This is a genomic window from Flavobacterium sp. J49, assembly GCF_011742145.1.
GTDB lineage: Bacteria > Bacteroidota > Bacteroidia > Flavobacteriales > Flavobacteriaceae > Flavobacterium.
The window spans coordinates 135,281-596,653 of the sequence record NZ_JAAQQU010000104.1; the positions used below are offsets into that span (position 1 = coordinate 135,281).

Genomic DNA, 461,373 nt, shown 5'->3' on the forward strand with positions numbered 1-461,373 from the left:
TATTTGGGATAATTTTTTATAAAATCTGTCTGTTACAAAGATTGTCAAACCAAACGTAAAATGAAAGTCAAACTTATTCACAATCGGCTCTAGTTTTTAACAAATGCGGCCTTTTAAGTCGACTTTTGTAAAATTTACAAAATACTGTTTATCAGTGAATTAAAAAAAACAAAAAACAAAAAAAGCCCTAAAACAAAGGATGTTAGGAATTTACTGATGCCAAAATTTTAACATTTACACTCTTCTGAAAATTAAATTTCGAGTATAAAAAAAGAGCGGTTTTTCCGTTGAAAAAACCGCTCTCTGTAAAGTGTACATTTATTTCTTATTTGTCTTCCGAAATATAGGTTTTATTACCATTAGAGTTAATATAATACTTTCCTCCTCTTGGCCCGGTATACACTTTTTTACCTTTATAGGTTCCCGTAACTTTATCTTTTATGTTTTTAGGTGCCTTTTCATTGGACACTCTTTCTTTTACTTCTTTTTTGGCTTTGGCTTCCGATTTATTGGCCGCAGCTTTGGCTTTTCCGGCAGCTGAGCTTTGTTGTCCCCTTTCAGAAGCATTGTTCGATTTAAAACGCTTGTCCGGAGTGCCGTCTTTTTTTAAAGGCACATTTGTTTTTTTATATCGTTCATCGGGAGTGCCGTCTTTTTTCAATTTAACGCCTGAAGCCTTGTTTGCTTTAGTTGTTTTGACGGCTTCCGTGATTTTCGGCTTTGTTGATTTCTCCTGTGCTTTTGTTTTTTTTACCGCTTCAGTCACTTTAACTTCCTGAGCAAAAAAGGTGTTGGAAAAAACAAACACCATACACAATAAAATTAATTTTTTCATAATGCTTACTTTATTAGTTTACTAATTTAAAATTACAAAAAAAATTAAACCAAAAACCGTTCCGCTTAAAAATAAGCTCTTAATTGTACGTTCCCGGTATGGATGGTTTGACTGGTTTCGGTTTTTCTGCCTTGGTAGTTGATGTTGATGTCTAAAAATTGGGTTAAATTCTTTTGCAACAACAATCTCCAAGTTAAATTCTTGCCCGGTTGTAATCCTTCTAACATTTGAAAAGCCACAGGCAGTAAGGCATCGCCAACAAACTTATTGTCGTAGAACGAGAATTCTCCGTTCATTGTAAATTTCTTTTCACTGGCAAAAGAAAAGGAAGTGCCAAAGCGACTTTGTTTTAATTGTTCCGAATTTCCAATTTGATTTTCTTTGTTTTGGTATTCGTAGAAAACATCCCAACTTGCATTTTTGTTAAACAAATAAGAGATTTTGGGGTTGAGTTGATAAGCTTTGACTTCAAAATTCTTGGCGGCATAATTTTCGGAGAAAAGTGCTGTTTTGATGATTTTGGTTCCCAAATTAAACAACCAAGTTTTTTGAACCAAATGGGTATACTGCAATTGGTGTGATTTATTTTCACTTTCCTGCGAACCAACCGAAAGCAAAGTTTGAAGCTCATTTTGGGTGAAAGTATAAGTCGTTGAATGTTTTTGCTTGCCTCGATTGTAAAACAAACTGTTGCGAATACTAGTGTTCAGCCCTAACAAATTATTATCATCGGTTGAAAAAGGATTCAAGTCAAAATTATCTCCGTTGCGTTGGATTTTACGCTCTATTAAATAAGACGTTTGGTTGTAAAAATGAGACAGCACTCTCTTAAAGCCTTTGGCATTTTGCCATTGTACCGGATTTAAAGTCAGCGATTGCGAAAATTTATTCTGATGGGTTTTGACAAAAATTTGGTTGGGCAAAAATATCCGAACATACCGCGCTTGGTCGGGAAACGGCGCTATTTCAAACTCTTGTAGCTCCTGAATACCGTTTCCGTTATAGTCATTCCAGGTGTAAACGCCTTGTCCGGGTTCGACTTCAAGATAAGTAAATTCCTGTTGGGCAATAGTCCCGGAAGTGGTTTCATAGGCTGTGGTCACTTGGACAAATTGTTTGAAAAACTGATCGTTATACAACAACCTGGAGTTTAAAGACGGTTCGTTATCCCGAGTAGCATCTTCAAATTTAAGGTTTCTGTAGTTGACAAATAAGGACAAGTTGGATTGATCGGTTTGAACCAATCGTGATTTTAAATAATAGGACCGTGAGGTGTTTACCTTTTGCAGGAAACCGTTTTGCAAACTGTCATTAACGCGTTGCAAATAACCCAATTCTACATAAACCCTGGTGCTGTCTCCTCGGCCAACAAAGGCGCCATACTCTGTAAATCTTTGGCTTAAGGCTGATAGTTGGTTGGTTGCCACCAGTCTTTCTTTGTTGTCCTCCAAACGCAAAGAACCGCCAATCCAATTCTTTTTAAAATGATACCTGACTTGCGATTGGTTTCTGACAAAGGTTGACTTCGCATAATCGCCATCGCTGTTTAAAGCACTGGTATTTTGAAGTAAGTTCCAATCTTTGAGTTTAAAAAACCCATTAACCAAATGACGATTTCCGGTAAAACTTTTGGAGAAATCTAACTTTTCAAACTGGTAAGTAAGCTTTCCTTTTTCGAGTAACGTAAAATCTAAACCATTAATAATTAAACTTTGATTTCCCGAGAAAGTGGTCAAATTCCAATCGCGGTTGAACTCGATATTGAACAAACGTTCAATCGTTCTGAAATCTTCTTCAACATATTGGTAATTCCCAAACGCGTCCACTTGCCATTTTTTGCTAAACAATCTTTGCTTGAAATTCAGTTTTCCGGCTATTCCTTTATTATTAGCATCATCAATAGAAGAAAACAGGTTTTGATCGTTATTGCTTACGCCAATTTCAAAATCAACCAACGTTTTTTCATTCGGATTGTATTTTCCCAGGACTGTAGCGATTTGGATTTTAGTTGGCGCAATCAATCGAGTAATCGGTTCGTAATTGCCCTGCGGAACACCACCGATGGGTTCAACATATTGGTAAATCTTGCCAATGGCTGCGGTGTTGGTTAAAATATAATTTCCCAAATTGTTTCCCACCAACGTAAACCTGACATTGTACAATTCGTCATCCGGATTATTGGAATATTCAAAAACCTCAACCGTATTAACGAAGACTTTTTTGTACAAAATTTTGTTCTCAGAATACGTATCCAAATAAGCTGAAGGTGCATTCATCAGGTTGACATTGTCTCCGGCATTCGCCAAAATGGCCACTTGTTCGGGAGACAAACTTTGTTGCAACGGTTGGTTTTTAACATCGTTTTCAGAATACAAATAACCGCCCAAACTCCAATTTTTCGTAGTATAATTGGCACCGCCATAAGTCACAAATCGGGTATAACTCCTATCCGAATATTGGTATTCAATGACGATTCGCATTTCGGAAGTGATGGGGAACAAAGACGTAAATGTAATTTCTCCGGCGTTGTAATCGATGATGTAATCGTTGTTTTCGCCGCGTTTTTTCAGAATACCGTTGACATAAACGCGCTCCGAACCCGAAATTACTAAGACATACAATTCGCCATTATTGCCTCGGAGTTTATACGGTCCTTGATTGCCTTCTTGTCCGGTGAACGCGCTTTTGGCATACTGTCCGCGAACCAAAGCCGCAGAAGCAAAGATTTCGGTTTTGTTTTCTTCACCGCCAAAAGTGAAACGCGTTGACAATCCTTGCACTTTTTTGTTGAAATTCAGAAAGCGCGATTGTCGGTTTTCGAGGAATAAATCGCCGGCGCGGATGTTCCATTTGTCGGTAAACAATTCGATAAAAATTTGGTCAAACTCATCCAGTTTTTGCGAATACCCATTGTCCTGTAACGGAATATTAGAATCCTGAATCGAGGCGCGAAGCGAGACTTTATCCGAGATTTTTCCGGTGATTTGTAAATCGAGATTGGACGTAACCGAAGCATTTTGATTGTTCCCAATCGTCACGCCACGGGTGATGCTTCCGGAAGTGTTTAAGCCTTCAAACGGGACAAATTTTTTGACCGAGCGATCAATTTTATAGAGATTGCCGGCTTCGTTGGGCACGACTTTACTTTGGTCGTAAATGCTGTAGGTTTTGGTTAAATGCTCGGGGAATTTAAAATACCGAATGGTCAAACTGTCTGTTGAAGTAAAGCCATTTTTGAAAAATAATTTGCCGGTTTTGAAATCGACTTTGTAGAAAGTAGTGTCGATTTCTTGGCCTTCCCGATTCATCAATTTGAAGAAACTCGGACTAATACTGACTTTTTCAATGGCTATGGTATCTTTAGTAACGGCAACTTTCTTGGTTTGGTACAACGATTTGATTTCCTGAGCCGAAAGACCGGAAAAACCGAGTAGCACCAATAATAATAGCCCTTTTTTAAACATATCCTATATAACGTAAAAATAGACTTTTTAATATAAAAAAACCGCGAGCGCACTATATTTTCGGCATTCGCGGTTTTTATATTGATTATTTCTTTGTTTACTCTTTCGTCACCAATTGCATGGTTTCTCTTGAAATTTGTTTTAAGAGAACTGTTTTTCCTTTTTCTACCATTTCAGCGGCTTCTTTGGTAAAGTGGCGAATGGTATACAAAGACACGTTTTCATTATAGGCAACTTTGAATTTTTTCGACAAAATGGCTTTTAGTTCATTGAAGTTCCCGAATTTATCCTCCACACTCACCGAAAAACTAATCGCCGAATTCTGAATCAAACTTACTTTCATTTTATATTGGTGGAACAAGGCGAAAATTTCGCTGATGTTTTCTTCCATGATAAAAGAGAAATCGATAGACGATAACGAAATCAGCAATTGGTCTCTTTTCACAATATAACAAGGCGTTTGCGGTTCTAAATCTTTCCCTTTGGAAACACTGGTACCCGGTAAAAGCGGATTGATAAACGATTTTACATGCAACGGAATTTCTTTTTTTTGTAGCGGTTGTAAGGTTTTCGGGTGAATAACGGTAGCACCGTAAAACGCTAGCTCAATCGCTTCGCGATAAGAAATTTGGTTTAACAAAATGGCGTTTTCAAAATATCTCGGATCGGCATTCATCACACCCGGAACATCTTTCCAAATGGTTACGCTTCCTGCGTTTAAGCAATACGCAAAAATAGCTGCGGTATAATCCGAACCTTCACGGCCTAAAGTGGTGGTGAAATTGTTCTCATCCGAACCTAAAAATCCTTGCGTGATATTTAATGCTTTTTTCTTTACGCCTTTCGAAATCAACTGTTGGGTTTTTTCCCAATCCACATTCGCATCACGATAAGTATTGTCGGTTTTGATGAAATTTCTAACATCAATCCAGTTGTTTTTCAAGCCGGCTTGCGCGAAATAATGGCTAACAATTGTAGTGGAAATAATCTCTCCGTAACTCACCACTTGGTCATACACGAAGTTATAATTCGGTGATTTATTGCTTCGGATAAAATATTCTAAATCGGCAAAATGACTGTTTACGGCAAAGTAAACATCGTGCTCTTCGTCTTCAAATAAATCCATCAAAATTTGGTAGTGGTACTTCTTGACTTCCTGTAACGAAGAATGCAGTTCATTCGACTTCTCGAAATAATTCTTGATTACAAGTTCTAAGGCATTAGTGGTCTTTCCCATCGCGGAAATCACCAAAAGCGTGTCTTCATGACCTACTTTTTCTAATACACTAAATACGTTTTTAATACCTTCTGCATCTTTAACTGATGCTCCCCCAAATTTGAAAATTCTCATAATTAATTAAATTCCACTGTTAAAAATTCCAAATTCCAACCGCTTGAGTATGGAACTTGATTATGTATTATTTGAATTCAAATTTCTCAGAAAATTGGAAATTCCCTGTTCATCCATTTGAACAACGTCCCAATCTTCTAAGACTTTCGCCCCCGATTTTTTATAAAATTCTACTGCCGGCGTGTTCCAATCTAAGACATTCCATTCGATTCTTCGAACGTTGTCGGCTTTGCCTTGTTCCATAATTTTGGTGTACAAAGCGAAACCCAAACCGGTGCCGCGCATTTTTTCTTTGACAATCAAATCCTCCAAATGAATGGTTCTTCCTTTCCAAGTGGAATAACGATAATAGTATAAAGCCATTCCAACAATCTCTCCATCAACTTCCGCTACAAAAGTGTAAAACAAAGGGTTTTCTCCAAAACCATCGCGCTCTAAATCGGCCACTGTTACCACAACGGCATCCGGTTCTTTTTCAAAAACGGCCAATTCTCGGATTAAATCCAGTACCGCTTGCATGTCGGCTTTAGTTCCTTTTCGGATGTTCATTTGGTATAATTTTTAATACTTCGCAACCGTTCAATCTAAAGGTTTCGAGTGGCAAAAATACAATTTATAATTTCTTTGCGAAATACATTTTTTCTTTGGCAAATTTAGCGATATTTGCAGCCACAACTACAACGATTTCGTAATGGAAGAACGCAACAAAACCTTAGGTGAATTCATCATCGAAAAACAAGAAGAATTTAAGTATTCCTCCGGAGAATTATCCCGCATCATCAATTCCATCCGATTGGCCGCCAAAGTGGTGAATTACAAAGTCAACAAAGCCGGTTTGGTCGATATCGTTGGGGCAGCCGGAGACCAAAATATCCAAGGCGAAGACCAACAAAAATTGGATGTGTATGCCAATGATGTTTTTATCCAAACGCTAATCAACCGTGAAATTGTATGCGGTATTGCTTCTGAAGAAAACGACGATTTTATCACCGTGGCCGGTTCCGATAAAACACACAGCAATAAATATGTGGTCTTGATGGATCCTTTGGACGGTTCTTCCAATATTGATGTCAATGTTTCGGTGGGAACTATTTTTTCGGTGTACCGCAGAGTGACACCGGTTGGAACTCCGGTAACTTCTGCCGATTTCCTGCAACCGGGAACACAACAAGTAGCCGCCGGATATGTGATTTACGGAACTTCGACTATGTTAGTTTACACCACAGGTCATGGCGTTAATGGCTTTACTTTAAACCCGGCTATTGGAACGTTTTATTTATCGCATCCGAATATGCAGTTTTCGAAAGACGGTAACATTTATTCCATCAACGAAGGCAATTATGTGCATTTCCCGCAAGGCGTTAAGGATTATATCAAATATTGTCAGCTAGAAGAAGGCGACAGACCGTATACTTCGCGCTACATCGGAAGTTTGGTTTCAGACATTCACCGCAACATGATTAAAGGCGGCATTTATATTTACCCAACCAGTTCCAAATCGCCTAACGGAAAATTGCGTTTGTTATACGAATGCAATCCCATGGCGTTCATCGCCGAACAGGCCGGTGGAAAAGCTTCGGATGGTTTTGGTAGGATCATGGAAATCAGCCCGACAGAATTACACCAACGCGTGCCGTTCTTCTGCGGTAGCTTTAATATGGTAGAAAAGGCCGAGGAATTTATGGCGAAATATGTGTAAAAGTTACAAAGTGGCAGAGTCACAAAGTGGCAAAACTTTTAAGATTTAATAGAAAAGCCGGAATCAGAGATTCCGGCTTTTTACTTTGTAACTTAGCTACTCTGTAGCTTTGCCACTATTTATTCATATGTGTCATTTCATATACAAACGTATCCAAATCAACATTCAAAATCAACAATGACATGGCTTTATCAATGATAAAAGGAACGTTACCCGGCGTAAATCCTAGTGCCAAAGCAAACTTGGTTAAAATTTCTTTTTGTTTTGGCCCTAAAACATGGTCGGCATAAACCATACGGGACAAATCATACAAACGCTCTAATCTTTGCGAATGCAAGTACGGCGGATTGATAGGATATTTTAAAGGATTTTCTAAAATCTCTTCGTATTCTGCTGCGGATATTTCCAAACGAACAGCCAGTTTGTCCAAAAACTCTTTTTCTTCTTGACTCAAATCGCCATCAGCGGTGGCAACACGAACAATAGCCGAAAAATGACCTTTGTTTCTGCTTTTAAACTCGCTATCAAATAAATCTGAAATTGACATAATTATATGGGTTTTAATACTGCAAATATAAGCCAATTTCCTTTTTTGAAAAACCAATTTCCAAAATGTTTTTCATCGATTTTAGGGTTTATTTTAAAAGAGCAATTAAAATTAATCGTAAGTTTACGTTCCAAACAACCAAAACTACAATGTCAGATTTCTGGATATACTTTAATCTCGGATTAAAACATGTACTTGATATTTTTGCCTACGACCATGTTTTATTTCTCTTAGCTTTAACCGTTCCTTACGAATTTAAATCGTGGAAAAGAATTTTAATTCTTGTTTCACTTTTCACTTTGGGTCATACTTTAGCCCTGTTTCTCTCGGTATTTAATGTCATTACCATCAAATCAAATATCGTCGAGTTCCTGATTCCGATTACCATTCTAATAGCCGCTTTGTACAACATTATCGTTTCGGGTAAATCGAGCAAAAAAGACAGCATAACCTTTATTGGTATCGTTACGGTTTTCTTTGGCGTTATCCACGGTTTAGGGTTTTCGAATTATTTCAACACCATTCTTTCAGGAAAACCAACCGACAAACTTTTGCCGTTATTCGAGTTTGCGCTTGGGATTGAAGTTGCGCAAATCATAGTCGTGTTAGCCGCTTTACTTTTGGCTTATGTCGTTCAAACGCTTTTAAAATTCTCCAAACGCGACTGGGTTCTAATCATTTCTGCCTTTATCGTTGGGGTCGTCATTCCGATGATTTTACAAAGTGAAATTTGGGTTAAATAATTGTACAGAAGCGAAAGGTTTAGGTATATTTGCTATCCTTATTCCTGCTGTTCGTTACAATTTTTTGATTTGCCTTTCACTGGCGTTACAGGCCGATCAAAAAGATTTTCACTTCCATCAGGGCTAAAGGAAAAACCATTGATTTTCTGTTATGAAAGAAGCCAAACAAAAAAAATACGACGTTGCCTACTTGAGAATTGCAGCCGAATGGAGCAAATTGTCTTATTGCAAACGCAAACAAGTCGGCGCCATTATTGTCCGAGATAAAATGATCATTTCTGATGGCTATAACGGAACACCTTCCGGATTTGAAAACTGTTGCGAAGACGACGAAGGATTGACCAAGTGGTATGTGCTACACGCCGAAGCCAATGCGATTTCTAAAGTGGCGCGCTCTACTCAAAGTTGTGAAAATGCCACTTTGTACATCACGCTTTCGCCTTGCAAAGAATGCAGCAAACTCATCCACCAATCGGGGATTAAACGTGTCGTTTTTAAAAACGGCTATCGCGATGAATCCGGTTTAGATTTCCTCAGAAAAGCCGGAATTGAAGTAACTCAAATCGAAAATTTAGATTAACACCTCATCATACATCCAATGAAATCTAAGGAAAAATACTTGCCTTTATTGCTGTTCGCTTGCGTCGCCTTGGGAATCATCATTGGTGGTATGCTCAATTTCCCTAAACGAACCCTTTCCAAACAAAATGCCAGCAAAGCCAAAATCGAAAAACTAATCGACTTCATCAATAATGAATATGTTGACGATGTTGATTCAGATTCTATTGTTGACCTAACGGTGAACAGTATTTTGGCCAATCTGGATCCGCATTCGGTTTATATTCCACCAAGCGAACAATCCTCAGAAGCCGAATTGATGAAAGGCGATTTTGTAGGCATTGGCGTCAACTTCTACATGTTTAACGACACCGTAACGATAGTAAAACCTTTGGCAAATGGCCCGGCCGAAAAGGCAGGTATTTTAGCCGGCGACCGCATTTTATATGCCGATAAAGACAAACTTTTCGGAAGAAAATTACCAACAGACAGTTTGTTTAACAAATTAAAAGGTGAAGAAGGCTCAAAAGTCTTATTGACCATCTACCGAAAAAGCACCAACAAGAAATTAAAAATCCCGGTAGTTCGGGATGTAGTTCCTATTAAGAGTGTTGACATTTATTTGAAACTAAACGCCACAACCGGTTATATCAAAATCAATCGCTTTGCCGAAAGCACTTATGACGAATTCCGAGTAGGTTTGGAGCAATTGAAAAAACAAGGCATGAAAACCTTAGTCATAGACTTGCGAGACAATGGCGGCGGTTATTTGGAAAAAGCGGTTGAAATTGCGGATGAATTATTAAAAGACAAAGAACTCATTGTTTTTACCAAAAATAAAAAAGGCGAAATCAACAAAACTTTTGCCACTGAAGAAGGCATTTTTGAGTCCGGAAGCGTTTTTGTTTTAATTGATGAGAATTCTGCTTCTGCCAGTGAGATTTTAGCCGGCGCCATACAAGACAACGACCGCGGTACTATTGTCGGCAGACGCTCTTTCGGAAAAGGTTTAGTGCAACGCGAAATGGACTTTGAAGACGGTTCGGCTGTTCGTTTAACAACTTCCAGATATTACACTCCAAGCGGTCGCTCTATTCAAAAACCTTATATCAAAGGCCATGGCGAAGAATACAGTCATGATTACAAAGCCCGATTTGAAAACGGAGAATTGTACGCCAAAAACAAAATCAAAATGGCTGATTCTTTAAAATTCAAAACCAAAAAAGGCCGAACCGTTTATGGCGGTGGCGGCATCGTTCCCGATGTTTTCGTGCCTTTGGAAGTCAAAAAAGGAGAGGAAAGTGTGGCTTATATTTTAAGCTCCGGTTTGGTGAGCCATTTTGTTTTTGAACAATTAGACAAAAATCGAACTGCTTTCAAAGGAGTAAAATTTGATGCTTTTTTGGTCACAATGCTTCAAGACAATACCATAGTTTCTAAATTCGAAAAGTATTTAAAAGAGGCCGGTTTGGAAATGTCTTTAACGAATAACAAAGCATTAGTAAAAAAATACCTAACTGCAGAATATGCCCGTCAACTTTTTGGTGAAAACCAATACTATCAAATCATTTTGAAAGATGATGCCATGTTAAAAGCTGTTTTAAAGTAAGTTTTACTTTCTGATGCTGTCATGCACCTGAGCATGAATTCCACCATTCCACAAGGTTAAAATATCGGTTGCTACAGCGGCACCACTTCCGGCGGCTATGGCCAATTGACTGCGCCAACCGGCTAAAGTTCCGATAACGTAGATGCCTTCGGTTACCCTGTGGTCAATATTTTTGAGTTGGATTCTGTTTTTCTCCGGAATGACTTTTTGATGTGGCATGACAAAGTCCTCTAATCCTTCTATGGTAAACGGATTTCCGGCACCTATTCCGACAACAACTATTTTCGTTTGATAGGAATTTTTATTGGTGATTACGGTAAAATTTCCGTCTTCGCCTTCAATTTTCATTACTTTTTCACCTGCAATTTGGTCGATGTGCGGATACAATTGGTTCAAATGGTCAATGCTTTCCGTCAATAATTCCGAACCCAATTTTCCTGCGGAAATGCCGTAAGCATTATTGAAAAGAGCGTCTTGTAAGGATGAAGCTTTTTGATGGACAATGATGCCGATTTTTTTATCGGTAACAAAAGGTTTGTTTTGAGCTGAACCTAAAATCAAAGCACAAGACATGCCCGAAACGCCGCCACCAATAATCAAAACATCATACATAAGTTGGAAAATTTGAAATTATAAAATGACAAATTCCAAAAAAGCTTCAAAATCAAATATAAAGTCCCGAACATTTGAATTTTGAAATTTCCTTTTTGGAATTTGAGAAACCCTTAGTTTTTTAGTTTGTCCTCGATTTTCTTTGACATTCTAAAAATCAAAAGGATTAAGACCGCACAAAACGACGCGGCTATACCGATTAAAGCCACCATGCTGTCGCCTTCAAAAGGATTATTAAAATCAAGTAAATAAATATTTACCAATATCAGCGCGACGGCAAGAAATATAAGTATGTTGGTGAAAATTTTCATGAAATAAATTTATGGAACAAAAATACTAATTTTTGAGGTTATGCAAATAGTCCTTTAACATTAGCCGCAAATAATTTAACAGCAATCGCCAATAAAACTACTCCAAAAACTTTTCTGATAATACTCAGCCCGTTTTTACTGAGCATTCTTTCAATTTTTGAAGACGATTTCAATACGGCATAAACCAAAATAATATTCAACAAAATAGCAATGATAATATTAATTGATTGAAATTCGGCGCGCAAAGAAAGTAAAGTGGTCATCGTTCCGGCACCGGCGATTAAAGGAAATGCTATCGGAACAATCGAGGCAGAAGTAGCCGCTTCATCACGGTATAATCTGATGCCTAAAATCATTTCTAAAGCTAAAAAGAAAAGGACAAACGAACCGGCGACGGCAAACGAATTGACATCAATTCCGATTAGTTTCAAAATTTCTTCTCCCACAAAAAGAAAGGCAATCATGATTCCGGCCGATACCAAAGATGCTTTTTCCGATTGAATGTGCCCAAACTTTGTTCTCAAATCAATAATCACCGGAATGCTCCCAACGATGTCAATCACTGCAAAAAGCACCATCGTAGCTGTCGCAATTTCTCTAAAATCTAAATTCATGACGTTTATTTTTTGCAAAATTAGGTTTTTAATAATTCACTTAAGCCAATTTTCATTTGTACTTTTGCATTCTTAAAATCAGATTATGTTTCAATTAGGCAAAACCATCGTTTCAGAAGACATCCTCGAAAAAGATTTTGTGTGCAACCTTTCGGCTTGTCACGGCGCTTGTTGCGTAGATGGTGATGCAGGCGCACCTTTAAGCAAAGAAGAAACTCAAATTTTAGAAGAAATCTACCCCAAAGTAAAACCCTTTCTCCGCAAAGAAGGTATCGAAGCCATAGAAAGATTAGGCACTTGGGTTGTGGGAACCGACCAAGATTTAGAGACGCCACTAATTGACAACAAAGATTGTGCTTACGTAATTTTCGACGGAAAAACCGCACTTTGTGGTATTGAACAAGCTTACAACCAAGGCATCATCAACTGGAAAAAACCGGTTTCGTGTCATTTGTATCCCATAAGAGTAAAAGATTTTAGCGAATTTGCCGCCGTAAATTATGATCGTTGGGATATTTGCAGCGATGCTTGTACCTTAGGAAAAGAACTTCAGGTTCCCGTTTATAAATTTGTCAAAGAAGCTTTAATTCGAAAATTCGGAGAAGATTGGTATACTGAATTGGAAAAAGTAGCGGAAGATTTAAAAAACGGAAAGTAAAAAATAAAAAAAGCCGAAATCATTTGATTTCGGCTTTTTTGTGGAGAATACCGGATTCGAACCGGTCACCTCTTGCCTGCCAGGCAAGCGCTCTAGCCAAATGAGCTAATCCCCCATTTTTTTGAGACGACAAATATATAATTTTATCCAAACAAAAAGCAATTCAACAAGTATCTTTTTTGAGATTTGTTGTAAATTTACATTAAATATCCTTTTTTATGTCTGCCGAAAATACCAATGGGTTTATTGCAACCCAAATTGAAAACAAAATCGCAACCATTACCTTCAGTCATCCGGCGAGCAATTCTTTTCCCAGTGATTTACTGCAAAAACTGACAGAAGAACTTACTGATTTAAGTAAAAACAATGATATTAATGTCATCATACTGCAAAGCGAAGGGAAAACTTTTTGTGCCGGCGCTTCATTCGACGAATTACTTTCCATCACCGATTTTGAAACCGGAAAAAAATTCTTTTCAGGTTTTGCCAATGTGATCAATGCAATGCGCAAATGCTCTAAAATTATCCTCGGGAAAATTCAAGGCAAAGCGGTTGGCGGTGGTGTGGGTTTGGCTTCGGCTTGTGATTTTGCTTTTGCTTACCAAGACGCTTCGATTAAATTATCCGAAATAGCCATCGGCATCGGACCCTTTGTGATTGAACCTGCTGTTTCAAGAAAGATTGGAAAAACTGCCATGACACAGCTTACTTTACAACCCAACACTTGGCAAACCGCTGATTGGGCTGTAGAGAAAGGTCTTTATGCCGATGTTTTTGACAGTTATGGCGAATTAGATGAGGCCGTTTTGGCTTTCGCCAAAAAATTAGCGAGCTATAATCCTGAAGCCTTAACCGAAATGAAAAAAGTGTTTTGGGAAGGTACCGAAAATTGGGACAACCTTTTATATGAACGCGCCGCTGTTTCCGGGAAATTGGTCCTTTCCGAATTTACTAAAAATGCGTTGAACGAATTTAAAAAATAAAACATGACGCTTATTTCGCTTATTCAGCAAATCAATATTGATGAAAAAATAAAAAACGCCCCCGATAACGGCTATTTAATTGGTGTTTGGATTGGCTATGTATTGCCTTTTGCCGTTTTGGTCGGACTAGCTTGGCTTATGTATCGCAGAGCTAAAAAAAGACAAGACGAGCGCTAGTTATATTTTACTAAATTTGCCCTGTAAAAATATCTTTCATGAGTAACATCAGAATCACCAAACAATTTTCTTTCGAAACCGGACACGCACTCTATGGCTATGACGGCAAATGTAAAAACGTACATGGACACAGCTATAAACTTTCCGTGACGGTGATTGGTAAACCCATAACTGATTCGTCCAATGTGAAATACGGAATGGTGATTGACTTCTCTGATTTGAAAAAAATTGTAAAGGAAGATATTGTAGATGTTTTTGACCATGCCACCGTTTTTAATAAAAACACGCCACATGTTGAATTGGCTGCTGAATTAAAATCGCGCGGTCATCATGTGATTTTAGTCGATTACCAACCTACCAGCGAAAATATGGTAACCGATTTTGCCCAAAAAATAAAAAGTCGTTTGCCCAAAGACATTCTTTTGCATTCGCTAAAACTTCAAGAAACCGAAACCTCTTTCGCCGAATGGTATGCTTCGGATAACGAATAAAAATATGACGCTTTCACCCGATAAAAAAATATACTTTGCTTCTGACCAACACCTTGGTGCGCCAACGCCCGAGTTGAGTTTCCCTCGTGAACAAAAGTTTGTTGCTTGGCTGGATGAAGTTAAGAAAGATGCCGATGCAATTTTTCTTTTGGGCGATTTGTTTGATTTTTGGTTCGAATATAAAACCGTTGTACCTAAAGGCTTTGTGCGTGTTTTAGGAAAATTGGCTGAAATTCGCGACAGCGGTATTCCGATTTACTTTTTCGTAGGCAATCACGATTTGTGGATGGACGATTATTTCGAAAAGGAATTAAACATCCCTGTATACCACGACAATCGAGAATTTACTTTTAATAACAAAACGTTTTTAATAGGTCACGGAGATGGCAAAGGTCCGGGCGACAAGGGTTACAAACGCATGAAAAAAGTATTTACGAGTCCTTTTTCAAAATGGCTCTATCGTTGGTTACATCCGGATATTGGGGTAAAATTGGCACAATATCTTTCCGTAAAAAACAAACTGATTTCAGGCGAAGCCGATGTAAAATTCTTGGGTGAAGAAAACGAATGGTTGGTCCAATATGCCAAACGCAAACTCGAAACCAAACACTATAACTACCTCATCTTTGGTCACAGACACTTACCAATGATTATCAAAGTAGGCGAAAACTCGGAATACATCAATCTCGGCGATTGGATTGGTTATTTTACTTATGGTGTTTTTGATGGAGAGAATTTTGAGTTGAAGGAATATTAATCTACCTCAAATCCTTCAACCTCAACTGTATGGTTACATTACCGTTGAACTCATTTTCATCAATACAATAGACTGCCTCAAACGGGTTTTGATTTTTAACTAAATTTAGTTTTTTGCCTAAACCAAAACCAATTGCGCCAAAACCTTGGCTTCCGTTTTGTTTTACAAATAGTTTTAGATGGTCTTCATCGGCACCGATTCCCTTGGCATAGCCTGAATCTTTTAAGCCTTTAGACATAAAGACAGGAGTCATATTTTGAGGGCCGAAAGGCTCAAACTGATTCAAAATTCTAATTAGTTTATCGTTGATATCCGTCAGATTAATTTCCGCATCAACCGAAATTTCCGGTGTCAATAAATCGGGATGAATCGTTTCTTCGACTGTTCTTTCAAATGCTTCTTTAAACGCGGCATAATTTTCTTCTTTCAAGGTCATTCCTGCGGCATACATGTGTCCGCCAAATTGTTCCAAATGTTGTGCGCAAGCTTCGAGCGCATTATAAATATCGAAATCCTTGACTGAGCGTGCCGAAGCGGCCAATTTGTCTCCGCTTTTGGTAAAAACAATCGTCGGGCGATAATAAGTTTCGGTCAATCGCGAGGCCACAATGCCGATGACACCTTTGTGCCAATTTTTGTTGTAAACCACCGTTGTAAATTTGTCTGTCTCCTGATTAATCTCTATTTGATCTAGTGCTTCAATCGTGATTTGTTTGTCCAAATCCTTTCGGTCGCTATTGTGTTGCTCAATTTCGGAAGCGAAAATTTCGGCTTGGTCTAAATCGTATTCTGTGAGCAAAGCCACGGCTTCATTACCATGCTTAATCCTTCCCGCGGCGTTGATTCTTGGTGCAATGATAAAAACTACGTCGGTTATGGTGAGTACTTTTTTCTTTACATTTTGAACCAAAGCTTTGATGCCGGGTCGTGGGTTTGAATTTATCACTTCCAACCCAAACTTCGCTAAAGTTCTGTTTTCACCGGTTATCGGAACGATGTCAGCGGCAATCGCGGTAGCCACCAAATCTAAATAAGGCAACAAATCTTCTATGGTTTGGTTTCTATTTTGGGCCAAGGCTTGAATGAGTTTAAAACCAACACCACAACCGCACAATTCGTCATAAGGATAGCTGCAGTCTTCTCTTTTTGGGTCTAAAACGGCAACAGCTTCAGGTAAAAATTCACCCGGACGATGGTGATCGCAAATGATAAAATCTATATTTTTCTTTTTGGCGTAAGCCACATGGTCAATGGATTTAATCCCACAATCGAGAGCAATAATCAACGAACAACCATTGTCGTCCGCATAGTCAATGCCTTTATAAGAAATCCCATAACCTTCATCATAACGGTCGGGAATGTAAGTCGCAACATTGGGATAAAAACTCTTTAAATAACTCGACATCAGGGAAACAGCAGTCGTCCCATCAACATCATAATCGCCAAAGACCAAAATATTCTCGCCTTCCGCTATCGCAGTTTCAATTCGATTCACGGCTTTGAGCATGTCTTTCATCAAATATGGATCGTGTAAATCTTCCAAACTCGGGCGGAAAAATTGACGCGCAGCTTCATACGTTTCAATCCCTCTTTGTACCAAAAGTGTTGCGATAAGTTGGTCAACCTTTAATTCGGCGGACAAAGTTTTTACTTTTTCGGATGATGGTTTGGGTTTTAAAGTCCAGCGCATGTTGAAGTACGATTTACGAAATTAGAAGCACTAAGTTTTAGTTGCGGTTAAACAAATATATAAAAAATACTACAAAAAATAATATGGGATGAGTAGAAAAAATTCAACTATTCTGTTGTCTCTGCTACAGGTGCTGATTGATAAAAGGATCTGCCCACTTTTCATTATTCAAAATATTTGGGTCAGTCAGTGTTCTTAAAAAAGCAACTAAGGCTTCTTTCTGTGCTTCGGTCAAATTGAGTTGTTGCGGACTTCCGTCAGGTCCTTTCAGGAAAGGAGACAAATTCGGGTGATTCTTGACGCCGCTATTGTAATGTTCGACTACTTGTTGGAGTGTTTGAAAACGTCCATCGTGCATGTATGGCGCACCTAATGCAATATTTTTTAAAGTTGGAATTTTAAAAGCTCCTCTTAAATTGTTGTTGGCCGGAAAAGTTTCAAATGCGCCTAAATCATTAGTTGAAACCAAATCAAGACCATTGTTTTTAGGTCCCGAATTGACACTCACAAAAGCTTCAGTCGCATGACAATTCACACAGCCTGCTCCTCCTTCAGCCACGGGTTTCAAGAAAAGTTCTTTGCCTAAATTTTCAGCTTCGGTAAAATTAGGAAACGGAGTCAGCCTTGTGGCCACTTGAGCTCTGCCATCATCATACCGACTTTGAGAACTCACAATACTTCTGATAAATTGCGACAAAGCTTTTGAGATTCTTTCGTGGGTAATATTTCCCGAACCGAAAGCGTTCAAAAACAAACTACTGTAAAATGGTCGCTCGGAAACTCTTTGGACAATTTCATTTTGGGTTAATCCCATTTCGTTGTGATCAAGTATTGGCTGCAAGACTTGTTCTTCCAAAGTGGCGGCTTTTTCATCCCAAAAAAATCGGCCTCTCAGATAATATTTTTGGTTAACCAAGGCAATTGAATGCCTTCTGGTTGGAACAAAATTGAATCCGAGACTGCGCACAGGCGAATCGGTAAAGGCCAAATTCTGGCGGTGACAACTGGCACAAGCTACCGTTTTATTTTGGCTTAAATTGACATCATAAAAAAGCACTCTGCCCAAAGTGGCGCCGGCATCGGTAACTGGATTATCATCAGGCGTATTGTCAATTCCGTTGACAGCACTGGCCAAAACACCACCGTCATTGGTGGTAAAATGAGTTGGCAAATTTAAGTCCGTGTAATTGTATGGCGTTTCCGGTAGCGAAATAATTGCTGCCGGTTCTGATATAGGAACATATTTACTGTCTTCCGAACATGAGGTACAGAAGACAAAAACCAACGCAATAACCGAAACTCTTATCATTCTTCGCTTTTTCTCTTTTCTTTTTCAGCAACTTTTCCGCCAACTACCGCGACGATTTCTCCTTTGGGTGGTTTGTCTTCAAAGTGTTGTAAAACCTCAGCGGCTGTACCGCGAATGGTTTCTTCGTGTAATTTTGACAATTCTCTGGAAACCGAAACCGGGCGGTCTGCCCCAAAATACAGTACAAATTCGGCTAAAGTTTTAACCAATTTGTGTGGTGACACATAAAAAATCATCGTTCGTGCTTCTTCGGCTAACGCCAAAAAACGGGTTTGTCTGCCTTTTTTTTCAGGTAAAAACCCTTCAAAAACAAATCTATCGTTGGGCAAGCCGCTATTGACCAAAGCCGGTACAAAAGCTGTTGCGCCGGGTAAGCAATCGACTTCAATATTATTTTCTACACAAGCACGTGTCAATAAAAATCCGGGATCGGAAATCGCCGGTGTTCCTGCATCGCTAATTAAAGCAATACTTTCTCCGGCTTGCAATCTTTTAATTAAATTGTCGACGGTTTTGTGTTCGTTATGCATGTGGTGACTGTGCATGTGCGTCGAAATCTCAAAATGCTTGAGGAGTTTTCCGCTCGTACGCGTGTCTTCGGCCAAAATCAAATCGACTTCTTTCAAAACTTTGATCGCTCTGAAAGTCATGTCTTCTAAGTTGCCGATAGGCGTGGGAACGATGTAAAGTTTGGCCATTTACTTGAATTTATTCTCCACAACCGTCATAAAACGTTCAATATAATCCTCTTTACCAACCCAATAATTATAGTCCGGAATTACCATTTCGTTTAAAAAAGTCTTGGCTTCTTCTAGGGTGTCGAACGTATTCAATTGCGAAATCACTCGGTTAAAATCTTCGTTGCTTTCGCCAAAAAGGTTATTTACAAAGGCCACTCGGTCATTCAATCCAATCTCAATGGTTTTGGAAGATGCCGTATTCAACGAGGCCGGTTTAGACGTGTTTTCTTCTTTAGCTTCTGAGGCGAAGAGCGAAACTTCATTAGGTTTTACAAAGATAGGATCTACATAATTTTCGCCCAACAAATCTTCCAATGCCACATGTTTGGTATCGGGTTTTACTTCTGAAGCCGTTTCTGCCGGTTCAATGTGCTCCGCCAGTTCGCTATCGCTCGGGTCTTCTTCCTCTTCATCATCCGCTAATTCAAAGATAGGTTTGAAAACCGGTTCTTCTTCGACAGTTTCCGGTTCGCTTTCACCTATAACTTCTTCCGCTTCTTCTTCCAAAACAGGTTCTGCTTCTTCTACCGTTTCTTCCGAGACGATATTCTCTTCCACTTCTTCGATTGCTTCTTCGGTAACCACCACTGCTTCTTCTTCCGTAGCTACAATTGCTTCCGGTTCCGCTTGTATTTCAACGGTTGGTTCATCAACCGGTTCATCAGCAGGTTTTACTTCGAATACAACTTCTTGTGGCGTTTCTTCCTCAAGATGTTGCTCTAATTTTTGTTCTAAAACCGTGGGTTCAACATCGTTTTTCACCAATTCAAAATTGTCTTGATAAAACTTTAAAACCGCTAGTGTTTCGTATAATTTTTGGGTTTCTTTATACAATTGATCAACTTCCGACTTGTTTTTCAGTTTCAAAATTCGGTGGGCAATGCTGATTAATTCGGACTCTAATCTTTTTTTCATGTGTTTTGAAATTATATGGAATACACTTGTATTTTCTGTTAATTTTCTTCCTTGTCATTTATTTAACCTTGGGAAGAAGTAACGTTAATTAAAATTTTTCTACATTTGAATCGACGTAAAAATAGAAATTTTTTACCTCGATTTGTTACCGTTACAAAGTAATAAAAACTATTCATTTTTAGCGCAAGAAAAATACAAAATGTTTCTCGAAAATACAGTAAATCATAAAGAACAGTTTGGTTGGATTGAAGTCATCTGCGGATCGATGTTTTCGGGTAAAACAGAAGAGCTTATTCGCCGATTGAAAAGGGCCCAATTTGCCAAACAAAAAGTCGAAATTTTCAAACCTTCCATCGACACGCGTTACGATGAGGAAATGGTCGTTTCCCATAATAAAAATGAAATCCGTTCCACTCCGGTTCCTGCGGCAGCCAACATTCGAATTTTGGCACAAGGCTGCGAAGTGGTTGGCATTGACGAAGCCCAGTTTTTTGATGATGAAATTATATCTGTTTGTAACGATTTAGCCAATTCAGGCATACGTGTTATCGTTGCCGGATTAGACATGGATTTTAAAGGCAATCCTTTCGGACCAATGCCGGCTTTAATGGCCACAGCCGAATATGTTACCAAAGTACACGCCGTTTGTACCAGAACGGGCAACCTAGCGCATTACAGTTTTCGAAAAAACGACAATGACAAACTGGTGATGCTCGGCGAAACCGAAGAATACGAACCTTTAAGTCGCGCCGCCTATTTCAATGCCATGCGTGAAAACATGATTGTTAAAGACGCCGAAAACCTATCTAAAGAAGAATAACCCCTTGACACTAACCCTACGAAATATCATTCCCATCATTAAGGCCAATTGGATCGGCCAAAATGATGTAGCCGTTATTGACGCGATTTCTATTGACAGCCGCTCGTTGCAAAATGGAGAAAATACTTTGTTTTTTGCGATATCCGGACCCAATAATGACGGCCACACTTATATTGAAGAACTGATAAGAAAAGGCGTAAAGCATTTTGTGGTAACGCACATTCCTTCAACTGTAACCGAGAAAGCAAATTTTTTGGTGGTTGAAAATACTTTAGAAGCGTTGCAAAAATTCGCTTCGTATTACCGAAGTTTATTTGACTTCCCAATCATCGGAATCACCGGAAGCAATGGCAAAACCATCATCAAAGAATGGTTGAATTTTCTATTAAGCCCGGATTACAACATCATTCGCAGTCCCAAAAGTTACAACTCGCAAGTAGGTGTTCCCCTGTCGATTTTAGGCATCAATGAAAAACACAATCTCGGAATTTTTGAAGCCGGAATTTCAAAGATGCATGAAATGGAGAAGCTCCAAAAAATCATTCGCCCTACAATTGGTATTTTGTCCAATATCGGTACGGCGCACGATGAAGGTTTTCCCAGCGTAGCCGAAAAAATAAAAGAGAAATTAAAACTTTTCACTTCGGTAAATGTTTTGATTTTAAACAAAAACAAAACGATTATTGCCTTTGTCAACCCAAAAATTAAAACCTTTAGCTGGTGTTCTGACGATAAGAGCGCGGATGTTTATATCACCAAGAAAAACATAGGTGATTTAACCGAGTTGCAAGTCACTTATAAAGAAGACACGTTCCCGATTATCATTCCGTTTCAGGACCAAGCCTCTATTGAGAATGCGATTCATTGCATGATGGTAATGTTGTATTTTGGCTATAACCAAAAAGTCATTCAAACGAGAATGGCACAATTGTATCCGGTGGAAATGCGCCTGAAAGTCAAAAACGGCATAAACAACTGTACAATTATCGATGACAGTTACAGTTCTGATTTTCAGTCATTGAAGATTGCTTTGGACTTTTTGGAACACCAAAAACAACACAAAAAGAAAACCATTATTCTCTCGGATATTTTCCAAAGCGGATTGAACAATGAAGAATTGTATTCGCAAGTTTCCCAATTGATTATTTCGAATAAAATTACTCGTGTAATTGGCATTGGTGAAACGATTTCGCAATATAAAAGCAAATTTATTAATGGTACTACTTTTAAAAACGTATCCGAATTTTCCAAGGCGTTTGACCAATTGAATTTTGAAAACGAAACCATACTCGTCAAAGGCGCGCGTGATTTTCACTTTGAAGAAATTGTCTCCATGCTCGAAGAGAAAACCCATGAAACCGTTTTGGAAATCAATCTCAACGCGGTGAGTCACAACCTGAATTTCTTCAAATCGAAATTGGCTCCCAAAACCAAAATGATGGTGATGGTCAAAGCTTTCGGCTATGGCAATGGCGGATTTGAAATTGCGAAATTATTGGAGCACCACAAAGTAGATTATCTGGGTGTGGCTTTCGCCGATGAAGGAATATCACTAAAAAGTGCCGGAATCTCGGTGCCGATTATGGTGATGAATCCTGAAACAACAAGTTTTTCGGCTATCATCCAACACCAATTGGAGCCCGAAATCTATTCGATTAAAGGGTTGAAAGCCTTTTTAAAAATTGCCGAGCAAAAGAAACTGAAAAACTTCCCGATTCATATCAAAATTGACACAGGCATGCACCGCTTAGGCTTTGAAGAAGAAAACTTAGCCGAATTGATTACGATTTTAAAAGGCAATGAAACGGTTCAAATTAAGAGTGTTTTATCCCACATGGCAACAAGCGATGATTTAAAACACAATGCTTTTGCCCAATCTCAAATTGCCTTGTTTGAAAAATTATCGGCTCAATTGCTGTCGGAACTTAAAATCAAACCGATTCGTCATATTTTAAACACTTCAGGAATCTCCAATTATCCCGAAGCACAGTATGACATGGTTCGTTTAGGCATAGGTTTGTATGGCATTTCCAACGATGAAGAAGAACAAAAGTACTTGGAAAATGTAGGTACTTTAAAATCGGTTATTTCTCAAATCAGAACCATTGACCCAGGGGAAAGTGTGGGTTACGGCAGAAGATTTATAGCAGAAAAACAAACTAAAATTGCCACGATTCCCATAGGTTACGCCGATGGCATTCGCAGAAGCTGGGGCAATGGGGTTGGTTATGTTATTATCAATGGAAAGCAAGCTAAAATTGTCGGCAGTATTTGTATGGACATGCTGATGGTTGATGTCACCAATATTGATTGTAAAGAAGGCAATGCTGTGGTTATTTTTGGTGAAAACCCATCCGTGAATCATATAGCCGGACAATTGAATACAATTCCGTATGAAATTTTGACCGGCATTTCCCAACGCGTCAAACGCGTCTTTTTCAGAGAATAGTTTTAAAATAATTCTGACTTAATAATTTTTTTAACTAATTTAGTGTCACTATAACCAATTAAAACAAATTAATTATGGGATTTTTTAGCGATTTCAAAGCGTCTTTAATGAAAGGCGATGTGTTGAGTTTAGCCACCGCGGTGGTTATTGGAGCTGCTTTCGGTAAGATTGTTGGTTCTGCAGTTGATGATGTCATCATGCCAATTGTAGGATTGCTAACCGGAGGAATTGATTTTACTACCAAGTTCATTACGCTTGACGGAAACACTTATGAAAATTTGGCCAAAGCCAAAGAAGCCGGTGCCGCTGTAATTACTTATGGTAATTTGGTTCAAGCCATCATCAACTTTATCATTATTTCGTTTTTCATATTTGTGATTTTGAGAGCGGCCGAAAAAGCCAGAAAAAAAGAAGAAGCTGCGGCTCCTGCACCGGCCGGACCAACTCAAGAAGAATTGCTTACTCAAATTAGAGATTTGCTTAAAAAGTAGTACCGCTACATTATATATTCTAACAACTCTAGGCGCAGCCGAACTGTATGGAGCGCCAGCGAAATAAAACCGCTTCCTAATTGAGGCGGTTTTTCTTTTTAGGAATAACTGCTTTTATAATTCGGTAATTTTTATAGTAAAAAAGAAAGCAGAAGTGGTTTTCTGATTACTTTTGTACTTCAAAATTTATTAAATCTAAATTACATTTATTATGAAAGTTGCTGTAGTAGGCGCAACCGGTATGGTTGGCGAAGTGATGCTTCAAGTATTGGCGGAAAGAAATTTTCCCGTAACCGAATTAATTCCCGTAGCTTCTGAGAAATCGGTGGGTAAGGAAATCGAATTTAAAGGTAAGAAGTACAAAGTGGTTGGTTTACAAACAGCAGTAGACATGAAAGCCGATATCGCTTTGTTTTCAGCAGGTGGACAAACCTCTTTAGATTGGGCTCCCAAATTTGCCGAAGCCGGAACTACCGTAATCGACAACTCATCGGCTTGGAGAATGGATCCAACTAAAAAATTAGTCGTTCCTGAAATCAACGCTTCTGAATTGACAGCAGCCGATAAAATCATCGCCAATCCAAACTGTTCTACCATTCAAATGGTCATGGTTTTGGCACCGTTGCATAAAAAATACAATATCAAACGCGTGGTGGTTTCCACTTACCAATCTATAACCGGAACCGGAGTGAAAGCGGTACAACAATTGGAAAATGAATACGCCGGCGTGCAAGGCGAAATGGCTTATAAATACCAAATTCACCGCAATGCGATTCCGCAATGTGATGTATTTGAAGAAAACGATTACACCAAAGAAGAAATGAAATTGGTGCGCGAAACCCAAAAAATCATCGGTGACAAATCAATCGCAGTTACCGCTACCGCCATAAGAATTCCGGTAGTTGGCGGACACAGCGAAGCGGTAAACGTAGAATTTTCTAATGATTTTGAGGTAAACGAAGTTAGAAATATTCTTCACCATACACCCGGTGTAACGGTTCAAGACAATACCGATACGTACACGTATCCGATGCCATTGTACGCGCAAGGTAAAGACGATGTGTTTGTGGGCAGAATTCGTCGTGACGAAAGTCAACCCAACTCTCTAAATATGTGGATTGTAGCCGATAACCTTAGAAAAGGCGCGGCAACCAACACAGTACAGATTGCTGAATATTTGGCAGCAAATAATTTAGTGTAATTTACACTTCACTATAATCCGTCCGGTTTTACAAATCCTAAAGTTTGTTAAAATCGGGCGGATTTTCTTTTTCAATGTTTTACATTTGCGTCGATGAAAAGAAAACTAGTTTTAACCAATGCGTTGATGGGATTGATGATATTGTTCGCAATATTATTTCAGTCGATACACTCTTTTGAGCATTTGGTAAAACAATTTTCTGAAAAACAATGTCAACACGTATACAACCATCACAAAACAGAAATCGGTCATGGTCATGACGGTTTAGAAAAGTGTTTTGTCTGCGAATTTGCCTTTAGTAGTTATACGCCAACACCCGTAAAGCCTTTTGAGTTCAGAAAAACAGAAGTGCTCACTGCCTATACTTTTTTCTATTCCAAAGAAATTACTCAGAAATTTAGAGGCTCACTCTTTGCACTTCGGGCGCCACCAAGTTTTATTGTATAGATAGCTTTTTCAAGACCAAAATTCCTTTGGTCCCTATTCATTTACAATAAAAATCATTCTTATGAAATCATTATATCTGATCCTAACGTTAGGATTATCTCTCGTTGCTTCGGCACAAAATAAAATCAGCGGAACGGTTTCCGACAAAAACAATAAACCATTGGCCAATGTGATTGTTTCTGTTCCCGAAATCCATAAAGAAACCATTACTAACGATAGTGGAAATTACAGTTTGGGCAATCTGCCAACCGGAAATTTTAAAATCGTTTTCTCCTTAGTGGGATTTGAAAGACAAACGGTTGCAGTCACTATTTCAAACCAAGAAATTACGCAAAACATTACTTTGACAGAAAGCATCACCCATATGGATGAAGTAATAGTTTCTACGGCTTTTAACAAATTGCAATCACAAAACGTGATGAAAGTAGAGCATCAAAACGTAAAAGCGATACAACAAAAAGGCGCTGCCACTTTAGTAGAAGGTTTGGCAACCATTCCGGGAGTTTCCCAAGTTTCAACCGGTACTTCTATCGGAAAACCGGTCATTCGTGGGTTGAGCGGGAATCGCGTTTTGGTGTATACCCAAGGCGTTCGCTTAGAAAACCAACAATTCGGTGAAGAGCACGGTTTGGGATTGAATGATGCCGGCGTGGAAAGTGTGGAAGTGATTAAAGGTCCGGCGTCCTTACTTTACGGCTCAGATGCATTAGGTGGTGTTTTGTATTTTAATCCGGAAAAATTTGCCAATGCCGGCGACCTTAAAGCTGATTTTGGACAAAGAGTTTTTTCCAACACCTTGGGAAGCAATACAACATTGGGACTAAAAACTTCGGGCGAACATTGGAAATTCTCAGCCCGCGGCAGCTACAATACGCATGCAGATTATCAAATTGCCGATGGCGACCGCGTTACCAATACCCGTTTCAACGAAACCGACATCAAAGCCGGTGTAGGCTATAGTAATTCGAATTTTTCGAGTGTATTGCGTTATAATTTCAACAAATTGAATTTAGGCATTCCGGAAGAAGGAATCGCAGAACAATCAACCAGCCGAGATATTTTGTATCCAAGACAAGGTGTTGACAATCACATTTTGAGTTTACACAACACGCTTTATTTTAAAAACTCAAAATTGGATGCCGATTTGGGTTATATTTTTAACGACCGAAGCGAATTTGAAGACAGCAACGTAGCCGTTTTACATATGGAACTGTCTACTTTTAATTATGATATAAAATATTACCTGCCAAAATTAGGTAAAATTGAAACCATCGTTGGTGTTCAAGGGATGAACCAAACCAATAGCAATTTTGGCGAAGAATTGTTAATTCCGAATGCGGTCACCAATGATTTTGGTGTTTTTGGAACGGCCAATTACGAATGGGGCAAAAATGTGATTCAGGCCGGATTGCGTTTTGACAACCGAAATGTCACTACCGAAAATCACGGCATTGTTGGCGAAGAAGGTTATTTTGAAGCCATTGACAAAAGTTTTGACAGTTTCAATGCGTCTTTGGGATACAAAACCGATTTGGCCAAAGATTTTACCCTGCGTTTGAATGTTGCTTCGGGTTTCCGTGCGCCGAATTTGGCCGAATTGACCTCGAATGGCGTGCATGAAGGCAGCAACCGCTACGAAATTGGGAATGCCAATTTAAAAAATGAGCAAAACGTACAAACCGATTTGAATTTGGAATACAAAAGCTCACACTTTGAACTGTTTGCGAACGGGTTTTACAATCACATTAATGATTACATCTTCATTTCCCCTAACGGCAACGTAATTGACGGCAATAATGTTTACGATTACGTTCAGGCCAATGCGCGATTGTATGGTGGAGAAGCCGGAATTCACTTCCATCCGCATCCTTTGGATTGGTTGCACTTGTACAGCAGTTTTGAAACCGTAATTGGTGAACAAGACAATGGTGACAACTTGCCCTTGATTCCTGCAAACAAATGGAATAACACTTTCCGTGGTGAATTTGAAGTCAAAAACTGGTGGAAAGAAGGTTTTGCCACAGTGAATATAGAAAGTGTTTTCGACCAAAATAATACCGGTGAATTTGAGACTAAAACCAATGATTATACTTTGGTGAACTTGAGCTTGGGTGGAAAAATAGTGTTCAACAAAACGGTTTTCAATTTGAATTTAAATGCCAATAATGTTTTTGACAAGACTTATGTTTCACACCTTTCAAGATTAAAAGCCGACGGCATTCCGAATATGGGTCGGAATATTGTTTTAGGCATTAATTTTATGATATAAAAAAAGCGGCTCAGGCCGCTTTTTATTTTAAAATCTATTGTCTCCGTCAATCATTCGGCCCAAACCGCCGAGCAGACTTCCCTCTTCTCTTCCGCTACCACCACTTTTGGGAGCTGAAGCAATAATTCTGTCGGCCAAGCGGCTGAAAGGCAATGATTGTACGTAGACCGTTCCCGGACCGCGAAGGGTGGCGTAAAACAACCCTTCTCCGCCAAACAACGAATTTTTAATTCCGCCAATAAACTCAATATCATAATCAACCTCTTTGGTAAAACCAACGATACAACCGGTATCTACTTTTAAGATTTCTCCGGAAGCCAATTCTTTCTTGGCCAAGGTTCCGCCACTGTGAACGAAAGCCATGCCATCGCCTTCTATTTTTTGCATGATAAAACCTTCACCGCCGAAAAGCCCTCTCCCTAATTTTTTTGAAAATTCAATGCCTACGGCAACACCTTTGGCCGCACAAAGGAAAGAATCTTTTTGACAAATAAATTTACCTCCAAATTGGGTCAAATCAATTGGAACAATTTTTCCGGGATAGGGAGATGCAAAACATGCTTTGCTTTTGGTACTATTCTGGTTGATGTAGGCTGTCATAAAGAGACTTTCTCCGGTTAATACTCTTTTCCCGGCCGACAATAATTTGTCGAATATGCCGGATTGTTGTTGGGAACCATCACCAAAAATAGTTTCCATTTTGATGCCATTGTCCATCATCATAAAACTTCCGGCTTCAGCTATTACAATTTCCTGCGGGTCGAGTTCAATTTCTACATATTGCATTTCTTCACCATAAATATGGTAGTCAATTTCATGAGCTTGCATAGGTTTATTTTTTAGTTATACCCATTAGTAAAATTATTTTAAAAATGTTACATCCATCGATTAAAACTCAAAGAATATTAATAAATACAGATAATGTGTTAATAATTTGGGTTTTTTAACGCTATAATTATAAAATTTTAATGTTATTTTTACCATATCACTAATCCAAAACTGTCTACTTATGAATTCAATGTTTACTAAAATTGTTCGAATAGCTTTAGGATTGGCTCTGGTTGTTTTTGGAGCCAATAAATTGTTTCATTTTCTACCTATGGAAGCTCCAACCGGTTCTGCCGGCGACTTCATGAATTCTTTAGGCGCAACTGGCTACATTTTTCCGGTATTAGGGGTTTTGGAAGTAATCATTGGAGGAATGTTATTGGTCAAAAAATGGGTTGCTTTTGCCTTGATATTATTGGCACCGATATCCATAAATATTTTACTGTTTCATTTATTTTTAGGAATTTCAGGATTACCGGTTGCCATCGTTATTTTACTTTTCAATACCATTTTAATTTACAAGCATTGGCAACAATACAAACCGCTTTTTTACTAAAGGATTTTGAATATATAACGAAAAAGCCGTCCCGATAATCGAGACGGCTTTTTTAATATTCTATTTTACCAATGTGTCGCATGTTGCGCATGATTCGGTCTTTTCTTCGTTCGATATAACCGGAAGAGTTCGAGGCTTTGTATTTTCTTGGATTAGGCAATATCGCTGCTATCCCAGCGGCTTCTCTTTTGGTAAGATTGGCTGCCGAAGTACGGTACCAAACTCGAGCTGCTTCTTGGGCACCATAAACACCATTTCCCATTTCGATGCTGTTGAGGTATACTTCCATGATGCGCTCTTTACCCCAAATAAGTTCAATTAAAACAGTGAAATACGCTTCCAATCCTTTGCGCAAATAACTGCGCCCTTGCCAAAGGAAAACATTTTTAGCGGTTTGTTGAGAAATGGTACTGCCACCTTTTAGTCTTTTCCCTTTTTGGTTATTCTTAAAAGCTTTTTGCATCGCTGCAAAATCAAAACCATTGTGCTTCAAAAAATTACCATCCTCGCTGGCGATTACGGCTTTTTGAAGATTGGAAGAAATCTCCTCCAACGGTACCCAATCGTGGCTGAGCACAGCATCATTGCCGTCGATTTTATTTTCTATAGCGCGTGTAATCATCAATGGAGTAATGGGTATTGGCACCCATTTAAAAACAATTACGGTTAGGATGGAAAGTCCCAAGAACCAAAGCATGGCTTTTTTAAGCCACCCAAAAATCTTTTTTATCATATTACTTGACTAAATCTGCTAATTCCTGACCTATTAAACTACCAATGGCGACGCCCATTCCTCCTAATCTCACACCACAATAGACATTCTCGGACAACTGGTCTACAATTGGTCTTTTGCTCGAGCCTAATCCCATGATGCCGCTCCAACGGTGAGCGATTTTGAAATCGGTATCGGGTAAAATTACTTCTTTTAGTAATTCCTCCAAACGATTTTGGATTAAATCAGTTTGTGTTAAATCCGTAGTGGTTTCTCCTTCGAAATCTAAATTTCGGCCACCACCAAAAAGTATTCTGTCATCAATATTTCTGAAATAATAATACCCTTTATCCAAATGAAAAGTTCCTTTGATATCTAAATCAGGGATTGGTTCAGTAATTAAGACTTGGGCTCTGGCGGGTTTCACTTGGTGATTGGTTAACGCTCCGGCAAAACCATTGGTTGCAAAAAGCAATTTTTTGGCCCTAAAACTAAAATCCCCAAGCGCAATTTCCACCTGATTATTTTGTTCCTGAAATGAAGTCACTTCAACTTGATTTAGAACCATAATGTTATTCGCGATTGCTTTTTGCAATAAAGTGTGCATCATTTTTCCTGTATCAATTTGGGCTTCGTAGGGATTAAAAATCAGATATTCTTGTATGCCTTTAAAATCAAAACGGTCGACTTCTTTGGCAAAAACATCGGTTCTAAATATCGGTTTTAGAATTTCGTTGACAAAAGGCAACTTTTGCAAACACTCACTATAACTACTTTCATCGGTTTTAAGGAACAATTCATAGCCGCCAAAGGGCTTGAAATCAATAGCAGCATCACCCAGGTTTTTTCGCAGCAATTGCAAACCATTCCAACGCTTTTGGATCAACTGAATGACCTCTTCTTCGCTATGTGATTTTAAATCGTCTAAAATCTCAGACAAACTGCCAAAACAAGCAAAACCGGCATTCTTAGTACTGGCGCCTTGGGGCAAAATGCCTCTCTCCAAAACCAATATTTTATGCTCGGGAAATCTTTCACGCAAAGCCAGAGCACAGTGCAAACCAACGATTCCACTACCTACGATAGTGAAGTCGATATTGGTAAACCAATTTTTAAGTTCCCAGTAACTGAAATGCATCCTTAATTTTTTTTTAAAATTACTTTTTTTCGCCATTGCTCAACCTTCTCGAACATAGTTTTTTCGAATTTAATATCATTTTAATTAATTTGTTTGTTTTTCATCAGCAACATTGCTTGTAGTTTATCGATTTGTTAAGATTTTTAGCGTTTTAGTTGTTGTACTGTGAAAAATAATTTTACTTTTGAAATGATTATTTAACCAAATTCAATCATTTATGAAGTACAAATTACTTACCATTGCTATATTGACAATCAGCAGTGTAGCTTTTTCTCAAACGGGAAATGCACTATGGAACTCAACCACCAAGAAAAGTGACATGATACCGTTGGAAAGCGGAATGGTACTGCCGGAAAACCATCTTTTAACCTTAAATCTGGACGATCTGAAAAATGTTTTGGCCAATGCTCCTCAACGATTCGCAAGTGTAAAAAGCGCCGGAGTTACCATTTCTATTCCAAATGAAAATGGCGTTTTGGAGAGATTTATAGTGTACCAAAATTCGGTTCTAGACCCAGCTTTAGCGGCTCGTTATCCCGAAATCAAATCTTACATTGGTATAGGAATTGACAATCCTACATCGACCTCCTATTTCAGCGTTTCTCCGCTTGGATTCAAAGCGATGACTTTAAACGCAGACAAAGCTGCAGTATTCATTGAACCAATCTCTCAAGATTTAACAACATACACTGTCTATAGAAAAGCAGATAAAAAGAAGTCTTTGAGTACTTTTGAATGTTCTGTAGTTGATAATGTAGCCCCACAAATTGACGGTACAAATTTAAGACCCAATGCGGACGACTCCACTTTGAGAACGTTTCGTTTGGCCATGTCTTGTACCGGAGAATACGGCACATACTTTGGCGGCACTAAAGCTTTGGCTTTGGCAGCCATCAACAACTCTATCACCAGATGTAATGGGGTTTTTGAAAAAGATTTTGGCGTAAGAATGGTGATTATTGCCAATACTGATTTGGTAATTTATACCAATGCCTCAACCGATCCTTACTCAGCATCTTCAAGTATGTCTAATTGGAATAACCAATTGCAAACCACTTTAACCAATATAATCGGTGAAGCCAACTACGATGTAGGCCATTTATTTGGTGCTACCGGTGGTGGTGGAAATGCGGGTTGTATCGGATGTGTTTGCGTAAATGGTTCTAAAGGTCGCGGATATACCTCGCCTGCAGACGGAATTCCTTACGGAGACAATTTTGATATCGATTATGTGGCCCACGAATTGGGTCACCAATTTGGAGCCAACCACACTTTCTCAATGAGTAATGAAGGTACAGGAGCCAATATGGAACCGGGCAGTGGCTCGACCATTATGGGCTATGCCGGAATTACGGCTCAAGACGTACAACCACATTCTGATGCTTATTTTCACGCGATCAGTATCCAACAAGTTACCAATAATATCAAAGGAAAAACTTGTCAAACCAACACTGCTACAGGAAATGCTGTACCAACAGCCAATGCCGGTTTAGATTATACTATCCCTAAAAGCACGCCATTCATGCTAACCGGTTCAGGAAGCGATGCTAATGGAGATGCTTTGACCTACAACTGGGAACAATTTGACAATGCAGCGAGTACCGCTACCGGAACCAGTTCAGCAGCAAGCGCTACCAGAACCAGTGGACCAACATTCCGCTCTTACAATTCCTCAACCTCTCCGGTTAGGTATTTCCCAAGAATTCAATCGGTTTTAACCGGCGCCACAACCACGGCAGGATCTGAAATCACTGTAGAAGCTTTACCTTCAGTAGCCAGAACCATGAACTTCAGGTTGACCGTTCGTGACAACAGAGCCGGTGGTTCTGCTAATAATAGTGACGACATGATTGTTACCGTTAACGCTACGGCCGGACCATTTACCGTAAGTGCTCCTAACACCGCTGTTACGTATGCGGGTAACAGCACACAAACAGTGACTTGGAATGTGGCAGGAACTACTGCGAATAATGTGAATTGTGCCAATGTAGACATCCTATTGTCAACTGACGGAGGATTTACTTATCCCATAACTTTATTGGCTGCTACACCTAATGACGGAACACAAGCGGTTACTATTCCAAATCTAGCCGGAACAACCAATCGTATCATGGTAAAAGGAACCAATCATATTTTCTTTGATGTATCTAATACTAACTTTACCATTACCAATTCGGCTCCGGATACTACCGCACCTACCGCTGCTACTTTAAGTGCTTCAGGAACTACCACCAACTCAACCAACTTATCTTGGTCGGGTGCCACAGACAACATTGGCGTAACAGGTTATGATGTATACCAAGACGGTGTTTTCAGAGCTTCTACCGCAGCCACTGCTTTTGCAGCGACAGGATTAGCATCTTCTACGGCATATAGCTTCTATGTGATTGCCAAAGACGCTGCAGGCAATGTTTCTCCGGCTAGTAATACCGTAAATGTAACCACACTTACCCCTGATACCACTGCGCCAACGGCACCCACTTTGAACGCTTCAGGAACTACTTCTAATTCAACTAATTTATCATGGTCAGGAGCTACAGATAATATTGCTGTAACAGGGTATGATGTATACAGAAATGGTTCTTTCTTAGCGTCGACAGTATCAACTACTTATGGAGCAACAGGCTTAACGGCTTCAACGGCTTATACTTTCTATGTAATTGCTAAAGATGCCGCAGGCAATGCTTCTACGGCCAGTAACACCGTGAATGTAAACACACTTACGCCATCAGTTACTTATTGTACTTCAAGAGGAAATAACACTACCGATGAATACATCAACAGAGTACAATTGGGCACCATCAACAACCTATCAGGCAACAACGGCGGATATGGCAACTTTACTTCCCTTTCTACTAATTTAGTTCGCGGGACCGCAAATACAGTCACCATTACTCCGGCTTGGACAGGAACAGTTTACAGCGAAGCTTACCGAGTATGGATTGATTACAACCAAGATGGAGATTTTCTTGATTCCGGAGAACAAGTGTTCAACCGAGCTAAAACCAAAAGCACCCCTATTTCAGGAAGCTTTACCGTTCCGGCTACTGCTTTGTTAGGTCAAACCAGAATGCGTGTTTCTATGAAGTACAATGCCTCGCCAACCTCTTGTGAAACTTTTGCAGATGGTGAAGTAGAAGACTACACGGTAAACATCACAGCAACGGCTCGTTTGGAAGACAACACCGCCAGAGTTGTTTTCAACTTGTATCCAAACCCGGTAAAAGGAGATATTTTAAACATTGACAATCTTGACACTGATGCCTCGTTTAGAATTTTCAACATGATGGGACAAGAATTAGGGAAAGGCAAAATCGAAAACAACAGTGTATTCGTAGGCTCGTTAAAAGCCGGAACTTACTTGATCGAAATAAGCAACGGAACTTCAACCACTACCAAACGTTTTATTAAGGAATAAAGCCAAAAGTAATCAGGCATTAGCCAATAGTTTAAAAGCCACTCTTAAAGGAGTGGCTTTTTTTATGGATTATTTTAGAAGCGAAAGGTTTGGGTGTTCTTGGCATCGATATTCCCGCTTTTCATTACAATCTTATTGTATTTTCCTTCCGCTTTGCTACAGGATAATCCAAAAGGATTTCCATTACAATCGGGGCTGGTTAGGATATGTCTTTTATAAAAAAAGAATTTTAACAACCTATTTTCTCCAAAATCTGTAATCTTAATAATGTAGGCAAAAAGACATCTCTTAACTAGAGAAAATCTTTTGGTTGCTCTATATTCTGATTTCCAAAATAAATAAGCACAACTATATCATAAATAATTCCGCTTTCCTATTCAGGCTAAGATTATTTCCAATACTTTTGGAGCCAATTTATTAAAAAACAAAAATTAAATTATGAAAACATTCAAAAAAGCAGCTATGCTGATTGTATTGGCAATTGCCGGTGCTATTTCTTTTAACTGTAGTTCTGATAGCAACAGCAGTGCCTCTACAAACTTTTACTTAAAATGTAAGGTAAACGGAACCTGGGTAGAATTTGCCGATCCGATGGTTATCAATTCTTTGGCCAAATCAATCACAGGAAACAATGCCGATAACGGTAAGGTGGTAACATTATTTACGCCTTTAAATGTTGCTACAGGCACGTTCACAATTACTGATGAGCCTTCTAATGTTAATTCTTATGCAGGAAGTTTCAGTGATTTTAACGAAGAAGTTTACACCGATAACGAAACAGGAACAATGGTTATTACAGAAGTTAATGCAAACGTTATTAAAGGCACTTTTTCTTTTACAGGAGATGATGGAAACGGAGGCACCATTACAGTCACAGAAGGAAGCTTTAGAGCTGAAAATATAGAATAAGTATTTTATCCTGCAAAAGCATAAAACAAAAACCCCGAACATTGCTGTTCGGGGTTTTTATATTTTAGGAGTAAATAATTACTTCACTATCAAGAATTCTGAACGTCTGTTTTGAGCGTGTTGCTCTTCAGTACAGTCTTTACCGCAATCCACTTTAGGCTCTAACTCACCCATTCCTTTAGCAGAAATTCTGCTGGCATCAATGCCTTTAGAAATGATGTATTGCGCCGTTGATTTGGCTCTTCTTTCAGACAATCTTTGGTTGTAACGGTCAGTTCCTCGGTTATCAGTATGTGATTTAGCCAAAATAACTAACTTGTCATTGTTCTTCATCACCTGAACCAATTTGTCTAACTCAAAAGCACCTTCCTGAGTGATGTTGCTTTTGTCGTATTCAAAGAAAATTGGTTTTAAGATAATTTCTGTTGGTGTTACAATCACGTCTATTGGTTGTAATGCAGCATCCACTTTAGCTGTTGGTCCTTTGCTTGGTGTAACGGCAAAAGTATTACCTTCATAACCGTCTTTAGAAGCTTGTACTACATAAGGTTTGTCACACTCTACTCTGTATTTTACTTCACCTCTGGCATTAGACATTTCAGTAGCAATTACGTTTTTCTTATCATCCAAGATAGCCACGTTAGCATTCGCTAAAATAGCGCCCGTTTTAGCATCGGTAACCACAATAGTTACATCAACCCCACAAATCGGGCTTACTACTAAGATATCGTCATTGCCACCACGGTTACTGGACAGGAAACCAACATTTTTAGTCCCGTTGAAAGAGAAAGCAAAATCGTCTTTTTCTGTATTAACCGGTTTTCCTAAGTTAGTAGCTTCAGCACCGCTTGATAAGTCAGCCTGATAAACATCATAACCACCTAAACCTTGTTTTCCGGCTGAAGCGAAGTACAATGTTTTGTTATCATCAGCTATGAAAGGAAAACTTTCGTTGCCTTCAGTATTTATTTTACTGCCTAAGTTTTGAGGTTCACCATAAGTACCATCCTCATTTATGGCAACTTTCCAAATATCAACACCTCCTAAACTTCCTGGTCTGTTAGAAGAGAAGTATAAAGTTTTACCGTCTCTACTCAGAGAAGGGTTACTGTTTGAATAGGTTTTGTCATTAAAAGGCAAAGCGGTAAGCTCTCCCCAAGTGTCACCACTTTTAGTAGCTTTAAACAAATATACCTGACTGAAACGGGCATTGTTCTTTTTATCCTTTTCGTAGTCTTTCTCTTTGTAGCTTTCGCTGGCAAAATAAGCTGTATTTCCATCAGCACTTATAGTCACCGGACCATCGTGCCATTTAGAATTTAAAGAGGCAACAACACCTGCGTTAGTAATCGTCCCATCCGAATTGTAATCGGCTTTGTAAATGTCTAAGAAAGGCTCTTCTGTCCAACCATAAGTTTTACGGGCACCGTTACGGGCGCTGGCAAAATACAAACTGTTGTCATAAAGCACTGCACCAAAATCAGATTTATCACTACTAATGTCAGAAGGGTTAACATTATACAATTTCGTTTTGTCTAATAATCTAGGAACGTAATTAGGGTTTTCTTTGAAAGCTTTGGCACGTTGATCGTTTGGTGCAGCAGCGGCAAATTTTTGCATTTGCTTGTTGGCTTCTTCATATTTACCATTGGCTTTTAACATCTGAGCATAACGATAGTAAGTCTCCGCATCCTGATCAGTTTCAGTTGCTTTGGCGTACCATTTTACAGCTTCTGTAGAGTTAAACATGTTGTAATAAGTATCGGCCAATTGCTTATACACATAAGCATCTCCTTTATCGTTCTCAACAAGTTTCAGATAAGTTTTGGCTGCATCGACATATTCGTATCGAGCGAATAATTTATCGGCAGCTTTGGTATCTTTATTTTGTGCCGAAAGAGTAAAACTAAAGGCTACAAAACTTAAGGCTATATATAGATTTTTCATTTTTTAGGTTTCTTTATAGGTTAGAAATATCTTGGTGAACGTGATACTTTTTTCGGGAAGTTCAAATCGAACAATAACATTACCTCGTGTGAAGATGGTGTTACTGTATTCAAATCTGAAACGATGTGGTCGTAAGCATATCCCACTCTTAAGCTAGGTGTGATTACAAAGTTAACCATCGCCCCGAAAGAGTCTTCTACTCTATAGGTTGCTCCTAATTCTAACTTATCATAAAGCATAAAATTGGTCGATACATCAAAAGATGTTGGTGCATTCAACGATGATTTAATCATCGCGAAAGGTTTAAATTTCAAGTTCGGATTAATGTCGAAAACATAACCTCCGGTCAAGAAATAGTGCATTACATCGGTTCCGTATTCTCTTCCGTCAAAATCTAAATATTTAGACTTTAACATATTCGGCACAGAGAAAGCAACATAGTACTTGTCCGTATAATAGAAAACCCCTGAACCAACATTTAAGAAGGTATTGTTAGGATTTCCGGCACTAAATGGATCTTGCGGAACCGGTTGTGGTAAGGTTTCGAAAATATAGTTAAAATCGATTTTGTGCATGGTGAGACCGGCTTTTAAACCAAAAGCCAATCTCTTTTCACCTCCTAAGTTTAAGGTATAGGAGAAGTCTGCATAGAAGTTGTTTTCTTCTACAGGACCGATTTTATCTGATATAACAGAGAGACCTAATCCAACGTTTCTACCAACAGGGCTGTGTATAAAAAACGTTCCTGTAGTCGGAGCATCTTCAATTTCAACCCATTGCTTACGATAAAGTAAACCGCCTGAAACAGCTTCTTTAGACCCTGCGTAGGCCGGATTCATAACACTCATATTGTACATATATTGAGTGTAATGAGGATCTTGCTGTGCTCTTAACTCTGTTACTGCTAAAGCTAATACTGCAATGAAATATAGTTTCTTCATTTTGTTTTGTTTTATTTTGAATGCAAATTTATAATGTCCTATTGTGCTCTGTTGATGTAAATCCAGCCTGTTCTGTTTTCTCCATTATCTCTTTCAATTACGAAATAATAGGTTCCGTCAGGAAGTTCGTCTCCATCATCAGATTGACCTTTCCATTGATCAGTATAATTTCCTTTGGTATATACTTTCATTCCATATCTGTTAAAAATAGATAATTTCTTAACATTGAAACCTCTAAGGTCAAAATAGTCATTATAGCCATCATTATTAGCAGAAATACCTTTTTGAATAACACAAGTTATTGCATCAACTGGTAATGATGCGGAATCAGGACATCCGTTAGAAGTGACAGTAACAGTATAAGTGTCTAAAGCTGTAACCACAATACTTTGTGTACTACCTACTACTGTTCCTGCACTGTTCTCCCATACAAAAGTAACATTTGAATCAAACGTTCCTTCAACCGGAGATGCCGTTAACACAAACTGAACGCCTTCACAATTACCAGTGGCAACAATTTGAATTGGCGATGAGATCACTACTTGGGCAGTACTTGAACCCGGTACTCTACAAGTATTCGAATCAGCTCCAACACTATAAGTTACAGTATAAGTTCCAGCCGGAGAAGATAAATCAACTAAACCTGTTGAAGCGTTAATTAGCAATCCATTCGTTCCGGTAAATGTGCCGCCAGTAGTAAATCCAGGTGCACTTGTATCAGGTAGCGGATCATCTTCGTCAGAACAGTATAAGGCATCATACCCTATAGTCGTAACCGGTGTGATTATTGGGTTAATTACAATATCAAATGTAAATGCACCGCCGGCTAAACAAATATTGTTATCCGGTAAAACAGTATATGTAATAGTATGATTACCCGGTGTTGAACCATTAGCGCCTAAAGTAATTACCCCTGTATTTCCATTAATTACCAATCCAGCAGTACCTGTAAATTGACCATTAGTAGTAAATCCAGGGTCTAAAACAGGTGATAATGTTGCCTGAGCATTTTGACAAATTGGTGTTGTATAACTAAATCCTAAAACTGTTGGGGTAAATGGTACAGGATTGATTACAACAGTAAGCGGTAATGAGGAACATCCTGTTGCCAAATCAAGAACTGTAACTGTGTGTGTTCCTGGCGCAACATTATTGAAAGTTGTACTTACTTGATAAGCACCATTGTCTAAGCTATATTGATAAACAGATGCCGGTGTAGCATAACTACCAATATTTGTATAATCTTCCGGATCAGTTGTAGTCCAGTCTGCAGCATTCCATGTTGTACTTGGAGCAACAGCTGTAGTGTTTCTTCTGTAAGTATATCCTGGCTGACCTCCTGGTGTAAATGTCGTTCCATCTACTCTTCCCCAAATGTCTATGTCAACATTGGCAGTTGTAGTTAATCTGATGTTATCATCAACATTAACTCCTGTACACAATGCAAAAACCTGGTTTGGAACAATACCTCCTTGATTGGTAGCGCTTCCAACAGCAACTACAAAAGTACTATTGTTGTTTAAAATTCCGGATAAAGTATTGTCACAAGAAGAAGTTACCGTTGCAGAACCATTATTGAATGTTCTTAATTTATAATTGCTCAAATCAACAGCAGCACCAGTACCATTAAATATCTCAATGTAAGTTAATGCGCCTGAAGTGGCATCTGTAATCTCAGAAATAAATAAATTAGATGGTAAGCCTCCTGTTGAAACCGGTGAAGTAACTTCTATCGTTCCTGTTTGAACAGTACAAGTTGTCTGTGTAACATTTACTGTTGGGGTAGGTACTGAAATAATATTTACTGTAAATGAAACTTCATTGATACAACCTAAATTACTAACCGCATATATATAAAGCGTTTGTGTGTTAGTTACTAAATAACCTGCACTCAACTGATTTCCTGTTCCACCAGGCCCATCAAAATAGTTCCCTACTGATAAAGCCGGAAGTGCATAACTATTACAAGCTTGAACATCTGCAGGTTGAGTAATACTTGGTAACGGAGCAATCTCAACTTGAGTAGAAGGATTAGCCCCTATACAAACTCCAGATCCAGGTAAAGAGTAAGAAACGGTGTAAACACCTGGTGAACTCAAACTTGGATTGATCGCCCCTGTGTTAACATCAATAAACAAACCACCATTTGGCAACGCCGAGTATGTACCTCCTGTCGTTCCGGTTTGAGTTACGTTGTATACCGTTGTATCACTTTCGCAATAGGACGTTGCACCATAGACAATAGTTGCTGCCGCTGGTAGTACAAGGCTTATAGTGAAAGTATATTGTATTTCTAAACAAGTACCGTTTGCAGCTAATGTATTAACAACAACATAATTTCCTGGCAAACTGTTTTGTAAATCAATCTCTCCAGTTGCTGTATTAGCAAATACTAATCCGGTAGGAGTATTTGGCAACAATGAGAATACCCCGGCAACAGAACCTTGTGGAAGAGTTGGAATCGGGTTGGCAACACTTGGGTCAATACAATAAGTTGATGAAGAATAAGCAAAATCAGCTTCCGGACAACAAAGAGTTGCTCCAGAAGTAGTCCCAAAATTTGTTTGTGTCAAAGTAATATAACCCGGTTGGTTGGAGAAGTTTGTAATTAAAATTACATAGAACTGTCCTGCCACGGCATTGGCTATATTAAAGTTTTCAGTTGGCGCTGCCGAATAACTACATCCTGTAGTCAAACCGGTCAAAGGTGCCTGACCTCCGGCAATGGCCGCACAAACTTGAGCTTGTGTAGAGAAAGGTCCCCATGCCGCATAATCAACATCTAAATTAGGTGTTCCTCCAGGAGTTGTTGATTGTGTTAATAGGTAATTAATTGGACCTGATGTAACTACTTGAATAGTAAAGAAAGTTGGGTTAGGTGAAGTAAATAAACATCCTATCTGCCCCAAACTGGTAACTCCTGTAGTATTACCATAATTTAAACCATCCTCACTACATATTGATGAACTGTTAGCACATGTTGAAGGAGTTGAGATACATAAATTAAAGTTGGCTGACTGTGGTGTAGCTGAGTTAGAGAATACTCTAATGTAATAGGTCGCTCCTACTGTTAAGTTGTTCAATACACCCGCTAAATTTGTACTACAGAACACTTGAGTTAAAGTACCGCATTGTCCTGAATATACTGCAAAATTTAAGTTGGTTGTTGAACCAACAACACTTTGTAATGAAACATTTAAATAAGCATTTGTAGCTATAAATTGGAACCAAACATCATCATCAGGTGTTCCGACACATGGCGCTACAATTCCGGGAGCAACTGAAGCCGTTGCACCGGTGATAGTTCCCGGAGTGACTAGCTGACAAACTGCGTCAGAATTTACAGGCGCAAATATTGCCCCATCACAATTGTCATTTTCTATTAGAGTATTAAAATTAAATCCTGTTGACCACAAACTAGTTCCTGATGTTGGACAAATTCCTCTTACATAGAAAGTATATTGTGTTCCTGAATCTAAACCGGTAAATAAAGCCGGATTAGTTGAAACTATAGTTCCGGTTGCTGATGGCGATGGCACAGGAGATCCTAAAGGCAATATAATAACCTCCCACTGCACTATAGCTGGGTTAGGTTCTGACCATCCTAAATAAGCAGAAGTTGTTGTAATATTTGTTGCTGTCAATGTGTTTGGTCTTTGACATTCCGGAGCCGGATTACAAGTTACATTGGCAACCCATCCTGCTAAGTTAACTGCCCCATCACTTCTGAATCTGAAGGTCAAACATCCATCAGGACTTGATGAGGTAAACGGACCAGGTATGGTAGATCCCCAATATCCTCCAGTTAAACCGCCGGGAACATTTCCTGCTCCATTGGTACTGGCAATTTGAGGTGAAGTAATTGAGTTACCGTCAAAAACATACAAGGCATCCCAATTGGTTTCCGTATTAAATGAAGTAAATGTTACTGTAACAACATCTCCAGGGTTTACCGGACAAACAGTAACGGTAGAATCTGAATTTCCTGGGTAATTTGCAGGACCTCCAGCGTCAACAAATGTACCACCACAAACGGGAGGTGCTACTTGTGTTGTTATAGTAGACGGACCAGACCAGATACTGCTATCGGTAGAGCTACATACTGCTCTAATATAAATATCATAACAAGTTGAAGAACTCAGACCTGTCAATGTGTATGGTGGTCCAGAAGTCACATCAACAAAACCTGTTGCATTAGCTGCAGGAGCAGGTGAACCACATGGTAAAGCCAAAACTTGCCATGCAGATGCCACACTATTGTCAGGGTTTGTTGGTTGTGTCCAGTTTAATATCACTGAATTTGAAGTAACTGTTGAAGTTGTAACCGCAGTTGGTCTTCTACAAGTTGGTGGCGGACCACAAGTTACATTGGCAACCCATCCCGCATCTTGAACAGAAGTGTCACTTCTAAATCTGAAAGTTAAACATCCGTCTGCACTTGATGAAGTGAAAGGACCTGGTATTGCAGTTCCCCAATATCCACCTGGCAATCCTCCGGGTACATTACCTGCACCATTGGTACTGGCTATTTGAGGCGCTGTGATTGAATTACCGTCAAAAACGTATAAGGCATCCCAATTGGCTTCTGTTTCAAATAAATTAAAGGTTACTGTAACAACATCTCCAGGGTTAACCGGACAAATCGTTACTGTTGAATCTGTACTTCCCGCATAATCACCATTTGGTCCACCCGGGTCAGTAAATGTACCGCCACAAACCGGTGGCGCTACTTGTGTTGTAAACGTAGCAGGCCCTGTCCATGGACTAATGTCTGTTGGAGAACATACCGCTCTTACATAAACATCATAACAAGTTGTTGGTGTTAAACCGGTCAAAGTGTAAGGCGGACCTGCAGTAACATCAACAAATCCAGTTGAACTTGCTGTAGGAGCCGGAGAACCACAAGGCAAAGCTAAAACTTGCCAAGCTGTTTCCGAACCTCCATTAGTCCACGATATAGTTGCAGATGTTGATAACACTCCGCTTGAAGCTACTAAAGTAGGCTCAGGACATGTTGGGATATCTTCAATAATTACATTATCGATATACAATCTCCATCCATCTAAACCTCCAGCCGGAATATGCCATGCAATATTTACCGGTCCGCTGATTCCAGCTAAAGTTTGGATTCTTTGAACATAGGTAGTATTGTTATAGGATGCTAAAGGAATTAAAGTGGTTGTAAAGTCAGCCGGGCTTGTCCCGTTTTGAGACAACATTACTCTAAAATCATTTGGCTCGCCGGTTGATTGAACTCTATAATGGAATTTCAATCTTTGGTTACCGTTTAATATGATTTGAGGAGAAATCAACCAATCGTTGTTAGCACCAGCATTAAAGTCTGTAGTAATTGCGGCACATTGATTACCTTCAAATGGAGTAGTTGCATAATTCATATTCCAAGCGTCAGCATCATTATTTAAATTTAATACCGTCCAACAGTTTTCAGTTGGAGACCCTGTATTAAAACCTTCTTGGAATGGAACCGGGAAAGCATCACACAAAGTATTAAATAAGAAAGGTCCTGCCCAAGCACTGAAAGTACCATTGTTACAATCTGCTCTTACATAATACTGATAAGCAGTGTTTACGGTAAGTCCCGGTACAAGGTAGTTCGCATTAACATTCGTTTGTACTCCCGGCCCTGCAGGTATAGGTGATCCTGCCGTTTGAACAGCAACTTCCCATGAAGTAGCACCACCCGGATTGGCCCAAGATAAATTGGCTGATGTTTGTGTTAAACCACTAACTGATAATGTAGTTGGTTCGGCACAGTTTACAGTTTGAATTACCAATGTATAACCTATTGTTTGAGGCGCTGCATTGGTTGAAATAACGATGATGTATTCTTGTCCGGCTGTTACTGCTATACTCGGAATAACTCTAGGAGCTCCACCGGTATTGGCCACACCGGCCAAACAGCTAACTCCTACATTAGCACAACCTTGATATACGAATACCCCCGACCAGTTTGCCGTAGGTGTCATTGTAACACTAATAGCACCACTAGTGGTTGGAGTATAAGAGTAAAATACATCGTTTCCAGTCATGTAATTGGTTGCCGTTCCCGCACAAGCTGCAGGTTGTGCCACGTCGGTTGTATCACCATAGTTCCCGGTATTATCCGTTGTACTATATGGAACCGACCCAATAACAATTGGAGCCGCACAAGAAAACCCTGGAGAGGTTGTCGAGAAATTAAATGGTCCAATCCAAAGACTGTTAGACCCATTCGAACACAAGGCTCTCACATAATATTTATAATCTGTTGAAGGCGCCAATGGCGTTCCGGTTGCAGTTGCAGTAGCATTAAATGGCAAAGCACCATTATAAACCACACCAACACCCGTGAAGGTGCCTGCTACCGGCAAAACTTCAATCTCCCATGACGTCGCTCCACTTGGATTACCCCAGCTTAAGTTTGCTGAAGTTTGCGTTATTCCGTTAGCAGCAAGGTTTGTAGGATCTAAACATCTTTCAAGTATACTAACATTGTCTATTAACCAACGATCACCATCTAAAACAGTTAGTGGCTGTGTATACACTTTAACAAACGAAACATAAACTTGTTGATTCGCGTAAGCCGACAAATCAACCAATTTTTCTTCATAAATGTTGTAGTTGACCGTTAAATCAACTTCAGTCCATTGCTGTACCAAAGTATAAGCTGCGGGATCAGTTTGTGAAGCAGTTGAAGGCGCCACTTTTATTTGATACAAAGTTCCCTGATTACCCGTAGAAAAAGTACGAGTGTAGAAACGAAGTTGTCCATTTGTTGGTATATTAACCAATGGCGTTGACAAATAATCTTCTGAAGTGTTCCCTTGGCCAATATTCTCTCTATTGACATAAGCAGAATTTGCTCCTTGATAAACAAGCGGCGGGGTTGGAGGCGTTACAACGGTAGAATTTATCCCCCATCGTTGATTAAGCCCAACACCATTGTCAAATACTGCCCAATTCCCCGTAGACAAAGACCATGTAGTTGATGGTAACGGGGTAGGTCCTGTGGTTGACTCAAATCCTTCAACAGTTGGTGTTAATTGAGAATAACCAACCATAGAAAAAAATAAGGTCACCAGTAGTAAAGTAATTTTTTTCATGAAATGAAAATTTAGTTGTTTAATTGAGTTTTTTTTGGATTTTGAGTTCCAAATTTAGTAAAAATTATGAAAAAAATAACATTTATATTTTTTTTGGCAAAATAATTGAAGCTAATGTTACTATTTGGTAAACAAAATGTAGCCTAACTTAAATTTCTAATCACTATTTTTGTGGTTCAATAAGACCTAATGTTAGAAAAAGAAATAATCAATTTTGAGAGAACAATAATTGTCGGTATCATTACTCAAAACCAAAGTGAAGAAAAGTTAAATGAATACCTCGATGAATTAGAATTCTTGACGTATACCGCAGGCGGAGAAGTAATTAAAAGATTTTCACAAAAATTGGAGAAACCAAATCCTAAAACATTTTTAGGAACGGGTAAAATAGATGAAATCCATTTGTTTATTAAAGAAAATAATATTTCAACCGTTATTTTTGATGATGAACTCTCCCCATCACAACAAAAAAATATCTCCAAAATTTTAGACTGCAAAATTCTGGACCGAACCAATTTGATCTTGGATATTTTTGCCCAAAGAGCAGAAACTTCATATGCAAGAACCCAAGTTGAGTTGGCACAATGCCAATACTTACTACCTCGACTCTCAGGGATGTGGACACACTTAGAGCGTCAAAAAGGAGGGATAGGACTACGCGGACCGGGAGAAACTGAAATTGAAACCGACCGAAGAATTGTTCGCGACAGAATTGCATTGTTAAAAGAAAAAATCAGAACCATTGACAAGCAAATGTCTGTCCAAAGAAGTAATCGTGGCGCCATGGTCAGGGTGGCTTTGGTGGGCTATACCAACGTCGGAAAATCGACTTTGATGAATGTAATCAGCAAAAGTGAAGTTTTTGTAGAAAACAAATTATTCGCCACACTCGATACTACCGTCCGAAAAGTAGTAATCAAAAATTTGCCTTTCTTACTCTCCGATACCGTTGGTTTTATTAGAAAATTACCCACACAACTGATAGAATCTTTTAAAAGCACCTTAGATGAAGTGCGAGAGGCGGATTTATTACTACATGTGGTAGATATTTCGCATCCCGATTTTGAAGAGCACATTCAATCTGTAAATCAAATCTTATTGGACATTAAAAGCAATGACAAACCTACCATCATGGTTTTTAACAAAATTGATGCTTACAAGCATTTGCAAATTGAAGCCGATGATTTAATTACTGAAAAAACCTCCAAACATTACACTCTGGAGGAATGGAAAGCCACTTGGATGAGTAGCTTGGGAGAAAAAAATACCTTATTTATTTCGGCCACAAACAAAGAAAACTTTGAAGAATTCAGAGAAAAAGTATACGAAGCCGTGAGAGAAATTCACATCACGCGCTTTCCATACAATAAATTCTTGTATCCGGATTATAAAGATGTAATTGAGGATTAAATCTTATTGAAGATAATAGATATAACCAAAGTTTATCCAAACATTCCAATCGTTAGCTCTGTTTTCAACATATACAGCAGGGTCAGGATTTAAACCGTCAACCCAATTGGAAAAATAATACTGCCAACGTAAATCCAACATTAAGTCGGATAATTCGGTAAGCTTATAGCGAGTCCCAATACTGCCTACAATAGACCAAACAGTTCCGCCTTGATTGGTAGTGGCGCCCATGTATTTTATTGGAGTTGAAATTGGAGAATTTAACTCCCCGAGTGTAGAATAGGCTTCAGGATCATAAAAACTAAACTGACCTCCCAAACTGATAAAGGGTGCCCATGCGCCTATAGTAGAACTAAAATCTCTGATGCTTAAAGGAAAATATTCCAATTGCATCCCAACATTGGTAACAGATGTACTTCCGCGCATGCCTCTTAACTGATTGGCTATCAATGAAGTTTTATTATTATCAACCCATCTCCCAAAATGTTGTAACTCCGTTTTATTGTAAGACAATTCACTTCTTAATTTGAAGTGATCATTAAAATAAGTTTCAGGCGTATAACAATTACACTCCGCTCTGTATGAAAAATTTAGGTAGTGAATAATTCCTATTCCATAACCCGTGTTACCGGCATTAGTAGAAAAATCATGTCGCTCACCGTAATCCGATTGAAAGGCAACAGGACCAACAATAGCGCCTATTTCATGTGAAAAACCAAATTGAGCAAAAGTGCTATTTGAAAATGCAAATAACAACAGCGAGGTTATGATAAATTTTTTGGGCATTTGCATACTAATAAGTTCAATTCTCGACAAATATATAAAAACATCATTCAGTTATAAAATAAAATAAAAATTTGTTAGCTTATATACGAAAAAAAGCAACAAAAGTTTTAAAAGACAACATTTATTACAACTATCTTCAAATTTTCTTAACATAACCGTAAAAATTCTGAGAATTTAAAAAAACGTATACCCATATTTTTAATAAAATGTATATTTGTCGGAATTTACGAAAACGTTTTCTTAAAAAAATTAAACAGTATATTTTATGTCACAAAGTATTAACGAATTTATCGAATTGGTTGCTAAAAGAAATGCCAATGAGCCTGAATTTATGCAAGCTGTAAAAGAAGTTGCTGAAACTGTAATTCCTTTTATTGAACAAAATAAAAAATACCAAAACAAAATGCTTTTGGAGAGAATGGTGGAGCCGGAAAGAGTAATCATGTTCCGCGTGACTTGGATTGATGATGCCGGAAATACACAAGTGAATCGTGGTTACAGAATCCAAATGAACTCTGCTATCGGACCCTACAAAGGCGGAATTCGTTTCCACCCTTCTGTAAATTTAAGCATCCTAAAATTCTTAGCTTTTGAGCAAACTTTTAAGAACAGCTTGACAACCCTACCAATGGGTGGTGGAAAAGGTGGTTCCGATTTTGACCCGAAAGGAAAATCAGATATCGAAATCATGAAATTCTGCCAAGCTTTTATGACCGAATTGTCTAAACACATCGGTGCTGACACAGACGTGCCTGCAGGGGATATCGGTGTTGGAGGTAGAGAAGTTGGTTATATGTTCGGTCAATACAAAAGATTAAGAAACGAATTTACCGGCGTTTTAACCGGAAAAGGAATCTCTTTCGGAGGCTCATTAATCCGTCCGGAAGCTACAGGTTACGGTGATGTTTATTTCGCGCAAAATATGTTGGCTACCAAAGGTGACAGCTTCACAGGTAAAACAGTTGTGGTTTCCGGTTCAGGAAACGTAGCCCAATACGCCATTCAAAAAGCAACTCAATTAGGCGGAAAAGTAGTTACCGCTTCTGACTCATCGGGCTATATCCACGATGCTGACGGAATTGATGCCGAAAAATTGGCTTACATCATGGAAATCAAAAACGTAAACTACGGCAGAATTTCTGATTACGTAGCCAAATATCCTAACACCAAATTCGTTGCCGGAAAACGCCCATGGGAAGTAAAATGTGATATCGCTTTGCCTTGTGCAACCCAAAACGAATTAAACGGAGATGAAGCAAAAGCATTAGTAGCCAATGGCTGTATTTGTGTTGCCGAAGGCGCCAACATGCCTTCTACTCCCGAAGCTATTGAAGTATTCTTAAATGCAAAAATCCTTTTCGCACCGGGGAAAGCTTCTAATGCCGGAGGTGTGGCAACTTCAGGTCTTGAAATGTCACAAAACTCATTGCGTTTGAGCTGGACTTCAGAAGAAGTTGACCAAAGATTAAAAGACATCATGGCTAATATTCACGCCGCTTGTGTGAAATACGGCACAGATGCTAATGGTTATACAGATTACGTAAAAGGAGCAAACGTTGCCGGTTTCGTAAAAGTAGCCGATGCCATGTTAGCCCAAGGAATCGTATAATTTCAGTATACAACCAACCAACCGAGGCCACTGCCGATCCGTATGGAGCGACAACGGAATAAAAACCTTAAAAATGCTCTCGTATGGAGAGCATTTTTTTATGGTAAAATACCAAAACGATAGTTTTTGCGTTTATACTATATTTGTACACTAATTGTTCTCAAATGAAAAAGAACCTACTATATCTGCTGGTACTTGTTTTCCATATTGGTTTTTCTCAAGAAAATCAGAATTGGAAAGGCTATTTTTCATACAATCAAATCAAAGACGTCTCTGAATCAGCCAGCAAAGTTTATGCTGCGGCAGAAAATGCCTTGTTCATCAAAAATACGGTGACCAACAACCTCCAAACCATAAACTCTATCGATGGGCTTTCAGGGCAAACCATTTCAGCCGTTTATCACAGTGATACTTTCAACAAGACCATCGTAGGCTATGAAAACGGATTGATGATTGTAATCAATGACGTCAATGGCTCGATGTTGAATGTAGTAGACATCATCAATAAAAACATTCCGTCTAATATTAAAAAAGTCAACCACTTTATGGAATTTGACGGAATTGTTTATGTTTCTTGTGACTTTGGAATAGTGCAATACAAGCTCGATTCCTTAGAGTTTGGCGATACTTATTTTATTGGTCCGGCCGGCGAAGAAATAAGGGTTTATCAAACGGCGATTTACAATGGTGAAATTTATGCAGACACTCAAAATCACGGTATCAGAAAGGCTTTACTCACCAACCCTAACCTGAACGATTACGCACAATGGCAAGTCTTTGACGGTGGTTATTGGGCTGGTTTAGTTACTTTCAACAACCAATTAATAGGGCTGAGCACAAATAACAAAGTATACAAATACAACGGAAGTTTTTTTGAAGAGTTCAGCGATATCGGACAACCCGGATTGGATATTCGAGCGACACCGAATTATTTAATCGTTACCTCTCTTAACCATGTGTTTGTTTACAACACCGGCCTAACCCAAACAGCTCATATTCAGAGTACACAAATCACCTCATCAAACGTCACTTTTACCTGTGGTACCGTAATTAATGAGAACATTTACATCGGGACCAATGAAAACGGATTATTAGCGTCAACAACTAGCAATTCGACGAGCTTCGAATTCATTATGCCCGACGGACCAATCAGAAATTATATCTTTTCCATTGACAGCTCTTCTTCCAGTCTTTGGGCAACTTATGGCGGATACAATGTATTGTATAATCCCTATACTTTTATCGGGTTTGATTTAACCTCTTTTGGGATAAGTAAATACAGTGAAACCGGCTGGTTGAACATTCCCTATGCCGATGTTTTAGGGGCAAAATCTTTAACTAAAGTCACCATAAATCCCAATGACGAAAATAAAGTGTACGTGGGTTCTTATCACAATGGTTTGTTGGAAGTGGTCAATGACATTCCCACTACCCTATACAATGTTTCCAACAGCTCTTTGCAATCGCTGGATAACGCAACCACAACCGGAATTAGGGTAAACGGCTCTGTTTTTGACCGAACCGGAAACCTTTGGGTCACCAACAGCAATGTACAAAAGCAACTTAATGTTCTGAAAACAAATGGCCAATGGCAATCCTACAACATGACTGATATTCTGGATAACTTTGGCTCAAGTCATTTGAATAAAATAGCTATTGACAACAGTGGAACCAAATGGATTGCTTCTTACCTTGACGGTGTTATCGCTTTCAACGAAAATACCAATATCTTTAAAAAAATAACCGAAGGTGTTGACGTAGGAAATCTTCCCTCCAAAGACGTCAGAGCCATTGCCATCGATAACCGTAATCAAGTATGGATTGGGACAAATAAAGGCCTTCGCGTATTGCCCAGCACCGGCAGTTACAACGGAACTGACCAAATGCGCGCCAATGCCATTATTATTTTGGAAGATGGTTTGGCTCAAGAGCTTTTATACGAGCAATTCATCACCGATATTGAGGTCAATGGTTCCAACGAAAAATGGATAAGTACTGCCGACTCGGGTGTTTTTCTCTTTTCTCCCAATGGACAAGAAACCATTTATCATTTTACTAAAGACAATTCTCCACTCCCTAGTAATGTTGTCAATGATGTCGAAATCAATGCAGAAACCGGTGAAGTTTTCTTTGCTACCGACAAAGGATTAGTCTCATTTCAAGGCACGGCTACCAAGCCCGCAGATGATTTAAAAGACGTCTATGTCTATCCAAATCCGGTTCGCCCTGAATTTGTGGGTACAGTTAAAATTGCTGGTCTAATTTCCAATGCCAATATCAAAATCACCGATATCGAAGGTAATTTGGTTTACGAAGCGACTTCTGAAGGCGGAACCCTCGAATGGGACACCACTGCTTTTGGCAAATACAAAGTGGCATCGGGCGTTTACATGATTTTTATCGCCGCCGAAGATGCTTCTGAAACTGCCGTTAAAAAAGTAATGATCATTAGGTAAAATTCCAACCTTAAAATTCCAAATTCCAATGTTGGTAAAAACCAAGGCGATTGTCATTTCTTCCCTAAAATACCAAGAAAAAAGCTTGATAGTGAAGTGTTTTACGCTAAGTGATGGCTTGAAAAGTTATTTTGTACAAAGCGCTTTTTCGGCTAAAAAATCCAACCAAAAGATTGCCTATTTCCAACCGTTAACGCTACTCGAAATCGAAGCCAATCACAAAAACAAAGGCACTTTAGAACATTTCAAAGAAATCAGACTTTCAACAGCTTACCACACCATCAATACCGATGTCATTAAAAGTACGATTGTAATTTTCCTTTCCGAAATTCTACATCACAGCATACAAGAAGAAGAAAAAAATGAAAACTTATTTATCTTTTTAGAATCGGCGCTGCTTTGGTTAGACCACCATGAGGAAACATCAAATTTTCATCTAATTTTAATGCTAGAAGTGACCAAATTCCTAGGCTTCTATCCCGATACTTCTGAAATTGACGGTAAACATTTCGAAATGAAAGATGGTTTTTTCACCCCTTTTTTGGGAATCGGCTGCCTTAACGAACACGAAACCCATCTGTTTAAAAAACTAATCGAACTCAAATTTGACAGCAACCAAAAGGTTTTCGCCGGTGTCGAACGCCAAATTTTACTCAAAATCCTACTCGATTACTACACCATTCACCTCGACGGTTTCAAAAAACCTAAATCACTGGAAGTTTTAAAGGAAGTTTTTGCTTAATCTTCCAAAAACGAAGGCTGTTTTTAATTATTCTTAAAAAACACGTCTCAGCCCTCTTTTTTCTTGCTTCTTTTCTCTCTTTTATTCAAAATTCCTTACTTTCGCAACCTGATTTAAGAAAACGACAAAAATGAGTACTAAGTTTACTGAATACAAAGGACTTGACCTGCCAACTGTGGCCTCGGAAGTTCTTGATTTTTGGAAGAAAAATAACGTCTTTGAGCAAAGTGTAACTTCTCGCGAAGGCGCCACGCCTTTTGTGTTTTTTGAAGGTCCGCCGTCTGCGAATGGTTTGCCCGGAATTCACCACGTAATGGCTCGTGCCATCAAAGATATTTTTTGTCGTTATAAAACCCAAAAAGGATACCAAGTTAAGCGTAAAGCCGGATGGGACACGCATGGTTTGCCGGTTGAATTAGGTACCGAAAAAGAATTGGGCATCACCAAAGAAGACATTGGAAAAACCATTTCCATCGAAGAATACAACGAAGCGTGTAAAAGAACCGTAATGCGCTACACCGACGTATGGAATGACCTAACCGAAAAAATGGGGTATTGGGTAGATATGGAAGATCCGTATGTGACCTACAAATCCAAATACATGGAAAGCGTTTGGTGGCTTTTGAAACAAATCTACGATAAAGGCTTGTTGTACAAAGGCTACACCATCCAACCCTATTCTCCTAAAGCGGGAACCGGATTGTCTTCGCACGAAGTTAACCAACCGGGAAGTTACCGCGATGTAACCGATACAACGGTTGTAGCACAATTCAAAACAAAACCGGAAACATTGCCTTCTTTCCTTCAAGGATTTGGTGATATTCACATACTCGCTTGGACAACCACACCGTGGACGTTGCCAAGTAATACCGCGTTGACCGTCGGACCAAAAATCGATTATGTGTTGGTGAAAACGTTTAACCAATACACTTTCGAACCGGTTACTGTGGTTTTGGCCAAAAACTTAGTCGGGAAACAATTCGCCGGTAAATATTTTATGGCCGAGAGTGATGCCGATTTTGCCAATTACAAAGCCGAAGACAAAAAAATTCCATACCAAATCTTAACCGAAGCCAAAGGGGCTGACTTAGTCGGAATCCGTTATGAACAGCTAATGCCATTGGCTTTACCATATCAAAATCCGGAAAATGCCTTTAGGGTAATTTCAGGAGATTTCGTGACTACCGAAGACGGAACCGGAATTGTACACACTGCGCCTACTTTTGGTGCCGATGATGCTAAAGTGGCCAAAGAAGCAACTCCGGAAGTACCGCCAATGTTGGTTTTAGACGAAATAGGAAATCCTGTGCCGTTGGTGGATTTACAAGGAAAATTCATCCAAGGTTTGGGCGATTTGTCTGGTAAATACGTAAAGAACGAATATTACGAAGCCAATGAAGCGCCGGAACGTTCTGCCGATGTCGAAATTGCGATTCAGTTGAAAGAAGAAAACAAAGCTTTCAAAGTAGAAAAATACGTTCACAGTTATCCGCACAGTTGGAGAACCGACGAACCATTGTTATATTATCCTTTAGATTCTTGGTTCATCAAAGTAACCGATATCAAAGACAGAATGTTCAACTTAAACGACACCATCAACTGGAAACCCAAAGCCACCGGCGAAGGCCGTTTCGGAAACTGGCTGAAAAACGCCAACGACTGGAACTTGTCGCGTTCAAGATATTGGGGAATTCCATTGCCAATTTGGAGAACCGAAGACAAACAAGAAGAAGTATTGATTGGTTCGGTTGAAGAACTGTATAATGAAATAGAAAAGGCAATCCAGGCCGGAGTAGAAACCGTAAATCCTTTCCAAGGTTTCGAGGTAGGCAACATGAGCGAGGAGAATTATGATTTGGTGGATTTACATAAAAATGTAGTGGATAACATCACTTTAGTTTCTCCATCGGGCAAACCGATGAAACGCGAAAGCGATTTGATTGACGTTTGGTTTGATTCGGGTGCTATGCCTTATGCACAGTGGCATTACCCATTTGAAAACAAAGATAAAATAGACGAAAACAAAGACTTCCCTGCCGATTTCATAGCCGAAGGTGTCGATCAAACTCGTGGTTGGTTCTATACTTTACACGCCATCGGAACGTTGGTTTTTGACAAAATTGCCTATAAAAATGTAGTGTCAAACGGTTTGGTTCTAGACAAAAACGGACAAAAAATGTCCAAACGTTTAGGCAACGCCGTTGATCCGTTCACAACATTGGCAGAATATGGTCCGGATGCAACACGTTGGTACATGATTGCCAATGCGAATCCTTGGGACAACTTAAAATTTGACATTGAAGGTGTGGCCGAAGTACGTCGGAAATTCTTCGGAACACTTTATAATACTTACTCGTTCTTTAGTTTATATGCTAACATTGACGGATTCAAATACGAAGAAGCAGAAGTACCGTTAAACGAAAGACCTGAAATCGACCGTTGGATTTTATCCGAATTGCACACTTTGATTAAAGTGGTGGATGAAGCTTACGCCGATTATGAACCAACCAGAGCTGCAAGAGCTATTTCTGATTTCGTTCAGGAGAATTTGAGCAACTGGTATGTTCGTTTGTGCCGAAGAAGATTCTGGAAAGGCGAATACGGTACCGATAAAATTGCGGCTTACCAAACATTGTATACTTGTTTGTTAAACGTGGCAAAATTGTCCGCTCCCATCGCACCGTTCTTTATGGACAAACTTTACAGAGACTTAACACAGGCCACACACACAGAGGAATTTGAGTCAGTACATTTGGCAAAATTTCCGGTTTCGGTTGAAAACTTTGTTGATAAATCGTTAGAGAGTAAAATGATGAAAGCACAAACAGTTTCGTCACTGGTTTTATCACTCCGCAAAAAGGAGATGATTAAAGTGCGCCAACCTTTGCAAAAGGTAATGATACCAATACTTGACGAGCAACAACGTGCTGAAATCGAGGCGGTTTCCGACCTGATAAAAGCGGAAGTTAACGTCAAAGAAATCGAACTTTTGGATGATGCATCGGGCGTTTTAGTAAAGCAAATTAAGCCTAATTTTAAAGCGCTTGGACCGCGTTTTGGCAAGGACATGGGCTTGATTTCCAAAGAGATACAAAATTTTACGCCCGAGCAAATCAACGAATTGGATGCTAAAGGTGAATTAACGCTTGTTATTTCAGGAAAAAGTATAATTTTATCCTTAGAAGACGTCGAGATTTCTTCGCAAGATATTCCGGGTTGGTTGGTTGCCAATGCAAATGGCATAACTGTTGCACTGGATATTACGCTGACCGAGGAATTGAAAAACGAAGGTATTGCAAGAGAATTGGTGAACCGAATCCAGAATCTAAGAAAAGACAGCGGATTTGAAGTTACCGATAAAATTAAAGTTCATTTACAACATCATGATAGTTTAGCGAAAGCTATACAAGAAAACGAAAACTATATCAAATCAGAAACCTTAACCGAAACCTTAGTTTTAGACAACGAAGTTTCCAATGGTACTGAGATAGAATTTGACGAGATAAAAACACGAATATTAATTTCTAAATAATTAAGAAAGATTATGGTAGAAGAAAAATTAAGATACTCAGATGCTGATTTAGCAGAGTTCAAAGAAATTATTTTAGCAAAAATTGAAAAAGCCAAAGCCGATTTAGACTTGATAAAAAGTGCCTATATGAACGATTTAAACAACGGAACTGATGATACATCACCTACGTTTAAAGCCTTTGAAGAAGGAAGCGAAACCATGTCTAAAGAAGCAAACTCTCAACTGGCTATACGCCAAGAAAAGTTTATCCGCGATTTAAAAAACGCGCTTTTCCGTGTGGAAAACAAAACTTACGGTGTTTGCAAAGTGACCGGAAAGCTAATTTCAAAAGAAAGATTGAAAATCGTTCCTCACGCTACGATGAGTATAGAAGCTAAAAATTTACAACGATAATATATGATTGTACTTTACTAAGTATAAAAAAGCCTCGATTTCTCGAGGCTTTTTTAATTATAAATCTATTTCGCTTATGAGTGTCAAAGTGAAATTCGGCCCGTAACTGTATTGCTTAATATGATTATCACCTACCACAATCAAATGACTGTCCAGCGGAATTATATCTTTTACATTTCCGGCATAAGTATTTTCTAAAGTCAGGTTAGCACTATTGGATGCATCAAAAATCTTTAACCCATTAGCACCACAACCTACATACAATACACTATTTTTAATCCCTAAACCATAAGGTTCATTGATTAAATAAGTTGAAATCAGAGTTGGATTGGCAATATTCTCAACATCAATCACATTAATTTGGTCCTCAATCGCACCACAAGTTGATCCGCCGCGAACCGTTATATAGGCTGTGTTTCCAAAAACCACCACAGGGTCACAAGCCGTAGCATGTGAAAATCCGGAAACAAAATAAGGATTAAATTCATCCTCCGCATCAACGGTGTACATTCCGGTAGTAGAGCCTACAAACAAAATGTCTTTCTGAATAAATAAGGTTTCAAATTCGCCACCTCCAAACCATTGGGTCATGTAAACTTCTTTGTCAAAAAAGGCGTTAACCGGATCCGAAATATTAAAAACATTCAACTTATAAGCGTCTATGGTATAAAGTGCATCATTGTTGATTTGAAAACGAGCATAAGAACCACCGATTCCTACCTGAGAAGCATTAGAACTTTCAAAAGAGGCCAAAGCATCTCCGGCCATAATCAACGCTTGACCTTGCGGTCGGTCTTTCATTTCAATAGCAAAACCGGTGATGATTTCATCGCCTGTCGGGTTGACTGTGTAATCATAAAACTCTGCGTCTTCCGGATAGGTCGGGAAAAAAGCCACTACATTTTCGATGGTTCTGACCAAAGTGATATTCTGAATATCGGAAATATCAAAAACCAATAAGTCTACAAAGTTATCGGCATAAAGGTAGTTGCCCTTTACCGAAATATCGTGAACACCGGCCAAACTGATAAAAGCAATATTCAAAGGTGTCGCGGGATTTGAATTGTTAAAAACATGCACACCCGACTCTTGGGCAATGTAAAAAAGATAGTTTTCCGCCACATAAATCTTTCCGTCAGATTGGGTTTGTCTGGCTGTGGTGACAGCGACATCATCTCTGATTTCTGCCAATGATTTTATAACCGGAACGGCAAATTTTGCTTGAACTTCAGCGTCGTCATTATCACAAGAAAAGGATAAAAGCGATATTGCCAATAGGGTAAGTAAATAAATATTTTTCATATCAATAGTTTATTGGTTATTGTTTGTTGCTTAAGATGTAAAAAAACAGTTTGGGTTGCTTGTATTAGCAAAATTACTAATTCTTTTGTTAACAACGGTAAATTGTATAGGATGAGATTTATAACTATAAAAATATTATGTTTTTTGTATAATAATATTGCTATTTTTGCGCCATTAAAACCCTAAGAATGTCATTACGCAATTCCATTTTAATCATCGCTGTTATTTTATTGATTGACCAATTCAGCAAGATATATATCAAAACCAATTTCATTCTTGGTGAAGAAGTTCCGGTTTTTGATTGGTTTAAAATTTATTTCATAGAAAATGACGGAATGGCATGGGGGACAAAAATTCCGGGAACTCATGGCAAACTGTTCCTAACCATTTTCCGATTATTGGCTATTACCGGAATTGGCTATTGGTTGTATGACTCAAGCACCAAACATTCTTCGAGGTATTTAATGGTGGCGATTTCACTAATTTTTGCCGGCGCAGTAGGAAACATTATCGATTCTGTTTTTTACGGACAACTTTTTAGCGACAGTCACCATCAATTAGCCGAAATGTTTACCGACAAACCTTATCAAAAATGGTTTCACGGCGAAGTAGTAGACATGCTCTATTTCCCTATTGTCGAAGGTCATTTCCCGGATTGGTTGCCTATTTGGGGCGGACAGCCATTTAAATTCTTCAATGCCATTTTTAACGTAGCCGATGTGGCGATATCAACTGGAGTTGGGATTTTAATTGTCTTTAACAAAAAGGCTTTCGCCAAAAAAACGGCTATTGAAAGTTATAAAGAGTCATAGGCGTTACACAATAATCCAAACGAATATCGACAGCAGAAACATCGTCTATAGCCTCTTCAGGTTCAAAGAATGACAAACCAATTTTGACCACGTCTTCTCTGCATTCAGACAAAAATTTGTCGTAAAATCCTTTGCCGTAACCTACTCGATTGCCCTTGGTATCATAAGCCAAAAGCGGGACAAAAACCGCATCAATTTTTGTGGTAGGCACTTCTATTCCGTCAACGGGTTCATAAATGTTGTACTCATTTTTTTGAAACTTGGTATTATCGGTAAGCAAATAATGAGTCATTTCGAGGGTTTCAAAATTGCTTTTGGCCACCACGATTTCTTTGTCTTTTCCGGCTAAGATTTGCAGTATAAACTCGGTGTCGACTTCCTTTTGCTCTTCAATGGTGAGAAACAAATGAAAATAAGTTTTGTCCCAAATATCTAATGACAACAAACGATTGGCGATGGCCAAACTTTTATCTTCCGTTTGTTCTTCAGAAAGTTGTTGTCTTAATTCTTTGTATTTTTTGCGTAAGTCCTTTTTAAGCATAATTGGTGGCCATCAATTCTTCTATAAAAGTAGTCAAATGTTCTACTTCTACGTGATCCATGAGCACAATTTTGTACCATTTATTGTTTTTGTCATGCTGTTGCGGTACCAAATCATATTTCTCGGCTACCGCTTGTGGAATGTATTCGGCTTTAATCGTTACGATATTCATAAACGGCTCGCGGAAATATTGAATGTTCATCATGTCCAATTGGTTACACAAAAACTGTGTCCGCATTTGAAGCACGCTAACTTTTTCAAACCAACCGTTAGGTCCGTAAGTAAACAATATCATCCAAACCGCCACTGCATTGGCACCGCTTCGACTGCCGCAAAGGGTTAAATCCATGCCTTCCACATATTCGGCTTCTTTGGTTAGGACGTTTTCGATATAGCCTTTTCGACAAATAAAAACGCCGGTTCCATAAGGTGCCTGCAACATTTTATGAGCATCAATAGTGATAGAACTAATCTTCGGATTGCTGAAATTAATCTCCGATTGTTGGTTACTGAACGGATAGACAAAACCACCGTAAGCACCGTCAATGTGCAATCTGTATTGCAAATGATATTTCTCAAAAACTTGAATGTAATCTTCCGGGTTATCAACGGAACCAAACATCGTTGTGCCCATATTTGAAATGGCTATAAAATATTTCTTGCCTTGTTTTTGAGCTTCAAGAATAATTCGTTCCAATTGCATTTTATCAATAGCGCGCGTGTCAAAATCTACCGGAATTTTCAGCCAATCTAACTGCAGTAAGTTGGAAGCTTTCGGAATTGAATAATGCGTGTCTTCTGAAGCTACTATAGCAATCTCTTGCCCTTTGGCCTCAAAATGATTCATAAAATAATTGCGGAACATCCAAATGGCTTGGATATTGGCTTCGGTGCCTCCGGGCGAAATATACCCATCAAAACCATTGGGCTCTGCCTTAAAAATATCAACCGCTATCACATTCAATACTTCGCGCTCTATCTCATGTGTTCCGTTAAAAGCTTTTTCCGAAGTCCCAAAAGTGTGGCAACCAATGTTATTCGGATTGGCCACATACGTTTGCAAAATTGGTGCGTCTTTCAAAAATGGCGCGTCATCGTTAAATACCCTGCTGTCTAATTTTGACGCAGGATAACCCAAGGAAGTGTCTTTTGAAAAATTGACATTATCATGCAATGCCTTTTCAATGCGTATCTTTCTTTCGTCGTTGGTGAGTTTTTTCCAGAATTTCATACCTAAATTTTTGTCAAAACTAAGGCTTACTCTCAGGAAAAAACATGATAAATGTTAGGCTTTACCGCTCTTGTATTTAAGTAGAATTCCGTTAACTTTGTTTTTATGGAAATCCCATCTATTGAACTCCAACTCCAAACCTTGCCCGACAGTCCGGGTGTTTATCAATATTATGATAAAGAAGGGAAAATTTTATATGTGGGCAAAGCCAAAAACCTAAAAAAAAGGGTTACTTCATATTTCAATAAACTCCATGACAATGCTAAAACGAATGTATTAGTCAAGAAGATAGTCGAAATAAAGCACATTGTAGTTATCTCTGAAGCCGATGCGCTTTTGTTGGAAAACAATCTCATCAAAAAACTCCAGCCACGCTATAATGTCTTGCTCAAAGACGACAAAACCTACCCTTGGATTTGCATCAAAAAAGAACCCTTTTCAAGAATATTTCCAACGCGAAGAATGGTCAAAGACGGTTCGGAATATTTTGGCCCGTACACCAATTTCAAAACAGTCAATACAATATTAGACTTGATTAAGGAATTGTATCCATTGCGCACTTGCAACCATGATTTAAATGATGCCAATATTAAATCCAGAAAATACAAAGTCTGTTTGGAGTACCATATCGGCAACTGCAAAGGACCATGTGAAGGCTATGAAACTTTGGAACATTACCAAAAGCAAGTCGATGCCATTCGTGAAATTCTCAAAGGCAACTTCAAAGACAGTTTGCGCGATTTTAAAAAACTGATGCAAGAATTGGCTGTGGAAATGAAATTCGAAGCCGCGCAAAAAATCAAAGAAAAAATCGAGGTTTTAGAAAATTACCAATCGCGTTCCACCATTTTAAATCCGAAAATTTCGAATGTGGATGTGTTTTCGATTGTTTCTGATGAAACGATGGCTTATGTGAATTTCCTTCAGATTTCTCATGGCGCTATTATTCGCTCGCATACGATGGAGATCAAAAAGAAGCTCGACGAAACCGATGAAGAACTTCTAGAATTGGCCGTTGTTGAGTTGAGAGAACGCTTTCACCTGACGACCAAAGAAATTATTTTGCCTTTCGAACTCGATTTTGGCGACAAAATAAAAGTCACCGTACCACAACTTGGCGACAAAAAACAAATCTTAGAACTATCGCAACGCAATGCCAAATACCAGCGTTTGGAACAATTGAAACAAATCCAAATTGTTGATCCCGAAAGGCATACGAACCGAATTATGGCACAAATGCAAAAAGATTTACGGCTTCCAACCGAACCGCGACACATTGAATGCTTTGACAACTCTAATATTCAAGGAACCAATCCGGTTTCGGCTTGTGTGGTTTTTAAAGATGGAAAACCGAGCAAAAAAGACTACCGCCATTTCAACATCAAAACTGTCGAAGGCCCGAATGATTTTGCCTCAATGGAAGAAGTTGTTTACCGAAGATATAAACGTCTGCTTGATGAAAACCAACCATTACCGCAACTCATCATTATTGACGGCGGAAAAGGCCAATTATCTTCAGCATTAAAAAGTATTGACGATTTAGGATTGCGAGGTAAAATCGCTATCATTGGCATTGCCAAAAGATTAGAAGAATTGTTTTATCCCGGTGATTCGGTGCCTTTGTATTTGGATAAAAAATCGGAAACTTTAAAAATCATACAGCATTTGCGCAACGAAGCTCACCGTTTCGGAATTACCCATCATCGCGACAAACGAAGTAAATCGGCTTTGCAAACTTCGATAGAAACCATTCCCGGAATAGGAGAAAAAACCATGTTGGCACTGATAAAACATTTTAAAAGTGTTAAAAGATTACAATTGGCTACAGAAAAAGAAATTTCTGAGGTTGTTGGTGCGTCAAAAGCCAAAAAAATTTCCGAATTTTACAACATCAGCAAATCCTAGTCTCAATTTATGAAAAAAACTATACTGCTTCTTGTTGGACTCTTATTTCTTCAAGTAGTTGTGGCACAAGATTCTACTAAAACCAAAAGACCCAAGATCGGTTTGGTGCTTAGCGGCGGCGGTGCCAAAGGATTTGCCCATATTGGTGTTTTAAAAGTATTGGAAGAATCCGGAGTTAAAATCGACTACATCGGCGGAACCAGTATGGGTGCGGTGGTTGGCGGTTTGTATGCCTCAGGTTACAGCGCTGCTCAAATCGATTCTATTTTTTACAACACCAACTTTGACGAATTACTCCAAGACTACATTCCGCGTTCTTCTAAGAATTTTTATGAGAAGCGAAACGACGAAATGTATGCGATTTCATTGCCTTTTCACAAATTTAAAATTGGGATTCCCATTGCCCTTTCTAAGGGAATGTATAACTATAATTTGTTGTCAAAACTGACGCATAAGGTTAGACACGTTAGAAAATTTAACCAACTCCCGATTCCGTTTTTGTGTGTGGCCACTGATATTGAAACCGGAGAACCCATCGTCTTGAAAGACGGTTATTTGGCGCAAGCTTTGTTAGCCAGTTCGGCCTTTCCCTCTTTGTTCTCTCCCGTTGAAATTGACGGCAGGGTTTTAATTGACGGCGGAGTAGTCAATAACTATCCGGCAGAAGAAGTGCGTAAAATGGGTGCCGATATCATCATTGGTGTTGATGTTCAGGATGATTTAAAAAATCGAGACGCGTTGAAAGATGCCACTCGGATTTTGGTACAAATCACCAATTTGGACATGATTAAAAGCATGAATGACAAAAAGAAAATCACCGACATTTACATCAAACCCGATATTTCAAATTATGGGGTAATTTCTTTTGACCAAGGCAGAGAAATCATCAAAAAGGGTGAAATTGCTGCTTTACTCGAATTGGAAAAAATAAAAAGGCTGGCCAATCCCGACAGTCTCTATGTAATGAACAAGTTCTCAGGAAGTGCAGACTCTTTGTTTATTAAAAGCATTAGTCTTAACAGACTTGATAATTACACTCGAGCCTATGTATTGGGTAAACTGCGTTTTAAAAACGGCAAAAAAATCAGTTATGAGGATTTAAAGACCGGCATCAACAACATCAATGCTACTCAAAACTTCAGCAGAATAAGTTATACTATCGAGCCCTATCAAGGCGCCGATGAGTTAAAACTGAGCCTTACGGAAAACGCCACAAAAACCTTTTTGAAATTTGGTTTACACTATGATGGCCTATACAAAAGCGCGCTTTTGACCAACATCACCCAAAAAAAATCACTTTTTAAAAACGATGTCGTTTCACTCGACGTAGGTCTTGGCGATAATATCAGATATAATTTGGATTACTATATCGACAACGGTTTTTACTGGAGTTTCGGACTCAAATCTCGTTTCAACCAATTCAATCGAAATGTTGAAACCGATTTTCGAGACGGAATTGTTTTGGGACAATTGGGATTGAGTACGCTCAACATTGACTTTTCTGATTTTACCAACCAAGCTTATATGCAAACGGTTTTCATACAAAAGTTTCTCATTGGCGCCGGTCTGGAATTCAAACATCTGAAAATCAGATCCGAAAATTTGGGAGATATAAATCCAACTTTTGAAAAAAGCAATTATACCAGCGTTTTTGGTTATATGAAATATGATTCTTTTGACAACAAATTATTCCCGAAGAAAGGATGGTTTTTCTCAGGAGATATACAATCTTTTATATACTCTTCTGATTACACTCAAGAATTTAACAGATATTCAATAGCCAAAGGAGAAATTGGTGTAGTAAAAACATTTTACAAAAAAGCAACTGTCAAGATACAGTCTGATTTAGGATTTGCTTTTGGCAATGACAGCGTTCACTTTTTTGATTTTGTGCTTGGCGGTTATGGCTACAACACAATCAATAACTTCAAACATTTTTATGGCTATGACTTTTTGAGTTTGTCTGCGGATAGTTACATCAAGTCTTGTATTACTTTTGATTACGAATTTTTCAAAAAAAATCATGTCAATTTTGCCGCTAACTTTGCCAATGTAGAAGATGATTTGTTCCGAACCGGCAATTGGCTTTCGAAACCAACTTACAACGGTTATGCCATTGGCTATGCTTTGGAATCGGTTATCGGTCCGGTGGAAGTTAAATACACTTGGTCACCCGAACTCACCCGAGGCTATACTTTTATCAGTGTCGGATTTTGGTTCTAAAATTTTAATTCAATCGCAAAAAATATATTTTTGCAGTACATGAAACATAAAAAACTATATTTGAAAGCTATTAACTAAACTAACTATTTATGTCAATTTGGAAAAGAAAACCCATGGCGCTACTATTAGCAGAAGCGTCAGAATCTGAAAAAGGATTAAAAAGAACACTAACCGCTTGGTCTTTGGTTGCCTTGGGAATTGGAGCAATTATTGGGGCCGGTCTATTCGTTAGAACTGCCACTGCTGCGGCTCAAAATGCAGGACCATCTGTAACGATAGGCTTTATTGTGGCTGCTATTGGTTGTGCTTTAGCCGGATTGTGTTATGCTGAATTGTCCTCTTCTATTCCCATTGCCGGAAGTGCATACACTTATACTTACGCAACGATGGGTGAATTCCTGGCTTGGATTATCGGATGGGATTTGATTTTGGAATATGCTGTTGGAGCAGCTACTGTAGGTATTGCTTGGAGTGAATACCTCAACAACCTGCTGGTCAATGTGCTCCATGTGAGCCCAATTCCGTATGAACTTTGCCACTCTCCTTTCCAAACTTCAGTTGATGGAGTTAACGGAATTATCAATTTACCGGCATTATTTATTGTTGGTGTTATCAGTTTACTTTTAATCAAAGGAACACAAGAATCCGCATTTGTAAACGGAATTATTGTTGTAGTAAAAGTAGCTATCGTAGTAATGATCATTGTTTTTGGTTGGAGTTTTATCAATGATGCCAATCATACACCTTACATTCCGGAACCAAGTGTATTTACTGACGAACATGGGATTGGTCATAGTTATGGTGGTATACTGGGTATTCTCGGTGCGGCCGGAACAGTTTTCTTTGCTTTCATAGGATTTGATGCCGTGAGTACAGCGGCCCAAGAAACCAAAAATCCAAAACGCGATATGCCTATTGGGATTTTAGGTTCATTGGCTATTTGTACTGTTTTATACATATTGTTCGCACACGTTTTAACCGGTGTGGCTACTGTTGAAGATTTCAGAACCGGTGGAAAAGAAGCTTCAGTTTCTTTTGCAATTCAAAAATATATGTTGGGCTACGAATGGTTAGCTCAATTTGTTACTGTAGCGATTTTAGCCGGATTCTCTTCTGTTATTTTAGTAATGTTATTAGGTCAATCCAGAGTTTTCTACTCTATGGGTAAAGATGGTTTGTTGCCAAAAGCATTTAGTGAAGTACATCCAAAATACAAAACACCATACAAAGCCAACTTAGCCATCTTAGTGATTGTGGGCCTTTTTGCCGCTTTTGTTCCCGGTGATATTGTTGGTGATATGACCAGTATTGGTACCTTATTTGCCTTTATTTTGGTGTGCATTTCTGTGATTGTGCTGAGAAAAACCGAGCCGGATATGAAACGTGAATTCAAAACGCCTTTTGTACCATTGGTGCCAATATTAGGAATCATTGTTTGTTTGGCTATGATTTATGGCTTAGGTTGGACCAACTGGTTAAGACTGATAGGTTGGTTGGCTTTAGGTTTTATAGTTTACTTTGGTTACAGTAAAAAAAGAAGCAAACTAAACAACCCAAATAATCAAGAATAATTCAATAGTATAATTTTAATAAAAGGATTAAAGAGTCAACTAAAACTCTTTAATCCTTTTTTGTTTTTTAAAAATTTGACAATTATCATTTTTAGAATTTATATTATTACGATATTTGTATAGCAAAAAATCATTTTATGATAATACTATTGGCCATTATCGCCGCTTTTGGCATGGGAATCGTTGTAGGTAAGAACCTTAAAGACAAATAATTTCTGAAATATGACTTCGGCTTGGCAAGATTTATTAGCACATTTAAAATTCCTCATCAAGAGAAATCCTGAATGAGCATTCTTTCTTTTAGCTGAAAATTTCAGCCCTAATTTATTTTTTACCCTAATAAATTTTAAAATTAAAAGATTATGCCATTATATCATAAACTGGGAAATATTCCCCCTAAAAGACATACCATTTTTCGCAAACCTAACGGCGACTTGTACTACGAACAACTGTTCGGCACTGTAGGTTTTGATGGCATGTCAACCAACTCCTATCACGAGCACCGACCAACGCAGGTTAAGGAAATCAGAAGTCAATATAGTGTTGCTCCCAAAATTTCCAAAGCCAATAATATTCAATCGTATCGCCTTCGTGGATTTCAGGTAAATCCGGAAAACGATTTTTTGGAAAGCCGAAAAATTGTCTTAACCAACTCGGATTGCCACATAGTGTTGGCCGCACCCAAAAATTCGACCACCGAGTATTTCTATAAAAATACCGATTCCGATGAAATGATTTTCATCCACAAAGGTTCTGGGAAATTGAGAACCATGTTGGGCAATATCGATTTCAAATACGGAGATTATTTAATCATTCCGCGTGGAATAATTTACAAAATCGATTTTGACACCGAAGACAATCGTCTGTTTATTGTAGAATCACACCGACCAATTTATACGCCAAAACGCTACCGAAACTGGTTCGGACAATTATTAGAACATTCGCCTTTTTGCGAACGCGATATCCGTAGACCATATGAATTGGAAACCCACAACGAAAAAGGCGAGTTTGTGATTAAAGTCAAAAAGAAAGACGAAATCTTTGACATGGTCTATGCCACACATCCTTTTGATGTCATTGGTTACGACGGTTACAATTACCCGTATGCTTTTTCTATTCACGATTTCGAACCAATTACCGGAAGAATTCACCAACCACCACCGGTACATCAAACTTTTGAAACCGATGCGTTTGTGGTTTGCTCTTTTGTGCCTCGTTTGTACGACTACCATCCGGATGCTATTCCGGCGCCATATAACCACAGCAACATCGATTCTGATGAAGTATTGTACTATGTAGATGGTGATTTTATGAGCCGAAACGACATTGAAGCCGGACACATTTCATTACACCCGGCCGGAATTCCGCATGGTCCGCACCCCGGCGCTGCAGAAAGAAGTATCGGCAAAAAAGACACGCAAGAATTAGCGGTAATGGTAGACACGTTCAAACCTTTAATGGTCACCGAAGAAGCCATGAAAATTGCCGATGATAAGTACTATCAATCTTGGTTAGAGTAAAAAATTAAACACAACTTTCGGGGAATGACATTCCCTTTTAAATAGATTATATTATGTCAAAAGAAATAAAATCCGTGGAATACGGACTTGAAAAAATATTTGAGGGCGCACAAGATTTTTTGCCGCTTTTAGGAACCGATTATGTAGAATTTTATGTGGGTAACGCCAAACAAGCTGCCCATTTTTACAAAACTGCTTTTGGTTTTCAGTCCCACGCCTATGCCGGTCTAGAAACCGGAATGAGAGACCGAGCGTCTTATGTTTTGAAACAGGACAAAATCCGTTTAGTATTAACCACAGCTTTAAACAGCGATTCTCCTATTGGTGAACACGTAAAAAAACATGGCGATGGTGTGAAAATAATTGCTTTATGGGTGGAAGATGCTCGTTCTGCTTTTGAAGAAACTACCAAGCGCGGAGCAAAAGTTTACATGGAACCAACCGTAGAAAAAGACGAGCACGGAGAAGTAGTTCGCGCCGGAATTTATACTTACGGCGAAACCGTTCACATGTTTGTAGAACGTAAAAATTACCACGGTTCCTTCTTACCGGGCTATAAAGAATGGAAATCCGATTACAATCCGAAACCGGTTGGTTTAAAATATGTAGACCACATGGTAGGTAATGTAGGTTGGAACGAAATGAACACTTGGGTAAAATGGTACGAAGACGTAATGGGATTTGTAAACTTCCTTTCGTTTGACGACAAACAAATTACCACTGAATATTCTGCTTTGATGTCAAAAGTAATGAGTAACGGTAATGGTAGAATCAAATTCCCAATCAATGAACCGGCCGAAGGAAAAAAACGTTCACAAATTGAAGAATATTTGGATTTCTATGAAGGATCAGGTGTGCAGCACATTGCCGTAGCGACCGACGACATCATCACCACAGTTGCTGATATGCGCGCCAGAGGAATTGAATTCTTAACCACTCCTCCTCAAGCGTATTATGATGCGATTCCTGAAAGATTGAAAGATCATATGAGCAAATTCAAAGAAGACATTAATGAACTTCAAAAATTAGGGATCATGATTGATGCGGATGACGAGGGTTATTTATTACAAATTTTCACCCGGCCGGTTGAAGACCGACCAACTTTGTTTTTCGAGATTATTCAAAGAATGGGCGCCAGAGGTTTTGGTGCCGGAAATTTCAAAGCTCTATTTGAGTCTATTGAAAGGGAACAAATGTTACGAGGAACACTGTAAAAATTAAAATTTGTTAAACATAATTTAAAAAATAGCCTTAAAAAAGTCTATGTTTTATTAATTTATTGTTAAAGTTGGTTTTTTGCTTGTAATAATGCAACAGGTTGAATTATCTTTGCAGCATCAAAAAAGAGGGGTGGTTCCCTCAACTTTTGGATAAATTTTCATAATTTATAGTTTTTTGGTTGGTTAATAGCATAAAAACTCAGTCATTAATTTGATTGGGTTTTTTTGTTTTAATACTTTTGGAACAGATATTGCACTTACAGTTTTAAAAATCACTATTCAATGAAAAAAGTTATCGTTTTACTTTTGTTTTTTATTACTGTTAGTTTTGATACCCAAAAGCCGGAAGCCTATGATGTAGGAGAATGGTTCAAGTTCAGAATACACTACGGATTTATCAATGCAGGATATGCGACTTTAGAGGTTAAAGAAGCCGTAAAAGAACACAAAAAAGTCTATCACGTCATCGGCAAAGGATATACTGTCGGAATGTCACGCTTCTTCTTCAAAGTAGATGACACCTACGAAAGTTACTTTGATAAAATCACCAACAAGCCTTATCAATTCGTTAGAAAGATAGATGAAGGTGGTTATACCAAAAACCAAGAGGGCTTTTTCAACCAAGCCAACAATAAAGTTTTGGTGAAAAATTATAAAAACAATACCGAAAAAACATTTGCTGTAACAGAGAACGTTCAAGACATTTTATCTACCTTTTATTATCTGAGAAATCACCCCAATATTGACAAATTAAAAGTTGGTGAATCTATTGTAGTTGATATGTTTTTTGATGATGAAGTTTTTAAATTCAAGTTAAAATTCACCGGTAGAGAAGAATTAAAAACTAAATTCGGAACCGCGTCTACCATGGTTTTTAGACCATTGGTTCAATCGGGACGTGTGTTCAAAGAAGAAGAAAGTCTGACCGTTTGGATATCAGATGACGAAAATAAAATACCTTTGCGAATTAAAGCCAGTTTAGCCGTTGGTTCTATTAAGGCAGATTTAGACGGCTTCAAAGGATTGAAAAGTCCTTTTATGGTTAAATTAAAAAAATAATGAACAACAAAACAACAAACTACAACCCAATCTTAGAAGCATTAGAACAAAAGTTTGAAGCCATAAACCAAAAAACGGAAACCCATCTTGAAGGATTACTTTGGGCCAAACCAATTACGTATTGGGATTATATTCAAACCGATGCGTTATTAAACCTTCAAACCCAAAGAACCGTTTTACCCGACGAAATGGTTTTTATCATGTACCATCAAGTCAACGAGTTGTTGTTTAAAATGATTCTTTGGGAAATCGACCAATTGTGTCACACTGAACAACCTAAAACCGCTTTTTTCACAGAAAAACTCAGAAGAATCAGCCGTTATTTCGACATGCTCACCACTTCTTTCGATATCATGGGCGACGGAATGGAAGTAGAACAATACATGAAATTCAGAAATACATTGACTCCGGCAAGCGGATTTCAGAGCGCTCAATACCGAATGATTGAATTCTCTTCAACCGATTTAATCAACTTAATTGATTACCGGTTCCGAGCAACCATCGACAGAAATACGCCTTATTCGCATGCTTTCGAACACTTGTATTGGCAAGCCGCCGGAAAAGATTACCATACCGGTGAAAAGTCGTACCTGATTTTAGAATTCGAAAGAAAATACCGTGAAGAGTTTCTTCGCTACATGGAAGAATACAACACCATCAACATTTGGCAAAAATTCAAACAACTTCCTATTGAAGACCAGCAGGACACCGAATTGGTTAAAGCCATGCGCCACTACGATTACACCGTAAACATTACTTGGGTAATGGGTCATTTAAATGCCGCCAAAAAATACATAGAAAGCGGTCATGGATCAGGTGAAGCCACCGGCGGAAGCGATTGGAAAAAATACATGCATCCCAAATACCAACGCCGTATCTTTTTCCCTGAATTGTGGAGCGAAGAGGAATTAAAAAATTGGGGAGAAGGATTATAAGCAAGCATGATGTCAAAACTCTTTCGAATAATTTTCCTGGCCTTACTCGTCACTTCTTTTGTAATCTCTTGTGAGAAAACAAAAGAAGAAGAATTTATTGTAGAAAAACCCAAACCCAAATTGATTGATTTTGGATTTAACCTACACGACTTCAACGTGGTCAATGACACCGTGAAATCTGGAGATACTTTCGGAAGTTTAATCGAAAAACAAAACCTCAACGGCAACGAAGTGTATGACATTGTAGCCAAAGTAAAAGACACTTTTGACGTGCGCAGCATCCGAATCGGGAAGCCATACACCATTCTTCGCAGCAAAAACAAAACCAACAAAATTCAGTATTTTATCTATCAACCTGATAGAATGAATTATTATATCATCGATTTTAGAGATTCGATTACGGCCCATAAAAAAACCAGACCGTTAACCTTCAAAACAAGAACTATCGCAGGTGCTTTGAATGGTTCTTTGTCTGAAACTTTAGCCCAAGAAAATGTTGATCCGGCATTGGCTTCCAAAATTGCCAAAATATACGCTTGGTCTATCGACTTTTTCAAACTGCAAAAAGGCGATAAATTTGGGTTGACCTTTACTGAACGTTACATCAACGATACCGTCTATGATGGTGTCGACAGCTTGAAAGCTTCCTTTTTTGAATACAAAGGCAAAAAAATCTACGCCTTCCCTTTCTCGCCTAATGAAAATTCTAAAAAACAAGAATACTACGACGAAGAAGGAAAAACACTGAAGAATTTCTTCCTGAAAGCACCGTTAAAATTTGTCAATATCACTTCCCGATATTCACGTAGCCGATTCCATCCGGTACAAAAAAGATGGAAAGCCCACAACGGAACCGATTATGCAGCACCAACCGGAACGCCAATCATGTCAACGGCAGCCGGCGTAGTAGAACAAGCAGGTTATACCACCGGAAACGGAAATTTTGTTAAAGTAAAACACGACCGAACTTATTCTACCCAATACTTACACATGTCCAAAATTTTGGTGCGTCGCGGTCAAAGAGTTACCCAAGGACAAGTCATTGGTAAAGTAGGAAGTACCGGTTTAGCTACCGGACCGCACGTGTGTTATCGCTTTTGGAAAAATGGGGTGCAAGTAGACGCATTGCGTTTAAAATTACCTACCTCAACACCTATGGATTCTAAATACAAACAGAAATTCTTAGAAGTCATTACTCCGCTCAAAAAAGTATTAGACAGCACCGCCGAAGCCAAATTCAGAAAGTAATTTCAATTTTTTTTGTTACTACAACGTTGGCGTAAAATATTCAGCCTTTTTTTACCAATCTATATTTGTAAATTTGTCGTTCAAATGTAAAAGAATGGCATTAGCACAAATAAATCCGACCAGCACTAACGCTTGGGAAAAATTGAACCAACATTACGCTCAAATGAAAAACGTTTCCATGAAGGAAATGTTTGTCAATGACACTACAAGAGCAGAAAAATTCAGCATACAATGGAATGATTTTTTAGTCGATTATTCTAAAAACATCCTCAATCATGAGACTTTAACTTTGCTGCAGGATTTGGCCCAAGAAGCCAACTTGAAAGAAGCAATTTCCCAATATTTCAATGGAGATGCCATCAATCAAACCGAAAACAGAGCGGTGTTACATACCGCTTTGCGTTCGCCTGAAAGCGCTACTGTTTTAGTCGATGGTGACAATGTAATGCCGGAGATTTATGCCGTAAAAAACAAAATAAAAGCATTCTCTAACGAAGTCATTTCGGGACAAAGAAAAGGATTTACAGGCAAAGCTTTTACCGATGTAGTTAACATTGGAATTGGCGGTTCAGACCTTGGTCCGGCGATGGTTGTTGAAGCTTTACAGTTTTATAAAAACCATTTAACTGTTCATTTTGTATCCAATGTGGATGGCGATCACGTGAACGAAGTCATTAAAAAACTAAATCCCGAAACGACGCTTTTTGTCATTGCTTCCAAAACGTTTACCACTCAAGAAACCCTTTCCAACGCTGAAACAATTCGCGCTTGGTTTTTGAAATCTGCCAAGCAGGAAGATGTGGCCAAACATTTCGTAGCGGTTTCTACCAATATTCAAAAAGTGACCGAATTTGGCATCAATCCCAACAATATTTTCCCAATGTGGGATTGGGTTGGCGGTCGATTTTCGCTTTGGAGTGCAGTGGGTTTATCCATCAGTTTAGCGGTTGGCTTCGACAATTTTGACGATTTACTGAAAGGTGCAAACGAAATGGACACCCATTTTAAAACTGAATCTTTCGACAAAAATATCCCTGTAGTTTTAGCTTTATTAAGCATTTGGTACAATAACTTTTTCGGTGCCGAAAGCGAAGCTTTGATTCCGTACACACAGTATTTACAAAAGTTAGCGCCTTACTTGCAACAAGGCATTATGGAAAGCAACGGAAAAAGTGTAGGTCGCGACGGAAAACCGGTTAATTACCAAACCGGAACGATTATTTGGGGCGAACCGGGAACAAATTCTCAACACGCTTTTTTCCAATTGATTCACCAAGGAACCAAGTTGATTCCGACGGATTTTATTGGTTTTGTTAAACCTCTGTACGGCAATCAAGACCATCACGATAAATTGATGTCAAACTTTTTTGCCCAAACCGAAGCTTTACTCAATGGTAAAACCGAAGTTCAAGTCAAAGCTGAATTTGAAAAACAAAACATAACCGGAGCAAAAGCTGATTATCTTTTACCGTTCAAAGTGTTTACCGGTAACAAGCCAACGAATACCCTTTTGATTGAAAAATTAACCCCAAAATCATTGGGTTCATTAGTGGCTTTATACGAACACAAAATCTTTGTACAAGGGGTGATTTGGAATATTTTCAGTTATGACCAATGGGGTGTTGAACTCGGAAAACAACTGGCCAATTCTATTTTGGAAGAAATCCATTCCGGCGAGGTGAAAAGCCATGACAGTTCAACCCAATTTTTACTTAAGCATTTTTTAAAAAACAAATAGTCTAAACAGAACCTAAAACCTCGCTAAATAGTGCCGTTTTTTTATCTCTTTTCTCTATATTTGTTATTCTAAAAACAAAACTATGTACCACTTCATTCAAAAATTCCACTCAGGTTGGGCCTATTTAGCCCTTTTATTATTAGTTTTCGCCGTTGTTAATTCGTTTATGGGGATGTCCTCCAAAAGAGAGTTTACCGGCAAAGATCGAAAAATTGCCTTGTTTGGTTTGATTGCAACTCATATACAATTAGTAGTCGGATTGATTCTTTATTTTGTTTCTGATAAAGGCTTTGTGAAAATTGGCGAATTAGGAATGGGAGCAATTATGAAAAATGATGGTTTACGACAAATCGTTATTGAACATCCTTTCACAAATATAGTTGCAATTGTTCTGATTACCATTGGTTGGTCAAAACATAAAAAGAAAGAAACTAACACAGGGAAATTCAAATCTATTGGGATTTTTTATATCATCGGACTGATTCTGTTGTTAGCTATGATTCCTTGGTCAACTTGGTTAAACAAATAAAATTTAAGTCCTGAAAAGGACTTTTTTTATCAAGGTACGGTTTTTGCAAAACCCTTTTACTAACTAAAAAGTTCCTTATGAATACCAAAATAGCCATTCTCCTTTTCTCTATAATCACTTCTGTCTTTGCCTTCAATGTTTCGGTTAAAAATCCGCAACAGAAAGAAAAACCACAAGAAAAGCCCAAAGAAAAAGGAACTACCGTTAAAGACGACAAAGACAAAATCAAAGTAGTTGCCGATACTTTAAAAAGCAGATCCGCTGTCGATTTTCAAGAAACCGACACACTGCAAATCGATCCCAATTCAAAGCTTAAAATTTACAAAAAAAACGCTCACGCTTCCTATTACCACAATAAATTCAACGGTAGAAGAACGGCCAGCGGAAAACGATTTGACAATAACAAATACACCGCAGCGCACAAAAAACTTCCTTTTGGAACTATCGTGAAAGTAACCAATGAAGCCAATGGAAAATCAGTTGTGGTAGAAATTACCGATCGCGGTCCTTTTTCGAAAGTGCGAGAAATTGACTTAAGCCGAAGAGCCTTTATGGACATCGCTTCCAATAAAAACTCTGGTTCAGTAATTGTAAAAATAGAGGTGGTAGAAGAGAGAAAATAATTACCAGCTCGCAAAAGGTTTTTTACTCAAATAAGCATTGTAATAACGCTCGTCATTGGTCACTTCTTGACCCAGCCAATGTGGCTTTTCGAAAGTTTCATGTTCTGATTCCAACTCGATTTCGGCCATAATCAAACCTTTATTTGCTCCGTGAAATACGTCAACTTCATAAACGTGCTTTCCTACTTTGATTTCGTAGCGAATTTTGTCAATCGTACCGCTTTCGCAAATTGATAAAAGTGTTTCTGCGTCTATCACGCTTATTTCCCTTTCCCATTCCAAACGCGTCGTTCCGTTGGCGTTGCTTTTCCCTTTGATCGTAATAAACCCTTTGTCGCCTTTGATTCTGATGCGAACGGTTCTGTCGGGATTGGAACTCAAATAGGCTTGCACGATTCTTTTCTGACTAAAAGCTTCGCTGATAAAATCATTCGAAAGGACTAAAAACTTACGCTCTATTTCAACCATTTTTTCTTTTGATATTTAGGAGCAAGTTAATAAATATATGACTTTGAAATTGTATTTTTACGATTATCTTAATTGTTACAACCTTTTGCCGATGAAATTTTACCGCCACAAGAAAAGTATTGATTCTATTGAAAGTCTATTCGATTTGTACTTCGATACAGATGGTTATCGGTCAAATGATGTATTGCTTTTCTTGGTAGATTTGGTTAATTTTTTTCGCCCTAATAATCCAAAATCAGATGCTGTTGTTTCCATTGAAACCTTATTGCAATTCTTGCGTGATAATCCTCAGCATAAAATAGCGCTAAAAAACTATTTAACAAATATCCTTCGACATAGAAAATTCAGTCGGATGTTGTCTGACACGGGAATATTGAGAGATTCCGACTTTACTTACGAAGTAAAAAAACGTCTCTTTGCCAAAATTTTACCCTTTCAGCCCGAAAAAGACACTTTAGAATTTGTCTTGAATCAAGTCTTTTTTAAAAGCTCTGACCCTATTTGGATCGCCAGAATTCCATTTGAAGAACTCCAAAAACTGTTTGATGTTTTAGCCTTAAACACCATTTACGGTACGGCTAAAGAACAATCTGTATTGTCTGAAGTGTTGAATGCCATGGGCCTAATTTCACAAAGAATGAGTGGTCGCGCCATGGAAACCGATGTCATCAAAATGGTGCCTGAATACGACGATTTGGAAAGTCCGTTTGTGGCTTTTGAGAACGAGCTTAATTCTATTTTGGCCAAAATCAGAAACGGTGAAAATCATTTTATTACTTCTGAAGATTTGAATTACAAACAATTGATGCTTCTTCACAAACAGTGTGAAGATTATGTTGATAAAGCCTTTGGCAACAGTTCCAAATTTGGAATCTCTTTGAAAGTAAATCAAAGTTTGCTCCGCATTCGCCAACAATTACACCGGATGAAAGTCCTGATTTCGACTTTAGTCGTTAACAAAATCTCGGATAAGAAAACCAATTCCATCTTATTGTTATTGCGGTTGATTAAATACAATTGTCAAAAAAACAATGTGCGCCAATTGATCAACGAAAGTACCCAATTGATTTCCTATGAAATCACTCAGCATACCGCTAGAACCGGGGAAAACTACATCACCGAAAGCCGATCCGAATATTTTGCCATGCTCAAAGCGGCGGTTGGCGGCGGATTTATCGTGGGGATTTTGTGTATCCTCAAATTGTTACTTTCTAAGATGGAAACGAGCGGTTTTGGTCATGCTTTTTATTACAGTTTGAATTATTCTTTGGGTTTTATTGCCATTTACTTGATGGGATATACTTTGGCTACCAAACAACCGGCTATGACGGCAGCCACTTTGACAAAGGCTTTGGAAAGCGGGATGAAAAAACAATCCAAAAACGAAAACAAACACAGTTCCTTTGCCCATCTCTTCGCCAGATTATTTCGTTCGCAATTCATTGCGTTTGTAGGTAATGTTTTTATGGCTTTTCCGGTTTCGATGTTGGGTATTTGGTTGATTGATTACTTTTTTGACTACAATATTGCTTTTGAAAAGTCCTCAAAACTACTGTTTGATTTGTCGCCAATACATTCTGCAGCTTTGTTTCATGCAGCCATTGCGGGTGTATTTTTATTCTTATCCGGAATTATATCGGGTAATGTTTCCAATAGAAACAAACACAACCAAGTGTATTATCGCATCAAAGAACATCCGGTCTTAAAACAAAACTTAGGAATAGTCAGAACCAATGCTATTGCCAAATGGTTTGAAAACCATTGGCCAGGTGTCGTATCCAATGGTTGGTTTGGTGTTTTTTTAGGCAGCACGGCTTCGCTCGGTATTTTCCTCGGATTGAATATTGACATTCGCCACATTACTTTTGCCAGCGGAAATTTTGCTTTGGGCTTGTATGGCGCCAATTTCTTTGTCGATTTATCCACCATAATTTGGGGAATTATCGGAATAGGTCTGATTGGATTTGTTAATTTCATGGTCAGTTTTTCTTTGTCTCTGGGCTTGGCATTCCGTTCTCGAAACATTCCGCTCTCTGAATTGCGTTTTTTATTCAGTTCAACTTGGGCTTATTTTAAAAGCCGTCCTGCTGCATTTTTCTTTCCGGTAAAAGACAAATAAAATGGAACCTGAAGTGACTTATCGAAAAATCATTCACATCGATATGGATGCTTTCTATGCTTCAGTAGAGCAAATGGACAATCCTGAACTTAAGGGGAAACCCTTAGCGGTTGGAGGAAGTGAGGTGCGCGGTGTGGTTTCGGCGGCAAGTTATGAGGCGCGGAAATTTGGCGTTCGTTCCGCCATGAGTGGCATTCAAGCCAAACGAAATTGTCCCGATTTGATTTTTGTTCGCCCCAGATTTGACCGTTACAAAGAAATCTCCAAACAAATCCGAAAGATATTTCACGAATATACTGACTTGGTTGAACCATTGTCGTTAGATGAGGCCTATTTGGATGTCACCCAAAACAAAAAAGGGAATCCTAGTGCGTCACTCATTGCGCAAGAAATCAGAAAACGCATTTTTGAAGAAGTAGGTTTAACCGCTTCCGCCGGTATTTCGGTGAATAAATTTGTGGCCAAAATTGCGAGCGATTACAATAAACCCAACGGTCAAAAAACTGTCAATCCTGAGGAAGTGGAAAGTTTTTTGGAAAATCTAGACATCAAAAAATTCTACGGCATTGGCAAAGTCACTACGGATAAAATGTATCATTTAGGGATTTTTACCGGAAAAGATTTGAAATCAAAATCAAAAGAATTTCTCGAAGAGCATTTCAGCAAAAGCGGCTTGCATTTTTACAACATCGTTCGCGGCATTCACAACAGTGCGGTAAAACCCAATCGCATTGCCAAATCGGTAGCTGCCGAACACACTTTTAACGAAAACCTGACTTCGGAAATTTTTATGGTGGAAAAGTTGGAACGCATCGCCGGTGAACTAGAAAATCGATTAAAGAAATACAATATCTCAGGGAAAACCGTAACACTCAAAATCAAATACAGCGATTTTACGACCCAAACACGTAGTAAGACTTTGCCTTACTTTATTTCGGACAAAGGATTGCTCTTAGAGACGGCAAAAGAGCTTTTATTTCAAGAACGGATGAAAGAATCGGTGCGATTGCTTGGGATTTCTTTGAACAACTTAAATACGGAGATTAAAAAGACGGTTGTGGTGCAGTTGAAGTTTGATTTTTAAGCCGCTTTGTACTCTTTTATCAACTCATCCACATTCAAATCCAACAACCTTGCAATTTTAAAAAGAACCGAAACACTTAACTCAACTTTACCATTTTCAATTTTATTATAATTGGCTTGTTTCATTTGTAAAACACTGGCAACATAGTCTTGGGAGTAATTTAACAGCTGGCGTTTACTGCGGATTTTGGATAAGATTTTATCGGTATTCATTTTCAAAAAAAGAATTAGGCAAATTACTTTGCGATTATTAATGAGACTTTTTTTGTGGCATTTGTAGAACGAAAATAGCAAAAAAAAAAAACATTTCCTACAATTAATTTGAAAAACTTTATTCATTTAAAGAATAATTTTGTAGCTATATTATTATGCCCTTTAAAAAAAATTAGTTCAATTTTACCACAACAAAAACTTCTGCAGAAATAACTTTTGTTGCGAATTGTAAAAATTTTATTAAATTTAAAACGAATTAAAAATGAAAAAATTATTTTTTAGTGCCGTGGCACTAGTTGCTTTTAGCAGTGTTTCGATGGCGAATACCGTTGAAAAAGAAACAGAGAGTTTAAAAATAGTTGTAAGTACTGTTTGTGATTCAATTGCATATGACACATATCACACTTGGTACGGCAATGGCTTTTCAGATGAAGTTGCTAGAGAAAAAGCTAAACAAGCTAAAGCTGATTGCGAAAAAGAATTAGCTAAACCAAAATTAGGTTTTGAGTAGTATCTTATAATTAATTATAAACTAAATTTCTAGATAATTATTCGTCTAGAAATTTAGTTTTAAATATTAAATCAAAAGTTTAAAATGAAACGAATATACACAATGTTGTTATTTTTGTTAATCACAAAAATGAATGCTCAAATGTTTAATGGTTCAGTAATATACTCCATAAAAGTGGGAACAGATGATTTATTTGAAAAATTAGATAAAAATTTAAGAGAAAGCTACATTAAAGACAAGGAAAGTGAAGTATATACTCTAAACTTTGATGCTAATAAATCTATTTTTAAATATGATGGAGGAATTTCTATTGAAGGTTATAATAAATCCTCTAAATTATATTTTAAAGAAAAAGATTCAACCTATTCATTACGACCGGAAAACGATCCAGATTTTGGTAAAATAATTATCCTTGAAGACAAAAACACTAAATGGGAGCTGATTAATGAAACTAAGATAATTGATGGTTACTTATGTTATAAAGCAACTTCTCAATTAATTAGAAAAAATGGAGAGAACACATTTAAATTCCCAATAATAGCGTGGTATTGCCCAAAAATACCAATCCCTTTTGGCCCTCTGGGGTATGGTAATTTACCTGGATTAATTTTAGAATTACAAGAGAGGAATGTTCTTTATGGCGCAAAAGAGATAAAATTCAACCTTGAAAAACCTGAATCAATTGTAAAACCATCGGAAGGTGTTAGGATTAAACAAGAAGAGCTAAATAAGAAAATAGCTGAAATGTTTAAAAGAAAATAATTTAAATGCTAAGATTTCTTTTTTTTTTAATAATCCCGTTTCTTTCCTTCTCCCAAACCCACACCATCACCGGTGTAGTTTCAGACACACTTAATATTCCTTTAGAAAGTGCCAACATCATAGCCAAACCTTTACAGGAAAATGCTCAATTGAAATTTGCTATAACTGATAACAAAGGTCGATATCGTTTAGAGTTAGAAGCTAATGTGAAATACGAAATCACGGCTTCTTATATCAGCTTTATAGAAGAAGTACTTATTGTTGAATCTAATTCAACGATTACAACGCACAATTTCAAACTAAAAGCTACCGGACAACATCTCAAAGAAATAGTCATTAAGCACGAATACAAACCCATAGTCGTTAAAAAAGACACCTTAACTTATGATGTAAAAGCCTTTGCCAACGGCAACGAAAGAAAGATGAAAGAAGTCTTAGAAAAACTGCCTGGCGTTGAAGTCGATAAAAACGGCACTGTAACGGTTCAAGGTAAAAAAGTGACCAAAATGCTGGTGGAAGGCAAATCATTCTTCGGTGGCGGAAGTAAATTGGCGGTTGAAAATATTCCTGCCGATGCGTTAGATAAAATTGAAGTGATTGACCATTTTAACGAAGTCGGTTTTATGAAACAAGTCTCCGATAGCGAAGACTTGGCGATGAACGTTAAACTCAAAGAAGACAAAAAGAAATTCATTTTTGGCGATGTTGAAGCCGGAGTTGGCAACAACGAATTCAATTTGGTACACACCGGATTATTCTATTACAGTCCAAAAACCAATGTGAGTTTCATAGGCGATATGAATAACATCGGACGAAGCACTTTTACGTTTGAAGATTTAATGCGTTTTGACGGCGGCGTGAGTAGTTTTCTTTCGGGCAGAAAATCATTGTCAAATCTCTATTCGTTTACAAACGACAATACCGATGTGGTGCAAAACAAATCACAATTTGGCGCACTAAATTTTAGTGTCGATGCCACTTCGAAACTTTCGGTTTCTGGTTATGGTGTGTTTTCAAAAATCTTCATGGCTTCGCAAACAGAAAGCCAAAATGAATACCTGCAAAATAACTCCATAATCTTTGAAAACAAATCACAAGAAAACGGCAATCAATCGGTTTTAGGCATCGGAAATGTCAAATTAGACTATTCGCCCAACAAAAACGAAAAATGGTATTACAACAGCCAATATCAATCAAGCACGAATAATATTAACAACACTATAAACTCGGTTACGAATCTTAACTCGAATACTTTTGAAACTATCAGCCAAGCCGATAATGTTTTGGTAAAACAATACATCGAATGGCACAAAAGTTATAATTCGAATCATACTACTACTTTTGTAGTTAATCAAGCCTACGAAAACAACACGCCACAAAATCATTGGTTTACGAATCAGCCGTTTTTATCGGGTTTAATTCCGTTGCAAACCGATGACAGTTATACGATTGAACAAATCAGAAAAATCAAAAATAACAGTGTTGACGCTTTATTCAAACATTATTGGATTATCAATAACTTCAATCATTTGTATTCGGTTATCGGGAACAATTATGGGTATTCCAACTTTGAAACTTCCGAGAAACAAATTTTAACCGATGGTAATATCAATGACTTTTCCAATGCAGGTTTTGGGAATAATGTAAATTATAATCTAAACGATACTTATGCCGGATTGGAATACAAATTCAAAATAGGCAAATGGACCAACAAACCCGGATTGTATTTTCATTGGTACCAATTAAAAACATCTCAAATTGATAATAATTATTCGTTATCAAAAACCATTTTCCAACCGCAATGGAATAGTGAATTCGAGTTTAATAAATCCGAAAGTCTTAATTTCACTTATCGCTTAGTCAATAATTTTCCCGAAGTAAGTCAGTTGGCGGATCGTTATACTTTGCAGAGTTATAATTCGGTTTACAAAGGAAATGCGTTGTTGGAAAATGAACGTTATCATTCGACTAATTTGAGATACTCTAAAATGAATATGTATCGCGGTATTATTTGGAATGCTATGGCTAGTTTCAATAAGAAAGTAAGAACCACCAGAAATCAAATCGAATTGGATGGCATCAACCAATACAACACGCCAATTTTAACCGATAATCCTGAAACCAATTATAGATTGAATGGTTCCGTAAGCAAAAAGATTTATCACTTTAACTTGAAACTAAATACCAATTTGAGTTGGTTTAATTATGTTCAAACTATCAACAACATCACTACAACCAATGACCGAAACAATCAAGATATTGGCATTACTTTAAAAACCTCTTATAAAAAATGGCCACTTTTTAGTATTGGTTATACCAAAGGCTTTAGTCAGTTTTCAGGAATTACAAAATCCAATTTTGAATCAGATAAATTCACTTCAGATTTCGAAGTAACTTTCCTAAAAGATTGGATTTACAAAATAGATTATCAAAGTGTAAGAAACACCAATAGTAACAACCAAATTAACTTCTTCGAAACAGCTAACACATCGCTTCGCCATCAAAAAAAGAACAGTCCGTTTGGGTTTGAACTTACCGTCAACAACTTGCTTAATATTCAAGCTAAAAACGATTATTCCTTTTCCGATTTTATGATTAGCGAACGCCAAACGTTTATTTTGCCTAGAATAATTTTGTTCTCTGTTAGTTATAAACTATAAAAAAACGAGACTGGTTTTATTTTTATAAAAGTTAAGAATTAATCTCTACTCGACAATTTTGATAACAATCTTAAGAATTCGATGTACAACCAAACTAAGGTAATCATCAATCCCATAGCACCGTACCATTCCATGTATTTAGGCATTTTTTGTGCTACTCCTTTTTCGATTTGGTCGAAATCTAAGAATAAATTCAAAGCGGCAATCACAATTACAAATACACTAATTCCAATACTAATCAATGAATTCCCATGGTGAACCGGTGTAAAACTGGTAAACATCGACAACAACCATGAAATTAAATAATAAGTCGCTATGGCTAAAGTCGCTGCCAAAACAACCGATCTGAATTTATCATTCACTTTTACGATGCCGTATTTGTATAAACCGAAACAAACCATAAACGTAACAAACGTACAACTCACGGCTTGAATCACAATTCCAGGATACATCACTTCAAAGATAGCCGAAATACCGCCAATAAACAGTCCTTCAAATATCGCATAACCCGGCGCTAAATAAGTCGAAGCTTGTGGTTTGAAAGTAGCAATCAAAACCAAAACAAATCCAACAATCGCTCCTCCAATGGTTAAAACCATTGGGTTCTGACCGTTGAAAGTCATGATCCAAGTAATCGCTGCACTGGCAATCAATAAAACCAACATCAGGAAACTTTTGTTAATCGTTCCTGAAACCGTCATGGTTTGACTGTAATCAATAATTGTTGCTTCATGTACTACTTCGTTGGCACGAGAAGTATTTGAAAAAGTTTTGTTTTTAAAAAACGGATTGTTTGAATTCATAATGTTTGTTATTAAAGAGAATTAAAGTCTAAAAATACTAAAATTATTCTATTTCAGAAACTCTCAACGTATTTACCATTCCTTTATCGGCTACCGGCATGGCGGCTAAGTTGATGAGCATATCGCCTTTTTTCACATAGCCCTTTTCTTTGGCAATATCATTCACATCGCCTACGGTATCATCGGTACTTACAAATTTGTCATAGAAAAATGCATTTACACCCCAAAGTAAATTCAATTGGGTCAAAATTCTTTTATTCGAAGTATAGACCAAAATGTGTGCTTTTGGTCTCCAGGCCGAAATTTGGAATGCCGTATAACCGCTATTGGTCAACGTTGAAATTGCTTTTGCTTTGATGTCATTGGCCATTGTAGCCGCATGGTAACAAATCGACTTGGTGATAAAGCGTTTGGTTCTCACATGAGGCGGATTTTGTGGTACAATAATCAGCGGAGAATCTTCAACGGCCTCGATGATTTGGGTCATTTTTTCGATAACTTCTACAGGATAATTCCCTACCGAAGTTTCTCCTGAAAGCATTACCGCATCGGCACCATCCATAACTGAATTGGCTACGTCATTCACCTCAGCACGCGTTGGCGTTAAACTGGTAATCATTGTTTCCATCATTTGTGTGGCCACAATTACCGGAATACGAGCTGTTTTAGCTCTATGGATTAATTTCTTTTGAATCAATGGTACTTCATGCGCCGGAATTTCAACCCCAAGGTCACCACGAGCTACCATCAAACCATCACAGAACGCAACGATTTTATCAATATTTTCAACGGCTTCCGGTTTTTCAATTTTGGCCACAATCGGAATTTTATAAGACGAATGTTTGGCGATCAAATCTTGTAGCTCTTCTAAATCTTTTGGCGTTCTAACGAAAGAAAGCGCTATCCAATCTACCTCTTGTTCGATAGCAAACAAGGCATCTTTAATGTCTTTCTTGGTCAATGCCGGTAAAGACACTTTGGTTTGCGGCAAGTTTACTCCTTTTTTCGATTTCAAAGGACCTCCTTGAATTACTTTACAAATTACTTCCGTTGAACCGTTGGTTTCTAAAGCTTCGAAAATTAATTTTCCATCATCTAACAAGATTCTTTCACCTGGATTAACGTCCTGTGGGAAAGACAAATAGTTCATATAAACGCGTTCCTTAGTTCCCGGAACGTCTTCGGCTGTTTGAAAGGTGATAATATCGCCGGGATTAACTACTACATCTTCTTTCATCACACCTACGCGTAGTTTTGGTCCTTGCAAATCGGCTAAAATGGCAGTGGTATAACCAAACTCATCGTTCAAACCGCGGATGATATCAATTCTTTCTTTTACATCGGCATAATCGGCATGGGAAAAATTGATACGAAATACATTCACTCCGGCGTCAATCATCTTTTTAATCACTTCTTTCGAACTACATGCTGGCCCCAATGTGGCTACAATTTTAGTTTTTTTTCTTGTTGGCATTTTAATTAAAAAATTAAATTATTTTTTGACTTTATTTTTTCTACTTCTACAGCGTAAACGGTGCTGACCCTTTCTATTTTTTTGAGGCTGTTGACTATTTTTGAAACATCAATGGCTACCTCATCATTTTCAATTTTTAAAAAGTAATCCACTTTTTTAAACTCCGGAATCAAATAGATTTTGGGCGCAAATTCGTTGTTGCTGTTGGCAAATAATCCTTGATTGTTATTTTCAGAAGCAACAAGGGCATCATTTTGATTTTGAATCAAATTCCATGCTATGTCTTTATCATCTTCAAAAATAAACCTCGTAAATTGGGTTTCACCTTCTTTGTTGCTGATATGAATGTTGCAATTGCTTTTTTTGAGATTGATAGGTAAATTTTGATTGATATAATAAGCTAATCTATAATCTTCCAAAGGTGAATGAATGGCTATTAATTGATAATCTATTTCGTCAAACTCTCCAATATGCAATTTGTGAACATACATAACTATTGCAATTTAAGTTGTAAATATAGTATATCTGACACAGATTATAACCAACTCAATATTGAGTTAACGTTATTTTATGAACGAAAACGTTATAGTTTTTTGAGAATCTGTATTATTTTTTGTTAATTTTTTCCTGAAATGCAAAATAGGCTCTTTGTGAGGCCTTTTCTTCTGCTTTCTTCTTCGAAGTTGCTCTGGCTTTGGCCACGATTTTATTGTCGATGCTCAATTTTACGCCAAAATATTTTTGCCCGTCAATGCCGTTATCATCGAAGACATCATAATGAAAGGATTTTTTTTCTTTTTGACACCATTCAATTAATAAGCTTTTGTAACTGATTACTTTTCCTTCTAATTTGGTAATGTCAACATAGGGAATAATAACACTCCTTTGGATAAATTTTTGACAAAAATCATAACCTTTATCTAAGAAAATGGCTCCAATTAAAGCTTCAAAAATGTTTCCGTGGATGTTTTCACCGAAATGTTGGGTCGGTACTTTGCTCTCTACAAAGCGAATTAAATTTAAGTCTCTTCCCAACTCGTTTAGGTGTTCTCTGCTGACAATCTTGGAACGCATTTTAGTCAAATAACCTTCGTCTCCGGCCGGTGCTTCTTTGTATAGATGCGCTGCAATTACGGCGCTTAGCATCGCATCGCCAAGGAATTCCAAGCGCTCATAATTCATTGGATTGCCTTTCAAATCCATTCGATTAGTCGAACGATGTGTGAAGGCTTTTTCATAATAGATGATTGATTGGGGTTTAAAACCTATGACTTTTTGAATTTCATTAAAAAAAATCCCGTCCTCTGACGAACGGGAATTTTTAAATATATTTTTTAGAATTTTCATCTAAAACTAATCTTGTAATTTTTTGAATAAAACGCAAGCGTTGTGTCCGCCAAAACCAAAAGTATTGCTCATGGCTACATTTACTTCTCTTTTTTGGGCTTTGTTTAAAGTCAGGTTCAAAGAAGGATCAATGTTTTCATCGACAACCGTGTGGTTAATCGTTGGAGGAACAATGCCGTGCTTCATGGCTAAAATCGAGGCAATCGCTTCAATCGCACCGGCGGCTCCAAGCAAATGTCCGGTCATCGATTTGGTTGAATTGATGTTAATGTTTTTTGCATGAGCACCAAAAACAGCACTTATTGCTTTTAATTCGGCTACATCTCCTAATGGCGTTGATGTACCGTGTGTGTTAATATGATCTACTTGTTCCGGTTTCATCCCGGCATCACGCAAAGTATTTTCCATAACGGCAATTACCCCAATTCCTTCCGGATGCGGAGCCGTTAAGTGATAAGCATCTGATGACATTCCGCCACCACCGATTTCACAATATATTTTTGCTCCACGTGCTTTGGCGTGTTCGTATTCTTCTAAAACCAAAGCACCGGCACCTTCGCCTAAAACAAATCCGTCACGAGTAGCATCAAAAGGTCTTGAGGCTGTTTCCGGACTATCGTTTCTGGTAGATAGGGCTTGCATGGAATTGAATCCGCCCATACCGGCAATGGTAACTGCAGCTTCTGAACCTCCTGAAATGATGACATCACACATCCCTAAACGAATATAATTGAAGGCATCTATCAAAGCATTGGCAGAAGACGCACAAGCAGAAACAGTTGTATAATTGGGTCCCATAAACCCATTTCGCATTGAAATGTGAGCGGGAGCAATATCGGCAATCATTTTAGGGATAAAGAAAGGGTTGAATCTTGGCGTTCCGTCACCGGCTGCATAATTCATCACCTCTTCTTGAAAGGTTTCCAGCCCACCTATTCCGGCACCCCAAATAACTCCAACTCTATGTTTGTTTACATTGTCTTGGGTAATTCCGGCGTCTTTGATGGCTTCTTCGCTGGCAGCAATGGCATATTGTGCAAACTTGTCCATTCTGCGAGCTTCCTTGCGGTCCATAAAATCTTCGATATTGAAGTTTTTTACTTCGCAAGCAAATTTTGTTTTGTGTTTTTCAGTATCGTAATAGGTAATTGGAGCGGCACCACTTTTACCGTTTACCAGCGCATTCCAATATTCTTCGATGGAATTCCCGATTGGTGTTAATGCGCCTAAACCCGTTACTACAACTCGCTTTAATGCCATAATGTATTTTTTACAATTGTATTTAAACAAATAATACCCATGTTTTCTTCAAATTTAATCATTAAAGAGACAAGGGTATTTCAATATTTTAAGATTGAATATCAATCAAGATTTATTCTTTTCAGTAAAAATAATAAAAACCCGTGAAAAACTATAGATTCTCCACGGGTGTTTTATTTATTATTTTTTTGCTTCTTCGATGTAAGAAATAGCTTGACCTACAGTAGCAATGTTTTCTGCTTGGTCGTCCGGAATTTGAATATCAAATTCTTTTTCGAACTCCATAATTAGCTCAACAGTGTCTAATGAATCAGCTCCTAAATCATTTGTGAAGCTTGCTTCTGTTACAACTTCGTTTTCGTCAACGCCTAATTTGTCTACAATAATCGCTTTAACTCTTGATGCAATGTCTGACATAATTTCTAAATTTTTAATTTTAATTGTTGGCAAAAATAAAAAACTTTATTTTAAAACAACCTTTTTGTTACTAAATGTGAACACGAAATTAAAAAATTTATTTCAAAATCTTACATATTCATGGTTTTAATTCAAGTTATTATTCTTTTTTTTGTGCTGTCAAATTTGATTTCCCCATGAAAAGGATTTTGTTTTTTGCTTCAGGCAACGGTTCCAATGTAGAGAATGTGATTCATTATTTCAAAAAGCGAAATGATATTGAAATTGCGGGTGTTTTTTGCAACAATCCTGAAGCCAAAGTCTTAGACAAAATCAAACCCCAAAACATCCGCTCTTTTGTCTTCACCAAAGCAGAATTGAACGAAGGTTTGGTCTTAAAAAAAGTCCATGAATTGCAACCCGATTTGATTGTTTTGGCCGGTTTTTTATGGAAAATGCCCGAGGGTATCGTTCAACAATACCCCAATAAAATCATCAATATACATCCGGCTTTGTTGCCTAAATACGGCGGTAAAGGCATGTATGGAATGAATGTACACCGAGCCATTTTAGAAAACAAAGAAAAAGAAACCGGAATTACCATTCATTATGTCAACGAACATTATGACGAAGGCGAATTCATTTTCCAGCAGACTGTCAATATAGAAGATTGTAAAACGGCTGAAGAAATCGCCGGTAAAGTTCAAGCATTGGAGCACAAACATTTCCCGAAAGTAATAGAAAACATTCTTATCCCTAATCTCTAATCCCTTCTCACTTGAGTCACCAAGTTCACATCTACACCGACGGCGCTGCCAAAGGAAACCCCGGAAACGGCGGTTATGGCGTAGTGATGGAAATGGTTGGCACACCTTATAAAAAAGAATTCTACGAAGGCTTTCGCCATACGACCAACAATAGAATGGAATTGTTAGCGGTAATCGTTGGTTTGGAAAAACTTAAAAATCCGAATATGAAAGTCCTAGTCGTTTCCGATTCTAAATATGTAGTCGATGCGGTAGAGAAAAGATGGGTTTTTGGCTGGGAAAAGAAAAACTTCGCCGGGAAAAAAAATCCGGATTTATGGTTACGTTTCCTGAAAATTTACCGCAAACACCAGGTCGATTTCAAATGGATTAAAGGCCACAACAACCATCCGCAAAACGAACGTTGTGATGAATTGGCGGTTTATGCTTCGGGTTTGCCAACGCTTTCTGTAGATGCTTTTTACGAAAAGGAAGAAGGGAAATTGCTTTAAAAAACGAAACGTTAAAGCCAGTTGCATCTCTAAAACTTATAAACTATCTTTGCGCCTTTAATTTGAATCGCAAATAATGAACAAACTTTTAATAGTAGGAACGGTTGCTTTTGACGCCATCGAAACACCTTTTGGAAAAACAGATAAAATCTTAGGCGGCGCCGGAACTTTCATCGGTTTATCAGCCTCACATTTTAACTTACAATCGGCTATCGTATCGGTGGTTGGAGATGATTTTCCACAAGAATATATTGATTTATTAACCGCCAGAAACATCGATGTTACCGGTTTGGAAATCGTTAAAGGCGGCAAAACGTTCTTTTGGAGCGGTCGTTACCACAACGATATGAACTCAAGAGATACGTTGGCTACAGAGTTAAATACTTTGGCCGATTTTAATCCGGTTGTTCCACAGAATTTTAAAAATGCCGATGTAGTGATGTTAGGTAACTTACATCCATTGGTGCAAAGTTCTGTTTTGAATCAAATGACACAAAAACCCAAATTAGTGGTTTTAGACACCATGAACTTTTGGATGGATTGTGCCTTACCTGAATTATTAGACGTGATTAAACGTGTAGACGTTATTACTATTAATGATGAGGAAGCGCGTCAATTGTCCGGAGAATATTCTTTGGTAAAAGCAGCAGCAAAAATCCATACCATGGGGCCAAAATATGTAGTAATCAAAAAAGGAGAACACGGCGCGTTAATTTTCCATAATGAGCACATCTTCTTTGCTCCGGCATTGCCATTGGCAGATGTATTTGACCCAACCGGTGCCGGAGATACTTTTGCCGGAGGATTTGCAGGATTCATCACGCAACAAGGTGATATTTCATTTGACACCATGAAAACCGCCATTATTCAAGGTTCCAACTTGGCTTCATTCTGTGTGGAGAAATTCGGAACCGAGAGAATGCTGTCACTGAAAAAAGAAGAAGTGAACGAGCGATTAAAACAATTCAAAGCTTTAACACAATTTGAAATAGAATTACAATAAATTTACGCCTCGAAACTTCGGGGCGTTTTTATTTATAATAAACACGAAATAAACCACTTACAACACAACAATTACTATGAGCGACGCTATTAAACACGAATGTGGAATCGCCCTTTTAAGATTAAAAAAACCGTTAGCATTCTACAAGGAAAAATACGGTACAGCTTTTTACGGCATACAGAAAATGTATTTGCTGATGGAAAAGCAACACAACCGTGGGCAAGACGGTGCCGGATTTGCTTCGATTAAATTTGATGTCGAAGCGGGAGAAAGATATATCAGCCGCGTACGTTCAAACAAAGCACAACCTATTCAGGATATTTTTGCGCAAATCAATGAGAGGATTAATGAAGAGCTAACATTACATCCGGAATATCAAGATAATGTACAATTGCAAAAAGACCATATTCCTTATATCGGCGAATTGTTTTTAGGACATGTTCGTTACGGAACTTTTGGCAAAAACAGCATTGAAAGCGTTCACCCATTTTTACGTCAGAACAACTGGATGCACCGAAACCTTATTGTGGCCGGAAATTTCAACATGACCAATGTAACGGAACTTTTCAATAGTTTGGTAGAATTAGGTCAGCATCCAAAAGAAATGGCAGATACGGTAACCGTAATGGAAAAAATTGGTCATTTCTTGGATGATGAAGTGACTGATTTGTACCAAGAATGTAAAAACAACGGCTTGTCTAAAAGAGAAGCTTCTCCGGTAATCGCCGAAAAATTAGACATCGCTAAAATATTAAAACGCGCTTCCAAAGGTTGGGACGGCGGTTATGCCATGGCCGGATTATTAGGTCATGGCGATAGTTTTGTTTTCCGCGATCCGGCGGGAATTCGTCCGGCGTATTTTTATGAAGATGATGAAATTGTAGTTGTCGCTTCGGAAAGACCCGTGATTCAAACTTCCTTCAATGTGCCTTTCGAAAAAGTACAAGAATTACAACCCGGAAATGCCTTAATCATCAAAAAGAATGGAAATGTTTCCCAACAAGAGATTATTACGCCTACGGTTAAAAAGGCTTGTTCGTTTGAACGTATTTATTTTTCCCGTGGTAGCGATGCCGAAATTTATCAGGAAAGAAAACAATTGGGTAAATTAATTTTGCCAGCGGTTTTAGAGTCGATTGAGAATGACACAGACAATACCGTTTTTTCTTTTATACCCAATACAGCTGAAACTTCTTTCTACGGAATGGTAGAAGCAGCGAATGACTTTTTGAACCAAAGAAAAAACCAGTTTATTTTGAACAATCGTAAAACATTGACCAAGGAAAAATTGGAAGAAATCCTTTCGGTAAAAATCAGAACCGAAAAGATTGCTATAAAAGACGCCAAACTAAGAACTTTTATTACTGAAGACAGCAGCCGTGATGATTTGGTAGCACATGTTTATGATGTGACTTATGGTGTGATTAAACCAACAGACAATTTGGTAATCATAGACGATAGTATTGTTCGCGGAACAACTTTGAAGAAAAGTATTCTAAAAATGATGGATCGATTGAATCCAAAAAGAATTGTCGTGGTTTCTTCTGCACCGCAAATTCGTTATCCGGATTGTTACGGTATCGATATGGCCAAATTAGAAGGCTTGATTGCTTTCCAAGCCGCAATTGAATTGTTAAAAGAGAGAAATTTGTATCACATTGTGGACGAAGTATATAAAAAATGCAAATCCCAAGAGAATTTAAAAGACATTGATGTAGTCAATTTTGTAACTGAAATATACGCACCGTTTAGCGATACTGAAATATCCAATAAAATAGCAGAATTGTTGCATCCGGATGATATTAATGCCGAAGTAAAAATCATTTTCCAAACAGTTGACAATTTACACATCGCTTGTCCGAAAAATTTAGGAGATTGGTACTTTACCGGTGACTATCCGACTGCCGGAGGTAACCGTGTTGTAAACAAGGCATTTATGAATTTTTATGAAGGAAAAGATGCACGTGCCTATTAAAATTTTAACATTTTTTGTCTTTAAACGATTTTTGATGCAGTTCGTCTAAATTTTTTGTTTTCAAAATGTTAATACGCTTACATTTGGTCTTACCATAGCATTAGTAGGTTAAGTTTATGGTAGATTTGGGGCAAAAAGGGTGAAAAGAAATTTTCACCTTTTTTATTTTCTACCAACCTGAAAATCAATAAAAAAATTTCAACGATTATACTTGCAGTTTGTCTGATTTATTTTTTTCAAAACATTGACATGTCATACATTTGGTCTACCATAGCATTAGTAGGTTAAGTTTATGGTAGATTTGGGGCAAAAAGGGCGAAAAGAAATTTTCGCCTTTTTTATTTTTACCCAAAAAAATCAACAAAAAAACAGATTTCACTCTCATTTGCCTATCATTCCAATATAATTTCATAAAAAAAGTACGATATTCTATTTGATGTTATTAGATTTGTGTTACCATAGTATTTAGTGTAGGTTAAGTTTATGGTAGATTTGGGGCAAACAGGTGGAAGCAATTCCGCCTGTTTATTTTTTATACTTTCACCCAATAAAAAACCGATTGCTTTCACAACCGGTTTATCTTATCAAAAAGTGTTTGCTTTTTATTTTTCCGTAGCGTACAATCTGGCTACTTCTGTCCAGTTGATTACATTAAAGAATGCTTCGATATAATCCGGACGACGGTTTTGATAATGTAAATAATAGGCGTGTTCCCAAACATCCATTCCTAAAATAGGGAAACCGCCACAAGCGGTATCCGGCATTAACGGATTATCCTGATTTGGTGTAGAACACACTTCCAACTTTCCGCCTTTGTGTACACAAAGCCAAGCCCAACCTGAACCAAAACGCGTTGCACCTGCTTTGGCAAATTGTGCTTTAAATTCTTCAAACGATTTAAAATCTCTTTCAATGGCTTCGGCTAAATCTCCCGTTGGTAATCCGCCGCCATTTGGCGACATTACTCTCCAAAATAAATTGTGGTTGTAAAATCCGCCGCCGTTATTCCTAACCGCTGCGTTTTTCATGTCTAAATTTATCAAAATGTTCTCTATGGTCAATCCTTCCAAATCGGTTCCTGCAATGGCTGCATTGAGATTGGTGGTGTAAGCATTATGATGCTTTGAATGGTGGATTTCCATTGTTCTGGCATCAATATGTGGTTCTAACGCATCGTATGCATAAGGTAATTGCGGTAATTCAAAAGCCATGGTTATTGTATTTAAAGATTAATATTTGATGTTCAAATTTATAAATTATAAATCGTTTTTACTTATAAAATTCACACAATCATTTATAATATTTCAAAAAATCATACTTCAACATATTGTAGTTTTCGCTCTAATTGGTAAGACAATAAAACACACAATAAAATCAAACTGATGCTGATATAGCCTAAATAATTGTAATTGTGAATCGCAAATTTGGCATCGCTGTAGGTAATCCAACCACTCATTAAGGAAGCAAAACCGGTCCCTAGTGATTGCACGCAAGAATTCAAACTCATAAAACTGCCACGGGTTTGACTCGTAACGGCTTGGGTAATCATTGCTTGTCCGGGAACAGTTCTTCCGGTGGAAGAACTAAACCAAAATCCGAAAATACCCAAGACAATAAAGAGTTGCCAATGCGGCATATTCGTTATCAAAACAACAAAAACTGTCGAAACTAATGCTGCCCAAACAAAAACCGTTCTTTTACCATAACTATCGGCTAGCTTTCCAATGATTTGAGCCGAAATCAGCGAACAAATTCCGCCAACCAAGTAAATTAAAGGAGTATATTCTTGTGGCACACCAACATTGTAAACCAAATAAGGATTGATTAAGGGCACAATGATAAAATGTCCTGTAATCAATAAAAAACTAAATAACAATGCTGTAATTTGTGCTTGGTTGTTAAAGATATCATAGAAATTTGAAATGCGTTCTTTCAACTTTATCGGACTGGATAAATGCGCATTGACTTTTGGCACAAAACGAAATAAAAACGGCAATAGTAAGGCTCCAAAAAGAGCTACTACCAAAAAAGGATAATACCAATCATATTTATTGGCCAAAAATAAACCAAACGGCACCCCAATTACCGAAGCCAAGGCAAAACCGCCCATCAACATACCCATTGCTCTACCGCGTCGCTCATACGGAATAACATCGGCAATAATACTTAAGATTTGCGCGCTGATTAAACCACCGAATAATCCTGTCAAAGTTCTGGCTAAAATCATCGAATAAGTTCCAAAAGCAAACGCACAAGCAAAAGTTCCGATTAAAAATCCGGAATAGCCAAAAAGCAACAGTCTTTTTCGGTCGAATTTATCCGCAAAGAAAATAGCAAAAAAGCTACTCACAAAAGCAGCCAAAGAATAACTCGAAACAATAATGGAAAACTCAGATGTGGTCAAATTCCATTTAGGCATCAAAATATTACCCAAAGGCATCATGATCATAAAATCGAGTATATGCGTAAAATTGAGCAACGCCATGAGCGCTACCAAAATAACTTCATTTTTTTTCAAAGCAATAAATTTTAATGTGCTGCAAAATTACGTATTGCAAAATTCCTTTTTCTTAATAAAGAATTAATTAATTACATTAGTAGCATAAATTAATACTACAGTGCTTCATGTTTAATACGCAACCCTACAATTTAAAAAACGAGCTTATTAAACTAATCCCATTAGAGGAAAAGGATTTTGAAGAATTGTATGCCGTGGCTTCTGACCCATTGGTGTGGGAACAACATCCAAACAAATTGCGCTATCAACGCGAAGTATTCCGGAATTATTTTGAAGGCGCAATACTCTCCAAAGGGGCTTTTCTGATTCGCGATGCCCAAATGAATGAAGTAGTTGGCTCGAGTAGGTTTTATGACTATGATGAAAAGGAGAAATCCGTTCTGATAGGCTACACTTTTATCGGACGGAAATTTTGGGGCAACGGTTACAACAAAGCCTTGAAAAAAATCATGCTCGATTATGCTTTTGAACATGTAGACAAAGTGTATTTTCACATTGGCGCGTTTAATATCCGTTCGCAAAAAGCCATCGAAAAAATCGGCGCGGTCAAAGTGGATGAATTTGAAGTCGAATATTATGGCGAAGACGCGAAGTTGAATTTTGTTTATTTAATCGAAAAAAGCTAATGCAAAAAACCGCTTTCTCCCTATACGACGCTTCCGCCGGTTCGGGCAAAACTTATACTTTGGTCAAAGAATATCTGAAAATTATTCTCTTGTCTAAAAAACCCGATGCCTATCGCAATATTTTAGCGATTACGTTTACCAACAAGGCCGTACACGAAATGAAAAGCCGTGTCGTAGAAAGTTTATCGGAGTTTGCTAAAGAAAACCCATCCGACAAAGCCTTGCAATTGATGCAGGATATTCAGGCAGAAACCGGCTTGTCATTGGCTACGATTACCGAAAAAGCCAAAAGCATTATCAAAAACCTGATTCACAATTACGCCGCGTTCGACATTTCGACCATTGACAAATTTACGCACAAAGTCATTCGCGCTTTTGCCCATGATTTGAATTTACCCATTACGTTTGAGGTTTCGCTTGATACCGAAAATTTATTGACCGAAGCGGTTGATGCTATAATTGCCGAAGCCGGAAACGATGAAACCTTAACCAACTTGTTGGTCGATTTTACCATGGAAAAAACCGATGACGACAAATCTTGGGACATTTCACGCGAAATCATGGACACCGGAAAGTTGATTCTCAACGAAAACAATCGCGAAGAAATCACGCATTTCCAAAACAAAACCATTACGGAATTCGTTGAAATCAAAAACAAACTCACCGAACTTTGTGCTCAAATAGAAACCGAAACGATTGAATTGGCAACCGAAGCTTTATTGTTGATAGAAAAAAACGGAATCGACATCAAATCATTTTCCGGTGGTTATTTTCCTAAACATTTGGTTAATATTCAGGAAAAAAAATTCAATCCGGCCAATAAAACTTATCACGAATTTGACGATATCAAAATCAACAAAACGGCTTCAGACCGAGCAGTCATCGAAAGGATCATTCCCGATTTACTCGAAATCTTAGCGTCGATTTATAAAAAATTCGAAAAGAAAAATTTCTACGAAGCGTTTCTCAAAAACATCACGCCGCTTTCGTTGCTGAATACAGTAAGTAATGAATTGGGCAAAATACAAAAAGAGCAAAACATACTTTCGATAGCCGAGTTTAATAAATTAATCAACGAGCAAATCCAAAACCAACCGGCGCCTTTTATATACGAGCGTTTGGGCGAAAAATACCGGAATTTCTTTATTGATGAATTTCAGGATACCTCCGAAATGCAATGGCAGAATTTGATACCGCTGATTGATAACGCACTTTCGAGCGAAGATTTGAACGGTGAGCGAGGTTCGCTAATGATTGTAGGCGATCCGAAACAGTCTATTTACCGTTGGCGCGGCGGAAAAGCCGAACAATTTATCGAACTCAGCAAAGACAAGAATCCGTTTGTCAATCCGGATAAAAAGTTGTTTTCTTTAGGAACCAATTGGAGAAGTTATTCGGAAATCATTTACTTCAACAACAAGTTATTTGGTTTTCTTTCCCATGAATTTGCCCACGAAGATTACAAAGATTTGTACCAAAACCACAGCCATCAACAATTCAATGCCAAAACCGGTGGTTATGTCAATATTTCTTTTGTGCCAAAAATTGACAAAGAAACCTTTGACGATGAAGAAAATGTAGCCAAAAACGAATTGTATTTACAAGCGACTTTAGCCACGATTGAAAAAGTAAAACAAAAAGGTTTCCGCTACAAAGACATCGTTATTCTAACCCGAAAAAAAGCACACGGCACCGAAGTCGCCAATTATTTAACCGAAAACGGGATTCCGATTTTGTCTTCGGAAAGTTTGCTGCTCGGCGCATCGTCGGAAGTTCAAGGCGTGATTCACATTTTGCGTTATCTGAAAAACAGCAACGATTTGCTATCGAAAGCGAATTTCCTTTACTATTTGGCTTCGCAACAAAATACATTAGCCATTCATGATTTCATAGCGCAAGGCATGGAACAAAAAACCGAAACTGAGTTTCAAAAATGGTTAACGACATTCAACATTGATTTCTCCTTTCAAAATATCCGCAAAAAATCGCTTTATGAAGCCACGGAAATCATCATTGCCAAAGTCATTCCGATGGACAAACGCAATGCATACATTCAGTTTTTCCTCGATTTGATTTTGGAACACGATTTAAAAAAACAAGCCGGAATTTCAGATTTCCTTGCGTATTGGGATAATAATTCTGAGAAATTAAGTATTCCCTCGCCCGAAGGAAACGATGCCGTTCGGATTATGACCATTCACAAATCGAAAGGTTTAGAGTTTCCGGTGGTGATTTTCCCTTTTGCCGAAGAAGATTACAGCAAAGGGCCGAGAGAAAAAATGTGGCTCAATGCCGATGAAGCAATTACCGGTTTACCCAAAGCTTTGGTCGATAAAAGCAGCAAAGTGGAAGGTTATGGCGAAGAGGCCAATGTGATTTACCAACAAAAAAAGCAGGAAGAATTGCTCGACAATATTAATGTGTTGTATGTAGCGCTAACGCGTGCCGAAGAACAATTGTATATCATTTCGGGGATGCAAAGTAGAAGCAAGACTTCGGGCGAATATCCCAATAATATGGCAACGTTCTTTATCAAGTTTTTGGCCAATGACTTTGACGAAAGTAAATTCGAATACTCCTTTGGCGAAGCCCAAAAATTATCCGAAACCAAAGACGCGCTCGACAAAACCGAAACCATTCCGCAATTGGCAGCCACGTTAAACCCAAAAAACATCAAAATTGCCCAAAAAGAAAGTTTGATGTGGAACACACAACAACAGAAAGCGATTGAATTCGGGAACATTCTGCACGAAATTTTATCTTTTGTCAAAACCAAAGACGATATCGATTTGGCCTTAATCAAAGCCATCGAAAACGGATTGATTGTAAGTTCGCAACGTGATGAAGTCGAACAAACAATTCAACAAGTAGTTAATCATCCCGATTTGATACCCTTTTTCGCCATTGGAAACAAAATTCTAAACGAAAAAACCATTATACAAAAGGAGGGCAACTTGGTCAAACCCGACAGAATGGTCCTCAACGCCAACCAAGAAATTTATTTACTCGATTACAAAACCGGCGCGCATCAAACGAAATACACTGCGCAATTGGAGAATTATCAGAACGCCATAGAAAAAATGGGTTTTACGGTGACTAAAAAAGCGCTGGTTTACATTGGGGAAAGTTTGGAAATAGTAAATTTGTAACTTCAAAAAAGGCAAAAAGCAAAAAAGAAACAACAAACTACAAACAATAATCATGTACGGAAAAATTCAGCAACACCTACAAAACGAACTCAATACCATTGAACAAAACGGTATTTTCAAAAAAGAACGCATTATCACTTCGCCTCAAGGAGCGGAAATTACGGTTAACGGCAAAACGGTTTTGAACTTTTGTGCCAATAATTATCTGGGGTTGTCTTCTCATCCGGAAGTGATTCAAGCCGCCAAAGACGCTTTAGATTCTCACGGTTTCGGAATGTCATCTGTGCGTTTCATTTGCGGAACCCAGGATATTCACAAAACTTTAGAAAAAAAGATAGCCGATTTCTACGGAACGGAAGATACCATTTTATACGCAGCAGCTTTTGATGCTAATGGAGGTGTTTTTGAACCGCTTTTGGGAGAAGAAGATTGTATTATTTCCGATAGTTTGAACCACGCTTCTATTATTGACGGTGTTCGTTTGTGTAAAGCAGCTCGTTATCGCTACGAAAATTCCAATATGGAAGATTTGGAGAACCAATTGAAAAAAGCGGTGGAAGCCGGACACCGATTCAAGTTAATCGTAACCGATGGTGTTTTCTCCATGGACGGATTGGTGGCACCATTAGACAAAATCTGTGACTTAGCCGATAAGTATGATGCATTAGTTATGGTTGACGAATGTCACGCGGCCGGTTTCATCGGTGCGACAGGAAAAGGAACTATGGAAGCCAAAAGCGTAATGGGCAGAGTTGACATTATCACCGGAACTTTAGGAAAAGCTTTAGGAGGTGCTATGGGTGGATATACTACAGCCAAAAAAGAAGTGATAGAGATTTTGCGTCAGCGTTCGCGTCCGTATTTGTTCTCCAATTCTTTGGCTCCTGCGATTGTTGGTGCTTCAATCAAAGTTTTCGAACTTCTTGAAAAAGACACCACACTTCGGGATAAATTGGAATGGAACACTAACTACTTCAAAGCCGGTATGAAAAAAGCGGGCTTAGACATCATTGATGGAGATTCAGCGATTGTTCCGGTAATGTTGTATGATGCCAAATTATCTCAAGTAATGGCCGATGAGTTGTTAAAAAAAGGAATCTATGTGATTGGATTCTTTTTCCCGGTTGTCCCAAGAGACAAAGCGAGAATCAGAGTTCAACTATCGGCTGCACATACCAAAGAGCATCTGGATCAGGCCATCAAAGCCTTTGAAGAAGTAGGAAAGATGTTAAATGTTATTTAATTTAACTCTTGATTCCAAAATTTCTTCGAATCATTATATAATTTCCACATTTTAACAATAAGATTTTGATATTATGTTAATAGGTATTACTTTTGTTCTATTATAATTTTTATAATCTAATCAATTTAAGTATGAAACATCTTAACAAATTATTCGTTGCTATGCTAATGTTAGCTGGCTTAAGCACCCAAGCTCAAGACGGCAACAATCCTTGGGCAGTATCGTTTGGGGTTAACGCAGTAGATACCAGAGTAAGTGCTGCATCAAAATTAGAAGATCAATTCTCTCAGTATTTCAATGCTACAGACAACTGGAACATCCTTCCTACTGTATCATTTGTAAGTGTATCTAAACACATTGGCGGTAATTTCACTTTTGGAGTTACGGGATCGATGAACAAAATTACTAAGTTCGTATTGCCAAGAGTTAACAACGGACCATACGAAGTAGTTAATCCGGGTGATTTAAATTATTATGCTGTTGATGGTGTTATTACCTATAGCTTAATGAATTTAATTAATTCTAAAAAACTTGACCCATCTATCAATTTTGGTGGAGGTTACACTTGGTTAGGAGATGATTCAAGTGCAGGAACGTTAAATGGTGGTTTAGGATTAACTTACTGGTTCACTGAAACCATTGGTTTATCATACCGTACAACATACAAACATTCTTTCGAAGACACTCGTGCTGACATGCCTTCTCACACCCAACACTTTGCAGGTCTTACTTTCAAATTTGGAGGTTCTGACAAAGATGGAGACGGTATCTATGATAAAGACGATGCTTGTCCGGATGAAGCAGGTTTAAAACAATTTAACGGTTGTCCTGATACTGACGGTGACGGAATCGAAAACAGCAAAGATGCTTGTCCTGAAATTGCTGGACCAGTAGAATTTAACGGTTGTCCTGATACTGACGGTGACGGAATTGCTGATAATGTTGATGCTTGTCCTGAAGTAGCCGGTTTAAAAGCTTTCGGTGGATGTCCTGATACTGACGGTGACGGAGTTCAAGACAAAGAAGACAAATGTAAAGATGTTAAAGGTCCGAAAGAAAACGGAGGTTGTCCTTGGCCAGATAGAGATGGTGACAACGTACTTGACAAAGACGACAGATGTCCGGATGTAAAAGGTACTGCTGCTAACAATGGTTGTCCTGAAGTTACTGAAGAAGCTATTAAGAGATTGAATGACTATGCTAAAACTATCTTATTTGATAGCGGTAAAGCTTCATTCCAACAACAAACTTACCCAGTATTACAAGCTATTGTGGCTATCTTGAAAGAGTATCCAAACTCTAACTTCTCAATCGAAGGTCACACTGATAGCGATGGTAAAGATGCTGCTAACCAAACATTATCTGAAAACAGAGCTGCAGCCGTTAAAAATTACTTAATTGAAAACGGTATTGCTGCTTCAAGATTGTCTTCAGCTGGTTTCGGAGAGTCTAAACCAATCGACACTAACAAAACTAAAGCTGGTAAAGCTAACAACAGAAGAGTAGAAGTGAAATTAGTAAAATAATTTTCCTCTCAAAATAATTCTAAAAAACGCTCCGAAGTTCGGGGCGTTTTTTTATTTTTATACAATGTCAAAGCCAACGTTTCTTTACCAACTCGCACAGGAAATTCTAAAAAATCATTCCAATTCTTTATTGGATTTGGTGGTGATTTTACCCAATAAAAGAGCCAAAGTGTTTCTGCTGGAAGCACTAAAGAAATTGGTGCCCAATAATGTCTTCGCCCCCGAAATCATCAGCATAGAAGATTTTATACAAGATATGGCAGGGATTCGTTCTATTGATAATGTTGAATTGCTTTTCGAATTCTATGAGGTCTATCTTTCGGTTACCGAAAAAGACCAGCAAGAATCCTTTGAGACCTTTGCCAATTGGGCTAAAACGCTACTCCAGGATTTCAACGAAATCGACCGCTATCTACTTGAACCCGACAAAGTTTTAAAATACCTTGAAAACATAAAGGAAATTGAACATTGGGCTGTTGATATTGAAAAGCGAACCGAACTCATTGAAAACTATCTGATTTTCTGGAAAAAATTACCTGAATATTATCATTCATTTTATAATTTTCTACTTAACAATGGCGTCGGCTATCAAGGTTTAATTTATCGAGAAGCCGTTGGAAATCTGGATCACTTTTCTGAAAACAATACTAGCCAATACCTTTTTGCAGGTTTCAACGCATTAAACCAAGCCGAAGAAAAAATCATCCAACATTTATTGGCCTTAGACAAAGCCAAAATCTATTGGGATATCGACGAGACTTTGCTTCACGATTCGTTTCACGATGCCGGTTTATTCCAAAGAAAATTCAAATCAGAATGGATTTACTATAAAACACATCCTTACGAATGGATTGTCAATGATTTTACAGAAGCCAAAAACGTACAAGTCATTGCGACATCCAAATCAATAGGGCAAGCCAAAATTACCGGAAGTATTATTGAAAAATATAGCGCTGAAAACAATGCCAATCTACAAAATGTTGCCGTGGTTTTGGGCGAAGAAAATTTATTGTTGCCGTTGTTGCATTCGTTACCCGATAGCGTAAACGCTTTAAACGTAACTATGGGATTTTCCAGTAAAAACAATCCTGCTCAATTGTTAATTGCTAAATTGTTCAAACTGCATTCCAACGCTTTATCCAGAAATCCGAGCGGTTATGTGATGTACTACAAAGATGTACTCGATATTTTGACACATCCGTTGATTGAACCTTATGTCTATGCGGGCGAATTGGTTAATCGCATCAACAAAAACAATTATACTTTCATTACGCATAAAAAACTCGAGGAATTATTCACTCAAGACAATAGTTTGTTTCGAATGTTATTTCAAAAATGGGATACCAATTCAGTAACGGTTTTAGAGAATTTATCACAGATTCTACTCCAAATCAAAGCCAACCTGAGTTACGACAACGAAGAGGAAAAAATCACGAATGCGTTTGTTTATTCGGTGTTTAAAGTGATTAACAAAATGACCTCTTATTTTGGCGAACACCAAAACATAGACGACATCAAAACGTTACACGCCATTTACAAACAAGTGATTGACCTTGCCGAAGTTTCCTTTGAAGGCGAACCATTAGACGGTTTGCAAATCATGGGTGTTTTAGAAAGTCGTGTGCTCGATTTTGAAACCGTAATCATCACCTCAGTCAACGAAGGCAAATTTCCGGCAGGAAAAAGCACCAATTCGTTTATTCCGTATGATGTGAAGAAAGAATTGAAATTGCCCACGTACAAAGAAAAAGACGCGATTTATACGTATCACTTTTATCATTTGCTACAGCGTGCCAAAAATATTTACCTCATCTACAATGCCGACAGTGAAGGTTTTGATGCCGGAGAAAAAAGCCGTTTCATTACCCAATTGGAAGTTGAAAAACAACCGAATCACAATCTAACGTTTCAATATTACAATCCGAATGTGCCGAATATTGCACACCAACCGATAGTTGTTCCCAAAACTGAAAGTGTTTTAACCCGCTTGCGCGAAATTGCCGAAAAAGGGTTCTCTCCTTCCTCATTAACGACTTATATCCGCAATCCGATACAGTTTTATTTCCAACGCGTGTTGCGCATTTCCGAAACCGATGAAGTGGAAGAAAATATTGCCGTAAATACTTTGGGAACGATAATTCACGGCGCTTTAGAAGCGTTATACAAACCTTTTATCGGAAGGATTTTGACGAAAGTTGATATTGAAAGTTGTTTCCAAAAAATAGAAGATGAAGTCCTGAATCAATTCAAAGAAGTGTACAAAGAAGGCGAAATCAAGAAAGGTCGAAACCTATTGGCTTTTGAAGTGGCTAAACGGAATGTGTATAATTTTCTCAAACTCGAAATAGAAGCTTTGGAAAAAGGTGATGAAGTACAAATCATCGCTTTGGAACAAACCTATGAAAGAACTTTAGAAGACACTCGTTTGCCTTTCCCGGTATTAATTAAAGGAAACGTAGACCGAATCGAACTCCGCAACGGTAAAGTCAGAATCATCGATTATAAAACCGGTAAAGTTGAGCAAAAAAGTGTTACGTTAAAAGACTGGAACGGCTTAACCGAAGATATCAAAAACGATAAAATCATTCAGATTTTGGCTTATGCTTTTATGTATGAAGAACAAGCCAAAGGTCACGACATTGAGGCCGGTATCATTTCGTTTAAGAATTTAAAATCGGGGTTTTTACCGTTTAATTTCAAGCAGGATAAAGAAGTAGCGGAGGTCATTTCGCCTGAAATCATGGAAGCTTATGTAGAACAGATTGTGGTTTTATTGCAAGAAATTTTTGATATAAATTATAATTTTGAGGAAAAGATTAATTAATTTTAACCCCAAAGACACATCAAAAACAACTTTGTGGCTTTTGATAAACTTTGATTCTTTTGTGGTTGAAAAAAATTGAACCACAAAAGGCATAAAGAAAGATAAAGACACAAAGATTATGAATTTGACAAAATCCTATCTTACCGATTTAACTTATCAGATAAATGGTGCTGCTATTGAAGTTCATAAATTTTTAGGCCCGGGATTGTTAGAAAGTGTTTATCACAAATGTTTGAAAAAAGAACTAACCGAAAGAGGCATTTCATTTCAATCAGAATTATTAGTCCCCATACAATTCAAAGGAATTGAATTAGAAACCGATTTAAGATGTGATTTTTTTGTAGAAAACTGTATCGTTATTGAACTCAAAGCTATTGAAACCATTGCTCCAATTCATCATGCACAATTATTAACTTACATGAAATTATTGGAAGCTCCTAAAGGAATTTTATTCAATTTCCATACAGTAAACTTATTCAAAGAAGGACAAAAAACATTTGTAAACGAGTATTTCAAAGACTTAGAGGATTAAACTTTGTGCCTTTTGAAAAGCTTTTTGATTCTTTTGTGGTTGAAAAAAATTGAACCACAAAAGGCATAAAGAAAGATAAAGACACAAAAGAAATGTAATTAAAACAACTAAACTTTCTTCAAGAAATTCAACAACACTTTCAGCAATGCCGCCTCGTTTTCAATATGGCTCATGTGACCGTCGGGGAAAGTGGTGAGTTCGACTTTGGTGCCTTCTAATTGTTCCAAGTTATCTTCATAAATCAAAACACCGTCTTTTTGACCTAAAACCAAGTGCAACGGATAGGGCGCAAAATGCAAGATGACTTCTCGGTCTTTACGGATTTTCATGCCTTCTAAAGCCGCGACAATACCTTGTAATGGTGTTTTTAGCGCTTGTTCTTTCACCTTTTCGATTTCATCGGCTAAGCGTTCGCGGTTGTCTTCGGCAAATAAATTGGCGATGGACATGCTGACAAAAGCGCTGTAATTTTGTTTGACACAAACTACCGCACGGTCGCGATTGGTTTTACGCTCGTCGCTGTCGGCTCGAGAAGTGGAATTCAACAAGAACAAGCCTTTCATGTGATCGGGATACAATTCGGCGAAAGCCAAAGCCACATAACCGCCCATAGAATGTCCAACGAGAACTACTTTCCGAATTTTTAAATGCAAGAACAGCGCGAACAACATATCGGCTTGGTCTTCCATCACGTGAACGTACCCGAGACATTCTGTTTCGCCATGACCGAGTAAATCGACCGTAATGACGCGGTGCTTCTTGGCCAATTCCGGCACAAAAGCGTCCCACATGGTTTTATTCTCAAGAAAACCGTGCAATAATACCACCGCCGTGCCTTTGCCTTGGTCGGTATAAGAGATTTTGGTGTTTTTATAGGTGATGGTTTTAATCACGGAGTACTTGTGGTTTACGCTTCAAAAATAGTTTTTTGGGATGAATGGACGAATGTTTGTTGATAAATTATGGGGTAAAGTACCTATTGGCACGGGATTAGGTCAAGTTATACTAGACGTATATACGCTATAAACACGCTATAAACACGCTATAAACACGCTATATATACGCTATATATACGCTTTAAATATGACGTATCTATAACGAATGTATGGCATAAACCGGAAGAAACTGATGAGAAAAGATGGTTAACAAAACTCTTTGTTAGGCTTAACCACAAAAGAATCAAAAGACATTCAAAAGTCACAAAGGAATGTTTTGTGTCTTTGTTTTACTTTGTGCCTTTTGTGGTTAAAAAAAACGACCCACAATCGTGAGCCGTCTTTTCCCTTATTTCTTATTCCTATTCCCTTAATTAGGAATTCATCAAACTCTCAATCTCCTCTACCTCAATCGGAATGTTTCTCATTAAGTTAAACGGTTCTCCTTTTTCCTGAATCACCACATCATCTTCGAGACGGATTCCGAAACCTTCCGCCGGAATGTAGATTCCCGGTTCAACGGTGAAGACCATATTGGCTTGCATTGGTTCGTGCAATAAACCGTAATCGTGGGTGTCTAATCCCATGTGGTGTGAGGTTCCGTGCATGAAATATTTTTTATACGCCGGCCAATCCGGGTTTTCGTTTTGAACATCGGCCTTGTCGATTAGGCCTAAGCCTAACAATTCTGACGTCATGATTTTGCCTACCTCAACGTGGTATTGTTTCCAATAATTGCCGGGCACTAACATTTTAGTGGCTTCGTTTTTCACGCGCAACACGGCATTGTAAACTGCTTTTTGGCGATCATTAAATTTTCCCGAAACCGGAATCGTTCTGGTCATATCGCTGGAATAGTTGGCATATTCGGCACCAACGTCTAACAGCAATAAATCGCCGGCTTTGCATTGTTGGTTGTTTTCAATGTAATGCAACACATTGGCGTTATTTCCTGACGCAATGATTGGTGTGTAGGCAAACCCTTTCGAACGGTTGATTAGGAATTCGTGCGCAAACTCGGCTTCGATTTCGTATTCCATTACGTTGGGTTTGGTGAAATTCAAGACTCTGCGGAAACCTTTTTCGGTAATGTCACACGCTTTTTGGATTAAATCCAATTCTTCGCTTTCTTTTACCGAACGCAATCTTTGTAAAATTGGGTTGGATTTTTCGACTTTATGCGCCGGATAGTTTTCTTTCCACCATTTGACAAAACGCGCTTCACGGGTTTCGGTTTCGATGGAAGCTCTGTAATGCTCATTCGTGTTGATGTAAATCGTATCGGCATAAGCCATGATTTCTTTCAACGTTTTGTGAAAATCCTGCAACCAAATCACCGATTTGATGCCTGACACTTCAAACGCTCTGTCTTTGGTAAGCTTCTCGCCTTCCCAAATGGCAATGTGCTCGTTGGTTTCTTTTAAGAATAAAATTTGCTTCAAATGCTCATACGGCGCATCCGGAAAAAGCAATAAGATGCTTTCCTCCTGGTCAACACCCGATAAGTAAAAAATATCTCGGTGCTGCGCAAAAGGCAAAGTACTATCGGCCGAAACCGGATAAATGTCATTCGAATTGAAAACCGCTACACTATTCGGTTTCATTTGTGCGGTGAATTTGGCTCTGTTTTTTACAAATAAATCGCGGTCTATTGGATGGTATTTCATTTTTCTAAGTAATTAGTGATTCGTAATTAGTGATTAGCAAAAAGACAATCCTTTTACTCCTTACAAAGCTAAGGAAAGAGGAAAATCAAACATACGCCAAATGGCGTTATTTTTTATTAACCGCAGATTCGCAAATTTTATTTCCTTTTTAATTTGCGAATCTGCGGTAAAATTTAAAGACTATTTTTTCGGATGCGACTCATGTGTCGGTTAGAGATGCCGAGAAAGGAAGCCAAGTAATGAAGCGGAACTTCTTGTAGTAATTTAGGTTCGGTGGCCAATAGTTTTTTATACCGTTCTTCGGGAGTTAACGTCAGTAAATCGATGCGATAATCGTCAATCAACATGATTTGTTTTTCGATTAAGTTGTGGTAAAACTGTTGGAAAGCTTGATTGTTGGTCGATAAATCTTTAAAATTTTCCAAATCGATTACCCATAGTTGACAATCTACCAAAGCTTTGATGCTTTTTCGCGACGGAATTCTATTGAGGAAACTGTTTAAAGACGACGTAACCGAATTGCGCAAGGCTAAATAAGTGGTTTTTTCTTCGGCTTCGACTAAAATGGCGTGTTGCAAAATCCCGCTTTCGACATAACAGAAATAGGGACAAACTTGGTTTTCATCTACTAAAAGTTGGTTCTTTTTTAAAGTCAACACCTTGAAACGATTGGCGATTTTGGAAAGTTGTGTTTCCAAATGCATATCCGAATCATGTATAAAATGACGCAGATACTCTAAAAAAGCTGTGTTGTCGTTTGGTGTTTTCATGGGTAAAGTGAATTACAAAAATATTCTTTTTTGGGTCACATTTTTTTATTCGCTCATTAATGAATAATTTTAAACAAAAATCTTCCCATGAAAAAGGTTTCACTATTCCTCGCATTATTGTTTTGTTTTGGTGTTTTGGCTCAGGACAAAAAGGCTTATCAATTGTTTGACAAAAAAGGCAAAAAAGTAACCTATGGAAAACTGCTCAAGGCGGCCGAAAAAGCGCAAGTGGTTTTGTTTGGCGAATACCATAACAATTCGGTGGTGCATTGGTTACAATTGGAATTGACGAAAGATTTGGCTGAGAAAAAGCCGTTGGTCCTTGGTGCGGAAATGCTCGAAGCCGATAATCAAAAACAGTTGGATCAATACTTGAAAGGAGAAATCAACCAAAAGCAATTGGATACAACGGCGCGACTTTGGCCCAATTACAAAACCGATTACAAACCATTAGTTGATTTTGCGGCAGCAAATAAGTTTCCGTTTATTGCCACGAATATTCCCAGAAGGTATGCGTCTATGGTTTCCAAAAAAGGATTTGAGGTTTTAGAAACTTTGACCGCGGAAGAAAAAACCTGGATTGCGCCATTACCTATTGCTTACGACGAAAATTTGCCGGGTTATGTCAACATGATCAAAATGATGGGTGATCATGCGAGTCCGAATATGCCGAAAGCACAAGCCAGTAAAGATGCAACTATGGCACACTTTATTCTACAGCATTTAAAACCGGATGCTATTTTCGTACATTATAACGGCACTTATCATTCGGACAACTTTGAAGGAATTGGTTGGTATTTGAAAAAAGCCTCGCCAAATCTGGAAATAATCACCATTGCAACAATTGAGCAAAAAGATTTAGAAAAAATAATGCCCGAAGAGTATAATAAAGCAGACTATATTCTCGTTATAGATGAAGATGTAACAAAAACACATTAACATCGTCTTAACATAAATCAATCAAAAATCAATCAACCGAGACGCCACCAAATTGTTTGGAGCGTAGCGGAAAAAATCAAAATCCAATGAAAAAAGTTTATATTCTTTTAATCTTCCTTGTCGCTGCGATACCGTTCTTTTCGTGCAGTAGCGATAGCGCTCCCGAAGAACCGATGTTGATCATCAAGTTTCAGTTTGATGAAAATCAAATACGGTTGAATAATTTGGGACAACCTACTGCCGTTGCGCCCGGCAATGCTGCTCAATCACCTGTTTTCAACACGATTTCTTCCCATTATATTGAGCTAGCTCCGAATGCCAATACACAATTGGGTACCGGAACCATACTCTATCACGCTCCGGAAACCAATCTTGGTGGTGCAACAGCCATCGATTTTAATCAATCTAAAATTGTAGCCGAAGGAGAAACATTTTTGAAAATTCCTTTAAGTGAAGTAGCTGCCGGAAGCTATGAATGGATGCGTGTTTCCTTGTCTTATCAGAATTACCAAATTAATATTCGCCATCAGAATGTGGATTATACGGGAACTTTAGCCAGTTTTGTAGGGTTCAATACCTACATAACCGAATTTAATATTGGTAATAATATTTTTCAAGTCAATGGCAACAGAGCACAAGGTTATTGGGCCTTTGGACTGAACAACCAACCTTATTCTTCTTCCGGACAAGCGCCGGCCGGAACCACAACGGTTCCCAATCCGATTGAAGCTACTTCTCCGATTCCCAGAAACCTAAACACTTGTGTGGTAACCGGAAAATTTGCCTCGAATTTAGTAATTAACGGCAACGAAACCGATGATATCGTGATTACGCTTTCCCTTTCCATCAATAACAGTTTTGAATGGCAAGAAGTTACTGCTGACGGAAAATTTGAACCTTCCATTGGAGAAAATGTGGTTGATATGGGATTAAGAGGTTTAATTCCGAGCTATGTGCGGTAATTTTGTTTAAGTTTTTTGGCTCAAAAAAGCCATTTAAACCTTTGAAAATCAACAACTGTTAAACCCACTTTAAATTCATTATAAATTACTGCGAAAAGGTTGTAGTTAATACCAAATAGGTGTATTTTTGTCTGATTTTTTTAAACAAATTATACACAATTATGGCAAAATCTGCACTTTTAAAGTCGTCCTTGGCAAAAAAATATTGGATGGCTCTTACAGGTTTATTTTTATGCTTGTTTTTAGCAGGTCACTTAGCAGGAAATCTTCAATTAATTTTTAGCGATGCTTCAGCGTTCAATAAGTATGCGTTGTTCATGACCTCTAATCCGGCAGTAAAAATTCTTTCTTACCTAACTTACATTTCAATTCTATTCCACGCTGTTGATGGATTTTTGTTGACTTATCAAAACGTAAAAGCGCGACCAATTGGGTACGCCAAAAACAATCCTTCTAAAAACAGCAGTTTTTCTTCCAGAAACATGGCGGTTTTGGGAACATTGATTTTGGTTTTTATTGTAACGCACATGGTCAACTTTTGGGCGGTGATGCATTTTGACGAAAAAATGCCTTTGCAAACCATCACAGTAGATCAAATGGGGCAAAAGATGGATTACTACATCACTACCGACAATGGAAAATTTTTCCCGACAGATACCGCTCAGTTGCAGCAAATGGGATTAGAAATCAGAAACAAAACAGAATTTTACAATAAAATTGCCAATGTAAAAATGGGTGACGGTTACAAAGACTTGCACAAAATCACGGTAGCCTTTTTTAAAGACCCTAAAACCGGTTTGATTGCCACCATTGCCTATGTAATTGCTATGTTTGTCTTGGCTTTCCACTTACTTCACGGTTTCCAAAGTGCTTTCCAATCACTTGGTTTAAACAACCCTAAGTATACTCCGGCCATCAAAGGCTTCGGAAAAGCATTTGCCATTATAGTTCCGCTATTATTCGCTGCCATTCCGGTTTACATTCACTTTTTCCTAAAATAATCAACATCAGTATACATCATGAAGTTAGATTCTAAAATACCAGAAGGTTCTATTTCAGAGAAATGGACTAATCATAAAAATCATTTAAAACTAGTTGCTCCCAATAACCGTCCGAAAATCGATATCATCGTTGTCGGAACCGGTTTGGCCGGTGCTTCTGCTGCCGCTTCATTAGGAGAAATGGGATATAATGTAAAAGCATTTTGTTTCCAAGACTCTCCAAGAAGAGCACACTCTATTGCCGCTCAAGGTGGAATCAACGCCGCCAAAAATTACCAAAATGACGGCGACAGTACTTACCGATTATTTTACGACACCATCAAAGGTGGTGACTACAGAGCCCGTGAAGCCAACGTTCACCGTTTGGCTGAGGTTTCGGCTAATATCATTGACCAATGTGTGGCTCAAGGCGTTCCTTTTGCCCGCGATTACGGCGGAATGTTAGACAACCGTTCTTTTGGTGGAACCCAAGTGCAACGTACGTTTTATGCAGCCGGACAAACCGGACAACAATTATTACTAGGTGCATATTCTGCTTTGTCAAGACAAATTGGAATTGGTAACGTGCAAATGTTCAACCGTCACGAAATGTTAGACTTGGTAAAAGTTGACGGTAAAGCACGTGGAATCATCGCCCGTAACTTGGTTACCGGAGAATTAGAAAGACATTCGGCTCATGCTGTAATTATAGCTTCAGGTGGTTATGGAAATGTTTACTTCCTTTCAACCAATGCCATGGGAAGTAACGTTACCGCCAGTTGGAAAGTTCACAAAAGAGGCGCATTATTCGCCAATCCTTGTTTTGTGCAAATTCACCCAACTTGTATTCCGGTTCACGGGGTAAACCAATCGAAACTGACTTTGATGTCGGAATCATTGCGTAACTCCGGTAGAATTTGGGTGCCGAAGAAAAAAGAAGATGCCGAAGCGATTCGTGCCGGGAAATTAAAACCAACCCAACTTAAAGAAGAAGACAGAGATTATTTCTTAGAAAGAAGATATCCGGCTTTCGGAAACTTAGTCCCACGTGACGTTGCTTCGAGAGCGGCCAAAGAGCGTTGTGATGAAGGTTACGGAATTGAAGCCAACGACACTAACGAAGGCGTTTACTTAGATTTCTCGACCGAAATTCAAACCAAAGGTCGCCAAGCGGCTTACTCACAAGGAAACCACAATCCGTCAGCGGAAGAAGTGACCAAATTGGGGAAAAAATGGTTGGAAGAAAAATACGGGAACCTTTTCGCGATGTATGAAAAAATCACCGACGAGAATCCATACGAAACGCCAATGAAAATTTATCCGGCGGTTCACTACACTATGGGTGGTGTTTGGGTAGATTATAATTTACAATCCACTATTCCGGGTTGTTTCGTTGCCGGAGAAGCCAATTTCTCTGACCACGGAGCCAACAGATTAGGGGCTTCTGCTTTGATGCAAGGTTTGGCCGATGGTTATTTTGTATTGCCATACACGGTTTCTAACTATTTGGCCGACGAAATCAGAACCGGAAAAATTTCAACCGATTCTCCTGAATTCGCTGAAGCGGAAAACAGTGTGAAAGAAGCCATCAATAAATTCTTAAACAATAACGGAACCAAATCAGTAGACCATTTCCACAAACGTTTAGGTTTGATTATGTGGAACAAAGTAGGGATGGCCCGTAACGAAAAAGGATTGAAAGAAGCCATCGAAGAAATCGCTGCGCTAAAAGAAGAATTCTACAAAGACGTTTACGTTCCTGGAAGTTCAGACGAATTGAATCCTGAATTGGAAAAAGCACTTCGCGTAGCCGACTTTATTGATTTAGGACAATTAATGGCCATGGATGCGTTGCAACGTAAAGAATCTTGTGGTGGTCACTTCCGTGAAGAATACCAAGATGCTGAAGGAGAAACGCTTCGTGATGATGAAAACTTTGCTTTCGTAAGCGCTTGGGAATACATGGGCTACGACATCAGCAAAGAAAACCTTCACAAAGAGGAATTGAAATACGAGTTTATCAAAATAGCCGCTAGAAACTACAAATAATTACATTATGTCTGCAGCAAAAAACATCAATATAACCCTTAAAATTTGGCGTCAAAAAAACGCTAAAGCCAAAGGTCAAATAGAAACTTATAAATTAGATAATGTTTCTACTGCGAGTTCATTTTTGGAAATGTTAGACCAATTGAACGAGCAATTAATCAACGAGAAAAAAGAACCGGTAGCCTTTGACCACGATTGCCGCGAAGGCATTTGTGGGATGTGTTCTTTATACATCAACGGTCGTGCTCACGGTCCGGATACCGGCACAACGACTTGTCAGTTGCACATGCGTAAATTCAATGACGGCGATACCATTTATATTGAACCTTGGAGAAGTAAAGCTTTCCCGGTGGTAAAAGATTTAGTGGTAGATCGTAGTGCTTTTGACAGAATCCAACAAGCCGGTGGTTTCGTTTCGGTAAATACTTCCGGAAGAACCATTGACGCTAACGCAACTCCGGTGCCAAAACACGACGCTGACAGAGCTTTTGAAGCGGCTGCTTGTATCGGTTGTGGCGCTTGTGTAGCCACTTGTAAAAATGGTTCCGCTATGTTGTTCGTTGGTGCTAAAGTATCGCAATACGCTTTATTACCACAAGGGAAAGTGGAAGCTACGCAACGTGTATTAAACATGGTACGTCAAATGGACGAAGAAGGATTCGGAAACTGTACCAATACCGGTGCGTGTGAAGTAGAATGTCCGAAAGGCATCTCTTTAGAAAACATCGCCCGTATGAACAGAGAATATTTAAAAGCCAGTTTGAAGTAATTCCAACTTGTTAAAATATAGAACGCATTCATTAATTTGGATGCGTTTTTTTATGCCGTAAAATCAAATCAAGTATATTTACAGTAACAAACTATCAACTTCATTCCGAATGAAAAAAACACTCTTTTCATTATTGTTGCTTTTGATTTTTAATGCTACCTCTTCGGCACAGAAATTAAGATTAATGACTTATAATATTCGACTAGACATCGCTTCTGATGGTGAAAATGCTTGGCTAAACCGTAAAGACTATTGGGCATCTCAAGTAACATTCTACGAACCCGATATCTTTGGGATACAGGAAGCTTTACCTCATCAAGTGACTGATATTGGTACAATGCTTCCGAATTATACTTACGTTGGTATTGGCAGAGATGGTATAGGAAAAGGCGAATCATCCAATATATTTTATAAAAAAGACCGATTTAAACTATTGCAGGAAAATACCTTTTGGCTTTCCGAAACACCCGATAAAATCTCCAAGGGTTGGGATGCTGCACTCAATCGTGTTTGTACCTATGCTTTGTTCAAAGACAACCAAACCAAACAAACATTCTGGGTTTTCAACACCCATTTAGACCACATGGGCGAATTGGCAAGAACGAATTCCATTCTTTTAATCCTGTCCAAAATCAAAACACTTAACACTAAAAACTATCCTGTTTTTTTGATGGGTGATTTCAATTCTGAACCTAATGAAGAGCGAATCATCAATCTCAAAAAAGAAATGCTCGATAGTCAAGATATCGGCAAAGAAAAACCTTTTGGGCCAAGCGGTACATTTAATGGTTTCAAACACAACGAAGCCGTTACCAAGCGCATTGATTATATCTTTTTGTCCAAAGACAATCCGTTTAAAGTAGCGAAATATGCGATTCTTAGCGATTCCAAAGACCTAAAATACCCTTCAGATCATTTGCCGGTTTATATTGAACTTAAAATTTAACCAAAGCATTTTCTATCTTTGGGAATACTAACAACAAACACAATGAGACTTTCACTATCAAGCTTACTTTTACTTTTTTCGATTTCCATTTTTGGTCAAAATCTCTACCAACACGTTAATCCAATGATTGGAACCGGTGGTCACGGCCATACTTATCCCGGCGCAACAGTGCCTTTCGGAATGGTCCAATTATCTCCCGATACTCGAATTGACGGTAGTTGGGACGGTTGTTCAGGTTATCATTATGACGACAATACGATTTACGGTTTTTCACACACTCACTTAAACGGAACCGGTTGTACCGATTATGGCGATATTATGTTGATGCCAACCATGGGTGAACCAATGTTAAATACTAAAGATTACAGTTCTACTTTTTCACATGCCAATGAAAGAGCAACGGCAGGATTATATTCGGTTAAACTCGATAAACACAACATTGACGTGGCTTTGACTTCTTCTACTCGCGTTGGTTTTCACCAATATACTTTTAATAATTCGGGCAAAGCCAATATCATTTTGGATTTAAACCACCGCGATAAATTATTGCAAGGCGAAGTGCGAATCGTGAATGCCAAAACCATCGAAATTCTTAGAAGAAGCGAGGCCTGGGCGAAAGACCAATACGTTTTTGCCCGAATTGAGTTCAGCCAACCGATGCAAATCAACAAAATCAGAAATAACAATTCGGCACAAGCCACTTCAACTGACAAACTGTTTACCGGAACACAATTGGCTTTGAGTTTTTCTAAAAAAGTGAGCAAAGGCGATAAAATTTGGGTCAAAGTAGCGTTGTCGCCAACGGGTTACGAAGGCGCCAAATTGAACATGAGCGAAATTACGGGTTGGGATTTTAGTAAAGTTCAAAAAGCCGCCGAGCAACTTTGGAACCAACAATTAGCCAAAATAGAAATTACTGAAACCGATAAAGACAAACTAGCCATTTTCTACACCGCTTTATACCATACGATGGTGCAACCGAATATTGCTCAAGATATCGACGGCAAATACCGAGGTCGCGACAATAAAATTCACAAAGCGGAAGGTTTTGATTATTACTCTGTATTTTCCCTTTGGGATACTTTCCGTGGCGCGCATCCGTTGTATACTTTAATCGAAAAAAAGCGCACGGTAGATTTTATCAATACGTTTTTAAAACAATACGAACAAGGTGGAAGATTGCCCGTTTGGGAATTGGCGTCGAATGAAACGGATTGTATGATTGGTTACCACTCGGTTTCCGTGATGGCAGATGCGATGGCGAAAGGATTAACCGGTTTTGACTATGAACTGGCCTTTAAAGCTGCCAAACATTCTGCGATGTTGGATAATTTAGGGTTGGAAGCTTATAAAAGACAAGGTTTTATTTCGATGGATGACGAACACGAAAGCGTTTCCAAAACCGTGGAATATGCTTATGACGATTGGTGTATTGCCCAAATGGCGATGATTTTAAACAAAAAAGACGATTACGATTACTTTATGAAACGTTCCCAAAGCTGGAAGAATGTTTTTGATTGGAATACCGGTTTTATGCGACCAAAGAAAAACGGCGGTTGGGACAAGCCTTTTGACCCGAGAGAAGTCAATAACAACTTCACCGAAGGCAACTCGTGGCATTATTCTTTTTTCGTGCCGCAAGACATTCCGGGGATGATTGAAGCATACGGCGGAGCCGAAAAATTTGAAGCCAAACTCGACGAAATGTTCAACAGCGAAAGCAAAACTACCGGTAGAGAACAAGTGGATGTAACCGGTTTGATTGGTCAATATGCGCACGGTAACGAACCCAGTCATCACATGACTTATTTGTACAATTACATTGGGAAACCCGAGAAAACGGCCAAAAGAATCAATTATATTTTAAATGAGTTCTACAAAAATACTCCTGATGGTTTGATTGGCAATGAAGATTGTGGTCAAATGAGCGCTTGGTATGTGTTGAGTTCGATGGGGATTTATGCGGTTACGCCGGGGAAAGCAGAATGGCAAGAAACAAAGCCTCTTTTCAAATCCGTTAAAATCAATTTTGAAGACGGAACATCACAGTTGTTAAATGAAAACTCAAACAAATCAAGATTAGGCATAGCCATGACAAAAGACAATTGGATAAAACCAATAAATAGTCCAAATATTGTTGCAGTTCCTGTAATTGTTGCAGATGGCAAGGCTTTTAAAGATAAGCTTTTGGTGAAATTCGATTCATTTGATAAGGCTACTGAATATTTTTATAGTGTTAATGGGAAACCTTTTCAACGTTTCAATAATGAATTGACACTAACAGAAACTGCTCAAGTAAAATTCTATTCCAATAACGGCTATGGAAAGATAAGCGATACTATTTCATCCTCATTCTTCAAAAAACCCAACAATTATACTATCGAGCTCAAATCGACTTACAACCCACAATACCATGCCGGTGGCGCTGAAGGTTTGTTGGATGGCATCAACGGAACCACCAATTGGCGCAAAGGCGATTGGCAAGGCTACCAAACACAAGATTTTGAAGCGATTATCGATATGCAGAAAGAACAAACCATAACAGCGTTTCACAGTACTTTTCTGCAAGACCAACGTTCTTGGATTTTGATGCCGACCAAAGTGGAATACTATATTTCTTCGGACAATATCAATTTCACTTTAGCCGGAACAGTTGACAACGATATTGACCCAAAAACAGATGAAAACGAAATAAAAGATTTCAATTTAATAACTTCAAAAACACTTAAAGCCAGATATGTTAAAGTGAAAGCCTATAATTACGGGAAACTACCGGAATGGCATTTAGGTTATCCATACAATGGCGATGCATTTATTTTTATTGATGAAATAACCATAAAATAATCCGTTTAACCTGCCTGTCGGCAGACAGGTCTGTGGCTAAAATATAAACCATGAAATTAAAAATCGCCCTAATCCAATCGTCATTAACTTGGGAAAACCCAACCGAAAACCGCAGTCATTTGGCACAAAAAATTACCGGTTTTATGGAAGAAGTTGATTTGATTGTGCTTCCTGAAATGTTTTCTTCCGGTTTTACGATGAGTCCGAAAACCATTGCCGAAACGATGCAAGGCGAAACGATTTCTTGGCTCCAACATTTGGCGAAAGCCAAAAACTGTGCAATCACAGGAAGTTTAGTAATAGCAGAAAACGGTAATTTTTACAATCGATTGGTGTTTGTTTTTCCGAATGGCGACATCCAAACTTACGACAAAAGACATTTGTTTACTTTGGCAGGAGAAGACAAAGTGTATACCGCCGGAACCGAAAAAATACTCATCGACTACAAAGGATTCAAGATTTGTCCGCTGATTTGTTATGATTTGCGCTTTCCGGTTTTTGCCCGAAATGTGGAAAATTATGATTTGCTTATTTATGTAGCCAATTGGCCCAAACCACGCATTAACGCTTGGGATATTTTGCTCAAAGCACGTGCGGTCGAAAACATGAGTTATGTGATTGGTGTTAATAGAATTGGTACTGACAATAACGGTTTAGAATACGTAGGTCATTCGCAAGCCGTTGACTTTTTAGGGAATTATTTATTGGAACCACAAGAAACCGATAGTGTTTTTATAGTGGAGTTGGACCAAGAAAAACAATTGGAAACTAGACGAAAATTGGCTTTTTTGGAGGATAAAGATGAATTTAAAATAGTTTAAACACAAAAGACACAAAGAAAAAGACACAAAGGCCTTTATGTCTTTTGAAAATCTTTTTCCCTTTTTGTGGTTGAGAAAAACTATCCACCAAGATTAAACGGTTGTTCCACATCCCAATTGGCGCGCACATCAATTTCTTTGGGAAAATAAATGACTTCTTCGGTTTGGCGTTTTTCCAGATAGCTTCCGGTGTCCCAAACCTTGTTTTTGTTGTCGTCATAAATAATTCTCAAGGTATATTTGGCCGGTTCTATGGCGTCAAAGTTAACGGTGGCCGTTTCCGTATATTCGGAATACTTGACCTTCCCGTCTTTATCTGTGAGTTCAACAATTAGCGGAAACTTTTTGACGTTTTCCAGAATGACTCTTAAATTCCCGTAATCCGAAAGATTCTTGGTGTTTATCCTATACGTCAAGGTATCGTTTTGCTTGTCATAGAAATCGGTTAAAGCACCGGGCATGGCTTCAATGGTGTACCTTTCCAAAGGTTCTTTTTTGAAATCTATGTAGAGTTTTTGATTGAAATCATCGTATTCGGTTGTGAAATTGACCGCCACAGAATCTTTATTGGTGACGCTTATCTTTGATTTGTCAAATTTCACTAAAGGGATTGTACTGCTAAGCGAAAATCGTTCACGTAATGGTAAATTCCCTGTGAAAGTTGGGCTTATACTCAGGGTATCTGCTTTGGCTGCGTTTATTTTTACGGTAAAATCTTCTTTAAAATTGTCTTTTTCAACACTTAGCTGAAGCGAATCGACTTTTATGGGTTTGAACCAAATTTGCAGTGAATCCTTTTTGGGCATTTGGGTAACCAAAGTTGGAATGATTTCGGAACCCTTTTTGAGTGTTACTTTGGCATTTTTAGGCTGACCTTCATAACCCATTAACAATCTGCTTTTGGCCGCTAGTGAAGGTTTAAGTGCTTTAAACGGTAGGATTTCTTTAAATAATTCGACTTCAAAAATCGTGTCATTCGGAATGGTGATGTACTGTTTTTGGAATCCTATTTTGTCTGATTTTGGGTTGTATTTGTTATTTCCGTTGTCTTTCAAGGCGACCAAAAGATATTTTCCGGCTTTTAAGTTTTCCAATTTAACCACTTCCAAACTGTCCAAGGTGTTGGTAATGTATCTCGGTGTTTCTTTATAAATCGTGGAATCGTTAAATTGCTCGTTAATTTCATACAACATTACCGAAACAAAGTTGTCTGTTTTTTTCTCCAAAGCATCTTTTATCCTAACATTCAACGCCAAGGAATCGATATAACTTCCGGTAGAAAAAATGTATTTGAATTGCGAATACGGATTGCCTTCGTTGTTGTCTTCTATGCTTTGGCCAAAATTAAAACTGTAAGTGGTATTGGGCTGTAAAGTATCTTTTATTTTAATTGTGAGTGTTTTACTGGCGGTATAAGGCAAAATCTCCGGCTGGTATTTCAACGGCGGGGAAATAATCAGTTGTTTGTTGGCATTTTTCAGCTTTACATATTCATCAAAAACCAACTTGATTTCTTTTCCGGTAAAATTGGTTGAAAAATTTTTCGGCAAACTCGATTTTAAAACCGGTGCGAGTGTGTCTTTGTCACCACCGGTTATTGAACCTCGTTTGGCACAACCAATGGTTAAAAGCAATAACAGTAAAGAAAAATATTTGAAGTTATATTTTGGCATAAAGCATTTTTTCAAAGCACAAAATAACAATTATATTTAGTGTGAATGAAATGTTTTAGCCGAAACTTAACAAATTGAATAGTATTGCTAACTAATCATATTTATTTTCCTTTGAAATTAATTTGACAGCACTATAATATACATGCCGGAAAGAACGGCAATTACAGATAAAGGATAAACTATCGTCTTAATTACTGAGAAGTTTCTTTTTTTGATGTTAGTAATGTCTTTTACAGGAACTTGTTTTTCCTCAAATTTTTCATTCACCAGTATCGTGCTGTCTTTGATACCATGGAAAACCACTTTAGCGTATTTATGATTCCGTTCAATCTTGTAGGTTTTGCCTACTTCCATCTTTGACGGATCATTGTCCATTGCTTTATAACTGAAACAACTTTGTAACGAAACAAGCATAGCGAGTAATAAAAAGATTTTTTTCATAAACACTGTATTTAAAGGTTAATCTGACACGAATATAAGAAAATATATCTATTTCTTACAATTTATATAAATTAACTATGTGCCATAGCCATACAAACGATACTGATTTTGGCATTGGGGATTTTGAGCAGTTCGCGGCTGCAAGCTTCAAGGGTTGAACCGGTTGTCATTACATCATCTATGAGCAAAAAATGTTTGTCGTGGTGGTTTTCGGAAAAATTAACGTCAAATATGGTTTTGTTGATATCAGCTCTGCCCAAAAGCGACTTTTTGGTTTGGGTTTTGGTATACAATTTTCGTTGCAAAACATTTTCCTCATAAGGAATGTTTAAATTTTGTGCCAATGATTTACCGAAAGTCGTCACCTGATTGTAACCGCGTTCGCGAAACCTTCTTTTGTGCAACGGAACCGGAATGATGTAATCGATATTTTTCATCTGTTCCAAATCTTTTAATTCTGACGCATACCAATCGCCGACGATTGTCCCGATTTCTTGATTGCCTTTGTATTTGAGTTGGTGCATCATTTCCTGAACAATCCCTTTTTTGTGGAAATAAAACAAGGCGGCGCCAAACTCGAGCGGAATTCTACCATAGAGCTTTTGGAAGATTTCGTTCTCTTCTATTTTGTGGTGATTGGTGAGCGGAATTTCGTGTCGGCACTGGGTACAAATCACCTTTTCGTCGCTTAACAAAATAGCGTGACAACCCGCGCACGACTTTGGAAAAAATAAATTGACCAAGTGATTCCACATAAAAAAGTAATTTTCTTACATAAAATTATAAAAATTTTCTATTCTAATTGATTTTTAAGCCTTTTTTTATCATCGCTTTTTATATTTTTGCAGCATTATGGCAAAACAAGAAGATTTATTTAAGAATGTAGTTTCGCATGCAAAAGAGTACGGATTTATTTTTCCGTCAAGCGAAATATATGATGGTTTGAGCGCAGTGTATGATTATGCTCAAAACGGAGTCGAATTAAAAAAGAACATTAGAGAATATTGGTGGAAAGCCATGGTGCAAATGCATGAAAACATTGTCGGTTTAGACGCCGCGATTTTGATGCATCCGACCACTTGGAAAGCTTCGGGTCACGTTGATGCGTTCAACGATCCGTTGATTGACAACAAGGATTCTAAAAAAAGATACAGAGCCGATGTTTTAATTGAGGATTATGCCGAAAAATTAAACCTGAAAGCCAAAAAAGAAATTGAAAAAGCCCGCGAGCGTTTTGGAGCTTCTTTTGACGAAGAACAATACAAAACGACCAATCCGCGAGTGATGGAATACTTGGCCAAAGAGCGTGAAATTCTCGAAAGAATGGGTCGTTCGCTTGGTGCCGGAGATTTAGAAGATGTAAAAGCCTTAATCGAAGAGTTAGAAATCGCCGATCCGGAAACCGGTTCCAGAAACTGGACGGATGTGAAGCAATTCAACTTGATGTTTGGCACCAAACTAGGCGCTTCTGCAGAAAATGCTATGGATTTGTACTTGCGTCCGGAAACGGCTCAAGGTATTTTTGTGAATTTCCTAAACGTTCAAAAAACCGGAAGAATGAAAATTCCTTTTGGAATTGCCCAAACCGGAAAAGCGTTCCGTAATGAAATTGTAGCGCGTCAGTTTATTTTCCGTATGCGTGAATTTGAACAAATGGAAATGCAGTTTTTTGTAAAACCGGGTGAAGAGATGAAATGGTACGAGTATTGGAAAACGACTCGTTTGAACTGGCATTTATCCTTAGGGTTAGGCGCAGTAAATTACCGTTTCCACGACCACGAAAAATTAGCACACTACGCGAATGCGGCTGCGGATATCGAATTTAATTTCCCTTTTGGTTTCAAAGAATTAGAAGGAATTCACTCGAGAACCGATTTCGATTTGAAAGCACACGAACAATATTCGGGTAAAAAACTACAGTATTTTGACAACGAAACCAATTCAAACTACGTGCCTTATGTAGTAGAAACTTCGGTTGGTTTGGACAGAATGTTCTTGGCGGTTTTTGCAACAGCATTAAAAGAAGAAACGTTAGAAGATGGTTCAACCCGTACTGTTTTGCGTTTGCCAAGTGTTTTAGCGCCTACTAAAGCAGCGGTTTTACCTTTAGTAAAAAAAGACGGTTTGCCGGAAGTAGCCCAAAAAATCATCGAAGATTTGAAATGGGATTTCAACGTGGCTTATGACGAAAAAGATGCGGTTGGTCGTCGTTACAGAAGACAAGATGCGTTGGGAACGCCTTTCTGTATCACGGTGGATCACCAAACATTGGAAGACGAAACGGTTACAATTCGCCATAGAGATTCGATGGCGCAAGACCGCGTTAAAATATCCGAATTGAGAAACATCATCGGCAACGAAGTTTCGATGAGAAACTGGCTGATGAAAATGTAACACCATAAATTCTCATTTCCGCGAAGGCGGAAGAAAATCCCAAATTCCGATACGAGTTTGGGATTTTTTATTTTTTGTAAGTATTCTTCTTGGTTTAAATGCACATATTAACAGATTCGGTGATTCTGTCAACAATTTGAAAAACTCACAAATCGATGGTATAATTTCGTTACAACGAAAATCGGCACGTTTGGTCGTTTTTATTTTTGTGTTTAATTTTTAATACTAATATTTAGTTTAACAAAATAGTTTCCCCAAAACTACCCGTTAATTTAATCAGAAAATGCTGTCCCTAAATCAACGGATAAGCGTTAATGAGTCATACTTACATAATAATTGATGACAATCAAGACGATGTCACGAAAACTCAGGTAATTGCTGAGCGCTTTCGTAACTTGTCTTTCGTCGCATCGGCCAATAGTTATGACGAAGGGGTGAATCTAATCTTGGAACACCAACCTCATCTTGTTTTTCTCGAAATCGATCCTTCAGATAAAAAGAGCAATCTTGCTTTATCGTTGATTAATGAATTGTATCGTTATTTGAGTGTAGTTCCCAAAATTATCATTACAACTTCCAAAAAAGATTTGGCTTATGAAGCCTTGAAATATGAAGTCGTTGATTATTTGTTGAAACCTTTAGACATTAATGATTTCAGAAAAGCGATACTGAAATTTGACCGCGCTATAAAGTCTGATTTACCACACATGGAAGTCAAAAATCCGGCAGCGACTTTTGAAGTACTGGACGAAACCCTGACCGAAGAAATAGAAACGGCTGAACACGATGTTGAAGTAAAAGCCATGCCGGTAGCCGTAGAAAATCAAGTTATCCTTCAGAAACAACAATCGTTAGTAATTTGTATAAAATCTTATGGCGATTACCGCTATATTGACTCCAATGATGTGCTTTATTTTGAAGCCGACAACAACTCTACCGATATTCATTTGAACAATGGCGAAATGATTACGGCATTCAAAACTTTAAAGCATTTTGAAACAGTTTTGCCGCAAACACAATTCTTGCGCATCCACAACAGCTACATCATTAATGTCGACCAAGTATCGAGGATTCACACCGGAAATACGGTTTGTTACATTAAAAACTCAACTACTAAATTACCGTTCTCCAAATCTTATAAGGAAAATGTTGATTTAATTATCAACCGCATTGCAGGCGGAAATTATTTGGAGATATAGAAGAAAAATAATACATTTACTAAAATTTAAGTATGGAAGTAACTGTATTAATAATTGATGATCATCCTCCCATTATTGAAGGCTATAAGTCGATATTGTCTTACAATCCCTATGGATATACTCTAAATATACAAACAGCTTTCAATTGTGAGTCTGCTTATCAATTGATTTCAACCACCAGAAATTCATTTGATGTGGTGATGGTCGATTACACCATGCCACCCTATCCGGGGAAAAAAATTCATTGTGGTGCTGATTTGGTTCCTGTAATCAGAAAGTATTTACCAGAGTCCAAAATAATGATGCTTACCTCTCATTCCTCTTCGCTTTTATTGCTCAAATTAATAACGGAATGCGACCCGGAAGGCTTGTTGGTCAAAAGTGATTTTTTAGCAGATGAATTTTTGGTAGCTTTTGATACTATTGTCAGAGGCGAAAACTACTTCAGCAGTACCATTCAAAGTTTGAAGAAAGAATTGGCAGAAAAGGTCGAGGTTTTGGACAGCTACAACCGACAAATCATAACACTTTTATCCGAAGGCATAAAAACCAAAAACTTACCCGATCATTTACATCTCTCCAAAAGTGCAATTGACAAACGTAAAGTCTTTATCAAAGAATTTTTTAATGTAGAAAAAGGCACTGATGAAGACATTTTAAGAGAAGCCAGAAAGCAAGGCTTGATTTAAATCCTCAACTTCCCTATCCAATTTTAGAAAATGTACACTTTTAGTGTAACAAAAAGTCATTACTAGCTTTTAATTTTACCTCGATAAAAAATTCAGTTGTTTATTGGTAAAGAAACAAGACTTACCATCTTGAGTATGAAGCCGGATGAAAGTGGTATTTTATTTGGTGGAAAATTAATTGAAATTTTGTTCTGTTTATTTTGGGTTAGTTATTAAACAGGAGTAAGCAAAACGAACCACAAACAGCCTATGCTTTGATGTTTTGGACGACTTAAAGCTGGGCTGTTTTATTTAACCCATTAACGAAAGCATGAAAAAATTATCCCGGTTTCTGATTGTTGTATTGGTTCCCTTTTTTGCTATTTCACAAAGTAGAGACAAACAAGAATCTACCTTTTTGAAAATCAAATCGGGAGAAGACATTATCACGTATGAATTTCATTCTATTCAGGATTTTGAGGAGAATTCGGAGAAAATATTTGATGAAATTCCAACCGAGAATCTTTCCAACAAAAAAGAAAAACATCCAAACTTAACCATAGAAATTTCTATTACAATCACTTCAACAGATGAATCACGTACCATATCCGGTTCTGTCACTGGATCTTCACAAACAATCATAACTGCTATAAAAAAATTGCGAAAGCAATTGATAATTATTGCATCAGAATAGCCATTGTTGAATATTAAACCGAAAAAATACGATTTTTACTTAAATTGGCTTCATGAATAAAGGATTTGGATTTTTATTATTGTTACTTATAATTCTCTGCGGGTGTAACCCTAAGGCAGCTGACAACAACAGTTTGCCTACGAACGATTCGATTCAAAAATACTTGGCCTTAGCGGGAAATGATACCATTGAACTTGAGGATAGAGCCAAATACAATGACAAGGCTTTAAGCTTTTTGGATTTGGAGAAAAATGATAGTTTGACTAGGGAGTATTTGAACGAAATTTCTAGAAATCAATTAAACACTAATCAAACTACTAAATTCGAAACCATATCTAAAATAAATTTTAAGAAAAGTGAAATAGCTAAAGATACTCTCCGGATAGCTAAATATTATGAAAACAAAGGCCAATATTTTAAAAAATTATATGTCTATGATTCTGCAATATATTATTATTTAAAAGCGGAACAACTATATTTAAAAATTAAAGATAAAAATAATCTAGCTTTTGTTTATAATAAAAAAGCTTTGGTTCAGCTCTATTTAGATGATTATTTAGGAGCTGAATTATCAGCAAAAAAATCATATAACTATTTAAAAAAAACAAAACATCATTATAAAATTGTACTCTGTTTATTAATCTTAGGCAATTCCTATCATAGTATGAAAGAGTATGAAAAAGCAATTTTAACTTTTCAAGAAGCTCTTTATATAATTAAAAAGCATAATGTTTATAATCGTAAGAATAACTTTTCTGCAGGCACATGCTTAAACAACATTGGCAATGCTTTAAGGGAACAGAGAAAGTTTGATGAAGCTATTTACTACTTTAAAAAAGCTTTGAAGGAAAAGAACATAAAGCATGATGACTCTGAATTATATGGGTATCTACTAAACAATCTTGGTTATTGTTATTTAAAAACAAACAAAAACGTAAACTTGTCCTTTATATTTGAAGAGGCCAAAAAAATATTTGATGACTTAGGAATAAAAAATGAGAGTGCAGTAAGTGATATTTATTTATCTGAATATTTCATTAAAAAAGGAGATACGGCAAAAGCTAATGCTCATGCTGAATCAGCTTTGAGGTTGTCAAAAGAGGCTAATGCTCCCTATTATTTTCTAACCGCTCTAAGCCATGCGGGTAGTATCAACCCAAAAAAAGCTCCAATCTACATCAAAGAATACCATCGAATAAATGACAGTATTCTTTTTGCTGAGAGACAGGCCAGAAATCAATATTATAAAATCCAATTGGAAACCGATGAAATAATCCAACAAAAACAAACCGCTTTGAAACAGAAAGCTGTTGTTATTGCGGTTGCCACAGCAATTCTGATTATTGCCATCCTAATTTTCATCATCGCTCGACAAAGATTAAAACAAAAAGAACTTCGCTTAAAAGAAACCGAACAAAAAGCCAATGAAGACATTTACCAGTTGATGTTAGCGCAAAAAATTAAAGAAGAAGAAGTTAGGCAGCAAGAAAAAAAACGCATCGGTATAGAATTACACGACGGCATAATGAATAAATTGGCCAGTACCCGGCTCAATCTTTCCATATTGTCAATCAGTCGCGATGACAACACCATTCAGAACTGTTTGAATCATATCCATGATATCCAAAATATTGAGAAAGAAATCAGGAATGTTGCTCATGACTTAAACCAGAAAACCATTTACAGTTCAGATAGCTTTGAAAGGTTATTAAAAGATTTGATAGAGGACCAAAACAGAACCAATTCTACAAACTTCTTCCTGGAAATCAATCGAGACATCAATTGGAATAATATCTCCGACAGCAAAAAAATGAATTTATATCGCATAGTACAAGAAGCTTGTTATAACATTAGCAAATATGCAATGGCAAAAAATGCCACAATCAACTTTTTGATAGACCGAAAAAATATTTGCCTTTTAATTACCGACGATGGTATTGGATTTAATTCTGCCGATAGTAAAAAGGGGATCGGCATAAAAAATATGAAACATCGAGTAAAGATGATGAAAGGAAAATTTAGCCTTTCATCAAAACCCAACTACGGAACTAAAATCAATATCTCTATCCCTTCAAAAGAAATTTAAAATAATCTTATTTTTCAAAGATTGTTTGCCTCCAAAAAGAAGCTTCCTGTCTTCATCAAAACAATTGTATTATTTATTGCTTTTGTGTTAACCTCAAACTAAGAGGTTTTCAACAATCTTATATAATTATCCGAAATTTTAGCAAAACCACCAAAATCATCCACCAAGATTTGACCATCATTCACTCACAAACGAGGTCATTCTACCATAAACACCTTTATTTATAGGGATTCACAGAGACATCCTTTTTAGTTTTACATCGTGAAAGTGTGAAAGCCCTCAAATCATTAAAAGCTCACGCTCATTAAAACGAAACAAAAACATTAACAATAAAAAGTCTCAAATTATGAAAAAATTAGCAACAACTTTCGGACTATTAGCTTTGATGCTAGTAGTTACTTCTTTTACTACACCTGTGGAATCTGGTGGAAAGCAAGATCCAAGACCAACTATGTTAACCTATGAAACTGGTGGAAAGCAAGATCCAAGACCAACTATGTTAACCTATGAAACTGGTGGAAAGCAAGATCCGACTCCGACTATGTTGACTTTTGAAACTGGTGGAAAACAAGATCCAAGACCTTCAATGTAAAATAAACATACAGACAACATTTAAAACTATCGCATAAGCGATAGTTTTTTTTTGATATAATTTGTAGTTTTGGAGAAACTAACTAATACTTGAAAACAAAACTTTTCTTTTTAATCATTTTAATTTCATTATTTTCTTGTTCAAAAAAGGATGAGAAAGAGAGTACTAATTTAAAAAATGAAAGAAATGATAGTGTTGAAAAAATTTTAAATCTTTCAAAAAGCAAACCTTCTTTTTTTGAGAAAAAAAAATTAATAGACAAGGCTTATGAAATAGTTAGCAATGGAGATAATTCTTTGCAATCAAGAAATTACTTGTCAAAGATTATTTTTGAATACTATTATATAAATGACCTAGAAAGTGTTAACAACACTTCAAAATATTTATTAAAACTTTCAAAAAAGACAAACGACTCAATTAATTTAGGGGTTGCATATAGAAGTAAAGCATTTTATTTTAAAAGTAAAAATGTTTTAGATAGTTCTTTTTACTATTATTTTAAATCCGAAAAACTTTATCAAAATCTAAATGACCGTCTCAATCTTGCTAATGTATTACTAAACAAAGGAATGGTACAATACAAGGGAGGCAACAATTTAGGTGCTGAATTATCCTTAACTAGAGCTCAAAATTTATTTAATGAGTTAAATGAACAACAAAAGTTATTTGAAACATTAATAGTCTTAGGAAATGTTTCAGAAGAACTAAAGGAATTTGACAAATCATTAATTTACTACACTAAAGCTCTAGAAAAAGCAAAAGAATTAGAAAAAGAATCTAAAACACATCGTGAGGCAATCTGTTATAACAATATTGGGTTTGTTTATGAAAAACTTAACGATTATAACAAGGCCATTCAGAATTTTAATTTAGGATTGAAAGACATAGGAATTAGAAAGGATCTTCCCGATTTGTATGCTAACTTGCTTGACAATCTAGCATATTCAAAATTAAAAACAAATAAAACGGAAGGTCTTCCACAAATGTTTTATACTTCTTTAAAAATAAGAGATAGTCTAAATTCAATATCTAATATTATAGTAAGTAATATACATTTATCTCAATACTATGCTTCAATTGGAAACATAAAAACCGCTGAAAAATACGCAAAGAATGCTTTAAAGATTTCAAGAACTTCAAAAACACCTATAGACATTCTATTATCACTTCAGCAAGCATCAGATGTTGACATCTCAAACGCATCAAATTACAATAAAGAATATGTAAAACTCAGCGATAGCCTTCAAGTTATTGAAAGGAAATCTAAGGATCGTTTTGCTAGTATTGAACTCGAAACCGAAGAAATCAAACAAGAGAACCAAGGCCTCGCCGAAAAAAACCGTAACTTACTCTACATCTTTGTTGTTTCTTTTATTTTGGTCGTGTTACTCTTTGTAGTAAGAGCACAACGCGCCAGAACTCGAGAGTTACTATACAAACAAGCCCAGCAAAAAGCCAATGAAGATATTTACAATCTGATGATGTCGCAACAGGCTATTATTGACGAAAGCCGTAGTAAAGAAAAGAAACGTTTGGCACAAGATTTACATGACGGAGTTTTGGGCAGAATGTTTGGTTTGCGATTAAATCTGGACAGTTTAAATTCAAGTACCGAAGCAGAAGCCGTTCAAAAGCGTTTCGAATTGCTAAACGAACTGAAAACCATTGAGCAAGACATTCGTGAAATATCACATGACTTAAATAGAGAAAAACAAGTTTTAATTAATAACTTTGTTTCCATCGTTCATAATTTATTAGAAGAACAAAAAACATCCTTTGAAGCCAATGTAACTTACACCATAGATGAAAATGTTGTTTGGGACAAAATAGGAAACGCCATCAAAATCAACATGTACCGTATCCTTCAGGAAGGTTTGCAAAACATTAATAAATATGCCAATGCCAACAACATTTTTGTTGAAATCAAAGGCGATAAAGAAAATGTATATTTGAAAATTCAGGATGACGGAATTGGTTTTGATGTCAACAGAAAAAGCAAAGGAATCGGAATGCAAAATATGATTTCCAGAACACACGATTGCAAAGGAATCATCGATATCTATTCTAAAAAAGACAACGGAACTAAAATAGTAATAACCATACCAATAGAAACCAAACCAATAATTGTAGAACAAGAATGAAAAGCCCTATCCAAATTTTAATCGTTGATGACCATCCGTTCATTATTGAAGCCTACAAAAATGCTATTAACAAATACAGTCAAAACGGCTACGAATTTGTGGTAACACAGGCCAATAATTGCAAAACCGGCTACGAAAACATTGTAAACCAATCGAGACATTTTGACATTGCCTTTTTTGACATCAGCATGCCCGAATATGCCGAAAAAGGAATTTACTCAGGAGAAGATTTGGCCATGTTGATGAAAACCGAAATGCCTCAATGCAAAATCATACTTTTGACCATGCATACCGAGCTTTTGAAGATTAATAACATCATCAAAAATATCAACCCAAGCGGTCTGATTATCAAAAATGATTTGACCTTCGACGAATTGCTTTTTGCCTTTGACAAAATCATCAACGACGAAAGTTACTATAGCCAAACCGTTATTAAATTAGTGGGTCAAGCCCAATACAACAATATTGAATTGGATGTTTTCGACAAACAAATCCTATTTCATCTGTCAAAAGGAGTAAAAACCAAAGATTTGCCAACCTATATTCCTCTTTCCTTAAGCGCTATAGAGAAAAGAAAATTAAATATCAGAGAAATACTCGAAGTGGCCGGAGGAACAGACGTTGATTTAATCAGAGAAGCCAAGAATAAAGGTGTCATTTAACGATATTACGGGAAACCGTAACAAATATGCGGGAAACCGTAATCAAATCCATCACTACAATGCTTAACTTAGCTGAATGATTTCAGGGTTAGTATTTGTAGAATTAATCGAGTAGCTAAAGAACTTCAAACTACTGTTTAATTTTCCAAGACTTAGGGGGAAGCGATACTTTCGGGTATCGCTTTTTTTATTGCTCCATAGCGTCCCAACCACGGGCTTTCAAAGGAATTTTAGTATTTGCCCTGGTAATTAAGTGTATCCCTTCACCCTCTTGTGTTAAATGTCCAATCACCGTAAAATTAGGATTGGCTTTTATCTTATCAAAATCGTCTAAAGCAATTGTAAAAAGTAATTCATAATCTTCACCACCATTAATGGCTACCGTAGTTGAATCGATATTGAATTCTTCGCAAACATTGATAAACTGAGGATCTACGGGAATTTTTTCTTCGTATAAATTACAACCAACTTTACTTTGCTTACAAATATGAATAATCTCAGAAGACAATCCGTCCGAAATATCAATCATTGAACTGGGTTTGACTTCCAACTTTTGCAATAACTCTCTTATATCATGTCGCGCTTCGGGCTTTAACTGTCGCTCGATTAAATAAGTATAAGCATCCAAATCGGGTTGGTTGTTTGGATTCACCTGAAATACTTGTTTCTCGCGTTCCAAAACCTGTAATCCCATATAAGCTGAGCCTAAATCTCCGGTTACCACCAATAAATCTCCCTCTTTTGCCCCATCTCTATAAACAAGTTCGTTTTCATTTGCTTCACCAATGGCTGTAATCGAAATAATCAATCCTTTTTGAGAAGAGGTAGTATCTCCGCCAATGACATCCACATTATAAAATTTGGTCGCCAAAGCAATACCGTCAAACAGTTCCTCCAAAGCTTCCAGCGGAAAACGATTAGAAACCGCTACAGAAACGGTTATCTGCGTAGGTTTAGCATTCATAGCACAAATATCGGAAACGTTCACTACAACCGCTTTGTACCCCAAATGGCGTAACGGCATATAAGACAAATCAAAATGTACGCCTTCAATCAACAAATCCGTAGAAACAACTGCTTTTTTACCCTTAAAATCTAAAACTGCTGCATCATCGCCGATGCTTTTAAACGTTGAGGACTGTTTTACATCAAAGTTTTTGGTCAAATGGGCTATCAAACCAAATTCGCCCAATTGGGAAAGAGAAGTGCGTTGCGGAGTTTTATCTTCGAGCATGTTATTCAATTTTAGGTTGCAAAGGTACAAACTGTTTCTCTTTTTAAATAAAATTTAAACTTTCAAATTCCTGCTGACATACTGTTGTCATTCCGCCCTTTTAATTTTGACCTGTAAACAAAAAAAACATCTCATGAACACTACAATGAATGCTCCATCAATCCTTTCAAAAGAACAGTTATTACGCCACTGGCTGGGTCATCGCTTTGTGACCCGCCGTGTGATTGAAGCTTACCCGGAAAAAGATTTTTTTGAATTTTCTATCGGCGGAATGCGTCCGTTTTCTGAATTAACTTCTGAATTGCTTTCGATTGCGGTTCCTGCCTTGAAAGCGATTATTTCTCGTGAAATCAAACCTTATACGGAAGAAGGTTTCAAATTAAACACCAAAGCGGAATACCTGCAAAAATGGGACGAAGCTACCGAAGAAATCATCCGTCTTTGGCCATATATCAAAGAAGAAGATTTCGAGAAAACCTTCAAACTGTTCGGACAATATGAATTTCCGATTTATCAAAACATCCTTTATTTCATCGATAACGAAATTCACCACCGCGGACAAGGTTATGTGTATCTCAGAGCGCTTGGTATTGAACCGCCGTTCTTCTGGGAACGTTGGTAGGGCCGAAAAAAAATTCAGTGTATTATTTTTTGCAGGAGCCGGGCGGTGCGTTGGCCAAAGCCTCGATTTATTCGGGGCTTTTTTGTAATCGCCGGCGGTAATTATCCATCAGCTCCAAAATACGGTCATTCAGGGATAATGGTTCTATTATTTCGGCATAATCCGCAAACATCAAAAACCACCGCGCAAAACCGTTAACTATATCACGGGATAAAAATGTCATTTCTACCAAATCACCTGTATTTTTTTGGGAAACAAACCCATAATATTTCTTTTCGGAAGACAAATATTTGCTGATTTTCTTGTCGACCAGAATACGGACTTTAGTCGTTGGGATTTCATGTTCTTTGTTGAGATAAGTTTCCAACGTTTCGTGTTCTTGGGTAAACTCTTTTTGGGTTTTTTTGATCCCTTCAATCCGATCAGCTCTAAATTGCCGGTAATCATTCCTTAGATGGCAAAATCCCAGCACATACCAATTGTTATGATCGTGAAAAACACCAACAGGTTCAATGGTTCTTTCAGAAGCCACATCAGCATCTATCGCTTGGTAATCAAGGATTACCTGAGTTTTGTCGGCCGCGCTTTTAAAGAGAATCGACATCGCATTAGGCACATTTTCATTAAACAGATTTCCCATAGTAGGTTGGATCAGCACCTTTGATTCAATACTCGAAACCCAATCCTTATCCGAACTCTGCATCACCGATTTGAGTTTGAACATCGCAGACTGGTAATGCTGTCCCAATTCCTTGTCGATGAATTTCTGCATCAGTTTTTCGGCAGCAATAAAACTGCTGGCCTCTTCACGGGTAAACATGACCGGCGGCAATCGGTAGCCGTCAACTAAAGAATATCCTATTCCGGCTTCACCATAAATAGGTACACCCGACGCTTCCAAGGTTCGGATGTCACGATAAATGGTGCGCAAGCTCACTTCAAAACGTTCTGCCAATTCCTGTGCTTTTACAATCTTTTTGGATTGCAACTGAATCAGGATTGCGATAACGCGGTCAAAACGTTTAGGAGATTCGTCGAACATAAATAAGCTGTTTGCCCAAAGGTACTATTTTCGAGTAAATCAAAAAACCCAACAACTTTCGCCATTGGGTTTTTCTGTATTTATATTTGAAATTAATCATTCAGTTTCAGAACCGCCATAAACGCTTCCTGCGGAATCTCTACATTTCCTACCAAACGCATTCTTTTCTTTCCTTTTTTCTGTTTTTCTAAAAGCTTTCTTTTACGTGAAATATCCCCGCCGTAACATTTGGCGGTAACGTCTTTTCTTAATGCTTTGATAGTTTCACGGGCGATGATTTTCGCACCAATCGCCGCCTGAATCGGAATGTCAAATTGTTGTCTTGGGATTAATTCACGAAGCTTTTCACACATTTTTTTACCAATGTTGTAAGCGTTACTCTCATGAATCAAGGCCGAAAGCGCATCTACTGATTGGGCATTTAATAAAACATCCAATTTTACTAATTTAGACGCTCGCATTCCAATTGGCGTGTAGTCAAACGACGCATATCCTTTGGAAACGGTTTTCAATCGGTCATAAAAATCGAATACAATCTCTGCCAATGGCATGTCAAAATTCAATTCAACTCTTTCGGTGGTCAAATAGGTTTGATTGGTAATCACACCGCGTTTTTCAATACACAAACTCATTACATTGCCAACATAATCGGCTTTGGTAATAATCGTCGCCTTGATAAACGGCTCTTCAACTCTATCCAATTTGGATGGTTCCGGTAAATCGGACGGGTTGTTTACCACAAAACCAACCTCAGGTTCTTTTTTGGTGTAAGCCAAATAAGAAACGTTGGGAACCGTAGTAATCACTGTCATATCGTATTCGCGCTCCAAACGTTCCTGGATGATTTCCAAGTGTAACATGCCTAAGAATCCGCAACGGAAACCAAAACCTAAAGCCGCCGAACTTTCCGGTGTAAACACTAATGAGGCATCATTTAATTGCAATTTCTCCATCGAAGAACGCAAATCTTCATAATCTTCTGTATCTACAGGATAAATTCCGGCGAAAACCATAGGTTTTACATCTTCAAATCCTGTAATCATATTCGTTGTAGGCGTTTTGGCATCGGTAATGGTGTCACCCACTTTTACTTCCTTCGCCTCTTTTATTCCTGAAATTAAATATCCAACATCACCGGTAGAAATTACGTTCTTTGGTACTTGGTTTAACTTCAAAGTCCCTACTTCATCTGCAAAATATTCATTGCCGGTAGCCATGAACTTAATTTTCTGTCCTTTCTTAATTTCACCGTTTTTCACACGGAAAATAACTTCAATGCCTCGGAAAGGATTGTAATGCGAATCAAAAATCAAGGCTTGAAGTGGTTCTTCTTTGCTGCCTTTGGGTGCCGGGATTTTTTCAATAATCGCCGCCAAAATATTCTCCACCCCAAAACCGGTTTTCCCCGAAGCGTGGATAATGTCTTCTAATTTACACCCTAACAAATCAATAATGTCGTCGCTTACTTCTTCGGGATTCGCACTTGGCAAATCCACTTTATTCAACACCGGAATAATTTCCAAGTCGTTTTCTAAAGCCAAATACAAATTCGAAATCGTTTGTGCCTGTATACTTTGCGCTGCATCTACAATCAAAAGTGCGCCTTCACAAGCCGCAATCGAACGCGAAACTTCATAAGAGAAATCCACGTGTCCGGGAGTATCGATAAGATTTAAGATATAATCTTCGCCTTTGTATTTGTATTCCATCTGAATGGCGTGACTCTTAATGGTAATCCCACGCTCACGCTCCAAGTCCATGTTGTCCAGCAACTGGGCTTTTTCTTCTCGTGCGGTAACGGTTTGTGTGGCACCAAGCAATCGGTCCGCCAACGTACTTTTCCCGTGGTCAATGTGAGCAATAATGCAAAAATTTCTAATATGCTTCATGTAAACTTAATATTGTCTTGTTGGAAACCTGTAATGCCCCGGCATTTCATCTTCGTAAATCTGTCAAAATCTTGGGCGTTACCTCGTCTTTCGAACGAGGTCGGGCTGTCCGCAGTACACGGTACTTGCTCCCATCCCTAACGCATTTAATCGGCAAATATAGGCTAAATTCATCATTTTCAAAGCGCAAAAACAGTCTTTGTTCTTTACTCTTTCTTCTATTCTCTTAAAAATCGTATTTTTGCCAAAAAAATTCCCTATGCCCAAAATCGGCAACATTATATTACCTGATTTCCCTTTGCTACTCGCACCTATGGAAGACGTGAGCGATCCGCCTTTTCGCAGACTTTGTAAGTTGCACGGTGCCGATTTAATGTACTCGGAATTCATCTCATCAGAAGGACTCATTCGCGATGCGATGAAAAGCAAAATGAAGTTGGATATTTTCGATTACGAACGGCCGGTGGGCATTCAAATTTTTGGCGGTGATGAGGAAGCGATGGAAATGTCTTCACGAATTGTTGATGCGGTCCAACCGGATTTGGTAGATATTAATTTTGGTTGTCCCGTAAAAAAAGTGGTGTGCAAAGGCGCCGGTGCCGGCGTTTTAAAAGATGTCGATTTAATGGTACGCTTAACCAAAGCGGTCATTAAAGGAACCAATCTTCCGGTAACCGTAAAAACACGTTTGGGTTGGGATGAAAATTCCATTAATATCGATGAAGTTGCCGAACGTTTGCAGGATATTGGCGTGCAAGCTTTGACCGTTCATGCCCGTACTCGTGCCCAAATGTACAAAGGCCATTCGGATTGGTCACACATTGCCCGCGTAAAAAACAATCCGCGTATCACGATGCCGATTTTTGGAAACGGCGATATTGATTCGCCTGAAAAAGCTTTGGAGTACAAGAACAAATACGGTTTAGACGGTATGATGATCGGTCGTGCAGCGATAGGTTATCCGTGGATTTTTAACGAAATCAAACACTATTTCAAAACCGGAGAACATTTGGCACAACCCACCATGACTGACAGAGTCGAAGCCGCCAGAAATCATTTAACTTGGTCTATGGACTGGAAAGGCGAACGCGTTGGGATTGTAGAAATGCGCCGTCATTATACCAATTATTTTAAAGGCATTCCCAACTTCAAAGAACACCGTTTAAAATTGGTTACACTCGAATCGGCTGAGGCTTTGTTTAAGGCTTTAGATGAAATTCAGGACGTGTATTCGGGTTTTCAATTTGTTTAATCCAACAACTTTTTGCTTACTCTACTACTCGCAATCCAGCTGGAAATAAAGCCCAGTGAGATTATTGTGAGGAATACAATCACCACGTTTTGAAGGCTGAAAACGACAGGATAAGCTAAGTTTTCGGTAATCATGACCAAACCAAACTGTTGTTGAATCACAACCACAATTATCCCCAAAAGCAATCCGATAATACCTCCAAAAACACTTAACAAACTGCCTTGCAATAGAAATATTTTCTTCAAATCTTTGATTTCAGAACCTAAATTATAGAGGGTTTTCAAATTGGCCTTTTTATCCAAAACCATCATAATCAGTGCACCTATTAAGTTGAAAAGCGCTATGATAATGACCAAAGTAAAAATTAAATACACAGCTATATTTTCGGTATTCAACATTTTGTATAAAGTAGCATTTTGTTGGGCTCTGTTTTTAACCTCTACTTTATTTTGAAAAAGGGATTGAAGTTTCTCAATTATCTTATTTTCATCAACATTGGGTTTGAGTTTAATTTCCAGACCCGAAATCTGATTGGCTTTCAATTCTAATAAATATTGCGCCAAATTCAAGTCGCAAAACACGTATTTACTGTCTAAATCTTCACTAATCGCATAAATCCCAGTCGGAATCAACTTGGCTTTGTTGAACGCTTCAGCTTCACTTTCAATGACGCCTTTCCCTTTTCTCGGCACATACACTTCAAATGGATTGTTAAAATCAAAAAGGCCTAAAGACAATTTTTCGGATATGCCATAGCCAATAACAACTTGAACCGTATTGGGTTCCAACCATTTTCCGTTAATCAAATTTTGATCGACCACATTGGTTTTGGTAAAATTGGCATCGACACCTTTTAAGTAAGTCACTTGCTCTTTGCCGTCAAAGAAGAAAAGCACTCTTTCTTCCAAAACTTTACTGAAAGACGCAACGCCTTCTGTATTTTTGAGTTGGGATTCTTGATCAGGCGAAATAACAAAGGATTTTCCAGAAATGGGATTGACTTTTAAATCGGGATCAAAGTCGTTGGAAAAGGACAAACTAAAAACGCGCAAACCGCTAAAAACAGAAAGCACTACAAACAAAGCCATAGCGCCAACAATAATACCTACCGAAGCGATACCTGTAATAATATTGATAGCATTGTTTTTACTTTTGCTAAAAAGGTATCGTTTGGCTATGTAAAGCGGGAAGTTCAAGTGAAATTAAAATTTCTTGCGTTTGTCTAAAAGATCGCGGTTTTCAATCGGATTTTCTTTGCCGGCTAAGGCGTTGTCAATTTTTTCGATATAATCCAATGAATCATCAATGTAGAAGGCCAAGTTCGGGACTTTGCGCAATTGCAGCTTAACTCTTTGTGATAAATCATGCTTGATTAAAGGCGCATTGGTTTTGACGGCTTCCAATAAATCCTTGGCTTTGTCCTGTGGAAAAACACTCAAATACACTTTGGCAATCGATAAATCGGTAGTCACGCTCACTTTTGAAACCGAAATCACCAAGTTGGAAATGCCGTTTTTACGCACTTCTCCCTGAAGAATATCTACCAAATCTTTTTGCAATACACTGCCTATCTTTTTTTGTCTGTTCGTTTCCATGAGGCAAAAATACGATTTTTAAGTTTCAAAGTAGCAAAGTGGTAGAGTTTAACTCCGTTCAATTCGCCTTTCTGGCTCGGGTCAAAGTTTTTTTGGAGCACAACATTCGTTTTCTATCATAAATCTTCCCGCTGTCCGCACTACAAGGTAGTTCGCTCCCATCGGGGCTAGAGTTCACGCTTACTCTTTTAATCACTAATCCTTGAATTCCTTATCTTTGACCTTTCAAACAACTCAGCCGCCTTGCAACTTTGCAACTCTGGCACTTTATAACTCTAAAAAAATGAGAAAAATAGAACATATCGGCATCGCCGTAAAAAGTTTAGAAACATCCAACTTGCTTTTTGAGAAACTTTTCGGAAATCCGCCTTATAAAGAAGAAGAAGTCGCCAGCGAAGGCGTAAAAACGTCTTTCTTTATGAATGGGCCAAACAAAATAGAACTTTTAGAAGCCACCAATCCTGAAAGCCCTATCGCCAAATTCTTAGAAAAGAAAGGCGAAGGCATTCACCACATCGCGTTTGATGTAGAAGACATCCTTTCCGAAATGGAACGCTTAAAAAAAGAAGGCTTCACCATATTAAACGAAACCCCAAAAAAAGGTGCCGACAACAAGCTGGTTGCATTCTTACATCCCAAAGGAACCAACAGTGTTTTGATTGAGCTTTGTCAAGAAATCCGCTAAAAATAGTTGCAACGAAACAAAAATAATAGTAATATTGCAACCTCAATTAAAGCCTTGGCTTTATTCACTGAACTCCAAAAGCCAATAAAAGTCAGTGAAGTAAAACCGGTCCTATAGCTCAGTTGGTTAGAGCACCTGACTCATAATCAGGTGGTCCTTGGTTCGAGCCCAAGTGGGACCACAATATAAAAAGACCTCTTCCAGAGGTCTTTTTTATGCAACAAAAAACCAAAAAGTTGGAAACATCGTTAATGGATGTATTAATTTGATGTAATTTTTGCAATAGAAATTTTAATTTACACGATATAAATACTTTTGCACTTTAAATTTCCATTAACTTAACTGATTTAATAATTAAATTATTTTGGTGATTAGATTTTTTTTATACTTTTACGCACTATGAAAATTGTCCCGAGTAGAATTATTGCCATTCTTTCGGTGTTTTTGTTGCCATTAACAAATGTTTTTGCGGCACCAGGACCACCGCCTCCCTCTACGCCGCCGCCGCCGCCGGGCTTACCGTTGGACGGGGGTTTGTTGCTATTGGCTGGCATTTCACTACTCTTCGGCTGTTATAAAATTTACAAATCCAATATAAAAAAAGCATCCTGTTAAATGGATGCTTTTTCTTTATAAATGCAGTAATTTTTAAAGTTATTGTCTTAGAGAATACAATCTTGCCACGTATTTTCCCACAACATCAAACTCTAAATTTATTTTTTTTCCAATTTGGAATGTTTTAAAATTAGTGTGCTCATAAGTATAAGGAATAATAGCTACGCTAAATTCATTATCTTTAGAATTAACCACAGTTAAACTGACTCCATTCACTGTTATAGATCCTTTTTCAATAGTAACATTGTTTAACTTACTGTCGTATTCAAAAGTAAAATACCAACTTCCATTGGCTTCCTCTATTGATTTACAAACACCTGTTTGGTCCACATGTCCTTGAACGATATGACCATCTAAGCGATCTCCCAGTTGCATTGCTCGCTCCAAATTAATCAAATCTCCCGCCTTCCAATCGCCAAGATTGGTTTTTTCAATCGTTTCTCTGATAGCTGTTACGGTATATTCATCATGGTTTATGGCTACAACCGTAAGACAAACCCCATTATGCGCCACACTTTGGTCAATTTTAAGCTCATGTGTTAAGTTAGATGAAACCGTAACATGAATATTGTCATGGTCTTTTTTTATTTCTTTTATAATTCCAAGGGTTTCAATTATTCCTGTAAACATTATGGTTTTATTTTACTAAATTTGCACTTCAAAATTAGCAATAAATAACCAGTCCTACTTATGAAAAAAGCAGAAAATATAATCGTTGGAATTTCAATCGGAGATTTAAACGGTATTGGAAGCGAAGTAATCCTTAAGACTTTTGAAGACGCCAGAATGTTGGAACTTTGCACCCCGGTTATTTTTGCGAATGTTAAAGTGTTGTCCTTTATCAAAAAAACTTTGGCGCTAACCGCTCCATTACACGGCATTGATAAATTAGACCAATTGGTGATTGGCAAAATCAATGTGCTGAATATTTGGAGAGAAGGCGTTGATTTGAACTTTGGAAACAACGATGAAAACGTGGGTAAATATGCTATAAAATCATTCATTACCGCCACTAAAGCTTTGAAAGAAAACCAAATTGATGTTTTGGTCACTGCTCCAATCAACAAATACAATATTCAATCGGAAGACTTTAAATTTCCGGGACACACTGATTACTTAGACCAAGAACTCGAAGGAAATGCTTTGATGTTAATGGTGCAGGATAATCTAAGAGTAGGTTTGTTAACCGACCATATTCCGGTGAATGAAGTGGCCAAGCATTTGACAGAAAAATTAATCCTTCAGAAAGTTGAAACCATCAAACAATCTTTGATACAGGATTTTGGCATTAACAAGCCCAAAATTGCCGTATTGGCTTTAAATCCGCATGCCGGAGACAATGGGGTTATAGGCAAAGAAGATGACGAAATTATAAAACCTACTTTAAAGAAACTGTTCGATAAAGGCACTATGGTTTTTGGCCCTTTTGCCGCTGATGGTTTTTTTGGCAGTAACCAATATGAAAAATACGACGCTGTAGTGGCTACTTATCATGACCAAGGATTAATTCCGTTTAAAACCTTGTCTTTTGGGAATGGGGTAAATTATACCGCCGGTTTAAATAAAATAAGAACTTCTCCCGATCACGGAACGGCCTATGAAATTGCCGGAAAAGGAGTTGCCGATTATAATTCGTTCAAGGAAGCGGTTTACACTGCCATTGATATTTATAATTCAAGATTTCAGCACCAGGAAATCAGCAAAAATCCCTTGAAAACAAAAGAAAGACAGTTATAAACAAAAAAATGTTCATAAGGTTATTGGAATTCCAATAATTTTATATCTTTGCACTCCCGAAATGTTGGGTCAAATTGTTGTTTAGATGAAAAGTACAAATGAATATTTAATTCCTTTTGTAGGGTTAAAATTAGGAAAGCATCAATTTGAATTTAAAATAAACAAAAAGTTCTTTGACGAATTTAGTTTTGATGAATTCGAAAGTTGCGATATAACTGCCAATGTGGTCTTGGAAAAAAAGACTACTATGTTGGAAATCAACTTTAAACACAAAGGAACCGTTAACGTTCCTTGTGATTTAACCGGAGAACCATTTGATTTACCTATTAAGGGAAAAATCAAATTGGTGGTACAGTTTGGTGACGAATTCAACAATGATAATGACGAATTATTGATACTGCCTCACGGAGAACATCAAATTGATTTGTCGCAGTATGTTTATGAAATGATTGTTTTGTCTATCCCGCAAAAAAGGGTTCATCCCGGTGTTAAAGACGGCACATTGCAAACGGAAGCATTACAAAAACTAAACGAATTACAAGTTAAAGAAGCAAAAGAAGTAACAAAAGAAGATGATATTGACCCGCGTTGGGACAAATTAAAACAACTATTAACGGATAAATAATATAGTACAATGGCACATCCTAAGAGAAAAACCTCGAAAACAAGAAGAGATAAAAGAAGAACTCATTATAAAGCAACTGTTGCTCAAATCGCAACTTGTCCTGTAACAGGTGAATCACATTTATACCACAGAGCTTACTGGCATGAAGGTAAAATGTATTATAGAGGACAAGTAGTTATTGATAAATCAGTAGCTGTTGCTTAATTAAGGTTTTTTTACAAAACAAACTCTCACTATGTGGGAGTTTTTTGTTTTAATTAATTTTAGCAAATATCCAATCCTAATCACCTTAGGTATAAATTTTTTTTGTAATTTCCACAACTTTTCGATTTCAAAAAATCGATTGGAAAAATACCATTTTTATGACTACAATAACAGCCGCAATAACCGCAGTTGGAGCTTATGTTCCGGAATTTGTACTCTCAAATCAAGTACTGGAAACCATGGTTGATACCAATGACGAATGGATTACCACTCGTACCGGAATCAAAGAAAGAAGACTTTTGAAAGACAAAGGAAAAGGAACTTCTTATATGGCCATCAAAGCCGCTCAGGATTTAATTTCCAAAGCCAATATTGATCCCGCCGAAATTGATTTAGTAATCATGGCGACTGCTACTCCGGATATGCCGGTTGCCGCTACAGGTGTTTATGTAGCTACCCAAATTGGCGCTGTAAACGCTTTTGCTTATGATTTACAAGCCGCTTGTTCAAGTTTCTTATTCGGTATGTCCAATGCCGCAGCTTACATTCAATCAGGCAGATACAAAAAAGTATTGTTGATTGGCGCTGATAAGATGTCTTCCATTATCGATTATACTGACAGAGCCACTTGTATTATCTTTGGTGATGGTGCAGGCGCTGTTTTATTCGAACCTAATTATGAAGGTTTGGGATTACAAGACGAGTTTTTAAGAAGCGATGGCATCGGTAGAGAATACCTGAAAATTGATGCCGGTGGCTCTATACTTCCTCCAACAGCAGAGACGGTTGCCAACGGACAACACTTTGTGTTTCAAGACGGGAAAACAGTATTCAAATATGCCGTTTCAGGAATGGCCGATGTGAGTGAAAAAATCATGGAGCGCAACAACCTAACCAAAGACGATGTCAATTGGTTAATTGCCCACCAAGCCAACAAAAGAATCATCGATGCTACGGCCAACAGAATGGGCGTAGACGAAGAAAAAGTATTGGTAAACATTCAAAAATACGGAAATACAACTTCAGCAACTTTACCTTTGTTGTTGAGCGATTTCGAAGATAAATTTAAAAAAGGAGATAATTTAATTTTTGCAGCATTTGGAGGTGGATTCACTTGGGGTTCTATCTATTTAAAATGGGCATATAACAAACAACAATAAAACTAATTCTTAAACTAACTAATTATGGATTTAAAAGAAATTCAAAACTTAATCAAATTTGTATCCAATTCCGGAGTTGCCGAAGTAAAGTTAGAAACAGGTGATGTAAAAATTACTATCAGAACAACTCTTGAAGGAAACACACCTGATATTACTTATGTACAACAAGCGCCAATGCAACAAGCTATTGCTGCTCCAGTTGCCGCTGCTCCTGTCGCTGCCGCGCCGGTTGCCGCTGCTCCTGCTGCTGATGACAATTCAAAATATGTTACTATAAAATCACCAATGATTGGAACTTTCTACCGCAAACCTTCTCCGGACAAACCGGTATTTGTGGAAGTGGGAAGCACTATCCAAAAAGGTGACGTACTTTGTGTAGTGGAAGCAATGAAGTTGTTCAACGAAATCGAAGCAGAAATCACCGGTAAAATCGTTAAAATTTTAGTAGACGATATGTCTCCGGTAGAATTTGACCAACCTTTATTCTTAGTTGACCCATCTTAAAAAGTTAGAAGTTAGAAGTTGGATGTTGGAAATTATTTTCTAACAACTAATTTTTAATTGATGCATGAAATTGTCTAATTATCTAATTAAAATAAGATGTTTAAAAAAATATTAATTGCCAATAGAGGGGAAATTGCGCTTCGCGTTATCAGAACCTGTAAAGAAATGGGCATCAAGACCGTGGCGGTTTACTCTACCGCCGATGCGGAAAGTTTACACGTAAAGTTTGCAGACGAAGCCGTTTGTATTGGGCCACCGCCAAGTAATTTATCTTACTTGAAAATGTCCAACATCATCGCAGCTGCCGAAATCACTAATGCCGATGCGATCCATCCGGGTTATGGTTTCTTGTCTGAAAATGCAAAATTCTCTAAAATTTGTCAGGAACACGGTATCAAGTTTATTGGTGCTTCGCCTGAAATGATTGACCGTATGGGTGACAAAGCTTCGGCAAAAGCCACCATGAAAGCGGCCGGCGTTCCTTGTGTTCCAGGTTCTGACGGTTTGTTAGAATCTTACGAGCAAGCTTTAGAATTATCTAAAGGTATGGGCTTCCCGGTAATGTTAAAAGCTACTGCCGGTGGTGGTGGAAAAGGGATGCGTGCCGTTTGGAAAGAAGAAGATTTATTAAAAGCGTGGGAAAGTGCGCGTCAGGAATCAGCGGCAGCGTTTGGAAATGACGGCATGTATTTGGAGAAATTAATCGAAGAACCTCGTCATATTGAGATTCAAGTGGTTGGTGATTCTTATGGAAAAGCTTGTCACTTATCCGAAAGAGATTGTTCGGTGCAACGTCGTCACCAAAAATTGACCGAAGAAACGCCGTCTCCATTTATGACGGACGAATTGCGTACTAAAATGGGTGAAGCCGCCGTAAAAGCCGCCGAATTTATCAAATATGAAGGTGCCGGAACGGTAGAATTCTTGGTAGACAAACACCGAAACTTCTACTTCATGGAAATGAATACCCGTATCCAAGTAGAGCACCCTATTACAGAACAAGTTATTGATTACGATTTGATTCGTGAGCAGATATTAGTAGCGGCAGGTGTGCCAATTTCGGGTAAAAACTATTTACCGCAATTGCACTCTATTGAATGTCGTATCAACGCGGAAGATCCTTATAATGACTTCCGTCCCTCGCCGGGTAAAATTACTGTTTTACACGCGCCGGGTGGACACGGAGTGCGTTTAGATACCCACGTTTACGCAGGATATACTATTCCGCCGAATTATGACTCGATGATTGCTAAGTTGATTACAACCGCGCAAACCAGAGAAGAAGCCATCAACAAAATGAAACGCGCGTTGGATGAGTTTTACATTGAAGGTGTAAAAACGACCATTCCGTTCCATAGACAATTGATGGACGAGCCGGATTATGTTGCCGGAAATTACACTACGAAGTTTATGGAGAGTTTTAAAATGAACGATCCGGAATAAATAAAAAACCCAACTTTTCAAGTTGGGTTTTTTATTTGGCTAAGTTTCCAAAAGTTAAAAAGGTTTCTCCATTAGCCCCGATTGTAGTGGAAATCCTCGAAGAGATTGTAACGGAAAGCGGGAACACGGACTCCAAAAATGCCCAAACCAATCGCTCCTGATTAAAAAAACAAAACCCAACTTGAGAAAGTTGGGCTTTTTAATCCCGTTAGGGATTGAATCTTGGTAGAAAACGTATATGAATTAAAGAGAAATCCCGTTAGGGATGATATAATTTACATTGGCTCTCTAAAAATATAACGTTCGTCATAATCAATCTCATACAATTTTAAAAATTCTAAGTATTCTTCACGGAAAGTCTTTCCCGTATGATGTTGCTCTTGATTTTTAATATAATTAATAACCGAGTCTACTTGAGATTTGGCATACGAAAAAGCACCATATCCTTCTTGCCATTCGAATTTTACCTTTAGAAATTTCTTTTCGTTTATCCATTTCGAAGAACTTCCTTTTATGTCCTGCAATAAATCAGAAATTGATTGCGTAGGTCGCATTCCGATGAATATATGAATATGGTCAGGCATTCCATTTATGGCTAATAATTTGTGGTTGTGATTTTTAATTATTCCGGTGATGTATTGGTATAATTCTTCTTTGAAAGAAGCATGGATTAAACCGTCACGGTATTTTACCGCGAAAACAAATTGAATATGAATTTGTGTGTATGTGTTTGCCATTACCGAAATATCATCCCTAACGGGATTGTATTGATTAATATATTTTTTTCTACCGACATCTAATCCCTAACGGGATTTTATTGGATGAAATTATTTATTTTTCTACCGACATCTAATCCCTAACGGGATTTTGTTGGATGAAATTATTTATTTTTCTACCGACATCTAATCCCTAACGGGATTTTGTTGGATGAAATTATTTATTTTTCTACCGATATTTAGTCCCTGACGGGACTTTGTTATAACGTTTCTTTCAACCATTTGTAAAACTCACGTTGCCATACTAAGGCGTTTTGTGGTTTTAGCACCCAGTGGTTTTCTTCGGGGAAGAGCATGAAACGGCTTTTGATGCCTCGCAATTGTGCCGCTTGGAAAGCTTCTTGTCCTTGTCCGATAGGCACACGGTAGTCTTTTCCGCCTTGAATGATTAGGATAGGCGTGTTCCATTGGTCAACCATTTTGATGGGATTGAATTCAGTATAGGCTTTTTGGGCATCGGCATTGTCTTTTTCCCAATAAGCACCGCCGTGGTCCCAGTTGTTGAAGAAGACTTCTTCGGTGGTGCCATACATACTCTCCAAATTGAAAACCCCGCAATGCGAAATAAACGTTTTAAAACGATTACCATGGATTCCGGCTAGGTAGAATACCGAATACCCGCCGTAGCTCGCTCCAACAGCGCCTAAACGCGCTCTGTCAACATAACTTTCATTAGCCACATCATCAATCGCCGAAAGGTAGTCGTTCATTACTTGTCCGCCCCAATCTTTAGATATTTGTTCGTTCCAAGCTTGTCCGTGACCGTACATCCCGCGACGGTTTGGCGCTACGATTACATAGCCTTGCGAAGCCATCAAAGAGAAGTTCCAACGGAAAGAATAGCTTTGAGTTAAAGGTGATTGCGGTCCGCCTTGGCAGTATAAAAGCGTTGGGTATTTTTTTGTTTGGTCAAAATTGGGAGGAAGAATTACCCAAACCAACATTTTCTTACCATCGGTGGTGGTTACATAACGTCTTTCGTATTTGGGTAAAGCCAATTTGGCGTAGGCATCATCATTGGTTTTGGTGAGTTGCAACCAGGTTTTTTTCTTGAAGTTGTACGAATAGATTTCGGCCGCGTGGTTCATGTCGGTGCGCGTTACGATGATATTATCGCCTGAGAAACCTACCAAATCATTCACATCAAAATCGCCCGACGTTACTTGCTTAACCGTAACCGCAATTTTGGTCAAACCCGGGAAATTGACTTCGAATAAATGTTTGGCTCCATCAACCGCTGCGGTGAAATAGATTTTTTTACCATCGGCACTCCAAAGGAAATTATCGACACTGCCGTCCCAATTGGCGGTTAGGTTCATGTCGATGCCTTTGAAACGAACAATTAAATCGTTTTTATCGGCTTCGTAACCATCGCGTTTCATTTGCAACCACGTTAGGTTTCCGGTTGGGGAAAACACCGGATTCATATCGTAACCGGGATTGTTTTCGGTTAGGTTTTTAGTGGTTTTGGTTTCGAGATTGTATTCGTATAAGTCGGTGTTGGTTGAAACGGCATATTCCGTTCCGGCTTTCTTTTTGCAAACGTAGATGATGCTTTTGCTATCGGGTGACCAAATGTAATCTTCATCACCGCCAAAAGGTTTTTGCGGACTGTCGTAAGGTTCGTTAGGCATGATGTCAATGCCTTTGGCTTTAGCTTTATTTTCGGCGTAGAAAACATGATTGTGTGAACCATTATTCCAAGTATCCCAATGGCGGTAATCTAAACCGTTATAGACTTGGGCATCTGATTTGCTTAAATCGGAATAAATGTCTTTGCCTAATACATTTTCGGTTATTACTTCTTGGCTGGAGAGTATATACAACCCGTCGGGAGAGACGTTTTTATCGGCTACTAATTCTTTGGTGTCCGCTACTTCTGTTGGCGTTCCGCCGGTTACCGGAATGGTGTAAAACTTGGTATTCGATTTATTATCGGCTACAGATGGCGTCGCCACTTTATAGACAACCGATTTGCCGTCTTTAGAAAGACCAAGCGAAGTTACTCTGCCTAATTTCCAGAGGGTTTCGGGCGTTAATACTTCCTGTGCTGTTGCGTTTATGCTCATGGTACCGAGGATTATAAAAAAGATTTTTTTCATAGTGGTGTTTGTTTATTTAAAGGTTTAAAAATAGTAAATTATATCCATAAAAAAAGCCACCCTATAAAGGATGGCTTAGTTATAAGGGTTTAATATGATATTATACCTTTTGTAATTTTAGGTAAACAACTTGCCCTAAATCATCGGTGTAAGCAATAATGGCTTCGGTATAGGTCAAAGACACTATGGTTAGCGATTTAGACTCTTCTTGTGTTGTTTCACCAACTTGAATGGTATAATCTAATGTCACTATGGTTGACAACCTATTGTAAGTACCTTCAATACTGGTGCTCACACAAGGTTCTTCGGTAGTGTAATCGTTGCTTTCAAATGTAAAGTCGGAATTAAAAATATAATTGTCTTTACAATTTGAATTGTTCAAATAGTCTTGATACAAAATAACTCCTTGTGGAGATCTTGTTCCTTTCTGAATGATTTCCCAATTTCCGACCAAGTAATTTTGTTGTACAAAATCCTTTTCATCTTCACCACAGGAAACAAAAGTCAGTGGTAGAAGAAATAATAAAGCGAGTAACTTTTTCATCTTATTGGGCATAAACTTCAATATTGTCAATTTGATAGGTCGATGTAATGTTATTAGTACCTCCAACATAACGGAAAGAAATATAAACATTTCCGGAATATGAAGATAAATCTACATTCCCTGAACTAGTAAAGTTGGTCGGGAAACTGGCTGTTTGTGGGGCAAAAGTAGCGTTCAATTGTACCCAAGTTGCAGCATTTACGGCAGCAACGGTTCCGGCACCATTGTAGTTGGTTGAAATCCAAACGGTAACAGCTTCACCATTAGCAAAACCAATTTTAGAGCCGAATCTTAAGAACTCACCTGTTGTAGCATCTAAGTTTATGGCAGGTGTAATTAATCTTGTGTCTACGTTATTTTCTGCCGGAGTAATTCCGAAAGGAGAAAACTGAGCGTATTTGTTATTGCTGAAAATTCTGGCTTCCCATTTTTCGTTTCCTCCATTCATAGAAACGTTTGACCAACCCGGTAAGGCTACATTTTGGCCATTCCCTGTACTTGAAATGCTTTCGAAATTTTCTGTAAAAATTGGCACTAATCTTGGGCCATTAAGCTGAATATCATCTTCGGTTCTGGCCAAAAACTGATAATCTGTACCGAATTTTGTTAAGATTCCTCTAACTTTACCTCTACCTGATGCCACCGGTTTAGCGGCAAAATTGGCAAAACTACTGGTTCTAAAAATAACTGAATTTCCTTCAGAGTCAGTTAAAAGGTGGTTTGTTGCTCCTCCTAAATCGTTGGCTGAATTATAGTATGTACTTGTTATTGCTTGATTAGAAAATTGAACTCCTTCTAATTCAACCAAGGTGTTTATATTAGCATCATTCAACAACTGAGGAATGGTTAGCGTTCTTTTTAATTGATCTTCAGGAACAATAGTACAAGATTTATTAAGCGCAGTTCTGTATAAAGCAGGAGAAAGTCTTCCTACAGAAGGCGTATTAGAAGAACTAACGAAAATACCTCCGATTCTTTTTCCTCCATTACTTAAATCTGTGTATAAATCTTTCATTTTGATTAAAACTTTTCTACCCGGTTCAAAAGAAATAAAAGTAGAAGTCACATCAACCGGCACACTAAACGCTGATGGTTGTGGTTGTGCCAAAGTTGGTAAAGTTTGGAATGAAATCGTTTTGAAAAAGTTTCCACCTTTATCAGAAGAAACCACATAAGCCTCAATTACATCATCTTGTAAATATTGAGTAACTGTAGAGCTGGCACTGATTTCAGATACCTCTTTAGTTTTTTGTAATGTAGTTTCAATACAATCAACTTGAGGAGTATCATATTCATCATCATTAATACAACTTGATGAAAAACTTGCTACAAAAGCTAGCGCAAGGATTGGTTTTAAAAATGTTGTTTTCATATTGTAATTTTATTTTTTTTAGAAATTAATATAGAAGTTGAAAAAGTAGGATCTTCCGAAACCGTAAAAATAACGTGGAGCAAAGGCTGGAGTTCCGCTGGATACGTCTTGGTTTAACTCTCTGTAATTAGCGTTTCTGGCCTGTTCAAATCCTCCGGTTTTGTATTGTACATCAAAAACATTATTTAATGTTGCAAACAGTCCTAAAGTTACGGGATTTTTACCGGATATTCTCCATGACTTTCCACCAGTTAAGTTTACAAGGGTATAAGGGTCAAATTTTTCTTGTTTTAACAATTCATCCACGCGGCTTTGAGTAGCTTCAGGAAACTGGAACCCATTAGCATCTGTAGGATTTCTTAAAAAGCTATTGGTTCTTAAAACAGAGGAAACATCTAAGTAAGTATCCGCCAAATAATTCACGTTAGCGCCAACCCACCAAAACTTAGGGTCACGGTATTCAAGTCCTAAAGCATAAGCTTGTTGAGGTATACCAGGTTGTCTGTAGTTTTTAAGTTTAGATTCGCCCAAATTCACTAAAGTTGAAAGACCTCTTGCGGCTCTTGCATCATCATTCAAGGTAACATTTGGGTTATTGTTATAAGTATATTGACCATAAGAAGCGGCAGCAGTAGCCTTAATGGTAGAAGTGATTTGGTATTCTAATCCAAGTTCTGCACCAATGTTTAGCTTCTCTAATCCTGTTACTATCTCAGCCACAAAAGCATCTCCTCCGTCACCATCATTATCTTCTAAAGCGCCTTCAGCAAAGAAGAAAGAGGTTTCAGTTGCATCTTTAATGTTAGCGAAGAAACCTGTAAGTCTGGCTTTGAACGTTGGTGTTTTAATCACGTAACTCATGTCAAGGTTAGAAACGGTCTCGCTTTTCAAATTTCTGATTGGTGTATTGCTAAGTCTGGCATTGAAAAACACATTTCTCATTGAAGGTGCTTTAGACATGTATAATCCGTTAAAAGTAAGGAACTGTTTACCGGAGATTTTATAAGTCAAACCACCTTTAAACCCAAAATTGTCGAATTCTATTTTTTCGCTTTTTCCGAATGAAGAAGTAGCATAGATTCCGTTTCTGTACAATCCTTCTCTTTGGTATGATTTTCTGCTGAAAGATTGCGCTAGATAAAAATCAATTGTTTTATAAGTAAATTTAAATTGGGTAAAAGCATCAATATGATCGGCGTATAATTTATAATTATAACCGTATCTGTCACCAACTTTAACCTCTCTGTTTAGATTATTTAAATCCGGTTGTTGTGCTGAACCTTCTTGGAAGGTATCAATATCTAGGAAATGAGAACCTCCGAGTAAATCGGTCAACAATTGGAAATTGCTTGAATTTAAACGACTGTAACTGGCTCCTCCATTCATAACGATATTATCCGACAATTGCGAACTTAAAATACTGTTAGCTACAAATAATTTATCTTCGGTTCTGTCTTCATAAAGAACATAAGAACTTCTGGTAGGTTCTCTTCCTATTTCGTTACCGTTTTCATCAATAATTGCAGTTGTGTTTGCTCTGTACATAGCATTCCAATCAATCTGTCTTTGGGTAAAAAACGGCGCATCCATTGCTCCTATAAGATTAGGAGTAAACACACCGCCTAAACCTCCGGGTAAATAGGCTGAACTTGGAACCGTTTCAGGGTTATTATTGTATTGTGAAGTGAAATAACTTGGTAAATTTTGATAATAAGTAGGGTCCGGATTGGCGGCATTAACAAAGTCCAATCTTGAATTACCTATTTCACCAAATTGGTACATTACATTAGTGGTTAATTGTGTTTTATCACTCATTTTCCAGTAATGTGTTAACATATTTATAGGTTCCTCTACTTCTCTGTCACGAGAATTTCTCTTTTTCCCATCTTGCCATCCCCAATATGAATTGTATTTAATCCCGGCAATACGGGTAATTTCATCGGTATTTGAAGAATTTCTTCCTCTTCTGTTTTGAGCATAAATGCTGGTAAAGTTTAAACTGTGTTTGTCATTAAACTTCTTTTCTATACTGGCAAAAACAGAATTTGCAGAATAATCTGTGCCTTCAAAATAAGCTTCTACAGCCCAACGTCTTGAAGCAGAAATTACAAATGCCCAACCGTCTTTATTCATCCCTGAGGCATGAGTAGCCATAGCTCTCCAATTGTAATTGGTTTGGGTACCTGCATAGGAAATACGCGTTCCCTTTCTGTAAATTGAAGCTCTTGTATTTATTTCTTGTGTTCCTAAAATTCCCCCAAAAGTATAATCTGAAGGTGCTGAACCCATAGTAAACTCTTGGTTTCTTGTCGCATCATTTAAACCGCCCCAATTTCCCCATTGAGGTCTGTTGTCTAATAACTTGTTCATAGTAACCCCGTTAATCATCGTAGTTGAATATTCATTATCCAAACCTCTGATTCTAAAACGCGCCTGACCCCAATTGAAAGCCGCCGCCTGTTGGTATGTATCTCTGGAAGCCTGTAACAATCCGGCGGTATTTTCTGAACCGCTGTTGTCATCTCCCAAGTCATTATCCAAAATGGCAATTAAATTAATTCGTTGTTCAATTGTAATATCTTCTTCCAAAACTACAATTCCTAAATCTAACACTTTTCCGGCCTCTATCTCAACAGACAACAATTGGTCTTTGAATCCGGTGCTTTTAATTTGCAGTAACTGACTACCACTAGGCACTTCTTTAAATACAAAAACACCTGTAACGTCTGTCAATGCAGTGAGACTGGTGTTTTGAATAGAAGCAACAACATTTTGTAATGGCCTTTGTGTTTTAGAATCTACTACTTTCCCTGTAATTCCGGCAGTAGTTTGCGCAAAAACAAAAAACACTTGCATTACAAATAAAGTACTAATAACAAGTTTTTTCATAAATAAAATAAAATTAATTTTTCCTTTCGTTAAGTCTCGTTCAAAACTTAACAGCCGACAAATGTACATCTTTTAATAATATTATCTACTTTTGGCCCAAAGTTTGTAAAAAACTTGATATTAAATTAATACACCGTTTATGAGAATTAAAAGTTTTATAGCGCTTTTATTTGCCTTATTCGCAATTTCAGCTGGTAATGCCCAGGCAAAAAAGTATAATATTCACACCGTGGCCTTCTACAATTTTGAAAACTTGTTTGACACAATTAACGGTCCAAATAATGATGAAGAATGGCTTCCTGACGGAGCACAAAATTGGACCTCCAAAAAATACAAGCAAAAATTACACAATCTGGCCAGAGTACTTTCTGAAATCGGCACCAGTGAAAATCCTAACAACTCTCCAACATTAATTGGCGGCTGTGAAATTGAAAACAGAGGTGTTTTAGAAGATTTGGTCAAAGAACCACTACTTATTAATAAAGACTACGGCATAGTTCATTTTGATTCCCCGGATAAAAGAGGAATTGATGTAGCGCTTTTGTACCAAAAGAAACATTTTAAACCAACCAGTTTTAAAAATATTCCTTTGCTCATTTACAGAAACCAAGAAGGGAAAGCCGATAAAAAAGACAAAGAAGAAACCACCGATGACAAAAACGAAGCGACTCCCGACAATAGAGTTTACACCCGTGACCAACTTTTAGTAACCGGTTTCCTTGACGGGGAAGAAGTTAATATCATTGTCAATCACTGGCCTTCGCGTTCCGGCGGTGAAAAGAAGAGCGCCCCTTTCCGCGAAGCCGCAGGAAGATTGAACCGACAAATCATGGATTCCATCTATAAAATCAACCCCAATGCCAAAATCATTACCATGGGCGATTTAAACGATGGTACTTATAACAAAAGTGTAAAAGAAGGCATTGGCGCCAAACGCAAAAAAGAAGAAGTAAAACAATTCGACATCTACAATCCTTTTGAAGAAATGTTTTATAAAGGTCACTCAACTTTATTTTACAGAGATGCCGGAGACATTTTCGACCAAATTATGGTTTCGGAAGCTTTGATTAGGACCGATTATTCTTCATTCCGTTATTGGAAAGCCGGAATTTACAACAAACCCTACATGATTACCACAACCGGCCAATACAAAGGTTATCCGCTCAGACATGGCATGAATGAAATTGGTTTTAGCGACCACTTTCCCGTGTATATCTATCTGATTAAAGAAATGAAATAATAAACAAAGTCTCGAGCACATCGGGACTTTTTTATTTTATAACTTTACTTAAAATTTAAACCATGGCCGTAGCAAAACCCTTCAACCTCAACCAATGGATAAACAACAACCGTCATTTGTTAAAACCACCCGTTGGCAACAAAAACTTATACGTTGATTCCGGCGATTATATCGTAATGATTGTAGCAGGTCCCAACGCCCGCAAAGATTTCCATTACAACGAAACCGAAGAACTTTTTTACCAACTCGAAGGTGAAATCACCGTTTACATTCAAGAAGACGGCGAAAAAAAAGCGATGAAACTCTCCGCAGGCGATATGTTTTTGTTGCCCGCCAAAGTGCCGCACTCTCCGTCGCGAAGTGAAAATTCCATAGGATTAGTCGTTGAACGCAAAAGAGTGGGCAAAGAAATTCCCGACGGCCTGCTTTGGTTCTGCGAAAACTGCAACCACAAACTCTACGAAATCTATTTCGAATTGCGCGATATAGAAATGGATTTTCTCCAACATTTCAATCATTTTTACCAATCGGAAACCCTCAGAACCTGCGAAAAATGCGGTACCGTGATGGATACCGACCCGAGATTTATGACCAAGTAAAGGAATCGGGAGCTAATCCGGCTGTCCACTGTATCTTTTTAACTTGTTATAAAAACAAGCTAAAAAGGATGCCGTTACCATCCGGGCTAAAATTCAAAATAAACGATTACTTTTGCTGAAACTAAAACATTCAAACTAAAAATACAATGTCAACAATTGCGCAACAATTCGGCATGACCGAAGCCTTAGAAATATTAGGTGTAAAAGCCATCAATGAAGGTACCTCTACAGGAAACAATCATTTTTCAAACGGAGAAATCTTGGAAAGTTATTCTCCCGTAGACGGACAACTTATCGGAAAAGTAAAAACCACCACAGCCGAAGATTATGAAAAAGTAATGCAAACGGCGTCAGAAGCCTTCAAAACTTTTCGTTTAATGCCGGCACCCAAACGCGGCGAAATCGTTCGTCAGTTTGGTGAAAAATTAAGAAAATACAAAGAACCTCTTGGGAAATTGGTTTCCTATGAAATGGGAAAATCTTTGCAAGAAGGTTACGGAGAAGTTCAGGAAATGATAGACATCTGTGACTTTGCGGTAGGTTTATCACGCCAATTGCACGGTTTGACCATGCACTCGGAACGTCCGGGTCATCGCATGTACGAACAATACCATCCGCTTGGAATCGTCGGAATCATTTCGGCTTTCAACTTTCCTGTAGCCGTTTGGTCTTGGAACACCGCTTTAGCATGGATTTGTGGTGATGTTTGCGTTTGGAAACCTTCTGAAAAAACACCTTTATGCGGTATCGCTTGTCAAAATATCATCGCCGAAGTGTTGAAAGAAAACAATCTTCCCGAAGGAATCTCTTGTTTAATCAACGGTGATTATAAAGTTGGTGAAATGATGACGCATGACAAACGCGTGCCATTAGTTTCTGCCACCGGTTCAACCCGTATGGGTAAAATTGTAGCACAAGCTTGTGCCGCTCGTTTAGGAAATTCCCTTTTAGAATTAGGCGGAAACAACGCCATCATCGTAACGCCGGATGCTGACATCAAAATGACGGTTATCGGTGCGGTTTTCGGTGCGGTTGGAACGGCAGGACAACGTTGTACTTCAACTCGTAGATTAATCATCCACGAAAGTATTTATGATAAAGTAAGAGATGCGATTGTGGGTGCTTACGGCCAATTGAGAATCGGAAATCCTTTAGACCAAAACAACCACGTTGGACCACTAATCGATACCCATGCGGTTGAATTATACAAAAAAGCGTTAACTCAAGTTGTGGCTGAAGGCGGAAAAATTTTAGTAGAAGGCGGTGTACTAACCGGCGAAGGTTACGAAAGCGGTTGTTACGTAAAACCGGCCATTGCCGAAGCTGACAACTCATTCGAAATCGTCCAGCACGAAACTTTTGCACCGGTTTTATACTTATTAAAATATTCAGGCGATGTGCATGATGCCATTGCTATTCAAAACGGTGTGGCGCAAGGTTTATCCTCTGCGATTATGACCAACAACTTGCGTGAAGCAGAAGCTTTCTTGTCGGTTGCCGGCTCAGATTGTGGTATTGCCAATGTAAACATCGGAACTTCCGGAGCGGAAATTGGTGGTGCTTTTGGTGGTGAAAAAGAAACCGGTGGTGGTCGTGAATCGGGTTCTGATGCTTGGAAAGTATACATGAGAAGACAAACGAATACCATCAATTATACGACCAGTTTACCATTGGCACAAGGTATTAAGTTTGATTTATAATCTTTGAGAAAATAGAACAAAGAAGCAAGAAAAAAGAAAAGCGTCCTCAAACCGGACGCTTTTTTATTTATATAAAGTTGAAATCTATTTAGTCTTCTTTACATACTGTGTCAAAATCACGATATGTTGTCCTTCTACTCGGCCTTCAATTTGTTCGGCATTGTCCCAAACGACTTTGATATTGTGAACAGCAGCACCACGCTTGGCGGTGAAATTAGCGCCTTTTACATCTAAATCTTTAATTAAAACCACCGAATCTCCATCAAACAAAAGATTGCCGTTGCTGTCTTTGTGAACGATTTTGCCTTCTTCGTCTTCGCCTTCTCCTGTGGCTTTGGCCCATTCTAATGCATCTTCGTCCAGGTACATCATATCAAGTAAATCGTGATTTTTTAAACGCGCCAACATACGCCAGGAAACAATTTGCACCGGCAGGTTTTCATTCCACATGCTGTCGCTTAACCCACGCCAATCATTCGGATTGGTAGTGTCGGGATTCTCAATTTGGTCTTTTAAATTTTTCGTGATTAAAACACAATTTTCGGGAATATCTTCGGTTTTGGGTGCAACTAAATACACTACTAAATTCTCTTCGCTTCCGCTGATTTCACATTTGGAACCGCTTCTGTCTTTTAATCTTTTTTCAGTAACAATACTCATTATGTTTGGCTTAAATAATTATCTATAAGTTGAAGGAAGCACCAATGGTAAACACAAATTGGTTGTTGTAATGTTCAAATCCGTTTACATCAGTATCATATCGGGCTAAAGGAGCATTGGCTTCAGCAAACATTCCGAAACCATTGGTGAAAAAATACCTGAAACCAAGATGCCCGCCAAAATTTCGCAAGCCTAAATCCAAACCGGGATAAACATCCATCTTTGGGTCTAATTTTAAAACGTTCCCGATATTAGCATTGAAACGCACTTTTAAATCGGCTCTGTCTTCAAAACGAGGTTTAAAACCTACCTTATCATTGGCATTAAGCATATAACCCGCTACTATTCCGAAAGACATGTTTTCGCCCATCCCAAAATCGGCCGAAACCCCAATTCCGGTTCCACCATCTTGCATAGTCATGCCTACTTGTCCTTTTACATCTCCTTTTCCTTTAAACGCTTGTGCATTGGCAAAACTGACCATAGCCAAAACTGCTATTGTGATTATTTTTCTCATAACTATTAAATTAAAGTGCAAATATAGGCCATTAAAAATACTATTTTGTAGAATTAATTTGAAATCAATTCCTTCCTTTTTCATTAAAATACAACTCGTTCAATGGTTCACTTTGCCAAAACTGTTTGGTGTCAACATCCATGATGGTTAACGGACCTTTAAACGCAGCGCCGGTATCCACATTCCAAACACAAGCCTTCTGAATGGGAACCGTTTTTCCTATTCGTGTAACCGGTGTGTGACCAATATAAACTTCATCATATAAAGTAAACCGTCGAGGATACAACCAACTGTCTTTGGGAATGGTTTCATCTAGCGACAAAGCCGTTTCCCAAAGCGTTCTGTCCCAATAAAATAATTTGGAAAAATATTCATAATTGATGCCGTTCATATTGGTAAATCCGGCATGGATAAACAAACGGTTTTGATCATCGTGGTAATAATCCTTTAATGATTTCAGAAAAGCGATATGCAGCTTTTTAGCAGCTTCGGTTACATTTTCATAAGCCAAAATAGTCGCTTCACCGCCGTGTTTGAACCACATTTTTTCATCGAAATTTTTGGTATTACCTTCCAACCAATCCAACAATAACTCATCGTGATTGCCTTTGATAAAATGGCAATTTTGCTTTTGGTTCAATCCTATCAAATAATCAATGACTTGTGGTGATTCGCTCCAACCGTCTACATAATCGCCTAAGAAAATTAAAGTGTCTTCATTGGTTACTTTGGCCCTTTCCATGATTTGATGCAATGCTCTCAAACCACCGTGAATATCGCCTATTACTAATATTCTACCCATTCGTTTGGTTGTATTTCATTTTTCTTAAAATGCGCATTGCTTCTTTAAAACTCAAATAAACATTAGGTTTTTGTTGGGCTTTTAAAAAGGGTTTGCCATCTATCAGTTTTTGCTTGGCTTCTTCAAAACCATTCAAATAACAAATCATTAGTGTTGATGATAAGTTCTCTAAATCCTTTTCTTCGCGCTCAGACAAAGTAACTCCTTTTTGTAATTTATTCAGCAACGCTATATTAGAATTATAAATGTGATGCAGCATTTTTTTGTTGTATGCCGGTGGTTCAAACAGCATTTTGGTCTCCATTTTGTAATAGCCGTTGTCAAAAAAATGAATGGTCAATTGTTCCAAGGGATAAAAACTGGTTTTGTCATTCAGTCCAAGCGGTACGTGCTCAATAATCGTAAAACTGTGGTCGTCATATTGGATAGAAACCACATCGAGTGCTGAATAGAACAACTTTACTTGTTCGTTAATCAATTCAATATCCACTCGGGAAAGATAAGTTGTATCACGGATTTTTTTCGGAATTCCGGCCCAACAAATTACAAACAGTTCCTTGAAAACCTTGTATTTAGAAGGCATATCGCCGTGTCGCACATTCATAAAATCCATAACACCATCGAGCGTGTGGGCAATGCTGTTTCGTGAACTGTTTTCAATGCTGATTACCGTTTCGATATTCTGCTTAGAATACGGAATTTTATCTTCTGTCGGCATTGAATTGCTGCCAACCCTCACAAAAACCGTATTTGCCAGAATGGTGTGAATGTTTTTCTTAAAAAAGGAAGTCTTGTGCTTCGGTTTAATCGTAACCAAACCCACTACTTTGTCTTTAGGCAAATTGGGAAACGGCACATTCTCGTATTGAATTTTGGGTGGATTTTCCAGATAAGCGTTGACCAAATTCTGTATGCGGCTGTCGTCAAAAAAATCGTCACCCACTATTTCATTTTCCTGATCTTCCACACCAACCACGATATAAGAATTGTTCGAAGGATTAGAATTAGACAAAGCACAAATGTGTTTTAAAAACTTGGCTTTTCCTTCTTTGGTGTGCAAATTCAACTGTCGTTTCTTATCATAAAAACTGCTCTCATCGTTGTGAGCGAGCAGGTTTTTAATTAAAAGTCGTTTGTTGATCATAGTTTAAGTACGATTTACAAAGTACGAAGTACGAAAGAATACCACTTCGTACTTCAAACTTCGTGTTTTTAAGGTACTTTATTTCCCATACTTTCCGTCCAAATGGCAAACCAATCTTCTTGATCGAGTTGCAGTTCGGTGGCTTTCATCAACGCTTGAATTCGGGCAACATTGACAGTTCCGGCAACCGGAATGACTTTGGCCGGATGTTTTAAAATCCATGCCAACAAAATCGTATCCGAACCGAAATGGTATTTCTTTACCAATTCTGCCAATAATTTTTTCAAGCGTCTGGTTTGTTCAATGTCTTCCCGGAAAACTGTTCCCAACGGATTCCAACTCATCGGGCGAATGTTGTGCAGTTGCATATAATCAAAACTGCCGTCCAACATGGCTTCGTGATGCGTAGCCGAAAATTGGACTTGATTGTAACTGATTTCGGTTTTCTGGCGAATCAATTCAGTTTGCCAAGCGGTGAAATTGGACAATCCGAAATCGATAATCTTGCCTTCCTTTTTGAGTTTTTCTACCGCTTCTGCAATGTCATCAGCTACCATCAACGGACTTGGACGATGCAACAACAAGACATCCAAATAATCGGTTTGAAGGTTTTTAAGCGAGTTCTCTACTGACCAAATGATATAATCTTTGGAATAGTCGTAATGTTTGATTTTGTTATCTCTTCCTTTGATGTGTTGAATCCCGCATTTCGAAATCAATTGCAGATTTTTTCTGTCGATGTTACTTTGGGCGAAAGCCTTACCAAAAGAGGCTTCAGTAGTATAATCACCATAAATATCGGCATGGTCAAAAGTGGTAATTTGATTTTCGATACAAAGGTGTATCAAATGCTCCATTTCGGTGGTGTTTAGGTTTTTATCCCAAATGCCCCAGTTCATGGTTCCGGCAATTATGGGCGAGAGTTTTGTTTGCATTGTTGTCTTTTTTAAGTAGTGTGTTGTAACTGTGTTTTGGTTTTTTGTCCTTTGGAAAAATTTCTTATTTTGCCGACTGAAAATCGGAAAACGGATTAGGTCTTAAAATTATAAAAAGAAAATCATAAATCATCCTTAAAATTGGTATGTTTTCTAAAGTTTTAACGCATTATTAACATCGCGTGACCTAATAAATTTTCACTTTTGAAATGTTAAAATTATAACGATCATACATTAGAATAAACCAATCACTATGGAACAAAATGATACTGCCTTAGATATCAGAGCAATTAATGCAAAAATAGAACATGAAAGTGCTTTTATAGAATTGTTGACGATGGAAATGAACAAAGTCATCGTAGGTCAAAAGCACATGGTAGAGCGATTGTTAATTGGACTTTTAGGACAAGGGCATATTCTTTTGGAAGGTGTACCGGGTTTGGCCAAAACCTTAGCCATCAATACCTTGTCACAAGCTGTTCACGGTAGTTTCAGCCGTATCCAATTTACACCCGATTTATTACCGGCAGACGTCATTGGAACGATGATTTATAACATCAAAGCGAATGAGTTTTCGATAAAAAAAGGGCCTATTTTTGCCAACTTCGTTTTAGCCGATGAGATCAATCGTGCGCCGGCCAAAGTGCAATCGGCTTTATTAGAAGCCATGCAGGAAAAACAAGTAACCATTGGCGATACCACTTTCAAATTAGACAAGCCGTTCTTGGTATTGGCTACTCAAAATCCGATTGAGCAAGAAGGAACTTATCCTTTACCGGAAGCACAAGTCGATCGTTTTATGCTAAAAACCGTTATCGATTATCCAAAAATTGAAGAAGAACGAATGGTCATTCGCCAAAACCTAAAAGGAGCTTATGAAAAAGTAAACCAAGTGGTATCGGTAGAACAAATTCTTCGCGCACAAGAAGCGGTTCGTGAGGTTTATATGGACGAAAAAATTGAAAAATACATCTTAGACATCATCTTTGCCACACGTACTCCGGAAAAATACAAACTGGAAAGTCTAAAACCACTTATTGGTTTCGGTGCTTCACCTCGTGGAAGTATCAACTTGGCTACGGCCGCCAAATGTTACGCCTTTATCAAACGTCGCGGTTATGTAATTCCGGAAGATGTTCGCGCGGTTGTACACGATGTATTGCGCCACAGAATCGGGGTTACTTATGAAGCCGAAGCTGAAAACATCACTTCCGTTGACATCATCAACAAAATCGTAAACGAAATTGAAGTACCTTAATAGTTGATCGTTGACCGTTGATGGAAATTCCCTTAACCGACAACCAACAACCAACAACTATATGATGGAAACCAAAGACCTTCTCAAAAAAGTTCGTAAAATCGAAATCAAAACCCGAAGATTGAGTGATCATATCTTTTCGGGCGAATACCACACGTCATTCAAAGGCCGCGGTATGACGTTTTCGGAAGTGCGTCAATACCAGTTTGGCGATGACATTCGCGCCATCGACTGGAATGTGACCGCGCGCTACAACGAACCGTATGTCAAGGTTTTTGAGGAAGAACGCGAATTGACCATGATGTTAATGGTAGACATTTCGGGTTCGGAAAGTTTTGGAACCAAAAACCAACTGAAAAGTGAAATCGTTACCGAAATTGCCGCGACTATGGCTTTTTCGGCGACACAAAACAATGATAAAATTGGCCTGATTTTATTCTCAGATCAAATCGAATTGTACATTCCGCCCAAAAAAGGAAAATCGCACGTATTGCGTATCATTCGGGAACTGATTGAATTCCAACCCAAAAGCAAACGAACCGATTTGTCGCAAGCTTTGAAATTTTTATCAAGCACACAGAAGAAAAAAGCAATTGTGTTCGTCATTTCGGATTTTATGGTCGAAGACGATTACGAGAAAACCTTAAAAATTGCGGGAAAAAAACACGATATCACCGGTGTAAGAGTATACGACATTCGGGAAGAAAAAATGCCAAATATTGGTATGGTGGAAATGGAAGACGCCGAAACCGGAGAAGTTTTGGTAGTCAATACCGGCTCCAAAAAAGCGCGATTGAGTTACGAAAAGCAATACCAAGACAAAGTAAATTATTTCAAAGATATTTTCTCCAAATGTGGTTCAGGAACCGTAAACACTCGTGTGGATGAAAGTTATGTAACCAAATTATTGGGCTATTTTAAATCGAGATAAGAAAAAATGAAAAGGAAATTTGCGCTGTTTTTAAGCTTATTATCGATGGCACTTTGGTCACAACCCAAGGTGACGACTGCTGTGAATACCACTAAAAACAAAATCGGAGCCGAGTTTAAGCTAACCTTAAAAACCGATGTTGATACCTTATCCAAAGTAAAATTCCCGGAAAGTAAATTCTTTGGTGCTTTGGAAGTGATTCAATCCTATAAAATTGACACCGTTAGAAAAGGCGCACGCTATGAATTAATCAAAAAATATGGCTTAACCCAATTTGACAGCGGAAAGTACCTCATCCCAAAAGTGCCGGTTATTATTAATGGCAAAACTGTTTTTTCAGACAGCATTAAGGTGGAAGTCAACGATGTGAAAGTTGATACCCTAAAACAAAAAATGTACGACATCAAAGACATCGTTAAGGTAGAAAGTCCGATGGGTACTTGGTGGATTTACGTTTTGATTGCTTTGCTAATTGCCGTTGCCGGATTTTTGGTTTACCGATTCATCAAAAAAGTCCAAACCAAAGAAAAAGCGGAAGTAATTGTCTACAAAACTCCCATTGAAAAAGCCACAACGCTATTACAGCAATTGGAAAGCAAAGGCCTTTGGCAAAAAGGAGAAATCAAAAGCTATTATTCGGAACTGACGGACATTGCCCGAAATTATATCGAAGAAGAAATCCACATTCCGGCGATGGAAAGCACCACTTCGGAACTCATTGAAGGGTTGCGAAAAGCGGCAAAACAACAAAAATTAAAGCTTTCCAACGAAACAGTTGAAAATTTGGAAAAAGTATTGCAACAAGCTGATTTGGTCAAGTTTGCCAAAGTAAAACCGCTTGATTTTGAAATTGAAGAAGATAAAAAACGCATCTCCAATTCCATCGTAACCATTCACAAATCGATTCCGGAAGTGGTGGAAGAAGACGACGAATTGGCTTTGTGGAACGAACAACAAAAAGAATTAGCGCGTTTGCAAAAACTCAAAAAACAAAAACGCGTCAGAATCATTACCACCATAGGAATCATTATCGGAATGATGCTGATTGCACTCGGCGGCTTGATCTATTTCAAAGGATTTGATTATGTCAAAGACAATCTGATTGGCCATCCGACTAAAGATTTGGTGGAAGGCGAATGGGTTTATAGTGATTACGGCAATCCGGCGGTAAAGATCGAAACTCCAAAAGTCTTGAAACGAATTGATGTGACCAAAGGGCTTACCCAAAAAGCAAATGAAATGGTTAAGGAGATGAACACCTTTACGTATGGAAGCATGATTGACAACTTTTATATAGTGGTAAGTACAACCGAATTCAAGCAGGAAATACCAACCCCGGATTTAGACAAAGTGGCTGAGGAATCATTAAGAGCTTTGGAAAAACAAGGCGCCACCAATATTATTGTCAAAACAGATGATTTTGATACCCAAAAAGGCATTTCGGGCAGAAGAGCCTACGGAACGATGACTTTTGTTGACAAAGTCAATGACAAATCAACCAAATTGTATTACGAAGTATTGATTTTCGCGCAAAGTCAAGGGTTTCAACAAATCATGATTATGCATGAAGAAGGCGATAAATATGGCAAACAAGTTACCGAAAGAGTTTTGAATTCGGTTGAATTAGAAACACCGGCACAACAATGAAAGAAGTAAGTTTTTTAAATCCTGAGTTTTTCTGGTTGTTTTTATTACTTCCGGCAGCTGTTGCTTGGCATTTTTGGAAAAGAAAACAATCGGCCACGTTGAAAATAAGTTCGGTCAGAGGTTTTAAAGCACAAAAATCATTGTTGGCCAAACTAAAACCGTATTTGTTTGTATTGCGATTATTGGCTTTGAGTTCTTTGATTATTGCGATGGCACGACCACGAAAAGTAGACATCAGCAGCCAAACCAAATCGACCAAAGGGGTTGATATTGTAATGGCGATTGACGTTTCCGGAAGTATGTTGGCCAAAGATTTAAAGCCCAATCGTATGGAGGCTTTGAAGAAAGTAGCCGCCAATTTTGTGGATGGCAGACCCAATGACCGCATCGGAATAGTAGTTTATGCTGCTGAAGCTTACACCAAAACACCGGTCACCAGCGACAAAGCCATCGTTCAAGATGCTATTAGGGGAATTAGATACGACAATGTTTTGCAAGACGGAACCGGAATCGGGATGGGATTGACTACTGCGGTCAATCGTTTGAAAGACAGCAAAGCCAAAAGCAAAGTGATTATTCTCTTGACGGATGGTGTGAACAATTCCGGGTTTATTGAGCCGGAAACCGCTTCGCAAATCGCCAAAGAATACGGAATCAAAGTATACACGGTCGGAATCGGAACCAATGGTGATGCGATGTCGCCTTATGCTTATGCACCCAATGGTGGATTTTTGTTCCGAATGATGCCGGTGGAAATTGATGTGAATTTGTTGCAAACCATTGCCAAAAATACCGGCGGAAAATATTTCAGAGCCAACAACAACAGCAAACTGGAATCTATTTATAACGAAATTAACAAACTGGAAACCACCGAAATTCAAGAACTGAAATTTTACGATTACGACGAAAAATTCAGGCCTTTTGTCTGGATCGCCGGCATCTTGCTTTTGTTGGAATTCGGATTGCGCCATACGGTTTATAGAAGTTTTATATAATTCTTTATGTACGAGTTAGAAGAAAAAGGGTATTTGTATTTCTTGATTGCCATTCCGGTATTGGCAATGCTTTTCTTGTATGTACAATATTGGAAAAGAAAAAAGCAACGCGAATTCGGAGATTTAGAATTACTCAAAAAATTAAGCCCCGAGAAATCCCTTTTTAAACCGGTTTTGAAATTGGTTGTCGTGCTTTTGGCCCTAACTTGTTTGATAATAGGTTTAGTCAACCCCAAAATGGGTACCAAATTAGAAACCGTAAAAAGAGAAGGTATTGATATCGTTTTTGCCATTGATGTTTCCAAAAGTATGTTGGCTGAAGACGTCGCACCAAGCCGATTGGAAAAAAGCAAACAATTGGTTTCCCAAATCATCAACAATTTGGGCAATGACCGTATCGGAATCGTAGCTTATTCCGGAAGTGCTTTCCCGGTTTTACCGATTACGACCGATTACAGTGTGGCGAAAATGTTTTTACAAGGCATGAATCCCGGGATTATTTCGGCTCAAGGAACGTCGATTGACCAAGCGATTAATTTGGCAACCACTTTTATCGATAAAAAAGATAAAACCAACAAGCTTTTGATCATCATCAGCGATGGGGAAGATCATTCTCAAGACTCAACAGATGCTGCGGAAGAAGCTAAAAAATTAGGCTTAAAAATCATTACCATTGGCGTTGGTAGCGAAAAAGGCGGGCCCATTCCGTTGAAGCGAAACGGAGTCGTGCAAAGCTTCCAAAGAGACCAAAACGATGAAGTAGTCATTACCAAAAGAAATCCTGAAGTGTTGAAAGAAATCGCTAAAGTCACCGGCGGCGGATATGTGGACGGAAATTCCACCAAAGCAGTTTTGGATTATGTCAAAAATGCTTTAGACAATATTCAAAGAACCGAGTTTGAAAGTACCCAAATGTCGGATTTCAAATCGCAGTTCCAATGGTTTTTAGGATTTGGCTTTTTCTTGTTGTTTTTGGATATTTTCTTGTTGGAGAAAAAGACGAAATGGGTTGAGAAAATGAATCTGTTTAATGAAAAAGAATAAATGAAAAAGATAGCACTATACAGTTTACTCCTGATTTCCTTTTTGGCGAAAGCCCAAAACAAGGAAAAAGACAAAAACTTGCCCAAAGGAAACGAAGCTTTTCTCGAAAAAAAATACGCCGAAGCGGAAGCCGAATACCGTGTTTCAGAATCCAAAAGCCCTAAAAAAGCGATTGCGCCTTATAACTTAGGCAATTCCGTTTATCGTCAAAATCAAAACGAAGAAGCCAAACACCATTATGCCAAAGCCTTAAAAAATGCTAAAACACGTACTGAGAAACATTTGGTCTTTCACAATATCGGCAACACCTTGATGAAGAGTAAAGATTATTCCGGTGCGGTTGAAGCCTATAAAAACGCTTTGAGAAACAATCCGGCTGACGAGCAAACCCGTTACAATTATGCCTTGGCCAAAAAATTCCTAAAGGACAATCCGCCTAAAAAAGACGACGACAAAAGCAAAGACAAGAAAAACCAGAAGGAAGACGAAAAGAAGAATAAGGACAACCAAGACGATAAAAATAAAGACAAAAACCAAGACCAAAAAGGTCAGAACGATAAAGATAAAAAAGACAATAAAGACAAAAACCAAGGAAAACCACAACCGCAACCTGGCGGCGTTTCAAAACAGCGCCTTCAAAATTTGTTAGATGCAGTGAATAACGAAGAGAAAAAAGTGCAAGATAAAGTCAACAAACAAAAAGTCCACGCCAATCCTAAAAAAACAGAGAAAGACTGGTAATCAATTTGAAAATGATTTAATTTGAATATGAAAAGGATACTGATTTTATTTCTTTTAATAACCAACACACTTATGGCTCAAGTACAATTTGAAGCCAAAGTGAGTAAGAATACTTTGGGCATCAATGAAAGATTGCGCATTGAATTTACCATGAATGCTGATGGCGATAATTTTGTGCCGCCTGCTTTTGAATCTTCAGGATTCAGAGTCGTTGGCGGACCAAGTCAATCCGTTAGTCAGTCTTGGGTTAATGGTAAAAGTTCTTTTAATAAATCGTACATCTATATTCTATTGCCTACACAAAAAGGGAATCTAACCATCAAACAGGCTTCTATCGAAATCAATGGTCAGATTTATAAAACGTCACCGGTAAAAATCAATGTGACCAATGCCGTTGAATTACCCAAAGATCCGAATGAAGCGCCGGCAGTAACCGCTGATGAAAACATTTACTTGGTCGCCGATATTTCAAAAGCCAATCCCTACCTCAACGAACCGATTACTGTGGTTTATAAATTGTACTTCAGTTACAACATCGGGATTTCGAATTGGCGTGAATTGAACAAACCCAAATACAATGATTTTTGGTCTCAAAATATCGATATCAAACAACTCAAAGCCGAAGACGGCATGTTTAAAGGGGAACGTTATCGCTATGTGGTTTTGAGAAAAACGGTATTGTATCCACAAAAATCAGGTAGATTGGAAATCGAACCGCTTTCTTTAGACATTGATTGTCAAGTGCCTACCAACCGAAGAAATTATTGGGGACAACCCTTGATGGTAGAAGACAGCAAACGCGTTTCGGCCGGAAGCAAAATCATCAACGTGAAGCCATTGCCGGAAGCCGGAAAACCGGAAGATTTTTCGGGTGCTGTGGGTCAGTTTGATTTTAAAGTCAACCCCTCCAAAACCACGCTTAAAAACGGGGAATCACTGGAATTAACCGTTAGCGTCATAGGAAAAGGAAACTTAAAACTATTCTCGTTGCCAAAACCCGTTTTGCCTTCCTCGTTGGAAATGTATGATCCGGTACACGATGAAAATGTATCGACACCACTGACCGGAATGACCGGAAGAATAACCGACAAATACACCATCATTCCTCAATACAAAGGCAATTACCAAATCAAGCCAATGAAATTTACCTATTTTGATTTGGCCTCAGGTAGATACAAAACCCTTTCCTCGCAACCCATAACCATTAATGTGATGGACGGTCCGAGTGCGGGTTCATCCGAAAAAACCAATGCCAATGAAGTCGCTAAAAATAAAGTAGAAGTGGCCAAGGCATTTGCCTTCAACAAGCAAAAAACCACTTTGAAATCTATGGAAAAAGAAGATTTCTTGGGCTCGGGATTGTTTTATTCTTTGGTATTTTTACCGTTTTTAGCCATACCGTTATTGATTGTCGGCAAACGAAGAAAAGAAGCTTCAGACAAGGATGTCATTGGCAACAAAATCAGGAAATCAAATGCGTTGGCGAAGAAATATTTGGGCGATGCCAAAAAATATTTGGGTCAAAAAGAACCATTTTATATCGCTTTGGAAAAAGCCCTGCACAATTTCCTGAAAGCCAAATTGAACATAGAAACTTCGGATATGAGTAAGGAAAAAATAACCGAGATTTTACAATCAAGAAGCGCACAATCAGAAACCATTGCTGAATTTATAGCTTTAACCGAAAACTGTGAATTTGCGAGATATGCGCCGTCTTCAGAAACTGCCATTCAGTTGGATTATGACAAAGCGGTGAGTATTATTTCGGCCTTAGAAAAACAAATTAAATAAGTAGCAACATGAACAAAGTACTCTTTATTTTGCTATTCGTTTCCCAAATTATTTGGGCACAATCGCCTTTTGAACAAGGCAATGACTACTACCAAAAAGAAAATTACCAAGCGGCGATTCAAAGTTTTGAAAGCATCCTCGAATCCGGTAAAGAATCGGCGGAAGTGTATTTTAATTTGGGTAATGCTTACTACAAATTGCATAAAGTGGCACCGGCCATTTACAATTATGAAAAAGCGTTGTTGTTACATCCGAATGATGAGGAAATCAAAACCAACTTAGACTTTGCCCGAAAAATGACCATCGATGACATCAAAGTCATTCCCAAAGTTGGGTTTCAAAAACTGCTTTCCGATCTCACTTCTAAATACCATTATGACACTTGGGCTTGGTTTGCCGTAGCTTTTGCGTTCTTATTTTTAGCTTTTTTTGCAGGTTATTATTTTTCACAAAAAACCATCTTGAAACGCGTTTTCTTTTTGGGGATGTTTATTTGGTTACTTGGCATTGGCCTAGCCGCCGCTTCCGGATTTTATGAAAGAAGCCGAATGGAACATGAAAAACCGGCCATTATTTTTGCCGAATCTACTGCTTTAAAAAACGAACCCAAAGTAAACAGTCCGGATGCCACCGCGTTACACGAAGGAACCAAAGTGTACATCTTAGAAAGCATTGCCAACTGGAAAAAAGTAGAACTCACCGACGAAACCACCGGTTGGATTGAGGATAGTGCGATTAAAGAGATTAAATAGTCGTCAGTGATCAGTAATTAGTGGTCAGTATCGTTATCTTTGCCAAAATATAAATCAAGAAGCACGAAGTCTTTTCTAGCTCCGCACCGTTCGGCTTTGCCTCGGGTCTTGCTTCTTTTTTCTTTTAACTGAATTATGTCTAGAGACGAACAATTAAAACAACGCTGGGACAAAGTCGTGCATATTCTTTCCAATCAATTTGCTGAGGGCGAAATGCTCGACTTAGATGCCATTATATACTTAATCGGAGTGCAAGAACTCGGAAAAGTGCACCAAACTTTCAAAAAAGACGAAAAACTCAACCTGATGCACATCGCCATTTGTCGTTTGCTGGAGCCTTATGGTTACTACGAATTTGACTATGTCGATAAAGAAGGCTGGCCGCACTACAAAGTCAAGGAAGAATTGCCGCCGTTAAAAGCCGGAGAACAATCGGTTTTGATGAAAGAAGCCATTGTGAACTACTTTTTGGAACGTGAAGTGATTGATTAGTTGAAAAAACTCAAAACCTTAAACTCGAAACTCGCAACAAATCCCTAAATTTGCACCTTCAAAGTACGACCGATGATAGACAAGATTAAAGAACATATTGAAGAAGCTAAAGCCTTCAATACCAAAAACAAAGAAGCTTTAGAAAATTTCCGCATCAAATATTTGGGCAGCAAAGGCTTGTTGAAAGAGCTTTTCACCGAATTCAAAAATATCCCGAACGACCAGAAAAAAGACTTCGGACAAGTCATCAATACCCTGAAAGCAGTTGCGGAAGAAAAAGTAAAAGCCATACAGGAAGAATTGGAAAGCAAAGAAGAAGTCAAAGGTTTCTATGGCGATTTAACGCGTCCGTCGGAACCGGTAGCTATTGGTTCTCGTCATCCTATTTCGTTAGTAAAAAACCAAATCATCGATATTTTCTCTACCATCGGATTTAACGTTTCCGAAGGTCCGGAAATTGAAGACGATTGGCACAACTTTACAGCCTTGAACCTCCCGGAATACCATCCGGCGAGAGACATGCAAGACACCTTTTTCATCCAAACCAATCCCGATGTATTGTTGAGAACGCACACTTCATCGGTTCAGGTGCGTTATATGGAAAACAACAAACCGCCAATCCGAACCATTTCACCGGGAAGAGTTTTCAGAAACGAAGCGGTTTCTTCGCGTTCGCACTGTATTTTCCACCAAGTGGAAGGTTTGTATATTGACAAAGATGTTTCGTTTGCCGACTTAAAGCAAACGCTTTTATATTTCACCAAAGAAATGTTTGGCAAATCCAAAATCCGTTTGAGACCAAGTTATTTCCCATTTACTGAGCCAAGCGCTGAAGTTGATATTTATTGGGGATTAAAAACAGAAACCGATTACCGCATTACCAAAGGAACCGGTTGGTTAGAAATCATGGGCTGCGGAATGGTTGACCCGAACGTTTTGAAAAACTGTGGTATTAACCCAGAAGAATACAATGGTTTCGCTTTTGGTATGGGAATTGAGCGCATCGCTATGTTATTGTACCAAATCGGCGATATCCGAATGTTCTATGAAAACGACGTTCGTTTCTTGGAGCAATTCAAGTCGAGTATATAAATAAAAGTAAAAAGGGATATGGGAAAAGACATAAGAACTTTTACTTATCCCTTTTGACTTATCCCTTATCCCTAAAAAATGAAAGCAGACATCACCATTCCGAAAGTTGAAAACGTATTCCTCGCTGCTGTGCAAGAATGGAGCGATGACTTTATGGAAAAAGTTTGGTATGTGTATTTGATTAATGATTCCGACTTCGATTTAGACTCTGTAATGGTCGTTTCCAAAGCTTTTGGCACCATTGATGGGGAAATGAAAAAAACGTCGCTCCTGCGCCACGCATTTATGCAAGTGCCCTCGGTTTCTGCTGTAAAAATCGAAATGGTAGAAAAAAGCGTTTTAGAACTCAACAACGAGTTTATGGTCACCTATTTTATCGGGAATACTCTGTACGACAAAAAATTTACTTTCCGCAAAAACATGATTAATGAGCGCGCCACCGAAGAAGTGCCGATATTGTTTGTCAATGGTGTTATTGTAAAATAAGTTACCGGTTGTTTTCTCTTTTTGTTTTCGCTTTCCAGTTGAAATAGCCTAAAACAAAAATCCCTATCACTAAGTACACAAAAGCTCTGAAATAAAACGTCCCGGATTGCAATTGTTGGGCTAAAGGCTTCTCGCTGACATCGAACAGCGTCATAAAAACAACCATAAATAGGCCCCAAAGACCTCCGGTTTTAACTTGGTATTTCCACCTTTCACTCATCTTAGTCTAATTTTTCAGTTAGTTTCTTAAATACTTTTTTGGCTTCTTTACCTTCGTATAAAACCTCGTACACCGCATCAATAATTGGGGTTTTGGCTTTATAATCTTGGTTTAATTTGTAAGCGCTCTTCACGGCATAATACCCTTCAGCCACCATACTCATTTCCATTTGAGCCGCTTGAACGGTGTAACCCTTCCCAATCATATTTCCGAACATACGGTTTCTGGAAAATACCGAATAACCCGTTACCAACAAATCCCCCAAATAAGCCGAGTTATTGATGTTTCGTTTCATTTTGTGGACTTTCTTGATAAATCGTTTCATCTCGCGAATAGCATTGCTCATAATGACAGACTGAAAGTTATCGCCATAACCTAAGCCATGGGCAATTCCTGCTGCAATTGCGTAAATGTTTTTCAGCATCGCGGCATATTCGGTTCCGATGATATCGTCAGAAATTTTGGTTTTGATAAAATGACAGCTTAAATTATTGGCCACCACTCTGGCTTTTTTAGCATCAGCACAGGCTATGGTCAAATAAGAAAGTCTCTCTAAAGCCACTTCTTCTGCGTGACACGGACCGGTTATAACACCAATATTATCATAAGGAATGTCAAAATTTTTATGAAAATGCTCTCCAACAATTAAGAAGGTTTCGGGCACAATTCCTTTAATGGCAGAGAAAATAACTTTGTCTTTTAAATCAACTGTGAGCTTCTCCAGTTCTTTACTAAGAAATGCAGAAGGAATGGCAAAAATTAAATAATCCGCGTAAGCAATAGCTTCATTTATATCGTTGGTAAGTCTTAATTTTTTGATATCAAACTCAACTGAGCTCAAGTAATTAGGATTGTGTCTTTCGGCTTTTAAATGGTCTATGGCTGATTGACTTCGCATGTACCACGCAATTTCGTCTAGGTTTACACAAAGCATTTTGGCAATAGCAGTCGCCCAACTGCCGCCACCTATGACCGCAAATTTTGGAGATTCATTCATGAATAGTAACTTTAATGAAGCCCAAAAATACTCAATTTTAAGTGATAAAAGCGGAACTATTTAAATTAGAAAACCAAACGAACAACTGGCAACATTGGCAGCTCAATTTTGTTTAATTAAAGTTATTCTTACTAATTAATAATTTTTGAGTCATTCGTCGTTTTTTTTACGCACTTTAAAGACGTTTTTCTACATTAGTAATCCCAAATCTTATACACATATGAAAACAAAATTACTTTATCTTTTTGTTAGTGCGGTCGCACTGACTTTTGCAGCCTGTGAGAACGAAAATACCACAGAAGACCATCAATCAAAAAAGGCAAACAGCAATCCTACTTCGGCTAGTACGGTCAATTTATCACCGTGTACAGTGGCCAATCTTATGGCCGGTCAAAATTACGACTCCGGTGACCTAAGCGTTTATTTTGATTTAGACAATGTTTATGTCGAATACACTACAACCGGTAATTGGTTTATAAGGAAATCACATTTGTTTGTAGGCAGTTATCAATTAATCCCAAGAAACAACAGCGGGAATCCGATACCGGGACAATTTCCAATAAACAATAGTCATGCTAACGGGACACAAACTATAACCTACACTATTCCCAAAACTAGCTTACCGGAATGTTTTGCGGTAGCAGCTCATGCTGAAGTCTATCGTGTACAAAATGGTTTGGTGGTTCAAACAGAAACAGCTTGGGCTTCGGGACAAAGATTTACACCAAGAAATTGGGCTACTTTTTTTAATGTTTGTCAATCCGATTGTTTTGACATCGAAGATTATTATTTTGGCAATAGACAATAGAAAAACCGTTAAAAAAACCGTCCTAATGGACGGTTTTTTTTTGCTTTATAATGTTACCATTTATTTGCAATTTGAGAAAGGGCTTTATAAATGAAAGAAATATCGCTTATTTAAACATCAATTCTTGTTAAATTTCATTAAATCAGACGCTATAATCTTGTTAAAAAAACAATCAGAAAAAGATATTATTGTATTATATTTCTTATTTTTATTGTTAAATTGTGTATTTCATCGATTATTTTATGCATTTTGTAGATTACTTTATACTTTAGCAGTCCCAAATCTACAAATTTATGAAAACAAAAATTTTATCCCTATTTCTTGGTGTATTCACCATTACTTTGACTTCATGTGAAACTGAAAACAATTCAGAGCAAAGTACCGCTTCCAGACAAATTGCTCCGGTAGCCAACAGTGTTAATGTAAGCCAATTATCTCCTTGTGCTTACACAGAGCTCATAGCTGATCAACGTTATGATGCCGGAGATATCAAAGTTTATTTTGATGCTGACAATGTTTATGTAGAATACCAAGCCAGTATCCGTTGGCTTATTAGAGAAACCCATTTGTTTGTAGGCAAACAAAGTATGATTCCGCTTACTCGTAACGGTTCTCCTAATCCGTCTTTGTACCCGATTAGTGAAACTTTCCCGGGTGGTACTGAAGCAGCTATTTACTCTTTTCCTAGAGCCGGTTTGCCAAAATGTTTTACCATCTCAGCTTATGCAGAAGTAAATCGCCTTCAAAATGGTTCAATTGTTCAAACAGAATCTGCTTGGTCAGAAGGTGTTCGATTCAATGAAAACAGCTGGGGAATGTTCTTTGACGTTTGTCAATCAGACTGCTCCAATTAATTAAGAATTGATTAGATAATTATAAACCCTTAACTTTGTTTTAAAGCCTTCCGTGTTGCGGAAGGCTTTTTAAGTTAATAGCTCATTTCAACAATCGCTTTTACTTTCTCTAAGGTAACATTTTGTTTTTCACCCAAAGCTTTCCAACCTCTTTCTTCAAAACGATTGACTATAAAATCGGCGGTATTTTCATAATCCGTTGTGTTTTCTGAAAGCTTGGTTTTCATTCCCATTTGATGAAAAAATTCAACGGTGCTTTCGATGGCTTTTTCAGCCTTATCTTCTACCGAATTGCCTGTGATATTCCAAACTCTTTCCCCATATTGCGCTAATTTTTCCTTTTTGGTTTCAAATAAAACGCGGTATAAATTCGGCCCGATAATCGCTAATGTTCTGGCATGATCTATTTCATACAAAGCCGTTAATTCGTGACCAATCATGTGTGTAGCCCAATCCGTAGGCACCCCTTTTTGAATCAAACCATTCAAGGCCATCGTGGCACACCACATATAATTGGAAGCCAATTTATAATCTGTCGGATTTTCGACAACGTTTGGTCCGATTTCAACGAGCGTTTGCAAAATACTTTCCGCTAAACGGTCTTGCAATAAAGCATCGTGCGGATATGTTAAATATTGTTCCATCACATGGGTAAACGCATCGACTACGCCATTTTGAATTTGTCGCTTTGGCAAAGAAGCAATCACAGAAGGATCGCAAACAGAAAACTTAGGAAACAAAGCACTTCCGCCTAAGGTTAGTTTCTCCTGAGTGGCTTCAATCGTAACGACAGCGCCCGAATTCATTTCACTTCCCGTAGCCGGCAAAGTTAATACTGTTCCGAAAGGAATCACTTTGGTTACATCAGTAAACAGCACTTTTTTCTTTAAAATCTCAATGGGATTGCCTTGATAATTAACCGCGCCGGAGATGAATTTCACACCATCAATTACACTTCCACCGCCAACGGCTAGAATGAAAGTGATTTTTTCTGCTCGGATAATTTCTACCGCTTTCATCAAGGTTTCAAATCTAGGATTGGGTTCGATTCCTCCAAATTCTATGATTTCAAAACCGGTTAAGGCTGCTTTGACTTGCTCGTAAACTCCATTTTTAAAGATACTGCCACCTCCGTAAGCCAGCAAAATTTTGGCTTCTTTTGGAACTAAATTGGCTAATTTTTGTGTTTGTCCTTTCCCAAAAACGTATTGGGTAGGATTGTATAATTCGAAATTTAACATTGTAATTTGTTTTAGAAACACAAAGTTACAAAAGGGTCAAACGAACAAGTGGTAAAAGTATGTTAAGTTTACTTTCGGTAAAAATTGTTGTGATCCACATATTCCCAAACGTTGTGTGGCAATAATGGACGGATATTTTTTTTGTTTTTGATACCGTCTCGAATAAATGTAGAAGAAATTTCTACGATAGGCGCGTCGATTTTGTGAATGCGCGGATTGTCTTTAAGTTCCAAATTCTCTGGTTCATTCGAAATTCTTGGGTAAATATAGATGTCGTGATGTTGTAAAATATACTCGTAGTTTTTCCACTTGTGAAACGATTTCAGATTGTCTTCGCCCATGATTAAAGAGAACTCATGTTGCGGATATTTTTCCATCAAATGCGCTAAAGTATTTACGGTATAATTCGGTTGCGGCAATTTGAATTCGATGTCGGAAGGCTTGATTTTCGGATACTCTTCTGTAGCCAATCTGACCAAATGCAAACGCTGATAATCATCCAACAAAGTATTCTTTTGCTTTAGCGGGTTGTGTGGCGTGACAACCATCCAAATTTGCTCTAAATCCGAATGCTCAGCCAAATGATTGGCAATAATCAAATGCCCAACATGAATAGGGTTAAAGGTGCCGAAATACAATCCGATTTTCATAATAATAGGCAATAGGCAATAGGCAACAGGCAATAGTAAACTAATTACTTTTGGCTAGTGTCTATTGGCTCATTTTACAAATTCTTTTACCAACTCATAAGCTTCTGCTTTCGCGACATCTAAATCATAATTCTTAATTATCGTGTCAAATTGTGGTGCTGTTGCTAATTCTACGTGAGCTTTTGCAATACGCATGTTGATTTTTTCATCGGTTTCTGTAGAACGCTCTTTTAATCTTCGTTTTAGTTCGTCAACGCTTGGCGGTTTTACGAAAACGGCTAAGGTTTCCTGGGGAAATTTGTGTTTAATCCGCAATCCGCCGGCCACATCGATGTCAAAAATTACGTTTTTCCCTTTGGCCCAAATGCGTTCCACTTCACTTTTTAAAGTTCCATAAAAATTATCGCGGTACACTTCTTCCCATTCGATAAAATCTTCGGCTTTGATGTGTTTTTTGAACTCTTCAATGGTGATGAAATAGTAATCCTTACCATGTACTTCTTCGCCACGTGGTTCACGGGTCGCTGCCGAAATCGAAAATTCTAAATTCAACTCCGGTTGTGCCAATAAATGTCTTACTATGGTGGTTTTTCCCGAACCGGATGGCGCTGAGAATACTAATAATTTTCCTTTGTTCATTGTTGTTGAATTGCTTCTTTATTCCCTTTTTTTCGAAAATTATAAATTGAAATAAATAATATTATAATTGTTATAAATCCTATTCCGACAAGATTTGTCGTAATCCAAATTCCAATATCATGAAAACCAGGAAACAAACTACTAACGATTTTCTCTGAAAGAAAGAAGATGAAAATTGAAATAGTTAAAATCCAAATCAGAAAATATTTTATAGAATGTTTGAGCATTTACAAAACATTTAAAACCTGTTCCTTAATCTTCTCCAATTCATCTTTCATCATCACAACCAATTTCTGCATTTCGGAATGGTTGGATTTAGAACCCATGGTATTGATTTCTCTGCCCATTTCCTGAGTAATAAAACCCAATTTTCTTCCGTTGGCTTCGGTTCCGGCTAGGGTTTCTATGAAATAGTTTAAGTGGTTTTCCAAACGCACTTTCTCTTCAGTGATGTCGTATTTTTCGAGATAAAAAATCAATTCTTGTTCGAAACGATTCTCGTCTACATTTTCTTTTAATTCATCTAAAGCCGTTCTCAACCTTGTTTTAACCGTTTCCACTCTTTCGGCATCATAGGCCACGGCATTGTTCATTAAAGTCATAATATTGGCAATGCGATGCAAAAACTCTTTTTCCAAAGAAACACCTTCGTCTTTTCGGAATTGGGCAATATTTTCTAAAGCTTCGTCAATCACTGTTTGGATTTTCTTCCATTCGTTTTCGTCGATTTCGTCGCGCTCTGTTTTCAACGCATCGGGCATTCTGACGGCCATTTTCATCAATTCGGTTTCATCGGCATTTGGTATTACGGCTTTCATTTGGTTGATATACCCTTTGACAATAGGCACATTAATTTTAGAAGATGTTTCTTCGCCGGTAACCTCAACATATAATGAAAAATCAATTTTTCCGCGCTCTAATCGTTGCGAAAGTTGGTTGCGCAATCCCAATTCCATTTCTCTGAAAACAGAAGGCATGCGCGTGTTTAAATCCAAACCTTTGCTGTTAAGCGATTTGATTTCAACGGTAATTTTTTTGGTTGGTAATTGCAAACTAGCTTTTCCAAAACCGGTCATCGATTGTATCATAAATTCTGTAAAATGTTCTCAAAGATAAATAAAATCGTTGGTGGTTGAAAGTTATTGGTTGATGGTTTTCTTTTGCAAAACCAAATAAACGCCAACAAATATCAAAACCGCCGACAACACCTTAACCCAAGTCAGTTGGTCTTTGCCTAAACTCATGGCAAAAATGGTAGCGAAAAGCGGTTGCAGATAAATAAAAACGGCAACCGTGGTTGGCTTTAATTCTCGCATGGAAACCAAGTTGAATAAGTATGTGAAAAATGTTGTAAAGACAACTACAAAACCTATTTCCCACATAATTACTTCCGGAATGGTTTGCCATTGAACTTCCTGACATTCGCTCCAGCCAAAAGGAATCACCATTAACAAACCAAAACTATAAATCCATTTTACGAAAGTGAAAGCGTTGTATTTGTCCATTAATTTTTTAACTACTATGAGGTAAAAACCATAGGAAACGGCATTGATAAAAACTAGAAAATTGCCCAACATTGCATTGGTGGCATTGCCCATCGATTTTCCGTAAAGAATTAAAAAGCCTGTGCCAAAAAGTCCAAGCAGAATTCCGAAAATCTTTCGGGTTTCCATGCGTTCTTTCATGATGATGGCGGATAAAATCAGTACAATAATAGGTGTTGTCACCATAATTACCGAAGCAGAAATAGGCGACGTATAATTCAATCCTTTAAAGAACGTGAGCATGTTCAAAGCCACGCCAAAGAAAGCAGCAGCAATAATTCGAGGGAAATCGTTGCGTTGGATTTTTTCTTTTGGACCAAAAAAAGAAACCAACCAAAACAAAATCGTAGCGCCAAAAACCCGTAATAAAATAAATCCGAAAGGTTTGATGTAAGTAGGCATAACGTCTTTGGCAATCGTAAACGAAACGCCGTAAATGAGCGAAACCATCATTGCTGCCAATAAGGCCCAAGTGCGCTTACTCATTCGACAAAAAATCGATGGCTTGTTGAACCACTTTCGGGCTGTTACCCACAAATATTTTGCCATCGGCAATGATTACCGGACGTGACAGGAAAGTGTAATGTTCCAAAATATATCTTTTGAAATCGGCTTCGGTAAGTTTTTCGTCTTTTAAACCCATTTCTTTATAAAGAGTTGCTCTTTTGCTGAAAATCACTTCATAACTGCCCGCCAATTGTTGCATTTCTTCGACTTGCTTAACGGTCATCGGTTCGGTTTTGATGTCTTGCAGTTGAAAAGTTTCCAGTTTTGGTAGTGATTTTAAGATGCGTTGACACGTGCTACACGTTTTGAGATGGTATATTTTTCGCATGATGATGGCTTAAAATTTATCTAACAAAAATACGTTGTTATGGTTTTGGATTTGTGTAATTTTATCAAAAATTTAAACAATTATGGATACCGCATTTAAAATATGGGAAACCAACAGAAAGCATTATCTCCAACTTATCGAAAGCTATTCTTTGGAACAACTAAACAAAATTCCTAAAGGGTTCAGCAATAATCTGGTTTGGAATTTAGGACATATCATCGTGGCGCAACAAGGTTTGGTGTACCGTCTTTCGGGATTGCCTGTCAATGTCAGTGACGAAATGAACGAAAAATACAGAAACGGTTCCAGACCATCCGGAACCACGACACAAGCCGAAGTAGACGAACTAAAAACACTTCTTTTTTCCCTAATGGAAAAAACCAAAGCAGATTATGCCGCCGGAAAGTTTACCTCTTATAACGAATATACTACCGGAACCGGATTTCATTTGGCCTCAACTCAGGAAGCCATTGAATTCAACAATTATCACGAAGGGTTGCATTTTGGTTTTATGATGAATATCCGAAAGTTTATATAACGTTAAACCCGCTTTTGCATCTGAAAAAATAAAATACCTTTGCCAAAATTTTTATACAATGAAGTTCAACACCAAAGTCATACATGGAAATCAACACCATGAAGAAGTTACCGGAGCAGTTATGCCGCCGGTTTTTCAAACCTCAACATATGCTCAAACTTCACCCGGAAAACCCGTAGGTGATTATGAATATTCTCGAGCAGCCAATCCAACGCGTCAAGCTTTAGAAGATGCTTTAGCCAGTATCGAGAATGGCGCTCGTGGCTTGGCTTTCGCTTCAGGATTAGCCGCAACCGATTGTTTGCTTAGAATGTTCAAGTCCGGTGACGAAATCATCGCTATGGACGATTTATATGGTGGAACTTACCGATTGTTTACGCGTTTGTACAACAACAGCGGTATCAAATTCCATTTTGTGGACATGAATGATATGGCGAAGTTTCAATCATTGATTAACGAAAATACTAAATTGGTTTGGGTAGAAACGCCTACCAATCCGTTGATGAAATTGGCTGATATCGCTGAGATTGCCAAAATCACCAAAAAACACAACATCCTTTTCGCAGTAGACAATACTTTTGCAACGCCTTATTTACAAAAACCATTGGATTTAGGTGCTGATATTGTAATGCATTCAGCCACGAAATATTTGGGCGGGCACAGTGATGTGATAGCCGGTGCTTTGATTATCAAAGACGCAGCTTTAGGGGATGAATTGCACTTTAAACAGTTTGCCACCGGTGGTACTTTAGGCCCAATGGACAGTTTCTTGGTTTTAAGAGGAATCAAAACCCTTCATTTACGAGTGCAAAGACATTGCGAAAACGGAGAAAAAGTAGCCAACTTTTTAGCCAATCATCCTGATGTAGATAAAGTTTTCTACCCCGGATTGCCAGATCATCCGTTTCATGACATTGCCAAAAAACAAATGAGCGGTTTTGGCGGTATGGTATCTTTTACCTTTAAATCAGGAAAAAAAGAAGACGCTATTTCTTTCTTAGAAAAATTAAAAGTTTTCACTTTAGCCGAATCACTTGGAGGTGTGGAATCTTTGGCCAATCATCCGGCTTTAATGACACATGCTTCGATTCCGGAAGACAAACGAAAAGAAATTGGTATCACTGATGACTTGGTTAGATTGAGTACCGGTGTTGAAGACATTGATGATTTATTGGCTGACATTGAACAAGCTTTTAGATAATTTAAGCTTACTTAACCAACTGTAAAAAGCCGGAGGAAAAAACCTCTGGCTTTTTTGTAAACTTAATTTTATTGAAAAATGGAATTATAAGAAAAATTATATTTTTTATTAATTTTTGTGTATTTCGTCGATTATTATTGTCTTTTGACGGTTATTAAATTTTATTTATCTATGTTTATCTTGTATAATTTAATAATTGACCCCATGAAAACAATTAACCTAAAAAGTACTTTCAAAGTATTTCTTTTCTTATTCATGCTATGTAGTACCAACGCTTTTTCATTCACAAAACTACCGAATGAGGCGAGTTCAAGTGGTCATGAATCGAGATTTGGTTCCACAAGCAAAGTGGCAAAAGTATCAAAAAAACCAACCGCGGCTTACTCTAAACCAACCAGATGTATTGCCATGCAGTCTAAAAGCAAAAAATGCTTTAAGAAGTAAATCTGCACTTAATGGCAACTAAAAAGATTACTATTATTAAATAGCAAATGTCGCCATAAGGCTATTAAAAAAAGAGCCGATTCATTAAGCTGAATCGGCTCTTTTTTATGTCAATTTGTATCAGAACCCATAATTTACACCAATTCCAATGACTTGACGCGTTTGAAATCCTCGGTAAGCGTTGTCGTCATAAATGGTTTGAAAGGCAAAATTAGTTGTCAAGTATTTATTGACTTTCATTACGATATTTAGTGTATAATCTATATCAACATTATAAACATCTTCCAAATAATTAGTGTAAGAGTTAAAAATATTTTCGGCACTAACATTTTCCATGATATTGAACTTGTAATAAGCATTGACAGCGGCTCCAAATTCATAACGAGAAGATTCTCCCATGCGCACCCCAAAAGCCGGACCAAGTTCAGTAAAATGCTTATGTACCATGATTATTTTGGAAGTTGCCGGCGCAACGTTGATTTTTAGATTATCATTCTTTTTCCACATCATACCGGGACCGAATTGGGTGTAAGATGGGGATAAAAAGTGAGATATTTTAATAGTGTTATTGGCAGGATCAAAACCGGAATCAAATTGTGTTTTAAAATTGAAAAAGAAAGAGTAGTACCATTCACCCGAAGCTTTTTTGCCTAAAAGAGAATTGAATTCAAAGCGGTCATCCGTTTTTCTCAAGTCTTGTCCGTTGATTTTGGTCAAACCATAATTGGCGTTGAGTTTGTTGTCCCATGTCCACGTATCGCTCTTGTAGTTTAGGTCATATTTAATTCCTGTATTCCCAGAGATACTGCTTTGGCCACCGGCTAACCAGTTATTAAAGCTTGCCTGGTTTAACAAGACGGTAGCGACTCCTTTTTTTTCCCAACCGTTGGGTTTTTCTTCCTGGATTTTGGCAATGGTTTCTTCGGTTTTCTTTAATAATTCTTTTTCACTTACCTGAGAAAACCCTTTGTTTATTGATAAAAAGAATAGCGTAGCTAATAAAACTCTTTTCATTTTAAGATTTTTAAAATTTTGAGGCAAAGGTAAGAATACATTTTGCCATTTCAAATCTGACTATTTACCTTTTTTGTACAACGGAACAGCCGAACAGGCTTCGCCATACATAATACTTTTGGCAATGGGTTGGAGTTTTTGAACCGCCATAATGTAAGCGCTTTCCGGAACCGGTTTTTTAGAACAACCTTTGATGATAACCGGTTTGTCTTGGTAAAGAGAATAATCAAGTGTTGGCAGAATCTCTTGGTATAAAGCCGTTTCCAGGTCAACTAGATTACCGCTGACCACTTTTTCAGCAAAAGGCGCTACATAAGTTGTAACCAAAATTGTAGCCCAAGCCGGTACAATAGCATCGGTTGAACAATGAATGGCTACAAAATGGTTTTGGTATTGCGACCAATCGTGGTTTTTCAACGCTTCTCGAAAGTCTTTTTCTTTCAATAAAAAACCCTCCAAAAGCCATTGGGAAATGTCTATTTGAGTTCGAATGCCTTTGGGATAATAATCTTCCAAATCGAATACTTCGAGCACAGAATTGGCCACTCTGTTGATGATTTCGTCCATTGTTATAATGTTCAGTGTTCAGTATTGAGTATTCAGCGACATTACTGCCGACTGCTACTGCTTATTGAATACTAATTTTAAAGCATTCCCAGTTCTAATTTGGCTTCTTCACTCATTAAATCTTTGCTCCAAGGCGGATCGAAGGTGATTTCCACTTCACAAGCTTTAACGGTGTCTATTTTTTTGATTTTTTCTTCTACTTCACGAGGTAAAGTCTCGGCTACGGGACAATTTGGTGAAGTTAATGTCATCAAAACTTTTACTTCGTTGTCTTCGTTAATCATCACATCGTAGATTAAGCCTAATTCATAGATGTCGACAGGAATTTCGGGATCATAAATGCCTTTGAGCACTTTGACTACATTTTCGCCTAAATTGATATCGTCTTTAAATTCTTCCATAGTTTTTTAATTTTTAGCATTGAATGCCAAAGCATACATTTTTAATTTTTTAATCATAGAGACCAAACCGTTGGCGCGTGTTGGCGACAAGTGTTCTTTTAAACCAATCTCATCAATAAAATCAGTGTTGGCGTCCAAAATATCCGAAGCTTTTTGATTGGAAAAGGCACGAATTAGAATCGCAATAATACCTTTGGTTAAAATCGCATCGCTATCGGCGGTGAAGACTACTTTATCACCTTGTTGTTCGGCATGCACCCAAACTTTTGATTGGCAACCGGTGATGATGTTTTCTTCGGTTTTATATTGTTCCTCAATTAACGGTAATGCTTTTCCTAGGTCGATTATGTATTCATAACGTTGCATCCAATCGTCAAACATGGAAAATTCTTCAACGATTTCCTCTTGTATTTCTTTTATGGTCATTATTCTTTTTCTTTGGCCAAAGCTACTATTTTATTGACTAATTTTTCTATTTCCTTAGGCGGAAAACCGTGGTCAAAATCGGTGGTTACATAATCTTGGTTTTGATAGCGTATTTTTACATTCGCAATCGCTGCACCGTCATAAAATCGTTTTTGAGTTGGGTCTTTTAACTTCGGAATTTCCTCCAAATTAATTTTGGCGAAAGCAGACACTAACTCCTTCCAATCAGCATCCGAAATCTTAATTTCTTCCGGCAAAGCACCTTCATTTCGGTCTCTTGAAATGGTTGCTTTTTGATTGATGATGACAATTTTTTGGTAAAACCCACGAGTATTCGCTGTGTATTGAATCGTGGTGTTGGTCAAATCGTTTTGCGCTTCATTGGTACAACTTTTTCCGAGGAAAATCGTTAGTAAAATCATGGTAATTGTTTTCATCTGTCTTTGTTTTTAAGATAACATCGCTTTAGCTTTTTTTACCGCTTCGACCATGGTGTCTATTTCTTCTTTGGTATTGTAAAAAGCAAAACTCGCTCTTATGGTTCCCGGAATGTTGAAATAATCCATAATCGGCTGGGCGCAATGATGTCCGGTGCGCACCGCTATACCAAGCTTATCGATAATTGTGCCAATGTCATACGGATGAATGCCATCGATGTTAAACGAAATTACGGAAGTTTTTGCTGCCGCGGTACCGAAAATTTTCAATCCTTCGATTTCCAGTAATTTTTCGGTGGCATATTCCAGTAATTCGTGTTCGTATTTTGCGATGTTGTCAAAACCAATTTGATTCAAATAATCAATCGCGGTTCCGAGTACTATTCCGTCTGCAATATTGGGCGTTCCGGCTTCAAATTTGTGTGGTAAGTCGGCATAAGTCGTTTTTTCGAAAGTGACTGTGGCAATCATTTCACCGCCGCCTTGGTATGGTGGTAATTTGCGCAACCATTCTTCTTTTCCATAAAGGATTCCGATGCCGGTTGGACCACAAATTTTATGTCCGGAAAACACATAAAAATCACAATCTAAAGCTTGAACATCCGGTTTTAGATGCGGTGTAGCCTGCGCGCCATCGATTAAAATCGCTGCTCCAACTTCATGTGCTTTGTCAATCATGTATTGGATTGGGTTGATGGTACCCAAAGCATTTGAAATATGATTTACCGTTACGATTTTGGTTTTGTTTGAAAGTAATTTATCATATTCCGACATCATCAATTCGCCTTTTTCATTCATCGGAATGACTTTTAAAGTCGCGCCGGTTCTTTCGCATAACATTTGCCAAGGCACAATGTTGCTGTGGTGTTCTAAGGCGGAAACCAAAACCTCATCACTTGGTTTTAAAAAGGCCGCAAAACCGTTGGCAACGGCATTAATCCCGTGAGTGGTTCCCGAAGTAAAAATGATTTCGTGTGCGTGTTTGGCGTTGATATGATTTTGAATTTTACCACGAGAAACTTCATACGCATCTGTCGCTAATTGGCTCAAGGTATGCACACCGCGGTGAATGTTGGCATTAATTTCTTGGTAATATTGGGATATCGCATCGATAACCACTTGTGGTTTTTGCGAAGTTGCGCCGTTATCAAAATAGACGAGTGGTTTGCCATTGACTTTTTGGGAAAGTATCGGAAAATCAGCTCTGATTTTTTGGATGTCTAACATGGTATTATTTAGAAAAATTCTAAATACAAAAGTAGAAAAATTGAAGTGGAAAAAGCCACGAATTCACGAATATTTATGATTTGTTATCGGATTATTTTTGAACCACAAAAGGCACAAGAGTTTTCAAAAGACACAAAGGTTTTGTGCCTTTGTTATCTTTGTTTCTTTTGTGGTTAACTCATATTCAAACAATGTTTTATTTTTATAAATTGCTTCAAAATTAATTTCCATGAAAAAATTTCTCAAAATCTTTGCTGTTGTTCTACTGATTGTCTTCGTTTATCTGCGGATTGAAATCTATCCGCAACTCGATTTGATATCGGGTTTTTCGGCCAAGAGTGTGGCTTCCGGACATTTTATTGATGGCAGAAGTTTAGAAACCATTCAGAAAGGCGACAATGACATCGACAAAGTCGATTGGGCGACCAATGCAATAGATGAAAACGGAAAGTTTGCCATATCCAAAGTCTATGGTTTAAAAACCCGCAAAGCCATTTACCGTGAAGGTTTGGGCGTCACTTTAATCAATGATGATTTTGATGTTGACAAGCCTTATAACGTTCCTAAGCGAACTGTTTTAAAAAACGATTTGCCTTATCCTTACGGGAATAACAACCCGGTTGATACCACTTTTGCCAATATTGATTACAACAAACTGCAGAAAGCGGTGGAAAGTGTGTTTGACAAAGAAGATCAAAAAACCAAGCGAACCCGTTCTGTTGTTGTATTGTACAAAGGGTATTTAGTGGGCGAAAAATATGCGCCGGGTTTTACCGAAACTTCTAAAATTTTGGGTTGGTCAATGACCAAAAGTTTGACGGCTACGTATTTCGGAATATTGCAAAAACAAGGCAAAATCGACATCATGAAACCGGCTCCGATTGCAGAATGGCAAAATGACGAACGCAAAAATATCACGATAAATGATTTGTTGCACATGAACTCCGGTTTAGAATGGGAAGAAGATTACGGTAAGATTTCCGATGTGACTAAAATGCTCTTTATTTCAGAAGACATGACACAACCGCAAATTGACAAACCTTTGGTGGGCAAACCGAATAATTCCTGGAATTACTCCTCGGGAACGACCAATTTATTGTCCGGAATATTGAGAAAGCAATTCAAAACACACCAGGAATACTTAGATTTTTGGTACAGCAGCTTATTGGACAAAATCGGTATGAACTCGGCTTTAGTGGAAGTTGATATGGCCGGGAATTTTGTGGGTTCGTCTTATGGTTGGGCCACAACGCGTGATTGGGCGAAGTTTGGATTGCTTTATTTGAACGAAGGAAAATGGAATGGCGAACAATTATTTGATGCGAGTTGGGCCAAATACGTTGCCACGCCTACGAATGGTTCTAACGGACAATATGGTGCTCATTTTTGGTTAAACGCCGGTGGCAAATATCCTGATGTGCCGAGAGATTTATACCATTGCAGCGGTTACCAAGGGCAAATGGTGTTCATCATTCCGTCAATGGATTTAGTGGTAGTGCGTATGGGATTGAATGAAGGTTTGGATTATAATGCTTTTTTGAGGGATATTATTGAGAGTTTGGAGAAAGACAACAAGAACTAAAAAGGCTAATCCTTTAGCCCCGATTGTAATGAAAATAAAAAAGGCTTCCTGATTGGGAAGCCTTTTTTATTGTAGTGAAAGCGGTAACCTGCCTACCGGCAGGCAGGCACGGACACCAAAAATGCCCAAGCCGTTCGCTTCTAATTTTTATAAATCAAACCCTAAATTCACGCCCAATTTCATGGCGATGATTTTGGTAATGCGTTTTTTTAATTCCGGGATTTTGATGCTTTCGATGACTTCGTTGGAGAATGCGTACATCAACAAGGCTTTCGCTTCTTTTTTAGGAATCCCGCGTTGTTGCATGTAGAACATGGCCGTTTCGTCTAATTGTCCGATAGTACAACCGTGCGAACATTTTACGTCATCGGCAAAGATTTCCAATTGCGGTTTAGCGTTGATGGTTGCTTTATCGCCCAATAAAATGTTGTTGTTTTGTTGGAACGCATCGGTTTTTTGGGCTTCTTTTTCCACGTAGATTTTACCGTTGAAAACACCTGTTGAACTTCCTGCCAAGATGGTTTTGTAATTCTGGTGGCTTTCGCAGTTTGGTGTCGCATGATTTACTAAAGTGTAATGATCAACATGTTGTTTGTCGCCAATGATGGTAATGCCTTTTAAAGTTGAATCGATTCTTTCGCCAAAATGGTAGAAATTCAGGTTGTTTCTGGTGATGTTGCCACCAAAAGAAAAGGTGTGCACCGAAACCCTGCTTTCTTGTTTTTGGGAAATATAAGTGTTGTCAATCAGGTTAGCTGATTGCAAGTCGTTTTGAATTTTATAGTAATCAACGATGGCGCGTTTTTGGGCGAAAATCTCTGTAACTGAATTCGTCAGCACAGGATTTTCGTTTAAACTTTGGTGTCTTTCAATGATTTGAACGTGGGCATTTTCACCAACGATGACTAAATTTCTTGGTTGTAACATCAAAGCGTCTTCTTGCCCTGTCGAAAAATAAATGATTTCAATGGGTTTCTCCACCACTTTGCTTTTCGGAATGTTGATGTAGGCACCTTCATTGGCAAAAGCCGTATTCAAAGACGTCAAACTTTCCTCTTTGCTCGCAATTTTATTGAAATACTCATCAATAATCATTTTGTATTTCGGCTTGTTTAAGGCCGATGACATTAAGCAAACATCCAACCCATCATGCGTAGTCGCCGATAAAAATGAAGTGAATTTTCCATCCACAAAAATCACTTTGTGGGTGTCGATTTCGTGTAAAAAATATTTTTTTACCTCAGCAAATTCAATTGCATTTTCGTGCTTCGGGAATACCGAATAGTCATTTTTTAAGATGGCAGACAGCGAAGTATATTTCCAAGCTTCCTCTTTTTTGGTTGGGAAACCTTTGTTTTCAAAGTTTTTTATGGCTGAAGTACGCACGTCATGCAATTCCGAATGAACATCAATATGTTCTTCGAAAGCCATGAAGGAAGAGATTAATTTTTCTTTTAATTCCATATTTTTTGTTGTCGGTTGTCAGTTGTCAGTAGTCGGTTAATTTTTTAACGGAGAACAGATAACGGAGAACTTTTTTAAGCTTCTTGCTCTTGTTTAATCCAGTCGTATCCTTTTTCTTCTAATTCAAGCGCTAAAGAAGCGTCACCCGATTTTACAATCTTTCCGTCCATTAAAACGTGAACGAAATCTGGAATGATATAATCTAACAAACGTTGGTAGTGGGTGATGACCAACACCGCGTTGTTTTCATTTTTCAATTTGTTTACACCGTTGGCCACAATTCGAAGCGCATCAATATCCAAACCTGAATCGGTTTCGTCAAGGATGGCTAATTTCGGCTCCAACATCGCCATTTGGAAAATCTCGTTGCGTTTCTTTTCTCCACCCGAAAAACCTTCGTTTAGCGAGCGTGATAAAAACTTGCGGTCGATTTCTAATAATTCTGATTTCTCACGAATTAGTTTCAACATTTCGTTGGCCGGCATTTCCTCTTTTCCGTTGGCTTTGCGGCTTTCGTTGATGGCGGTTTTCATAAAGTTGGTCACCGAAACACCCGGAATTTCGACCGGATATTGGAACGACAAGAAAACGCCTTTGTGCGCTCTTTCTTCGGGCGCTAATTCTGAAATATCTTCGCCTTCCAACAAGATTTCGCCTTCGGTTACTTCGTAATTCTCATTACCGGCAATAATGGAAGAAAGTGTACTTTTCCCGGCACCGTTTGGTCCCATGATGGCGTGAACTTCTCCTGCTTTTATTTCAAGATTGATTCCTTTTAATATTTCTTTGTCTTCAACACTTGCGTGTAAGTTTGTTATTTGTAACATTTTTCGAATGTGTTTTTATTCTGATTTATGATTATCCAACGCTTCCTTCCAGCGAAATTTCCAATAATTTCTGAGCTTCCACCGCAAATTCCATTGGCAACTTGTTCAATACATCTTTGCTGAAACCGTTTACGATTAACGCAATGGCTTTTTCGGTTGGAATTCCTCTTTGATTACAATAGAACACTTGGTCTTCTCCAATTTTAGAAGTTGTGGCTTCGTGTTCGATTTTGGCAGAAGAATTTTTACTTTCGATATACGGAAAAGTATGTGCGCCGCAATTATTGCCCATCAACAAAGAATCACATTGCGAAAAGTTACGAGCGTTTTCAGCTCTGGCACCAATTTGCACCAAACCTCTATAACTGTTTTGTGATTTTCCGGCAGAAATTCCTTTGGAAATGATAGTTGATCGGGTGTTTTTACCCAAATGAATCATCTTGGTTCCGGTATCAGCTTGTTGGAAATTATTGGTTACGGCTATTGAGTAAAATTCGCCGATTGAATTATCGCCTTTCAAAATTACTGAAGGATATTTCCAAGTGATGGCCGAGCCGGTTTCGACTTGTGTCCACGAAATTTTTGCGTTTTTCTCGCAGAACCCTCTTTTGGTTACAAAGTTGAAAACGCCGCCTTTGCCTTCTTTATTGCCCGGATACCAGTTTTGAACGGTAGAATATTTAATTTCGGCATCATCAAGTGCAATTAGCTCGACTACTGCAGCGTGTAATTGATTTTCGTCCCGACTTGGTGCTGTACAACCTTCGAGGTACGAAACATAACTGCCTTCATCGGCAATCAACAATGTTCTTTCGAACTGACCTGTTCCGGCTTGATTGATACGGAAATACGTTGATAATTCCATCGGACAACGAACGCCTTTTGGGATATAACAAAAACTTCCGTCAGAGAAAACGGCTGAATTTAAGGCCGCATAAAAATTGTCTCTTTGTGGTACAACCGTTCCTAAATATTTTTGAACCAATTCAGGATGTTCTTTAATTGCTTCCGAAATGGAGCAGAAAATAATCCCTTTTTCGTTTAAGGTTTTTTTAAAGGTCGTCGCCACAGAAACAGAATCAACCACAATATCCATCGCGATATTGTTCATTTTTTTCTGTTCGTCAAGCGAGATGCCCAGTTTTTTGTACATCGCCAAAAGTTCAGGATCAACGTCGTCTAAGGTTTTATTGGGGTCCGCTTTTTTAGGTGCCGAATAATATGATATTGCTTGAAAATCGGGTTTTTCATAATTCACATTTGCCCAATCCGGTTCAATCATTTCCTGCCAAGCGCGAAACGCTTCAAGGCGCCAATCGGTCATCCATTGCGGCTCTTCTTTTTTCAAAGAAATGGCGCGAACGATGTCTTCATTTAGCCCAATGGGAAACGTCTCCGACTCTAAATCAGTATAGAAACCGTATTCGTATTCTTTATTTTCGAGTTCGACTTTTAAGTCGTCTTCTGTGTATTTTGCCATAATGTTATTCTAAAGTGAGAATGATTCTCCGCATCCGCAAGTTCTTGATGCATTTGGATTGTTAAACACAAATCCTTTTCCGTTCAATCCGCCTGAGAACTCTAAAATGGTTCCGGCCAAGTATAAAAATGATTTTTTTTCTACGGCAATTTTAACATGGTTGTCTTCAAAAACCTTGTCGTTTTCTCCGAGCTCTTTGTCGAATTTTAATTCATACGACAAACCCGAGCAACCACCACTTTTTACGCCTACTCGCACGTAATCTTTGGCAGCGTCAAAACCGTCATCTTTCATCATATCGATGATTTTTCTGCTGGCTGTATCTGAAACTTTGATCATGTCTATTTTGATTTTGTCTAAATAAAGGGCAAAGTTAACACATTTATCTTTTTTTTCGGCATCTCAAAGCATTTTTATAACTAATTTAAGAATAGAAAAAAATGATTTTGGGGAATTAAAAGCGGCAGATTTTTAGTAATTTGCAATCCATTTTCAAGATTAACCGAAGAAAATTCAACAAATGAAGCTATATCCCATTGAAGCCGGCAACTTTAAACTCGACGGCGGCGCCATGTTTGGCGTGGTTCCTAAAACCATTTGGAACAAAACCAATCCCGCAGACGACAATAATTTAATCGATATTGCCGCAAGATGTCTGCTGATTGAAGACGGCAACCGCCTGATTTTGATTGATACCGGAATGGGTAATAAACAATCGGAGAAGTTTTTTGGGTATTATTCGCTTTGGGAAAGTCATTCTTTAGATGGTTCTTTGGCGAAATATGGTTTCCATCGCGATGATGTGACCGATGTTTTTATGACCCATCTGCACTTTGACCATTGTGGAGGTAGCGTAAACTGGAACAAAGACAAAACCGGTTATGAAGTCGCTTTCAAAAATGCCAAGTTTTGGACTAATGACAACCATTGGGAATGGGCAACGAAACCAAATGCGAGAGAAAAAGCCTCTTTCCTTTCGGAAAATATTTTGCCTATGCAAGAGAGTGGACAATTGAATTTTATCCAAAGACCGGAAGGTGATTTTGGGGTTTCAGAGGAATTGGGATTTGGAATTTTCTATGTTGATGGTCATACCGAAAAAATGATGATTCCCCATATTCAATACCAAGATAAAACTATTGTTTTTTGTGCCGATTTAATTCCGACGGCCGGACATTTACCGTTGCCTTATGTAATGGGTTACGACACCCGACCACTTTTGACCATGCCGGAAAAGTCAAAATTTTTACACGCAGCGGTGGAAAATAATTACTATTTGTGGCTGGAACACGATGCCCATAACCAAATCATCACGGTAGAAAACACGGAAAGAGGCATTAGGTTGAAAGAAATTTTTAAATTAGAGGACATCATATAATTTTAAAAGAATCTGTATGGAATATTTAAAATCTGTAATATTTTACAACATTGAAGGAGCCATAAAAACCTACAGAATGTATGCTCAAAATCAATTGAGAATAAACCACCTAAACATTACTATTGACCAATGGTTGGTTTTAAAATGCTTGAGTGAAAATCCAAAAGCAAGCCAAATTGAACTGGCAGAAAAAGTTTTCAAAGACAATGCCTCCATCACCCGAATTATAGACTTATTGGTGAAAGCCGAGTTTTTACACCGAGGAATCAATCCCAAGGACCGCAGAAAAACAATTTTAAAAATAACAAAATCCGGGCAAAAAACATTAGACGATGTATATAAAATTGTCTTGAAAAACAGAGCAAAAGCATTGGAAAACATTTCTCGGGAAGAGATTGAAACGGTCAATACAATTCTAAAAAAAATCAGCCATAATTGTAAAAAATAACAACTGTTACACATGGTTACGCAACAAAACCCATTAGTAACCATCGCCAAAAAATCTTATAGAATATCCGGTGAAAAAATGCAGTTCCTCAACCTGATAAATTGCATTCCATCACCCGAGACAAAAAAAGATTTTTACCCTAAAATTAAAATCAGATAACTTCTAGGTTTTTTTTACACAAAACTTCTAACCTTCTTTGCAAAACCTTGAAAACAATGAGATGCTTAGATTCTAACTTTAGGCAAAAAGAGGAAAAACGTCTAAAAAACAGTTGAGAAATTCGCTAAAATCAAAAGCGTTAAATTATTTAGCCTTAGTACTTTTCATATTTTTGAGTATTATAATGTATACAGACGGTTTTGATTTCATCATTTAACCGATACTAAATTATTGTTAAGACCTATATTTTTTGTTGTAAAAGAAATTATTTTTACAATCGTATAAATATTAAATTATTAAAAATGAGAGCTTTAGCCTATTCGTTTTTATTGTTGACAGCTATGTCAATGACAGCGCAACAAACAACGCAAACGAAAAACTATAAAAAAACACCATTAACTGAACAACAACTGCAACGTTGGAGTCATCTAGACCTTGAAAAAGACTCGATTCCGGGCATGAGTGTGGACAAGGCTTATGAAGAGCTTTTAAAAAACAAAAAAGGCAAAAAGATAGTTGTCGGAGTTATCGACTCGGGTGTTGACATCAGTCATCCCGATTTAAAAAGTGTAATTTGGACCAATAATAAAGAAATCCCCAACAACGGTAAAGATGATGATAAAAACGGTTATACTGATGATGTTCACGGTTGGAACTTTTTAGGCAATTCAAATAATGAAACTCTCGAATTGGTTCGCTATTTAAGAAAAGGCGATGATGGAACCGAGATGTACAAAAGAGCCCAAAAGGAATACGAAGCCGAATACCAAAAAGTTTTTCCGTACAAAGAAACAGTCGATTTATTGGTTGATGCCGACAAGACCATCCGCGAGTATTTAAAAAAAGACACATACACCGTTGAAGACTTGAAGAATGTGGCTTCAGTGAAGTATGATTTGTATAAAAGCAAAAAAATAATGTTGGCTTACGCCGAAGATACCGGTGCTAATTTCAGAGGAGAATTAGAAGAGTTTAAAGATTATGTTTACGATAAATTGAACTACAATTTGAACAAAGAATTTGACGGAAGAAAACCCGTTGGCGACAATCCCGAAGATATTAAAGATAAAAAATACGGGAACAATATTGTATATTCAAAAGACAGAAAAGACTCTTCACATGGAACCCATGTAGCTGGAATAATTGCTCAAAAAAGGAACAACGGGATTGGCGGAGACGGTGTTGCCGAAAACGTTGAAATCATGCCGATTCGTGCAGTACCTAATGGAGATGAATACGACAAAGACATTGCATTGGCCATTCGCTATGCTGTTGACAATGGTGCCAAAGTCATCAACGGAAGTTTTGGTAAAGATTATTCTCCACACAAAGAATGGGTTTGGGATGCGATGAAATATGCCGAAAGCAAAGATGTATTAATAATTTTGGCCGCAGGAAATGACGGCAAAAATGTAGACGTCGAGCCCAATTATCCCGAAGATACCGCGGATAAAAAAACCGAATTGGTGAATAATGTTGTTAAAGTTGGTGCTATAAATTACAATTATGGAGAAAACATTGTTGCCGATTTTTCTAATTTTGGAACTGATAATGTAGACGTTTTTGCTCCGGGCGTAAAGGTGTATGCTACTGTTCCGGGGAACGATTATAAGTACCAACAAGGAACTTCAATGGCTTCTCCAAACGTTGCCGGAGTAGCGGCTCTCATTCGTTCGTATTATCCTAATTTGAAAGCCAAGCAAGTCAAGCAAATTATAATGCAATCGGGAACGCCTTTAAACTTTGATGTGGTAGTTGGAGAAAATGGCGAAAAAAGGCCTTTCTCAAAAACCGGTGTTTCCGGCAAAATCGTTAATGCTTACAATGCCTTGAAAATGGCCGAAGAACTATCAAAAGAAACACAAAAAGAACCAAAACTATAATTTTACGGGGAGGATAAAACCTTCCCTTTTTCTTAGAGAATCATGACTAACAAACTTTTTTCTATTTCTGTTTTACTGTTTACTACAGCAGCCATGGCACAATCTGATGGTTATTGGCAACAAAAAGCCGACTATAAAATGGAAATATCGATGGATGTCAAAACCTATCAATACACAGGCAAACAAGAATTACTTTACTCCAATAATTCCCAAGATACTTTAAGACGCGTTTACTATCATTTGTACAATAATGCTTTTCAACCCGGAAGCGAAATGGATGCCCGTATACAGTCTATTTCAGATCCAGATGCCAGAATGGTTGACAAAATCAAAACTGGTGGTGACAAAGAGATCAATGAAAGCAGAGTGGCCAAATTAAAACCGAATGAAATAGGTTTTCTGAGAATATCGAATTTTAAACAAGATGGTGTTTCTGCCAAAATCAAAGAAGTCGGTACTATTTTAGAAGTCGATTTGACACAACCTCTTCTGCCGGGAAAATCCACTTTACTCACTTTGGATTTCAATGGACAAGTCCCTATGCAAATTCGCCGCTCGGGCAGAAACAATAAAGAAGGCATCGAACTTTCTATGGCGCAATGGTACCCAAAAATGGCGGAATTTGATTTTGAAGGTTGGCATGCTGACCCCTATATTTCCAGAGAATTTCATGGTGTTTGGGGCAATTTTGATGTCAAAATTACTATCGATAAAAATTATGTTTTGGGTGGAACCGGTTATTTGCAAAACGCCAATGAAATTGGTCATGGCTATCAAGACGATGGAATATTGGTTAGCGTTCCCAAGAAGCAAAAAACACTGACTTGGCATTTCTTAGCGCCCAACGTACACGATTTTACTTGGGCTGCTGACAGGGAGTACATTCACGACAAACTGGTTACAGATGAAGGTGTAACGCTTCATTTTCTTTACAAAAACAATCCGAAAATCATTGACACTTGGAAAAAAGCACAATCGTATACCGCTAAAATCTTAACGTATTACAATAACATGGTTGGGGAATATCCGTACCAACAATACTCCGTAATTCAAGGTGGTGACGGCGGAATGGAATATGCTATGTGTACTTTGGTCTTAGGTGAAGGAGAATTGAATGGGTTCGTGGGTTTGATTGCCCATGAATTTGGGCACTCTTGGTTCCAACATGTTTTGGCTAACAATGAAAGCAAACACAGTTGGATGGACGAAGGGTTTACCTCTTTTATTGAAGATTCGGTTATGAATGAATTGGCCACCAAAAAATCATCCAATCCCTATTCGGGTGCTTACAAAAGCTATGTTGATTTGGCTAATTCAGGAAAAGAACAGCCTTTATCCACTCACGCTGATCGTTTTGACTTTAACAAATGTTACAGCACTGCATCCTACAGCAAAGGAGAAGTTTTTTTGGCCCAATTAATCTATTTAATAGGCAGAGAAAATTTAGCAAAAACTTTAAAGCGCTATTACGCCGATTTTAAATTCAAACACCCAACACCCAACGATATTAAAAGAACCGCTGAAAGGGTTTCCGGAGCCAATTTAGATTGGTATTTAACCGATTGGACGCAAACAACCAATACCATTGATTATGGTGTAAAAGAAATCAGTGCCAAAGAAAATTCTACCACCATCACTTTGGAGAGAATCGGCAGAATTCCGATGCCTATTGATATGATAGTAGAATATACTGATGGTTCCCGAGAAAGTTTTTACATTCCGTTGCGCATGATGAGTTTTGAGAAAGAAAATCCCTATTCAAGTCTCAAAAGAACCGTTATTGCTGATTGGGCTTGGGCTTTTCCAACCTACAGTTATTCCTTGCCAACAACAAAAACCGTCAAAAAAGTTATCCTCGATCCAAGCGGTTTAATGGCCGATGTTAACAAAGCGAATAATATTTATGAAGTGAAATAAAAAAAGGCAACCTAATTGGTTGCCTTTTTTATAATAGTTTAATACTAGTTATCTCGTTATAAATTCGGTATTTGTTTTGTTTGGGGTCAAAAAATTCTTGCTGGCGGTAATGAACCTCTAATTTATCGCCTTTGACTATTTTGTTCTTTACAAACAAACTGTCCCCGTCAAAAGAAAACAACCAAATAAACTCTTGCTTTACATTCTTATCGTCTAAAAGGTAAATAGTATTGAATTCTACAGCTGCTATGCTCTCAAAAGTACCGCTGTAAAACAAATCCAATTCGTCTTCCTCTGTCACAAAAGTTCCTTCTGTATCACTTTCTTTGGCTATTTTAACAAACACTTCAGGGCAAATAACGGCCATTTCCAATCCAACACTTTCAGCAATCTTTTCAATAGATGCCATTTTATTATCAATGTCAACGTTAACTGTTTTACGTTCTTTATCCGTCAATTTGTTAATGGCATCAAAAATGCAAATCCCTAAATTGATGTCGGTTACTTCTTTAGTGGTTATACATTCGCAAGTTGAATTGGCCAACTTTTTATAAACAATTTCTTTTTTTTGTGCCATTAGGCCTAAGGGCAACAGGAGCAACAACAGTTTTAACTTCATGTCAAATGATTTTTGAATAGAACACGAATGTAAAATAAACCAACATATAAAAAAAACATTTTCACTTTATTTGTTTAAAGCTTGAAAGGAGTTCTGTTGGGGAATTTGATTTTTGTGGAATAGAATTTGTAGATTTACCCCAAATTTTTTCCCTATGAAAAACTTAAGATTTTTATTGCTGTTCCTGGCTTTAGGGTTCGGTTTTCAAAAAAGTTATGCCCAGCCTATTCGTTTCAAATCAAGCAGTGTCAGTTTTACTGATAAAAAAAATGACGGAACGTGGAATGGATGGTCTGATTTTGTAGACGCCAATGTTTTAATCACTTTGGATCCCAAAAAAGATTTGATTCTAATCAATTCTGCCGAAGTACAATCGTTTAAAATTAAAGCTTACGGTGAAATTGAAGACAATGAAGAAGTAAACATTGTGCCTTTTGAATGTATTGACAATCGGTATTCTAATTGCAATATATTCATCATCACCAAGAAAAAGGAAAACAACCGCATGCAGATTTACATCAATTACAACGAAGTAAAATTTGTGTACAACGTTTACAATTCCAATTAATTTACCCACAAAAATGGATTTCTCGTATCCGAAAGCTGAAAAACTCAAAAGCAAAAACCTCATCGATTTGTTGTTCTCCGAGGGCAAATCTGTGAGCAAATACCCTTTGCGATTGGTTTATGTGCCTTGTGATTTTGAAGAAGATGTTCCTTTGAAAATGGGGGTTTCTGTTTCTAAAAAGCATTTTAAAAAAGCCGTTGACCGCAATTATTTCAAACGGGTTTTGCGCGAATGTTATCGGTTAAACAAAGCCCAATTAATAGACACTTTGGACAAAAAATACTGCTTTATGTTCTTCTATCAAACCCAAGAAAAATTACCCTATTCCGAAATAGAACAAAAGACCAAACAGCTTTTCGAAAAGTTTGGAAAAACCATTCATGAATAAAAAAATGTTAACAGATAACGTATCCGTTTTTGTTTACAGTAATTTAGTATATTCGTTATCCCAATAAATCAAAGCGTTATGTTTTCAAAACTCAAAAAAAGATATATAATTCCATTTGTTCTTAGCGGATTCCTGTTTGTAGGCGTAAGTTTCAAAGATGATTTTTTTGAAATTTCCAAGCAAATAGAAATCTTCACCACGCTGTTTAAAACCATCAACCAAAACTATGTTGATGAAACCAATCCGGCCGAATTGATGGACAAAGCCATTAAAAGTATGTTGGCCGATTTGGATCCGTATACCAATTATTTTAACGAAGCCGATGTCATTAAATTCAAAATCAACAATACCGGAGAATATACCGGCATTGGCGCGATGATTACCAGAAAAGAAGACAAACTGATTATCAAAGAACCTTACAAAGGATTTCCGGCAGACAAAGCCGGATTGAAAGCCGGAGATGAAATTATTCAAATTGGTGATGTCTTGCTGGCCGATTTTAAAGACGATGCTTCGCAATTGCTGAAAGGCGCCAAAAACACCAAAATCGACATCAAATATTTACGCCAAGGGAAACCTTTGACCGCTCAATTGGTTTTGGATGAAGTTGAAGTTAAAGCCGTTCCGTTTTATGGCAAAATTGACGATAAAACAGGTTATATCGTTCTGTCACAATTCAACAAGAAAGCTTCCTCAGAAACCAAAGAAGCACTGGAAAAATTGAAAGACCAAGGCGCAACCCAAATCATTTTAGACTTGCGTGGCAATCCGGGCGGCTTGTTGAATGAAGCGGTTAATATTTGCAATTTGTTTGTACCCAAAGGCGAAATCATTGTAACCACCAAATCTAAAAACGAAAAATACAACAACACTTATAAAACCACACGCGAACCTATAGACACTGAAATTCCTTTGGTAGTAATTGTAGATGGCAAAAGTGCTTCGGCTTCTGAAATTGTTTCGGGTGCGTTACAGGATTTAGACCGCGCCGTAATTGTGGGCAGCAGAAGTTTCGGAAAAGGCTTGGTACAGCGTCCGATTGACATGACTTACGGCACCCAAGTTAAAGTGACCATTTCAAGATACTACACGCCTTCGGGAAGATGTATTCAAGCTTTGAATTACAACAAAAAAGACAAAACCGGAAAAGCCACCCGTACCGATGAGAAAAATTACAATGCTTTTAAAACCAAAAAAGGCAGACCCGTGTATGATGGTGGTGGCGTTTTACCGGATGTGGAAATTGAAGAAACCAAAACGAGTACCATCGCGGAAGCTTTGCAAAAAAACGATGGGATTTTCAATTATGTAACTTCCTATTACTACAAAAATCCAAATCTTGGCGATAAAATTCCAACGATTACCGATGCGGATTTTGCGGATTTTAAAGCTTTCTTGAAACGCGAAAAAATTGATTTCAATACCGAAACCGAAGTCGCTCTCAAAAATACTTTGGAAAAAGCCAAAAAAGAAAATGTTGATTCGGCCATCAATGCAGAATACCAACAACTGTTAACTGCATTACAAAAAAGCGAAGAAACTTTGATTGACAAAAATCAGAAAGAAATCAAGAATTTAATTTTGGATGAAATCATCAAACGTTACCAATACAAAGAAGGATTATATCAGTATTATGCCAAAAGTAATTTGGAAATCAAAAAAGCCATCGGCCTGTTGAATAACACTACCGAATACCATAAGATTTTAAAAATTTAAGATGAAACTGCTAAAATATTTGCCTTTATTTTTCTTTGGTTTTTTACACGCTCAAGAAGAAGTAGTTCATTCGGTATATTTTGATTTTGACAAGTTTGTTCTGAATGAAATTCAAGTCAAAGACGTAGTCGATTTTATCAAAAAAACCGATTCTACCCGAATTGAATCCATACAGATTTTTGGGTATACTGATGACATTGGTAAGGAAGCCTACAACTTCAAATTGTCTACCAAACGCGCTAACGAAATTCAGAATAAATTTATTGAAAACGGAATCAAAAGCAAAATCATCGTTACCATCGAGGGCAAAGGAAGAATCCTTATTGATGATGATATCGTTGAAAATCTCCCTGAAAAACGCTCAAAAAACAGACGCGTTGATGTGGTGCTTAATTTAAAACCACTACCCAAAATTGAAATTCCGGGATATTACAATTCGATTCAAAAAAAACATATTATCGGCGACCACATTTATCTCAACGATGTTTTATTTGAAAGAGGCAGCAGCAAGTTAACTTTTAAATCGAAAACCGAATTAGATAAGATTGCCAAACTCTTATTGAAATACAAAAACCTGCAATTTGAAATTCAAGGCCATGTCTGTTGTACGCCGCCCTATCAAAAAGAGGCTATTGACAAAGACACCAAAAAAAGACAGCTTTCTACTAACAGAGCTCAAACCGTTTATAAATATTTAATTTGGAAAAAAATTCCAAAGGAAAGAATGACTTTTAAAGGATACGGCAACACTGTTCCGCTGGGAAAAGGAACCGAATATGACCGTAGAGTAGAATTGGTGATTTCCAAAGTATAATTATTCTTTGCGCATTTCAATGTGCGGAATATCATCTTCCAAATACATATCGCTGGTTTGAATAAAGCCATGACTTTCGTAGAACTTCTTTAAGTACAACTGGGCCGAAATAGTAATTTTTCTTTGGTCAAAATGACTTTTGATGACTTGAACAGCTTCGCGCATTAAGATGTGTCCCAGCTTTTGAGAACGCGATGTTTCTTTTACCACCACTCGACCGATAGAAGCTTGCTCAAAATAATCGTGTGGTTTAAAAAGTCGGGCATAAGCCACAATTTCTCCATTATCTTCTCCTATCAAATGCAAGGCTTTCTCATCTTTGCCGTCTATGTCCTGATAAACGCAATTTTGCTCCACGATAAAGACTTCGGCGCGCAATTGCAGCAAATCATAAAGCTCTTTGGTAGAAAGTGCTTCAAATCGCTTTATTTTCCATTCTAAGTTCATGCTGTTTATTTTTTGATTTGGATGGATTTGATAATGGATTCCAATTCGAACATCAAATCGCGTTTTTCTTTGGATGGTGCGTAACAAAATCCTTCGAGCACCAATATTCTTTTGTGTTCTTTATCGAAAATGGCGTAATTGATAAACGGTCCCGACATGAAGTCGTTTTTCATTTGCCAAGTGCCTTTGGTTTCATAGGTTTTTCTTCCGGCCAAAGTGGTTTTAGAAAAATAAGGCGAATAAGCTTCTTCCGTGACCATTCGGGTGTTGTAGGCAGAACCGTGTATGTATTTCCTGCCGATGGAATCTCGGGTTTTCACAATGTCATTCACTGCAGTATTAGACCTGATGCCATTCCAGGGAATTTGGTAAATAATTACAGAGGTATTGCCACTTGTGATTTCGCTTTTAAGCCAAATAAAATTCTTTCTTCGCATCACGTATTCGTATTTGGAAGGAATGAGTAAATCGATGTTGAATTTTTTCTGGATTTTTTTGGTATCCAGCAGCGAATCTTTGAAAATTTTTTGGTTTTGGGCTATTTCAATGTTCCGCATTTTTTGAATAATATCCAAAGCGTTTTCTTCTAATATTTGGATAATTTCTGCGGTGCTTCCTCCGGAAATATGAACCGCATTTTGCGGGGAAGCAAACTCGTTTTCCTTGATTTCAAATTTGTTTTCATTGTCCTTTTTGACGATGATAATGTTTCTGGAATCGGTTGAAAAACCTTCAAATAGTTTTACGGGATATTGGTTGATGGTAAAAAGCGGTTCTTCTTGTGGCAAACCCAAAACCGGTGAGGCAAATTTGTTTCGAATACTGTCGCCTACTTCGCCATTCCAAAGTTGATCATCAATGATTACGGCAATAGTGTTGATAGCGGCAGAAGAATCGTCGGGAAACTTGTCCTTTTTAAACGAACAAGAACTCGCAATACACGCGACAAAAAGCCATAAAAAAAGGGTTTTATTCATAATTGAAATAAAACCCAAATTTATAGAAGATTTTCGGATTAACCGTTGTTAATTTTCAACTTCATCCCCGGTTTCAAACTTTCGTTTTTGATACCGTTCCATTTTTTGATATCGGAAATGGTTACACCCGGATATTTTTTGGCAATGCTGAAAAGAGAATCCCCTTTTTTCACGTAGTATGTTTCTACTTCTTTTCTTTCATTAGCCGCAATGCTTTCTTTTTTAGAAGATTTTGTGTCATTGATGGCCACTTCTTTTTTCGAAACTATCAAGGTTTGACCCAGTTTTACATTGTTGTCCTCCAATTCGTTCCACTCTTTGATTTCGGCCAAACTAACATTGTATTTTTTGGCTATTGAACTTAAATATTCTCCTTTTCTAACTTTGTGTTCAACAATTTTAGTTTCGGTTTTTGGTTCTTCATCAACAACTGTTTCTTCTTTATTCACTAGGGCTAATTTAGATCCTGACTGAACATTCAAATCATTCAAATTGTTCCATTTTTTTAAGTCCTCTAAACTAACATTGAATTTTTTAGCAATGCTGAATAAGTTATCTCCTCTTTGCACTTCGTAGTAATCACTAGGATTTTCGTTAGCGTCAACATTATTGTCATTTGATGCTACAGCGGTTTCTGCTTTATGGTCAACGATTGCTTTATCCGCTTTCACTTCTCTTCTAACTGTCGTTACAACTCTTTCGTTTTTAATAATTTTTAAATTGGCGCCCAAAGCGATATTGTTGCTTTTCAATTTATTCCATTTTTTAACTTCCGCTACAGAAACTCCGTATTTACCGGATATTTCACCTAAGTTATCTCCTTTTCTAACTTTGTGGTATTTCACAACGTCTTTGTAGGCAACCACTTTTTCTTCTTTGTAAATTTTATTAGAATTGGAAGTTACAACAGTAGTATCTGTCACTTTTGATGGTTTGCTTTCATTGGAAGCGATAGCAGTGTTATTATCGGCTACATAAATTTTTAGGCTTCTGCCCAGCGGTGCTTTGCTGCTTTTTAAACGATTCCATTTTTTTAATTCTGAAACAGTAACACCATATCGGTCTGAAATCTTGCTCAGGCTTTCACCCCGTCTTACTTTGTGATACTTAATGTTACCAAAGTCAGTTGCTGCTATACTGGTTCTTTCAAAAGGTCTTTCTCTTTTGCTGAATTCATAATCCGCGTAAGCGTAAATTTTATCCTCATTAGAAGTGAAAACCGCGATTTTATCTACCGGTAATCTTAAAAAGTGTTTTTGTCCCGAAATATAAGGCACTTCCTCTCTTTTATATGATGGATTCAAAAATTGTAATTCGGCTACTGAAACATCCAATAAATCGGCTATCTGTTTGAAAGTCAAAGCTCTTTTTACCATAACCGTATCGGTGGCAAAATGATTGGCAATCGCTCTGTCCGGTTTGATTCCGTGTTCTTTATGGTATTCGAAAATATACATCGTTGCCAAGAAAGCAGGAACATAACCTTGCGTTTCTTTGTGCAAATAAGGTCTGATGTTCCAATAGTTTTGTTTTCCGCCCGAGCGACGAATAGCTTTAGCTACATTCCCCGGACCGGTATTGTAAGACGCTAAAACCAAATCCCAATCGCCAAAAATAGCATACATGTTTTTCATGTATTGTGTTGCTGCATTACTGGCTTTCAAAGGATCGCTTCTTTCGTCTACATAAGTATCAACTTTTAGTCCGTATTGTTTTCCGGTTTGGTACATAAACTGCCATAAACCCGTAGCACCTACTCTGGAAACCGCTCTCGGATTCAAAGCAGATTCTACAACTGATAAATACTTAATTTCAAGTGGAATATTTTGTGCCGCTAACGACTCTTCAAACATTGGGAAATAATATTGTGAAATCCCTATTAATCTTTCAAAAGAACGTTTTCTGTTCTTTAAAAACGATTTGATTACGTTTTCTAACCCTTGATTGTATTCGATGTTGAATGGCGATTTCTCATCCATTGCCTTGAGTCTTTCTTTCAAAAGTTCAGTGGGTAATTCATAGTCTACTTTATGATCCACATCAATATTTTTGATGTCAAAAGTCAACTCGTTATACAAATCCAAACTCGCCAATTCCTTCATCCACATACTGTCAATACATTTGGCAATATTGTCGTGAACAAAAGAAGCTTTGATTGAATCCAAAACTTCTCTTTTGGTTAATTCTCTTTTGGGCAGTTTGGCCTGAACCGGAATCACCTTAATGGTGTCTTGGGCAAAAATTGCCGAAGAAGCCAAAAGGAGCGCTAACGTTGTGATTTTTCTAATATTCATATGTAATATTATAAGTGGTATTTTATTTCAGCGTTGTTAATGATATCATTAACAACGTAATTTGTTGTCTTTTATTGTGTTGCAAATGTTAATTTAAAATGGCTGCAATTCCGGGTAAAACTTTTCCTTCTAACATTTCCAACATAGCGCCGCCGCCGGTGGAAACATAACTCATTTTGTCTTCTAGGCCAAACTGTTTTACCGCTGCAACTGAATCTCCTCCTCCTACGAGTGAAAAAGCGCCGTTTGCTGTTGATTCAGCGATATAATTTCCTAATGTAATGGTTCCTTTGGCAAAATTTTCCATTTCAAAAACACCTAATGGTCCGTTCCAAAGAATAGTTTTGGATTCCATAATCACTTGCTTGAAATTTTCTAACGATTTTGGACCGGCGTCTAAACCTTGCCATCCGTCAGGAATTTCGCGAACGTCAACTACTTGAGTATTGGCATCATTAGAAAACGCATCAGCTGCAATCACATCCACCGGAATATGTATCTGAACATTTTTTTCTTTGGCCAAACGCAAAATTTCTAAGGCCAAATCTTGTTTGTCATCTTCACAAATCGAATCTCCGATATTTCCACCCAAGGCTTTCACAAAAGTAAACGTCATTCCGCCGCCGATTATCATGTGGTCTACTTTGTCTAAAATATTTTCAATCACCGTAATTTTAGAAGACACTTTCGAACCTCCAAGTACTGCGGTTACCGGTTTTACTGAATTATTCAACACGCGGTTTAAACTGTCTATTTCTTTGGCCAAAAGCGTTCCAAAACATTTATGGGTTGGGAAAAACTTTGCTATAATCGTGGTTGATGCGTGCGCTCTGTGTGCTGTCCCGAAAGCATCATTCACATAAATATCGCCTAATGAAGCTAATTCTTTGGCAAAATTTTCATCTCCTGATTCTTCTTCGGCATAAAAACGAAGGTTTTCTAACAGTAAAACTTCGCCAGGCTTTAAATTTTTCGCTGCATTTTGAGCCATTTCACCTCTGCAATCTTCCGCAAAAAGAACCTTAACGCCTAAAACTTCTGATGTTTTTGCTACAATATGTCTTAATGAATATTGGTCTTGTTTTCCTTTGGGTCTTCCTAAATGTGACATCAAAATTACACTTCCTCCATCGGCTAAAATCTTATCTATAGTTGGCTTTGCGGCTTCAATTCGGTTAGCATCGGTAACCTTAAAATTCTCGTCTAACGGCACATTAAAATCAACTCTGATTATCGCTTTTTGGGCATGGAAATTAAAATCTTGAAGTGTTTTCATCTAAAATTTAAGTGGTTATGATTCCTTGCAAATATAATAAAATTTAATTTCATCGGTTAATTTTGTGCTTTTGTCGATGATTTTTAAGAAAAAATTAAGGCGTAAGCTATTTATTTTCAAATGGATAGTAAATAATTGTCTTTAACCTTACAGATTAGTAATGGTGTAAAATTTGAATTTGTTCCATGTTGATTGCTTTTCTTTTAGCCAAATATTTGCTCTATATTTGCTCTATGCAGTTTTCAGAAATACTCGGTCAGGATTACCTGAAAAAACACCTCGTTACCAGTGCTGTATCGGGAAGGATTCCACATGCTCAGTTGTTTGTTGGTCCGGAAGGCAGCGGAACTTTGGCCATGGCCATTGCTTATGCCCAATTTGTTCTGTGCAATAATACTGGCGCAGAAAACACCGGCGGAAATGAAAGTTGTAATTTGAAATTTCATTCGCTTTCCCATCCTGATTTGCATTTTATTTACCCTAATGTGGCCAACGAGGAGGTAAAATCAAAACCTAAAAGTGCTGACTTTATCAACGATTGGCGAGAGTTTGTCTTAAAAAATCCCTACGGAAGTTTATTTGACTGGTACAAACATTTAGGGGTTGAAAAAAAACAGGGAATGATTCGTGTGGAAGATGCACAAGACATCCTAAAATCATTGGCCTTAAAATCTTATGAAGGCGGTTATAAAATTATGATTGTTTGGATGGTGGAAAAAATGAATCTTGAAGCGTCTAATAAGCTTTTAAAGCTTTTGGAAGAACCACCGGAAAAAACACTGTTCATCCTGATTTCGGAGAATGAAGAAGAAATCATTCAAACCATTCGTTCGCGTTGTCAATCCTTGCATTTTGGGGCTTTACCGGAAGCTGTAATCGTCAAAGCCATGAGAGAACGGTTTTTTTTAGATGAATCTTCAGCCCTAAAAGTAGCGCATCTTTCTCAAGGAAATTACAACAAAGCCATCCATATTTTAAACAATGACAATAAGGATTTCCCTTTTGAAGAATGGTTTGTAGGTTGGGTCAGAGCTGCTTTCAGAGCCAAAGGAAATGCTGCGGCCATTCACGACTTGATCTCTTGGAGTGAGGAAGTGGCCGGCATCGGGAGAGAAGGTCAAAAACAGTTTTTGGCTTACTGTATTGATATGTTCCGTCAGGCACTATTGTTAAACTATCAGGCCGAAAAGTTAGTGTATTTAGATCCTGAAGTTGAAGGTTTTAAATTGGAAAAGTTTGCTCCTTTTGTGACCGGAAACAACATTAATGAAATTTTTAAGGAACTGTCGGATGCTTCTTATCACATTGAACGAAATGGCAATGCCAAAATCATATTGACTGATTTATCAATAAAATTAACGCGATTAATCCATAATAATTAAACCTATGAACAATACTGCTTCTATCTTAGTTTTGCTTTTTTTAGCGGTTACTTTTGTACAATCTGCTTATGATAAAGTCTTTGAATGGAAAGGAAATGTGGAGTGGCTTAAAGGTCATTTTGCCCAAACCATTTTAAAAAATTATGTCCCTTTGGCACTGTTTATTATCTTAGCGTTAGAACTAATCACCGGGATTTTCACCCTTGTTGGCTGTGTAGAATTAATGGTCAATGGCGGAAAAACGTATGGTAAATACGGTGCTATTTTTTCATCTGTAACATTGATATTATTGTTGTTAGGGCAACGATTAGCCAAAGATTATGATGGTGCCAGAACGATTGCGATTTATTTTGTGCCTTCTGTTTTAGCTGTTTGGTGGTTAAGTTAAACCACTTCTTTTGGCTGCTTGGAACATTTTTAATTCATCCCAAGTAAATTGATCACCATATTGTTCTTTCAAACCGCTCAAAGATTCTTCATTATATCCTTTGAACGCTTTGGATAATTCGGCTAATTTATCTTCCGGTAAAACATCGTGAATGGAAATGATTTCCGTTTCAATCAGTTTGGCCAAATGACTGCCAATCGTTTGAGGGGTTAACTTTCTGATGGTGGCAATTTCCTTGATGGAGTTTTTTTGCAACCACAATTCATAAGTTTCTTGAACCGTTGATTTTTTGGGTTCTTTAGTTTTTTTCTTTTTGGTATATCTTTCAATATCGTCTTCGTCTTCCACAAGCGTGACATTGAGGTTCTTGAATTCTTGTTTTATGGTTTCCAATTTGTTAACCCTGTAATTTCGAATCTCGTCTGAAGACAATTTTTCCTTTGAAATGGTTTCGCCTCTCAGTATGGTTTCTATTAATAATTTGGCTTTCATCAACCGCAAAACGGCTTTGATTTGGAGTTCTTCCAGTGCCAATAATTCTTCATAATAGGCTTTTGCTTTTTTGAGGCGTTGCACTTCTTCCAATTTCCAAAGAATTTCGGAAACCAAGTTGTCCATTGGCGGCAAAAAGTAGCTGAATGCGGCTTGAAATCTTTCGTTTATGAATTGAAAATCAAGTTCATCCGCAAATAATTTATTTAATTGAGAAATGAATTTTTTTGACGGATCAATTAGTTTTTCTATTTCTTCGGATTGTTTTTTGGCCCAAATAGCCTGTTTGGATTTTGCCGAAACGGTTGAGGCTTCATTATAACTGAATTGATGATTGCGCCATTCTTGCGCCAAGTCATTCCAATCAAAACTATTACTCAAATATTGGTGAATAAAAGCTTTGGTTTCCTGTTGCAAAGTGGTTTGAAGCATTGCTTTGGTGGCTTTATTCAACGAATAATCCATGACATCTTGATCATTTGAAATGCCATTCATTTGCAACGGTGAAAGCAAAATCAAGCCGTTTAACGAACGCAAACGCGAAAGTGCTACATAAGCTTGTCCCGGAAGAAAAACTTGTGATACATCGAGCGCAGCTTTGTCGAAAGTTAACCCTTGGCTTTTGTGAACCGTAATCGCCCAAGCCAATTTGATAGGATAATGGACAAACGTTCCCAAAACCTCTTCGTCTATTTCTTTGGTGTTTTCGTTTACGGTGTATCGGATGTTTTCCCATTCATATTTTTCAACTTCAATGGTTTTATTTTCATCTGGGAAATGAACAAGGATTTCTCTCTCGGAAAGCGATTTGATAATGCCCATTTTTCCGTTAAAGAATTTTTTCTCAAAGGACAAATCATTTTTAATGAACATGATTTGGGCGCCAATTTTCAATTCCAACTCTTGTTCCAAAGGGTAAATTTTATCCGGAAAGTCGCCTGTAATTTCAGCTTTATAACTTCTAGAATTTCCTTCTAAATCTATAAGCGATTGTGAATTAATATTGTCGGCTTTGGCATTATGCGTGGTTAAAATGATATAACCTTTATTGGTTTTCAAATCAAAATCAGGTTTTACAAATTGATTTAAAATTTGAATGTCATCCTTGGTAATCTTATTGTTTCGAAGATTATTTAAAACCGAAATAAAAGTGTCATCGGTTTGACGGAAAATGGTAGATAATTCAATATATAGCGGTGGGTTTTTTTCGATGACATGCGCGTGAAAAAAGAATTTTCCTTTGTAATAATTACGTAACGTTCGCCATTCTTCATCTCTGATTACCGGAGGTAATTGTAGCAAATCACCAATAAATAAAACTTGAATTCCTCCAAACGAACGATTGCTTTTCCTAACGGTCTGCATCATAAAATCCATCGCGTCTAATAAATCGGCGCGCAACATACTGACTTCATCAATAATCAGCAATTCCATATTTCGGATAACCGATTTCTTTAAACCACTCATTTTAAAGTGTCTGCGTAAAGTTAATCGGCTTTCAAACTTGGAATTTTCAGTAAATTGAGGCGCTGAATTATCGGGTAAAAATCCGCCAAAAGGCAATTGAAACATAGAATGAATCGTAACACCACCGGCATTTAAGGCCGCAATTCCTGTTGGTGCCACAACAACTGTGTTTTTATGTGTCGTTTTGATTATTTCTTTGAGCAATGTAGTCTTGCCCGTTCCTGCTTTTCCGGTTAAAAAAACAGATCGGTTGGTTTGGTTGATGAATTGCAAAACAAAATTTGCCTCGGCTGTTACTGATTTCATGGCTTGTAAGTTTTATAAGACACAAAGTTAAAGTATTGTATTTCAATACACAACAAAAAAACGCCTCAATTTTGAGGCGCTTTACAATCTTTTAAGTTGAAAAAGATATTATTTCTTGTCTTCTTTTTTGGCTTCCGGTTTTTCTTCTTTCTTGTCTGAAGATTTGTATTTGTCGTTAACCAATTTGATTATTTCTTTGGTAATATCATAACTGTCTTTAGCATACAAAATAGAGGGCGATGCATCACCGGATCCATAGATATAATCATAGCCTTTTTCTTTACCATAGTCTTTAATTATTTTTCTGTAGTTTTTCACTAAGGAATCCATTTCAACACCGCTTTCGTCTTGTAACTGTCTTAACATGGCTTGTTGTGCATAGCTTAATTCTTGCTCTCTTTGTTGTAATTCAGCACCTTTTTGTTGCGCCCAAACTTGTCCGTTTGCCTGGGCATTTTTTTGGAAATTGGCGGCCTCAGATTTGAAGCGATTAACCTCTACTTCCAATTGGCTTCCCATTACTTTGGATTTATCTTTGTATTTCTCACCGATATCTTTAGCCTCGGTTGATTCTTCCATTAGCATAGATGTGTCAATATAAGCGGTTTTGAAATCTTTGGTTTCTGTGGTTTTATTGCATGAAATTATGGAAATGGCCAATGCAAAAAGGATAACTGTTTTCTTACTCATGATTTTATAATTGATTTTTTGGTATTCGTGATTTTTCAATTTCATTATGATTTGATAAATTAATTTTCGATTTCAAAAGTATAAAAATAAACGGCAATAAGCTAACGATAAAAAAAGGTCAATTTAATGGAATATTGACCCAATAAGGTTTAATTATGGTTTAAATTAAAACGATAATCTGTTGCTATTGTTTTTGGTTTTAAATAAAGCGTTTTAAGCAAACTTCTCTTGTCCTTCTGCCAAATACACCTTTCTGTTGTTTTAAATTAAATAGCGTTCGTTTATTTGATTTTTATTGGTTTTTTATGATGTAAATATGTGAGGAATACTCTTTTGTTTTGTTTCCGTTCAAATTTGACTTCCAACCAACAAAAAAAGCTCTGATAAAATTCATGCGTCGTGATTTGTATTTTTCTGAAAGCAAGCTTACATAAAAGCTGTCAAATTTCATGGGTAAGACTTGAATCAATTTCATTTCTTTTTCTGCAAATAATTTTTCAATAGCCGTTTTAGAAAAATGCCAGATGTGTCTAGGAACATCAAATGCCGCCCAATACTTTCCGTAGAAATTAGCATCAAAAGATTTAAAATTGGGAACTGCTACAATTATGGTTCCTGTTGGTTTAATCAGTCTTTTTAATTCGGCCATGTATTCCTCCAAATTAGGAACGTGTTCTAAAACGTGCCACATGGTTATTACATCAAAAGAATGAGTTTCAAGTTCGGATAAGCTTTCTGCAAAATTCACTCCTTTTTGAATCGCTATTCCCTTTGCTTTTGAACTGGGTTCGACTCCTGTAATTTGCCATCCGTCATTTTTGGCCACCACCAAAAAATCTCCGGTTCCCGCACCAATGTCTAAAAGTTTTCCTTTGGGCGATTGTGCATTAATCAGTTTTAATTTGTTTTTTAGGGCTATGCCTTTAATAAAATGATAGGCTCTTTCAAACAAGGATCGCTTTCCATCGGTATGTGAAATATAATCGTCACTTTCGTAATAGCTTGGTAGTTTTTCTAAACTTGGCTTTGGAAATGTTATTAAGATGTCATATTCGGGATTGTGGTGTAGTTCGAAAATTTCTTTGGAAACCGAATAATCTCTAACTTTTTGAAAAAAAATATTGTTTTGAAAACTCATATAAACGCTTTATTGATAAGGCTTGACAAACTTAGTTTCACGTGGAACGTGATTATTATTAAATAGCTGAAATTAAAATTTATCTTCCCATATAAATTAATAAAACCGAAATGTCGGCCGGTGAAACGCCACTGATTCTGGAAGCTTGAGAAATAGTTACCGGACGAATGTTACTCAGTTTTTGTTTGGCTTCAATTGACATTGATTTGATTTTGTGATAATCGAAATTCTCGGGGATTTTAATGTCTTCTAATCGAATTAATTTTTCGGCATTATTTCTTTCTTTTTCAATATATCCCGAATACTTAACATGAATTTCAGCTTGCTCAATTATTTCTTTGTCCAAATCATTTTCTTGAATGTACTTTTGAACTTTGTCAAATTTCAAAATGTCATCCAATTCAATTTGCGGACGAGAAAACACTTTAAACATTTTATCAGATTGATTCATCGGTGCACTTTCCTTTTCTATTAAAATAGGATTCGCTTCTTCTTGGGTAACACTTGTTTCCTTAAAGAAAGTCACCATTTTTTCACTTTCATTGAATTTATGCTCCATTCTTCTCATCCTTTTTTCAGAAGCCAAGCCTATTTCGAAAGACTTTGGTGTTAATCTGAAATCCGCGTTGTCCTGACGCAATAGTGTTCTGTATTCAGCTCGAGAAGTAAACATGCGATAAGGCTCTTCTGTTCCTTTAGTGATTAAATCGTCGATTAAAACGCCAATATAGGCTTCATCACGACGTAGAATCATCGGCGCCATATCTTTTACTTTCAAAGCCGCGTTGATTCCGGCCATCATACCTTGGGAAGCCGCTTCTTCGTAACCGGTCGTTCCGTTAATCTGACCTGCAAAATACAATCCTTCCACCAGCTTTGTTTCTAAGGTGTGCTTCAATTGTGTTGGCGGAAAATAATCGTATTCAATAGCATAACCAGGACGGAAAAACTTAACTTTTTCAAAACCTTCTACAGATCGTAAAGCTTTAAACTGAATGTCTTCAGGTAAGGAAGTGGAAAATCCATTAACATAAACTTCGACTGTATTCCATCCTTCGGGTTCCACAAAAAGTTGGTGTCGCTCTTTATCCGCAAACCGGTTAATTTTATCTTCAATAGATGGGCAATATCTTGGACCTATACTTTTAATTCTTCCATTAAACATTGGTGAACGATCAAATCCTTCACGTAAAATATTGTGCACCTCGTTAGAAGTATAAGTCATATGACACAACATTTGATGCGACAAAGGTTTGGTTTCATCAGAATAAGAAAACTTATCCGGAATCAAATCTCCGGGTTCTTCACGCATTTTAGAATAATCCAAAGAGCGACCGTCAACTCGTGGCGGTGTTCCGGTTTTCATTCTTCCTGATTCGAAACCAACTTTAATTAAATCTTCCGTTATTCCATAGGCTGCACTTTCACCCGCTCTACCTCCGCCAAATTGTTTGTCTCCAATATGAATCAACCCGTTGAGAAAAGTACCGTTGGTTAGAACAACCGTTTTAGCCTTTATTTCAATTCCGAGAGAGGTTACAATCCCTTCAATTTTATTGTTCTTGATCAAAAGTCCTTTGACCATTTCCTGATAGAAATCGAGATTCTCTGTTCGCTCTAACATCAATCGCCACTCTTCTGCGAAACGCATTCTGTCGCTTTGAACTCTCGGCGACCACATAGCCGGTCCTTTTGATTTATTAAGCATTTTAAACTGCACTGCGGTTTTATCCGAAACAATTCCCGAATAACCTCCAAGCGCATCAATCTCTCGGACAATTTGCCCTTTGGCAATGCCTCCCATCGCCGGGTTACATGACATCTGTGCGATGTTCTGCAAACTCATCGTGACCAATAAGGTTTTGCAACCTAAATTGGCCGAGGCCGCTGCCGCTTCACAACCCGCATGTCCTGCGCCAACTACTATAGTATCGTACTTTTCTAAAAACATTTTAATTTTGTTTCACGTGGAACATCTTCATTTTCTCTTCTTCCTTTTCGCGCATTAATTGTTCGTCTTGTTCGGACTTGTCCTTGTAACCACAATAATGTAAAACACCATGCACCATCACTCGTCTTAATTCATCTTCAAAAGAAACATTAAAATCAGCAGCGTTCTCTTGAACTCTTTCTATGGAAATGAAAATATCTCCATGTAGCTCATTTCCTATAGAATAATCAAAACTGATGATGTCTGTAAGCGTGTCATGATGGAGGTATTGTTGGTTTATTTCCAACAAATAATCATCATCGCAGAAGATGTAGTTGATTTCGCCTTCGTTCTTTATTTCGGAGCTAATGACTTTGGAAAGCCAATCAGCATAAACCGTTTCATTGTCTAAATTGAAATCTGACTCGTAATTGAAACTAATCATTTTTTATAAAATATTCTTGAACCTTTTGGTTAAAATTGGAGCGCAAAGGTAAGCTTTGTCTATTTAAAATTTCAATACTATTTAAATATTCTTGAAGCTTGCTCGGAAGCGCATTGGCTTGATTACTAAATTCTTTCTTATTCGTTTCTGATTGTCGTTTTTTGTCTTCGCCTTGTTGTTGTAAAGCCTTTTCTAATTTCAATAATTCATACTTAACATTTAGAATTTTTTGCAAGGTTTCGTTATTGAAGCCTTTATTCAATAATTGCTTTTCAATTTGTTTCATTTGATTCAAGGTATTTTGACCATTACCTCCAAGTCCTTGTTTCTTTAATTCCTTTTCTAAAGCTTCTCGCAATTGTTGCTGCTCTTTGTAAATTTCCATTATGGCTTTGGCGTCACCTTCTCCATCTTGTCCTTCTTCACCTCCTTTTTCATTTCCTTGGCTTTGACCGGATTTACCACCTTGTTGGCCCTTGCCTCCTTTGTTGCCTTGTTGGCCTTCGCCGGATTTGTCCCCTTCTTTGCCCTCTTGACCTTCGCCAGGTTTATCTCCTTTCTTCATGCCTTTTTTCATCTTTTCGCCCAGTCCTTCTTGCTTCTTAATGATATCGGGTAATTGCATCCCGGAGCCTTGTCCTTGACCTGGTTTTGGTTTTCCTTGTCCTTGTCCTTGCATTTGCATCTGCATTTGCATGCCATTGAGAATGTCACTCAACATATCGGCTAATTTATTTGAAGAAGAAACAGCGTATTGTTGGTGTGAATTACCTTTTGCGACATTGGCTTCAGCTAAATTATCTAAAGCTTTGTCAACGTTATACTGAACATTTCCGATTTCTTTAGTTACATCCTCAGCGATTTTTGGATTGCGCAAAGACATCGCAAACAAACTGTCATCCACATGTTTGAACTGTTGTTTTAAATCTTGCTGAATTTTTAAATTCTTATTAAACGATGGCGCTCCTCGTTTCAGGTTTTTAAACTGTTTCATTACATCTTCCTGAGAGAAAGAATAAGCCAAAAGATTGTCTAAAATTTGTCTTAACATAGCAACATCTTCTTCCATTTGCTCCATATCACCCGATTGCATTTGCTCCATCATTTGTTGGCTCATTTGCTTCATCTTTTTGGAAGCGCTCTTTTGCTTTGGTTTGGCCTTGTCTTTTTGTTGCTTTTGCAATTGGTCTTTGGCATTCTTTAAATCTTCGTCTATGCTTTTCTCCTTTTCATCTGTATTTGGCAACTCCATAGGAGATTTTAATTCCTTATTGTCTTTGTCTAACTCATTCAATTCTTCTTGAAGTTTGTCAAACTCATTATTGATGTCTTCCTGCTTTTCGGCATTGTTTTCCTCATTCTTATCGGCTAATTTTTCTTGCTTTTCAGCTAGTTTATCAAGTTTATCCGCAATTTGTTCCGCTTTCTTCTCTATGTAATAACGCTTAGTTAATTCCACCAATTGTTCCAAACTCTTGGTCTGGTTTTTGCTGGCTTGCTGGAATTTTTGCATCTTTTCAAACAACTCTTCTTTACTGATTTTATCATTCAGTTTTTGAAGTTCATCTAATAGTTTTTGATTTTTTTCTAATTCCTCTTTGGTTTTCTCTAAACGCTCTTGCAAGAGCTCTTTCTTCTCATCTTTTTTCTCGGTTTTGAATTGCTCCAAATTGTCTTTCATCTTCTCTGAAAACTCTTTCATCAATTCATCCTGTTGTTTCTGACGTTGGATAAAATCGTTAACTTTTTGTTGTTCTTTGTAATCCAAATTGTTTTTCTCTTTGCCCATTTTTTGCAGTTTTTCCATTTCGGATAATTGCTTGTCTTGCGCTTTTAAAGATTTAGCCAATGAATTAATATTGTCGTTTTGCTGTTGTAGCATTTCGTCTTGCTTCTCTGTTTCAGTGGCAATTCGGTTGCTGAATACAGAAGATTTGGTGCTTTTCAAACCGTGAATCGCATCGTTGTCAAAAATCTCAAAATAATATTCATACGAAACGCCTTCCTCTACCGGAAGATTACTCGGGAACGAAAACACAAACTGGTCATAAACATCTTTCTTGACGTTTATAAATGCTTTTTTAGCGCTGTTTGGCGTGTCTTTTGGATAATAGACAATTTGTAGTTTTGATAGTCCGTAATCGTCGGAAACTTGTCCTAGTACGTAATTCTTATTGACTTTCAAACTATCCGGTGCGTTGTTAACTGTTATCGTTGGGAATTGGTCTTTGATGACAGAAATCTGATAATTCAATTTCTCGTAGTTCAGGACCTTATTGTTGGACGTTAGAATTTGATAATCTACATTTTGAAGGATGCTTTTTGATAACGTAAACACATTGTCTTGTTTAGCAAAAGCAAAACGATTGTTGGCATTCACCCAATCCACTTTTTGAGTAGCTAAGGTGTTCATTCGCCAGGTAACTTTGGTTCCTTCGGGAATAATGGCGTTTCCGGTTCCTTTAATGACTTCAGATTTTTTATTTAAATAACCCGGGAAATTCAAGACCATTTCAAAGTTGGCAATCGATGGAACGGTTACCACTTTCAATTCATAATCATGAGAAGAAACGTCATTGGCTTCGATATGAAACTCTAAATCTTCGGAAGGCTTTGGAATGACAAACTGGAATTCACCGGCCTTGTTGCTCTCCATAAAATAGCTTTCCTCACCAATAAAAATCATGGCATTCTCGGGAAAAACTTTACCAACGGTTTTTACTTTTAATAAAAAGTCTTTGTTTTGTTCAGTTTGTAAATTATCATTCACTACCACGAATTCGAATGGTGCCGGTGGCAAAAACTGCTGTTTAAAATGCACCACACGATTCAAACTTTGAGACAAAATATCGCCCTTGCCTGAAATCAGAAAAAACAAAAAGAATAAAATCGGAATAACCGCTAACGGTAAATATTTCTTATTCTTGCCTAAATTGATGGCGTTGCCAAAAGGTATAGGTTGCAAGGTGTTTGCCTTTTGTTCAATCGATGCCAAAAGTAACTCTGACTTATTTTGGTCTTGGGATAGTTGTAAAAAATTGGTCAGCCTGTCACCTACTTCACTGAAATGGTTTCCGATGATGTTTGAAGCTTGGTTGTAATCAATTCCTTTTTGGAGTTTAAAAAGTTTGAAAAGCGGAAATAATATAAATCGCAACAGCAGAAACAATTCCACAGCAATGAAAACCAAGAAAAGTATTGTTCTGGCTGTAGGTTTCAACCACAGAAAATATTCCACAAAAAGGGTGAAGATAAAATACAACAATCCTAAGCCTACGAAAAATATCGTTCCACGCAGCAATTCATTGGTATAAAACTTCCGAATAAAGTCTTCTAACTTTTGATAAATAAGGGTTGATTTTTCCACTTTTTAGCCAATCTTTTTTATAACCGATAAATGTACAATTTTTGGCGAATAACCAACGTTAAAAATTTGCCAATGAAAAAGTGCTGAAAATGACCGTTTAAAGCTGGTGAAAAACTTCCAACTTCTGACTATCTTTGCACCAAAATTTTATTAAAATGTCAAGACCTGTTAGAGTTCGTTTTGCCCCAAGTCCGACCGGACCATTGCACATTGGTGGCGTGAGAACCGCTTTATTTAATTATTTATTTGCCAAAAAACATAACGGTGTTTTCTATTTGCGAGTTGAAGATACCGACCAAAATCGCTTTGTTCCCGGAGCCGAACAATACATCTTTGAAGCTTTAGAATGGCTAGGCATTGCGCCAAGCGAAACTGTTGGTAAGAATGAAAAATTCGGTCCGTACCGTCAAAGCGAGAGAAAACCGTTGTACAAACAATACGCTGATCAGTTGGTTAATTCAGGTTGGGCTTATTATGCTTTTGACACGGCTGAAGCTTTGGATGCACACAGAAAACAACACGAAGAGCAAGGGAAAACCTTTATTTACAATTGGCACAACCGTGAAAAACTGGATACTTCATTAGTTATTTCAAAGGAAGAAACCGAGAAAAGAATCGCGGCTGGAGAAGCTTATGTCATTCGTTTTAAAACACCGGTGAATGAGACTTTGCATTTACATGACATCATTCGTGGAGATATTAATTTTGAAACTAATTTGTTAGACGACAAAGTTTTGTTCAAGTCCGACGGAATGCCAACTTATCATTTGGCGAATATAGTCGATGATCATTTGATGGAAACGTCACATGTAATTCGCGGTGAAGAATGGTTGCCATCAATGCCGTTACATAGTTTATTATACAAAGCTTTCGGTTGGGAAGCGCCTGAATTTGCACATTTACCCTTAATTCTAAAACCAATTGGTAACGGAAAATTATCCAAACGCGATGGCGACAAAATGGGCTTTCCGGTATTTCCATTAGAATGGAAAAGTGAAGAAGGCATTTCCTCCGGTTACAGAGAAAAAGGATTTTTCCCGGAAGCTGTGGTTAACTTTTTGGCACTATTAGGCTGGAATGACGGAACTGAACAGGAATTATTTTCCTTAGAAGAATTGGCTGAAAAATTTGATTTGAATCGTGTTCACAAAGCCGGAGCCAAATTTGACCCGGAGAAAAACAAATGGTTCAACCACCAATATTTGCAAAAACAAAGTGATGAAAGTTTGGCAGAAGCCTTTGCTCCTACTTTGATTGAAAAAGGAATTACAATTGAAAGCGATAAACTGATTAGAATCGTTTCTTCGATAAAAGAACGCGCTAATTTCGTTTCAGAATTTTGGGATTTAGCCGATTATTTCTTTGTAGCACCAACATCGTATGATGAAAAAGCCGCTAAGAATTGGGCAGCAGAAACGCCGAATTTAATGCAACAATTGATTTCTGTTTTGGAAAACGTGGGCGAATTTAGTTCTGCCAATATTGAAACGATTGTCAAAGATTGGATGACTAAAAACGAAATCGGAATGGGGAAAGTGATGCAGCCGTTTCGTTTGAGTTTGGTTGGCGCTTTGAAAGGTCCGCATCTTTTTGACATCGTGGAATTGATTGGAAAAGAAGAAACCATCAAGCGATTGGAGAAAGCAATTGCTACATTATAAAAAAAGTCCCGAATCATTCGGGACTTTTTTATTAGAAGTAAAAAATAATATTTCCGTTCACCACCGAAGCATTACCTTTAAAATCGCCATCAATCTTCCCAAACATATTATTGATTCCGTATTGATAAGTAACATTCAGTCTAACGTTTCTAACACCGGCTGTTAAACCAACTACGGGATAAATCGTGACATTGCTGATATCGGTCAAATCTTTGGCTAAAACCGTTGGATTACCTTTGACAATATAATCTTCATCGGTTTCCTCAATCGCTAATTTGCCGTTGATTTGAACCATTGGGCCAAACTCGACACTCAAATGGTTTTCTATAAACTTATAACTCAACTGAAAAGTTACATTGGCACAAGACAATTTATAATTGGTTTCTCTTTCGCTCATCAATTGGTTTAAAGTTACTACTTTGAAATTATACTCGCTAAACTGCAAACCATAAATAGCATCCCAATCGTTAAAGGCATTTCCTCGCATAGAAAGGCCAATGTTCCAACCATCACCGGGTTTGGTTTCGAAATCTGAAGTTTTTAAATTGAATTGATTTAATCCTAAGGTTATTCCAATCATGTTGGAATCTCTGTAGCCATACTGTGCGTTCCCAACTGTTGCGACAAACAACAAAAGAACGATAAGATTTTTGTTCATGAAATGATGACAGTTAATTTGTAACAAACATACATATATTTCGTATAAACACTGTATTAACAATTTAAATAATCAAAAATGGATATTTTTTTAATTGCCTTTCTGGTCTTCGGACTTTTTGTATTGTTCTCTTCTTTTTTTACGGTAAAGCAACAAACCGCTGTTATCATTGAACGTTTTGGGAAATTTTTGAGTATCCGACAATCCGGACTTCATTTAAAAATTCCTTTAATTGACAGAATTGCCGGTCGTGTGAATTTGAAAATTCAACAATTGGATGTGATTATTGAAACCAAAACCAAGGATAACGTATTCGTAAAACTAAAAGTTTCTGTACAGTTTATGGTCGTAAAAGATACCGTTTACGATGCTTTTTATAAATTAGAATATCCGCATGATCAAATCACTTCTTATGTATTTGACGTGGTTCGTGCCGAAGTACCAAAATTGATTTTGGATGATGTATTCGAAAGAAAAGACGATATCGCCATTGCGGTAAAAAGAGAATTGAATGAAGCCATGACGACCTATGGTTATACGATCATCAATACTTTGGTGACCGATATTGATCCGGATATTCAAGTAAAAAATGCGATGAACCGAATCAATGCGGCCGATAGAGAAAAAACGGTAGCTGAATTTGAAGCAGAAGCCTCTAGAATCAGAATTGTAGCCAAAGCCAAAGCTGAAGCAGAAAGCAAACGCTTACAAGGACAAGGTATCGCCGACCAAAGAAGAGAAATCGCAAAAGGTTTAGTAGAAAGTGTGGATGTTTTAAATAAAGTTGGGATCAATTCCCAAGAAGCTTCGGCTTTGATTGTGGTAACGCAACACTATGATACTTTACAGGCTATTGGCGCTGATACCAATTCGAATTTGATTTTGTTGCCTAATTCACCACAAGCCGGAAGCGACATGTTAAACAATATGGTGGCGAGTTTTACCGCAAGTAATCAAGTGGGGGAAGCAATGAAAAGAGCGGACAGTACCAAAAGAGTGAAAAATTTGAAACAAAAAAATAACGATGAATACTTCACTGAAGAAAATGAAGATAATCAGTAAATTTTGTTTTAAAAAATAAAAAAAGAGGCTTAATCGCCTCTTTTTCTATTTATAAACCAACTGATGGCATATGGAATCAATAGCTTTAAAATCATACCAAAAGTTCCTGAAAAAATCTTTTTGTAAACCGAATAAAAACCTTCTAGAGGTTCAGATGGAAGTATACTTTCCTTGGTTTTATCAAAGCTGAGCTTCATTTTCTGATAATAGATTTCCTTTTCCAATTTCAGGATTTCTAAATCGTGCTCGATTTCGGCGTAGGATGAATATTTTTTTGTTCCCATAATTTAGTCGTTAAAGAATATTTCTGAGAACTTCTCTAAAATTGGTCCTTCGACAATTTTGTCTTTGACTAAAAATAAAAGCATCGCCAAAACCAAATAAATTCCGGCCACAGCTAAAAATCCTAACGGATAACTATCAAACATTTTACCTAAAGCCAAGGCACCGGCAATCGAAACAAAAAGTAAAACAATAGTCAGGCAAAGGGCAATCAACATAAATTTGACCATCAAAGTCGTTGACTTCATAGCCACTTTAAAACCCCAAAGTTTATAGTAAGCGATACTGCTTTCCATATAAGCTTTGGCATTTTCCTGAATGTCTTCTACATTTTCTTTGATTTCTTCAAAAGCCATTATTTCTGCAATTTGGCGTTTTGCTTTTTAAGCTCGGCTAATTTCTCTTCTAAAAAAGAAATGGCTTCTTCGGCTTTATAACTCGATTTTGAAAGTAAATTTTCAACCGTTTCTTTTAGCTCGTCTTTTGAATGAGAAAATTTTTCTTTGGCTTCTTCTTCAAAAGAACTGAACTTCGATTTGGCTTGGTCTTTTAAATCATCAAAACTGTTTTTAATTTTTTCTCTTGTCTTTGACCCTTTATCAGGTGCAAATAAAATTCCGATACCAACACCAATGGCTGCACCGGCCAAAAGTGCCAAAATGCTATCTCCTGTTCTACTAGACATAATTTTGAATTTTTAATTTTATTAAAGTTACGAAAATTTTGCTGAAAAGCTGTTAAGAGTGCGTTAAACAGTAGAAATTCATTTTAAAGCGATTTAAAAGCAGTTTGCTTCCTTTCTTATAAATTGACATTCCGAATTTTCAAAAATCCAACAAATTCAATTTATGAAGGCTGATTTTAATTGAATAAAATTATAAGGTTTTAAGTTGCAATAATTTTTACTAATAATAGAAAAAGCCTGCTATCACACAGGCTTTTCATTTGTAAAATCTATACTAAATTTATTCTTTACTTTCCACTTTGGCCCAAGTATCTCTTAAGCCAACCGTTTTGTTGAAAACCAATTTTTCTGAAGAAGAATCTTTGTCTACACAAAAATACCCCAAACGTTGGAATTGAAATTGGTCTAAATTTTTAGCCGATTGCAAACTTGGTTCCACATAACCGGTAATTACTTCCAAAGAATTTGGGTTGATGAATTCTTTGAAGTCGATTTCTTTATTGCCATCCGGACTTTCATGTGAAAACAAACGGTCATAAATTCGCACTTCCGCCGGAATCGCATGATTGATAGAAACCCAATGAATTGTTCCTTTTACTTTTCGTTGAGACGCTTCCGTGCCGCTTCCGCTTCGGGAATCGGTATCGTAAGTACAATGGATTTCAGTGATATTGCCTTCTGCATCTTTAACAACGCTTTCGCCTTTAATGATATAAGCGTTTTTCAAACGCACTTCGGTTCCTAACGTTAGGCGGAAAAACTTCTTATTGGCTTCTTCCTGAAAATCTTCTCTTTCGATGTATAATTCCTTGGAAAAAGGCACTTTTCTATAGGTCATGACAGCTTCTTCCGGATTGTTTTCGGCTTCTAACCATTCTTCCTGACCTTCAGGATAATTGGTAATAACCAACTTCACCGGATTCAAAACCGCCATAACACGGTGTGTAGTTTTATTCAATTCTTCGCGAACGCAAAACTCTAAAAGCGAAACATCAATCAAATTAGTACGCTTGGCAATTCCGATAGTTTTGGCAAAATTCCGAATAGCCATTGGCGGATAACCGCGACGACGCATCCCGGAAATGGTACTCATTCTCGGATCATCCCAACCGGTAACGTGTTTTTCTTCAACTAATTGCAATAACTTACGTTTAGAAACTACCGTATGTGATAAATTTCTACGAGCGAATTCTCTTTGCTTTGGACGCACCTTAGTTGAATCATACACTTGGTCTAAAAACCAGTCGTATAATTCTCGGTGAGGCAAGAACTCAAGTGTACAAAACGAGTGGGATATTTGTTCCAAATAATCACTTTCACCATGTGCCCAATCGTACATGGGATAAATACACCATTTATTTCCTGTACGGTGATGATGCGAATGCAAAATGCGGTACATAATCGGATCACGCATCAACATGTTGTTATGTGACATATCGATTTTGGCTCGAAGAATGTGCGTTCCATTGGGAAACTCACCATTTTTCATTCTTTCAAATAGGTCTAAATTCTCTTCTACTGAACGGTTTCTGTAAGGTGAATCGGTTCCGGCTTGTGTAGGCGTTCCTTTTTGCTTGGCCATTTCTTCTGAAGATTGGCTGTCCACATAAGCTTTACCTTTTTTGATGAATTCAACAGCCCAATCGTATAATTGTTGGAAATAATCCGAAGCATAACATTCGGTATCCCATTGATAACCCAACCATTCGATGTCTTTTTTAATTGCGTCAACGTATTCCTGCTCTTCTTTAGCCGGATTGGTGTCATCAAAACGCAAATTTACAGGCGCCTGATAATCAATTCCTAAACCAAAATTTAAACAAATAGCACTAGCATGCCCAACGTGTAAATAGCCGTTAGGTTCAGGTGGAAAACGAAAACGCAACTTGTCTTTAGACAAACCGTTTTTCATATCTTCTTCGATAATTTGTTCGAGGAAATTAAGTGACTTCTCTTCTGTTGACATATTCAAAATTTTGAGTCGCAAAGTTATCAAATTTGTTGGTTATTTGGTTATGCGTTCATTTGGTTATTTGACATTTTGAAAAGAGAAACGTAAATATTTAGTACATTTATCGAATAAACAAATTACCAAATCCACAAATTAACTTTAAAAATGGGAACTATTAAATTGCAAAATATCAGAACCTTTTCCTTTCACGGTTGTTTGGAAGAAGAAGGCAGAATTGGTTCGGATTACCGAGTTGATTTGGAAATTAAGACCGATTTGAGAAAATCTTCGATTTCCGATGACCTCAAAGACACGGTTGATTATGTGCTTTTGAACAAAATTGTAGAAGAAGAAATGGCCATTCGCTCCAAGTTATTGGAACATGTTGCACACAGAATCGTAACCCGAATCTTCAAAGAAATCCCAGCGGTTTCAAGAATTCTATTAGCCGTTTCCAAGCTCAATCCACCAATTGGTGGTGATGTTGAAGCGGTTACCATTGAAATGGAAGAATATCGTAGTTAAGTGTGATTTGTAAAGTTGGAAGTACAAAGTAGTAAAAGAAAACTTTTTGCCTTTTGCCTTTTGCCTTTTAACTTTTTTAGTATATTTGCCGTCCAACTGGCATCGTGGCCGAGCGGCTAGGCACCGGTCTGCAAAACCGTATACTCCGGTTCGAATCCGGACGATGCCTCTGAAACCTTCAAGGAAACTTGGAGGTTTTTTTATGGGTTAATTTTTAGAAAAAATTAATTAAAGTTATGTTCGAATCCGGACTGTGCCTCTAAAACCTTTAAGCAAACTTGGAGGTTTTATTATGGGCTAATTTTTAGAAAAAATTAATTAAAGATATTGTTCGATTCCGGAACAGAGACTTTTTGAAAGTTTATTGATGCTCGTTTTCTAATTTCTCTATTGCAGAATTTACAATTTTTTGTTCTTTTGGAAACCAGGCTTGCGATAGTAAAACAACACCACAAATGATTAATGCGATACTGATTACTTTCTTAATTAAAAGGATATTTTTTGGGTTGAGCTTGCTTCGTAATTGTTTGGCCAGTATTATTTTAAACAAATCGGTGATGAAATAAACGATGATTAACGTAGCAAAAAAAGTTATCATTCTGGATGCTTTTAATTCCAATTGCGGACCAATGGTAATAAGAATAGCCAACCAAAATCCGAGGACACCAATGTTAATAAAGTTCAGGAAAAAACCTTTGATAAATAACGAAAAGTAATTGGTTTTTGCCAATTCTTTCGGATCAATCTCATCGATACTTTTTTTGGATTCTTTTTTGTTTTTTACAAAGGAAATAATGCCGTAAGTCAACATCACTAATCCGCCAAAAATAAACAATGCCGGATCATCTTTGATGCTTTGAATCAAACGATAACTACTAAAAAAAGCTATCAGAATAAATATAATATCTGCTAAAACTACTCCTAAATCAAACATTACAGCAGCTCTGAATCCTTTGACTACACTGGTTTCCAGTAGTACAAAAAAAACAGGACCAATCATAAAACTTAAGAAAAATCCAAGCGGAATGGCAGATAAAATATCGTTAAGGAAAATCATAGTTTGAGTTTTGACATTGCAAGTTAGAATTAAATTTTAACAATTTAAAACTATTTCTACTTTGCTTCTTCTATACTTCCTCCGGCTATTACTTTTTGATTGATTTGTTTGGGTTTGCCATGAATAGTGATGTCACCGCCGGCACGAACTTTGGCTTCAACCAAATTGGTAGCAAAAATATCTGCTTCTCCACCGGCATTGGCGGTAATGGTTGTTTGGCTGGTTTTCAACTTTTGGGCTTCATAAATTCCACCTGAATTCACTAAAACATCTTGATTGTCAGCCGTTCCTTCCAATGTAATTTTAGAACCATTGGCCACGCGAACATTTAATTTTTGGGTTTCTAAAATCAATTTTACTTCGGAACCTTCTTTGGCATTGATGTTAAAACTAATTGCTTCTAATTGATCACCACAAGCAATTCGAGAACCTTCATTGGCTTCAACAGCGGTAAGATTATCGAAATAAACAGTTACCGAAATGTGATCGCCACCTAATAATTTATTTAACGGCATTCTGATTTTTAATTCGCCATTTTTATTGACCAATTCTACTTCATTACTTTCTTTACCATCAATAACTACTTTGTTTTCATTGCTTTTTACCAATAAAACATCAATCTGGTCAAAGGAAGTTACTTTGGTAAAATCACCTACATTTTTTTCAACTTGTCCGAAAGCTAACGAACTGAAAATTAATAAACTATAAAATACATTTTTCATTTTAAAAAAAATTTAATGGAACACTAACTATTCATTTCTTCTGATAAAATGGAAATCCAATTGTTTTTTTACCAAATCGGCATTTTTTACTTTGACATAAACTTCATCACCTAGCTGTAATAATCCTTTGGAAACCTGACCAACCAACGCATACTGTTTCTCATCAAAAACATAATAATCTTCTTTGATTTCTCTGATTCTGACCATGCCTTCGCATTTATTTTCGATGATTTCCACATAAATTCCCCATTCGGTTACGCCTGAAATTACCCCTAGAAACTCTTGGTCTTTGTGGTCTTGCATGTATTTCACCTGCATGTATTTGACCGAATCTCTTTCGGCTTGTGCAGCCAAACCTTCCATATCACTGGAATGCGCACATTTCTCTTCGTATTCTTCTTGGCTCACACTTTTACCTCCGTCAAGATAATACTGCAACAATCGGTGTGCCATCACATCAGGATAACGTCGAATAGGTGAAGTAAAATGACTGTAGAAATCAAAAGCTAAACCATAATGGCCAATATTTTCAGTTGAATATTTGGCTTTGCTCATGCTTCGAATCGTCAACGTATCAACCAAATTTTGTTCCTTTTTACCATTGACTTCATTCAATAAATTATTCAACGATTTAGAAATATCTTGTTTGGATTTCATATTGATAGAATAGCCAAATTTAGAAATCACGGTTTGTAGGTTAATCAACTTGTCTTCGTTAGGTTCGTCGTGAATACGATAGACAAAAGTTTTCTTTTGCTTGCCTATAAATTCAGCTACTTTTCGGTTGGCCAACAACATAAATTCTTCTATCAAATGATTGGCATCTTTAGAGATTTTAAAGAACACACCAACCGGTTCGGCTGCTTCATTTAAATTGAATTTTACTTCTACTTTATCAAATGAAATCGCTCCGGCTGCCATTCTTTTTCTGCGAAGAATTTTAGCCAAATCATCCATTTTTAAAGTGGCTTCCACAATTTCCTTTGGTGCTTTATATGCTGCACCGGTAAGTGAAATTTCTGCCGGAATCACATCTGATTTGGTTTCAATAATTTGTTGCGCTTCTTCATAAGCAAAACGCTGGTCGGAATAAATGACGGTTCGCCCAAACCATTGGTTAACCACTTCTGCTTTGGGTGTTAATTCAAACACAGCAGAAAAAGTGTATTTTTCTTCATGCGGTCTGAGTGAACAAGCAAAATTAGATAATACTTCGGGTAACATTGGCACCACTCTGTCAACCAAATAAACTGAAGTAGCTCTTCGGTAAGCTTCATCATCGAGTATGGTTCCTTCTTTTAAATAATGGGAAACATCGGCAATATGAACGCCTATTTCAAAGTTTCCATTCTCTAAAACTTGGAAAGATAAAGCATCATCAAAATCTTTGGCATCTTTCGGGTCAATGGTGAAGGTTAAAACCTTTCGCATGTCGCGACGTTTGGCAATTTCTTCCTGAGTGATTGACGTATCTAATTTGTTGGCGTAAGCATCAACTTCTATCGGGAAATCATACGGTAAACCATATTCGGCTAAAATGGCATGAATTTCAGTATTGTGTTCTCCCGGTTTTCCTAAAACTTTAATCACGGAACCAAAAGGAGAATCCGCTTTCGCTGGCCAATCTTCTAGTTTCACTAAAACTACATCTCCGTGTTCGGCCTCGCCTAGTTTATTTTTTGGGATAAAAATATCAGTGTACATTTTGGCATTTGCCGTAGTGACAAAACCAAAGTTCTTTTGAATATCAACTACTCCAACGAATTCCTCTTTATGTCTTTCTAAAATTTCTAAGACTTCCGCTTCGGGTTTTCTGGAACTTCTTCGGTCATACACATAGGCTTTTACCGTATCACCGTCTAAAGCGTGATTCAAATTCACAAACGGAACAAAAACATCGTGCTCTAATTCGTCACAAACAAAATAAGCCGTTTTTCGCGAAGTCATATCAATGGTTCCTTCATAGTATTTTTGGCTGCTGGCTTTGACTAAATACTTTCCTGGTTCGGATTCTATAATTAGTTTTTGGGCAGCTAATATCTTTAAATCTTTGATAATTTCGTTTCTGCTTTTGGTATCATCCAGTTCCAGGATTGCAGCTATTTGTTTGTAGTTGAATGGTTTATTGGCATTCTTGGATAATATTTTAAAAATCTTTTCGGAAAATGTTTTAGTATTCTTTCCGAACTTTTTGGGTTTCTTACTCATTGTATCAGTTCTATTATTGTTGAAAATTACGAAATAGTAATTAGTAAATAGTAATTAGTGATTAGTTTTAATTAAAAAATAACAATTTGTATCTTTATAAAAACTATAAAAGATGACCGAATTTGTAACCATTGCCACTTTTAATTTTGTTCACGAAATCTCGGTTTTAAAAAGCATTTTAGACCGAGAAAATATTCCGTATTTATTCCAAAATGAAAACCTGGTTTCTATAGATCCTATGGCCAGTTTGGCATATGGCGGCATCCAATTAAAAATTCATCCCAACGATATTCTGGCTGTTCAAACTATTTTAGACGACCTAAATAATAATTTAAAAATCGTTTAAAATTTCAAAGTTGTCAACATATATTAAAAACAACAAAAAAGAATTTTAAAAAATTTAAATTTTATAATGGTTATTATAGGGTGTTAATAGCTGTAATAACTTTTTTCTTAAGGATGAGTTTTAAAAGTTATCTAAACTTATACAGAGAAATTAACAATAGTATGAAAAGTCAAAAGGCTTAAAATGAGTAAATTTTTAGGAGTTGTCAACAGTTGTTAACATGTAAAAAATCAGTCAAATTTTTAATAAGTTTACTTGTTGATTTGTGTTGAAAACCTGTTTTTTTATGCTGATAAGTATTCCAAAAAAAGAGCAAACTAAATTTGATTTTCTCGTTTCAATTTTTGATTAGAAAAAATTCTGTTACAACCTCAAAAAACTTCTGATTTTCTATCCAAAGTTGTTAACAATTCATGTTAATTTAAAGTTAACTGATTATCAACGATTTGCAAAACACTATCAACATTGTATAATTTTAACATTTGAAATGAAATTTATGCAATGATTTTCAAATAGTTATAGAAAGTTCTCAGTTGGCAAATAATCTTAGATTTTAAAAATCAAGTAGTTACAATAAAGTAAAAATCCAACCGATAGTTTCCTTAAATTTGTAGTCACAACACAAAAAAATCAACATGAAAATTTCTATCGGAAACGATCACGCCGGACCGGATTACAAAAAAGCCATTGTCGCATTTTTAGAACAAAAAGGATATCAAATTTTTAACCATGGAACCGACACTTTTGACAGTGTAGATTATCCTGATTTTGGTCATCCTGTTGCTGTAGACGTCGAAACTAAAAGAGCCAATTTTGGCATAGTGATTTGCGGTTCCGGAAACGGAATAGCCATGTCGGCCAATAAACACCAAGGCATCCGCGCTGCACTTTGTTGGACCAAAGAAATTTCCGCTCTGGCACGCCAACACAACGATGCCAATGTTATTAGTATTCCGGCACGATACACTTCTATTCAACAAGCTGTGGAAATGGTAGATACTTTTTTAAATACCGCTTTCGAAGGCGGAAGACATGCCACCAGAGTGAATAAAATAAGCTGTCTTTAAAAACTATGATAGCCGACTTAAAAACTTTTAAAGAGGTTAATGCTGTCAGCAGGAAAGTGGCACTTTTTTCCTTTTTAACAGGAACGATGATTTTGGCACTTTATTTTTTCTCCCATTATCATGGGGTAATTTATTTTGGCTTGTTTTTTATCACCGTTGCTTTTATCGGCAATAGTTTTTTTACGGTTCTTTTAATGAATTATTTTATCAAAGAAAAAGTACATAGAAGAGCTATACTGTTTTCTCTTTTTTTAATTTTTTTAAATGTACCGATTGGATTTTTTTACCTTGATTTAGGATTTGAGATTTACAATCATATAGAGATAATTAATGAGTGAAATACACATCCATAAACATGAAGTACAAGGGAAAAACTTAGTCCTTTCCATAATCCTGAATTTGATTATTACCATTGCTCAGGTAATAGGCGGTATCATTTCCGGGAGTTTGGCGCTAATTTCTGATGCCCTGCACAATTTTTCCGATGTACTTTCTTTGGTTTTCAGCTGGATTGCCCATAAACTTTCCCGAAGAAAAGCATCTTTGGAACACACTTTTGGCTACAAAAGAGCGGAATTAATTGCCGCTTTTGTCAACGCTTCTACCTTAGTGATTGTCGCTTTTATATTGATTTATGGTGCTGTAGAAAGATTTTTTAATCCGCATCCTATTCAATCCGGATTGGTAATTTGGCTGGCACTTTTAGGAATAGTGGTTAATGGTCTTTCGGTTATTTTTCTACGAAAAGATGCAGAGCACAATATCAATATGAAATCCGCTTATTTGCATTTACTGACGGATATGATGGCTTCTGTAGCGGTTTTGGTAGGTGGTTTGTTGATGAAATTTTACGGTTGGTTTTGGGTCGATAGTGTGATGACAATTGCTATTGCACTCTATTTAATTGTAGTTGGAGCCAAATTATTAATCACTTCCACCAAAATGCTGATGCTGTTCACACCCGATTTTATTGACATCAAAGAACTGGTTCGCGAAGTACATAAAATCCCGGGAGTTAATAAACTGCATCACATTCACGTTTGGCATCTCAATGACGAAGAATTACATCTTGAAGCCCATTTGGATTGCTCCGAAGATATTAAAATGAGCGAATTCAATGTATTATTACATGAGGTAGAACAGGTTTTATTTCTTAAATTTAACATCAATCACATCAACATTCAACCCGAATTCAGAAAAGCCGATCCTAAAGATTTTATAGTTCAGGACTAATATGACAACACTTGATTTAAACAATATTCAGAGCATTTTTAAAAAGCGGTTGTCCGGCTCTCACAAAGGCAACCATGGTCATGCTTTGATAATAGCCGGAGGAAAAGCCAAAATGGGTGCGGCAATTATCGCCGCAAAATCGGCGCTTCGCGCCGGTGCCGGTTTGGTTACGGTCAATATTCCCAAAAAAGAGCGCTTGGCCGTTTTTAGTTCGGTTCCCGAGGCTATGATTGAATTTAGAGAAGAAAACAACAATTGGGAAAAATACAATGCTTTTGCCATTGGACCGGGTTTAGGAACGGATAAACCGGCGGAGAAGAAAATAGAATTTGTAATCGAAAATGTAAAACAACCAATTGTTTTTGATGCAGACACCTTGAATTTTTTGGCTAAAAAGCAAAATTGGCTCAAAAAACTTCCTCCAAAATCAATCTTAACACCACACGAAAAAGAGTTTGACCGATTATTCGGCATTCATTTTTCAGCAGAAAAGAGGCAACAAAAAGCCATTGAAAAAGCCACCGAACTCAATTGCATTATTGTCTTAAAAAGCCATAAAACCTTCATCACCGATGGGAAACAAAGCTTTCAAAACACCACCGGGAATTCAGGCTTAGCCAAAGGTGGTTCGGGCGATGCGTTAACCGGAATGATTACGGCTTTTTTAGCCCAAGGGTATGAACCTGTAAATGCAGCAAATATCGGGGTATACCTTCACGGATTGGCAGCGGATATTACCTTGGAAACCCAAAGCGAAGAAAGCATGCTCATTACCGATGTGATTGAAAATCTCGGGAAAGCTTTCCAAAAAATTCGGCTAAAAAAAGGAAATTAACCATGAAGGGCTTTCCAAAACAGGACAAAACTTACCACAATAAAAACGAAAACCGGAATTCCGGCGAAGAGGTTAAAATTTCGTTTCATTATCAAGGACTTTTTATGGAAAAAGTAACTTTCGCACAACAAAAAAACCGACCAAAAAAATAAACCTGTGTAAATACTCAAAGCATAGGCAAGATAAAACTCTTCAAAATCGAGGAAGAAAATAATACTTACCAAACAAAGTACAATCAATAATAGAATCCGCAGAAAAAAATATTTTATCATTGCAGGAGATTTAGCCAAATATACAAAAATGACTAACATACAATTCATTCAAAACCAAGTTACGGCTGCGCCCAAAAGCATTGAAGCCACTTTAAAACTATTATCCGAAGATTGCACAATCCCTTTTATTTCTCGTTACCGAAAAGACCAAACCGGAAACTTGGATGAAGTAGTCATTGAAAACATTGCCAAACTTTCCAAACAATTTGACGAAATCCAGAAACGAAAAGACAGCGTTTTAAAAGCCATTGAGGAACAAGGACAACTGACTTCGGAACTAAAAAGCAAAATCGAAAACAGTTTCGATTTGCAGGAAATAGAAGATTTGTATTTGCCTTTTAAAAAGAAGAAAAAAACCCGTGCCGATGTCGCTAGAGAAAACGGGTTGGAGCCATTGGCTAAAATTATCATGGCACAAAATAGCGATGATATTGAGTTTATCGCCTCTAAATATTTGAATGGCAAAGTACCAAATGAAGACGAGGCTTTACAAGGTGCGCGCGACATTATAGCCGAATGGATCAACGAAAACATCTACATCCGAAAAAATTTACGTCGAATGTTTCAGCGTAAAGCAATGGTTGAAACCAAAGTGGTCAAAACTAAAAAAGACGACGAAGCGGCACAAAAATTCTCCCAATATTTTGATTGGGCCGAACCGATTTCCAAAGCGCCATCGCATCGATTATTGGCCATGTTGCGCGCCGAAGCCGAAGGTTTTGTCAAATTAAACGTTGAAATCGAGAAAGAAGAAGCTATCGAATTTATCGAAAACAATACCATAAAAAACAACAGAGAAACGGCAGACCAATTGCGGTTGGCCATCAAAGACAGTTACAAAAGATTGTTAGAACCGGCGATTTCCAACGAAACACTGCAAGAAGCCAAAGCCAAAGCCGATGCCAAAGCGATTGAAGTGTTTGCCGGGAATTTGGGCCAGCTTTTGTTAGCGCCGCCATTAGGTGAAAAGCGAATTTTAGCCATCGATCCGGGTTACCGAAGTGGTTGTAAAGCGGTTTGTTTGGATGAAAAAGGAGATTTGTTATACAACGAAACTATTTATCCGCACCAACCGCAAAACGAAACTGCGATGGCGATCAAAAAAATCAAATCGATGGTCAATGCCTACAACATTGAAGCGATTTCCATCGGTAACGGAACGGCAAGTCGCGAAACCGAATTCTTTATCAAAAAGATTGCTTTCGATAAACCGGTACAAGTTTTTGTGGTTTCCGAAGCCGGAGCATCGGTGTATTCTGCAAGCAAAATTGCTAGAGATGAATTTCCAAATTTTGACGTAACGGTTCGTGGTTCGGTTTCCATAGGAAGAAGACTTTCCGATCCGCTGGCCGAATTGGTAAAAATTGATGCCAAATCAATCGGCGTTGGACAATACCAACATGATGTTGATCAAACTAAACTTAAAGAAGAATTGGATACGGTCGTAGTTCGTTGCGTGAATTCTGTCGGTATTAACATCAATACGGCGAGTAAATCATTACTGAGCTATGTCTCCGGAATTGGCGAAAAAATGGCAGAAAACATCGTCGCTTTCCGCAGTGAAAATGGTCCTTTTGAAGACAGAAAGCAACTCAAGAAAGTCCCAAGATTGGGTGATAAAGCTTACCAACAAGCCGCCGCGTTTATCCGAATCAAAGATGGAAAAAATCCACTAGATAATTCAGCCGTACATCCGGAAGCTTACCCAATAGTAGAAAAAATGGCGAAAGATTTAGGCTTAAAAACTGCGGAATTGATTGGCAAAAAAGACAAAATCAGTTTGATAAAACCTGAAACTTATGTCACTTCCGAAATTGGAATTTTGGGCATCAAAGACATTTTAAAAGAGCTCGAAAAGCCCGGACTCGATCCAAGAAAAGCGGCGAAAGTTTTCGAATTTGATGCCAATGTCAAAACCATAAAAGACGTTCGCTCGGGAATGATATTACCGGGAATTGTCAATAATATTACAGCTTTCGGCTGTTTTGTTGATATCGGAATTAAGGAAAGCGGATTGGTCCACATTTCCCAACTCAAAGAAGGGTTTGTTTCCGATGTGAATGAAGTGGTTAAATTACACCAACACGTTCAGGTAAAAGTTGTTGAAGTTGATGAAGAGCGAAAACGCATTCAGCTGACGATGGTTTTCTAAAAATAAAAAATCCCAAACACCGATTAATTGTCGGAATTTGGGATTTTTACTATTGCTCCCGAAGCTTCGGGATAAAAGAGTTTACTCCTTAGTAGAATCCTCTTCTTTTTTAGGCTCTGTTGTATCGTCTTTAGCCGCTTTTTTGAATTCTTTCACTCCGCTACCCAAACCTTTCATCAGTTCCGGAATCTTTTTACCTCCAAAAAGTAATAAAATAACAGCCAAAACCAAAAGAATTTGAGGCATTCCAAATTCGCCTAAGAATATTGTTAAAAAGTTCATGATTTCTGAAATTAGATTTAATATTTGGCAAATGTAGAAAATAAATTAATAGCTGGTTACGTTTTAGCGCTAAAGAACGTTAAACATTATGAATTCTTAAGCAGATTTAATTTCTATATTTGTGGTATAATCAAATACCAATGTCCGAAAAACGGCTTAAGCGTAAAATCATCAAGAAAAAATTATTCACGAAAAACCGGTTGGTTATCCTGAATGAAGAAACCTTTGAAGAAGTCTTTTCTTTGCGTTTGACGTTGATGAATGTCTTTGTAGTAGCCACAATCGGTGCTTTGTTGATTATTTTTATCACCACTTACATCATTGCTTTTACACCTCTTCGCGAATATATTCCGGGTTATGCTTCTACCAAATTAAAAAGAGACGCAACAGAATTAGCCCTAAAATCCGATTCCTTAAGCAACGCCTTAAAGAAAAATGAAGCTTACATTGCATCTATTAAAAAGATTTTGACGGGTGATTTGGATTATGCCAAATTCAGTAAAGATTCTATTACCGCCACCAATATTGAAACGATATCTGAAGAAAATTTACAACCCACAGAAGCCGATTTATTGCTAAGAGAACAAGTGGCTCGAGAGGACAAATACAATCTTTTTGAAAAAGCCAAACCTAAGGTGAGTGTAGTGTTTTTTCCACCGGCAAAAGGAATGATTACCGAGAAGTTTAACCCCAAAGAAAAGCATTATGCCGTTGATGTGGCTTTGGCCAAAAACACACCAATAAAAGCCGTTTTGGCCGGAACCGTCATTTTTGCTGATTGGACACCAAGCACAGGAAACGTAGTAATCATAAGACATAATAACGGTTTTATTTCAGTTTATAAACACGCCGCTTCTTTAACTAAAGAACAAGGCAATGATGTAAGAACCGGTGAGGTTATAGCCTTAGCAGGTTCAACCGGACAAGAATCAACCGGAGTGCATTTGCATTTTGAACTGTGGAAAGACGGTTACCCAATTGACCCAACGATTTTTATAGCCTTTGAATAATATGGAAGAAACATTAATTTACTTTATAGAAAACACTTTGTTTATTTCCTTTTTAGTGGGATTCATTTTTTTGATTACGGCTTTAATCACTTTGAAATTTCCACCCAAGAAAATCAATTATTTATACGGTTATCGAACGACAGCTTCTATGAAAAACCAAGAAGTTTGGGATTTTGCCCAAAGGTATTCAGGAATAAAAATGATTCAAGCGGGTTTGTTTTTAATGCTTATTTCCTTTGTCAATGTATTTTTAAACCCACAAGATGAATTTTTGCAAATAGTTTTTGGAATTGTATTCATAACAGCCGCCGTTATTTACTTATTTATTTCGACTGAAAAAGCCATTAGAAAGAATTTTCCAAACGTTTAATCATGTCTATAAAATCAATAGCCGCCAAATTATTAGCCAAAAAAGTCCATAAAAAAGTCCAAGCTTGGGCTTCAAAACCTGTGGAAACCCAACAAAAAGTCTTAGAGGGTTTAATTGGCAAAGCCAAATTTACGGTCTTTGGCAACGACCATGATTTTGCCAACATCAAAACCTTTCAAGACTTTGCGGCCAGAGTGCCTATAAGAGATTACGAGGAATTGCGACCTTATGTAGACCAAGTGGTGAAAGGCGAAGAAAACATACTTTGGAAAGGCAAACCCATTTATTTTGCCAAAACATCCGGAACAACTTCCGGGGCAAAATACATTCCGCTCACTAAAGAATCCATGCCGTTTCATATTCAAGCCGCGCGAAACGCCATTTTAAGTTACATACACGAAACCGGGAAAGCTGATTTCGTTGACGGTAAAATGATTTTCCTGCAAGGCAGCCCAATTTTAGAAGAAAAAAACGGCATCAAACTCGGAAGGCTTTCCGGGATTGTAGCGCATTTTGTGCCAAAATATCTCCAAAAAAACCGCATGCCAAGCTGGGAAACCAATTGTATCGAAGATTGGGAAACCAAAGTAGATGCGATTGTAGAGGAAACGTTTAACGAAAACATGACGGTGATTTCAGGGATTCCTTCTTGGGTGCAAATGTATTTTGAAAAGCTTCAGCAAAAAGGAGGAAAACCCGTAGGCGATATTTTCAAGAACTTCAATTTGTTTATTTACGGCGGCGTCAATTACGAACCGTATCGTGCCAAATTTGAAAACCTAATCGGGAGAAAAGTAGATTCTATCGAATTGTTTCCGGCGTCAGAAGGTTTTTTTGCGTACCAGGATTCCCAAAAAGAAAAGGGCATGTTGTTGTTGTTGAATTCGGGTATTTTCTACGAATTTGTCAAAGCCGATGAATTTTTCACCGAAAAACCTAGACGATATACCATAGGTGAAGTCGAATTAGGCATCAATTACGTTTTAATCATTTCCACCAATGCCGGATTGTGGGCTTATAACATCGGCGACACGGTTCAGTTTACCTGTTTGAAACCATATCGCGTCATCGTTTCCGGAAGGATTAAACATTATATTTCGGCTTTTGGCGAACATGTGATTGGCAAGGAAGTCGAAAGCGCTTTACAAGAAGCCATGCAAGGAACAACTGTTCGGGTGAATGAATTTACCGTCGCACCACAAATCACGCCAAGCGAAGGATTGCCTTACCACGAATGGTTTATCGAGTTTGAAAATGAACCTGATAATTTAGAAGATTTTGCGTTGAGAATTGACCAAGCCATGCGCCAACAAAACACCTATTACGACGATTTGATTGTGGGTAATGTGTTGCGAACGCTTGTCATTACCAAAGTCGCCCAAAACGGCTTTCAAGACTATATGAAATCCATCGGGAAACTCGGCGGACAAAACAAATTACCAAGATTGGCCAATGATAGAAAAATAGCGGATTTTTTTAGTAGAAAATAGAAGAAAGATGCAAGAAAAAAGACTTTTCCTTTGGTTGATTTTACTGTGTTTTTCTGCAAATGCTCAAATCAAGGGTATCGTTGTTGACGAAAAAGACAAACCAATTCCGTATGTGAATATTTGGGTGGAAAATGAAAATATCGGAACAACGGCAGAAGAAGACGGTACTTTTTCATTACTGTTAAAAGAAACAAAAAACCTCGTTTTTTCGGCCTTAGGCTTTGAAACTAAAATTATTTTATCCACAAATCTCACCGTAGTCGTATTGCATTCAAAAGCTTTAGAACTTAATGAAGTTGTTGTTGAAAGAAAAAAAGAGACAAGTGAAATAGTGATTGGGGATTTTTCGGGTATAAAATTAAATTCGGGCGTTACCAATACTGGACAAGAGAATGTTCATGTTTGGGCAAAATTTATAAAATCTAATGAAAGAATAAAAGAACATCCTTTTATTAAGTCAATCGAATTTGTTACCGGTTCGAGACTAAAAAATGTTTTATTGAGAATTAGGATTTTCAAGGTGAATAAAGAAGGATTCCCTACGGAAGATGAGGTAGAAGAAGACATTTTGGTATCTATAAAAAAAGGGAAAAATAATAATATTGTAGATTTAACAAAATACAACATTAAAATTCCCGAAGAAGGAATAATAGTAGGTTTTGAATATCTAAAATTAGAACAAAACAAATATGAGTATAGTTATACCGTAAAAGGGGAAAAAGGAAGTCAAAAAGGATATGCTTATGAACCATCTATCAAAGGTTTTTTTCCGGGAAGTGAATCACTTTTACTACTCAACCGTGACGGAAGTCCTCGTTCAATAAGATATGGAAACGTAGAAATTGCCTTAAAAATGAAACTCTCAAACTAAATGAAATTTTTCTTCGCTTTATTTTCTTTTTTGTCACTTTCCGCCCAAACAAAAGGCATTGTCGTTGATGAAAACAACAAACCAATTCCGTACGTCAATATTTGGGTTGAAAATGAAAATATCGGAACAACTTCGGATGAGAATGGAGCTTTTATAATGAATATTTCTGAAGACAAGACACTTGTTTTTTCTTCCGTTGGATTTGAAGTAAAAAAGACTACTGTAAAAGACGGAGAGAAAGTAATTTTAGTAACCGCTATTTATAATTTAAGAGAAGTAGTCATTTCCAAAAGAAAACAAGATAAAGAAATTGAAATCGGCGATGCGCAAAGAATACACCACCGACAGTTATCAGGAGACAAACCCTGGATTTACGGTAAATTATTCGAACAAGATACTATTTACAAAAAAACACCGTTTCTAAAAAAGATTGTCTTTTATTCAGACAGCGATAAAAAAGGCGCTAAGCTAAAAATCAGGATTTTCGAGTTCAACGATTCTATTCCCGGAAATGACCTAATAAATGAAGACTTGATTGTCAAGGTTAATAAAGGTATGAAACGAAATGTAATAGATGTTTCCAAATACAATCTCTTATTTCCCGAAAAAGGCATCGTGATTGGCTTAGAATGGATGATTATTGAAGAAAACAGGGCTGATTTTGAATACAAAGATTCTAAAACAAAAAAATTGGTGAAACTTGAAGATTACGCACCATCATTGGTGGTCAATTATTCTGATAAAGAAAATGCGTTTACCTATTCTAGAGGTAAATGGATTAGAAGCAAAATATTCCTTATTGAAAAGAAGAGCAAGGAACCATGGTCAAATAAGGTCATGATGCCGGCCATAAACCTCATACTCTCAAACTAAATGAAGTCATTTTTATTTTTATTTTTGTTTTCAATCTCACTTTCCGCTCAAACCACCCGAGGTATAGCCGAACGCAATGAAGTTAAAGGCGTCGTCAAAGACAGTTTATCAGGACAACCGATTCCGTATGTCAATATTTGGGTCGAAAATGAAAACATCGCAACGACTTCGGAAGAAGATGGGACTTTTTCCATCAATGTCGCTTCTGATAAAAACCTGATTTTTTCGGCTTTGGGTTATGAAAAGAAAACCATTAAAGCTTCCCAAGCCACAGCAGTTTTTTTGAGCTCAAAAGCGTTTGATTTGGACGAAGTCATTATTTCAAACAGCATCGGAACCAAACAAATGGTCATTGGTCAAACGGAAAACACCGTTGCTCAGGCTTTTGATAACGGACCAAGAATAGACGTTAAATATTTCCCTTATAACTCAGCTTATCAAAAAACAAAGTACATCAAAAAAATAATGCTTAATACGGACAGCAGAATAGAAGATGCGACAGTTAAAATTCGTTTTTACCGAGTTGACGCCAATGGTTTTCCGGGAGAAGAAATGCTAAAAAAGGACTTAATCGTTTCGGTTAAATATGGCACCAGACATAATAAAATTGACTTGTCTGATTATAATTTGGTCATGCCAAAAGCCGGACTTTTTGTGGGTTTTGAAAAACTGATGATTGAAAAAAACAAGAAGGAAAAAACTGTTACAGACCAGAATACTAAAACCATACAAATACAGAAAATTTATTACCCGTTTATCCTCTACAACTATGTAGAAAGAGAAGCGTTGTTTACTTTTTCGGGAGGAAAGTGGCAAAAACAGGCAATGGAATCCAACGGAATAAAAGGAAAAGTCAAAGGATACGAACCCGCAATCAACCTAGTACTGACCAACTAAACGACAAAAAACCTATATTTGCAGGTTAGTAAAAACAATTTAATGAAAGAAATTAAAAACATTTCGCGCTCCAGAGCGCAAGAATCGTCGGCAGCTATCGAACGATTGTACATTACCATGAGACATTTATTCAACAGAGGTTTTTATAAACCCATGGGTGTTTCAGGGGAAACATTAAGAGAAGCTTTATTGTCTCTGAGACCGGAAATTTACGGCAGTATAGCCGAAGAAAAAGTAGAGCTCAACGGTTTGCTTTACGTGATTGAAAGACTTCCGGTAGGCATTGAAGAATGTCGTTTTATCAACTTAACTTCGGATGAAGGGTATTCCAAATCGCATTTTCAAGCGATAGTTCCACCCAAGAGAAGAAGAAATTGTTATCGCATAGATGAAGAGCAAATGAACGTGGAAATTACCCGTGGGCGCTCAGACATTTATGATATTTTAACGCATTTGACTTTTATTTTTATCGAATCACACAAAATCAAAGACCGCGTTTTGTTAGACGAAGGCAATGTTGAGCTTACACGTGATTGGCAAAAATTAGAGCAAGCGGTTTTACAAAATAAGAAGTTTACCCAGTCGGAAAAAGAAGTGGCGATTTCACATGCCGCCAATGTTTTGGGCAGAAGTTTTTCGGAAGTGTTGGATATTTATGACGCTTTTGGCACCAAAGAAAAACCGGATAGATTTCTACACGTCATTTATTGGTTAGGCAAATTAGCCATCGAGGAAATTGTTGACAACAACAAAAGAACCATTACGTTCAGCCCGATTTTAAGAGAAAGATTAGGGCATCACATACACGGTGAAATTTGGGCCACCACCATCAAAGAAACCTTGAAAGCCAATAATTTATTAGAAAGACCGATTCACATTATCAGTGCCAACATGCACAGCGTGATGAATTCCATTTTTGCTACTACGGTTTTGAAAACCAAGTTCAAAGACAAATCGGATTTCTTTATTTATGAAGAATTGAGTAAATCGGGTGCAGATCCTGTTAGAAATAAAGTGGAAGAGTTTGCCGTAAAACACGGTATGATTTCTTTGCCCGACCAATCAGGAACTAACATCGATGTTCAGATTTTTGACACGGCCAAAATTGATTGGGCCAAATCAAGTTTTCCAAACGCTAAAATCGGCAAAGAAAGTCCTGTACTGATTGTCATGGATTATGCTTTTGGCGAGCAGGCTTTTGAAACGATAGATGAATTATTGAAACCTTACAAAGAAGGAAAAAACAAAACTTTTCTAAAAGTTGAATCGGTATCCATCATGGGTAAAGCCGGAATTTTGGAAGGAGGAAAAGGCGATATCATGATTCCTTCGGCGCACATCAATGAAGGCACAGCAGACAATTATCCTTTTGAAAACGAATTGACCGCCAAGATGTTTGACGGAAACGATATTCCGGTTTATTCGGGACCAATGGTTACGGTGTTGGGAACATCACTCCAAAACAAAGATTTACTGAAGTTTTTCCACGAATCAACCTGGGAAGTGATAGGTCTCGAAATGGAAGGCGCTTATTATCAAAAAGCGATACAATCAGCCTCTAAAATCAGAAAGAGCATTCACCCGAATGTAAAAGTACGATATGCTTATTATGCTTCTGATAATCCTTTGGAAACCGGAAGCACATTGGCATCGGGCGGATTGGGTACTACTGGAGTAAAGCCAACGTATTTGATTACTATTAAAATATTAGAACAAATTTTTAACGTTAAATAAATTTTTATGAGCGCAACACCTCAAAACAATGATAACCAAGAAATAGATTTATCGTTGGTTTCTAAAAAAATAGGAGGCTTTTTTGAAAACATTTCTACCCAAATTTTCAAAGGCTTTTTGTTCTTTAAAAGAAACAGCATTTGGGTCGGAATCTTATTTGTACTAGGAGCCGGATTGGGTTTTTATTTAGACAGGACCTCAAAAGCTTATGACAATCAGGTTATTGTAATGCCTAATTTTGGGTCAACCGATTATTTGTATGCTAAAATTGACTTAATCAACTCCAAGATAGAAGAAGGCGATACTGTTTTCTTGAAAAAAGTGGTGCAAATAAAAGAACCTAAAACGATTAAAAAAATTGAAATAAAACCCATAACAGACGTCTATAAATTTATCGATAACAAAGCACAGAATTTTGAATTGATAAAATTAATGGCTGAAGATGGCGACATCAAGAAGATAGTAGAAGAAAGTTTGACCAGTAAAAACTATCCTTTTCATTCTATTACATTTGTGACGGACAAGAAAATTTCCAATGAAAATACGGTCTCTCCATTGCTTAACTACCTTAATGACTCAGAATATTTCGCCAAAGTTCAAAAGGAATATTTAAACAATATCAAAGTGAAAATGGTTGAAAACGACTCTATTATTGCTCAAATTAACGGGTTCTTAAATACTTTTAACGGTACCTTGAACGGTTCGCAAAAAAGTGACAAACTGGTTTACTACAACGAAAACTCCCAATTGGATGAGGTAATCAAAACCAAAGATAATTTGATCACAGAACAAGGAAATCATCGTTTAGAATTGATTAACTTGGATAAAATAGTCAAGGAAAACAGTACGGCACTAAACATTAGAAACAACAAAGCCATAAACGGGAAAATGAAATTAATTTTACCGGTTTTATTCATCGGACTTTTTGTTTTGGTCGGACTTTTAAAATCCTTTTACCAATACCAAATGGCCAAACTGAACAGTTAATTTATGAAAGGAATTATATTAGCGGGCGGTTCAGGAACAAGATTACATCCCTTAACGTTGGCCGTGAGCAAGCAACTAATGCCCATTTATGACAAACCGATGATTTATTATCCGTTGTCAACCTTAATGTGGGCAGGAATTCGAGAAATATTAATCATTTCAACGCCACATGACTTGCCGCTTTTCAGACAGTTATTGGGCGATGGTACCAGTTTAGGTTGTCGGTTTGAATATGCCGTTCAGGAAAATCCCAATGGTTTGGCCGAGGCCTTTATCATCGGAAAAGAGTTTATAGGTAACGACAAAGTAGCTTTGGTTTTGGGCGATAATATATTTTACGGCACCGGACTTTCCGAATTGCTTTTGGCCAACAACAATCCCGATGGCGGTGTCATTTATGCTTACCACGTTCACGATCCGGAACGTTATGGTGTGGTAGATTTTGATGCTCATGGTAATGTATTGTCTATTGAGGAAAAACCCGAAAAACCCAAGTCAAATTATGCTGTGCCCGGCATTTATTTTTATGACAATGATGTTGTAGAAATTGCGTCCAATATACAACCAAGTCACCGAGGAGAATTAGAAATTACCGATGTTAATAAAGAGTACCTTACCAGAGGGAAACTCAAAGTAAGCATACTCGACAGAGGAACGGCTTGGTTAGATACCGGAACGTTTAACTCTTTAATGCAAGCCAGCCAGTTTGTTCAGGTTATAGAAGAACGACAAGGATTAAAAATAGGCGCCATTGAAGAAGCGGCTTACAGAATGGGTTTCATCGATGATAAACAGTTAAAAAAATTAGCCCAACCGTTATTAAAAAGTGGTTATGGCAATCATTTATTAAGTTTAATTTAAATGAATTTTATCCCAACAAAACTCGAAGGTTGTTTTATCATTGAGCCCAAAATAATTCTCGATGAAAGAGGTTATTTTATGGAAAGCTTCAATGAAAAGACTTTTCAAAAAGGCATTGGCCAAGAGGTTCATTTTGTGCAAGACAACCAATCCTATTCTTCCAAAGGAGTTTTGCGCGGCTTGCATTACCAAACCGGAGTGCATGCACAAGCTAAATTGGTTAGGGTTTTGCAAGGTGAAGTGTTGGATGTAGCCGTTGATTTGAGACCGAATTCCCCAACCTATGGTCAATATGAATCGGTGATTTTAAGCGGAGAAAACCAAAGACAGTTTTTTGTGCCGAGAGGTTTTGCCCACGGATTTTTGGTGACGAGTAATACGGCTGTTTTTTTCTATAAATGTGATAATTTTTATAACAAAGAAAGTGAGGCCGGCGTTATTTATAATGACAAAACCATCAATATTGACTGGAATTTCCCTTCCGAAAACTTAATCATTTCTGAAAAAGACAGAATCCAACCTAATTTGGAAAAAGCCGAAACAGTATGGTCATTTTAGTCACCGGAAGCACCGGACAATTAGGTCAAAGTTTGCAATATATTGCACACCAATATCCTGAGATTGACTTTTTGTTCTGCCCATCAAGTGAGTTAGACATCACCAATTTGGAGCAATGCAGAGCGGCCTTTTCAAAATACAAACCCCAATATTGTATCAATACAGCAGCTTATACAGCAGTTGACAAAGCGGAAATCGAACCTCAAAAAGCACATTTAATCAATGCAATTGGCGCTAAAAATTTAGCTGAGGTTTGTAAAGAGTTCAATACTGTCTTGCTTCATATCTCTACCGATTTTGTTTTTGACGGCAACAAAAAATCGCCTTATACCGAAGAAGACTTAGCTAATTCGACAGGTGTTTACGGGCAAACAAAAATGGAGGGCGAAATCGCTATTCAACAAACTTGGGAAAAGCACTTTATCATTAGAACTTCTTGGGTTTATTCTCAGTTTGGTAATAACTTCATGAAAACCATGTTGCGTTTGGCTTCGGAAAGAGATAGTCTTTCTGTGGTCAATGACCAAATCGGAACACCAACGAATGCGGTTGATTTAGCAACGGTTTTGATTAAAATCATTTTAACCGACAACCAACAACCGACAGCCGACAACTTCGGCATTTACAATTACAGTAATGAAGGGCAATGTTCTTGGTACGAATTTGCCCAAAAAATATTTGAAATCAATAATATTCGAATAAATTTACAACCAATTCCTACTTCAGGTTTTCCAACACCCGCAAAACGGCCAAAGTTTAGTGTTTTGGATAAACGAAAAATTAAAGAAGTTTTTGGAATTAACATTCAAGATTGGATAACAAGTTTAAAAGAACATCAAGGTTAATCATGACAAGATTTGATATCTCAATTATAGTTCCGCTTTATAACGAGGAAAAAGTATTTGAACAGTTAGTCCAAAGAATTACTAATGTCATTAATGCTACCCAATTTTCTTGTGAAGTTATTTTAATCAATGACGGGAGCACGGATGATACAGAGAAACTAATTGAAAAAACTTGTAAAGCAGATTCTCGTTTTACTGGAATTATATTGTCAAGGAACCATGGCCATCAGTTAGCCGTAAGTGCCGGATTGATGAATGTCAGAGGAGGAAAAGGCGCGATGATTATTGATGGAGACTTGCAAGATCCGCCGGAATTAGTGAACGAATTTTACGCGCTCTTATCAGACGGTTATGATGTTATTTACGCCATTAGAAAAAACAGAAAAGAAGGTTTTTTGAAAAAATTGGCTTATTCCACTTATTACAGATTACAAAAAAAGATATCTAGTTTTAATATCCCAATTGACAGCGGTGATTTTTCAATGCTAAGCCGACGAGTGGTTGACACCATGAATGCGATGCCGGAGCAAAGTCGATATTTAAGAGGCATGCGCGCGTGGGTTGGATTTAAACAAATTGGTTACGAATACAACCGTGATGAAAGACAAGCCGGCGAAACCAAATACAGCTGGACAAAATTGTTTGAATTGGCGTTCAACGGGATTTTTAACTTTAGCGATTTCCCGGTGAAAATCATTACCAGACTTGGATTTATAACAGTCGTTTTTTCCTTAATTTATTTTGCTTACAACTTGTACCGAAAGTTTTATTACAATGACGTGCCACAAGGGTTCACAGCAACCATTTTGGCGATTATTTTATTTAGCGGCGTACAGATGATTTCTTTAGGATTGATAGGAGAATACGTGTTGAGAATTTACAATCAAGTTAGAAACAGACCATTATTTGTCATTGATAAATTGATTCAGGACCAAGAAGAAAAACCTTTGGGCAAGTAAAAAAAACAGACTATGAAATTCATTGAAATATTAAGAGAGAATAAAGACTATTGTACACTAATCCCCAATTAATCAATTAATGAAAATCAAAGCCTTTTTTGATGATAAACACACAAAAATTTATCTATTTTCTTTTGTAATCGTACTGATTTTTTTTCAAATTTCTTATGGTTTGGATGTCGTGTTACCAACCAATATCGCTTGGTTGCTTGACGCTCATCACGATTGGGGAACCCATTATTTAGGCTGGGCTTTTTACCGAAATGAACCTTGGACATTTCCCCTTGGACAAATGGAGAATCTCTGTTATCCGGTTGGGACCAATGTTGGTTATTTTGACTCAATACCATTATTGGCCTTATTTTTTAAAATTTTTTCAGGTATACTTCCGGATGATTTTCAGTTTTTAGGCGCTTGGTTGTTGTTTTGTCAATTGATGTTGGCAGTATTTGTTGTCAAAATTGCCAAACTATACAATGTAAAAGGAATTTACATATTGGCAGGCGTAATCTTAATCGCTTGTAATCCGGTGCTTATTTACAGAGGAATGCATCCATCGTTGTGTTGCCATTTTTTTATTTTAGGGTCACTCTATTATTATCTGAAACCGCTTGACAAAACAAATGTAATCGGGGTAAATAACAAGCAAGTATACTTGCTACTACTGAGCTCCTTGATAAGTCCATATGTTTGTTTTATGATTATCGGATTTAACTTTATATTGCCTTTCAAAAGCTATTTTTACGATAAACTTATATCCCTTAAAAGAGCTCTTGTGTATCCAATTGTAAGCTTGTTTTTAGTACTTATTCTCTGGTCAGTTTTTGGGATGGTTGATTTTTCAGATTCTGTGAATTTGGAAGTGCAAAACAGTTATGGTTTATATGGCTTTAATCTGAATTCCTTTTTCAACTCCAGTGGATTTTCCTCCATTTTCCCTGCCTTACCGCAAGTTACGCCTTTTCAATATGAAGGCTTTATGTACTTGGGATTGGGTATGATGATTTTGATAGGAATGTCTTTAATCGTGTTATTTACAAAGAAGAAAAGGGGGGCAGTTCTTGAACTTAAGACAACTAATTTACCCTTGTTGATTTTAGTTATTTTACTTTCCTTATTTGCCGTTTCCAATAAAGTAACCTATGGAAGCAATACCCTTTTGGAATATCCACTTCCTTCATTCATAATGAAAGCGGGTGGTGTTTTTAGGGCAAGCGGAAGATTCGTCTGGGTAGCATATTATTTGATAATGCTCTTAACGTTGCTGCTTTTCGTAAAATCAAAATACAATGAAAAACTGAAAATCACTGTTATAGCCATTATCGTTTTCATTCAACTATATGATATAAAAACAATTTATTTGTATCGTGATTTGAAATCCGGAACATATACTTCGCCGTTGTCTAATGAGAAATGGTCAAATCTATTAAAGCATTTCGATAGGGTTATTACTTATCCGCCATTCAATAATAATTTACTCAGACCTTGGGATTATCAAGACTTATGTTTTTTAGCTTTGAAATCAAACAAGGCTATTTCTGCGGGTTATGCTGCTCGAGAAAATTTAGAGAAAAACCATGGTTTTATTGATTCATTGAACACCAATTTAAATCAAGGTATTATTTTCGAGAACGAATTAATGGTAACTGCACCAAAATATTTAGATGCATTTAGTGTCGCTTTACACAATAAGACAGCTAACATAACTTATTTGGACGGTTATTATCTTTTGTATTCAAAAAAGAATAAAGGTGTTTCACCAATTGTTTTGGATAAAAAAGACCAGTCCAAAATCGATTCGGTTTACAACCAATATAACAAATCAAATGTTTTAGAGCCAATTGACAAACCCGGTTTTAAAGATGACTTCCAATTCAATATTGAAGAGTTAAACGCCACCCAAACCGTAATTAATATTAGCGGCTGGGTTTTCCGAAAAGGGATAAATAACAACCAAAAAGATTCGATTTTTGTTGCGGTTTCAAACAATTCTAAGACCTATTTAATGAAGGCAAAGCCAATAAAAAGACCGGATATTAACGAAATATTCAATAAAGGAAATCTCGATAATGCGGGCTTTAACGCTACAGTATTTGCCGGGAACTTTAAAAAAGGGAAATATGATTTAGGATTGGCAATAAAAAGTGGAGACGGGAAATGGTTTTTCTCAGCGACAGGGAACATTGTTGATATTGGCAGAGAAGACTTTGTTAAGCCAGGACCATTAAAAAAGCTACCTAAATCTGAAGGAACCATTGGAAATGTTGATTTTTTTGAAGTCAAAAAAGATTATGTTTCTATTAGCGGTTGGGCGGCATTCCAAAATCAAGATTCAAAAGATAACGGAATTAGTATTGTATTTATTGGTTCCAAAGGCAATTTCTGTATACCGACGCAAAAAAGCCAGCGCAAGGATGTAACCGCTTTTTTCAAGAGCAAATACAATTTCGACAACTCAGGCTTTGCTTCAAAGATGAAATTAAAAGAACTTCCAAAAGGAGAATACAAAGTTGCTTTGCTGATAAAAAACAAAGTAACTAATGCAGAAGCACTATACACTTCTAAACGGATTCTGGAAGTAAAGTAGCTTTTGTAAATTGGCTTTGTCGAACCATTTATCGAAAGTAATTTTTATATAAACTCAATAAAATTATATATTTGCATCAAAAATATTTAAAAAAATGAAATCAACTATTTTATCATTAGCCGCAGTTTTAGTGCTGTTTACATCTTGTAAAGATGACAAAAAGAGTGAAGCTGAAGTTGTAGCACCAAAAGATTTACCATTTACAATTACAGTCAATGCTATTGTTGAAAAAGATGATATTTTCCAGATTTTTTTTAATGAAGACGGAAAAGAATCCTACGCTCCTGAAGATGCGATTACGGTAAACGTTACCGGAAAACCACAAGCACAGGACATTGTATTCGTTTTACCAGAAGAAATTACACCAATGTCGTTAAGATTTGATGTTGGCGCCAATAAAGAATTAGGACAAGTAAAAGTAAACGGGTTCACCCTAAATTATTTAGATGCCTCTTTTAACGGAACGAGTGCACAATTCTTCAAATCATTTTACCCAAATGACAATGCAGAGTTTGATGTTGCTAACAACACCATTAAATTAAAAAGTATTGAAGGAAAACCATATGATCCGATTTTAGGAGCAACAGTCGATTTGAAAACAGAAATGACAAAATTGTACAATAAGGCACAAGGGAAAAAATAAAAAAAACAGGAGCAATTTGCTCCTATTTTTTTTTCGTCAATTTATTGTAATGACATTTTAAAAAGATGGTAGTGAAGTCGAAATACGCTACCAATGCCGAAGAACTTTTGTGTTTTAACTTTACATCCAATGCCTCTTTTAGCGCTTTGTAAATTTGGTTACTTACGCCTTCGTTGAGCATCTTGGCGGTTATTTCTTCAAAGTAGGCCGGTTTGATATGAGGTTTACAGCGAATGTAAAATTCTAAATCGCCCACAATTTTATAATGGTCGTTGAACAGACCAACATTCTCAAAAAGCTGTTTGTGATGAAAAGAACCTACTTGCGCGATTTCCATATTGCGGACTACTTTTTCCCAAACGAAAGCCTTCCCGATGACATTTAAAACTTCTTTTTTAGTATTGGTTAATTCCACTTGGGAAGAAATATAATTGCAATCAGGAGCTTGTTTTAAGTGGAAAAAATAACGCTCCAAGGCGTTGGGCAAATACTCGTCATCGGAACCTAAAAAACTGATCCAAGTGCCTTGGCTGAGTTTAATTCCTTTGTTCCAGGCATCGTAAATGCCACGGTCTTTCTCGGAAACAAACTTAAACGTGATGTTTTTTTCCTGAAAATGGGGAGCGAAGCTTTTCACTATTTCCATGGTATTATCGGATGATTTTCCATCAACAATAATAAATTCGAAATCCGTAAAACTTTGGTTTAACACAGACGAGATGGTATCTGCAATCGTTTTTCCGCTGTTATAGGAAGCCGTAATTACCGTGAAAAACGGAGTATTATTTTCCATTTAAAATGGTTTTAGATTGTAAAAATAAAAATATGGAACTAATCAGTAAAAATAGACAAGTACTCAGCAATACCGAAGCAATCCCAAAATTATTTTTAAAAAGGTATACTGATAGCGGAATCTTAATAAGCGCCGCTATTCCCATTAATATGATCTGACTGTTAAGTTTGCCCAATCCATTAAAGAAGTTGGCATAAAAGGTAAATAATACCCTAAAAACAGTCATAAACACTACCGAAGCGATAACCAAAACCGATACATAATCCATTTTGCGAATCCATAAAAACAAGATTTGGTTGCTCAACAGTCCCAAAACAATAATGCCCAATGCTATCAGTAGAAAAACAAGGTGGAATTTGGCAAATAATTTTTTGATGCCTTCAAAATCATGTTCGTGAAACTTTTTTGAAAAAAGTGGCCAGAATGGTGCCAGTGCCGATAAAATTATGAGCAGCGGAAATTGAAATAATTTGGTGATGACGTCGTATTTCGCCGTTTCTTCCGGTAACAGATAATGCGATATCAAATAAGGATCTGAGAAAAAAACGATAACCATAAAGCATTGGATTAGCATGAATTTCAACCCCATTTTTAACAGCTCTTTATTTTTGGCCATAAAATCATTTTTTTCAAACGAAACGACCTTGTAGCTGGTCTTCTTAAAGAAAAGAAAGGTATAATAGGCGTTGATGGCAATGGTGGTAAAGCCGTTTAAAAAAGTAATCAGGTATAATTTACGGATACTTTCTTCCTTGCTAAAAAGCGATATAGATAAGATTAGAAAAATGAAAAATGAAAACTGAGTCACCGTAGAAGATTGCTCAGCAATGTGGTTTTTATTAATGCCAATAAATAAAGATTTGTTCATTGACAGCACTAAATTGAGACAAAAGAAAGCGCCGTTGATAAGGATTAAATAGTTGACCGGTTTTTCCTCAAAAGGCAAATTAAAAAACTGCGAAAGGTTAACTGAGAAAACTACGATTAACAACGCCAAAAACATCAGCAATGCTAAAATCCCGGTTGAAATATAGGATGTGGTTATGTATTCATTGGTGTTTTTCGTTTCGTTTTTTACGACAAACTCCGGTATTTTAGTTTTCAATACGTTAGAAATGCCAAAGTCAAAAAACAAACTCCATTGAAACATGGATAAAATCAACACCCATACGCCATAAGTTTTATCTCCGAAAAAAGCAATTAAAAAGGAAACCGATAAAAACATGATAACACCGGTTAAGCCTTTAAAAAAAGCGCTTAGCAGAAACTGGCTCTTGAGTAGGGTTGAAATTTTCAAATTATGATAAAATGTTGTACAAATGCTTAATTTCTGCAGCTAAAGAAACCTGATGGTTCCCCACAAAAAAACCGTTTTTGTCTAAGTATTGGGCGTTTTTCATTTCACCGAATATCTCGTAATCAAAAAAGCGCAGGACTTCATTTTTTGTAAAATCCCCGGTTACTATCGGACGACAATCAATGCCGTTAGCTTCCAGTTTGGCTACAATATCACTGCGTTTTAGAGTAGATTCGGGTTTGATGATAAAACTAAAACCAAACCAACTGCTCGAATCTATGTCCTGCTGAATGTAAAAGTCTTTGTGATTGGCAAAAAGCGACGTAAACAAGACGGCATTTTCCCTTCTTTTATCCAAGAAATCAGGCAGTTTTTTTAATTGTTCAATCCCGATGGCACCGCTCATTTCTACCGGTCTGAAATTGTAACCCGGCAAAACAAAACGGAAAGATTCTTCAAACGAGTTGTCACTTTTATTGGAAACTTTGTTCTCTTTGGGCAAATGTCTGGTCCAACCATGCGCTCTGATACAAACCAAAACATGGAAAAGCTCTTCGTCATCGGTTACCACAAGTCCGCCTTCCATAGTGGCCATATGGTGAGAATAGAAGGTAGAAAAGGTTCCCATAATTCCGAAAGTTCCGGTTTGTTTCCCCTTATATTCAGCGCCCATCGATTCGCAATTGTCTTCCAGTAAAAGAATATCACGTCCGGCAATGATTTTATTGATGGCGTCAAAATCATTAGGGTTTCCCAACAAATTTACAGCAAAGATCATTTTGGTATTATCGGTTACGGCTTTTTCAAGTTGTTCCAAATCAAAATTTAAGGTATGCAAATCCACGTCGACAAACTTTAATTTCAAACCGTATTGGTATAACGGATAATAAGTAGTTGACCAAGAAACCGCAGGAACAATGACTTCGTCACCTCTTTTCAGTTTTGGGTTCTTGGTATAGAATAAGGCTGCAACCGCCAGCAAATTGGCTGAAGAACCGGAGTTGACCATTACCGCGTATTTAGCACCGCAAAATGCTGCAAAATTTTCTTCAAATTGTTTTACACTTTCACCCATAGTGTAAATGTCTTTGGCGATTACGGATTGAATCGCATTGATTTCTTTTTCATCCCAAGTGGAGGATGCTAATGGATATTTAATCATGTAAAACGTGTTTTTTAAAATAGTCAAAAGTTTTTTCGATGCCTGATTTTAAAGAGGTAGAATGTTTCCAACCAAAGGCTGTCAGTTTTGTATCGTCTATCAATTTTTGTTTCATCCCGGTTGGTTTGGTCAGGTCGTGAACAAAAGTTCCTTCATAGCCTATAACCGAGGCAATGGTTTGATAGTATTCGTTTATGGTATAGTCAAAACCGAGTCCGGCATTGATGTTTTGCGGCATGGTATCAAAATGTTCAATCGCATAAAAAACAAAATCGGCTAAATCCTCAGCATACATGAATTCTCTTCTGGATAAACCGTCGCCCCAAATGTCAATCTCACTTTTATTTGAAATTTTAGCTTCATATACTTTTCTGATCACCGCCGGAACCATGTGTGAATGTTCGGGCGAAAACTTATCAAATTTCCCGTATAAATTACAGGGGATTATGGTTTTGTATAAAAAGCTTGGATCTTCTTTATGGATGTATTCACAAAGTCGGGTTGCCATGATTTTGGCTATGGCATAACCTTCATTGGTTGGTTCCAATTCGCCTTGTAAAATAAGCTCTTCCTTTAAGGGATTTTCAGCATTCCGCGGATACATGCAGGAACTGGCCAAGTTGATAAAGCGTTTCACGTTGTTTTCACGAGAAGCCATTATGATGTTTTTCCCCATGTCTATATTATCCGTTAAAAATTTTACCGGATTAGCAATATTAGCATGAATACCACCAACGATACCGGCGGCATGGATGACAAAGTCGGGTTGGTGAAGCTTGATGTATTTAGTAACCGCTTGGTAATCCTTTAAATCAAGTTCCTTACTCGTTGGATGCAGAAAAGTATAATTTTTTGCTTTTGAGAAATGTAAAATGTTTTTGCCGACTAATCCATTTCCTCCGGTTAAAAAAATCTTCATAGGATTTAGGTAAAAGTTTGGATTTATTCAAAAAGCTTCAATGAATCGCGGTCTTTAAAACGTACGACATATTCCAAATCGTGTTTCATCATGATTTTAACAAGCGTTTCCAGCGATGTTTGGTTCGGGTTCCAACCCAATATTGTTTTGGCTTTGGTTGGGTCGCCCAATAAACTTTCTACTTCAGCCGGTCTGTAATAATTAGGGTCAACTTCAATTAAAATACGACCGGTTTTTTTGCAAACACCTACTTCGTCTTCATTTTGGCCTTGCCATTCTAATTCGATGCCGGCTTCGCGGAAAGCCAATTCACAAAACGTTCTTACCGAATGTTGTATTCCGGTCGCAATTACGAAATCTTCCGGAGTTTGCTGTTGGAGCATTAGCCACATACATTCTACATAGTCTTTGGCGTAACCCCAATCTCTTAAAGCATCGAGGTTTCCTAAATATAATTTTTCCTGAATGCCGTGGGCAATTCTTGAGGCCGAAAGCGTAATTTTTCGGGTCACAAAGGTTTCACCGCGTCGTTCCGATTCGTGGTTGAATAAAATCCCGTTAACGGCAAAAATTCCATAGGATTCGCGGTAATTTTTTGAAATCCAAAAGGCATATAATTTGGCCACACCATAAGGGGAACGAGGATAGAAAGGAGTGGTTTCTTTTTGAGGCACTTCTTGTACTTTACCGTACAGTTCAGAGGTTGACGCTTGGTATATTTTAGTTTTTTCGACCAAATTACAGATTCGAACCGCTTCAAGCAATCGAAGCGTTCCTACACCATCCGTTTCAGCTGTATACTCAGGCATGTCAAAAGAAACCTTGACATGCGATTGCGCGGCTAAATTATAAATTTCATCCGGTTGTATTTGTTGTACAAGTCTGATAAGATTGGTGGAGTCGGTCATGTCACCGTAGTGCAACTGGATTCGTTTTTTTTGGTGTAAATCCCGAATCAAAGATTCGATATATAAATGCTCGATTCTTTCGGTGTTAAAAGTGGAACTTCGTCTGATTATTCCATGAACTTCATAACCTTTTTCAAGTAAAAATTCTGCAAGATATGAGCCGTCTTGACCATTAATACCTGTTATTAACGCTTTCTTCATTTCAATTTTGAATATAATTACAAATATAGGGTTTATTATAGAAATACATTTATCCGACTTTATGAATTCAAATAAAAATTATCTGTTATATTTGAACCAAAAAAGAAATTGAAGGCCAAAGTAAACATTTCATTACTCTTTACACTGGTTGTTTTATGTGAGATTTACATAGTTTCATTTAGAATAAATTTATTGATTCAGTTTGCCTTTCTTTCTTTGTTGCTTTTCTCGGGCAAGACACAGTTTTCTAAATCCTTTTTAAGAACTATTCTGCCGGTTATTCTGCTGGTTTTTTTAGGTTTTTTAGGCACTTTTCTCGACAGCTACAATAGGGTCGACATTATAAAAGACATTTCCCATTTCATAAAACCGGTTTTTGTTTTGTGCATAGGGTTTTTGGTTTTTAAGGCCATTAATGACCAAAGGATTTTTCTTCGAACCATAATCCATATAGCAGCAGTTACAGCAGTAATTCATGTTGGCGGAATACTGTTATTTTCTAATTTTTTGTCTCGCTCTATTTCAGACATCAGAGGCGAGTATGGGTTGGATAACTTCATTGAGATTTTCGCGATGTTCTTTTTAATATTGGCACCAAAAACAGCCATAGAGCCTTTATATAAAAAAGATATTTACCGAAAAATACTAATAGCCCTTTTTGCGGTTTCAATCATGTTTTATTTTTCCAGAACCATGTTTGGAATGATATTTTTCTTGGGATTGTCTTTTTATGGGTATGCCAAGTTAAACAAAAGAACACTCAAAGTATTGGGTGCTTTTATAGCAGTGGTTGTTTTGTTTTATATGTATTTGGAAACTTTAAAACCCGAGAGAAATTCAAAAGGAATTGAAGCCCTGTTGTATAAAATAAAAATAGCACCCGGAGAGGTTTTCAATGCCAAATTAGACCGGAGCAATCACACCAAACTTTGGGACCATTGGAGAGCTTATGAAGCCAAAAGAGCCTTAATTTTGATGAATGAAAATCCTAAAAGCTACGTTTTTGGTAACGGACACGGATCTTTGGTTAATCTGAAATTTAAAGCACCCTTGAGTGAAGAAGGCATGCGTTACATTTCTGTTTTACACAACGGGTACATTTTTGTGCTTTATAAAACCGGCTTCATCGGATTGTTTCTATACCTGTTTTTTTTGGTCAGTCTTTACAGGAGAAACTATCATAATCAAACCCAATCTGACATGGTTTTTTTTAAGATTCTCGTGGCCACTGTGGGAGCTTATTTTCTTTTTACGTCGCTCATTATTACCGGAATTTATATCCCGCAAGATTCTATTTTATTCCTCTTGGGCGGCGCTTTGTTTCATGAAAACAAAACATAATGAAGAACATTCTTTTCATACACCAATCGGCTGATTTATACGGCTCAGACAGGACTTTGCTTTTATTGCTCACAAAACTCGATAAATCCAAATTCAACCCTGTGGTGGTATTGCCACTGAGCGGACCCTTACAAGAAGAATTAGAAAAAGAAAACATAAAAGTTGTAATCGCACCGGTACTTAAATTGTACCGTAAAATGTTTACCATAAAAAACATGTCGCTTTTTGCGCAACAAATTAAAAGCGCATTGAGCACTCTTGATAAGCTGGATAAAGAACATCATTTTGATTTAATTTACTCCAACACTTTAGCGGTTTTATTGGGGATGATGTATGCTAAGAAAACCGGGAAGCCACATATTTGGCATGTCCACGAAATCATAGTACACCCTAAAGTAATCGCTCATATTTTTCCTAAACTGCTAAAAAAATACGCCGATGTAGTGGTGTGTAATTCAAATACCACCAAAAATAATTTGGTTTCAAGGATAAAAAAACTATCCGATAAAACCGTGGTTATATACAACGGTTTGTCTCCCAAGGAAAATAATTTTTCGAAAATTGAGAAGACGGACATCGGATTTAAAGACGATGACATTATAATCACATTAATTGGCCGAATCAGTCGATTAAAAGGACATAAGTTATTGCTTGAAACTTACCTCAATCATCTGGATAAAAAAGAAAACATTAAATTGTTATTTGTGGGTTCGCCTGTCGTAGGACAAGAGTATTATCTCGAAGAGGTGGAAGAAATTATAAAGGGCAATCAGCTTGGTAAGGATGTTAAAATCCTTCCCTTTACCAAAGAATTGGCGCCCATATTTGATCTTTCAGACATAGTGGTTGTGCCTTCCACAGAGGCAGAATCCTTTGGTTTAGTGGCTTTAGAGGCCATGTTGGCTCAAAAACCGGTCATTGGCTCAAACCATGGTGGATTAACCGAAATGATTATCGACAATGAAACCGGATTTTTGGTAAAACCCAACAGCCCAGAAGAACTTTCTCAAGCCTTAAAAAAACTGACAGACAGTAAAGATTTGAGAAATGAGTTTGGTAAAAAAGGGTTTCAAAGAGCAATAAGCGAATTTTCAGAGGACAACTACACCTCCCGTTTACAGGCATTATTTGAAAAGATGACACAACGCCATTAGAAACTATTCTTTTTTTTCAAACCGTTTTTATTTCCCTATTTTTGACACCTGAAAAACAAACCCAATGAAAATAGCCATATTAGGAACTCGTGGTGTGCCCAATTATTACGGAGGTTTTGAACAGTTTGCCGAATTTTTTTCAGTGTTTCTTGTAGAGCAAGGACACGAGGTATATTGCTATAATTCACATGATCATCCTTTTCAGGAAAAATCTTTTCACGGTGTCAACATCATTCACCAGTATGATCCTGAACACAAAATGGGAACTTTTGGACAGTTTATTTATGATTTCAATTGCATTATGGATTCTCGAAAAAGAGATTTTGATATCATCTTGCAATTGGGTTATACCAGTAATTCTATTTGGTATTTTCTTTTGCCCAAAAAATCCATTATCATAACCAATATGGACGGGCTCGAGTGGAAGCGGACAAAATATTCCAAACCGGTACAGCAATTTTTAAGATTTGCCGAGCGACTGGCGGCCAAGAACAGTGATTTTTTGATCTCAGATTCGTTGGGAATTCAAAAGTTTTTAAAGGCGAAATACAAAAAAGAGTCAACCTATATAGCCTATGGCGCTTATCCTTTTACCAATCCAAACGAATCGGTGCTAAAGGAGTACGGCGTGGAAAAAAACAGGTATAACATGATTATGGCTCGTTTTGAACCTGAAAACAATTTGGATATGGTATTGGAAGGTGTTGCCATGAACGAAGACAAGACCACAATTTTGGTCATCGGCAAACACGAAACCAAATATGGTGAATACTTAAAAAGCAAATACAAAAACAATCCCAACATTCGTTTTATAGGAGGACTTTATAATTTGGAACACTTAAACAATCTTCGTTATTTTTCAAATTTGTATTTTCACGGTCATTCGGTGGGCGGTACAAATCCGTCATTGCTCGAGGCCATGGCTTCAAGAGCTTTTGTTATAGCTCATGATAACGATTTTAACAAAGGAATTTTAAAAGAGAACAGTTATTATTTTTCCAATCCGAAAGAGGTGAAAAATATTCTGAATACTATCAAAAAAAATGATAACTTGCAATTAGTTCAAAACAATTTTGACGCCATTGTCAATGAATTTAATTGGGAGAAAATAAATGGTGAATACTTACAGCTCTTTGAAGAGTGTTTTTCTAAATCTGATAAAAGAAAACAAGGAAAATAATTCTTTTATCCCTTTACTTTTAGTCTTAGTTACCATTCCGCTCAGCTATGCTTTTAATAATATAGCTTTGGGTTTGTTTTTGGTGGTGACCATTGTTTCTTTTCGCAAAGCCCATTACAACTATCAAAGCCTGCTGGTTTGGCCGATACTTTTGTACGGCTTAATGGCGTTGTCCTACATGTGGTCTATAGACAGGCAGGATACTTTGTCAGCTTTGTCCAAAGAAATACCATTGCTTTTAATTCCCGCGGGATTTTTGTTGCTTAAAGATTTTAGCAAGGCACAAAAAGATAAAATTATTGCTTGTTTCAGTTATTCTATGGTGGTTTTAGCTTTGTATTTCGTAATCAGAGCTATAATTCGATACCTGTTATTTGGTGATATCAGAGCACTTTTCTATCATGGAGATAACGACAATGATTTTGGCTTGGTTCCTAAATTGTTAAATGCCATACACGTATCAGTCTTTGTTTCGGTTGCCTTTTTTTATTTTTTCACTAAGCCGGTAAAGGCCAAAACAGATTGGTTGTTTTCATTATTTCTCTTTGGTTTTGTCCTGATGTTGTCTTCTAAGAACATCATTTTGGTGCTCATCTTGCTGATCTTAATCCACGTTTTCTTTTTTTCTAAATTATCGCACAAACTACGGTTAAGAAACCTGATTATTTTTGGGTTAATCGTAGGGATTATTTTTTCATTTGGCCGAATCAAAAACAGATTTCAGCAAGAATTTCAAACCAATTCCGCCAAAAGTTTAAGTGCAAATGTGGTTGAAGGCGCTTCTCCCGAAGTGCATTATGTGAGCTTGAAAGAAGCCTGGACCAACGAGTCATTTACACCTAACGACTATTTTCCCGGTACCGCTTTCAGGGTTTATCAATTCAGAATTTTTATCGAGTTGCTCAAGGAAGATAAAGTGTTTTTCACCGGTTTCGGCCTTAATGCTTCTTATCCGAAAATTGAGGAAAAAGCAAAACAGTATAACCTTTATTTGGGTGTAGACGGAAAAGAAGGGTATCAATCAAAGAATTTCCACAATCAATATGTTCAGAATTTCGCCGAACTGGGCATCCTTGGATTTATTTTATTGTTATTAATGCTTATCATTAACGTTAAAAAAGCTTATAAATCTAAAGATTTTGTCCATTTTGCTTTCGCAATTCTAATGATAAGTTTATTTTTGACCGAATCATTTTTATGGAGGCAAAGAGGAGTGGTGTTTTTTACGATAATGTATTGCCTTTTTAATTCAGGAGTTGTTGTCAATAATTCCAAAGCAGAATAAATTATATGAAAAGAATATTAATTACCGGAGCGGCGGGTTTTTTAGGCTCTCATCTTTGTGATAGGTTTATAGCAGAAGGATACTTTGTCATCGGAATGGACAACCTTATTACAGGAGATTTAAAAAACATTGAGCATCTGTTTAAAGATAAGAATTTCGAATTTTATCATCACGATGTTACGAAGTTTGTACACGTTCCGGGAAAAATAGACTATATCCTTCATTTCGCCTCACCGGCAAGTCCGATTGACTATTTAAAAATTCCGATACAAACGCTAAAAGTAGGTTCTTTGGGCACTCACAATCTTTTGGGATTGGCCAGAGTTAAAAAAGCCCGAATTTTAATTGCTTCAACTTCTGAAGTTTATGGCGATCCTTTAGTACATCCACAAACCGAAGAATACTACGGAAATGTAAATACCATTGGACCAAGAGGTGTTTACGACGAAGCCAAACGCTTTCAAGAGTCCATCACGATGGCTTACCACACTTTTCACGGTGTTGAAACCAGAATCGTTAGAATTTTCAATACTTACGGACCGAGAATGCGACTTAATGACGGGCGTGTCATCCCGGCGTTTATCGGTCAAGCCTTAAGAGGTGAAGATTTGACTATTTTTGGTGACGGTATGCAAACGCGCTCTTTTTGTTATGTAACCGATCAGGTGGAAGGCATTTTCAGATTATTGCATTCAGATTATGTATATCCCGTTAATATTGGAAATCCTGATGAAATCACCATCAAAGATTTTGCCGAAGAAATTATAAAATTAACCGGTACCAATCAAAAAGTAGTCTACCATCCTTTGCCGATAAATGATCCGTTACAACGCCAACCCGACACAACTAAAGCCAAAGAAATATTAGGATGGGAAGCCAAAGTAAAGAGAGCCGAAGGCATGAAGTTAACTTACGAGTATTTCAAATCGCTTTCAAGTGAAGAGCTTTTAAAAGAAGAGCACAAAGATTTTAAAGGATATATTCATTAGTATTTTATGGTTGCACAGCAAACAGGAAGATATTCAAAATACATCAGACCGATAAGCATTTTATTCGATCTGGTTGTGGTAACAACTTTAAGTTTGTTTTTCTTTCGAGATTTAAAACTTAATACGTTCTACTATTTGCTGTATCAAACGTTTACTTGGTTTTTGATCGCCATCATTGTCAAATACTATGAAGTTTTTAGGTTTACCACTCCGGTTGAGATTATCACCAAGTTAGTCAAACAATTCAGTCTGTTCTTACTCGTTGTCATTGCTTTTTTCCCCTTTGCCAAAACCGCAATTTTCAGCGGCAGAGCCATAGCGATTTTTATTACTTTGAGCTTCATCATTATCCTGTCTTTCAAATATTTTTTGTTTTACTATTTAAAGAAATACCGAATTGTCACCGGAAGTAATTTCAGAAATGCGGTGATTATTGGCTATACACCCGAAGCCATTCGGTTAAAAGAAGTTTTTGAAAACAGAAAAGATTACGGCTATAGATTTTTCGGCTACTTTTCAGATAAAAAACAGAACCCTGAAATTTTGGGCAAAATAGAGGAATTAAAAAAATTCACCATTGAAAATAAAATCGATGAGATTTATTGTTCTCTAAACGAAATTTCTAATGAAAAGCTCAAAGAATTAGTCGAATTTGCCGATGACAACCGAAAGGTAATTAAGTTTATTCCGGATACTAAAGAGATTTTTTCGAAGAATTTAAAAGTAGATTATTACGAATTGTTTCCGGTTTTATCGCTGCAAAAAACACAACTCCACAATCCCATTATCAAAGGTGTTAAAAGAGCTTTTGATGTGGTGTTCTCTCTTTTTGTTATCCTGTTTATCCTTTCATGGCTAATTCCCGTTTTGGCGGTATTAATCAAGTTAGAATCCAAAGGACCGGTTTTTTTCAAACAAGGCCGACCGGGATTAGATGAAGAAGAATTCTTTTGTTATAAGTTCCGCTCTATGCAAGTAAATGGATTTACAGAAAAAGAAGCCTCCAAAAATGACCCGAGAGTAACCAAAATGGGCAAACTAATGAGAAAAACCAGCATGGACGAATTGCCACAGTTTTTCAACGTCTTGTTGGGCGATATGTCGGTTGTAGGACCAAGACCTCACTTGTGGTCTCAAAATAAAGCTTATGCCAGCAAAATAAAAAAATACATGGTGCGTCACTATGTAAAACCCGGAATCACCGGTTTGGCTCAAGTGAAAGGCTTCAGAGGAGAAATTGAAACCGAAGAAGACATGATAAACCGCATCAAACTGGATGTTTTTTATATTGAAAATTGGTCGATGATTATGGATTTAAAAATTATCTTTCAAACCGTAATCAATATTTTTAAAGGAGAAGAAAAAGCCTATTAAAAAACTTTTTTTGCAATCAAATCTACTATCTGATTGTCTAGATGAAATGTGGTTTGAGCAGTGTCAAAAATCCTCTGTTTTACGATTACCAAATCAGCTTTGTTTAGCTTGGATATTTCGACAAGTTTTTTGTTCAAATCGGCAAAGTTTTCCACATTGGCGACCCAGCCCAACTCATTTTCAGAAACTATAGTTTCTCCTTCTCCACCACCAAAATAAAGAATGGGAAAACCTAACGCGCCATATTCAAATATTTTAGACGGAACCGAGCCGTAAATTCTTGTTTTCAGCGGTACTATAGCAATATCAAAGGTTTTTAAAGTATTGTGCAATGCTTTTCGTTCCATCATCCCGTGAAAGAATATTTTGGACTCTTTTTGGGCCAAAATCAGCGCTTCTATTTGGTTTTTCTCTGCACCGTCACCAAACAGATGCAACTCAATGTTCAAACCGTTTAAATCAATTTTTTCACAGAGTTCCAAAACGCCTTGGGCAACTCCCAAAAGACCGGCATAAAAGATTTTTATAGGCTGGTTTTCGACAGTTTTCAATTCCATTTGGGTTACCTGATGGTCCGGATAATTCCTGTAGAGATGACATTCTTTGTCAGGTGCTATGGTCTTTATATGGGCGATTATCTCATTGGATTGTCCCAAAACCAAGCTTGCCTTTTGGTAAATATAACGCTCAAAAAACAAAGAGATTTTATGCGAAAGCGAACCTTCTTTCAAAGCGTCTAATTCGATTGCTGCTAATGGCCACAAATCGGATACATTGAGGATTACCTTTTTGTTTTTCAGTGAAAGCACCAAAACCGCGATAAAGGAAAGCAATAAAGGCGGCGATTGGACAATCACTTTTTTTGGTGTTTTTTTGAATACTAAATAGCAAAATAAACTCAGTGAAAAAGACAAAATCGAGACCAATCTAACCAAAATATTTTTACTTACACTAGGATAAATCCACAACCTTTTTACCGTAATGTTGTCTCGGTTTTCAGTTACCGAAAATTTGCCTTTGTACTCCGGAAACAATTCGCCTTTTGGGTAATTTCCCAACGGACAAACCACACTAACCTTGTAATTGTGTTGGTGCAACTTCAAAGCCAACTGCTCAATTCTATTGGCTGCTGCGCCTTTTTCCGGCGGATAATAATTGGATATGATGAGAATTTCTTCCATTATTTTTTTAAAAGAATCGCTATGATTCGTTCAGAAGCTTTTCCGTCCCAAAGTTCAGGAATACCCGATTTTCTCTGACCATTTTGCAGAAATTCGGCAAACACTTTTTCTAAATTTTCTATCGATGTACCGACTAGTGTATTGGTGCCAATGGTTTGCGTTTCGGGTCTTTCGGTATTGTTGCGCATCGTAAAACACGGAATATTTAAAACGGTAGTTTCCTCAGAAATGCCGCCCGAATCAGTAATCACGGCAAAGCTGTTTTGAATCAGAAACATAAAGTTCAAATAGCCTTGTGGTTCTACAAATAGGATGTTTTTTAAAGCCAAATCCGTTTCCCCTAAAATAGCCTTAGTTCGAGGATGAATAGGGAAAATTATTTTTTTATCACCAACCATTTTATCAATACCTTGAAGTAATTCTACCAATGATTTTTCCTCATCCACATTCGCCGGACGATGCAATGTCAGGATGATATAATTTCCGGTTTCCAATCCGAATTCGTTCCAAAAAGCCGGTGCAGAAATTCTGTTTAGATTTTGGTATAAAGTATCAATCATCACATTGCCCACAAAGTGAATATTGGAGGATTCGGCACCATATTTTAACAAATTATCCGAAGCGGTGGTTGAAGTGGTAAAGAAATAATCGGTGATGCTGTCGGTAACAATTCTGTTGATTTCCTCAGGCATGGTCATATCTCCCGAGCGAATTCCGGCCTCAACATGGGCTACTTTTACATTTAATTTTTTGGCCACAATCGCGCAAGCCATGGTTGAATTGACATCGCCTACGACTAAAACCAAATCACAAGGATGTTGGATTAATTCATTTTCAAAAGCCATCATAATTGCGGCAGTTTGCTGGGCTTGCGAACCGCTTTTTACTTCCAAATTGGCATGCGGTTGCGGAATATTTAATTCTTCAAAGAAAGTATCGCTGAGGTTTTTGTCATAATGCTGACCGGTGTGCACCAACCGATAGGAAACGGTTGAACCTTCGGCTTGTTTTTTTTCAATCGCTTTGATGATGGGCGCGATTTTGATAAAATTGGGTCTGGCACCCGCGATTATAGTGATTTTCATAAACTATTTTACTAACGAAACAAACTGCTTCAATTTGCCGCTTTTACTCCTTTCTAATGTTGATTTTCGGCTGAATGTGAAAGTCAAACCGGATTCCAAATAAGTGGTAATGGCTTTTTCAATATTTTGAATTTGGTCTGAAGTCAATTCGTGTTGACTCACATACTCAATGTCAAAAGTATCGATTTTGGTTTGTTTTATGACAAATTCTTTCACATTTCCGTCGTCTTTAATGATGCTTTTGGTTACGTAATAAAAAGTCAGTCCGGGCGATTTTTTGCCGCTTGGCAAAAGCGCAATATCATTGGTTCTGCCGATTAACCTTTTGAGAATCGGTTTTTTGAACGTACTTTTTTCCTCCAAAACACCTACATCGCCTATGTCATAGCGGATAAAAGGATGGGCTTTGTTGTACAAAGAAGTAATTACGACGCGACCTTCTTTTCCGTAGGGTAAAATATTATTTTCATCATCCAAGATTTCTACAAATAAGGTTTCCGAATTCACTTGCCATTCACCTTGAGGGTTTTGAAAAGCAATCAAATCCAATTCGGAAGCACCGTATTCATTGATTACCGGAACGCCAAATTGTTTTTCAAGCAGTTCTTTATCGTCTTCAAATAACATTTCCGAAGTGACTACACAACATTTCAACGTTGGGCAAACTGTTTTTAAGATAATGTTTTTTTGCTGTAAAAATTTGGCGAACAAAACGATGGAACTGGTGTAACCATTGATGTAATCAAAGCGTTTTTGTTGGAATTTAACCAGCACACTTTCCAAAACGTTATCTGATAAATCAAAAATAGGAAAGCGGTATCGATGACTGAGTAAATCTTTGATTCGCTCTTTGGTGTTTCCAACAAAATCCAACGGAATTCCGTAAAAACGGGCTTGAAAGGAAGTGTTAAAATCAAGATTATACCATCCGAAACGGTCAAAAATATTGACCCAAGTCAAGGCATGCGAAAATTTATCTTTGGCAAAAATAAAAGGATCACCGCTCGAACCAGATGTTTTATTGACATATACATTTTTTGGGGTATAGTTTTCCGAAAGCCTTTCGCGCAATGGTTTCTGAAAGTCTTTTTTGGTCATTACGGGAACGGCTTCCCAATTTTCAGGGATTCTATTTCCCACCAATGCCTTATATGAGTCATTGTGTTGCAAGTGAAAATCAACAATCTCTTTTCTTTTCTTTTCTACATAATTCTCATACTCCTCTTCCGGGATGGCCTGAATTTTTTCAAACGCCTGCTGGGCTTTCTTAAGGGGAAAGCCTTTCAACCAAAGCGATAAGTGGAATAGTGGAAACACAAAAATCAATTTTCCTCAAAAATAAGAAAAGCAAAGTGTTAAGGGACTAAATTTTTTAAAAGAATGACTTTAAATTCCATCAAAAACAAACTACTTTTGCGCAACAACTACTAACAATACAACACTATGACTATCCTATTACTTGGATCGGGCGGAAGAGAGCATGCTTTAGCCTATAAATTATTACAAAGTCCAAAATGCGAACATCTTTTTGTAGCACCCGGAAATGCCGGAACGGCTGCAATGGCAACTAATGTTTCTATCAGTCCGACAGATTTTGAGAGCATCAAAACTTTTGTAATCAAAGAAAATATTGACATGGTAGTGGTTGGTCCGGAAGATCCATTGGTACACGGAATTTATGATTTTTTCAAGAACGATGTGGCACTCAATCACATTCCCGTTATCGGACCTTCAAAAGTAGGCGCCCAATTGGAAGGCAGTAAAGAGTTTGCCAAAGAATTTTTAATCAAACACCAAATACCAACCGCAGCATATGACAGTTTTACTTCGGAAACGGTTGAAAAAGGTTGTGCCTTTTTAGAAACCCTTCAACCGCCTTATGTTTTAAAAGCAGACGGATTGGCTGCCGGAAAAGGCGTTTTAATTCTGAATGATTTAGAAGAGGCTAAAACTGAGTTGCGAAACATGTTGGTGCATGCCAAATTTGGAACTGCCAGTTCAAAAGTGGTGATTGAAGAGTTCTTAGACGGAATTGAATTGAGTTGCTTTGTCTTGACCGATGGAAAAAATTACAAAGTATTACCAACAGCCAAAGACTACAAACGAATAGGCGAAGGCGATACCGGATTGAACACCGGAGGAATGGGAGCTGTTTCTCCTGTACCGTTTGCCGATGCTGTTTTATTAGAAAAAATAGAAACCCGTATAGTGAAACCAACGGTTGAAGGTTTGCAAAAAGACGGAATAGAATACAAAGGTTTTGTCTTCATCGGGCTCATCATTGTCAAAGGCGAACCCATGGTCATTGAATACAATGTGAGAATGGGCGATCCTGAAACCGAAGTGGTGATGCCGAGGATACAATCTGATTTGGTGACATTATTTCAGGCCGTGGCCAATCAAAAACTGGATGAAGTTACTTTGGAAATTGACCCAAGAAGCGCTACAACCATCATGGTAGTTTCCGGCGGATATCCTGAAGATTATGAGAAAGGGTTTGAAATTACCGGAATTGAAAACATAGAGGATTCAATAGTTTTTCACGCCGGAACCAAACTTGAAAACGGCAAAGTAGTAACCAGCGGCGGAAGAGTTTTAGCGGTGACTTCTTTTGGAGATGACTTTCAAGAGGCCATAAAAAAATCTTACCAAAACATAGACAAGCTACATTTTGATAAGATGTATTTTAGAAAAGATATCGGATTCGATCTAGCTTAAGAAAGAATGCGCCGTAGTATCTTGGTTTTCTTCATTGTTGTCTTGGTGCTTTTTCAATTCTTTACACCAGTAAACGATATACTTACAACAAACCAAGATTAAAGCCCAGCTGATGATATTGGCCAACCACCAGTTGCTCAATTCCAACGCGCGTAACCAGTCTAAAGGTTTGAATAAAAAGTCTACGAATAAAGTTTGAATGCCTTCAAAAAATGCTTTCATTTTATAAAATGTTATATTTACAGCACAAATGTATAAAATATCCGTATGATTACAAGCATTTTTAAAAAATCGAGCATTCTTAATTATGCCTTGATAATAATTTTATTATTAGCTTCCTTTTTTTTATTCCAAATAGGTGCTTCAAGCCAAAATTCGGACACGCCTAATTTATCGGATAACGTCTTACTAATCATACTTTTACTCACGTCCTTTTTTTTGGTCAACTTTATTGTCAAGAAAAACGGACTTACCAAAAACAGCAGTTATACCATTTTATTTTTTCTGTTGTTTTTATTGAATTTTCCGGTAGTTCTAAGTCATTCGAACTTGTTATTTGCCAATTTTTTTCTGCTCTTGTCCATGAGAAGGTTGATTTCACTCCAAACGTTAAAAGCGCCAAAAGAGAAAATATTTGACGCTTCGATGTGGATTTTTATCGCCAGTTTGTTTCACTTTTGGTGTATTCTTTTTATCGTTTTGGTTTACATTTCTATTATCTTTCACGTTTCAAGAGATTATAGAAATTGGTTGTTACCGTTTGTGGCTTTTGTTACAACCGCTGTGGTGTTTTTGGGCGCAGCGTTGTATTTTGATAAAACATGGATTGACCATATTTTGAGCCAAACCCAAACCCATTTCGAGCTTGATTATTTCACTAGTCACTACCAAAATGCGGCGCTTTCTTTTTATGTAGTCATTGCGCTGTATTTTCTGTTTTCGATGGTTATTTCATTAACCAACAGACCTTTGATTCTACAAGCGTCCTATAAGAAAATGATTTTCGGATTTTTAATTGGCAGCGTGGTTTTCATTCTTTCGCCCGATAAAAACAATGCCATGTTGTTGTTTACTTTTTTCCCATTAGCCGTGATGACAACCAATAATATTGAGTATTCTCAAAACCAAATGTATCAGGAAATTGTACTTTTGCTATTGATTACGGGAAGTTTTTTTGCTTTTTTTGCCCAATTATAATTTACTCCCATAGGCCAAATCGCCGGCATCGCCTAATCCGGGAACAATGTAGTTTTTTTCGTTGAGCTTTTCGTCTAAAGCGGCTACCCAAAGATGACAGTTTTCAGGCAGGTTTTTTTCCAAATAGGCTATGCCTTCAGGCGCAGCAATCACAACCGCAATGTGAATTTCTTTTGGTTTTTGTTCCAAATGTAATTTGTGCAAAACCGCAACTATCGATTGTCCGGTGGCCAACATTGGGTCAATTAAAATCAGATTTTTATTTTCAAAGGAAGGCGCGGCTTGGTATTCTACTAAAATCTCAAACTTATCATCGTTGTCATAATGATGACGATAGGCAGAAACAAATCCGTTTTCAGCATTGTCAAAAATGTTCATAAACCCGGTATGCAAGGCCAATCCGGCGCGAAGTATCGAACACAAAACCACATGATCAGCAATCGTAGTCGTATGTTTGATGCCTAATGGCGTTTGAACATCCACATTTTTATATTCGAGGGTTTTGCTCAATTCATACGCCATAATTTCACCGATACGCTCGATGTTTTTACGGAAGCGCATGCTGTCTTTTTGAATGGTTACATCGCGAATTTGGGCCAAAAAATGATTGAGGATACTATTTTGCTCGGAAATGTAATGAATGTGCATGGACGACTTTAATTTTGTATGTTGAGGTAAAAGTATAAAAACTATCTTTGCACACAAGACCTTTCGGTCGAATTTTATGACCCGAGCCACTAAGGCTAAAGGGGCGAAGTTAAATTAAAATAAAAACTACGACTATGTTTTCAGAATTTGCCTTTCCTATTTTCGAGCAAAGTATAAAAGATTACCATATTATAGACGATGTCTACCAACCCACGTTAAACCCTTACGCCAAAGGAACCATCGAGTATTTGTTGTATGCAAAAAACTGGGTTGACACCGTACAATGGCATTATGAAGACATCATCCGCGATCCCAATATTGATCCGGTTGCGGCTTTAGATTTGAAAAGAAAAATTGATGCTTCCAACCAAGTGCGTACGGATATGGTAGAATATATCGACAGTTATTTTTTGCAAAAGCACAAAGACGTTCAAGTAAAACCGAATGCTAAAATTAATACCGAGAGTCCGGCTTGGGCTATCGACCGCTTGTCTATCTTGGCATTGAAAATTTACCACATGAGTGAAGAAGCGACTCGTGCCGAAGCTACAGCGGAACACAGAGCAAAATGTCAAGAAAAATTGAACGTATTGTTAGACCAAAAAAGCGATATGTTTATTTCCATCAACGATTTGTTAACCGATATTGAAAATGGTGACAAATTCATGAAAGTTTACAAGCAAATGAAAATGTACAACGACGACGATTTGAATCCGGTGTTGTATCAAAATAAAAAATAAAAACAGGCAGCATTTGTCAAACCCAATCACACATATAGCCGTCATCCGATTATCAGCCATGGGCGATGTTGCAATGACGGTTCCTGTTATCAGAGCTTTAGTAAAGCAAAACCCAAGTGTGAAAGTCACGGTGGTTTCGCGTCCTTTTTTCTACCCTTTTTTTGCCGATATTTCGAATGTCAATTTCTTTGCAGTCGATGTCAAAGGCAGGCACAAAGGCTTTTTGGGTTTACTGAAATTGTACTCCGATTTGAAAAAGCTCAACATTGATGCTGTGGCCGATTTACACAATGTTTTGCGCTCTATAGTTGTTAGAAATATATTCGCGCTAAGCGGAAAAAAAGTAGCACATACTGACAAGGGCAGAGCCGATAAAAAAGCTTTAACCCGCGCCGAAAACAAAATTTTCCAACCCGTAAAATCTATGGTTGACCGACACGTAGAAACCTTCAAAGCACTAGGTTTTTTTGTTGATTTATCTAATCCCATATTTCCTGAGAAAGCAAAATTGTCAGGAGAAGTTTTAAAAATTTCAGGCGAAAAAGAAAATTACAAATGGATTGGCATAGCGCCATTTGCCCAATATGAAAGCAAAGTTTATCCGCTTGATTTAATGCAGAAAGTGATTGATGATTTGGCTCAAAAAGCAAACTTTAAAATCTTCCTTTTTGGTGGCGGAAAAAAAGAGATTGAGCAGTTAAATACTTTGGCTAAAAACAAAGAAAATGTGATTGTTGTAGCCGGAAAATTATCTTTCGAACAAGAATTACAACTGATTTCCAACTTAGAAATTATGCTTTCCATGGATAGCGGGAATGCCCATATTGCGGCGATGTTAGGCGTCAATGTCATTACACTTTGGGGCGCTACGCATCCCTACGCAGGCTTCAAACCGTTCAACCAACCGATGGAAAACTGCTTAGTTTCCGATAGAGAAAAATATCCTTTATTACCAACTTCGGTATACGGAAACAAGAAAGTAGTCGGTTACGAAGATGTGATGAGAACAATATCAGTTCAGAAAATAATAAGCAGTATTCAGTCGCATTTAGCATAAACTGAACACTTTTCTATACATCATCAAAATCCACATATATTTCAGAAGAAGTCGGATGCGCTTGACAAGTTAAAATCAATCCGTCAGCGATTTCGCCATCAGTTAAAATAGAATTCTTTTTCATCTCCGCCGAACCATTGGTAATTCGCGCCAAGCAAGAACTGCAAATACCACCTTGACAAGAATAGGGCGCATCGATGCCTTGTTTCAAAGCCGCTTCCAAAACAGTTTGTTTTTGCGACATTTCAAAAGTGGTTTCTTCATCATCCACCATCACGGTAATTTTGGTATGACCTTCATGCGAAGCAGCGGTGGTATTTTCGGGAGCAGTTGAGGTGGAGAACAATTCAAATTTGATGTTTTTCTCGGGAATATTGTGCTCTTTCAACACATTGGAAACCAAATTAATCATTTCTTCGGGACCGCATAGATAGAACTTGTCAAACTCTTTTTCTTTGTGTTTGTTGTTTAGTACAAAATTCACCGTCGACTTTTCAATTCGGCCAAAAAGTTCGTTTTCTACTTTGGTTTGACTGTAAACAAAGTGCACAAAAAAGCGTCCGACATATTTCAATTGCAGCTCATGAAGTTCATCGTGAAAGATAGTTTCCTCAGGCGTTTTATTGCCGTAAACCAACACAAAAGAACTATTGGGTTCACCTTCCAAAACCGATTTTAGGATAGACATTACCGGTGTAATTCCGCTTCCTGCCGCAAAAGCCGCGTAATTTTTTAAGTTGGAAAAAGAAGGTTCAAACGTAAATCTTCCTTCGGGTTGGCTGACTTCCAGGATATCGCCGGCTTTTAAATTATCATTGGCAAATTTAGAAAAATGACCACTTTTCACTGATTTAATCGAGATGCGCAATTCACCACTATTGGGCGAAGAACAAACCGAATAAGCGCGACGTACTTCTTGTCCGTCAAGCGTCAATTTTAAGTTCACGTATTGGCCTGCGGTAAATTGGTAAGCTGATTTTAATTCGGCCGGAATGGTAAAAGCAACAGAAATAGCGCTTGGTGTTTCGCGCTTTACTTCTTTGATATGTAATTTATAGAATGAAGACATGAATTTTATTTTTGGCAAAGGTAACGAACGATTCACTTTTGAGAAAATAATAATTTATGCCTAAGAATATTATGTATATAAAAAACTTATGTATATTTGAACTTCAAAAATGAAGAGCCAATGAAGAACTCGCAATTGTACAAAGGAAGTTTAACCACGATAGTGATGAAACTTTTAGAAGAAAACGGCAGAATGTATGGGTATGAAATTACCCAAAAAGTAAAAGAAATTACCAAAGGAGAACTAAAAATAACAGAAGGCGCCTTGTATCCGGCGTTGCATAAATTGGAAGCAGAAGGTGTTTTAGAAGTGGAAGTCGAAAATGTAGACAATAGGCTGAGGAAATATTATAAGCTCACCGAAAAAGGTACAACTGAAACCGTAAATCGATTGGCAGAATTAGAAGAGTTTATTAAAAACATGCAAAGTATTGTAAATCCTAAATTAACGTAACTAATGAAATTATCAACCGAACAAATAGAGAAAATTGACAGGATTCTTGAAAAATTAGGATTGGATTTTCTTGATTTCAAACTTGAAATCAAAGATCATATTGCTTGCCAAACAGAAGAATTAAGGGAAGAAAAAAATATTAGTTTTGAAGAAGCTTTGCCTTTAGTTTTGAAAGAATGGGAACCCAATTTGCTATTAAAAAGTAGCATTTGGGTAAGTAATAAGCGAAGTTTTTCGGTGTTTGTTTTAAACGGAATTCGTAAACGCTATTATATTTATAACAGCATAGCAATACCAATAATTCTATTGTTTTTTCTGTTACATTTTATTTATAGAAAAGAAATAGATACAGATTTTCTGTCTGGAGTCATGCTTGGATTTATTTCAATTATACTTCCAATACTATTAGGGTTTCGTTATTTGATTTACAAAAAAAATAAGGAAACCAGCTATTCTTATGAATTCAATAGAATTTGTAAAATGGTATCTTTATTTTGGATGATTGATGTTGTTTTCTATTTTCTAATTGGAATTGCTCCTATTATAATTTGGAATGCTATGATTGTAGCTTACTCACCAATAGCTTTTTATAGTTATTACAAACACAATCAATTTTGTAAACACCTTGATGAAGTTATAGCATGAAATTATGCTTTCATCAAATAACAAGATTACATGAATTAACCCGTTAACGCTATGAATACTGGCATAACTTTCAACTTAAATCGAATTTTAGTCATGAAATTAAGCAAAGAAGAAATCAAATTTATTGATACTTATTTAGAAAGCAGTGATGTAGTTTATTCAGATATCCGTCAGGAAATGGTGGACCATATTGCTTCTGCGGTTGAAAAAAAAATGGAATTGGAACAAGAGGATTTTTACCAGGCATTTAAATCCTATATGTTGACCCATAAAAAGGACATTCTCAAAAACAACAAAAAACGCTGGAGTTTTTCTTGGGAAGCCATTCGCCAATTTTTACTGTTTTTGGTCAAACCTTATATGTTACTCTTTGGGGTTTTGCTGTTTTTCTTTTTTAAGAATGTAGATGTGAATCTTTATTTTTCAGAAGATTTCACCCTTAAAGATTTGTTTTTTGTTTTGGTCTTGACGGCTATCCTTTTTCAGTCGGGATACATTCATTTTTATCTTAAAAAGAGATTTTACACAGTCGAAAAAACGGCAGTTATATTGGCAATAATTTATTACGGACACCTATTTTTCTTCCCGGTATTCGGGACACAACAAGTTTCTTATTGGACACTTACCGTTTTTAGTTTTTTGTTCTTTGGGTATGTTGTCTTTTTTATACAAGAATTGATAAAATTTCACAAACACCGATTTAATTACATTTAGCATGAAACTCAATGCCGAACAAGTCGAAAGACTTTATACTTTCACGCGCCAACATTATGTGGAATACTACGATTTGCAAACCGAATTGGTGGATCATTTGGCGAATGCCATTGAAGAACAATGGGTAGAAAATCCAAAATTGTCTTTTGAGGAAGCCTTAAAAATTGAATTCAAAAAATTTGGGGTTTTTGGCTTTATGGAGGTCGTTGAAAAAAGGCAAGCGGCTTTAAATAAAAAGTACAACAAACTAGTTTTAAATGAATTGAAAACGTTTTTTTCAATTCCGAAAATCATAGGCACTTTATCAGCAACTGGTATTGTTTTTTATTTGCTGAAATCCTTTCAAGAAGGCATTTTAATCATGCAGACTATTTTTCTTTTTCTTGTAGTACTTTATTTCGTTGGAATGACATTGCTTTGGAAAGCCAATAAACGAAGAAGTCAAAAAAGCGGTCGAAAATGGTTGTTCAAAGAGATTATTTTTGGTTACAGCGCTTCGGCAGGATTGATTAATTTGCCGTTGCAGTTTTCTATTCATCTAAAAGCGGAAAATTATCCGGATTGGGTTTTGGCAATTTATACTTTGTTTATGATTGTCTTTGTATTAACAGAATATATTGTCCTGGTTTTAATTCCGTCTAAAGCCGAAAAACATCTCAAAGAGACCTATCCTGAATATGAATTTGTGAAATAAGTTGTAACAATTTCCTACCTTTAGGAACTAATTCACCAAAACCTAAACCACCAATTATGTTCAAACATTTCATTAAACTTGAATGGAAGTCTTTTCTTCGCTCGTCTTCCTTTGGGAGTAATTTGGCGCTGAAAATCATTATGGGTATTTTTGCGGCCTTCATTATTTTGGAGTTTTTAGCCCTTGGTATTTTTTCCTATGACATCATGGAAGAGTACAACCTAAAGCCATTGGAAACGGTAAACAAGTACCTCATTTATTATGTGTTAATTGATTTGATTATTCGGTATTTTTTACAAAAAATGCCGGTGACTAATATCAAACCATTGTTGCTTTTGCCTATAAAACGAAGCACCATTGTACATTTTTCACTAGGGAAAACGGCTATTTCTTTCTTCAATGTAATGCACGCTTTTTTCTTTGTACCATTTACAGCGCGTTTACTATATGAAGGATTCGGCTTTAATGCTGTTTTGTGGCATTTGGGTATAGTTGCTTTGATTTATTCCAATAATTATATCAATGTTTTTGTCAATAATAAAAATTCGGTTTTTTATGGTGTATTGGCCGTTTTGATTGGGTTAATAGCGTTACAATATTATAATATTTTTGATTTAACAGCTTATTCGACTCAGTTTTTTCAAGGAATGTATACCACCAATTATTTGTTTGTGGTTCCAATGATTCTAGTTGCATTGGTTTATTACTTTTCATTTAACTATTTCAAAAGCCGATTAAACCTTGATGATGGATTGGCCAAGAGAAGCGATGTCGCTACAACTGAAAATTTCGCGTGGTTAGACCAATTCGGTACTTTGGGAACATTTCTAAAAAATGATATTCGATTATTAAAAAGAAACAAGCGTTCCAAAACAACAGTTATCATGAGTGTAGTATTCATTTTTTACGGCCTATTATTTTTCACACAATCAATCGAAGCATACGATAATCCCGCGATGAAAGTTTTTGCCGGAATCTTTGTTTCAGGTGGATTTTTATTTGTTTTTGGACAGTTTGTTCCAAGTTGGGATAGTGCCTATTACCAATTGATGATGAGTCAAAATATACAATACCGTGAATATATCAGTGCAAAATGGTGGTTGATGGTTATTGCCACTGTAATCACAACCATTTTAGCGTCTTTTTATTTATATTTCGGACTGCATACGTATCTGATTATTGTTGTAGCTGCAATTTTTAATATTGGTGTCAACTCCCATCTAGTAATGCTTGGCGGTGCTTTTGTAAAAACACCAATTGATTTAACAACTTCCAAACAAGCGTTTGGCGATAAACAAGCTTTTAATGTGAAAACGATGCTAATTGCCATTCCGAAAATGCTTTTACCAATGGGATTGTATGCCTTAGGATATTATTTATTTTCTCCAAATGTTGGCTTAATATTCGTAGCTGTTGCAGGTGTTTTAGGCTTTGCTTTCAGAAATTATGTGTTTGATAAAATCGAAAGAATTTACAAAACTGAAAAGTACGAAACCATTGCCGCATATAAGCAAAAAAACTAATTCCCATTCACTAATTCCTAATAACACAAAAAATGATACAAGTTCACAATCTTTCAAAAACATATGGCAACGGAGTAAGAGTTTTAAATATTGACAGTCTTGAAATTCCCAACGGGCAAAGCTTTGGTTTGGTGGGGAATAATGGTGCCGGAAAAACTACTTTTTTCAGTTTGTTGCTCGATTTGATTCAACCTTCTACCGGATTTATTTTAAACAGCGGGATACAGGTAAATACCAGCGAAGCTTGGAAACCCTTGACGGCAGCATTCATAGACGAAAGTTTTTTGATAGGTTATCTTACCGCTGAAGAGTACTTTTATTTTATAGGGGATTTGCGCGGACAAAACAAAGCCGATGTGGATGCTTTGCTCAAAAAACATGAAGAATTTTTTAACGGAGAGATTCTGAACAGCCGAAAATATCTCAGAGATTTGTCTAAAGGGAACATGAAAAAAGTAGGCATTATAGCCACTTTAATCGGGAATCCTCAAGTGATTATTTTGGATGAACCTTTTGCCAATTTAGACCCGACCACCGTCAATCGATTGAAGAAAATCATCAAAGAATTGGCCGATGACCCTAACATTACCGTGTTGGTTTCCAGTCACGATTTGGTGCATACTGTTGAGGTTTGTGACCGAATTGTAGCCCTACATTTAGGCGAAGTCGTTAAAGATATTCAAACCTCGCCCGAAACTTTGAAAGAGCTTGAAGCATTTTTTGCAGTCTAATTTTTTGCCATATCAAAAAGAAACGTATTTTTACCAGTTAGTTATACTATTTATGACTTTTTCACGTTATTATAAAAATACGTTTCGTTTTGAAAACCACTACTGCTAAATATTTTATTTTCACCGGATTACTGCTTTTTTTGATAGCCTGTTCTACCAAGAAAAACACTTTTATTTCCAGGAATTCCCACGCACTCAGTACCGAATATAACATTCTTTACAACGGTCAATTGGCTTTAGACAAAGGCATTGAAGATGTGAAGTTGCAAAACAAAGACAACTTTTGGGAATTGTTGCCCATAGAAAGGATGCAAGTCACCGAAGACAGAATGTTGCCCGGAGACAATAGAAACGCCAATTTTGAAAGAGCAGAAACCAAAGCCACCAAAGCGATTCAAAAACATTCCATGAACATTCAGGGTTCGGAGAAAAACCCACAAATGGACGAAGCGCATTTACTTTTGGGGAAATCAAGATACTACGAGCAAAGATTTGTACCGGCATTGGAAGCCTTTAATTATGTGCTTTACAAATACCCGAAAAGCGACAAAATCTACGAAGTAAAAATTTGGCGTGAAAAAACCAATATGCGTTTGGAAAACGATGCGATTGCGGTTAACAATCTGACCAAACTTTTAAAAGAAATCAAATTCAAAGACCAAATTTATGCCGATGCCAATGCGGCTTTGGCACAAGCGTTTTTAAATCTTGAAGAAAAAGACAGCGCGGTGGCCAAAATCAAATTGGCTACAGAATTCACCAAATCCAACGAAGAGAAAGCAAGATACCGATTTATATTGGCACAACTCTATGAAGGAATGGGCTACAAAGATAGTGCTTATGCCAAATACCAAGAGGTCATCGACATGAACAGAAAGTCCTCTCGGCAGTACATCATTCAGGCTCATGCCAAACAAGCCGGCCAGTTTGATTACGAAAAAGGAGATTCGATTTCATTTTTGAAAAAATTCAATGATTTAATCGAAGACAGAGAAAACCGTCCTTTCTTAGACGTTTTGCACCACCAAGTGGCTTTGTTTTATGATAAAAACAAAAATTTTACCCAAGCCAAAAAGCAGTACAATCTTTCGCTGAAAAAGAAAACACAAGACACTTACTTGACAGCTTCCAATTATAGAAATCTGGCAGATATTTATTTTAATTCGGCCAAATATGTAACCGCAGGAAAATATTTTGACAGTACGTTGGTTCAGTTAAAACCCAGAACACGCGAGTTCAATTCGATTAAAAAGAAAAGAGAAAACCTTGAAGACGTAATCAAGTATGAAGGAATTGCACAGAGAAACGACAGTATTATTTCGCTGTATGCGATGTCAGGATCTGAGCGAACAGCCTATTTTGAAAAGCACATCGAGAAACTGAAAAAAGACGAAGCAGCCGCCCAAAAATTAGCCGAGAAAGAAGCTCAAATTAAAGAAAATAAAGCCAGAAACGAAGGAAGAATTGATTCGAATGACACGCCGAAAAAAGGAACCGGCATTCAACCATCTGCAACCAACTCAAATGGTTCGGGTAAAGAAAGCACTTTTTATTTCTACAACCCAACAACTGTAGCTTATGGGCAAAAAGAGTTTCAAAAAATTTGGGGCAAAAGAACACTTCAAGACAATTGGAGATTAGAATCCGGTTCAGGGAAAAACAACGAAAAAGAGGATGTAGCCGAATCGGATAAAGAAACCGAGAATGACTCAAAAGAAGAAGTAGTTGAAGAACGATTCACGCCTGATTTTTATATCAAACAATTGCCTACAAGCCAAACATTGATTGACAGTTTGAGCAAAGAAAGAAACTTTGCTTACTATCAATTGGGCGTTATTTACAAAGAGAAATTCAAAGAATACCAATTGGCCGCCAACAAATTGGAGCAGTTGTTAAAAAATAGTCCGGAAGAAAGATTGGTTTTGCCGTCGATGTACAATTTGTACAAGATTTATGAAATCATAGACAAAAACAAAGCAGATGGCATGAAGGCCAGAATTATTTCGTTGTATCCAAATTCGAGATATGCACAGATATTAAGTAATCCGAATAATGAGTTTGCCGAATCGGAAGACTCTCCTAAAACGGTTTATGAAACCCTTTACAAGCAGTACTTGTCCGGAGATTACAAAGTGGTTTTAGCAGCGACTTCAGCAGCTATTGACCGTTTTACCGGAGATGAGATTGTTCCGAAGTTTGAGTTGTTGAAGGCCAATATTGTTGGAAAATTAGCCGGTTTAGAAGAATACAGCAAAGCATTAAATTTTGTAGCACTCAACTACCCAAATAGCGAAGAAGGGAAGAGAGCCGAAAAAATGTTGTCCGTTGATTTGCCAAAACTAAATGCTTTACAATTGTCAAGCCTTGATTCTAAAAACTGGAAAATCCTTTATAGAACCAAAGACTTTGAAGATAAAGACACCAAAGTTCTAAGAGAGAAAATTGGCAAATTCATCAAAGACAGAAGCTTAGACAGGTTGAGCATTTCTCTTGATATTTACACCATGACCGATAATTTTGTAGTGATTCACGGTTTGAATTCAAATGATTTGGCGGTTGGAATCACTTCAATTTTAAAGGACTATAAAGATTATAAAATTCAAGATACACCAATTATTATCTCTACGGAGAACTATACGATTGTTCAAATCAAAAAGAATCTAGACGAATTTTTGGCCGGAAATTTAACCGATAAACCAACGCAACCCAATTGGGACGGAACCATAGAAAAACCGGTAGTGCAACAAGAAAAGCCGGAACCAAAACAGGAACAGCCCAGAAAAGAAGCGCAAAGTCCCAATAATCTTCAACCCATTAAATCAGCTAATAATCCGGAAGGGAATGATGGACCAATAGGGTTGCCGCCATCGCCTCAATCACAGAAGTCAGGGAAAAAAGGATAATAATATGTTTGAAAAAAGTCAAAAATCATATACCGATCTTTTAGGGAAAACCAACAGAATTGTGGAAGGAACTACTATTACCGGCGACATCATTTCTCCCGCAGATTTCCGTTTGGACGGACACTTGATTGGTAACTTTCAGTCGAAAGGGAAAATTGTTATTGGTCCGGCCGGAAGTGTTAAAGGCGATATCATTTGTAAAAATGCCGATATCGAAGGCACTTTTGAAGGTAAAATACAAGTACAGGAAATCCTCAATGTAAAATCAAAATCCCACATTACAGGAGAAGTAATTTGTGGCAAACTCGCTGTTGAACCCGGCGCCGAATTCAGCGCTACCTGCGTAATGAAGCCCAACGTGAAAAACCTTCCCAACAATGGACAATCCTCAGAAGAAAAAAGCGCGTAACAAGTGGTTGGCACTCATCAACATACCCGTTCAAATGGGCGTCATTGTTTTCTTGTTTGCTTATTTGGGTCGATGGCTTGACGAAAAATACAGTAATCCACACAACATTTATGTTAAAATTTCAACTTTAGTAGGTGTAGGGATTGCTTTTTACAATCTCAACCGCCAGTTGAAAGAAATTAATAAATCAGACCATCAGTAATATGAATGTAGAGAAATTTAAATCCATTTTCACCATTTTAGTTTTAGGAATAATCGGTTTTGCAGTCCACAAAATCTTGTTTTATTTTTTGGTGCCCAAAATTTATGAAGAAGGTTTTATCTATTCCATTGAGCTGTTGTATTTGTTCTTTTTCTTCTTTTCTTCGATGTTAATTTTGGCTTTGGATAAGGTTAAAGAAAAGAGCATTAACTCAGTAGGTTATACCTTTTTATTACTCACTACTTTAAAAATGGGAATCGCGTTTGTTTTTTTGAAACCAATCTTGGCCGGAAACCTGCCCAAAACGCCAACCGAAAAAATGAGTTTTTTTATCATTTTTATTTACTTTTTGGCAATAGAAACCTTTGTAACTATCAGAATTTTAAATAATAAACAATAAAAGGGTTTTAAATTGACAATTCTGTCAAAAAAAATAAAACATATACTTTTTAATATTAATTAATATTGTACTTTTGCACCAAATTTGAGAAAATAAAATTTAGATAATTATCAGATATGGTGTTTTCAAAAAAACCACTCCGTTTTATCATCGCTACCTTAGTAGCTTTTTTACCATTAGTAAGTTCGGCAAACCCAACAGTTGATTCAACCCAAGTTTCAGCAGAAACTACTCATGTGGTTGAAGCTGCTCACGGCGAAAATACAGAGCCCAAAGATGTCAAAACCGAAATCAAAGAGTTCATCGATCATCACTTGAAAGACTCTTATGACTTTAATATTTTTGGTTACAAAGACGAAGCCGGGAAACAACACCACGTTGGATTTCCGCTACCGGTGATTTTGTTGGACAATGGTTTACAGGTTTTCTCTTCTTCCAAATTCCACAACGATAACGAAGTAGCTGAGGTTAACGGAACGTTCTACAAATTACACCACGGTAAAATCTACAAGGTAGACAGCGCTGAAGGCGAAGTAACTATGGATGAGCACCACCATGCTACCAATGAAAAGCCGCTTGATTTTTCTATTACCAAAAACGTTTTCATGATTTTTGTAGTAGCCTTAATCATGTTCTTATTGTTCAAAAGCTTGGCCAAATCATATGTTAAAAACGGAGGCATTGCTTCAGGAGTAGGTCGTATCTTCGAACCGATTGTTTTGTATGTGAGAGACGAAATCGCTATTCCAAACATCGGAGAGAAACACTACAAAAAATACATGAGTTATTTATTGACCATTTTCTTCTTTATCTGGTTCTTAAATATCTTCGGATTAACACCGCTGGGCATCAACGTAACCGGAAACATTGCTGTTACTGCTTGTTTGGCTTTAATCACTTACTTAATCACAACCTTTACCGCTAAAAAAGATTATTGGGGTCACATTTTCTGGATGCCGGGCGTGCCTGTACCAATGAAATTCATTTTAGCGCCAATTGAATTATTGGGAACGATTATCAAACCATTCTCATTAATGATTCGTCTTTATGCGAACATTGTAGCGGGTCACATCGTATTGATGAGTTTGATTGGGTTGATGTTTGTTTTCAAAAACTGGATCGGAAGCAGCTTGTCTTTCTTCCTTTCGTTTGCGATTTCTTTAATTGAAATATTAGTTGCTTTGTTGCAAGCTTATATATTTACTATGTTGTCGGCCCTTTATTTTGGTTCGGCTGTAGAAGAGCATCACCACGATGAAGCTCACCATTAATATTAATGTTTAATTTTTAATACATATTTTTATGGAAATTCCTAAAATCATTGGAGCTGGATTAGTAGTAATCGGAGCTGGTATCGGTATCGGAAGAATTGGTGGTTCTGCAATGGACGCTATTGCACGTCAACCGGAAGCTACTGGTAAAATCCAAACAGCTATGCTTATTGCTGCTGCGCTTATTGAAGGTATCGGATTTGCTGCTTTATTCGCAGTATAATTCAAACAAAACAAAAAGCTGCAACGGTTGGTTGTAGCTTTTGTTTAAAAATTAAATTAAAAGACTATATAATTACTTTATAATATGGAAAAGTTAATAAATGATTTTTCATTAGGATTGTTCTTCTGGCAATTTTTGATTTTCGTAGGATTGATTTTCTTATTGAAAAAATTTGCTTGGAAACCCATTCTTGATGCCGTAAACGAAAGAGAAGAAGGAATCAGAAACGCATTGCTTTCTGCTGAAAATGCTAAAAAAGAAATGCAAAACTTGAAATCAGATAATGAGAAATTATTAGCTGAAGCAAGATTAGAGCGTGACACCATGATGAAAGAAGCGCGTGAAATCAAAGAAAAAATGATTAACGATGCTAAAGCAGAAGCACAAGTGGCCGGTCAAAAAATGATTGAGCAAGCCAAAGCTTCTATCGAAAGCGAGAAAAATGCAGCGTTAGCTGAATTGAAATCTCAAGTTTCTTCTTTGTCATTAGACATTGCTGAAAAATTATTAAAAGACGAATTATCTAACAAAGAAGCTCAAACCAAATTGGTAGAGAAAATGTTAGGTGATGTAAAATTAAATTAATCGTTATGTCAAGAGCTGCGATTAGATACGCGAAAGCAATTTTAGAAACTGCCGTTTCAAGCGGAAACGCTGCTAAAGTAAATGACGACATGTCGTCTATCGTTGCTTCAGTGGCCGGAAGCGCTGAATTGAGCGAATTTCTATCAAGCCCAATCATTTCTTCAGAAGTGAAAATGAGTGCTTTGAAAGAAGTTTTTGCTGCTGTTCAGTCGGAAACCAATTCTTTATTCAGATTGCTTCAGGAAAACAAAAGATTTGAAATTTTAGCTGATGTTGCCAAACAATTTAATGCCCAATTCGATGAAATGAATGGGGTAGAATTAGCCAAAGTAACGACTGCTTTCCCAATCACTGCTGATTTACAAAACCAAGTATTGGCTAAGATTGCTACCATTTCAGATAAAAAGATAACTATCGAAAACATCGTAGATCCATCCATCATTGGCGGATTTATTTTGAGAATAGGAGACAAACAATACAACGCTTCTGTGGCAAACAGATTGCAAGAATTAAGAAGAGAATTTAGTAATTAATACCATTAAAGATATATCAAAATGGCGGAAATTAAAGCTGCTGAAATTTCAGCAATATTAAAGAAACAAGTAGAAGGATTTCAATCCGGTGCTACGTTAGAAGAAGTAGGAACTGTTCTTCAAGTGGGTGATGGTATCGCTCGTGTTTATGGTTTGTCAAACGCACAATACGGTGAGTTAGTACAATTCGATAACGGGTTAGAGGCCATCGTTTTGAACTTAGAAGAAGACAATGTGGGTGTGGTACTTTTAGGACCATCTACCGGAATTAGAGAAGGTTCAACAGTTAAAAGAACACAACGTATTGCTTCTTTGAAAGTAGGTGAGCAAATCGTAGGTCGTGTTGTAGATACTTTGGGTAATCCAATCGATGGTAAAGGACCAATCGGTGGTGACTTATACGAAATGCCATTGGAAAGAAAAGCTCCTGGAGTTATCTTCCGTCAACCGGTAACTGAGCCGTTACAAACAGGTATCAAGTCAATCGACGCGATGATTCCTGTAGGTAGAGGTCAACGTGAGTTGGTTATTGGTGACCGTCAAACGGGTAAAACTACCGTTTGTATCGATACGATCTTGAACCAAAAAGAATTCTACGATGCTGGGCAACCGGTATTCTGTATCTATGTTGCTATTGGACAAAAAGCTTCAACAGTAGCAGGGATTGCAAAAACATTAGAAGAAAAAGGCGCTATGGCCTATACAACTATCGTTGCTGCTAACGCTTCAGATCCTGCGCCAATGCAGGTATATGCTCCAATGGCAGGTGCTGCTATCGGAGAGTATTTCAGAGATTCAGGTCGTCCTGCTTTGATTATCTATGATGATTTATCAAAACAAGCTGTAGCTTACCGTGAGGTGTCTTTGTTGTTAAGAAGACCACCGGGTCGTGAGGCTTATCCTGGAGACGTATTCTACTTACACAGCCGTTTATTAGAAAGAGCTTGTAAAGTAATTGCGGATGACGATATCGCCAAAAACATGAACGACTTACCGGATACGTTGAAACCAATCGTAAAAGGTGGCGGTTCATTAACAGCTTTACCAATCATTGAAACACAAGCGGGTGACGTTTCTGCGTATATTCCAACCAACGTAATTTCGATTACTGACGGACAGATTTTCTTGGATGGTGATTTATTCAACTCTGGGGTTCGTCCGGCAATTAACGTAGGTATTTCGGTATCACGTGTTGGAGGTAATGCTCAAATCAAATCTATGAAAAAAGTAGCCGGTACGTTGAAATTAGACCAAGCGCAATTCCGTGAATTGGAAGCGTTTGCTAAATTCGGTTCTGATTTGGATGCGGTTACTTTAAACGTAATCGAAAAAGGTAGAAGAAACGTTGAAATCTTGAAACAAGCTGTAAACGATCCTTATACTGTAGAAGACCAAGTAGCGATTATCTACGCTGGTTCTAAAAACTTGTTGAGAAACGTTCCTGTAAACAAAGTAAAAGAATTCGAAAGAGATTATATCGATTACTTGAATAACAAACACAGAGATGTTTTAAACGCTTTAAAAGCCGGTAAGTTAGATGATAACATTACAGACGTTTTAGAGAAAACAGCTAAAGAAATTTCAGCGAAATATAACTAATAGTATTAAGTATCAAGTATTAAGACAAAAGACTTGTAATGTGCAAGAAATAGTCTTAATACTTAATACTAAAATCTTAATACAAGAACATGGCAAACTTAAAGGAAATCCGTAATAGAATTACTTCCGTTCAGTCGACGATGCAGATTACATCGGCGATGAAAATGGTTTCTGCCGCAAAGTTGAAAAAAGCACAAGATGCGATTACAGCGATGCGACCTTATGCCGAAAAATTAACGGAATTATTACAAAGCGTTAGTGCTACTTTAGACGGAGATGCCGGTGGACAATACACCACACAACGTGAAGTAAACAAAGTGTTGGTTGTAGCTATTACCTCAAACCGTGGTTTGTGTGGCGCTTTCAATACTAACGTCATTAAGCAAGCAAAAGTGGTAGCCGATGGTTACGCCGGAAAGCAAGTTGACTTCTTCGCCATCGGAAAAAAAGGAAATGATTTTTTCAGAAAAACCAATACCGTTATCGATAACAAAAGCGAAGTATTCGACAACTTAACTTTTGATAATGTAGCCGAAATCGCTAATGTATTGACCGAAAAATTCACTTCTGGAGAATACGACAAAATCGAAATCGTATACAACCAGTTCAAAAATGCTGCGACTCAAATCGTTCAAACCGAACAATTTTTGCCATTAGCACCTGTAAAATCAGACAAGCCTGTTTCTGCCGGAGATTACATTTTTGAACCGTCAAAAGAAGAGATTGTGTTGACCTTGATTCCAAAATCATTAAAAACACAATTGTACAAATCTGTTCGCGATTCATTTGCCGCTGAACACGGAGCGCGTATGACGGCGATGCACAAAGCAACCGATAACGCAACCGAATTGAGAAACCAATTGAAATTAACGTATAACAAAGCGCGTCAAGCAGCGATTACTAACGAAATCTTAGAGATTGTTGGTGGAGCAGAAGCTTTGAAAGGATAAGAAAAAACGATATTTTTTTCAAATCTTCAAAAAGAAGGAGCTTTGAAAAGATAAATTTCAAAACAATATTTTACGAAAAAGAGCCAACTCTCGTTGGCTCTTTTTTTATTACTTTTAAAATAAAATTCAAACCATGCAAGTCAGAGAACTTACAACCATCACGGAAATGCTGGAGCAATTTAGCATTATGCAATTTCTGTATCCGAATATGACCATCGAACGCTATGAAGCTTTCCTGAAAGATATGATTCCAAAGAGCTACAAACAAGCCGCTGTTTTCGAAGACAATGTTTGTGTCGGATTGACCGGCTTTTGGTTTGGCACCAAATTATGGACCGGAAAATACATAGAAATCGATAATTTTATTGTACATCCCGATTATCGTCAAAAAGGAATCGGTTCTATCATTTCCAATTATATAGATGAAAAAGCCAAAGAGCTTGACTGCACTTGTATAGTCTTAGATGCATTCACCGGAAATTTTCCGGCACACAAATTCTATTACAATTTGGGCTATGTGCCAAGAGGTTTTCATTTTATCAAAACTATTGACGAAAATGGATTTTCATAATCCAATAAAACCCTATTTTTGTTTCACTAACGAGAATCACCTTGAGTTTATATAAAAGTCTTTTCAAGCAAACACTAATCTACGGTTTGGCCACGGTTTTACCCAGAATGATTAGCTTTTTGCTGAATCCGTTATACGTTGACCAATTGCCCAAACAAGAGTTTGCCGATGTGGCTATAGTATTCGCTTGGTTGGTTTTTTTCAACGTGATTTTGTCTTACGGAATGGAAACTGCCTTTTTCCGATTTTACAACACCGAAGACAATAAACAAAAGGTAATTTCCACTTCTACCGTTTCGATATTTTGGACATCCATTGCGTTTTTAGGATTGGCATTGTTGTTCAGAAATACGCTGTCAGATTGGTCAGGCATCAAAGTCGAATACGTCACTTACACCATTTGGATATTAGTATTAGATGCTTTGGCGATTATTCCGTTTTCAAGAATCAGAGCTAACAAAAGACCAATGATGTACGCCATTGTTAAGATAGGCAATGTGACGATAAACATGATTTTAAACTTGTTTTTCTTATTGCTTTTACCGCAATTAGCCCAAGCCAATCCGGGAGGTTTTTTCAACACCATTTATTATGAAAACTTTCAGGTAGGCTATATTTTTGTGGCCAATTTGATTGCGAGTTTTTTAACTTTTATAGTGCTTTCTCCGGATTATTTGAAAATCAATTGGAGTTTCGATTTCAAACTTTGGAAACGAATGATACAATATGGTTTGCCTATTTTAATTGCCGGAATAGCCTTTGCCATTAACGAACATTTCGATAAAATTCTCTTAGACTGGATGAATGTTTCGAAATCGGATATCGGAGCGTATTCGGCTTGTTACAAAATCGGAATGTTTATGGTTTTATTCAGAACCGCTTATACTTTGGGTATTGAACCTTTTTTCTTTAGCCATGCTTCTAACGAAAATGCCCAGCAAACTTATGCCACGATAACGAAGTACTTCGTGATTTTTGGTTCTTTCATTAGTCTTTTCGTGATTGCTTTTATTGACTTATTAAAACTGCCACTGGTTCCAGAAGACAGTTATTGGGTAGCCATTAAAGTAGTTCCGTTGATTGTGTTGGCTAATTTTTTTCTCGGCATTTACACCAATCTGTCGGTTTGGTATAAACTAATCGACAAAACCAGAATTGGGGCTTACATTTCTATCATTGGCGCTTTAGTCACGCTTCTGCTCAATTATTTACTCATCAAACAAGGATTTAGTTATTATGGTTCGGCAATCGCAACTATCGCCGCCTATGGAACGATGATGATAATCTCTTATAAAATGGGACAAAAACAATATCCTATACCTTATGACATCAATACGATTTTAAAATATTTAGGGCTTTCAATTTTGTTCTCAGGAATCTCATTTTACATTCCTATTCTGAGAGAAAATTATTTTGTTAAGGTAATTTTACTATCACTATTTTTATACTTTATTTACCGAAACGAAAAAGAAACACTACTTCGAATTATCAAACGAAAAACCAAATAAAATGACCATCAAAATCATCAATAAATCCCAACACGAATTGCCGAATTATGAAACCATAGCTTCAGCAGGCATGGATTTAAGAGCTAATTTGACCGAATCAATCGTGTTGAAATCCTTAGAAAGAACCATTGTAAAAACCGGTCTTTTTATAGAATTACCTATAGGTTATGAAGCCCAAGTTCGTCCAAGAAGCGGTTTGGCTGCCAAAAAAGGAATCACCGTTTTAAATTCTCCCGGAACAGTTGATGCCGATTATCGCGGAGAGATTGGGGTGATTTTAGTAAATTTATCCCAAGAAGATTTTGTCATTGAAAATGGCGAAAGAATTGCCCAACTAATCATTGCCAAACACGAACGCGCTGAGTGGATTGAAGTTCAGGAATTATCCGAAACTTCCCGAGGCGAAGGTGGTTTTGGAAGTACAGGTGTAAAATAGTCAGCAGTGTTCTTTTGGCAGTAAACAGTTAAATAATATATTCGAGTATTTAATCAGTCTTAATACTTAATACTCAAATCTTAATACAATAAAAAATGAAAATTATAGTACCCATGGCCGGTCGCGGTTCGCGTCTTAGACCTCACACTTTAACCATTCCAAAACCTTTAATTCCGGTAGCCGGAAAACCAATCGTACACCGCTTGGTAGAAGACATCGCCGGAGTTTTGAATCAGGAAATTGAAGAAGTAGCTTTCATCATTCATGAAAGTTTTGGTAAAAAAGTTGAAGAAGAATTAATAGCGATAGCCAATAAACTAGGCGCACGAGGAACAATTTATTACCAAAATGAAGCTTTAGGAACCGGTCATGCGATTATGTGTGCCAAAGAATCTTTGAGCGGACCGGCAGTGATTGCTTATGCCGATACGTTAATCCGTGCCGACTTTGATTTAGACAAAACCGCCGATAGCGTGATATGGGTGAAACAAGTGGAAGATCCAAGTGCTTTTGGGGTAATCAATTTAAACGATAACAATGAGATTGTTGAGTTAGTAGAAAAACCAAAGGAGTTTGTGTCTGACTTGGCCGTAATCGGAATTTACTATTTTAAAGACGTTGCGGTGTTGCGAAATGAGCTGCAATCGGTTTTGGACAACAACATTATTCACGGCGGCGAATACCAAATTAATGACGGAATCAAACAGATGATGGCAAAAGGCATGAAATTTGTGCCCGGAAAAGTGGATGAATGGATGGACTGTGGAAATAAAGATGTTACGGTAGAAACCAACTCCAGAATGTTGGGCTTTTTACACAATGACGGAGAAAACTTGATTGCCGAAACGGTGCGATTAGAGAACGCCACCATTATTCCGCCATGTTATATTGGTGAAGATGTGGCTATTATCAACTCTATAGTTGGACCCAATGTGTCTTTAGGCAAAGGAACGCATGTTAGCAATACCAAAATCCAAAACAGTTTGGTACAAACCCATGCACATATTAAAAATGCAAAGTTGGATAACGCAATGATAGGAAATCACGCTACCTTTGACGGTGAATTCAAAAGCATCAGCATTGGGGATTATTCGGTTTTAGAATAGAAAAAAATGAAAAGACTTGTAATTTATGGTTTGTTACTCGGAATGTTTTCCATTCCCAATATTGTTGTGGCCCAAGAGGAACCCAACAATATAGTCGTAATTGACGATGGATTTCAAGATCATTTTTACGAAGCACTCAAACAAAAAAGCATCGAAAACTACGACAAAGCAATTCAGTCATTAGAGAGATGTAAAGAAATTCAGCCCGAAAATGCGGTGGTTTATTTTGAATTAGGGAAAAATTATTTGGCCCAAAAAAAATACAAAGAGGCTTACGACAATTTTGAAAAGGTAACCCAAATGGATCCGCAAAACCGCTGGGCTTGGGTTGGCATGTATGATGTTTGTTATGAAACGCATGATTACAATAAGGCGATTGTCATTGTGCAAAAACTGGTGGAATTCAAAGCAGAGTACAAAGAAGATTTAACTTCGCTCTACATGAATACCCAGCAGTTTGACAAAGCATTAGAACTTATCAATGAGTTGAATGAGAAGGTCGGAAAGTCGGACAAACGCGAATTGTACAAAGCCGATATTCTCAAAGATGCCAAATACCAATCGGCGGAAAAGAACAACTTGTTAGATCAAATCAAAAAATTCCCCAAAGAAGAATCCAATTATATTGCGTTGATTTATATGTATTCGCAAAGCAATCAGGAAGAAAAAGCTCTGGAAATCGCCAAGAAACTCGAGGCAGCAATCCCAACATCCGATTGGGCACAAGTGAGTTTATTCAAATTTCATTTGAACAACAACGACGGCGACAATGCGGTAAAAGCCATGAATATTGTCTTGCCGAGTCAAAAAATAGACGCCAAAATCAAACATAGAATGCTCAATGAGTTTCTGATTTTTGCCAAAAACAACCCAAAATACGAAGCCGATTTAGACAAAGCCATTGCCTATTTTGACAACGACAAAGAAGTCAAAGTCGCCAAAGAAATTGGGAAATTTTATTACGCAAAAGCGGCTTGGGGTAAAGCGGTGAAGTATTTTGAGATGCATTTGAAAAATGCACCGGAAGACATGGAAACGATTTTGTTGTTGCTTCAGGCCTATACCGAAAACCAACAATTTGAGGTCTTGGCCCAAAAAGCGGACGATTTGACGCAATTGTTCCCAACGCAACCGCAGTTTTACTATTATGCAGGTTTAGCCTACAATCAAAAGGGAAATTTCAAGAAAGCAGCTTCCACTTTGGAGACTGGCTTGGATTTTGTTATCGATGATACGGCTTTGGAAATCAATTTCAACATTCAATTAGGCGAAGCTTATAATGCTTTGGGCGATATGAAGAAAAAAGAAAAGCATTTTGTCAAAGCCAACGAACTCATTAACAAACAAAAGAAATAATGAAGTATTGGTATTACATAATGTTGGTTGTTTTTTTTGCTTCTTGCAAGTCAAAGGCTGTGATGGTGGACACGAATTCCGCTAAACCCGTTACGGCTATTAATGAAAACGAAGTCACTTCCCAAAAAATCATCGAGAATCACTACAACAATAAAAGCGATTTTTCTACGTTATACATAAGATCAAGCGCCAAATACAGAGACGAAAATCAGTCTCAAAGTGTATCGGCCGAAATCAAAATCAAAAAAGGAGAAAAGATTTTAGTCAGCATTCGTTTCTTGGGAATCACTATGGCCAAAGCCTTGATAACACCTAATCAAGTGAAGTATTACGAAAAAATTAACGGTACTTATTTTGAAGGCGATTATGCTTCGCTAAGCGAATGGTTGGGCACCGATTTGGATTTTAATAAAATTCAAAATATGCTCGTAGGGAAACCGATAGACGATTTGACCCAGCAAGAATATGCAACGGAATTAACCGATAAATTCTACAAGCTCAACAACGTTCAAGATAAAACCGAGAAGACTTTTTTCTTTGAATTGAAAAATTATTTGCTCAAAAAGCAGGAGGTAATCCAACCGGAAAAAGAAAGAATGTTTGCCGTGAATTATTCCAGTTTTCAAAATTTCACTTCAGCAATTTTGCCGGCCGGTTTGTTTATCAATGCGGTGCAAAAGAAAGGGAAAACAGAAATTTCAATTGATTATAATTCGGTTACTTTTAACGAAGAACTTTCATTTCCTTACAGCGTTCCCGATGGATATGACCGAATTTTTATAAATTAGACAAGCCAAAATTTACTTTACCATGCCAAGAATCTTTTTCTGCCTCTTATTCTTTTGTTTAGCTACGCCAATGTGGAGTCAACCGCCTACACAGGAAGAACTCGAACAAAGAAAAGCCAAAATACAGCAAGAAATTTTAGAAAAACAGGAGCAACTGAATTTGATGAAAACCAAAGAAAAGTCAGTTGTTGGGCAATTATTAATTCAAAAAGAAAAAATTGGTCTCAAAGAAAAACTCATCCGCACTACCGAAAAGCAAACCAAATTGTTGAGTAATGATATTTATGTCAACCAACTCAAAATCAACCAGCTCAATCGCGACTTGGAACAACTGCGCAAAGACTACGCAGAGATGATTTTAAAGTCGTATAAGAGCCGTTCGGAGCAAAGCCGAGCCATGTTCTTATTGTCGTCACAAAACTTTCTTCAGGCTTATAAAAGAGCGCAGTACATGAAGCAATATGCGAGTTATCGCAAAATGCAAGGCGAAGAAATCAAAGGAAAAACCAAACAGCTGGAAGATTACAATGTTAAAATTGGCGTTCAAAAATTAGAGAAAGAGAAACTCATAGCCGAGAACGAAAAGGAAAAGCAGGAATTGGTCAAAGAAAAACAAGAGCAGGAGAAAATTGCCAATCAAATCAAAAAAGAAAAAGGCAAAATCACGGCTGAAATCAAAAAGAAACAAGCCGAAACCAAAAAGATAGATGCTCAAATCAAGAAAATGATCCGCGATGCGATTATTGCCGCCAATAAGAAAACAGCGGCAGCCAATGTAAAAGCCAATCCGAAAATTACAGATGCGGAGAAAAAGGCTATTGAGTCTTCAACCAATATCGTTTTAACGCCCGAAGGAAAATTGGTTTCTAATAATTTCAAGGCCAATAAAGGCAGATTACCTTGGCCTGTGGAAAAAGGCGTTATCAGTTTGGGCTATGGGAACCAACCGCATCCGGTTTTTAAAACCATTGAAGTCCATAATAGCGGTATTGAAATTTCAACCGAAAGTGGTGCTTCTGCCAGAGCGGTTTTCTCTGGTGAAGTTGTTCAAATCCAACAAGTAACGCCGCTTAAAAAAGCAGTTTTGGTCAGACACGGAGATTTCTTTACATTGTACCAAAATTTGAGTTCAGTAAACGTTCAGCCCGGAGATAAGGTTTCTGCTAAAGAAGTATTGGGTAAAATTAGAACCGATGCCGACGGACGCACGGTACTTAAGTTTGTGATTTCGCAAAACAGCACTTATTTTAATCCGACCACTTGGTTGTCATCAAGATAAAAACAAAAAACCGACTTTCTTAGTGAGTCGGTTTTTTGTTTGGATAATATTCAGAATTAGTTCTTCTTTAGTAAAACCTTTTCCTGAGTAAACTGGTAAGCCGCATCTAAAAAAGCAATCATTTTGCTCCAATTGGCATTAGGCTCATAATAGTTTTTATAATACTTAAACGTTTTGATGACCAATTGATTTCCTTTTACCTCCGCGGTTGAGGTAAATCCTCCGGTTTCATTTTCCACCTTTTTGTTAAGCTTTTCCAACCCCGAAACACTGTAGCCTGAAGGAATTTCCAGAATAATTTCATTCTCAAAAGAACGCGGATAAATCATGTAAATATTGTTTTTTCGGTCTTTTTCTTTTTGGTCGATTTCAATTTGGGAAGTCAATATTTTACCAATTTCAACGAGATATTTATCGCCTGCTTTTTTGATTAAATTGTTTTTGACCACAAAAGTCTCTTCCATTTCTAAAGCCGATTTTTTACCGTAACGTCCGGAATTCTTGATTTCAAATTTGTAATCATCCACTTCAAATTCGTACTCTTCTTCCACCGATTTTTCGAAGGTTTCTTTTTGTTTGTCCTTCATTTTATTAATCAAAGAGTTCATCTCGTTGGTATATTGCTCTTTCTTCTTTTTGTTTTTAACGTATTCCAAAAGCTGTGTAGTACCGTATTTTTTGTAATCTTCATATACATAATCATAGAAATTGAACTTGTCTTTTTGTTCGTTTTCTTTCAAATGACCCAAATAAGATGATTCTCTTTTGATAGAAAAACCGGTAAAGTTATCTAAGGTTAAGCTGGTTTTGGTTTTATAACTATTTTCCTGATAAGTACTTGACGGAAGTATAACGGTTGAAGCATCGGTTACTTTTTTTCCTTTAGAAACTTCCAATACATAGGCTTTTGAATTTTCTACCGTATAATCAATTTGGTCAGCACTGGTGTAAGGCGAAAAGTATTGCAGGTAAACCGGATTTTTGGTATTCACTCGGATAAGCTTAGTTACATTGCCTTGTATCAACAAATCATCGATAGAGCCATTGTATCTTGGTGTGGCCACAATAATATCATAATCAATTTCATTTTTCTTAAGGAAGTACATGAAATAATTGATAAAAGATTCTTCGCTACTAAAGAAAATCGGATTGTAACCGTAATATTCAAACGGGTAAAAAAGCTTGGTTTCATTGACCACAAAGGCTTCTATGTACCGTGTATAATATTCGTGACGACAGAAATAATATACCTCGCGAATCTTTTCTTCGTCACTGGCAAATGTTTTGCCTTTCAAGAAATCCTTGATTGGATCCAGATTTCCGTTTGGAACAAACTTTTTGTTGTAATAGTCGTAAATGTCTTGTTTGGCGACGGTTTTCTTGATTTCTTTTTCGCTTTCAGATAAAAAGCCATCTGCCAGTTTTTCAAATTTCCCCGAACGGGCAAAAATTACTTGAAACTTGTAACAAGGCATTTCCGCCAATGGATAAAACCAACGCGGGAATTCGTTCTTTTCGATATTTTTTTCCGCCAATTCATAGCTTCTTTCGCCGCTGTTTTTGGTTGGAATTTGTTTTAATTGCGGCGCACCGTTATAAGTGTTGAAATTGACAAAAAAGTCATTTTCGGTTTCCAAGGTAATTTTCAAATCCATGGTTGGGTAAACGTCACCTAAAGGCGTTTCGACCGCATCAAAACTGTAATCATAAACCGATTTGAAAGGTTCGATACTATAGAAATAAAAGTCAATGATATCTCCAACTTCCAAGTTAGGAATGGCTAATTTTTGTTCCCCATTCACTTCTTTTGATTCTTTATCGGTGTCAATTTCTACTTCTTTTCCATCCGGTTTTACCACTTTTACGCCAATAAAATTGGTTCCTCTGCGCCAAAATCCACTTCCATAAGCTTTGTTGGAATAGAATTTGGTTTTATAGGAAAACTGCGAAAATTCGGTTACTGCCGCTTGGTCCTGAAGTTTGATTCTTTTTCGGATAGCTGAAGTGTAAGTCACATTGGCACCAAACTTATGGTAGTTGTAATGTTCTCTTTTGTGAATGATAACCGCAGATTCGTTTTTCCACTTATCGGGAACCGTATTGGCTTTTTTGAACTCATCTTTGGCACCCCAAAAAAATTCTTTCACTTCTTTTTTATCTTGTGCTACTATAGAAGTGGTAACTAATAGCAAAAGCAATAACAGTTTGGCTTTCATTTGACTTTGGTTTTATTTGGATAAGGTAATTTGCTGGTTGTAATTTTCGATTAGTTTTTTGTTGAAATCATTCCATTTTTCAATTTCATTGGCTTTGATACAACCGTTTTTGAAAAGGAAAGTCTTTTTATAAACAATCTCTTTTCCGGTGTTTTCAAAACTGATATTGATGTCAAAATTGGGTTCTTTAATCACAAGATCTGAAGGGATTTTGGTCACTTTGTAACCCTCGGGAATTTTTAGTGTTATCTGCGAATTAAAATGGGTTTTGTAATTCATCTCATAATCCACTTTTCGGTCCTTTAATTCAAATCCTTTGTACTCATTCATAAAGTCCAAATCCACATAGATTTCATCGTCAAAAGAAGAAACTTTATTCGAAATGGCAATGTTGTAGTCGAGCGTTAAAGGAATATCTCGGTTTTTGAAGTCGCTGGTTTTCAAGTCTTTTACCAGTATGCTTTTGTTTTGTCTGGATAAAAATCCGTCCAAGCGCTCTTTCTTTTTATTGGTTTCAAAACTGTTGTAAATGTTCAAAAATTGGGTTTTGCTTTCTCCAAAAAAACTTTTGTTACAGGTACCAACAATGGTTTCGTTTTCAATACTTAGCGTGGCTTTGAAAAGTTCCTTATTGCTCTCAGCAGTTCCGCCGGGCACTTTTTCGATGATGCATTTTTCACCGTCTTCAATCATGACTTCTTTGTTTTGAATGCGCTCGGCATAATCGCCTAAAGAATTGAATTTTTCGGTACCGTCAAGGTAAATCTTTTTGCCTTTGTGAAATAAAGTACAAATCATGTGGTTGTCTACCGCCAAAGACGGTGTTTGGTAATCATAAGCAATGTGCTTGGTTCCAATCCATGTCAGTCGCGCATCAAAACCGGCCAGTTTCAACATTTGTTTGATCAAATTGGCCATGCCTTTACAGTCGCCGTATCTCTTGGTGAAAACATTGTTAGATTCATCGGGTTTGAATCCGGCAATGCCATCTTCAAAGGCAATATATCGAATGTTATCCTGGACCCAATAATAGATGTTTTTGATTTTCTCTTCGTCGGTTTTAGCATTGGCGGTTAGTTCGGCTACTTTGTCTTTGAGCACACTAGTGTCGTCTTTCATCATTAAAACCAATGAGCGATACCATTTGTACAAGTCATTGTAATCTCTAAATAAAGGAGTTTTAACGCCGTCTTTCGTAAATGATTTGGCTAAAATTAAAATGTGCGGATAAAGGTAACTTCTTCCCGGAGTTTCGTCCTCTTTGTATAGCGCCGGAACGTCGTCAAAGGTGTAAGTAACGTGTGTGATATTGCCTTCTTGGGTTGATGTTTTGGTGATTTTATGACCTTCAAAATTAAATTCTCTCAATTCAACTTCAAGCCAATTCGGAATATCAAAGGCTATTTTTTTCTTTAAAATAGGGTATTCATCATTGAAATACAATGCCGTAAAATACTTAACGTCATCGTATTTTTTCTCCATTTCATATTTGTAATTGTAGCCCTGAACCGGAAAATCAACCGCGATGTATTTTACTTTGGCATCATTGTAGAACAAATCCTTGTCTTTGTAAAATTCGTCCGTAACGCTAAATTGTGCCGGTTTATCATTTCGGTATTTCAAAGAGAAAGTCTGAATCCTTGATTCACTATCGTAAAATTCATATTTGTGAATGTCTGCACGATGATTGATGTTCATCAAATTTTCTTTAGTCGTATGATTTACAATGACTTTTCCATCTTTTTTGTTCAAATCAAAGCTGACAAAATCATTACTTTCCAGAATGGCAATATCGTCTTTGGAGTATTTTTCTCGTAATTGTTTTGCCTTGGTAATGTCTTCGGGTGTTGGATCAATACCTTTTTGTGCCACAACAGTATTCACAAAAAGACATAAAAAAACCAACAAAAGTTGAGTGGTTTTCATTTTTACAGAATTTTTGGAAATATACTGTTTTTTTGAATAAAAAAACGGTTGCTAAACAAATAATGCTTTTAATTCAGTTGCATCGTGGGGATTCATTTTTCCGGCCAAAACCAAACTTAACTGTTTTCTGCGTAGCGCAGCATCAAATCTTGATTTTTCCAACTCAGTTTCAGGTTCAATCTGAGGCACAGGAACAGGATTGCCGGTTTCGTTCACGGCCACAAAAGTATAAATCGCCTCGTTGGCTTTGCTTCGGCTTCCCGATTCTCGGTCTTCAATCCAAACATCAATAAATATTTCCATTGAAGAGGTAAAAGCCCTCGAAACTTTAGCCTCAACAGTTACAACACTTCCCAAAGGAATGGCTCGGTTAAAAGCCACGTGATTCACCGAAGCCGTTACTACAATTCTGCGGGAATGTCTGCGTGCGGCTATACTGGCAGCTCGGTCCATGCGAGCCAATAATTCACCACCAAAAAGATTGTTCAAGGGATTGGTTTCGCTAGGCAAGACTAAATCGGTTAAAACCGTTAAGGAATCGGAAGGATGTTTAGGCGTCATGTTTTTTTTTGCAAAGGTAATTACTGAAAACAAAAAATCCCGATTTCTCGGGACTTTTTTATAGTTCTTCTATTAGCAACCAGGCGTCTTTGTTGTCTAGTTTTTTGATGTCTTTCATAGTGTCCTGTGCATCGGCATAGGAGGAAAAACTTCCGTAAAGTACCGGAAACATGCCGTGTTTGTTGGCAGGTAGTCTTTTGGCTTTAAAACCTAATTTCAGTAAAGATTGATAAGCATTCTCTGCATTGCTCTCGATTCTGAAAACACCGGCAACCACATGGTAAGGCATTTTTTCATTCGGAACCGTCAAAGTCACACTCGGCAACGGATTCTCAATAAAGAAAGTCGCTTCTTGTATTTTTTGATTGATTTTTTTCTGAACGTTGGATTGTACTAATAAAGTTTCTTGTTCTACTTGTGTCAAATAATTGTCATACAGTTTGTATCCCAAAACACCGGTCAAACCCAATGAAAGTGTGAAAACTGCAGCGTATTTCAATGCTTTGTAATTGCTTCTTTTTTCCGGAGTGAAGGTAATCGGTGCTTTTTCTTCAAATGTTTCAGCAACTTGTTTGTAGGTTTCGCGTTTTACGGCAGGAGAAACAAACGAACTCAAACCAAAAGATTCTTTGAGGTAATTGACTTGGTCAGCCGGAACAAACACTAAGTTTTTTTCAGCGTTTAAAGTAAATTCACCGATGTTTTTAATGGAAAAACGACCCAATTCCTGAATCTTATTTTTCCAATCGTTTACTTCATTTTGAATCGCGTTAACTGCAATCTCGTAGGCTATTTTTTCAGTTTGTGCCAAATGATTGGCTAATAAACCGTCATTGTTTTTGATAAAGGGATTGAACGAAATCAATTTTTTCGGCGGATAAAACGAATGAGCGTTTTCATCCCATTGTGCCGACTGGAATTCGGTCAAAAAAGCACCAAATCCGGGAACGGTAACACATTGATAACGATATAATAATTGGGAAATGTATTGTTCAATCTTCATGTCAACAAATTTATAGAAACAATAGTAGTATCAAAAAATTATTCACAAATTTTATTAACAATCCAAAAGAAAAATATTTAATTTTGTAGTAATTTATTGATATGATTACAAACGAACTTTTTCATGTTTTAGCTCTTTTGCGCATTGATGGCGTTGGTGATGTGGTGGCCAAAAAACTAATAAGTCATTGTGGTTCAGCAGAAAATGTTTTTAAGACCAAATTGAAACAGTTGAAAGCGATAGATGGTGTTGGAGAAGTTTTAATCAGAAATCTAAAAGACAAAACGGTTTTCGAAAAAGCCGAACGCGAATTAGAGCATATTCAAAAAGAGAACATCAACGTTTTGTATTTTCAAAATGAAGATTATCCGGATAGGTTAAAGCATTGTATTGACGGACCGGTTTTGTTGTTTGCTTCCGGAAAAGTTGACTTTACCAACCGAAGAATGATTAGCATAGTCGGGACAAGGCAAATCACGTCTTATGGAACTGAATTTTGCAAAAAACTTATAGAAGATTTAGCTTTATTTAATCCGATAATAGTGAGTGGATTTGCGTATGGTGTTGATATAGTAGCACACCAAGCAGCCATGGAACACAACTTGCAAACTATTGGGGTTTTGGCGCACGGACTCAATCAAATTTATCCCAAAACCCATAAAAAATACATCGCCAAAATGGAACAGAATGGCGGATTTCTTACCGAATTTTGGAGCAGTTCCAATCCGGATAAAGAAAACTTTGTCAAACGAAACCGTATCGTTGCCGGCATGAGTGAAGCGACAATAGTGATAGAAAGTGCCGAAAAAGGAGGTTCCCTTATCACCGCGAATATAGCCAATGATTACAACCGAGATGTGTTTGCTGTTCCCGGAAGAACTACGGATAAATACAGTCAGGGTTGTAATGATTTGATTAAAACCCAACGCGCCAATTTGATAACTTCTGCGGCTGATTTGGTTTATTGTTTGAATTGGGAGCTTCAATCGCAAGCGCAGAAAGACAACAAAGTTATACAAAAACAACTTTTTGTGACTTTGGATTTTGAAGAACAGAAAATTTATGATTACTTGCAGCAAAATGGAAAACAATCGCTTGATATTGTTGCGCTTGACTGTGATTTCCCTATTTTTAAACTTTCATCGGTTCTTTTGAACATGGAATTAAAGGGAATTATCAGGCCTTTACCGGGAAAATTATTTGAAGCGATTTAAAAATATACCTAATGAATATAATTGAAATAGCCGAGCTATTGTCTGTTAAAACGATCCAAATAGGGTCATTTACTAAAGCAGATTTTACTGAAATGGAAAGCAGATTGGAAATTGAAAAACAAAACCATCCAAATCTGACCGACGAGTTGATATCACAGTTTTTTAAAGCCCTTAAAAAGCAGCCCAAACCATTTCAGGCGGTGATGAATAACCGAGCGTTGTTTAATTTTTTTGCTCAAAAAAATTATTCTAAAAAACAGTTTCAAGCAGAAGTAGAAACCCAAGATGCAGCAGAGATTAAGGCATTTGTCCAAACCTTTTTAAACGATAGTTTACAGCCGTTTGTATTTGACAAAATTCAAGTCAATGATTATCAGGAAATAGGTTTGCTGGTTGAAGCGCATGAGCTTTTACCCGATGAAATTTCAGAACGAATCCTTTTTTATGCCAAAGAAAAACTTGATTTGGCCAATCGGACTCTGAAACCGCCTTTTGGTGATTTCTCGAAAATACTTTACATAAAAGACGCTAACTTTTTTATTTTCTTAAACGGCTTGAAGAATGAAGCGCTTGAAGAAAAAGTCAAAACATTTTTCAATACAGTAATGAATATGTACATCGCCGATAAGACATCTGAACTGGCGAAGCGGACTTTTACGGCCATGAAAAACTATGAGGCTATTGATGGCCAACTATCGAAAAGCATCGCAATGTTAAAGGAAAGCGCGGAGATTAATTATAAGCCTTTCTCCAGAAACAGAAAAAAATACTATTGGATTTATGCTGTAGTTGGATTGTTTATCATTCTTAGGGTTTCTTTTGTGATAAGCAATATTTCGGATTTGAATCCGGACTATGAAACAGAGGAGTCGTATGACGGTTCTGAATACCAATCCGAACCCAGAAAATTGGACCGATACTATACGGATATGAAGTTTAAAATTGATAGTTTCCGTATTTTCTTGGCCGAATATAATCAAAGTCAAATTAAAAGATTGACCAAAATCAGCGGTATTAAAACCGGGGAAAACCCATTTGAAACGTTCTACGAAAACCAACCCACCGGAGAAAGCGGCAACAACATCAGAATACAAAACAGTAGTGATTATGATATGTTGTTATTAGAAAACGCGGTATTGTATGACAGCATCAAAATTCCACGCACGGCTCATTTTATAAAAGCCGGTGATTTTCTTTATGTCAACTTCAACACAGAAGAAGCCAAAACCATTTTCAATGTCTATTTGGGAAAAAATTTGGCTACTTTCCAAACAGAAAGTAACCATTTATTTATTAGAGGCGGGTCTGTGGTTGAATACCGTTTTAGCGAATTGGCTCCAAGAGCCAAAGCCATTTTAGCAGAAGACCACATTTTTGAAACCGATGTCAAACTAAACTACAAAAATGGAGGATTGATAGAGGATTAAGCTATTCAAATCCCAATTTGGTTCTCACTTTTTGTAAAACACCATTGGCAATAGTACCGGCTTTTGCGGCGCCCAATTTCAACAAAGCATCTACTTCTTCTTGGTTACTCATATAGTAGTTGTACTTTTCTCTCTCGGTTTTGAATCGTTCACAAATCAGTTCAAACAAAGCTTGCTTGGCATGACCATACCCAAAGTCTCGGTTGGCATTGGCATACTTTACTTTCATTTCGGCCATTTGCTCCGCATTGGCTACCAATTTATAAATCGCAAATATTTTACAAGTATCCGGATTCTTTGGTTCTTCCAAAGGCGTACTGTCGGTTTCAATGCTCATGATTTGCTTGCGCAAGGCTTTGTCCTCCAGAAAAATATTGATAAGATTGCCACGGGATTTACTCATCTTAAAACCGTCTGTTCCGGGTACATACATCGTTTCTTCTTGAACTTTACCTTCCGGTAGCACAAAAGTTTCGCCCATTAGATGGTTGAATCGAGAAGCTACATCGCGGGTAATTTCTATATGTTGCATTTGGTCTTTACCTACGGGAACATATTCGGCATCATACAATAAAATATCAGCCGCCATCAACATCGGATAGGAAAACAAACCGGCATTTACATCTTCTAATCTATCAGCTTTGTCTTTGAAAGAATGGGCTAAGGTCAACCGTTGGAACGGAAAAAAGCAACTCAAGTACCAAGACAATTCAGCCGTTTGCGGCACATCACTTTGACGGTAAAAAATCACTTTATTGACATCCAATCCGCAAGCCAACCAGACAGAAGCCGTGCTGTAGGTATTCCGACGAAGTTCTTCGCCATTTTTAATTTGGGTAACAGAATGTAAATCAGCAATAAAAAGAAAGGATTCATTGCTAGGATTTTTTGACAGTTCAATGGCAGGTAAAATCGCACCCAAAAGGTTTCCCAAATGCGGCGTTCCTGTACTTTGAATTCCGGTTAATATTTTTGACATCTTCAATTTTTTTCTGAACGCAAAGTTAAACCTTTGTATTAAAAATTGCATACCTTTCATTACATTTGACCACATGAGAGCATTGAAAATTGTTTTTTGGACACTTTATCGCGTTTGGTTCTATATTTTGATGGCGATTCCAATCATCGTCATGTTTCCGTTTTTGTTTGTTTCTATCCTTTCGGAGAAATGGTATCCGTATTTTTTTGTCATGGCTAGAATTTGGGCCAAATTCATTCTTTTCGGAATGGGCTTTAGGGTCAAAGTAACTTTTGAAGAAGTGCCGCAAGAAGGCAAAAGTTATATGTTTGTGGCCAATCATACTTCGATGACCGATATCATGTTGATGCTTTCAATAGTTAAAAATCCTTTTGTTTTTGTGGGGAAAAAAGAATTGGCCAAAATTCCGTTGTTTGGATTTTTCTACAAGCGTACGTGTATTTTGGTAGACAGAAGCAGTTCAAAAAGCAGAATGGCAGTTTTTGGGCGGGCCCAAAAAAGATTGAACCAAGGCGTAAGCATTTGTATCTTTCCTGAAGGCGGCGTTCCGGAGGAAAGTGTAGTTTTAGATGAATTCAAAGATGGTGCTTTTCGTTTGGCAATAGAACATGAAATCCCCATTGTTCCTATGACTTTTTATGATAACAAAAAGCTTTTCTCATATACTTTTTTTAGTGGAAGTCCGGGATTGATGAGAGCAAAAGTGCATCGTTTTTTTGACACCAAAAACCAAAATGCGGATTACAAAAAGACCTTAAAAAACAATGTTCGAGAGGTTCTTTTAAGGGATTTGCAAGAAGATTTGAAATAAAAAAGAGTTCCGAATTTCGGAACTCTTTTCAGTTATTACTCGAAAGCAATAACACCACTTAACTAATTTTTAAACAATCACAAACTAGAATCTATAGCTTATTCCACTGTAAATCCCAAACACATAAGGTTTGAAATTCCCGTCATTTGAACGGAATGTATTTAACTGATATTTGAAGGTTGGCTCCACATTAAATTCAAAAGACTTCATAAAACCATATTTGATGCCCAAGCCAATATTGGTGCTAAAATGAACCGGATTTAAATTATTGGCTCTCCCTAAAACGGTTGTTCGGTTGTTGGATACAATTGAAATAGAGTTGTCTTGCAGAAATAAGGTACTGAAACCACTAATGATTTTTAAACCGAAACGCTTCTCAATAATGGCATAAGACATTTCCAGCGGCATTTCCAGATAGCCGATTTCTTGGTTGATATAACCTTCATTTTTGTGAACAATGGCCTCTTCAAATGCCAAGAGCTCATTTTCTGAAGTCAAAAGAGTTGCTGAAGGATTTGGGACAGCGCTTTCCACCTGTAAAGTATAACCGGCTCCTGTTGGACTCAAGCCATTCAGATAACGGGTTTGCATGCTGGCATAATAAAATACTTCATTGGTGTTATAACTCATATTCAATTTGTTCAATCCGGTTCTTATAGTCAATTTTGAATTGACGGCATAATTAACGCCTAGTCCGAATCCAACTCTGGTATTATAGGTCTTCGAATTATTCACGAGAGTAGAATCAATTGGAGATCCGCCTGAGAGGGAACCCAAAAAAATAGGTGCAACATTTGAGGTGAGTTGCCACCTATTTTGTTTAGATTCTTGCTTTGATTTTTTTTCTTTTTCATTGAGCAATTCTTCCAGCGGATTGTCGGCAACACTTTTGTTAATTGTAGTGTCGCTAACTTTATTTTCAACTTCGTTGACTGCAATTTTGGTGTTATTATCCCCTTTTAAACCATCAAGATTGAGCTCTTTTGGAGCTACTATCGCACTGGCATCTTTTGATATATTGGTGTTGTTTTCTGTTTGAGCAATCGGATTTTCAACAATGTCTTGGATGGAATTCTTTTGACTTTCGGCGATTTGAGCTTCATTTTTCACAAATTCATTTTTGGTAACCAGAGGCTTGCTGCTTTCTGAGTACGATTTGCTTTTTGAAGACTGATTTTGAATCGATTTTCCGTGAGCGACAGCAGATTTTGAATCATTCAGTATTGGTGATGATTTAATTTTACCGATTGGTTTTTGTTTGTTGGAATTAGGAGCTACTGCATCAACAGTGTTGTCTAATTTTAAAGAGTTGTTATTGGTTTCTTCTTTATCTGTAATGGCTTCAGAAGTATTGTCAACTCCTTTGTCAACTTCTTTTTTTAAGTCAGTAGTATCGGGACTTCCATTGTTTTGATTGGAATTTTCTTCATTAACTATCGCATTTGTTGGGGTAACATCGTCGTTAAAAACGGTTTTGGTAATTAATATTCCAACAAATAATACAGCCACCAATCCGGAGAACTTCCACCAAAATGGAATCACTCTTTTGCGTTTTTTGTCCTCAAGTCTTGCTTCAATGTTGCCCCAAAGATCTTCAGCTGGATTGGCTTCAAAATCTTTGAATTTTTCTTGAAAAAGTCTGTCTATGTTCTTTTTATCACTCATTTTGCAGAAGGAAACTTTTTAGCTTCTTCGTTTTTGTGTTGTTCTATTTTTTCTTTTAAAATCATTCTGGCTCTAGCCAAGTTTGATTTAGAGGTGCCAATATTGATGGTCAACATTTCGGCGATTTCAGCATGTGAAAACCCGTCGATAACATAGAGGTTAAAAACCAGTCGATACCTATCGGGCAATTCCTGAATAATTTTCAACAAATAATCCATTGAGATTTGATCGTCCTCAATTTCAACTTCATAATCTTCAGCAACATCTTCATTCACCAAACTCAAAAAAGTTTGATTTCGGTACTGCTGTAACACGTTATTAACCATCACTCGCTTTAGCCAACCCTCAAAAGAACCTTTGAACGAAAACTGTTCAATTTTATTAAAAATCAGTAAAAATCCATCTTGTAAATTGTCTTGAGCCTCAGTATAATTGCGCGAATACTTCAAGCAAACAGCAAACAGTTTTGGTGAATATATTCGATATAACTGTTCTTGCGCTTTCCTATTGTTGTTTTTGCAATCATTTATGAGTTGATTTAAATCCAATTTTCAAAAATTGATTGTTATGTTCTAATTTAATACCGGTATTTCGTATTCTAAAAAGATATCGTTTCCTTGCTCATCTTTTCCTTGCCAAAATTTAAAAATATAGGAACCATTGCTTGTTACTACAAAATCAAATGAGCAACTAGACACATCATTTGGGGTTTCTGTACAGTTGCTTCTTTCTTCTTTCATGGTTTCAACCGCTATAGTTCTTTCATTAAGGTATTTGTGATAAGAAATAGTGTTGTAATAATGACAAGACGTTGGCTTATTGTATTGCATGGTTATGGTGTAGGTTGCTCCTAAAGTAAATTCAGTAGGAATATCAACACTTAACACAGGTCTTAATTCATAGGTATAATTCGGTCCATCCTCCGGCGTACAAGAATTGAATAAAAAAACTAACGCTAAAAGAGAAATTATTCTTTTCATAATGGTAATTGATTTTTGGTTAAGATGGTTATGCTATAAAAAGGTTGCGTTAAATTAATAAAAAAACGTCTCGGTTTTTTATCGAGACGTTTTTTATTTTAAGCATTGTTTTCTTTGATGACTTCTTTGATTTTTTGTTCTAATTCATCGGCCAATTCTGGATTGTCTTTAATTAAGACTTTTACGGCATCACGACCTTGCCCGAGTTTGGTGTCGCCGTAACTGAACCAAGAACCTGCTTTTTTTATGATTTCAAATTCAACGGCTAAGTCGAGAATTTCACCGGTTTTAGAAACGCCTTCTCCATACATGATATCAAATTCAGCCGTTTTAAATGGTGGTGCTACTTTGTTTTTAACCACTTTTACTTTGGTTCGGTTTCCAATAACGTTTTCACCATCTTTAATTTGCGAAGAGCGACGAATGTCTAAACGTACAGAAGCATAGAATTTCAAAGCATTTCCACCGGTAGTGGTTTCAGGATTTCCGAACATTACTCCGATTTTTTCTCTCAACTGGTTGATGAAGAAAACCGTACAGTTGGTTTTGCTGATGGTTCCGGTTAACTTTCTCAAAGCTTGTGACATCAAACGGGCGTGTAATCCCATTTTAGAATCACCCATTTCGCCTTCAATTTCGCTTTTAGGGGTTAAAGCAGCCACCGAGTCAATAACCACAATATCAATAGCACCCGAACGGATTAAGTTTTCGGCAATTTCCAAAGCTTGCTCACCATTATCCGGTTGGGAAATGATTAAATTTTCAATATCGACGCCTAATTTTTCTGCATAATTTCTGTCGAATGCGTGTTCTGCATCTATAAAGGCAGCAATACCTCCGGCTTTTTGGGCTTCAGCTATCGCGTGTAACGTTAAAGTGGTTTTACCCGAAGATTCCGGACCGTATATTTCAATGACTCTTCCTTTCGGATATCCGTTTACGCCTAAAGCTAAATCCAATCCTAGGGAACCGGAAGGAATAACTTCAACTTCTTCAACGGCTTTATCACCCATTTTCATGACGGTTCCTTTACCGTAGGCTTTGTCTAATTTATCAAGGGTAAGTTGTAATGCTTTTAATTTTGCTTCTTTTTCTGAACTCATTTTTTAAAAATTTAGTGGCATAAAAATAATGCTTTTTTTGTTGTTATAGGATACAAATCAGAGGAGTTTTGAACAAAATGTATTATCTCTTGGCAGATCAATCTATATAATTTTAAAGGTAGGTTAGTTTGATTTTACAGCAGTACACTAAAAGTGTACATTTTGTTGAAATCTAAAACAGTTTTTTATGGCCGCTTTTTTTTCATCCTTTGATTTTTCGCTACTTTTACACTCAATTTTACAGTTATGGAAAAGCTTATTTCTTACCCGATTTCAATTCTATACTACCTTTGTTTCGGATTGACATTGGTCATTTTTCACCCAATTCAATGGGTTTGTTTCAATGTTTTCGGTTATCAGGCACACAAAAAAAGCGTCGATTATCTGAACTTTTTTTTAACCAAATGCACTAATATTTTAGGAACCACATACACTTTCGAAAACCGAGAATTAATTCCGAAAGGCGTACCGGTTATTTTTGTATCCAATCACCAAAGCCTATATGACATCATCGGGATTATTTGGTATTTGCGTCGTTTTCATGCCAAATTTGTGAGCAAAAAAGAATTAGGTAAAGGCATCCCGAGTGTTTCCTATAATTTAAGACACGGCGGTTCGGTTTTAATAGACCGAAAAGACCCAAAACAAGCTATTCCTGTCATCAAAGGCTTGTCTGAATACATTGAAAAACACAAACGATCGGCTGTAATATTTCCGGAAGGAACTCGCAGCAAAAACGGAAAGCCAAAAGAATTTGCCCAAAGTGGGTTAAAAATCTTATGTAAATATGCGCCATCAGCTTATGTTGTGCCAATTACCATTAATAATTCGTGGAAAATGGTTAAATTTGGAGCTTTTCCAATGGGTTTAGGGAATCGTTTACAATTTATCGTTCACGAGCCTATGGCCGTTAAAGATTTTTCATTTGAAGAATTAATGCAAAAGACAGAGCAAGTAATAGTACAATCTATAAAAAACTAAATAATGCCTCAAAAAAATATAAGACTGGAAGTGATGCAATTTCTGGAGAAAGACGTCGACAAGTTTGTAGATGAGTTCTTGATTCCGGTGGAAAAAATATGGCAGCCTTCCGACTTTCTTCCGAATTCAGAAAACGAAAATTTCTTTGATGAGGTAAAAGAATTAAGAGAAATCGCCAAAGATTTGCCCTATGATTTTTGGGTAGTATTGGTAGGAGATACCATCACCGAAGAAGCATTGCCAACCTATGAAGCATGGTTAATGGATGTTGAAGGGGTTGATAATGTAGAACGAAACGGTTGGTCAAAATGGGTTCGTCAATGGACCGGTGAAGAAAATCGTCACGGAGACTTATTGAATAAGTACTTATATTTATCAGGTCGCGTGAACATGCGCGAAGTAGAAATGACAACGCATCACTTAATCAACGATGGTTTTGACATCGGCACCGGCAGAGATCCGTATAAGAACTTTGTTTATACCAGTTTTCAGGAATTAGCCACGTATATTTCACACAATAGGGTTTCCCAAATTGCCAAACAATACGGCGACAAAAAATTGTCCAAGTTGTGCAAAATGATCGCCGGAGATGAAATGCGTCACCACCATGCTTATTCGGAATTTGTAAACCAAATTTTCAAAGTAGACCCAAGTGAAATGATGTTGGCTTTCCAATACATGATGAAGCAAAAAATCACCATGCCTGCGGTTTTCTTAAGAGAATCGGGAGAAAAGATTAGTACCGCTTTTGAAGAATTTTCCAATTCGGCCCAAAAAATTGGCGTTTATACTGCCGCGGATTATGTTGATATCTTGAGAAAATTGACCGAAAAGTGGGAGATTGATAAAATTACAAATCTTACGGCTGAAGCTGAAAAAGCAAGAGATTATCTGATGAAATTACCGGATCGTATGGCTAAAATTTCAGAAAGATTGGTTTTGCCTGATGAAACTAAAATTTTCAAATGGGTGGAACCCGCATTAGCCCGATAAATAATCAAAATCCTTTCCAACGAAAGGATTTTTTTAACCCCAAAACAGATGTCTTTAATTGATAAAACCATCCTTTTTGTAAAGCAACAACTCGAGAATGCTGAAGGCGGTCACGATTGGTTTCACATAGAGCGCGTTTATAAGAATGCTTTATTGATTGCCCAAGAAGAAACTTGCGATTTGACAGTGGTGAAACTCGGTGCCTTATTGCATGATATTGCCGATAGTAAATTCCACAACGGCGATGAAACTGTTGGTCCGAAAATCGCACGTGCTTTTTTGGAAAGCCAAAATGCGACAGAAGAAACCATCGTTCACGTCATCAATATCATCGAAAACATTTCTTTCAAAGGCGGGAATTTTGAAAAGAAGTTCAGTTCTAAAGAATTGCAAATTGTTCAGGATGCCGACCGATTAGACGCTATTGGTGCAATTGGCATAGCCAGATGTTTTAATTATGGCGGATTCAAAAACCGCGCACTTTACAATCCGGCCATTGCTCCCAAATTAAACATGAGTAAAGAGGAATATAAGAATTCAGACGCACCAACGTTGAATCATTTCTACGAAAAATTATTATTGTTGAAAGACAAAATGAATACCGTAACCGGAAGAAAAATAGCCGAAGCGCGACACCAATACATGGAAAACTTCCTTTCGCAGTTTTATGCCGAATGGGAAGGAGAAAAATAGTGGTCAGTGTTCAGCTTTTAGTAAGCAGTAAAAGCCGAACACTAAAATTATTTTCCGGTAAATGAAGCCTTTCTCTTTTCTAAAAACGCCGTAGTGCCTTCTTTAAAATCTTCGGTTCCGAAACATTTACCAAAGTTTCTGATTTCTACATCATAGCCATCAACATCGTGTTTGTAATTGGCATTAATCGCTTTGATTGCTTTGCCGATAGCATTTGGAGAATTGCGCATGATTTTGCCGGCTATACCTTTGGCAAATTCTAACAACTCAGTTTGAGGTACTACGTGATTGACTAAACCATACCCTTTGGCTGTTTCAGCGTCTATCATTCCGGCGGTCATAATCATTTCCATAGCGCGTCCTTTTCCAACCAATTGCGGCAAACGTTGCGTTCCGCCATAACCGGGAATAACACCTAATGAAGTTTCGGGCAATCCCATTTTAGCATTATCCGAAGCGATTCGGAAATGACAAGCCATTGCCAATTCTAAGCCACCACCAAGTGCAAAACCATTCACTGCCGCAATAACCGGTGTTTTCAATTTTTCTACAAAATCAAACAGTAATTCTTGTCCTTGAGCCGCTAATTGTGCACCTTCTTCAATAGAGAAACTGGCGAATTCAGAAATATCTGCACCGGCAACGAAAGCTTTTTCACCTTCACCGATAATAATAATGACTCTTACTTCGGAATTGTTTTCCAAGCTTTCAAAAGCGTCGTGTAATTCCTGAATAGTCGCTTTGTTAAGTGCGTTTAATTTTGCCGGACGGTTGATGGTGATTTGTCCGATGCCGTTTTCAATAGCAATAAGTATGTTTTCGAAGTTCATAGTTTGATGTTTATTTTACCGCAGATTTGCTGATTATTCTTTTGATATTTTCTTTGTTGTGTGCTATTTACTTAACACAAATTCGCCAATTATTTTTAACTATTTTATTTTAAAATCTGCGAATCTGCGGTTATTTTTTATTTAACAATAGGAAGCGACACCATAAAAGTGGAGCCTTTTCCCGGTTCGGTTTCAAATGTAATAGTTCCTTTGTAATTCTCAATAATGTTTTTGATAATTCCCAATCCTAATCCCATGCCGCTGGTTTTGGTGGTGAATTTGGGTTCAAAAATATGCTCGATATTTTCAGCAGCAATGCCAATCCCGTTGTCTTTGACCGAAATGATTACATTCTCTTCAATCTCTTTTACTGAAACCAAAATGTGTTTTTCTTCTTGGTCTTCCGGTATGGATTGAATGGCATTTTTGACCAAATTGGTGATGATCCTGATGAGTTGTGTTCTATCCATCACAGTAATAATCTCCTCCGAATTACTTTCAAATCGTATAAAATCTTCATTGAAAATATCGAGTGAAAATTCTACCACTTCTACCACATTTAAGGTCTCATTTTGTTGCGCCGGCATCGAAGCAAAGTTGGAAAACGCCGAAGCCACTGAGCTCATCGTGTCAATTTGCTGAATCATGGTTTTGGAATAATCATTCAGTTTTTGCTTCAAATCGGGATCATTCGGGTCAAATTTTCGTTGGAAACTTTGCACGGTCAAACGCATTGGTGTTAACGGGTTTTTGATTTCGTGCGCGACTTGTTTCGCCATTTCGCGCCAAGCTTGTTCACGCTCACTTTGGGCCAACCTACTCGCGCTTTCTTCCAGTTTATCTACCATTTGATTATAGGCATTAATCAAGGAATTGATTTCTTTGCTGTTGGCTTCAATGACGATTTTCTCGTTCTTTTGGTTCAGACTGGTTTCGTTGATTTTATCCGAAATGGTTTTCAGCGATTTGGTAATATAACTCGCTAAGAAATACGCCAAAGCAAAAGCAATAACCAACATAAAGGAATACACCTGACTCAATCGCAACAGGAATTCCCGCAATTCGGTTTCGTAAAAACCATCGTCTTCCACATAAGGAATATTCAAAATACCGAGTGGTTTGAATTTGTCGTCTTTAATCTGGCTGTAAGAAGAACGGTTTTTTACGCCGTCTATGTTTTTAATGTCTACATATCTTTTATCGACAGAAGACTGAACCAATTTCAGGATATAATTCGGAATCGGCGGCGCAACTTTGTCTACTGAAAAAGAAGATTTCGAAGATTTGACCAATTTTCCTTCGAGTGAATAAATATTGATTTCCAAATTGTGAATATCCGAAAGCTCGTGAATTTTGTCTTTAAAAATCAATTTTAAATTGTCGGGTGTCAGCGGATAAGTCGTGGTGGAAAGCACATAATTAATATGTTCTTTGATAGCAAATTCTTTTCGGTCTAAACGTTCTTGATGGTAATCTTTGGCTTCATTCTTAAACTGAATAATCGAAATGGAAGCCATCAAAATAGAGGCAATCAATATCAATATAATCATCGACAGGAAAATCCTGGTGCGAAGGGAAAGCATTGACATTTTGAAGCCGTTTAGCATAGTGTTCTGTGTTCAGTTGGCAGTATTCAGCTTTTGTTTTTGGCCCGAATCCTTTTATAAAATTTAAAGCCCAGCATGATTAACACCGAAAATAAAACGATACCGATCACACCGAAAATCCAGTTGAAAGCGTTCTTTAAAATTACTAAAAAAACTACGGCAAACAAGATAATCGTAGCGCCTTCATTCCACAATCGCATAAAGTTGGAGCTGTACTTAAATTCGTCGTTTTGCAACTGATTATATATTTGATGGCATTTGAAATGATAGGCAAACAATAAAACCACGAAACCCAATTTCACTTGCATCCAAGGCATTTGCAACCATTCCGGCATTAAATGCAACAACCACAACGCAAATATCGTTGCCAAAACCGCACTCGGCCAAGTGATGATGTACCACAAGCGATAAGTCATGATTTTGTATTGCTTTAGCAAAATCTCTTTCTCCGGCGAAGGCTTGTCGTTGGCTTCAATTTGGTATACAAACAAGCGAACAATATAAAACAAACCCGCAAACCAAGTGATGACAAAGATGAGGTGCAAAGATTTTATGTAATTGTAGAGTTCCATTTACTTAATATATAAACCTCAGATTCTCAAATTATATTTTAATCTGCGAATCTGCGGTAATTTCTCGATTTTATTTACTCCAATCCTTAACCCAATTCGCCACCACTTGACACCATTCGTCTTCATCGTTTAAACAAGGCACGGCAAAGAATTCTTCACCACCGTTTTCTTTAAATTCTTCATTGGCGCGCATGGCAATTTCTTCCAAAGTTTCCAAGCAATCTGAAACGAACGCCGGTGTAACTACGGCTAATTTTTTAATGCCTTTAGCGGGCATTTTATTGATTTCAACATCGGTGTAAGGCGTTAACCATTTGTCTCCGGCCAAACGCGATTGGAAGGTTTGACTGTATTTGCCTTCCGGAATGCCTAATAGTTCAACCACCTGTCTGGTCGTTTCATAACATTGGTGGCGATAACAAAATTCATGTGCCGGCGAAGCTGTTACACAACATTTATTGTCAATAGTACAATGAGATTTGGTCACATCGGTTTTGCGAATGTGACGTTTCGGAATTCCGTGATACGAAAACAATAAGTGATCGTATTCAAATCCTTCCAAATGTTTCTTAATGGAATGGGCCAAAGTTTTGATAAAGTCCGGTTTGTTGTAAAAAGCCGGCACTTTCGTGATGCTCATTTCCGGAAAATGTTTTTGCTGCAATTCATCGGCTAAAGCCCAAATTGTAGTGGTTGAAGCCATCGCATATTGTGGATACAAAGCCAACAACATGACTTCGGTCACGCCTTTGTCTTTTAATTCCTGTAAGCCTTTTTGCATGGTCATTGTACCGTAACGCATCGCTAAAGCCACCGGAACATCAACGAGTTTTTCGACTTTTTGGTGCATTTTTTTGGAGAAAACAATCAGTGGTGAACCTTCATCGGTCCAGATTTGGCTGTAAGCTTCAGCCGATTTTTTAGGTCGGGTTTGTAAAATAATTCCGCGCACTAAAAGTGCTCTCAATAAAAATGGGACGTCGATAACGTATTTGTCCATTAAAAATTCATCTAAATACGGCTTTACGTCTTTGGCAGTTGGACTTTCGGGCGAACCGAGATTGACTAATAATACTCCTTTCATTTTGGCAATTTTAATTTGGTTAAAAGTAATGAAACTTCTTTTTTGGCTTAGTTTTAAATTTATTTTTTGTTAATGGTTTGATATACGAAATCAATAGCTTTTAGGTATTGGCATTCAAACTCATTAAATATTTTTTGGGCGTGGTGGCAAATTTCTTTTTGAAGGCGGCAATAAAATGACTTCCGGTGCTGTAGCCTATTTTTAAACCAACTTCATTTACATTGTACGAACCGGAATCCAACAACTGTCGCGCGTAATCCATTTTGTAATCGAATAGGAAGCCATAAACGGTATCGCCGTAAATTTGCTTGAAACCCATTTTTAGTTTTTTCAAACTCAAACCCACTTGTTCCGAAAGTTCTTCCAATCCAGGAGGTTCGGCCATGTTGGCTATCATGATTTCTTTGGCTTTTTTGATTTTCATTACATTGTCTTCGTCAATCAGGAATGGACATTGCTCAGCATTCGGGTCTTCATTTCGGTTGAAATACAAACTCAGTAATTCGTAACCCTTTCCTTTGTAATACAGGTTTTTGATAGACGGATTTAGCGAATAATGAAACATCTGACTCAAAACAATCGCCATTGACGGACTGATATTCTCTTCTTTATAATATTTTTTGTCGTTGTTCTCCGGACTCAAGAACGGAATATGGTCGGATTGATTGGTAAACAAAGAATGGAACTTTTGGATGGAAATGATGACCGAAATGACCCAAGAATTAGGAGCCAATTCTAAATCCAATGGCAGTTCTTTTTGCGGATTATAGAACAACAATGATTTTTCTTCTTTCAAGTCTAAAGCATAATTTCCCTGATTGAAGACAAATTTTGCTTTGCCTTTGATGCCAAAGTGAAATTGGATAAGCCCTTGACTGATGTGCCTTTTCACATGAAAATTGTCATTTCCGTCGTTTTGAAAACGAATTAAAGTAAAATCATTTTCAATTGTTATTATTTCTTGAGAACCCATAGCGACATTTTTTCGTATATGATTTCGAAAGCAAGTGAAATTCTTATTTAGAATGAATCTACATAAAGAAGTTGTCAAGACTTGATTTCATTGCAAATTTATGATAAATAACGCTAAAAAGATATTTAGCAATCAAAATATCTCACAGCGACACAAAAAGTCCCTACAGCGTTATTTTTATAAAATGGTTAGTAATATTTTTGTTGAACTTTTTAAGGAAAGTAGTCTATGGAAAATTTTAATATGTCGAAACATACCTCTTTTTACGCCGTTGGATTAAGTTATAAAAAAGCAGATGCTGAAATCAGAGGAAAGTTCAGTTTGGATGCCAAAGCCAAATCAACTTTGTTGATGCAAGCCGAAGCCGAAGGAATCGAAGCCTTAATCGTTACATCTACTTGTAACCGAACTGAAATATACGGTTTTGCCAATCATCCTTACGAGTTAATCAAATTACTTTGTGAAAACAGCCAAGGTTCAGTTCCCGAATTTCAGGAAGTGGCCTACATCTATAAAAACCAAGAAGCAATCAATCACATGTTCCGCGTTGGAACCGGTTTGGATAGCCAAATCTTAGGTGATTTCGAAATTATCAGCCAAATTAAATCTGCTTTTGTAGAAAGTAAATCAAATGGTTTGGTCAATGCTTTCTTGGAAAGACTGGTGAATTCTGTAATTCAAGCCAGTAAAAAAATCAAAACCGATACCGATATTTCTACCGGAGCCACTTCGGTTTCTTTTGCCTCAGTACAATATATTATCAGAAACGTAGAAGATATTGCCAATAAAAATATCCTACTTTTCGGAACAGGAAAAATTGGCCGCAATACCTGCGAAAACTTGGTCAAGCATACCAAACACGAGCAAATTACTTTAATCAATCGTACCAAAGACAAAGCCGAAAGATTGGCTCAAAAATTAGATTTAGTGGTTAAGGATTATGCCGATTTACAATTAGAACTGCAAAAAGCAGACGTAGTGATTGTCGCTACAGGCGCTCAAAACCCTACGATTGATAAAACGATATTGAATCTGAAAAAACCATTGTTGATTTTGGATTTATCCATCCCGAAAAATGTTCACGAAAACGTTCAGGAAATTGACGGTGTGACATTGATTCACCTAGACCATCTTTCTCAAATTACAGACGAAACGCTGGAAAACAGAAAACTACACATTCCGGCAGCCGAAGCGATTATTGAAGAAATCAAAGAAGAGTTTATGGCTTGGGCCAAAAACAGAAAGTTTGCTCCGACGATTCAAGCGTTAAAAGAAAAATTAAATTCTATCAAAGAAGGCGAATTGAATGTGCAACGCAAAAAATTATCCAATTTTGATGAAGAACAGGCCGAACTAATCAGCAACCGCATCATTCAAAAAATCACCAATCATTTTGTAAATCACTTGAAAGACGGCGATTCTATGGACGAAGGCATCGAATGGATTGAAAAGGTATTTCAGTTGGATCAGGAAAAATCATTTTTTTAAAACTTTGCGTCTCTGAGACTTTGCGAGAAAAATAAAACCAACACACAAAGTGATAGAAAAAACAATCAGAATAGGAACTCGCGATAGCGAACTCGCACTTTGGCAAGCGCATACGGTTCAAAAAAAACTCAACGATTTAGGCTATAAAACAGAAATTGTTGCGGTAAAATCTCAAGGTGATATTATCCTCGACAAACCTTTATACGAACTGGGAATTACCGGAATTTTCACCAAAACTTTAGACATTGCTATGATTAATGGCGAAGTGGATATTGCGGTACATTCTATGAAAGATGTGCCAACGGCATTACCTATCGGCATTGTACAAGCAGCCGTTTTGGAAAGAGCGAATGTATTAGATATTTTAGTTCACAAAGGCAATCTTGATTTTCTGAACGGGAACGGAACTATAGCTACCGGAAGTTTACGCCGTCAGGCACAATGGCTGAATAAATACCCAAATCACACCGTTACTGATTTACGAGGAAATGTAAATACACGCATGCAAAAGTTGAAAGATAACGACTGGAGCGGAGCTGTCTTTGCCGCCGCAGGTTTGGAACGAATCAATTTAAAACCGGAAACTTTTATCAATTTAGATTGGATGATTCCGGCACCGGCGCAAGGCGCAATGGTTGTGGTGGCGATGGGCAATGATAATTATACCATTGATGCGGTTTCACAATTGAATGACATTGAAACCGAAATTTGTACCTATATAGAAAGACAGTTTTTAAGAACGTTGGAAGGCGGTTGTACCGCGCCAATCGGTGCTTTAGCCAAATACAATCAGCACGATGATACGATAGAATTTCAGGGTTGTCTGCTTTCACTTGACGGAAAACAAAAATTCGAAATCAAGAAAGCAGTTGATATTTCGGAGTGGAAAAAATTAGGCTTTCATTCAGCCCAAGAAATACTGGAAAATGGAGGAAGTGAATTGATGACTGAAATCAAAAAACAGCTTAAACCAAAAGTATAAAATGGAAAATCAGATTCGCATATTATCAACCAAAAAGCTTTTAGAAAACCAAAAGCAATTGTTGTTGAGTGCGAATTTCGCTGTCGAGGAAGCTGATTTTATCAATGTCGTGAATAAACATTTTGAAATTAAAAGAATCAACGATTTTCTGATTTTCACCAGTCAAAATGCAGTGGAAAGCGTTTTAGAAAATAAAAAGATAGCCGAAATAAAAACCCGAAAATGTTTTTGCGTAGGCGAAAAAACCAGAGCATTATTGGAACAAAATGGCTTTGAAGTCATTGTAAGTTCGGATTACGCTTCGGAATTGGCTTCGATTATTTGTAACCAATATTTTAAAAGCAGTTTTACGTTCTTTTGCGGAAACTTGAGAAGAGACATTTTGCCTGATTCACTCACTTTGGCTGAAGTGGTTTTTGAAGAAGTTGAAGTTTATGAAACGGTTTTAACGCCTCATAAAGCAAATGAAAATCTTAACGGGATTTTGTTTTTTAGTCCTTCAGGCGTACAAAGTTTTTTGAAAATGAATGTCCTTCAGGACGAAATTTGTTTTTGTATCGGCGGTACGACGGCAAAAAGTTTGAGAAGTATTACCAAGAAAGTTGTAATAGCCAATCAGCCAACAATTGAAAGTACCCTTATAAAAAGTATAGAATTTTTTAATAAAATATAGTTAGCAAAGGCTAACCCAAAACCTAAAATATGATTAAAAACGATTTATTCCTTCGCGCTTTAAACAATGAAACTGTAGAACGTCCACCGGTTTGGATGATGCGTCAAGCGGGAAGATATTTACCCGAATTCAGAGCCTTGCGCGACAAATACGATTTCTTCACCCGTTGCGAAACTCCGGAACTAGCCGCAGAAATCACCGTACAACCGATCAGAATTGTAAAACCCGATGCAGCAATTTTGTTTTCGGATATTTTGGTTGTACCCAGAGCAATGGGAATTCACGTGGAGTTGAAAGACAATTTGGGACCCATAATTCCAAATCCAATCAGAACGATGGAACAAGTGAATCAAGTCTATGTTCCGGATGTACATGAAACGTTAGGCTACGTTTTTGATGCTATCAAACTAACCAAAGAAATGTTGAACGATGAGGTGCCATTGATTGGTTTCGCCGGTTCACCATGGACGATTTTTTGTTACGCAGTAGAAGGAAAAGGCTCGAAAAGTTTCGATACCGCTAAAGGATTTTGTTTTTCAAACCCTGTTGCCGCTCATACTTTATTGCAAAAAATCACCGATACCACCATTTTATATTTAAAAGAAAAAGTAAAAGCCGGTTGTAATGCCATCCAGATTTTCGATTCTTGGGGCGGCATGCTTTCTCCTGTTGATTATAATGAATTCTCTTGGCCATACATCAACCAAATCGTTGAAGCATTAGCCGAAGACACCAAAGTAATCGTATTCGGAAAAGGGTGTTGGTTTGCCTTAAATGATATGGCGAAATCCAAAGCTTCCGCCTTAGGTGTTGACTGGACTTGCTCTGCCAGAAACGCTCGTTATTTATCAGGCGGAAAAATCACTTTACAAGGAAATTTTGACCCTTCAAGATTGCTGTCACCAATTCCGACTATTAAGAAAATGGTACACCAAATGATAGATGAATTCGGGAAAGACAGTTACATCGTAAACTTAGGTCATGGCATTTTACCAAATATTCCGGTCGATCATGCGAAAGCGTTTATTGAAGCGGTGAAAGAATATAAATCATAGTACAAAGTATCAAGTATTAAGTATTAAGATTTTTGTCTTTGTACTTGATACTTAATACTTAATACAACCCACATGAAAGACAAATTCTATCAATACATACTAAACCTCCAAGACCAAATCACTTCTGCCTTAGAAGCGGTTGATGGAGTGGCTAAATTCCGTGAAGACCTATGGAAACGACCGGAAGGCGGCGGTGGAAGAACACGTGTTATCGAAAACGGTCAAGTTTTTGAAAAAGGTGGTGTCAACATTTCAGCCGTTCACGGCAAATTACCCGAAGCGATGCAAAAAATGTTCAACGTAGGCGAAGCCGATTTCTTCGCGTGCGGATTGAGCTTGGTAATTCACCCCAAAAGTCCAATGGTGCCAACGGTTCATGCCAATTGGCGCTATTTCGAAATGTATGACGATAACGGAAAAGTTATCAATTCATGGTTTGGTGGAGGACAAGATTTAACGCCTTATTATTTGTTTGAAGAAGACGCAAAACATTTTCACCAAACGTGCAAAACCGCTTGCGACAAACACAATAAAGAGTTTTATCCAAAGTATAAAAAACAATGCGACGCTTATTTTTGGAATGCCCATAGAAATGAAGCACGAGGTGTAGGCGGGTTGTTCTTCGATTATTGCAAAGAATCAGAATCCATGAAAATGGATGATTGGTACAATTTCGTAACAGAAGTCGGCAATAGTTTCTGTGAAGCGTATGTACCAATTGTAGAAAGAAGAAAAGAATTGCCGTTTTCAGCCGAACAAAAAACCTGGCAGGAAATCCGTCGCGGTCGTTATGTCGAATTCAATTTGGTGCACGACAAAGGCACGTTATTCGGTCTAAAAACCAACGGCAGAATTGAATCGATATTGATGAGTTTACCACCGCATGTGCAATGGGTATACGACCATCATCCTGAGGAAGGAAGCGAAGAAGAAAAATTAATAAACGTATTAGAGAATCCGGTAGAATGGATTTAATAACAAAATTAAATAACGCTGAAGGCTTATTGCTAACAGCTAAAAACTAAAAATATGTTCCCACTACAAAGAGGCAGAAGATTACGCGTGAATGAAAGCATTCGTTCCTTAGTCCGCGAAACGACTTTAAGTCCGGCCGACTTTATGTTCCCAATGTTCATTGCAGAAGGAGAAAACTATAAATTCGAAATCCCATCAATGCCGGGGATTTTCCGTCGCTCCATTGATTTAACGGTAGAAGAAGTAAAAGAACTTTTCGCTTTAGGCATCCGTGCCGTCAACATTTATGTAAAAGTAGATGAAAGCCTAAAAGACAACACCGGCAAAGAAGCCTGGAATCCCAATGGATTGATGCAACGCGCCATTCGCGCCATCAAAACCGCTTGTCCGGAAATGATTGTCATGCCTGATGTAGCTTTAGATCCATATTCTATTTACGGTCACGACGGCATCATCGAAAACGGTGATGTTGCCAACGATGCCACCAACGATGCTTTAGTAAAAATGGCGGTTTCTCATGCGCAAGCCGGAGCCGATTTTGTAGCACCAAGTGATATGATGGATGGACGTGTTTTAAGATTACGTCAAGGTTTAGATGCAGCCGGTTTTCAAAATGTAGGTATTATGAGTTATTCTGCCAAATATGCTTCGGCCTTTTATGGTCCGTTTCGCGATGCCTTGGACAGTGCACCAAGAGAAGCAGATGTAGTCGTTCCCAAAGACAAAAAGACTTACCAAATGGATTACGCCAACCGCCTCGAAGCCATCAAAGAAGCCTTAATGGACGTTGAAGAAGGCGCCGATATGGTCATGGTCAAACCCGGAATTGCGTATTTAGATATCGTTCGCGAAGTCAAGAATGCTGTGAATGTTCCCGTAACGGTTTTCCATGTTTCAGGCGAATATGCCATGATCAAAGCGGCTTCCGAAAGAGGTTGGCTCGATCACGACAAAATCATGATGGAACAATTGATGTGTATCAAGCGTGCCGGTGCCAGTTTGATTTCGACTTATTTTGCCAAAGAAGCCGCGATTTTGTTAAATAAATAGACCGCCGATTCGCTGATTTTTTAATTATTTAAAATTTTTAATCTGCGAATCTGTGGTAAAATTTTTAGAGCGAAAGGTTCGGGATTTATCGGTTGTCCCATTTCCCGCTGTCCGCACTACACGGTAGTTGCTCCCATCGGGGCTAATTAGGATTTGTATTGAATTTTTGTACACTATGAGAAAAATTATATTACTCACTTTTATCATAACCTTCGTCTCTTGTAAAAAAGAAACCGAAGACCATTACGGTCAACCCAAAACGGATCAAACAGCAGTAGCCATTTCCGGTCAGGAATTATTTGAAGGTAAAGGAACGTGCACTGCATGCCATTTACCCGACCAAAAAGTTATCGGACCAAGTATCACCGAAATTGCCAAAATCTACAAAGAAAAGAAAGGCAGCATCGTTAGTTTTCTGAAAGAAGAAAGCGAACCCATCGTTGATCCGAGTCAATACGAAACCATGAAAACCAACTTCGCCATAACAAAACTAATGAGCGACGAAGAACTAAAAGCTTTGGAAGAGTATATCTACAGCTTTTCAAAATAAGTAGTTCGTCAGTTCGAGTGTCCCGATTTTAATCGGGATGTATCGAGAACATTTGTTATCTTTATCTCATGGAAACCGCATTCATCAAAACACCTCTCGGCGTCGCCAAAATTGTTGGCGATGATAATGGTATTGCCGTTATTTCCATTGTAGAAGAAAACGAAGTTTCAGCAACTATTCCCGCGGTTTTGCGAGAAGCAGTTCAACAGCTTCAAGATTATTTTCAAGGAAATCGTAATGATTTTAATTTCAAAATAAATCCTAACGGCACCGAATTCCAACAAAGAGTGTGGCAAGAATTACTCAATATTCCCTTTGGGAAAACCATGTCGTATCTCGACTTATCCAAAAAGTTAGGCGATGTCAAAGCCATTCGCGCCGTAGCTTCCGCTAATGGTAAAAACCCATTATGGATTGTCGTTCCGTGTCATCGCGTGATCGGAACAGATGGTTCTTTAACCGGTTATGCGGGCGGACTTTGGAGAAAAAAATGGCTGTTGGAACACGAAAGCCCTACCGCACAGCAATCACTTTTTTAACTACTTTTCTTTCATATTTAAAATAAATCACTAATTTTAAGTCGGTTAATTCTTAATTTTATTCTTATGATTGAAAAAATCCCATTCAATAACATACTCTTTCTCGATATAGAAACCGTACCCGAAGAAGACAATTTCAATGCTTTGGATGCCGAAATGAAATTGCTTTGGGAGCAAAAAACGCAGTACCAAAGGCGTGATGAATACACACCAGAAGATTTTTATGAACGCGCCGGTATTTGGGCAGAGTTTGGTAAAATTGTTTGTATATCGGTGGGCTATTTTGCCAATAAAAATGACATTAGAAACTTCAGAGTGACTTCCTTTTTTGGCGAAGAGAAAAAGATTCTAAAGGACTTTTCTAACTTGTTAGATACTCATTTCAATGGAGCCCAACATCTTTTATGCGGGCATAATGCCAAGGAATTTGATTTTCCGTTTATCGCCCGCAGAATGATTATCAATCAAATTGCCATTCCGTCCAAGCTGAATTTGTTTGGCAAAAAGCCTTGGGAAATACCACATCTAGATACTTTAGAATTGTGGAAATTTGGTGATTATAAGCATTTCACTTCTTTAAAATTATTGACTAAAATTCTCGGTATTCCTTCTCCAAAAGGCGATATCGACGGCAGCCAAGTCGCCCATGTTTTTTACGTTGAAAAAGACATTGACCGAATCGTAACTTATTGTGAAAAAGATGTTATTGCCGTGGCTCAAATCTTTCTCCGATTGCGCAGAGAAGATTTACTCATTGAGGATGAAATATTACACGTATAAAAAAAGAGGTCATGACGACCTCTTTTTTTTGTTATTCTTTATCTGATTAGTTTCTTTTCAAAACTATTTTCTTAGTAACAGAATCTTGTTCGTTAGCGATATTCACAAGGTATACACCGTCTTGAAGATTTTCTATCCCAAAAGAAGTTAGCACTTGATTGGTTTCTTTGGTCATAATGGCTCTTCCTTGTAGGTCATACAAAGTAATGGTTGTTTTTTCACTTAAAGAAGGAATGGCAACGTTTACAATACCCTGCGTTGGGTTGGGATACACACTGCTGCTTTGTAACGGGTTGTCTGCTATAGTCAACAAAGCAGGAACTACCCGGCAGATGTCAATACTAAAATTATTGATAGCACCACCGTCTTCATTATAAGGGTCAATTACGCGTAATGTCCAAACGCCGTCCGCCGGCAAGTTATTCAATACGCTTAAACTATTCAACGGAGCTATGTTCCCGCTTATCGCAGGATTACCTACACAACTTGGAAAGCCTCCGGCATCATCATAAATACAATTGATGTTGTCTTCACCGGCACAAGCTTCTTCTTGAAGAATGATAATCGGGCTTCCAATAGCAGCCGGACCTTCCAAAGTAATCGTCATATCTTGTACCCAAGTGTGAGAAATAAACACATTAACATTAATATCACCAATAGAATAGCCACCGGTTATGGTTACCGGAACAGATGCTTCGGAGTTGGCCACACTGGCAATAACAGCATTACTGTAATTTGACGCCGGAAAGTTGGCGTCACAAATCAAGTTACCGGTTGCAAAATTATTAACAGGCGCAGCAGTAATAGCCACTGTTCCACAATTGTTCATTGGAATTACTCTCCAATAATAGCGTGTTGCCTCATTCAATCCAGAAATGGTATAAGAGTTGGTGCTTACGTAGTCTTCGGTTATTAAGCTGGAAAAGTCGCTAAATCGGGAAACTTGAACATGATAAGTTAACGCATTAGCCTGAGCAGCCCAATTAAAAGTTACAGTGGTAGATAAACCCTCTTGTCCATTGGTTGGTGATTGTACAGCAATAGGCTGAAAAGTACCGCTGTAAACACGAAGCGTTTTATATCGGGCTTCGGTCTCAGTACCATTTGAGCCAAGAACTCCAATAAAGTATTCTCCGGGTGATACGTTAGACAATCCTGTGATGGTCATGGTAACAATCCCGTTAGCACTTAATGAACTTGGAGAGAAAGTAGCATTAGCACCAGTTGGTAATCCTAAAGCAGAAAAAGTGGTTGTTCCTGCACCCGATTGAGCGTAGTTAAAAGTATAAGTGGCATTTTGTGTTGAACAAACCGTAACATCTGCAGAACTAGGGTTTAAAGAAAAAGCAGAATTAATACCGGTAACCACCAGAGAGAATTTTTGACCGCCTGTGACCAATGTGCCTTTGTGGGTTACCGTAATGGTATACTCACCTGCAGTTGGGGCATCTATTTTGATTAGCTCTACATTATCCACATTGTTATCCCCGGAACGGATAGCGGGATTTGCGGGATTTGTCGTTAATCTCCATGGGTAGTAAGTATTCCCGTTACGGGTAATTCTAATATCTAAATCATTGACTAAAGCAGGAGTTGGATCATTTGGGCCATTGGCACCGGAATTGACTGCTCCGGGCAAATCAGTCCACGTAATTGAGGCTATCAAAGGAGTTGAACCATTTGAATTAACAGTCATAGTATAACTTTGATTGTTGTTGATGTTTTCTTCCGATACCCAAGAAGTTAAGCCGTTATTGGTTAGGGTTTCAGCTGCTTTTTTGGCATTTAACAATCCCCAACCAAATTTAGCATCAGGGCCAACCAATCCTGCATCATCTGCTGTATGACAAGCCAAACCTTTTAGGGTAGCGGCACGCATAAAATTCGTAGTCAAATTTCGATAGTGCTGTTGTAATAAAATTAAAGTTCCGGCTACGTTGGGAGAGGCCATTGAAGTTCCTGACATAGTAGCTGTACCGGTATTACTGGAATTACTGGTTGAGGTTAAATTCGTTCCGTTTCCGGTGATATCCGGTTTTATACGTAGGTCGTCTGAAGGACCTTGACTACTGGATCCATTGATTGAGATATTACCGGTTACAGTTCCGTCAGTTCCAACAGAAACATCTAAAGAGTTGGCTACAACCAAATTGTTTTTTGCGGTTTTATCTCCTACCAGTTTATCATATCCTAAAGCTATGGGATCCTCATTATTGTTATTACCGCCATCGTTACCGGCAGACATTACCGCCAAATAATAGGGAGCGTTGTATGCTGCTTCATCCCATTCATAAGCGCCATAGGTGTAAGAACCAATATACCAAGAAGGCAATGTGCTGGTACCGCTTGTTATTGGAGTTCCATAGGAGTGATTCGAAATCAACATTCCCATTTGTGCTTCTGAAATGGCTTCTCCTAAATCTTCATTCCAATCAAAAGTTCGGGCAAATGCTTCAGGCGCCATTCCTTTAACGGCAGCCGGATTGGCGCTTGCCACCATAGTTCCCGCCACGTGGGTGGCATGATTAGCGGTTCCGGTACTGGAATTGTCAGCGACAGTTACTCTTCCGCCAAAGGCTGTGTGAGAGGCTCTTACATTTCCACCGTCCCAAACCCTTACGGTCATTCCTTGTCCATTAAGGTTTAATCCCATAGAACCGGTACTATTCAGAAAACTGGCACGGGTAGCAAGGGCGGCATTTACGTTGTGAGTTGAATAATATATAGGAAAACCATCAGGTGTTAGCTTCATTATCTCTAGGATAGAGCCATCCTCTTTTTCAACATAGACAGGCCATCCTTTGGCTACTGCTGTGGCTATTGCTTTCTGTTTTTCAACGTTGGCTTTTTTTCTGTAATAAGCTTCTCTTTCTTTAAGCTTTGCCATGTCATAATCAGCTGTGATTTTTTTAATTTCTTCCTGTGACTGGCCAAATACGGAACATGAAACAAAAATGATTAAAACTAGTAGTAAATAGTTCTTTTTCATAATTTTTTTAAAGAATAATTAGTGTGTTGTTTTCAAGTTTTGCAAATATATAAATCTTAACTTATGATGGTTGTTTTATTGTTAAATAATCATTATTTTTTAATAATTGTTCAACAGAAGTCAAAAAGTATTACAATACAGCGGGGTTTTTTATAAAAAATTTATTTCAAACCTTCAACAAAAATTTATTTCTGTCCAAAATAGAGAAATAGTATATTTACCAAAAAACAGATTATGGTTTTAAGTAGATTTTGGCTCGCTATTTTTATTTCATCTATTGTCTTTGTAGTGTTTAGTTTAGTTACGTCTAACAGCTATTCGGTGGATTTTATTTTGAACGGAAAAAAAGACGATCCTATCTTAATTTCGGAAAAGTACCTCAATCAAGTGCCTAAGTTTGTCATGGACAGCATTGAAAAAGCACCCGAACAAACCATGGTAATCAATCGCGATACCCTCAATGCCGATACTACTTATGTCTATAAAAGTAAAACGGTAAAAATATACAGCGGTGTTCAAAAATCCGATGGTTTGTTGCCCACATGTAAAAACAGTTTGCTCGATTTGATATTGCCGTTGATTGCTTATTTGGCTTTCTTTTGCGGGTTGATGGAGCTTTTAATTATTTCAGGTGCTGCCGAAAAATTGGCCAGAAGACTCAGCCCAATGTTTGCCAAAGTTTTCCCGTCCATTCCCAAAAACCACGAGTCTATATCGTATATGACGTTGAATTTTGCCGCTAACTTTTTAGGGTTAGACTCTGCTGCCACACCGTTTGGCTTAAAAGCCATGCAAAGTTTACAGGAAATCAATCCCGAAAAAGACAAAGCCAGCGATGCCCAAATCATGTTCATGTGTTTGCACGCCGCCGGATTAACTTTGATTCCAACTTCCATCATAGGATACCGTGCTGCTGAAAATGCCGCCAATCCAGCGGATGTGATGTTGCCGTGTATTATCACCTCATTTATCGGAACGATTGCGGCCTTTTTAATTGTAGGCATTCGCCAAAAAATCAATTTCAAAAGCGCATCATTATTGGTCGCGTTGATGACTATTATTGGTGCTATTGTCGGATTGTTGTTTTATGTTAATGGTTTGGATTTGATTGGTAAAAATGCCTTCACTTCTAATTTGTCCGGATTGATGTTGGTGGCCATTATCGCGTTTACCCTAATCTTTTCTTTTGTCAATGAGAAAAAGTTTGTCGCCAAAGACACAACCATTTTTGATACTTTCGTAACCGGAGCCAACAATGGTCTGCAAACCGGCGTAAAGATTTTCCCTTATGTAATGGGAATGTTGGTGGCCATTTCTTTTTTCAGAAACAGTGGGTTGTTTGAAATCATCAGCAACTGGATTTCATTTGCTTTTTCGAATATTGGCGTGAGCAAACAAGTCACCGATTCGTTACCGGTTGCGATGCTCCGACCATTCAGCTCAGGCGGTTCACGCGGATTTATGATTGATTCCATGCGTAATTTTGGCCCTGATTCTTTCACCGGCCGACTGAGTTGTATTTTCCAATGCAGTGCTGAAACTACGTTCTATGTGATTGCGGTGTACTTTGGAAGTATTAATGTGAAAAACACTCGTTACACGCTCGGCACTATGCTCTTGGTGGATTTAATCTGTGTGATTACGGCGATTTTTGTGGCAAGCTGGTTTTTTTAAGAAATGATTTGGTGTACATTAATTTAGCAACTATTTCATTTCAGCACTCATGCACTTTGCTTAACTTTGCCGTTTAAAATAACACACTAAAATGGACTTTATATACCAAGATCCGTATCCTATTCTCAAAGACGATACGCAATACAAAAAACTTACTTCCGATTACGTAAAAACAGAACAATTAGGCGACAGAGAAATCCTCACCGTTGACCCGAAAGGCTTGGAGCTTTTGGCCCAAGAAGCGATGATTGATGTTTCGTTTATGTTGCGCAAGGCTCATTTGCAAAAATTGCAAAACATTCTTAACGATCCGGAAGCCACAGACAACGACCGATTCGTAGCGTATAATTTATTGCAAAATGCAGCGGTGGCTGTAGAAGGAGAATTGCCTTCTTGCCAAGATACCGGAACAGCCATCGTGATGGCGAAAAAAGGAGAGAATGTGTATACCGGAGTTGATGATGCCGAATGGTTATCTAAAGGAATTTTCAATTCGTACCAAATCAAAAATCTGCGTTATTCCCAAATTGTTCCGATTTCGATGTTTGAAGAAAAAAATTCAGGTTCTAATTTGCCGGCACAGATTGATATTTATGCGAAAAAGGGAGCAAGCTACGAGTTTTTATTCTTAGCCAAAGGTGGCGGAAGCGCGAATAAAACGTTCTTATACCAAAAAACAAAATCCCTTTTAAACGAAAAATCCTTAGACGAATTCATTCGCGAGAAGATAAAAGATTTAGGAACATCAGCTTGTCCGCCGTATCACTTGGCTTTAGTGATTGGAGGAACATCTGCGGAAGCCAATTTAGCAGCAGTGAAAAAAGCCTCAGCCGGTTATTATGATAATTTACCAACTTCCGGAAACATGTCGGGACAAGCGTTTCGCGATTTAGAATGGGAAAAAAAGGTACTGCAAATTTGCCAAGAAAGTGCCATCGGCGCTCAGTTTGGCGGAAAGTATTTTGCTCATGATGTACGCGTCATTCGTTTGCCGAGACATGCTGCATCTTGTCCGGTTGGCTTGGGCGTTTCTTGTTCGGCCGACAGAAATATTAAAGCCAAAATTACCAAAGACGGTATTTTCTTGGAACAATTGGAAACCAATCCGAAACAATTTTTACCGGCAACGCCACCGCATTTGGAAGCACCGGTTGAAATTGATTTGAACCGACCGATGAGTGAGATTTTAGCCGAGTTGACCAAGTATCCTATCAAAACCCGATTGAAACTCAACGGAACGGTAATCGTAGCCCGTGATATAGCGCATGCCAAAATCAAAGAATTACTCGATGCCGGAAAACCAATGCCGGAGTATTTCAAAAACCATCCGGTGTATTATGCCGGACCAGCCAAAACACCGGAAGGCATGCCATCGGGAAGTTTTGGTCCAACCACTGCCGGAAGAATGGACGTTTATGTAGATGAATTCCAAAGCCACGGTGGAAGTATGGTGATGTTAGCCAAAGGAAACCGCAGCAAAGACGTGATGAATGCCTGTAACAAATACGGCGGATTCTATTTGGGTTCTGTTGGCGGACCGGCAGCCATTTTGGCCAAAGAAAACATTTTAAAAGTAGAAGTAGTCGATTTTGAAGAATTGGGAATGGAAGCGGTTCGCAAAATCACCGTAAAAGATTTCCCGGCGTTTATTATAACGGATGATAAAGGGAATGATTTCTTTGCCAATTTATAATGATGCTATTTACAGAAACCTTTAACGAGTTTTACAGTAAAGTAAAAGAAAGTTTGACCGACGGAACGTTTGCCAAATTGACTTTTGCCAAAACCATTGGGAATACCCAATTGATGAACATTTATATCCGTCCAATAATTGAAGCGGAGGATTTACAATTGGAACTCAAATTTAAATTCCAACAAGAAGAAATCGTTGAGTTTTATTCGATAGATGCTGCTTTCGACAGATTGTTGCCGTTTATTAATAATCCGTTTTCATCGGTTATTTTATTTACCACCGAATTTGATTTGGTTTACAAACTCAACAAGAAAAAAACGGTCAGCATTACCGAACAACCACCGACTTTTGGAAATGCGTCACCAATACTATTAGAGTATTTGGACAACAAAAAATAAAGAAATATTTATGCATAAAAAAACCACAAAACTTCATTGAATTTTGTGGTTTTTGTTTTTATAATGAGTTTAATTAAATCACCATTTCCGGAATCTCACCTTCGATGATTAAATCAGCTTCGGTTGAAGCAATGATATGTTCAACGGAGACACCAGGTGCGCGTTCCAAGAGTTTGAAACCTTTAGGAGTGATTTCCATTACGGCCAATTCGGTCACGACTTTTTTCACGCAGCCAACGCCTGTTAAAGGTAAAGTACATTTTTTTAGAATCTTACTTTCTCCTGCTTTGTTAACGTGCATCATCGCCACGATAATGTTTTCGGCTGAGGCGACTAAATCCATAGCGCCGCCCATTCCTTTGACCATTTTGCCCGGAATTTTCCAGTTGGCTATGTCGCCGTTTTCCGCTATTTCCATAGCGCCGAGAATCGTTAAATCTACTTTCTGACTTCTAATCATTCCGAAACTGAAAGCCGAGTCGAAAAAACTCGCTCCGGGTAAAGTGGTGATGGTTTGTTTTCCGGCGTTGATGACATCGGCATCTTCTTCGCCTTCAAAAGGGAATGGTCCCATGCCCAACACGCCATTTTCAGATTGAAATTCCACCGAAATATCGGTACGGACATAATTGGCTACCAAAGTCGGAATTCCGATGCCCAAGTTAACGAAATACTTATCCTTAACTTCTTGGGCTATTCTTTTTGCGATATCGTTTTTATCTAAAGCCATGATTAGTCTCTTTTACGGGTTGTACGTTGCTCAATTCTCTTCTCAAATTTCTCGCCTTTGAAGATGCGTTGCACCATGATACCGGGAATGTGAATTTGATTCGGGTCGAGTGAACCCACCGGGACTAATTCTTCTACTTCGGCAATGGTGATTTTGGCGGCACCGGCCATAGGCGCATTGAAGTTGCGAGCAGTTCCTTTGAAAATTAAGTTTCCGGCTTCGTCGCCTTTCCAAGCTTTTACGATTGAGAAATCGGCTTTGTAGGCCAGTTCCATGATGTGCATTTTGCCATTGAATTCGCGTGCTTCTTTGCCTTCAGCGACTTCGGTTCCGTAACCCGCAGGTGTGAAGAACGCCGGAATTCCGGCTTGTGCAGCGCGACATTTTTCGGCTAAAGTGCCTTGTGGTGTTAGTTCAACATCCAATTCGCCGGAAAGCATTTGGCGTTCGAATTCGGCATTTTCTCCTACGTAGGAAGAAATCATTTTTTTGATTTGTCTTTTTTGGAGCAACAAGCCCAAACCGAAATCATCGACACCGGCATTGTTGGAAATACAAGTCAAACCTGTGGTTCCTTTTTGTACCAATTCGGCGATGCTGTTTTCGGGAATACCACATAGTCCGAAGCCACCAAGCATGATGGTCATGCCGTCTTCTATACCTTGCAGTGCTTCTTTTACAGAGTTTACTTTTTTGTTAATCATGATTGATTAGTGTTGTTTTTAGCATAATTTGTTTGTGGCGTAAATTTAGGAATTTAAAAGAGAATAGGGAAAATAAAAAATCCCATCTACAAAGCAGATGAGATTCTTTATTTATTTAGCTCCGATGGGAACGACATCCTTTTTTAGGATTGGCCAGAGCATCAGCGAAGGCACATCAATCCTGAAAAAGATACAGTGGACAGCGGGAAATACCTGCCTGCCGGCAGGCAGGGCTTCTAAAAATTACAACCCAAATTCATCCGGATTTTGTTCTTCTTCATCCGTTGGGACCGAGGTTGAGTCGATTTCTGCTTTTGGCGGTGCCCAACAATCAACTTTGATGGAAAGATTATCCGGTCTTTGGAATGGATCTTTGGAAATTTGCAGGTCTTTGTCTTCGTAACATTTCTTCATCATATACCCCCAAATCGGTAAGGCAGCCGTTGCCCCTTGTCCGTAGGTAATGCCTTTGAAACGAGCTGAACGGTCTTCACAGCCTACCCAAACGCCGGTTACTAAATTGGGAACCATACCTATAAACCAACCATCGGATTGGTTTTGAGATGTCCCCGTTTTACCAGCAATGGGATTGGTGAACATATAAGGATAGCCGGTCCAACGGTTGTCACCGCTACCGCCACCCTGGGTTCTTAAACGCACACCCGAACCGCTTTCGGTTACCCCTTCGAGCAATTTGATTACGGCATAAGCAATGTCTTTATTCAATACATCGTGGGTATCAGGAACGGGTTCGTATAGGATAACCCCGTTTTTGTCTTCAATTCTGCTGATGAATTGCGGTTTGATGTAAACCCCTTGATTGGCAAACGTACTGTAAGCCGCAACCATGTCTTCTACCGTAATTTCTACTGCACCCAGGGCAATGGACGGTTGAGAAGGAATTTCAGATTTTACCCCTAGTTTTTTGGTCAATGCTGCTACGGCTTCCGGGCCGGTTTTGTCAATCAATTTCGCTGAAACCGTATTGATGGATAAAGCCAGCGCCCGTTTTAAAGTCACCATGCCACGGTATTGGTGGTCTGAGTTTTTGGGTTCCCAATCTACGGTTACATTGTGTCTCCCTTTGTGAATCATAAACGGACTGTCGATGATAGAATCACAAGGCGACATACCGAGTTGCTCAATGGCAGTGGCGTAAACAAAAGGTTTGAATGTTGAGCCTACTTGTCTCGCGCCTTGACCGACGTGATCATATTGGAAATATTTGTAATCGATACCGCCAACCCAAGCTTTGATATGACCGGTTTGTGGCTCCATCGACATTAATCCCGCTTGCAGGAAGTGTTTGTAATAACGTATGGAATCCATCGGCGTCATTAACGTATCGATTTCCCCTTTCCAGGAAAAGATTTTCATTTTGGTTTTGATGTCGAAAGAAGCGATGATTTCGTCTTCCGTTTTGTCCATGTCTTTCATCACGCGCCAACGCTCTGAATTTTTCATGGCTTGGTTGATGATTTTTTTGGTTTCTTCAGGGGTGATATTGACAAAAGGAGCATTTTTATTGTCCTTTTGTTGGGCGAAGAATTCCTGTTGCAGGTTTTTCATGTGAGCCTGAACGGCCTCTTCGGCATGTTCCTGAATTTTGGAATCAATGGTGGTGTAAATTTTCAAACCATCACTGTAAATGTCCCAATCGCTGCCATCGGGTCTTTTGTTTTCTTTGGCCCAATTCTTCATGTATTCGCGAAGGAATTCACGGAAATAGGTGGCTGTTCCTTCTTTGTGACTTTCCGGATGGAAGTTTAAAACGATCGGTTTTACGGCCAAAGTGTCTCGGGATTCTTTAGCTAAAACTTTGTTTCTCACCATTTGGTCTAAAACGGTGTTTCTTCTGTTTTTTACTTTTTCTAAACGACGCAATGGATTGTAAAGCGAAGGGTTTTTGAGCATTCCGACAAACATGGCTGCTTCATCAACCGTTAAATCTCTTGGTTCTTTTCCGAAATAGACTTTGGAAGCCGAACGAATTCCAACGGCAGTATTTACAAAATCAGCTTTGTTTAAGTACATGGCTATGATTTCGTTTTTGGTGTATTGGCGTTCTAATTTAACAGCGATAATCCATTCTTTTGCCTTTTGGATAACACGATAGATAAAAAATTTAGAACCTTCACCGTGAAAAAGTAATTTGGCTAATTGTTGTGTCAAAGTACTCGCACCACCGCTACGGCCTAGTTGTAAAGCAGCACCAAAGGTTCTTTTTGCGTCAATACCCGAATGCTCGTAGAAACGCTCATCTTCCGTTGCAACCAAGGCTTTTACCAAATGAGGTGGCAAATCTTCGTATTTGATTGGAGTTCGGTTTTCATTATAAAACTTTCCAATCGTAATACCATCAGAGGAGATGATTTCGGTGGCCAAATTAGATTCGGGATTTTCAAGATCTTCAAAGGAAGGCATACTGCCAAAAAATCCCCATGAAGCCAAGAAGAAAAACAACACCATGGTTCCCAGACCATACAAGAATAACTTCCAAAATTTACTTTGATAGTATTTGATGTCTTTGACGGTTGTATTCGTTTTTTGTGCCATATTTTTTATTCTGTAGATTCTATTCTGAAACCAACATCGGTGATTCCGGCTAGTGAAGGCACGCCTTCTATTTTTCCGGTTTGTCTTACCGCATGTTTGATGTGAATTTTATAAACTCCTTTTTGGGTAAAACTTACATTGTCTTTGTAAAACAACTTGTTTTCTTTAATGTCCGTAAACCCATCACCAAGAAGTGTGCCATCAGGATTGGTCATTTGGTATTCTAAAGTGTCCACTTTGACTTGTCTGTTCGGATGTTCTAAAGAGACAATCAGAAACAAATTATTGAACGGATAGTCGTCGTTATCCCTAATATTAACGTACAAATTGTACAGTTTTTTCGAGTCCAATTGAGGCAATTCAAAGGTAACGATGCTGTCTTTGTGCCACTCATTTCCGACCGATTTGTATTCGTCAAAAACTCTTTTTTCGTCGCAAGAAAATAAAAGTACCGCTACCAAGAGCAGGATAAAACTATTTCTTATTCTTAGGCTCATTTTTATTCTCAGAGTTTGGTTTTTTATCAGCGCCAAATGGTTTACGCTTTTTGTTTTTGTTGTTATTTCTTTTCTTATTTCTGGGTTGATCAAAACGAGTTAAGCTCTCTTGTCCCATGGCGTTATTGAAATCTTTTTCCGGTTCGGCTACAATTTCGACGGCAAAATCTTCAAGAGAACTTACTTTTTTTCCTTGTTTGTTTTGCGCCACGATTTCTTTAACTTGCTCGATGTTTAACACATGCCAATTGGCAAAATTGTCAAAATAAGCAAACCACATCAAGCCTTTGAAAATGTCTTGTTTTTGGCATACTGCGTCGCCTTTTTCGGTTTTCAATTTGGTTTCAAAATCCGGAAAATCTTTTAACGCATCCATGTAAGTGTCTAATTCATAGTTCAGACAGCATTTCAGTTTACCGCATTGCCCGGCTAATTTTTGAGGGTTCAAAGACAACTGTTGGTAACGCGCTGCCGAAGTATTTACACTTCTGAAATCGGTTAACCAAGTCGAGCAACACAATTCTCTTCCACAAGAGCCAATTCCGCCCAAGCGAGAAGCTTCCTGACGAAAACCAACTTGTTTCATCTCAATTCTGGTGCTGAATTCACGTGCGTAATCTTTGATTAACAAACGAAAATCGACACGATCATTCGCTGTGTAATAAAAAGTCACTTTAGAGCCATCGCCTTGGAATTCGATATCGGAAATTTTCATTTCCAATTTGTGAGCAATTGCCAATTCACGGGCTTTAACTTTCATAGGCTCTTCCTTATCACGGGAATCGCTCCAGATATCGATGTCTTTTTGAGATGCTTTTCGATAAACCTTAGGGATTTCAGGGCTGTTGTGATTGACCCCTTTTTTCTTCATTTGAATTTTTACCAATTCGCCGGTAAGTGTTACAATCCCAACGTCATGACCGGGAGAAGCTTCGGTAGCGACAACGTCACCGATGCTCAGTGTTAGTTTTTCGGTATTTCGGTAAAATTCCTTTCGGCCGTTTTTAAAACGCACTTCGATACAGTCGAAAGGCGCTTCACCATTGGGTAAACTCATGTTGGAGAGCCAATCGAAAACGGTCAGTTTGTTGCAGCTATCGGTGCCGCAAGTCCCATTATTTTTGCATCCTTTTGGCGCACCGCCATCGGAAGTTGAACAACTTGTACAAGCCATAATTTGGATATAGATATGTTGGTCGTCTCATTATTCAAACAAGACTACTAATCATAAACGTTAAAAGTGTAAAGATAGTATTTTTTAAAGTTTTTAAAATTCTTTCGCAGAATATTTGATTTTGTTTTTTATAAGATATTTTTCCTATTTTCGTCTTTTCTAATAAATAAATTTTAATACAATGAAAAAATTAAGCTTATTCTCATTGGCAATTTTGTCAATTTTTACCATTTCATGCTCCTCAGATGATAGTCCGACTACTTCAGGGGATTTAATTGGGAAATGGTATTTTAAGGAGTACAAAGTGGCAGGACAAACGATTCCTTATGATGACCATGAAGAATGCGGTAAAGATTATATTCAATTTAATGCTAATGGAACAGGTGCAAATGTTGATGTATGGGATTGCGTAGAAGATATTGCATTATTTAATTATACAAGATCCGGGAACAATATTACCGTTACTTCTGACGGAGAATCCGATACGGTTCAAATAACGGAGCTTTCCTCAACAACTTTAAAAATAAAAACGATTTCTGATTTTGATGATGATGGTGATAACGAAACGGTTTTAATTATTTTTACAAGAAATTAATAAAGAACATAAAACTCCGAATAATGTTGGAGTTTTATGTCGTTTTTACAGCTATGATATGAACCGGGCAAGCTTTCTGTGCCAATTCGCAGTTTTCCGCTATGGTATGGTCGGCCGATTTCAGGGTATAAAAGCCTTTGGCATTCACCGACTTTAACAATACCGATTTTCCGTCTTTTTTAGACATTTGAAATTGTCCCGGCGCCATTTCCACACAGTAATTGCAACCGATGCATTTGTCTCTTTGCAGGGTAACGATGACCATTAGTTTTCTACGATTTTATACATTTTGTCGGATAAGCGTATGCGGAATGGTACTTTCAAAGTACAACTGTCGCCTTTAGAGGCTTTTTCCAAAGCCAAATCGTTGACCATCATGTCTTCGATAATCATTTCTTGTGCGCCTGTACTTGGCCCGGTGATTAGAATCTTATCGCCTTTTTTTAGGTCATAAGCTTCAATTTTGAATTCGGCGATATTGGCTTTCGGAAAATAATGCATGCCTTTGCCAATGTAAACTTTCTTTTGGGTAGCACTCGAACCCGGATTGTCTGACCATTCTCCTAACTTTTGGCCTAAATAATAACCACTCCAAAAACCGCGATTGTAAACCGTGGAAAGCGTTTCCATCCAAGTGTTGATTTTTTCTTTAGAAAAGGAGCCTTCATAGTAAGCATCGATGGCTTCACGATAGGTTTTGATTACAGTTGCCACGTAATCGGCCGCGCGACCTCGGCCTTCAATTTTCAATACTTTAATCCCTGAATCTATGACTTGGTCTAAAAAATCAATCGTACATAAATCTTTGGGCGACATCATATATTCGTTATCAATTTCAATTTCGAAACCACTTTCCTGATCGATTACGGTATATTTTTTACGACAATTTTGTTTGCAAGCGCCGCGATTGGCGGAAGAATTATGCGAATGTAAACTCAAATAACATTTGCCCGAAACCGCCATACATAGCGCGCCATGACCAAAGATTTCAATTTCAACAAGATTTCCGCTTGGTCCCTTGATTTGTTCTTTTTCGATGTCATGGGTGATTTTCTTTACTTGTCGCAAACTCAATTCGCGCGATAATACTATGGTATCGGCAAACATGGCGTAGAACTTTACGGTTTCAATGTTGGTAACATTCAACTGGGTTGAAATGTGTACTTCTATTCCCATGGTTCTGGCGGTCATGATTACCGCTTGGTCAGAGGCAATTACTGCGGTTATTCCTGCTTCTTTGGCTTTCGTCAAAAGGGTTTTCACCACAGACAAATCATGATCGTAAATAATCGTATTCAACGTCAGGTAGGTTCTGACGTTTTTTTCGTTGCATCTACGAGCAATTTCGGGTAAATCATCTAAAACGAAATTCACGGTAGCGCGCGCCCGCATGTTTAATTGTTCGACACCAAAATACACCGAATCACAACCATTGTCTAATGCCGCTTGCAGTGATTCGAAGTTGCCGGCCGGAGCCATCAATTCAATTCTTCCTGTAGTAGTCATTAGTTGATGATTTTAAAAAGTTTATCTGATAAACGAACACGGAATGGCACTTCAAAAGTGACTTTGTCACCTATTTTGGCTACAGTATTTTCTTGTCCATTGACCAACATCTTTTCCAAAACCAATTCCTGATTTCCAGTGGTTGGACCGGAGATGATGATTTTATCGCCAAGGTTTAGTTCGTGGTTTTCCATGATAAAAAGCCCAACACCGGCTTTGGTATAATAATGCTCCACTTTGCCGATTAATACTTTTTTGACTTTGATTTTTTGGCGAATGTCGGTTGGTTTGGCTGTTGCCAAAGGAATTCCGGTCAATTCACCAGAATGCTTGTATTTCAGATTTTCAGATTTTCCTTTGCGGAAGACTTTGTTCCCGACTTGTTTTCCGCTTCTCAATTTGACTTGTTCAGCCAATGGTAAATGGGTGATTTCCAAACATTCATTGGAACAACAATTTTCCATGGCCGCTTTACATTCTTCACATTGGATAAATAACAAATGGCAACCGTCGTTGGCGCAATTGGTGTGATTGTCACAGGGTTTACCGCATTGGTGACATTGCGAAACGATATCGTCGGTAATTCTTTCACCTAAGCGATGGTCGAACACAAAGTTCTTTCCGATGAATTTGCTTTCGAGTCCTTCTTCTTTAATTTGCTTGGCATATTGGATAATCCCGCCTTCCAATTGGAAAACATTTTTAAACCCTTGGTGTTTGAAATAGGCAGAAGCTTTTTCGCAACGAATTCCTCCGGTACAATACATCACCAGGTTTTTATCTTCTTTGAAATCTTTTAATTGTTCATTGATAATTGGCAGACTTTCACGGAAAGTTTCCACATCCGGAGTTATGGCGCCTTTGAAATGGCCAATTTCGCTTTCGTAGTGATTTCTGAAATCAACTACAATAGTATTCGGGTCTTCCAGAATTTGGTTAAATGCTTTGGCGTTAAGGTGAACTCCTTTATTGGTTACATCAAAAGTGTCATCGTTTAAACCGTCTGCAACGATTTTGTGGCGTACTTTGATGGTTAGTTTTAAAAAGGAATGGTCATCGTGTTCAACGGCTACATTGAGGCGAATGCCTTGCATAAAATCATAGACTTCAAGCGTCTCTCTGAACGCTTCGAAGTTTTCGGCCGGAACACTCATCTGGGCATTAATACCTTCGTGCGCAACATAAATTCGACCGAGTGCATCGAGTGCATTCCAGGCTATAAATAAATCGTCGCGAAATTTTTTAGGATCTTCAATTTTGGCATACGCATAGAAAGACAAAGTCAGTCTTTGTTTGCCGGCTTGGTCAATAAGTTCGGCTCTTTCTTCTGCGCTTAAGGTGTTATACAGTTGCATGCTATAAACTTTAAGTGAGAAATAGGTTGTGAATTCTAAATGGAAGAATTCGGTGCAAATTTACATTTTTTTAGCAATAAAAAAACCCAAACAGTTTTTAGACCGTTGGGTTTCTTTTTCATAGCATTTTCTCCCATTTAGCATGGCATCTTGTTCAAGAGACGCAATTGAACAGAAAAGGTTGCGTGATGTTTTTAAAAAATATTTTTTAGCAAAATTCAGCGTAAGCATCTTTCAGGTTTTCCGCGATTAATTCCGCCGGACGACCTTCGATGTGATGGCGTTCTAACATGTGTACCAATTCGCCGTTTTTGAACAAAGCCATACTGGGTGATGATGGTGGAAAAGGAAACATTTCTTCTCTTGCGGCATCAACAGCTTCTTTGTCAACTCCGGCAAAAACGGTAATTAAATGGTCCGGTTTTTTAGCACCATCTAAACTCATTTTTGCTCCCGGACGGGCATTTCTGGCCGCACAACCACAAACCGAATTCACCACAACTAAAGTGGTTCCTTCTGCTTTGATAGCGTTTTTTACATCGGCTGCAGTATATAATTCTTGAAAGCCAGCTTCTGAAAGTTCAGCGCGCATGGGCAATACCATTTCTTCTGGATACATAATTTTTAAATTATCAAGTTATTGAATGGCAAAGTTACAAAGTTTTATGCTCTTATATTTTAAAGAAATCATAAAGAATTATTATGGCGGAATAGGTTAAAAAATTCTGCCAAATAAAGCTTTGATAAAAAGCATTTTCGGGCATTTCCAAATGACTTGTAAATCTTCCCAAAAAGAGGTTTCCTCATCCAAGAATTTGAAGATGACTGTGGTATTTCCTTTTTCAAACATCGCTGAAAATATGGTTGAGCCCAAATGGTTTTTTTGATCCAAAATATCTAAAAGAAGTAAATCATAAAACCAGAATTTATCGGCTTTGTGAAATTTAGTCAAGTCATTTTCTTTAGATAGAAATTGAACTAGGGCTTTTGATTTTTTAGTTGTGTTTTTAAAAGTATAACCGGTACTGGCTTTGGTCCAACCGCCTGCAGAACCAATGTTGAGTATGTTTTTCGAATTGTGTTGCCAAAAAGGATAGCACGTCATCGGAATATTGCCTTGTTCTTTTTCCAATAATTCGTAACTCGTAATTCCTAATTTATTGATGTAGTTTTTGATTTCAGTTTCATATTCTGCCACCGGCAATAAATCTTTGGAGAACAAAGTGTATTCTAATAACGCTTCTGTTTGCGATGTTGGTAACACATACATGAATCTCGTATTGCCTTTCTGTTCCACCGAAAAATCCATGAAAGTCGCACAATCGGGATGAAAAACAGGTTCTTTGCTTTGGATAAACCAACCGATGAAATGCTGGTGCAGAAAAGGATATTTGGTTTGATTTTTAACCACCTCAGGGTTGAAAATGGAGTTGAAAATTTGGTTACAAGTAAAACTTTCTTCAACGGTTTTGACCACACAATGATGTCCTAATTCCTGAAAATCGAGTACTTTTTGGTTTAAGAAAGTGATGTTTTCTTCTTTGGAAATGAGTTTAAAAACTTTATTGTAAAAATCCAATCCTTTCACCATTTTGTATTGGTAAGGGCTGAGATTTAATTGTCTTTCAAAGACTTTGTTTTTGAACCAAGCCGATTGCCATTTGGCGGAAGCCATATCATCATACAAACCTTTATCATCCCAAAAACACCAAGTTCTATCGTTGGTTTTTTTAGAATTCTCGTCAATCAAAAGAATGGATTTGTCTTTGAATTTGCCGGAAAGTACCATTTCATAAACCGTCATTAAAGCGGATAAACCGGCGCCGGTAAAAATGTAATGGTAGTGTTTCATTAATAAAGTGTATATCTCAATCCCAGAAAACCTCTGATGCCTTGATTGGGTGCGTAAACATAACTTGGGTCAAAGGTCAGCGCATAAGGATTTGACGGTGTTGCCATCACATTTCCGTTGGCATCGTAATCGACATTTTCGTCAAAAGGATCTTCTGCTCCGGCAATTAAAAACGGATTTCCTTTGTTGGGCGTCCAGTTTAAAATGTTTTTGATTCCCGCGTAAAGTTCAAAATTACGGAATTTTTTATAAGTAAATTGGATGTTCTGCAAACTCCACGGTTTTGAATATTCATCTCTTGGATCAAGCGGTCCCAAAAGCGGCAATCGCATCGGTCCATAAAGATTTCCTGTATAATCAATAGACAAGAACCAATCGGGAATATCATAAGTAAGCGCCCAATTCATGCTGAACTTTTCGGTTAAAACGGGTTGTGTTGTGATGCCGTCTTTTACATTTTTAGGATCCATAAAAGTAAAACCGATTAAGGCTTTTATTCCGTAAGGCGTAACCAAATCTACATTCCCGCTTACGCCAATTGTTTCGGAATAACCATTTAGGTTTTGGTAAATAATTTGGTTCGGATTGGTGTCATAATCCGGAATGATTTGGTTGGTGAAATAGGTGTACCAAGTCGAAAATTCAAAACCCAAGAAAGTAGCATCGTCAAACCTGATTTTTTTCAGGTAGTTGAAATTGAGGTTATACGATTTTTCGGGGTCTAAGTTTTCGGTAATGACCACTTCTCTAGAACCGGTTAAAGCGGCGTGTTCTTCGGTAAATAAATTGACAATTCGGAATCCGGTTCCGGCGTTTATTCTGAAAACATCATTTTTGGTCGGATTCCATTTATAGGCAATTCGCGGTGTAAAAATGTGACCGTGGTTGTTGTTGTAATCATATCTTGCACCTAATAAGAGATGGTTTTTTTCGGCTAACTTGATTTCATCTTGAATAAAAGTGCTGTAAATATTGGTTTTTTCAGCAGTGATGGTGGCAGTAGTATTGTCATTATAATACTGATGGCGAAAGGCTGTGCCAAAGAGCAAATTGTGGTCTTCCAGTTTTTTGTCCCAAAGGTATTGACCGAAGGCAATTTTTTGCTGCGCCAAATACAAAGTCGTTCCGTAAACCGAATTCTGGTCATGCGATGTTACTGAAAAGGACAAGAACATATCTTCTTTTACGGGCAACTGGTATTTGCTCAACAGTTCAAAACGCGTAGTGTAAATGCTTTCTCCATAGACTTCATTTCCGCCGCGATAGCTTTTATTCCATTGCATTTCGCCGCCCCAACGGTCTTCGTAAAAAAATCTTCCGGCGATGGTAAACTCCTTTTGGCTTTTTCGGATAAAATCCCATTTGTTAAAAATAGAGATTCTTTCCTGAAGCGTCACATCGGTAAAATTATCCTTGTTGTTGTCTATCGGGCTGTTGTAATTGTAATAGTTCAGTCCCAATAACGATTCCGCTTTTTGACCCACATTGGCTTTAAAACCCAAATCAATATTGTTTTCCAACCATGAAGTCGAAAAGACATCAGCAGAAAATAAAGGTGCGTTTTTGGTTTTTTTGGTGATGATATTGATCAATCCGCCAACGGCTTCACTGCCGTACAAACTTGAAGCCGGACCTTTTATAATTTCTATTCGGTCAATCATCGAGTTCGGAATTCCGGATAAGCCGTAAACGGTTGACAACGCACTTACGATTGGCATACCGTCAATAGTCACCATAGTATACGGACCTTCCAAACCATTGATGTGAATATCGCCGGTGTTGCAAATATTACAGTTCAATTGCGGTCGAACACCATTTACGTTTTGCAAAGCTTCAAACACATTAGAAGTTGGATTTTTCTTCAAAAATGCACTAGTATAAACTTCTACCGGCACCGGAGTTTCCAATCTTGAAACCGGTTTCAAAGTTCCCGAAATCACAATTTCATCTAGTTTTTCAGATTTGGAGTCGACTGCAATCGTGTCATTTACCTGAGCAACTAAAGAATTGAGACATAAGACAAGGGTTATACAAACAAACTTTTTCATTAAACAAAATAAAAATTTAGACAAAACTAAAAATTAATTTTCATTTATATTAAAAAAATAAAATATATTTGTAAAAAAGCAAGCATGACCACTTCTGAAGAAAATTATATTAAGGTTATTTATCACTTGTCGTTGGTTTCGCCCAAAGGCGTAAATACTAACGCTATTGCGGGCATGTTAGAAACCAAAGCGTCTTCGGTAACGGATATGTTAAAGAAACTTTCGGAAAAAGATTTGGTTTCGTACCAAAAATACCAAGGCGTGAGTTTGACGGAAAACGGATTGCTTTCGGCCAAAATGATAGTGAGAAAGCACCGTTTGTGGGAAGTTTTTTTGGTAGAGAAGTTGGCATTCAATTGGGACGAAGTGCATGAAATTGCCGAAGAGTTAGAACACATCAAATCGGAAGCGTTAATCAACAAATTAGATGCTTTTTTGGGATTTCCGGCTTTTGACCCACATGGTGATCCCATTCCGAACGAAAAAGGCGTGATGCAAAAAGTCAATAAATTATTGCTTTCGGAAGCCGAATTGAACCGGGAATACTATTGTATCGGCGTGAAAGATTCTTCTTCAGAGTTTTTAAAATATTTAGACAAACAAAAAATAGCTTTGGGCTCTGTCTTTAAAGTAATAGAAAAAGAAAGTTTTGATGATACTTTAACGGTGGAAGTTAATGCACAGGAAAAAATCATCTCTAATAAAATTGCTAATAATTTATACGTTCAATAATTATGTTTCAATCCATAATTGACTATTTTGAAAGCATTGATCCGATTTTGGCCGCTTTTTATGCGACGATGTTTACCTGGTTTTTGACCGCGCTTGGTGCTTCGTTTGTGTTCTTTTTTAAGAATATGAATCGCGTAGTGCTCGATGGAATGCTGGGTTTTACAGGTGGTGTGATGGTGGCGGCGAGTTTTTGGAGTTTGTTGGCGCCGGCTATTGAAATGAGTGAAGGCGAAGGTTTTGTGAAAGTGATTCCGGCGGCGGTTGGGTTTTTATTGGGCGCTGTTTTTATTTTTGGTTTAGACAAAATCTTACCGCATTTACACATCAATTTTAAGGAAACCGAAGGCATAAAATCGCCTTGGCAACGAACTACTTTGTTGGTTTTAGCCATAACCTTGCACAATATTCCTGAAGGTTTGGCTGTTGGAGTACTTTTTGGTGGCGTAGCAGCGGGAATTCCGGAAGCTTCAATTGCAGGAGCCGTTACTTTAGCGATTGGTATCGGAATTCAAAATTTTCCCGAAGGAATTGCGGTTTCTATGCCGTTGCGCCGAATGGGAATGAGCCGTTGGAAGAGTTTTATGTATGGACAGTCGTCAGCTATTGTAGAACCTATTGCCGGAGTTTTGGGCGCAGTTGCGGTTATCTTTTTTATACCAATTTTGCCTTATGCTCTAGCTTTCGCTGCCGGAGCTATGATATTTGTTGTGGTTGAAGAAGTAATTCCGGAAACGCAGCAAGATAAAAATACAGATATTGCTACCTTAGGATTTATAGGAGGATTTATCGTGATGATGACTTTGGATGTAGCCTTAGGCTAATGACAAGCACAGTCGTCTTTGTCACAACCTTTTTTTGATTTTTTTTTGTCTATAAATTTTTGGGCCAAAAAACCAATCGCAATTCCCAATGCCACATAAACCAATATTTCTTGTATTTCCATAATTAATTCAAATAAATTCCGCCACCGAGCGAAACAAAATTATACGTAGGAGAAGCAATTTTTAAATGCTCATAACCCAGTGAAACGAACCCTCTTTTGACATGGTATTTGGCTTCCAATTCATAAACATGCACCGGTTGACTATTGATAGTACTCCATTTGGCTGCCGCCAGTAAACTGATGTTGTGGCCAATGAAAATCTCGGTATTGAGACCAAAAGAGAATCCTGCTTTTTTAACTTCATTCCCTACATAAATTGAACCAATAGTCCAACCTAGGTTAAAATTTTCCAACCGAACCCTGTCATATCCTAGGTTAAAGTTAAACAAAGAAAGCCTGTCGGTAGCATGAGTTGCTTTGTTTTTTTCGAAAATTTGGCGAAAATCAGTTTGAACATAAAAATATTGGAACGGTCTTATTTTTAATTTAAAATGATTGGCATATAAATCTTTAGTGCTGTAAAGTAGATTGTTTTGCAAATCAAACCGAAAGTTTTTTTTGGAATTTTCGGCTTCGTTTACCTCATAATTTTCATAGTTCCCGGATTCTTTATTGTAATAAGGATAATCGGTTAAGTTGCTGTACAAATGGTCCTCATGTTTATAGTCACCAATAAAACCATATTTGAAAATGCCCCAAGTAATTTCAACCCAAATACTAACCTCGTCATCATCATCACTTGAACTGTTTGACCTACCTGAACCCGAGTTTCCTGAATTTCCTGAACTGCTCGAACTTGAGTTTAACTCGCTCTTGGATTGTGACACTTTTGATTGGCTCAAGACAATATTACAACTTAATAACAATAGGCTTAGACAGACAATTTTCTTCATGGAGTTGGTTTTTTTTCGACAGCCACAAAAATCAAACCGAAAATTATTTTAAAAACTGGTAGGCAATCAGTGCGGTTAGATAGGCAAAACCACTCATGAATACCAATTGTACCAAAGGCCATTTCCAACTGTTGGTTTCTTTTTTTACAATCGCTAAAGTACTGATGCACTGCATAGCAAAAGCATAAAATAACAGCAGCGAAACACCGGTGGCAAAGTTGAAAACTTTCCTTCCGTCTGAATGAACTTCAGCATTCATACGATTTTTAATGGTGGTTTCTTCATCGCCATGACTTCCCACACTGTAAATCGTTGCCAAGGTTCCCACAAAAACCTCTCTAGCCGCAAAAGAGCTTACTACAGCAATGCCTATTTTCCAATCATAACCCAAAGGTTTGATAATTGGTTCAATAGATTTACCCATGATTCCGATATAAGAATTCTCCAATTTATGTGAACTGATTTGGTCGTTTAGGTATTCTAAATCATCCAGTCGGTTCTCCATTTTGACTTTTTTAATGACAATACTTTCGGCATTATCAAATCCTTTTTTCGGACCGTGGGAGCCTAAAAACCACAAGATAACGGATAAGGCCAAAATGATTTTTCCGGCACCAAAGACAAAAGATTTGGTTTTTTCAACCACATTTATGGCGACATTTTTGAAAAGTGGCAGTTTGTAATTGGGCATTTCTACCACAAAATAAGATTTGGTTTTTAGCCTTAAAATTTTGTTCAAAAGATAAGCCGAGAAAATGGCCATCCCAAAACCTAAAAGATACAAGGTCATCAAGGTTAAACCTTGTAAACTAAAAACACCGAGCAATCTTTTTTCGGGAATGATTAAGGAAATTAATATGGCATAAACCGGTAAACGAGCCGAACAAGTGATAAATGGCGTAACCAGTATAGTAATCAATCGCTCTTTCCAATTTTCAATATTTCGCGCACTCATAATCGCCGGAATCGCACAAGCTGTCCCCGAAATTAAAGGCACAACACTTTTTCCGGAAAGACCGTAGCGACGCATGATTTTGTCCATTAAAAAAACCACCCGACTCATATAGCCGCTTTCTTCCAACATGGAAATAAAAAGAAACAAAAACGCAATTTGCGGAATAAAAATTACAATACCGCCAATTCCGGGAATGATGCCTTCGCTGATTAAATTCGTAAATTCTCCGGCAGGTAAATGGTTTTTAGCATAGTTGGCCAAATTGGCAAAAGTGCTGTCTATAAACTCCATCGGAATACTCGACCAATCAAAAATCGATTGGAAAATGAGCAATAAAATCCCGAAGAAAATAGCGTAACCAAAAATTTTGTGGGTTAATACTTTGTCCAGCTTAGATCGCAAATCAGAAGCATTTGCGGTATCAATTTGCTGCCCGATTTTCAGGGTGTCATTGATAAACTGATAGCGTTTGATGGTCTCTTTTTGTTGTAACCGTTTTAAATCGGAATGTGATTTGGCGAAAGAACTTTGGATTTCTTTTCGTTCCAAATTTAAGAAATTCACATCCTGGGTAATCACCAACCAAAGTTTGTACAACAACTGATTGGGAAAAGCATTTCTAAGTTTGTCAAAGTAATCAACATCAATACTAGAAGCGTTCAAGCAAGGCTCGGTAGAAAGATTTTTATACTCAACGATGGTATTTTTCAGTTCGTCTATGCCAATGCCTTTTCGGGTGCTGACCAAAACGATTTTGGTTTTTAGTTGTTCTTCCAGATAAGGCAAGTCAAGCGTGATGCCCTTGGCCTTCATTCGGTCAGTCATATTGATGACCAAAATAGTTGGGATTTCCAAGTCTTTGATTTGGGTGAAAAGCAAAAGATTTCGCTTTAAGTTTTCCACATCAGTGACCACTACTACGACATCCGGGAAAAGCTTGTCGTTTTTATTGAGCAATAATTCTATGACTACATTCTCATCAATCGAACTGGCATTCAAACTGTAAGTTCCGGGTAAATCCAGAATATTGGCCTTGATATTGTTGGGTAATTTGCAGAAGCCGAGTTTTTTTTCAACGGTAATTCCGGGATAATTGCCTACTTGTTGGTTCAATCCGGTGAGTTGATTGAACACCGAGGTTTTTCCCGTGTTAGGGTTTCCAATAAGCGCTACGTTGAGGTGTTGGATGCTCATTTTTGATTATTTCTCACGGATTTCGACTTCAATTTCATGAGCCGTTTCTTTTCTGATGGCCAAATGAGAACCATTGTTGACATTCAAATAAATGGGATCACCAAGCGGAGCAATCTGAATAATTTCTAAGTCATTGTTTGGCAAACAACCCATTTCTAAAAGTTTGAGCGGAATTTTATCCAAATCAACATACGTGATTACGGCTTTGTCTCCAATTTTTAATAAATCAACGGTAGTTTTCAATGCTTATTTAGATTGAATTAAGATTGCAAAAGTAGGGATAAAAAAAGAATATCGAATGATAATTGTCAGTTTAACTAATTTTTATCGTCTTCCAATAACCACTTAATGTCTTTGATGAGTTTTTGGACTTCTTCCATTTTTGTACCGTCATAAAAACCGCGTACATGTCTGTCGGCATCTACGAGCACAAAATTTTCAGTGTGGACCATATCATAAAGTTCTTCGGGTTTGCCCAATTTTACAGCCAAATAGGATTTTCGGGCCATGCGGTAAATGTCTTTTTTATCACCGGTAACCAAGTTCCATTTGGAGTCGATTACGCCTTCTTCCAAGGCGTATTTTTTTAAAACCGGAACACTGTCAATTTCCGGAGTTACGGTATGGGATAAAAGCATCACTTTCGGATTGTTTAAAAAAGCTTTTTGAACCTCAATCATATTTTTGCTCATTACCGGACAGATAGAGCCGCAAGTGGTAAAGAAAAAATCGGCAACGTAAATTTTGCCTTCATAATCCTTTTGGGTAATGGTTTTTCCGTTTTGGTTGGTAAACGAAAAGTCGGCTATGGTATGGTATTTTTCAATATATTGCACCGTACTGTCCACCAATTCCGGATTGATATCGGCAGGATTGTATATCGGAAGTGTTTTTCCCGGTTTCAAAACATTGTAAAACAAAGAAACTGTGATAATAGAAAAAAGGAGGAAAGTGCCAATAAATAATCTGTATTTTTTAATTAAAGCGAGCATTCTGTATTTTTTTTTCAAAAGTACAAAAGCTAATCCAACCTTTGTAACTTTTAAAGGTCAATCAAGACTTATATTTTTGTTAAAAATAAAGTCTTGACTGCGATAATAAATAAATTTGTGAGAACTAACAAAATGTAATCAATATGAAAATAAATGCCCTTTCGAAAACTTGGCTGACTGCCGTTTTACTGGTAGGAACATTGCAAATCCAAGCACAACAAAAAAAACCGGGAATTGATTTGTCTTTGATGGATAAATCGGTCAAACCCAATGATAATTTCTTCAATTTTGTGAATGGAACTTGGATAAAAAACACTGAAATTCCGGCCGACAGAACCCGTTGGGGAAGTTTTGATGAATTGCGTCAAAAAACTGATACCGATGCCTTAGCTATTCTGAATGAAGCCTCTAAAAATCCGGCTTATAAATCCGATACAGACCAAGGGAAAGCGATTAATCTTTACAAGTCAATTATGGATACTGTGGCCAGAAACAAGGCCGGCATTGCTCCCTTAAAACCTTATCTTGATAAAATCAATAAGGTAAAAACCGTAGCCGATGTGCAGAAATTAATGATTGAAATGGCTTCCAAAGGCGGTATAGGATTCTTTGGAGTTGGCGTAGGCACCGATGCTAAAAACAGCAACAGAAATGTGGTTAATGTTGGTCCCGGTTCTTTAGGATTACCAGACAGAGATTATTACGTTTCCGATGATAAGGATTCTAAAGAAAAAAGAGAAAAGTATGTTGGTCATGTAGCCCGCATGTTAGCTTTCTTAGGTGAAAAACCTGAAACGGCTAAAGAGCACGCCAAGAAAATATTGGAACTGGAAATTGACATGTCAAAACCAAGGTTAGACAGAGTAGAAAGAAGAGACCGCAGAAAAACATACAATCCTATGACTGTAGCCGATTTGCAAAAGTTAACACCGGCCATCGATTGGGAAGGTTACATCACCGGAATTGGTTTGCCTAAAGTAGATTCTGTAATTGTGTCTCAACCAAGATATATGGAAGCTTTGCAAGGGCTTTTTGTCCAAAATAAAGTAGAAGATTGGAAAGCTTACATGAAATGGACTTTATTGAATGATGCTGCTAGTAAATTATCAACCACCATTGAAAAAGCCAATTGGGAGTTTTACAGTAAAACACTAAGTGGAGCCATCAAACAAAGACCTTTAAATGAAAGAGCACTTCAGGTAGTTAATGGTGCGACCGGAGAAGCATTGGGTAAATTGTATGTGGAAAAGATGTTCCCGGAAGAAGCCAAACAAAAAGCTACGGAAATGATCAAATACGTGATTATGGCGTATGAAAACAGAATCAAAAACCTTTCTTGGATGTCGCCGGAAACCAAAGACAAAGCAATTGAAAAATTAAACGGCATGTCCATCAAAATTGGTTATCCTGATAAATGGAAAGATTATTCTGCTTTAACTATCAAAAGCCCAGCTGAAGGAGGAACTTATTTTGACAACGCCATGAGTATTTCCAATTGGAGTTTTAAAAGAAACATTGACAAGTTGGGCAAACCGGTTGATAAAACAGAGTGGGGAATGTCTCCACAAACCGTTAATGCTTATTATAGTCCTTCTAATAATGAAATTGTTTTCCCAGCGGCCATTTTGCAACCGCCGTTTTATGATTACAAAGCAGATGAAGCGGTTAATTACGGTGGTATCGGAGCGGTAATCGGTCATGAAATTTCTCATGGTTTTGACGATTCAGGGTCAAGATACAACGCTCAAGGGAATTTAGTAAATTGGTGGACAGAGGATGATTTGAAACAGTTTACAGCCTTAGGAACTGATTTGGCCAATCAATATTCCGCTTTGGAACCATTACCGGGCATTAAAGTAGACGGAAAATTCACCTTAGGTGAAAATATAGGAGATTTAGGTGGAATCAACGCCGCTTACGATGGTTTGCAATTGTATTTAAAAGATCATGGCAATCCGGGATTGATTGACGGTTACACACCCGAACAACGTTTGTTTATTTCTTGGGCAACTATTTGGAGAAGTAAAATGCGTGATGAAGCCATCAAAAACCAAGTGAAAACGGACCCGCATAGTCCCGGAATGTATAGGGCTTATGTGCCGTTGTTAAATTTGGAAACCTTCCATAAAGCATTCGATATCAAACCAGGAGACGGGATGTACCTTGAACCGGATAAAAGAGTAAAAATCTGGTAATAAAAATCAAAACCTCAAGTTAAGCTTGGGGTTTTTTGATGCTTTTGAGTAAGCCAATAACGCTGACAACAGCCCAAGTTCCTTCCAGGATGATGAAGGGCCAAAAGCTTATCAGGATAGAAGCAAAACAAGCAATACTTGCACCAACGATATTCATCACATAAAACAAAACTCCTTCTTTTTTAATCCAGGAAAAGATATTTAAAAAGTAGGCGAGAAGGATTAATCCAACTCCGATGGTTCCGATCAGATCATTGGTGTTCATAAGCTTTTGTTTTGAAATTCGTAACCCAAAACGGTTGCGATGGTGTCACTTAAAATAGTTTTGCCGACAGAAGGTTTACTTTCGTCAAACTCCGGCAAAGATAATCCTAAAGTTGTTGCTTTTTGAGAATAATAGTCCTTTCGGGTTGGATGAAATGGCGTGACAGCATTAAAAGTTTCGCCAAAATAATCTTGCTCAATGATACTTTCAATAATCCCAATACAATCTATTTGATGAATGAGGTTGATTGGGCCATTGGGATTTTCCAAGTGTTGTCTTCCGGCTAAAAAATAAATAGGATGTCGGTCTTCGCCGATCAATCCTCCGAAACGAACGACAGTAGTTTTGAAATGAGAGTGACTTTGCAAAAGTTGTTCCGTTTCCCATAATTGTTTACCGCTTTCGGTATCGGGTTTTGGCTTAGTTTTTTCTGTAATCACAGAATTATCATCGGTATAGACCGAGGTTGAACTCACAAAGAGTATTCTTTGAACCGCTGCTTTTTCTATAAAAGGGATGAGCTGTTGTATTTTGGCTATAAAATTTTCACCGGAATTTCCCCTTAGTTTAGGCGGAATGTCGAGTATTAAAATTTCTGAATCCGATAGAAAAGAATCGATATCACCGCTAATGCCGTGTTCCGATAAAGTTATTTGAAAAGCGTTAATTCCGGCATTTTGAAAGAGCGTAATTTTCTCCGAAGAAGTCGTCGAGCCTTTCACCAAAAACCCTTTTGCTATCAGCGATTTGGCCAAAGGCAATCCTAACCATCCGCAACCTAAAATGCTTATTTTTTTCATCGGCGTAAACTTTCAACAGCCACAGATAAACTATCTCTTTGGCCGGTCAAACCATCGAGAGCGGGCTTGATATCGCTTTCCACAATAGCCGAAGCTTTTATTTTTTGACGAATAATCACCGCATCATTTAGTACAAAAGGCGTTGGAATCATCCAAGCTTTTCTTTTGGCCATCGAGAACAGCGGATTGGTCATCAAATCAAAAGAACTTTCGACCAAATTTAAATCTAATTTTTGGGCGGCAGGAATAGAAAATTCCAATTCCAAAGGCGTATTGTCGATTACATAATAGGTCAAGAGTTTACTATTGGATTTACTCGAAATATTGCTTTCAAAGTCAATTGATTTTACACCATTGGCTTTGAAATTGCGGATAGTAGTGTTAGTGTTATTAAAGATGTCATAACGATGTACTTTTCGATTCGGAGTGATTCTGATTTGATACCAATGTTGGTTTCCTTTTACCGTATCACGTAAAAATTCAATCGTTGGTTTGGCCAATTTTTTAACCGGTGCTTTTGCCGAAAAAGTAAATACCGAGCCGTATTTGCTGTATAATTTATTGATGTTTAACGGCGCTCCGCTTTTCGGATTGTCACCTAAATAGCCTTTAGTCCATTCGTCTAAATTCACATCATAAGTAGTCCAATGCGCCTTGTTTTGATCAGCATCTAAAATATAAACTAAGCTGTTGGGTTTGGCTTTACCATAGGTATAGCCCGAGCCTTGGTGTGCTTTTATAAATAATCCGATTGATAATAAAAAGAAAGCCAATGACCATAGTCTTTTTCGTGGAAACGAACCAAAAATGGGTAACAATAAGGTAAAGGTTAAAACGGTTAAAATTGAACTGCCAAAAAGGATTTTGAGCCCTAAACCAACCGGGAACATTTGGATAAATGGCACGATGATAATTAAAGTCGGAATGGCCAATAAGGCATTGATAAACCAATTTGATCTTTGTGTCAAGACAAAAAGTCCCAACATCAAAGCGCTTGAAAGCACCGGAATAATTAAGAATCCGGCACCCGGTAATTGTAAAGCAATGCCGATATTTAGGAGCAACCAAACCAATAATGGAGCAATCAATTGGTTCATTTCGGGATTGCGCTTGCCGTTGTTTTGGTAAAATAAAAAGCAAATGGCCAACGACAAACTCACAAAAGCATAAATATAATCATGACCGTTATAGGTAAATCCTTGGAGAATGTCTTGGTATTCGGGATAAAAATTGAGGAACAATTTCCACCCGACATACGTTGCTAAACCGGCCGTAATCAGCGAAACCAAAAGCGGAATAAATCCTTTAATGATTTCGTCGATTCTCAAAACGTGTTTACCCATACCGATAAACATAAACAACAAAACCAATCCGAACCCGAGTATGACCATCGGGACTATCCAGCCAAAAGGATAACTCAAAAATCCAAAAGGAATGCTAAAATAGACTTTATCATCAGGAGAATTCAGGTTTTTCAAATCGGCATTCGCAAAATGATTCAATAGCGGATACAAATAAGTACCTTGATGCGCTAAGGTTTTCGGGTCTAAATGCTCAAATTTATCTTGAGCAGTATGATAGTCATAATGACCATCAATAAAAGCAAAATTGAAACCCTGAATTTTTCCTTCTTCTCTGAAAACCGTTAAGTCGGTGTCATTGGGCAACATTTTATAAATGCTGTACATCAACGAATTGGACGCCGGATAAGGCACATTTCCATCGCTGAAAGCATCCACCATCTTGGCATTACCTTCATTGGTTTCCATTAGCATATAACTCGGTCCTGAACTTCCTCTGGCTTCAAAATTCAAGACCAAACCCACTTCCTTGGCCCATTGGTGTTGGGTTACAAAAAGCGCGGCACCATTCAGTCCCAATTCTTCCGCATCGCTAAATAGGATGATAATGTCATTTTTATGAGCGGTCTTGTTGTGTAAAAAAGCCCGAATACTTTCTATAATCGTTGCCACGCCCGAAGCATCGTCACTAGCGCCATACGAGAACGAATGTGGAGCACTGTCATAATGGGAAAGCAGCAATAAAGATTTGGAATTTGCAGAGCCTTTAATTTTGGCCAAAATATTTTTCGATTTGACCAATGTCCCTTTTTCAGTCATTGTAAAACCTTCCTGAAAAGTCGATTGCAACCCTAAGTTTTGCAATTCTTTTTGCAAATATTGGGCAACTGTTTCATGGTTTTTGGAGCCGACATAATGGGGTTTAGCCGACATGGTTTTGACCGTTTGCAAAGCTCTTTGGGTAGAAAATTCGGAAAGCGGCGCTTCTGTTTGGTCGTAACTTTGGGGCATCATAAAGTAAAATACGCCCGAAATAACAGCTACTAAAAAAAGAAAGCTTAAGAGTGATGGTTGGTTGTTTTTCATTCTTGGCTAGTTGTTTGTTCTTTGCATCAAAGACAAAGGACTTGGTAAATTTACTAAATATCTTTTTTAACTAATACATAAAAATCATTGTCCAAAAGCATATACCCTTGGTCATACACAAAATAGTACGTATTTCCGGTTTTGGTGCTTAAAATATTGGTCAAATAATCAAAGTCAAATCCTTTGCTTAACAGTTTGGCTTTGGTTGTTTTCGATTTGCCTTCGACATTCAACTCCGAAAGTATGCGGTAATTTTTGCGCAACTTGTTGTTGATGTTCCGCATATAATTAGTGCTGTCTTTGTTTATTTTGTTGTTGTAGGCATTACGACAGCCGTCGCTGCAGAACTTTTTGTCTTCGCGACCTACAATTTTTTCGCCACATTCTAAACAGTTTTTATGCATACAAATCCTTTTTAGTGGAACATTATTTTAGTTTTTTAATCTGATACAAATCGTGTCTTCGGTCTTTTAATATTCTAACGCTTCCGTGTTCGTGCAGTTTTTTCAGCAAATCCAAATCGACATCCACAATCAAAGTCATTTCGGTGTTGGGTGTTGCTTCTGCTTTTATTCCATTACTTGGAAATGCAAAATCAGAAGGTGTAAAAACAGCAGTTTGCGCATATTGAATATCCATGTTGTTTACTTTGGGTAAATTTCCAACGCATCCGGCAATGGCTACATAACATTCGTTTTCAATGGCTCGAGCTTGGGCGCAAAGTTTTACACGGGTATAACCGTTTTGAGTATCAGTTAGAAATGGAACAAACAAAATCTCCATACCTTGGTCTGACATTAATCGGGATAATTCAGGGAATTCTACATCGTAGCATATCATGATGCCGATTTTTCCACAGTCGGTATCAAAGGTTTTGATTTCCGATCCGCCTTTCATTCCCCAATATTGCACTTCGTTTGGCGTGATGTGAATTTTGGTATACATTTCAAAGGTTCCATCTCTTTTACACAAAAATCCAACATTGTACAAAACACCATCTTCCAAATAAGGCATGCTTCCGGTGATGATGTTGATGTTGTAGGAAATGGCAAATTCTTGAAATCTTTTGCGAATGGGTTCACTGTAATTGGCTATTTCTCTGATGGCATCCGCTTCGGACAAATGATTGAAATCGGCCATCAAAGGAGCAATGAAAAGCTCCGGGAAAAGCGCAAAATCACTTCCGTAGCCTGAAACAACGTCTATAAAAAATTCTGATTGTTCAAAAAGTGCTTCCAAATTGGTTAACGGACGCATTTGCCATTGCACCAAACCAATCCGAATGACACTCTTTCGGGTGTTGATTAGCTTGGGACTTTTATCGTAATAGATATTGTTCCATTCAAGCAAAACGGCAAATTCCTTCGAGCTTTTATCACCTTCGAGATAATTACGCATAATTTTGAGGACGTGAAAATCATTACTGAGTTGGAAGGAAAGTACCGGGTCATAAATTTCTTTTGTGCGAACTTTATCGATGTATATTTTTGGCGTGATTTCATCAGCATATTTGGTGTAATTCGGAATTCGGCCGGCAAACATAATGGCTTTTAGGTTTAGTTGTTCGCACAATTCTTTTCGGGTGTCATACAAACGGCGTCCAAGTCGTAAACCTCTGTATTTTGGGTGAATGAAAACATCAATTCCATACAAAACATCACCTAAAGGATCGTGAGTTGAAAAAGTGTAATTCCCTGTGATGTCAGCATAATTGTGAGTTCTGTTGGCGGTGTCTTCATTTACAATTAACGAAAGTGCCGAACCAACCACTTTACCATCAACCAAAATGACCAATTGTCCTTCGGGGAAAATGGTTAAAAGTTTATTGATATGATGTTCTTTCCAATAGGCGTTGTCCAACTCGCTATAGGCTTCCATCATTGATTTTTTTAATTCTTTGTAATCTTCGATGCGTAAATTCCGCAGTTCAACTTTGTTTATTTCAGTTTGCATAAATCCCTAATTTTGATAAAGGTAGGTAAAATAATTTCCGTTTACAAACGCTTACAAACAATTACAACCGAAAGTAAACGGTAAGAAACCGACTAATTTTTTTCAACTGTCACAACTTTGCCTCGTTGATTTGAAATAACAGTTAACGAGAAAAATAATTTTAACAATAACATTTAAATTTTAAACGCCATGAATGCAATGAAAAACAGAGTACAGTTAATTGGTCACGTAGGACAAGAACCGGAAGTAAAAACCTTAGACGGAGGTAGAAAAGTAGCCAACATTACCATCGCTACCAATGATTATTACACCAACGACAAAGGTGAAAAAGTAGAAAACACCGAATGGCACAAAGTTGTCGCTTGGGGCAAAACCGCAGAAATCATCGAAAAGTATGTCACCAAAGGCAAAGAAATCGCCATCGATGGTAAACTTTCCCACAGAAGTTATGACGACAAAGACGGCACCAAACGTTACGTTACCGAAGTGGTTGTAAATGACCTTTTGTTGTTAGGTAAATAAAATGCGTTCCCTTTGAGTTCCTCATTTTGAAATTTCGAAATGGGGAATTTCGATGGGTTGCAGCATCAACAAAATCATTTGAGATGAACATTAAAGTATTTAATATTCGTTTGGCAAAAGCCTTTTGCCAAGACGATCAGGCCAAGATGAATGAGTTTTTGGATGGCGTAGAAGTCAAATTAACTTCTACCAATTTCGTAACAACCGGTTCAGCAGATTATTGGTCTGCAGTAGTTTTTTATTCGCCAAAAACGGCGAAGAGTTCAAAACCAGAGAATAAGATTTCGGAACAGGAATTGTCCCCCGAAGAAAGCAAAATCTTCAACGCTTTAAGATTATGGAGAAACGATTTGGCCCAAAAACTAGATTGGTCTTCCTTCAGAATTTGTCACAATTCGCATTTGATAGCAGTGGCTAAATCTAATCCGCAAACACTAGAAGGTTTAGAACAGGTTTCCGGTTTTGGTAAAGCCAGAACAGAAAAGTACGGAGAGGATATTTTGGCGGTACTTAATGCGCTTTAAACTAGGTTTTGGATATAAAGCGGCAAAGTGGGAACTTTGTCGCTTTTGATTTTTGATTTCGTAATAATTTAACGCAAAAAATATAAAGTTGTCAACACGAAAACGTTTTCATTGAGGATATAAAAACAAAATCAGCTTTTGGGTGGATTATTTAATTATATTTAATTGTCTAAACCAATCAAAAGCATGAAGAGATTAAAATTGATATTGATTTTAATTACAGCCATTTGCGCAGTCAGTTTTGGTTTTGCCCAAGTTGGAATTAACACTAGCCAGCCATTAAGCACACTCGATATCAACGGTAATTTATCGGTCAAAACGGTTACACTAACCGGAAGTGGTGCGGCCACGCTAATCAATGATGGCGTTTATATTTCCATTAATCCTCAAGCGACTGATCAAGAGTTCCAATTGCCCAATCCAATAAATTATCCGGGGAGAGTTTATATCATTAGAAACATTAACAATACAATTACAGCCAAGTTAACTACTGCTGCCGGTTTGTTGTTTCCAAAAGGGTCTACTACCGGTTCCGCTCAAATTTACATGTGGGAAGGCAACAGAAGAAGTGTGATAGTAATTAGCGATGGTTCAAACTGGACGTACTTCGACTAAATAAAAAAGCCTTCTAATCTTGAAGGCTTTTTAGTTTATGGAGCTTTTTAAATAAATCAAACATTGGACACTTTTTACATCGTTTGTCCTCTGATTTTTTATATTTTTCACAACACTCCGACTTACAGTTTTCAGCAAGCTTGTGCGTTTTAAGGAGTAGTTTTTTATGCTTTTTTTCCTTGTCTTTGGTCTTATTTTTTTCTTTCTTGCTCACCTTGCGTCATTTAATAATAAGTACGGACTAAACCTGTTTATGGTTTTGCATTCAATGACACCGAACTGGTGACCACCAATTGCTGAATATCACGATCAAATAAATATAAACCACCACGGTCTTCACCAATCAAATTAATTTTGTCCAAAATGGTTTTTGCTTGTGCTTCTTCTTCTATTTGCTCAGCCACATACCATTGCAGGAAATTATGTGTTGCATAATCTTTTTCGCCCAAAGTAATGTGGACCAATTCATTGATGGAATTGGAAACAAACAACTCGTGTTGGTACAATTCTTCAAACATTTCTTTAAAAGTGCCAAACTTTGTCTTTGGGGCTTTTAGTTCGGTGATGTTGGCATGTGAACCTCTTTCATTGACATACTTAACCAACTTCAACATGTGTTGGCGTTCTTCATCCGATTGGGCAAACATGAATTGCGCAACGCCTTCAAGTCCTTGAACTTCAGCCCAACAAGCCATTGATAGATAAATTTGTGATGATTCCGCTTCAATGCGAATTTGTTTGTTAAGTGCTTTTTCGATATTTGCTTGTAACATAGATTTATTTTTTTAGTAAAGTTAAAAAATTATTCGTTTAACAACTCTTGCAGTAAAGTTAAAAATTGGCCAACATGATAGCCGTCAACCAATCCGTGATGCACGTGAACCGAAATGCTCATGGTTTTTTTACCATTTTCTTCTACCATTTTTCCATATGAAATTTTGGGACAACTATCCGGCCAAGTAAAGCTTCGAGCATGGGAATAAGAGGTAAAATCTACCCAAGGCACGGCAGAAAAATGAATCAAATTAATTTCAAAATCTCGAGTGATTAGTCCGGGAGTGATTTGAATTCTGGCAATTTCTTTACGGGTGATTTCTGCAAAGGTGTTCAAGTCTTTGTTGTATTCCATTAAAGAAAATCCAAAGGTTTTGTCGTCGCGCAAAATCGTTGCCGAAACGTCAATTTGGTCAAAAACATAGACTTTATCCTCGATAATTCGGTAGCGAAAATTCTCCAACGCATTGACTGCAATTAGGGTTTTGTGCAAATAGTAAGTAAAAAAAGAAACGCCCAATTCTTTAGCTTTTACATAGGCTTTGGTACAATCCACTCGGGTTGTTATACCAAAAAAAGGTTCTTCCATTTGCTTGAAAAAAAGAAAATGCTCTTTTCGGCTCCAAGTATCGAGGTTTAATAGTTGTTTCACTTTATTTCAATAAAATAGGCAAGACTTCAGTGATTTTTTCTAAAGCTTTGAAGTTGGGATGTTCCACTTTGTGGCTGATTTTTTCGTGTTCCCAAGTGGTGTGAAACGGAATGTGAACCGCATGACCGCCAATGTTCAACACCGGTAAAACATCTGACTTTAAAGAGTTTCCAATCATGAAAAATTCATCTGCTCTGATTTCCAATCGCTTCAGCAAATCTTCATAATCCTTTTCTTTTTTGTCCGACATGACTTCAATATGGTGAAAATAATGTCCCAAACCCGAATTGTGCAGTTTTCTGCGTTGGTCCAATAAATCGCCTTTGGTGGCTACCACCAACTTGTATTTTCCGTTCAAAGCTGCCAAAGTTTCTTCTACGCCTTCCAATAATTCGATGGGTTTTTGGAGTAATTCTTTACCGTATTCGGTAATCTTTTCTATGGTTTCGATGGAAATGGTGTTGTTGGAAATTTTCATCGCCGCTTCAATCATCGAAAGAATATAACCTTTGATGCCGTAACCATAAAGTTCTAAATTGGCAATTTCGGTTTTAAACAATTCCTGCGACAAACCCTGATGCGACAAATAATCGCTCATCAAAGCACAAAACTTCTCTTCCGTTTCTTGAAAATAGGGTTCGTTGACAAACAAAGTGTCGTCGGCGTCGAAAGCGATTACTTTTAGGTTCATATATTTTTTTTACTGCAAATTCACAAACTAAAATGAAATTTGCGAATTCGCGGTTCTATTTTTTTAACTAATCAAAGCACCATTATTTACGCCATCCGCATCCGGGTTGACGAAAACCAGTTGGCCTTCTTTGTCATTGGTCATCAAAATCATGCCCTGACTTTCTACACCGCGCAATGCTCTTGGAGCCAAATTCACTAAAACCGTCACGCGTTTGCCAACCACTTCTTCCGGTGAAAAATGTTCTGCAATACCCGAAACTATGGTGCGAACATCAATTCCGGTATCGACTTTTAATACTAGTAGTTTATTTGCCTTTGGCATTTTTTCTGCTTCCAAAATGGTTCCGACACGCAAATCTAATTTGGCAAAATCTTCAAAGGTTGACGTTGGTTTTTGTGGTTCGGTTACTTGATTTTCCATAACATTGGCTTTTTTTGTGGCTTCGAGTTTGTCGATTTGTTTTTGGATTTCGGCATCTTCAATTTGAGCAAATAATATTTCGGCATCGCCAATTTGGTGTCCTGCCGGAATTAATTCAGATGTTTCCGTAACGGAATTCCAGCTCAAGCTTTCCAATTTTAAAATCTTCGATAATTTATTAGACGTAAACGGTAAAAAGGGTTCGGCTAAAACTTGTAAAGCTACCGCAATCTGCAGCGCTACATACATTTGCGTTTGGACGCGTTCCGGATTGGTTTTCACCATTTTCCAAGGTTCTTCGTCGGCTAAATATTTATTTCCTAAACGCGCAACATTCATCAATTCGACTTGCGCTTCTCTGAAACGATAACGCTCAATGGAACTTGAAATCACCGCCGGATAGGCTTTTAATTCGGCTAACGTTTGTTCGTCTACATCACTAAATTCATTTGGCGACGGCACAATACCGTTGTAATATTTATTGGTTAAAACCACTACACGATTGATGAAGTTGCCAAAAATAGCAGCCAGTTCGTTGTTATTTCTCGCCTGAAAATCTTTCCAGGTAAAGTCGTTGTCTTTGGTTTCGGGCGCATTTGCGGTTAAGGCATAACGCAACACATCTTGTTTTTCAGGGAAATCGATTAGGTATTCGTGTAACCAAACGGCCCAGTTTTTTGAAGTCGATAGTTTATTGCCTTCCAAATTCAGGAATTCATTCGCCGGAACATTGTCAGGAAGAATAAAACTGCCTTCCGCTTTCAACATCGCCGGGAAAATGATACAGTGGAAAACGATATTGTCTTTCCCGATGAAGTGAACGAGTTTGGTATCATCTTTTTTCCAATAATCTTCCCAGTTTTTGCCTTCGCGAGCGGCCCATTCTTTGGTAGCAGAAATATAACCTATCGGTGCGTCAAACCACACGTATAATTTTTTGCCTTCTGCGCCTTCTACCGGAACATCAATTCCCCAATCTAAATCACGCGTTACGGCACGAGGTTTCAAACCGTCGTCCAACCATGATTTTACTTGACCGAGAACGTTGGTTTTCCAGTCGTTTTTGTGTCCGACTAAAATCCATTCTTTTAAGAAATCATCATAACGATCCAAAGGCAAAAACCAGTGTTTCGTAGATTTCAAAATCGGAGTTTCACCGGTTATTGTTGATTTAGGATTGATTAAATCTGTTGCGTTCAATGTTGAACCACAACGTTCGCATTGGTCACCATAAGCTTCCGGGTTTTCACATTTCGGGCAAGTTCCGGTTACGAAACGGTCGGCCAAAAATTGGTCTGCTTTGGCATCGTATAATTGTTCGGTTACTTCTTCGATGAAGTCGCCGTTGTCGTATAATTTTCTGAAAAATTCAGAAGCGGTATCGTGATGAATCTTGGAAGACGTTCTCGAATAATTGTCAAACGAAATTCCGAAATCGATAAATGATTTTCTGATGATGCCGTCATATTTGTCGATGACTTGCTGTGGCGTGATGCCTTCTTTTTTGGCTTTCATTGAAATGGCGACACCGTGCTCGTCGCTGCCGCAAATAAAAGCCACATCTTTTCCTTGTAATCTCAAATAGCGCGCATAAATGTCTGAAGGCACATAAACTCCGGCCAAATGCCCGATGTGAATAGGACCATTCGTATAGGGCAAAGCCGCAGTAATGGTATATCTTTTTGGATTTTCTAACATAATCATTGAAATAGAGAGCAAAAATAACTTTTTAGCTACGAAATCCCGAATTAATTTTGGGATTTGTTTACTTTTGGTAAAGCCAATTTACAATCATTTTTGATTCATGCGAATCCTTTTAATTTTAGTTTCACTAATTACCATTTCCTCTTATTCCCAAAAAAAGATGATTACACCTCCGTATCTCCAAAAAGGCGACACCATTGCCATCGTTTCTACCGCACGAAAAAACATAGACGACAACTTGAAACCAACCATTGACATGCTTGAAGGTTGGGGTTTGAAAGTCAAAATAGGCAACACTATTGGGTTAGATTATTACCAATTGGCCGGAACCACCGAACAGCGCACCGCCGATTTTCAGGAACAAATGGACAATCCTAACATCAAAGCGATTTGGTGTGTTCGGGGCGGATACGGAACGGTAAAAATTATTGATAATTTGGATTTTACGAAGTTCAAAGAAAACCCGAAATGGATTATTGGTTTTAGTGATGTAACGGTTTTGCACAGTCATTTGAACCGAATGGGTATTGAATCTTTACACGCTATTATGCCTGTGAGCGTAGCCAGAGCAACGGATGAGGCGAAAAATTCACTTTGTACCGCTTTGTTTGGTGAAAAATTACAATATACTTTAGACTGCGATGCCTTAAATCATTTGGGCAAAGCCAAAGGCGAATTGGTTGGCGGAAATCTTTCGATTTTATACAGCCTATTAGGTTCAGAATCGGCGATTGATTGTAATGACAAAATACTTTTTATTGAAGACTTAGACGAATATTTATACCATATCGACCGAATGATGATGAATTTGAAACGCAACGGTTGTTTGGGTAGTTTGAAAGGCATTATTGTGGGCGGCATGACTGAAATGAAAGACAACGAAATTCCGTGGGGCAGAAATGCTTTGGAAATTATTGAAGATACCGTAAAAGGATTAAATATTCCTATTATTTATAATTTTCCGGCCGGTCACATCAGAGACAATCGCGCGTTGATTTTCGGGCGACAAATTACTATGGAAGTCACTGCTGAAAAAAGCAAAGTAGTTTTTGAATGATTAACAAACTTGTCATTCCGTGGCACGAGGAATCTCATCAGTTTGTTAGATAATGAGATTCCTCCTTCGTCGGAATGACAAAAAAGAAATAAATGGCACAACACAACGAACTAGGAAAATTTGGAGAAGAATTGGCAGTGGCATTTCTGCAAAAGAATGGTTATACTATTTTAGAAACCAATTGGACTTTTCAAAAAGCCGAAATTGACATCATTGCCCAAAAAGAGAGCATTGTAGCGATTGTTGAGGTGAAAACCCGTTCGAGTATTGAGTTTGGTCTGCCACAAGATTTTGTAAAGCCTAAGAAAATCCAACTCTTGGTAAAAGCCGTAAATGAATATGTCATTTCAAACGATTTGGATGTCGAGATCAGATTTGACATAATTGCCATTCATAAACAAGAAAATAATTATAAAATTGAGCACATAGAAGATGCTTTCTATTATTTTTGAAAAAAGAAATTCTTAAAACATTAAAGATTAAGTAATTATTAATTGAATTTCGATAACTTTAGCCCCATAAAAAATTAACAACTCCGAATAACATGAAGAAAGTTCTACTTTTAGTGGTTTTTTTAATAGCGACCTCAGTTGGTGCACAAAATAAAATAGCGCAAGAAATAGGCAAAATGCAAAAATTAAACGCCGATTTTAAACCCGTTTCTGTGCTTTCACCTATACAAAATACAGCCAATAACGAAGTGAATAAAGCAGTCGATGAAGCTACTTTGGCAACATTGGACATAACCAAAGTGAATGAAATTGTAACCAATCAGTATGGAACGATTGAGTTAACCATTCCATACCAAGGACAACAAATTTCGATTTTACTGTATAAGGTTAACCCTTTTGCAGAAGGTTTTCATGTGGACACAGACAAAGGAAAAAATTTCCCTTACCAAACCGGAGTACACTACAGAGGTATAATCAATGGGGATACTAACTCGGTGTCTTCTTTTAACTTTTTTAACGGAGAGTTTAACGGTATTTTTTCGAACCCGGAATTCGGAAATGTGGTTGTCGGAAAATTAGATAAAGCCAATAATCAAACGGATTACATTGTATACTCTGACGCTAAAATGAAAATAACCAACGATTGGGATTGTCATGTTAAAGAAGATGGGTTTGAGTCTACGGAGGCCAGTACAACAGCCAGAGACGGGAATACCGTGAAGTGTGTCACGTTTTATTTTGAAGTCGATTATACTTTATATGTACAAAACGGCAGCAACATAACCACCACAACCAATTGGATGACTTCTGTTTATAATAATGTTCAAACTTTATTTAACAATGACGGAATCACCACCGCTTTGAAATCCATTTTTGTATGGACAACAATTGATCCTTACAGCTCCATGCCTTCAGGGTCAACTTCCGGAGATTATTTGGGCACTTTTGCACAAAACAGACCGGTTTTCAATGGCGATGTTGGTATGTTGGTTGGAATTGATCCGGGTGGATTAGGTGGCGTTGCTTATTTAAATTCGGTTTGTGGGCAATCAAATTATGCCTATTCTGATGTAAATTTCAGCTTTGCTACAGTACCCACTTATTCTTGGACAGTACAAGTAATAACCCACGAATTTGGTCATTCTTTAGGCTCACCTCATACACACGGATGTTATTGGAACGGAAATAATACCGCCATTGACGGTTGCGGACAACAAGCCGGCTACTCTGAAGGAAATTGTGCTCAAGGCCCAATTCCAACAAGCACCGTAAAAGGAACCATTATGAGTTATTGTCATTTGGTTTCAGGAGTTGGAATCAGTTTTGCCAACGGTTTCGGGCCACAACCGGCCACTTTAATCACCAATACCGTTAACGGAAAAAGTTGCTTAAGTTCAGACTGTATCAATACTTGTATTAATACCGTGGCTGAAGTTTTTGTCAATAATGTTTCAGAAACATCAGCGGTTATCACTTGGAACGATTTGAATACAAGTCAAACATCGTGGCAAATTTCAGTTACTTTAATTGGTGCTCCGTCTTCTTGGCAAACAGTGAATACCAATAGTTACACGGTTAGTAATTTGGCACCGAACACTTATTATGATTTCAGAATCAGACCTATTTGTACCGGAATTACGCCTGTTTTTGAAAGAACAATTTTTGCTACAGCCGGAAATTATTGCGGTGGGATGCTATTTACAGATTCCGGTGGGCAATTTAATGAACATTCTAATATGGAATCGTTTACCAGAACAATGATTCCCAATCAGCCCAACCAGATGTTAAGAGCGGTTTTCAGCGCCTTCGAATTAGAGTTAGATTATGATTATTTATACATTTACGACGGACCAAGTGAGGCTTATCCCGAATTTTTTCCGGGCGGTTATACCGGGACTAATTCCCCGGGAACCATTACTTCATCTGCTCCTGATGGTTCTTTGACCTTTAAGTTTTTCTCTGATCAATACATTACTGCTCCGGGTTGGGTTGCCAATATTTCTTGTTTGCAATCATTAAGCACGGGAGAAAACAACTATATTGATTACTCTTATTATCCTAATCCGACTACCGGAAATATTACCATCAATTCTAAAGATCCAATATCAGAAGTTACCGTTTACAATGTGCAAGGGCAATTGTTATTCAGTCAAAAAATGAATGAAATGACCACCAATATTGATATGTCCTCTTTTGCCGGCGGAACTTATTTCTTTAAATTGAAAATCAATGGTGTGGAAGCCAACTTTAAAGTTTTGAAAATGTAATGATTGCAATTATATAAATGAAAAGCCACTCAATTCGAGTGGCTTTTTTTATTTCTTCATCAGTTCCATAAACTCTAAAGCGCGGGAAATGGATTTTACGTTTTCGAACGTGAGAAGCAGTCGCAAGCCATTTTTGGTTTCTTTCTCTTTCATTTTACAGAGGTTCCCGTGTTGTTGCACAAATTGTAACATGTGTCGGAATTGCTTTGAATTGTAATATTCCGATTGTTGGTCGGAGACAAAATAGCCAATCAGTTTGCCTTGTTTCATTACTATTTTTTCAATACCAACCTGAGTTGCAATCCATTTGATGCGGATGCTGTTTAACAGTGCTTTGGCCTCTTTTGGCAAGGGTCCGAAACGATCAATCAGTTTGTTTTCATAAGCCAATAAACCGGCTTCGTCTTTAATGGTGCCCAATTCATTATACAAATTCAAACGTTCCGAAATGTTGTTGATGTATTCATCCGGGAAGAGCAATTCGAAATCGGTATCGATTTGTAAATCTTTGACGTATTCTTTATTCTCGTCTTCAATGCCATCGTCATACAGGTCTTTGAATTCGTTTTCTTTCAACTCTTCAATGGCTTCGTTCATGATTTTTTGGTAGGTTTCAAAACCAATTTCATTAATGAAACCACTTTGTTCGCCACCCAATAAATCTCCGGCACCGCGAATCTCTAAATCTTTCATCGCAATATTAAATCCGCTTCCCAATTCGCTGAATTGTTCCAACGCCTGAATGCGTTTGCGAGCATCATCGGTCATCGCTGAATAGGGCGGACAAATAAAATAACAGAACGCTTTCTTATTACTGCGTCCAACTCTTCCGCGCATTTGATGCAAATCAGACAACCCAAAATTATTGGCATTGTTGATGAAAATCGTATTGGCATTCGGCACATCCAAACCGCTTTCGATGATGGTGGTGGCAACTAAAACGTCAAAATCACCATTCATAAAACCGAGCATTAGTTCTTCCAACTTCGTACCTTCCATTTGACCGTGACCAATGCCTACGCGAGCATCGGGAACGAGTCGCTGAATCATGCCGGCAATTTCTTTGATATTTTCGATTCGGTTGTTGATGAAAAATACTTGACCGTTTCTTTGAATTTCATACGAAATCGCATCGCGAATCAGTTCTTCATTAAAGCCGACGACTTGTGATTCGATTGGATAACGATTCGGTGGCGGTGTTGTGATAACTGATAAATCTCGAGCTGCCATTAAGGAAAACTGTAAGGTTCTCGGAATCGGCGTTGCGGTTAAGGTTAAGGTATCAACATTGGCTGCAATGGTTTTGAGTTTGTCTTTGACATTGACACCAAACTTTTGTTCTTCGTCTACAATCAACAAACCTAAATCTTTGAACTGTACATTTTTATTGACCAATTGATGCGTTCCAATGATAATGTCCAATTTACCGGAAGCCAATTCTTCCAAGGTTTGGGCTTTTTGTTTGGCGGTTCTGAAACGGTTTAAATAACCGACTTTTACAGGCATATCCTTCAAGCGTTCGCTAAACGTTCGGTAATGTTGGTAAGCCAAAATGGTTGTTGGTACCAAAACCGCGACTTGCTTACTATTGTCAACCGCTTTGAAAGCCGCACGAATAGCGACTTCCGTTTTCCCGAAACCTACGTCACCACAAACCAATCGGTCCATCGGGCGGTCTTTTTCCATATCGGCTTTGACGTCTTGCGTAGCTGTGATTTGGTCGGGCGTGTCTTCGTAAATAAAGGAACTTTCCAGTTCTTTTTGCAAATAACTATCCGGTGCAAATTGGAATCCTTTTTCCAATCTTCGCTTGGCGTATAATTGAATTAAGTTGAAAGCAATATGCTTGACACGTGCTTTGGTTTTTTGTTTTAAAACTTTCCAAGCATTTGAACCCAATTTGTAAATCTTTGGTGGTGTGCCGTCTTTACCATTGTATTTGGAAATTTTATGTAGCGAATGAATGCTAACGTACACAATGTCGTTATCGGCATAAACGAGTTTAATCGCTTCTTGCGTTTTGCCTTCGACTTGAATTTTTTGTAAGCCGCCAAACTTCCCGATACCGTGATCGATGTGTGTTACATAATCACCAACGGATAAAGAATTCAATTCTTTCAACGTCAGTGTTTGCTTTTTAGAATAGCCGTTTTTGATGTTGAATTTGTGGTAACGCTCAAAAATTTGATGGTCGGTGTAGCAGGCAATTTGGTTTTCTTCGTCGATGAAGCCTTGGTACAAAGACGACACAATAGTATGGTATTGCTTGCGAATATTCTCGTGGTTTTCTTCGTCTAAACTTTCAAAAATATCGTGAAAGCGATTCGCCTGACCTTCATTGGCACAATACAAATAATTGGTGTAGCCGTTGAAATGATTGTCGCTCAAATTGTTCAACAACAAATCAAATTGCTTGTTGAAGGATGGCTGAGGTTGTATGTGAAACTCGAAAGTTTTGGTTGTTTTGAATAAAGGTTTGTTAGACAATTCTATAATCGAAAAATCCAAAGCTTTGCGCAAAAATCCTTCTTGGTTTAAGAACAAATGTTCCGGTGCAGCGTGCTTGACGTCTTTTGATAGTTTGTCAAATGTTTCAATGGCTTTGCCAAAAAGTTTGTCGAGTTGTGCAGTCAAAAACTCGGTATTTTCAATACACAAAACGGTTTTATCGCTGATGTAATCGAGGAAACTTTCGCGGTTTTCTTTGATGAATTTGTTCTCGAGATTTGGGATGATGGTAATTTTGGTTTGCTTTTCTACCGACAATTGGGTTTCCACATCAAAGGTTCGAATACTGTCGACTTCATTGCCAAAAAATTCAATACGATACGGATTGTCATTGGAAAATGAAAACACATCCAAGATTCCGCCACGAACAGAAAACTCGCCGGGTTCGGTAATAAAATCTACTCTTTTGAATTCGTATTCAAATAAGACTTCGTTGATAAAATCGATGGAAACAGTATCGCCAACCGCAACTTTTAACGTGTTTTTGTCTAATTCTTTTCGCGTCACTACTTTTTCAAAAAGGGCTTCGGGATACGTGACAATAACGGCCGGTTTTTTACGGGAATTGATTCGGTTTAAGACTTCGGAACGCAATAAAACATTAGCGTTATCGGTTTCTTCTATTTGGTACGGACGCCGATACGAGCTTGGGTAAAACAATACATCATTGGCGCCAATCATTTGTTCCAAATCGTTTAAATAATAGGCGGCTTCTTCTTTTTCATTCAGGATGAGTAAAAAAGGTTTTTCACTTTTCTTAAAAACTGCTTGAAATACAAATGACAGCGACGAACCCAAAAGTCCTTTTAACTGAATTTTAGTCAAAGGATTTTCGAGACTCTCAGCGATTTGTTTGACTTTCGCCGAGTGAAAATAACTGTGGTATAAAGAGTTTTGGCTCAAAGCTTACTTAACGGAATTTAGTACTTTAGGTTTGGATGGAATAGCACGCGTGGTGTCCAACATGCGCAACATGTCGTTTTCGCCTTCTTCAATTTTGATGTTGCTTTTACGGGTAATTTCATCGAGTTGGAACTGTAAAGAAGCCACTTCGGCGTTGATTTCCTGTACCAACTTTACAATTTGTGAATCGGGAATCTGTTGCAAATTGATATAAAGATTGATGGCGTTGATTTTGGTGTTTATCGCAGCAATTCTGCTTTTTACTTCGGGAACAGCAAACTTCCCGGGGATATTGTTGTTTAAATCGGCGGCTTTTTTAGAAAGGGTTCTCGCTTTTTGTTTGAAAGCACCAATGCTACTTTTGGGCTTTTGACCTAATTCATTTAAAAATAGGCGCCATTCTGTCCAGTTGTTGGTCAATGAACCGGCCGTTAGATTGACCGGACGACTATTGAAGTTCCAACCTTTACTGATGTTATTAAAAATCACTTCTTGCTTTTTGGCTTCTTTCTGCTGTTCTAAGATGCGAATTTTTGGGTCTTCCTGACAGGACACGAGCATCAGTGAACTGGCGAAGCAAACCAGACACAGCAGCATTAAAACCAAAGCATAAAAACGTATCTTCATTGAAATCAATTTAAGTCGTAAAGGTACAAAGGTAAAAGGAAACTTCAGAATGAGACACTTAAACGGATTATAATTTTGTTAAAAAAGAACGTCTCTTTTAGGTAATGAAACATTTCTTAAAACTGTATCTTTGCAGGACACTCGAACATAGCAACGGCATGGAACGAAGTGGAATAAAACACACAAACTAAATGAGTACAAAAATTCTAATTATTGGCGCTTGCGGACAAATCGGAACCGAGCTGACCAAAAAACTAAGAAGCATTTACGGCGTTGATAATGTAGTGGCTTCCGACATCCGAAAGTTGAATATTGATATTGTTAACGAAGGTATTTTTGAAGTAGTCAATGCTTTAGATTACAATCAGATTGAGCATTTAATCGAACAGTACCAAATCACCGATGTGTATTTGATGGCCGCATTGCTTTCCGCTACGGCTGAAAAGAATCCTGCTTTTGCCTGGGATTTGAATATGAACTCTTTGTTCCATGTATTAAATTTGGCGAAAGCCGGCAAAATCAAAAAGATATTCTGGCCTTCGAGTATAGCCGTTTTCGGGCCTACAACCCCAAGAATCAATACGCCGCAATACACCATTATGGAACCGACAACCGTGTACGGAATCAGCAAACAAACGGGTGAAAGATGGTGTGAATATTACCATAACATTTACGGTGTAGACGTGCGAAGCATTCGTTATCCGGGGTTAATCAGTTGGTCGACCGAACCGGGTGGCGGCACGACTGATTATGCAGTAGACATTTACCACAAAGCCTTGAAAGACGGAAAATACGAGTGTTTCCTTTCAGAAGATACGGCTTTGCCGATGATGTATATGGATGATGCGATTAGAGCGACGGTAGAAATTATGCAAGCGCCGAGTGAGAGTATTAAAATCCGTTCTTCGTATAACTTGGCCGGAGTAAGTTTTACCCCGTCAGCAATCGCTGCCGAAATCAAAAAACACATTCCCGATTTTACCATTTCTTATCAACCCGATTTCCGTCAGAAGATTGCTGACAGTTGGCCGGCCTCGATAGATGACAGTGCGGCGCAAAAAGACTGGAATTGGAAGCACAAATTCGACTTGGCTTCTATGACAGTTGAGATGCTGGAAAATCTTAAATAATAAAAAAACGCTACTCAAAAAGTAGCGTTTTTTCTTTAAAGGCAATCCATTATTATTGAACAATCGGATCTCTTAGTGATTCTAATACCGCTACAATATCGGCATACAATTGTGTATTGGCTGCTACTCCGTTTTGATTGGCTGCTGCTCCGACATAGCCCACAAATTTAGTGTAGTTGGCATCCGAAGAAGTAGTTCCCATTCTTGGGTTCAATGAAGGGTTGTGCGCTGTTACCATATCCAAACCTGAATAGGTGTTTACCGCGTTGGTTCCTCCGGTGTTGAACGAAAAGAAGTCGGTAAGATTGTCTACCAATATGGCTAAATTGGTAGTGTTTCCGGCACCCACTTCCCCTAAAATCGGAGCAAAATGCGCGCCCAAATTTCCTGAAGCATTGGCTTGAATGTCGGCCACGATTAAACCTACAGTTGAGTTTACTACTTTGCGGTAACTCAAACGACCTTGTTCAATCATTTGACCCGGATTATCGGGGTCGGCAACCATAGTAGTTCCGCCTAATCTTTCATAGATAGAAGGTGTTGCGGGTGGATTTGAATCATCGTCACTGCTGCACGAAGTGAAGATCATCGCTCCGAATACTAAAGCACTGAGTGCTAATTTTGAATACTTTTTCATAATGATATAATTTGAAGATTAATTAAAAATTCCTTGGATAAATTTGCTGAACTTGTATTTGAAACTGTCTTTTTTCATTACAGGACAAACTTGTTTAGCGGCCAAACTCGGCGGTAGTAAAAAGCGTTCGGCTTTATAATTGCCTTTGGTCATTAATTCGTCGTACACTTTTTTGGAGTCGGCAATGGTGTTGTCGTGAAAGTAAACGACCACATTTCTCTTGACGATGATGTCGCTTTTAACACCCGGAATGCTTTGTAAATTCTTTTTAACAGCAAGTGTGCTAAGGGAATCAAAAGGTTGGTCAAAATCGATGCGGCTTATTTGAATAGTTGCATTTTCAACCGATCCAACAGGTCTGGCATTGGCAATGTGGTAAACCAAAATACCAAATAACAAGAGTACTATTCCCAGTATACTCAAGATTACTTTTTTTACGGTTTTGTGAATTGTCATGGTGAATTGTTTTTGCGTTTCCTTCATTTACGAGCCGAAATGATTTTTGGTTTTTACAAAAGCAAAAAAAACTGCAATACGGGAAAAGAATTCGGCTAACAATCAAAAAGCGCCACATTGGAAGCGACGCTTTTCTTTAAACAAAAACAAAACTAACATGGTATTTATACAGGATGATACCCGGAGCTTAAATACTAAAAGCTGAGTTTTATATAGGAGCAAACAGGGCTAGGGAATAAGCCAAAAAAACCAAAAGCAACAAGAATATAAAAACTGCTGCGCTAAAAAGCCTATTAATTTTTTTGTTGATATCCATAATCAATTGGGTTCTTGTTCTCAATTACGAGAAAAGAATGACTATGGATTTACAAGTAGGAGAAAATTATTTTTTCTTTTCTCTAAGGGTCGAGATAAGTTCGTCTTCGATAGGCGCTTTGACTTCAATGACTTGGTCTATATTGTCGTTCGGGACAGTCATCGAAAGGACATAGTGTTTTATTTTCCACTTTCCTTTGACTAAAACCATCACGCCCGAACCGCGACAGATTTTCATTTGGGTATCGAGTAATTCATCAAACCAAGCGATTTTTTTATCACTGCTGAAGTAAAGGTGTCTTTCAAGTGCCGTAAAGTTCCAAGCTTTTCCTTTGTCGAAATAAGGTTTGGCAAAAGCCTGAAAAGCGGTTTTATCCCAATGCTCGGTTGCGTCAGTTCCAATAAAAATGGAGTCGTCTGTCATTGCGTCGAAGTAGTTTTTAAAGTTGGCTTCGGCAGCGTCTTTGTGCCAAGCATCGAGCGTTTTGTTGATTTGTTCTTTCGGGTCAACTACCGGAGTTTTGGCTTTAACTTGAGCGGTTATAGTGGAAGTTGTGATTAATGCTATCAATAGGATTACTGCTTTTTTCATGATATTGTATTGTTTAGTTGTTGTTTTTTGGTGTAGTAAATATAATACTTGCCGTTAGTTTAAAGCCATTAGTTTTTGTAATTTTATGAAAATAATTTCAAAATTGGTATGAAAAGCAAGCAATGGTTTGGCGGATTTTTTATAATGATGGTCTTGGGCTTCTCTCTGACCGGTTGGTATTGTGCCAAAAAAGAAGAGGGTAAAACAACGTCGGCAACCGCTCTGAACAGTAAGTTTCGTTCGGAAGATATCGCTTTGTCGTTTGACAGCACACAGATTAAGGTTTTTTATGCCAAGTATCCGAAGTTGGTTTTGTACCAACAGCAGGCTGTAATGCTCTATCAAAAAAACCAATACAATTTTATTTGGTATGACAAGAAAGGCCGAAAAGAAACCGCCGAAGTCATTTACAACAAGTTGAACAATTTGTTTGAAGACGGTCTTTTGGCTAAAGTTCCCTATAAAGAAGTCCTGGACGGTATGTTCCAAAAAACAGCATCCAAGCCTAACCTTGACGTTGAGTTGTTTTTGACCAATTACTATTTTTATTATACCAACAAAGTGCTTCAGGGCATTGATGACAGTAAATCGGATGAGTTAGGGTGGTATTTGCCCCGAAAAAAACAATCTTATGTGGCATACTTGGATTCATTGTTGATTGACCCCAAACTGATTGACAACAAAGAACAATTGATTGGTCAATACTACAAGCTTAAAAGTGTGTTGCAAAAATACCGCGCCTTGGAAAAAAACGGAGGTTGGAAAGCGATTGATGTTCCAACAGACTTCAAACCATTGAAACCCGGAGACAGTTCCGACTTGGTGGCGCAAATCAGGGCGCGATTGTTTTTGACGGAAGATATTGCGGCCGATTCAAAGAGTACGGTTTATGACGAACCGCTGCAGCAAGCGGTATTGAAGTACAAAAAGCGCAATGGCTTTTCGGAAGATAAAATCATTTTGTCCAAACACATCGCCGAAATGAATGTGCCGATTAGTGATCGCATCAAGACGATTATCGTTAACATGGAGCGCTGTCGTTGGATTTCGAAAGACATTACTAAAGCCAAAGAGTTTATCGTGGTGAATATTCCATCGTATCGCCTGACTTATTTTAAGGAAGGAAAAGCGGCCTTGATTTCAAATGTAGTAGTGGGAACCGCTTTGAATGAAACGGTTATTTTTAGCGGGATGATGAGTTATGTTGTTTTTAGTCCGTATTGGAATGTGCCGAAAAGCATCCGCGACAAAGAAATCCTTCCGGCGATTAAGAAGAATAAAAACTATTTGGCCCAACACAACATGGAATGGAAAGGCGAAATGATTCGTCAAAAACCCGGCCCGAACAATTCGTTGGGTTTGGTGAAGTTTTTATTCCCGAATTCCAATAATATTTACTTACATGATACGCCGGCCAAGAACTTATTCAGCCAAGAGAAAAGAGCGTTTAGCCATGGGTGTATTCGGGTGGAAAAGCCCAAAGAATTGGCCAAACTCATTTTGCAAGACGACCCCAATTGGACTCCTGAAAAGATTGATGCGGCCATGAATGGCGGTAAAGAAAAATGGTATACGTTGAAGGATAAAATCCCGGTGTATATTGGATACTTTACATCTTGGGTAGATGATGAAGGCGTGATTAATTTCCACAAAGACATTTACGATAGGGATAATGCTTTGGCGAATTTGTTGTTGGAGGAATAGGTTCTCGATACTATTTCATCTCATGTGAGCCATGAGCTGAAATCACTCGAACTGACGGTAGCTTATTTAAAAAGCCTCTCCGTGTTGCGACAAGTCTAAGCCCATGTTTTCTGATTCTTCTGAAACGCGTATTGGGATGATGATGTTGGTTAGTTTGAACAACAAATAAGCACCGCCAAACGTAAATACCGAAACCAAAACCAGAGCCAACATGTGGTGCCCAAAGATGTTCCAGCCGCCGTATAACAAACTGGCGTTTTCTCCTTTGGCAAAGATGGCTGTTAGGATCATTCCCATAATGCCGCCTACGCCGTGACAGGCGAACACGTCAAGGGTGTCGTCAATTTGTTTGAGTTTTTTCCAGTAGACCATTTTGTTGGAGACTATGGCGCCAATGAATCCGAAGAAAATACTTTGCGGAATGGTTACATAACCAGCCGATGGCGTAATGACTACCAATCCAACCACGGCACCAATACAAGCACCGAGTGCCGATACTTTACGTCCGTTCATTCGGTCGAAGAACACCCAAGTCAGCATGGCTGAAGCCGAACAAATCGTGGTGGTGGCAAAAGCCATGGCAGCTGTAGCATTGGCCGCCAAAGCCGAACCAGCATTGAAACCGAACCAGCCGAACCATAGCATGCCGGTGCCTAGTAAGACGAACGGGATGTTGGTGGGAATGTGCTCGCTGTTTTTTCTTTTGCCTAAAACTAAAACACCAGCCAAAGCCGCAAACCCGGCGCTCATGTGAACGACTGTTCCACCTGCAAAGTCCTTTACGCCGAAGAAGCTGCCCAAGAGACCGTTTGGGTGCCAAATCATGTGACATAAAGGCGTATAAATACAAAGGGTAAACAAACAAATAAAGAGCAAAAAGGAGATGAAACGGATGCGTTCCGCGAGGGCGCCGGTGATGATGGCCGGTGTTATGACTGCAAATTTCATTTGGAACAAAGCAAACAAAATAAAAGGTATTGAAGAAGCCATGGTCTTGTGCGGGTGCATTTCGACATAGCTAAAGAAAGCAAAATCAAATGGGTTGCCAATGATGCCATAGTGAACACCGTTAATCGTTGGGCCAATCGGGGCGCCGAAAGAAAGCGAAAAACCAACCGTAACCCAAAGCAAACTGATGACACCCAAACAGATAAAACTTTTGAGCATGGTGGAAATGACATTCTTTTTGCCGACCATACCGCCGTAAAAGAATGCCAAGCCCGGCGTCATTAATAAAACCAAACAAGAAGCGGTGAGCAACCAAGCCACATCGGCAAAGTTGATGGTGTCTACGGCATTGAATGCGTTGTTGTTTTCGGCTAGTTTTTCAGGCCAGAATAAGCCCGAGATGGCGACTAAAGTAATGATAAGGAAAGAAACAATCCAGCGCTTTTCGATTTTCATTTTAAATATACCCTTTTTAATTTAGGGTAAAATTAAAAAACAATATTTAAATATTAAAAACAAGGGTATTAAAAATAGGGGTCACAATTCATTTTTATTATAATCATAATATTTAGACCCTCTTATTACATAATTTTATATAAATGGTATTTTTTTAGCCTGAAGTTTTAAAAGGGGAAGAAAGAAGCTGTTCGTATGGGCTTGAAGAGCTTACTGTTTTATAGTCTAAGCTATCATTTGTCTATGGGAAAAGCTTGTTTAACGAAGCAATAAGGCATTTGGGCGAATTTGTAACTTTAGAAAGCTTTTTATGGTTAAAATTGATATAGCAAATTAGCCTAAAGCCGTAATTGCCTTTCATGAGAATAATTGTATTAACCACCAACAAAATAAGCCAGATACCAAAATTGATTTACCGACCTTGTTCAACCCCTCCTCCAAAGTTCATGCCTAATTGAAGGAGGTAAGGTCGATTTTCACAAAGATTTTATGGATTAAAGAAGATATCACACAACCTGTGAAGTGCTATTAATGTTAAGTAATGTAATTTTTTAGTTAGGTCCTCGCATATATTTGGATTGTGCGGGGACTATTTTTTTGAAGCCTTTTTTTGTATTTCTTTTAAATCGCTTGATTTGAAATTGGTGGCGGAGGCGGTATAGGCTGAGTAAATGATTTCCCCGGTTTGAGAGTTGGTTACCGTTACAAATTTTTCGTTGGGGGTTTTGATGAACAGTAAGTAGTAGAACGGTGATGGGTTAGTGAATATCTTATCGTTGAGTTCGGCTATGGGCATGACTTTATAGGCTTGGGTAAAGCCGTCGAAGATTTCCTTGTCGGAGTACTTTTTGCTTTCGTCGTCGGCATTTTTGGGAAACTTAATCATCACATAATCGGGGATGAACAGGGTTGCCGAAGCCAGTTTTTGCAATTCACCAGTGTTGGCTATTTCCGTTTTGGCGGCACACTCATTGCCTTTTTCTAACAAAGTACAAAGCTGTTGCAGGTAATTGCTCAACACACCGGTGCCCCAGTTTTTGAAATGACCGTCGGCGTCGTAGTCCATTTTGTATAGTGCACTTGGGTTGTTTTGGGCGAAGAAATCGGCGAAGAGTTCTATGGTGGCCACTACAATTTTATCTTGCTGATTGAAGTGTCGGCGTTTTTTGGGGTCGTAGGTGTATTTGCCATTGGTGGTCCAAAGCTCTAAATAAATGCGGGTTTCGGTAGACGCTAAAGTGCTGTTGGACGTCGTCATATTGGCCCCGATGGTGACAAAGCTGTTGTTGGGCGCGATGTTTTTCTCTACATCGGTGTATTTGATGCACTCGACTTTGGAGAGTGTCCAGGCCTTTTTGATGGCATCGACGTATGCTGCTGCTTTGGGTGAAGCAGGATCTTTCATGGCGAAGTAGGTAGTGCCTTGTTTGATTTTGGCTACTTCGGCAGTGTTGGTGATGGTGATTTGGCTAAAGCTGAATAGGGGTGATAAAGCGATGGCTATAAGCGTTATAAAGGTGTGTTTGGATCTCATAAGCTATTGGTTTAGTGAGGTAAAGTTAAAGAAATAATGATTTGGTTGGTGGGGAAAAGTGAGGGATAAGGGAAAAGGGATAAGGGAAGAGAGGTTATGCGGTTTAAATAGACTACCTTAACGGAGAACTTGTCAAATCAAGTTGGGGTGTGTGATGGAAGATAGTTTTGAAAGATTGATTAGCAGTTTTATTGAAAACAAAGTGGGGATAGCTGAGGATTTTTTGAGTGCGGGTTTGTGTCAGCATTTGAAAGAGAACATACTTGCGTTGCAGGCTAGCCATTTGTTGGAAAAGGCCGGCATTGGCAACGACCAAAAACTCCAACACGATAGTCAAGTGCGGAGCGATGTGATTTATTGGTTGGATAAAAAGCACAACAACATTCATGAGAATGCTTTCTTTGAAAAGATGGATGCTTTTGTACTTTATTTAAATGAAAGTTGCTACACCGGAATTACGGGTTATGAGTTTCATTATTCGTTGTATGAAGCGGGTGATTTTTATAAAAGGCATCTTGACCAGTTTCAAGACAATTCTAACCGACAGTTCTCGATGATTAGCTATTTAAACCCCGATTGGGAAACCAAAGACGGTGGCGAATTACAGATTTACCAAAACCCAACGAACCAAACCATTTCACCCAATGCGGGGAAGACCGTGTTTTTTAGGAGTAATGAATTGGAACATGAGGTGTTGGTGACGAATGTGGCGAGAATGAGTGTTACGGGGTGGTTGAAGAGAGGGTGAAAGCTCTTTGATAGTGTTGAGTGGATGGCACACGGATGACACGGATGGGACTGATTGTCACGGATTTTTGGTGGGTTGAATAGTTTGGGGTTTGGTGATAAGCAGGGATTGTGATTCCGCGCTGTCGGGTTTTGGTTACGTTATTAATTATGCTTAAGTTTATAAAAATTCCAAAGTATGATTAATGTTACTTGTGCAATTATAATAATTGAAAATAAAATTTTAGTTACTCAAAGGAGTGAAATAATGAAGTTGCCATTGAAATGGGAGTTTCCAGGCGGTAAACTAGAGGAGAATGAAAACGAAATAGAATGCATAAAAAGAGAAATAAAGGAAGAGATAAATATTGAAATAGATGTTTTAAAAAAGCTTTCTAATGTTGTTCATGATTATGGAGCGTTTGAAATTAACCTAATTCCTTTTGTTGCAAATTATATTAAAGGTAGTATAGAATTATCGGAACATAAAGATTATAAATTATTAGATAAATCAGAACTCAAGAGTTTGGATTGGGCTGAAGCAGATAAACCAATTGTTGATGAATTTTTAAAACTTGAATTATGAACCAAGGACTTTATGAGGAATTAGTAACTAAACTAATTAATTTAAAAATAAATGAACTTGATAAAGACACTTTTCATATAGAAAAAGTTTCAATTGATAAGGCCGAGGCAGCACAGTTATTGTCTCAACATATTGGGAAAACAATTAGACATGCTTTTACTTTAATTAAAGGACAAGATATTTTAGAAACTCAAATAGAGATTGCCAATAAGATTATTCTTTTTTTAAAAGAAGAATTAAAAAAAGAAGAGTTTGAGGATGATTTGATTGAGACTGAGGGTAAGATTTTAAAGGCGGTATTTAGTAAAGTAGATGCTCATTTTACGGATTTCGGGTTACATCTTAAAGAAATAACACCTTACACAAGGCTGATTCACAGTGAGCTTTTTACAGGAGGAAATACAGGAACAACACTTGAGAGTGAATTAAGGAAGGAAATTTTATCATCTGACAAAATAGATTTACTGGTTTCATTCATCAAATGGAAAGGTATTCGGATTCTTGAAAAAGAGCTAAGAGAATTTACCAATAGAGGTGGTCAATTAAGAGTTATAACAACTACTTATATAGGTGCAACGGATGCGAAAGCAGTAGAGTTTTTGTCGTCTCTAGAAAACACGGAAGTTAAAGTTTCTTATAATACAGGAAATGAAAGATTGCATGCAAAAGCATATTTATTCCAAAGAAATACAGGTTTTCATACTGCTTATATTGGCTCTTCCAATTTTTCTCGTTCTGCATTAACAGATGGTTTAGAATGGAATTTAAAAATCACCACCAAGGAAGTTGGGCATATTATCGATAAGTTTAAGAAAACATTTGAGGCATATTGGCAAAATCAAGAATTTGAGTTATATGATAAAAACATTCATTCTGAAAAGTTAGTTGATGCTTTAAAGCAAGGTAGATTTTCAAAAGAATTTAAATTCACCACAGCAAACTTCGATATCAAACCATTTCATTACCAAAGTGAAATCCTTGAGAAGTTAGAGGTTGAACGAACAGTTCATAATAGATTTAGAAACTTATTGGTTGCAGCAACAGGAACTGGAAAAACTGTGATTTCTGCATTTGATTATAAAAACTTTAAAAGCAATAACAAATCTTCTAAGCTTCTTTTTGTAGCTCACAGAAAAGAGATATTACAACAAGCAAGAGCAACATTTCAAGGAGTATTAAAAGACAATAATTTCGGGGATTTATGGGTTGATGGAATTGTACCAACTAGCAATGAGTTTGTCTTTGCTTCTGTTCAAACTTTAAATAATAGACTTAAAGACATTAATTTGACCCCTGAATATTATGATTTTATAATTGTAGATGAGGTACATCATATTTCTGCCAACACTTATAGGCCAATAATAAATTATTTTAAACCAAAAGTTCTTTTAGGATTGACCGCAACTCCTGAAAGAATGGATGGAGCAGATATTTTAGAAGATTTCTGTAACAGAATAGCTGCCGAAATAAGACTTCCCGAAGCATTAAATCAAAAATTATTATGCCCTTTTCAGTATTTCGGAATTACCGATAGCATTGATTTAACTAATGTAAAATGGGAGAAAGGCAAATATGTTGCTAGTGAATTGACAAGTATATACACCAAAAATAATGTTAGGGTTGGTGAGATAATTAATAATCTTGATAAATACACAAATGATTTAAATGATGTTCGTGCTATTGGTTTTTGTGTAACGGTTGAACATGCCATTTTCATGACTGAGAAGTTTAATTTGGCAGGATTGAAAGCAGAATGTTTGACCAGTAAAAACGCTAATGAAAGAGATAAAATTAGAGCGCAATTCAAGAAAAAAGAATTTAATTATTTGTTTGTAGTTGATATTTTTAATGAAGGAGTAGATATACCGAAGATAGATACAGTTTTGTTTTTGAGACCAACAGAAAGTTTAACGGTTTTCCTTCAACAGTTAGGAAGGGGTTTGCGTTTAGCAGAAGGAAAAGATTGTTTAACTGTTTTGGATTTTGTTGGAAATGCCAGACCTGAGTATGACTTTGAAAGTAAATTTAGAGCGTTAATTGGTAAAACAACAACTTCGGTTCAAAAAGAAATTGAAGATGATTTTCCACATTTACCACTAGGTTGTTCAATTGTACTAGAGAAAAAAACAAAAGAAACAATCCTTGAAAATATTAAAAAGGCTACTTCCTTAAATGTAAACCAACTGATAACTAAAATTATAAATTTTCAGCATCAAACTACTTTAGATTTAACGCTAAAGAATTTCATAGAATTATATCACATTCCAATTGAAACTATTTATAAAAAGTATAGTTGGACAAGATTGTGTCAAAGAGCTGGTGTGATAGATGATTTTGAAATTACAAATGAAAAACAAATCTACTCGGCAATTAGTAATAAATGGTTGTCTACCAACTCTACTAGTTATTTCAATTTTATTTTAAAGATTGCGAAACAAGGATTCAATATAAAGATAAATGATTTCGATGAAAATGAAAAAACTATGTTGTTGATGTTGCATTACGATGTTTGGCAAAACGAAGGAGGATTTGATTCTTTAGAGAAAAGTATAAATCAGATAGGTAAAAATAAAATTCTTGTAAAAGAGATTATAGAAGTTTTGGAGATGTTAATTGATAAAGTGGATTTTAAAGAAATTGATATCCAATTACCTTATAAGCAACCTTTAAAATTACATGCACGATATACAAGAGATCAAATACTAGCTGCATTTAGGTTAAGTACTTTTGAGAAAAAATCATCTAATAGAGAAGGTGCTGCCGAAAATAAAAGTTTGAATACAGAAATACTTTTTATTAATTTAATTAAATCAGAAGAGAACTTTTCACCCACAACAATGTATGATGATTATGCAATAAGTGAAACGTTATTTCATTGGCAGTCGCATAATGCTTATGGACCTGAAACCGTTAAAGGGCAATCCTATATAAATCATCTTGTAAATAATAAAAAAATATTACTTTTTGTCAGAGAGAAGGCAAACGATGAAAATAAGAATACAATGGGTTATGTTTTTATAGGTGAAGGTACTTTTAAAGATACAGAAGGGTCAAAACCGATGAATGTGAAGTGGGAACTTAGTGAACCAATTCCAAATTATCTTTGGAAAGCTTCGGCTAAGATGTCAGTTGGATAATTATTTATCTTTAAATATTTTACTAAAATAGTTTTCTAAAGCCCTTCTAAATAATTCCGTGTCTAATTTCAAAAGTTCTTCTTTTACATTCCATCCTTCAATGTATTCTTCATCTTCTTCGCAGATTTCTTGACCGTTTAGTTTTCGAGTCAAGATATCGCTAAGTAACACATCATCGCAGCTATAATAAAGTGGATAATGTTTTTCGATGAAATCCCAATATTCAAATCCTGAGTTGTTTTTTTGTTCTTGCATTGCTTTGGTTTTTTGTTTACTAATTTAAGAAATTGAGGGGATTTGTATGCTTACAATTGTTAGCACAAGTAGCAAAATTTATGAACAATGCCCTTCGACCCTTCGACTGCGCTCAGGGTGACAAAATGTGCAAAACAAAAAACCCCAACGTCTCCGTCAGGGTTTTTATTATAAAATGTTTTTTATTACCAAATCTTCACCCGCTTTTCAGGTGCAAGATATAGTGAATCTGTGGGTTTGATGTTAAACGCTTCGTAGAACTCCGGGATGTTGCGTACCGTACCGTTGACGCGGAAAAGAGCCGGTGAGTGCGGGTCGGAGGCAATTTGACTGCGCAAGGCTTCCTCGCGGGATTTCTCGGCCCATACTTGTCCCCAGCCTAAGAACACGCGTTGCATGCCGGTGAAGCCATCCATTACCGGGGCTTCTTTGCCGTTTAAGGTGGCTTTGTAGGCTTTGATGGCAATGCTCAATCCGCCCAAGTCGCCTATGTTTTCGCCCAAAGTAAAGGCACCGTTCACATTCAAATCGGGGAAGGCTTTGAAGCTGTTGTACTGGTCTACCAAGGCACCGGTTTTCTTTTGGAAAGCGGCTAAGTCTTGTGGTGTCCACCAGTTTTTCATCACGCCTTTGCCGTCAAAAGCACTGCCTTGGTCGTCAAAACCGTGACCAATTTCGTGACCGATAACCGCTCCGATGCCGCCATAGTTTACGGCATCATCGGCATTCAAATCAAAGAAAGGCGGTTTTAAAATGGCGGCCGGGAATACAATCTCGTTTAACGATGGGTTGTAGTACGCGTTGACCGTTTGCGGGTTCATGCCCCATTCGCTTCTGTCTACCGGTTTACCCAGTTTGGCCAATTGTCGGTTGTATTCAAATTCGGCGGCACGGACACCGTTACCGTAAAAATCGTTTTTAGCTATTTTAAGGGCTGAGTAATCTCTCCACTTGTCAGGGTAGCCAATTTTAATCATAAAGTTGTCGACCTTTTTCAAGGCTTCTTTCTTCGTCGCTTCACTCATCCAATCTAAGGTTTTGATGCTTTCGGCATAGGCTTTCAAGAGGTTTTTTACCATACCCGTCATGCGTTCTTTGGCTTCGGGCGAGAAGTGTTTTTTGACATACACTTTCCCTACGATTTCTCCTAAACCACCGTTTACCGTTTCTACCGCGCGTTTCCAATCTTCCTGTTGTTTCTCGGTACCGTATAAGGTTTTGCCGTAAAATTCAAAGTTTTGATTGTCTAAAGCGGTGGTCAAACTTCCGGCTGATTTGTTAATCACACCCCATTTCAAATAGGTTTTCCAAGTGTCAATTGGGGTGCTTTTGATGATGTTGTTCAGGCTTTTGGTGTATGCTACCTGAGTTACGACTAATTTTTTCTCTTGGTCAACACCGGCATTTTTCAACATGGCATTCCAGTTGAAATCAGGCATTAGGGTTTTTAAATCTTTTACGGCGTAAGCATTGTACAATTTTACAATGTCGCGTGTGTCTTCTTTTTTCATGTGATTGGCAGCCAAAGTAGTTTCCAAAGCCATGATGGTGGCGGCACTTTGAGCTCCATTAGGCAGGTTGGCCAATTGGAACATCTTTTCGATATGCGCTACATATTTTTTGCGGATGTCGGTCATCTTGGCATCGGTAGCCAAATAGTATTCTCTTTCCGGCATACCTAAACCAGCTTGCCAAGTGATTAAAGTGTATTTGGTTGGATCTTTAAAGTCGGTATAGACCGAAACATTAAACGGAATGGCTACTCCATTGCGGTTGGCTTTCCCGAAATAAGCGGCCAAGTCATCATAAGAAGCTATGGCGTCGATAGCGTTTAATTCCGGTTGGATTGGTGCTACGCCTTTCGCATCACGGCCTTTTCGGTCCATAAACGAGGCGTAGTAGTCTCCGATTTTTTGTTCGTCGGAACCTTCGGCATTGTTGCCTTTGGCGGCTTCTTCGATGATGGCTTTCACGTCTTTTTGCGACTGGTCGTACAGCATGTCAAAAGCACCGTAAGAAGCTTTGTCTGCCGGAATCTTGGCGGTTTTCATCCAAGCACCGTTGACATAAGCGGCAAAGTTATCGCCGGGTTTGACCAGCGTGTCCATATTCTTTTTGTTGATACCCGAAGTGAGTTCTTTTTGGCTACAAGCTGTTAGTAAGACAGAAGCCAGTAGCAAAGTGATTTTTGCATTCCTCATAATTTTAGTTTGATGATTAGGACGCTAAAGTAATTAAAAATATTAGGTTATGGTGTTAAAAGCTGTAGTTGAGGTTGAGGAAAATATTTCTTCCCATGCGTGGGATTTTGTTCCAATCGGCATAGGTGGTGTAGAAGGTATCCAGCAGGTTTTCAATCCCCAACTTGGTATACAGCAGACTTCCCGGCAATACAAATTTATAACCGAAATTAGCGTTGAGTAAAGCAAAATCGGGTGTTTTGGTTTCTCCATAGGCTGAGCCAAATTGGGTTTGAGTCGCATGGCCCACGCCTTCTAAATTGGCATTGAAACGGTTTTGGGTAAAAGTCAAAGCGGTTCGGTAACTCAACGGGTTGATGAGTGGTAAATTATCGTGGTTGCTCTCTTTTCCCAAACTGTACAACAAGTTTATATTCCATTTCCAGTGTTGGTTTAGGGTCCATTCCGAATTAAAATCGACATTAAAAATCGTCGCATAATTCAAAGCTGTGTACAATTTCACCCCATTGGCTCCAATGGTCATCGGTACTAATGATTCCACAGGGTTGCCAATGATATAATTGTTGATGTGGAAATAAGAGGCTGTGATTTTGGCCTTGATTTGCTCTTTTTTGTACCCAATGAATGCATTGCTTTCCCAAGATTTTTCATTTTTTAAATTCGGGTTGCCCACATAGTCAAAACGGTCGGAGCTGTTGAACAGATAGAAACCATATCCTTCAGACACTGATGGTGCTCTTTCGCCATAACCTAACCCCAAGCCGTATTCCCAACCGTTTTTGGTGAAGTTGTAATTGGCCGCCAGACTTTTTAGGAAACGCGATTTTTGCGCTTGCATTACGGGGTAAAAAATCTGCAGACTTTGCAGGCCGAAATCACTCGCCACCTTATTGGTATGACTGCCGAAGGACACCGACATTTTCAACCCCGAATGGCAATTGAATACCCAATGGTCTTCTACAAACCAACCGGTGTAGAAAGTGCGGACATCGGGCCAAGTGTACATGAACATGCTGTTTTCATTGGGGTCAGCAGGATACATGGTCATTTCGGCTACGGACTGGTTGTAAAACGAATTGAGATTCCCCAAAAAATGGTGGTTGTTTTTTACACCATTGATTTTGGAATACAGCCCAAGGGTTTTGCTCCAGCCCGGCATGTCCATGTGAATGGGAACCGATGGGCGTGTGGTATCGTCCATGCGGTGGGTGATGGTGTTGAAGTAGCCTTTGGTTTCCCAGTCTTTCAGCCAAGGTGATTTGGGCAGCACTACATATTTGACGGAGGTAATTAAGGCTTCCGCCAAAGACACGTCCATAGGCAAAGCCGGATAACCCACATCGGTGGCTTTGTCATAAATGACCGAAGCTTCGAGTAGTTTGTTTTGGCTGAATTTAAAACCCGAAGTGGCGGAGAGATTCAGCTTTCGGAATTGGGAATACAGGATTTTTTTCTCGTTTCCGGCGGCGTAGTTATCTGCTTCACGAAACATCACATCGGTATCAATATAATAAGTGCTGTCGGCATAGTTGACTGACGAACCGATGATTTTTTGGCGGTTGTTTGACTCAAAACCGGAGTTGAGACCAAAGCTCCAAAGAGGTTGGCCGAATTTGCTTTGTGTGCGTTTCAAATCAATCGCGCCGCCAATGGTAGACCCGAAACAACTGCCTTGTTGGCCTGAATTGACTGTGGCTTCCGAAAGATTAGACACTTCGATATAGGAAGTAATCGGGTCCATTTTATCGGTACAAGCACCAAAAATCCGCATACCGTCGATGGTGATTAAGGTTCTTTCGGTCGCCATGCTGTTGAGTATGGGTTCCCAGGCATATGCGCCACGTTTGACCATATCGACTTTGCTTCCTTTGTCGAGAAACTCATCGATGGAGGCCAGCGACTTGCTTTGTTTCTCGTGAATTTGGGTTTTTTTGCCAATGACGATGACTTCTTTTAAATCTTTGGGGACCAAGGAATCTTTAACTTCTTGCGCATAAGAAAAGAAGCCACTGCATAACAGCAACAGGATAATATTTTTCATCACAGTTAGATTTAAAAAGGACTCACTCGTTTTAAGCGAGTCCTTTTGGAGATGGATTTAGAATTCGAGTTCGAAGAAAAGGCTGCTTTCCAACACGGTGTCGGTGATGGTTTCGCCTTTTAAAACAACGCCATCTGCATTCAACAATTGCAAGTTGATTTTCCAGTAACCGGTCATGGTTAGGGACAGTTTTCCTTCGTATAAACCGCCGTTTGCTTTTTGGGTCGCGTCGACATTGTTGGGGGAACTGTGGTTGCCCATACTTGGCATTCTCGGGTCGATTTTTACGGTGTAACCATCCACCACCGGAAAGTTCATCATGTCCTGCATTTTCCAAACGCCCAAAACGATATCGTTAATCGCTACTTTTGGGTGATGCGGTTCGGCATAAGCCACGATGTATTTTGCACTGTCTGTTCCGGTAAAAGTATTCACTCTTCGGGTTGCTGAAGCCGGCACGTCTAGGAGAGTAGTTGCAGAAAAAGTTGTTCCGTTGAGGGTATAATCGATTTTTAAATCCCAGTATTCGGAGGTGTTTTGGGCCATTTGGAATACGATATAGCCTTTATACAAAGTGCCGTTTGGGGTTGTTTTTTCTACAGTCGATTTTGGGCAAGAATGGTTCATCATTGCCATGTGCATGATGGGCATCCAGCTGACTTCGGCACTGGTAACATACTCATCGGTAGTATTGTTTTTGATTCTAAGGGCGATTTCGTTGTAGCCTTGTTCCAGACTTCCGATGGGCGAATACAATTCGATGGTATGCGTGTCGTTAGTAATTTCTTTGAATTTAGTAAGGTTGGCTAATTCATCTGTGGTAGTATTGTTGTCGTCAGAAGAACAAGAAATAAGGGTTGAGGCCAATAAAAAGAAGGCAAGCGTATAGTTAAATAAGGTTTTCATTTTTGTACATTTTAGATAGTAAAGATTTGATTGGAAGGGTTTCCAATGTGTTGTGGACATGATTTGTCCGGTCAACCTGATTGAGATTGACAAAAGTTTAGGGTTTAAACGGAGAAAATTGGCGGATGAAAAACGGTACCACTATTTAGGTGAAAGTATAGATTGGCATAGTGGTCACCAAGGAATTTTTTAGCTTTACAGTAAGATTGTTCGGGAAGCATTGGGTTTATTTCCTGAAAGAACAAGACTTCAGTTTCTTGAATTTGTATTTTTTTGGAGGGCGCAATGGGTTTTTCTTGTTCGGAAGCTTTGGCCAGTTCTTTCATTAATTGACACTTTCCGTTGCACTTCATTTCGGGTTTGTTTTTGTTTTCACAAAGTACCTTTGCGATATAGTCATAATTGACGATGTAGTCTGCCACCGGAAGTATTGGTTTCAGGAACATGACAAGAGCCACTATGATTACTAACTTTTTCACCAGACAAATTTAGATGTTAAAAAGGGGTAAATTATATGACTATAGTCATATTTTGACTACTTTTATAAAAACTAATTTTGTAACCCAAAGCGAGTATTATAACTCACAAAGACAGTTTTCTGTTTAAAATACTCAAAATCAAACATGCAAATAGACTTAGATTTACTCTTTACTTGGGGCGCTATAGCTAAGGAATATAAAAAAGGCGAAATGATTTTTTGTGAGGATGAAATGGCTAATTTTTATTTCCAAATTATTGAAGGCAGTGTTCGAATGTACAATTCCAATGACGAAGGCAAAGAGTTTACCCAAGGGTACTTTTTGGCGGGGCAGAGTTTTGGGGAGCCTCCTTTGTTTATAAATGAAATGTATCCTTCTACCGCAGTGGCTTTTCAGGACAGCGTGGTGGTTAAATTGTCGAAGGAAAAGTTTTTGAAAATTTTGGATGAATATCCGTCTATTCAGAAACAGTTTTTAAACTTGATGTCACGGCGCATTCATTCGAAGTCGATGACGTCCAAAGACATCATCAACCAAAAGCCTGAGTTTAGGATATTGGCTTTTTTGAATGCCAACAAGAAAGGTAAAAATTCGGCTGAAAAAGAGCAAGTGCCTTTTACGCGTCAGGAGATTGCCAATTTCACCGGTTTGAGAGTGGAGACGGTTATCCGGGCTTTGTCTAAAATGGCGAAAGCTAAGAAAGTCGACATTATCAATCATAAAATATATTACTAATGACCTTTAACGCCAAGTTCTGGTTGAAATTTTCCCTATTCAATTTGTTGATTGTAGCATTATTAGGGCTTTTGATGCGGTATAAAATAGGTTTTGAATTTCCTTTTTTGAACCAAAAGAACTTACAGCATTCCCATTCTCATTTTGCATTTGCCGGTTGGATCAGCCATACGTTGATGGTGTTGATGGTGGGGTTTTTGGAGAAGAAAGGGAAAAGGGAAGAGGGAAAAGGGATAAGGTGGACAAAGTATAATAAGATTCTATTGGCCAATTTAATTTGTGCCTATGGGATGTTGGTTTTCTTTATTGTTCAGGGTTATGGCGCTTTTTCGATAGCATTTTCTACCGCTTCTATAGTGGTATCTTATGTTTTTGGATACCGGTATTGGAAAGATTTGAAGCTGGTTGACGCTACTTCGTTTTCGATTCCTTGGTTTAAAGGCGCGATTTTTTTCAATGTGATTTCTTCTTTGGGCACTTTTGCTTTGGCGTATATGATGGCGACCCAAAACCTCCATCAAAATGAATATTTGGCGTCTATTTATTACTATTTGCATTTTCAATATAACGGTTGGTTTTTCTTTGCCTGTATGGGATTGTTGGTGTATTTTCTCGATTTAAAAACCACCGATTCGCCTTTGTATACCAGAGTATTTTGGCTGTTTTTTATCGCTTGTATTCCGGCATATTTTTTATCGACGCTGTGGTTGGATTTGCCGTTGTGGATTTATATTCTAACCGTATTGGCTGCTTTCCTTCAAGTGTTCGCTTGGTTTCCGTTTTTGCTTGGTGTCATCAAAACTAAAAAAACCGTTTTTGAAAACTATCCGTTCTTTCTGCGTTACATTATTGTGTTTGTGGCTTTGGCTTTTAGTGTGAAATTGTTGTTGCAATTGGGTTCGACTGTCCCGACGCTCAGTCAGTTGGCTTTTGGTTTCCGACCTATAGTGATAGCCTATTTGCATTTGGTGTTATTGGCTGTTATCAGTTTGTTTTTGTTGTTTTATATTTATGTCAATCATTTCTTCTTTATCCGTAAATCCATTAAATTCGGAATTACCCTTTTTTCTGTGGGTGTTTTTTTAAACGAGTTGGTATTGGCTGTTCAAGGCATTGCTTCGTTTAGTTATACTTTAATTCCTTGGGTCAACGAATCGCTTTTTGTGATTGCAGCCTTGATGGTTTCGGGGATTGCTATCACTGCTTTTTATTCGATAAAAAAAGTTAAAATTCCCGCAGTTTTATGAGTTCAATCATAAAATAACTGTTTCATAGTTAGGTACTTTGTGTGTATAAACCAAGTATTTATTATTATGAAAAATTCCATTAAAATTTTGCTCTTAGCTTGCTTTTTTGCTGCTGTAGGTTGCAAACAAAGCAGTGAAACCCCAACAGAATCTACCGAAAGCGCACCGGCCCAAAATGTGGGACAAGAAGGTGTAAAAGATGAAACGTCTAATCCTAATATCGTTCAGGTGGCTTCGGGAAGTAAAGACCACACAACCTTAGTAGCGGCTGTTAAAGCGGCCGAATTGGTTACTTCTTTAAGTAATGCCGGACCATTTACCGTTTTTGCACCAACCAATGCTGCTTTTGATAAATTACCGGCCGGAACGGTTGACGGTTTGTTAAAACCCGAGAAAAAAGCCGATTTGCAAAACGTTTTAGGCTACCACACTTATGTAGGCACTTTGAAAGTTGAATACATGCAAGACGGACAAGAGTTTGACATGGTGTATGGTGGTAAAGTGAAAATTACCAAGCAAGGCGAAAAAACCTTTGTCAACGGTTCTGAAATAGTCGCTTCTATCGAAACTTCCAACGGGATTATTCACGTGATTGGAGACGTCTTACTTCCAAAATAGGATAATTATTAATTCAAATCTTGTTTTTCTTTTTTGAAAGGGAAAAGGCGTGAAAGTTGTCATTCACGCCTTTTTTGTGATTAAAATCATAAGCAATCGCTTTTTGTTTGCTTCTCTTTGCACTACCAATTCAATGTCTTTCGGCTATGACTCCACCGAGAAAATACCTATTCTTATTACTGCTGTTGCTGGCTTTGTTTTCAAGTTACAATTACATTATTTATACCGATACCTCGGCTTATGGTGCGGTTCGATTGTCGGGAAAAGCAGTTCAGGGCGAGAAACTTTGGCTGGAAAACAATTGCCATTCCTGTCACCAAATTTACGGCTTGGGCGGTTATCTCGGTCCCGATTTGACCAATGTCTATTCCTTTAGAAAGCGGGATGATAAGTTTTTGAAATCAATGTTCAACAGTGGTATCAAAGCCATGCCGCAATTTGATTTTAATGAAACAGAAAAAGAAGAATTGCTGCAATTTTTAATCGAAATAGACCAAACGGGACAGTATCCGAATACCAAAGCTCAAATTGAAGCTGACGGCTGGGTCAAAATTGAAAACCAAAATAAAACGCATGAATAATACCCGTTATCCTTTTTACTTTATTGCTGCCGGATTGCTTTCTTTGCTGTTGGGTTTGCTGTGCGGATTGCTCGCCGGTTTCCAATATGTCATTCCCGAATTTATCAAAGAAACGCTACCGTTCAACGCACTTCGACCATTGCATACTTTGTTTGTGGTTTCATGGGTTTTGCTCACGGCCATTGGAGGTGCTTATTATTATTTGGGCCAAAATAATCCCGAAAAAGCACTCAATCAAAAGCTGATCAAGAGTCACTTTTGGTTGTTTATCCTTACCGGATTCGGCATTGCAGCATCTTATTTGTTTCAAAATTTTGCCGGAAAAGAATACCTCGAATTCCCAAGCTATTTCTATTTCCCGATTGTGTTGGGCTGGATTTTATTCGGTATTACCTACTTCAAAAATTTAGCGGTTTCTTTCAAGAGTTGGCCGGTTTACTACTGGATGTGGGCAACAGGCATCGTCTTGATGGTTTACCATTTCACCGAAGCCCATTTGTGGTTGCTGCCTTATTTTAAAGAACATTTTGTGCAAAATGTGGCCCTGCAATGGAAAGCCGGCGGTTCGTATGTAGGTTCTTGGAATATGCTGGTTTATGGTACGGCAATCTATATTATGACTAAAATAGGGAATGATGACCGCTATGCTAAATCAGGGAAGGCGTTTTTCTTTTACTTTTTAGGATTGACCAACTTGATGTTTGGCTGGGCGCATCACGTTTATATTGTTCCTACAGCGCCATGGATTCGCTATTTCGCTTACGGCATCAGCATGACCGAATGGATTATATTGTTTTCAATTGTTTACGACTGGAAAAAAAATTTGGGGAAGGAAACAAAAACGGCATTTCCTTTGGCATATCAATTCATGCTTTTGGCTGATTTCTGGGTGTTTTTAAACATTATTTTAGCCCTGGTGATTTCTATACCGGCCATTAATTTATTCACGCATGGCACGCATATTACAGTGGCGCATTCCATGGGAACTACGATTGGTATCAATACTTTGATATTGTTGTCTTCGGTCACTTATATTTTGGAATCCAATAACGGTTTGGTTGCAGTAAAAAGAATGCAAAGAGGGATTTTCATTTTCCATATTTCGTTTTTGCTTTTCTGGATTAGTTTATTGTTGATGGGGGTTAAAAAAGCGTATTGGACCCATTTTAATCAAGTACTTTCCTTTGCCCAATTTCAAGAGGGAATGCATTGGTTTTATGTGCTTTTTGTGCTTTTCGGTTTGGGAATTTTGGCAGGATTGTATCTGATTGTCTTTGAACTGCTGAAAAACATTAAAAAACAACTCGTTTCATTGCCGAGATGACATATATCATACTTTATCCGGAATGATTTTGCAAAATTCGCCCCTTATTTAAAACGTTACCACATGACTACTACGAAAAATATCCATACTTTCCACATACCCGTAATGGGTTTGGCTTATACCATTGATAGCCCGATTCGCGTAGCACAATACGGAATTTCCTCTGTAATCTCCATCACCGATGATGAACTGATAGAAAAGATGCGTGCTTTTTACAGTAAAAAATTTAGCTTGCCTTACCAGGAAATTACTCAAAAATGCCATGATTATCGGGCGGAACGCATCAAGCACTATTTGAATATGGTGGATAAAATCGTCAAAGATAAGTTTGAAAGTTTTAAAAACGAGTTGGCGGAAAACAAAACCGCTTTGGAAAACTACATTGCCTTATTGCCCAATAAATCCGAATTGAAAAAGGGACTGCAAAAGTTCATCGATGAAGGGTTGTTGATAAAAGAATCGGTGAAGAATTACTTGGCCGAACACTTTTCGCCCGGTGAGATAGATGTGAATATCATGACCAAAGTGGATAAGGATAATTTTGATAAAAACGAGCAATTGCCGGTTGAATTTAACGATGCTCATGCTTCTTTGCGCGGTTTTGCCGAGAGCGATTTGACCTCTTCAGTGGTTCTTTCGGCGGGCATGAATCCGAGATTGTACAGCTATTTTGAGCAGTTTCCGGTGTTTTATCCTGATGCTCACGGACAATTACCAAAGAAAATAATATTGAAAGTAAGCGACTTTCGTTCGGCGATGATTCAAGGGAATTTCTTGGCCAAAAAAGGGCTTTGGGTTTCGGAATACCGTATCGAATCGGGGTTGAATTGCGGCGGACATGCGTTTGCTACCGATGGTTTTTTAATGGGACCGATTTTGGAAGAATTCAAAACCAAGAAAGCACAATTAATCCAATCCGCTCATGAGTTGATGGTCAAGGCTTTGGTCGCTAAAAATCTTCCTGTTCCGGCACAGCCCTTCGACTTAAAAATCACGGCTCAAGGTGGCGTAGGAACAGCTGAAGAACACGAGTTTTTGTTGACTCATTTTGAAATGAATGCTGTAGGCTGGGGTTCGCCCTTTTTATTGGTTCCCGAAGCGACATCGGTAGATGAAGAAACCAGAACGCTTTTGGCGAAAGCCCAAGAAAAAGATTTTTACCTGAGTGACATATCGCCGCTGGGAGTTCCGTTTAATTCCGTAAAAGGGATGAGTAATGATCTTTGGAAACAAAAGCGCATTGACGAAAACAAAGCCGGAAGTTCATGTCCGAAAAAACTATTAGCACTAAGCAAAGAATACGATCCGCAAGGCATGTGTACTGCTTCTAAAAAATACCAGGATATTAAATTGGCTGAATTAGAAGCGCAAAAAGACCGATTAACTGAATTAGAAATTCAGAAAAAACAGCACAAGATATTTGAAAAATCGTGTCTGTGCGTCGGTTTGGCCAATGCTTCTTACATGGAAAACAATCTCGAAGTCAAAGGGCAACAGCAAGGTGTGGTGATTTGTCCCGGACCGAATTTGGCGTATTTTGACCGCGTCATTTCTTTGGCCGATATGGTGAAACACATTTACGGCAACGCCAATGTAATGCCTGATTTGAAGCGACCGAATATGTTTGTCAATGAGTTGAAAATGTATGTTGATTATTTGAAAAATGAATTGGACCAGTTTACCGATGATTTTACGACAGCACAACTTAAAAAATGGAATGCTTTTAAAAGCAATTTGCTTTCGGGAATTGAGTATTACTCGGATTTGTTTGTCAACACCGATTTTTTCAGCAACGAAAAAACGGTTATTGAGCAACAGTTACAGTTTTACAAGTCAGAAGTCAACGGGATTACTTTGCCTGTTTTGGAAGCCGTATGATTTACCGGAGCACAATTTTTATAGCTGTATTGACCGGCAAATGGTTCTCTAAACGGGTGTGTGAATTGGGCAATTTTCCGATGGTTTCTACATTGTTTTTGAAATGTTGGATGTAATAGGTTCCGGTATATTCATTGAATTTTAGGTAATCAATCATGTCTTTAACTTCCTCTTTGGCCAGCAGTTCAGAATGGTAAGTGGTGCGAATTTCAAAAGGAATATTCGTTTTGAAGAGCAACTGTACGGATTGCTCAAATTGGTCATACAAATCCGTTTGGGTAATTGACAGGAAAGATTCTCGGGTAGATTTAAAATCCAGCGCTACATAATCTAGCAACTTTTGTTCTATGAGCGATTGTAAAACGTCGGGTTTAGAACCGTTGGTGTCTACTTTTACTAAAAATCCCATGGCTTTTACCAAGCGTATTTGTTCTATAATGTCTTTGTGAATTAAGCATTCACCACCGCTAAAGACTACCGCATCCAGCAAACCTCTACGGGTTTCCAAAAAAGAGATCATTTCGGAAAAGGTAAATTTGCCTTTCCCGAAAACAATCTCAGGATTATAGCAATATAAACACCGCATATTGCATCCGGCATACCACAGGATACAAGCAGATTTGTCCGGATAGTCCAATAGGGTAAACGGGGTTATATTGCTGACTGATTTAACCATTTGGACATTCTTTAAAATGCAGCCGCTGCTTGTGTTCGCCTTTTTTTCCGATGTTAAAGCTTTCCACCGGTCGATGGTACCCCATTACTCTGGTGTATACGAGGCATTTTGTTCTGGATTGTTGGTGTTGTTCCAACAGCTCATTGGTCTTGGTTTTCATAGGTGTTTTGGTTTAGTTTTTCTAATAAGGCATCGTCACATTTCGGACAGTACTCGTGTTCGCCGTTGAGGTAACCGTGAACCGGACAAACACTAAAGACAGGTGTTACAGTGATATAGGGCAATTTGAATTTGGACAAGACGGTTTTGACAAAGTTTTTACAGGCAACAGGTGTGCTGATTCTTTCATTCATGTATAAATGCAGTACGGTTCCGCCGGTGTATTTACATTGCAATTCGTCTTGCATTAAGAGTGCTTCAAACGGGTCTTGGGTAAAATCAACCGGGATTTGCGAGCTGTTGGTGTAATAAATGTTCTCTTCCATGCCGGCTTGCAGAATGTTCGGGTAACGCTTTTTGTCTTCTTTAGCAAAGCGATAGGTCGTGCCTTCGGCCGGAGTGGCTTCGAGGTTGTAGAGATTTCCGGTGGCTTCCTGAAATTCTTTCATGCGGTTGCGGATGTATTCCAAAATTTCGATAGAAAATTCATGTCCGAAACGCGTCGTAATGTCTTCCTTGTCTTCAGTAAAATTGCGCACCATTTCATTCATGCCATTAACTCCAATGGTCGAAAAGTGATTTCTGAAATGCGGTAAATATCTTTTGGTATAAGGATACAAACCGCGGTCATACATCTCTTGGATAAACTTTCGTTTCTTCTCTAAAGTTGATTTTGACAGTTCCATCAATCGGTCTAGTTGATGGAACAACTCTTCTTTATTGCCTTCGTAAAGATAGCCCAAACGCGCCATGTTGATGGTGACCACGCCAATGCTTCCGGTCATTTCTGCGCTCCCGAATAAACCGTTGCCGCGTTTTAACAATTCTCTTAAATCGAGTTGCAAACGGCAACACATGCTGCGAACAGCATTGGGTTTGTAAGCATTAGGGTTTTCGATTTTATTCCCGTTTTCATCTAAAAGATATTGGCTTCCGATAAAATTCTGGAAATATGACGAGCCAATCTTAGCGGTGTTTTCAAACAGCAGTTCGGTGTTTTCGCCATCCCAATCAAAATCTTCGGTGATGTTTACAGTCGGAATTGGGAAGGTAAACGGTTGCCCATTGGCATCACCTTCAGTCATCACGGTATAATAGGCTTTGTTGATGAGGTTCATTTCGGGTTGGAAATGTTCGTAGCGCATTTCAATCAAGGAATCTACGCCACGTTCTTTGGCGCGTGCCAAAATGTTTTCATCGGATATGGTTCCAAATAAATGGTGGTCATTCTTGGTCGGAATTTGTTCCTTTAAATCGGAAGGCACTACCCAGTCTAAGGTAATATTGGTAAAAGGCGATTGTCCCCAACGCGCGGGAACATTTAAGTTGTAAACAAAACTGCGAACCGCTTTGAGCACCTCGTCAAAAGACAAATTGTCTTTGAAAACATAGGGTGCTAAATACGTGTCAAACGAGCTAAATGCCTGCGCGCCGGCCCATTCGCTTTGCAAAATTCCGAGGAAGTTGGCCATTTGTCCCAAAGCTTCTCGGAAATGCGATGGTGCTTTGCTTTCCACACGCCCACGAACGCCGTTGAAACCGTCATTGAGCAACACCCTTAAACTCCAACCCGCACAATAGCCGGTTAAACAATCCAAATCGTGGATATGAATGTCGCCGTTGCGGTGGGCGTAACCTTCTTCTTTAGAATAGACTTTATCCAACCAATAATTGGCAATGATTTTTCCGGCCACATTGTTGACTAAACCCGCATTGGAATAGGAAGTATTGGCATTGGCATTGATGCGCCAATCGGTTTGGGAAATGTATTCTTCGATGGTTTGGGTGCTGTCTACATAAGTCGTGTCGTCATTTAACCCTTGAATGTGTTCGCGTTGTAGTTTTCGCGTATGCCTATACAACATAAACGAACGCATGACGGTGAAATATTGGTTTTCAAAAAGCGTTTGCTCAATGATATCCTGAATTTCTTCGACCGCCCAAGTATCTTTAGCAGCAATCGCAGCGATTACTTTTTCAAAAACACGCTCATCATACGGAAGCGAAACGCTGGTAAAGCTCTTGACTATCGCATCCTTTATCTTAAAAGGTTCAAAAGGTTTATAATCTCCGTTTCTTTTGATGACATATTTTTCCATGATGAGCGTGGTTTTTAGGTTAGGTTAGCATTGATTATAAAAGGTTGAATTTGGCTTCCATGGCTTTCGCTTTTGGAAACACGATATTGTTTTCCAAGTGGATGTGTTTGTGTAAGTCCTGTTCGAATTCTTTCAGCATTGCAAAGGTGACTTTGTAAGTTTCACAAGCATCTGCCGGTGGGTTGTAATCATTAGTCAACTGGGCAATTTTGCGGAAGCGTTCGCCTTCATTTTCGTGTTCGTCCTGCATCATGGCAATCGGATTGTCTACGGTTCCGAAATGCGGTTGTTCGATGTTGGTGTTATCTCTCAGCGCGTAGAACATTTTTTTGACGAATGGAAACAGAATTAATTCTTCTTTTTTCATGTGTTGGGCCAATTCGCCGGCACAAATTTTAAAATGAAGCGCAATTTCAAACAGTTCCGGATGTCTTTGTCCGTGTACTTTACAAAGTTTGTCGAGGTAAAACAATAAGGCTATCGATTTTTCTTCCACATAACGGTGGTGCGTTTTTTCGATATAGTCAATCAGTAAATCGGTTGGCCAAGATTTGAAATCAATGCTACTGTCTGATTTCGATTCTAAAACAGCAATTAATTCGTCTTCTATCGCGTTACTGTCCAATCCTTTTTTTTCGCAAACTTCCTCTAATGTTCGGTTTCCTTTGCAGCAAAAATCTATACCATATTTTGAAAAAACGGCAGCGGTTCTGAAATCACCTGCCACCAATTCTCCGACAGTTATTTGTTCTAATGCATTCATAATAGTTATGTTTTTAAATTAAATTTTAAATATTAATGTTTCTCAAAATTAAGCCCATAAGTGGGTACAGATATATGATTAAAGTCATAGAAAATTGACTTTTTCAGTCCTTATTTTGTGGTCACTTAAATAAAACGTATGGAAAGTTTAAAAGAGAAGATTCTCCAACTGAAAAAAGAGAAAAATGCCGTGATTTTGGCCCATTATTACCAGCAACCCGAAATACAGGAAATTGCCGATTATGTGGGCGACAGTTTAGGATTGTCGCAGGAAGCCAAAAAAGTGAATGCTGATATTATTGTTTTTGCAGGCGTCCATTTTATGGCCGAAACCGCCAAACTACTCAATCCGAAGAAAAAGGTTTTGTTGCCCGATTTGGAAGCCGGTTGTTCTTTGGCCGAATCTTGTCCGCCGGATATTTTTAAAAAATTCATTGACGCGCATCCCCATCATATCGTGATTACTTATGTGAATTGTTCAGCCGAAATCAAAGCCTTGAGTCACATTGTTTGTACGTCATCCAATGCAGAAAAAATAGTAAACTCTGTTCCCGAAAACATTCCGATAATCTTTGCGCCTGATAAAAATTTAGGAAACTATATCAATCAAAAAACAGGAAGAAAAATGCTCCTTTGGGACGGTAGTTGTGTAGTTCACGAGGCTTTTTCTTTGGAGAAATTAATTGCATTATACAAAGAACATCCCGACGCCGGCATTATAGCGCATCCTGAATCCGAGAACCGCATTTTGGAAACCGCGAGTTATATTGGTTCTACTTCCGGGATGATTGACTTCGTAAAGCGAAGTCCGAAAACCAAATTTATCGTGGCTACCGAAGCCGGAATTTTATACAAAATGCAAGAAGCCGTACCCGATAAAATTCTGATTCCCGCACCGGCTCTGGAAGACAACACTTGTGCCTGCAGCGAATGTGCTTATATGAAACTCAATACGCTGCGCAAAGTTTACGATTGTTTGCTCCATGAATCTCCTGAAATAAAAGTACCGAAAAAGATTGCCGACAAAGCGATTATTCCGATCCAACGAATGCTTGAATTATCGAAATGATGAATAGGCAAACCGATTATTTAATCTTAGGTTCGGGTATAGCCGGATTGACCGTCGCCATCAAATTGGCACAACAGTTCCCTGACCGAAAAGTGTTGGTGGTCACCAAATCTAACGAAGACGAATCGAATACCAAATATGCCCAAGGCGGCATTGCCGTTGTGATGGATGGCGTGATGGATGATTTTGAAAAGCACATTAACGACACTTTACTTTGTGGTGATGGTTTGTGCGTCCGAGAGGTGGTGGAAATGGTAATCAAAGAAGGACCAAAGCGCTTGGCTGAACTCATCCAATGGGGAACGCATTTTGATACGGCTGCTGACGGAACACTTGATTTGGGTAAAGAAGGCGGACATTCCAACAATCGGGTGGTGCATTTTAAAGACCAAACCGGACGCGAAATTGAACGCGCTATTTTGATCAAAGCCCATCAGCAAACCAATATTGAAATCCTCGACTTCCATTTTGCCATTGATTTGATTACAGAAAACAATATTTGTCACGGCGTTTTTGTTTTGGATGAAAAAAGCAACGAAATCATAACGATACATTCGCGCTTCACCATTTTAGCCACCGGTGGCATCGGTCAGGTTTACCAACAAACCACCAATCCGAAAATTGCGACCGGCGATGGTATTGCGATGGCGATTCGGGCAAAGGCCAAAATCAGTGACATGGAATTTATCCAATTTCATCCGACGGCTTTGTATGCGCCACATTCGGCTTCTACTTTTTTAATTTCTGAGGCAGTTCGTGGTTTTGGCGCGTATTTAAAAACCAAGAGCGGCCATCGGTTTATGTTGGATTATGATGTTAGAGGCGAATTGGCCTCGCGCGATATTGTCTCGAGAAGTATTGAAACCGAGTTGAAGAATTCGGGTGATGATTGTGTTTATTTAGATTGTACGCATTTGAATATAATCGAATTCCAAAAGCATTTCCCCACCATTTATCAGAATTGCGCGTTAGAAGGCATTGATATCGGCCAAGATTGGATTCCGGTGATTCCGACCCAACATTATTTGTGCGGTGGCATTGCGGTGGATTTAAACGGGGTAACTTCGATAAACCGATTATTGGCTTGCGGCGAGTGTTCCCGAACCGGTTTGCATGGCGCGAACCGATTGGCGTCGAATTCGTTGTTGGAAGCGTTGGTTTATGCGCATCAGATTTTTAAATTTTTAAGCCAAACGGATTCGGAAATCAAATCGGTAAAATATGATTTCAAGCGGAAAGGCAATCCAATTGCTGCCGAATGGGTATCGACTTTAAAAGAAAAATTACAATCCATCATGCAGCAAAATGCCGGGATTGTTCGGAATGCCACCGATTTGAAAAACACTTTAAAGCAATTGCAAGTTTGGAAAAATGATTGCCGAGAAATGGAACGGGAATATGCAGTTACCAAAGCCTTTTTGGAACTGAAAAACAGTATAGAAGTCAGTATTCCGATAGTGGCTTATTCACTCAAGCGAACCCAAAACAAAGGAAGTTTTTATAAAGAAGGGAAAACTATAAACCTCCAATTCTGACCCAACTGCCCAAAACCAGCATCGCTACACCAATAAGGGTAATCGTTATAATTTGAAAAGCAACCGGGCGTAAATTTTCCGATTTGACTTTGGGGAAGACGAAGAGCTGAGCATTAATGGCCATTCCGACGGAGATAAAAAGCAATATTAGTTTGATTGACACAATTTTTTCAATGCCATTGGAAAACGAAAACCATTGGGTAAATGTCACATCATAATGGTACGCCATCAAGATTCCGGTTATGAGCAAAGTCAGTAAAGACGGCAAACCTACCGGTTCGAATTTGTCTTTGAAATTAATTAGAATCGACGCGTCTTTCTTTTGCAACGCTTCGGGCAAATAGCGAATGGATAAAAAGAGATGACCGCCCACCCAAACGGTCGCGGCCAATAAATGGAATATTAAGATAATTTGGTGTGTCATTGGCTCAAGGTTTTATACATCATAGCGGCTGAAATGTTCAGTGCGCGGTTTTTGATTTCTTCCGCTTTTGGACCTTCGAAAAGTTTGTCCACCGTTTCAGTGAAGAGTTTGTTCCAATGGCCAAAGTGCGTCGGATTCATCGGGCTTTTCTCGTGCAATTCTTTGTGTCTTGCCATGGGATTGCCTTCATAATTTCCGGTAAAGAAAAGAATGTTTTCCCAAAAATTATACATTTTAGGCAAATGAGTTTCCCAATTCACTTGAGCAATATCGGTAAACAAATAGCCAATAACCTCGTCGGTTTTTACTTTGTCGTAAAAAGTATTGACCAGTTTTTCGATGTCTTTTCTATTTCTGATATCGGTTTTCATGTTACAAATCTTTTTGGTTGAATTTTTTAAGCGAAATAAAAAACGGAACCATAGCCCACAAACAAAGCAATAAGAAAGACACGATCAAACCGATAGAAGTTCCGAAAAAGTCTTTGAAAATAGCGCCGGTGTAACCCATCATTGCCGATACATCCAAGTGCATCAAAATTTGAATTCGGGCTAAGTCAATCGGGCTCAAAGCGGTGATGCCTACCATCGCATTTTCGATAGGATAATCGGCCAATTGGAACAACAGAAACAACACGATGCCGTCAAAAAGCAAGGCAAAAAACAGCCAGGTCATAATGGCAATCCCGATGCCTTTCGCTTTGTCGCGGGTGAGTATCGAACTCAAAAACGCCAAAGCCACAAAGATGACCGAAATCAAACAACCAATGGCAATCATCATGAATCCTACACTGTCGGGCGCATTGACCAACAACGGAATTCCGGCTCCGACAACAAAAGCCAACACCATGGAAAGGGACAAACCCAGAAACAAACTCGTCCAAATTTTTCGGCGTTTGATGGGTTGGCTCAATAGCAATTCGATAAACTCGGAACTGTTGTACAAGTAAATGGTGGAAAACAAAATGGAAACCAACGGCACCGTGAATAAAATGACATTGAGTATGGTCAATAAACCTTTGGCAGCATTGTCTTCTAGGGCAAAAGAACTCCACGAGAGTGCGGCCAAAATCAAGGTGTAAGCCAAGACGATTTTGTTTTTGAGGATGTCGAGTAAGATGATTTTAATGATGCGGTTCATGGCGGTTGTTTTTTAAGATTTTGGCAATCGCTTTCGAGATTTTAGCCTCTTGGGTGGATGCCTTTAAGTCTTCTATTTTTTGGTGGAAATGGACTCTTCCTTCCTGCATAAAAATGATTTCGGTAATCAAATCGTCCAGTTCGCTAAGCAGGTGCGACGTGATGAGAATCAATTTTCCTTTTTCTTTTTCGCGGATGATTTTTTCTTTCAGAATTTCGGAAGCCAATGGGTCTAAACCGGCTGTGGGTTCGTCTAAAATCAACACTTCAGGATTGAATAAGAATGCCAACACTGCGCTAACTTTTTGTGTCGTTCCGCCCGAAAGCGTGCGCATTTGTTTGTCGAACATTTTTTCCAATTCAAAAGCATGGATCAAATCTTCGTCCAATGCGGTGTTGCTGTTTCGTACTTTTTTAATCATCTCGATAATCTGACCGATAGTCATATTGTCGGGGTAACGTCCGATTTGCGGCATGTAGCCGATATTGTTTCGGTACAAATATTCACCGAGGATTGATTTTCCGTTGACGGTTATCGAACCGCTATCGGGTAAGACCATTCCTAAAATGGATTTGATTAAGGTTGTTTTTCCGCAACCATTCGGGCCGATGAGCGCAATGCATTGGCCTTTTTGAAACGAAAGGTTGATGTCTTGGAGCACGGCTAACTTGCCGAACTTTTTAGTAATATTTTGTATATCAATCATAATGGCAGCGACTTCATTAGGGGCGTATTGTCTATAAAATTGTCAGGCGTAATACTGGGTAATACTTTTTCTGATTTGTCTAAAAGCGTAATCATAAAACTTCGGAACAAAATCATGGCCGACGGATTGTTTTCGGTCAAAACGGCAAACAAACTCAGCGGATGATAAGGCACATCGCCGATGCCGTCTTTGTTTAAATCATAGCCTTCATATTTGTCCCAATAATTGCTGTTGAAGGTATTGAGTACTAAACTTCCATTGGTACTGATGTCAAAAGTGTTTCCAACGTAATTGTTGTTGACGATTTCATTTTCCATGCAACTGGCTTGGATTTTCATGCCCCAACCGTTGGCTTCAAAGACGTTTTTCTCGACTTTAATTCGGGAGGTGCCTTCCATATAAATGCCGGAAGTATTTCGGGCAAAACGGTTGTTGAAAATATAACTGTCGGCAATCTCTTTGAGCAATAAGCCATAAGCCGAATCGCCCCAGTTTTCCTCAAAATAATTATTGAACATTTTTACGTTTTTGGTAAACATTACCGCAACACCGGCACCGTTTCCTTTGAAAACATTGGTGATATAAGAATCGTCATTGGAGAACATAAAATGCAAACCGTAGCGGATATTGTGGTTGGAAATGTTTCTCCAAATCACCGATTGGGTTACAAATTCGAAGTAAATCCCGTCGCGATGGCCCGAGATTCGGTTGCCAATGATTTGCAGTTGCTCACTTTTCCAGCAATGAATGCCGTTTCCGATGAGTTGTTCCTGCTTGCCGTAGGCTTTAATCGTATTGTTTTTGACCAAGCTGTTTTTACAGTTTTGCAGGTAAATGCCAAAGAAGTTATTGTCGAGGATATTGTTTTCAATGCTGACAAAACTTCGGTCATACACTTTGATTCCGCAAGGATCATCCAAAGCGGCGTGGCCTGAGTTGATGATTTTGAACCCTTTTACCACCACGCTGTCGGCAGCAATAGAAAGCACTTCGGCTTTGTTTTGACCGTCGAGTATTGGATACTGTTTGCCCAAAAAGGCAATTTTTTTATCGATGATAATATTCCCTTCTTTATAAATTCCTTTGGTAACGATAATAGTATCGCCATCGGTTGCCATCGCCAAAGCTTGTTTGATGGTTTTGACCGGATAGGATTTACCCACAGTAATGGTTTTGGCATTACTAATCAGGCAAAAAAAGAAGAGTATATAAACTAGATTTTTCATTTGTAAGCATTGTAAACTTCGGACCAAGTTGTGGGTTGGGCTTCAAGTTTTTGGCCAAATTCGTTTTGTTCTTTGGCTGAACTGAAAGCGGCCATATTGCCTCTCATAGGTGAATTGATTTTTCCGCCTTTGATAAAATGAGCGGTTTCGGCCGGAATGAGCGTGTTGTCTTTCAGGTAATCATTGACAAAGAACGATTGGTAAGGCACAACAGTATTCGATTTGGCAAATTGTACCATGCAGGCCAAGTCATCAAACTTGTAATAGCGTCCTTTTTTGGTGATTAATTCGGCTCCGAATTTACCATTGGCAATCGTCATCTTGCAGAAATCGCAGGAATCTGAATTTATTTTGATGGGTTTTGGCTCATTGGAACCACAAGAGATTAAGGTTAGCATTGTGATACAAGCCATAACGAGAGTTCTCATGTTTACTTATTTTTATTAAACTTATATTCTTTTAGTACCACTGAGAATAATAAAATTCCTGCAGCGGTTAACATCCAACCTCCGGTATCCGGAATGGAATAGGCGCCAAAGTTTAGCAATTGTTTGTAACCAATAAGTGGCGGTTGGTAAGCCATGCCGGGCACTCTGATGGCGGCATTAGGGTCGAGGTTGTGTCCGTATTCATAATTCCAACGGTAGAAATCTACTGCGGCTAAGGCGATAAAAACCACATAAGTGATTAGGAAAGCCAGCACTGCTTTTCTTTTGGCCACAAAAACTAATAAGATGGCGATTAGGGCAAAAACACTAAACACATAAGGCAAGACGGTGAATTCAAAAAAGTTTTCGGTGTGCAATGTGGCCATACCGATGTAGTGATTTAATCCGTTGATGATTTCCACGTCACCGCCTATTTTATTGGCATGTAATCTAAGTACGAGTCCTTCGGGATACTGAGGTGCTTCGAGTTGGATTTGCCACATTGGGACAAATAACGCACCGAAAAATAAGAGTCCTGTGATGACCAGCAATACTTTTGACAAACCTGAAATTTTTATATTTTTCATTTTGTAGGAGAAAAAAAGGGAACAAATAAAATCTGTTCCCTTTGGTTAATTTTATTTGGTGGCCTTCGGCAAGTTGGTTCCCACACTCCAAGAGAGCGGAACACTGCTTCCTGCCGGAGAAACCCTTACATAGCCTTGCATTTCTTGGTGTAGTGCACTACAGAAATCGGTGCAATACATTGGCCAAATACCGGCTTTTTTAGGAACCCATTTCAAGGTAGCTGTTTCACCCGGCATGATTAGCAACTCACCGTTGTCGGCGCCTTTGATGGCAAATCCGTGTGGTACATCCCAATCTTGTTCCAAGTTGGTTACGTGGAAATATACTTCGTCACCTACTTTAATACCTTCGATATTATCAGGCGCAAAGTGAGAACGGATAGAAGTCATTGAAATGTCTACTCGGTTTCCTTTGCGGACTACTTTGGCTTCTTTTTCTCCTTTGGCTACAAACGGGTGGTTGTTATCGGCAATTTTATAGAACTTCAATTGACCGTTGTTTCGAATCAAATCGGCGGGTGCGGCTTGCGCATAGTGAGGTTCACCTATAGTTGGGAAGTCAAGAATTAACTCCATTTTATCGCCACTGATGTCATAGATTTGGGCAGATTGTGCTAACTCAGGTCCGGTTGGTAAATAGCGGTCTTTGGTAATTTTGTTGTAAGCGATTAAGTATTTACCAAATGGTTTTTTACTGTCACCACCAGGGATACACAAGTGACCTACAGAATAGTAAGTTGGCACTCTGTCTAATACTTTAAGCGTTTTGATGTCCCATTTGACTACTTCAGAAGAGACAAAGAACGTGGTATAAGCATTTCCTTTGCCGTCAAATTCGGTGTGTAATGGTCCTAAGCCCGGTTTTTGAACTTCACCATGTAAAGCGGCTTCGTATTTTACTACAGGAATGCCACCGTATTCGCCTTCAAATTTTTTGTTTTTGATGGCTCCCATCAATTTATCGAAACTGAATACCGGAATCAAAGCGGCCAATTTGCCAGAACCCACAATGTACTCTCCTGTTGGATCTACGTCACAACCGTGAGGTGATTTCGGACAAGGAATCATGTAGCAAATGTCTTTTAAAGCTGCAGCATCTAAAACCAATACTTCATTTTTCATTACAGAAGTTGCAGTATGGGTTTTCTCATCCCATTTGTTATGGGCGTATTTTACGGTTTGCTTTTTACCTTTACCGGCTTTGATGTATTCTTCGGCTTTTTTCCAGTTTACCGCCATGATAAAGTCTTTATCACGTTGGGATGCATTTACCTCTAATAAAGTATTGGCTTGTTCGGTGTTGTAACATGAGAAGAAGAACCAACCGTGTGATTTTCCTTTTCCGGCGTGAGAAAGGTCGAAGTTCACACCCGGCGTTACAATTTGAAACGCTAAGTCCATTTCGCCTTCTTTGCCCACTTTTACAAAACTGATGTGGCCTTTAAAGTTTTCTTTATAAGTATTGATGGCGACATCACCGTTTTCATAATCGGCCGGTACGCTAAAACGGGTTCCTGCTACTACATATTCGGTGTTCTCGGTGATGAATGGTGAAGAGTGATTTCCACCACTGTTTGGCAATTCAATAATTTCTGCGGTTTTGAATGTTTTCAAATCAATACGGGCGATACGCGGCGTGTTATTGGCATTTCCAAAAACCCAACGACCATCGACTTCACCATTAGTTTGTGACATTTCAGTATGGTGTAAATCATCCCAAGGGACAAAACCATTGGAAGTGTTTAGCATGGGTTTGGTTTCTTCGCTGTATCCCCAACCTTTTTCAGGATCAACAGAGAACACCGGAATAACTCTGAACAATCTTCCGCTCGGCAGACCGTAAACACTTAGTTGTCCGCTGAAACCACCGGAAACGAAGTTATAAAATTCATCATATTTACCCGGAGCTACATAGGCTTTTTGAGCAGCATCACCGCTAACGGCATCTCCGGAGTTTTTTGGCTTACAAGAAGTGAACAAAGCACTCCCTAGAGCAATCGCAAAAATTGCTTTTACAAACTTATTTTTCATTATAATTGATTTTAAATAAGATTGGTCAGCACTTTCACGGTTAACCAATCTCTGGTTTTGGGTTATTTTACACCGTCATTTTTACGCATGAACTCCAAGATGTGTCTGGCATCATCATCGCTAAGTCCTTGATTTGGCATACGAACCAAACAAATCTCTAATTGCGCTTGAACTTCAGGATCTTTGTCAATCATTGGGTCAGGATTGGTAATGAAGTTCATAATCCATTCCGGTTTTCTTCTTTCGGTTACGCCTTTCCATCCCGGTCCGACTAATTTTTCATCAGTCATTTTGTGACAAGAGGTACATTTTACTCCTGAAACTTCTTCGCCTTTGGTTGCCATGGCTTGGTCTAATGCAGCGCCTAGTTCTACAGTTGTAAACTTACCTTCGCCTCTTTTAGGGTCATAAGTAGATGCGTCAGTAGCGGTTGTCTCGGTTGCACTCGGGTCCGCAGCAGGATTATACTCTTCATTTTCTTTTTCCTTTTTACCACAAGCAATTAGCAGTGAAAAAGCGAGAGCAGTTAAAAATAATTTTTTCATGATAGGATGTATTAAAATTTCTTAAACAAATTTAGGCGTTAAACAACTGTTAATTTTATGATTACAGTCATAGTCTTGGAGAAAATATTTCTGACGATTTTTAACTGCTAACTATCGAGAACTAAAAAAAAGAAATAATCACAATCGGGGTAGAAAAAGCCCTTCACAGTCATAAAAGGTATTTCAAAATCTCGCAAGAAATACTATCTTTACTCTTCAATTTACCATCATGCCCAACCCAGACATCAGAATTCTTCATATCGATAACAATCATCCCTTGTTGTGGGAACAATTGGAACAAGCCGGTTTTCAAAATGAGGCTGATTTTACTTCCTCTAAAGCCGAAATTGAAACCAAAATCCAACATTATCACGGTATTGTTATTCGAAGCCGATTTAAAATTGACAAAGATTTTTTGGATAAAGCCACGAATTTGAAATTCATCGCCCGAGTAGGTGCCGGATTGGAAAGTATCGATTGTGATTATGCCGAGGCCAAAGGAATTCAGCTCATTGCCGCACCGGAAGGGAATAGAAATGCGGTTGGTGAACACGCTTTGGGAATGCTTTTATCGGTAATGAACAAACTGAACAGAGCTGACCGATTGGTCCGTGAAGGCAAATGGATCCGAGAAGGCAATCGCGGTTATGAGTTGGAGGGCAAAACCGTTGGGATTATCGGTTATGGCAATATGGGAAAAGCATTTGCTAAAAAGCTGCGTGGTTTTGATGTGGCCGTTTTGTGTTATGATATTCTTCCTAATGTAGGCGATTCTAATGCCCAGCAAGTTTCCCTTTCAGCACTTCAAGCCCAAGCCGATGTGTTGAGTTTGCACATTCCATGGACACCGGAAACGGACAAAATGGTTGATTCCGATTTTATCAATGCTTTTACCAAGCCGTTTTGGTTTATCAATACGTCCCGCGGGAAAAATGTAGTGACCGATGATTTGGTAGCTGCTTTGGAATCCGGAAAAGTCTTAGGGGCCGGATTGGATGTGTTGGAATACGAAAAACTATCCTTTGAAAATCTTTTTATCGACAGTGAAAAGCCTAAGGCTTTTGAATATTTGCTCCAAGCCGAAAATGTTTTATTAACGCCACATATTGCCGGTTGGACTTTTGAAAGTCATGAAAAAATGGCGCAGACTATTGCGAACAAAATAATTCAATTATATGAACAAAACTAGTTATTACTTAGTGGTTATTGTTGGAATCTTAACTTTCCTCCAATTTTTTCCTCATGCGTTTATGGGTATGCCCGTCGTTTTAGAACACATTAGAAGAGGAGAAATCCAATCCGTTGCGGCACAAGGCATGCAAATGATTTGGTTATACTCTTCGATTATGATGTTGTTATCCAGTATTTGGTTGTTCTTTTTGGCCAAACCAATCAAGGAAGGGAAACACGTAGCCCGATTGCAAGTGTTGTACATGAGCATAGGCTTATTGGCTTTTGGATTGGGCTGTAGTTATATAGCACAGGAAATTTTTAACCCTATGTTTTTCTTCACAGTAGAAGGTATTTTGCTTTTATTGGCCGTTACTGTTTTTTATAAACGTGAGGCCCAAGAAGGATAATGCATTTAAAGCCGATACTCATGTTAGGGTCTTTTTTCAGAATAGTTTTGTGAGAAGACTTGTTTTTTATAAGAATTTTATATATTAGACCCAACAATTAACATAACCAATAAAACAATATTATGGAAGCACAAAAAGTGGACATGTTTATGATGATGAACGCCAAGTATTTTGAAAGTCATCATTTGAACGCTGTTAGGGAAAAATTATTAAGCCTTGACGAATCTAAATGGGGTTTAGTACAAACCCTTCAATTCAAAGAGCCAACAACGTCTTTAATTGTGTCGCTTTTAGGTGGGCAGTTAGGCATTGACCGTTTTATGATTGGGGATACCGGAATGGGTGTGGCCAAACTTTTAACTTGTGGAGGATTAGGAATTTGGGCTATTGTTGACTGGTTTTTAATCATGGGTGCTACTCGTGAGAAAAACATGGAAGCATTCCAAAATACATTCTATTAATAAATGACCCGAAATAAGTTATATTCCTTGTTGCTTATAGCTTTTTTGGCGGGATTTATTTATCTTTTTTACTCCATTCAAAAGGAACAACAGGAAACAGTTGGAGTGTGTATCATTAAAAATGTGACCGGTTATGCTTGTCCGTCTTGTGGTACCACTCGAGCTGTATTATTGCTTTTTGAGGGAAAAATTACCGACTCATTACTGCTCAATCCTTTTGGAATAATTGTTGCTATCATCATGACAGTTTTTCCTATTTGGGTTTTGACCGATATTGTTTTAAAAAAAGAAACCTTTTTTAAAGCCTATAAAAAAACAGAAAGTATAATCAGAAAACCTTGGCTTGCCATAGGTTTAGTTCTTTTAGTACTGCTCAATTGGATTTGGAATTTATATAAAAATCTATGATACAAGAAACCACATTTACTTATAAACCGGGCGAACACGAATGCGAAAAGTCATCCAATAGTTATTTGATGTCATTGGTAGCACTTATCGCCGGATTGCCTTTGCCGATTATTAATTTGTTGGCAACATTTTTCTTTTACTTGGCCAACAGAAAAGGCACTTATTTTGTGAGATGGCATTGTACACAAGCTTTGTTGTCACAGTTGGCTTTATTAGGAATTAACAGCGCCAGTTTTTGGTGGACGGTTTCCATTTTGTTCTCCGATGAAAAAGCCAGCAATGAATATTTTGCTTATATTTTTACGGTAATTTTATTCAACTTATTGGAGATTTTCTCCACGATTTACGCCGCCATTCAAACCCGAAAAGGAAAACATGTGCAGTTTTTGTTCTTCGGTAATGTTACTAACTTAATTTGTAGACCCTAATGATACAGAGAACCATTTTTCAGGGATTGATTATAGTCATGGGATTCGCCGCAGTTTGGTTTGGATTTTCCCAATTGGATTTTATGAAATTTTTCGAAGTCCGAGAGAGAACGACTAATTTGGAAAATAAATTAGGCGATATGATTTGGAGTGAGATTTCCTATACGGAAGAGATTATCACCAATGACAGTATTGTAAAAACATTAGACAGTTTGATTTTACCGTTGTGTGAAGCCAATGATATCGAACGTGATTCTCTTAAAGTTCATATCATTAAGAAAGATGAAATCAATGCTTTTGCTTTGCCTAATAAACATTTGGTAGTATACACCGGTTTAATAGAAGACTGTAAAAGACAAGAAGCTTTACAAGGGGTTTTGGGTCACGAGATTGCACACATTGAAAAGAATCATGTGATGAAAAAACTCTCAAAGGAGTTAGGATATTCTGTTTTAATTGGTGCCAAAGGCGGTGCGGTAGCCAGAGAAATTTTAAAAACATTAACGTCTTCAGCTTATGATAGAACTTTGGAAAAAGAAGCCGATATCACTAGTGTGAATTATATGATTAATGCTAAAATTGACCCTAAACCTATGGCTGATTTTATGTACCAAATGGCTCAGGACAGTAATGTCAGTAAAGTGATGTACTGGATTTCAGACCACCCTGAATCCGAAGATCGCGCCAAATATATTTTGGAATACATTAAAAACAAGAAACTAAAAAGTAAGCCAACTTTATCGGAAAAAGACTGGAAAGCTTTTCAGGAAAGAATAAGGTTTGAATAACCAAAAAGGCAACTCTATGAGTTGCCTTTTTTATTTATAATTCTTTTCTTTTCGTTCAAGTTCGGCTTGAAATTCTTCCATTACCGGTTTTACAGTGCTTTCGGGTAAGTCCGCGATTCTTATGTACATTAATCCATCGACCGCATTGTTGAACAATGGATCAACATTAAAAGCTACTACACGGGCATTTTGCTTGATGTATTTTTTAATCAATACAGGTAATCTCAAGCTTCCCGGTTCTACTTCATCGATGATTTTGTCAAATTTATTCAAATCAGCTTCAGTTTCATTGAAGACAAAATCTTTGTCGGCATCTTTTAGTTTTACCTTGAATTCTTTTTTAGGATGGATGTATTGCGCCACATAAGGATCGTAATAATGCGACTTCATAAATTCAATCATCAACGATTTCGAAAATTCGGTAAATTGGTTACTGATACTCACACCGCCAATCAAATATTTGTGCTCGGGATAGCGCAAAGTGGTATGAACAATTCCTTTCCAAAGCAGGAATAAAGGCATAGGTTTTTGCTGGTAATCACTAACAATAAATGCTCTTCCCATTTCTATGGATTGCTCCATCATGCCATACAATTCCGGTTCAAATCGGAACAAATCTTGCAAATAGAATCCTTCAATACCATATTTCGGGAATATTTCAGAACCCAATCCCATGCGATAAGCACCGGCAATTTGTTGGTGCTCATCATCCCAAAGAAACATGTGATGGTAATAATTGTCGTATTGGTCAAGGTCAATGGATTCATTGGTTCCTTCGCCAACCGCTCTAAAGGTAATTTCGCGCAACCGCCCGATTTCGTGCAAAATATTTGGAATCTTATCCGCAGTAACCAAGAAAACCATATAGTTTTTGCTGTGTAACAAGCGGTAATCGCCTTGTTTCAGCACTTCCACTTCTTCTAAGATTTTGTCGTGGTTGGCCGGTTTTACAATTTGTTTCGGACTCTTAGGCGTTTTTAAATTCAGGTTGAGGTTGAGGTTTTGCGAACTCAACAATTTGGATTCTTCGTTGAAAGAATTGGCCAACATATAAGTTTTACGACGCAAAAATTCCGAGTATTCTTCGATGGTTTTGTGTTCGTTTTGTTCGGCCACCGAAATGGGTTTGCCGATACGCACTTTAATCACGCGGTCTTTTTGGGTCAACAATTCCGAAGGCAATTTGGCCGTTCTCAGCGTTGGATTAATTTTGGATAAGAAGTAAAAAAAGCGACTGTTTTTGGCATGAAAATAAATCGGAACTACCGGAACTTGGGCTTTTCGGATTACTTTAATCGCGCCTTCTTCCCAGGCTTTATCTACCACCAATTGTCCGTCTTTATAGGTTGACACTTCTCCGGCAGGAAACATACCCAAGGGTTTTCCATCACTTAAATGACGCAAGGTTTCCTTGATGCCAATGACACTCGATTTGGCGTCTTTGTGGTTCTCAAAAGGATTCACCGGCATGATGTAAGGTTTCATCGGTTCGATGCGGTGCAAGAGGAAGTTGGCAATAATTTTGAAATTCGGTTCTCTTTCAAGCATTAACTTTAAGAGTAAAATACCGTCTATTCCGCCTAGCGGATGATTGGAAATGGTAATATAAGCACCGTCTTTGGGTAATCGTTTTAAGTCGTCTTCCGGGATTTCAAATTTAATTTGAAACTCGTCCAAAATTGCGTTGAGGAATTCTACTTCGCTCAAATGTTTGTTGCGGTCGTAGATTTTATTTAAGGTCGAAATCTTTAAAGCTTTCATTAGTAACCAGCCGCAAAAAGTTCCGAAAACCCCATATTTATCAGCGTTTATTGCTTTTGCAACTTCTTTAGCAGTAACTAAACCCATGTATACCGTTCGTTTTTGAGTAAGAAACAAAGATAGTAATTCTACTCAAATAGCCTTCAGAAAAAACAGAAAACAGCCGTTAAACTTTAATTTTTTATTATGTTTTTTAGGTTTCAAATGTTTTTGTTTTTAGCTACTTTTGACCCGAGGCCTTTATGCCGAATTGAACGGAGTTAAAAAATTAATGTAAAACTTAATGAGAATTATTTCTTATAACGTAAACGGCATTCGCGCAGCCATTTCCAAAGGATTTTTAAATTGGTTGCAACAAGCCAACCCCGATATTATTTGCTTGCAGGAAATAAAAGCCACCGAAGATCAAATTCCTTTGCTCGACGTAGAACTTTCGGGTTATCCTTATCACTATTGGTTTCCGGCTCAGAAAAAAGGGTATAGCGGTGTGGCCATTTTGTCTAAAATAAAACCCAATAATGTCGTTTTCGGAACGGGAATTGATTACATGGATTTTGAAGGCAGGAACCTTCGGGTAGATTTTGACGATTTTTCGGTGATGAGTTTGTATTTGCCTTCGGGAACTAATATTGAGCGATTAGACCACAAGTTTATGTACATGGATGATTTTCAAAATTATGTGGACCAATTGAAAAAAGAAATTCCGAATTTGATTATCTGTGGCGATTACAATATTTGTCACGAAGCCATAGATATTCATGACCCTATTCGCAACAAGACCGTTTCAGGATTTTTACCCGAAGAAAGAGCTTGGTTGGACAAATTCATGAAAAGTGGTTTTATAGATACGTTCAGATTTTTCAACAAAGAGCCGCATCATTACAGTTGGTGGAGTTATCGTGCCAATGCCAGAGCCAATAACAAAGGCTGGAGAATAGATTATTGTTTGGCCGGCGAACCCTTAAAAAACAGATTGACCCGAGCGGTGATTTTGCCTGAAGCCAAGCATTCTGACCATTGTCCGGTTTTGGTTGAAATTGATTAAACATTAATAATGAATATTAGTTGTCCAAATTGTCAGGGAGAGAATAATCCGGAGGAAAAGTACTGCGTAATTTGCGGTAATTTATTGCCAATCAGAGAATTGGAAAAAACGGAATTGGAAAAAACAGAAGCGGTAGTATTTGGTTATAAGCCAAAGAAAAATGTACATCCCATACTATTAGTAATTTTTGTAGTTTGTTTTTGGGGTGCTTTTTTTGGAGTATACACTTTACTAAATCCGTCAGTTGATGCACTAAATCCGTCAGTTGATTTACTAAATCAGCCAGTTGATGAGGAGCTGGCCAAAGTGGCAGAGGACATGAACAGAGGTTGTCCTTTTCAGGTTGATGAAATAACGGTGTTGGTAAATGTTAAGGCATTGCCGAACAAAACCCTTCAGTACAACTACAAATTAAATGATATCACAAAAGCAGAAATCAATTTAGATACGATAAAAAAATATGTTTTCCCCAATCTTTTAAAAAACACAAGGGAGAATCCGGAAGGCCAATCATTACGAGATAAACAAGTTACCATCAAGTATAATTACTCAGATAAAAATGGAGAACACGTTACGGAATATGTAGTTACTCCAGATATGTACAATTAAAATAAAACAAAATAACTTATGATAAAAAGAATAATTTTAGGAGTAGCCGCATTGACTTTGATGTCTTCTTGTGTGTCCAAAAAAATCTACAACGATTTAGAAAACAAATACACTGATTTGAAAAAAGAGAACCGCTCGCTTTCCGACGAGGTGGATGAATTGCACAAAGCCAATGCCGAGTTTGATTCGGTTAATAAATCATTGATGGCAGAATTGACCAAACTCAAAGCCGATAGAGACAAATTGCAAGCCGATTGTACGGCCACAGCTAATAATTTAAAGACTTTACAAGAATCGTATGCGGCCTTAGAGAAAAACAGCAACGATGCTTTGGAAACCAACATGAATAAAAACCGAGAGTTGTTGGCACAACTGGAGGCTAAAGAAAAAGCCTTGGCAGCTGAGCAAGACCGTTTGAATAAATTGAGAGACCAATTGGCTTCGAGTACTCAAAGATTAAACGAATTGGAAAGCATGATTGCGGCCAAAGATGCGGCTATGAAAAAACTAAAAGATACGTTGTCAAAAGCGCTGAATGCCTTTGAAGGTAAAGGATTGACGGTAGAAATGAAGAACGGAAAAGTGTATGTTTCTATGGAAAACAAATTGTTGTTCCAAACCGGAAGTTGGGCTGTAGGTTCAGAAGGAAGAAAAGCGGTAGTGGAAGTAGGGAAAGTATTGGCTCAGAATCCGGACATTACGGTTTTAATTGAAGGCCATACCGATAATGATAAAATCCTTGGTAGTATTGGTGGCGGCATTGAAAGTAACTGGGATTTATCGACTAAAAGAGCTACAGCGATTGTAAATATTTTAGGAGAAAATATCGGCATTCAAAAGAAGAATTTAACCGCAGCGGGTCGTGGAGAATATGCGCCAATCATGAGTAATGATACTCCCGAAGGCAAAGCTAAGAACAGAAGAATTGAAATCATTTTAACGCCAAAATTGGATGAGATTTCCAAAATGTTGAATGAGTTTTAAAATGATAATACGGATACCGTGCATCAAAGGTTCTAATTTATTTAGAACCTTTTTTGTTCTCAACGTTTCCAAAAAATGTGTTAATCGGGCAAAATTACGCCTACAATATTTTACTTTTGCACAGCGAAAAAGCAATACCAATGAACTACACTACTTTACCGAATACCAATATCAAAGTCAGCAAAGTCTGTTTGGGCACCATGACTTTTGGGGAACAAAACACCGAAAGCGATGCGCATGCCCAATTGAGTTATGCCGTTGAAAAAGGCATTAATTTCATTGACACAGCAGAAATGTATCCGATAGCAGCGCGACAAGCCACATTGGGATTGACGGAAAAGTATATTGGAAGCTGGTTAAAGAAGTTAGGGAAACGGGATGATTTGGTAATTGCTACTAAAATCGCCGGACCCAATCGCGGGATGGAATACATTCGCCAACCATTGAATTTCTCAAAGAAAAACATCCACGAAGCGGTTGAATTGAGTTTGAAAAACCTGCAAATCGATTATATCGATTTGTACCAAATGCATTGGCCTGAACGCGTGATGAACATGTTTGGCCAGCGCGGAATTTCAAAAATAGACCAACAATGGCAAGACAATTTCTTTGAAGTATTGAACGTTTATGATGGTTTAATCAAAGAAGGGAAGATTAAGCACATTGGCGTTTCTAACGAGAATCCGTATGGGGTGATGAAGTTTTTAAATGAAAGCGAAAAACACAATTTACCCAGAATTGCCACCATTCAAAATCCGTATTCTTTATTGAACCGTTTGTTTGAAGTAGGTTTGTCGGAGATTTGTTTGCGGGAAAATGTAGGATTGATGGCTTATTCGCCTTTGGCCTTCAGTTTCTTGACCGGAAAGCATTTGAACAGTATTCAGCCTTCTTCAAGATTAGGGTTGTTTCCGCAGTTTACCCGATATTCGAATGAAAATTGTTATAAAGCGACCAAACTGTACCAAGAATTAGCACAAGACAACGGATTAACGTTAACCCAAATGGCTTTGGCTTTTGTAAACCAACAAGAATTTGTGATGTCGACTATTATCGGAGCTACTACAATGGAACAACTTCAGGAGAATATTGCGGCTTTTGAAGTGCGACTGTCTCCCGAGGTTATTGCAGGGATTAACAAAATACAAGCGGTATTTCCTGATCCTGCGCCTTAATAGTAAATGGCTAAAAGGATTTTCTTCTCCGAATTATCCAGTATTTTTTCAAGTCTGTTGAAGTATTTTTCATTGACCATCGGACAACCTAAACTGTTACAAATCGGTTCAGCTTGAGGTTCATAAGGAACTTTACTGTAATAATGCAATACAATATACCGTTCAAAAGCCTTGTCATTGGTTTGGCCCAATCCGTATAACTTATACGCTTTTCCAAACTTCCCTACATAATGATGTCCTATGGCATATTTTCCCAAAGATGTAGTGTTGGAATTGGGGATATTGCTAAATTTAAGTTGGTTCTCTATACCGGTTTCCGAACCGGAACCATGGGCTACCAAGCCTTGGTCTGTAATTTTATTTTCTTTTAAATTGTAAACAAAAAAACGAGGCTGACCCGAATTGATTTTCATGTCAATCAAGAAAGCGATTTCACTATTGTATTCGCTTTTATTTTTGACAAAGGTTTTGAGACTGTCCGCTTGCTGCTTTAGTCTTTGATGGATAGTGTTGTCTGATGTCACCTCAAGTACATGGGTTTTAAAAGTTTTTTGGGAAACAAAATGATAACCGAAAAACAAAGCTGCCAGGGTAAAACAGCCCAGAAATATTTTCTTCATACCTGTTATTCCACAGCCAATTTAGATTGAAATAACTTTCCGGTTTGGTTTATTATGGTTACCAAATATATGCCTTTCGAAATACCTGAAACGTTTACAGCGTTGATTTCAGTTTCATTAAGCTTTTGGGTATGGATTACTTTTCCGGTCAAATCGATTATTTTTAAAGAATCAAGCGCAAGTAAAGAACTGTTTTTCAGAAAAAAAGTATCATTGGCCGGATTGGGATAAAGGCTCAAACCATTTTGGCTGAAATCATCTGTAGCTAATGAGGTATCAATTAATTTGTAAATAGTACCGCCATTAAGCACATACAATTCGCCGTCTTTGTCTTCTCCGAAGGTTGTGATTACACCACTGGCATTGTAACCCCAAGTAATGTTCCCGCCGGCATCAACCCATCCGATTTCTGCAGTGCAATAATCGGCAAAAATATATTTGTTGGCAAAATTAGGGAAAGCCGTTCCGGTATAAAAATAACCACCGGTAATAGAACATCTTCCTGTTGAACCATGAGTATAAACAGCGATAGGAGCTACGGTATTTGCATAAGTCGGGCAACCACCGGAGTTGTCATAAGCCACGTTGCCTTCGTAACATCGCCAACCGAAATTTAATCCTGTATTTGGCAATGGATTGGCTGTTTTGTTTATTTCTTCTATGGCATTCTGACCTACATCAGCAGTCCATAAATCACCATTCAAACGGTTGAAAGAGAATTTCCAAGGGTTTCGCAAGCCAATCGCCCAAATCTCATCATTACCGGCCACTCCTACATAAGGATTGGTTGGCGGAATACCATAAGGCGAAGCCGAATCGACATCTATGCGCAACATTTTGCCCAGATTTTCATTGATATTTTGTGCACGATTACCCGGATCACCACCGCTACCACCATCACCCATACCGATATACAAATATCCGTCGGGGCCAAATTTTATAGATCCGCCATTGTGAGTCGAATAAGGCTGAGCAACCGTTAATAACACAGCACCACTTGTAGCATCTGCTACATTAGGGTCTGCAGAAACACTGTAACGGGCAATTACGGTAGCGCCATCACCGGCACGGGTATAATTGACATAGAAATAACCATTGGTAGCATAATTAGGATGAAAGGCCAAGCCCAACAAACCTCTTTCGCCACCGGAGACTATAACAGTACTCAAATTTATGAAAGGAGTCGTATTAACTGTGCCATTGGCATTAACAATTCGGATTAAACCGCCTTGTTGCACCACAAACAGTCGGGCATCATTCGCCGGATGGGCTATTTCAACCGGAGAAGAAAAGCCGGTAGCAAAACTTTGTAATCCGATGGTTTGCGCAAAAGATGTAATCGTCAGAAGGCCAAAAACAAGAGGTAGAATTTTTTTCATAGCTAATAGGTTTTTGGTAAAGTTAAAAATAAAAGCGTTACAATCAAAGGGTTATAAAAAAAACGCAACCGGTAAAGATTGCGTTTTTTAAATGTGTAACATCAATTCAGTTGCTGCAAGGCCGTTTTAAATTCGGCCACTGACGTTTTTTGGAGGTCTAAACCAACACTGGTATTTTTATCAATTACGATTTCTTTTACGGCAAAATAAACTTCATTATCTATACAACTAAATGCCATGAGCGTGGCTTTTTTGCCTGCCGGAATTCCACCCAAGACCAGTTTGTTGTTTTTATCGATATGACCCGACATGATTGAATTGATATCTTTGAAAACCAATCTGATTTCGGGTTTGTATTTCATGTCGACATCGACAAACAAATCCGTTTTGTCAGCCACATCATAGAATCGGTCGCAGTTAATCCAACCTAATTTTGTGGATTTTAGAATGGTGTTACTTATGGCACTTACTTTCTCAGCATCAGTGGTCGCTCTTTTAAAAGATTTTTTGGTCCTTGTTTCGCTATAAATCGTATCTCTCTGTTTTATTCCGTCCTGATAAAAAACCGCATAGCTAGACCAAGTTTCTTCTTCGGTCACTATACCATTGTCGTTTGTACTCCAATCAACACTTTTGTCTTCTTTAGGATAGCCATAAAAAGTTTGCATGTCGCTTGGGTTGTTTTTTGAAGCCATTTCGAGGGTCATTTCTGTGCCTTTTTTCAATTGCAATTCTTCGCCTTTAGAAGTGGCTTTGATAAAAATCATTCCACCACTTTCGAGCATTATACCATCAGACATGGTATGTAAATTGGCGGCCAAAGCCTCCGATTTTTGGTAGAATTCTTGCAGCTCAATATCAATTTTACCAATTGCATATTTGCCATTGGGTTTCATCAAAGAATTTTTCGGAATGGTAATTTTAGTGCCTTCTTTTCCGGTAATTGCGATGATCTCATTGGATTTTCCGGTGAAGAATTGGCTTTCCTTTTTCAGTTGATTAAAAATGGTGTTGGTGTATTCTTTTTCAGCGAAGGTAAAAGTAATTTCCACTCTACGGTTTTGCTGTTTGCCTTTGTCACTCGCATTTTCGGCTACCGGTTTGTTTTCGCCCTCAAATTTCAATTCGATTTTTTCCGCCGGAATGCCTTTGGCTACCAAATAATTCAACACTTCGTTAGCCCTGTTTTTAGACAAAGTGATGTTGTATTTTGAATCGCCGTCGGCATCGGTGTTGCCATTCAACTCGACCGATTTTAATTGACTCAAATCCAATTTGGAAACCACTTCTTCCAGTTTTGCCTTTGTATTAGCGGTCAAAACGAATTGGTCATAGTCAAAGAGAACAGTTTCTTTTTGGTTTTGAGCCAGAGCCAATTGGCACAAACAAACCCAAAGGAGTATTTGAAAGGTGTTTTTCATAGTTATAAATTACCAATGATTTTGTCTTTAGGATATTTGACTTTGTAACTGATTCGGACTTTCTTGGTTTCGTTGGGTTGCAACTTCAAATCCCACGTTAGGATGCCGGTTTCGGTGTTGATTTTGGCACCGCTGCTTTCGGTCAATTCAATTTCAATGTCTTTGTCCGGACTCAACGGATATTGGTCTTTCAACAACATGCCTGCGGCTTCTTTTTTGTTGTTTCTAATGGTAATATCGAAAGTAAAGGTTTGTTCTTTTTTGGAAGACAAGAAACGGGTTCCCGATTTGTCTACCACTTTTTCGCGTTTGATGGAAATCTTTTTGTCTCTTCCCATGCTCAAATTCAAAGTGTCCGAAGTTTGGTTCGGATTAATTGTGGTTTTGCCCACATACAATCCTTCGAAGATGATGTTGGCATCGCCAGGTAACAAATTGTATTTGGAATAGTCGCTGATTTCGGCCAAAAGAAACGCTTCTTTTTCTACCCTTGGCACGGCATAATATTTATAAGTCGCCGGCAATTGGATGTCTTTCAAAGCCACGCTGTGCGGTTTGTTATTGGACAAAATATCATAGGGAATGTCGATGTCGAAGGAAACATTGAGTTGGTTTTCAACGATGTTGGCGCCGACAGTACTGTAGGCAGCGGCACTTATTTTATCCTTTTTGGCAGAATATCCTTGGGTAACTACAACCTCTTGTAACATATTTGATTTTAAATCGCCACTTCTGTAATTTCTATCGTCATAAATATTTCCATATCTCAAAAACCACGCACTCAACAACGGCGCTTGATTGTTCTGATTGGGGTTGCCCGAAGACAAAGTCAGCTTTACTTTTTTCCAGTCGATGCCGGTGTTTTGCACTACTTGTGCTTTGTACATCATATTGATGGGTGATGTAATATTTTCGGCACGTAAGTCGTAAAATGGCACCCAAGAAGCGGAATTGGTGAGGTAATTAATGTCTAAATTCACGGCACCGGCAAGATCATTCATAACTTGTACAATCAGTTTTCCTCTCGAGTTTTTGTCTTCTTTTTGAGTGTTGATTTCGAGTTTGTCGTTGAGGTTTTTGAGTTTGGCTTTGAGCTTGGTTTCCTTTTCATTCAAGCTTACAATGATATTGTCCATTTCCATGCGTTTGGTTTTGTAGTAGTCCACCAGTTTCATCAACTCGGCGACGTTTAAACCTGAATTGGCACCACCAACATTTTGATTAGCATCCAAAAGCGCTATGGCTTGTTGGTTGGAGTAGGTTTCAATTTGGATTTTCTTGATTTCTTTGTTGACCAAAGCAATACTGTCGCGCACTTTTTTAATCACCGGATTGGTTTCGTCAATTTCGTATTCTGAAATGTAATTCTGGGTAAACTGAACGGATAAAACCGTTACCGAACTCGGAGCGCCAATCTGGACCGTACTTTCATTCAAGTAATCGGCCACATTTTTGATGACAATTTCACTCGTTCCGGCCGGCAAATTGACCGAAGTGGTTTGGGATAATTCGGCCGCGTTGAAATACACTGTAGCGGCTTTGATTTTGGCAGTAGTGAAAATGGGTTTTTGGGCAAAACCAACGGCAGTAACCCAAAAGGCTAACAAGAAGAGTCTTTTCATGATAATTAAATTAAGGTCATACTACTGAGAGTAGTTATAACGCAAAAAGGTTGGATTTAGTATGAAATTTTTTAAAAATCAAACTCCTCCAAACTCAAACTATCATTTTCTATAGTGTTGACAGGCTTTTGTTTAAGGTACATTTTAGCCGGTCCGGAAATGTCCAAAGCAAAGTTGCCCACGGTATCGTTTGCGGTAATCAGGTTTCTTTTAAACATCAATCGCATTAAGAAATCATTGTGTTGTTGGGCATAGGGTTTGAATTTTTCACTGTTCTCCAAACGCGACATAAAGCCTTTGGGTTTCGGGATGATACCGGCCAAGAACAAGCATTGATTTACATTTAAATCTTGGGGTATTTTATTAAAATAAAACCGCGATGCTTCGCCGATGCCGTATACATTCGGACCCCATTCTATAATGTTGAAATACACTTCGAGCATGCGTTCTTTAGAGCTGATGCGGTTGTTTTCTAAAATGTAAACCAACAGGATTTCTTCCAGTTTGCGCGATAAGGTTTTTTCACGGGTCAGGAAAGCATTTTTGACCAGTTGCATGCTGATGGTACTTGCGCCACGGGCAAATTTTTTGGTTTTGATGTTTTTCACAATCGACTGTTTGAACGCCGAATTGATAAAGCCGCGATGACTGAAAAACGACGGATCTTCGCTGGTTAAAACACATTTTTGCAAGTAGGGCGAAATCTGATTCAAAGGGGTAAAATTTGGGTTCGACGGGCCTACTACAATGGGTCGCTGTGCTACACCATTGTCTATGGCTCTATACGTAAACTCACCGTTGATTTTGTTCAAATCGGCTTCTCCGTATTTGGTGATTTTTATGCCTTCGGGTTTTAATTGACTTTCGAAAATGATGTCGTTTGGTTTGTGGTTATTGTATTCAAAATTCAGGGCATAACTGAAATTACCTTGCGCTTCCATCCCTTCAAAATGACGGAACAATCCCGTTGGCAGTGACGTGATAAAGTCGTTGGCGGTCATTTTAGGAATGGCTAATTTGAGCGCGTAAATTTTGTCGGTTTCATTGGTATACGAAACATAAGGATGACACTTGATATTGTTCAATTGCACGGTTGACGTACTGTCTAAAGCCATAAAACGCGGTCCGATTATCCAACGGTAATCAAAGCGCGCGTTTTTGATTACTACATCTTTGCTCGCGATTTTGGCGTGATTGACCCTTAAATTTTGGATGGAAGAATAGCCGTCGATATGTAACTCACCGCTGTACATCGAAAGGTTTTCTAAGTTGAAATGAATGGATTGAAAACCGGTTTTTAGGTTGAATTTTTTATCCAAATAAGGAAGCTGTATGGTATCACTTTTCGGGTTGAAAAATACCAAATCGGCTTTGCGGTCTCTTGGATCGGCAAAACCGTTAATTGCCCATTGCTGCGAAAAACCATCGGCCGTAACTTGAATCAAAGTGTTGAGTTTTTTTTGGGCCAAAGCCAATTGCGTAAAATCAAAAACCACTTTATTACCTTGGTCATTAATTCTAAATGCAAAACCTTTGACTTGCATGTCTGTGGGAACCAAATCCATCAGATTGGAAGTCAAACGATTTAAAAGTTTGGCATAATTCACTTCAGTATTGTCTGTTTTCTCTTTTTTGGAGCGCAGAAAAGCGTCGAAGTTGCTACCTGTTTTGGTTTTTACCAATTGGACATACCCTTTATTGATTTCGAGTTGGCCCAATTGAATATCGCCAATCAACAGCTTCCAAAAGTTGACACTCGTTTTCAATTGGTCAATGCGCACCAAAGTGTCGGCTTGCTTGGGTACCAAAGTGATTTGTTTGAATTCGAGATTGGTTAATCCGTGAAATTCGGCTTTGGCAATAGTGAAATCGCACTGGTAATCGCGTTCCATTTTGGCATCAATACGATGGATGACTTTTTCCAAAATAGTATTTCGAAAAGCAAAAAGCAATATTATTCCGAGCAGTATAACAATACCGCAGATTTTAAGAACAAGGAATGCTTTTTGTTTTTTGGTTCTCATTATTTTGCTTTATCAACGTCTAATCCAATGCCAATTACATTGGGTAAATAAGGTCCTTTAAAACTGTGGGAAACGGTAATCTTGTAATGCCCTTTTTGGAGTTTGGTTTTTTCTCTGATCGCAGTCGTCAAGTCACAAATGTCGCCCGAACAATCGCCGAGATCTTGTCCTTTACGGTCTTTGATTGTCAAAGTAATACCAAAGTTTTCCTTTTGGCCACCGGGACTTTCGATACTGAAATCGATTGGGATTTCTACAAATTGATACCCATACACATGACTGAATTGGAATCGTATGTTATACTGTTGGTTATCATCTGTAATGTCAAATTCATATACTTTGGCATCTGATTTTTCCCAATGGTTGTTTTCGGGCATTTTGTCAAATTGACTAAAAGTACTTGAGGAGTTACATGCGATAAAAACAACTGAGAATAAGGAAAAGAAAAGTATTTTTGTTTTCATAAAAAAGAGGTTGTTATTTATCTAAAACGCTGTTGGTCAACTTTTATTGTTTAATCAAAAGTAAATATACCGACGAGATTTCAATTTATATAATTTAAGGAATAATTTATAGGATTTGAGAATATCAATTACCCAAACAACTGTTCGACTACTTCTTCAATTTTAGAAACCAAAACAATTTTGATTAACGGATTTTTGACGGCAATCTTGTTGTATTTTGATACAAATATGGTCGAAAACCCAAGCTTTTCTGCTTCTTGAATGCGTTGCTCTACACGGTTCACGGGACGGATTTCACCCGACAATCCGACTTCGCCGGCAAAGCAGACATCTTTGCCCACGGCAATATCTTCATTAGAAGACAAAATGGCCGCTACAACCGCTAAATCTATGGCCGGATCATCTACCGAAATTCCGCCGGTGACATTGAGGAAAACGTCTTTAGTTCCGAGTCTGAAACCGGCGCGTTTTTCCAGTACGGCTAAAATCATGTTTAAGCGTTTGGCGTTGTAACCGGTGGTGCTTCTTTGCGGTGTACCATAAACGGCGGTCGAAACCAAGGCTTGTATTTCTATCATCAACGGTCGCATGCCTTCTAAAGTGGAGGCAATGGCGGTTCCGGATAATTCTTCTTCTCGGTGTGAAATCAATATTTCGGACGGATTAGAGACTTCTCTCAAACCCGATCCTTGCATCTCGTAGATGCCCAATTCGGCGGTGGAACCAAAACGGTTTTTGAGCGAGCGCAAAATTCGGTACACGTGATTTCTATCGCCTTCAAATTGCAAAACGGTATCGACCATATGTTCCAAAATCTTGGGTCCGGCGATGTTGCCGTCTTTGGTAATATGACCAATTAAGATTACCGGAATATTGGTTTCTTTGGCGAATTTTATTAACTCGGCGGTAGTTTCTCGAATCTGAGAAATACTTCCTGCGGTCGATTCTATATAATCGGTATGCAAGGTTTGAATCGAATCGATGATGACAATATCGGGTTCGGTTTCTACGATGTGACGAAAGATATTTTGGGTTTTGGTTTCGGTTAAGATGTAGCAATTATCACTGTTTGGATTGATGCGCTCCGCACGCATTTTGATTTGCTTCTGACTTTCCTCACCCGAAACATATAAAGTTTTATAAGGTAATTTTAAAGAAATTTGCAACAATAACGTACTCTTCCCGATTCCGGGTTCGCCACCCAATAAGATTAATGAACCGGGTACAATGCCACCGCCAAGCACGCGGTTTAATTCACCGTCAGTCGTATCCATTCGCACTTCTTGGGTCGAATCAATTTCTTTGATGCGAAGCGGTTTTGAAACTCTTTTGGAATCAACGTTATCGGGTTTCCAGCTCGATTTTTCTTCTTTTTGAATGATTTCTTCGGCTATGGTATTCCATTCTTTACAGGCATTGCATTGGCCTTGCCATTTGGCGTATTGGGTACCACAATTTTGACAAAAAAAAGTAGTTTTGAGTTTCGACATTTAGGGTATATTTATTCTGATTTTTTTTCTTCGGTAGGCGTTTCTGATGGTGCATCTGCCGGTACTTCTTCGGTTGTTGGTGCAGGTTCTGCGACTTCCTCTTTTTTGTTTTTAAGTTCTCCTTTTAAAGCATCGGCTCTTTCGAGCATCATGTCTTTAGTCAAATCCCCGATTTCTTGTTTTTGAAAAGCCGTTTGATAGCTTTTGATGGCTCTTTTGGCATCACCGGTTTTCTCATACATTTGGCCCAAATGGTAATCAGCAAGCATTGCTTTAGGATAATTTTTTCGCGCCAATTGAGACAATTCATCAAACTCTACATACGCTTTGTTTTTCAAAATAGCCGCTTCAATGGCTTTGAAATCGTTGATTCTGATTTGCAGTTTCAGTCCCAAAGAGTTTTCGAGAACGGCATATTTGTCGACTAAATATTTCACATAACCCGAAGGCAGTACGGCAATTTTTTCTTGAAACTCTACGGTAGAAATGGGTTGGTAAACCGAGAAAATTTGGTACAAAGCACTCGGAATGGCATGCAACACTAAAGAGTAATGCGAAGCACCTTTGAACTCTTCATACAGATAATTGAGTTTTGGATTTTTTATATTTTTAGCTGCTGCATCTAAAGCTTGAATGCGGGTTTTCATTTTTTTCATATCGCCTTCGGCGGTACAATGGTAATAAAAAGTCATTTGTTGCATCGCCGCTAATCTTTCCGGAATTTGTTCTTCCATGCCTTCCGGAAGTTCCGGACTCATAGAGATATAGGCGTTGAATATCGGTTGGTCTTTGTACAGATAACAATTTAAAAAAGCCGCGGTCGTATCCAATCCGGCTACGATTCTGAATGGCGCTGTGCGAAAGTTTTTTTGGATGCTCGGAATCAATTCCATTCCCACAAATTCAAAGAAATCGGCTCCTTTTTCCGAAGGTAAACCGGTAGTTTCATCAAAAGTACAATCGCTTTCACGTTCGTTGTTTTTGTTTTGACTGATAGCCACTACAATCACTTCCGGCAAATCGTCCCAATAGTAACCATAACTCAAAGCACCTTGAAAAGCATCAAAAAGAAAATCGCCGTCAAAAAGGATTAGTAAAGGATATTTTTGGGTTTTGTTTTTGTCATACGATGGTGGAAGTCCGATTTTGATTTCGCGGTCTTCGTTGAGTTTTTGGGAAGTTATAGTATCTGTAATGGTTCTTTGGGCAAATATCTGTCCGGAACCCCAAAACAGCAATAGTAAAAACAGTTGTTTCATAGGGATAGAATTTTGGTTAAATAGAAATCGCGCTAAAATGATTAGCAAGATAGTAAATTATTTATTTCTATTGAACACCGGAAGCAAAACATAGGAAATCAATCCGAGTAAGATGGTCAGGATGGTTTGTGAAGTCCAAACCAACCAGCCAAAGGCAATCCCAATGTCATTTGAAATCCCGTAAAGCGAGAAAATCAGAGCGATTGAAAAAGGATAAGCACCCAATCCGCCATTGGAAAATCCTACGGCCAAGCTACCAAAAATAAAACCCATAATCACAATATCAAAGCTTATTTCTGTGGTTTCCGGTAAGGCAAAAACGGCTACATAAAACATGGTCAGATAGGAAATCCAGATGAAAAAGGAATGAAAAAGGTATTTCCATTTGGCTTTCATTTTCAAAATGGTTGTCATGCCCTCAATCAATCCCGATAGTTTTTTCTTTAGTTTTAGGAGGATAGGCCATTCAGCATAAATCCAAATCAGCAAAAAAATCACGCCCATGGCGATAGCGGCCATGCCGTAATAAATGAGGTATTGTACAGAAACATTTTTACTTACCAGGAATTGGTAAATGGCATCAAACTGAGAGACAAATCCAATTAAGACAAAAAGCAAAAAGATCAATAAGTCAACGATTCGTTCCGCAACAATGGTTCCGAAGGCTTTGTCAAAGGGAACATTTTCATATTTTTTCAACAAAGCAGCACGAGAAATTTCGCCTGAACGCGGTACGGTAAGGTTGACCAAATAGGAAACACTAACGGTAAAAAAGTTATTGTAAAACTTAGTTTGGTAACCCAAATGATTGAGGGCAAATTTCCAGCGATAGGCTCTTGACCAATAGCCTACACAGGCAATCATAAGCGACAAGGCAATAAATGAGTAATTGGCCTTTTGGAAGCTGATTTTTATTTTGGCAATTTCTTCCGGCTTCAGGGTAGTGTATTGGTAGTAAATGATGCCTATTCCAATAAAAAGTGGAATGAGAATAGTCAGCCATTTGCTAATTTGCTTTTTCAAGTGCTTAGGTCAGGGAGTTATCTTTTTCATTTGGAAAAACCATCCAGGGTTTGAATGTTTTGGCTTTTTCAAAATCCATAATGGCATAAGACATGATGATGATGATGTCGTCTTTTTGAACTTTTCGGGCTGCCGGACCATTGAGGGTTATTTCACCTGAGTTTCTGATGCCTTTGATTACATAGGTTTCAAAACGCTCTCCGTTATTTACATTAACAATGAAAACTTTTTCGCCTTCAATGAGGTTTGCGGCTTCCATTAGGGTTTCGTCAATGGTAATGCTGCCAATATAATTTAAATCGGCACCGGTTACTTTTACACGATGAATTTTAGATTTTACTACTTGAATTTGCATGGGGCAAAGGTAAATTATTTTAGTGAAATAGTGTCAATCAATCGAATATTGTTAACAAAAACGGCGATAAACGCGCGATATTTTTTGGATTTATTTTTTCGAAGGCAAGGCAGCAAAGACGCTTCGTCGGCAATTTGGAAATATTCCAGGGTAAAGTTTGGGTTTTTTTCAAAGGTTTTCTTTACCCACTTGGTAACGGCTGTAGCTGATTGGGTGGCAAATAATTGTTTGGCTTGCTTGAGGGTTTTGTAAATGATGGCGGCTTCTTTTTTTTCAACCTCAGAAAGTCTTTCGTTTCGGGAACTCATGGCCAATCCGTTGGGTTCTCTGAAAATCGGACAGCCAATTACTTTCACGGGCATTTTGGCTTTTTCGGTCATTTTTTTGACAATCTGCAATTGCTGAAAATCTTTTTCGCCAAAGTAAGCATGGGTTGGTTTTACAATCTCAAAAAGGCTCTTTACGATGGTGCCAACGCCGTCAAAATGTCCGGGACGGAATTGACCTTCCATTTGGTTTTCCAAACCGTCAAAATCAAAATGTTGGGAAACGGTATTGCCTTTATAAATGTCCTCTACGCTTGGCGCATAAACGATAATTTTATCGGAAACAGATTTTATTTTTTCGAGATCAGCCTCTAGTGTTCTCGGATATTTGGCTAAATCTTCGGCATTATTGAACTGGGTCGGATTGACAAAAATACTCATCACCACTACGGAATTTTGCTTCAATGCTTCCGACAAAAGTGATAAGTGACCTTGGTGAAGCGCACCCATGGTAGGCACAAAGCCAATAGCGGTTTCGGTGTTTGAAATAGAAGCTAAATAAGAAACTAATTCATTTTGAGTGTTAAAAATGAGCATTGGCTTTCAGTAAATGAGTTGCAAACTTACTATTTTCATAAATAACTGCATAAAATTTTGTACTTTTGCCTGTTTTTTATTGCCAATAAATAAAGTAAAATAGATTATGGAAGATAAGAGGATATTGTATGTATCATCTGAAGTGGTGCCTTATCTGGCTGAGAATGAGGTTTCTTTAATGTCGTATGACGTTCCAAAAATGGTTAATGATCAAGGTGGGCAAATAAGAATTTTTATGCCGCGGTATGGGAATATCAATGAAAGAAGACACCAATTACACGAAGTTATCCGATTGTCGGGAATGAATTTAGTAGTCAATGATTTAGACATGCCTTTGATTATCAAAGTAGCTTCTATACCCAAAGAGCGAATTCAAGTTTACTTTATAGACAATGATGAATATTTCAAACGCAAAGCGACCTTCAGCGATGAAGAAGGCGTAATGTATCCGGATAATGACGAAAGAGCGATTTTCTTTGCCAAAGGCGTTGTAGAAACAGTAAAAAAACTGAATTGGGTTCCCGATATCATTCACGTTCACGGTTGGATGGCCGGTTTGTTACCCGTTTACATGAAACATTATTACAAAGACGAAGCCTTGTTTTCAGATACTAAAATTGTGACTTCAGTATACAGTCAGTCTTTTGACGGAACATTAAATACTGAAATGATCAACAAAATCAAGTTTGACAATATCCCGCAAGAAGCCATACAGGATTTGGAATTGCCTAACTATGAAAACCTTATTAAGTCTTCAGTTATGCATTCGGATGCGGTGATTATTGCCTCTGAAAACCTATCCTCAAGTTTAACAAAATTTATAGAATCTTCAGGAAAACCTTTTTTACCTTTCGCCACGAAAGACAAATTTTCAGAAGCTTATACCAACTTCTATAAGGAAATGCTTCCCTAAAAATAATTATTAAGATTTATGTTTAAAAAATCGTACGTACAAAAGATTTTATTTGGTCTGATGGCCCTTTCATTATTTGCCGCTTGTGATAAAGATTTCAATGAATTGGGAACAGACATCGTGGGTGATGACCACTTTGGTTTTGAAAGATATACCGGAGCTACCGTTAAAGCTTACAACCAAAAACTAGGCCCAATAGCCTCTAACAATTTACCGATTAATCCCCTAGGGTTTTATGCCAATCCGGCTTTTGGAACCACTCAAGCCAATTTTGTAACCCAAGTGGAATTAGATACTGAAAATCCGACGTTTAATAATATTGACCCGGATGATTATGATATAGAACCTACCAAAATTGACAGTATCATTTTGGATATTCCTTATTTCAGTACTCTAAAAAACACCAATGAGGCAGGTCTTAAAACTTATGAGTTAGACTCTATTTACGGACCTGAAAATTCTAAATTCAGTTTGAGTATTTACCAGTCGAATTATTTCTTGAGAGATTTAGATCCCAATCAATCTTTTGCGGAAACCCAGCTTTTTTATACCGATAAAGATGCGGAAATCAATGCGCATAAACTTCCCATATTATTGAATGACGCACCGCTAAGTGGCGACAATGCTGACGGGCATGAAAACACCCAGTTTTATTTTGATAAAAGAGAGCACAGAACAGTCGCGTTAAACGATGATAACGAGGAAGTTGAAACCAGAACAGCGCCATCGATGAGATTGCATTTGAACAAAACCGTTTTTACCAATTTGCTTTTGAACGCGCCAAGCGGACAATTGGTAAACAACAGTGTATTTAAGAATTATTTCAGAGGCTTGTACTTCAAAGTAGAAAACGGAAATCCGGGACAAATGGCCATGATCAATTTCTTAGGCGGAAAAATCACAGTCTATTATAACGAGGATAAAGAAACTACGACAAACAATGTGTCAACTTATGAAAGAGTGTTCAAGACGCTTAAAATGAGCCTGACCGGAAACACGGTTAGTTTGCTCAACAACTCTAACGAAAACACCGATTATTTAACGACTACGGCCAACAATACCGATGAAGCTTCAAAATTATACTTAAAAGGCGGCCAAGGATCAATAGCTGTGATTGATATTTTCGGACCCGATGCGGATAATAACGGCATAGCCGATGAGGTGGAAGTCATTAAAGCTAACGGATGGTTGATTAACGAAGCCAATCTTACTTTTTATGTAGACAGAACGGCCATGTCTGACCCTAAAACGATTGAACCAAACCGGATCTTTTTATACGACTTGAACAACAACAATATTTTAGTTGATTATACTTATGACTTTAGTACCAATTCTACTTATCCTAAATTCAATAAATACGTTCACGGCGGTATTTTAGAAGCGGAAGATGTAGATAATGGCAGAGGAATCAAGTACAAAATCAGATTAACCAATCATGTCAGAAATCTGATTTCAAAAGATTCTACTAATGTAAGACTCGGTCTTTCGGTAACGGAAAGTATTAACAATGTTGGTTTTTCCAAATTGAGAACGGCTAATAGTACTACAGATAGCGCTCCGAGAATGTCGGTATTAAATCCTTTGGGAACCGTATTGTATGGTACTAATCCTGCAGTTCCGAATGATAAAAGAATAAAACTTGAAATTTATTATACCAAACCTGATTAATACGTAAAGTTATGTGTGGAATTGTAGGCTACATTGGTTACAGAGAAGCGTATCCAATTGTGATTAAAGGGTTAAAAAGATTAGAATACAGAGGTTATGACAGTGCCGGAATCATGCTTTGCGATGGTAAAGAGATCAGCATTGCCAAAACCAAAGGAAAAGTTTCTGACTTGGAAGAAAAATCAAAAGATTTGGCAGCTTCCAAAGCTACGATCGGAATGGGTCATACACGCTGGGCAACCCATGGTGTTCCCAATGATGTCAATTCCCATCCGCACGTTTCCAACTCAGGGAACTTAGTGATTATCCACAACGGAATCATAGAAAACTATGAGCCTTTAAAAAAGGAATTGCTCAAAAGAGGCTATACTTTTACTTCAGACACCGATACTGAGGTGTTGGTCAACTTAATAGAAGAGGTTAAGAAAAAAGAAAACTTAAAGCTAGGGAAAGCCGTTCAGGTTGCCTTAAACCAGGTAGTTGGCGCTTATGCTATTTGCGTTTTTGACAAAGAAAAACCGGATGAAATTGTGGTGGCAAGGTTAGGAAGTCCGTTAGCCATAGGCGTTGGACAAGATGAATTTTTCATTGCTTCCGATGCGTCTCCATTTATCGAATATACCTCCAACGCAATTTATTTAGAAGATGAAGAAATGGCGATTGTACGATTGAACAAGCCGTTAAAAATCAGAAAAATAAAAGACGATACGTTAGTTGATCCTTACATTCAAGAACTTCAAATGAATTTGGAGCAAATTGAAAAAGGCGGTTACGACCATTTCATGCTAAAGGAAATCTACGAACAACCTAATGTCATCAAAGATACTTACCGCGGAAGATTATTGGCCAACCAAGGGATTATCCAAATGGCCGGTGTCGAAGACAATATTGAAAAATTCCTTCACGCCCAAAGAATATTAATCGTAGCCTGTGGAACATCATGGCACGCCGGTTTAGTCGCCGAATACATCTTCGAAGAATTCACCCGAATTCCGGTAGAGGTAGAATACGCTTCTGAGTTCAGATACAGAAATCCAATCATCAATTCGTCAGATGTAGTGATTGCCATTTCACAGTCGGGTGAAACCGCCGATACTTTAGCGGCCATTAAGTTGGCCAAGGAAAAAGGCGCTTTTGTTTTTGGCGTTTGCAATGTGGTGGGTTCTTCCATTTCCAGAGAAACTCATGCCGGAGCTTACACACACGCCGGACCGGAGATTGGTGTGGCTTCGACCAAAGCCTTTACTACACAAATTACGGTGCTAACTATGATTGCTCTTCGTTTGGCAAAAGCCAAAGGAACGCTGTCCAATTCTGATTTCCATCGCTATTTACAAGAATTGGAGGTTATTCCTGAAAAAGTAAAAGAAGCGTTGGAAACCAATGACAAAGCGAAAGAAATTGCGGCCAAATTCAAAGATGCGCCAAACTGTCTTTATTTAGGAAGAGGCTATAATTTCCCGGTAGCTTTAGAAGGTGCTTTAAAATTAAAAGAGATATCATACATACACGCTGAAGGCTATCCTGCGGCCGAAATGAAACACGGACCTATTGCCCTAATCGATGAACAAATGCCGGTGGTGGTGATTGCACCAAAACAAGGACATTACGATAAAGTGGTGAGTAACATCCAGGAAATAAAATCGAGAAGCGGTAAAATTATTGCCGTAGTGACCAAAGGCGATACACAAGTAAAAGAATTAGCCGATCACGTAATTGAGATTCCTGAAACTTCAGATGCACTGTCGCCATTAATTACAACAATCCCTTTGCAATTATTGTCTTATCACATAGCCGTATTGAGAGGATGTAATGTAGATCAACCCAGAAATTTGGCAAAATCGGTAACGGTAGAATAATTTTTTTACTACAAAAAACACTAAAAAGCGAGATTTATTCTCGCTTTTTTTTTGCCAAATATTTGTGATTAATTTAAAGAAAACTTCATTTTGTATGTATGCATATTATTTTTTTTAGCAATAGTGATAAAAAGTTAATAAAAGCTTAAAAAAGGGCTGTATTGTTGAATTGTTAATAAACAAACCAAATAATTAATTATTACCAAAATCAAGACGGATTTTTTGATAATGTAAAAAAAATATTTGTACTTTGGTTCCATAAACCAACAAAATATAAAACCAAATGAAGATTTATTTATTTATCCTTTCATTGTTTTTTTGCGGCCTAACATATTCGCAAACTTCAATTTCTGGTTCGGTAAAAGACAGTAAAGACCAACCAATTCCGGGAGCCAATGTTAAAGTGGCCGGAGAAAGTGCCGGTACAGTTACAGACGGTAATGGAAATTTTACTCTGACTACCACCAAAAAACCACCTTTTGACCTTGAAGTGTCTAGCGTAGGTTACAGTTCGTCAACGGTAAACGTTACCTCCAACAACCAAAACGTAAGCGTTTCATTAACGGAACAAGAAACACAATTAGACGAGATTGTAGTGTCTGCTTCAAGAGCACCTGAGAAAGTCAGAGAGTCTCCGGTAACTATTGAGAGAATGACTATCAAAGACGTTAAGAAAACTGCGTCGCCAACCTTCTACGATGGTTTGGAAAATTTGAAAGAAGTTCAAATGAACACCAGTAGTATGTCGTTTAAGTCAATCAATACCAGAGGTTTTGCTACTGTGGCCAATACCCGTTTTATGCAATTGGTAGACGGAATGGACAACTCTTCGCCTTTATTAAACTTTGTTTTAGGAAACCTTATTGGTGTTTCTGATATAGATGTGGCTAGCGTAGAATTACTTCCGGGTGCCTCATCAGCGCTTTATGGTGCCAATGCTTTCAATGGAATTTTATTTATGAACAGCAAAAGCCCTTTTAAATACCAAGGGATTTCAGCCTATGCGAAATATGGCTCAACCAGTCAGAGAGCGGCTGGGAACAACGATTATCGTGATTATGGTATAAGAGCAGCACATAAATTTAATGACTATTTCGCCGCTAAAGCCAACTTCACTTACATGAATGGTACAGAATGGTGGGCCACCGACTATGATGACAAAACCGTAGAAGGAAGAGACAGAAGTCATCACAATTACAACGGAATCAACGTTTACGGAGACGAAGCCACCACGAATATTAAAAGTGTGGGTCGAACTTTAGTGGGCTTAGGATTGTTACCGGCTTCTGCTTTGAACATTTTACCTAATGAAAATGTTTCCAGAACAGGTTACAATGAAGTAGATTTGACAGACAATAAAGTGAGAAATGCCAAAATTGATTTCTCCTTACACTTAAGACCTTTTGGAAATGAAAATTTTGAAGTTATTTGGCAAAGTAAATTCGGATTTGGAAATTCCGTTTACCAAGGAGCCAATCGTTATTATTTGAACGGTTTCTCTATGCAACAACACAAATTAGAGCTAACCGGTAAAAACTTTTTCGTTAGAGGATACTTCACCACAGAAGACGGCGGAAGTTCTTACGACATGCTTTTCACCGGACTTAATATCAACAGAGCCTGGAAACCGGATGCTACTTGGTTCGGACAATATGCAGGAGCCTATGTGCAATCTACTTTGTTGGGCGCAACTCCTACACAAGCGCATGCCGCTGCAAGAGGGGTAGCTGACACCGGAAGATTTTTGCCGGGAACTCCTGAGTTCCAAAACGCATTCAATCAAGTAATCTCTAATCCCGATGTATTGTCGGGGTCTAAATTGGTGGACAATTCAAAAATTTACCACTCCGATGCCAATTACAACTTTAGAGATTTAATCAAAGTGGCCGAAATTCAAGTCGGTGGTTCTTACAGAAGATATGACCTAAATTCTTTCGGAAGAATTTATACCGATACACCACAATTTGGTGGAATTAAATATGATGAATACGGGGCATATACTCAAGTACAGAAAAAATTTATGGAAGACCGCTTGAAATTCACCGGTTCTGTTCGTTATGACAAAGCTGAAAACTTCGACGGAAATTATTCACCTAGAGTTTCCTTAGTATACAGTGCAGGTGAAGCTAAAAACCATATTTTCAGAGGATCATTCCAAACCGGTTTCCGCAATCCGACTACCCAAGACCAATACATCGGGTTCAACGTAGGGAATGCTATTTTACTGGGTTCTGCACCGGATAACTTAACAAGATATGTTGAAACTTTAAATGTTAGCAATGGCGCTGACTTCCAAGGCCAAAATTATGCTGGCGGAGCAACCGCAACAATTGATGGAACGGATGCTTATTTTAACTCCTATACCGCTGAATCAGCAACAGCATTTGCTGCATTAGCACCTACTGATCCTGTAGCTGCCGCTGCTTTATTGGTAAGAACAGATGTTGATTTGGTTAAACCGGAGCAAGTTAAAGCATTTGAATTAGGCTATAGAGGAGAATTCAAAGGTTTCAATATTGATGTGAATGGATATTACAATATTTATAATGACTTTATCGGGAATTTAACGGTTATTGCTCCTTTATATGGTGTGGCTCAAGATTCACCTACGCCTTATACAAGTCCTGCACCAACCAATGATTTAGGAACTCAGTCAGTACATGCTTTAGTGTACGGGAACACAAGAGCTTTCCAATTGTATACCAATACCGATATTGAAATTAAATCTTTAGGTTTTGGATTTGGTGTAACTAAAAAATTACCAAGAAACTTTGAAGTGTCAGCCAATTATAACTATGCTGAATTTGATTTTGACCAAGCCAAAGACCCAAGTTTTGAAGCAGGTTTCAACACTCCGAAACACAGAGCAAAAGCGTCTATCAGCAACGATAATTTATTCAAAAACTTCGGATTTAATATCAGTGGAAGATGGAGCGATGAATATTACTGGGAGTCAACTTTCGCAGACGGAATGATTGATGCGGCTACTGTTATCGATGCGCAAATCAGTTATGGTCTTCCATCTTTGAAATCAGTTGTAAAACTTGGAGCAACCAACATAGGCGGAAAAGAATACAGACAACTTATTGGGCCTGGATTAATTGGTCAACAATACTTCTTGTCTTTAACTATCAACCCATAATTCAAACCAAATTATTAAATTATAATAGTTATGATAAAAAATTTCAAATGGCTACTATTAGTGTCTTTAACCTTTGTAGCATGTAATAGCGAAGATGAACCTGTTGTTGATCCTAATTCAACAGACGGTACGCCACTTACCGCAGGAACAGCGGATTTCTCAAAATATGTTGCTCTTGGAGACTCCTTTGCAGCCGGTTTTTCAGACAATGCCTTATTTATGGAAGGACAAAAAAATTCCTATCCAAACATTATAGCGACACAGTTTGCTTTAGTAGGAGGAGGCGAATTTACTACGCCTTTTATGAATGATAATGTGGGTGGATTTAGCTCAGGCGGCGTTCAAGTACCCGGATTCGGGCCGAGATTGTGGTTTAATCCTTTAACAAGTAGTCCGCTACCGGTGTCCGGAGTTTCTACTACAGATATTTCCACGCATTTGTCAGGAAGTTTTAATAATATGGGAATTCCAGGTGCCAGAAGTTTTCACTTGACTTTCTCAGGTTACGGAAGCAGTGCAGGAAATCCTTATTTTGCCAGATTTGCTTCTTCACCAACGGCAACGGTTTTAGAAGATGCTTTGGCGCAAGACCCAACCTTCTTCTCGCTTTGGATTGGAGGGAACGATGTGCTGGGATATGCAACTTCAGGCGGACTAAATCCGGCAGATATTACAGCTCCTGCTACATTTGATGCGGTATACAATTCAATTGTTGGTCAATTAGCGGCCGGCGGAAGAAAAGGCGTTGTGGCCAATTTGCCATACGTAAGTACATTGCCTTATTTTACAACAGTTCCTCATAATCCTGTTCCGTTAGACGCAACAACAGCAGCGCAATTAAATGCCGGTTTTGCAGCTTACAATAACGGATTATTATTCGCGCAATCTAATGGTTTGTTATCGGCGGATGAAGTGGCCAGAAGAACTATCTCATTCTCGGCTTCAAGCACCAATAGAGTGGTAATGGTTGATGAGTATTTGACCAATCTAACCGCTTTTGGAATTCCGTCTTATCGTCAAGCGACCAATGAAGATTTAATCGTTTTACCGGCTAGAGCTTTTATTGGAACGACTGTTGGAGGAAATCCTGCTCAAGTAAACGGGGTTTCAGTTCCTCTAGGTGATCAGTGGGTGTTGTCTAAAAATGAAATTTTAGAAGTGAAAACAGCAACAGATGCCTACAACCAAACAATACAATCAGCTGCCACAGCTAACGGTTTAGCATTCGTAGATGCTAAAGCAGTTATGGATCAATTAAGCTCAACTGGAATTGTAGCCAATAATTATACGCTTACTTCAGCTTATGTAACAGGGGCTACTTTTTCCTTAGACGGAGTGCACCCAAGCCCAAGAGGATATGCCTTGATTGCTAATAAATTTTTAGAAGCCATCAACACCTCTTACGGCTCAAACTTCAAAGGAGTGAATGTCGGCTTGTACCGAATTTTATACCCGCAAGACCCGGCTAATTTCTAAACCAACCAAATTTATATATTCCCAAAACCACCCGAGAAATCAGGTGGTTTTTTGTTTGACATCACCCTTACTTCACTTTTAATTGACGATTCATCAAAAAATAAAGAAAAAAACTCACTTCAAATATTGATTTTTCGAAATAGAAATTTTACCTTTGCGCTCTGAAAAAAGAGGTGTTTTTTTCAAACCTAAACAGCTATTTAATAAATACATAAACAATGTCTAAAGCAATAGGAAAAGTTTCGCAAATCATCGGTCCGGTAGTTGACGTAGTATTTGATACTAAAGATGTTGAGTTGCCAAAAATTTACGACTCATTAGAAATCATTAATAAAAATGGTTCAAAATTAGTTCTTGAAGTTCAATCACACATTGGTGAGAACACTGTACGTACCATCTCCATGGACTCAACCGACGGTTTGAGCAGAGGAACAGAGGTTAACGCAACCGGTGCCCCAATTCAAATGCCAATCGGTGCGGACGTTTACGGACGTTTGTTCAACGTAATTGGTGATGCTATCGACGGATTGGGAGATTTGCCGAAAGAAGGAAAAGACGGGATTTCAATCCACCGTCCGGCTCCGAAATTTGAAGATTTATCAACCTCTACAGAAGTTTTATTCACCGGAATCAAAGTAATCGATTTGATCGAGCCTTATGCAAAAGGAGGTAAAATTGGATTATTCGGTGGTGCCGGAGTTGGTAAAACCGTATTGATTCAGGAATTAATCAACAATATCGCCAAAGGTCACGGTGGTCTTTCTGTATTCGCAGGAGTAGGAGAAAGAACCCGTGAAGGAAATGACTTGCTTCGTGAGATGCTTGAGTCAGGCATTATCAAATACGGAGAAGATTTCATGCACTCTATGGAAAATGGAGGATGGGATTTATCCAAAGTAGACAAAATCGGAATGAGAGAGTCAAAAGCGACTTTCGTATTCGGACAAATGAATGAACCACCGGGAGCTCGTGCTCGTGTAGCCTTATCAGGTCTTTCTATCGCTGAGTATTTCCGTGATGGTGCAGGTTCTGACCAAGGAAAAGATGTATTGTTCTTCGTAGACAACATCTTCCGTTTTACACAAGCAGGTTCTGAGGTATCAGCATTATTAGGTCGTATGCCATCTGCGGTAGGTTACCAACCAACCTTGGCTACTGAAATGGGTGCGATGCAAGAGCGTATTACATCAACCAACAAAGGTTCAATTACATCAGTACAGGCGGTTTACGTACCTGCGGATGACTTAACTGACCCGGCGCCGGCAACTACCTTTGCCCACTTAGATGCAACAACGGTATTGTCTCGTAAAATTGCTGAGTTAGGTATCTATCCTGCGGTGGATCCGTTAGATTCTACTTCAAGAATCCTTACGGCTCAAATCTTAGGTGACGAACACTACAACTGTGCCCAAAGAGTAAAAGAGATTTTACAGAAATACAAACAATTACAAGATATCATCGCGATCTTAGGGATGGAAGAGTTGTCTGAAGAAGATAAACTATCCGTATCAAGAGCACGTCGTGTACAACGTTTCTTGTCTCAACCTTTCCACGTAGCGGAGCAGTTTACCGGTATTCCTGGAGTTTTGGTTGATATCAAAGACACCATCAAAGGATTCAACATGATCATTGATGGAGAGCTAGATCACCTTCCGGAAGCGGCTTTCAACTTGAAAGGAACTATCGAAGATGCTATCGAAGCAGGACAAAAAATGTTAGCAGAAGCGTAATTGGTTGTCGGTTGTCAGTTGTCGGTTGTTAGAATAGCAACCATCAACCATCAACCATCAACTATCAACTAAATTAATTATGATTTTAGAAATAGTATCACCGGAAGCTACCTTATTCAAAGGCGAAGTAACTTCGGTTTCTTTACCGGGTGTAGACGGTTCGTTCCAAGTATTGAACAACCACGCACCTATAGTTTCTATCCTAAAACAAGGTACCGTGAAAATCGTTGCCGATAGTTTTAAATTGGGCAAAGAAGTAGCCGAGAAGTTTACCAAAGTAAACGACCAAAACTATACTTTGGAAATCAATTCAGGAACTATTGAAATGAAAGACAACAAAGTAATCGTATTAGCCGACTAATCCGATTCTGCATAAACAAAGAAGCCCGATAGTACTATCGGGCTTTTTTTATGGAAAGATTTGATGCAAAAAAATACCTGACAGCCACTGACTTTCCTCCTTTTAATTTCAAATCATCCGGGCTAAAAACCATTCTGCTTTCCTATATTTGTAGTGATGAAACTGCCAAAATCCCTTCAAGCCAAACTCGAAAAACGACAAGCCCACAACGCTTTGCGCCAATTGCCTGTTGCCAAAGATTTGGTAGATTTTGCTTCCAATGATTACATCGGGTTTGCCCATAGCGAAACCATTTTTAACCAAACCCATCAGTATCTCTTAGACCATAATATCAAAACCAACGGCGCCACCGGTTCCCGATTAATTTCCGGAAACCATCATTTATACGAAACCACAGAAAGTTTGATCGCCAACTTTCACCAAGCCCAAACCGCTTTAATTTTCAATTCGGGTTATGATGCCAATGTGGGTTTCTTCAGCGCTGTGCCGCAACGCAATGATGTGATTTTGTATGACGAATTGTGTCACGCTTCCATCCGAGACGGCATCCAAATGAGTAATGCTAAAGCCTATAAATTTCAACACAATGATGTAGAAGATTTAGAGGAGTTACTTTGCAGATTCCAACCGACAACCGACAACCGACAACCGACAACCATTTACCTCGTCACCGAATCCGTCTTCTCCATGGACGGCGATTGCCCTAACCTTGAAGAACTCGCAACCTTAGCGGAAAAGTACAACGCCTACTTAGTAATCGATGAAGCACACGCGCTCGGCGTTTTCGGTGAACTGGGTGAAGGTGTAGTGCAAAGTTTAGGGATACAAGACAAAGTCTTCGCCCGAATCATGACTTTCGGAAAAGGACTAGGCTGTCACGGTGCCGCGATTTTAGGCAGTGCCGAATTGAAAAGCTATTTGGTCAACTTCGCCCGAAGTTTTATTTACACCACCGGTTTGTCGCCCCACAGCGTGGCCACGATTGTAGTAGCGTACCAACATTTGGCCACCGAAAAAAAAGAACTTCAAGCGTTAAGAAGCAACATCCTTTTCTTCAACCAAGAAAAACTAAGAGTAGGCTTAAAACCCATGTTTGTCTATAGCAAATCAGCGATTCAATGCGCCATCATTCCCGGAAATGACAAAGTAAAAAGCATCGCTACCCAATTACAACAAAAAGGTTTTGACGTCAAACCCATCCTTTCCCCAACCGTTCCCGAAGGACAAGAACGCCTGCGCTTTTGCTTACACAGTTACAATTCCGAAAAAGAAATTATACAGGTCTTGGAATTGTTAGCTACTTTTGTTTTTGGAACACAGATGACACAGATTTGACGGATTTTCAACAATTGAATTTGACAAATTTTTTTCATAAAAGACTCAGCGATGCTATATTGAAAATTTATTATGAGGTGTATAATAATTTAGGATATGGTTTTCTGGAAAAAGTGTATCAAAACGCGATGTATTTAGAATTGAAGAATCAAGGATATAATGTTGAACCACAAAAACAAATTAAGGTTTACTATAAGGAAATGGTGGTTGGGGAATATTATAAGATTTGCTGATAGATAATACTATAATTTTAGAACTTAAAGCTTGTGAATGTTTAATGGATGCACATAAAGCACAACTTATCAATTACTTGAAAGCAACAGATATTGAAGTTGGACTCTTATTGAATTTTGGTGAAACTCCTGAGTTCAAAAGATTTATTTATACCAATGACCGCAAAAATTTAATATAATCTGTGATAATCCGTCAAATCTGTGTCATCTGTGTTCCTATCTTTGCGAACTCAGCAGTTAATAAAATACCATGAAAATATTCATCACAGGAATCGGCACCGATGTCGGCAAAACGGTCGCTTCAGCCATCGTAACCCAAGCCTTAAAAGCCGATTATTGGAAACCCATACAAGCCGGCGATTTAGACCATTCCGATAGTCATAAAGTAAAAACATTGGTTTCTAATGACCAATCTGTTTTTCACAAGAATGCTTATGCACTCCACACACCGGCCAGTCCGCATTTGGCCGCGGCAATCGATGGGATTACCATCGATTTGAAACAAATCCAAGAACCTCAAACAGACAACCATTTGGTCATCGAAGGCGCCGGAGGCGTTCTCGTGCCGCTAAATGATGCCGATTGCGTGGTCGATTTAATCCAAAAAGACTATAAAGTAATTGTCGTTTCCCGACATTATCTCGGCAGTATCAATCATACGCTACTAACCCTCGAAGCGCTGCAAAACCGAAACATAAAAGTCGCGGGAATTATTTTCTCGGGCGATGAAAACCAAGCGACCGAAACCATCATCCTCCATAAAACCGGAATCCATTGCATCGGACGAATCGACAACGAACCGTATTTTGACGCCAATGTAATAGGGTATTATGCCGATAAGTTTCGGGAGAATCTTTTGAGTTTATAAGAGGCAAGAGGTAAGAGGCAAGAGGCAAAAAAAACTTTCTTAGCTTTGCATTACAAATTCAGAAAGCGGTTGAGTCTTGTTTCTTGCTTCTTTCTTCTATTTTCTAAAAATGACACTATCCGAAAAAGACCAACTGTACAACTGGCATCCTTATACCCAACACAAAACCACCGGCTTATTGCCTGCCATTGTCAAAGGCGAAGGCGCTTTGCTTTGGGACGAAAACGGCAAAGAATTCATCGACGCCATTGCGTCTTGGTGGGTCAATCCGTTTGGTCATTCGAACCCAGTGATAGCCGAGGCGATTTATACGCAGTTAACGACTTTAGAACACGTTTTATTCGGCGGTTTTACCCATAACAAAGCGGTGGAATTGTCGGAGAAACTGCTCTCCATTTTGCCGGCCAACCAAAAGAAAATCTTCTATTCCGATAACGGTTCAACCGCTGTGGAAGTGGCACTCAAAGGCGCCTTGCAATACTATTACAACCAAGGGCAAAAACGCACCAAAGTCATCGCTTTGGAAGACGCGTTTCACGGCGATACCTTTGGCGCCATGGCAGCCAGCGGCATTACTTTTTATACCGAAGCGTTTCAAGGTTCGATGTTGGAAGTCGCGCGCATTCCGGTGCCGACGAGTGGGAATGAAGAACGCAGTTTAAAAGCTTTACAGGATTTAGTGGCGACCAATGAGTACGTTGCCTTTATCTTCGAACCTTTGGTACAAGGCGCAGCCGGAATGGTCATGTATGATGCCGAAATACTCGATACATTAATCGCTGTTTGTCAGCAAAATAAAGTTTTCACCATAGCCGATGAAGTCATGACAGGCTTTGGCAAAACAGGAAAAACCTTTGCGTCCGATTATTTGCAAAACAAACCCGACATCATGTGTTTGTCGAAAGCCTTAACCGGAGGAACGATTCCCATGGCAATTACCACTTTTGCCCAAGAAGTCTTTGATGGTTTTTATAACGATGATGTCAATAAAGCGTTGTTTCACGGTCATACGTTTACCGCCAATCCCACGGGTTGTGCGGCCGCTTTGGCGAGCATCGGTTTGTTGGAAATGCCCGAAATGCAAAACAACATCGCGCGGATTCATGCCCAACATTTGGCTTTCGCCCAAAAAATGAAAGACCATCCCAAAGTCAAAACCACTCGAGTGCTCGGCGTTATTTTTGCCTTAGAAATCAAAACCGACGGCGCCGAAAGTTATTACGGCTCGATGCGCATGAAACTCTATAATTTCTTTATCGAACACGGTGTGATTTTACGACCGGTCGGCAATATCGTGTACATTTTACCGCCGTATATTATTTCAACGGAACAACTGGAAAGAGTTTATAAAGTAGTGGAAGAAGCGGTGGAAATGGTTTAAACCACAAAAGGCACAAAGAAAAGGCAAAGACACAAAGAACTCTTTTGTGGCTTTTGAATCCTTTTGATTCTTTTGTGGTAAAATCTTTTTCACAACAAAGAGTTTTACGACCTTTGCGCTTCAGAATACAACCATGTTGAAAACCAAAATTGCCATTACTGCTCTCGCTTCGATTTCGCCTTTGGGAAAAAACCCGGAGGAGATTTGGAACCATTATCTTTTGCCCCAAACGTTAATTTCTACCAAGGACTTTAATGGCAAAAGACAACCGGTGGCGATGATTCCGACTCAAATCAGAAAGGAAATCGACGCCTTGCGCCAAGAAGACATCAAGTACAAGGCTTTAGACGAAACGGTTTTGTTGGCCATTTTAACCTCGCGCCAAGCGATTGCCGATGCGGGTTGGCAACAAGGCGATGCTTTCGGAATCAACATTGGTTCTTCCCGCGGCGCTACCCAATTGTTTGAAAAATACCATCAGGAGTTTATCGAAACCGGAAAGACCGCCACGCTAACTTCGCCAACGACCACCTTAGGGAATATCTCTTCTTGGGTGGCGCATGATTTAAAAAGTAGCGGCCCCGAAATCTCGCATTCCATTACGTGTTCTACGGCTTTGCATGCGGTATTGAATGCTGTGGCTTGGCTGCAATCGGGCTTGGCGACTAAGTTTTTAGTAGGCGGCAGCGAAGCGCCCTTGACGGCTTTTACGTTGGCCCAAATGCAAGCCTTGAAGATTTATGCGAATGCAGAACAACGGTTTCCTTGTCGCGCCTTCGATTTGACCAAAACCAAAAACAGTATGGTCTTAGGCGAAGCGGCTTCAGTAGCCTGTTTGGAAGTAGGCGAAAATCCCAAAGCCTTAGGCTACATCACCGGTATTGGCTATGCTACCGATGAATTAGAACACAATATTTCCATCTCGGAAGACGCCCAATGTTTTCAGAAATCGATGGCGATGGCGTTGCAAAATACACCCTTGGATGAAGTCGACGCCATAGTGATGCACGCACCGGGAACGCTCAAAGGCGACACTTCCGAATACAAAGCCATCCAAAAAATATTTGGCACACACCTTCCGATGCTTACGACCAACAAATGGAAAATTGGACACACTTTCGGCGCTTCGGGGATGTTGAATATCGAGTTGGCGTTGCTCATGCTACAGCACCAAACGTTTATTGGAATCCCGTATGTCGAAGCACCCAATCCGAGAAAAACAATCCGCAAAGTGTTGATTAATGCGGTTGGTTTTGGCGGCAATGCGGTGAGTGTGTTGGTGAGTAGAGAGTTTTAAGTCTCAGTCACAGTCTCAGTCTCAGTCACAGTCTCAGTCTCAGTCTCAGTCTCAGTCTCAGTCTCAGTCTCAGTCACAGTCTCAGTCTCAGTCTCAGTCTCAGTTTACAGTGGGATTGCTTAACCGCAAAGGTTGTAAAGTCTTAGTGGTTAAACTTTTTTAGCACACAGATGACGCGGATTAAACAGATTTTCACGGATTTTTTTATCTGTGTTCATCCGTGTCCCAATTTACAAACACATAAGTGGTAAACTTTCCCTGCGACTGCGACCGGAAACTACTTCTCCAACTCCTTCATCTTCTCATACACCAAATGACTTTCCCAACCTCTGCGCAATAAGTAATCGCAAAATTTCTTATTCTTTTTTGGGCCTTTTCTTTCGGTTAGGCTGTTCCAATGGCGTTCGGCGAGCTGGTCAAAAGTGGCCTGATATTCTTCTTCAGAGATTTCGGTTAACGCGGCTTTGATATTGGGTGCCGAGATTTGCCTTTGCTTGAGTTCGTTGATGATGCGTGTCTTGCCCCAAGATTTAATGCGGTGCTTGCCTCGGGCAAAACTACGGGCGAAGCGTTCTTCGTTGAGGAAATTGTGTTGGAGCAAATGCACGACAATCTCATCAATCTCGTCGTTTTTCATACCCAGTTGGTACAACTTATCCACCACTTCACGGTGACAACGCTCTTGGTAGGAACAGTAGTATTCCAGTTTGAGCGTGGCTTCGGCAAGGGTGAGTTTTTCGGTCATGGGTTGGTGGTTGCAGCCGTAAAAGTAGGGATTTTTGGGGATAAGGGAAAAGGGACAAGTGAAAAGGGAAAAGGGATGTAACAAAAACAGGTGTAACAATTTATTTTGTTACCTGTTTTTTTGTTACATCCCCAATTTACGGTGGTTCAGGGCTCTTAGCGGTTATTTTTTGGCACACAGTTGCCACGGATGATACAGATTTTCGTGGATTTTTTTATCTGTGTTCCAATGTGCTGGCCGGAATGAAGTTTTAAATTTTAGCACACAGATTATACAGATGATACAGATTTTCACGGATTTTTTCATCCGTGTTCCAATGTGCTGACCGGTATGAAGGTTTAATTTTTTAGCACACAGATTATACAGATGATACAGATTTTCACGGATTTTTTATCTGTGTTCCCATTTACAAAGCGATAAGTGGTTCGTTTTTTCGCAGCATTCCGAACTTTATCAGTAGAAAATTACATTTCCAAACAATGTATAATTCGCATCAAAATCAAACTATAATTGAAAATTGTAAGCAAAAAACCGTAATTGTTTCCCAAAGATTTCAATTTGAAAGGAAACGTTTAAAATGTTAAAAAAAATGTTGATATCGTAATAATTTCTTAACCCAAACTGCTTGTTATTTAGTAATTTAGACGTAGTTTTGTAAGCCCTTTTTTCTACCTCAATTCTCTTGGCCTTTTTTTGTGCGCAAAAGAGCCATTGCTCTCGTGCCCCAAAAGGACTGGTGACTATGAAACTATATTTTTTCAACTGTATGAAATTAAGGACTTTACTTTTTGGAATTGCACTTTTTACCGGATTTACAACTACTTCTTTTGCGCAAAATCCTTCAAATGGAGGGTTTGAAAATGGTATAACTTCTTGGACAACTTCAGGAACTGCACAAACCACCAATGCTAGGACAGGAGTTAATTCATTATCGCATTCAACTAGTTCAACTTCAAATGTTGCTCATACTAATTCAACACTAATTAGTATACCTAATGGAAGTTATGCGCATGTAATTGGTTGGGCAATAGGTTCTAATACTGTTGCTAGAGCTTCTTGTGGTGGAACATTGAATGTTACTACAAGTAGTACAGCTATAACGACAATTGGAACAACTTTAACTAGATTAACACATTCAGTACAAAATTCATCTGGTTCCTCTCAAAATTTTAGTTGCAGAGTCAATACAAGGTCTGTTGCTGGTCCGACAATAGTTTATTGGGATGATGTTGTTATGTATTCTTCAACTTCAGCTACACCTGATTTAGTAAAACCAATTGAACCTACATCATTTGTAGTTGGAACTTTAAATTCAAGTTCAGCATCGTTTTCTTGGACTAACGGGTCTGATGCTGGAACAGGAATTCAAAATACAGTTATTTTAAGAACCACTAATTTGTCTGCTTCTGCACCATCGATGAATGACCAAGGTATTTATTCTGTTACAGGAGGAACATCTGGTCCAAATATAGTTTCAACTGATTGGACAGTATTGTCAACGTCTGTTGGTTCAGGTAGTACATCATATACAGACTCTACAGTTACTCAAAATACAACATATAAATATGCAGTTATACACATTGATTTGGCATATAATTATTCAACTGCTTTAATTAGTGGGAATATAGTAATACCTGCATCAGGCATCACTACCCAAAACGATGGTGATTGGGATACGGGAGCCACTTGGGTTGGTGGTAACGTGCCTACGAGTGCTCAAAATGCCATAGTGAACCACCAAGTTACCGTGACCAATGCCGTGACAAGAAACTTGGGAACCACGACCAATGTAAACGCCGGGGCTTCATTGACCATTTCTAATACGTTTACCAACAATGGCACTACAAATGTGTCGGGGACCATTCAAATGAATACCGGCGGTAGTATAGCCGGCAACAGCTTAACATACAACGGAACAGCCAATACGCTCATTATGAACAGCAGTAGCGGTTTGTTTCCAATTTCAAATACTTCCGGATTTTGGCCTACCACCAATACGCCTTACAATGTAACCATACAAGGTACCGGAGCACAAATTAACAATGCGCTGGGCGCCGTAGCCGGGACTTTAATCTTGAACCAAGAACTGAATTGTGCCGCCGCCAATGTGCTAACCGTAAACGGAACGTTGCAAATCAATACCAATGGGTTTATCAATACCAATGCCCCTATTTACGGTAGTGCTTCAACCTTGAGATACAATTCCGGTTTTACTTATATCCGTTCTTTTGAATGGACATCCAATGTGGCTACCATAGGCGTTACGCCCGGTTATCCGAACAATGTTCAAATCAGCAACAATACCGCTTTTAGTTATTATACCGCAGCCAGTACCGGCCCAAAAGGGATGAATGGCAATTTGACCATTGATGCCGGTTCGAGTTTGACATTTGGCGCTACTACTACCGCAGGAGCCTTGACCGTTGCCGGAAATGTGAGCAATGCCGGAACGTTGACCTTAGGGTCGGCCGTAGGCGATGACTTAAAAACCGCCGGAAACTTTACCAACACCGGTACCTTTAATGGTGCCAACAGAGCCATAGAGTTTAGCAAAACTTCGGGAACACAAACCGTTTCTTCTACTACAGTGCCTTTGGTAATTCCTTATGTGGTGACTTCGGGCGCTACTACCGTACAATTTTTAAACGATGTAAACATCACAGCCCCTACTGCCGGAACCGCGGTGGTTTTGGGAGCCGGAACCATCATCGACCTAAATAACAGAAATGTAATCATCGGGACGGCCGGGGTTGCCAATATCATTACCGGTACCGGAACTTTCAAAGGAAGCACCACTTCCAACCTAACCTTGAGAGGAACGGGTAGTATCGGCACACTTTATTTTACCCCGACTTTCCAAAACTTAGGCACGTTTACCATCGACAGAACTTCGGGAGCTGTGGCTTGTGTCTTGGGTTCGGCTTTGACCGTAAATACTTCTTTGGCCTTGACCAACGGAATCGTTGATGTGGGCAATAACCCAATGACCATTGGCGCTTCGGGAACCATTAGTGGTGCTTCGGCGAGTAACTTTGTGATTGCCGATGTGGCGAACGGAACGAGTGCTTCTTTGCGCAAAACCTTATCCGCCGCCGGAACTTTTACCTATCCGATAGGCGATAGCGCCGCTTCAGCCGATGGCATGCAATATTCTCCACTAACCGTAGTTTTCAGTGGCGGAACGTATGGCGGTTATGCCGGTTATGCCGTGCACGACATCAAGCAACCTAATTTAGATGCGTCAACTAACTATATTACCAGATATTGGAGCATGACTTCATCGGGGATTGCCCCAACCACTTATGCCGTTACCGGAACCTATTTGCCGGTGGATGTAGTGGGAACAGAAGCCGCTTGTCAATCGAACCAATGGAACGGGACGAGTTGGACCAATGGTGGAGCGCCGGTTACCACCAATACCATGAGCATCACGTGTAATACTTTCCCAACGACCAATCATTTGACCGCCGGTTCGAGAGACCGCGAGATTAATGTGGTGCAAGGCGTAACGAATTATTTAACAGGCAGTACTTATGATTTTGGGACTGTGCTGACCACCACGCCGGTAGATGTGGTGTTTACCATTCAAAACTTAGGACAACAAACCATTACTTTAACCAATACGGCACCAACCATGACGGGAAATCCGCCTTATTCGGTGTTTGCTAATTATTCGGGAACTACGGTGCCAATCATCAGTGGAACAACTCCCGGAACGAGAACGTTTACCATTCGTTTTGCACCAACCGCCAACGGGACTTTTACCGGAAGCGCGACCATTGTTAACGATGATGCCAATGAAAGTTCTTATGTCATCAACTTCACGGGAGTAGGGCAAGTACCGGCACCGGATATTAATGTCAAAGGTGTGGTTGGGGCTAACCCAAGCATCCTTTCGGGCGATAGCACACCTGCCGCTTCAGACAATACCCAGTTTGCGAATACGAACCTTGGCGCGAGTACCGTTAATACTTTCCGTATAGAAAACATTGGAAACTTGGCTTTGAATGTAACGAGTATTACGTCTTCCAACCCTACAGAATTTACGGTGACTTCGAGTGCACCTTACAGCAATATTCCTTTTAGCGGAACCAATTATGTTGATTTCACCATTACTTTTAGTCCGCAATTGGCCGGATTGAGAACGGGAACCATCACCATAGTTCACGATGATCCGTATGGCAGTGAGAGCCCGTATACTTTTGCCGTAGAGGGCAATGGTGTTTGTGCCACAGCAACCAATACGGTAACGCCAACTTCGGGACCGGTAGGGACGGAAGTGACCATCACCGCTACCGCAAATAACCTGTCCGGTGCCGGTTTAACCCTTAACGGTGTCACAGTAACGCCTATTACGCAAGTTTCGGCTACCCAAATTAAATTTACAGTACCGAGTGGTGCCACTTCCGGAAACTTGGTTACCACGAATAGTCAAGGTTGTACCGCGACCAATGCGTTTACCGTATTGACTACTTTGGCCCAACCTTGTGAAGGCGGATACATTCCGACCGATTTGTTCATCAGTGAGTTTACCGATTCTAATGCCGGAGCATTGAGTTATGTTGAAATATACAATGGTACAGGAGTTACCAAAAACTTAGCCAACTATTCGATTAGAGTGGCCAACAATGGAGGCGCTTATGCAGCACCTTTAGCTTTGAGCAACGTCAATTTGGCTTCGGGCAGCACTTATGTGGTGGCTTTGGGCGATGATGATGCTTGTGGAACACCCGGAGGAAATGGGTCGTATGGAGCCCAGTCTTTTATAGGTGGTTCGGTTAACTTTACCAATAATGAGCACGATCATGCTGCTTTGTTCAATGGGAGTACTCAAATTGACAGTTGGGGAGCTTTTGGCAATAATACTTGGGCCAATGGCTTAGGATTGGGGACAGAAGGGGCCAACTTTAAAAGAAGAACAACGGTCGTAGCTCCTAATACCACTTATCTTAACGCGGATTGGATTATAACAGATTATGCCGGAGCCGGAGTAGGTTCTTGTGCCAATAACGATTATAGCAATATTGGAATTTACAGTATGCCGGCGGTGACTACCCCAACGGTGACTACCCATCCGACCTATACCCCAACGTGTAAAGCGACCAGTTTAACAGTAGCCGGAACCGAAGGGTTTTCAGGCGGAAATGCCTTGGCTTACCAATGGTATGCCGTAGCACCGAATGCCACCACTTGGACAGCCTTGACCGATGGAGGATTGTACAGCGGAACCAATACTGCCACGTTAAACATAGCCGATGTAGCCACTTTAGTAGGATACCAGTTTTATTGTCAGGTACGAGAGAACAGTGCTACTTGTTATGCCGCTTCCAATGCGGTGATGATTACCGCAGGACAATCGACTACTTGGAATGGCAGTGCATGGTCTAACGGAGCGCCAACGACCGGTATGGCTGTAGTGATTAACGGCAATTATGACACGGCATTACACGGTAGTTTTGAAGCTTGTAGTGTTACGGTTAACGGAGGGTTTACGTTGAACATTCAATCCGGAGATTATGTGTCAATCGTAAATGATTTGACAGTTAATACTGCCGCAACCTTCTTGGTACAAGATGATGCTTCTTTGGTGATGGTTAATGATAACGGTGTGGTGACCAACAACGGAACCACCAATGTAATCAGAACCACCGCGCCATTCGAATTATATGATTATACGTATTGGTCTTCACCGGTTAACGGTGCTAATATCAGTAGCACGTTTACAGGTTGGAGAACCGATTATTCTTTTGAGTTCAATGCGGCCAATTATTCCGACATGAACACGATAGATTATTACGGAACGGTAACTGCTGCCGGTGTGCCCGACAGTTTTGACGATTACGCACCGTGGGCTTGGTTGCCTTATACCGGAAACATGACCAACGGAAAAGGCTATGCCATTATGGGACCTACCGGATTGGCATTTGGGCCGAGTGCTACCACAACCGTTACTTTTTCAGGTCCGGTGAACAATGGCGTTATTTCGATAGGTATAGTAGAAAGCGGAAATCCGGCGAACACTGCCGATGATTTTAACCTTATAGGGAATCCTTATCCTTCGGCTATTTTTGCCGATGATTTTATCACGACTAACGGAGCCAAAACGTCAGGAAGTTTGTATTTCTGGACGCACGTAGATGATGTTTCGATTTCCAATCCGGGACCTAACCTGTACAATTTCATCACCGATGATTATGCGGTATACAATTTATCGGGAAGTACCAGAGCCAGTTTTACGGGTAGTGCGGTGCCAACAGGGTATATCGCTTCGGGTCAGGGATTCTTTGTAGAAGCCCAAGGCAATAATACTTTGACCTTTAACAACGCCATGAGAGATAAAGACCATGACAATACTCAGTTTTTCAGAACGGCCCAAACGCAAGCCGCAGAGAAAGACCGATTGTGGTTGAATTTGAGAAACGGTGACGGGATGTTCGGTCAGTTGCTGGTGGCTTATTTGCCCGACTCTACGCTTGATTTTGATTGGGCTTATGATGCGCGAGTTAATCAAAGCAACAATTATTTGAGCTTCTATACTTTAGGCAATAACGAGAAGTATAAAATCCAGGCCAGATCCAATTTTGTGGCGTCAGACATCGTGCCGATTGGTTATTTCAGTTCGGTTGACGGCGAGTTCAGCATTAGCATCGACCAACAAGAAGGCGTATTAAACAGCGAGTCGACTAACATTTATGTAGAAGATTTACAATTGAACATCATCCACGATTTGAAAGCGTCGCCTTATACTTTTACCACGGCCAGCGGTAAATTTGAAAACAGATTCTTATTGCGTTATACCAATGGTTCCGCGCTGGACAACCCTAATTTTGATACTTTGAACAACAGTGTTGTGGTTGCTGCCAATCAAGGAGCGCTAACCATAAAATCTTATATACAAACGATAGATGAAGTAATGGTTTACGATGTATTGGGCAGACAATTGTACCAAGCCAAAGGCATTGGCACCAATGATTTTACAACCAGCAACATATCGTTGAGCCAGCAATCCCTGATTGTAAAAATCAAGCTCGATAGCGGTACGGTTGTTACCAAAAAGATATTGATGAATTAAAAAAAGCGGCTCAGGAATGAGCCGCTTTTTTTAGGGCTGTTTGTTAGTTCTGACAATGGCCTGATTGTTTTTGTAATCTATCCAACGTTGGCCTTTCCATTTGCGCATGAGGTTGTCAAAGTGTCGCATGATAAAGACATTATAGGCGGCTTTAGACAAGTTGGTTACGCTTGTGGGAAATGCCCTCAAACTCATTGAAAATCCGGGGGTAACGTATTTCATATAATGCCAATAGCCTTCGGGCATGTAGAGCATTTCGCCGTGTTTTAAATGGGTTACCAAGCCTTGGGCTTTTTTTAGTGCCGGCCATTTCTCAAAATCGGGATGGTCAAAATCGATGTCTTCTCTCGAGATTAGGGCATGAGGCACTTTGTATAAATAAGGCGTTTGGTCGGGAGCAAAAAGCACACATCTCTTTTGACCGTGAAAGTGGAAATGCAGGATGTTAGAATAATCAATATCGTAATGCATAAACACTTTCGAGTTTTCTCCGCCAAAGAAAAGCATGGGCAATTGTTTGACCAATTTCAACCCGAGGTCGGGCCATTTGAAATCGTTTTTCAACACCGGGACTTCTTTGATCAAGTTGTATAAAAAGATGCGATAGTTGGTGGGTTTGGCATTGAGTAAATCGACATAATCACTCATTTTCATTTGGGCGTGCGCCTCGTTAAATCCGTCTTTGTGAGAAACCGGGCGGTCGTCATAAAGCGGTACGATTTTGTCACCGGCAACTTGCTTGATGTAGGCTAGGTTCCACTTTTCATAGGCCGGCCAATCGGCAGTGAGTTGCTCGATAACCAGAGGTTTTTGTTTTTTTACATAATGGTTGTAAAAATCCTCTTTTGAAATAGTTTTTACGCGTTCAATTTCTGTGAGTATTAATGACATAGACTGTTCTGGTAAAATATAAAAAAAAGCTCCCGGCAAAAGATGCCGAGAGCAAAGTTATAAAAAGCTTTAAAAACTAGGTGTTTTTTTGAAAAAGTTAACTTATTTTCCTTTGGTAGAAGCTTCCAAATTGCGCTCAATTTGGTGACCCGGACGCGTCCATTTTGGTTTTTCGCCCAAGGATTGGAACTGTGAATCTTCCGCTTCCACGGTCGTAGGCTGCATTATTTTGATAAATGGTTTTTGCGGTATTAGGCCAAGAGTTTCAAACATTTTCATGTCTTCATTCACATCCGGATTGGGTGTGGTCAATAATTTATCGCCTGCAAAAATCGAATTGGCACCGGCAAAGAAGCACATGGCTTGACCTTCGCGAGACATTTCGGTTCTTCCGGCAGAAAGACGCACTTGGGTTTCCGGCATTACGATACGGGTAGTGGCTACCATGCGAATCATTTCCCAAATTTCAACCGGCTTTTCGTTTTCCATAGGGGTACCTTCTACGGCTACTAACGCGTTAATCGGCACCGATTCCGGTTGCGGGTTTAAGGTAGACAAAGCGACTAACATACCGGCTCTGTCTTCAATGCTTTCTCCCATTCCGATAATTCCGCCGCTACACACGGTTACATTGGTTTTGCGGACGTTTTCTATGGTTTGCAAACGGTCTTCAAAACCGCGGGTTGAAATCACTTCTTTATAATAATCTTCAGAAGTGTCTAAGTTGTGGTTGTAGGCGTATAAACCGGCTTCGGCCAATCTTTGCGCTTGATTTTCGGTTAACATTCCGAGTGTACAACACACTTCCATGTCGAGTTTGTTGATGGTTCTTACCATTTCCAATACTTGGTCAAATTCTTCTCCGTCTTTTACATTACGCCAAGCGGCACCCATACAAACTCTTGATGAACCGTTAGATTTGGCTCTTAAGGCTTGTGCTTTTACTTGGCTTACGGTCATTAAATCGTTGCCTTGGATGTCGGTATGGTAACGGGCAGCTTGTGGACAATAGCCACAATCTTCAGGGCAACCGCCGGTTTTGATGGAAAGTAAGGTCGAAACTTGAACCACATTAGGGTCATGGTGTTCGCGGTGAATGGAGGCTGCTTCGTAAAGCAAATCCATTAAGGGTTTGTTGTATATGGCGATGATTTCTTCTTTGGTCCAATTGTGTTTTGTAATGCTCATAGGTAACATTTTATATTGCACCAAAAGTAGTCAATTTGTATTTAAGTTACAATTTGAAAAACAATAAAAGAAGGCTGTTAATCTTGGGCAGCCGTTTTGTTTCGGAAAAGTTGCATGGCGATAAACACTACGATAACCCCGGAAGCAATTCCTTCAAACAAAAGTCCTATAGCGTATTCATTGGCTGTTGGGTTTCCGCCAAATAAAAATTCTCCCGAGAGATTTTTGACGTATTCATTCCCGCCTCTGGCATAGATATAAGTCACCAAGCCCGCTACGCTGAGTAAAACACCCGTGATGGCGGTGGTTCCTGCCGAAAGCAAATTGGCTACATAGCCTGTTTTGCCTTCTTTGAAGTTGGATTGCAATGTTCTGCTCACGCCATAGTAAACAAAGGCGGCGTTCAGCATTCTGAGGTAAATGACTTTTGACAAACCGAAGAACTCCATGATTAAAAAATAAAGGGCGATTCCGGCAAAGATTAGGATTCCGTTGACTATTTCTTTAGGTAGTTTCATCTTGATAAGGTTTAAAAGGACAATTAAACAAGTCTATCAAATTTAAGAAATTATCTTTGAAAAAGTAATTATTTAACAGAAAAGAAACTTTTGTTTCAGTAAAATAAAAGTAAAATTAAATTATTTACAGTTGACTGAGGTACTCTTGTGCGGATAGTTTATCAAGAGCCAACTGGTTTTTGAGTGCGTCTAAAGATTCAAATTTTTGTTCGTCTCGCATTCTTTTAAGGAGCGAAACGGTGATGGTTTGGTCGTAAAGATCCTGATTAAAATCGAATAAGTTGATTTCAATAGTTTGGCTGGTGCCGTCTACGGTAGGTCGGTTCCCGATATTCATCATGCCGTAAAATGGTTGTTGGTTGAGGACACATTTGGCGACATAAACGCCGTTTTTAGGAATGAGTTTGTAGTCTTCTTCGATATGGATATTGGCTGTTGGATAACCGATGGTTCTGCCCAATTGTCGGCCTTTGGTCACGGTTCCGGTTAGGGAATAATTATAGCCTAAATAATCATTGGCCAATTCGATTTGACCTTCACACAAAGCGGTTCGGATTTTGGTTGAGCTCACGGAAACAGCATTGATTTCCTGCGCTGAGATTTGTTCTACTTCAAAGCCGTAAGTATGGCCAAATTCGATAAGGTCATTGATGTCAGCCGTACGGTTTCTGCCAAAACGATGGTCGTAGCCAATGATGATTTTTTTTAGTTTAAAAGTATCCACCAAAACCTGACGGACAAAGTCCTCGGCGGTCAATCGGGAAAACTCTTTGTCAAAAGGATGAACGACCAAATGGTCAACGCCTAAGTTGTCCAACAAGGCTATTTTTTCATTCAGGGTATTGAGCTGTTTCATCTCGGTGCCTTCCTGCAGGACCATTCGGGGATGCGGGAAAAAAGTCAGTACCAAACTTTCACAGTCATTTGATTTTGCGGAAGCGATGATTTGCTCCAATATTTTTTGATGGCCAAGATGAACCCCGTCAAAAGTACCAATAGTAACGATGGTTTTGTCTTTGGGTTTAAAGGAATGAATGGAAAGATGTGTTTTCAACCGTAGATTTTTTACAAAAGTAAATTTTATTTTAAAAGAAAAGAGGATTGAAAATGAATTCAATCCTCTTTTTTTAGTTATGCGTCAATTCATTATTCTTTGATAAAGCGCAATGTTTTGCTTTGCGTACCGTTTGATACAGTGATTAAATATACACCGCTACTGTAGTTAGTAGTGTCTATAGATAAATCATCAACGGTTAGGATATTTTTTTGACCTACTGTTTGACCTAAGTAGTTGTAAATCGTAACATTTTTAACTAGTTCAATTCCGGTTGGAACGGCAATGTTTAATACATTGTTAGCTGGGTTAGGGTAAACGTAAATGTCATTTAATGTTTCGAAAGTTTCGTTGCTTAATACGTTAACGGTAAACACTTTACTCTCTGTAGCACCAAATGAAGCGCCTGAAGCAACGATTACAGTACCATCAGTTGATTTGATGTCATAATAACCAGTACCATAGTTACAACAAATTCCGTCGCTGTAAGCGTCATTAATGGTAAAGGTGTAACAGTTGTTATTGGCTAAAGTCCAGTTTTGAGTAATAAGGGCCGGAAGCCCAGTAGTATCGGTGTACGGACCACCACTATACAAAATAGTTCCTGCTTGATTTTTTAAGTTCCAAGTTGTTTCTGAACCATACAAATCTCTTTGTAATCTAAACACATAATTGTTGAATGTATAGTTGGGTGGACCTGATGGGATAGTGTAAGCAGCAGAAACACTGTTGTTTGAAGCTCTTTGATCAGTTACGCCATTAGCGGTTGTGATGGTACCATTGAAGGTTCCGTTAGTGGCGTTTGTTACCGGCATGTCAAAAGTAGCAAATTTGTTTTGCGCTAAATTTCCTGTCCATGGATAAGTATAGTTGGTTCCGCCATTGATGTTATAAGAAATAACGGCTGAAGTTAAAGTAGCTGTTCCTCTGTTGTATATAGTAACTTTTATAGTTGGTGAAGGAGCAGTGCCACAAGCACCACTGGCAGTAGCACAAACGTTTTCCAATTTTAATTCAGCATCGTTCGTAAATAATGGAATCGCTTGATCTTTTGTTGAAGTTTTTAGCGAAAGTCTTCTAGTTGCGTTATTCATCACAGTTGTGATTCTGGCTTTTTGGTCTACAGTAAAGATGTTCATACAAGCATCATCTGTATAATCCATGTAGTTTTCAATCATATCATTCCCCGGTTGTGAGGGACAAGAATTGGTGCCTGCCGGACAGCCATAATTTGGCGCTCCTGCTCTAGGGGTGTCGTTACAATAGTCATCTACAACACAAGGCGTTCCGTCTTCTCCCCAGATGTGACGTAAACCTAAAAAGTGCCCTACTTCATGGGTCATTGTTCTTCCTTTGTCAAAAGAATTGTCTCCGTAAAGTCCGCCAGAGAAAATATTTCTTGATCCGAAATAAGAATAATTGGCTACCACACCATCAGTATTGGCAGCGCCACCATTGGCGTTTAAACCGGCTAAAGTAGAGTTGCTTGGAAACTGAGCATAACCCAAAAGAGAGCCGTCTGAGAATTGTACGCTCCACATGTTCATGTATTGCGTTGGGTCCCATATAGTGCTTGGTTTAACGGTAGAGTTAATTGCTGTTGTTGACCAAGAAGCTTGACAAAGATTGTGTCTTACAATACCATTGGTTGGGTTACCGTTTGGATCTGATTTGGCCAATGCAAATTGAATCATAGTGTCGGCACCAACTGCATTGGTATTGAATCCCGGAGTTCCGGCCATACGTCTGAAATCCTGATTCATAACTGTGATTTGAGACTCTACTTGAGCGTCTTGTATATTAGGAGCTGTTCCAACTGGTTGACCATTGTGGATTACGTGTACTACTACAGGAATGGTAATAACACCACCTGATTCTGAACGGTACTCCGGACTGGCTTTGTATCTTTCAATTAAAGGAGACAACCAGGCTTCAAATTGAGCTTCTGTCATTCTTTTAGGGTCATTTTCCTGTAAGAAATGCTCATATTCTGTAGAAGCACAACGAATCAAACCTTCCGGTGATACATTAGTGACTGGCTTTCCAAAAAGAGTTCTTTGTTTTGCTTCTTGGCTGTATCCTACGCATAAGGAAAACAAAAGAAACAAAGACATAAAAGTAATTTTTTTCATGATTTTTAGTTTGTTATAGTAAAAGATAATTGTATAATAGCGGATAAAAATATAAAAAAAATATTAAGCAACAAACTTCTTTGGTGGGGTTAACAGTTGTAATATTCAGAATTCTAAGAATCGGGCATTTTTTAGCCCTAAATTAATATAAAATAGCCCTTTAAGACATTAAAAGCACTAGTAATTTTCTTAGTTTATTTGTTCCGAATTAATATTTTTATTTTCCGTTAAAGCTATTCATGGTGTTATTTAATCCTGCCAAGGCAAAGGATTCTATGATTTCTTTGGAGAGGACAAAACGTTCCGGAAGTTTGGCTTTTTCTTCTTCGTTCCATTCACCCAAAACATAATCTACTTGTTGGCCTTTTTTGAATTCATCGCTAATGCCAAAACGAAATCGAGGATATTCGGTTGTGTTCAAAACGAGTTGGATGTTTTTCAAACCATTGTGCCCACCATCACTGCCTTTGGCTTTGATGCGGATGGTGCCAAAAGGCAAATTCAAATCGTCAGTAATGATTAAGACATTTTCTTTGGCGATGTTTTCTTTTTCCATCCAATATTGCACCGCTTTACCGCTCAAATTCATATAGGTATTGGGTTTCAGTAAAATCAGCTTTCTGCCTTTGATATTGTATTCGGTTTTGCTTCCTAGTTTGGCTGTTTCAAAAGACAAGCTTTCTTTTTGGGCGACATAATCCAAAATTTTGAAGCCAATGTTGTGGCGTGTATTTACATATTCGGCACCAATGTTTCCAAGTCCGACAATTAGGAATTTTTTCATTTCTTCTGCGTTATCAGCAATTGTATTAGTGGTAAATATTTTAGTTAACCATTTCATGAGGCAAAAATAAACTAATTTATTACTTCAGTTCGCTATGATGGTGTGAAAATTTTTAGCCACGGATTTTACGGATTAGCACGGACTAATCTGTGCTAATCCGTAAAATCCGTGTAATCTGTGGCAAAGAATAGCAATGTACTAAGCAAGCAGATTTAATCCATAATGGGGTATTTCCCGAAGTTTATAAAATGCCTTTTGTTTGTTTTTTAGCCCCGACAGGAGCTAATCTCGTCTTTTGGGACGAGATGCGGATGGCGGGAATATGGAAACCAAGAATGCCCGAGCCTTTCGCTCCTAAATAAAAAAGCCCCGTTTTTCAACGAGGCTTTTAGTATGACTTGGAAATAAATTATTTTTTCTTTCCTTTTGCCGGAGCTTTTGCTGCTTTTGCTGCTTCTTGAGCGGCTTTCATAGCAGCACGTGAAATCTTCACTTGACAAACCACGGTGTTGTCCGGGTGCATCAATTTGAAGTTTTTAGCTTCTAATTTGGTAACATATAATTTGTTACCCATTTGCAATTCAGAGATGTTAGCTTCAACATAATCCGGAAGATTTTTTGGTAAAGCTTTCACTTTTAATCTTCTTTGGTTCAAACGTAAATCACCACCTAACAAAACCCCTGGAGAAGTTCCAACGATTTTCACCGGAACTTCCATAGTGATTTCTTTGCTTTCGTTTAATTGAAAGAAATCAATGTGTAAAATTTTGTCAGACACCGGGTGAAACTGAATGTCTTGAAGAATAACATTGGTAGTTTTTCCAGCCAAATCAACCACAACTGTGTGTGCGTTTGGAGTGTAAACCAAGCCTTTGAATGCTTTTTCTTCTGCTGCAAAATGCTGTGGTGTAGTTCCTCCGTAAATAACGCAAGGGACCATTCCAGCATCACGTAAGGCTTTAGTAGCTTTTTTGCCTACGCTTTCTCTTTCTTGTCCTTTAATCGTAATCGATTTCATTGTAAAAATATATAGTTAATAAAAAAATACTTAATTGAATTACATCAGGAATTTACCGCTGATGGAATTGTTGTGTTGCACCATGTGCATTACTTCTGCGAAGAGCGGTGCACAACTCACCACTTTTATTTTATTTGATTCTTTCTTTAACGGAATAGAATCGGTAACAATCAACTCAAGCAATTTAGAGTTTTCGATTTTTTCATACGCTTCTCCCGAAAGGATAGCATGCGTACAAATCGCTCTCACACTTATCGCGCCTTTTTCCATCATCAAATCGGCGGCTTTGGCTAGTGTTCCTCCGGTGTCGATCATGTCATCGACCAAAATTACATTTCTGCCTTTTACTTCTCCAATCAACTCCATGGTGTCAATCACATTGGCCGCTTTTCTTTGTTTGTAACAAATGACTACGTCAGATTCTAAAAATTTAGAATAAGCATACGCTCTTTTCGAACCGCCCATATCCGGAGAAGCAATCGTTAGATTGTCTAACTGCAAACTCTTTACATACGGTAAAAAGATCGTCGAGGCAAACAAGTGATCGACCGGTTTTTCAAAAAACCCTTGAATCTGATCGGCATGTAAATCCATCGTCATGATTCGAGTGGCGCCGGCAGTTTCCAATAATTTGGCTACTAATTTGGCTCCAATCGGCACTCTTGGCTTGTCTTTACGGTCTTGTCTTGCCCAACCAAAGTAAGGAATTACCGGAGTAATGTGTCGGGCTGATGCTCTTTTTGCAGCATCAATCATTAACAAAAGCTCCATTAAATTATCGGCACTCGGAAAAGTAGAGCAGACAATAAAAACGCGTAATCCTCTTATTGATTCTTCAAAAGAAGGTTGAAACTCGCCATCACTATATTTTGAGAACGTAACTTTACCCAGCGGAATCCCATAGTTAGTAGCTATTTGTTCGGCCAGATGGACGCTTTGTGAACAGGCAAATATCTTTGCTTCGGGTTCTAAATGCGACATTGTCAATTATTGTTTTTATTCCGTTGCTCTTATGTCATTTAGCGCTGATTGCTGTCTCATGCTTCCTGAATATAATTGCCTCGGATGTAGTTAGTTAGTTGTGTGTTGCTGTAACGCGGTGCAAAT

General features: G+C 38.1%; 413 protein-coding genes, 3 tRNA genes and 1 pseudogene. 227 read left to right on the top strand and 190 right to left on the bottom strand.

Annotation, left to right across the window (positions count from 1 at the left end; translation table 11 throughout):
• Positions 1-325: 325 nt before the first annotated feature.
• The 4 genes from HA632_RS07140 to HA632_RS07155 all read right to left on the bottom strand — a co-directional run bounded on the left by HA632_RS07140 (position 326) and on the right by HA632_RS07155 (position 6,199).
• Complete coding sequence (locus HA632_RS07140; RefSeq protein WP_176306507.1) at positions 326-835, bottom strand: hypothetical protein; 510 nt, start codon at positions 833-835, stop codon at positions 326-328.
• Between the two features lie 65 nt (positions 836-900).
• Positions 901-4,299 (bottom strand): hypothetical protein, encoded by a 3,399-nt coding sequence (locus HA632_RS07145; RefSeq protein ID WP_176306508.1) that lies wholly within the window; start codon positions 4,297-4,299, stop codon positions 901-903.
• A gap of 97 nt (positions 4,300-4,396) precedes the next feature.
• Positions 4,397-5,650, bottom strand: coding sequence for an aspartate kinase (locus HA632_RS07150; protein ID WP_176306509.1), 1,254 nt, complete (start codon positions 5,648-5,650; stop codon positions 4,397-4,399).
• A 60-nt stretch (positions 5,651-5,710) separates the two neighbouring features.
• Entirely contained in the window at positions 5,711-6,199 is a 489-nt protein-coding gene (locus HA632_RS07155; RefSeq protein ID WP_176306510.1) for a GNAT family N-acetyltransferase, read from the bottom strand.
• Between the two features lie 142 nt (positions 6,200-6,341).
• On the opposite strand from HA632_RS07155, the gene fbp reads away from it, so the two are divergent.
• A complete protein-coding gene (gene fbp / locus HA632_RS07160) occupies positions 6,342-7,349 on the top strand; it encodes a class 1 fructose-bisphosphatase (protein WP_176306511.1) in 1,008 nt (335 codons plus the stop codon).
• A 115-nt stretch (positions 7,350-7,464) separates the two neighbouring features.
• On the opposite strand, the gene HA632_RS07165 is transcribed toward fbp, so the two are convergent.
• Entirely contained in the window at positions 7,465-7,896 is a 432-nt protein-coding gene (locus tag HA632_RS07165) for a TerB family tellurite resistance protein (RefSeq protein ID WP_176306512.1), read from the bottom strand.
• Between the two features lie 149 nt (positions 7,897-8,045).
• Here HA632_RS07165 and HA632_RS07170 point away from each other — a divergent pair, with 149 nt between their 5' ends.
• The 3 genes from HA632_RS07170 (at position 8,046) to HA632_RS07180 (ending at position 10,806) form a co-directional block, all read left to right on the top strand.
• A complete protein-coding gene (locus HA632_RS07170; protein ID WP_176306513.1) occupies positions 8,046-8,639 on the top strand; it encodes a HupE/UreJ family protein in 594 nt (197 codons plus the stop codon).
• A gap of 151 nt (positions 8,640-8,790) precedes the next feature.
• On the top strand, positions 8,791-9,219 hold the full coding sequence (locus HA632_RS07175) for a dCMP deaminase family protein (RefSeq protein WP_171221458.1): 429 nt from the start codon (positions 8,791-8,793) through the stop codon (positions 9,217-9,219).
• Between the two features lie 18 nt (positions 9,220-9,237).
• Positions 9,238-10,806 (top strand): S41 family peptidase, encoded by a 1,569-nt coding sequence (locus HA632_RS07180; protein ID WP_176306514.1) that lies wholly within the window; start codon positions 9,238-9,240, stop codon positions 10,804-10,806.
• 3 nt (positions 10,807-10,809) lie between these two features.
• On the opposite strand, the gene HA632_RS07185 is transcribed toward HA632_RS07180, so the two are convergent.
• The 3 genes from HA632_RS07185 to HA632_RS07195 all read right to left on the bottom strand — a co-directional run bounded on the left by HA632_RS07185 (position 10,810) and on the right by HA632_RS07195 (position 12,343).
• Entirely contained in the window at positions 10,810-11,418 is a 609-nt protein-coding gene (locus tag HA632_RS07185; protein ID WP_176306515.1) for an FAD-dependent oxidoreductase, read from the bottom strand.
• Positions 11,419-11,531: 113 nt separating this feature from the next.
• Positions 11,532-11,729, bottom strand: a complete 198-nt coding sequence (locus HA632_RS07190) for a hypothetical protein (protein WP_171221455.1) — start codon at positions 11,727-11,729, stop codon at positions 11,532-11,534.
• 38 nt (positions 11,730-11,767) lie between these two features.
• Positions 11,768-12,343, bottom strand: a complete 576-nt coding sequence (locus tag HA632_RS07195; protein ID WP_176306516.1) for a MarC family protein — start codon at positions 12,341-12,343, stop codon at positions 11,768-11,770.
• An 85-nt stretch (positions 12,344-12,428) separates the two neighbouring features.
• Here HA632_RS07195 and HA632_RS07200 point away from each other — a divergent pair, with 85 nt between their 5' ends.
• Positions 12,429-13,001, top strand: a complete 573-nt coding sequence (locus HA632_RS07200) for a DUF3109 family protein (RefSeq protein WP_176306517.1) — start codon at positions 12,429-12,431, stop codon at positions 12,999-13,001.
• 41 nt (positions 13,002-13,042) lie between these two features.
• Here HA632_RS07200 and HA632_RS07205 read toward each other — a convergent pair.
• Positions 13,043-13,116 (bottom strand) — tRNA-Ala (locus tag HA632_RS07205).
• Between the two features lie 103 nt (positions 13,117-13,219).
• Between HA632_RS07205 and HA632_RS07210 the strand changes: the two genes are divergently transcribed.
• Genes HA632_RS07210 through HA632_RS07225 form a run of 4 tightly spaced genes read left to right on the top strand, consistent with a single transcriptional unit; the run spans position 13,220 to position 15,409 of the window.
• Positions 13,220-13,984, top strand: a complete 765-nt coding sequence (locus HA632_RS07210; RefSeq protein ID WP_176306518.1) for an enoyl-CoA hydratase/isomerase family protein — start codon at positions 13,220-13,222, stop codon at positions 13,982-13,984.
• Between the two features lie 3 nt (positions 13,985-13,987).
• Positions 13,988-14,161 carry a hypothetical protein gene (locus tag HA632_RS07215; RefSeq protein WP_176306519.1) on the top strand — a complete coding sequence of 58 codons (174 nt, stop codon included), beginning with the start codon at positions 13,988-13,990 and terminating at the stop codon, positions 14,159-14,161.
• 38 nt (positions 14,162-14,199) lie between these two features.
• Positions 14,200-14,652, top strand: a complete 453-nt coding sequence (locus HA632_RS07220) for a 6-carboxytetrahydropterin synthase (protein ID WP_176306520.1) — start codon at positions 14,200-14,202, stop codon at positions 14,650-14,652.
• A gap of 4 nt (positions 14,653-14,656) precedes the next feature.
• Positions 14,657-15,409: a UDP-2,3-diacylglucosamine diphosphatase gene (locus HA632_RS07225; protein ID WP_176306521.1), complete on the top strand. Its 753-nt coding sequence runs from the start codon at positions 14,657-14,659 to the stop codon at positions 15,407-15,409.
• A gap of 1 nt (position 15,410) precedes the next feature.
• Here the strand turns inward: HA632_RS07225 and recJ are convergent, their stop codons facing one another.
• The 4 genes from recJ to HA632_RS07245 all read right to left on the bottom strand — a co-directional run bounded on the left by recJ (position 15,411) and on the right by HA632_RS07245 (position 20,063).
• Positions 15,411-17,099, bottom strand: coding sequence for a single-stranded-DNA-specific exonuclease RecJ (recJ, locus tag HA632_RS07230; RefSeq protein ID WP_176306522.1), 1,689 nt, complete (start codon positions 17,097-17,099; stop codon positions 15,411-15,413).
• Positions 17,100-17,223: 124 nt separating this feature from the next.
• Positions 17,224-18,408 carry a cytochrome-c peroxidase gene (locus tag HA632_RS07235; RefSeq protein WP_176306523.1) on the bottom strand — a complete coding sequence of 395 codons (1,185 nt, stop codon included), beginning with the start codon at positions 18,406-18,408 and terminating at the stop codon, positions 17,224-17,226.
• The gene (rsmI, locus tag HA632_RS07240; protein WP_176306524.1) at positions 18,405-19,106 is read right to left on the bottom strand and encodes a 16S rRNA (cytidine(1402)-2'-O)-methyltransferase; all 702 of its coding nucleotides are present in this window, start codon (positions 19,104-19,106) and stop codon (positions 18,405-18,407) included. Before rsmI ends, HA632_RS07235 begins: the two co-directional genes overlap by 4 nt.
• The gene (locus HA632_RS07245) at positions 19,107-20,063 is read right to left on the bottom strand and encodes a hypothetical protein (RefSeq protein ID WP_176306525.1); all 957 of its coding nucleotides are present in this window, start codon (positions 20,061-20,063) and stop codon (positions 19,107-19,109) included. It lies immediately after the preceding gene.
• Between the two features lie 199 nt (positions 20,064-20,262).
• On the opposite strand from HA632_RS07245, the gene HA632_RS07250 reads away from it, so the two are divergent.
• The 6 genes from HA632_RS07250 (at position 20,263) to HA632_RS07275 (ending at position 27,740) form a co-directional block, all read left to right on the top strand.
• Positions 20,263-20,883, top strand: coding sequence for a thymidine kinase (locus HA632_RS07250; RefSeq protein WP_176306526.1), 621 nt, complete (start codon positions 20,263-20,265; stop codon positions 20,881-20,883).
• 4 nt (positions 20,884-20,887) lie between these two features.
• On the top strand, positions 20,888-23,332 hold the full coding sequence (locus HA632_RS07255) for a bifunctional UDP-N-acetylmuramoyl-tripeptide:D-alanyl-D-alanine ligase/alanine racemase (protein WP_176306527.1): 2,445 nt from the start codon (positions 20,888-20,890) through the stop codon (positions 23,330-23,332).
• 74 nt (positions 23,333-23,406) lie between these two features.
• Positions 23,407-23,823: a large conductance mechanosensitive channel protein MscL gene (gene mscL / locus HA632_RS07260; protein WP_176306528.1), complete on the top strand. Its 417-nt coding sequence runs from the start codon at positions 23,407-23,409 to the stop codon at positions 23,821-23,823.
• A gap of 211 nt (positions 23,824-24,034) precedes the next feature.
• Positions 24,035-25,024 (top strand): aspartate-semialdehyde dehydrogenase, encoded by a 990-nt coding sequence (locus HA632_RS07265; protein WP_176306529.1) that lies wholly within the window; start codon positions 24,035-24,037, stop codon positions 25,022-25,024.
• Between the two features lie 93 nt (positions 25,025-25,117).
• Positions 25,118-25,471, top strand: coding sequence for a hypothetical protein (locus HA632_RS07270; RefSeq protein ID WP_176306530.1), 354 nt, complete (start codon positions 25,118-25,120; stop codon positions 25,469-25,471).
• 61 nt (positions 25,472-25,532) lie between these two features.
• A complete protein-coding gene (locus HA632_RS07275) occupies positions 25,533-27,740 on the top strand; it encodes a TonB-dependent receptor (RefSeq protein ID WP_176306531.1) in 2,208 nt (735 codons plus the stop codon).
• Between the two features lie 27 nt (positions 27,741-27,767).
• On the opposite strand, the gene HA632_RS07280 is transcribed toward HA632_RS07275, so the two are convergent.
• Complete coding sequence (locus tag HA632_RS07280) at positions 27,768-28,568, bottom strand: TIGR00266 family protein (protein ID WP_176306532.1); 801 nt, start codon at positions 28,566-28,568, stop codon at positions 27,768-27,770.
• Positions 28,569-28,749: 181 nt separating this feature from the next.
• Here HA632_RS07280 and HA632_RS07285 point away from each other — a divergent pair, with 181 nt between their 5' ends.
• Entirely contained in the window at positions 28,750-29,124 is a 375-nt protein-coding gene (locus HA632_RS07285) for a DoxX protein (protein ID WP_176306533.1), read from the top strand.
• A 52-nt stretch (positions 29,125-29,176) separates the two neighbouring features.
• Here HA632_RS07285 and mtgA read toward each other — a convergent pair whose 3' ends face one another.
• Positions 29,177-29,857: a monofunctional biosynthetic peptidoglycan transglycosylase gene (mtgA, locus tag HA632_RS07290; protein WP_176306534.1), complete on the bottom strand. Its 681-nt coding sequence runs from the start codon at positions 29,855-29,857 to the stop codon at positions 29,177-29,179.
• A gap of 1 nt (position 29,858) precedes the next feature.
• Positions 29,859-30,974 carry an FAD-binding oxidoreductase gene (locus HA632_RS07295; protein WP_176306535.1) on the bottom strand — a complete coding sequence of 372 codons (1,116 nt, stop codon included), beginning with the start codon at positions 30,972-30,974 and terminating at the stop codon, positions 29,859-29,861.
• A gap of 217 nt (positions 30,975-31,191) precedes the next feature.
• Here HA632_RS07295 and HA632_RS07300 point away from each other — a divergent pair, with 217 nt between their 5' ends.
• Together HA632_RS07300 and HA632_RS07305 are read left to right on the top strand one after the other, a co-directional pair.
• Positions 31,192-34,392: a reprolysin-like metallopeptidase gene (locus HA632_RS07300; protein WP_176306536.1), complete on the top strand. Its 3,201-nt coding sequence runs from the start codon at positions 31,192-31,194 to the stop codon at positions 34,390-34,392.
• 438 nt (positions 34,393-34,830) lie between these two features.
• Positions 34,831-35,301 carry a DUF6252 family protein gene (locus HA632_RS07305; RefSeq protein WP_176306537.1) on the top strand — a complete coding sequence of 157 codons (471 nt, stop codon included), beginning with the start codon at positions 34,831-34,833 and terminating at the stop codon, positions 35,299-35,301.
• Positions 35,302-35,379: 78 nt separating this feature from the next.
• Here the strand turns inward: HA632_RS07305 and HA632_RS07310 are convergent, their stop codons facing one another.
• The 3 genes from HA632_RS07310 to HA632_RS07320 are packed head-to-tail and all read right to left on the bottom strand — an operon-like array spanning position 35,380 to position 45,292.
• Positions 35,380-37,248 (bottom strand): OmpA family protein, encoded by a 1,869-nt coding sequence (locus HA632_RS07310; RefSeq protein WP_176306538.1) that lies wholly within the window; start codon positions 37,246-37,248, stop codon positions 35,380-35,382.
• A gap of 20 nt (positions 37,249-37,268) precedes the next feature.
• Positions 37,269-38,189, bottom strand: coding sequence for a type IX secretion system membrane protein PorP/SprF (locus HA632_RS07315; RefSeq protein ID WP_176306539.1), 921 nt, complete (start codon positions 38,187-38,189; stop codon positions 37,269-37,271).
• Between the two features lie 38 nt (positions 38,190-38,227).
• On the bottom strand, positions 38,228-45,292 hold the full coding sequence (locus HA632_RS07320; RefSeq protein ID WP_176306540.1) for a choice-of-anchor J domain-containing protein: 7,065 nt from the start codon (positions 45,290-45,292) through the stop codon (positions 38,228-38,230).
• Between the two features lie 189 nt (positions 45,293-45,481).
• Between HA632_RS07320 and hflX the strand changes: the two genes are divergently transcribed.
• Positions 45,482-46,702 carry a GTPase HflX gene (gene hflX / locus HA632_RS07325; protein ID WP_176306541.1) on the top strand — a complete coding sequence of 407 codons (1,221 nt, stop codon included), beginning with the start codon at positions 45,482-45,484 and terminating at the stop codon, positions 46,700-46,702.
• A 3-nt stretch (positions 46,703-46,705) separates the two neighbouring features.
• Here the strand turns inward: hflX and HA632_RS07330 are convergent, their stop codons facing one another.
• Positions 46,706-47,488, bottom strand: a complete 783-nt coding sequence (locus tag HA632_RS07330) for a glutamate dehydrogenase (RefSeq protein ID WP_176306542.1) — start codon at positions 47,486-47,488, stop codon at positions 46,706-46,708.
• 265 nt (positions 47,489-47,753) lie between these two features.
• Here HA632_RS07330 and gdhA point away from each other — a divergent pair, with 265 nt between their 5' ends.
• The 5 genes from gdhA (at position 47,754) to HA632_RS07355 (ending at position 56,220) form a co-directional block, all read left to right on the top strand.
• A complete protein-coding gene (gene gdhA / locus HA632_RS07335) occupies positions 47,754-49,097 on the top strand; it encodes an NADP-specific glutamate dehydrogenase (protein ID WP_176306543.1) in 1,344 nt (447 codons plus the stop codon).
• A 164-nt stretch (positions 49,098-49,261) separates the two neighbouring features.
• A complete protein-coding gene (locus tag HA632_RS07340) occupies positions 49,262-51,553 on the top strand; it encodes a two-component regulator propeller domain-containing protein (protein ID WP_176306544.1) in 2,292 nt (763 codons plus the stop codon).
• A 28-nt stretch (positions 51,554-51,581) separates the two neighbouring features.
• Positions 51,582-52,295, top strand: a complete 714-nt coding sequence (gene recO / locus HA632_RS07345; RefSeq protein WP_176306545.1) for a DNA repair protein RecO — start codon at positions 51,582-51,584, stop codon at positions 52,293-52,295.
• A 130-nt stretch (positions 52,296-52,425) separates the two neighbouring features.
• Positions 52,426-55,827: an isoleucine--tRNA ligase gene (ileS, locus tag HA632_RS07350; protein WP_176306546.1), complete on the top strand. Its 3,402-nt coding sequence runs from the start codon at positions 52,426-52,428 to the stop codon at positions 55,825-55,827.
• 12 nt (positions 55,828-55,839) lie between these two features.
• Complete coding sequence (locus tag HA632_RS07355) at positions 55,840-56,220, top strand: TraR/DksA C4-type zinc finger protein (RefSeq protein ID WP_121312043.1); 381 nt, start codon at positions 55,840-55,842, stop codon at positions 56,218-56,220.
• A 57-nt stretch (positions 56,221-56,277) separates the two neighbouring features.
• Here the strand turns inward: HA632_RS07355 and HA632_RS07360 are convergent, their stop codons facing one another.
• A complete protein-coding gene (locus HA632_RS07360) occupies positions 56,278-57,522 on the bottom strand; it encodes an LVIVD repeat-containing protein (protein WP_176306547.1) in 1,245 nt (414 codons plus the stop codon).
• Positions 57,523-57,710: 188 nt separating this feature from the next.
• Between HA632_RS07360 and HA632_RS07365 the strand changes: the two genes are divergently transcribed.
• Positions 57,711-58,334, top strand: a complete 624-nt coding sequence (locus HA632_RS07365; protein WP_176306548.1) for a lipoprotein signal peptidase — start codon at positions 57,711-57,713, stop codon at positions 58,332-58,334.
• On the opposite strand, the gene HA632_RS07370 is transcribed toward HA632_RS07365, so the two are convergent.
• Both HA632_RS07370 and HA632_RS07375 read right to left on the bottom strand, forming a co-directional pair.
• Positions 58,309-58,875, bottom strand: coding sequence for a 5-formyltetrahydrofolate cyclo-ligase (locus HA632_RS07370; RefSeq protein ID WP_176306549.1), 567 nt, complete (start codon positions 58,873-58,875; stop codon positions 58,309-58,311). The two genes, HA632_RS07365 and HA632_RS07370, sit on opposite strands and share 26 nt — an antisense overlap.
• On the bottom strand, positions 58,868-60,106 hold the full coding sequence (locus HA632_RS07375; RefSeq protein ID WP_176306550.1) for a pyridoxal-dependent decarboxylase: 1,239 nt from the start codon (positions 60,104-60,106) through the stop codon (positions 58,868-58,870). Before HA632_RS07375 ends, HA632_RS07370 begins: the two co-directional genes overlap by 8 nt.
• A 105-nt stretch (positions 60,107-60,211) precedes the next feature.
• Between HA632_RS07375 and uvrC the strand changes: the two genes are divergently transcribed.
• The 11 genes from uvrC (at position 60,212) to HA632_RS07430 (ending at position 74,677) form a co-directional block, all read left to right on the top strand.
• Entirely contained in the window at positions 60,212-62,011 is a 1,800-nt protein-coding gene (uvrC, locus tag HA632_RS07380; RefSeq protein ID WP_176306551.1) for an excinuclease ABC subunit UvrC, read from the top strand.
• Between the two features lie 9 nt (positions 62,012-62,020).
• Complete coding sequence (locus HA632_RS07385) at positions 62,021-64,234, top strand: patatin-like phospholipase family protein (RefSeq protein WP_176306552.1); 2,214 nt, start codon at positions 62,021-62,023, stop codon at positions 64,232-64,234.
• A gap of 89 nt (positions 64,235-64,323) precedes the next feature.
• The gene (locus HA632_RS07390) at positions 64,324-65,805 is read left to right on the top strand and encodes an amino acid permease (RefSeq protein ID WP_176306553.1); all 1,482 of its coding nucleotides are present in this window, start codon (positions 64,324-64,326) and stop codon (positions 65,803-65,805) included.
• A gap of 362 nt (positions 65,806-66,167) precedes the next feature.
• The gene (locus HA632_RS07395) at positions 66,168-67,325 is read left to right on the top strand and encodes a homogentisate 1,2-dioxygenase (protein ID WP_176306554.1); all 1,158 of its coding nucleotides are present in this window, start codon (positions 66,168-66,170) and stop codon (positions 67,323-67,325) included.
• Positions 67,326-67,378: 53 nt separating this feature from the next.
• Positions 67,379-68,539 carry a 4-hydroxyphenylpyruvate dioxygenase gene (hppD, locus tag HA632_RS07400; RefSeq protein WP_176306555.1) on the top strand — a complete coding sequence of 387 codons (1,161 nt, stop codon included), beginning with the start codon at positions 67,379-67,381 and terminating at the stop codon, positions 68,537-68,539.
• 288 nt (positions 68,540-68,827) lie between these two features.
• Positions 68,828-69,604, top strand: a complete 777-nt coding sequence (locus tag HA632_RS07405; protein ID WP_176306556.1) for a DUF3108 domain-containing protein — start codon at positions 68,828-68,830, stop codon at positions 69,602-69,604.
• Positions 69,604-70,539 carry a tryptophan 2,3-dioxygenase family protein gene (locus tag HA632_RS07410; protein ID WP_176306557.1) on the top strand — a complete coding sequence of 312 codons (936 nt, stop codon included), beginning with the start codon at positions 69,604-69,606 and terminating at the stop codon, positions 70,537-70,539. Before HA632_RS07405 ends, HA632_RS07410 begins: the two co-directional genes overlap by 1 nt.
• A 9-nt stretch (positions 70,540-70,548) precedes the next feature.
• Positions 70,549-71,787, top strand: a complete 1,239-nt coding sequence (locus HA632_RS07415) for a peptidoglycan DD-metalloendopeptidase family protein (RefSeq protein ID WP_176306558.1) — start codon at positions 70,549-70,551, stop codon at positions 71,785-71,787.
• A gap of 94 nt (positions 71,788-71,881) precedes the next feature.
• A complete protein-coding gene (pgi, locus tag HA632_RS07420) occupies positions 71,882-73,525 on the top strand; it encodes a glucose-6-phosphate isomerase (RefSeq protein WP_176306559.1) in 1,644 nt (547 codons plus the stop codon).
• A gap of 82 nt (positions 73,526-73,607) precedes the next feature.
• Positions 73,608-74,054, top strand: coding sequence for a hypothetical protein (locus HA632_RS07425; protein ID WP_176306560.1), 447 nt, complete (start codon positions 73,608-73,610; stop codon positions 74,052-74,054).
• Positions 74,055-74,131: 77 nt separating this feature from the next.
• A complete protein-coding gene (locus tag HA632_RS07430) occupies positions 74,132-74,677 on the top strand; it encodes a septal ring lytic transglycosylase RlpA family protein (RefSeq protein WP_176306561.1) in 546 nt (181 codons plus the stop codon).
• Here HA632_RS07430 and HA632_RS07435 read toward each other — a convergent pair whose 3' ends face one another.
• Positions 74,678-75,145, bottom strand: a complete 468-nt coding sequence (locus tag HA632_RS07435) for a CYTH domain-containing protein (protein WP_176306562.1) — start codon at positions 75,143-75,145, stop codon at positions 74,678-74,680.
• A 91-nt stretch (positions 75,146-75,236) separates the two neighbouring features.
• Between HA632_RS07435 and HA632_RS07440 the strand changes: the two genes are divergently transcribed.
• Positions 75,237-77,264 carry a recombinase gene (locus tag HA632_RS07440; RefSeq protein WP_176306563.1) on the top strand — a complete coding sequence of 676 codons (2,028 nt, stop codon included), beginning with the start codon at positions 75,237-75,239 and terminating at the stop codon, positions 77,262-77,264.
• Position 77,265: 1 nt separating this feature from the next.
• On the top strand, positions 77,266-78,348 hold the full coding sequence (gene dinB / locus HA632_RS07445; protein ID WP_176306564.1) for a DNA polymerase IV: 1,083 nt from the start codon (positions 77,266-77,268) through the stop codon (positions 78,346-78,348).
• Here dinB and HA632_RS07450 read toward each other — a convergent pair.
• Complete coding sequence (locus HA632_RS07450; RefSeq protein WP_176306565.1) at positions 78,345-78,560, bottom strand: helix-turn-helix domain-containing protein; 216 nt, start codon at positions 78,558-78,560, stop codon at positions 78,345-78,347. The two genes, dinB and HA632_RS07450, sit on opposite strands and share 4 nt — an antisense overlap.
• A gap of 262 nt (positions 78,561-78,822) precedes the next feature.
• On the opposite strand from HA632_RS07450, the gene HA632_RS07455 reads away from it, so the two are divergent.
• From HA632_RS07455 to HA632_RS07465, 3 genes are all read left to right on the top strand, one after another.
• A complete protein-coding gene (locus HA632_RS07455) occupies positions 78,823-79,071 on the top strand; it encodes a hypothetical protein (RefSeq protein ID WP_176306566.1) in 249 nt (82 codons plus the stop codon).
• Between the two features lie 84 nt (positions 79,072-79,155).
• Positions 79,156-79,833 (top strand): GLPGLI family protein, encoded by a 678-nt coding sequence (locus HA632_RS07460; RefSeq protein WP_176306567.1) that lies wholly within the window; start codon positions 79,156-79,158, stop codon positions 79,831-79,833.
• A 5-nt stretch (positions 79,834-79,838) separates the two neighbouring features.
• The gene (locus tag HA632_RS07465; protein WP_176306568.1) at positions 79,839-82,493 is read left to right on the top strand and encodes a TonB-dependent receptor; all 2,655 of its coding nucleotides are present in this window, start codon (positions 79,839-79,841) and stop codon (positions 82,491-82,493) included.
• 38 nt (positions 82,494-82,531) lie between these two features.
• On the opposite strand, the gene HA632_RS07470 is transcribed toward HA632_RS07465, so the two are convergent.
• From HA632_RS07470 to HA632_RS07495, 6 genes are all read right to left on the bottom strand, one after another.
• On the bottom strand, positions 82,532-83,296 hold the full coding sequence (locus HA632_RS07470) for a Bax inhibitor-1/YccA family protein (RefSeq protein WP_176306569.1): 765 nt from the start codon (positions 83,294-83,296) through the stop codon (positions 82,532-82,534).
• A gap of 43 nt (positions 83,297-83,339) precedes the next feature.
• Positions 83,340-84,770, bottom strand: a complete 1,431-nt coding sequence (pyk, locus tag HA632_RS07475; RefSeq protein WP_176306570.1) for a pyruvate kinase — start codon at positions 84,768-84,770, stop codon at positions 83,340-83,342.
• A gap of 5 nt (positions 84,771-84,775) precedes the next feature.
• Positions 84,776-85,261 carry an IPExxxVDY family protein gene (locus HA632_RS07480; RefSeq protein ID WP_176306571.1) on the bottom strand — a complete coding sequence of 162 codons (486 nt, stop codon included), beginning with the start codon at positions 85,259-85,261 and terminating at the stop codon, positions 84,776-84,778.
• 115 nt (positions 85,262-85,376) lie between these two features.
• Complete coding sequence (gene rnc / locus HA632_RS07485) at positions 85,377-86,117, bottom strand: ribonuclease III (protein ID WP_176306572.1); 741 nt, start codon at positions 86,115-86,117, stop codon at positions 85,377-85,379.
• 6 nt (positions 86,118-86,123) lie between these two features.
• A complete protein-coding gene (gene fabF / locus HA632_RS07490) occupies positions 86,124-87,377 on the bottom strand; it encodes a beta-ketoacyl-ACP synthase II (RefSeq protein WP_176306573.1) in 1,254 nt (417 codons plus the stop codon).
• A 180-nt stretch (positions 87,378-87,557) separates the two neighbouring features.
• On the bottom strand, positions 87,558-87,794 hold the full coding sequence (locus HA632_RS07495; protein WP_007137004.1) for an acyl carrier protein: 237 nt from the start codon (positions 87,792-87,794) through the stop codon (positions 87,558-87,560).
• Positions 87,795-87,970: 176 nt separating this feature from the next.
• Here HA632_RS07495 and HA632_RS07500 point away from each other — a divergent pair, with 176 nt between their 5' ends.
• The 4 genes from HA632_RS07500 (at position 87,971) to HA632_RS07515 (ending at position 92,009) form a co-directional block, all read left to right on the top strand.
• Positions 87,971-88,540 (top strand): phosphoribosylglycinamide formyltransferase, encoded by a 570-nt coding sequence (locus HA632_RS07500; protein ID WP_176306574.1) that lies wholly within the window; start codon positions 87,971-87,973, stop codon positions 88,538-88,540.
• 11 nt (positions 88,541-88,551) lie between these two features.
• Positions 88,552-89,031: a ribonuclease HI gene (gene rnhA / locus HA632_RS07505; RefSeq protein WP_176306575.1), complete on the top strand. Its 480-nt coding sequence runs from the start codon at positions 88,552-88,554 to the stop codon at positions 89,029-89,031.
• Positions 89,032-89,107: 76 nt separating this feature from the next.
• Positions 89,108-90,034: a PfkB family carbohydrate kinase gene (locus HA632_RS07510; RefSeq protein ID WP_176306576.1), complete on the top strand. Its 927-nt coding sequence runs from the start codon at positions 89,108-89,110 to the stop codon at positions 90,032-90,034.
• A 76-nt stretch (positions 90,035-90,110) separates the two neighbouring features.
• Positions 90,111-92,009: an amidophosphoribosyltransferase gene (locus HA632_RS07515; RefSeq protein ID WP_176306577.1), complete on the top strand. Its 1,899-nt coding sequence runs from the start codon at positions 90,111-90,113 to the stop codon at positions 92,007-92,009.
• 602 nt (positions 92,010-92,611) lie between these two features.
• Here the strand turns inward: HA632_RS07515 and HA632_RS07520 are convergent.
• Positions 92,612-93,220, bottom strand: a complete 609-nt coding sequence (locus HA632_RS07520; protein ID WP_176306578.1) for a superoxide dismutase — start codon at positions 93,218-93,220, stop codon at positions 92,612-92,614.
• Positions 93,221-93,321: 101 nt separating this feature from the next.
• A complete protein-coding gene (locus tag HA632_RS07525; protein WP_176306579.1) occupies positions 93,322-94,527 on the bottom strand; it encodes an MFS transporter in 1,206 nt (401 codons plus the stop codon).
• 107 nt (positions 94,528-94,634) lie between these two features.
• Between HA632_RS07525 and HA632_RS07530 the strand changes: the two genes are divergently transcribed.
• The 6 genes from HA632_RS07530 to HA632_RS07555 all read left to right on the top strand — a co-directional run bounded on the left by HA632_RS07530 (position 94,635) and on the right by HA632_RS07555 (position 104,427).
• The gene (locus HA632_RS07530; protein WP_176306580.1) at positions 94,635-95,153 is read left to right on the top strand and encodes a GNAT family N-acetyltransferase; all 519 of its coding nucleotides are present in this window, start codon (positions 94,635-94,637) and stop codon (positions 95,151-95,153) included.
• A complete protein-coding gene (locus HA632_RS07535) occupies positions 95,153-98,302 on the top strand; it encodes an exodeoxyribonuclease V subunit beta (RefSeq protein ID WP_176306581.1) in 3,150 nt (1,049 codons plus the stop codon). Before HA632_RS07530 ends, HA632_RS07535 begins: the two co-directional genes overlap by 1 nt.
• A 52-nt stretch (positions 98,303-98,354) precedes the next feature.
• Complete coding sequence (gene kbl, locus HA632_RS07540; RefSeq protein WP_176306582.1) at positions 98,355-99,545, top strand: glycine C-acetyltransferase; 1,191 nt, start codon at positions 98,355-98,357, stop codon at positions 99,543-99,545.
• A gap of 131 nt (positions 99,546-99,676) precedes the next feature.
• Entirely contained in the window at positions 99,677-101,071 is a 1,395-nt protein-coding gene (locus HA632_RS07545) for an OmpA family protein (RefSeq protein ID WP_176306583.1), read from the top strand.
• Between the two features lie 64 nt (positions 101,072-101,135).
• Positions 101,136-103,895 carry a PD-(D/E)XK nuclease family protein gene (locus HA632_RS07550; protein WP_176306584.1) on the top strand — a complete coding sequence of 920 codons (2,760 nt, stop codon included), beginning with the start codon at positions 101,136-101,138 and terminating at the stop codon, positions 103,893-103,895.
• A gap of 118 nt (positions 103,896-104,013) precedes the next feature.
• Complete coding sequence (locus tag HA632_RS07555) at positions 104,014-104,427, top strand: GxxExxY protein (protein ID WP_176306585.1); 414 nt, start codon at positions 104,014-104,016, stop codon at positions 104,425-104,427.
• A 107-nt stretch (positions 104,428-104,534) separates the two neighbouring features.
• Here the strand turns inward: HA632_RS07555 and HA632_RS07560 are convergent, their stop codons facing one another.
• From HA632_RS07560 to HA632_RS07570, 3 genes are all read right to left on the bottom strand, one after another.
• Positions 104,535-105,317 carry an alpha/beta fold hydrolase gene (locus HA632_RS07560; RefSeq protein WP_176307162.1) on the bottom strand — a complete coding sequence of 261 codons (783 nt, stop codon included), beginning with the start codon at positions 105,315-105,317 and terminating at the stop codon, positions 104,535-104,537.
• Positions 105,318-105,736: 419 nt separating this feature from the next.
• Positions 105,737-107,029, bottom strand: coding sequence for an aminopeptidase P family protein (locus HA632_RS07565; RefSeq protein ID WP_176306586.1), 1,293 nt, complete (start codon positions 107,027-107,029; stop codon positions 105,737-105,739).
• 173 nt (positions 107,030-107,202) lie between these two features.
• Positions 107,203-107,799 (bottom strand): Crp/Fnr family transcriptional regulator, encoded by a 597-nt coding sequence (locus tag HA632_RS07570; protein WP_176306587.1) that lies wholly within the window; start codon positions 107,797-107,799, stop codon positions 107,203-107,205.
• 87 nt (positions 107,800-107,886) lie between these two features.
• Here HA632_RS07570 and HA632_RS07575 point away from each other — a divergent pair, with 87 nt between their 5' ends.
• From HA632_RS07575 to HA632_RS07610, 8 genes are all read left to right on the top strand, one after another.
• Positions 107,887-108,738 (top strand): ChaN family lipoprotein, encoded by an 852-nt coding sequence (locus HA632_RS07575; protein ID WP_176306588.1) that lies wholly within the window; start codon positions 107,887-107,889, stop codon positions 108,736-108,738.
• 86 nt (positions 108,739-108,824) lie between these two features.
• A complete protein-coding gene (locus tag HA632_RS07580) occupies positions 108,825-109,700 on the top strand; it encodes a hypothetical protein (protein ID WP_176306589.1) in 876 nt (291 codons plus the stop codon).
• 161 nt (positions 109,701-109,861) lie between these two features.
• Positions 109,862-110,701, top strand: a complete 840-nt coding sequence (locus HA632_RS07585; protein WP_176306590.1) for a succinate dehydrogenase cytochrome b subunit — start codon at positions 109,862-109,864, stop codon at positions 110,699-110,701.
• Between the two features lie 18 nt (positions 110,702-110,719).
• Positions 110,720-112,729, top strand: coding sequence for a fumarate reductase/succinate dehydrogenase flavoprotein subunit (locus HA632_RS07590; RefSeq protein ID WP_176306591.1), 2,010 nt, complete (start codon positions 110,720-110,722; stop codon positions 112,727-112,729).
• 7 nt (positions 112,730-112,736) lie between these two features.
• Positions 112,737-113,498: a succinate dehydrogenase/fumarate reductase iron-sulfur subunit gene (locus tag HA632_RS07595; protein WP_171221385.1), complete on the top strand. Its 762-nt coding sequence runs from the start codon at positions 112,737-112,739 to the stop codon at positions 113,496-113,498.
• A 109-nt stretch (positions 113,499-113,607) separates the two neighbouring features.
• Positions 113,608-114,444, top strand: a complete 837-nt coding sequence (locus HA632_RS07600) for an endonuclease/exonuclease/phosphatase family protein (protein ID WP_176306592.1) — start codon at positions 113,608-113,610, stop codon at positions 114,442-114,444.
• 42 nt (positions 114,445-114,486) lie between these two features.
• Positions 114,487-117,288 (top strand): GH92 family glycosyl hydrolase, encoded by a 2,802-nt coding sequence (locus tag HA632_RS07605; protein WP_176306593.1) that lies wholly within the window; start codon positions 114,487-114,489, stop codon positions 117,286-117,288.
• Between the two features lie 50 nt (positions 117,289-117,338).
• Positions 117,339-118,109, top strand: a complete 771-nt coding sequence (locus HA632_RS07610) for a nitrilase family protein (protein WP_176306594.1) — start codon at positions 117,339-117,341, stop codon at positions 118,107-118,109.
• A gap of 80 nt (positions 118,110-118,189) precedes the next feature.
• Here the strand turns inward: HA632_RS07610 and HA632_RS07615 are convergent, their stop codons facing one another.
• The 3 genes from HA632_RS07615 to HA632_RS07625 form a co-directional block, all read right to left on the bottom strand.
• Positions 118,190-119,782 carry an Ig-like domain-containing protein gene (locus HA632_RS07615; protein ID WP_176306595.1) on the bottom strand — a complete coding sequence of 531 codons (1,593 nt, stop codon included), beginning with the start codon at positions 119,780-119,782 and terminating at the stop codon, positions 118,190-118,192.
• 117 nt (positions 119,783-119,899) lie between these two features.
• Positions 119,900-120,223 carry a hypothetical protein gene (locus HA632_RS07620; protein WP_176306596.1) on the bottom strand — a complete coding sequence of 108 codons (324 nt, stop codon included), beginning with the start codon at positions 120,221-120,223 and terminating at the stop codon, positions 119,900-119,902.
• Positions 120,224-120,294: 71 nt separating this feature from the next.
• Positions 120,295-120,978, bottom strand: a complete 684-nt coding sequence (locus HA632_RS07625) for a ComF family protein (protein ID WP_176306597.1) — start codon at positions 120,976-120,978, stop codon at positions 120,295-120,297.
• Positions 120,979-121,075: 97 nt separating this feature from the next.
• Here HA632_RS07625 and HA632_RS07630 point away from each other — a divergent pair, with 97 nt between their 5' ends.
• The 8 genes from HA632_RS07630 to HA632_RS07665 all read left to right on the top strand — a co-directional run bounded on the left by HA632_RS07630 (position 121,076) and on the right by HA632_RS07665 (position 130,659).
• Entirely contained in the window at positions 121,076-122,617 is a 1,542-nt protein-coding gene (locus tag HA632_RS07630; protein WP_176306598.1) for a glycine--tRNA ligase, read from the top strand.
• A gap of 314 nt (positions 122,618-122,931) precedes the next feature.
• Entirely contained in the window at positions 122,932-123,816 is an 885-nt protein-coding gene (locus HA632_RS07635; protein ID WP_176306599.1) for a LytTR family DNA-binding domain-containing protein, read from the top strand.
• 32 nt (positions 123,817-123,848) lie between these two features.
• Positions 123,849-124,505, top strand: coding sequence for a response regulator (locus HA632_RS07640; protein ID WP_176306600.1), 657 nt, complete (start codon positions 123,849-123,851; stop codon positions 124,503-124,505).
• A gap of 310 nt (positions 124,506-124,815) precedes the next feature.
• Positions 124,816-125,178 (top strand): hypothetical protein, encoded by a 363-nt coding sequence (locus tag HA632_RS07645; RefSeq protein ID WP_176306601.1) that lies wholly within the window; start codon positions 124,816-124,818, stop codon positions 125,176-125,178.
• 52 nt (positions 125,179-125,230) lie between these two features.
• Positions 125,231-127,264 (top strand): tetratricopeptide repeat protein, encoded by a 2,034-nt coding sequence (locus HA632_RS07650; RefSeq protein ID WP_176306602.1) that lies wholly within the window; start codon positions 125,231-125,233, stop codon positions 127,262-127,264.
• A 346-nt stretch (positions 127,265-127,610) separates the two neighbouring features.
• The gene (locus HA632_RS07655; protein WP_176306603.1) at positions 127,611-127,856 is read left to right on the top strand and encodes a hypothetical protein; all 246 of its coding nucleotides are present in this window, start codon (positions 127,611-127,613) and stop codon (positions 127,854-127,856) included.
• A gap of 89 nt (positions 127,857-127,945) precedes the next feature.
• Positions 127,946-129,997: a tetratricopeptide repeat-containing sensor histidine kinase gene (locus tag HA632_RS07660; RefSeq protein WP_176306604.1), complete on the top strand. Its 2,052-nt coding sequence runs from the start codon at positions 127,946-127,948 to the stop codon at positions 129,995-129,997.
• On the top strand, positions 129,994-130,659 hold the full coding sequence (locus HA632_RS07665; RefSeq protein WP_176306605.1) for a response regulator: 666 nt from the start codon (positions 129,994-129,996) through the stop codon (positions 130,657-130,659). Before HA632_RS07660 ends, HA632_RS07665 begins: the two co-directional genes overlap by 4 nt.
• 187 nt (positions 130,660-130,846) lie before the next feature.
• Here the strand turns inward: HA632_RS07665 and thiL are convergent, their stop codons facing one another.
• Entirely contained in the window at positions 130,847-131,893 is a 1,047-nt protein-coding gene (gene thiL, locus HA632_RS07670) for a thiamine-phosphate kinase (protein ID WP_176306606.1), read from the bottom strand.
• 133 nt (positions 131,894-132,026) lie between these two features.
• On the opposite strand from thiL, the gene HA632_RS07675 reads away from it, so the two are divergent.
• Positions 132,027-132,515 carry a DinB family protein gene (locus HA632_RS07675; protein WP_176306607.1) on the top strand — a complete coding sequence of 163 codons (489 nt, stop codon included), beginning with the start codon at positions 132,027-132,029 and terminating at the stop codon, positions 132,513-132,515.
• Between the two features lie 67 nt (positions 132,516-132,582).
• Here the strand turns inward: HA632_RS07675 and HA632_RS07680 are convergent, their stop codons facing one another.
• Positions 132,583-133,557, bottom strand: coding sequence for a YafY family protein (locus HA632_RS07680; RefSeq protein WP_176306608.1), 975 nt, complete (start codon positions 133,555-133,557; stop codon positions 132,583-132,585).
• 92 nt (positions 133,558-133,649) lie between these two features.
• Entirely contained in the window at positions 133,650-135,446 is a 1,797-nt protein-coding gene (gene lepA / locus HA632_RS07685) for a translation elongation factor 4 (RefSeq protein ID WP_176306609.1), read from the bottom strand.
• A gap of 259 nt (positions 135,447-135,705) precedes the next feature.
• Here lepA and dusB point away from each other — a divergent pair, with 259 nt between their 5' ends.
• Complete coding sequence (dusB, locus tag HA632_RS07690; RefSeq protein WP_176306610.1) at positions 135,706-136,698, top strand: tRNA dihydrouridine synthase DusB; 993 nt, start codon at positions 135,706-135,708, stop codon at positions 136,696-136,698.
• Here dusB and HA632_RS07695 read toward each other — a convergent pair.
• A complete protein-coding gene (locus tag HA632_RS07695; protein WP_176306611.1) occupies positions 136,695-137,894 on the bottom strand; it encodes an FtsX-like permease family protein in 1,200 nt (399 codons plus the stop codon). The genes dusB and HA632_RS07695 overlap by 4 nt on opposite strands.
• A 6-nt stretch (positions 137,895-137,900) precedes the next feature.
• Positions 137,901-138,293 (bottom strand): 30S ribosome-binding factor RbfA, encoded by a 393-nt coding sequence (gene rbfA / locus HA632_RS07700; protein ID WP_176306612.1) that lies wholly within the window; start codon positions 138,291-138,293, stop codon positions 137,901-137,903.
• A gap of 283 nt (positions 138,294-138,576) precedes the next feature.
• Between rbfA and mce the strand changes: the two genes are divergently transcribed.
• Both mce and HA632_RS07710 read left to right on the top strand, forming a co-directional pair.
• Positions 138,577-138,978, top strand: coding sequence for a methylmalonyl-CoA epimerase (gene mce / locus HA632_RS07705; RefSeq protein WP_176306613.1), 402 nt, complete (start codon positions 138,577-138,579; stop codon positions 138,976-138,978).
• A 107-nt stretch (positions 138,979-139,085) separates the two neighbouring features.
• Positions 139,086-139,159: transfer RNA gene (locus tag HA632_RS07710), tRNA-Ile, on the top strand.
• A 473-nt stretch (positions 139,160-139,632) separates the two neighbouring features.
• Here the strand turns inward: HA632_RS07710 and HA632_RS07715 are convergent.
• Positions 139,633-140,223, bottom strand: coding sequence for a riboflavin synthase (locus tag HA632_RS07715; RefSeq protein ID WP_176306614.1), 591 nt, complete (start codon positions 140,221-140,223; stop codon positions 139,633-139,635).
• A 60-nt stretch (positions 140,224-140,283) separates the two neighbouring features.
• Between HA632_RS07715 and pdxA the strand changes: the two genes are divergently transcribed.
• The 6 genes from pdxA (at position 140,284) to accC (ending at position 145,266) form a co-directional block, all read left to right on the top strand.
• Positions 140,284-141,330 carry a 4-hydroxythreonine-4-phosphate dehydrogenase PdxA gene (pdxA, locus tag HA632_RS07720; RefSeq protein ID WP_176306615.1) on the top strand — a complete coding sequence of 349 codons (1,047 nt, stop codon included), beginning with the start codon at positions 140,284-140,286 and terminating at the stop codon, positions 141,328-141,330.
• Between the two features lie 85 nt (positions 141,331-141,415).
• A complete protein-coding gene (locus HA632_RS07725) occupies positions 141,416-141,955 on the top strand; it encodes a DUF177 domain-containing protein (RefSeq protein ID WP_176306616.1) in 540 nt (179 codons plus the stop codon).
• A 9-nt stretch (positions 141,956-141,964) separates the two neighbouring features.
• Positions 141,965-142,159, top strand: a complete 195-nt coding sequence (gene rpmF / locus HA632_RS07730) for a 50S ribosomal protein L32 (protein ID WP_176306617.1) — start codon at positions 141,965-141,967, stop codon at positions 142,157-142,159.
• Between the two features lie 158 nt (positions 142,160-142,317).
• Positions 142,318-143,319, top strand: a complete 1,002-nt coding sequence (locus HA632_RS07735; protein ID WP_176306618.1) for a beta-ketoacyl-ACP synthase III — start codon at positions 142,318-142,320, stop codon at positions 143,317-143,319.
• A 24-nt stretch (positions 143,320-143,343) separates the two neighbouring features.
• Positions 143,344-143,823, top strand: coding sequence for an acetyl-CoA carboxylase biotin carboxyl carrier protein (accB, locus tag HA632_RS07740; RefSeq protein WP_176306619.1), 480 nt, complete (start codon positions 143,344-143,346; stop codon positions 143,821-143,823).
• A gap of 96 nt (positions 143,824-143,919) precedes the next feature.
• Complete coding sequence (accC, locus tag HA632_RS07745; RefSeq protein WP_176306620.1) at positions 143,920-145,266, top strand: acetyl-CoA carboxylase biotin carboxylase subunit; 1,347 nt, start codon at positions 143,920-143,922, stop codon at positions 145,264-145,266.
• Between the two features lie 275 nt (positions 145,267-145,541).
• Here accC and tnpA read toward each other — a convergent pair whose 3' ends face one another.
• From tnpA to HA632_RS07770, 5 genes are all read right to left on the bottom strand, one after another.
• The gene (tnpA, locus tag HA632_RS07750) at positions 145,542-146,003 is read right to left on the bottom strand and encodes an IS200/IS605 family transposase (RefSeq protein ID WP_176306621.1); all 462 of its coding nucleotides are present in this window, start codon (positions 146,001-146,003) and stop codon (positions 145,542-145,544) included.
• A gap of 239 nt (positions 146,004-146,242) precedes the next feature.
• Positions 146,243-148,144 carry a S9 family peptidase gene (locus tag HA632_RS07755; protein WP_176306622.1) on the bottom strand — a complete coding sequence of 634 codons (1,902 nt, stop codon included), beginning with the start codon at positions 148,142-148,144 and terminating at the stop codon, positions 146,243-146,245.
• A 100-nt stretch (positions 148,145-148,244) separates the two neighbouring features.
• Complete coding sequence (locus tag HA632_RS07760; protein ID WP_176306623.1) at positions 148,245-148,688, bottom strand: hypothetical protein; 444 nt, start codon at positions 148,686-148,688, stop codon at positions 148,245-148,247.
• Position 148,689: 1 nt separating this feature from the next.
• Positions 148,690-150,060, bottom strand: coding sequence for a DUF5689 domain-containing protein (locus tag HA632_RS07765; RefSeq protein ID WP_176306624.1), 1,371 nt, complete (start codon positions 150,058-150,060; stop codon positions 148,690-148,692).
• 18 nt (positions 150,061-150,078) lie between these two features.
• Positions 150,079-152,949, bottom strand: coding sequence for a TonB-dependent receptor (locus tag HA632_RS07770; protein WP_176306625.1), 2,871 nt, complete (start codon positions 152,947-152,949; stop codon positions 150,079-150,081).
• Between the two features lie 139 nt (positions 152,950-153,088).
• On the opposite strand from HA632_RS07770, the gene HA632_RS07775 reads away from it, so the two are divergent.
• The 3 genes from HA632_RS07775 to HA632_RS07785 all read left to right on the top strand — a co-directional run bounded on the left by HA632_RS07775 (position 153,089) and on the right by HA632_RS07785 (position 156,488).
• Positions 153,089-154,189, top strand: coding sequence for an endonuclease/exonuclease/phosphatase family protein (locus HA632_RS07775; RefSeq protein ID WP_176306626.1), 1,101 nt, complete (start codon positions 153,089-153,091; stop codon positions 154,187-154,189).
• 62 nt (positions 154,190-154,251) lie between these two features.
• On the top strand, positions 154,252-154,788 hold the full coding sequence (locus HA632_RS07780) for a 3-hydroxyanthranilate 3,4-dioxygenase (RefSeq protein ID WP_176306627.1): 537 nt from the start codon (positions 154,252-154,254) through the stop codon (positions 154,786-154,788).
• Between the two features lie 146 nt (positions 154,789-154,934).
• Positions 154,935-156,488 (top strand): aldehyde dehydrogenase family protein, encoded by a 1,554-nt coding sequence (locus HA632_RS07785; protein ID WP_176306628.1) that lies wholly within the window; start codon positions 154,935-154,937, stop codon positions 156,486-156,488.
• Between the two features lie 84 nt (positions 156,489-156,572).
• On the opposite strand, the gene HA632_RS07790 is transcribed toward HA632_RS07785, so the two are convergent.
• The 5 genes from HA632_RS07790 to HA632_RS07810 all read right to left on the bottom strand — a co-directional run bounded on the left by HA632_RS07790 (position 156,573) and on the right by HA632_RS07810 (position 160,546).
• Positions 156,573-157,148 carry an alkylphosphonate utilization protein gene (locus HA632_RS07790; RefSeq protein ID WP_176306629.1) on the bottom strand — a complete coding sequence of 192 codons (576 nt, stop codon included), beginning with the start codon at positions 157,146-157,148 and terminating at the stop codon, positions 156,573-156,575.
• Positions 157,149-157,170: 22 nt separating this feature from the next.
• The gene (locus HA632_RS07795) at positions 157,171-157,665 is read right to left on the bottom strand and encodes a DUF6646 family protein (protein WP_176306630.1); all 495 of its coding nucleotides are present in this window, start codon (positions 157,663-157,665) and stop codon (positions 157,171-157,173) included.
• A 64-nt stretch (positions 157,666-157,729) separates the two neighbouring features.
• The gene (locus HA632_RS07800; protein WP_176306631.1) at positions 157,730-158,467 is read right to left on the bottom strand and encodes a metallophosphoesterase family protein; all 738 of its coding nucleotides are present in this window, start codon (positions 158,465-158,467) and stop codon (positions 157,730-157,732) included.
• Positions 158,460-159,611: an ATP-binding protein gene (locus HA632_RS07805; RefSeq protein WP_176306632.1), complete on the bottom strand. Its 1,152-nt coding sequence runs from the start codon at positions 159,609-159,611 to the stop codon at positions 158,460-158,462. The genes HA632_RS07800 and HA632_RS07805 overlap by 8 nt, the downstream gene beginning before the upstream one ends.
• Before the next feature lie 68 nt (positions 159,612-159,679).
• The gene (locus HA632_RS07810; RefSeq protein WP_176306633.1) at positions 159,680-160,546 is read right to left on the bottom strand and encodes an aldo/keto reductase family oxidoreductase; all 867 of its coding nucleotides are present in this window, start codon (positions 160,544-160,546) and stop codon (positions 159,680-159,682) included.
• 253 nt (positions 160,547-160,799) lie between these two features.
• Between HA632_RS07810 and HA632_RS07815 the strand changes: the two genes are divergently transcribed.
• From HA632_RS07815 to HA632_RS07865, 11 genes are all read left to right on the top strand, one after another.
• Positions 160,800-161,804, top strand: coding sequence for a MoxR family ATPase (locus tag HA632_RS07815; protein ID WP_176306634.1), 1,005 nt, complete (start codon positions 160,800-160,802; stop codon positions 161,802-161,804).
• Between the two features lie 64 nt (positions 161,805-161,868).
• Positions 161,869-162,735, top strand: a complete 867-nt coding sequence (locus HA632_RS07820) for a DUF58 domain-containing protein (protein ID WP_171221337.1) — start codon at positions 161,869-161,871, stop codon at positions 162,733-162,735.
• A 6-nt stretch (positions 162,736-162,741) separates the two neighbouring features.
• Positions 162,742-164,382, top strand: coding sequence for a hypothetical protein (locus HA632_RS07825; protein WP_176306635.1), 1,641 nt, complete (start codon positions 162,742-162,744; stop codon positions 164,380-164,382).
• Positions 164,379-165,377, top strand: coding sequence for a VWA domain-containing protein (locus HA632_RS07830; RefSeq protein ID WP_176306636.1), 999 nt, complete (start codon positions 164,379-164,381; stop codon positions 165,375-165,377). Before HA632_RS07825 ends, HA632_RS07830 begins: the two co-directional genes overlap by 4 nt.
• Before the next feature lie 6 nt (positions 165,378-165,383).
• Positions 165,384-166,421, top strand: coding sequence for a VWA domain-containing protein (locus tag HA632_RS07835; RefSeq protein WP_176306637.1), 1,038 nt, complete (start codon positions 165,384-165,386; stop codon positions 166,419-166,421).
• The gene (locus HA632_RS07840; RefSeq protein ID WP_176306638.1) at positions 166,422-167,162 is read left to right on the top strand and encodes a tetratricopeptide repeat protein; all 741 of its coding nucleotides are present in this window, start codon (positions 166,422-166,424) and stop codon (positions 167,160-167,162) included.
• Positions 167,163-167,189: 27 nt separating this feature from the next.
• Entirely contained in the window at positions 167,190-168,953 is a 1,764-nt protein-coding gene (locus HA632_RS07845; protein ID WP_176306639.1) for a BatD family protein, read from the top strand.
• An 8-nt stretch (positions 168,954-168,961) separates the two neighbouring features.
• Positions 168,962-169,705: a tetratricopeptide repeat protein gene (locus tag HA632_RS07850; RefSeq protein WP_176306640.1), complete on the top strand. Its 744-nt coding sequence runs from the start codon at positions 168,962-168,964 to the stop codon at positions 169,703-169,705.
• A 135-nt stretch (positions 169,706-169,840) separates the two neighbouring features.
• A complete protein-coding gene (locus tag HA632_RS07855; RefSeq protein ID WP_176306641.1) occupies positions 169,841-170,197 on the top strand; it encodes a hypothetical protein in 357 nt (118 codons plus the stop codon).
• A gap of 72 nt (positions 170,198-170,269) precedes the next feature.
• Positions 170,270-171,289, top strand: a complete 1,020-nt coding sequence (gene pheS / locus HA632_RS07860; RefSeq protein WP_176306642.1) for a phenylalanine--tRNA ligase subunit alpha — start codon at positions 170,270-170,272, stop codon at positions 171,287-171,289.
• Between the two features lie 78 nt (positions 171,290-171,367).
• Positions 171,368-171,775, top strand: coding sequence for a hypothetical protein (locus tag HA632_RS07865; RefSeq protein WP_176306643.1), 408 nt, complete (start codon positions 171,368-171,370; stop codon positions 171,773-171,775).
• Between the two features lies 1 nt (position 171,776).
• On the opposite strand, the gene HA632_RS07870 is transcribed toward HA632_RS07865, so the two are convergent.
• Together HA632_RS07870 and HA632_RS07875 are read right to left on the bottom strand one after the other, a co-directional pair.
• Positions 171,777-171,995, bottom strand: a complete 219-nt coding sequence (locus HA632_RS07870) for a hypothetical protein (protein WP_176306644.1) — start codon at positions 171,993-171,995, stop codon at positions 171,777-171,779.
• Between the two features lies 1 nt (position 171,996).
• Entirely contained in the window at positions 171,997-172,992 is a 996-nt protein-coding gene (locus HA632_RS07875; RefSeq protein WP_176306645.1) for an NAD(P)H-dependent glycerol-3-phosphate dehydrogenase, read from the bottom strand.
• A gap of 220 nt (positions 172,993-173,212) precedes the next feature.
• On the opposite strand from HA632_RS07875, the gene HA632_RS07880 reads away from it, so the two are divergent.
• Both HA632_RS07880 and HA632_RS07885 read left to right on the top strand, forming a co-directional pair.
• Entirely contained in the window at positions 173,213-173,800 is a 588-nt protein-coding gene (locus HA632_RS07880) for a hypothetical protein (protein ID WP_176306646.1), read from the top strand.
• 293 nt (positions 173,801-174,093) lie between these two features.
• A complete protein-coding gene (locus tag HA632_RS07885; RefSeq protein WP_176306647.1) occupies positions 174,094-174,654 on the top strand; it encodes a hypothetical protein in 561 nt (186 codons plus the stop codon).
• Between the two features lie 74 nt (positions 174,655-174,728).
• Here the strand turns inward: HA632_RS07885 and HA632_RS07890 are convergent, their stop codons facing one another.
• The 6 genes from HA632_RS07890 to HA632_RS07915 form a co-directional block, all read right to left on the bottom strand.
• The gene (locus HA632_RS07890; RefSeq protein WP_176306648.1) at positions 174,729-175,895 is read right to left on the bottom strand and encodes an iron-containing alcohol dehydrogenase; all 1,167 of its coding nucleotides are present in this window, start codon (positions 175,893-175,895) and stop codon (positions 174,729-174,731) included.
• Between the two features lie 68 nt (positions 175,896-175,963).
• A complete protein-coding gene (gene nadD, locus HA632_RS07895; RefSeq protein ID WP_176306649.1) occupies positions 175,964-176,545 on the bottom strand; it encodes a nicotinate (nicotinamide) nucleotide adenylyltransferase in 582 nt (193 codons plus the stop codon).
• A 69-nt stretch (positions 176,546-176,614) separates the two neighbouring features.
• Complete coding sequence (gmk, locus tag HA632_RS07900; protein ID WP_176306650.1) at positions 176,615-177,184, bottom strand: guanylate kinase; 570 nt, start codon at positions 177,182-177,184, stop codon at positions 176,615-176,617.
• 227 nt (positions 177,185-177,411) lie between these two features.
• Positions 177,412-178,272, bottom strand: coding sequence for a YicC/YloC family endoribonuclease (locus HA632_RS07905; RefSeq protein WP_176306651.1), 861 nt, complete (start codon positions 178,270-178,272; stop codon positions 177,412-177,414).
• Between the two features lie 51 nt (positions 178,273-178,323).
• Positions 178,324-179,214: a DMT family transporter gene (locus tag HA632_RS07910; protein WP_176306652.1), complete on the bottom strand. Its 891-nt coding sequence runs from the start codon at positions 179,212-179,214 to the stop codon at positions 178,324-178,326.
• Positions 179,207-179,563 (bottom strand): arsenate reductase family protein, encoded by a 357-nt coding sequence (locus tag HA632_RS07915; protein ID WP_176306653.1) that lies wholly within the window; start codon positions 179,561-179,563, stop codon positions 179,207-179,209. Before HA632_RS07915 ends, HA632_RS07910 begins: the two co-directional genes overlap by 8 nt.
• Positions 179,564-179,645: 82 nt before the next feature.
• Here HA632_RS07915 and HA632_RS07920 point away from each other — a divergent pair, with 82 nt between their 5' ends.
• Both HA632_RS07920 and HA632_RS07925 read left to right on the top strand, forming a co-directional pair.
• The gene (locus HA632_RS07920) at positions 179,646-180,101 is read left to right on the top strand and encodes a DinB family protein (RefSeq protein WP_176306654.1); all 456 of its coding nucleotides are present in this window, start codon (positions 179,646-179,648) and stop codon (positions 180,099-180,101) included.
• Positions 180,102-180,159: 58 nt separating this feature from the next.
• Positions 180,160-181,302: a cystathionine gamma-synthase gene (locus tag HA632_RS07925; RefSeq protein ID WP_176306655.1), complete on the top strand. Its 1,143-nt coding sequence runs from the start codon at positions 180,160-180,162 to the stop codon at positions 181,300-181,302.
• A 564-nt stretch (positions 181,303-181,866) separates the two neighbouring features.
• Here the strand turns inward: HA632_RS07925 and HA632_RS07930 are convergent.
• From HA632_RS07930 to HA632_RS07955, 6 genes are all read right to left on the bottom strand, one after another.
• Positions 181,867-182,760, bottom strand: a complete 894-nt coding sequence (locus tag HA632_RS07930; RefSeq protein ID WP_176306656.1) for a DUF3078 domain-containing protein — start codon at positions 182,758-182,760, stop codon at positions 181,867-181,869.
• A 60-nt stretch (positions 182,761-182,820) separates the two neighbouring features.
• Entirely contained in the window at positions 182,821-183,327 is a 507-nt protein-coding gene (locus tag HA632_RS07935; RefSeq protein WP_176306657.1) for a DUF2480 family protein, read from the bottom strand.
• 77 nt (positions 183,328-183,404) lie between these two features.
• Complete coding sequence (locus HA632_RS07940) at positions 183,405-183,728, bottom strand: SUF system Fe-S cluster assembly protein (protein ID WP_162126866.1); 324 nt, start codon at positions 183,726-183,728, stop codon at positions 183,405-183,407.
• A 6-nt stretch (positions 183,729-183,734) separates the two neighbouring features.
• Complete coding sequence (locus HA632_RS07945) at positions 183,735-184,154, bottom strand: SufE family protein (RefSeq protein WP_176306658.1); 420 nt, start codon at positions 184,152-184,154, stop codon at positions 183,735-183,737.
• The gene (locus HA632_RS07950) at positions 184,154-184,591 is read right to left on the bottom strand and encodes a hypothetical protein (protein WP_176306659.1); all 438 of its coding nucleotides are present in this window, start codon (positions 184,589-184,591) and stop codon (positions 184,154-184,156) included. Before HA632_RS07950 ends, HA632_RS07945 begins: the two co-directional genes overlap by 1 nt.
• A 12-nt stretch (positions 184,592-184,603) precedes the next feature.
• Positions 184,604-185,818: an aminotransferase class V-fold PLP-dependent enzyme gene (locus HA632_RS07955; RefSeq protein WP_176306660.1), complete on the bottom strand. Its 1,215-nt coding sequence runs from the start codon at positions 185,816-185,818 to the stop codon at positions 184,604-184,606.
• Positions 185,819-186,047: 229 nt separating this feature from the next.
• Here HA632_RS07955 and HA632_RS07960 point away from each other — a divergent pair, with 229 nt between their 5' ends.
• Entirely contained in the window at positions 186,048-187,400 is a 1,353-nt protein-coding gene (locus HA632_RS07960; RefSeq protein WP_176306661.1) for a serine hydrolase, read from the top strand.
• Positions 187,401-187,547: 147 nt separating this feature from the next.
• Here HA632_RS07960 and sufD read toward each other — a convergent pair whose 3' ends face one another.
• The 4 genes from sufD to HA632_RS07980 form a co-directional block, all read right to left on the bottom strand.
• On the bottom strand, positions 187,548-188,864 hold the full coding sequence (gene sufD, locus HA632_RS07965) for a Fe-S cluster assembly protein SufD (protein ID WP_176306662.1): 1,317 nt from the start codon (positions 188,862-188,864) through the stop codon (positions 187,548-187,550).
• Positions 188,865-188,938: 74 nt separating this feature from the next.
• The gene (gene sufC, locus HA632_RS07970; protein WP_176306663.1) at positions 188,939-189,691 is read right to left on the bottom strand and encodes a Fe-S cluster assembly ATPase SufC; all 753 of its coding nucleotides are present in this window, start codon (positions 189,689-189,691) and stop codon (positions 188,939-188,941) included.
• A gap of 31 nt (positions 189,692-189,722) precedes the next feature.
• Complete coding sequence (sufB, locus tag HA632_RS07975; protein ID WP_176306664.1) at positions 189,723-191,171, bottom strand: Fe-S cluster assembly protein SufB; 1,449 nt, start codon at positions 191,169-191,171, stop codon at positions 189,723-189,725.
• Positions 191,172-191,180: 9 nt separating this feature from the next.
• Positions 191,181-191,510 carry an iron-sulfur cluster assembly accessory protein gene (locus tag HA632_RS07980; RefSeq protein WP_176306665.1) on the bottom strand — a complete coding sequence of 110 codons (330 nt, stop codon included), beginning with the start codon at positions 191,508-191,510 and terminating at the stop codon, positions 191,181-191,183.
• A gap of 181 nt (positions 191,511-191,691) precedes the next feature.
• Here HA632_RS07980 and HA632_RS07985 point away from each other — a divergent pair, with 181 nt between their 5' ends.
• The 4 genes from HA632_RS07985 (at position 191,692) to HA632_RS08000 (ending at position 196,956) form a co-directional block, all read left to right on the top strand.
• Positions 191,692-192,549: an MBL fold metallo-hydrolase gene (locus tag HA632_RS07985; protein WP_176306666.1), complete on the top strand. Its 858-nt coding sequence runs from the start codon at positions 191,692-191,694 to the stop codon at positions 192,547-192,549.
• Positions 192,550-192,565: 16 nt separating this feature from the next.
• Positions 192,566-192,997 carry a MarR family winged helix-turn-helix transcriptional regulator gene (locus tag HA632_RS07990; protein ID WP_176306667.1) on the top strand — a complete coding sequence of 144 codons (432 nt, stop codon included), beginning with the start codon at positions 192,566-192,568 and terminating at the stop codon, positions 192,995-192,997.
• 461 nt (positions 192,998-193,458) lie between these two features.
• A complete protein-coding gene (locus HA632_RS07995) occupies positions 193,459-195,039 on the top strand; it encodes a S8 family peptidase (protein WP_228778761.1) in 1,581 nt (526 codons plus the stop codon).
• 42 nt (positions 195,040-195,081) lie between these two features.
• On the top strand, positions 195,082-196,956 hold the full coding sequence (locus HA632_RS08000; RefSeq protein ID WP_176306668.1) for a M1 family metallopeptidase: 1,875 nt from the start codon (positions 195,082-195,084) through the stop codon (positions 196,954-196,956).
• 28 nt (positions 196,957-196,984) lie between these two features.
• On the opposite strand, the gene HA632_RS08005 is transcribed toward HA632_RS08000, so the two are convergent.
• The gene (locus HA632_RS08005; protein ID WP_176306669.1) at positions 196,985-197,575 is read right to left on the bottom strand and encodes a hypothetical protein; all 591 of its coding nucleotides are present in this window, start codon (positions 197,573-197,575) and stop codon (positions 196,985-196,987) included.
• A gap of 154 nt (positions 197,576-197,729) precedes the next feature.
• Here HA632_RS08005 and HA632_RS08010 point away from each other — a divergent pair, with 154 nt between their 5' ends.
• The 4 genes from HA632_RS08010 to HA632_RS08025 all read left to right on the top strand — a co-directional run bounded on the left by HA632_RS08010 (position 197,730) and on the right by HA632_RS08025 (position 201,061).
• Complete coding sequence (locus HA632_RS08010) at positions 197,730-198,143, top strand: hypothetical protein (protein WP_176306670.1); 414 nt, start codon at positions 197,730-197,732, stop codon at positions 198,141-198,143.
• Positions 198,144-198,156: 13 nt separating this feature from the next.
• Positions 198,157-198,531: a ribonuclease P protein component gene (gene rnpA, locus HA632_RS08015; protein WP_176306671.1), complete on the top strand. Its 375-nt coding sequence runs from the start codon at positions 198,157-198,159 to the stop codon at positions 198,529-198,531.
• A 78-nt stretch (positions 198,532-198,609) separates the two neighbouring features.
• Positions 198,610-200,247, top strand: coding sequence for a S41 family peptidase (locus tag HA632_RS08020; RefSeq protein WP_176306672.1), 1,638 nt, complete (start codon positions 198,610-198,612; stop codon positions 200,245-200,247).
• A gap of 1 nt (position 200,248) precedes the next feature.
• Positions 200,249-201,061 (top strand): OmpA family protein, encoded by an 813-nt coding sequence (locus HA632_RS08025; protein WP_176306673.1) that lies wholly within the window; start codon positions 200,249-200,251, stop codon positions 201,059-201,061.
• On the opposite strand, the gene HA632_RS08030 is transcribed toward HA632_RS08025, so the two are convergent.
• From HA632_RS08030 to pgk, 4 genes are all read right to left on the bottom strand, one after another.
• Complete coding sequence (locus tag HA632_RS08030; protein WP_176306674.1) at positions 201,062-201,508, bottom strand: GNAT family N-acetyltransferase; 447 nt, start codon at positions 201,506-201,508, stop codon at positions 201,062-201,064. It abuts the gene before it with no gap.
• A 5-nt stretch (positions 201,509-201,513) separates the two neighbouring features.
• Positions 201,514-202,485 carry a DUF4837 family protein gene (locus HA632_RS08035; protein WP_176306675.1) on the bottom strand — a complete coding sequence of 324 codons (972 nt, stop codon included), beginning with the start codon at positions 202,483-202,485 and terminating at the stop codon, positions 201,514-201,516.
• 38 nt (positions 202,486-202,523) lie between these two features.
• Positions 202,524-204,779: a LysM peptidoglycan-binding domain-containing protein gene (locus HA632_RS08040; protein ID WP_176306676.1), complete on the bottom strand. Its 2,256-nt coding sequence runs from the start codon at positions 204,777-204,779 to the stop codon at positions 202,524-202,526.
• Between the two features lie 88 nt (positions 204,780-204,867).
• Complete coding sequence (pgk, locus tag HA632_RS08045; protein ID WP_176306677.1) at positions 204,868-206,055, bottom strand: phosphoglycerate kinase; 1,188 nt, start codon at positions 206,053-206,055, stop codon at positions 204,868-204,870.
• Between the two features lie 233 nt (positions 206,056-206,288).
• Here pgk and HA632_RS08050 point away from each other — a divergent pair, with 233 nt between their 5' ends.
• The gene (locus HA632_RS08050) at positions 206,289-207,437 is read left to right on the top strand and encodes a DNA polymerase III subunit delta' (RefSeq protein ID WP_176306678.1); all 1,149 of its coding nucleotides are present in this window, start codon (positions 206,289-206,291) and stop codon (positions 207,435-207,437) included.
• 4 nt (positions 207,438-207,441) lie between these two features.
• Complete coding sequence (locus tag HA632_RS08055) at positions 207,442-207,825, top strand: DoxX family membrane protein (protein WP_176306679.1); 384 nt, start codon at positions 207,442-207,444, stop codon at positions 207,823-207,825.
• Here HA632_RS08055 and HA632_RS08060 read toward each other — a convergent pair.
• From HA632_RS08060 to HA632_RS08085, 6 genes are all read right to left on the bottom strand, one after another.
• Entirely contained in the window at positions 207,817-210,090 is a 2,274-nt protein-coding gene (locus tag HA632_RS08060; protein ID WP_176306680.1) for a helix-turn-helix domain-containing protein, read from the bottom strand. The genes HA632_RS08055 and HA632_RS08060 overlap by 9 nt on opposite strands.
• Positions 210,091-210,198: 108 nt before the next feature.
• Complete coding sequence (locus HA632_RS08065) at positions 210,199-210,780, bottom strand: OmpH family outer membrane protein (RefSeq protein ID WP_176307164.1); 582 nt, start codon at positions 210,778-210,780, stop codon at positions 210,199-210,201.
• Between the two features lie 292 nt (positions 210,781-211,072).
• Positions 211,073-211,918 (bottom strand): bifunctional 2-polyprenyl-6-hydroxyphenol methylase/3-demethylubiquinol 3-O-methyltransferase UbiG, encoded by an 846-nt coding sequence (locus HA632_RS08070; RefSeq protein ID WP_176306681.1) that lies wholly within the window; start codon positions 211,916-211,918, stop codon positions 211,073-211,075.
• A gap of 79 nt (positions 211,919-211,997) precedes the next feature.
• Positions 211,998-213,869: a tRNA uridine-5-carboxymethylaminomethyl(34) synthesis enzyme MnmG gene (gene mnmG / locus HA632_RS08075; RefSeq protein ID WP_176306682.1), complete on the bottom strand. Its 1,872-nt coding sequence runs from the start codon at positions 213,867-213,869 to the stop codon at positions 211,998-212,000.
• A gap of 1 nt (position 213,870) precedes the next feature.
• Complete coding sequence (gene ybeY / locus HA632_RS08080; RefSeq protein ID WP_176306683.1) at positions 213,871-214,293, bottom strand: rRNA maturation RNase YbeY; 423 nt, start codon at positions 214,291-214,293, stop codon at positions 213,871-213,873.
• Positions 214,286-217,660: a DUF4175 family protein gene (locus HA632_RS08085; RefSeq protein ID WP_176306684.1), complete on the bottom strand. Its 3,375-nt coding sequence runs from the start codon at positions 217,658-217,660 to the stop codon at positions 214,286-214,288. Before HA632_RS08085 ends, ybeY begins: the two co-directional genes overlap by 8 nt.
• Before the next feature lie 155 nt (positions 217,661-217,815).
• Here HA632_RS08085 and gltX point away from each other — a divergent pair, with 155 nt between their 5' ends.
• On the top strand, positions 217,816-219,321 hold the full coding sequence (gltX, locus tag HA632_RS08090) for a glutamate--tRNA ligase (protein WP_176306685.1): 1,506 nt from the start codon (positions 217,816-217,818) through the stop codon (positions 219,319-219,321).
• Between the two features lie 31 nt (positions 219,322-219,352).
• Here the strand turns inward: gltX and HA632_RS08095 are convergent, their stop codons facing one another.
• Entirely contained in the window at positions 219,353-219,979 is a 627-nt protein-coding gene (locus tag HA632_RS08095) for a PorT family protein (RefSeq protein WP_176306686.1), read from the bottom strand.
• Positions 219,980-220,057: 78 nt separating this feature from the next.
• On the opposite strand from HA632_RS08095, the gene HA632_RS08100 reads away from it, so the two are divergent.
• Positions 220,058-221,041, top strand: coding sequence for an SPFH domain-containing protein (locus HA632_RS08100; protein ID WP_176306687.1), 984 nt, complete (start codon positions 220,058-220,060; stop codon positions 221,039-221,041).
• Between the two features lie 29 nt (positions 221,042-221,070).
• Here the strand turns inward: HA632_RS08100 and HA632_RS08105 are convergent, their stop codons facing one another.
• The 4 genes from HA632_RS08105 to HA632_RS08120 form a co-directional block, all read right to left on the bottom strand.
• The gene (locus tag HA632_RS08105; protein WP_176306688.1) at positions 221,071-221,325 is read right to left on the bottom strand and encodes a DUF6327 family protein; all 255 of its coding nucleotides are present in this window, start codon (positions 221,323-221,325) and stop codon (positions 221,071-221,073) included.
• 3 nt (positions 221,326-221,328) lie between these two features.
• Positions 221,329-221,679: a competence protein gene (locus HA632_RS08110; RefSeq protein ID WP_171221274.1), complete on the bottom strand. Its 351-nt coding sequence runs from the start codon at positions 221,677-221,679 to the stop codon at positions 221,329-221,331.
• A complete protein-coding gene (locus tag HA632_RS08115; RefSeq protein WP_176306689.1) occupies positions 221,679-222,008 on the bottom strand; it encodes a YtxH domain-containing protein in 330 nt (109 codons plus the stop codon). Before HA632_RS08115 ends, HA632_RS08110 begins: the two co-directional genes overlap by 1 nt.
• Positions 222,009-222,288: 280 nt before the next feature.
• A complete protein-coding gene (locus HA632_RS08120) occupies positions 222,289-223,974 on the bottom strand; it encodes a glutamine--tRNA ligase/YqeY domain fusion protein (protein WP_176306690.1) in 1,686 nt (561 codons plus the stop codon).
• A gap of 150 nt (positions 223,975-224,124) precedes the next feature.
• On the opposite strand from HA632_RS08120, the gene folB reads away from it, so the two are divergent.
• Entirely contained in the window at positions 224,125-224,484 is a 360-nt protein-coding gene (gene folB, locus HA632_RS08125; RefSeq protein WP_176306691.1) for a dihydroneopterin aldolase, read from the top strand.
• 98 nt (positions 224,485-224,582) lie between these two features.
• Positions 224,583-224,653: transfer RNA gene (locus HA632_RS08130), tRNA-Cys, on the top strand.
• A 192-nt stretch (positions 224,654-224,845) separates the two neighbouring features.
• On the opposite strand, the gene HA632_RS08135 is transcribed toward HA632_RS08130, so the two are convergent.
• The 3 genes from HA632_RS08135 to rnr are packed head-to-tail and all read right to left on the bottom strand — an operon-like array spanning position 224,846 to position 228,471.
• Positions 224,846-225,541 (bottom strand): LysE family translocator, encoded by a 696-nt coding sequence (locus HA632_RS08135; RefSeq protein WP_176306692.1) that lies wholly within the window; start codon positions 225,539-225,541, stop codon positions 224,846-224,848.
• Between the two features lie 56 nt (positions 225,542-225,597).
• Positions 225,598-226,263 carry a head GIN domain-containing protein gene (locus HA632_RS08140; protein WP_176306693.1) on the bottom strand — a complete coding sequence of 222 codons (666 nt, stop codon included), beginning with the start codon at positions 226,261-226,263 and terminating at the stop codon, positions 225,598-225,600.
• Positions 226,264-226,290: 27 nt separating this feature from the next.
• Complete coding sequence (gene rnr, locus HA632_RS08145) at positions 226,291-228,471, bottom strand: ribonuclease R (protein ID WP_176306694.1); 2,181 nt, start codon at positions 228,469-228,471, stop codon at positions 226,291-226,293.
• 112 nt (positions 228,472-228,583) lie between these two features.
• Between rnr and HA632_RS08150 the strand changes: the two genes are divergently transcribed.
• The 6 genes from HA632_RS08150 to HA632_RS08175 all read left to right on the top strand — a co-directional run bounded on the left by HA632_RS08150 (position 228,584) and on the right by HA632_RS08175 (position 234,376).
• Positions 228,584-228,817 (top strand): DUF2007 domain-containing protein, encoded by a 234-nt coding sequence (locus HA632_RS08150; RefSeq protein WP_176306695.1) that lies wholly within the window; start codon positions 228,584-228,586, stop codon positions 228,815-228,817.
• A gap of 635 nt (positions 228,818-229,452) precedes the next feature.
• Positions 229,453-229,884, top strand: a complete 432-nt coding sequence (gene rpiB / locus HA632_RS08155; RefSeq protein ID WP_176306696.1) for a ribose 5-phosphate isomerase B — start codon at positions 229,453-229,455, stop codon at positions 229,882-229,884.
• 5 nt (positions 229,885-229,889) lie between these two features.
• Entirely contained in the window at positions 229,890-230,222 is a 333-nt protein-coding gene (locus HA632_RS08160; protein ID WP_176306697.1) for a hypothetical protein, read from the top strand.
• Positions 230,215-231,117 (top strand): cation diffusion facilitator family transporter, encoded by a 903-nt coding sequence (locus tag HA632_RS08165; protein ID WP_176306698.1) that lies wholly within the window; start codon positions 230,215-230,217, stop codon positions 231,115-231,117. The genes HA632_RS08160 and HA632_RS08165 overlap by 8 nt, the downstream gene beginning before the upstream one ends.
• Position 231,118: 1 nt before the next feature.
• Positions 231,119-231,952, top strand: coding sequence for an NAD(P)H-hydrate dehydratase (locus HA632_RS08170; RefSeq protein ID WP_176306699.1), 834 nt, complete (start codon positions 231,119-231,121; stop codon positions 231,950-231,952).
• Between the two features lie 300 nt (positions 231,953-232,252).
• Positions 232,253-234,376, top strand: a complete 2,124-nt coding sequence (locus HA632_RS08175; protein WP_176306700.1) for a Tex family protein — start codon at positions 232,253-232,255, stop codon at positions 234,374-234,376.
• An 81-nt stretch (positions 234,377-234,457) separates the two neighbouring features.
• Here the strand turns inward: HA632_RS08175 and HA632_RS08180 are convergent, their stop codons facing one another.
• The gene (locus HA632_RS08180; RefSeq protein ID WP_176306701.1) at positions 234,458-234,658 is read right to left on the bottom strand and encodes a twin-arginine translocase TatA/TatE family subunit; all 201 of its coding nucleotides are present in this window, start codon (positions 234,656-234,658) and stop codon (positions 234,458-234,460) included.
• A 140-nt stretch (positions 234,659-234,798) separates the two neighbouring features.
• Here HA632_RS08180 and HA632_RS08185 point away from each other — a divergent pair, with 140 nt between their 5' ends.
• From HA632_RS08185 to HA632_RS08250, 14 genes are all read left to right on the top strand, one after another.
• A complete protein-coding gene (locus HA632_RS08185; RefSeq protein WP_176306702.1) occupies positions 234,799-235,668 on the top strand; it encodes a M23 family metallopeptidase in 870 nt (289 codons plus the stop codon).
• Between the two features lies 1 nt (position 235,669).
• Positions 235,670-236,038 (top strand): SdpI family protein, encoded by a 369-nt coding sequence (locus HA632_RS08190; RefSeq protein ID WP_176306703.1) that lies wholly within the window; start codon positions 235,670-235,672, stop codon positions 236,036-236,038.
• A 2-nt stretch (positions 236,039-236,040) separates the two neighbouring features.
• Complete coding sequence (locus HA632_RS08195; RefSeq protein ID WP_176306704.1) at positions 236,041-237,528, top strand: GH3 auxin-responsive promoter family protein; 1,488 nt, start codon at positions 236,041-236,043, stop codon at positions 237,526-237,528.
• 7 nt (positions 237,529-237,535) lie between these two features.
• Entirely contained in the window at positions 237,536-238,399 is an 864-nt protein-coding gene (locus HA632_RS08200) for a carboxypeptidase-like regulatory domain-containing protein (RefSeq protein WP_176306705.1), read from the top strand.
• On the top strand, positions 238,400-239,272 hold the full coding sequence (locus HA632_RS08205) for a carboxypeptidase-like regulatory domain-containing protein (RefSeq protein WP_176306706.1): 873 nt from the start codon (positions 238,400-238,402) through the stop codon (positions 239,270-239,272).
• A complete protein-coding gene (locus HA632_RS08210; RefSeq protein WP_176306707.1) occupies positions 239,273-240,169 on the top strand; it encodes a carboxypeptidase-like regulatory domain-containing protein in 897 nt (298 codons plus the stop codon). It begins immediately after the preceding gene.
• Positions 240,170-240,211: 42 nt separating this feature from the next.
• Positions 240,212-241,903 (top strand): hypothetical protein, encoded by a 1,692-nt coding sequence (locus HA632_RS08215; protein WP_176306708.1) that lies wholly within the window; start codon positions 240,212-240,214, stop codon positions 241,901-241,903.
• Between the two features lie 6 nt (positions 241,904-241,909).
• Complete coding sequence (locus HA632_RS08220) at positions 241,910-242,890, top strand: hypothetical protein (protein ID WP_176306709.1); 981 nt, start codon at positions 241,910-241,912, stop codon at positions 242,888-242,890.
• Positions 242,891-242,893: 3 nt separating this feature from the next.
• Positions 242,894-243,751, top strand: a complete 858-nt coding sequence (gene rfbA, locus HA632_RS08225; protein ID WP_176306710.1) for a glucose-1-phosphate thymidylyltransferase RfbA — start codon at positions 242,894-242,896, stop codon at positions 243,749-243,751.
• Positions 243,752-244,309 (top strand): dTDP-4-dehydrorhamnose 3,5-epimerase, encoded by a 558-nt coding sequence (gene rfbC, locus HA632_RS08230; protein WP_176306711.1) that lies wholly within the window; start codon positions 243,752-243,754, stop codon positions 244,307-244,309.
• Positions 244,297-245,154 carry a dTDP-4-dehydrorhamnose reductase gene (gene rfbD / locus HA632_RS08235; protein WP_176306712.1) on the top strand — a complete coding sequence of 286 codons (858 nt, stop codon included), beginning with the start codon at positions 244,297-244,299 and terminating at the stop codon, positions 245,152-245,154. Before rfbC ends, rfbD begins: the two co-directional genes overlap by 13 nt.
• A gap of 2 nt (positions 245,155-245,156) precedes the next feature.
• Positions 245,157-246,113 carry a glycosyltransferase family 2 protein gene (locus tag HA632_RS08240; RefSeq protein WP_176306713.1) on the top strand — a complete coding sequence of 319 codons (957 nt, stop codon included), beginning with the start codon at positions 245,157-245,159 and terminating at the stop codon, positions 246,111-246,113.
• 79 nt (positions 246,114-246,192) lie between these two features.
• Complete coding sequence (locus tag HA632_RS08245; RefSeq protein ID WP_176306714.1) at positions 246,193-248,700, top strand: DUF6311 domain-containing protein; 2,508 nt, start codon at positions 246,193-246,195, stop codon at positions 248,698-248,700.
• Between the two features lie 94 nt (positions 248,701-248,794).
• On the top strand, positions 248,795-249,343 hold the full coding sequence (locus HA632_RS08250) for a hypothetical protein (RefSeq protein ID WP_176306715.1): 549 nt from the start codon (positions 248,795-248,797) through the stop codon (positions 249,341-249,343).
• 22 nt (positions 249,344-249,365) lie between these two features.
• Here the strand turns inward: HA632_RS08250 and HA632_RS08255 are convergent, their stop codons facing one another.
• Genes HA632_RS08255 through gmd form a run of 5 tightly spaced genes read right to left on the bottom strand, consistent with a single transcriptional unit; the run spans position 249,366 to position 254,623 of the window.
• Complete coding sequence (locus HA632_RS08255) at positions 249,366-250,136, bottom strand: glycosyltransferase family 2 protein (RefSeq protein ID WP_176306716.1); 771 nt, start codon at positions 250,134-250,136, stop codon at positions 249,366-249,368.
• The gene (locus HA632_RS08260; RefSeq protein WP_217902839.1) at positions 250,126-251,433 is read right to left on the bottom strand and encodes a lipopolysaccharide biosynthesis protein; all 1,308 of its coding nucleotides are present in this window, start codon (positions 251,431-251,433) and stop codon (positions 250,126-250,128) included. The genes HA632_RS08255 and HA632_RS08260 overlap by 11 nt, the downstream gene beginning before the upstream one ends.
• Before the next feature lies 1 nt (position 251,434).
• Positions 251,435-252,595 (bottom strand): DegT/DnrJ/EryC1/StrS aminotransferase family protein, encoded by a 1,161-nt coding sequence (locus HA632_RS08265; RefSeq protein ID WP_176306718.1) that lies wholly within the window; start codon positions 252,593-252,595, stop codon positions 251,435-251,437.
• Positions 252,588-253,514: a GDP-L-fucose synthase gene (locus HA632_RS08270; RefSeq protein ID WP_176306719.1), complete on the bottom strand. Its 927-nt coding sequence runs from the start codon at positions 253,512-253,514 to the stop codon at positions 252,588-252,590. The genes HA632_RS08265 and HA632_RS08270 overlap by 8 nt, the downstream gene beginning before the upstream one ends.
• Positions 253,515-253,537: 23 nt before the next feature.
• On the bottom strand, positions 253,538-254,623 hold the full coding sequence (gmd, locus tag HA632_RS08275; RefSeq protein WP_176306720.1) for a GDP-mannose 4,6-dehydratase: 1,086 nt from the start codon (positions 254,621-254,623) through the stop codon (positions 253,538-253,540).
• Positions 254,624-254,731: 108 nt separating this feature from the next.
• Here gmd and HA632_RS08280 point away from each other — a divergent pair, with 108 nt between their 5' ends.
• The 6 genes from HA632_RS08280 (at position 254,732) to HA632_RS08305 (ending at position 261,946) form a co-directional block, all read left to right on the top strand.
• On the top strand, positions 254,732-255,964 hold the full coding sequence (locus HA632_RS08280) for an O-antigen ligase family protein (RefSeq protein WP_176306721.1): 1,233 nt from the start codon (positions 254,732-254,734) through the stop codon (positions 255,962-255,964).
• Positions 255,964-257,118: a glycosyltransferase family 4 protein gene (locus tag HA632_RS08285; RefSeq protein ID WP_176306722.1), complete on the top strand. Its 1,155-nt coding sequence runs from the start codon at positions 255,964-255,966 to the stop codon at positions 257,116-257,118. Before HA632_RS08280 ends, HA632_RS08285 begins: the two co-directional genes overlap by 1 nt.
• 64 nt (positions 257,119-257,182) lie before the next feature.
• On the top strand, positions 257,183-258,298 hold the full coding sequence (locus tag HA632_RS08290) for a DUF1972 domain-containing protein (RefSeq protein WP_176306723.1): 1,116 nt from the start codon (positions 257,183-257,185) through the stop codon (positions 258,296-258,298).
• The gene (locus HA632_RS08295) at positions 258,231-259,583 is read left to right on the top strand and encodes an O-antigen ligase family protein (RefSeq protein ID WP_176306724.1); all 1,353 of its coding nucleotides are present in this window, start codon (positions 258,231-258,233) and stop codon (positions 259,581-259,583) included. The genes HA632_RS08290 and HA632_RS08295 overlap by 68 nt, the downstream gene beginning before the upstream one ends.
• A gap of 5 nt (positions 259,584-259,588) precedes the next feature.
• Positions 259,589-260,572 (top strand): UDP-glucuronic acid decarboxylase family protein, encoded by a 984-nt coding sequence (locus tag HA632_RS08300; RefSeq protein WP_176306725.1) that lies wholly within the window; start codon positions 259,589-259,591, stop codon positions 260,570-260,572.
• Positions 260,573-260,578: 6 nt separating this feature from the next.
• Entirely contained in the window at positions 260,579-261,946 is a 1,368-nt protein-coding gene (locus HA632_RS08305; protein ID WP_176306726.1) for an undecaprenyl-phosphate glucose phosphotransferase, read from the top strand.
• Here the strand turns inward: HA632_RS08305 and HA632_RS08310 are convergent.
• The 3 genes from HA632_RS08310 to HA632_RS08320 are packed head-to-tail and all read right to left on the bottom strand — an operon-like array spanning position 261,943 to position 265,529.
• On the bottom strand, positions 261,943-263,127 hold the full coding sequence (locus HA632_RS08310) for a glycosyltransferase family 4 protein (RefSeq protein WP_176306727.1): 1,185 nt from the start codon (positions 263,125-263,127) through the stop codon (positions 261,943-261,945). The genes HA632_RS08305 and HA632_RS08310 overlap by 4 nt on opposite strands.
• Positions 263,127-264,212, bottom strand: a complete 1,086-nt coding sequence (wecB, locus tag HA632_RS08315; protein WP_176306728.1) for a non-hydrolyzing UDP-N-acetylglucosamine 2-epimerase — start codon at positions 264,210-264,212, stop codon at positions 263,127-263,129. Before wecB ends, HA632_RS08310 begins: the two co-directional genes overlap by 1 nt.
• Before the next feature lie 3 nt (positions 264,213-264,215).
• Positions 264,216-265,529, bottom strand: a complete 1,314-nt coding sequence (locus HA632_RS08320; RefSeq protein ID WP_176306729.1) for a phenylacetate--CoA ligase family protein — start codon at positions 265,527-265,529, stop codon at positions 264,216-264,218.
• 126 nt (positions 265,530-265,655) lie between these two features.
• Between HA632_RS08320 and purD the strand changes: the two genes are divergently transcribed.
• On the top strand, positions 265,656-266,930 hold the full coding sequence (gene purD / locus HA632_RS08325) for a phosphoribosylamine--glycine ligase (RefSeq protein WP_176306730.1): 1,275 nt from the start codon (positions 265,656-265,658) through the stop codon (positions 266,928-266,930).
• On the opposite strand, the gene HA632_RS08330 is transcribed toward purD, so the two are convergent.
• Positions 266,922-267,152 carry a uracil phosphoribosyltransferase gene (locus tag HA632_RS08330; RefSeq protein ID WP_176306731.1) on the bottom strand — a complete coding sequence of 77 codons (231 nt, stop codon included), beginning with the start codon at positions 267,150-267,152 and terminating at the stop codon, positions 266,922-266,924. The two genes, purD and HA632_RS08330, sit on opposite strands and share 9 nt — an antisense overlap.
• A gap of 45 nt (positions 267,153-267,197) precedes the next feature.
• Here HA632_RS08330 and HA632_RS08335 point away from each other — a divergent pair, with 45 nt between their 5' ends.
• The gene (locus tag HA632_RS08335) at positions 267,198-268,127 is read left to right on the top strand and encodes a DUF6427 family protein (protein ID WP_176306732.1); all 930 of its coding nucleotides are present in this window, start codon (positions 267,198-267,200) and stop codon (positions 268,125-268,127) included.
• Here HA632_RS08335 and upp read toward each other — a convergent pair.
• Positions 268,122-268,775: a uracil phosphoribosyltransferase gene (gene upp, locus HA632_RS08340; RefSeq protein WP_176306733.1), complete on the bottom strand. Its 654-nt coding sequence runs from the start codon at positions 268,773-268,775 to the stop codon at positions 268,122-268,124. The two genes, HA632_RS08335 and upp, sit on opposite strands and share 6 nt — an antisense overlap.
• Positions 268,776-268,909: 134 nt before the next feature.
• On the opposite strand from upp, the gene HA632_RS08345 reads away from it, so the two are divergent.
• Both HA632_RS08345 and HA632_RS08350 read left to right on the top strand, forming a co-directional pair.
• Positions 268,910-269,515, top strand: a complete 606-nt coding sequence (locus tag HA632_RS08345) for a DUF4254 domain-containing protein (RefSeq protein ID WP_176306734.1) — start codon at positions 268,910-268,912, stop codon at positions 269,513-269,515.
• Positions 269,516-269,573: 58 nt separating this feature from the next.
• Positions 269,574-270,572, top strand: a complete 999-nt coding sequence (locus tag HA632_RS08350; protein WP_176307165.1) for a glycosyltransferase family 9 protein — start codon at positions 269,574-269,576, stop codon at positions 270,570-270,572.
• 13 nt (positions 270,573-270,585) lie between these two features.
• Here HA632_RS08350 and HA632_RS08355 read toward each other — a convergent pair whose 3' ends face one another.
• Entirely contained in the window at positions 270,586-271,641 is a 1,056-nt protein-coding gene (locus tag HA632_RS08355; protein WP_176306735.1) for a ferredoxin--NADP reductase, read from the bottom strand.
• A gap of 120 nt (positions 271,642-271,761) precedes the next feature.
• Here HA632_RS08355 and HA632_RS08360 point away from each other — a divergent pair, with 120 nt between their 5' ends.
• The 23 genes from HA632_RS08360 to HA632_RS08470 all read left to right on the top strand — a co-directional run bounded on the left by HA632_RS08360 (position 271,762) and on the right by HA632_RS08470 (position 292,520).
• Positions 271,762-272,094, top strand: coding sequence for a PadR family transcriptional regulator (locus tag HA632_RS08360; RefSeq protein ID WP_176306736.1), 333 nt, complete (start codon positions 271,762-271,764; stop codon positions 272,092-272,094).
• A gap of 3 nt (positions 272,095-272,097) precedes the next feature.
• Positions 272,098-272,739 carry a hypothetical protein gene (locus tag HA632_RS08365; protein WP_176306737.1) on the top strand — a complete coding sequence of 214 codons (642 nt, stop codon included), beginning with the start codon at positions 272,098-272,100 and terminating at the stop codon, positions 272,737-272,739.
• A 93-nt stretch (positions 272,740-272,832) separates the two neighbouring features.
• Entirely contained in the window at positions 272,833-273,453 is a 621-nt protein-coding gene (locus tag HA632_RS08370) for a hypothetical protein (RefSeq protein WP_176306738.1), read from the top strand.
• A 1-nt stretch (position 273,454) separates the two neighbouring features.
• Positions 273,455-274,147 carry a hypothetical protein gene (locus HA632_RS08375; RefSeq protein ID WP_176306739.1) on the top strand — a complete coding sequence of 231 codons (693 nt, stop codon included), beginning with the start codon at positions 273,455-273,457 and terminating at the stop codon, positions 274,145-274,147.
• 56 nt (positions 274,148-274,203) lie between these two features.
• Complete coding sequence (locus HA632_RS08380) at positions 274,204-275,670, top strand: DUF5687 family protein (RefSeq protein WP_176306740.1); 1,467 nt, start codon at positions 274,204-274,206, stop codon at positions 275,668-275,670.
• A 32-nt stretch (positions 275,671-275,702) separates the two neighbouring features.
• A complete protein-coding gene (locus tag HA632_RS08385) occupies positions 275,703-276,401 on the top strand; it encodes an ABC transporter ATP-binding protein (RefSeq protein WP_176306741.1) in 699 nt (232 codons plus the stop codon).
• 89 nt (positions 276,402-276,490) lie between these two features.
• Positions 276,491-279,304: a gliding motility protein gene (locus HA632_RS08390; protein WP_228778762.1), complete on the top strand. Its 2,814-nt coding sequence runs from the start codon at positions 276,491-276,493 to the stop codon at positions 279,302-279,304.
• Positions 279,305-279,308: 4 nt separating this feature from the next.
• A complete protein-coding gene (locus HA632_RS08395) occupies positions 279,309-279,713 on the top strand; it encodes a polymer-forming cytoskeletal protein (protein WP_176306742.1) in 405 nt (134 codons plus the stop codon).
• Positions 279,682-279,915, top strand: coding sequence for an AtpZ/AtpI family protein (locus HA632_RS08400; protein WP_176306743.1), 234 nt, complete (start codon positions 279,682-279,684; stop codon positions 279,913-279,915). The genes HA632_RS08395 and HA632_RS08400 overlap by 32 nt, the downstream gene beginning before the upstream one ends.
• A gap of 1 nt (position 279,916) precedes the next feature.
• On the top strand, positions 279,917-280,315 hold the full coding sequence (locus tag HA632_RS08405; RefSeq protein ID WP_176306744.1) for a hypothetical protein: 399 nt from the start codon (positions 279,917-279,919) through the stop codon (positions 280,313-280,315).
• A 116-nt stretch (positions 280,316-280,431) separates the two neighbouring features.
• Positions 280,432-281,586, top strand: a complete 1,155-nt coding sequence (gene atpB, locus HA632_RS08410; protein ID WP_176306745.1) for a F0F1 ATP synthase subunit A — start codon at positions 280,432-280,434, stop codon at positions 281,584-281,586.
• 31 nt (positions 281,587-281,617) lie between these two features.
• Entirely contained in the window at positions 281,618-281,809 is a 192-nt protein-coding gene (gene atpE / locus HA632_RS08415) for an ATP synthase F0 subunit C (protein WP_171221220.1), read from the top strand.
• Positions 281,810-281,893: 84 nt separating this feature from the next.
• Complete coding sequence (locus tag HA632_RS08420; RefSeq protein ID WP_171221219.1) at positions 281,894-282,394, top strand: F0F1 ATP synthase subunit B; 501 nt, start codon at positions 281,894-281,896, stop codon at positions 282,392-282,394.
• Complete coding sequence (gene atpH, locus HA632_RS08425; protein ID WP_176307166.1) at positions 282,394-282,927, top strand: ATP synthase F1 subunit delta; 534 nt, start codon at positions 282,394-282,396, stop codon at positions 282,925-282,927. The genes HA632_RS08420 and atpH overlap by 1 nt, the downstream gene beginning before the upstream one ends.
• Positions 282,928-282,948: 21 nt before the next feature.
• Positions 282,949-284,526 carry a F0F1 ATP synthase subunit alpha gene (gene atpA, locus HA632_RS08430; protein WP_176306746.1) on the top strand — a complete coding sequence of 526 codons (1,578 nt, stop codon included), beginning with the start codon at positions 282,949-282,951 and terminating at the stop codon, positions 284,524-284,526.
• Between the two features lie 89 nt (positions 284,527-284,615).
• A complete protein-coding gene (atpG, locus tag HA632_RS08435; protein WP_176306747.1) occupies positions 284,616-285,476 on the top strand; it encodes an ATP synthase F1 subunit gamma in 861 nt (286 codons plus the stop codon).
• A 133-nt stretch (positions 285,477-285,609) separates the two neighbouring features.
• A complete protein-coding gene (locus HA632_RS08440; protein ID WP_176306748.1) occupies positions 285,610-286,047 on the top strand; it encodes an N-acetyltransferase in 438 nt (145 codons plus the stop codon).
• Between the two features lie 41 nt (positions 286,048-286,088).
• Positions 286,089-287,555: a lipopolysaccharide biosynthesis protein gene (locus HA632_RS08445; RefSeq protein WP_176306749.1), complete on the top strand. Its 1,467-nt coding sequence runs from the start codon at positions 286,089-286,091 to the stop codon at positions 287,553-287,555.
• A 1-nt stretch (position 287,556) separates the two neighbouring features.
• Complete coding sequence (gene dut / locus HA632_RS08450) at positions 287,557-287,991, top strand: dUTP diphosphatase (RefSeq protein ID WP_176306750.1); 435 nt, start codon at positions 287,557-287,559, stop codon at positions 287,989-287,991.
• A 95-nt stretch (positions 287,992-288,086) separates the two neighbouring features.
• Positions 288,087-289,097 (top strand): sugar nucleotidyltransferase, encoded by a 1,011-nt coding sequence (locus HA632_RS08455; protein ID WP_176306751.1) that lies wholly within the window; start codon positions 288,087-288,089, stop codon positions 289,095-289,097.
• A gap of 6 nt (positions 289,098-289,103) precedes the next feature.
• Positions 289,104-290,453, top strand: coding sequence for a lipopolysaccharide assembly protein LapB (locus HA632_RS08460; RefSeq protein WP_176306752.1), 1,350 nt, complete (start codon positions 289,104-289,106; stop codon positions 290,451-290,453).
• A complete protein-coding gene (locus HA632_RS08465) occupies positions 290,453-291,241 on the top strand; it encodes a DUF4292 domain-containing protein (RefSeq protein ID WP_176306753.1) in 789 nt (262 codons plus the stop codon). Before HA632_RS08460 ends, HA632_RS08465 begins: the two co-directional genes overlap by 1 nt.
• A gap of 22 nt (positions 291,242-291,263) precedes the next feature.
• Complete coding sequence (locus HA632_RS08470; protein ID WP_176306754.1) at positions 291,264-292,520, top strand: murein hydrolase activator EnvC; 1,257 nt, start codon at positions 291,264-291,266, stop codon at positions 292,518-292,520.
• A 56-nt stretch (positions 292,521-292,576) separates the two neighbouring features.
• Here HA632_RS08470 and HA632_RS08475 read toward each other — a convergent pair whose 3' ends face one another.
• Genes HA632_RS08475 through HA632_RS08490 form a run of 4 tightly spaced genes read right to left on the bottom strand, consistent with a single transcriptional unit; the run spans position 292,577 to position 298,226 of the window.
• Positions 292,577-294,736: a hypothetical protein gene (locus tag HA632_RS08475; RefSeq protein ID WP_176306755.1), complete on the bottom strand. Its 2,160-nt coding sequence runs from the start codon at positions 294,734-294,736 to the stop codon at positions 292,577-292,579.
• Positions 294,737-294,748: 12 nt separating this feature from the next.
• Positions 294,749-296,662, bottom strand: coding sequence for a transglutaminase family protein (locus HA632_RS08480; protein WP_176306756.1), 1,914 nt, complete (start codon positions 296,660-296,662; stop codon positions 294,749-294,751).
• A 51-nt stretch (positions 296,663-296,713) separates the two neighbouring features.
• Positions 296,714-297,223 (bottom strand): acyl-CoA thioesterase, encoded by a 510-nt coding sequence (locus HA632_RS08485; RefSeq protein ID WP_176306757.1) that lies wholly within the window; start codon positions 297,221-297,223, stop codon positions 296,714-296,716.
• A 58-nt stretch (positions 297,224-297,281) separates the two neighbouring features.
• Positions 297,282-298,226 carry an SPOR domain-containing protein gene (locus HA632_RS08490; RefSeq protein WP_176306758.1) on the bottom strand — a complete coding sequence of 315 codons (945 nt, stop codon included), beginning with the start codon at positions 298,224-298,226 and terminating at the stop codon, positions 297,282-297,284.
• A 101-nt stretch (positions 298,227-298,327) separates the two neighbouring features.
• Between HA632_RS08490 and dprA the strand changes: the two genes are divergently transcribed.
• Positions 298,328-299,440, top strand: coding sequence for a DNA-processing protein DprA (dprA, locus tag HA632_RS08495; RefSeq protein ID WP_176306759.1), 1,113 nt, complete (start codon positions 298,328-298,330; stop codon positions 299,438-299,440).
• Positions 299,441-299,451: 11 nt separating this feature from the next.
• On the top strand, positions 299,452-300,867 hold the full coding sequence (locus HA632_RS08500; RefSeq protein WP_176306760.1) for a hypothetical protein: 1,416 nt from the start codon (positions 299,452-299,454) through the stop codon (positions 300,865-300,867).
• Between the two features lies 1 nt (position 300,868).
• Here HA632_RS08500 and trpS read toward each other — a convergent pair whose 3' ends face one another.
• Positions 300,869-301,846, bottom strand: coding sequence for a tryptophan--tRNA ligase (gene trpS / locus HA632_RS08505; protein WP_176306761.1), 978 nt, complete (start codon positions 301,844-301,846; stop codon positions 300,869-300,871).
• 73 nt (positions 301,847-301,919) lie between these two features.
• On the opposite strand from trpS, the gene HA632_RS08510 reads away from it, so the two are divergent.
• On the top strand, positions 301,920-302,657 hold the full coding sequence (locus tag HA632_RS08510) for a 1-acyl-sn-glycerol-3-phosphate acyltransferase (protein ID WP_176306762.1): 738 nt from the start codon (positions 301,920-301,922) through the stop codon (positions 302,655-302,657).
• An 84-nt stretch (positions 302,658-302,741) separates the two neighbouring features.
• On the opposite strand, the gene HA632_RS08515 is transcribed toward HA632_RS08510, so the two are convergent.
• The 4 genes from HA632_RS08515 to recA form a co-directional block, all read right to left on the bottom strand.
• On the bottom strand, positions 302,742-304,322 hold the full coding sequence (locus HA632_RS08515) for a hypothetical protein (protein ID WP_176306763.1): 1,581 nt from the start codon (positions 304,320-304,322) through the stop codon (positions 302,742-302,744).
• Positions 304,319-304,870 carry an RNA polymerase sigma factor gene (locus HA632_RS08520; protein ID WP_176306764.1) on the bottom strand — a complete coding sequence of 184 codons (552 nt, stop codon included), beginning with the start codon at positions 304,868-304,870 and terminating at the stop codon, positions 304,319-304,321. Before HA632_RS08520 ends, HA632_RS08515 begins: the two co-directional genes overlap by 4 nt.
• A 24-nt stretch (positions 304,871-304,894) precedes the next feature.
• The gene (locus HA632_RS08525) at positions 304,895-305,302 is read right to left on the bottom strand and encodes a hypothetical protein (protein WP_176306765.1); all 408 of its coding nucleotides are present in this window, start codon (positions 305,300-305,302) and stop codon (positions 304,895-304,897) included.
• A gap of 98 nt (positions 305,303-305,400) precedes the next feature.
• Positions 305,401-306,405, bottom strand: a complete 1,005-nt coding sequence (gene recA / locus HA632_RS08530; protein ID WP_176306766.1) for a recombinase RecA — start codon at positions 306,403-306,405, stop codon at positions 305,401-305,403.
• Between the two features lie 246 nt (positions 306,406-306,651).
• On the opposite strand from recA, the gene HA632_RS08535 reads away from it, so the two are divergent.
• Genes HA632_RS08535 through HA632_RS08545 form a run of 3 tightly spaced genes read left to right on the top strand, consistent with a single transcriptional unit; the run spans position 306,652 to position 309,072 of the window.
• A complete protein-coding gene (locus tag HA632_RS08535) occupies positions 306,652-307,386 on the top strand; it encodes a 1-acyl-sn-glycerol-3-phosphate acyltransferase (RefSeq protein ID WP_176306767.1) in 735 nt (244 codons plus the stop codon).
• A gap of 3 nt (positions 307,387-307,389) precedes the next feature.
• Positions 307,390-308,379: an acyl-ACP desaturase gene (locus tag HA632_RS08540; RefSeq protein ID WP_176306768.1), complete on the top strand. Its 990-nt coding sequence runs from the start codon at positions 307,390-307,392 to the stop codon at positions 308,377-308,379.
• Positions 308,380-308,427: 48 nt separating this feature from the next.
• A complete protein-coding gene (locus tag HA632_RS08545; RefSeq protein ID WP_176306769.1) occupies positions 308,428-309,072 on the top strand; it encodes an HD domain-containing protein in 645 nt (214 codons plus the stop codon).
• A 47-nt stretch (positions 309,073-309,119) separates the two neighbouring features.
• On the opposite strand, the gene HA632_RS08550 is transcribed toward HA632_RS08545, so the two are convergent.
• The 5 genes from HA632_RS08550 to HA632_RS08570 form a co-directional block, all read right to left on the bottom strand.
• Positions 309,120-309,902 carry an enoyl-CoA hydratase/isomerase family protein gene (locus HA632_RS08550; protein ID WP_176306770.1) on the bottom strand — a complete coding sequence of 261 codons (783 nt, stop codon included), beginning with the start codon at positions 309,900-309,902 and terminating at the stop codon, positions 309,120-309,122.
• Positions 309,903-310,039: 137 nt separating this feature from the next.
• On the bottom strand, positions 310,040-311,452 hold the full coding sequence (locus HA632_RS08555; RefSeq protein ID WP_176307167.1) for a PAS domain-containing sensor histidine kinase: 1,413 nt from the start codon (positions 311,450-311,452) through the stop codon (positions 310,040-310,042).
• Between the two features lie 83 nt (positions 311,453-311,535).
• The gene (locus HA632_RS08560; protein ID WP_176306771.1) at positions 311,536-312,081 is read right to left on the bottom strand and encodes a CopD family protein; all 546 of its coding nucleotides are present in this window, start codon (positions 312,079-312,081) and stop codon (positions 311,536-311,538) included.
• 70 nt (positions 312,082-312,151) lie between these two features.
• Positions 312,152-313,165, bottom strand: a complete 1,014-nt coding sequence (gene hemH / locus HA632_RS08565; protein ID WP_176306772.1) for a ferrochelatase — start codon at positions 313,163-313,165, stop codon at positions 312,152-312,154.
• A gap of 100 nt (positions 313,166-313,265) precedes the next feature.
• Entirely contained in the window at positions 313,266-314,138 is an 873-nt protein-coding gene (locus HA632_RS08570; protein WP_176306773.1) for an AraC family transcriptional regulator, read from the bottom strand.
• A gap of 228 nt (positions 314,139-314,366) precedes the next feature.
• Here HA632_RS08570 and hemA point away from each other — a divergent pair, with 228 nt between their 5' ends.
• The 9 genes from hemA to HA632_RS08615 all read left to right on the top strand — a co-directional run bounded on the left by hemA (position 314,367) and on the right by HA632_RS08615 (position 322,230).
• Positions 314,367-315,626 carry a glutamyl-tRNA reductase gene (gene hemA, locus HA632_RS08575; RefSeq protein WP_176306774.1) on the top strand — a complete coding sequence of 420 codons (1,260 nt, stop codon included), beginning with the start codon at positions 314,367-314,369 and terminating at the stop codon, positions 315,624-315,626.
• Between the two features lie 49 nt (positions 315,627-315,675).
• Entirely contained in the window at positions 315,676-316,608 is a 933-nt protein-coding gene (gene hemC, locus HA632_RS08580) for a hydroxymethylbilane synthase (protein ID WP_176306775.1), read from the top strand.
• A 1-nt stretch (position 316,609) separates the two neighbouring features.
• Complete coding sequence (locus tag HA632_RS08585) at positions 316,610-317,281, top strand: uroporphyrinogen-III synthase (RefSeq protein WP_176306776.1); 672 nt, start codon at positions 316,610-316,612, stop codon at positions 317,279-317,281.
• A gap of 29 nt (positions 317,282-317,310) precedes the next feature.
• Positions 317,311-318,336: a uroporphyrinogen decarboxylase gene (hemE, locus tag HA632_RS08590; protein ID WP_176306777.1), complete on the top strand. Its 1,026-nt coding sequence runs from the start codon at positions 317,311-317,313 to the stop codon at positions 318,334-318,336.
• 72 nt (positions 318,337-318,408) lie between these two features.
• Positions 318,409-319,311, top strand: a complete 903-nt coding sequence (hemF, locus tag HA632_RS08595; protein WP_176306778.1) for an oxygen-dependent coproporphyrinogen oxidase — start codon at positions 318,409-318,411, stop codon at positions 319,309-319,311.
• Positions 319,312-319,365: 54 nt separating this feature from the next.
• Entirely contained in the window at positions 319,366-320,361 is a 996-nt protein-coding gene (gene hemB, locus HA632_RS08600; RefSeq protein ID WP_176306779.1) for a porphobilinogen synthase, read from the top strand.
• Positions 320,362-320,536: 175 nt separating this feature from the next.
• Positions 320,537-320,911 (top strand): c-type cytochrome, encoded by a 375-nt coding sequence (locus tag HA632_RS08605; RefSeq protein ID WP_176306780.1) that lies wholly within the window; start codon positions 320,537-320,539, stop codon positions 320,909-320,911.
• A gap of 68 nt (positions 320,912-320,979) precedes the next feature.
• Positions 320,980-321,450: a methylated-DNA--[protein]-cysteine S-methyltransferase gene (locus HA632_RS08610; RefSeq protein WP_176306781.1), complete on the top strand. Its 471-nt coding sequence runs from the start codon at positions 320,980-320,982 to the stop codon at positions 321,448-321,450.
• A 66-nt stretch (positions 321,451-321,516) separates the two neighbouring features.
• A complete protein-coding gene (locus HA632_RS08615; RefSeq protein ID WP_176306782.1) occupies positions 321,517-322,230 on the top strand; it encodes a 3'-5' exonuclease in 714 nt (237 codons plus the stop codon).
• A gap of 46 nt (positions 322,231-322,276) precedes the next feature.
• Here the strand turns inward: HA632_RS08615 and HA632_RS08620 are convergent, their stop codons facing one another.
• Complete coding sequence (locus HA632_RS08620) at positions 322,277-325,219, bottom strand: S8 family serine peptidase (RefSeq protein WP_176306783.1); 2,943 nt, start codon at positions 325,217-325,219, stop codon at positions 322,277-322,279.
• A gap of 234 nt (positions 325,220-325,453) precedes the next feature.
• Between HA632_RS08620 and HA632_RS08625 the strand changes: the two genes are divergently transcribed.
• From HA632_RS08625 to HA632_RS08635, 3 genes are all read left to right on the top strand, one after another.
• Positions 325,454-326,893, top strand: a complete 1,440-nt coding sequence (locus HA632_RS08625) for a nucleoside recognition domain-containing protein (protein WP_176306784.1) — start codon at positions 325,454-325,456, stop codon at positions 326,891-326,893.
• A gap of 91 nt (positions 326,894-326,984) precedes the next feature.
• Complete coding sequence (locus HA632_RS08630) at positions 326,985-328,586, top strand: fumarate hydratase (protein ID WP_176306785.1); 1,602 nt, start codon at positions 326,985-326,987, stop codon at positions 328,584-328,586.
• Positions 328,586-328,984: a hypothetical protein gene (locus HA632_RS08635; protein ID WP_228778763.1), complete on the top strand. Its 399-nt coding sequence runs from the start codon at positions 328,586-328,588 to the stop codon at positions 328,982-328,984. The genes HA632_RS08630 and HA632_RS08635 overlap by 1 nt, the downstream gene beginning before the upstream one ends.
• 73 nt (positions 328,985-329,057) lie before the next feature.
• Here the strand turns inward: HA632_RS08635 and HA632_RS08640 are convergent, their stop codons facing one another.
• From HA632_RS08640 to HA632_RS08660, 5 genes are all read right to left on the bottom strand, one after another.
• Positions 329,058-329,714, bottom strand: coding sequence for a 3-oxoacid CoA-transferase subunit B (locus HA632_RS08640; protein WP_176306786.1), 657 nt, complete (start codon positions 329,712-329,714; stop codon positions 329,058-329,060).
• A gap of 2 nt (positions 329,715-329,716) precedes the next feature.
• Complete coding sequence (locus tag HA632_RS08645) at positions 329,717-330,418, bottom strand: CoA transferase subunit A (protein ID WP_176306787.1); 702 nt, start codon at positions 330,416-330,418, stop codon at positions 329,717-329,719.
• 243 nt (positions 330,419-330,661) lie between these two features.
• Positions 330,662-332,974, bottom strand: a complete 2,313-nt coding sequence (locus HA632_RS08650; protein ID WP_176306788.1) for a penicillin-binding protein 1A — start codon at positions 332,972-332,974, stop codon at positions 330,662-330,664.
• 5 nt (positions 332,975-332,979) lie between these two features.
• Positions 332,980-333,471, bottom strand: a complete 492-nt coding sequence (locus HA632_RS08655) for a gliding motility lipoprotein GldH (protein WP_176306789.1) — start codon at positions 333,469-333,471, stop codon at positions 332,980-332,982.
• Positions 333,449-334,645: a regulatory iron-sulfur-containing complex subunit RicT gene (locus HA632_RS08660; RefSeq protein ID WP_176306790.1), complete on the bottom strand. Its 1,197-nt coding sequence runs from the start codon at positions 334,643-334,645 to the stop codon at positions 333,449-333,451. The genes HA632_RS08655 and HA632_RS08660 overlap by 23 nt, the downstream gene beginning before the upstream one ends.
• A 181-nt stretch (positions 334,646-334,826) precedes the next feature.
• Here HA632_RS08660 and HA632_RS08665 point away from each other — a divergent pair, with 181 nt between their 5' ends.
• Entirely contained in the window at positions 334,827-335,240 is a 414-nt protein-coding gene (locus HA632_RS08665) for a lipocalin family protein (RefSeq protein WP_176306791.1), read from the top strand.
• 34 nt (positions 335,241-335,274) lie between these two features.
• Here the strand turns inward: HA632_RS08665 and HA632_RS08670 are convergent, their stop codons facing one another.
• The 6 genes from HA632_RS08670 to HA632_RS08695 all read right to left on the bottom strand — a co-directional run bounded on the left by HA632_RS08670 (position 335,275) and on the right by HA632_RS08695 (position 342,001).
• Complete coding sequence (locus tag HA632_RS08670) at positions 335,275-335,505, bottom strand: ferredoxin (protein ID WP_176306792.1); 231 nt, start codon at positions 335,503-335,505, stop codon at positions 335,275-335,277.
• The gene (locus HA632_RS08675) at positions 335,505-336,746 is read right to left on the bottom strand and encodes a peptidase U32 family protein (protein WP_176306793.1); all 1,242 of its coding nucleotides are present in this window, start codon (positions 336,744-336,746) and stop codon (positions 335,505-335,507) included. Before HA632_RS08675 ends, HA632_RS08670 begins: the two co-directional genes overlap by 1 nt.
• Entirely contained in the window at positions 336,746-338,101 is a 1,356-nt protein-coding gene (locus tag HA632_RS08680; RefSeq protein WP_176306794.1) for a rhodanese-related sulfurtransferase, read from the bottom strand. Before HA632_RS08680 ends, HA632_RS08675 begins: the two co-directional genes overlap by 1 nt.
• 208 nt (positions 338,102-338,309) lie before the next feature.
• Complete coding sequence (locus HA632_RS08685) at positions 338,310-338,720, bottom strand: BrxA/BrxB family bacilliredoxin (RefSeq protein WP_171221165.1); 411 nt, start codon at positions 338,718-338,720, stop codon at positions 338,310-338,312.
• Positions 338,721-338,816: 96 nt separating this feature from the next.
• A complete protein-coding gene (locus HA632_RS08690) occupies positions 338,817-339,953 on the bottom strand; it encodes a lycopene cyclase family protein (protein WP_176306795.1) in 1,137 nt (378 codons plus the stop codon).
• Positions 339,953-342,001: a TonB-dependent siderophore receptor gene (locus tag HA632_RS08695; protein ID WP_176306796.1), complete on the bottom strand. Its 2,049-nt coding sequence runs from the start codon at positions 341,999-342,001 to the stop codon at positions 339,953-339,955. Before HA632_RS08695 ends, HA632_RS08690 begins: the two co-directional genes overlap by 1 nt.
• 84 nt (positions 342,002-342,085) lie before the next feature.
• Between HA632_RS08695 and HA632_RS08700 the strand changes: the two genes are divergently transcribed.
• Together HA632_RS08700 and HA632_RS08705 are read left to right on the top strand one after the other, a co-directional pair.
• Positions 342,086-342,733, top strand: coding sequence for a metal-dependent transcriptional regulator (locus HA632_RS08700; RefSeq protein ID WP_176306797.1), 648 nt, complete (start codon positions 342,086-342,088; stop codon positions 342,731-342,733).
• A 2-nt stretch (positions 342,734-342,735) separates the two neighbouring features.
• On the top strand, positions 342,736-343,554 hold the full coding sequence (locus HA632_RS08705) for a ZIP family metal transporter (protein ID WP_176306798.1): 819 nt from the start codon (positions 342,736-342,738) through the stop codon (positions 343,552-343,554).
• Here the strand turns inward: HA632_RS08705 and HA632_RS08710 are convergent.
• From HA632_RS08710 to HA632_RS08730, 5 genes are all read right to left on the bottom strand, one after another.
• Positions 343,551-343,676 carry a FeoB-associated Cys-rich membrane protein gene (locus HA632_RS08710; RefSeq protein WP_176306799.1) on the bottom strand — a complete coding sequence of 42 codons (126 nt, stop codon included), beginning with the start codon at positions 343,674-343,676 and terminating at the stop codon, positions 343,551-343,553. The genes HA632_RS08705 and HA632_RS08710 overlap by 4 nt on opposite strands.
• Before the next feature lie 2 nt (positions 343,677-343,678).
• Positions 343,679-344,509 (bottom strand): hypothetical protein, encoded by an 831-nt coding sequence (locus HA632_RS08715; protein WP_176306800.1) that lies wholly within the window; start codon positions 344,507-344,509, stop codon positions 343,679-343,681.
• A 43-nt stretch (positions 344,510-344,552) separates the two neighbouring features.
• Positions 344,553-346,658, bottom strand: a complete 2,106-nt coding sequence (feoB, locus tag HA632_RS08720; protein WP_176306801.1) for a ferrous iron transport protein B — start codon at positions 346,656-346,658, stop codon at positions 344,553-344,555.
• A 6-nt stretch (positions 346,659-346,664) separates the two neighbouring features.
• Complete coding sequence (locus tag HA632_RS08725) at positions 346,665-346,901, bottom strand: FeoA family protein (RefSeq protein WP_176306802.1); 237 nt, start codon at positions 346,899-346,901, stop codon at positions 346,665-346,667.
• 74 nt (positions 346,902-346,975) lie between these two features.
• Positions 346,976-347,650, bottom strand: a complete 675-nt coding sequence (locus HA632_RS08730) for an SCO family protein (protein ID WP_176306803.1) — start codon at positions 347,648-347,650, stop codon at positions 346,976-346,978.
• A gap of 143 nt (positions 347,651-347,793) precedes the next feature.
• Between HA632_RS08730 and HA632_RS08735 the strand changes: the two genes are divergently transcribed.
• Positions 347,794-349,845 (top strand): M13 family metallopeptidase, encoded by a 2,052-nt coding sequence (locus HA632_RS08735; RefSeq protein ID WP_176306804.1) that lies wholly within the window; start codon positions 347,794-347,796, stop codon positions 349,843-349,845.
• 19 nt (positions 349,846-349,864) lie between these two features.
• Here the strand turns inward: HA632_RS08735 and HA632_RS08740 are convergent, their stop codons facing one another.
• From HA632_RS08740 to HA632_RS08760, 5 genes are read right to left on the bottom strand one after another with little or no spacing between them, the layout of a single operon-like run.
• Entirely contained in the window at positions 349,865-350,110 is a 246-nt protein-coding gene (locus HA632_RS08740) for a hypothetical protein (RefSeq protein WP_176306805.1), read from the bottom strand.
• Entirely contained in the window at positions 350,107-350,910 is an 804-nt protein-coding gene (locus HA632_RS08745) for an SDR family oxidoreductase (protein ID WP_176306806.1), read from the bottom strand. The genes HA632_RS08740 and HA632_RS08745 overlap by 4 nt, the downstream gene beginning before the upstream one ends.
• Positions 350,907-353,297 (bottom strand): M28 family peptidase, encoded by a 2,391-nt coding sequence (locus tag HA632_RS08750; RefSeq protein WP_228778764.1) that lies wholly within the window; start codon positions 353,295-353,297, stop codon positions 350,907-350,909. Before HA632_RS08750 ends, HA632_RS08745 begins: the two co-directional genes overlap by 4 nt.
• Positions 353,298-353,350: 53 nt before the next feature.
• Positions 353,351-353,701 (bottom strand): DUF2116 family Zn-ribbon domain-containing protein, encoded by a 351-nt coding sequence (locus tag HA632_RS08755; RefSeq protein WP_176306807.1) that lies wholly within the window; start codon positions 353,699-353,701, stop codon positions 353,351-353,353.
• A 22-nt stretch (positions 353,702-353,723) separates the two neighbouring features.
• The gene (locus HA632_RS08760; RefSeq protein WP_176306808.1) at positions 353,724-355,250 is read right to left on the bottom strand and encodes a bifunctional GNAT family N-acetyltransferase/carbon-nitrogen hydrolase family protein; all 1,527 of its coding nucleotides are present in this window, start codon (positions 355,248-355,250) and stop codon (positions 353,724-353,726) included.
• 189 nt (positions 355,251-355,439) lie between these two features.
• Between HA632_RS08760 and HA632_RS08765 the strand changes: the two genes are divergently transcribed.
• From HA632_RS08765 to HA632_RS08775, 3 genes are all read left to right on the top strand, one after another.
• Positions 355,440-355,772, top strand: a complete 333-nt coding sequence (locus HA632_RS08765) for a single-stranded DNA-binding protein (protein WP_176306809.1) — start codon at positions 355,440-355,442, stop codon at positions 355,770-355,772.
• An 83-nt stretch (positions 355,773-355,855) separates the two neighbouring features.
• Positions 355,856-356,296, top strand: coding sequence for an HRDC domain-containing protein (locus HA632_RS08770; RefSeq protein WP_176306810.1), 441 nt, complete (start codon positions 355,856-355,858; stop codon positions 356,294-356,296).
• Between the two features lie 186 nt (positions 356,297-356,482).
• Complete coding sequence (locus HA632_RS08775; RefSeq protein WP_176306811.1) at positions 356,483-356,911, top strand: hypothetical protein; 429 nt, start codon at positions 356,483-356,485, stop codon at positions 356,909-356,911.
• A gap of 251 nt (positions 356,912-357,162) precedes the next feature.
• On the opposite strand, the gene HA632_RS08780 is transcribed toward HA632_RS08775, so the two are convergent.
• The 4 genes from HA632_RS08780 to metG all read right to left on the bottom strand — a co-directional run bounded on the left by HA632_RS08780 (position 357,163) and on the right by metG (position 361,149).
• Complete coding sequence (locus HA632_RS08780) at positions 357,163-357,684, bottom strand: ferritin (protein ID WP_176306812.1); 522 nt, start codon at positions 357,682-357,684, stop codon at positions 357,163-357,165.
• Between the two features lie 29 nt (positions 357,685-357,713).
• Positions 357,714-358,337 carry a CatA-like O-acetyltransferase gene (locus HA632_RS08785; RefSeq protein WP_176306813.1) on the bottom strand — a complete coding sequence of 208 codons (624 nt, stop codon included), beginning with the start codon at positions 358,335-358,337 and terminating at the stop codon, positions 357,714-357,716.
• Between the two features lies 1 nt (position 358,338).
• A complete protein-coding gene (locus tag HA632_RS08790; RefSeq protein ID WP_176306814.1) occupies positions 358,339-359,028 on the bottom strand; it encodes an HAD family hydrolase in 690 nt (229 codons plus the stop codon).
• 63 nt (positions 359,029-359,091) lie between these two features.
• Positions 359,092-361,149, bottom strand: coding sequence for a methionine--tRNA ligase (metG, locus tag HA632_RS08795; protein ID WP_176307170.1), 2,058 nt, complete (start codon positions 361,147-361,149; stop codon positions 359,092-359,094).
• Between the two features lie 166 nt (positions 361,150-361,315).
• Between metG and HA632_RS08800 the strand changes: the two genes are divergently transcribed.
• From HA632_RS08800 to HA632_RS08810, 3 genes are all read left to right on the top strand, one after another.
• Entirely contained in the window at positions 361,316-362,212 is an 897-nt protein-coding gene (locus HA632_RS08800) for an LD-carboxypeptidase (RefSeq protein WP_176306815.1), read from the top strand.
• 92 nt (positions 362,213-362,304) lie between these two features.
• Positions 362,305-362,664, top strand: coding sequence for a YraN family protein (locus HA632_RS08805; RefSeq protein WP_176306816.1), 360 nt, complete (start codon positions 362,305-362,307; stop codon positions 362,662-362,664).
• Between the two features lie 92 nt (positions 362,665-362,756).
• Positions 362,757-364,931, top strand: a complete 2,175-nt coding sequence (locus tag HA632_RS08810) for a M12 family metallo-peptidase (RefSeq protein ID WP_176306817.1) — start codon at positions 362,757-362,759, stop codon at positions 364,929-364,931.
• A 48-nt stretch (positions 364,932-364,979) separates the two neighbouring features.
• On the opposite strand, the gene mfd is transcribed toward HA632_RS08810, so the two are convergent.
• Both mfd and HA632_RS08820 read right to left on the bottom strand, forming a co-directional pair.
• Complete coding sequence (mfd, locus tag HA632_RS08815; RefSeq protein WP_176306818.1) at positions 364,980-368,342, bottom strand: transcription-repair coupling factor; 3,363 nt, start codon at positions 368,340-368,342, stop codon at positions 364,980-364,982.
• A 3-nt stretch (positions 368,343-368,345) separates the two neighbouring features.
• Positions 368,346-368,969: a hypothetical protein gene (locus HA632_RS08820; protein ID WP_228778765.1), complete on the bottom strand. Its 624-nt coding sequence runs from the start codon at positions 368,967-368,969 to the stop codon at positions 368,346-368,348.
• A 191-nt stretch (positions 368,970-369,160) separates the two neighbouring features.
• Here HA632_RS08820 and HA632_RS08825 point away from each other — a divergent pair, with 191 nt between their 5' ends.
• Positions 369,161-370,099, top strand: a complete 939-nt coding sequence (locus tag HA632_RS08825; protein WP_176306819.1) for an L-threonine 3-dehydrogenase — start codon at positions 369,161-369,163, stop codon at positions 370,097-370,099.
• Between the two features lie 52 nt (positions 370,100-370,151).
• Here the strand turns inward: HA632_RS08825 and HA632_RS08830 are convergent, their stop codons facing one another.
• The 3 genes from HA632_RS08830 to HA632_RS08840 form a co-directional block, all read right to left on the bottom strand.
• Positions 370,152-370,736: a hypothetical protein gene (locus HA632_RS08830; RefSeq protein WP_176306820.1), complete on the bottom strand. Its 585-nt coding sequence runs from the start codon at positions 370,734-370,736 to the stop codon at positions 370,152-370,154.
• An 18-nt stretch (positions 370,737-370,754) separates the two neighbouring features.
• Complete coding sequence (locus tag HA632_RS08835) at positions 370,755-371,192, bottom strand: hypothetical protein (protein ID WP_176306821.1); 438 nt, start codon at positions 371,190-371,192, stop codon at positions 370,755-370,757.
• A 382-nt stretch (positions 371,193-371,574) separates the two neighbouring features.
• Positions 371,575-372,099: a nuclear transport factor 2 family protein gene (locus HA632_RS08840; protein ID WP_176306822.1), complete on the bottom strand. Its 525-nt coding sequence runs from the start codon at positions 372,097-372,099 to the stop codon at positions 371,575-371,577.
• A gap of 108 nt (positions 372,100-372,207) precedes the next feature.
• On the opposite strand from HA632_RS08840, the gene HA632_RS08845 reads away from it, so the two are divergent.
• Positions 372,208-373,803 carry a murein L,D-transpeptidase gene (locus tag HA632_RS08845; RefSeq protein ID WP_228778766.1) on the top strand — a complete coding sequence of 532 codons (1,596 nt, stop codon included), beginning with the start codon at positions 372,208-372,210 and terminating at the stop codon, positions 373,801-373,803.
• Between the two features lie 66 nt (positions 373,804-373,869).
• Here HA632_RS08845 and HA632_RS08850 read toward each other — a convergent pair whose 3' ends face one another.
• Together HA632_RS08850 and HA632_RS08855 are read right to left on the bottom strand one after the other, a co-directional pair.
• A complete protein-coding gene (locus HA632_RS08850) occupies positions 373,870-375,207 on the bottom strand; it encodes an ammonium transporter (RefSeq protein WP_176306823.1) in 1,338 nt (445 codons plus the stop codon).
• 589 nt (positions 375,208-375,796) lie between these two features.
• Complete coding sequence (locus tag HA632_RS08855; protein WP_176306824.1) at positions 375,797-376,741, bottom strand: hypothetical protein; 945 nt, start codon at positions 376,739-376,741, stop codon at positions 375,797-375,799.
• A 154-nt stretch (positions 376,742-376,895) separates the two neighbouring features.
• Between HA632_RS08855 and HA632_RS08860 the strand changes: the two genes are divergently transcribed.
• From HA632_RS08860 to HA632_RS08870, 3 genes are all read left to right on the top strand, one after another.
• A complete protein-coding gene (locus tag HA632_RS08860; protein ID WP_176306825.1) occupies positions 376,896-377,489 on the top strand; it encodes a 2OG-Fe(II) oxygenase in 594 nt (197 codons plus the stop codon).
• Positions 377,490-377,666: 177 nt separating this feature from the next.
• Positions 377,667-378,053 (top strand): NUDIX domain-containing protein, encoded by a 387-nt coding sequence (locus HA632_RS08865; protein WP_176306826.1) that lies wholly within the window; start codon positions 377,667-377,669, stop codon positions 378,051-378,053.
• Complete coding sequence (locus HA632_RS08870) at positions 378,050-381,190, top strand: DEAD/DEAH box helicase (protein WP_176306827.1); 3,141 nt, start codon at positions 378,050-378,052, stop codon at positions 381,188-381,190. The genes HA632_RS08865 and HA632_RS08870 overlap by 4 nt, the downstream gene beginning before the upstream one ends.
• Here the strand turns inward: HA632_RS08870 and HA632_RS08875 are convergent, their stop codons facing one another.
• From HA632_RS08875 to HA632_RS08895, 5 genes are all read right to left on the bottom strand, one after another.
• Positions 381,191-381,445 (bottom strand): hypothetical protein, encoded by a 255-nt coding sequence (locus HA632_RS08875; RefSeq protein WP_176306828.1) that lies wholly within the window; start codon positions 381,443-381,445, stop codon positions 381,191-381,193.
• A gap of 185 nt (positions 381,446-381,630) precedes the next feature.
• A complete protein-coding gene (locus HA632_RS08880) occupies positions 381,631-383,646 on the bottom strand; it encodes a M13 family metallopeptidase (RefSeq protein WP_176306829.1) in 2,016 nt (671 codons plus the stop codon).
• Between the two features lie 55 nt (positions 383,647-383,701).
• Entirely contained in the window at positions 383,702-385,687 is a 1,986-nt protein-coding gene (locus tag HA632_RS08885; RefSeq protein ID WP_176306830.1) for a TonB-dependent receptor, read from the bottom strand.
• A 57-nt stretch (positions 385,688-385,744) separates the two neighbouring features.
• Positions 385,745-386,593: a FixH family protein gene (locus HA632_RS08890; protein ID WP_176306831.1), complete on the bottom strand. Its 849-nt coding sequence runs from the start codon at positions 386,591-386,593 to the stop codon at positions 385,745-385,747.
• Between the two features lie 104 nt (positions 386,594-386,697).
• On the bottom strand, positions 386,698-387,072 hold the full coding sequence (locus HA632_RS08895) for a hypothetical protein (protein WP_317174601.1): 375 nt from the start codon (positions 387,070-387,072) through the stop codon (positions 386,698-386,700).
• A gap of 144 nt (positions 387,073-387,216) precedes the next feature.
• Here HA632_RS08895 and HA632_RS08900 point away from each other — a divergent pair, with 144 nt between their 5' ends.
• From HA632_RS08900 to HA632_RS08925, 6 genes are all read left to right on the top strand, one after another.
• Positions 387,217-387,807, top strand: a complete 591-nt coding sequence (locus HA632_RS08900) for a Crp/Fnr family transcriptional regulator (protein WP_176306832.1) — start codon at positions 387,217-387,219, stop codon at positions 387,805-387,807.
• The gene (locus HA632_RS08905) at positions 387,807-389,054 is read left to right on the top strand and encodes a hypothetical protein (RefSeq protein WP_176306833.1); all 1,248 of its coding nucleotides are present in this window, start codon (positions 387,807-387,809) and stop codon (positions 389,052-389,054) included. The genes HA632_RS08900 and HA632_RS08905 overlap by 1 nt, the downstream gene beginning before the upstream one ends.
• 66 nt (positions 389,055-389,120) lie before the next feature.
• The gene (locus tag HA632_RS08910; protein ID WP_171221117.1) at positions 389,121-389,672 is read left to right on the top strand and encodes a fasciclin domain-containing protein; all 552 of its coding nucleotides are present in this window, start codon (positions 389,121-389,123) and stop codon (positions 389,670-389,672) included.
• A gap of 146 nt (positions 389,673-389,818) precedes the next feature.
• A complete protein-coding gene (locus tag HA632_RS08915; protein WP_176306834.1) occupies positions 389,819-390,253 on the top strand; it encodes a cytochrome c in 435 nt (144 codons plus the stop codon).
• Positions 390,225-391,577, top strand: coding sequence for a cbb3-type cytochrome c oxidase subunit I (locus HA632_RS08920; RefSeq protein WP_176306835.1), 1,353 nt, complete (start codon positions 390,225-390,227; stop codon positions 391,575-391,577). Before HA632_RS08915 ends, HA632_RS08920 begins: the two co-directional genes overlap by 29 nt.
• Before the next feature lie 63 nt (positions 391,578-391,640).
• Positions 391,641-393,455, top strand: coding sequence for a hypothetical protein (locus tag HA632_RS08925; RefSeq protein WP_176306836.1), 1,815 nt, complete (start codon positions 391,641-391,643; stop codon positions 393,453-393,455).
• A 1-nt stretch (position 393,456) separates the two neighbouring features.
• On the opposite strand, the gene HA632_RS08930 is transcribed toward HA632_RS08925, so the two are convergent.
• From HA632_RS08930 to ric, 4 genes are read right to left on the bottom strand one after another with little or no spacing between them, the layout of a single operon-like run.
• Entirely contained in the window at positions 393,457-394,131 is a 675-nt protein-coding gene (locus HA632_RS08930; RefSeq protein ID WP_176306837.1) for an anaerobic ribonucleoside-triphosphate reductase activating protein, read from the bottom strand.
• On the bottom strand, positions 394,124-394,291 hold the full coding sequence (nrdD, locus tag HA632_RS08935; protein WP_171221112.1) for an anaerobic ribonucleoside-triphosphate reductase: 168 nt from the start codon (positions 394,289-394,291) through the stop codon (positions 394,124-394,126). Before nrdD ends, HA632_RS08930 begins: the two co-directional genes overlap by 8 nt.
• Entirely contained in the window at positions 394,272-396,389 is a 2,118-nt protein-coding gene (locus tag HA632_RS08940; RefSeq protein ID WP_176306838.1) for a ribonucleoside triphosphate reductase, read from the bottom strand. Before HA632_RS08940 ends, nrdD begins: the two co-directional genes overlap by 20 nt.
• Positions 396,390-396,423: 34 nt before the next feature.
• Positions 396,424-397,152 carry an iron-sulfur cluster repair di-iron protein gene (gene ric, locus HA632_RS08945; protein ID WP_176306839.1) on the bottom strand — a complete coding sequence of 243 codons (729 nt, stop codon included), beginning with the start codon at positions 397,150-397,152 and terminating at the stop codon, positions 396,424-396,426.
• Between the two features lie 138 nt (positions 397,153-397,290).
• Between ric and nadA the strand changes: the two genes are divergently transcribed.
• The gene (gene nadA / locus HA632_RS08950; protein ID WP_176306840.1) at positions 397,291-398,220 is read left to right on the top strand and encodes a quinolinate synthase NadA; all 930 of its coding nucleotides are present in this window, start codon (positions 397,291-397,293) and stop codon (positions 398,218-398,220) included.
• Positions 398,217-399,755, top strand: coding sequence for an L-aspartate oxidase (gene nadB / locus HA632_RS08955; RefSeq protein WP_217902842.1), 1,539 nt, complete (start codon positions 398,217-398,219; stop codon positions 399,753-399,755). Before nadA ends, nadB begins: the two co-directional genes overlap by 4 nt.
• On the opposite strand, the gene HA632_RS08960 is transcribed toward nadB, so the two are convergent.
• From HA632_RS08960 to HA632_RS09000, 9 genes are all read right to left on the bottom strand, one after another.
• Positions 399,736-400,179 carry a copper resistance protein CopD gene (locus tag HA632_RS08960; RefSeq protein ID WP_171221108.1) on the bottom strand — a complete coding sequence of 148 codons (444 nt, stop codon included), beginning with the start codon at positions 400,177-400,179 and terminating at the stop codon, positions 399,736-399,738. The genes nadB and HA632_RS08960 overlap by 20 nt on opposite strands.
• Positions 400,176-400,550: a group III truncated hemoglobin gene (locus HA632_RS08965; RefSeq protein WP_176306841.1), complete on the bottom strand. Its 375-nt coding sequence runs from the start codon at positions 400,548-400,550 to the stop codon at positions 400,176-400,178. The genes HA632_RS08960 and HA632_RS08965 overlap by 4 nt, the downstream gene beginning before the upstream one ends.
• Position 400,551: 1 nt before the next feature.
• A complete protein-coding gene (locus HA632_RS08970; RefSeq protein WP_176306842.1) occupies positions 400,552-401,319 on the bottom strand; it encodes an ABC transporter permease subunit in 768 nt (255 codons plus the stop codon).
• The gene (locus HA632_RS08975) at positions 401,303-402,025 is read right to left on the bottom strand and encodes an ABC transporter ATP-binding protein (RefSeq protein ID WP_171221105.1); all 723 of its coding nucleotides are present in this window, start codon (positions 402,023-402,025) and stop codon (positions 401,303-401,305) included. The genes HA632_RS08970 and HA632_RS08975 overlap by 17 nt, the downstream gene beginning before the upstream one ends.
• Complete coding sequence (locus tag HA632_RS08980; RefSeq protein WP_176306843.1) at positions 402,022-403,251, bottom strand: nitrous oxide reductase family maturation protein NosD; 1,230 nt, start codon at positions 403,249-403,251, stop codon at positions 402,022-402,024. The genes HA632_RS08975 and HA632_RS08980 overlap by 4 nt, the downstream gene beginning before the upstream one ends.
• Positions 403,248-403,679, bottom strand: coding sequence for a nitrous oxide reductase accessory protein NosL (locus tag HA632_RS08985; protein ID WP_176306844.1), 432 nt, complete (start codon positions 403,677-403,679; stop codon positions 403,248-403,250). The genes HA632_RS08980 and HA632_RS08985 overlap by 4 nt, the downstream gene beginning before the upstream one ends.
• 2 nt (positions 403,680-403,681) lie before the next feature.
• Entirely contained in the window at positions 403,682-404,266 is a 585-nt protein-coding gene (locus HA632_RS08990; RefSeq protein ID WP_176306845.1) for a hypothetical protein, read from the bottom strand.
• Between the two features lie 51 nt (positions 404,267-404,317).
• Complete coding sequence (gene nosZ / locus HA632_RS08995) at positions 404,318-406,297, bottom strand: Sec-dependent nitrous-oxide reductase (RefSeq protein ID WP_176306846.1); 1,980 nt, start codon at positions 406,295-406,297, stop codon at positions 404,318-404,320.
• A 62-nt stretch (positions 406,298-406,359) separates the two neighbouring features.
• Positions 406,360-406,842, bottom strand: coding sequence for a c-type cytochrome (locus HA632_RS09000; RefSeq protein WP_176306847.1), 483 nt, complete (start codon positions 406,840-406,842; stop codon positions 406,360-406,362).
• 229 nt (positions 406,843-407,071) lie between these two features.
• Between HA632_RS09000 and HA632_RS09005 the strand changes: the two genes are divergently transcribed.
• The 6 genes from HA632_RS09005 (at position 407,072) to HA632_RS09030 (ending at position 410,507) form a co-directional block, all read left to right on the top strand.
• Entirely contained in the window at positions 407,072-408,031 is a 960-nt protein-coding gene (locus HA632_RS09005) for a 2-hydroxyacid dehydrogenase (RefSeq protein ID WP_176306848.1), read from the top strand.
• Complete coding sequence (locus HA632_RS09010; protein WP_176306849.1) at positions 408,018-408,422, top strand: hypothetical protein; 405 nt, start codon at positions 408,018-408,020, stop codon at positions 408,420-408,422. The genes HA632_RS09005 and HA632_RS09010 overlap by 14 nt, the downstream gene beginning before the upstream one ends.
• 122 nt (positions 408,423-408,544) lie before the next feature.
• Positions 408,545-408,883: a TM2 domain-containing protein gene (locus HA632_RS09015; protein ID WP_121312368.1), complete on the top strand. Its 339-nt coding sequence runs from the start codon at positions 408,545-408,547 to the stop codon at positions 408,881-408,883.
• 3 nt (positions 408,884-408,886) lie between these two features.
• Positions 408,887-409,291, top strand: a complete 405-nt coding sequence (locus HA632_RS09020) for a DUF2752 domain-containing protein (protein ID WP_176306850.1) — start codon at positions 408,887-408,889, stop codon at positions 409,289-409,291.
• The gene (locus tag HA632_RS09025) at positions 409,288-409,719 is read left to right on the top strand and encodes a DUF4870 domain-containing protein (RefSeq protein ID WP_176306851.1); all 432 of its coding nucleotides are present in this window, start codon (positions 409,288-409,290) and stop codon (positions 409,717-409,719) included. The genes HA632_RS09020 and HA632_RS09025 overlap by 4 nt, the downstream gene beginning before the upstream one ends.
• On the top strand, positions 409,719-410,507 hold the full coding sequence (locus tag HA632_RS09030; protein ID WP_176306852.1) for a M48 family metallopeptidase: 789 nt from the start codon (positions 409,719-409,721) through the stop codon (positions 410,505-410,507). The genes HA632_RS09025 and HA632_RS09030 overlap by 1 nt, the downstream gene beginning before the upstream one ends.
• Before the next feature lie 30 nt (positions 410,508-410,537).
• Here HA632_RS09030 and HA632_RS09035 read toward each other — a convergent pair whose 3' ends face one another.
• Positions 410,538-412,355: a lysophospholipid acyltransferase family protein gene (locus tag HA632_RS09035; protein WP_176306853.1), complete on the bottom strand. Its 1,818-nt coding sequence runs from the start codon at positions 412,353-412,355 to the stop codon at positions 410,538-410,540.
• 196 nt (positions 412,356-412,551) lie between these two features.
• Between HA632_RS09035 and HA632_RS09040 the strand changes: the two genes are divergently transcribed.
• The 4 genes from HA632_RS09040 to HA632_RS09055 all read left to right on the top strand — a co-directional run bounded on the left by HA632_RS09040 (position 412,552) and on the right by HA632_RS09055 (position 416,081).
• Positions 412,552-413,313: an exodeoxyribonuclease III gene (locus HA632_RS09040; protein ID WP_176306854.1), complete on the top strand. Its 762-nt coding sequence runs from the start codon at positions 412,552-412,554 to the stop codon at positions 413,311-413,313.
• A gap of 99 nt (positions 413,314-413,412) precedes the next feature.
• Positions 413,413-413,922: a hypothetical protein gene (locus HA632_RS09045; RefSeq protein ID WP_217902843.1), complete on the top strand. Its 510-nt coding sequence runs from the start codon at positions 413,413-413,415 to the stop codon at positions 413,920-413,922.
• Positions 413,923-413,940: 18 nt separating this feature from the next.
• On the top strand, positions 413,941-414,906 hold the full coding sequence (locus HA632_RS09050; protein WP_176306856.1) for an OmpA family protein: 966 nt from the start codon (positions 413,941-413,943) through the stop codon (positions 414,904-414,906).
• A gap of 140 nt (positions 414,907-415,046) precedes the next feature.
• A complete protein-coding gene (locus tag HA632_RS09055; protein ID WP_176306857.1) occupies positions 415,047-416,081 on the top strand; it encodes an NADP(H)-dependent aldo-keto reductase in 1,035 nt (344 codons plus the stop codon).
• Here HA632_RS09055 and HA632_RS09060 read toward each other — a convergent pair.
• The 11 genes from HA632_RS09060 to panC all read right to left on the bottom strand — a co-directional run bounded on the left by HA632_RS09060 (position 416,078) and on the right by panC (position 428,601).
• Complete coding sequence (locus HA632_RS09060; protein ID WP_176306858.1) at positions 416,078-416,701, bottom strand: murein L,D-transpeptidase catalytic domain-containing protein; 624 nt, start codon at positions 416,699-416,701, stop codon at positions 416,078-416,080. The two genes, HA632_RS09055 and HA632_RS09060, sit on opposite strands and share 4 nt — an antisense overlap.
• Positions 416,702-416,706: 5 nt before the next feature.
• Positions 416,707-418,080: a sorbosone dehydrogenase family protein gene (locus HA632_RS09065; RefSeq protein WP_176306859.1), complete on the bottom strand. Its 1,374-nt coding sequence runs from the start codon at positions 418,078-418,080 to the stop codon at positions 416,707-416,709.
• Between the two features lie 101 nt (positions 418,081-418,181).
• Positions 418,182-419,501, bottom strand: coding sequence for an OmpA family protein (locus HA632_RS09070; RefSeq protein WP_176306860.1), 1,320 nt, complete (start codon positions 419,499-419,501; stop codon positions 418,182-418,184).
• A 2-nt stretch (positions 419,502-419,503) separates the two neighbouring features.
• The gene (locus tag HA632_RS09075; protein WP_176306861.1) at positions 419,504-421,123 is read right to left on the bottom strand and encodes a DUF4139 domain-containing protein; all 1,620 of its coding nucleotides are present in this window, start codon (positions 421,121-421,123) and stop codon (positions 419,504-419,506) included.
• Between the two features lie 71 nt (positions 421,124-421,194).
• Positions 421,195-423,147 (bottom strand): transglycosylase domain-containing protein, encoded by a 1,953-nt coding sequence (locus HA632_RS09080; protein WP_176306862.1) that lies wholly within the window; start codon positions 423,145-423,147, stop codon positions 421,195-421,197.
• Positions 423,147-423,611, bottom strand: a complete 465-nt coding sequence (locus HA632_RS09085) for a hypothetical protein (RefSeq protein WP_176306863.1) — start codon at positions 423,609-423,611, stop codon at positions 423,147-423,149. The genes HA632_RS09080 and HA632_RS09085 overlap by 1 nt, the downstream gene beginning before the upstream one ends.
• Before the next feature lie 128 nt (positions 423,612-423,739).
• Entirely contained in the window at positions 423,740-425,101 is a 1,362-nt protein-coding gene (gene radA, locus HA632_RS09090) for a DNA repair protein RadA (RefSeq protein WP_176306864.1), read from the bottom strand.
• Between the two features lie 11 nt (positions 425,102-425,112).
• Positions 425,113-426,360 carry an alpha/beta hydrolase-fold protein gene (locus HA632_RS09095; RefSeq protein WP_176306865.1) on the bottom strand — a complete coding sequence of 416 codons (1,248 nt, stop codon included), beginning with the start codon at positions 426,358-426,360 and terminating at the stop codon, positions 425,113-425,115.
• Positions 426,361-426,417: 57 nt separating this feature from the next.
• Positions 426,418-427,383 (bottom strand): lysylphosphatidylglycerol synthase transmembrane domain-containing protein, encoded by a 966-nt coding sequence (locus HA632_RS09100; protein WP_176306866.1) that lies wholly within the window; start codon positions 427,381-427,383, stop codon positions 426,418-426,420.
• 4 nt (positions 427,384-427,387) lie between these two features.
• The gene (panD, locus tag HA632_RS09105; RefSeq protein ID WP_176306867.1) at positions 427,388-427,738 is read right to left on the bottom strand and encodes an aspartate 1-decarboxylase; all 351 of its coding nucleotides are present in this window, start codon (positions 427,736-427,738) and stop codon (positions 427,388-427,390) included.
• Between the two features lie 14 nt (positions 427,739-427,752).
• The gene (panC, locus tag HA632_RS09110) at positions 427,753-428,601 is read right to left on the bottom strand and encodes a pantoate--beta-alanine ligase (protein ID WP_176306868.1); all 849 of its coding nucleotides are present in this window, start codon (positions 428,599-428,601) and stop codon (positions 427,753-427,755) included.
• A 106-nt stretch (positions 428,602-428,707) separates the two neighbouring features.
• On the opposite strand from panC, the gene HA632_RS09115 reads away from it, so the two are divergent.
• The 12 genes and pseudogenes from HA632_RS09115 (at position 428,708) to HA632_RS09170 (ending at position 444,864) form a co-directional block, all read left to right on the top strand.
• The gene (locus tag HA632_RS09115) at positions 428,708-429,514 is read left to right on the top strand and encodes a glycogen/starch synthase (protein WP_176306869.1); all 807 of its coding nucleotides are present in this window, start codon (positions 428,708-428,710) and stop codon (positions 429,512-429,514) included.
• 18 nt (positions 429,515-429,532) lie between these two features.
• Entirely contained in the window at positions 429,533-431,182 is a 1,650-nt protein-coding gene (locus HA632_RS09120; protein ID WP_176306870.1) for a DUF4270 domain-containing protein, read from the top strand.
• A gap of 11 nt (positions 431,183-431,193) precedes the next feature.
• Positions 431,194-433,041 (top strand): glutamine--fructose-6-phosphate transaminase (isomerizing), encoded by a 1,848-nt coding sequence (gene glmS, locus HA632_RS09125; RefSeq protein ID WP_176306871.1) that lies wholly within the window; start codon positions 431,194-431,196, stop codon positions 433,039-433,041.
• A 283-nt stretch (positions 433,042-433,324) separates the two neighbouring features.
• Entirely contained in the window at positions 433,325-436,183 is a 2,859-nt protein-coding gene (locus tag HA632_RS09130; RefSeq protein WP_176306872.1) for a TonB-dependent receptor, read from the top strand.
• Positions 436,184-436,213: 30 nt separating this feature from the next.
• On the top strand, positions 436,214-437,659 hold the full coding sequence (locus tag HA632_RS09135; RefSeq protein ID WP_176306873.1) for a G-D-S-L family lipolytic protein: 1,446 nt from the start codon (positions 436,214-436,216) through the stop codon (positions 437,657-437,659).
• 218 nt (positions 437,660-437,877) lie between these two features.
• On the top strand, positions 437,878-439,389 hold the full coding sequence (gene atpD, locus HA632_RS09140; RefSeq protein WP_176306874.1) for a F0F1 ATP synthase subunit beta: 1,512 nt from the start codon (positions 437,878-437,880) through the stop codon (positions 439,387-439,389).
• A 79-nt stretch (positions 439,390-439,468) separates the two neighbouring features.
• Positions 439,469-439,750 carry a F0F1 ATP synthase subunit epsilon gene (locus tag HA632_RS09145; protein ID WP_176306875.1) on the top strand — a complete coding sequence of 94 codons (282 nt, stop codon included), beginning with the start codon at positions 439,469-439,471 and terminating at the stop codon, positions 439,748-439,750.
• Positions 439,751-439,906: 156 nt separating this feature from the next.
• Complete coding sequence (locus tag HA632_RS09150) at positions 439,907-441,085, top strand: pyridoxal phosphate-dependent aminotransferase family protein (protein ID WP_176306876.1); 1,179 nt, start codon at positions 439,907-439,909, stop codon at positions 441,083-441,085.
• A 20-nt stretch (positions 441,086-441,105) separates the two neighbouring features.
• Positions 441,106-441,497, top strand: a pseudogene (locus tag HA632_RS14045) (GxxExxY protein).
• A 71-nt stretch (positions 441,498-441,568) separates the two neighbouring features.
• Positions 441,569-442,186 (top strand): dethiobiotin synthase, encoded by a 618-nt coding sequence (bioD, locus tag HA632_RS09160; RefSeq protein WP_176306877.1) that lies wholly within the window; start codon positions 441,569-441,571, stop codon positions 442,184-442,186.
• 109 nt (positions 442,187-442,295) lie between these two features.
• Complete coding sequence (gene bioA / locus HA632_RS09165) at positions 442,296-443,567, top strand: adenosylmethionine--8-amino-7-oxononanoate transaminase (protein ID WP_176306878.1); 1,272 nt, start codon at positions 442,296-442,298, stop codon at positions 443,565-443,567.
• A gap of 136 nt (positions 443,568-443,703) precedes the next feature.
• Complete coding sequence (locus tag HA632_RS09170; protein WP_176307175.1) at positions 443,704-444,864, top strand: beta-ketoacyl synthase N-terminal-like domain-containing protein; 1,161 nt, start codon at positions 443,704-443,706, stop codon at positions 444,862-444,864.
• Between the two features lie 277 nt (positions 444,865-445,141).
• On the opposite strand, the gene HA632_RS09175 is transcribed toward HA632_RS09170, so the two are convergent.
• Positions 445,142-445,609 carry a regulatory protein RecX gene (locus HA632_RS09175; RefSeq protein WP_176306879.1) on the bottom strand — a complete coding sequence of 156 codons (468 nt, stop codon included), beginning with the start codon at positions 445,607-445,609 and terminating at the stop codon, positions 445,142-445,144.
• A 742-nt stretch (positions 445,610-446,351) separates the two neighbouring features.
• On the opposite strand from HA632_RS09175, the gene HA632_RS09180 reads away from it, so the two are divergent.
• Entirely contained in the window at positions 446,352-452,681 is a 6,330-nt protein-coding gene (locus HA632_RS09180; protein ID WP_194967095.1) for a choice-of-anchor D domain-containing protein, read from the top strand.
• 30 nt (positions 452,682-452,711) lie between these two features.
• Here HA632_RS09180 and HA632_RS09185 read toward each other — a convergent pair whose 3' ends face one another.
• From HA632_RS09185 to HA632_RS09220, 8 genes are all read right to left on the bottom strand, one after another.
• Entirely contained in the window at positions 452,712-453,572 is an 861-nt protein-coding gene (locus tag HA632_RS09185) for a cupin-like domain-containing protein (RefSeq protein WP_176306881.1), read from the bottom strand.
• A 102-nt stretch (positions 453,573-453,674) separates the two neighbouring features.
• Positions 453,675-454,760, bottom strand: a complete 1,086-nt coding sequence (bioB, locus tag HA632_RS09190; protein ID WP_176306882.1) for a biotin synthase BioB — start codon at positions 454,758-454,760, stop codon at positions 453,675-453,677.
• A 77-nt stretch (positions 454,761-454,837) separates the two neighbouring features.
• The gene (locus HA632_RS09195; protein WP_176306883.1) at positions 454,838-455,278 is read right to left on the bottom strand and encodes a hypothetical protein; all 441 of its coding nucleotides are present in this window, start codon (positions 455,276-455,278) and stop codon (positions 454,838-454,840) included.
• A gap of 124 nt (positions 455,279-455,402) precedes the next feature.
• Positions 455,403-456,332, bottom strand: a complete 930-nt coding sequence (locus HA632_RS09200; protein WP_176306884.1) for a bifunctional riboflavin kinase/FAD synthetase — start codon at positions 456,330-456,332, stop codon at positions 455,403-455,405.
• A gap of 92 nt (positions 456,333-456,424) precedes the next feature.
• On the bottom strand, positions 456,425-458,464 hold the full coding sequence (locus HA632_RS09205) for a M43 family zinc metalloprotease (protein ID WP_176306885.1): 2,040 nt from the start codon (positions 458,462-458,464) through the stop codon (positions 456,425-456,427).
• A gap of 217 nt (positions 458,465-458,681) precedes the next feature.
• Positions 458,682-459,305, bottom strand: coding sequence for an aminoacyl-tRNA hydrolase (gene pth / locus HA632_RS09210; protein ID WP_228778768.1), 624 nt, complete (start codon positions 459,303-459,305; stop codon positions 458,682-458,684).
• Between the two features lie 352 nt (positions 459,306-459,657).
• A complete protein-coding gene (locus HA632_RS09215; protein WP_176306886.1) occupies positions 459,658-460,266 on the bottom strand; it encodes a 50S ribosomal protein L25/general stress protein Ctc in 609 nt (202 codons plus the stop codon).
• A 39-nt stretch (positions 460,267-460,305) separates the two neighbouring features.
• On the bottom strand, positions 460,306-461,247 hold the full coding sequence (locus tag HA632_RS09220) for a ribose-phosphate pyrophosphokinase (protein WP_176306887.1): 942 nt from the start codon (positions 461,245-461,247) through the stop codon (positions 460,306-460,308).
• Positions 461,248-461,373 lie beyond the last annotated feature (126 nt).

Bases quoted from the DNA above. Each gene is read 5' to 3' on its own strand.
- HA632_RS07140 (WP_176306507.1), bottom strand. From the start codon at position 835: ATGAAAAAATTAATTTTATTGTGTATGGTGTTTGTTTTTTCCAACACC.
- HA632_RS07145 (WP_176306508.1), bottom strand. From the start codon at position 4,299: ATGTTTAAAAAAGGGCTATTATTATTGGTGCTACTCGGTTTTTCCGGT.
- HA632_RS07150 (WP_176306509.1), bottom strand. From the start codon at position 5,650: ATGAGAATTTTCAAATTTGGGGGAGCATCAGTTAAAGATGCAGAAGGT.
- HA632_RS07155 (WP_176306510.1), bottom strand. From the start codon at position 6,199: ATGAACATCCGAAAAGGAACTAAAGCCGACATGCAAGCGGTACTGGAT.
- fbp (WP_176306511.1), top strand. From the start codon at position 6,342: ATGGAAGAACGCAACAAAACCTTAGGTGAATTCATCATCGAAAAACAA.
- HA632_RS07165 (WP_176306512.1), bottom strand. From the start codon at position 7,896: ATGTCAATTTCAGATTTATTTGATAGCGAGTTTAAAAGCAGAAACAAA.
- HA632_RS07170 (WP_176306513.1), top strand. From the start codon at position 8,046: ATGTCAGATTTCTGGATATACTTTAATCTCGGATTAAAACATGTACTT.
- HA632_RS07175 (WP_171221458.1), top strand. From the start codon at position 8,791: ATGAAAGAAGCCAAACAAAAAAAATACGACGTTGCCTACTTGAGAATT.
- HA632_RS07180 (WP_176306514.1), top strand. From the start codon at position 9,238: ATGAAATCTAAGGAAAAATACTTGCCTTTATTGCTGTTCGCTTGCGTC.
- HA632_RS07185 (WP_176306515.1), bottom strand. From the start codon at position 11,418: ATGTATGATGTTTTGATTATTGGTGGCGGCGTTTCGGGCATGTCTTGT.
- HA632_RS07190 (WP_171221455.1), bottom strand. From the start codon at position 11,729: ATGAAAATTTTCACCAACATACTTATATTTCTTGCCGTCGCGCTGATA.
- HA632_RS07195 (WP_176306516.1), bottom strand. From the start codon at position 12,343: ATGAATTTAGATTTTAGAGAAATTGCGACAGCTACGATGGTGCTTTTT.
- HA632_RS07200 (WP_176306517.1), top strand. From the start codon at position 12,429: ATGTTTCAATTAGGCAAAACCATCGTTTCAGAAGACATCCTCGAAAAA.
- HA632_RS07210 (WP_176306518.1), top strand. From the start codon at position 13,220: ATGTCTGCCGAAAATACCAATGGGTTTATTGCAACCCAAATTGAAAAC.
- HA632_RS07215 (WP_176306519.1), top strand. From the start codon at position 13,988: ATGACGCTTATTTCGCTTATTCAGCAAATCAATATTGATGAAAAAATA.
- HA632_RS07220 (WP_176306520.1), top strand. From the start codon at position 14,200: ATGAGTAACATCAGAATCACCAAACAATTTTCTTTCGAAACCGGACAC.
- HA632_RS07225 (WP_176306521.1), top strand. From the start codon at position 14,657: ATGACGCTTTCACCCGATAAAAAAATATACTTTGCTTCTGACCAACAC.
- recJ (WP_176306522.1), bottom strand. From the start codon at position 17,099: ATGCGCTGGACTTTAAAACCCAAACCATCATCCGAAAAAGTAAAAACT.
- HA632_RS07235 (WP_176306523.1), bottom strand. From the start codon at position 18,408: ATGATAAGAGTTTCGGTTATTGCGTTGGTTTTTGTCTTCTGTACCTCA.
- rsmI (WP_176306524.1), bottom strand. From the start codon at position 19,106: ATGGCCAAACTTTACATCGTTCCCACGCCTATCGGCAACTTAGAAGAC.
- HA632_RS07245 (WP_176306525.1), bottom strand. From the start codon at position 20,063: ATGAAAAAAAGATTAGAGTCCGAATTAATCAGCATTGCCCACCGAATT.
- HA632_RS07250 (WP_176306526.1), top strand. From the start codon at position 20,263: ATGTTTCTCGAAAATACAGTAAATCATAAAGAACAGTTTGGTTGGATT.
- mscL (WP_176306528.1), top strand. From the start codon at position 23,407: ATGGGATTTTTTAGCGATTTCAAAGCGTCTTTAATGAAAGGCGATGTG.
- HA632_RS07265 (WP_176306529.1), top strand. From the start codon at position 24,035: ATGAAAGTTGCTGTAGTAGGCGCAACCGGTATGGTTGGCGAAGTGATG.
- HA632_RS07270 (WP_176306530.1), top strand. From the start codon at position 25,118: ATGAAAAGAAAACTAGTTTTAACCAATGCGTTGATGGGATTGATGATA.
- HA632_RS07275 (WP_176306531.1), top strand. From the start codon at position 25,533: ATGAAATCATTATATCTGATCCTAACGTTAGGATTATCTCTCGTTGCT.
- HA632_RS07280 (WP_176306532.1), bottom strand. From the start codon at position 28,568: ATGCAAGCTCATGAAATTGACTACCATATTTATGGTGAAGAAATGCAA.
- HA632_RS07285 (WP_176306533.1), top strand. From the start codon at position 28,750: ATGAATTCAATGTTTACTAAAATTGTTCGAATAGCTTTAGGATTGGCT.
- mtgA (WP_176306534.1), bottom strand. From the start codon at position 29,857: ATGATAAAAAAGATTTTTGGGTGGCTTAAAAAAGCCATGCTTTGGTTC.
- HA632_RS07295 (WP_176306535.1), bottom strand. From the start codon at position 30,974: ATGCATTTCAGTTACTGGGAACTTAAAAATTGGTTTACCAATATCGAC.
- HA632_RS07300 (WP_176306536.1), top strand. From the start codon at position 31,192: ATGAAGTACAAATTACTTACCATTGCTATATTGACAATCAGCAGTGTA.
- HA632_RS07305 (WP_176306537.1), top strand. From the start codon at position 34,831: ATGAAAACATTCAAAAAAGCAGCTATGCTGATTGTATTGGCAATTGCC.
- HA632_RS07310 (WP_176306538.1), bottom strand. From the start codon at position 37,248: ATGAAAAATCTATATATAGCCTTAAGTTTTGTAGCCTTTAGTTTTACT.
- HA632_RS07315 (WP_176306539.1), bottom strand. From the start codon at position 38,189: ATGAAGAAACTATATTTCATTGCAGTATTAGCTTTAGCAGTAACAGAG.
- HA632_RS07320 (WP_176306540.1), bottom strand. From the start codon at position 45,292: ATGAAAAAAATTACTTTACTACTGGTGACCTTATTTTTTTCTATGGTT.
- hflX (WP_176306541.1), top strand. From the start codon at position 45,482: ATGTTAGAAAAAGAAATAATCAATTTTGAGAGAACAATAATTGTCGGT.
- HA632_RS07330 (WP_176306542.1), bottom strand. From the start codon at position 47,488: ATGCCCAAAAAATTTATCATAACCTCGCTGTTGTTATTTGCATTTTCA.
- gdhA (WP_176306543.1), top strand. From the start codon at position 47,754: ATGTCACAAAGTATTAACGAATTTATCGAATTGGTTGCTAAAAGAAAT.
- HA632_RS07340 (WP_176306544.1), top strand. From the start codon at position 49,262: ATGAAAAAGAACCTACTATATCTGCTGGTACTTGTTTTCCATATTGGT.
- recO (WP_176306545.1), top strand. From the start codon at position 51,582: ATGTTGGTAAAAACCAAGGCGATTGTCATTTCTTCCCTAAAATACCAA.
- ileS (WP_176306546.1), top strand. From the start codon at position 52,426: ATGAGTACTAAGTTTACTGAATACAAAGGACTTGACCTGCCAACTGTG.
- HA632_RS07355 (WP_121312043.1), top strand. From the start codon at position 55,840: ATGGTAGAAGAAAAATTAAGATACTCAGATGCTGATTTAGCAGAGTTC.
- HA632_RS07360 (WP_176306547.1), bottom strand. From the start codon at position 57,522: ATGAAAAATATTTATTTACTTACCCTATTGGCAATATCGCTTTTATCC.
- HA632_RS07365 (WP_176306548.1), top strand. From the start codon at position 57,711: ATGTCATTACGCAATTCCATTTTAATCATCGCTGTTATTTTATTGATT.
- HA632_RS07370 (WP_176306549.1), bottom strand. From the start codon at position 58,875: ATGCTTAAAAAGGACTTACGCAAAAAATACAAAGAATTAAGACAACAA.
- HA632_RS07375 (WP_176306550.1), bottom strand. From the start codon at position 60,106: ATGAAATTCTGGAAAAAACTCACCAACGACGAAAGAAAGATACGCATT.
- uvrC (WP_176306551.1), top strand. From the start codon at position 60,212: ATGGAAATCCCATCTATTGAACTCCAACTCCAAACCTTGCCCGACAGT.
- HA632_RS07385 (WP_176306552.1), top strand. From the start codon at position 62,021: ATGAAAAAAACTATACTGCTTCTTGTTGGACTCTTATTTCTTCAAGTA.
- HA632_RS07390 (WP_176306553.1), top strand. From the start codon at position 64,324: ATGTCAATTTGGAAAAGAAAACCCATGGCGCTACTATTAGCAGAAGCG.
- HA632_RS07395 (WP_176306554.1), top strand. From the start codon at position 66,168: ATGCCATTATATCATAAACTGGGAAATATTCCCCCTAAAAGACATACC.
- hppD (WP_176306555.1), top strand. From the start codon at position 67,379: ATGTCAAAAGAAATAAAATCCGTGGAATACGGACTTGAAAAAATATTT.
- HA632_RS07405 (WP_176306556.1), top strand. From the start codon at position 68,828: ATGAAAAAAGTTATCGTTTTACTTTTGTTTTTTATTACTGTTAGTTTT.
- HA632_RS07410 (WP_176306557.1), top strand. From the start codon at position 69,604: ATGAACAACAAAACAACAAACTACAACCCAATCTTAGAAGCATTAGAA.
- HA632_RS07415 (WP_176306558.1), top strand. From the start codon at position 70,549: ATGTCAAAACTCTTTCGAATAATTTTCCTGGCCTTACTCGTCACTTCT.
- pgi (WP_176306559.1), top strand. From the start codon at position 71,882: ATGGCATTAGCACAAATAAATCCGACCAGCACTAACGCTTGGGAAAAA.
- HA632_RS07425 (WP_176306560.1), top strand. From the start codon at position 73,608: ATGTACCACTTCATTCAAAAATTCCACTCAGGTTGGGCCTATTTAGCC.
- HA632_RS07430 (WP_176306561.1), top strand. From the start codon at position 74,132: ATGAATACCAAAATAGCCATTCTCCTTTTCTCTATAATCACTTCTGTC.
- HA632_RS07435 (WP_176306562.1), bottom strand. From the start codon at position 75,145: ATGGTTGAAATAGAGCGTAAGTTTTTAGTCCTTTCGAATGATTTTATC.
- HA632_RS07440 (WP_176306563.1), top strand. From the start codon at position 75,237: ATGAAATTTTACCGCCACAAGAAAAGTATTGATTCTATTGAAAGTCTA.
- dinB (WP_176306564.1), top strand. From the start codon at position 77,266: ATGGAACCTGAAGTGACTTATCGAAAAATCATTCACATCGATATGGAT.
- HA632_RS07450 (WP_176306565.1), bottom strand. From the start codon at position 78,560: ATGAATACCGATAAAATCTTATCCAAAATCCGCAGTAAACGCCAGCTG.
- HA632_RS07455 (WP_176306566.1), top strand. From the start codon at position 78,823: ATGAAAAAATTATTTTTTAGTGCCGTGGCACTAGTTGCTTTTAGCAGT.
- HA632_RS07460 (WP_176306567.1), top strand. From the start codon at position 79,156: ATGAAACGAATATACACAATGTTGTTATTTTTGTTAATCACAAAAATG.
- HA632_RS07465 (WP_176306568.1), top strand. From the start codon at position 79,839: ATGCTAAGATTTCTTTTTTTTTTAATAATCCCGTTTCTTTCCTTCTCC.
- HA632_RS07470 (WP_176306569.1), bottom strand. From the start codon at position 83,296: ATGAATTCAAACAATCCGTTTTTTAAAAACAAAACTTTTTCAAATACT.
- pyk (WP_176306570.1), bottom strand. From the start codon at position 84,770: ATGCCAACAAGAAAAAAAACTAAAATTGTAGCCACATTGGGGCCAGCA.
- HA632_RS07480 (WP_176306571.1), bottom strand. From the start codon at position 85,261: ATGTATGTTCACAAATTGCATATTGGAGAGTTTGACGAAATAGATTAT.
- rnc (WP_176306572.1), bottom strand. From the start codon at position 86,117: ATGAAAATTCTAAAAAATATATTTAAAAATTCCCGTTCGTCAGAGGAC.
- fabF (WP_176306573.1), bottom strand. From the start codon at position 87,377: ATGGCATTAAAGCGAGTTGTAGTAACGGGTTTAGGCGCATTAACACCA.
- HA632_RS07495 (WP_007137004.1), bottom strand. From the start codon at position 87,794: ATGTCAGACATTGCATCAAGAGTTAAAGCGATTATTGTAGACAAATTA.
- HA632_RS07500 (WP_176306574.1), top strand. From the start codon at position 87,971: ATGAAAAGGATTTTGTTTTTTGCTTCAGGCAACGGTTCCAATGTAGAG.
- HA632_RS07510 (WP_176306576.1), top strand. From the start codon at position 89,108: ATGAACAAACTTTTAATAGTAGGAACGGTTGCTTTTGACGCCATCGAA.
- HA632_RS07515 (WP_176306577.1), top strand. From the start codon at position 90,111: ATGAGCGACGCTATTAAACACGAATGTGGAATCGCCCTTTTAAGATTA.
- HA632_RS07520 (WP_176306578.1), bottom strand. From the start codon at position 93,220: ATGGCTTTTGAATTACCGCAATTACCTTATGCATACGATGCGTTAGAA.
- HA632_RS07530 (WP_176306580.1), top strand. From the start codon at position 94,635: ATGTTTAATACGCAACCCTACAATTTAAAAAACGAGCTTATTAAACTA.
- HA632_RS07535 (WP_176306581.1), top strand. From the start codon at position 95,153: ATGCAAAAAACCGCTTTCTCCCTATACGACGCTTCCGCCGGTTCGGGC.
- kbl (WP_176306582.1), top strand. From the start codon at position 98,355: ATGTACGGAAAAATTCAGCAACACCTACAAAACGAACTCAATACCATT.
- HA632_RS07545 (WP_176306583.1), top strand. From the start codon at position 99,677: ATGAAACATCTTAACAAATTATTCGTTGCTATGCTAATGTTAGCTGGC.
- HA632_RS07550 (WP_176306584.1), top strand. From the start codon at position 101,136: ATGTCAAAGCCAACGTTTCTTTACCAACTCGCACAGGAAATTCTAAAA.
- HA632_RS07555 (WP_176306585.1), top strand. From the start codon at position 104,014: ATGAATTTGACAAAATCCTATCTTACCGATTTAACTTATCAGATAAAT.
- HA632_RS07565 (WP_176306586.1), bottom strand. From the start codon at position 107,029: ATGAAATACCATCCAATAGACCGCGATTTATTTGTAAAAAACAGAGCC.
- HA632_RS07570 (WP_176306587.1), bottom strand. From the start codon at position 107,799: ATGAAAACACCAAACGACAACACAGCTTTTTTAGAGTATCTGCGTCAT.
- HA632_RS07575 (WP_176306588.1), top strand. From the start codon at position 107,887: ATGAAAAAGGTTTCACTATTCCTCGCATTATTGTTTTGTTTTGGTGTT.
- HA632_RS07580 (WP_176306589.1), top strand. From the start codon at position 108,825: ATGAAAAAAGTTTATATTCTTTTAATCTTCCTTGTCGCTGCGATACCG.
- HA632_RS07585 (WP_176306590.1), top strand. From the start codon at position 109,862: ATGGCAAAATCTGCACTTTTAAAGTCGTCCTTGGCAAAAAAATATTGG.
- HA632_RS07590 (WP_176306591.1), top strand. From the start codon at position 110,720: ATGAAGTTAGATTCTAAAATACCAGAAGGTTCTATTTCAGAGAAATGG.
- HA632_RS07595 (WP_171221385.1), top strand. From the start codon at position 112,737: ATGTCTGCAGCAAAAAACATCAATATAACCCTTAAAATTTGGCGTCAA.
- HA632_RS07600 (WP_176306592.1), top strand. From the start codon at position 113,608: ATGAAAAAAACACTCTTTTCATTATTGTTGCTTTTGATTTTTAATGCT.
- HA632_RS07605 (WP_176306593.1), top strand. From the start codon at position 114,487: ATGAGACTTTCACTATCAAGCTTACTTTTACTTTTTTCGATTTCCATT.
- HA632_RS07610 (WP_176306594.1), top strand. From the start codon at position 117,339: ATGAAATTAAAAATCGCCCTAATCCAATCGTCATTAACTTGGGAAAAC.
- HA632_RS07615 (WP_176306595.1), bottom strand. From the start codon at position 119,782: ATGCCAAAATATAACTTCAAATATTTTTCTTTACTGTTATTGCTTTTA.
- HA632_RS07620 (WP_176306596.1), bottom strand. From the start codon at position 120,223: ATGAAAAAAATCTTTTTATTACTCGCTATGCTTGTTTCGTTACAAAGT.
- HA632_RS07625 (WP_176306597.1), bottom strand. From the start codon at position 120,978: ATGTGGAATCACTTGGTCAATTTATTTTTTCCAAAGTCGTGCGCGGGT.
- HA632_RS07630 (WP_176306598.1), top strand. From the start codon at position 121,076: ATGGCAAAACAAGAAGATTTATTTAAGAATGTAGTTTCGCATGCAAAA.
- HA632_RS07635 (WP_176306599.1), top strand. From the start codon at position 122,932: ATGAGTCATACTTACATAATAATTGATGACAATCAAGACGATGTCACG.
- HA632_RS07640 (WP_176306600.1), top strand. From the start codon at position 123,849: ATGGAAGTAACTGTATTAATAATTGATGATCATCCTCCCATTATTGAA.
- HA632_RS07645 (WP_176306601.1), top strand. From the start codon at position 124,816: ATGAAAAAATTATCCCGGTTTCTGATTGTTGTATTGGTTCCCTTTTTT.
- HA632_RS07650 (WP_176306602.1), top strand. From the start codon at position 125,231: ATGAATAAAGGATTTGGATTTTTATTATTGTTACTTATAATTCTCTGC.
- HA632_RS07655 (WP_176306603.1), top strand. From the start codon at position 127,611: ATGAAAAAATTAGCAACAACTTTCGGACTATTAGCTTTGATGCTAGTA.
- HA632_RS07665 (WP_176306605.1), top strand. From the start codon at position 129,994: ATGAAAAGCCCTATCCAAATTTTAATCGTTGATGACCATCCGTTCATT.
- thiL (WP_176306606.1), bottom strand. From the start codon at position 131,893: ATGCTCGAAGATAAAACTCCGCAACGCACTTCTCTTTCCCAATTGGGC.
- HA632_RS07675 (WP_176306607.1), top strand. From the start codon at position 132,027: ATGAACACTACAATGAATGCTCCATCAATCCTTTCAAAAGAACAGTTA.
- HA632_RS07680 (WP_176306608.1), bottom strand. From the start codon at position 133,557: ATGTTCGACGAATCTCCTAAACGTTTTGACCGCGTTATCGCAATCCTG.
- lepA (WP_176306609.1), bottom strand. From the start codon at position 135,446: ATGAAGCATATTAGAAATTTTTGCATTATTGCTCACATTGACCACGGG.
- dusB (WP_176306610.1), top strand. From the start codon at position 135,706: ATGCCCAAAATCGGCAACATTATATTACCTGATTTCCCTTTGCTACTC.
- rbfA (WP_176306612.1), bottom strand. From the start codon at position 138,293: ATGGAAACGAACAGACAAAAAAAGATAGGCAGTGTATTGCAAAAAGAT.
- mce (WP_176306613.1), top strand. From the start codon at position 138,577: ATGAGAAAAATAGAACATATCGGCATCGCCGTAAAAAGTTTAGAAACA.
- HA632_RS07715 (WP_176306614.1), bottom strand. From the start codon at position 140,223: ATGTTTACAGGAATAATTGAAACCCTTGGAATTATAAAAGAAATAAAA.
- pdxA (WP_176306615.1), top strand. From the start codon at position 140,284: ATGAAAAAAGCAGAAAATATAATCGTTGGAATTTCAATCGGAGATTTA.
- HA632_RS07725 (WP_176306616.1), top strand. From the start codon at position 141,416: ATGAAAAGTACAAATGAATATTTAATTCCTTTTGTAGGGTTAAAATTA.
- rpmF (WP_176306617.1), top strand. From the start codon at position 141,965: ATGGCACATCCTAAGAGAAAAACCTCGAAAACAAGAAGAGATAAAAGA.
- HA632_RS07735 (WP_176306618.1), top strand. From the start codon at position 142,318: ATGACTACAATAACAGCCGCAATAACCGCAGTTGGAGCTTATGTTCCG.
- accB (WP_176306619.1), top strand. From the start codon at position 143,344: ATGGATTTAAAAGAAATTCAAAACTTAATCAAATTTGTATCCAATTCC.
- accC (WP_176306620.1), top strand. From the start codon at position 143,920: ATGTTTAAAAAAATATTAATTGCCAATAGAGGGGAAATTGCGCTTCGC.
- tnpA (WP_176306621.1), bottom strand. From the start codon at position 146,003: ATGGCAAACACATACACACAAATTCATATTCAATTTGTTTTCGCGGTA.
- HA632_RS07755 (WP_176306622.1), bottom strand. From the start codon at position 148,144: ATGAAAAAAATCTTTTTTATAATCCTCGGTACCATGAGCATAAACGCA.
- HA632_RS07760 (WP_176306623.1), bottom strand. From the start codon at position 148,688: ATGAAAAAGTTACTCGCTTTATTATTTCTTCTACCACTGACTTTTGTT.
- HA632_RS07765 (WP_176306624.1), bottom strand. From the start codon at position 150,060: ATGAAAACAACATTTTTAAAACCAATCCTTGCGCTAGCTTTTGTAGCA.
- HA632_RS07770 (WP_176306625.1), bottom strand. From the start codon at position 152,949: ATGAAAAAACTTGTTATTAGTACTTTATTTGTAATGCAAGTGTTTTTT.
- HA632_RS07775 (WP_176306626.1), top strand. From the start codon at position 153,089: ATGAGAATTAAAAGTTTTATAGCGCTTTTATTTGCCTTATTCGCAATT.
- HA632_RS07780 (WP_176306627.1), top strand. From the start codon at position 154,252: ATGGCCGTAGCAAAACCCTTCAACCTCAACCAATGGATAAACAACAAC.
- HA632_RS07785 (WP_176306628.1), top strand. From the start codon at position 154,935: ATGTCAACAATTGCGCAACAATTCGGCATGACCGAAGCCTTAGAAATA.
- HA632_RS07790 (WP_176306629.1), bottom strand. From the start codon at position 157,148: ATGAGTATTGTTACTGAAAAAAGATTAAAAGACAGAAGCGGTTCCAAA.
- HA632_RS07795 (WP_176306630.1), bottom strand. From the start codon at position 157,665: ATGAGAAAAATAATCACAATAGCAGTTTTGGCTATGGTCAGTTTTGCC.
- HA632_RS07800 (WP_176306631.1), bottom strand. From the start codon at position 158,467: ATGGGTAGAATATTAGTAATAGGCGATATTCACGGTGGTTTGAGAGCA.
- HA632_RS07805 (WP_176306632.1), bottom strand. From the start codon at position 159,611: ATGATCAACAAACGACTTTTAATTAAAAACCTGCTCGCTCACAACGAT.
- HA632_RS07810 (WP_176306633.1), bottom strand. From the start codon at position 160,546: ATGCAAACAAAACTCTCGCCCATAATTGCCGGAACCATGAACTGGGGC.
- HA632_RS07815 (WP_176306634.1), top strand. From the start codon at position 160,800: ATGGAACAAAATGATACTGCCTTAGATATCAGAGCAATTAATGCAAAA.
- HA632_RS07820 (WP_171221337.1), top strand. From the start codon at position 161,869: ATGGAAACCAAAGACCTTCTCAAAAAAGTTCGTAAAATCGAAATCAAA.
- HA632_RS07825 (WP_176306635.1), top strand. From the start codon at position 162,742: ATGAAAAGGAAATTTGCGCTGTTTTTAAGCTTATTATCGATGGCACTT.
- HA632_RS07830 (WP_176306636.1), top strand. From the start codon at position 164,379: ATGAAAGAAGTAAGTTTTTTAAATCCTGAGTTTTTCTGGTTGTTTTTA.
- HA632_RS07835 (WP_176306637.1), top strand. From the start codon at position 165,384: ATGTACGAGTTAGAAGAAAAAGGGTATTTGTATTTCTTGATTGCCATT.
- HA632_RS07840 (WP_176306638.1), top strand. From the start codon at position 166,422: ATGAAAAAGATAGCACTATACAGTTTACTCCTGATTTCCTTTTTGGCG.
- HA632_RS07845 (WP_176306639.1), top strand. From the start codon at position 167,190: ATGAAAAGGATACTGATTTTATTTCTTTTAATAACCAACACACTTATG.
- HA632_RS07850 (WP_176306640.1), top strand. From the start codon at position 168,962: ATGAACAAAGTACTCTTTATTTTGCTATTCGTTTCCCAAATTATTTGG.
- HA632_RS07855 (WP_176306641.1), top strand. From the start codon at position 169,841: ATGTCTAGAGACGAACAATTAAAACAACGCTGGGACAAAGTCGTGCAT.
- pheS (WP_176306642.1), top strand. From the start codon at position 170,270: ATGATAGACAAGATTAAAGAACATATTGAAGAAGCTAAAGCCTTCAAT.
- HA632_RS07865 (WP_176306643.1), top strand. From the start codon at position 171,368: ATGAAAGCAGACATCACCATTCCGAAAGTTGAAAACGTATTCCTCGCT.
- HA632_RS07870 (WP_176306644.1), bottom strand. From the start codon at position 171,995: ATGAGTGAAAGGTGGAAATACCAAGTTAAAACCGGAGGTCTTTGGGGC.
- HA632_RS07875 (WP_176306645.1), bottom strand. From the start codon at position 172,992: ATGAATGAATCTCCAAAATTTGCGGTCATAGGTGGCGGCAGTTGGGCG.
- HA632_RS07880 (WP_176306646.1), top strand. From the start codon at position 173,213: ATGAAAACAAAATTACTTTATCTTTTTGTTAGTGCGGTCGCACTGACT.
- HA632_RS07885 (WP_176306647.1), top strand. From the start codon at position 174,094: ATGAAAACAAAAATTTTATCCCTATTTCTTGGTGTATTCACCATTACT.
- HA632_RS07890 (WP_176306648.1), bottom strand. From the start codon at position 175,895: ATGTTAAATTTCGAATTATACAATCCTACCCAATACGTTTTTGGGAAA.
- nadD (WP_176306649.1), bottom strand. From the start codon at position 176,545: ATGAAAATCGGATTGTATTTCGGCACCTTTAACCCTATTCATGTTGGG.
- gmk (WP_176306650.1), bottom strand. From the start codon at position 177,184: ATGAACAAAGGAAAATTATTAGTATTCTCAGCGCCATCCGGTTCGGGA.
- HA632_RS07905 (WP_176306651.1), bottom strand. From the start codon at position 178,272: ATGATACAATCGATGACCGGTTTTGGAAAAGCTAGTTTGCAATTACCA.
- HA632_RS07910 (WP_176306652.1), bottom strand. From the start codon at position 179,214: ATGAGTAAGCGCACTTGGGCCTTATTGGCAGCAATGATGGTTTCGCTC.
- HA632_RS07915 (WP_176306653.1), bottom strand. From the start codon at position 179,563: ATGCGAAAAATATACCATCTCAAAACGTGTAGCACGTGTCAACGCATC.
- HA632_RS07920 (WP_176306654.1), top strand. From the start codon at position 179,646: ATGGATACCGCATTTAAAATATGGGAAACCAACAGAAAGCATTATCTC.
- HA632_RS07925 (WP_176306655.1), top strand. From the start codon at position 180,160: ATGAAGTTCAACACCAAAGTCATACATGGAAATCAACACCATGAAGAA.
- HA632_RS07930 (WP_176306656.1), bottom strand. From the start codon at position 182,760: ATGAAAAGAGTTTTATTAGCTACGCTATTCTTTTTATCAATAAACAAA.
- HA632_RS07935 (WP_176306657.1), bottom strand. From the start codon at position 183,327: ATGGACGAAATCATCAACAGAGTGGCCAATTCTGTGCTCGAAGTATTC.
- HA632_RS07940 (WP_162126866.1), bottom strand. From the start codon at position 183,728: ATGGAAGAATTTAAAGACGATATCAATTTAGGCGAAAATGTAGTCAAA.
- HA632_RS07945 (WP_176306658.1), bottom strand. From the start codon at position 184,154: ATGACCATAAAAGAAATACAAGAGGAAATCGTTGAAGAATTTTCCATG.
- HA632_RS07950 (WP_176306659.1), bottom strand. From the start codon at position 184,591: ATGAAAACAATTACCATGATTTTACTAACGATTTTCCTCGGAAAAAGT.
- HA632_RS07955 (WP_176306660.1), bottom strand. From the start codon at position 185,818: ATGTTAGACATCCAAAAAATCAGAGCTGATTTTCCGATACTTTCCCAA.
- HA632_RS07960 (WP_176306661.1), top strand. From the start codon at position 186,048: ATGAAAAAATTTCTCAAAATCTTTGCTGTTGTTCTACTGATTGTCTTC.
- sufD (WP_176306662.1), bottom strand. From the start codon at position 188,864: ATGGAATTAAAAGAAAAATTAATCTCTTCCTTCATGGCTTTCGAAGAA.
- sufC (WP_176306663.1), bottom strand. From the start codon at position 189,691: ATGTTACAAATAACAAACTTACACGCAAGTGTTGAAGACAAAGAAATA.
- sufB (WP_176306664.1), bottom strand. From the start codon at position 191,171: ATGGCAAAATACACAGAAGACGACTTAAAAGTCGAACTCGAAAATAAA.
- HA632_RS07980 (WP_176306665.1), bottom strand. From the start codon at position 191,510: ATGATCAAAGTTTCAGATACAGCCAGCAGAAAAATCATCGATATGATG.
- HA632_RS07985 (WP_176306666.1), top strand. From the start codon at position 191,692: ATGAAGCTATATCCCATTGAAGCCGGCAACTTTAAACTCGACGGCGGC.
- HA632_RS07990 (WP_176306667.1), top strand. From the start codon at position 192,566: ATGGAATATTTAAAATCTGTAATATTTTACAACATTGAAGGAGCCATA.
- HA632_RS07995 (WP_228778761.1), top strand. From the start codon at position 193,459: ATGAGAGCTTTAGCCTATTCGTTTTTATTGTTGACAGCTATGTCAATG.
- HA632_RS08000 (WP_176306668.1), top strand. From the start codon at position 195,082: ATGACTAACAAACTTTTTTCTATTTCTGTTTTACTGTTTACTACAGCA.
- HA632_RS08005 (WP_176306669.1), bottom strand. From the start codon at position 197,575: ATGAAGTTAAAACTGTTGTTGCTCCTGTTGCCCTTAGGCCTAATGGCA.
- HA632_RS08010 (WP_176306670.1), top strand. From the start codon at position 197,730: ATGAAAAACTTAAGATTTTTATTGCTGTTCCTGGCTTTAGGGTTCGGT.
- rnpA (WP_176306671.1), top strand. From the start codon at position 198,157: ATGGATTTCTCGTATCCGAAAGCTGAAAAACTCAAAAGCAAAAACCTC.
- HA632_RS08020 (WP_176306672.1), top strand. From the start codon at position 198,610: ATGTTTTCAAAACTCAAAAAAAGATATATAATTCCATTTGTTCTTAGC.
- HA632_RS08025 (WP_176306673.1), top strand. From the start codon at position 200,249: ATGAAACTGCTAAAATATTTGCCTTTATTTTTCTTTGGTTTTTTACAC.
- HA632_RS08030 (WP_176306674.1), bottom strand. From the start codon at position 201,508: ATGAACTTAGAATGGAAAATAAAGCGATTTGAAGCACTTTCTACCAAA.
- HA632_RS08035 (WP_176306675.1), bottom strand. From the start codon at position 202,485: ATGAATAAAACCCTTTTTTTATGGCTTTTTGTCGCGTGTATTGCGAGT.
- HA632_RS08040 (WP_176306676.1), bottom strand. From the start codon at position 204,779: ATGAATATTAGAAAAATCACAACGTTAGCGCTCCTTTTGGCTTCTTCG.
- pgk (WP_176306677.1), bottom strand. From the start codon at position 206,055: ATGAAAACACTTCAAGATTTTAATTTCCATGCCCAAAAAGCGATAATC.
- HA632_RS08050 (WP_176306678.1), top strand. From the start codon at position 206,289: ATGCAGTTTTCAGAAATACTCGGTCAGGATTACCTGAAAAAACACCTC.
- HA632_RS08055 (WP_176306679.1), top strand. From the start codon at position 207,442: ATGAACAATACTGCTTCTATCTTAGTTTTGCTTTTTTTAGCGGTTACT.
- HA632_RS08060 (WP_176306680.1), bottom strand. From the start codon at position 210,090: ATGAAATCAGTAACAGCCGAGGCAAATTTTGTTTTGCAATTCATCAAC.
- HA632_RS08065 (WP_176307164.1), bottom strand. From the start codon at position 210,780: ATGAGTAAGAAAACAGTTATCCTTTTTGCATTGGCCATTTCCATAATT.
- HA632_RS08070 (WP_176306681.1), bottom strand. From the start codon at position 211,918: ATGAGTTTTCAAAACAATATTTTTTTTCAAAAAGTTAGAGATTATTCG.
- mnmG (WP_176306682.1), bottom strand. From the start codon at position 213,869: ATGTTTTTAGAAAAGTACGATACTATAGTAGTTGGCGCAGGACATGCG.
- ybeY (WP_176306683.1), bottom strand. From the start codon at position 214,293: ATGATTAGTTTCAATTACGAGTCAGATTTCAATTTAGACAATGAAACG.
- gltX (WP_176306685.1), top strand. From the start codon at position 217,816: ATGTCAAGACCTGTTAGAGTTCGTTTTGCCCCAAGTCCGACCGGACCA.
- HA632_RS08095 (WP_176306686.1), bottom strand. From the start codon at position 219,979: ATGAACAAAAATCTTATCGTTCTTTTGTTGTTTGTCGCAACAGTTGGG.
- HA632_RS08100 (WP_176306687.1), top strand. From the start codon at position 220,058: ATGGATATTTTTTTAATTGCCTTTCTGGTCTTCGGACTTTTTGTATTG.
- HA632_RS08105 (WP_176306688.1), bottom strand. From the start codon at position 221,325: ATGGGAACAAAAAAATATTCATCCTACGCCGAAATCGAGCACGATTTA.
- HA632_RS08110 (WP_171221274.1), bottom strand. From the start codon at position 221,679: ATGGCTTTTGAAGAAATCAAAGAAAATGTAGAAGACATTCAGGAAAAT.
- HA632_RS08115 (WP_176306689.1), bottom strand. From the start codon at position 222,008: ATGTCTAGTAGAACAGGAGATAGCATTTTGGCACTTTTGGCCGGTGCA.
- HA632_RS08120 (WP_176306690.1), bottom strand. From the start codon at position 223,974: ATGTCAACAGAAGAGAAGTCACTTAATTTCCTCGAACAAATTATCGAA.
- folB (WP_176306691.1), top strand. From the start codon at position 224,125: ATGGGAACTATTAAATTGCAAAATATCAGAACCTTTTCCTTTCACGGT.
- HA632_RS08135 (WP_176306692.1), bottom strand. From the start codon at position 225,541: ATGATTTTCCTTAACGATATTTTATCTGCCATTCCGCTTGGATTTTTC.
- HA632_RS08140 (WP_176306693.1), bottom strand. From the start codon at position 226,263: ATGAAAAATGTATTTTATAGTTTATTAATTTTCAGTTCGTTAGCTTTC.
- rnr (WP_176306694.1), bottom strand. From the start codon at position 228,471: ATGAGTAAGAAACCCAAAAAGTTCGGAAAGAATACTAAAACATTTTCC.
- HA632_RS08150 (WP_176306695.1), top strand. From the start codon at position 228,584: ATGACCGAATTTGTAACCATTGCCACTTTTAATTTTGTTCACGAAATC.
- rpiB (WP_176306696.1), top strand. From the start codon at position 229,453: ATGAAAATTTCTATCGGAAACGATCACGCCGGACCGGATTACAAAAAA.
- HA632_RS08160 (WP_176306697.1), top strand. From the start codon at position 229,890: ATGATAGCCGACTTAAAAACTTTTAAAGAGGTTAATGCTGTCAGCAGG.
- HA632_RS08165 (WP_176306698.1), top strand. From the start codon at position 230,215: ATGAGTGAAATACACATCCATAAACATGAAGTACAAGGGAAAAACTTA.
- HA632_RS08170 (WP_176306699.1), top strand. From the start codon at position 231,119: ATGACAACACTTGATTTAAACAATATTCAGAGCATTTTTAAAAAGCGG.
- HA632_RS08175 (WP_176306700.1), top strand. From the start codon at position 232,253: ATGACTAACATACAATTCATTCAAAACCAAGTTACGGCTGCGCCCAAA.
- HA632_RS08180 (WP_176306701.1), bottom strand. From the start codon at position 234,658: ATGAACTTTTTAACAATATTCTTAGGCGAATTTGGAATGCCTCAAATT.
- HA632_RS08185 (WP_176306702.1), top strand. From the start codon at position 234,799: ATGTCCGAAAAACGGCTTAAGCGTAAAATCATCAAGAAAAAATTATTC.
- HA632_RS08190 (WP_176306703.1), top strand. From the start codon at position 235,670: ATGGAAGAAACATTAATTTACTTTATAGAAAACACTTTGTTTATTTCC.
- HA632_RS08195 (WP_176306704.1), top strand. From the start codon at position 236,041: ATGTCTATAAAATCAATAGCCGCCAAATTATTAGCCAAAAAAGTCCAT.
- HA632_RS08200 (WP_176306705.1), top strand. From the start codon at position 237,536: ATGCAAGAAAAAAGACTTTTCCTTTGGTTGATTTTACTGTGTTTTTCT.
- HA632_RS08205 (WP_176306706.1), top strand. From the start codon at position 238,400: ATGAAATTTTTCTTCGCTTTATTTTCTTTTTTGTCACTTTCCGCCCAA.
- HA632_RS08210 (WP_176306707.1), top strand. From the start codon at position 239,273: ATGAAGTCATTTTTATTTTTATTTTTGTTTTCAATCTCACTTTCCGCT.
- HA632_RS08215 (WP_176306708.1), top strand. From the start codon at position 240,212: ATGAAAGAAATTAAAAACATTTCGCGCTCCAGAGCGCAAGAATCGTCG.
- HA632_RS08220 (WP_176306709.1), top strand. From the start codon at position 241,910: ATGAGCGCAACACCTCAAAACAATGATAACCAAGAAATAGATTTATCG.
- rfbA (WP_176306710.1), top strand. From the start codon at position 242,894: ATGAAAGGAATTATATTAGCGGGCGGTTCAGGAACAAGATTACATCCC.
- rfbC (WP_176306711.1), top strand. From the start codon at position 243,752: ATGAATTTTATCCCAACAAAACTCGAAGGTTGTTTTATCATTGAGCCC.
- rfbD (WP_176306712.1), top strand. From the start codon at position 244,297: ATGGTCATTTTAGTCACCGGAAGCACCGGACAATTAGGTCAAAGTTTG.
- HA632_RS08240 (WP_176306713.1), top strand. From the start codon at position 245,157: ATGACAAGATTTGATATCTCAATTATAGTTCCGCTTTATAACGAGGAA.
- HA632_RS08245 (WP_176306714.1), top strand. From the start codon at position 246,193: ATGAAAATCAAAGCCTTTTTTGATGATAAACACACAAAAATTTATCTA.
- HA632_RS08250 (WP_176306715.1), top strand. From the start codon at position 248,795: ATGAAATCAACTATTTTATCATTAGCCGCAGTTTTAGTGCTGTTTACA.
- HA632_RS08255 (WP_176306716.1), bottom strand. From the start codon at position 250,136: ATGGAAAATAATACTCCGTTTTTCACGGTAATTACGGCTTCCTATAAC.
- HA632_RS08265 (WP_176306718.1), bottom strand. From the start codon at position 252,595: ATGATTAAATATCCATTAGCATCCTCCACTTGGGATGAAAAAGAAATC.
- HA632_RS08270 (WP_176306719.1), bottom strand. From the start codon at position 253,514: ATGAAGATTTTTTTAACCGGAGGAAATGGATTAGTCGGCAAAAACATT.
- gmd (WP_176306720.1), bottom strand. From the start codon at position 254,623: ATGAAGAAAGCGTTAATAACAGGTATTAATGGTCAAGACGGCTCATAT.
- HA632_RS08285 (WP_176306722.1), top strand. From the start codon at position 255,964: ATGAAGAACATTCTTTTCATACACCAATCGGCTGATTTATACGGCTCA.
- HA632_RS08290 (WP_176306723.1), top strand. From the start codon at position 257,183: ATGAAAATAGCCATATTAGGAACTCGTGGTGTGCCCAATTATTACGGA.
- HA632_RS08295 (WP_176306724.1), top strand. From the start codon at position 258,231: ATGGTGAATACTTACAGCTCTTTGAAGAGTGTTTTTCTAAATCTGATA.
- HA632_RS08300 (WP_176306725.1), top strand. From the start codon at position 259,589: ATGAAAAGAATATTAATTACCGGAGCGGCGGGTTTTTTAGGCTCTCAT.
- HA632_RS08305 (WP_176306726.1), top strand. From the start codon at position 260,579: ATGGTTGCACAGCAAACAGGAAGATATTCAAAATACATCAGACCGATA.
- HA632_RS08310 (WP_176306727.1), bottom strand. From the start codon at position 263,127: ATGGAAGAAATTCTCATCATATCCAATTATTATCCGCCGGAAAAAGGC.
- wecB (WP_176306728.1), bottom strand. From the start codon at position 264,212: ATGAAAATCACTATAATCGCGGGTGCCAGACCCAATTTTATCAAAATC.
- purD (WP_176306730.1), top strand. From the start codon at position 265,656: ATGACTATCCTATTACTTGGATCGGGCGGAAGAGAGCATGCTTTAGCC.
- HA632_RS08330 (WP_176306731.1), bottom strand. From the start codon at position 267,152: ATGAAAGCATTTTTTGAAGGCATTCAAACTTTATTCGTAGACTTTTTA.
- HA632_RS08335 (WP_176306732.1), top strand. From the start codon at position 267,198: ATGATTACAAGCATTTTTAAAAAATCGAGCATTCTTAATTATGCCTTG.
- upp (WP_176306733.1), bottom strand. From the start codon at position 268,775: ATGCACATTCATTACATTTCCGAGCAAAATAGTATCCTCAATCATTTT.
- HA632_RS08345 (WP_176306734.1), top strand. From the start codon at position 268,910: ATGTTTTCAGAATTTGCCTTTCCTATTTTCGAGCAAAGTATAAAAGAT.
- HA632_RS08350 (WP_176307165.1), top strand. From the start codon at position 269,574: ATGGGCGATGTTGCAATGACGGTTCCTGTTATCAGAGCTTTAGTAAAG.
- HA632_RS08355 (WP_176306735.1), bottom strand. From the start codon at position 271,641: ATGTCTTCATTCTATAAATTACATATCAAAGAAGTAAAGCGCGAAACA.
- HA632_RS08360 (WP_176306736.1), top strand. From the start codon at position 271,762: ATGAAGAACTCGCAATTGTACAAAGGAAGTTTAACCACGATAGTGATG.
- HA632_RS08365 (WP_176306737.1), top strand. From the start codon at position 272,098: ATGAAATTATCAACCGAACAAATAGAGAAAATTGACAGGATTCTTGAA.
- HA632_RS08370 (WP_176306738.1), top strand. From the start codon at position 272,833: ATGAAATTAAGCAAAGAAGAAATCAAATTTATTGATACTTATTTAGAA.
- HA632_RS08375 (WP_176306739.1), top strand. From the start codon at position 273,455: ATGAAACTCAATGCCGAACAAGTCGAAAGACTTTATACTTTCACGCGC.
- HA632_RS08380 (WP_176306740.1), top strand. From the start codon at position 274,204: ATGTTCAAACATTTCATTAAACTTGAATGGAAGTCTTTTCTTCGCTCG.
- HA632_RS08385 (WP_176306741.1), top strand. From the start codon at position 275,703: ATGATACAAGTTCACAATCTTTCAAAAACATATGGCAACGGAGTAAGA.
- HA632_RS08395 (WP_176306742.1), top strand. From the start codon at position 279,309: ATGTTTGAAAAAAGTCAAAAATCATATACCGATCTTTTAGGGAAAACC.
- HA632_RS08400 (WP_176306743.1), top strand. From the start codon at position 279,682: ATGGACAATCCTCAGAAGAAAAAAGCGCGTAACAAGTGGTTGGCACTC.
- HA632_RS08405 (WP_176306744.1), top strand. From the start codon at position 279,917: ATGAATGTAGAGAAATTTAAATCCATTTTCACCATTTTAGTTTTAGGA.
- atpB (WP_176306745.1), top strand. From the start codon at position 280,432: ATGGTGTTTTCAAAAAAACCACTCCGTTTTATCATCGCTACCTTAGTA.
- atpE (WP_171221220.1), top strand. From the start codon at position 281,618: ATGGAAATTCCTAAAATCATTGGAGCTGGATTAGTAGTAATCGGAGCT.
- HA632_RS08420 (WP_171221219.1), top strand. From the start codon at position 281,894: ATGGAAAAGTTAATAAATGATTTTTCATTAGGATTGTTCTTCTGGCAA.
- atpA (WP_176306746.1), top strand. From the start codon at position 282,949: ATGGCGGAAATTAAAGCTGCTGAAATTTCAGCAATATTAAAGAAACAA.
- atpG (WP_176306747.1), top strand. From the start codon at position 284,616: ATGGCAAACTTAAAGGAAATCCGTAATAGAATTACTTCCGTTCAGTCG.
- HA632_RS08440 (WP_176306748.1), top strand. From the start codon at position 285,610: ATGCAAGTCAGAGAACTTACAACCATCACGGAAATGCTGGAGCAATTT.
- dut (WP_176306750.1), top strand. From the start codon at position 287,557: ATGACCATCAAAATCATCAATAAATCCCAACACGAATTGCCGAATTAT.
- HA632_RS08455 (WP_176306751.1), top strand. From the start codon at position 288,087: ATGAAAATTATAGTACCCATGGCCGGTCGCGGTTCGCGTCTTAGACCT.
- HA632_RS08460 (WP_176306752.1), top strand. From the start codon at position 289,104: ATGAAAAGACTTGTAATTTATGGTTTGTTACTCGGAATGTTTTCCATT.
- HA632_RS08465 (WP_176306753.1), top strand. From the start codon at position 290,453: ATGAAGTATTGGTATTACATAATGTTGGTTGTTTTTTTTGCTTCTTGC.
- HA632_RS08470 (WP_176306754.1), top strand. From the start codon at position 291,264: ATGCCAAGAATCTTTTTCTGCCTCTTATTCTTTTGTTTAGCTACGCCA.
- HA632_RS08475 (WP_176306755.1), bottom strand. From the start codon at position 294,736: ATGAAAGCCAAACTGTTATTGCTTTTGCTATTAGTTACCACTTCTATA.
- HA632_RS08480 (WP_176306756.1), bottom strand. From the start codon at position 296,662: ATGAAAACCACTCAACTTTTGTTGGTTTTTTTATGTCTTTTTGTGAAT.
- HA632_RS08485 (WP_176306757.1), bottom strand. From the start codon at position 297,223: ATGACGCCTAAACATCCTTCCGATTCCTTAACGGTTTTAACCGATTTA.
- HA632_RS08490 (WP_176306758.1), bottom strand. From the start codon at position 298,226: ATGAAGATTGAACAATACATTTCCCAATTATTATATCGTTATCAATGT.
- dprA (WP_176306759.1), top strand. From the start codon at position 298,328: ATGATTACAAACGAACTTTTTCATGTTTTAGCTCTTTTGCGCATTGAT.
- HA632_RS08500 (WP_176306760.1), top strand. From the start codon at position 299,452: ATGAATATAATTGAAATAGCCGAGCTATTGTCTGTTAAAACGATCCAA.
- trpS (WP_176306761.1), bottom strand. From the start codon at position 301,846: ATGTCAAAAATATTAACCGGAATTCAAAGTACAGGAACGCCGCATTTG.
- HA632_RS08510 (WP_176306762.1), top strand. From the start codon at position 301,920: ATGAGAGCATTGAAAATTGTTTTTTGGACACTTTATCGCGTTTGGTTC.
- HA632_RS08515 (WP_176306763.1), bottom strand. From the start codon at position 304,322: ATGAGTGATAAAAAGAACATAGACAGACTTTTTCAAGAAAAATTCAAA.
- HA632_RS08525 (WP_176306765.1), bottom strand. From the start codon at position 305,302: ATGAAAAGAATAATTTCTCTTTTAGCGTTAGTTTTTTTATTCAATTCT.
- recA (WP_176306766.1), bottom strand. From the start codon at position 306,405: ATGAGTTCAGAAAAAGAAGCAAAATTAAAAGCATTACAACTTACCCTT.
- HA632_RS08535 (WP_176306767.1), top strand. From the start codon at position 306,652: ATGGAAAAGCTTATTTCTTACCCGATTTCAATTCTATACTACCTTTGT.
- HA632_RS08540 (WP_176306768.1), top strand. From the start codon at position 307,390: ATGCCTCAAAAAAATATAAGACTGGAAGTGATGCAATTTCTGGAGAAA.
- HA632_RS08545 (WP_176306769.1), top strand. From the start codon at position 308,428: ATGTCTTTAATTGATAAAACCATCCTTTTTGTAAAGCAACAACTCGAG.
- HA632_RS08550 (WP_176306770.1), bottom strand. From the start codon at position 309,902: ATGAACTTCGAAAACATACTTATTGCTATTGAAAACGGCATCGGACAA.
- HA632_RS08555 (WP_176307167.1), bottom strand. From the start codon at position 311,452: ATGATTATATTGATATTGATTGCCTCTATTTTGATGGCTTCCATTTCG.
- HA632_RS08560 (WP_176306771.1), bottom strand. From the start codon at position 312,081: ATGGAACTCTACAATTACATAAAATCTTTGCACCTCATCTTTGTCATC.
- hemH (WP_176306772.1), bottom strand. From the start codon at position 313,165: ATGAAAGGAGTATTATTAGTCAATCTCGGTTCGCCCGAAAGTCCAACT.
- HA632_RS08570 (WP_176306773.1), bottom strand. From the start codon at position 314,138: ATGGGTTCTCAAGAAATAATAACAATTGAAAATGATTTTACTTTAATT.
- hemA (WP_176306774.1), top strand. From the start codon at position 314,367: ATGGAAAATTTTAATATGTCGAAACATACCTCTTTTTACGCCGTTGGA.
- HA632_RS08585 (WP_176306776.1), top strand. From the start codon at position 316,610: ATGGAAAATCAGATTCGCATATTATCAACCAAAAAGCTTTTAGAAAAC.
- hemE (WP_176306777.1), top strand. From the start codon at position 317,311: ATGATTAAAAACGATTTATTCCTTCGCGCTTTAAACAATGAAACTGTA.
- hemF (WP_176306778.1), top strand. From the start codon at position 318,409: ATGAAAGACAAATTCTATCAATACATACTAAACCTCCAAGACCAAATC.
- hemB (WP_176306779.1), top strand. From the start codon at position 319,366: ATGTTCCCACTACAAAGAGGCAGAAGATTACGCGTGAATGAAAGCATT.
- HA632_RS08605 (WP_176306780.1), top strand. From the start codon at position 320,537: ATGAGAAAAATTATATTACTCACTTTTATCATAACCTTCGTCTCTTGT.
- HA632_RS08610 (WP_176306781.1), top strand. From the start codon at position 320,980: ATGGAAACCGCATTCATCAAAACACCTCTCGGCGTCGCCAAAATTGTT.
- HA632_RS08615 (WP_176306782.1), top strand. From the start codon at position 321,517: ATGATTGAAAAAATCCCATTCAATAACATACTCTTTCTCGATATAGAA.
- HA632_RS08620 (WP_176306783.1), bottom strand. From the start codon at position 325,219: ATGAAAAAGAACTATTTACTACTAGTTTTAATCATTTTTGTTTCATGT.
- HA632_RS08625 (WP_176306784.1), top strand. From the start codon at position 325,454: ATGGTTTTAAGTAGATTTTGGCTCGCTATTTTTATTTCATCTATTGTC.
- HA632_RS08630 (WP_176306785.1), top strand. From the start codon at position 326,985: ATGGACTTTATATACCAAGATCCGTATCCTATTCTCAAAGACGATACG.
- HA632_RS08635 (WP_228778763.1), top strand. From the start codon at position 328,586: ATGATGCTATTTACAGAAACCTTTAACGAGTTTTACAGTAAAGTAAAA.
- HA632_RS08640 (WP_176306786.1), bottom strand. From the start codon at position 329,714: ATGGCTTTAGATAAAAACGATATCGCAAAAAGAATAGCCCAAGAAGTT.
- HA632_RS08645 (WP_176306787.1), bottom strand. From the start codon at position 330,418: ATGATTAACAAAAAAGTAAACTCTGTAAAAGAAGCACTGCAAGGTATA.
- HA632_RS08650 (WP_176306788.1), bottom strand. From the start codon at position 332,974: ATGGCACAAAAAACGAATACAACCGTCAAAGACATCAAATACTATCAA.
- HA632_RS08655 (WP_176306789.1), bottom strand. From the start codon at position 333,471: ATGAGCCTAAGAATAAGAAATAGTTTTATCCTGCTCTTGGTAGCGGTA.
- HA632_RS08660 (WP_176306790.1), bottom strand. From the start codon at position 334,645: ATGGCTTGTACAAGTTGTTCAACTTCCGATGGCGGTGCGCCAAAAGGA.
- HA632_RS08665 (WP_176306791.1), top strand. From the start codon at position 334,827: ATGAAAAAATTAAGCTTATTCTCATTGGCAATTTTGTCAATTTTTACC.
- HA632_RS08670 (WP_176306792.1), bottom strand. From the start codon at position 335,505: ATGGTCATCGTTACCCTGCAAAGAGACAAATGCATCGGTTGCAATTAC.
- HA632_RS08675 (WP_176306793.1), bottom strand. From the start codon at position 336,746: ATGACTACTACAGGAAGAATTGAATTGATGGCTCCGGCCGGCAACTTC.
- HA632_RS08680 (WP_176306794.1), bottom strand. From the start codon at position 338,101: ATGCAACTGTATAACACCTTAAGCGCAGAAGAAAGAGCCGAACTTATT.
- HA632_RS08685 (WP_171221165.1), bottom strand. From the start codon at position 338,720: ATGTATCCAGAAGAAATGGTATTGCCCATGCGCGCTGAACTTTCAGAA.
- HA632_RS08690 (WP_176306795.1), bottom strand. From the start codon at position 339,953: ATGAAACACTACCATTACATTTTTACCGGCGCCGGTTTATCCGCTTTA.
- HA632_RS08695 (WP_176306796.1), bottom strand. From the start codon at position 342,001: ATGAAAAAGTTTGTTTGTATAACCCTTGTCTTATGTCTCAATTCTTTA.
- HA632_RS08700 (WP_176306797.1), top strand. From the start codon at position 342,086: ATGACCACTTCTGAAGAAAATTATATTAAGGTTATTTATCACTTGTCG.
- HA632_RS08705 (WP_176306798.1), top strand. From the start codon at position 342,736: ATGTTTCAATCCATAATTGACTATTTTGAAAGCATTGATCCGATTTTG.
- HA632_RS08710 (WP_176306799.1), bottom strand. From the start codon at position 343,676: ATGGAAATACAAGAAATATTGGTTTATGTGGCATTGGGAATTGCGATT.
- HA632_RS08715 (WP_176306800.1), bottom strand. From the start codon at position 344,509: ATGAAGAAAATTGTCTGTCTAAGCCTATTGTTATTAAGTTGTAATATT.
- feoB (WP_176306801.1), bottom strand. From the start codon at position 346,658: ATGAGCATCCAACACCTCAACGTAGCGCTTATTGGAAACCCTAACACG.
- HA632_RS08730 (WP_176306803.1), bottom strand. From the start codon at position 347,650: ATGCTCGCTTTAATTAAAAAATACAGATTATTTATTGGCACTTTCCTC.
- HA632_RS08735 (WP_176306804.1), top strand. From the start codon at position 347,794: ATGAAAATAAATGCCCTTTCGAAAACTTGGCTGACTGCCGTTTTACTG.
- HA632_RS08740 (WP_176306805.1), bottom strand. From the start codon at position 350,110: ATGAACACCAATGATCTGATCGGAACCATCGGAGTTGGATTAATCCTT.
- HA632_RS08745 (WP_176306806.1), bottom strand. From the start codon at position 350,910: ATGAAAAAAATAAGCATTTTAGGTTGCGGATGGTTAGGATTGCCTTTG.
- HA632_RS08750 (WP_228778764.1), bottom strand. From the start codon at position 353,297: ATGAAAAACAACCAACCATCACTCTTAAGCTTTCTTTTTTTAGTAGCT.
- HA632_RS08755 (WP_176306807.1), bottom strand. From the start codon at position 353,701: ATGCATAAAAACTGTTTAGAATGTGGCGAAAAAATTGTAGGTCGCGAA.
- HA632_RS08760 (WP_176306808.1), bottom strand. From the start codon at position 355,250: ATGCAAACTGAAATAAACAAAGTTGAACTGCGGAATTTACGCATCGAA.
- HA632_RS08765 (WP_176306809.1), top strand. From the start codon at position 355,440: ATGAATGCAATGAAAAACAGAGTACAGTTAATTGGTCACGTAGGACAA.
- HA632_RS08770 (WP_176306810.1), top strand. From the start codon at position 355,856: ATGAACATTAAAGTATTTAATATTCGTTTGGCAAAAGCCTTTTGCCAA.
- HA632_RS08775 (WP_176306811.1), top strand. From the start codon at position 356,483: ATGAAGAGATTAAAATTGATATTGATTTTAATTACAGCCATTTGCGCA.
- HA632_RS08780 (WP_176306812.1), bottom strand. From the start codon at position 357,684: ATGTTACAAGCAAATATCGAAAAAGCACTTAACAAACAAATTCGCATT.
- HA632_RS08790 (WP_176306814.1), bottom strand. From the start codon at position 359,028: ATGAACCTAAAAGTAATCGCTTTCGACGCCGACGACACTTTGTTTGTC.
- metG (WP_176307170.1), bottom strand. From the start codon at position 361,149: ATGTTAGAAAATCCAAAAAGATATACCATTACTGCGGCTTTGCCCTAT.
- HA632_RS08800 (WP_176306815.1), top strand. From the start codon at position 361,316: ATGATTACACCTCCGTATCTCCAAAAAGGCGACACCATTGCCATCGTT.
- HA632_RS08805 (WP_176306816.1), top strand. From the start codon at position 362,305: ATGGCACAACACAACGAACTAGGAAAATTTGGAGAAGAATTGGCAGTG.
- HA632_RS08810 (WP_176306817.1), top strand. From the start codon at position 362,757: ATGAAGAAAGTTCTACTTTTAGTGGTTTTTTTAATAGCGACCTCAGTT.
- HA632_RS08820 (WP_228778765.1), bottom strand. From the start codon at position 368,969: ATGAAGATACGTTTTTATGCTTTGGTTTTAATGCTGCTGTGTCTGGTT.
- HA632_RS08825 (WP_176306819.1), top strand. From the start codon at position 369,161: ATGAGTACAAAAATTCTAATTATTGGCGCTTGCGGACAAATCGGAACC.
- HA632_RS08830 (WP_176306820.1), bottom strand. From the start codon at position 370,736: ATGAAAAAGTATTCAAAATTAGCACTCAGTGCTTTAGTATTCGGAGCG.
- HA632_RS08835 (WP_176306821.1), bottom strand. From the start codon at position 371,192: ATGACAATTCACAAAACCGTAAAAAAAGTAATCTTGAGTATACTGGGA.
- HA632_RS08840 (WP_176306822.1), bottom strand. From the start codon at position 372,099: ATGAAAAAAGCAGTAATCCTATTGATAGCATTAATCACAACTTCCACT.
- HA632_RS08845 (WP_228778766.1), top strand. From the start codon at position 372,208: ATGAAAAGCAAGCAATGGTTTGGCGGATTTTTTATAATGATGGTCTTG.
- HA632_RS08850 (WP_176306823.1), bottom strand. From the start codon at position 375,207: ATGAAAATCGAAAAGCGCTGGATTGTTTCTTTCCTTATCATTACTTTA.
- HA632_RS08855 (WP_176306824.1), bottom strand. From the start codon at position 376,741: ATGAGATCCAAACACACCTTTATAACGCTTATAGCCATCGCTTTATCA.
- HA632_RS08860 (WP_176306825.1), top strand. From the start codon at position 376,896: ATGGAAGATAGTTTTGAAAGATTGATTAGCAGTTTTATTGAAAACAAA.
- HA632_RS08865 (WP_176306826.1), top strand. From the start codon at position 377,667: ATGATTAATGTTACTTGTGCAATTATAATAATTGAAAATAAAATTTTA.
- HA632_RS08870 (WP_176306827.1), top strand. From the start codon at position 378,050: ATGAACCAAGGACTTTATGAGGAATTAGTAACTAAACTAATTAATTTA.
- HA632_RS08875 (WP_176306828.1), bottom strand. From the start codon at position 381,445: ATGCAAGAACAAAAAAACAACTCAGGATTTGAATATTGGGATTTCATC.
- HA632_RS08880 (WP_176306829.1), bottom strand. From the start codon at position 383,646: ATGAGGAATGCAAAAATCACTTTGCTACTGGCTTCTGTCTTACTAACA.
- HA632_RS08885 (WP_176306830.1), bottom strand. From the start codon at position 385,687: ATGAAAAATATTATCCTGTTGCTGTTATGCAGTGGCTTCTTTTCTTAT.
- HA632_RS08890 (WP_176306831.1), bottom strand. From the start codon at position 386,593: ATGAAAACCTTATTTAACTATACGCTTGCCTTCTTTTTATTGGCCTCA.
- HA632_RS08900 (WP_176306832.1), top strand. From the start codon at position 387,217: ATGCAAATAGACTTAGATTTACTCTTTACTTGGGGCGCTATAGCTAAG.
- HA632_RS08905 (WP_176306833.1), top strand. From the start codon at position 387,807: ATGACCTTTAACGCCAAGTTCTGGTTGAAATTTTCCCTATTCAATTTG.
- HA632_RS08910 (WP_171221117.1), top strand. From the start codon at position 389,121: ATGAAAAATTCCATTAAAATTTTGCTCTTAGCTTGCTTTTTTGCTGCT.
- HA632_RS08915 (WP_176306834.1), top strand. From the start codon at position 389,819: ATGACTCCACCGAGAAAATACCTATTCTTATTACTGCTGTTGCTGGCT.
- HA632_RS08925 (WP_176306836.1), top strand. From the start codon at position 391,641: ATGACTACTACGAAAAATATCCATACTTTCCACATACCCGTAATGGGT.
- HA632_RS08930 (WP_176306837.1), bottom strand. From the start codon at position 394,131: ATGGTTAAATCAGTCAGCAATATAACCCCGTTTACCCTATTGGACTAT.
- nrdD (WP_171221112.1), bottom strand. From the start codon at position 394,291: ATGAAAACCAAGACCAATGAGCTGTTGGAACAACACCAACAATCCAGA.
- HA632_RS08940 (WP_176306838.1), bottom strand. From the start codon at position 396,389: ATGGAAAAATATGTCATCAAAAGAAACGGAGATTATAAACCTTTTGAA.
- ric (WP_176306839.1), bottom strand. From the start codon at position 397,152: ATGAATGCATTAGAACAAATAACTGTCGGAGAATTGGTGGCAGGTGAT.
- nadA (WP_176306840.1), top strand. From the start codon at position 397,291: ATGGAAAGTTTAAAAGAGAAGATTCTCCAACTGAAAAAAGAGAAAAAT.
- nadB (WP_217902842.1), top strand. From the start codon at position 398,217: ATGATGAATAGGCAAACCGATTATTTAATCTTAGGTTCGGGTATAGCC.
- HA632_RS08960 (WP_171221108.1), bottom strand. From the start codon at position 400,179: ATGACACACCAAATTATCTTAATATTCCATTTATTGGCCGCGACCGTT.
- HA632_RS08965 (WP_176306841.1), bottom strand. From the start codon at position 400,550: ATGAAAACCGATATCAGAAATAGAAAAGACATCGAAAAACTGGTCAAT.
- HA632_RS08970 (WP_176306842.1), bottom strand. From the start codon at position 401,319: ATGAACCGCATCATTAAAATCATCTTACTCGACATCCTCAAAAACAAA.
- HA632_RS08975 (WP_171221105.1), bottom strand. From the start codon at position 402,025: ATGATTGATATACAAAATATTACTAAAAAGTTCGGCAAGTTAGCCGTG.
- HA632_RS08980 (WP_176306843.1), bottom strand. From the start codon at position 403,251: ATGAAAAATCTAGTTTATATACTCTTCTTTTTTTGCCTGATTAGTAAT.
- HA632_RS08985 (WP_176306844.1), bottom strand. From the start codon at position 403,679: ATGAGAACTCTCGTTATGGCTTGTATCACAATGCTAACCTTAATCTCT.
- HA632_RS08990 (WP_176306845.1), bottom strand. From the start codon at position 404,266: ATGAAAAATATAAAAATTTCAGGTTTGTCAAAAGTATTGCTGGTCATC.
- nosZ (WP_176306846.1), bottom strand. From the start codon at position 406,297: ATGAAAAATAAGTTTGTAAAAGCAATTTTTGCGATTGCTCTAGGGAGT.
- HA632_RS09000 (WP_176306847.1), bottom strand. From the start codon at position 406,842: ATGAAAAAATTATTTTTAACTGCTCTCGCTTTTTCACTGCTAATTGCT.
- HA632_RS09005 (WP_176306848.1), top strand. From the start codon at position 407,072: ATGCCCAACCCAGACATCAGAATTCTTCATATCGATAACAATCATCCC.
- HA632_RS09010 (WP_176306849.1), top strand. From the start codon at position 408,018: ATGAACAAAACTAGTTATTACTTAGTGGTTATTGTTGGAATCTTAACT.
- HA632_RS09015 (WP_121312368.1), top strand. From the start codon at position 408,545: ATGGAAGCACAAAAAGTGGACATGTTTATGATGATGAACGCCAAGTAT.
- HA632_RS09020 (WP_176306850.1), top strand. From the start codon at position 408,887: ATGACCCGAAATAAGTTATATTCCTTGTTGCTTATAGCTTTTTTGGCG.
- HA632_RS09025 (WP_176306851.1), top strand. From the start codon at position 409,288: ATGATACAAGAAACCACATTTACTTATAAACCGGGCGAACACGAATGC.
- HA632_RS09030 (WP_176306852.1), top strand. From the start codon at position 409,719: ATGATACAGAGAACCATTTTTCAGGGATTGATTATAGTCATGGGATTC.
- HA632_RS09035 (WP_176306853.1), bottom strand. From the start codon at position 412,355: ATGGGTTTAGTTACTGCTAAAGAAGTTGCAAAAGCAATAAACGCTGAT.
- HA632_RS09040 (WP_176306854.1), top strand. From the start codon at position 412,552: ATGAGAATTATTTCTTATAACGTAAACGGCATTCGCGCAGCCATTTCC.
- HA632_RS09050 (WP_176306856.1), top strand. From the start codon at position 413,941: ATGATAAAAAGAATAATTTTAGGAGTAGCCGCATTGACTTTGATGTCT.
- HA632_RS09055 (WP_176306857.1), top strand. From the start codon at position 415,047: ATGAACTACACTACTTTACCGAATACCAATATCAAAGTCAGCAAAGTC.
- HA632_RS09060 (WP_176306858.1), bottom strand. From the start codon at position 416,701: ATGAAGAAAATATTTCTGGGCTGTTTTACCCTGGCAGCTTTGTTTTTC.
- HA632_RS09065 (WP_176306859.1), bottom strand. From the start codon at position 418,080: ATGAAAAAAATTCTACCTCTTGTTTTTGGCCTTCTGACGATTACATCT.
- HA632_RS09070 (WP_176306860.1), bottom strand. From the start codon at position 419,501: ATGAAAAACACCTTTCAAATACTCCTTTGGGTTTGTTTGTGCCAATTG.
- HA632_RS09075 (WP_176306861.1), bottom strand. From the start codon at position 421,123: ATGAAAAGACTCTTCTTGTTAGCCTTTTGGGTTACTGCCGTTGGTTTT.
- HA632_RS09080 (WP_176306862.1), bottom strand. From the start codon at position 423,147: ATGAGAACCAAAAAACAAAAAGCATTCCTTGTTCTTAAAATCTGCGGT.
- HA632_RS09085 (WP_176306863.1), bottom strand. From the start codon at position 423,611: ATGAAAACAAAAATACTTTTCTTTTCCTTATTCTCAGTTGTTTTTATC.
- radA (WP_176306864.1), bottom strand. From the start codon at position 425,101: ATGTCGAAACTCAAAACTACTTTTTTTTGTCAAAATTGTGGTACCCAA.
- HA632_RS09095 (WP_176306865.1), bottom strand. From the start codon at position 426,360: ATGAAACAACTGTTTTTACTATTGCTGTTTTGGGGTTCCGGACAGATA.
- panD (WP_176306867.1), bottom strand. From the start codon at position 427,738: ATGCAAATTCAAGTAGTAAAATCTAAAATTCATCGTGTAAAAGTAACC.
- panC (WP_176306868.1), bottom strand. From the start codon at position 428,601: ATGCTCATTTTTAACACTCAAAATGAATTAGTTTCTTATTTAGCTTCT.
- HA632_RS09115 (WP_176306869.1), top strand. From the start codon at position 428,708: ATGGAAGATAAGAGGATATTGTATGTATCATCTGAAGTGGTGCCTTAT.
- HA632_RS09120 (WP_176306870.1), top strand. From the start codon at position 429,533: ATGTTTAAAAAATCGTACGTACAAAAGATTTTATTTGGTCTGATGGCC.
- glmS (WP_176306871.1), top strand. From the start codon at position 431,194: ATGTGTGGAATTGTAGGCTACATTGGTTACAGAGAAGCGTATCCAATT.
- HA632_RS09130 (WP_176306872.1), top strand. From the start codon at position 433,325: ATGAAGATTTATTTATTTATCCTTTCATTGTTTTTTTGCGGCCTAACA.
- HA632_RS09135 (WP_176306873.1), top strand. From the start codon at position 436,214: ATGATAAAAAATTTCAAATGGCTACTATTAGTGTCTTTAACCTTTGTA.
- atpD (WP_176306874.1), top strand. From the start codon at position 437,878: ATGTCTAAAGCAATAGGAAAAGTTTCGCAAATCATCGGTCCGGTAGTT.
- HA632_RS09145 (WP_176306875.1), top strand. From the start codon at position 439,469: ATGATTTTAGAAATAGTATCACCGGAAGCTACCTTATTCAAAGGCGAA.
- HA632_RS09150 (WP_176306876.1), top strand. From the start codon at position 439,907: ATGAAACTGCCAAAATCCCTTCAAGCCAAACTCGAAAAACGACAAGCC.
- bioD (WP_176306877.1), top strand. From the start codon at position 441,569: ATGAAAATATTCATCACAGGAATCGGCACCGATGTCGGCAAAACGGTC.
- bioA (WP_176306878.1), top strand. From the start codon at position 442,296: ATGACACTATCCGAAAAAGACCAACTGTACAACTGGCATCCTTATACC.
- HA632_RS09175 (WP_176306879.1), bottom strand. From the start codon at position 445,609: ATGACCGAAAAACTCACCCTTGCCGAAGCCACGCTCAAACTGGAATAC.
- HA632_RS09180 (WP_194967095.1), top strand. From the start codon at position 446,352: ATGAAACTATATTTTTTCAACTGTATGAAATTAAGGACTTTACTTTTT.
- HA632_RS09185 (WP_176306881.1), bottom strand. From the start codon at position 453,572: ATGTCATTAATACTCACAGAAATTGAACGCGTAAAAACTATTTCAAAA.
- bioB (WP_176306882.1), bottom strand. From the start codon at position 454,760: ATGAGCATTACAAAACACAATTGGACCAAAGAAGAAATCATCGCCATA.
- HA632_RS09195 (WP_176306883.1), bottom strand. From the start codon at position 455,278: ATGAAACTACCTAAAGAAATAGTCAACGGAATCCTAATCTTTGCCGGA.
- HA632_RS09205 (WP_176306885.1), bottom strand. From the start codon at position 458,464: ATGAAAAAAATTACTTTTATGTCTTTGTTTCTTTTGTTTTCCTTATGC.
- pth (WP_228778768.1), bottom strand. From the start codon at position 459,305: ATGAAATGGTTAACTAAAATATTTACCACTAATACAATTGCTGATAAC.
- HA632_RS09215 (WP_176306886.1), bottom strand. From the start codon at position 460,266: ATGAAATCGATTACGATTAAAGGACAAGAAAGAGAAAGCGTAGGCAAA.
- HA632_RS09220 (WP_176306887.1), bottom strand. From the start codon at position 461,247: ATGTCGCATTTAGAACCCGAAGCAAAGATATTTGCCTGTTCACAAAGC.